The sequence below is a fragment of the Chloracidobacterium sp. D genome (assembly GCF_018304685.1).
In the GTDB taxonomy this organism is placed as follows: domain Bacteria; phylum Acidobacteriota; class Blastocatellia; order Chloracidobacteriales; family Chloracidobacteriaceae; genus Chloracidobacterium; species Chloracidobacterium thermophilum.
In genome coordinates, this window is sequence record NZ_CP072634.1 from 1,316,104 (window position 1) to 1,777,476 (window position 461,373).

The following is a 461,373-nucleotide window of genomic DNA, read 5'->3' on the forward strand; positions in this document are numbered from 1 at the left end:
CCAGGCGCAGGTCGCCGACTTCGGTTTTGGCCCTGAGAAATGGAGCATTGCCCAGGGTGGCGAGACCTTCTGGTGGAAAAGCATAAAGCTGACGTGGGTTGTCACCAAGGACATCCAGAATGGCAACCGGACGCCGGTATTCGCCGCTGGCACTCCCCAGGCGTCCGCCCTGGAAGGTGACATCGGGAATGAAATCCGCCAGCCGGACGCGCCCCAGTCCGGGAATATCAGTCGGTTCGCGTCCAATGACGTAGGCTGTACCGGTCTGACTTCCAGCCGGACGGAGTTCGATGTTGACCGTCCGGGCGCTGCCGAAGTTGTCAAAACTGGCCTGGAAAAAACGGTAGCCACGGTAGTCGAAGGGATGGTTGAGGTGGATGTGGGCCGGGATTTCCACTCCACGCTGCTCATCTTTGATCAGGACGCGCGTGTGCCAGTCGAGCGTGTTGGGCGCACTGAGGTCGGGTTTGCGCGGATCGAGCAGGTTTTGTTCGATGTCGGTGCACACCAGCGTGAAGGGCATTGCAAATTCCCGGACCGGCTCATCAGGCGCCCCAAAGCTGACGAAGGTGTTGGCCGCCTGTCCCGGCACCATCCGCACCGTACCTTTGTGACCAAACAACCCGCCCACCAAAGCGCCGCCGAAGATGGTCAGCAACGCGGCGTGAACAGCATACGCCGTAAGTCGGTTCCACGCCTGGGCTTCCATCAGAATGGTTGTGCTGCCATCCCGTGGGTTGACCGTCTCAACGACCCGATACACGGCGCTGATGGGCAGCCACCGGTGGATGAGCGGACGTAATTCCTGCTCCGCCCGCGCTTTGAGCGTCTGAATGACCGTTGCCGCATCCGTCACATGGGCCACATGGCGAAATGGCTGGCGATTGATGAACGCCTGGTTGACTTTCACGATCGGCTTGCGTACGTAGCGCCAGGCCGCCGGAAAGTAGTCAATCGAGGCGAGCACGATATTGAGGCTGACGGTCAGCAGCAGCAGGTTGAACCAGCGGGTGTGGTAAATGTCGAGCAGACCGAGAAACTCATACAGTTCCCGTTCGGCTGGCAGCAGGCTGGCATAGTACTCCGTAAAACCGCTGGTGCCCTTCTGGATGATGACGGTGCCCAGCACCGAGGCAACAATCAGCACGGCCAGCAGAAAGACCCCGACCTTGACCGAACTCAGAAAGCGAAGCGTGGCATCGAGCATCCGCTCAGCCTGGGACTTGCGCGGTTTGAAAGGCTTGGGCGACGGTTGCGGTGCGGATTGGTTCGCCTGAAGTGTGTCGGTGTCTGTGACCGGACTTGGTGTTTCAACTGAAAGCGCCATGGATGGAGTGATGAGCCTGATAAAAGTTGCATCGCCCATGGGGAGCGGCGATGGCGCAGCCTGCTGGCGAAGTATCCGCACAGCCGGGGACAGGGGTCAAGGTAACTGTGCGCCCACAAACGTAGCGCACTTGTATCTGAGCGGCCTTTTCGGTTTTTGTCCGTGATCTGACCCGGCTAGGCAGAAAACTGACGGCTTGCTATGATGCAGGCTACTTTTGGCAGACTCCATCAGCAATGCGAACGCCACAGGACGGTCGCCGGCCGGGTGCAGTCTGGTGGCGTGGCCGTCGAGGATTGAGGAGAACGTAGTTCATGGGCAGACACTTTGTGCTGCGTCGTCCGGTTCGCACAACCGAGCGTGGGGAAGGATACGGGCAGCTCATTGCTGTCCTTGCGGTTGTAGCCACCATTGGCTTTATCCTGTTCAAGACTTTGCCTGCGTACTGGCGTGAGCAGAACGTCAAGAATGAACTCGCGGAACTGGCGCGCAAGTATGCCATCGGCGCCAAGGGCTACATGACGGAGAAAGAACTCGAAAACCAGTGGCTGAAAGTCAGCAACGAGTTCAATGTGCCTGAAGAAGCCAAGTTTACGGTCAACCGGCAGGGAGGAAAGGTCACTCTCAAAGTGCAGTACACCGAGCCGATCAACTTCCTGGTGTACACGTATGACTGGGAAGTCAATGCCGAGGCCTCAGACTCTACCGGGCGGTACTAAGTGGGCTGATGCTACTTGATTACATAGGTGACAGCCTCCACTTTGGCCGCGAACCGCAGTGCTGCCTGCGGGACTTCGTTGCCGGGCGCACAGAACCCTGTTACCTCTACGACCTGCGCCATTTCACTGAACGTTACCGATGCTTCCGGTCGGCTTTTGCCGGCCTGCCGCATACCATCCACTATGCTGTCAAGGCCAATGCCCATCCGGTCTTTCTGCGCCGGGTTGTGGAGTTGGGCGGTGGGGCGGATGTCGTCTCCGGCGGTGAACTGCAACGCGCTCTCGACTCCGGGGTGCCACCGGAGCGGGTCATTTTCTCCGGGGTCGGGAAGTCGCATGCCGAACTGCGGTTGGCGCTGACCTGCGGCATCAAGCAGATCAACGTCGAGTCGGTCGGTGAGATGCGCCGGATCATTGACCTGGCGGAAGCCCTGGGCCGACCGGCCCGCATTGCCTTTCGCTTTAATCCGTCGGTGGATGCTGAAACCCACCCGTACATTGCAACCGGTTTTCGGAGTCATAAGTTCGGGATTGACGCCGAAGCGGTCATGACGTGTCTGGCGCTGGCGCGGCAGTCCGCCCGATGGGTGCAGGTGGTGGGCGTCTCACTGCACATCGGGTCGCAAATCGTGGACGTGGAAAACTTCGCCGAAGCCCTGCGCAACACCCGTCCGCTGGTGGCGGCGCTGCGCGAGCAGGGCATTGCGCTGTCCACCTTTGATGTGGGGGGCGGTTTTGGCATCCACTACGACACCGGTGATGAAGCCCGCGAGCTGGAAAACTTTGCGCGCTATGCCGAGGTCATCCGACAGGGCGTGCAGGGACTGGCCGGGGAAATTCTCTTTGAGCCGGGAAGGTTTCTTGTGGCCCGCTGTGGCGTGTTGCTGGCCCGGGTCGAGTATGTCAAAACAACGCCCTACAAGACCTTTGTTATCGTCAACACCGGGATGCACCACCTGATCCGTCCGGCGCTGTACCAGGCCCACCACCGGATTTTGCCGGTCGTGCAGCGGGCCGGCCCCAGCCGCGTGGTGGATGTGGTGGGTCCGCTTTGTGAGTCGTCGGACTTCCTGGCCCAGGGCATCGAACTCCCGGAGGTGCGCGAAGGTGACTGGCTGGCCATTGCCGATGCCGGAGCCTACGCCCGCAGTATGGCCAGCGAATACAACCTGCATCCCTTTCCCGATGAAGAATTCATCGTAGAATAAGCCGGTTGGGGACCCATCGGCCCTCTGGGACTCAACCAAGTTTGACGGAGTGGGAGATTCGCCGGGCATGGTTTGTTCGTCCCTGCGTCATAGTGTGGCCTGGCTCGTTGCTGTCGTCCTGCTGCTGACGGCAGCCTGGTCATCCTCTGTGGCCCAGAGTGGGCGCAAACGCGAGACTGCGCCGCGCCAGTACGAGCCGGCCAAACCCAAATCCCCGCCGCCTTCCGAGACTCAGGAACCGCCGGCTACGCCCTCCCGTCCACGGACGGTCGGCCAACCGGATGCTCCCCAGTCGGACGCGCCCCGGAACGACGACTCCGAGCCGGACGACACAGACGAGAACACGCTGCGGATTCAAACCCAGCTTGTGACTGTCCCGTTTGCCGTAGTGGACAAGCGCAACCGGTACATCAATGACCTGACAGCCCAGGACGTACAGGTGCTGGAAAACGGCAAGCCGCAGGAAATTTTCTCCTTCACCCGCGAGCATGATCTGCCGCTGACCTTTGCCCTGGTCTTTGACATCAGTGGCAGCCAGCAGTACAGCATTGCCGAGCAGCGCCTGGCGGCCAAAGCCTTTCTGCGCCAGGCGCTCCGGCCTGAAAAAGACCTCGCCGGAGTGGTGACATTCCGGCGCGACATCGAAGTGCGTCAGAAGCTCACCAGCAACCTGGCGGCGCTTGAACGGGCGGTTGACGATGTCCGGTTTGAATCCGGGGGCTATGTGTATGGCGGTACGCCGCCGCTGGATCCGTCCATCACCGGCACGAGCCTGTACGATGCGGTCTATGTTATCTCCAGCGAGATGTTGCCCCGCGAAGCCGGGCGGCGTGTCATCATCCTGCTGACGGACGGGGAAGACACGACGAGCCGCTACAAACTCAACGATGCCATTGACATGGCCCTGCGTTCCGACGTGCAGGTGTATGCCGTGGGGATTCCGGGCGGAGTGCCCAACGGCTTCGGCGGCGTCACCATCACCGGCATTGACCGTCGAACGCTGGAGCGCCTGTGTGAGGCCACCGGCGGACGGGCGTTTTTCCCGCGCAGCCCGGCAGACTATGTGGCGGCCTTTCAGCAGATCGAGACGGATTTGCGGCAGCAGTACATTTTGACCTACGTTCCGTCGGATGCAACCCGCGATGGGAGTTTCCGTTCCATCACCATCAAAATCCTGCGCTCCGGTGAAGCCAAAGACTGGCGCATCTTTACGCGCAAGGGCTACTACGCCAAGTAAGCGCTTTCGGTGTCATTGCTGGCCGGGTGGCAGTGTTTTTCGGTTTCAGTGCCTTCAGTTGCGGATGACCGGGATGCGCGGCAAGCCCCGCCGTTCAGGGCGGGGAAGGATAGCGCAGACGGCGGAGCCGTCCTTTGGGTTTATCTCAGTGCGGTGTCTGTTGCTGCTCGATGTACTGGCGCACGATGGTATTTCACCAAAAAGACCACGTGAACGTGCACCTTGAAAACACAGTGCCGCCCATGTCGAATATCGTTGTCATCACCCATAGACCAAGAGTATAATTGCGGTTATGCAACGCCTCCAGGCCTTCAGATTCGAACTCATGCCAAACGGCCAGCAGGAGCGGCAGATGCGCCGCTTCGCTGGCGCTTGCCGGTTCATCTACAACAAGGCATTGGCCTTGCAGAAGGAGCGCTACGAGCGTGGCGAGAAGAAGCTCGGCTATGCCGGGCTGTGCAAGCTGCTCACTGAGTGGCGCAATAGCGCAGAGACGGCTTGGCTGGCCGATGCACCGATTCACCCGCTGCAACAAAAACTCAAGGACTTGGAGCGCGCCTACAGCAACTTCTTCGCCAAACGCGCCGACTTTCCGCGCTTCAAGAAGAAGGGGCGGTCGGACAGCTTCCGCTATCCCGACCCCAAGCAAATCAAACTCGATCAGGGCAATAGCCGTATCTTTTTGCCCAAGCTCGGTTGGCTGCGCTATCGCAACAGCCGGAAAGTGCTGGGCGATCTGCGCAACGTCACCGTCAGCCTGAGCGGCGGCAAGTGGTTCGTTTCCATTCAGACCGAGCGAGAGGTCGAGCAGGCCATCCCGCAGGGTGGCGCGGTCGGCATCGACATGGGTATTGCCCGGTTCGCTACGCTCTCGGACGGCACGTTCTACGCACCCCTCAACAGCTTCAAGCGGCATGAGGTTGCCCTGCGCAAAGCGCAGCAAGCCATGAGCCGCAAGGTCAAGTTCAGCAACAACTGGAAGAAGGCGAAAGCCCGCGTCCAGCGCATCCATTCCCGCATCGGCAACGCCCGCCGCGATTTCCTGCACAAGGCCTCGACCGCGATCAGCAAAAACCACGCGATGGTGTGTATCGAGGACTTGCAGGTGCGTAATATGTCCAAGTCGGCGGCAGGCACGGCAGATGCGCCGGGAAGAAACGTTCGGGCCAAGTCCGGCCTGAACAAATCCATTCTCGACCAGGGCTGGTACGGGTTCCGCCGCCAACTGGACTACAAGCTGGCGTGGAAAGGCGGCCATCTCATTGCCGTGCCGCCGCAGAACACCAGTCGCACTTGCCCAGGCTGCGGCCACGTGTCGGCGGACAACCGCCAGACCCAAGCCCGGTTCGTATGCGTGGCGTGCGGCTATGAGAATAACGCCGACGTTGTTGGCGCGATCAACATCCTTTCTCGCGGGATACAACGATTGCGGGACGAAGGGCAGGACACGGCCAACGCTTTGGTCGGGATGCAGGTGGACTGGCTGCCTGTGTCAGCCCGGATGGCCTGTGGATCGAACTGCATAGGCAGTCGGAAGCAGGAACCCGCCGAGACGACGGCGCGTGGAGCGATCCGTGCGTAGTTGTGGTAGGAATCTCCGCCCTTTAGGGCGGGGAGGACGTCAATTTACGGATTGAGCCGCCGTCCCTGGTGATGAGCGGCGTACGGTAGGGAAGGCGGCGAATGATGTTTGGTGCGGTGGGCGTGCGGGGTGGCAGGTCCACAACCAACTCCACTGGCGGCCACGCCTGAATGTTCACTTCGGTGAACTCCACCGTAGTGAAGTCCGGGTGGATGAACCGGACACGGTACACGCCTTCCGGGATGCCCACGTGGGCACCGCGGCCGTTGCGGTCGGTTTCAAATGTCAGCGCCGCTTCCGAAGAGCGCTGACGCAGCTCCACTTTGACACCGGCCACCGGGAGCGACTCCGGTTTCAGGCGGCCTTCTGCCCGAACGATCACGTAAAGCCGGCCACAGCACCGGGACGCGCCGGCCGCCACCGGCGGAGGCCCGCCCGCCGCCGGCACCCAGCCCCAGAGCAGCAGCCAGAACGCGAGAAAGCACGTGCTTCGCTGGAAGGCGTGCAGTAGCATTGCCCGCCAAGGCTGCCGGGGCCCACGTCCCGGACATTTCCTGCCAGTGTTGTTGATGATGTCCATCCTGCAAGCCATTCTTCTTGGTATCGTCCAGGGGCTGACTGAGTTTTTGCCCATCAGCAGTACAGCCCATCTGATTCTCGTCAGCAAGCTGCTTCAGCTTGACCAAAAGCTGACGCCGGAGCAGTTGACCGGCTTTGTGGCTTTTATCCAGTTGGGTACGGTCCTGGCCCTGATTGTCTATTTCTTCCCGGACTTGTGGAACATTGCCCGGGGCTTTCTGACCGACAACCTGGCCTGGCTGCAGGAGCGGCGGGAACTGGGTGAACCGGCCCGACTGGGATGGCTGATTGTCATCGGGTCGTTTCCGGTCATCGTGTTCGGGTTCGGATTCAGGAAAATCATCGAGGGGGTGCTGACGAAAAACCTGTACGTCATTGCCGGGGCGCTGGTCGGTCTGGCGGTGTTTCTGGTCGTGGCTGAAGTTTTGGGATCACGCCGCCTCAAGCTGTCTGACCTCACCTGGTGGCATGCCCTGCTCATTGGCTGCGGACAGGCGCTGGCGCTCATTCCGGGCGCTTCGCGTTCCGGCACGACCATCACTGCCGGCCTGCTGCTGGGGCTTGACCGCGCCACTGCCGCCCGCTTTTCGTTTCTGCTGTGCGTTCCGGCCCTGACCGGCGCCGGGCTGTTGCAGTTTGTTCGGGAAGTCAAGGACTTCGATCCGACGATGCTGCTGGCGACGGTTGTTGCCACGGTTGTATCCGGCATCACCGGATATGCCGCCATTGCCTTTCTGCTCTACTTTCTCAAGACGCACAGCATGCTGGTTTTTGTGGTCTATCGGCTTGTTTTGGGCGGACTGCTGTTCTTTCTGCTGGTTACCCAGCGGATCGCTCCGGTTTGATAAATCGCCTATTCAATCCCGGTTGCCTGAGCCGTAAAGCCGGCGGTAATGGGCGGTATTGCGCAGGACACCCTGAACATACAGCCGGGTTTCGGTAATCGGGATGGCATCAATCCAGACATCAAGCTCAGCGGTAGGCAGGGTCTTGAGCCAGTTGACAACCCGACCCGGCCCGGCGTTGTAGGCTGCGAAGGCATATTCATAGCGCCCGAACTGGCGGCACATGTCGGCCAGGTAGCTGGTGCCCAGCACGATGTTGAGCCTGGGATTGTAGAGCTGGTCAGCCGTAATGGGTCCGGTGCCTTTTTTGTTGGCCACGAGCCGTCCGGTCGAGGGGAGCAGTTGCATCAGACCGATGGCGTTGGCGCGTGAGCGGGCGTTGGCGTCAAAGACCGACTCCTGGCGGATGAGGCCGGCGACGATGAAGGGGTCAAGTCCATTGGCCTTGGCTTCCTGCTGGATGGTTTCCCACTCGCGCAACGGAAAGAAGATTTCCCATTCTTCGCGGCTGATTTCATCGCCTTGGTAGGCGAGATACTCCGGGTGGGCGCGCTGCAACGCCTGCACGGCGCGGTTGGGTTGGCCGAGGTCGCGGTACACGCGGGCCATTTCGAGTGCGACTTTGGGTGACGTGGGCGCCGTCTGACGCGCCGCTTCCATTTCTTCGAGGGCAAAATCCATCAGCCCGATGATCCGAAGCTGGGAGGCCCGTTCCAGCCAGGCTTCGCCTTCGCTGCCAAGGGTTTCCGGGAGCGGACGGGCCGGCGGCAAGCCGGCAACAGCTCGCATGACGGGATGTTGCACCGGAAGCTGCGCCGCCGGGACGGAGCGCAGGGCCGCCAGACGATTGGCTGCCTGCTGTCCGTAGTAGCCATAGCGGTACCGCCGGACAATGGCTTCGTAGAGTACCTTGGCTTCGGTGTTGCGCCCGGTGCGCTCCAGGTTGCGCGCTGCCCAGTAGGCGGCCATGCCTTTGTAATCCGAGGCCGGAAACAGTGCCACGTGGTCGAGCAGAAGCGGAAGGGCGGCCGCATAGGAGCCCTGCTGGTGAAGTGTCCAGGCCCGCCGGAAGTGCCACCGCTGGCCGGCTTTCCGCTCAGGGTACTGCCGGATGAGTCGCTCGTAGTAGTTTCCGCTGCCGCGCTTTTCAGCCCACTGGGCAAGGTTTTCGAGCGCCTCGCCAGCGCGTGGGGAAGTGGGATACAGCGTCAGCAGCCGCTCCACCGTGGCCGGATAGCTGGTGCTGCCGCTCCGCCGCTGGACTTCGGAAAGGTAAAACAACGCTTCGGCGTGGCGCGGTTTGTCCTGACTGCTGACGGCCGCAAGCTGGGTTGCCGCCGGAGCCAACTTCTGGGCAAAGTAGAGGCTGATGCCGTACCGCAGGCGGGCTTCATCACTTTGGAGTGCAGTTGGGTCAAGCGTCGCCAGTTGGGTGAAGTCTTCGGCAGCGGCCGTGTATTGCCTGACTTCATAGAGCCGGTTGGCGCGTCGGCGCAGTCCGTCGGCGTCTGTGACACGCACCGCGGCAGCCGCCGTCGCCGGATCAGGGAACAATGCCTGCCGGGCATTTTGGACTTCGTCCTGGGTCAGGCTGTCCGGCGCTTCGGTGATGATGCGCCGCCAAGTGCGCTGGGCGTCTTCCAGACGGCCGGCCGTGTGGTAGGCCAGGGTCAGAATGGCCAGGGCATTGCCATCGCCTTTGTCAAGCAGAGGTTGGAGCACCTGCTCAACACCCGGCACATCGCGCCGGACGGCGGCAGCCCGCCCGGCCTGGAGTGTGGCGGCACGGGCCAGCAGGGATTGCGGATAGCGTCTGCCGACTTGCGCCAAGGTTGCCTGCGCGGCCTGGAACTGACCGCTGTCAAACTGGGCTTTGCCCAAGTAATACAACCCATAGTCACCCAAACGGCTGAACTCGCCAATGAGTGGCGTGTCGAGCAGGCTGACTGCGGTGGCATAGTTGCGTTGCTGGTAGTTGTCATAGCCCCGGCGAAAACGGGCCAGAGCCGCAGCTTCAGAGTCTGGATAACGGCGCTCGAAGCTGGCAAGAAGGCTGTCGGGCGGCTGATTGCCGGCGCGCGCCACTGCCTGACGGAGTTCGGTGAGGGCAGCCGTGCGTTCCTGGGGCGTGGCGGCGTGCAGGCAGTACCGCACTGTGAAACTGCCACCAAGGGCAAGTCCGGCGATCAATACGAGTCCACCGATGCCAATCCTGAGCGGCAGTGGCTGCAACCAGGTACGCCAACGTGACTGAAGCCGTGAGAACAATGCTTTCATCGCAGGGGGGTCCGCTTGGAAAAAAATGGACGAGCCGGGTGCTCGTCCATTTCCTGGAGATGGGAATCGCTTGCGGCGTGGCTTTATTCCGGCTGTATCAGAACCGGACCGGGGCAATCCGCCCCAAGGCGGGAGGGATCACCTTCCGCCAGGGAAGAAACGAGTTCGTCGTAGAAGTAATCGAACTTCGCCGCCACGATGGGACTAACCCGCTTGTCATACATCTGGCGCGAGCGGTCAATGTCTTCTTTTAGACGGTCATACAGGTCGCGGTTAATGCGTCCTTCCGCAACCTTGGCCTCGTTGTAGAGCTTGATTTCCGAAACGAGCAGACGGGCAAAGCGCCGTGCATCGTTGTGGGCTTTGGCTTCCTCTTCAGTCGTGGGTTTGGGAGGGGCGCTTGGCGCAGCAACAGGGACCGGTGGTTGTGACTGAATGGCCGGAGTTGGGAATGGAGCGACGGTGAAGGCTCCATTGTCAAGCGATGCGGTACCGCTTTCAACGCCAAAGACGGATACCGATGGTTCGGGAGAAGGCTGCGTCCAGGAGGATGTGGGAGCTGGCTCCTGAATCGTCGGACCGGGCGGGACGTAGGGCGGGAGCGGTTTCGGTTCGAATGCTGGTTCCTGGGGTTCCGGGCTGGCTTCAACCGTCATGGCACCCATTTCAGAAACCACTGCCGGTGCCGCGCTGTCTGGCTGGGTGTCTCCAGCGAGGTGTCCATCGGGTTGGGGGGAAACCTGGGGCGTGGAGTCGTACTCCGCCGCCATGGAAGCACTCGGCCCGGCTGGTGCTACGACACCATACCCTACCTCTGCCTGGGCAGCACTGGTTTCAGCCGGTTCAGCTTGGTAGGTGGTCGCCTGAACTTCAGCGGCGGTGGTCTCTGCCACACTTTCCTGGGGAGCGCCGGTCTCAGCCGCGACCGGCGTGGCTGCCGGTTGCTCGGTGACCACTGGACGAACCTGCACTTCGCTGACGGCTGTGGGTGGGGGAGCGGTTTCAGTCGTGACCGGTGGCGGGGCCATGGTCTGGGTCGTCCGGTCCGTGACCGCGACCGCAGTTGTTGCCAGCCGACTGCGGGCATTGAGCAGTTCGACGGTCAGCCCGGCAACGTTGGTCAGAATTTGCAGCGGTGGAACGGTAATCCGCTCCGCCGGCTGATCGCCGGAGTCGGCATAGAGTACGGCGGCCACCTTGCCACGGACGAGCAGCGGAATGCCGGCCATGGCTTCGGGCGCTTGCCCGATACGGTCAAGCAGAATCTGGTTTTCTTGGTAGGCATAGGGGCTGTCCAGCACGGCCATTTGCTGTTCCAGTGCTGCGAACAGCGTTGTTTTGGCCTCAATGGGGATGGTCAGCCCGCGGAGTGAACCCCCGGCCGTTTCAAAGCCACGTTCCGTCCAGGCGACGATATTCCCGGACTTGACAACAAACAGCGCCACCCGTGGTGCGTATTCCAGGGCGCGTGTGACCAGCAGATTGAGAACTTCAGCCTGAGTGGGCTGGCTCTGAATTTCGACGAGGTAGTAATACAGCGCCTGAAGATCAACCGTCAGTGGTGGCGGCGCTGCTGCAACCGGTGGCGCAGGAATTTCCTCGACAGGCGGTGGCGGTTCCGCCTCATGCGCCGGAGCCGGTGTTGCCGCTGAGGTTGGCGGCAGTGGGGCCGCCAGGGCGGCCAGATGCGCCACTGCGCGTTCGGCAAAGTCGGCAATGGCTGGTTCCTGGCTGACCGCCGCCAGTCGCGCGGCCGACTGCGAGAGCAACTGTGTAAAAGACTGTTCAACCTGGTGGTGCATCCGGGCCAGTTCAGCTTCCATTTTGCCCAGCTCGGCACGGACAATAGCTTCGATTTCGGCGCGCCAACTTGCCTTCAGGTGTTCGTGTGACACGGGTTTCTCTCCACTCGATGAGATGCTTGATGCCGGTGGAACTTAGCCTGGCATCCCAGGTTTCGGTTGTCCCCCATTCCTCCCAACCTGATGACACTTGTCATGTGGAAAGCGGGAGGGTGGGGGGGATGGCCAGGGGCAAATAAATCGTGAAGGTTGTCCCCTGTCCAAGCGTGCTCTGGCAGGTGATGTCACCGTCGTGACCTTCGATAATGCGCCGGCAGATGCCGAGTCCCAGTCCGGTGCCCTCACTGCCTTTGGTCGTAAAAAATGGCTCCCAGATGCGTTGCAGGTTCTCAGGAGCAATGCCACAGCCGGTATCCGATACGGTGATTCTGGCACTTCCATCGGCTTCGTCAACCACTACGGTGAGTTCTCCAGGCTTTCCCTGCATGGCCTGGGCGCCATTGCGGAGCAGGTTCAGCAGGACCTGCATCAGCTTGTCCCGATTGAGTTTGACATAGGGATTTGCCGTGGTCTGGAGTTTGGTGCGGCACACCTTCACCAGCGGGTCATAGCGGGCAAAGTTGAGCGCCTCCTCCACGACCGGCACCAGTGGCTGCACGGTTCTTTCGTATTCCTTGCTGTCCGGCCGGGCAAAGTCCCGAATCTCGTTGACCATCGCCACCATGCGTTGCTGAGCATTGAGAATAAGTTGAATGAGTTGGCGGCGGTGCTGGTCTTCTGTGTCACTCATCAGAATTTCGGCCGCTGTCAGGGCCGAAAGCTGGTTTTTGAGTTCGTGGGCAATGCCGCTGGCAAACTGTCCGAGTGTGGCCAGTTTTTCCTGGTTGATGAGGCGTTCCTGGGTGGCGCGCAGTTCTTCGATGAGGTGCAGGTTGCCCAGGACAAACCCCGCCTGCTGGGTCAGAGCCAGGAAGTATTCCAGTTCCTCATCGCTGAACTGGGTATTGGCCAGCAGATTATCCACATAGCACACCCCCCACACGCGCTTGGTCGAGGCAATCGGCGCACACATCACGGAGTGAATGGCCTGCTGGACAACGCTCGACGTTGCTTCATAGCGGGTATCAGCCGAGGCATCAAAGCTCCGAATGGCGACATTCTGCTCAAAGGACTGCATCGCAATGGTGAGGCTCGGCTGAACATCCAACCCCCCTGACCGGCTTTGTACGGCGCGCTTTTCAAGCGTACCGGTAGCCGCGTCCCACAGCAGGACGACCCCCCGTTCCGCCGGCAGGGTTTCCATGGCGGCATCGAGCAGGCATTCAAGCAGGCTCTGGATGCTGCCGGCCGTCAGCATCTTGCGGCTGAACTCATTGAGCGCCTTGAGCCGGTTGAGCGTGAAATCCGTGATGTTTTCGGCGCTGTCCAGCAGCGCTGTGTTCAGAAAACGGGAGCGGGGGCTGGCAATGACGGTGGTCAGCCGGTCAGTCGTGCGTTGTTCTTCGTCAGTGTGGGTCAGACCATCACTGTCAGGTGAAATCGCCTGGATTTCAAAAAGAAAGGTGACAGGGTGGACATCCCCAAGCTGAAACCGATCGCCGGAGCGAAGAACACGGGTCGTAATCCGTTCGCCGTTGACGATCACGCCACCGGTGCTGTTGTTGTCACGGAGAATGAATTCCCCATTCTGGTAAATAATCTCGGCATGCCGCCGGGAGACATAGGAGTTGTTGATCTGGAGATCGTTGGTTCGCAGGCGGCCGATGCTGAAGACCGGACGGTTGATCCGCACCGTGCGCTGAAGCCCCTGACTGTCAAGGTAGCTCAGTGTGGCGTAACTGGTGATGGAAACGTCCGACATGGCGACCAAAAAACCGTCTGCTGCGCCGTCTCTGCAACAACAAGTCTGGTGGTTTTGAGTCTTCTCAAGACTGTACCAAAACTGTAACACAGGTCACGGATGGCTATCCATGCCCTTCACAGCCGAGCAGCCAGGCCGAAAGCGGCAGAGCAGCCGGGTCAGGATTCGGTCAGGGGCAGCCGGGCCTGGCGCCGCCGGCGCACCGGCGTTGCTTCCTCGGCTTCGGTCAGCGGTGCCGGCCGCCGCCGAATCGAGCGCAGGGCCTTGTGCAGCGAAAACCGGGGTTTGAAGCCGAAGGTCTCCCGAAACCGACTGCCGTCTATGATGCAGGGAAACATCAGAAAGTCGTACTGCGGCGTCGGGAAGGGCAGCAGCCCAATGGCCCAGCCCAGCTTCATCAATGGCGCGGCCATCTGGTAGATGACTGGAACCGCAATGCCACCGGCTTCCCGGACGGCTACCGAGAGTGGAATCTCGCCCGGCCCTGTGACGTTGTACACTCCACCCCGTTTTTGCTCCAGAACGAGCAGGAGTGCCCGTACCATGTCGCGTTCATCAATGACCTGAATCATCGGATCATAGCCCAGTGGCACCGGCACCAGACCGAAGCGCAGATAGGTCGTGAGAAAGTTCTGGACGTGTGGCCCCACAATATGACACGGACGCAGCAGTGTGGTGGTTGTATCCCGGACCTGATACATCCACGACCGGCAATAGGTATCGAACTCAACCTTGTCGCCGATGTCAGCATACCGCTGAATGGCCTTGAGCGGATAATCTTCGGTCAAAAACGTGGGATTGGTTGGATCGGCGCCATAGACATCAGCACTGCTGAGCAGAATGACCTGGGGGACGCCCTGCCGTTCACAGCAGGCCAGAAGCCGCATTGTGGCAATGACGTTGACCGTGTGCCGGACGGTCATCGGCAGGCGGACATCGTTGGCGACGGCGAGGTGAATGACCGCGTCGAAACGCTCATTGCGAAACAGGTTTTCCAGGGCTTTCTTGCGGATGTCGAGCTGACGGTAGGTGATGTCACGGCGAATGGGCAGTTGGGGCGGCCGCCGTCCGATGCCGATAACCTCCCATTCAAGCGGGATGGATGAGGCGAGCTGTGTGGCCAGCCCGCCTGCAATCCCAGTGATCAACAGCCGCTTGCGGTTGGGCGCAGAGGCGTTTTTTGAGGCCATGGCGTGGGTTGCGAGGTTGCGTGCCCATTTGGGCAGCGACAGCAGCAAGGTCACGGGCGGATGGCTCCGGCCAAGGGGCCATCTCTCGTGTACAACACCTTACTCCGTCATTTTTTTGGCATTCTCGATGGCGTCCTCGATGGCGCCACACATGTAGAAGGCCTGCTCCGGCAGGTCGTCGTGCTTGCCTTCCAGAATGGCCTTGAAGCTCCGAATGGTGTCCGCCACCTTGACGTACTTGCCCTTGCGCCCGGTGAATTGCTCCGCCACGTGGAAGGGTTGCGAGAGAAACTTCTGGATTTTGCGGGCGCGTGCCACGGTCAGCTTGTCTTCTTCGGACAACTCATCAATGCCCAGAATGGCAATGATGTCCTGAAGTTCCTTGTAGCGTTGCAGCGTCCGCTTGACGCCTTCGGCGACTTCGTAGTGCTCCTGTCCGACAATCTGGGGATCGAGAATGCGGGAGGTCGAATCAAGCGGGTCCACGGCCGGGAAGATACCCAACTCGGCAATCTGACGGGAGAGCACCGTCTTGGCGTCGAGGTGGGCAAAGGTTGTGGCCGGGGCCGGGTCGGTCAGGTCATCGGCCGGAACGTAAATCGCCTGCACGGAAGTAATCGAGCCAGTCTTGGTTGAGGTAATCCGTTCCTGCATTTCACCCATTTCGGTGGCCAGTGTCGGCTGGTAGCCGACGGCCGAAGGCATCCGTCCGAGCAGGGCGGATACTTCCGAACCGGCCTGGGTGAAACGGAAGACGTTGTCCACAAAAAACAGCACATCCTGATTCATCTCGTCGCGGAAGTATTCGGCAACCGACAGCCCCGAAAGTGCCACCCGCGCCCGCGCGCCCGGCGGTTCGGTCATCTGTCCATAGACGAGGGCAATTTTGGACTCTTCGAGGTTGTCCATGCGGATGACGCCGCCTTCCTGCATTTCGACCCACAAGTCGTTGCCTTCGCGGGTCCGTTCGCCGACGCCGGCAAACACCGAGTAACCGCCGTGCCCCATCGCCACGTTGTTGATGAGTTCCATGATGGTCACGGTCTTGCCCACCCCCGCTCCACCGAAGAGGCCGATCTTGCCGCCCTTGAGAAAGGGCTGGATGAGGTCAATGACCTTGATGCCGGTTTCAAGCATTTCGGCTTCGGTGGACTGCTGCTCGAAAGATGGCGCCGGGCGATGGATGGGATAGCGTTTTTCACATTTGATGGGACCGAGTTCGTCCACCGGCTCGCCGAGGACGTTCATCACCCGTCCCAGCGTCCCCTTGCCGACCGGCACCGTGATTTGTGTGCCAAGGTCATAAACTTTCATCCCCCGCACCATGCCTTCAGTGGGCAGCATGGCCACGGTTCGTACCAGCCCGTCACCCATGTGCCGCTGGACTTCGACAACGACATCAATTGGCTGGGGAACATCAAACCCCTCGCTGGTCACGCGCAGGGCCTGGTACATAGGTGGCAGATAACCGTCGCCAAACGCTACATCAACGACGGGGCCAATGACTTGAACGACTTTTCCCGTAATCGGGCTGCGAGCAGGTGCGCTCATGGTAGTGATGATTCCTCCACATCGGTCAGTCCCTGCCAACCAGGCTGACCGGATCGGTTTTCAAGATTTGTCCGGGACGCTATCACAGGCCGGATTCCCTTGACCACTACGGTCGGGTGGGTGGTTGGACCCGTCCTGTTCAACCGAAACAAGCTGTTCAACCGAAACAAGGGATTGCTGTGGGTTGCAATCTCTGACCACTTGACACAAGCTAACTCTGACGCCGGAACGTGTGTCTGATGGGTGTCAAAACGCCCGGCAGGGCCTGCCTCTGACCTCACCTGAGAGACCGGCAAAGACGAGCGCAGGGGGGATGTTTACCTTGGAGAACAACCACCTCTGTCATGACGGACCAGACTGTGACGACTGCCTTTGATCGCTCCCGTACTCCAACACGGGCGCCAGAAGCCGAACTCCATCATTGCTTTCAGCGTGGCCGCCAACTCTGGGAGCAGGGGGACTTTGAAGCGGCCCGGAACGCCTTTCGCCAGGCGATCCGATGTGATGCTGAGCATGGGCCTTCCTACCAATGGTTGGGGGCTGTGTTGCGGGATATGGGGGAACTGCGTGAGGCCGTGCGGATGTGGCGCACGGCAGAGACTCTGGCACCCAATGATCCCCAGGCATTGCTCAATCTAGGCGTTGGTTTGTTCGAGTTGGGGCGGTTTTTCATTGCCAGTCGCACCGAAGAACCCCTTCAGTTGCTTCGCCGGGCGATTGCCAACGCGCCGAAGCCTTACGGCAAAGCCTGGTTCAACCTGGGCAATGTTCTCTACGTCCACAACGACTATGCGGCGGCTTCGGAAGCCTATCAGAATGCGCTGGCGGCTGAGCCGGGCCTGGGTGTGGCGTACCGCAATCTGGGCAATACCTGGCTGCGTCTGAATTGTCCGGCCGAGGCCTGTGCGGCCTATCGGCAGGCGTTGCAGTTGGGGGATACCCAGGTGGCCACGTACCATAACCTGGGGCTGGCGGCCCTGCGTTCGGGCGACGGTAAAGCTGCCGAATCCGCATTTCACACCGCCGTCACCATGCGTCCCACTGATGGCGAGAGCTGGCTTGGCCTGGGAAACGCCCGCGCCGTGCAGGGAGACCTTCCGGGGGCGCAGTCGGCCTTCAATGAAGCCCGGGCCAGCCGTGGCGGACAGTACCCGGAAGCCACCCTCGACCTGGGCAAAGTCCTTCTGGCGATGGGGCAACCACAGGCGGCTGTCGAGGTGCTGGCGCGCGCCCTGGCCGTTTCCCCCCTGCCGGAACTGTATCGGCAACTGAGCCGGGCCTATGTCAAAGCCGGGCAGCTTTCTGAAGCGGCCCAAACGCTGCGCCAGTTCGTGGCAACCCCGGCGGGGAACACGGCGCAGGGCTACTATGAGCTGGGCCTGGTGCTGTCGCAGTGTGAGCCGCCTTATGTAGCTGAGCAGGCATTTCGGACAGCCCTTGAAAAAAGTGGCGGACACTACCCTGAAGCCTGGCACCGCTTGGGGCGCACGCTGATGCGGCAGAACAAACCCCGGCTGGCCATCGAGGCGTTTCAGTTCGCCATCGAGCAGCGCCCGGATTTCGCCGAGGCACTCAAAGACCTGGGACAGGCACTCTATCGGTCAAGCGATCTGCACGCGGCCGACGCGGCGCTCAATGCCGCCCTGCGCTTTGAACGGACGACCGGACAGCTCTATGGGCAGGATGTGTGGCAGGTCGAGCCTGAGCTGTATGCCGGTTTGCGTCAGGCGGCCTGCCTGTACGATCTGCCGTCCATTCCGTAAGCTTCACCGGGCCGTTACGGGTTCTGGAACACCCGCCACTCTGATGCTTATGTGAGTCATATATGCTGGATACGCTGTGTGTCGCTTTGAAGGGAACGCCGCGCATCGTCGTTCAGGTACTCAAGGAAAAAGGTGCGCTTTCGGCGGCGCAGCTTGTGGCCGAGACCGGCCATCCCGAAAAGTCGGTCAAGCTGGCCCTGGGTGAACTCGAAAAGGCACGTCTGATCCGGCGGGAAGGGGAGACGTACGCCGTCGCCTGCCGGGAGACCATGGCGCCCATGAGCCGGGTGCCCTTCAACACCGACCTCGGACGCAAGGTGCACGCAACGGCCTGTGCCGAGTGCTGGAAAAAGTGGCAGGCCCAGCAACTCGTGCTCATGAATCACTTTGGTTTGAACCCGCTCGATCCCCAGGCGCAGAAATTCCTCTTCGGGGCGATGGAGTCGTTTTTCTTCGGCGACGGCACGCCGCCCATGATGATTGACACCACGCTGCAGGGGAAAATCAGTCACCTCGAATAGAGGCCAGCGCCGGAATGTGGGGAAACACGTAGGCTTTGAGCGCGGCCACCGTTGCCGCCACGGCGCCGGTTTCCGCCGCCCAGGTTGCCTGCGCGCGGCGTCCCAGGGCGGCCGCCTGCCCAGGGTCACGCAGAAGCGTCTCGAACGCTGTCTGGAGTTCCTGGCGGAGACCGTCCGGTGATGTCAACGGCAGTTGCCACACGGCATCGGCTGCGCGAAAGCGGGTGAGAATGGCACGGAAGTTTTCCGTATGCGGCCCCGTCACAATGGGGCGTCCTTCTGCCGCCGGTTCCAGAATGTTGTGACCACCGCGTGGCACGAGGCTTCCGCCGACAAAGGCCACATCCGCCCAGCGGTAGGCCGCCGCCAGTTCGCCCACCGTATCGAGCAGGATGACTTCCGCCCGGACATCCTCCGGCCGTGGTTGAGACCGCCGCGCCACCGTCCAGTCGAAACGCTCCAGATGGCGGGCGACTTCCGCGAAACGTTCGGGATGTCGTGGAGCGAGCAGCAGCCGGCAGCCAAGGCGGTCAAGGCCGGCCCGCAGCCGGGCAAACGCTTCAACCAGGATGGGTTCCTCACCTTCGACGGTACTGCCGGCCACGATGCACGGCCGCCCGTCCCCCAGGTGGTACTGCTGTTGCAGGGCAGCAGCAATGCGGTCCCGCCGCGCCCGTTCGTCGGCATCCGGTGGCGCATATTTGAGATTGCCGGTCGTCAACACGCGCTCCGGTGGCGCACCAAGCTGGCGAATGCGTTCGGCATCGGTATCGGATTGCATCAGGCAGAGCCGAAAGTAGCCCAGCAGGTCGCCCATCATCCGGCCCAGCCAGCGGTAGCGGGCAAAGGAGCGGTCGGAGAGCCGGCCATTGGCAAGCACTACAGGCACCTGATGCCGCACACAGGTACGCAAAAAGTTGGGCCAGATTTCCGTTTCGAGAATGATAACCAGCGCCGGTTGGAGGCTGGTCACGGCCCGTTCCGTCAGCCACGGAATGTCAAGCGGAAAGTAAAAGTGTGCATCCATCCAGGCGAGTTGTTCCCGGGCGCGCGCCTGTCCGGTGTCCGTGGTTGTCGAAATGACAAAACTGGCGTGTGGGAAGTGTTCCCGCAGGGCGCACGCCAGCGGTTGCCCGGCCAGGACTTCGCCGACGGAAACACTGTGCAGCCAGATGCGAGGGGCAGCGTGGGAAAGTGGGCAGTAGGTAAACCGCTCGTGCAGACGGAGCGGGCGCTGCCGCCGACGTAGCCCGTAATAGCCCAGCCACAGCGGCGCGCCGGCGATCAAAGCCGTATTGTAGAGCCAGAAGGGAAACCGGGAAAACACGCCGGCAACCTGAGCCGGGCAGCGGATGGCGCGTCAGAAGCTGCCACAGGTGGGAACCTACTTGGCGCGTTCAATGTACTTGCCTTCGGTTGTATCCACCCGGATGACATCCCCTTCCTTGATGAAGCCCGGAACACTGATTTGCAGGCCCGTTTCGAGCTTGGCCGGTTTGCTGGAGCCGGTCACTGTAGCACCTTTCAGCTCCGGTTCGGTTTCGACCACCGTCAGCTCGACCACTGCCGGAAGCTGGATCGCCACCGGCTGCCCATTGTACACCTCAACCTGAATGGTTGTGTCCGGTTTCAGGTAGCTCAGCGTGTCGCCCAGGATTTCTTCGTCGAGACCAATTTGCTCGTAGGTCGAAACATCCATGAAGTAGTGGGTTGCGCCTTCCTGGTACAGGTACTGCATTTCGTGTTGCTCAAGGGTGGCGCGCTCCACATCTTCGGTAGCGCTGAAACGATGCTCAAAGGTGGTGCCGGTAATGAGGTTCTTGAGCTTCGTCTGCACCATCGCCCGCAGGTTGCCGGGGGTATGGTGACGGTATTCGAGGACGCGATGGGGTTGTTTGTCAAACAGGATGATCATGCCGCGCCGAATCTGATTGGCTCTCATGGTGGCTTAAGGAGGCTCCTTGCTCAGTGAGGGTCAGGCTATCAGGCGATACCGCTTGGCTCAGCCGCCGGAGTCCGGGACAACCGGCCGTCAGCAAAAGGCGGCAGGCTACCGAACGTTCAGCCGCCTGGTCAAGCTGCCGTGTCAGGCTTGTCCGGCAGTGCGATGCGCTGGTTGGTAGGGAATGCCATAGGCCCGCAGTTTTTCATAGAGATTTTTGCGGCTGATGCCCAGGATACGGGCGGCTTCGGCCTTACGCCAACCGACCTGCTGGAGAACTTCCCGGATGTAGGTGGCTTCCAGTTCCGCCAGTGTCGGCTTGCGCATCCGGTGCTGCATGAGCGCTGCTGCCGAGGTCATCCGCTGAGGCAGATGCTCCCGGCGAATGACACCTGGTGCAGCCGTCACGAGCGCATGTTCCATGGCATGGCGCAACTCCCGGACGTTGCCCGGAAAGTCGTAACCTTCAAGAAAGCTCAGGGTTTCAGCCGCCAGCGGCGGCGGCGGCCATCCGTGGCGGTGGGCAGCCTGGGTCAGAAAGTGCCGGGCCAGAGCCGGGATGTCGGCTGGTCGGTCGCGCAATGCCGGAACAGCCAGACTGATGACGTTCAGGCGGTGAAACAAATCCGCCCGAAAGGCCTGGCGTGCAACGGCCGCCGTCAGGTCAGTGTTGGTCACAGCAATGAGGCGTACATCGAGCGTGAGGGCGCGGCTTCCGCCCAGGCGCAGGACACTCCGTTCTTCGATGACGCGCAGCAGCTTGGCCTGGGCCGCCGGCGACAATGCGGCGACCTCGTCGAGGACGAGCGTTCCGTGTTGGGCCGCCTCGAACCGGCCGGGCTTGGCTGCGACCGCACCGGTGAAAGCCCCCCGCTCGAACCCGAACAGTTCCGCTTCGAGCAGGGCTTCCGGCAGGGAGCCACAGTCAATGACGACAAAGGGCCCGTTGGCCCGGCGGCTCTGCTCGTGCAGCCAGCGGGCCAGCAGGCTTTTGCCCGTCCCGCTCTCGCCGGTGATGACCACGGTGGCCTCGGTCGGCGCGACCCGCGCCGCGTCTTTGAGAAGCGTGAGCAGCGCCGTCGAGTTTCCGATGAACAGTTCCTCACTCACCATTGGTCGTCGGCAGCCGGTTGGTCAGCCGCGCAGGCTGATGCCCAGCGCCTTGATGCGGCGGTACAGGTAGCTACGGTCAATGCCCAGAGCCTCGGCTGCCTGGGTCACGTTGCCGTCGCATTCGGCCAGCTTGCGGCGGACAAGTTCGCGCTCAAAAGCTTCGCTGCCCTCGCGCAGCGACCCGAACTGAAAACTGGCCCAGACCGAGTTGGGGGCCGGGTCAAGCGGAATCTGCTCCGCTGTCACTGGCGACGTGGTTTCCGTAATCACCAGCCGTTCGATGAGGTTGCGCAGTTCGCGCACGTTGCCGGGCCAGTCGTGCCGGCGCAGCTTTTCGTAGGCATCTTCGGTCAGGGTGATAGGCGGGCGCTGGTAGTGCTGGCTGAACTGGCGGACGAAGTGTTCGACCAGCGCTGGGATGTCCTCCAGATGCTCCCGCAGTGGCGGCAGTTGAAACGGGATGACATTGAGCCGGTAAAACAAATCCGGCCGGAACTGCCCCTGTTCAATGGCCTCGTCCAGCCGTTTGTTCGTGGCCGCAATGACGCGCACATCCACCCGCCGCGCGCTCTGGCTTCCGACGGGTTCAATAAGACCGCTTTCGAGCGCCCGCAGAAGCTTGGCCTGCATGCGCAGGCTCATGTCGCCCACTTCGTCGAGAAACAGCGTGCCGCCGTCAGCCTGTTCAAACTTGCCCCGCCGCGATTCCGTCGCCCCGGTAAATGCGCCTTTGACGTGTCCGAACAGCTCCGACTCGATGAGGTCTTCGGGGACGGCCGCGCAGTTGACCGCCACAAACGGTTGGTCGGCGCGCTTTGAGGCGGCATGTAACGCCAGCGCGACCAGTTCCTTGCCGGTGCCGGATTCACCGTAGATGAGCACCCGCCCGTCGGTCGGCCCGGTGAGGGCAATCTGCTGGCGCAGGGCGCGCATCGGAACGCTCTGCCCTACGACCAGGTCGCTTCCGTCCGGTGCTGGCGCCGGACGGTGCATCTGGATTGCGTGGCGCACAGCTTGCAACGTCCGTTCGATGTTGAGCGGTTTTTCGATGAAATCGCTGGCGCCCAGCCGAATCGCGCGCACGGCCGTGTCAATCGTGCCATGCCCGGAAATCATGACGACGGGAATGTGTGGGTACTGCCGCCGGATGTGTTCCAGGGTCGCCATGCCGTCGAGCTGGCTGTTGGGCATGTAAATGTCGAGCAGAATGCAGTTGACGGGCGTCGTGGCCAGCCGCCGCAGGGCAGCATCGCCGCTTTCGGCTTTTTCGACCACGAAGCCTTCATCTTCGAGAACCCCCCGGAGGGATTCCCGAATGCCACGTTCGTCATCCACAATCAAAACCGTTTCTGCCATGGTGATACGGACCTGGTACGGCAGGACTGATGACTATTCAGGCGTCATCGGAACAACGATACCAGAGAACAACGCTGGAAGACGCCGATGCATGTCGTTTTGGTCGAACCGGAAATCCATGTCAACACCGGGAACGTGGCGCGCACCTGTGTCTGTACCGGGACGCGCCTGCACCTGGTTCACCCGCTGGGTTTTTCGATTGACGCGCGGGCGGTGCGCCGGGCCGGGCTGGATTACTGGCACCAGCTTGACCTTCACGAGTGGCGTGATTTTCCGACGCTGCGCCAGGCATATCCGTCCGGCAGGTTTATTTTCGTTGAGACGGTCGGGCAATGCCGCTACGACGAAATCACCTACCGGCCGGATGATTTTCTCGTCTTCGGACGTGAAACCAGAGGGCTGCCGCCGGAACTGCTTGCCGGGGAGTGTGTTGTCCGCATCCCGATGGCGGCAGATGTGCGTTCGCTCAACCTCTCCAACTGCGTGGCGCTCGTGCTGTATGAGGCCCTGCGGCAGTGCGGCTTTCCCGGCTTGCGCTAGGGGCCGGCATGTACCATGGGGCGGCGTTGAGGCGCGTCCGGGCTGCCTGCGGGCCCCAGATAAGGACCAGCCAGCCACCGGGCAACTGGCGGCTGGCTGGTTCCTGGGTCGGGTTCTGGCGTGTCGTGTGGGCAGCTCAGTTTTCGCTGACTTTGCGGGCCGAGGAAGGGGACATGTGCGCCGGAAGGGCGACGGCCTGACCTTCCGGCGGCCTGTTCTCAGGGTTGGCGTGTTCGGTTTCTCCACCGGAAGTCAGCACCAGTGCGCCCTGGGGTTCTTTGGAGAAGATCAGCTTTTTGTTTTCCGGGTCATAGTCCACGTGGAGCAGGTCGCCGGTGCTGACCTGTTGTGTGGCGACCAGGCTGGCAATGGGGTTGACCAGAAACCGCTCGATGGCGCGCTTGAGATGCCGCGCCCCGTATTTCAGGTCAATTCCTTCGTCGAGCAGGAAGCGCTTGGTTTCCGGGGAACAGCGGATGACGAATTTTTCCGCCGCCGTCTGGGTGATCCGTTCCTGGACGGCGCGCAATTCGAGTTCGAGAATCCGCTCCAGATGATGGTCCTTGAGGCTGCGAAACACCACCACCTTGTCAATCCGGTTCATAAACTCCGGCGAAAACTTGCGCCGCGCCGCTTCGGTCGCCGTGCGGTAGATTTTCTGGTCCAGGTCGTCGCGCTGCGTTTCCGGGCGTACGGGAGCAAAGCCAATGCTGCCGGTGATGAGTTCCGACATTTCCTTGGCGCCCAGATTGCTTGTCATCACGATCATGCACTTTGAGAAATCCACCCGCCGGTTGTCGCCCAGGGTGAGCGTCGCCTTGTCCAGAATGCCCAGCAGCAGTTGCCACAAGGCGTCCGAGGCTTTCTCGATTTCGTCAAACAGGACGAAGGTCAGCTTGTCCTGTTCGGTGTGGTACTTGTCGAGGTTTTCCTGGGTCAGCAGCGGCGGCGTTTCACGGTGGCCAAGGTAGCCGGGGGGCGAGCCGATGAGCTTGGCGACTTCGTGACTGTGTTGAAACTCGGCGCAGTCAATTTTGACGACGGCATAGGGGTCACCAAACAGGGCTTCGGCCGCCGCCTCAACGACGCGGGTTTTGCCCGAACCCGTTGGTCCGAGAAACAGCATCGTCCCAAGGGGACGGCCGGGATGCGCCAGCCCGGCCAGATAAATCTGGTAGAGGTTGGCAATGCGGCGGACAGCGCGTTCCTGCCCGACGATGCGCGCCATGAGTTTTTCTTCAAACTCGCGGGCGCGGGGACTTTTCAAATCCGGGTTGAGCAACGTCCGCTGTGGCGTGGCTTCACCGGGCGCAGCAGCAGTGGTCATCGAGTGTGTCTCTCCTTGAACGCCATCGTCGTCAAAAGGACCGGGAAAGCGTTGCGGCCAATCGGGGGAAGTGCTTTGGATAGTAAGCGAACGCCGGTTTTTTTGGCAATCCGGTGCTTTTCGCCCGACTTGGTGGCATCGCTTCAGATACGCAGTCCAATAGCGGTGACATCATCCCACAAGTGGAACCGGTTTTTCGGGAAGCCACCGCACATCTCCGTATCAGCCAAATATACTCACGGAAGAATGGCGAACTTGATGCAATCGCCATGCTGGAGCTGATCCAGGGCCTCACCCAGCCGTTCGAGCGGGTAGTCGGCCGTGATGAGCTGTCCCCAGTCCACGCGCCGTTCGAGAAGCAGCTCGCGCGCCTGCCGGACGGCGCGGGGCGTCATGTGAAAGGGGCTGCGCAGCGTGATTTCGTCGTAGTGGATGCGCTCGGTGTCGAACGTGACAGTGGTGCCGCGCTTGCAGCCGCCAAAGAAAATCACCGTTCCACCCCGGCGTGCCAGGTGCACGGCAAGTTCCCAGATGTGGGGCTGGCCCGTGCACTCGATGACGAGATCGGCCCCGCGTCCACCGGTGAGTTCACGAATCTGCACAGGCAGGGTTTCGTTCGTAAAGTCCACTGTTTGGGCCGCCCCAATGGCACGGGCAACACGCTGCCGGTACGCCCGCCGTCCCGCCACAATGATATTTTCCACGCCGCGCGCTTTCAGTGCCGCGACGTGCAGCAGGGCAATGGCACCGTTGCCAAGCACCAGAACGGTGTCGTCTTCCCTGACCGTCACCCCTTCCAGCCCATGCACGACACAGGCCAGGGGTTCCATAAGTGCGGCTTCCCGGTAAGGCAGATTCTCCGGCTTGAGATACATGTTCTGCCGCACGATGCGTTCCGGGATGCGGATGTATTCCGCATAGGCCCCCAGCACCATGGTGGACATGATGGTGTCGCAGAGGTTTTCCTGGCCGCGCTGGCAGTAGTAGCACGCGCCGCACGGAGCCGAATGGGTGGACATCACCGCATCACCTTCCTTGAAGCGCGTAACACCTTGGCCCACCTTGGCGATGACCCCGGCAAACTCGTGGCCAAAAAGGGTTGGGGTTGGAAACTTCGGATGACCGCGCAGAAAGGCTTTGAGGTCCGTCCCACAGGTAAGCGCCGTCATCACCTGGACGACGACACCACCCGGTTCAGGGTCAGGAACAGGCAGGTGTTGCATTTCAATCGTGCCCGGTTCCAGAAGCACGTTGGCGCGCATGAGCGCTGGCATCAGCGGTGTGTGGTTCGGCAGGGGCATTGGGAATCACTCGACGTCGGCTGTAAAAATGGCAAGCATCGCGTGGGCATTGTGTGTGGTCATTCCCAGGCGGGCAAGTCATCGCCACAGCAGCCGTAGCATAAGCTGCCGTGACCATGCTAGCGTCCGAAGCGCCCAATGTATTGTCTGAACGTACTTTGGCGACTGGCACTACCGGTTGGCGGGAAGGTTTCGTCCCGGATAGTCCAGGCCGCATAGCTGGAGTTGGCATGTCCACATCACCAAAACGTCGCTCACGACGAGCGACTTGCATCACGCCAGAGCCGCTTTACCGGTTGGGGACGGCTTTCTGGAGCAGCGGCGTTCTGTTTGCCGCCCATCGGCTGTCGGTTTTTGATGTCCTGGAAGCGCGCCCGCAAAGCGGGTCTGACTTGGCCAGAGCCTGTGGGTTGACACCAGCCGGGGCGGAAAAACTGCTGGCGGCCTGTGCCAGCTTGGGACTGGTCATCGAGGATGAGTCTGGGCAGTATCGGAACAGCCCCCTGGCAACGACGTTTCTCGTGCGCGGCAAGCCAGCCTATCAGGGACACCTGTTGGCTTACTTTGCCGACTTGTGGGCCCGGTTTGGGGAACTTGAGCATCTGCTCCGCACCGGTGAAATCGGCCCGCGTGAAATGGCTTTCGATTTGGTGCGTCCGAATGATGAACGCCAGGCGGCTGAGCGGGCCTGGGTGCTGGCTATGCACGAGATTGCCTTGGGCGGACAGGCCGAGGCGCTGTGCCGGGCGGTGGACTTGAGCGGCTACACCCGTCTGCTTGATGTCAGCGGTGGGGCTGGTTCGTACGCACTCCGCTTTGCCGAGCAGTATCCGGGACTGACAGCCGAGGTGTTTGACTTGCCGGAGGTCGTCGCCATTGCTGACGAACTGATTCAGCAGTCGGCTGTTCGCGACCGGGTTCGCGTCCGGTCCGGGGATTTCGTCAATGCCGATTATGGCTATGGCTACGATGTCGTGTTGTTGTCCGGTGTTCTGCACGGGCTTGGGGAGCGGCATATCCTGCGGGTACTAAAGAAAAGCTACGCCGCCCTCAATCCGGGTGGATGCGTAATCGTCCAGGAAATGACGCCCGATGCACCCTCTCCCGCCGCCGCCCAGTTTGCCGCACTCTTCAGTCTCAACATGATGTCAGGGGCGACCTATTCGGCTGAACAACTCGCCCTGTGGCTCAACCAGTCTGGTTTCCTGCGGATTACAGTGACGCCGCTGGAGCAGGCCTGCTGGTTTGACCACGTAATTTCAGGACATAAACCCTAGTTTCTCGTCCTGAACCTTCTCGGAGCATCTGGGAGAGCATAAACAATGCCACCACGTAGGAAAAAAACGCGCGTCATTTTTCTTTATCTCAAGATTTTTATTCCGGCCATTGTTGTTACCATTGTGGCTGCAGTTGGCTATACGGTGTATGCTGTCAACGCCATTACTAAATCCAACCGCACGCTGCTTTCGATTAAGGACTTTCCAAAAAAACTACCGGACAACTGGGGGAAAGTGGTCAGCTTTACCTGGAAGGAGGTTCAGATTTCCGGCACCAGTGGAACCCTCAATGGGTGGGTTTTTATCCGTGGTGCCGGACTACCCGGAATCGTCATCACCCATGGGTTGGGAAGTTCACGGGCTGACATGATGGATCTGGGCTACCGGCTCTGGGAGCGGGGGTACAACGTGCTTGTCTATGACCTCCGGGCACATGGTGAGAGCACAAATCTTGTGACAACTCTTGGGGCGTCTGAAAAGAAAGACTTGGCAGCCGCTGTGGAATTCTTCAAAACCTTCAAGGTTCCATCTCCGAAGGGTGGGGTAGTACCTTTGATTGATCCCAATAGGATCGGACTTTACGGGGTCAATGTCGGGGCTTATGCATCGCTGATGGTGGGTGGTGAGAATGACTCGGTCAAGGCTGTTGTGGCCGATATGCCTTATAATTCCGTGCGCGAGTTTGCACACCTCCGCGCCCGTGATCTGCTCGGTCTTGACAACTTCATCACGAATGGCCTGCTGGACATCGGGTTACAGATCAGTCAGGGTGGGATTTACGACACCGGCTCCGTTCGCAGTCAGGTTGCCAACTATCAGAGCAAGGGCAAAAGTGTGGCAGTTCTGATCGCCGAAAATAAGTCAAAAAATCTCCAGAAAGCAGCGATGGAAGTTGCGTTGGCGCTTGGCCCTTCTGTTTGTGAACAAACGAATATCCCGAAGTCACGCGACATTCCTCTGGCCGGCAAGGATGCTGACCTTTACAACGAGCGGGTGTGCAGCTTTTTTGCCCAGCGTGGGTTTCCGGTGATCCCGCTCCCGGATGCTGCTCCGTCACCGGCTCCAGCTCCGCCGGTCGCGCCTCCGGCAGCCGGCAAGGAAGTGGACGGCAAGGGAACTGGTCAGTAAGCACATGGTGACGGTAGGCGTCATTGGCGTCGGCGCCCTGGGGCAGCACCACGCCCGGCTTTACGCCGGCCTACCGGGGGTACGACTGGTTGGGGTGTGTGACCTGCGTCCTGAAGTCGGACAGTCCGTAGCTGACCGTTATGGTGTTGCTTACTTTGCCGACTGGCAGGACCTTGCCGCACGGGTGATGGCGGTCAGCGTGGCTGTCCCCACTTGTGACCACTGCACGTTGTCAGTGGCGTTGCTTTCCCAAGGCAAGCACGTCCTGGTCGAAAAGCCGATTGCCGTCACACTTGAAGAAGCCGGGCAGATGATTGCGGCGGCCGAGCAGGCCGGCGTCATTCTTCAGGTCGGCCATCTGGAGCGGTTCAATCCGGCGCTTCAGGCTGCCCAGGCACTGGTGTGCCAGCCCCGCTTTTTTGAGATTGACCGCCTCAGCGTGTTCACGCCCCGCAGCCTGGATATTGATGTTGTTGCCGACGTGATGATCCACGATCTGGATTTGCTGCGCTGGATGGTGGATGCACCGGTGGCCACTATCCATGCCGTCGGCGTTCCGGCGCTGACAGAAAAAGTTGACATTGCCAGCGCCCGCATCGAGTTTGCCAACGGCTGTGTGGCGAATGTCACGGCCAGCCGCGTTTCGCTCGACAAGGTACGCAAGCTGCGGTGCTTCCACGCCGGAGGGTATGTTTCGGTCGACTGCCTGACCCAGCAGGTGACGGCGCTGGAGGTCGTCCGTTCCCAAGGGGCGGCCGCGCCGCCAGCCATTGTACCCCGCGCGGTTACGGTCGCACCCGATGAGCCATTGCGGGCCGAACTCGAACACTTCATCACCTGCATCCGGCAGGGCCGGCAGCCGCTGGTGGATGGACGGGCCGGACAGGCGGCTTTGGAACTGGCGCTTCAGGTACGGGCGGAAATCACTGCCCATGCCCGCCGCGCCGGACTGGGGCATTGGGTGGACGTTCCAACGTAAGGGACAGGACGTTTCACCGTTGCCCCGCGCCGCTGACAACTTCCCCGCCCCCCTGGGCGACTCCTGGCAACCACGGTGGAATGGGATTATGGACATTGATGAATACCGCCGGATGTTCCAGCTCGAAACGACCTACTGGTGGTTTGTCGGACGGCGCGCGCTGGTTCGGGATTGGGTGGCGGCGGCACTGCGCCGTCAGCCGGCGGCCACTTCCGAGCGGTGGCTGCTTGATGCCGGGTGCGGGACGGGGGCCAATGCCGAGATGCTGCGTGCCTTCGGGCGGGTCATCGGCACGGATGTCTCGCCGGAGGCGCTCCACTGGTCACGGCAGCGGGGGCTTTCCCATCTGGCGCGGTGCCGCGTCGAGAAACTGTGTTTTGCCGACGATACCTTTGATGTGGTGACGGCGCTTGACATGCTCGAACACGTGGACGATGACCTGGCCGCCCTGGCTGAACTCCACCGGGTCTGCAAGCCGGGGGGAGCGGTGATCATCACCGTACCGGCGTATGGGTTTCTCTGGAGTCCGCACGACGAAGCCCTGCATCATCGCCGCCGCTATGCCCCACGGGAACTGCGCGACAAACTTCAGGCCATGGGGTTTGAGGTCGAGCGGCTGAGCCACTTCATGTGCGGGTTGTTCCTGCCGGTGTTGTTGCTGCGTTTCTGGCAGAGCCTGCGCAAGCAGGGGGTGCGTCCGCAAAGCGACCTGCGTCCTTTGCCGACGTGGCTCAATGGGTTGCTCATCCGGCTGTTGGGCATCGAGCGATGGCTGATCAGCCTGTTCAGTCTGCCTCTTGGGGTTTCACTCATCTGTACGGCGCGCAAACGCGCCTGGGTCCGCTCCCTAGTGCAGCGTCGTCCTGAGTTCGCTTACGATTTCCCTCAACGTGTGCTCGATGATGCCTACATCAACCGGCTTGCCAATGAGCCGCACGCGCCGGGCCTGGAGTTCTCCCGGCGTGATCCGGTCCGCCCAACCGGTCACGAGCGTGATGGGTAGGTTCAGGTTCAGGGCCCGTACTTCGGCGATGAACTGCCAGCCGTTCAGGTCGGGCATGCCGAGGTCGGTAAAGAGCGCGTCGAAAGCCTCCACCCGCAGTCGCTGCAACGCCTGACGCGGAGCGGTCTCGACCTGTACCTCATGTCCCAGGAGCTTGATCATCTCCGCAATGGTTTCCGCCACCGGCGGTTCATCGTCAACGACCAGAATGCGCAACCGTTGGGAGGGCAGTGCAGGCAGCGGTGGGGCGGTCATCAGGGTTTGGGTCAGGGATACCGGCGCCAACGGAAAGGTCAGGAAAAATGTCGTTCCACGTCCCGGTTCGCTTTCAACTTCAATCCGCCCCCGGTGCCGGCTGACAATGTTGTGCGAGACGCTCAGCCCCAGACCCGTGCCCTGTTTCCCCTTGGTCGTGAAAAACGGGTCGAAAATGCGTTTTTTGACCTCTTCACTCATGCCGGTGCCCGTGTCGCGCACCACGAGTTTGGCCACGTCTCCCTGTTGATAGACGTTGATGATGATCTCGCCGCCGGTGGGCATGGCATCCAGGGCGTTGAACAGAAGGTTGGTGACAACTTCACGCAACTCGGTCGGATTGCCCAGGATGAACACCGGCAATGGCGCCTGGCAGGTAACGTGAATGGAGGATTTGCCGGAGCGGTTCGTCCACCGGGGTTGGGTGGCCTCGATGGTTTCCTGCACGAGTTGGCTCAGGTCAAGCCGCTCGAAGTCCGAATCGCCTTCACGGACGCGGGCAAAGTTCTGGATGCGTTTGACGATGTTGGCCGCGTCATGGGTCACCTTGTGCATGATGTCAAGTGAATGGAGCGTCGTTTCGTCCGTCGCTCTGGCTTTGAGCAGACCAATCCGCCCCTGGATGATGGTCAGGGCATTGTTGAAGTTGTGCGCCACGCCGGAAGCCAACTCCCCCAGCGCCCGCAGCCGTTCCGTCTGGCGCATCTGAAGGTGATATTCCCGTTCCTGCTCTCGTAGCCGCTGGGTTTCAGCCAGTTGTTCCCGGAGCTGCGCAATAAGCCGTGAGTTGTGCAGCACAACCGTCGCGTGATCGGTCAGAAGCTCAAGAATTTCGACTTCCTCCGGGGAAGGTGGAGCGCCCAGCCGGTCAGCGCTGAACGTGCCGAACAGTTTGCCCTCCAGCGCCAGCGGGACGACGACGATGGGGCCGCTGTGCCACATCCGCAACGGAGATTCTGCCTGGCGGCCAAGTAGAAACGAGTGGTCTCCGATACGCCGGTGAACGCCCGACAGGCGTGCGCCGGGCGTGGTCGAAAAGCCCCCGACCCGTGTGCACTGGCTTTTGAGCACATCGAGTTCAATCTGCTGCCCCTCAGTGAAGGCCCCGGCAAAAGCCGCGATGAAGGAGTCATCCGCTGAAGCTGCCGCCGGGTCACGCAGGCAGAACAGGGCGCGCTCCCAGCCCAGATCGCAGGCGACTTCGCACATCCAGCGCAGAATTTCGGAAACGCTCAAATAACCTTCCAGTCCGAGATGGTGTTTGACCTGATTGGCCACTTCGACGATGCGGCGCAGGCGGCGGGATTCCTGCCGCAGACGCTGTTGCATCCGGGCATTGCTGATGGCGATGGCGACCTGTTCGGCAAGGGGTGCCACCAGCCGGAGGGTGTCGTCGCTGTAGGCGTTGACTGTCCGGCTCGTGAAGTTGAGTGTACCGATAACGTTGCCTCCCACAATCAAGGGATAACACAGGGTTGAACGGTAGCCCTGAGCCGTCCAGTCCTGGTAGGTCATAAAGCGCGTTTCCTGCCGGATGTCCGGTGTGACAACGGGCTGCCCATGCCGGACGACCCAGGCGGTTACGGTGTTATCCCCCGGCACAACGCTGCCCGCCTGTACCGAACTCGTGCCGTCGTCGTGCAGGGCGTAAATTTCGACTTCATTCGTGTCGGGCCGAAAGAGCGTGATGCTCAGGCGGTCGAAGGGCAGGAACTTGATGGCTTCACGGGCAACCGTCTCAAAGATGGCCGTCATGGTGTGGCCGGCGTGGATCGAGCGGCTGATGTTGAGCACCGCCAGCGCCGGGTGGTAGTAGGGCTGGGAAACGGCTGCTGGCGAGACGACCACGGCCACGAGCTTCCCCTGTTGCCACATGACCGGATAGGCTGTCGCCACGAGATCGTCCGTGAGGTGCACCGACCGGGGTTCGGCGTCTGTCTCCTGTGCCACAGCCTGCACCAGCGTGTGTAAATCCGGCAGCAGAGATGGAGACGACAGTGAGGCCGAAAGGTCAAAGGCCGTGTGTTCCCCGGCAACGGTGGTCGTGTCTGTGCCTGGAGCACCATCAGGGAAAACCGCCGCATGGCACAGCCGCCCCTCAGGGTCGAAAAGATAGTGCCCGGGTCTGAGCAAGCCCGTTTCTGTCATATCGGCCACGGGAAGACACTCCTTGGTGGAGCTATCAGGGAAACCTTGCCATGGCAGGTCATTGTCCGGTTTTTTACTGTCATCCTGTGGCGTCAGGCAACCTTTTCTCCTGTAAGTTGCCGACAGGTAACATAGGGACTGCACGGCACAGGCATCACTTTGGGGATGGTTTGGGAGATGGAGGCATCACATCGGCCGCGCAGCGAAACCCCAAGGTAAAGGCGATCGTGCCGGGAGGGAGTCCGTAGCGGCGTGTGAGCTGAAGATAGTCCTCGCGGTCATTCCACGAACCGCCGCGCACGACCCGTCCGCGTCCAAAGTCCGGCCCGGGTGGATTGTGGGACGGGCCAAAGGCGTAGTAGTCGGCATCGAACCAGTCCTGACACCACTCGGCGGCATTGCCGGACAGGTCATAAAGCCCGAAAGGATTGGGAGCAAACGTGGCTACCGGTGTGGTCTGGATGCCACGTAATGGCATGCGTTTCGGGTTGACGGCGATGTGGCCGAAGTTGGCCGCGCCGGCAAGGACGGTGCCTGTCCCGGCTGTGCCGTACTGCGCCGTAGGGCGACCGGCACGGGCAGCGAATTCCCATTCGGCTTCGGTCGGCAGCCGCTTTCCAGCCCAGCGGGTATAGGCCACGGCATCGTTCCACGTCACAGCCACGACCGGGTGCTGCTCGCGTCCCGGTGTGGCGTAAAGCGCCCAGCGCCCTTCACTCTGATAGCCAGTAGCCATAACGAAGCGCCGGAATTCGGCATTCGTCACCTCGGTGCGGTCAAGAAAAAATGGCGCAACAACCGTGAGATGTCCGCGGCCGGCGTCATCACGGCGAACAAAGGCCCCGCCGGGAACAAGCACCATTCCCGGCGGCGGCAACCGCATCTGGTAAGGCGGTTCAGCCGGCCGGACCCGGCAGGCCGTCAGCCAGAGACTGGATACAAGCAACCAGAAACCGAAAGTGTTGCGCATGGCGTTCGGTCAGACCCTACCAGACCGGCGGCGCACGTGCATCCGGTCTGGCACCGTGTCAGGCGTTGGCAGATTGCCGCTGGATGCGCCCCGAAGGAACCGGGAACGGTCATCCGCCGCCGGAGACGGAAGCGCAGCCAATGGCCGCTTGCCGTTGATTGTATCTTGGCGTACAAACAACGTGCCCATCTGCCAGTCTGCCAGGCAGGATTCCAACGCAAGTTCAACCGTGAGAGCCGGGAGGTCTTCGCCGATGTATCTCGACGAATTCAAGCAACAGTTGCCGGATGCCGACCCACAGGAAACCGCCGAATGGCTTGAAGCCCTGGAGCAGGTGGTCAATCAGGAAGGCCGTGAGCGGGCGCAGTTTCTGCTGCGCAAGCTGCTCAAAAAATCGCGTCTGATGCGCGTCGGACTGCCTGAACTGGTGCAGACGCCCTACATCAACACGATTTCACCGGAGCAGGAACCGCCGTTTCCGGGGGATGAGGAAATGGAGCTGCGCATCCGGCGCATCGTACGGTGGAATGCCGTGGCGATGGTGGTACGGGCCAATCACTACTTTCCCGGCATCGGCGGACATCTGGCCACCTATGCGTCGTCAGCCAGCCTGTACGAAGTCGGGTTCAATCATTTCTTTCAGGGCAAGGATGGCGAAGGCGCCGGCGATCAGATTTTCTACCAGGGGCACGCCGCGCCGGGCATTTACTCCCGCGCCTTTCTGGAAGGACGCCTGACGGTCGAACATCTCGAACACTTCCGCCGGGAAGTGCTGGGCAAAGGGCTTTCGAGCTATCCCCATCCGCGGCTGATGCCGGATTTCTGGGAATTTCCGACGGTTTCCATGGGGCTGGGGCCCATCAATGCCATCTATCAGGCGCGCTTCAACCGCTATCTGCACAACCGTGGGATTGCCGATACCTCCCGGTCACGGGTGTGGGCCTTTCTGGGCGATGGCGAGACGGACGAGCCGGAGGCGCTCGGCGCGCTGCACCTTGCCGCCCGTGAGGGCCTCGACAACCTTGTGTTTGTCGTCAACTGCAACCTGCAGCGGCTCGACGGCCCCGTACGCGGCAACGGCAAAATCATTCAGGAACTGGAAGCCGTCTTCCGGGGCGCCGGGTGGAATGTCATCAAGGTCATCTGGAGCCGCCGCTGGGACCCATTGCTGGCCAAAGATACCGAAGGCGCGCTGCTGCACATTATGAACACCACGCTCGACGGCGAATTCCAGAAGTATTCCGTCGAAAGCGGCGCTTACATCCGGCGGCACTTTTTCGGCAAAGACCCGCGCACTCTGGCCATGGTCGAGCACATGTCTGACCGCGACCTGGAGCGGCTGCGCCGGGGCGGCCACGATCACCTGAAGATTTATGCGGCCTACAAGGCAGCGGTCGAACACCAGGGGCAGCCGACCGTCATCCTCGTCAAGACGGTCAAGGGATGGATGCTTGGCGAAAGCGCCACCGGCCGCAATGCAACCCATCAGCTCAAGAAGCTGACCGAAGCCGAACTCCGGAAGTTCCGCGATCTGATGGCGCTCCCGATTCCCGATGCCCAGGTGGGTGATGCGCCCTACTACCATCCGGGGGAAAAGTCGCCGGAAGTCGAATACCTGCGCGAGTGTCGCCGGCGGCTTGGGGGGGAACTGCCCCGGCGGGTTGTCCGGTCGAAGCCGCTGGAACTGCCCCGGGAAGACCTCTACGCCGAGTTTGCTGTTGCCAATCAGCAGCCCGTTTCAACGACCATGGCCATCGTGCGTCTGCTGCGCAAGCTGCTTGACGACAAGCACATCGGCCGCCGCATCGTGCCGATCATTCCCGATGAGGCGCGGACGTTCGGGATGGACTTCCTGTTCAAGAAAGTCGGCATTTACTCTGCCAAGGGACAGCTCTATGACCCGGTGGATTCCGACCTGCTGTTCAGTTACCGCGAAGCCAAAGACGGACAGCTTCTCGAAGAAGGGATCACGGAAGCCGGGGCGATGGGGTCGTTTATGGCTGCTGGTACGTCCTATGCCACCCACGGCGAGCCGATGATTCCGTTTTACATGTTCTATTCGATGTTCGGTTTCCAGCGCACCGGCGATCAGGCCTGGGCCGTGGGCGATGCCCGTGGGCGGGGCTTTCTCATCGGAGCAACGGCTGGACGCACCACGCTCAACGGCGAGGGCCTGCAACACCAGGACGGCCACAGCCACGTTCTGGCCTCGACCGTGCCGTGCTGTGTGCAGTACGACCCGGCCTTTCACTTTGAAATTGCCACGATTGTGCGCGATGGGCTGCGGCGGATGTATGAGCAGGGCGAGGACGTGTTCTATTACATCACGGTGTACAACGAAAACTACGCCATGCCGGCCATGCCGCGCGGTGTGGAGGAAGGTATCCTGCGCGGGCTGTACCTGTTCAAGCCATGCCTCGACGCCAAGCGCCACATCGTCCAGATTTTCGGCAGTGGCGCGCTGATGATGCAGGCACTCGAAGCCCAGCGTATTCTGGCCGAACGCTATGACGTGGCGGCGGATGTGTGGTCGGCAACAAGTTACCGCGCGCTGCGCGACGATGCGTTACAGACCGAAGCGTGGAATCTGGCCCATCCGCTGGAAAAGCCCCGGGTGCCGTACCTTCAGAAGGTTCTGGCCAATGCCGAAGGCCCCATCATTGCCGTCAGTGACTACATGAAAGCCTGGCCGGACAGCATTGCCCGCTGGGTCCGCCAGCCGTTTCTGCCCCTGGGAACTGACGGCTTCGGGATGAGCGACACCCGCGAGCAGTTGCGGCGTCACTTCAAGGTGGATGCGGCTTCGATTGTGTATGCGGCGCTCTACAAACTGGCCGAAATGGGCAAACTGGGCTTCGATGAGGTCGCTCGTGCCGGAGCGGAACTCTACGGCGAAGCGGCCGTGCCGGAGCCGGTTGCCGGACGTTAGAACCCCGTGGAAACCCTTGCTCTGCCGTCCACGCAGCTTGCCGCCACACAGGTTCACCGGTGGGCCCTGGCGCTGCGTCGGGCGGCAGCGCTCTTTGAAGCACAGCGTTTTGCCGATCTCTATTTCGGCCCGGAAGAGCAACTCGATGCCGACCGCTTTCCCGGTTTTCGTCCGGCGGTGCTCTACTGGATGGCCACGGCCGAACGTGAACGGTTAACCCATACGCTGCTCCTGTCGGTTGCCGGGCTGACGCTGGACGACCTGCCGGCAGTCGCTCCGGCGGTCGTTCGCTACCAGGCGGACTTCGTGGAGGACTGCCGCGTGCTCTGGGAGCACCTGCAGCCAACCCTGCCGTTTCGTCCGGCGCTTGATGTAGCTGCGCTGGGTGAAATTTCCAGCCTGCCGTCCGACTGGCTGGCGCGGTTCAATGCCGCAACTGTTCTGGCCCGGCAGCAACCCGCAGCCGAAGCAACCTGGGCCACCTGGTGTGAGTTGTCCCTGGTGGCGCGCGCGGCGCAGAGCGCCGAAACCATCCGGGCGGCGCTCGTGCTGGCCGAACTCGATGCCCGGTTGGACCTGCCAGTGCTGGTGGAGCGGATTGCCCCGGCCTTTGGGCAGCAGCTCACCGACTTCTTTTTCACGCAGGTTCTGAAAGGCATTGCCGATGCGCCCCGTGCCACCGGGGAACGGCTTGGGCGGAATGGCGTCTTTGCCGAGCATGACCTGTCAAAAACGCACCTTCAGCCTTTGCAGGGCCTGCTTGGATTGGTCGGCGCGTGGTTGGGCGGCCCGCCGCTCGTGGTGGAAACGCACATCCGCACCTGCTCTTTCCAGACCCAGACGCAGGTCGTGCTGGCGGCCGAAGGACGCGACCCGGCGCTGGGGCGGCATCTGTGTACGCTGTGCGCGGCCTTTGACCAGTCCACGCTGGATGCCGTGCTGCCCCGGTGGCTTGCGCCACGCAGCCGACTCCACGCCAGCCTGGGGCGGGGGGCGGACGCCTGCCGGTTCACGGCTGAGTTTGGTGTGCGCCGAAGTTGAGCTTGAAGTCCCTACAACACGCCTTTGGTTGAAGGGATGTCCTGCTGTCCGGCCAGGCGCCGGGTGGCGGCTCCCAGGGCGCGGGCGGCGGCCTTGAACGTCGCCTCCAGAATGTGGTGCTGATTGCGTCCGTAGAGCAGGGCAATGTGCAGGGTCAGCCCGGCGTTGAAGGCCAAAGAGCGCCAGAAGTGTTCGGCCATTTCGACGGCAAACGTACCGATCCGTTCGCGCGGGTTGTCCACGTCGTAGACCAGGTAGGGGCGGCCGGAGACATCCACTACGGCGCGCGCCAGGGCTTCGTCCAGCGGCGCGTAGGCGTGCCCGAAGCGGGCAATGCCGGCCTTGTCGCCAAGCGCCTGGGCGAGGGCTTGTCCCAGCGTGATGCCGACATCCTCGACGGTATGATGGTCGTCAATGTCGAGGTCGCCATCGCAGTGAATATCGAGGTCAAGGCGGCTGTGCCGGGCAAGCTGCGCCAGCATGTGGTCGAAAAAGCCAATGCCGGTGGTGATGCGGGAAATCCCCGTGCCGTCGAGGTCAAGCGTAACGGCGACGTTGGTTTCGTTGGTGCGTCGGGTGAGCGAGGCGGTGCGGTGCGTCATGTTTCGTTCGGAAGGATTACATCAGGCTGAGCGCGCCGTGCAGAAACCACTGCATCAGGGTCAGGGCGCGGGTCAGGAGGCTGGCATTGGCGCGCGCGACAGAAAGGCGGGTACGACTGTTGTTGGCCGGGTTCATGTCCAGCCGCACCGTGTCATCCGGGTCAATGACCACGGAGAGCAACTCCCCTTCGGTCGTCAGGCGGTGGCGTTCGCTGCGGCCATCCCATGTTTCACGCCGCACACTGCCGTCGGCAAAACGCAGTTCGATGACCTGCGGCATGATGGCTTCGCCTTTGCGTACGAGGACGGCTTCACGGGCGTCAAGGGATTCAACGGCGTAGTCAAGCAGGGATGTGCCGCGAAAGTATTGGTCAAAAAACCAGGTGAGGTCTTCGCCGGCCACTTCGGACGCCACATCGAAAAAATCCTCCGATGTTGGGTGCCTGAAGCGCCAGCGCATGAAGTAGGTGTGCAGGATGCGCTGCATCGTTTCGGAGCCAACGTAGCCCTCCAGCATCTTGAGCGTCAGGGCCGGGCGGGCGTAGGCATTGAAGGCATAGAGCGCCGGTTCCGGGAACTTCCAGCCGGGGGTGAGAATGGGCGCGCTCTGGATGCCGGCCGGCCCCAGAACGAACAACTGGACCCGCTGAAATGACCAGTCCGGGACACGCACCGGCAGGCGCCAGAAGGGGCGTCCGCCAAGACGTAACCACAGCTCCTGTTGTGTGGGATAATGCCGGGCCATGAGCGTGGCTTCGCAGTAGGTGTTGATGCCTTCGTCGAGCCAGGCTTCCTCAAACTCGTTGCTGGCTACCATGCCGTACCAGTACTGGTGGCCGAACTCATGGATGAGAATGACTTCGGGCCCCAGCAGGTCATCGTCAGAGACATTGCGGCGTGTCCCGATGGTGATGAGCGTCGGATATTCCATGCCACTGGCGCCATCCGCGCCATGGGCTGGATCGACAATGGTGAGCGTTTCGTAAGGGTAGGGGCCAATCCGCCGGCCGTAATCCTCCAGGGCAATCCGTGCCGCGCGAAAGTGGCGTGCCCGCTGGTCGGCATGTTCGGGCTGAAGCAGCAGGATGAGCCGCACCGGCGGCAGGTCGGGGACTTCAAAGCGTTCTTCCGCCACGATGAAATCCGGCGAGCATGTCCAGGCGAAGTCGTGGACATCACCCTGAACGAAGCGGTAGCGCATGCGTCCGTCAGGCAGCGGCTGGCGTTCACGCTCGACGCCGGTCGCCCCGACCTTAAAGTTGGCCGGTATGTCGAGCGTCACATCGTACTCGCCGAAATCGGCATAAAATTCCGTCGTCGCATGAAACTGGTGGCAGTTCCAGCCGGGAGTCGTCCGGCGGCGCATGCCAACCGGCTCATAGACACCCAGTTTGGGAAACCACTGGGCCACCATGAAGAAGTTGCCGTAGTAGCCGGTGCGGGCAAAAACCTTGGGTAACTTCGCCAAAAACTCGATGTCGAGCGTGATCGAGCCGCTGGCCGGCACCGGCTGTGGCAGCACGACACGCCATACCGTCCGGTCGTCGGCGTTGTCATCGTCCGGGTGAATGAACTCGCCCAGTGGAAGCAGGTCAACACCATCTTCGGTGCGCATGCTGAGCAGGTCAATGGCGCCCGGAAAACGGGCATCCATGGCGTCGCCGCGCAGTTGTCCGCCCCCTGAACCACGCCGAAAGGAACTGTTTTCGTCGCGGAAGGCGTTGAGGTAGAGATGAAACTGCAAGTCCGGCACCGGATGGGGCGCCGGATTGCGCCAGGTCAGGCGCTCACGTCCGTGGATTTCCTTTTTCCCGGTATCGAGTCGCGCGTCAATCTGGTAACGTACACGCCGATCCGAAAGCGGAGCCGTTTCCTGACGGTCGGTGGTCGCCGTGGCCGGCGGTGGCACAAGCCCGACGAACAGACAAAACAACACCAGACGCCACAGGCTTCTGATGGTTGGTGAAGGGGTGGTGATCCGGGCAACAGGCAACATTTTCAAACCTTTGGGGGCGTGGGACGTGTCAGAATACGCGGGGTGCAAACCGGATGCCCGCTATGGTGGCATCCGCCGTTGCCGGCGACAAGCGTTGCCACGCGAGGCTTTCTGTAGATCACTGTACGGAACATGAGCATTCAGCAGAGAAGGGAGTTCGGCATGTTCTCAGGACGACGTTTTCACAGGCGGATGAGCTGGCTGCTCATCACCGGATTGCTCGTGGGTTCGGTTCTGCCGATGGGTGTCCGGGCGGATGACAAGGACAAAAAGACCAATTCTCCCGTGACGCGCAAGCTCAGCGAGAAGGAAAACCCCCTGATGATTGGCAAGCGCGACATCAACAAGGGGAGTCTGAACTTCTACTCGAAGGAAAAGGAAATGGCGATTGGCGCCCAGTTGGCCGCCGAACTGGATCGCCAGCTCAAGTTCGTCACCGACCCCGTTGTGGTTGAATACATCAATCGCCTGGGCCAGACGATTGCTTCCAACTCCGATGCCAAAGTTCCGTTTACCATCAAGGTCGTGGATTCGCCCGAAGTCAATGCCTTTGCGTTGCCGGGTGGGTATTTCTACGTGAACAAGGGGCTGATTCTGGCGGCTGACAATGAAGCCCAGGTCGCCAGCGTCATGGCGCATGAAATTGCGCACGTCGCCGCACGGCACGCCACGGAGCAGGTGTCAAAGGGGCAGTTGGCGCAGTTCGGCATGATTCCTCTGATCTTTGTGGGGGGCGTCGCGGGTGTCCTCGTGGCCAACGCAGCCAACATCCTCGTCCCGCTGACCTTTCTCAAGTTCGGGCGCAATGCCGAGTTCGAGGCGGACATGCTCGGCGCGCAGTATGCCTGGGCGTCCGGCTATGACCCGGATGAGTTCATTGCGTTTTTTGAGAAACTCAAGGCCCAGCAGAACCCGAAGCAGAAAATTCCAACGGTGTTTTCGACGCATCCGCCCACTGAGGAACGGGCCGCCAAGATGCGCCAGTTGACGGCCGCCTTTCCCCCACGGGACGAATACATCATCAGTTCTTCGGAATTTGCGCGGGTGAAAGCCCGCCTGGGGGCAATTGCCCCGGATGCCGGGCGGCGCATCGGCCCCGGTGGCGGCAATGATCAGCCAAGCCGTCCGACGCTGCGGCGGCGGCAGCCGGATGCACCGCCGGAAGAGGATGACGAGATGAATACCCCGGCTGACCGTCCGCAGAAGTCTGAGCCGTCGAACCGTCCGACCCTGCGGCGGCGCACGGACAACAATCCTCCGCCTGACGATGGTTCACCGCTGAGTATGGCGAGTGACGGGTGGCGAGTGGTGAGTGGCGAGTAGCGAGTGGCGAGTGGAGAGTAGCGAGTCGCGAGTGGTGAGTAGCGAGTAGCGAGTGGAAGGGGCGGCCGGCTGGTCGCCCATACTGGCGCCGCTGAATTTTCGGTCACTATCACTGACATCAAAACCATTCCATGCCGGGCCGTTACATTCTTGCACTCGATCAGGGCACGACCAGTTCGCGTGCCATGGTGTTTGACGCTGAGGGGCGGGTGGTTGCCCTGGCCCAGCGTCCTTTTGAGCAGCTTTTTCCGCAGCCGGGCTGGGTCGAACATCGCCCTGAAGACATCTGGAACTCCCAGATTGGCGCGGCCCGTGAAGCCCTCCGCCTGGCCGGCATTACTGCACCGGAAGTGGTAGCCATTGGCGTCGCCAACCAGCGCGAAACCACGCTCGTCTGGGACCGAACCACAGGCGAGCCGCTTGGCAATGCCATTGTCTGGCAGTGCCGACGTACGGCTGCCCGCTGTGACGAACTGCGGCTGACTCCGGCAGCGCACCTGATTCAGTCCCGAACCGGCCTGCTCGTGGATGCCTATTTCTCCGCCAGCAAGGTCGAGTGGATGCTGGAACGGATACCAACGGCGCGTGCGCGGGCTGAAGCTGGCGACCTGGCCTTTGGTACGGTGGATAGCTGGCTGGTCTGGCAGTTGACCGGGAAACAGCGGCACGTGACGGATGTCACCAACGCCAGCCGTACGATGCTGTTTGACATTCACAAGCTGGCCTGGGATGACGAACTCTGTGGGTTGTTTTCCATACCCAAAGCCATGCTGCCGACGGTTGTCCCGTCGAGCGGTGTGGTCAGTGAAACCGACCCGGAACTGTTCGGCGCGCCGATTCCCATTGCCGGGATGGCCGGCGACCAGCAGGCGGCCCTGTTTGGGCAGATGTGTTCGCACATCGGCATGGCCAAGAACACCTACGGCACAGGGTGCTTTCTGTTGCTGCACACGGGCACGAAGCCGTGTCTTTCGCAGCAGGCGTTGCTGTCAACCGTGGCGTGGCAGTTGGGAGCGTCGCCGGCAGAGTATGCGCTGGAAGGGAGCGTCTTCATTGCCGGAGCGGCTGTGCAGTGGTTGCGCGACGGGCTTCAAATCATCGGCGGCGCGGCTGAAACGGAAGCTGTGGCGCGTTCCGTGCCGGACACCGACGGGGTGATGTTTGTGCCGGCGTTTGTCGGTCTTGGTGCGCCCTACTGGGACCCGCATGCCCGTGGCCTCATTACCGGACTGACCCGTGGCACGACACGGGCGCATCTCGTCCGCGCCGCACTCGAAGCCATTGCCTACCAGACCTGTGATGTCGTCGAAGCCATGCTGGCGGATGCCCGGCAGGCGCTTGGTGCCGGGTTCCGGCTGACCGAGCTGCGGGTTGACGGGGGAGCGGCAGCCAATGACTTCCTGATGCAGTTTCAGGCGGATGTTCTGGGTGTGCCGGTGATTCGTCCGACGGTGACGGAGACGACTGCCGCCGGTGCGGCCTACCTGGCCGGGCTGGGGGTTGGTTTCTGGCGGGATGTGTCGGAAGTGGCCCGGATTTGGCAGCCGGAACGCACCTTTTCCCCTGCTCTTGACACGGACGCCCGACAGGCGTCCTATCAGGCGTGGCGGGCTGCTGTCCAACGCGCGCGTTCTTTTCCTGCGACTACTGAATAACCTGCCAGAGTCACTAGCGATGGTCGCCGTCCCCAGCGATAACACCCCGACCAGCGCGGGAGGCAAGTTTATCCAGGTTGGCGTGGGCCACCGCTTCGAGTGAGGCTTCCAGTTCGGTACAGATAGCGGCGACGTACCACAGCACATCGCCCACCTCATCGAGCAACCGCTGGCGTTGTTCCGGGGAAAGGTGACCATTCTGGTCACGGATGACCTTTTTGAGTTTGCCGGCGACTTCGCCGGCCTCGCTGGCCAGACCGAGAACGGGATAAACGAGATTGTTCCCCCGGTTGGGATAGGCCGCTGTACGCCCGGCTGCCCGTTGGTATTCGTCCAGAGTCAGCATGGATGGATGGTGATCAGAGGTGGAGTGCGTCGCGCAGTTTGCGGCTGCGGCTCGGATGGCTGAGCTTGGCCAGCGCGCGCATCTCGATCTGGCGAATGCGCTCGCGGGTCAACTGGAAGCGGGCGCCGATTTCCTCCAGCGTCCACTCACGTCCATCCGGCATGAGGCCAAACCGTAGCATGAGCACTTCCGACTCACGCGCCGAAAGCCGGCTGAGGGCTTCGCGCAGGTTCTGGGCCATTTCCACCGTCATGGACGCGCGGAGTGGGTCCTGGCTGTTGTGGTCCGGGAGCAGGTCGCCGAGGGAGTGCTCGCCGTCGTCGTCAGCCGTGGGGGTTTCGAGCGAGACGGGTTCTGTCACCACATTGAGCACCTGCCGGACATCGTCCGGCGTGAGTCCGACAAGTGGCGCAATTTCTTCGGGCGTCGGGTCTTCGTCGCCATTGGTTGTCATCTGGCGCAGCACACGCCGGACACGGTTGACCCGGTCCACCATGTAGGTCGGCAGGCGGATGGTGCGTGACTGGTTGGCAATGGCCAGTTGAATCGCCTGCTTGATCCACCAGACGGCGTAGGTTGAAAACTTGATACCACGGCGCCAGTCAAACTTCTCAACGGCGCGAATCAGGCCAATATTGCCTTCCTGGATGATGTCTTCCATGGCGAGTCCGCGACCCATGAAATCCCGCCCGATGAACACCACGAGCTTGAGATTGGACTCGATCATGCGGAGCTTGTAAGCTTCGGCCTTCTGCTTGGTTTCGGCAAAACGTTTCCAGTCGGCAATGATGCCATCCAAGGGAAGGGCGCAGTTGCATTCCAGGTCACGAATGCGTGCCCGAACGGCCTTGAGTTGGTGTTTGAGAAGACGACTGGTTGCAGCATCGAGGCTTGTATCCTTGAGGCGGTATTCGAGCCGGGCACGTTCGGCTTTGAGCGTCAGGGCCTCATCCACGACATTGCCCCACGCGAGTTCGACCCGGCGCCGAATGGTTTTGTTGAAAGGCAGCTTGTAGAGAATCCGCCCAATTCGGATGCGCAGCCGGTGGATATCGAGGTTGCGGCTGGTGTGTTTGTAGCCCGGTTGGGCCACCATGGCCCGAATCCCGGCATGCGCGGCTTCAATTGCCGCAAATTTTTCGCACAGTGCGCGCTCCTGCCGTTCATCGAGGTCCGGTTTGAGCGGCGCTTCGCAGCGTTCGCCATCGGCTTCGTCCTCTCCCCGTGGCAGAACGAGCAGGTCGGAAAGTCGCAGCCCTTCGCTTTGCAGGTTTTTGGCCAACTGCACAACGTAGGCCGCCACCGGCAGCGCCCGCGACAGCATGCGGGCCGCACGGCGTTCGTGCCGCTCCATTTCGCGGGCCACGAACGTTTCTTCCTGCCGTGTCAGCAGAGTCGTGTGCGACAGTGATTTGAGATATACCGAAATGGTATCACTCGCCTCATCGTCCGCCGTGTCTGTGACCGAAATTTCTTCGCCTTCCATTGTGGAAAAGCCTTCCTCACCGGAATCCAGCTCGTAACGCATTGCATTGTGGCTCATGGGTGTCGAATCTCCAAAAAGCACTGCCTGGGAACGACGCTCCACAGGTCCAACCGGTGGTTATTCAACGGCACAGGTGTTGACCCAAGCCAGAGGCACATCGCCGATGAAGATGTTCACACCTTTCATCCCACAGGAGATGTCCGTTCAAGAGAACAAATGTTGCCAATGACGTAAAACACCAGATGCACAGGGGAAGCATCAAGTGTATGTCATCGTACGCTCAGTTCCGCGAGGTGTAAATGTGAGTTACCGTACGTTATCCGTATGCCCGCGATCGGTCACCTGGCGTTGACTGAGTTGTTGTTCAAGAAGTGTTGCGACTTCGGTGAAACGGGCGTCCCAGGTTTTGTCACGCACGGCCATCTGACGCCGGTCAGCCTCGGCTGGCGTGTCGGTCGTCAAACACTCCTCAACGTGACGAATGAACTCATCAGGTGTTCGGGCAATGCGGATGACATCCGCCATTGGCTCGAACTCAGGAATGGGGACAATCACGACCGGCTTGCCGGTGGCCAGGTACTCCCGGACTTTGGTCGCGCTTGTGTACTTGACAATGTCGTGCGTGGCATCTTTGGGGACGATGCAGACATCGAAGTGCGCTGCAAAGGCCGGGAGATCGGCGTACGGCTGAGCCGGGATGAAGTGAACGTTCGGTAAGTCCTCGATGCGGAGTGGCGCCGTTTTGTTCCCGATAAAAACAAACTGCCAGTCCGGCCGATGGCGACTCACATATTCGACAAGCGACTGATCAATCTGCCAGCGTTCAATCGCCCCGAAAAAACCCAGAATGGGCTTTCCCAGGCGTTTGATAGGTGCGAGGGGAAGGGGACATTCCCACTGACGGAAGCGGGCGGCGGCGAAGTGCTCGAAGTCAACAGCCTGTTCAAGCAGAACGGATTTTTCGCGTCCCTGCCGGGCGTCGGCGAGCAGCTTCCACCCGTGGTAGAACACAATGTCCGCCGCTGCTATGAGTTCCTCATGAAGCTGGCGAATAAAGGCAACGTGCCCACCTGTGTCCACCGGGTTGGCATCATATTTATCCGAAACATGATATGCAACCAGAGATTCGTTGAACTGGCCTACCATGTCGCGCGCTGTGGGAATGGCAATCCACAGGATGGGACGCTCAATACGAAGCCAGCGCAGGAGCCATCGGATTTGACAGACCAGGAGCCAGTGGTTGATCCGCCGCCAGGCCGGGCTTGAAAAGAAAGGCGACACAATGGGGGTTATCACCCAGATGCCTTCCGGGGTGCGGCGAAGGTACTTTGCATAGCTGCGCAGTTTGCGCCGGATTTTGGTAAACAGTTCGGGGCTGCCCAGCCCGGGCAGCCCCATCGAGATCGAGTTGACGAACACCACCTGATTGTCACGCGCAAAGCGCTTCATGAGGTGGTTGTTGGCGTGTGGGTGGTGATACCACCAGTCTTCCCCGCCGAAGCAGAGAATGGCGCGCCCTTTCATCGAAACAGGAAAAGGTAAGCCAAAACTGCCACCCCGATGAGCAGCAGGAGAACCACGGCCCCGCCGATGGCAATAAACAGGATGAGATTCGATTTTTTGCCCGCCTCCGCTGGTGCAGAGGGCACCACCGACGGGTCAACACCCACGGGAGGCACATAGCCGGCCGGCGGAGAGTAAGGTGGGGGCGCGGCTTCAAGTGGTCGGTTCTGAGCCGCCTGGGCGACGGTTGCCGCTGACTCAAACGCTGGCACGGGCGGTGGCGATGGTGGCGGAGGAGGCAGTGCCGGCTGATTTCCACCGGGCTGTGAGCCGCCAAAAACAGTTTCCACCTCGCCTGGCGAAGGGGAGGACGCTGGTGCCGGCCTTTCATTTGCGACCGTAGCCTTGCGTGAGAGCGTGACATCGCTGCCACCGGCCGTCATCGCCGGAGTAGGGGGCAGGGTTGCCGCCTCAAAGCGGTCAACCGGGGACGGTTGGGCTTCAGGTTGGAGAATGAAGTTGAAGCGGACTTTCGGCCCCCCTACACCAAACTCAATCACATCGGCATCCTGAAGCCTGACTTCCGTCACCCGCTGCCCGTTGCGGTACGTGCCGTTACTGCTGCCGACGTCCCGGAGTACATAGCTCCCCCCCTCGTGCAGGATTTGCGCGTGGCGTGTGGAGGCCAGTTGATCCTGAAGGGCCAGGGGAAGGGTACTGTTGGGGTCACGCCCGATTGTGGCTGGAAACGTCATCAGCCTGACGCTTTCGCCTTTGCGTAGCCCGGAGAGGAAAACGGCTTCGAGTCCGATCACCATGGGGGATTTCGTCTCCACTGGGGGGGCACTCACCAAAGTTGCCAAGCTGCCGGGCGGGCCAGACGCGGGCGGTTTGAGAGGTGTGCCGCAGGATTTGCAAAACTTGGCATCGTCACGATTTTGCGTCCCACAGTTCGGACAAATCATGACCTCTTCCCTCTCTTCGGTGACGGCACCTCGTCAAAGTTTCAGTTTCGTTTCAGGGCTTTGACCTGTTCCGTCAGCCGCGGTACGACCTCGAACAAGTCTCCCACGATGCCGTAGTCGGCGATTTTGAAAATCGGCGCTTCCGGGTCCTTGTTGATGGCTACGATGAACTTCGATGAAGACATCCCAGCCAGATGCTGAATGGCCCCGGAGATACCACAGGCAATATACAGGGTCGGGCTGACGGTTTTCCCAGTCTGCCCGACCTGATGGGAATGATCAACCCAGCCAGCATCCACTACGGCCCGCGAGGCTCCGGCTGCACCGCCCAGAGCGTCGGCAAGGTCTTGAATCAGGTAGTAGTTTTCCGGCCCCTTGATGCCACGTCCCCCGGAGACCACAATGCTGGCTTCAGTCAGCTCAATCTTACCCTTCGCGGCAGCAAGGATGTCCGTGACCTTGGCCTGCAACGCATCCACAATAGTGGCGCCGATGGACTTGACTTCCGCCGTCCGGCTGGTGTCCGGCGTGGCTGCCGGAAACACATTCGGGCGCAGGGTCGCCGCAGCCGGTGTGCGGCGAAAGCTCACGGTGGCATAGGCTTTGCCGGCATACACCGGACGAACCACAGTGAAGACACCGTCGTTGATGTGGGTTTCCGTCACATCCGAGGCCAGGCTGACATCAAGCCGGGCTGTTACCCGTGGCATGAGGTCTTTTCCCATGGCTGTCGCCGCCGCCAGAACGATTCCAGGCTGTGCTGTCTGGATCGCCTCGACGAGAACTTTGGCATACCCATCGGTGGAATACTTGGCCAGCGGGGCCACATCTGCGACGTAAACGGTACTTGCCCCATAGTGGGCTGCCTCAGTGGCCAGGTGCCCGATGTTGGCCCCGATGATCACAGCACTGAGGGGCTGTCCCAGTTGTGCTGCCAGGCGGTGTCCTTCCGACAGGGCTTCGTACGTCGCTTTCTTGAAGGCTCCGTCACGCTGCTCTGCAAAAACCAAAACGCCATTCGCCATAACTCGCATCTCCTCACAAACAAAAATGCTCACAAACTTCCGATCAAGTGAGCAGGTGGGCAGGAAAAACCCCGGCGGGATCGTGGCCATTCCTGCCTGTGGTTTTCAGAAGTTCACCGTCCGGTGTGGTCAGATGACCTTGACCTCATGCTGTAGGGCAGACAGTAGTTCACTGGTTTGCTGCGCCGGGTCGCCGGTGATTTTGCGTCCAGCCTGGCGGGGGGGTGGCAGGCGCAGTGCCGTAATAACCAATCCAGCCGCTTCAGGCCCGACCTCAGCCGCAGAAAGTCCGAAGTCAGAAAAGGTCTTGCTGGCCAGCGGCTTTTTCTTGGCCTGCATAATGCTTTGCAGTTTCGGGTAACGCGGCTCGTTGAGACCTTTCTGGGCTGCGATGACGGCAGGCAGACCGGTCTCAACAACTTCGATACCACCTTCGATCTCGCGTTCGGCGCGGAGGCGGCCGTCACTGACTTCGAGCTTGGTGACAACGGTAACTTGTGGCCATCCAAGCTTTTCCGCCACAATAGCGTGCACCTGCTGGTTGTCGCCGCCAACCCCATGCTTGCCGAAGAAGACGATGTCCGGGCTGATGCTTTTGAGGGCCGCCGCCAGCGTTTTGCCCACGCACAACGGGTCGTCCGCAGCCACGCCAGCACTGGAAATGTGAATGGCCTCGTCGGCTCCGCGGGCCAGCGCCTCCCGCAGGATGTTGGGCACCTCATCGCCGCCCAGCGCCAAGGCGATAACCTGTCCGCCTTTGGCTTCCTTGAGACGAACGGCTTCTTCAAGTGCGAATTCATCGTACGGGCTGATGATGAACTTGACATCCGCCCGGTCTATGGAGCAGCCATCGGCTGCAATCTTGATGCGCGTGTCCGTTTCCGGCACGGCCTTGATACAGACAGCAATTTTCACAGGAAAGCCTCCAGGAATGATAACCGCAAGCCGGTGCTGTTCGCCAGCAGCTTGGTGGGAAAACGCACATGTAGCACGCCATTTCTTTGACTGGCAACTACCCTTGGGCACCGGGGACGACCGTGCCGACTGCCGGCCGTGGCCGTTGAGGTGTCCGGCTACGCCGTTCGGCTGACACGCTGACCCAGGGCTTCCGCCACGAGTGTCGTGATTTCGTGGTGAACATCAGCAACGCGCACCCCGGCTGCCCGCAGCGCCTCAACTTTCTGGCGGGGGCTGCCCATACCGCGTTCCATGATGGCGCCGGCGTGCCCGAAGGTGATGCCGGAGGGCATGGCATCCACGAATTTCCCGGCAATGAAGGCAATGAGGGGTTTGGTAAAACCGCCCTGCCGTACCAGTTCTGCGGCCTGTTCCTCATAGACGCCGCCCGGTTCACCAAACATCACCACCGCGTCGGTTTCCGGGTCGGCTTCAAACAGGGGAAGCAGGTCGGCAAAGGTCGAGCAGGCAATGACATCACCCCCCACACTCAGGGCCGTACTGATGCCAAAGCCGGCCTGACATAGCACCCAGGCGGTTTCGCTCGTCATCGAGCCGGACTTGCTGACAATGCCAATCCGCCCCGGCTTGAACTGAAAGTCAGGGTTTGTGCCGCCAATGGGTCCCAGCTTGCACTTGCCGGGCGTCAGAATTCCGACCGATGTCGGCCCCACAACCCGGGCCCCCTTGCTGACAGCGTATGAATAGAGATCAGCCGTGTCATGGATGGGCACCCGTTCGGTGATGATGTTGATGAGCCGGATGCCGTTGCTAATCGCTTCAATGGCGGCGTCCTTGGCGGAAAGGGGTGGCACATACACCAGTGAGGTGTTGATGTCGGGATGCGCCGCCAGTGCCTGTTTGAGGGTGTCATAGACCGGTACGCCGTGGACAACCTCGCCCCCTTTGCCCGGTGTGACGCCGGCCAGCACCTTCGTGCCATAGCGCAGCATTTCCCTGGTGACAAATGAACCTTCCCGACCGGTGATCCCCTGGACGACGACGCGCGTGTTTTCATCAACCAGTATGCCCATACCCTGCCTCTTTCTGTGGCAAAAGCCTGCCTCAGCAGTTCAGACCACGTAATCTGTTCTTGTATTCCTCGCTTTTCTGAATGACGACTTTGGCGCTTTCGGTCATGGGCATTTCGGGACCAAAAATCGTCATATCCAGATGCAGTTCTTCACGGGCGCGCTCCAGCGCCGCCCGCGCCTCTTCCCAGCCCGGCCCACCCCGCCGGACCACAATCGGGAAGGGCGGGCGGATGGCCCGCAGACCAGCAATGAAGCCTTCCATGGTGATGTCCACGCGGGTGTTGTTGGCGACAGCGCCAACGTGCCAGCAGGCTGTCAGTCCGGGCTTGGAGAGCACGACGCGCGTCAATTTCTCGACTTTTTCAGCCGGGGGATTGCCGCCATATTCGGTGTAGTTCGCCGGGCGTCCGCCATAGCTGATCAGGGCATCCATGTTCGTGATCGAGCCGCCGCCGCCGGCGCTCATCATGGCAATGTCACCATCGAGTTCGATGTATTTTCCGGCAACGCCCCGGTAGTCATTCTGGTCAATGAGTTTGGCCTGAAGTTCACGTTCCGTCAGCGGGCGCCCCAGTCCGCCCCGTGGCGGATAGTTGAAGTCGCGGTGGCGCGTCATGGCGTCATCATCAAGGATGACCACGGCATCGGCGGCAAAAAAGTTGCCCTTGGGCGTTTCGATGACGGGGTTGATTTCGAGCAGCCGCACATCGTTTTCACGGAAGCAGCGGTAGGCACGTACCATCAGGTCAGCCATCTTGCGCATGCGCTCTTCACGAAAACCGGCTTCCGCTGCGATTTCACGGGCTTTCCATTCGGGCAGTCCGAAAATCGAGTCAATCGGCCGAATGACCAGCTTTTCAGGATGGCGCTGGGTGAGTTCCTCGACCTCAACGCCCCCCTGCTGGCTCAGGATCACGACCGGGGCGCGGTGCCAGCCATCGAAAGTCAACGACAGATAGTATTCGCCCACGATGGACAGCCGTTGTTCGACCAGAACCCCGACCGATTCCGACCCATGAATCGTCGTGTGGAGCAACAGCTCGACGGCCAGTTCGGCCCCTTCGGCCGTTTTGCAAAACCGGATGCCCCCGGCCTTGCCCCGCTTGCCGGCCAGCACCTGTGCCTTGACGGCGACTTCACCGACCTCTTCCACAAAGGCTTCGATATTGCCGGCATTTTGCGGGGAGTTGATGAAGATGCCCTCCGGGACGCGAATACCGTACTTTTTGAACAACGACTTGCCTTCGTATTCGTAGAGATTCATCGGGACACTCCAGTTCGCAACGGCCACGGCACACCGGTCTGGCCGGCGGCTGCGTGGTACGCCGCACCGTGAGGGTACTGTGCCGTAGCGCACAGACGTCGGCCTAGCTTTGCCAATTACCGCCCACACGTCAACTGTTCACTGGCTTGTCAGCAGCCTTTTGTTGTTCTGCCGGAGAGGGTTCGTGGACTTCAGCGGCGGAGAAAAATCACGTCGGCACCCAGCGTGAGCAGGAGAATGACACTCACGAAAGCATTGGTCGTGAAAAAAGCGGCATCAAGGCGGGACAGATCGGTTGGGCTGACCAGGCGGTGCTGGTGAATCAGCAGGCCGCCGGTGGCCAGCACGCCAACGTAGGCCAGCCCACCCAGTCCGGTTACTGCCACCAGCAGGAGCAGCGCCACAAACATCGCGGCATGCAGTCCGCGGGCCACCAGCATGGCCCGGGCAATACCGAGCCATTTGGGAATGGAGTGCAATTCCGGGTGCTGGCGGTCGAAGTCATAATCCTGGCAGGCATAGAGAATATCAAAGCCGGCCGTCCACAGCAGAACGCACAGTGCCAGCAGAACAGCCTCGCCATCGAGCGTGCCACGGACCGCCACCCAGGCGCCGGCTGGGGCAATGGCCAGACACCAGCCGAGCACGATGTGGGAAAACGACGTCAACCGCTTGGTGTAGGAGTAAAACAGCACCGAACCCAGAGCGACCGGGGAAAGCCACAGCGCCAGTGGGTTGAGCATCGCCGCCGCGAGCAGAAAGAGCGCTGCTGAGAAGATAATGAAACCAAGGACGAAACGCCGGCTGACCAGTCCGGCGGGCAGCGCCCGCTGCGCCGTGCGGGGATTCTCCGCGTCGTATTTTTCATCCACCAGGCGGTTGAACGCCATGGCCGCACTGCGTGCCCCGACCATCGCCAGCGTAATCCACCCCATCTGATCGAGCCGTGGCAGGCCCCGCGCTGCCAGCAGCGCCCCCAGGAAGGCAAAAGGGAGCGCAAACAGCGTGTGCTCGATTTTGATCATTTCGCAGGTCGTCCTGACATTACGCAGCACCGTGGACATCGCACACGACACTCCCAAGGCTTATCCCCGACGACCCGCTATCCGGGGTCGTCAGAATCTCCGGGGTGCTAGTGTCTTCCTAGTCGGCACGAGGGAAGCCTGGCAAGCCCCAGTGCCGGAAAACAGGCACCGGAAAGGCAATGTCCAGCCGCCGGACAGGGCCTTCCGGGGGCGCTTCCTTTTGGTGGGCATTCGTTTGACCGCAGGCGGGAGACGGGCGCTGGCAAAACGTCCTAACGTTTCAGGACAATGCTGGCAATCCGGTCGGGGTCGCCCTTGATACCGGATTCGGGAATGAGATTGCCGTTGAAGTCACACTGGGGATCGAGCCAGAGCTGAAGGTTGTGTTGCCGGGCAAACTCCCGGACATTGCCGATGGCTTCGTAGCGCGTGACAAAAAATTCATCCGGGCTGGGGGGAATGTAGCGCGCCAGGAATGACACCCCGGCTTCTTCGCGCTCAAAAACCGGCAGGGCATTGTCAAAAACCTTACGGATATCAAGTTGCTCACCGGCAAGGGGGGCAATGCGCCCGTCTGCCGTACGGACACACAGGACGTTGACTCTCTGCGTCATGGCCAGGTCCTTCAAGGTTCAAAAAGTTCAAACAACGCGGGGACTGGCAAAGACAAAAACCACGTGGCAGGCAAGGTTTACCTGATTGGGCTGGAACCGTGTGGCACTACCGGGAATTTCATTCATCCATCATGAAAACGCCACAAAAACTTCGTTCGCGAGGAGCCGCCCACGGGGTGTCAGGCGGAGGCGCGCGTCTGTCACCGTCAGGAGTCCGGCCGCCTGAAGTTCCTGTATGACGGCGGCGTAATCGCGCCACAGGTCAACGCCATAGCCGGACTGTAGCCGGCCCGGATCAACACCTTCGTCCAGACGCAGCCCCAGCATCAGCGCCTCATGCCATCGCTCGTGTGGGGTACGCCGGGTGCGGGCCACGACGGCGTGGTGCCGGTCGTCAATGGCGGTGAAATAGTCTTCCAGGCGGTCAGTATTCCAGTAGCGTTCGCCGCCGTCGTAGCCATGAGCCCCAACGCCAAAGGCGGCGTAGGGCAGGTCCTGCCAGTATTTCAGGTTATGACGTGCGCGGTAGCCGGGGCGCGCGAAGTTTGAAATCTCATACGCCTCGAAACCAGCTTCACCCAGAAGTTCCAGGGTGAGGAGGTACATTTCGGCAGCAAGATCATCATCCGGCAGTGGCAGGCGGCCGGCCGCCAGTTGCCGGGCCAGGGTTGTCCCTTCCTTGACTTCGAGCAGGTAGAGCGACAGGTGCTCCGGTTCAAGTGCCAGGGCTTCCAGCAGGTTGGTGCGCCAGTCGGTGAGGGTTTGGCCGGGAAGCCCGGCGATGAGGTCAAGACTTAGGTTGTCAAATCCAGCCCGGCGGGCCATCTGGACGGCCCGTCTGGCTGCCTGGGCATCGTGGTCACGCCCGGCCAGTGCCAGATCGCGGTCAAAAAAGGACTGTACCCCCAGGCTCAGGCGGTTGATCCCAAGGTTGCGACAGGCTTCCAGTCGCTCTGGCTCAGCGTCACCGGGGTTGACTTCAAGGGTGATTTCCGTGTCGGGTGCAAAGTCGAACACCGACCGGGACGCCAGCAGAAGGCGCGCCAGTTGGGATGGTGTCATCCGGGACGGCGTTCCCCCGCCAAAGTACAGGGTGTCCGCCTGAAAGGTGGCAAATTCCAACGGCACGGCCGCACAGGTTTCGGGAAAATGTCGCAGTTCGGTTTCCAGCGCTGCAAGATAACGGGCCGCACCGTTGGCGTCATAGCTGCGGGTGACAAAGGCACAGTAGGTACACTTTGTGACACAGAAGGGGAAGTGGATGTACACCCCCAAGCGGGCCGATACGCCAGGTAGTACGGACGTTGGGAGCACGCTCGTCATAGACAGTGGGCAGGGCAAAGCATTAGGTTCACAAAGCTGGGCTGGCGTGACGTGGGCGTGGCATCGGAAGGATGTCCGTTGTCGGTCTGCCGGCGCAGTGAATTCTTCGCTCCGCATCATGATGGGTATGGCAACACCCGATGTGTACCGCTTGTTACAGGAAACCGGCGCCCTGTTGGAGGGTCACTTCCTGCTGAGTTCCGGGCTGCATAGTCCGCAGTATGTGCAGTGTGCGCGCCTGCTTCAGTTCCCGACGGTGGCCGGTCAGGTTGGAGCCGCTTTGGGGGCGCGCTTGGAGGCGCTTGGCGTGCGACCACAGGTGATTGTGGCGCCGGCCATTGGTGGCATCATCATCGCCCACGAGGTGGCGCGTGCCATGGATGTCCGGTGTGTGTTTACGGAGCGCGAACAAGGCGTGATGACGCTGCGGCGTGGTTTTACGCTGGACACCGGCGAGCGGGCCTGTGTGGTGGAGGATGTGGTGACAACCGGCGGCTCGACGCGGGAAACCATGGCCGTTGTCACCCGGTGTGGTGCGCAGGTGCTGGCCGTCGGTGCCATCATTGACCGCAGCGGCGGACAATCTGATTTTGGGCTGCCCTTTGCCGCATTGATCAAGCTGACGATACCAACGTACGCTCCCCCGGACTGCCCGCTCTGCCAGGCGGACGTGCCCCTGGTCAAGCCTGGAAGCCGGACATTCATCTCCGGCTGAGGAGGTCGCCGCTATGGAAGCCATCATGTCAACGTCAACCGGGAAGCGCCTGGCGCCGATGCCCAAAGACCAACACTGGCTGTTCGGCAGTTTCCTTCCGGTGCGCAACGACCTGCTGAACTTTTACACCCGCGTGTTTCGTGAACTGGGCGACATCATCCGCTTTCGTGGATTGCCCGGCCTGTACTGGCATCTCGTTCTGCATCCGGCCTATGTCGAGCACGTGCTGGTGCGTAACCAGCACAACTACCGCAAGGGAAAAGTCTTTGACGGACCCATCGGACTCATCACGGGGAATGGTCTGCTGACAAGTGACGGCGACTTCTGGCGGCGGCAGCGCAAGCTCATGCAGCCCTCGTTTCACCGGCAGGCGCTGAGCCGCTTTGCGGCCACGATGGTGGCAGAAACAGAAGCGTATTTTGAGTTGTGGGACAACCGGGCGCGCCAGTCAGAAGCTTTCGATGTGGCCCAGGACATGGCACTGCTGACGCTGAACATTGCCGGGCTGACGCTTTTTTCAACACCGGTAGGCGAAAAGGCCGACGCTTTTGGGCAAAACCTGCGGGTGGCCTTTGATTTCGTCGGTTTCAGGATGCGTCCGACCTTACCCGTTCCGCTGTGGGTGCCAACTCCGTCCAATCTGCGTTTCAAAGCCGCCCGGCGGCGGCTGGATGCTGTTGTGTACCAAATCATCGAGCGGCGGCGAAAAACGCTCAATCCAGCGCCGGACCTGCTCTCGATGCTGATGGCGGCGCGGGATGAGGAAACAGGCGAAGCCATGAGCGACACCCAGCTTCGGGATGAAGTCATCACCCTGCTGCTGGCCGGGCATGAAACGACCGCCATTACCCTGACCTGGGCCCTGTACGTCCTGACCCGGGAGCCGGCTGTGGAGGCGCGGTTGTACGAAGAAGTCGTGTCGGTGCTGCGTGGGGCCTCGCCAACCGTGGAAGACCTCCGGCGTTTGCCTTACACCCGCATGGTCATCGAGGAAACCATGCGGCTGTACCCTCCTGCCTGGGGCCTGCCACGGGAGGCGATTCACGAAGACGAAATCGGTGGCTACTACATTCCGGGACAAAGTCTCGTGGCGCTCAACCAGTTTTTGACGCACCGCCACCCCGATTTCTGGGAAGACCCTGAACGTTTCGACCCGGAACGCTTCACACCGGAGCGGTCATCCGGTCGTCCGGCCTTTGCCTACTTTCCGTTTGGCGGCGGTCAGCGCGTGTGCATCGGCAGCCAGTTTGCCCTGATGGAAGCCACACTGGTTCTGGCCATGATCGTGCAGCGTTACCGGATCAGGCTCGTGCCGGGACACCCGATTGAGTTCGATACGATGTTTACGCTGCGGCCGAAATACGGCGTGCGGGTCACTTTTGAACGGCGGGGGAAATAGGCGGAGCGTCGGTGTCCGTGGCAACCGGCGCGTCCACGGGCAGGGTAATGGGCTGCCCGCGAAAGCGGGGTTGGGTGCCCAGAACATAGACATCCAGAACCGCCTTACAGCGCGCGCCATATTCGCGCAGGCGCGTCCGTACCGAAACTGACCAGGGCAGGTCGGGAGCGCCATAGGCAATGGCCTGGATGCCAAACCGGTCGCAGAGAAACAGCGCCCGATAGACGTGAAACTTGTCGGAAATGATGGTGAAGTGGTGCTGTCCGAAAATGTCGCGGGCGCGAACGACCGAGTCAAGCGTACGGCGGCCGGCATAATCGGCCGTCATGGCCGCGTCAGGAACCCCCAGGCTGCGCAGCGACTTCCGCATTTCAGTTGGTTCGTCATAAGCCGGTGTCTGATTCGAGCCGCTGAGGATCAGATGTCTGATCTTACCGGTGTGGTACAGCTCGGCCGCCGCCTGCATGCGATTCTGAAAATACGGGTTAAGTCCGCCGGTCGGCAGGTATTTGGCTGTTCCCAGGACAAGCCCGACGGCATTGGCCGGGATGTCGGTGGGGCGCTCGAAAACACGTCTCTGGGTTGAAGAGACCACCCAGGTGTTGGCGAGAACGACAAAAAGCGGCGGCAGTGTCAACCCCAGGAGGGTTATCCACTGCCACCGCTTCAGGCAAAGCATAGGCGTTGGGCGTGATGGAACCGGGCGGCCTTCAGGCGGTGACAAGGGTGCGCTGGAGGCATTGCTGGCGCAGCTCAACCCGGTAGTCATAGAGCACCTTGTGGACCTGCCGGGGTGTCACCCCACCCACCTTTTCGGCAATAGTCGTGTGCAGGGCGCGCTCCGGCGGCAGGTCCTTGCTCAAGTAATCCAGATACTCGGCGATGATGGCGGCCCGCTGATCCGCAGTCGTTTCCGGCAGGTCCGGTGGAAACTTGCTGTTGTCATAGAGGACATCAATCCACCGCAGAACCTGGTACGGCGTGACAAAGCCCAGGTCTTTGGCGATGGCTTCGGGCAGTTCCTCATAAGGCTCCTGACCTTCGGTCAAGTAGCGGTAGAAGGCCTTTTCAATGAGGAAAAGCTGCTGGCGGGTTGGTTTGGGGGTTGGGGACTGGGCGTATTGTGACTGCGCCCACTGCCGGATCACCAGAACAACCGCATCCAGACTGACGCCAAGCTGCTGAGCGATGAAGCGCCGCCGGCCGCCGGGTGGACGCTCGCCAGTTTCGATGAAGTGGCGGTACATCGCAATGGCCTGCTCCCGTTGCTCCGGTGTCAGATCAATGGTGGCCATTTCGAGCGCCGTCCGAAGTTCCTGGATAACCTGGGAGACAATGGCACGGCTGACCCACAACTGCTGGGAAATGGCCGTGTGAATGCGGCGCAGGTGAGGTTCAATGTGTTTGGCATCAAGCGGGATGGCGCTGCCCGGAACCGTCCGCATGTGTTGGAAAGCAGAAGCAATACGCGCGCGCACTTCGGGAGTCAGGGTCCGAATCTGCGGCTGGCGTTGCCGCGCCACCCCTTTTTGCCGTTTACCACTGGGCAGGCCGACAGGCGGGCGGTTGCCCATGACGACCTTGGCCAGCTTTGGCGTGGATGGCGTCGGCGGTGCCATGTGCCCGGTGGCATCCTGCACGGTACGCCGGGGTTGGTGTTTGGCACAAAACCGTGCCTTGCGATCGGTGGAAAAAAACGTCGCACCACATTGGTCGCAGGAGCGGCGAAATTTCATCCCTGTCATGGTTTGCGACCTCGTTTGAGCGCCTCCATCAGATGCGCCGAAATACAAAGTGAACCTTTGGGAAAGGTATGCCACAGCGCAACTGAAATCAACGCAGAGCCGTCGGTGGCGACGCTGGCAGGGGCGGCGGCGAACCCGTTTCGTCGAGTTCGCGCTTGATGGCATCCAGAATGCCGTTGATAAACTGGGTGGCTTCCAGGGTGCTGAAGCGGCGCGCAATTTCGAGGGCCTCGTTGATGACGACGGCCCGTGGCGTGTCGGGTTCGTGAAGGAACTCGTAAACTGCCATGCGCAGGATGTTGCGGTCCACGGCGGCCATGCGCGAAATGCGCCAGCGCTCGGCATGGCGGCTGATGATAAGGTCAATGTCGGCCAGGTGGGCGATAACTCCGGCTACGATACGGTTGGCAAAGGCCGGGACTTTCTCCCGGTGTTCCTCTTTGAGTTCGGTCAACTCGTTCCAGTAGCTCTCAAAGAGGTCCTCCAGGGAGGGCTGGCTCAGATCGTACTGGAAAAGCATTTGCAGCGCGCACTCGCGCGCACGGCGACGGGAACCCATAGCGTTTCAGGGAGTTGTGGTCGGGAACAATGCCAGACCGGAGTTAGTCGAACCAGCTTGCCGGTTTCACAAAAGGATTGAGGATGTCACGAACGCCCGGTTGCCGGGCGAGACTCAATCGCCCGGTAGAGATTGGCGAGTTCAATGGCGGCCAACACGGCTTCAACCCCTTTGTTACCGGCTTTCATACCGGCCCGGTCAATTGCCTGTTCAAGGTTTTCAGCCGTGATAACGCCATAAGTCACCGGAACGCCGGTTTCCAGCGATACGGCTGCAATACCTTTTGTCACCTCGGCGGCGATGTAGTCAAAGTGCGGTGTCTCGCCGCGCACCAGGGCGCCAAGACAGACAATGGCTTCCCAGGCAGCGGTCAGGGCCAGTTTTTTGGCGGTCAGGGGGATTTCAAATGAGCCGGGGACGCGCACCACGGCACAGTCATCAAGCCGTCCGCCGAGCCGCTCAAAGGTATCCAGCGCACCTGAAAGCAGCCGGTTGACCACAAAATCATTCCAGCGACTGACGACAAACGCCACCCGTAGCCCGTCAGCAACAAGTTTTCCCTGAATTTCGCGCACGGCCTTCGGCACCTGACTCCGGTCGAAAAGGCTACACCCGTCGTTCGGTTTTGACCCTGTTGGACGGGCGTTCAAGCCGACGTGGTGTATCATGGCCGGCTGTTGTGTGCAACCAGCGCGGTCGGCTGGGCCTGTCATGCGATGGATTCTGTGTCGGGCGGGGCGCTTCAGGTTTGACGACACACCCGGTCAATAGCGACCAGTTGCCGGAGCAGCCCGGCAAGTTGGTCGAGTGGAAGGGCATTCGGCCCGTCACTCAGGGCGCGGGCAGGATCGTCGTGGACTTCCATAAAAAGTCCATCCACGCCGCAGGCCACACCGGCGCGGGCCAGAGGCGGGATGAAGATGGCGTCACCGTCTGAGGCTGTGCCACGTCCGCCGGGGCGTTGCAGGCTGTGGGTGACATCGAAGATGACCGGGCAGCCGAACTCGCGCATGATTGGGAAGCTGCGCATATCCACCACCAGGTTGTTGTAGCCAAACGAGGCTCCGCGCTCTGTCAGCCAGATGTCCGAGGCGTTGGCTGCGCGCAGTTTCTCGACAACGTGGCGCATGTCCCAGGGAGCCAGAAACTGTCCTTTCTTGACGTTGACCGTGCGTTTGGTTGCCGCCGCCGCCAGGAGCAGATCGGTCTGGCGGCACAGAAAGGCCGGAATCTGAAGCACGTCAGCGACTTCCGCGACGGTTGCCGCGTGGTGTGTTTCATGGATGTCCGTCAGGATGGGCACACCGTGGGTTTCCTTGACCCGTTGCAGAATCCGCAAGCCTTCTTCCATACCGGGTCCACGGAAAGAGGTGTGGGAGGTACGGTTGGCTTTGTCGTATGACGCCTTGAACACGTAGGGAATGCCCATCTGCCGGGCAATCCGGGAAATGGCTTCGGCCATGCGCAGGGCATGGGCTTCGCTTTCAATGACACAGGGGCCGGCAATGAGGAAAAACCCCTGGGCTTGTTGGGCGCGTGAAAAAAGCGGTGTGGACATTGGGAGTGACCTTGGGAGTTGGGGACCCTACGCCAGAGGAAACAAATCACGGACTTGGGCAACGATGGCCGCGTGCTGGAGACCGTTGCTGGCAATCAATCCGGCCCGATGATGCAGGTCCGGCTGGCGGTAGTCGAGTGGCCGGCCCTGAAAATCCGTCAGTACACCGCCGGCTGCCCGCAGGATGGCTTCCGGCCCGGCAGTATCCCAGAGCTTGGAGCGGGTCGAGGCGCTGATAAACAGGTCGGCGCGTTGTTCGACGAGCAGCCCGATTTTGAGTCCGCCGCTGCCGGAGATGATTTCTTTCTGGATGCCTAGCCGCTGCGCGGCCGCCGTGAGGTAGCGGTTGCGGTGCGACCGGCTGGCCGCCAGGGTCATGTCGGGGATATGGTTGACGGACGAAACCCGCAACGGCCGACAGGTGTTTCCCTGGGTGAGCCAGGCACCGTGGCGGTTGGCATACCAGGTTTTGCCGGTTGTGGGCTGGTGGACAACTCCCATGACGGGACAGCCTTCCACACACAGACCGATCATGACAGAGAATTCGCCATTGCCGGCGATGAATTCCCGTGTGCCGTCAATCGGATCGATAAACCAGACCCGGTGCGCCAAAGCACGCCGCCGGGCATCGTCGTCCTCCGCTTCTTCAGAAATGATGAGGTCGTCCGGGAAGCGGCGCTGGAGTTCTGTTACCAGAAATGTGTTGATGGCGCGATCCATGTCCGTTACCGGTTCTCCATCAGGTTTGTAGCTGACCGGGCAGCCGGGTTGGAAGTCGGAGAGGATGCGCTGCCCGGCTTCTGTGACCAACTGGCAGGCAAAGCTGGTTTCGGAATCAAGCATGACAACGGGCAGAGGTGTTTCAGGAGTGGAATGGTCAGCAGGTGACGGAATCTGTCATGGGAATGTGACACGAAGTGTCATATTAGACGTCTTATTCGCACGGTGTCAGGTATGGAATCGTCACAATTGGTAACGGATATGTGTCGTTGCCGTAAAAACGAAAGCTGTGGCATGGAAAATGCGACGAAAAGGTATCAGACGGGGGGATAGAGGGAAGCCGGAGAAGGTCGGGAGACTGTGGCACAGGATTTGCTCCATTTGAAGTAACGAAAGCGCAAGCTTTAGGCATTGTTTGCAGTGTTATCAAGCTGCAAAGTTTTCAGGCCTTGTGGATACAAGGCAACCACTTTCGGCCACTGGCCTTTCACCACCAAGGAGACCTACCACTATGAACCTCAAGAAGCAAAAGGGTTTTTCACTGATTGAGCTGCTTATCGTCGTGGCCATTATTGGCATCATCGCGGCGATTGCAGTTCCGAACCTCATGGCTGCCCGCCGGAGCGCCAACGATGCTTCGGCGCAGCAGACGCTCCGCAACATCAACTCTGCCAACGCCACGTATGAATCTGGTGTCGGCCGTGGTAACTTTGCCAACACACTCGCCGCTCTGGGTGGTACCGGCACGCTCGACTTCGGCATGATCGATACTACCGTCGTCAATGCCACAGAGACGCCCAAGAGTGGCTTCATACTGCAGTCGTATGGTGCGACGCAGAAGAGTTCCACTACCGCTTCGACGTACTCAGTGCGGAACCATCCGTCACAGGAGAGCGGCATTGCACGCACGGGCAACCGGTCTTTCTTCATCAACGAAACCGGTGTGATCCGCACGTCAAATGCCCCGAACGTGCAAGCAGGCTCTACCTCCGATCCCATTGGCAACTAGTTTCGTTACCCATTTCCAAGTGCGAACGGGGGCGTCAAGCTTTGACGCCCCCGTTTTTGTTGTGGCTGTTTTCCCAAAAGCAGCGACCACCAACGCGCCCCCGGCCCCAGTGGCAGGGACGGCTACCGCGCGTAAAGTGGAAAATCGCGGGTCAGTTCCCGCACCTTCTGCCGGACCACTGCCTGCCTTGCCGTGTTGTCAATATCGGAGAGTACCTCAACAATAAGCGCACCGACGTAGCGCAGGTCCTGTTCGCGCATCCCGCGGGTCGTCAGCGCCGGTGTGCCGAGGCGAATCCCACTGCCTACCAGCGGAGGGTTGGTGTCGAAGGGAATGGTGTTTTTGTTGACCGTGATCCCGGCCCGTTCGAGTGCCTGCTCAGCGGCCTTGCCGGTGATGCCCTTCGTGAAAACATCCACGAGGATGAGGTGATTGTCCGTACCGCCGGTGACGAGGCGAAAACCGGCGCCGGCAAGAACTTCACCCAGGGCGACGGCATTTTTCCGAACCTGCCGCTGGTACTCCACAAAGGACGGTTCGAGGGCCTCTTTGAAGCACACAGCCTTGGCCGCAATGATGTGCATCAGCGGGCCGCCCTGTACGCCGGGAAACACTGCCCGATCAATGAGTTTGGCATCTTCCGCCCGGCAGGCAATAAGTCCACCCCGTGGTCCGCGTAGGGTTTTGTGGGTCGTTGTGGTGACAAAGTCCACGTATCCTACTGGGGAGGGATGTTCACCGGTCACGACAAGTCCAGCAATGTGCGCCATGTCGGCCAGCACCCGGGCACCAACCGAACGTCCGATTTCTCCGATGCGGGCAAAGTCAATCTGGCGCGGATAGGCGCTGGCACCGCAGATGATGAGCTTGGGGCGGTGTTTTTCAGCCAGTTGGGCGAGGGCGTCGTAATCCAGCCGCTCGGTTTCACGGTTCACTCCGTAGGTGACGACGTTGAAGTACATCCCGGAGATGTTGAGCGGATGCCCATGGGTGAGGTGTCCGCCGTGTGCCAAATCCATGCCCAGAATGGTGTCACCCGGTTTGAGAACCGCCAGAAACACCGCCAGGTTGGCCTGTGCTCCAGAGTGGGGCTGAACATTGACATGCTCGGCACCCAGAAGCTGCTTGGCCCGCTCGATGGCCAGACGTTCGGCGACATCCACAAATTCACAGCCGCCGTAGTACCGCCGCCCCGGATAGCCCTCGGCATACTTGTTGGTCATGACCGAGCCGGCGGCTTCCATCACCGCACGGCTGGCATAGTTTTCCGAGGCAATCATTTCCAGCCCGTCTGACAGGCGGTTGGTCTCATCTGCAATGGCTTGGGCGATTTCAGGATCGGTTTCAAACAGGGAACGGTTGAGGTTCAGGGACATGGCAGGTCTTTCCAGAAAATGAAGTCGTCAGGGGGGAGAAGTCAGCGGGAGGCGGCCGCTTCGAGCGCCGCGATTTTTTCAATCCGGCGGGCATGGCGGCCGCCGGCGAAATCCGTTTTGAGAAAGGTCTCGATGACCGCCGGGAGCAGGTCAGGACTGGTATTGCGCACACCCATGGCCAGCACGTTGGCATCATTGTGCTCCCGGGCCAGGCGGGCCGTCTCGACATCGTGGACGACCGCCGCCCGGATGCCGGGAATTTTGTTGGCAGCTATGCCGATGCCAATGCCGGTGCCGCAGAAAAGCAGCCCCACATCGGCTTGCCGTCGGGCAACAGCTTCGCCGACGGCGCGCGCATAGTCCGGGTAATCCACTGATTCCGTATCAGTGTCAGTGCCAAAATCCTCGTAGGGGATGCCCAGCCGTTCCAGCACCCGTTTTGCGGCTTCTTTGCCGGGAAAGCCGGCATGGTCACTGCCAAGGGCAACTTTCATTGGAAAAACTCCGCTAACGTCCGGCTGGGTGATACCTGCCGTAAGGTTCTGCCGCTGGGCGAGGCGTGAAGTGTACGTTGACGTACGTGCCAGAGTGTAGCATGCCTACCTTTTCAGCGGGAATTATTTTACCCTGAAGGCGCGCCTGTCCTACTGTCTGCGTGATGCACACAGGGACCGTCGCGCCGTTTCTTCCTGAAGGCCAGTCTCATTCTGCCACGGGACACTTGTCACATGAGTCGCAAAAAAATCCGGCGTCGTGGGTGGCCGCCAGAAACCGAGCGGTCGCTGCACGCCCACATGACGATGCGTGATAATGGGCGTACCCTTGACCGGCGTGAGGTGCTTGACCTGGTACGCGGCGGGGAGGACAGCGAAGTTGAGTTCAAGGTTCGCTACAGCAACCCGGAGCGAATTGCCGCCGAAATTCTGGCCCTGGCCAACAGTGGCGGCGGCGCAATTCTCTTTGGTGTAAGCGATACCTGCCGCATCGAGGGGCTTGACGACGCCGAGCGCGTTGAAGCCGAGTTGCGCGAACTGTGTGCAACGGCCATGGTGCCGCCGGTTCACCCCTACATCAACAAGGTCGCCTTCGACAGCGGCAAGCGCATCCTGGTGCTGGAAGTGGATGACCGCCGTTCACCCCATGCCACCCTTGACGGCCGGTATTACATCCGTATCGGCTCGACCAAACGCGAAGCAGACAGTCAGGAAATTGCCGAACTGTTCCATCGCTACGACAGCGCCCGCTATGAACAGGTGCCTCTGCACGACGTGTCTTTCGATGACATTGACGAAGCTGGTGTGTGGGGCTACATCCGCGCCATCGTGCCGGATGAGTCCCGGTTGCCCAAGGGCTTCCCGACGGCGCTGGCGATGACCGACATGCGGCTGGCGGTCATGACGGCGGATGACTATGCTCCCACCGTGGCCGGACTCGTCCTGTTCGGGCAAAGTCGCGCCATGACGGCGTCGTTCCCGCGCAGCCACGTCGTCCTGACACGCTTTGCCGGCCACGATGTCACAGCGCCAGTCATCGAGCAGGTGACGTTCACCGGCAATGTGGCCAGTCTCTACTGGCGCATCGAAGGCTTTTTGACGCGCTATGCTGATTTGGCCGACGTACCGCCACCCCGGCGGGGAAATGAGGCTGACGCCGAGGCGCGGTCCATCTACTCACGCCCGGCGGTCATGGAAGCCATCACCAACGCGCTGGTGCACCGGGATTATGGCGTACGCCAGGAAGGTGTGCGCGTCATGCTCTATGAACGCCGGCTGGAAATCGTCAACCCGGCCGTAGGCAAGCGCATCTGGCGCGGGGCCATTGACTATGGCGTCAGTCATCCCAACAACCCGACGATCAAAAGCTTCTTCAAAAATGCGGCCTACGGCGTGACGACCTACACCGGCGGCTTGCCTATGGTGCGCCGCGAAACCCTGCGTTTTGCCCGCCGGGAGCCGAAAATCACCGTGCTGCCCCACGAGTTTCGGATCGAGCTGCCGGCCGCGAACTGAAAAACCATGGAACTCAATGACCAACCCCTTGCCGTCCATGAGGCCCAAGCTCTGTCACTGGCGTGGATTGCACCCGTCGGTGTCGAACGTGTGTCGTTGTTTGAGGCCGTTGGGCGGATTCTGGCGGAAACTGTCCACGCACCCCACGATCTGCCGCCCTTTGACAACAGCGCCATGGATGGCTATGCCGTCGTTGCTGCCGACACGGCCGGAGCAAGCGAAGCTTCGCCCGTGCGTCTGGAAGTCAGCGAGCAGGTCACAGCCGGCCAGCTTCCGCAGCAAGCCATGTCCTCCGGCCAGGCCGTACGCATCATGACCGGCGCGCCCCTGCCGGAAGGCGCGTCCGGCGTGGTCATTCAGGAGCAGGTTCGCCGTGAAGGAAGTACCATCTGGCTGACCCGACCGGTCAAGGAGGGCGACCACATCCGGCGACGCGGCGAGGACATTCGTGCCGGGCAGGCGGTGATGTCCGCCGGCGAGTGTCTCACGGCGGCGCACATCGGTGTCCTAGCGGCGTTTCACCGGGCGTTTGTCACCGTCCGGCGGCGGCCGGTCGTGGCCATTGTGGCCACCGGCGATGAACTCATCGAGGTGGATGAACCGCCAGCGACTGGAAAAATCGTCAACAGCAATGCTTACGCCCTGGCGGCGCTGGTACGTGCGGCCGGCGCGCAGCCGCTCGTCCTGCCGCTCGTGCGCGACAACGTGGCGCAGGTCGAAGCCGCCTTTGCTGAAGCTGCTGCCACGGCGGATGTGGTGGTGTCGTCCGGCGGCGTGTCAGTCGGGGAGCATGATCTGGTCAAACCGGCGCTCGAAAGGCTGGGGCTGGAAGCCCGTTTCTGGCGCGTATGGATGAAGCCGGGCAAGCCGCTGCTGTTCGGTCGCCTGCGGGGGCGTCCCTGCTTTGGGCTGCCGGGCAATCCGGTATCGGGCATGGTCTGTTTTCACCTGTTTGTACGTCCGGCGCTGGGCAAAATGCTGGGCCTGCCCGAAACCCGCTGGCGGCTTCCCGAAGTGAGCGCCCGGCTGGCGCACGAGGTCAGGACGAAGGGCGACCGCCCAACCTATCTGCGGGCGCGTCTGGTGTGGACTGAAACGGGCTGGCAGGCCGAAGTGCTGCCGGGGCAGGGATCGGGGATGCTGACCTCGATGCTGGGGGCACAGGGGCTGGTGTTCTTTCCCGAAGGCAAGCGCGTCGGGCAGGCCGGAGAAGTGGTTCCAGTGCTTTGCCTGACTTCGCTGGTCGGTGACTGGCCGGGCCTCTGAACCTCACCTGCCGGCCTGTGTCAGGCCAGCACGTGTCAGGCCGGCACGTGTCAGGCCGGCACGTGTCAGGCCGGCACGTGCCCGGGGCGCCGGCGAACCACAAAAAATTACTTGCAAGGCCTCGCCTTGTGAAACAACGTGCGGTTGTGACCAACAACCTTCTGATGCGCCTCGCCCACGTTGTGTGTCTGTGCCGGATGGACCAGGTCTGGCAGAGTCCGGTGCGCATCCGTGGGCTGATGGCTTTTGGGCTAGTGGTCTGGATGCTGTGGGGGGATTCCGCCGCCCAAGCGCAGAATGTGGCCATCGAACCCCGTCCCTCGGTGCGCATCACCCGGACGGATGAGGCGATCACGATTGACGGTCGTCTTGACGAACCGGCCTGGGAAACGGCCGAGGTTATCCGCGACTTTCGCCAGCAGGAACCAGTGGAAGGTGCGCCTCCAACCGAGAAAACCGAGTGCCGCCTGCTGTACGACAAGACCTGCGTTTATATTGGCATCCGGTGTTTTGACAGCGAGCCGGACAAAATCAACGCTCGCGATCTGAACCGCGATTCCAGCTTTGGCAACGACGACAAAGTTGTGGTGCTGCTGGATACCTACCGCGACGGGCGCAACGCCTACCGGTTTTCCGTCAATCCCCTGGGAACGCAGTCCGATGCCCTCATTACCGACGAAGGCCGGGATTTCAACCTGGCCTGGGATACGCAGTGGCTTTCGGGGGCGACCCGCGACCAGGAAGGCTGGGCGGCCGAAATGGCCATTCCCCTTGTGAGTCTGCGGTTTCGCAAAGGGGCCGATACGTGGGGCTTCAATGTCTCGCGCATCATCCGGCGCAAGAACGAAATTGTGCTCTGGACAAGCTGGCAGCGGGCTTTCGGATTGTTGCGCGTTTCCCAGGCCGGCGTGCTGACCGGCGTGGAAGGCATTATCCGTTCCCGGCTGGTGGAAATCAAGCCATACGTCACGGGGCGTCTCCGCCAGAATGTGCCGGACCCGCTCGGCAATCGTTTTGAGCAGGGCCTTTCCGGTGCCGTTGGCGTTGAAGTCGCGCGCGTGGGGATTACGCCCTCCGTGACGGCCGAATTGACCGTCAACCCTGACTTTGGGCAGGCGGAAGTGGACCAGCAGGTGGTCAACCTGACGCGCTTTTCGGTGTTTTTTCCCGAAAGGCGTGATTTTTTCCTCGAAAATGCCGGCATCTTCCTGTTTGGGCGACCTGGTGTGAATCAGATGTTTTTCACCCGCCGGATTGGTCTGACCGATAACGGCGCGCCGCTGCCGATTGACTTCGGGGCCAAGGTGACGGGCAAGGCCGGGAAGTGGAACCTCGGATTTTTGCACGTGGAGACACGCCCGCTGCGGAAAGTCCAGCCGGATGGAACGGAACGGGTTGCCGTACCGCGCGAGCGCTTTACCGTGGCGCGGGTCAAGCGCGATGTGGGCACGCGGTCGAATGTCGGCGCCATTGCCCTCAATCGTCAGGGGGGCGAAGGCCGGCCCTACAACCGTGGCGTGGGTCTCGATGCCCAGATCAACTTCAACGACTACTGGACAAGCTACGCCTTCTTCGCCAAGACCTTTTCTCCCGGTTTGCGCGGTGATGCCACAACCTTTCGCGTACAGAGCGGCTATGACACGAATCAGATGCGGCTCTTTGGGATATATGAGGAAATCGGCCGCAACTACAACCCGGAAATGGGTTTTGTCCTGCGCCGGGATGTGCGCCAGTACTTCGGGGATGGCGCCTACAAGTGGCGGCCGCCTGCTGTAGCCAAAACCATCCGTGAGATTCGATTTGAAGGATTTGGGGAGTATTACCAGGACCGCACGACGGGCGACCTCCAGACCCGTACGGTGGCCACGGCCATCAGCGTGGATTTTGCCAATTCGGCGTCGGCGACGATTCGTCCCTGGCGGACGGAAACCGATGTGCTGACCCGTCCGTTTCGGATTCGGCCGGGGATTGTCATTCCACCGGGTTCGTACACCTTCAACCGCCACGGGGCGAGCTTTGGAACGGATCGCAGCCGGCGCATCGTGTTTGACGCAGGGGGCAGTTGGGGCAGCTTCTACAGCGGGCAGCGCCAGGAAGCCAGCGCCGGTCTGACCTGGCGCCCCGACTCCCACCTGTCACTCGAAGCGAGCCACAGCTTCAACGCCGTCCAGTTGCCACAGGGAGGTTTCTCAGCCAACTTGTTCAACGGACGGGTAACGTATAACTTCTCACGAAAGTGGCTTTCGACCTGTCTGGTGCAGGTCAACTCCGCCGCCCGCCTGACTAGCATCAATGCCCGGGTGCGCTATATCTATCGTCCGAACTCGGACGTTTTTTTCATTTACAACCAGACGACCGGCGTGGGTGTCGAGCGTCCCAATCGCCAGTTTCAGATCAAAGTGACCTACGACTTCATCCGCTAAGCCGGGCTGTTATGCCCACCCCTGCCCCATTGCGGGCAACCTGACCCTTGGAGGTTTCTTATGCAGCCTTACCCACCACCCTACAGTCCTTCCCCTTACGCCCCTCCAGCCCCACCCAAAAAGTCGGGTAAAACCTGGTTGTGGGTTCTCGGCGGCTGCGGGTGTTTTTCAGTTCTGGCAATTGCCGTCATCCTTGGCGTCATCCTTCTTGCGGGTTCAGGCGGCGGCGGAATTCCCTCAGACAAGCAGGCGTATGTTGGTGACTGGAGCGGCTCCGAGGCAACGCTTTCCATCAAGCCCGACGGCAAAGTGTTCTGGGAACGGCGGACGGGTTCCAGTTCGTCTAAAATCGAAAATGTCCCGATTCGGCGGTTCATCGGGGATGACTTTGAAGTTGGCGTAGGGCCTTTCACCACCCGGTTTGCGGTGCAGAGTCCTCCAAAACTCACAGCCGGACGCTGGACGATGACAGTTGAAGGGATACAACTGACACGCGCTGGCTCATCCTCTGGGATGCTCTCCGGGACGCCTTCCGGCAGCGGCCCCTCAGACGACAACCGCTCGGGCGACAACCGTTCCGACAGTGGCACCGGCGATGACACTCTGCTGGATGGCGGGAAACAACTCCGTGACCTCAAGATGGCACGCCCGCTTGGCGATGACGACCTGGAGTTTACGTCGTTCTTCACCACACGCGACACCAGGCTGACCTGCGTTGTGTATCCCCGGAAGCTGGAGATTGGGGAAACTTATGGTTCACGCTGGTATGCGGAGCGCGTACCCCAGTTGCCTCCCGACAAGCTCATTGGCGAAGTCAAATCTCCAACGATTACCCCGGAAAACAGCCGGTTGACTTGGATTCAGCTTTCCCTGATTTCAGGTAGCGGCTTCCCGCCGGGTGTGTACCGGGTGGAAGTTGTGAAGGATGGGGCGGTTGTCGGCACAATCCGTTTTACGGTTGAGTAACCCTCTACGGATGGAGGTTGCGATGGAGTGCGACATGAGAAAAGCCGGACGGACGGCGTTCCGGGCGGTATCTCCGGTTTCTCTGGGATACCTGCTGTGCCTTCTGCTGGCCGGAGTGGGGATGAGCCTGCCGGTCCGGGCCGGACTGCCGCCGCTCATTGACCGCCAGCTCATTTTCGGCAATCCCGACCTGGCCGGGGCGCAGTTGTCACCCGATGGGAAATACATGGCGTTTCTCAAGCCCTACCGGGAAACGCTCAACATCTGGGTCAAGCGGACAGACGAACCCTTTACGCAGGCGCGGCCGCTGACGGACTCCACGACGCGCCCACTCCGTAACTTTTTCTGGACGCGCAATGGGCGGTTCATCCTGTACGTGCAGGATCAGGGCGGCGATGAAAATTTCAACCTCTATGCCGTCGATCCAACGGCGGCTCCGGCGGCTGGACGCGACGTGCCGCCCGCACGCGACCTGACCGGCCTCAAGGGCGTGCGCGTGCAAATCTACGCCGTGCCCAGAGACGCCCCGGATGTCGTGTGCCTGGGGATCAACGACCGTGACCCGGCCTGGCACGATGTCTATCAGCTCAGACTTTCGACCGGTGAGCGGACGCTCCTGCGCGAAAACCGGGAGCAAATCTCAGGGTGGTTTTTCGATGAGGCCGGGCAGTTGCGGCTGGCCGTACGGGTGGCGCCCAACGGGGATACGGAAATCCTGCGGGTGGATGCCGACCGCCTGGTGAAGGTCTATGACTGTAGTGTTTTTGAGTCCGCCAGTCCCGTTCGGATGCACGCCGATGGGCAGCGGGTCTATATGGTCACCAACCGGGGCAGCCAGGTTGATCTCAGCCGGCTGGTGCTGTTTGACCCCCGGACGGGCAGGGAAGAGTTGGTGGAAAGCGATCCGCTCGGACGAGTGGATTTTGGTAGCGCCTCATTTTCAGAGGTGACAAATGACCTGGTGGCCACCAGCTACGTTGACGAACGGGTACGCACCTACTGGCGTGACAAGGGGTATGCCCGCGACCACCAGTGGCTTCAGAAACGTCTGCCGGGGAAAGATATTGCGTTTGCTTCCGGCACCCGCGACGAGCAACTGTGGGTGGTCGTGGCCACGAGCGATACCGAACCGGGCGAAACCTATCTGTTCGACCGGCGCACCAGGCGGCTGACGCTTCAGTACCGGCTCTATGACAAGCTGGACCGGCAACACCTGGCGCCGATGAAAGCCATCCGGTATCCCTCCTCGGACGGCCTGGAGATTCCGGCCTACCTGACGCTGCCCAAAGGGGTGCCAGCCAGGAACCTGCCGCTGGTTGTCCTGCCACACGGCGGCCCGTGGGCGCGGGACGTGTGGGGGTATCAGCGGCAGGTGCAGTTTCTGGCCAACCGGGGCTATGCCGTGCTCCAGCCCAACTTCCGGGGTTCGACCGGTTACGGAAAAAAGTTTCTCAATGCCGGCAATGGGCAGTGGGGCGATCTGATGCAGGATGACCTCACGTGGGGTGTCAAGTATCTCGTGGCACAGGGCATTGCCGACCCCAAGCGCATCGGCATCATGGGCGGCAGCTACGGCGGCTACGCCACGCTGGCCGGGGTGGCCTTTACGCCCAAACTCTACGCGGCGGCTGTGGCGATTGTCGCGCCGTCCAATCTCATCACCCTGCTGGAAACCATCCCGCCCTACTGGGAAGCCGCCCGCCGGCTGTTCCACACGCGGATGGGCGATCCCAGCCGGCCGGAAGACCGCGCCCGTATGGAACGGCAGTCGCCGCTCAACGCGGCCGACCGCATTGAGACGCCGCTGATGATCGTCCAGGGGGCCAATGACCCACGGGTGAAAAAATCCGAGGCGGACCAGATCGTAGTCGCTCTGCGGGACCGGGGCTTTCCGGTTGAGTATCTCTGCGCGCCGGATGAAGGTCACGGCTTTGCCCGCCCGGTCAACAACCTGGCGCTCTATGCCGCAACCGAACGGTTTCTGGCGGCCTATCTCAAGGGACGTTTCCAGGAGACCATGCCGGAGGAGGTTGCCGCGCGCCTGAAAGACATCACCGTGGATGTCAAGACCGTAACCCGTCCGGCACGGGGAACCCCGGCAGGGGTGGGGTTGACCCGGCCGGAAAGTGATTTGCAGGCCGGCGTCCTGCGCTATCGCGGAACGATTGAAGTGCCGGGGCAGAGCATTCCCGCCACGGTGGAAACCACAGTTGTGGAAGCTGATGGTCTGTGGGAAGTCCGTGAGGAAACCCGGCTTCCCGTGGGAACGGTCGTGGAGACGACGAAGCTTGAAAAATCCTCTTTGGTGGTACGCGCGCGGCAGGTCAGTCAGGGGCCGCTCACGGTGGATGTGGCGTTCCGGGCTGGCAAAGCAGACGGTTCGGTACAGCTCAACGGCACGCCCCGTCCGCTGGCGGCTGATTTGGGGGGCGAACTGCTGGCCGACGGTGCCGGGCGCTATCTTGTCATCGGGCGCCTGCCGCTGGCGGTTGGCTATACGGCCACGCTGCGCAACTTCAACGTCCAGAACGGCCGCCCGACGCTCGTTCAGCTTCGGGTGGTCGGCATGGAGGAAGCGCAGGTGGCCTCCGGGACGTTCAACACCTACCGCGTGGAACTTACCGATGAAGGCGGCACCCAAACCGTCGTTTGGGTGGATGCGACCACCCGGCTGCCGGTCAGGCTCTCGGTCAAGGGGGCCAGTCTGGGCGGCGCAGCAATTTCTCTCGAACTGGTCGAGTCCCGGTTTTAGGTCTGGACCGTCATGTAAAGACGGCTTCGCCGCTGTCGCCGGTTCCAGCCAGCTCCGGTGCAGCAAGCGAGGTCTGGCCAACTTTGCTGGCCCAGCAGGGAAGGGTCACGGTGAAGGTGCTGCCGACCCCGACCTGGCTTTTGACGGTTACATTGCCGTCGTGGGCCGCGACAATCCGCTTGACGATGGCCAAGCCCAGCCCAAACCCGACGTGCTTTTTGCCCTGTCCGCCTTGGCGGTAGGGGTCAAACAGAAACGGCAGTTCGGCAGCCGGGATGCCCTTGCCCGTGTCGGTAATGGACACTTCGACAAAGGACAAACCGGCTTCGACACCTTCGCCGACAACTTCCTGTGCCGTAACTGTAATTCTGCCGTCGGGCGGGGTGAACTTGGCCGCGTTGGTCAGCAGGTTCATAAACACCCGCTCCAGCTTGCGGCTGTCGCCAGCGACGGCAGGCAGGTTGGGAGGCAGATCGCGGACAAACGTCAGCGGGTGTGGCGCACCGAGGCGGGTATTTTCAATGCATTGCTGAAGTAATGGCACTAGATCAAGCAACTGGAGATCAAGGGTTAACGACTGAGATTCCGTGCGGGCAAGTTCCAGCAGGTCGTTGATGAGGTCAAGCGTCCGCTGGACGTTGCCCTGGGAAGCGCGTACGAGTTCAAGCAGGTCCGGGTCATGGCCGGGCAGAACTTCTTCGATGAGTTCGAGCGTCCCCTTGACGGCTGCCAGCGGAGAACGCAGGTCATGGACAAGCATGGCCGTGAACTCGGACTTGATGCGATCAAGTTCCATGAGACGCGCATTGGCAGCTTCGGCTTCGGCCCGGCGCTGTTCGGCCTCCCGCCGCGCCTCTTCACGTGCCAGAAGCGCCTGATTGAGTTCTTCGTTGGCTTGCTTGAGCTGCCGGTTGAAGGCTTCTGAAAGCGACACTTCAACCTTCCGCCGTTCGGCTTCGGCCTGCGCCGCTTCCTTTTCCTGCTGAAGCTGGGCCACGCGGGCGACCAGCCCTACGGACAGGAACAGGCCCTGAACGACCGTGCCAAGGTGCAGCACCGACGGCCAGGCAATGGCGGGCGAAAGCACTCCGGCCGTCCGCAGCGTGTTGAGCAGAACGGCCAGCACCACCGCCGACCACGCCAGCAGGAAATACAGCGCCGGCCGGTAGCCCTGACGCAGCGGCCCAATGGAAGAAAACAGTCCCGGCAGCACCCCCAGTGCCATAAGATAAGTTGAAATCCTGGCTACGGTCTGTGTCGGAGCAATGGCGGCAATGGCGGCCATGCTGAAAAACACCCCTGCCAACACACTCAGTCCACGGTTACAGAAGTTTTGCAGGCAAAGGTACTTGCGGGTAAAGAGGGCAGCCATGCCGCAGGCCGCGTTGCCAAAAACAAGCCGCAGCCGCAGTCCTTCCACAAGCAGGCCGCCAAAGAACCACTCCTGAAGCTGAGTGGCAAAGCCATCCACACAGGCCTGAAACAGGCCGATGCAGGTGACATAGCCGGCAAAGAAAATGTTGGTCTGATCGTGGGCGCCAAAAAAGAATGCCGCGTTATAAATGAGAAGGATAAGGAGAAAGCCGTAGTAAGCTCCCAGGAAAAAGGTATGGACACGGTCCTTGCGGCCGTGTTCGAGTGGCTTCCAGAGAGCAGCCGAAAAGGTCAATGCCCCCTTGGTTTCGACGCGCAGGTAGATGGTCTGTTCGGCGTGGGCCGGCAGGGAGATGGGGAACACCGGCAGGCGGTGGCGAACGGCCCGGATTGAAAAGGGCAACTCGTCTCCAGCAGCAAGGCAGGTGAATCCTTCGGTGTCAGTGCGGGGCAGGTAGGCTTCGACGCGGCCCAGATAGGGTTGTTCGACCTCAATGACCCGCTCCACCGGATACGCCAGATTGTTTCGCAGGCGCAGGCGGAACCAGTAGGCCGAGGACGTATAGCCCAGGTTGAGGTAGTCGGTAGCTACCGGAGTGAAGGGAAGCGGTTGGCGGGCCACCTGCTCGATGGTGAGTTGCCGGGTGGGGTCTTCCAGTTGATCGAGTTGGGCCGTAAGCGGTTGACTGTCCGGACGGTCGCTGATCACAACCGGGTTGGCCGGCGCTGTATGTCCGGCTGCCAGTAACAGGGCCAGTACCAGAAGCAACCTTCTCCAGGGTGGAGGCCGATGGGTGTGTAGTTTCCCGGATAGCATAAAACGTCTTTTGCAATGGTTGGGCTGAATGGATGGCCCGAAGTGTAGCCAGCGCGTCATCGCTTTTCCAATTTGGTATGCCCCTGCTGTCAGAAACGCCCTGCCCGAAATAAGAGGACGCACGGATGTTGAAACTTGAGGAACTGACCCCCGGTGCAAGTGTCCGGGGTATCCTGCCCTATTCGGCGGTCACTGTCGTCAGCGTGCAGTGGCACGGCTCGGAGGCGCTGGCGCTGGTGTACCGCGATGCGGGCGGTCAGGTGGACGAAGAGCTGCTCTTTCGCCAGGATGAGGAGCGCCTTGAGATTGTCGCGCTGGGCCGCCCGTGGAGCTTTGACGGTAACGGCGCGGCTTTCCGTCTGGTCGCGGAGGCGCACCGCATCCGCCTCGCTTACCTCTTCGATCCGCTTCTGGCCGTGCATACCTCGCTGGTGGAGCCACTGCCGCACCAGATCACGGCGGTTTACGAAGCCATGCTCCCGCGTCAGCCGTTGCGCTTTCTGCTGGCCGACGACCCCGGAGCCGGCAAAACCATCATGGCAGGCCTGCTTATCCGGGAGCTGATTGTCCGGGGCGATCTGGAACGCTGCCTGATTGTCTGCCCCGGAAACCTGGTGGAGCAGTGGCAGGATGAACTGGCGCGGCGCTTTCACCTGCCGTTCGAGATACTGACGAACGACAAACTGGAAGCCGCCCGCACCGGCAACTGGTTTCTCGAACAAAACCTGGTCATTGCCCGACTGGACAAACTCGCGCGCGACGAACAAGCGCAGCAAAAGCTGGCTGCGCCCACCAACCGCTACGACCTCGTGGTGATGGACGAAGCCCACAAACTCGCCGCCAGTTTCTCCGGCGGTGAGATCAAGTACACCAAACGCTACCGCCTTGGCCAGTTGCTCTCCGGCCTGACGCGGCATTTTCTGTTGCTGACCGCCACGCCCCACAACGGCAAAGAAGAGGACTTTCAACTTTTCCTTGCGCTGCTGGATGAAGATCGCTTCGAGGGCCGCTTCCGCGATGGCGTCCACCGGGTGGATACCAGCGACCTGATGCGGCGGATGGTGAAGGAAAACCTGCTCACCTTCGACGGTGCGCCGCTGTTCCCGGAGCGCATCGCTTACACCGTTCCATACAAACTCTCCGATGCCGAGGCAGACCTGTACCGGGAGGTGACGGAGTATGTGCGGGAGGAGTGGGGCCGCGCCGAAGCGCTCCGGGATGACCGCCGGGCGGGCACGGTGGGCTTTGCGCTGACCATCCTCCAGCGCCGCCTGGCCTCATCCCCGGAGGCCATCTACCAATCGCTGCGCCGGCGACGTGAGCGGTTGGAAAAACGGCTGCGCGAGCTGGAACTGTTGCGTCGCGATGGTGCGGTGGCCATGAACGGTGGCGCTATCTTCGACGCCGAAAAGCTCGAAGACCTGGAGGACGCGCCGGAGAGCGAGATTGAAGCTGCCGAGGAGGAGGTTCTCGATCAGGCGACGGCCGCCAGCACGATGGACGAACTCCGGCGGGAAATCCAGGCGCTCGGACGGCTGGAAGCTCTTGCGGCTCAGGTGCGAAGAAGCGGCGCGGATACCAAGTGGCGGCAACTGTCCGAACTGCTGGACGAAATCTTCACCACGCCCTCCCCGGAAGCCGCCCTCCCGAAAGCCGGGAAATACGTTCCTCCGGCGGTGTCCTCGCCACGCCAGAAGCTGGTGGTGTTTACCGAACACCGGGATACGCTGGGCTACCTGCAGCGCCGAATCGGCGACCGCTTCGGGCGCCCGGAAGCGGTGGCGATCATTCACGGCGGCATGGGACGTGAGGAACGGCGTCAGGCGCAGGAGCGCTTTCTTCATGACCCGGAGGTGCGGGTGCTGCTGGCCACCGATGCCGCTGGCGAGGGGATCAATCTGCAACGGGCGCACCTGATGGTCAATTACGACCTGCCCTGGAATCCCAACCGCCTGGAGCAACGGTTCGGCCGCATCCACCGCATCGGCCAGACCGAGGTCTGCCATCTGTGGAACCTGGTTGCGGCCGAAACCCGTGAGGGGGATGTGTACCGGCGGCTGCTGGAAAAGCTCGAAGAGGCGCGGCAGGCCCTGGGCGGGCAGGTGTTTGATGTGCTGGGCAGGCTGCACTTCGAGGGCCACTCCCTACGGGAGTTGATGATTGAAGCCGTCCGCTACGGCGACCAGCCCGAAGTCCGGGCGCGCCTGACCCGGGCCATTGAACACGCTGTGAATCGTGACCATCTGCAGGACCTGCTCGAAGAGCGGGCGCTGGCCCACGACACCATGGACATCAGCCGTGTGACCCGCGTGCGGGAGGACATGGCGCGGGCTGAGGCACGCCGCCTGCAACCACACTACGTCGAGTCATTTTTTCTGGAGGCTTTCCGGCGTCTGGGCGGAAGCCTCCGCGAGCGCGAGCCGCGCCGCTACGAGATTACTCACGTACCGGCACTGCTGCGCCGACGCCATCGCCAGCCGGGCGCTGGCGACCCGGTGCTGGAGCGCTACGAGCGAGTGGTTTTCGAGAAGCACCTGATGGCCCCGGCGGGCCAGCCGCTCGCCGCCTTTGTCTGTCCGGGACATCCCCTGCTGGAAGCCGTACTCGCTCTCACCCTTGAACGACACGGCGACCTTCTGAAACGCGGCGCGGTGCTGGTGGATGACCGTGACCCATCCACGAGTCCACGGGTGCTTTTTTTCCTGAAGCACGCCATTCAGGATGCCAGCCGGTTGTCTTCGGGAGCGCGGCAGACGCTCTCGCGCCGGCTGCTCTACGTTGAACTGGACGCCGAAGGCCGCGCCCGACATCTGCACTACGCGCCCTATCTGGACTATCGTCCTCTGCGCGACGACGAGCCGGATGCGCTGACCATCCTCAAGCAGCCCCAGTGCGCGTGGATTACCGGTGATCTTGAGCAACACGCCCAGAGCCATGCCATCGCCACGCTCGTTCCCGAACATGTGCGTGAAGTCCGCGAGCGACGCCTGGCCCAGATCGAAAAAATCCGCACGGCGGTCAAAGATCGCCTCACCAAGGAAATCGCCTACTGGGACCGCCGGGCCGAGGAGCTGAAGCTAATGGAGCAGTCCGGTAAGCCGGGGTCCCGGCTCAACTCGCAGGAAGCCCGCCGCCGGGCCGACGAACTTCAGTCCCGCCTTGAGCGGCGCCTGTCCGAACTGGAGAACGAGTCCCGGATTTCAGCCCTGCCGCCGGTGGTGCTGGGTGGGGCGGTGATCATTCCGGCCGGGCTGCTCGCCCACGTGACCGGCAAGCCAGCGACAGTGACAGACACCCCGGCTGACACGCAGGCCGTGGCCGCCCGCGCCCGCGCCATCGTGATGGACGTTGAGCGGCAGCTTGGTTTTGAGCCGACCGACCGGGAGTTCGAGCGGCTGGGCTACGACATCGAGAGCCGCGACCCGAAAACCGGCCGGCTGCGCTTCCTGGAGGTCAAGGGCCGGGTCAGTGGAGCCGCCACAATCACCGTCACCAGAAATGAGATTCTCACCTCGCTCAACAAGCCCGATGACTTTATTCTGGCCCTGGTGGAGTTCCAGGAGGGTGGCAGGCACCGGGTGAGCTACCTGCGGCGTCCGTTCCAGCGCGAGCCCGACTTTGGCGTTACCAGCGTGAACTACGACTTTGCTGTCCTCCTAGCCAGGGCCGAGGAGCCAAGATGAGAAAGAAGCTGATCGAAGTTGCACTCCCGCTCGAGGCCATCAACGCCGCCAGCGCTCGTGAGAAGTCCATTCGCCACGGCCACCCCAGCACCCTGCACCTGTGGTGGGCGCGCCGTCCGCTGGCTGCGGCCCGGGCCGTCATCTTTGCCCAGATGGTGGATGATCCCGCCAGTGTGCCGGAGGAATTTCCCACCCCGGAAGCACAGGAGAGGGAACGCCAGCGCCTCTTTCGCCTGCTTGAGCAGCTTGTACAGTGGGAAAACACCACCAACGAGGAAGTGCTCGAAAGCGCCCGGCGCGAAATCCGCCGGAGTTGGGCGCGGCACTGCCTTGGCGCAGCGGCCGCACGCCTCTCAGACGACGACATTGTGGCTGCGATCAATGCGGGCAGGATGCCCGCGCTCCCAGGTTTTCACGATCCCTTTGCCGGCGGGGGTGCGCTGCCGCTGGAGGCGCAGCGGCTGGGACTCGAAGCCTGGGCCAGCGACCTCAACCCCGTGGCCGTGCTGATCAACAAGGCCATGATCGAGATTCCGCCCCGGTTTGCGGGCCAGCCGCCGGTGAACCCCGAGGCGCGCCAGGACAAGCAACTCTTCGCCCGCGAGTGGAAGGGCGCGCAGGGTCTGGCCGAGGACGTGCGCTACTACGGCCAGTGGATGCGCGCTGAGGCGGAGAAACGCATCGGACACCTGTACCCGAAGGTGGAAGTGACCGCGGCGATGGCCGCGGACCGCCCCGACCTCCAACCGCTCGTGGGCCAAAAGCTCACCGTGATTGCCTGGTTGTGGGCGCGGACGGTCAAAAGCCCCAATCCGGCTTTTGCGGATGTGGATGTGCCGCTGGTTTCCACCTTCATCCTCTCCAGCAAGGCGGGCAAGGAGGCGTACGTCGAGCCAATTATCCTGGCGTCCCGCCCGCGACTTGTGGCGGGCGAGACGCCCGCCCTCCCAGGGACGCCCGCGCTCCCAGGGTATTACTTCACGGTCAAGGTGGGTAAGCCGCCGGAAAAAGCCAGGAATGGCACCAAGATGGGCGGAAGCGGCAGCTCTTTCCTGTGCCTGCTTTCTGGTACCCCAATCGGATTTGATTACGCACGTGCCGAAGCCATGCAGGGGCGTATGGGAGCGCGATTGATGGCCATCGTCGCGGAAGGACCGAACGGGCGCGTTTATCTGCCGCCTACCGAAGAACACGAAGCCATTGCACGCTCAGCGCAACCGACGTGGAAACCTGAGACGCCATTACCTGAAAAGGCCCTTGGGTTTCGTGTTCAGCTCTATGGCATGAAAACCTATGGCGACCTCTTCACCCCCCGCCAGCTTGTGGCGCTGACGACGTTTTCCGATCTGGTGGCCGAAGCGATGGAAAAGTGCCGCGAGGACTACCTGGGAGCGCGGGCGTCCCGCCCGCGAACCATCTGGCACTCCCGCGGCCGTCTCCCTCACTTCGAGGCCGGCGAGGTGCCCCAGCACATCACCTTTCGCCTCCACGACAGCCTGCCGCGCGAGCTGCTTGCCCGCTGGCAGGACGAGCTGGCGCGCCTGCCCGAAGATGAGCAGGCACTTGAACGCCGCAAGCGCATTGAAGCCGCGCTCGACGCCGGGCACGGCGCCTGCTGGCTGCGCGATCCGCACATTGCGGAGCTGGTGGAGCAGTCCCTTCTTCACTTTGACGGCGAGCGCTACGCGCTGCACGCCTGGTGCGTGATGCCCAACCACGTCCACGTACTGGTGACGCCGCTCCACGGCAACAGCCTGTCGTCCATCCTGCACGGGTGGAAATCGTTTACGGCCAAGGAGGCCAACCGGCGGCTGGGGCGCGAGGGGCCGTTTTGGATGGAGGAATACTTTGATCGCGCCATACGCGACGAAAACCACTTCCGGCGTGTGGTGGAGTACATCGGGAACAACCCCGTCAAGGCTGGATTGTGCCCGGAGCCTTCGGCGTGGCGGTGGAGCAGCGCCTGGGAGGGCGGGCGTCCCGCCCGCCATGACTCGCGGGCGGGACGCCCGCGCTCCCAGGATGCGATCCCCTTGCGCGACGGCGGCACCGGCGCGACGGCGTATGCGGAGGCGGTGGGGGTGTATCTGGCGTTTGCGGTGGATAAGTGCGCCGATTACTGGTCCAGCATTTGTAGCTGGCACAGTTCAGGCGAGAAGATGCGTAACACCTTCGGACGTCAGGCGATTCCGATGGTGTGGGATTTTGCCGAGGCAAACCCATTATGTGATTCATCGGGTAACTGGATGGCAATGGTGGACTGGACTTGGAAGGCTCTAGAGGCAGCGCCAGCACGTGCGGGTGGGGCAGCAGCTCAGGACGACGCGCAGTCGCAATCTGTCAGCGCCGACAAAATCGTCTCCACTGACCCGCCCTACTACGACAACATCGGCTACGCCGACCTTTCGGACTTTTTCTACGTCTGGCTGCGCCGCACGCTCAAGCCCGTCTTTCCCGACCTCTTCGCCACGCTCAGCACGCCCAAGGCCGAGGAACTGGTCGCCACGCCCTACCGCCACGGCAGCAAGGAAAAGGCCGAGCAGTTCTTCCTGGACGGCATGACGCAGGCCATGCACCGCCTGGCCGCGCAGGCGCACCCGGCCTTTCCGGTCACCATCTACTACGCCTTCAAGCAGGCTGAAACCCTGGGAACGCGGGCGTCCCGCCCGCGTTTTGTGGCGGGCGGGACGCCCGCCCTCCCAGGGGTGGCCAGTACCGGCTGGGAGACCTTTCTCGACGCCGTGATCCACGCTGGCTTTGCCATCACCGGCACCTGGCCCATGCGCACGGAGCTTGGTAACCGCATGGTGGGTATGGGCACCAACGCCCTTGCTTCCAGCATTGTGCTCGTCTGCCGCCCGCGCCCGAAACATGCTCCCACGGCCACGCGCCGCGAGTTCGTCCAGGCCCTCAAGGACGAGCTGCCGCCGGCGCTGGCCGAGCTGCAAAAGGCCAACATTGCCCCGGTGGACCTGGCGCAGGCCGCCATCGGGCCGGGCATGGCGGTCTTCACGCGGTACGCGCGCGTGCTCGACGCCGAGGGGCAGCCCGTCCCGGTCCGCGAGGCGCTGGCGCTCATCAACCAGACCCTCGACGAGGTGCTGACCGCGCAGGAAGGCGACTTCGATGCCGATACGCGCTGGGCGGTGGCGTGGTTTGAACAGTACGGCTTTGACGAGAGAGAGTTCGGTGTGGCCGAGACGCTCTCCAAAGCCAAAAACACCAGCGTGGACGGCATGGTTGAAGCCGGTATCCTTGCCTCGCGGCGCGGCAGGGTGCGGCTTCTGAAGCCCGAAGAACTGCCGGCCGACTGGGACCCGGCCACGGACCCGCGCCTGACCGACTGGGAGATCGTGCATCACCTGATCCGGGTGCTGGAGCGGGAGGGCGAGCCTGGCGCGGCCGGACTGGTGGCCAGACTCGGCGCCCGGGCCGAGATTGCGCGCGAGCTGGCCTACCGGCTCTATACCGTGTGCGAGCGCCGGAAGCGGGCGGCGGAAGGACTTTCGTACAATGCGCTGGTGCAGAGTTGGCCGGAGATAGCGCGGCTGGCGGCCGAAAGCCGCACGACACGCCCGGCTCAGGAGACGCTTTTTGAGCATACGGAGGCTTGAGGCTGGCGATGACCAATCAGGAACGGGTGGGGAAGGGACTGGAACTGCTGCGTGAAGGGCTGGCGCCCTACGTTGAGCGCGAAGTGCAGGAGGCGGTGCGGGCGGGCGCGGTGAACATGGAGACGGCGCGTCGCTTCGCCGATGACCCGTCGCTCAAGAACAAGCCCATCGCTGAGTGGGACGCGGCGGGTCTGCTCAAGCTGATGTGGGAAACCTGGAACGACGTGTTCCGCAAGACCCTGGGCTTCGCCGAACGTTCGCTGGTCAGCGAGCTGCGCGATTGGCGCAACCGGTGGGCGCACCAGAGACCGTTTTCCAGCGACGATGCCGACCGCGCGCTCGACTCGATGGAGCGGCTGCTGACAGCCGTTTCAGCTTCGCAGTCCGACGAGGTCAACCGGCTCAAGATGGAGCTGCGCCGCCTGGTTTTCGACGAGCAGGTACGCCACGAGAAACGCAAGGCCGGAGGCTCGTTGATCGAGGTTTCCGCCGACGGCAGCCGGCTCAAGCCCTGGCGCGAGGTGGTCGCGCCCCACCCCGACGTGGCCAGTGGTCGCTACCAGCAGGCCGAGTTTGCCGCCGATCTGTGGCAGGTTCACCTGGGCGAGGGCAGTGACGAGTACCAGAATCCCGCCGAGTTCTTTCGCCGCACCTTTCTCACCGCGAGTCTCAAGCGGCTGCTGGTGGGTGCCGTCCAGCGTCTGTCTGGTACGGGTGGCGATCCGGTGGTGCAGCTCCAGACCAACTTTGGCGGCGGCAAAACCCACTCCATGCTGGCGCTCTATCACCTGTTCAGTGGAGTGGCTCCGGCCAGACTGGCGGGGGTGGAGGAACTGATGGCCCACGCCGGTGTGACAGAGTTGCCCAAAGCGCGCCGGGTGGTGCTGGTGGGCAACAAAATTTCGCCCGGCAATCCCGCGCGCAAGCCCGATGGCACGCTGGTGCGCACGCTGTGGGGCGAGCTGGCCTGGCAACTGGGCGGACCGGAAGCCTACGCGCACATTGCGGCGGACGATGAGCGGGCGACCAACCCCGGCGACCGCCTGCGCGAGCTGTTCCGGGACTATGGTCCGTGCCTGATTCTGATTGACGAGTGGGTGGCCTATGCCCGCCAGCTGCACGACGCCGCCGACCTGCCGGGCGGCAGCTTTGAGACCCAGTTCACCTTTGCCCAGGCGCTCACGGAAGCGGCCAAACTGGCCGGCAACTGCCTGCTGGTCATCTCGCTGCCGGCTTCCGACACGCAGGCGGACGATGTGGAGGTGGGCGGTCTGCGGGGGCGCGAGGCCCTTGACCGGCTGCGCAACGTGGTGGGGCGGGTGGAGTCGGCATGGCGGCCCGCCAGTGCCGAAGAGGGCTTCGAGATTGTGCGCCGCCGGCTGTTTGAACCGCTGGCGGGCGCGGAAGCCTTCACCCAGCGCGACCTCACGGCCCGCGCGTTCGCCGAACTGTACCGCGCGCACCCGTCCGAATTTCCCCCCGAATGCAAAGCCATCGGGTACGAACAGCGCATCCAGGCGGCCTATCCCATTCACCCGGAGGTCTTTGACCGCCTCTATGAAGACTGGTCCACGCTGGTCAGATTCCAGCGCACGCGCGGTGTCCTGCGCCTGATGGCGGCGGTGGTTCACAGCCTGTGGGAACAGGGGGACCGCAGCCCGCTGATTCTGCCGTCCACCATTCCGGTGGATGACCCACGGGTACAGTTTGAGCTGACGCGCTACCTGGCGGACAACTGGACACCGATTATCGGGAAGGACGTGGATGGGCCGGGTGCCCTGCCGCTGAAGATTGACGGCGAGCTGCCCAACCTGGGCCGGATTTCGGCCACCCGGCGGGTGGCCCGCACCATTTATCTGGGTTCGGCGCCCACTCCGGCGGCGGCGCACCGGGGGCTTGAGGAGCGCCGGGTGAAGCTCGGCTGTGTGATGCCGGGGGAGTCACCGGCGGTCTTTGGAGATGCGCTCCGGCGGCTGGGGACCGCAGCCACCTACCTCTATCAGGACGGGACGCGCTTCTGGTACGCCACCCAGCCCACCGTGACCAAGCTCGCGGAGGAGCGGGCGGAACAGCTCAAACGTGACCCCGACCGGGTGGCCGTTGAACTCGAAGCCCGTCTCCGCGCCAACGTCAGACAGACCGGCGATTTCGCACGGGTGCACCCGGTGCCACGCACCAGCGCGGACATACCGGACGAACGCGAGGCGCGGCTGGTCATCCTGCCGCCGGAACACGCCTACAGCAGGGAAGGCGACAACGCGGCCGTGAGTGCCGCCCAGGCGATGTTCGAGTCTCGTGGCCAGGCACCCCGGCGCTACCGCAACACCCTGGTCTTCCTGGCGGCCGACAAGGTGCGCCTGCCGGACCTGGAGGATGCCGTACGCGGCTTCCTCGCCTGGCGCTCAATTCTGGATGAGAAAGAGGCGTTGAATCTCGATCCCCACCAGGTACGGCAGGCGGAAACCCGACTCCAGACGGCGGATGTGACGGTGAACGCCCGTCTGCCGGAGACTTACCAGTGGGTTCTGGTACCGGAGCAGCCGACGCCGCAGGCGGCGGTGACGTGGCAGGCGCTGCGGCTGGCCGGCTCTGAGCCGCTGGCCGTGCGCGCCAGTAAAAAACTCAAAAGCGAAGACCGGCTTCTGGGGAAGCTCGGCGCCACCATCCTGCGCAAGCATCTGGATGAGATACCGCTGTGGCGGGGCAACCACGTCCCGGTGCGCCAGCTTGTGGAAGACTTTGCCAGTTATCCCTACCTGCCCCGGCTCATCGGGCCGGAGGTACTCATCCGGGCCATCAGCGACGGCGTGGCGCTGCTCAGTTGGGAAGTTGAGACCTACGCCTACGCCGAAGGCTGGGATGAGACCACGGGCCGGTATCGGGGGCTGCGCGGCGGGCAGCCGGTTCAACTCACACCCGAAGACCCTGGTCTGGTCGTCAGGGCGGATGTGGCCCAACAGCAGCGGGCGGCCGAAATTTCGCCCCAACTGCCGGTCACCGGGGGGAAGGGGGCTGAAATTGCCCCTTCCAGGGCGGATACCGGAGGCAACGGCGATGCCGGCAACCAGGCCGGGGGGACGCTCCCGCCGCCACGCCCCTTGCCACGGCGCTACCATGGCACCGTACGCCTTGATCCGACCCGCGTGGGCCGCGATGCCGGCCGCATTGCCGAGGAAGTCATCGTGCATCTGGCCGGGCAACCCGGCGCCGAGGTGGTGGTTACGCTGGAAATCGAGGTCCGCCTGCCGAATGGGGCCACCGAGCATACGGTGCGGACGGTGATGGAAAACAGTCGCGCCCTGAAGTTTGAGACCTCCGGCTTCGAGATTGACTGACCGCATTCAGGGAACGGGCAGCCCTTTGTTCCGTGGTGCTTTGTCGCCGGGGGGCGTCGTGCCGCCTGGTGGCCGGTGTGGGGGGCATTGGTTTTTCAATCCCCGGTGCGTCCCCAACGGCAGCCAGAATAGTGTGAACGAAAGAGTGGAGTCGTAGCCCGACGTGACACGAAAGCACAACGTACGCCTGGGACCGTGGTTGCGCCGCCTGGCACCCTATGCCGTCGGCGGGATGAGTGTGTGCGCTCTGACCGCAGCAGGTTTTTACCTGAAGGTCCATTCGACGACGGCCGCGCTGCTGTATCTCATCGTCATTGTTCTGGTGGCGCTCCGAACCGGCGCCGCTCCATCGGCGGTGACCGCCCTGCTGGCGTACATTGGACTGGATTCGTTTTTCACCGCGCCCCTGTTTCGTCCGGCGATGAACCAGCCGCTGGATGTCGTCGCACCCATCGTGTTTCTGACGACAGCATTTACCATCAACCGCCTGGCCGCGAAAAACCGCCAGTCGTTTCAGGAGATTCAGTCGCTTCAGGACCAGCTCCGGCTGGTGATGGACACCATACCGGGGTTGGTCTGGAGCGAGTCGCCGAATGGTTCGGTGGAGTTTCTCAACCAGCGTTGGCGTGATTTTCTGGGGGCGTCTTCCGCGCCGGTGACGGATTTGCGGCGCAACCTGCCGGTACATCCGGCAGAAGCCGATGCCCTGGCGGAACAGTGGCAGCAGGCGCGGGAGCGTGGCCGGGCCTTTGAAACGGAAGTCCGGGTGCGCCGCGCCGACGGGGTGTACCGGCGGCTGCGGCTGCACGTCGTTCCGGCCGGCGAACCGGGGCAGGTCGTCAAGTGGTACGGGCTTGGGACGGACATTGAGGACTGGCGTCAGGCGGAAGAGACCCTTGCCAGAGTCGAATCCGAACTGGCTCTGGTGGCCCGCCGGACGCTGCTGGGCGAACTGGCGGCCTCGATTGCCCACGAAATCAACCAGCCGCTTGCGGCGATTGTCACCAACGGGAATGCCTGTCTGCGGTGGCTGGGAGCGACGCCGCCCAACCTCCCGGAAGCCTGGACGACGGTGACGGCCATCATTCGGGATGGCAATCGCGCCGCCGAGATCATTGCACGGATTCGCGCCATGCTGAGCCGGACCGAGTTGAAAAAGGCCACGTTTGACCTGGGGGCAGCGCTGGTTGAAGTCTTGTCCCTCATTCGGAACGATCTCGTCAGGAAGGGCATCACCATCCACACCCGTTTGGCTTCAGACCTCCCGGCCGTTTTTGGTGACCGGGTGCAGTGTCAGCAGGTTGTGCTCAACCTGTTGGTCAATGCGGTGGAGGCGCTGCTTCCGGTGACTGAGCGCCGGCGGGAAATCCGTCTGTCCGCAGAACCCTATGGCGACGGTCAGGTGCTGGTGACGGTGGAAGACAACGGTGTTGGTTTGGGGGAAGCCCACGAAGCCGACATCTTCGATGCGTTTTACACGACGAAACCCGACGGCATGGGGTTGGGATTGGCGATCAGTCGTTCCATCATCGAAAACCATGGCGGCCGCCTGTGGTGCGTTGCCGGCGATGGCTTTGGCGCAAAGTTTCAGTTTACGTTGCTGACCGAGGGCCATGCGGGGTGATGGATTCGCCAATTGTGTACGTGGTTGAGGATGATGTTTCGGTGCGCCAGTCGCTGGAGAACTGGCTGCGCTCGGTCGGCTACCAGGTAGCGTCCTTTGCTTCAGCCGAGGCGTTTCTGCGTGCCGTGCGGGCTGACGACACGCCGGGTTGTCTGGTGCTTGATGTGCGCCTGCCGGGGTTGAGTGGGCTGGATTTGCAGTCCCGCCTGACGGCGGCTGGGGTGGACCTGCCGATCATTTTCATCACCGGTCACGGAGACATTCCCATGTCGGTGCGGGCCATGAAGGCTGGGGCCTTTGAGTTCCTGACCAAGCCGTTTCAGGAGCAGGAGTTGCTTCAGGCCATCGAGCAGGCCATTGCGTATCATCGCCAGTGTTGCGCCCAGCGCGCCGAACTGGCTGCCCTGCGGCAACGCTATGCCACGCTGACCGCCCGCGAACGTGAGGTCATGGCGTTGGTCGTGGCCGGCTGGCTCAACAAGCAGATTGCGGCTGAGCTTGGGACAAGTGAAATCACCGTCAAGGTCCATCGTGGACATGTGATGCGCAAAATGCAGGTGGCCTCTCTCCCGGAATTGGTGCGGGCGGCGGAACGACTGGGGCTTTCCGGTTCCTCGTCGGCCTGAAAGCGCAAGGGTGAGAAACCAAACTTATACCAACGTATAATAGCTTTTTCCTTCATCCGGTTTCATGATGAAGGCTTGTGCAGTTATTGGCCGAACGGAGGGCACAGGCTGAAACCGGTCTTTGAAATTTCTCTCTGAAATTGCCTGAAACTCATTCCGTGAAAAGCCCAACCGGGCTGAAAGATCATGCTCTGCCCGGTTTGCCCTGTTCTGTCAAAAAAACAGCTTTAGCATCAAAAGACAAAAACAAACAGTTTGGTAAAGCTTTCTGCCCGAAACCGTTTCTGTATGGGAGGAAACCATGAAGAAAAACGGCATCTTCTGGGGCTTTGTCGTCGGCTTTATGGGCTGGCTGACAGCATTGGGCTGGGCACAAACAACCGGTACGATCAGTGGCGTCATCAGGGACCCCAGCAATGCCCGGGTGGCCGGGGCGAAAGTCACCGTGACGCTTCAGGGAACACAAATCACGCGCGTCACGACTTCAAGTGAGGATGGAACATTCGAGCTGCCGTCACTCCCGATTGGAACCTACCGGCTGGTGGTCACTGCCGAAGGGTTCAAGCAGTACGAGCAGACGAATCTGGAAGTCAGCCTGGGGCGTGTCAACAGTGTCACGGTCAAGCTGGAGATTGGGGAAACCAGTGAAGTTGTCCAGGTCAAGGCCAGTGGGACACCCTTGATTGAAACCGAAAGCACGCAGCTTGGCGCTTCGGTCAATAGCCGCGCTGTCGTCAACCTGCCGCTGAATACCCGCGATACCTATCAATTTCTACAGCTTCAGCCAGGGGTTCAGTCACAGCTTGGATCAGACCTTTTTACCGGGAGTGACCAGGCTGGTGTTGTGTCCGTCAATGGTGGACGTGGAAGGTCAAACAATTTCAGTGTCAATGGTGGTGAAGCCAATGATCTCTATGTCAATCTGCCGGCTATTCAGCCTTCACCAGACGCCATTGAGGAATTTCGTGTCCTGACAAACAATTTCGATGCCGAGTACGGCCGCAACTCCGGTTCGGTTATCAACGTTGTCACGAAGTCCGGGAGTGATCAATTCCGTGGCAATGTCTTTGAGTTTTTCCGAAACCGTGCGCTCAATGCGCGCAACTTTTTCAATCTGGAAAAGCCCGCCTATAACCAGCATATTTTTGGCGGCACGTTCGGCGGGCCCATCCAGCGTGGCAGGACGTACTTTTTCACTTCCTACGAGGGGCGACGCATCCGCCAGGGCATCCCGTCGGATGTGGTGCCCGTGCCGACGGCGGCCGAACGGTTGGGGGACTTCAGCGCCGGGCCGATCTTTACCGGCTTTATTGCTGATGCGACCGTCGCTGCCGTGCTCAATGCGCGTCCCGGCTGCGCCGCCGCTGTGGCTGCGGCCGGAGGCGCGCCCATCACGGCCGGCGCGGCCTATGCCGATATTTTTCCCGGTAACCGTATTCCCAGCGCATGTTTTGACCGGACGGCCAATGATTTGCTCCAGCAGTTCGTGCCGCTCCCAAACCTGGGTGATGGCTTTTTTCAGGCCAATCCGGTGGCCCGCCGCCGTGGAGACCAGGGGCTTTTGCGTCTTGACCACCGTCTGACAGACCGGCAGCAACTGAGCGCCTTCGTGTTTTACTCGGACAGCTTTGCGCTGGAGCCGTTTGCGCGGGTGGCTGATTCCGGCGCCAACCTGCCCGGCTTTGGCAACGTCAGCAATGCCCGGATTGCCCAGATCAACCTCTCCCATACCTGGACAGGCACGAACACCATCAATGAGGCGCGGGCAGTGTACTTCCGTCAGAACCTGTTTCGGCTCAACAGTCCCGAACGTTCCAACCTTGTGAATGCTTCGTGCCGTGATGTGCCCCCGGAACTGTGCTTCTCCGACCCGAACAACCCCCGGCTGGGGATTATCGTCGGCGTCGGGACGCCGCATGAGGGCGTGCCGTGGATTGGTCTCGAAGGCGGTTTCTCGATTGGCAACAACTACCAGGGGGAAATCCCGCAGGTCGTCAATACCTACCAGCTCACCAACAACCTGACCCGTATCTGGGGCAGCCACACGGCCAAGTTCGGGGTGGACGTGCGGCAGCAGCGTTACCTGATGACCAACTTCGGCGCGCTCAACGGTCAGTTCAGCTTTTTTGGAGGCGGGCCGAACAACATCGGGTACACGAATCTGGTGCCCAACTACCTGCTGGGCCTGGTGGATTCGTACTACCAGACCGGTGCGCAGACTTCGCACTTCTACAGCAACGCGGTCTATCTCTTTGCCCAGGACAGTTGGAAGATCACGCCAAACGTCACGCTCAACTACGGCCTGCGCTGGGAACTGAACACCCCGGCGGCGGACCGCTTCCGCCGGGTGCAGTCCTTTCGGGCCGGCCTGGCCAGTACGCAGTTTCCCTGCCGGCTTGATCCCGACAATCCGCTCGTCGGTGTTTTTGGGTCCCAGGACTGTAGCCCGACAGGCCTCGCCCGCGCCGTTTTTCCCTTGGGTCTGGGGATTCCGGGCGACGAGGGCGTACCGGATGGGCTGTTCCGAACCTACTACCGGGCTTTTGCGCCGCGCCTTGGGCTGGCCTGGAGTCCGCCCTGGCAGAGCGGCTGGCTGGCGAAGCTGACCGGCGGCCCCGGCAACAGCAGTGTACGGGCCGGCTGGGGGATGTTTTACAACGGGCCCATCGAGGGGCTTATCCTGGCCCAGCTCGTGCCCCAGCCACCCTTTGGCATCAGCTCAAACATCACCAACACGTTTCTCAGTACGCCTTTTCTGCGCCAGGACGGAACCATTGTGCCGAACCCCTCCAATGGGATTCTCAATCCACGGCGGGGCGATCCGGTGGACTACTCCGTTTTCCGTCCCATCCTGTTGTATGGACAGTTGCCGGCGGAACTTCGTCCGCAGTACTCCGTGCAGTACAGCCTGACGCTCCAGCGCAAGCTCCGGGATGACCTGTTGGTGCAGGTTGGCTATGTGGGCACCCAGGGCCACCGGCTGTTGCTGACGCGGGACATCAACTTTGGCAATCCCCAGACCTGTCTCGACCTGAACCGGATTCTGGGTCCCGGCACGTGCGGACCGTTCGGAGCTGACAACGAATACTTCGTGCCGGCTGGGGCCATTCCGGCGGGTGTGACCCTGCATCTGCCCTACGGGCCCCAGCGTACCGTGACCGGGCCGAACAATCCGGCCATCCGGCTGGTAGGGTTGCGGCCATTTTCCTCGCCTTTCTGCAATCCCCTGACCGGTGAGGGTTGCCCGCCCGATGGTGTGCCGGTCTTTGCCAGCCTGTTTGAGCGGCAGACGGCCGGCAACTCGAACTACCATTCGCTACAGGTGCTGGTGGACAAACGCTTCGAGGAAAAAGGCATTCAGATTCAGGCGGCCTACACGTGGAGCAAGTCCATTGACAATGCTTCGAGCTTCGAGAACATCGTCAACCCCATCAATCCGCGGCTGAGTCGTTCACTGTCCCTGTTTGACGCCCGTCATCGCCTGGTGGTGACGTTCGACTACCGGTTGCCCAAGGTGACTGGCCGGCGCTGGCTCGGCGGTATCCTCAACAACTGGGCCGTAAGCGGCATTGCCGTCTATCAGACGGGTTTTCCGATTCGCATCACCTCGTCGGATGACCTGGAGCTGATGAACAGCTTTGACTTCGAGCTGCCGGGACAGCCGGACCTGGTGGGGCGGTTTCGGACCTTCGACCCCCGGCGCAACAACCTCTACTTTTTTGATCCAGCCGCTTTCGCGCCCCAGGAACTGGGGACGATTGGGAATGCGCCACGAACCATCTGTTGTGGTCCGAGCATCCACAACTACGATGTCACCCTGCGCAAGAACATCCCTATCAATGAACGGCTGCGCGTCGAGTTTCGCGGTGAGTTCTACAACGTCTTCAACCAGACCCAGTTTCTGAATCCGCGTGGCAACATCACGGAAGGGGAAAATTTCGGGCGGGTGACGCGCGCCCGTGATCCCCGGCAGATTCAGTTTGCCCTCAAGCTGTTCTTCTGACAGGCAGGAACCGGGCCGCACCTCTGGCGTTTCGTCACGGGGGCGGCCCGTTGCCACCGGGACGGTTGGCAGGTGTGGGAAAGTGGAACCAGAAGCCGGGCCAGTGCCGACACCTGCGGCCGGGACGCCGGTGGTAGCGATACGTCATCCGGCTGGAGTATCTTTACTGTATTTGCCTGGCGCGTCCGGCAGCAGTACGTTGCCGGCGGTCGCCCGGCCTTACTTTCTTCAAAGGGCAATCACGCAGAAAACGATTCATGTTCACCCCGAAGCCGTTTCTCACCGTTTTCCTGGTTCTGAGCTTAACCTTCAGCCTGTCAGGTCTGGCACCGGCCCAGGAAGCGCCGGCCACGACCCCCCGCCGGCTCGACAAAGGGACGTTCATGGAAATGGAGTCGGTGACAAATCCGGCCATTTCCCCGGACGGGCGGCAGATTGTGTTTACCCGTACTTTTGTGGACAAGATGACCGACCGCTACCGTTCCACCCTGTGGATTGTGGAGCGCGATGGCTCACGCGCCCGCGAGCTGACCGGACAGACCTACAGCGCCCGTCAGCCGGTGTGGGCGCCGGACAGCAAGCGGTTGGCCTTTGTGGCGGAACGGGACGGGAGTGCACAGATTCACGTCCTGACGCCCGAAACCGGCGATCTCGTGCAACTGACCCGCGTCGAGCAGGAGCCATCCGATCTGCGGTGGTCGCCGGATGGAAAACAACTGCTGTTTTCGATGCTTGTTCCCGATACCGATTCCCCCCTGCCCATCAAGCTGCCGGAAGCGCCCAAGGGGGCGCAGTGGGCCAAGCCCGCCCTGGTCATTGACCGCATGGTGTGGGCCGTGGATGGGCAGGGACAGATTCCCCGTGCCAAACGGCAGGTGTTTGTGCTGGATGCGCGGCTGGGTGGGACGCCACAGCGCATCACGGACGGGAAGTACAGCTACGATGACCCGGAGTGGTCGCCCGATGGCCGGCAGGTGTATGTGTCCGCCATCCGGCGGGATGACTGGGAGTTTGCCCGGGGTGACAGTGAAATCTATGTCATCAACCTGGCCACCCAGGAAATCCGGCCGCTGACCGACCGGCGTGGACGCGACGCCCAGCCGAAGGTTTCCCCGGATGGCAAACGCATTGCCTACGTGGGGTATGACCACCAGAAGCTGACCTATCACATTTCCAGCCTCTACCTGATGAACGCCGATGGCAGCGAGTCCCGGCTGTGGGCGGGCGATCTGCCCAGTTCCCCGACGCAGGTCACGTGGGCGCGGGATGGCAGCGGGGTGTATTTCCTCGTGGAGGAGCGCGGCACGGCACAGCTTTACTTTGCTCCGGTGAACGGAAAAGCCCGCCGGATCACCGAGGGGACGCACGTCCTGAGCAGTTTTTCGCTGGCAGATAACGGGCAGGTGGCGGCCATCCGGTCGAGCTTCCGGGAGCCGGGAAACCTGGTGACGTTTCCGGTGTCCCGGCCCGGCGAAGTGCAGGTGCTGGTGGATGTCAATGCGGACGTGCTCGCCGGCCTGGTGCTGGGCGAGGCCGAGGAACTGCGCTTCAGGTCATCCGACGGGCTGGAGATTCAGGGCTGGCTCATCAAACCGGCGGACTTCGATCCGGCGAAGAAATATCCCATGGTGCTGTGGATTCACGGCGGGCCGTGGTCCATGTACTCGGTGGCCTTCAACTGGGCGTTTCAGAACTTTGCCGCCGAAGGCTATGCCGTGCTCTACACCAACCCGCGTGGTTCGACCGGCTATGGGCAGGCATTTGTCAACGGCATTCAGTATGCCTATCCGGGGAAGGACTACGACGATCTCATGGCCGGGGTGGATGCGGCTTTGGCCAGGGGCTTCATTGACGGACGCAACATGTTTGTCTGCGGCGGCTCCGGGGGCGGAGTGCTGACGGCGTGGATTGTCGGGCACACCGACCGGTTTGCCGCCGCCGCCGCCATGCGTCCGGTGATCAACTGGCATTCCTTTGTGGGAACGACCGATGCTCCGGTGACGTGGTATGACCAGTTTGAGAAGTACCCGTGGGAAGACCCGCAGGCGTTTGCCGTCCGGTCGCCGCTGAGCTACGTCGCCAGAGTGACGACGCCCACAATGCTGCTGACCGGCGAAGCCGATTTGCGGACGCCCATCGGGCAGACCGAGGAATACTACCGGGCGCTGAAAATGCTGGGGAAACCGACGCTGCTGGTGCGGGTTCCTGACGAATTCCACGGCTTTCGGCGGCCGTCACATCAACTGGCCCAGCAGCTTTACCTGCAGGCGTGGTTTGGGAAATACCGGCGCTGAACGGGGGGACAATGCAGAACAACGTGGTGACGGTGATTGGTGGCGGGTTGGCCGGATGTGAAGCTGCCTGGCAGTGCGCGGAACAGGGCGTGCCGGTGCGGCTTTATGAAATGCGGCCGGTCAGGCAGACACCGGCGCACACGACGGACCGCCTGGCGGAGATTGTCTGCAGCAACTCGTTCAAGTCGGATGAAGTCAACACCGCGCCGCACCTGCTCAAGGAAGAACTGCGGCGGGCGCGTTCTTTGCTCATCGCCATTGCCGAGGCGACGCGCGTGCCGGCTGGGGCGGCGCTGGCCATTGACCGGGAACGGTTTGCGGCTGAGGTCACAGCGCGGATTGCCGCACATCCCCGGATTACGGTCATCCGGGAGGAAGTCACGCGGATTCCGCCGGAAGGTGTGGTCATCATTGCCACGGGGCCGCTGACCTCAGACGCCCTGGCGGCTGAGATTCAAACTCTGGCCGGGGCGGAACGGTTGTACTTCTACGACGCCATTGCGCCGGTGGTGGATGCCGAAACCATCAACTACGAAGTGGTGTTTCGTGCGGCCCGCTACGGGAAAGGCGGGGATGACTACCTGAACTGTCCGCTGAACAAGGAGCAGTACGAGGCTTTCGTGGATGCCCTGCTGGCAGCCGAGTGCGTTGCACCCAAGGCATTTGAGGCCGACAAGGCGCAGTATTTTGAGGCCTGCCTGCCGATTGACGTGGCCGTACGTCGGGGGCGGGACACCCTGCGGTTCGGGCCGATGAAGCCGGTGGGCCTGCGCGATCCGCGTACCGGCAGGGAGCCGTACGCCGTGGTGCAACTGCGCCAGGAAAACCTCATGGCCGACAGTTACAGTCTGGTGGGCTTTCAGAACTCGGTGAAGTGGGGGGCGCAAAAGGCCCTGCTGCGGATGATTCCGGGGCTGGAACAGGCGGAGTTTCTGAAATTTGGCCAGGTTCACCGCAACACTTACGTGAACGGCCCGAAACTGCTGACGCCGACACTTCAGGTCAAACACGAGCCACGGCTGTTTTTTGCCGGGCAGATTTCGGGCGTCGAAGGGTACGTGGAATCGCTGGCGACGGGGCTGGTGGCGGGTCGGTGGGCGGCGGCGCTGGTGCAGGGAAAGCCGCTGCTGCCTGTTCCACGGGCATCGGCCATCGGGAGTCTGCTCAACTACGTGGCCCACTGCGAAAACAACGATTACCAACCGGTCAACATCACCTTTGCCCTGCTGCCGCCGCTGGCGGAGGACGAAGCCAGGGTGTATCGGCGGCGGCCGGAGCGGCGGGCGCGGCAGATTGCGTTGGCGCTGGAGGCCTTTGAGGGGTGGCTCAGGGCGATGGATGCCGGACGGCCGTCCTCCCTGGCCGGTGAAGCAGCATGAAGCGAACGTGGCAGGCGTGGTGGTGGAGCGCGGTCTGGCTGTTGGTGGTCAGTAGTCTGTCAGTTGCCGCCCAGGTGGTGCCCGTGCCGGCCGATACCCTGCCGGGACGCACCGGTGAGACGGCGGCCGATGTCGTCATCCGGGCGGACTATGTGACGGTGCTGACCTCGGTCAACAGCACGACCGGTCTGCCGGTGCAGAATCTGAGCGATACCGACTTCGAGATTTATGAGGATGGCAAGTTGCAGATCATCAGCCGGGTGGGACGGCAGGAGGAGCAGCCGCTGCGCCTGGCACTGTTGCTCGACATCAGCGCCAGCGTCCGCAACCGGTTGAAGTTTGAGCAGGAGGCGGCGCTGGATTTTTTCCGGCGCGTGCTGCGCCCCCAGGACCGGGCGGCGTTTTATGCTTTCAATCACGATGTCTATCTGCGTCAGGACCTGACCTCCAGCCTGAGTGCGCTGGAAACGGCCGTGCGGGGGTTGGAGGCGCGGGGGGCAACGGCGCTGTACGATGCGATTTTCATTGCAGCGCGCCGCCTGGAGCGTGAACCCGGACGGCGGGTGATCGTCGTGGTCTCTGACGGACAGAACACGGTCAGCCGGGTGACGCGCGAGCGGGCGCTGGAGGAAGTCAACCGGACGGACGCCATCATCTTCGGCATCTGTCCCATCATTCGGACGGAATATGACGACTTTCTTCCGCCGCCGGACAATGACTTCGACCTTCTGTGCCGGCAGACGGGCGGGCGGGTCTTTATGGTGACGAGTCTCTCTGAGTTGACGACGGGCTTTGCCCAGCTTGAAGCCGAGCTGCGGGCGCAGTATGTACTGAGCTATTACTCCTCAAATGACGCGCGGGATGGCCGGTTTCGCCGCATCGAGGTGCGCGTCAAGCGGCCGGGTGTCACGGTACGCGCGCGGAGCGGCTACTATGCGCCAACCCAGTAGAGGACGGCTCCAGGTGTGACGGTTCGGGTTGTGACGGCGTGGTGTGCCGGAACAACTGTGAAATTCCCTCACCAAGCCCGGCCAAAATTGACTTGGCTGTGGTTCTTTGCATACGATGCGTTCGCTTTTTCACTGCATTTTGAAAACTTGGGGCAGAGGCCATAATGGCAGGCGATTGCGACTGGCAGGTTGCCTCTTGTTCGGGTTTGAGGAATTCCTTGTTGAGCCGGAGGTGGGGTGATGAAACGCGACAATTCGTATTTGCAAGAGGCAACGAATCGTCTGAGCCATATTCTGCGCGAAGTGGTGTGGGAGTCCCCCCGGGTTCGGTCGGAGTTGCATAACCTGCGGGCTGAAGGTCATGAGGTGACGATGATTGTCGAAGTGTCACTGGCCTTTCGTACGCGGCAGGACGGCTCACGGGCCCTGGCGGCGACAGCAAACCAGACGGCGAACCAATCTGAACGATGAACATTCGCCCGTGGCACAAGCTGCCCCCGGAACCGCTGGCGGATGCCAAAGTATTTACGCTTTACCGCGAGCGGGCCTGTCCGCCGGAAGCGGACGGCAATGAGGCGGCGGCGCGGGATTTCTATGTCATTCACACTCCGGACTGGGTCAATGTGATTCCCGTGACGCCGGACGGTGAAGTGGTGCTGGTGGAGCAGTACCGCCACGGAATTCATCAGGTGACACTTGAAATTCCGGGCGGGATGGTGGATGCCACCGATGAGACGCCTGCGGCAGCGGCAGCCCGTGAACTCGAAGAAGAAACCGGCTATGTGGCGGAGACCATCGAGCTACTGGGCTACTGCCATCCCAACCCAGCCATTCAGAACAACCGATGCTACAGCTTTGTGGCGCGCGGGGCGCGCAAGCTCAGGCCGACACGCTTTGACGGCAATGAGTCGCTGGCGGTGCGGCTCGTGCCGCTGGAGACCATCCCGACGCTCATCACGACTGGGCAGATTACGCACGCTCTGGTCATTGTGGCTTTTCACCGGCTGAGCCTGGTGAATCCAATCCTTCCCAACGTTTCAGGATGACTTCATGCCCGGCAGGTTGTCCGTTGTCATTCCGGTCTATAACGAGCGCCGTACCCTGCGTGAGCTGATTGCCCGGGTGCAGGCTGTCCGGTTGCCGCTCGAAAAAGAAATCATCTGTGTGGATGACTGTTCGACCGATGGCACGACTGACATTCTGCGGGAGTTGGCCGCAACACAGCCGAATCTCCGGGCATTGTTTCAGCCGGTCAACCGTGGCAAGGGCGCAGCGCTCCGCGAAGGCTTCCGGCAGGCGACCGGGGATTACGTGATTGTCCAGGATGCTGACCTGGAATACGACCCGGAAGACTACCCGCAGATGCTGGCACCGCTGCTGGAGGGCAAGGCGGATGTCGTGTTTGGCTCGCGGTTTATGGGCGGGCGTCCGCACCGGGTGCTGTATTTCTGGCATTCGGTTGGCAATCGCCTGTTGACGTTGCTCTCAAACATGGTTTCGGACCTGAACCTGACGGACATGGAAACCTGCTACAAGGCCTTTCGGCGGGAGGTCATTCAGTCCATTGTGCTGGAGCAGGATCGGTTTGGGTTTGAGCCGGAGATTACCATCAAGGTCGCGCGGCGGCGGCTGCGGGTGTATGAGGTTGGGATCAGCTACTATGGGCGCACCTATGAAGAGGGCAAGAAGATTGGCTGGAAGGATGGGATTCAGGCGCTCTGGTGTATTGCCAAGTATGGGCTGACCGTTCCGCGGGTGCCGTTGCCGCTGCCGCCGGCGGAAGCCGCAGCCTACGGTTCACATCCTGCTCCGCAGACGGATGAAACCACCACCCTCCGGTGATGCGCCACCGGCACGCGCCCGGCTGGAGGGCCCCCGGTTGTGGGCGTCCTTTGGTTATGCCTGGGCGGGACTGGTGCGTACGTGGCAGTCGCAGCCCAATTTTCGCATTGAGTGCACGATTGGCGGGCTGGCGTTGGCGTTGGCCTGGTGGTTGGAGGCCGGGCTGGTGCCGGTGTTGGTGATGTCGGCGCTGGTGTTGTCGCTGGAGGTGGTCAACAGCGCGATTGAAGCCGTGGTGGACCTGGCTTGCCCGGAGTTTCATCCGTTGGCGAAGGTGGCGAAGGACGCGGCGGCCGGGGCGACGCTGCTGGCGGCGGTGTTTTCGGTGCTGGTGGGGTTGGTGGTGCTGGGGGTGCCGTTGTGGGGGAAGGTGCGTGCGGCGTGGGATTTTCTGACATCCGTCTGATAACGCAATAATCATCTGGCTGGTGTGCACTTTTTGATCGTCAAACTGAGCAGCATTGGGGATGTCGTGCATGCCATGCCGGCGGTGGCGGCCCTGCGCCGGGCGTTTCCCACGGCCCGGCTGACGTGGGTGGTCGAGCGCGTGGCCGCGCCGTTGCTGCTGGGCGCGCCCGGTCTGGATGAGGTCATCGTTCTGGACACCCGCGGCTGGCGGCGGCAGTGGTACCGGCGGGAAGTGTTCCGTCAGGCGGCTGACTGTCTGGCCCGGCTTCGCCGGTATCCGGTGGATGTGGCGCTGGATTTTCAGGGGCTGATGAAATCGGCTGCCGTGGCGTGGTATTCCCGGGCCCGGCGGCGGATTGGCTTTGCAACGGACGCCCTGCGTGAACCGCCGGGCCGGCTGGCTTACACGGAACAGGTCACAGTTTCACCTTCTGAGCATGTGATTCGGGCGAATCTGCGTCTGGTGGAGGCGTTGGGCGTTGCGCCGCCGGAAACCTACGAGTTCTGGCTGCCGCCGCTGGAGGACGAAGCTGCCTATGTGGCCGGACAGTTGTCCCGGCATGGCATCACCGGACGCTTTGCGCTGCTCAATCCGGGTGGCGGGTGGGTGACAAAGCGGTGGCCGGCGGCCAACTTTGGGCATCTGGCGGAGTTGCTTTGGAGGCAGCATGGACTGGCCAGCGTTGTGACGTACGGGCCGGGTGAAGCGTCACTGGTTGAGCAGGTTCAGGCCGTGGTGCGGGAGGCGCCGGTGGTGTCCTTTCCGACGAACCTGCGGGAGTATCTGGCGCTGGCCCAGCGGGCGACGGTGTTCGTTGGGGGGGACACGGGGCCGCTGCATTTGGCAGCCGCCGTTGGGACGCCGATTGTCGGTCTGTATGGGCCAACGTCCGCTGAACGGAACGGCCCGTTTGCGGCGGCCGACAAGGTGGTTGGTCTCGATGTGGCATGTCGTACGGACTGCTATCGCCGTACCTGTCAGCAGCATATCTGCATGGACATTGCGATTTCCCTGGTGGCACAGGCCGTTGGAGACCGCCTCCGCGCCCTGTCCTGATAGGGGCAAGTCCGGTGGGAGATTTTTGTTTTTGGGTGACTGGCCTGTGTTACGATGCGTGCCAAAGGCAGGCTGTTTGGTGCGGATACAGAAACGTCAGGAAATGACGTTCGGGAAGGGGTGACATGGCTGAAGCAGACAACATCTTTCTCAGGATTGCCCGTGGTGAAGCTCCGGCTGACATTGTTTATGATGACGAGCAATGTGTGGCTTTCCGGGATATTCATCCGCAGGCACCGACCCACATTCTCATCATTCCACGGACGCCGATGGAGTCTCTCAACGAGGCTTCCCAGAGTGATGAAGCTGTTTTGGGGCATTTGTTGCGGATGGCGGCCAAAATCGCCAACAAGGTCGGTATTGCTGAAACCGGCTACCGGATAGTCATCAATACAGGGCCCGATGCCGGGCAATCGGTGTTTCAGCTTCACGTACATCTTCTGGGGGGGCGTCCGCTGGCCTGGCCGCCCGGCTGAAGTGACAACGTGGGGTTTGTCATAGGGTTTTTCTGTTTGTTGGCAAACCATGAAAACCTGTCCTCGATGTGGGCGAGTGTGGACAGACACGATGCGTTTCTGTCCCCTGGATGGCGCGGAACTACCACAGGTGCGCACAACTTCCGCCACCCCGGTTGCCCGCCGGATTACCCGTGAGGAGCCACGGGTTGAGTCACCGTTTGCCGGTCAGGACCCCCTGATTGGCCAGGTGCTGGAAGGGAAGTACCACATTCAATCCAGGATTGGCCAGGGGGCAACTGGGGCGATTTACCGTGCCGAGCGCATCAACATTGGCGATGCCGTGGCCGTCAAGGTGCTCAAGCCGGAGTTGGCGGAGGACTATGCGGCTTCGGAGCGCTTTCGCCGTGAGGCGCTGGCGCTGGGGCGCATCCGGCATCCGAATGTCATTGCCATTTATGACTACTTCGAGCAGCCACGCCAGGGGGATCGCCCGGCGTCCATCTTTCTGGTCATGGAGTTGCTGTCGGGCAAGACCCTGCGCGACATTCTTCGTCAGGAGCATGTGCTGGACATTCGCCGGACCGTACGCCTGATGGTGCAGATTTGCGCGGCGCTGCACGTGGCCCATGAGCGGAATGTGATCCACCGCGACCTGAAACCGGAAAACATCATGGTCGAGCAGTACAATCGTCAGCAGGAGATGGCCAAGGTCATTGATTTTGGGCTGGCGCGGCTGCGGATGACCGGCAAGCTCATCAAGACTCTGACGGAGCGGGGGCGGGTGGCTGGGACGCCGTACTACATGGCGCCGGAGCAGTGGATGGACCGTCCACTTGATGCCCGGACGGATGTGTATGCGCTGGGCATCATCTGCTACGAAATGCTCACCGGGCGGGTGCCGTTCCATGCGGATACGGTCATGCAACTGGCCAACAAGCATGTCAAAGCGCCACCCCAGCCGCCGATTGAGCTGCGGCGGGAACTGCCCCTTGGAATTTCGCAGGCGATTCTGCGGGCGCTGGCCAAGCAGCCGCAGGAACGGCCGTCCACGACCTTGGAGTTGGCTGATGCCCTGCAACGGGGGCTGCTTGGTGCTGCGTGAGTTTGGTACTGGGGGAATTTTCCGTGGGCCCGTGGGCAACACTCCCGTGGGCAGCAACCTAAAAAGCGTTTCGGTTTTCCCAACCGGGCATGATAGTCTCCGGCTGAATTTTTGCTGAGGCCTGAAGGCATCAGATAAATCTGGTGAGGTCGGTGTCCAATGTGGGTATCGTCCACGACTTCCTGAAGGAGTGACGCATGACGAGAAGATGGGGATTACTGTGCATGCTAGCTGCCGCGGCCGTGGTTTTTGGCCCAGCTTGTGCCACCAAAAAGTATGTTCGCACGACAATCGATGAGCGGGTTGCCCCGCTTGAAGGGCGTACGGAGGAGTTGGAGCAGTCCGTGGCGCGCAACACTTCGGCGATTCGGGACCTGGACACCCGCCTGTCGGCGCGAATTGATACGGTCAGTGCCCGGGCTGAAGAAGCCAACGCCCGCGCGCAGGCGGCCGAACGCAAGGCTGAGGAAGCACAACTGGGTGTCGAGCGTACAAACGCGCGCTTGACGGAAACAGCGCGTGCTGTTGACGACTTCATTGAAGTGCGAACGGTGTCGGTGTACTTCCAGACCAATCGGTATGATCTCAGCCCGGAGGCCAAGGCGGAACTGGATGCGCTGGCTGAGATCGCCAAGTCGCGCCGGGGCATTCGGATTGAGCTTTCCGGCTTTGCTGACCGGCGTGGCAGCGAGGCAAAGAATCTGACCTTGACGGAAAACCGGGCCAAGGCTGTCAAGCTGTACCTGTACAACGTGCACAAGATTGAGCCGTGGCGGATTGAGTACATCGGGGCGGGCAAGATCAACGACAACGCCCGGACGCCGGAGGAACTTCAGCGCAACCGCCGGGTGGATGTGCGCCTGTTGGCGAACCGGGTGGTGACGGAGGCGGAAGGAGGCAACCCCGGGCCATAGTTGAGAAGCGCCCTTGGTTACAGCGATTGGTAGCCGCCGCTGGCTTGGGGTGCCAGAGCTGGACAGTTTCTGGTTGATTGGCACTGGGAGGGCAACCGACCACTTTGGCCGGGTTGCCCTCTTGGCTTTTGGGGCGTGTGGTGCTTGGTGTTGCAGGTAACAGGGCTTCGGGGGTGGTGCAGGTGTTTGATGGTGGATACTGGAGACGTGATTCTGATAACAAAACAGCAGTGGATGAAACCTGTTGTCCACTGGTTTTAGCGGTTTGGAAAAAAGCAGGTTGAAAAAATGGAAAAAATTTTGACGCTGGGTGGCAACGTTTCAGGAACGTTACCGATAACTGAAGGTGAGACAAGTTTTTGATGCTAACCTTTGTTTCGGAGGCACTATTTGAAAGCCATGCGAGTCGCAGCCAAGTCAACCCCGTCGGTCAACCCGGCATCCACCGCGTCCATTCCCCACAAACTGGATTTGCGTTCAGCCGTTGCTCGGCCGTCGCCATCCACACCGGTCAGCTTTGGCAAACTCAACGATCTGCAAACCCTTGGGCAGAACCTCAAGGCGCGTCTGACGCAGGCCATGGGGCGACAGGTCACGGGTCAGCCGTCAACGGCAGTGGCCACGAGTGGCTTTTCACGGGAAGCGACCGTGACCCGCGTCAACGGCCAGGTGGTCATTGATACCGGAGACGGCGACGACCAGATTCGGGTGACACAGGATGCACGCACGGGCGATGTGACTGTGTCGGTCAACGGCGAGTCGCGGACGTTCACCGGGAGTGATCGCAACAACCTCGTGATTCGGGCCGGGGCCGGCAATGATGTGATTCAGGTTGATCCGGGCGTGACGGTCAACCTGCGGCTCTTTGGCGGAGATGGCGATGATGTCATCACCGGCGGCAGCGGCCACGACCGGATTGATGGTGGTGCGGGCAATGACCGCATCAATGGGGGTGCCGGCAACGACTATATCTATGGCGGCGATGGCAACGACACGCTCCAGGGCGGTGACGGCAACGACACGATCTATGGCGGCCGGGGCAATGACCTCATTTATGGCAATGCCGGCAATGACTACCTGGAAGGCGGCGAAGGCAACGACACCATATACGGCGGTGAAGGCAATGATGTCATTTCCGGCGGGCTGGGCGATGATCGGCTGTTTGGCGGCGCTGGGGACGATGCCATCTATGCCGGGCAGGGGAAAGACAATATCAGCGGCGGCAGCGGCAACAACAAGCTGTATGTCCAGGCGGATGACACGGTACGGACGGCTCCGCGCGGCAGCCGCAACCAGGTGGTGACAGTGGAGCTGACGGGCAACCCGGGTGAGCTGGGAGTGATCGTGCGTGGTTCGGATGAGTTCCGGCAGCGCGTGATGGACGATCTGGAAATGCTCCGCTCATCGCCGGCGGGGCGGCAGATGCTGGCCAGCTTTGATGCCGCGCGTCAGCGGGATCGCGTCACCGTGACGATTGAGGAAATCACCGAGGACAACGGCTTTGCCTCGCGCTCACGCGGCTCCAATCCCTTTCTCGATCCGGCTACCGGACGCCGTGGCACGCCGACCAATGCGACCATTGGTTACAACCCGACCTTTGCGCCGACTTTTGAGTTTGCCGATGGCACGGCTGCCTATACGCCGCCGTCTGTGGTGCTGTATCACGAAATGGCGCATGCCTATGACTACACACACGGAACCCTGCGCCCCGGCACCTACCAGGGCGTGGATACAGCCGACCGTGGGCGCGTGCCGAACCTGGAGCGGGTGGCCGTCGGTGTGCCGCTCGACCATGACAACGATCCCCGGACGCCTGAACAGCTTGACAACGCCAACCATCCCTACGCGCTGACGGAGAACGGCATCCGGGAGGAAATGAACCTCCAGTTGCGGCGGAGTTACATGCTGGCCCGGCTTTCCGGTTTCTGAGCCGCTTTACGCTCCGGGGATACAACCGCTACTCTGGAAGACTCCCGCCGCAGGTTTCGGTCCGGGAGTCTTTCGCTTTTGGGGACTGACGTTGAGGGCAACCTTATGCGGGGACGACTGATCGGGGGGCTGGTGGTGGTGTTGTGGCTGGGTTGTTGGGGGAAAACGCCGCTGCCTTCCCAAACTCCACGCCATAACGAAAAGAGGGCTGTCCGGGAAACCACTGCCATGGAATCGTTGTTTGTCGTGCATGTCGAGCAGGATGGGCTGCGTTGTGATCTGCGGGGGGATGTGTTGAAGGCAGGGGTTCACGACGGCATCACCTATCCGTGTGATCATCTGGTTGTGACCTACACGCTGGAAAACCGGGCTGCGGTTCCCTGCTATGTATTCAACCGGGGACACTCAAATGCACGTTCAACGCTGGGCTACGTTGAACAGCGCCCCGATGGAGTGGTGGAGCTGAGCCAGAAAGCCTGTCTGCCGCCGCCGGACTGTCCGCCGACCTATGCGCCGGTGTTGCCGCGCGTTTCGGTGCTCAAGCCGGGTGAACGGCAGACCGAAAGCGTTTATTTCGAGCTGCCGCTCAAGGCGCACACACCGTTTGATTTCTGCTTTTCGGAATCAGAAATGGCGCCGCTCGCCGGGTCACAGATGGAGTTCCGGCTGGGCTACCTCCGGGCGGACGAAGCCGGGGGGGAGGATGGCGTGCCGATGCCGGCACAGGTACGGGAAAACGACACGCTGCCGGCGGCGTTGGCCCGGCGACAACGTTTTTTGTCGAGCGGGCTACAGGCGCTGCCGTCCGGGGCGGTGCGCCCGGTTGCGCCCTGGTCTTAGCCCTGCAGGAAAAAACCGCTTTGGCCGGTTGTCAGCAGCGCAGGTTGCGCCTGGCGCAGGGCTTCACCGCGTGGCGCGCCGCGCTGGAGACAGGCATAAAAGTCCTGCATCAGCGTCGAGAGATTTCTTTGGGAAATGGCGTCAGACGCCGGCCGGTTGCGCCGGGCGCGGTTCGCCGACCAGTCGCCCGGTGGACTGGGGCGTACCGGGCTGCGGTTGGGGGGAAACGGCCGGCAGCAGAATGGTGAAGCAGGTGCCGACGCCAACCTGGCTGGTGCAGCGCAGGCTGCCGTGGTGGGCCTCGACAATCCGGCGGCAGATTTCCAGCCCCAGACCCGTGCCGTGTTCGCCTTTGGTGGTGAAGAACGGCTCCCAGATACGCGGCAGGAGGTCAGGCGGGATGCCATGCCCGTTGTCAGTGACGTGAATGACCGCCATGCCCTGTTCCAGCCCAAGGGTGATGTCTATGGCGCCGCTGCCGGGCGGCGTGGCATCCACGGCGTTACGGATGAGGTTGATGAGGACCTGCTCGATCTTGGCCTCATTGACCACAGCGCAGGGATCGGCCTGCACCTGGAACGTGACGGTGCGCTGTTTGAGTTCGGTATCCACGCAGATGAGCGACAAAAGCCGTTCGAGCATGGGGCGGAGGGCGCGGTGCTCGAAGGCATACTGGGCCGGGGCATTGCGGGCAAAGAGCCGGATTTCCTCGACCAACTCCAGGGCCCGGCGCTGCCCGTGCAGGGCAAGGTCAGTCAGCCGCAGCACGTCCGGGTCATGGGGGTACTTCAGTCGGATGAGTTCGACGCCGCTGATGAGGGCAAGCCGGTTGCGCAGTTCGTGGGAAATCGAGGCGCACATCTTGCCCATCGTCGCCAGCCGGTCAGCCTGCACGAGCAGGTCCTGGGTGGCGCGGAGTTCGCGGATGAGGTGGAGGTTGTCCAGCATCAACCCGGCCGTACGGGCCGTGGCCATGACGAATTCCAGGTCTTCACTTTCAAAGGCGCCCGGATGGTGTTCGTTGGAAAAGTAGCCTACCCCCCAGAAGTGCTTTCCCGAAGCAATGGGGACGGCGAGAATGGCGCGGGTGCTTGTCAGGGCCAGGCTCTGGGTGGTGGCAAAGCGCTCGTCGGACCGCACATCGCTGCTCAGGCAGCCGACCCGGTCGCGCTGTACCCGGGCCAGGATACTCCGGCTCGGACGCCCCTGCCCGTGTGTTCCGGCGACTTCGAGTTGCTGGGTCCGGCGGTTGCCAACCAGAACGATGCCGTAATCGAGCGGCAGGGCGGCAAAGAGCGCTGTTAGCCAGGCTTCGGCCAGCGCCGGCACACTGGACTGGGCCATGAGCTGGTGGGTGATGTCACAGAGGCTGGTCAGCCGCCGCAGCATCCTGGCATTGAGGTTGGCGGCGGTCGCCATGAGTTCCGGGTTGAGAAAGCGCGTCTGGCGCTCGTCCAGCACCAGCGTCGTATCCGGGGCGGTTTCTTCGGTCAGGGCCTCATCGGTGCCGAAAACCGTCTTGGGCTGACAGGCACTGACGAATCTGAGCCGCACGGCCGCCGGGCGGGAAATGGTGATGGTGTCGCCACTGCTGAGGGTGGCTTCGCGGATGGATTGCCCGTTGACGAACGTGCCGCCAATGCTGTTGAGGTCGCGTATCTGGTAGCGGCCATCGGGCTGCTGGATGATTTCGGCATGGTAGCGGGAAACGCTCGCGCTTTTGAGCATGAGGCTGCAATCGGCATTGCGCCCGATGGTGAACCTGCCTTCGCCCAGCACAAGACGCTGCACCTGTCCCTGCTCCGGGTAGGACAGCAGCAAAGGGGTCAGCGCGGGTTGGGTCAGGTAGAGCAGGCGGATGCCGCCGACTTTGCCCAGCGTGATCTCGTCCCCGTCGGCCAGGGTGGCTTCGGACACCGGCTCGCCGTTGACCAGCGTGCCGCCACTGCTGTGGAGGTCGCGGAGCAGAATGTCGCCGGTATCCGGGCGGATGATTTCCGCGTGGTGGCGGGAGACGGCCGCATGCCGCAGCGGCAGGTGATGGCTGCTGTGCCGTCCCATGGTGAAGGGAAAGCGGGTGACTTCAACGGGATATGGCGGCAGGTCAGTGTTGAGAACCCAGAGGAGAGGGACAGGGGTGGGAGCGGCCATGCGCGTTTTCCTCCAGGTGTGCCGTCAGGTGTGCCGTGGGATGTTCAATCTGAGTTGGCGGGCGACCACTGACCGTGAACCTGAAAAGGGGCCCAGAAAAAGGGGTGGCGGTACCGGGATTCGCGTCGCATGTCCAGTTGCGCCTGGCGCAGGGCCGCGGCCGGGGGACGTTTGTCCCGAAGCAGGGCGCGATAGAAGTGGGTCATCAGCCGCGCCGTGGACTGGTCGCTGATGCTCCACAGGCTGACGACAATCTGGGACGCGCCGGCATACATGAAGCCACGGGTCAGCCCGACCAGCCCTTCGCCGCGGACAAACGTGCCCAGTCCGGTTTTGCAGGCGCTCAGGACGACGAGTTCGGCGGACAGTTGCAGGTTGAAGATGTCCGGCAGCCCGACGACACCTTCGCGCGGCTGCCCCTTGGCATCAAACCGTGACACCAGGAGGCTGGACAGTTCCGGGCGCTCGTTGTCCACCAGGCCGTGGGAGGCAATGTGGAGGAGGCGGTATCGGGGCAGGTCGCCGGTGAGAAGGTTCTCGCGGTTGGCCGCGAAGTCCGTCATGGACAGGCGTCTGGATTTGGGCACCAGGGCGAGGATGGCATCGGCTTCGCGGCGGGTGCCGGGCAGGCGGGGAATGGTCGAGGATGTTGGCTTCGCTCGTCCGGTCGCCGACCGCCTGGAAAAGGGCGAGGGCCTGTTCGTAGTGGGTTTGTGCGGTGGCCGGTTGTCCGAGCCGGGTGAAGGTGGCGGCGAGCGCGGCGAGGGTCACGCCTTCGCCGCGTTTGTCGCCGGTTTCCCGGCGCAGCACGAGGGCCTGCTCAAAGCAGCGTTGGCCAAAATCAGGCTTGTCCTGCGCAACGCTGATGTTGCCGAGACCGGTGAGCGTATTGGCTTCACCGCGCCTGTCGCCGGTTTCCCGGCGCAGGGGGAGGGCTTCTTCAAGGGCGAGCCGGGCTGGTTCAAGCCGGCCGGCTTTGGAGTGGACACGCGCCAGGTTGGTGAGGGCCACGGCGAGGGAGCGCCGGTCGTTGCGCTGGCGGTAGATACTGATGGCACGTTCGAGGTGTTCCTGGGCGCGCGGCAGCAGGCCGAGGGATTCATAGACGAGTCCCTGGTTGTTGATGGCATTGGCTTCGATGGCGGCATTGGAGGCCTGGCGGGCCATGGCAACGGCCTGTTCGAGCAGGTCGAGGGCTTCCTGCTTTTCGCCCAGGATGTCGAGGGTATAGCCGAGGTTGGTGCGCAGGATGCTGCCGCTCTTGTGATCCCGCAGGGCATCGGCCTGGGCGACGGCTTGCCGGTAGTAGTCCACGGCGCGGCGTTTTTCGCCGGCATGGTCGTAGGCGCGCGCCAGGTTGTTGAAAAGCTGCATGAGTCCGGCCGGTTCGCCGCCGGCGCGGCGCAGGGGGAAGGCGCGGTCGTAGCATTCGATGGCCCGCCGGGTCTGGCCCAGATTGTCATAGACGAGGCCCAGGGTGACGAGGGTTTCGGCCTCGCCGTCGGCATCGTTGGCCGCCTGGTAGGCGGTCAGGGCCTGGTGGAGCTGTTCGACGGCGCTTTCCAGGGCGGCTTTGGTGTTTTTCTGACGGGTGCGCTGGGCGGACTGGAGGGTTTCAAAGGCGGTGAAGCGTTGCCGGTCCACGTCCGCGGCCGGGCGGTGGGTGGTGAGGTGGACGAAGAACGCGCCGGCCTGGCGTTCATGGTTGGTAATGGTGATGCGGCAGGTGGTGGCCGTGTCGGCCAGCAGAAGTACGGGACGGGCGCGGGAGATTCCGTTCCAGCCGGCCAATTGTTCAAGGCGGCGGCCGTCATCGCCGGCGACGGCGACGTGTAACTCCACACCGACCTGTCCGACCATGACGACGGCAAACTCGCCGGCGGCGAGGGACACCTGGTAGTGACGGGTTTCTCCACTGGCGAGGTTGCCCTCGATGACCTGGCCGCGGAGCAGCGCCGTGGCTTCAGGGGGGACCGGGGCTGCCGGTGGGGTGGCCGGTGGTTCAGTGGTCGGGCGCTTGGGCGGAGCCTGGCCAGGGCTGACCAGAGGCCATGCCAGGCATCCCAGCAGGCAGGCAATGAGCAGGCTGGATGAAACGCGCATGGCGGTTCCTCAGCAGGCAGCAAGGGGATGGTATCTGGTGATGGAACGCGATGAATCAGGACAAATCGTATCATGGCGGCGGTGTGGGCGCGGGAAACGTGGGTGTGTGTTTCGTTTTTGGGGCAGGTGCGATACAGTGACGCCGCCTGTGCGGTTCCTCACCATTTCATCTTTCCTGGCTTGCGGCTGACCTTCCCATGAGTTCGTTCAATGCGTTACCCCAGCTTGGCTCGGCTGCCATTCGTGAAGCCTATCCCCGCACCTATGCTGCGTTTTGCGGTATGCCGGAAGGGGAAGTCTGGTTTGAGCGATTGGTCGAGCTCGACCTGCACCGGCATCGTCTGCTGGCGACGCCCCAGCCCATGGTCGTGTTTGGCGCGGCTTCCGGGCCGCAGTCGGCAGTCGCTGAGACCTTTGATGTCATTGTGGCCGGCGGCTGTTTTGGCCTGATTGTTGGTGCGACGCTGGCCGCGCACTATGGCTGGCGGGTGCTCGTGTTTGACCGGCACCGGGTGGGGCGGACCCATCGGGACTGGAACATTTCACGGGGTGAGCTGCAACGGCTAAGTGAGGCCGGGTTGTTTACGCCGTCCGAGATGGAAGCCTTCATCACGGCTGAGTATGAAGGCGGGTTTGTTAAATTCCATGCGGAAGGTTGCCCCATTGCGGCTGAGCCGCTGTGGTTTGACGACGTACTGACGCTGGCGGTGTCGTCAGATCGGTTACTGGCGCAGTGCCGGCAGAAGTTGCTGGCGGCTGGCGGCAGCCGGTGTCTGGACCAGGCGACGCTGGAGCAGGTGCAGGTCGAGGCGGAGGGGGTGACCGTCGTCGTCCGGCAGGCTGAAGCGGGCCGGCTGGCGTTTTGGGGGCAGTTGTTCATTGACACGATGGGAACGCTGTCGCCGATTGCCCGGCAGCTCAACCCACGGGAGACGGTGAGCTATCTGTGTCCGACGGTCGGGACGATTGCCACGGGCTTTGCGACCGGTTCGGCGGCGGATGAGGTCAATGCGCGGGTCGGGGAAATTCTGGTAACGACCGGGCATGCGCAGGACGGGCGGCAGTTGCTGTGGGAAGGGTTTGCCGGGCAGGACGGGGAGTTTACGACCTACCTGTTTCACTACGCGCCGGTGGCAGACATCGGGCGGCTGTCGTTGCTGGCGTTGTTTGAGACGTACTTTGAGACGTTGCCGCAGTACAAGCGGCCCGGAGCGGGGTTTGCCTTCCGGCGGCCGGTGTTCGGGTACATTCCGGGGCTGCACCACGTGGGTCTGGGGCCGCAGAAGCGGACGGCGGCGCACCGGGTGTTGCTGCTGGGGGATGCGGCATCGTTGAATTCGCCGTTGACGTTTTGCGGTTTTGGTTCGCTGGTGCGGAACCTGCGGCGGATCACGCATCTGATTGATCTGGCACTCAAGGGGCAGCATCTGGATGAGGCGTCATTGCGGCTCATCAACGCCTACGAGCCGGGCGTGGCGATTATGGCAGCGTTTACGCGCTACATGGTGGCCGATGAGGGCGAGGACCCGAAGGCCGTCAACGAGTTGCTCAACATCGTCATGGAGGCGCTGCATCAGTTGCCGCCGTCGGTACGGACGGGACTGTTCCAGGACCGGATGGCGTGGGGGGATTTTGTGAAGCTGATGTTGCAGATGCAGAAGCTGCATCCGAACATCTGGGAAGCCGTACCGCGCAAGTTGGGGATGGTCTATACGTCGGCCTGGGTGCTGAACTTCGTGGAGTTTTCTGCCTTTGCCCTGCAGAAGGAGTTGGCCGGGGTGATGGGGCAGCTTGGGCGCGGATTGCGGGAGGATTTTTACAACTACGCCAACTATTACCGTTATGCCCTGGCATGAGCGGCCGCACCCGTGCTGGTCCTGGAAACTGGGCTGGGTTCTGGTGGCGATTGGGTTGATGGTCTGGCCCGGCGGGTGTCGGCGTCCGGTGGTGCTGGCGGCCGATACGCTGGTGATGGCGGTTGAGAAGCCGCCGAAGACCCTGGACCCACGGGTGGGGAATGATGCCGTTTCGGCGCGCCTGCACCAGATCATCTTCGATACGCTGGTCAACAAGAACGAGCAGCTTGACATTGTCCCGGAGCTGGCGGACTTCACCATTTCACCGGATGGGCGGGTGTTCACCTTCCGGCTGCGGCCCGGGGTGGTTTTTCACGACGGCCGGCCGCTGACGGCCGAGGACGTGAAATACACCTTCGAGAGCCTGTGCGCGCCGACGTTCAACTCGCCCAAGAAGGGGGACTTTGCGCTGGTGGAGGCCATCGAGGCCCCGGATGAGCGGACGGTTGTGTTTCGCTGCCGGGCGCCGAACCTGCCCATGCTGGGCAGTCTGGTGGCAGTGGGGATTGTGCCGAAGGGCACGTCGCCGGAGGAAGCTGCCCAGCGGCCGGTCGGGACGGGGCCGTTCCGGGTCGTGACTTACCGGGAAAACCACGACATCTGGCTGGAGGCCAATCCGGCGTACTTCAAGGGCGCACCCCGGCTGAAGCGGCTGCAGATTCGCTTCATTCCCGATGCCATGACCCGTGAGCTGGAGTTGCGCAAGGGGACGGTGCAGTTGGCGGTGAACGCTGACCTGGCCTACAGCACCAACCAGGCGTTGGGGAAGACGCCGGGGCTGAAGCTCGTGCAGGCGAAGGGGACGAACATTGCCTATCTGGGACTCAACTGCGAGGACGCCCGGCTGGCAGATGTACGGGTCCGGCGGGCGCTGGCGCTGGCGATTGACCGGGAGACGATCATCCGCACGGTGTTGCGGGGCATGGCGCGGCCGGCGGCGGGGCCGCTGCCGCCGGAGCAGTGGGCCTACCCGGAAGACCTGCCGCCGCCGCGCTACGACCCGGAAGAAGCCCGGCGGCTGCTGGCGGAAGCGGGGTATGGTCCGGGGCGGCCCTTGCGGTTGGAGCTGAAGACCTCGTCGGCGGAGTTGTCGCGGCAGGTGGCGGCGGTGTTGCAGGAACAGCTCAAGCGGGTGGGGGTGGAGCTGTCCCTGCGCTCGTTTGAGTTTCAGACGTTTTTGCAGGATACCATCGCCGGCAATTTCCAGATGTTTTATCTCATCAACGTCGGGGCCAACCAGAGTGTGGATTTTCTGAGTTACTTCTACGAGTCGTCCCGGATTCCGACGAAGGCGAAGGGGTACAGCGAGGGGGCGAACCGGGCGCGCTATCGGTCGCCGGAGGTGGATCGCTGGCTGCGGGCGGCGGCGGCGACGACAGACAAGGCTGAGCAGCGGCGGCTGTACGGGCTGGTGCAGAAACAGGTGGTCAGCGACGTGCCGCAGATTTTTCTGTGGTATCCGAACAACGTGGCGATTGCCCATGAGCGGGTGCAGGGGATTACGCTGGAGTTGTCGGGGAGTTACGCCTTTTTACGGCAGGTGTGGATTGCTGAGGGGGCATCGCAGGATTGATACCTTCGTCTGATAACGTAAAGAGGGTGCCAGACAACAGGGACGGCAGACACGGCAGGTAAAGCAAGAAAAAAAGCAGGAAAAACAGCAAGCCGGAGAGGGAGGAAGGGAGGCTTGAACGGGCCGGGGCAACTGAAGCGGGTTTGTGTCTATTGTGGGTCTCAAACCGGGCAGGCAACCGCCTATCGGGAGGTGGCCTGGTCGGTTGGAGAGCGGCTGGCACAGCAGGGCATCGAGGTCGTCTATGGCGGCGGGCACGTGGGCCTGATGGGCGTGGTGGCGGAGGCGGCGCTGTCGGCCGGGGGACGGGTCATCGGGGTCATCCCGGAGCGGCTGCTGGAGCGTGAGGTGGCCTACCGTGAGGTGACGGAAATGTACGTCACGCGGACAATGCATGAGCGGAAGGCGCGCATGATGGAGCTGTCCGATGCGTTTGTCGCGCTGCCGGGCGGGATTGGCACGCTGGATGAGTTGTTTGAAATCTGGACCTGGCGGCAGCTTGGCTATCACAGCAAGCCGGTGGGACTGCTCAATGTGGCCGGTTACTATGATGGGCTGCTGGGCTTTCTCGACCGGGCCGTGCAGGAGGGATTTCTGGCGCCAGAGTGCCGGGATTTACTGATGGTCGAGACGGATTTTGGGAAACTGTTGGCGCGGCTGGCTGGAACTTTCGTCTGATAACGAATTTTCCAGCCGGGCTTCCTGATGCCAGAGCAGGGCTTGGCGATAGTCAGCGGGCGTGTTGAGGTTGTAAAGCAACCGGTCAGCGCCGGGCAGGTCGGCGTAGTTCGGGAAGGGGAGTGGCGCGGCGGGGATGGTCTGGAGGAAATCCCGGACGCGCCGGCCGCCCCGGCGCAGGAAGGCAGAGAGGGCAGGCAGGATGGCAACGTTGTAGGCGGCGCAGACGCCGGTTGGTTGTCCGTCGGCTGTGAAGGGGACAACCGCCGGGGCCGTGGGGTGGGTGCTGGCGAGCCGTGCCAGGAAGGTCGTTGTCAGGAACGGCATATCACATGGGATGACCAGACACCGTGGGCGTCCGAGTTGGCGGGTGTGTGCGACGGCGCAGGCGATACCGCTGAGCGGGCCGCCATTGGGGATGGGGTCAACCAGGATGTGCCTGTCAAAACAATAGTCTGATAATAATCTCCGAACTGCGTCAGAAGCCGCTGAGAGACCAACCGGCGAACACACAACATACACACGACGGAAAACCGCCCGCAGGCGGTCAGTCAAGACCAAGAGCAACGGAGCATCGGGAAAAGGCAACAGCGCCTTTGGCCGCCCCATGCGCCAGCTCCGGCCGCCTGCGAGGATACACACCGGGAAGTCATCCATGGTATTGGCAACTGCTATTCCTACCGGTGTTGGTGTGCATACCGGTCTGTACTGAACGTGATGCTGTGGCCTTGCGACGACCGGGGCTGCCACTGCCTGCGTTTGCCCCCTGTGTTTACCCCCTGTGTTTGCCTAAGTCCCGATGTGGTTTGGCGTGTGGGTGAAGGTTTCAATCATGTAGTCGTGGATGTAGTTGAACAGCAGGTTCTGAAAGCGCCACCCATAGCGTGGGTCCTGGAGGTCACGGTGTGGAATGACAAAGGTGTAGGGCTCCAGAATATCCGCCACTTTGAGCGAGATGATGACCTGAACGCCACCGGGATGCTCTACAGCCTGGAATTCCAGCAGCGGATGTTCGTAACGACGCAGTTCGGCCTGGATTTTTTCAAGGCTGGAGAGATCGGGCGCAGGCATCAGCACTTCCTCCTGTCCTGACAGCTTCACATAACGAGACCACCGTCGGCACAAAGAACCTGTCCGGTGATGTAGCGGGCATCTTCTGAAAGCAGAAAGGTGGCGATGCGGGCAATTTCCGTTGCAGTCCCGAACCGTCCAAGGGGGATGGTTTCAAGCAGTTTGGCGCGATACTCAGCCGACAGCCCTTCCGTCATCTCCGTTTCAATAAGACCCGGCGCAAGAGCATTGACCGTAATGCCCCGGCTGGCGACTTCCTTGGCCAATGCCTTGGTAAAGCCAATCATTCCGGCCTTGGCAGCGGAGTAGTTCGTCTGGCCGGCCATACCGATCACGCCACTGATGGAGCTGATGTTCAGGATGGAACCGCCCTGCTTTTGTTTGAGCAGGAGCGCAACCACCGCTTTGGACAGGTTGAAGACACTTTTGAGATTGGTGTCGAGAACGGCATCCCAGTCGTCTTCCTTCATCATGATGAGCAGCTTGTCGCGGGTGATACCGGCGTTGTTGACGAGGCCGTGGAGAGCGCCAAAGCGTTCCCGTACCTGCCTGACAACGGACTGGGCGGCTTCAAAGTCGGCGGCATCTGCCTGGTAGGCCTGGGCTTCGACACCCAAGGCCTGAAGTTCCTGCTCGACGGCCCGGGCGGCTTCCACCCGGCTGTGGTAGGTGAAAGCAATGTTGGCACTGCGGGCAGCCAGTTCGAGGGCGATGGCGCGGCCAATGCCCCGTGAGCCGCCGGTGATGAGGATGGTCTTACCGCGAAAATCCAAGGCGTCGTTCATGGCGTTGTGGGAGGGGAAGTTTCAAGAAGTTCCCAGAAAAACACAATGGCAATGGCCTGAATACCATTGAAGGCGTAGTGGAGCACGACCGAAGGCAGGATGGAGCCGGTTGCAGCCCGGAGGACGGTCAGGGTGAGGCTGAGCAGCGCCAGCATGGTCAACCCGGCCCAGCCGCCCCAGTACTGTGGGACGTGAACGGCCAAAAAGAGCAGGGAGACCAGAACCACTGTAGGACGAACCCCCAGACTGCGCTGCAATCCGCCAAAGATAACCCCCCGATAAACCACTTCCTCGACGAGCGGCGCAGACAGTGCAGCCACGCAGGCAATGGCTACCCGAACGGACGGCCCCTGGGCAAGGATGCGGTCAAGATCGGTTTTGGCATTGGGGAGGTAGCGTTCCAGCCAAGCGCCAGTGGCCAGAAACAGTGGTGCTGCAAACACACAGGCTATAAGGAGTCCGTTCCGGCGGGACCAGAACGAACGGCACCAGTCCAGACCCAGCGCCGGGCGAACGCCGTAGGGGGATGTCCGACGGATAAGCTGCCAGCACCATAAAAGCGTTATGGCGTGAGCAGCAAACGTGGACAGCACCAGGGTCAGGGTCAGCGAGTGTGAGGTCGTCAGGTCAGCTTGCGTCGGAAGGGCGCCCCGCTGCAGGTAAAACCAGGCTGTCCAGCCAAGCTGTGCCCCAACCGAACTCAGCAGGATGGCACTGATGCTCAACAGCCATGTCACCATGGCTGCACCGGCATTCCAACCCACCACCCGTGACACCGGGCTGGCTGGGGGCATAACCGCTGGCTCAGTCAGAGAGGTCATGGGCGGGGTAACGCTTTCCCGAAGGCGGCAGGGATGGTTGGGGCTGGGACTGGGCCAGGACGGCCAACCGTTCATTCATCGTGGATGCCACCTGGGCCATAGCCTCTTCAATAGAGAGGCTGGTGGTCTCCAGCGGTGCGTGGATAGTGAGATGAACCGGGCAGGGGGTGAGCCACATGGAATGCGCTGGCAAAAATGTGGCGGTGCCATAGATGGTAACCGGCACAATCGGCACACCGGCTTCACGCGCCAGACGAAACCCGCCCGATTTGAAGGCTTTGACCCGGGCGGGCTGGATGTTCCGCGTGCCTTCGGGAAAGATCACCACCGGAGTCCGGGAGTGGAGCACCTTCCGTGCCGCGGCGATCATGTCAGGGATGGCATTCCGGTTCCCCCGGTCAACCGGAATGTGTCCGGCGCGCCAGAGAAACCAGCCCAGGAAGGGAATACGGAACAGTTCCTTTTTGGCCAGAATCCGAAACTGAAACGGCAGGAAGGCAAACAGCACTGGAATGTCAAGCAAACTCTGGTGATTGGCCATGACCACTGCTGGGGTGTGGCGGGGCAGTTGTTCAAGGCCTTCAACGGAGACCCGCATCCCGACTGTGAAGGCAATCATCCGACACCAGGTGCGCGCGCACCAGTGTTGATAGGCTCCTGTTCGGTCAAACAGTGAAAGCAGAAGGGCCAGAGACCCCATAACCACCGTATAGAGAACAATCAGCAGAAACGCGACAATCGAGTGCAGGATACGGATGATCTTCATTGAAACCATCGTTGAAGGAATGAACTTTCAGCCATGGTCAGGTATGTGGCGCGGTGACGCTCCAGCCGCTCCCGGTAGCGGGCATGGGTGGCGGCATCCGGCTCAAACCAGCTTCCAGCGGGCAGTGGGCAACGGTCAATTGTCAGCAATCGCAGGCCAAGACTGACCCACAGAGCCACGCCACGGGCTGAAGCTTCCGTCGGGATGACACAGATGGGCCGTCCCAGTGCCTGGCACAGCATCGTAGCAAAAACGGGTGACGCCGACACACCGCCGGAGACAATGATCTCTGTGGAGTCCAGGAGGAACCCGGCGGTTTCCAGTTGCCGGGCAATCCACGCCAAACGCAGGGCAATGACTTCGAGCAGCGCCTGCCAGATGGCTACGGGGGTTGTGGAGAGCCGGAGTCCGGCAATCACTCCCGTGGCTTGCGGATGCCAACCCAGACTGCGTTCGCCGGCCAGGAAGGGCAGGATGGTCAATCCGGTATCTTCTGCCAGGGTCTGCCGCAGACGAGCTTCCAGGATCGGTGTGGCCGGCAGGCGCAGCGTACGCCGCCCCCAGGCGAGCAGATTGCCGGCGTTGCTCAGCGCGCCGCCCACGAGGGCATGGTCGTGGTCAAGGTGATAGACCCAGAGACCCGGTGGCGGTTCTCCCGGTTCACGTTCCCTGGGAATGGTGACACGTAGGGCAGCCGTGGTGCCAATGTTGATGGCGGCCCGGTTGTCGGAAAAACACAGGCTGCCCAGGTTGCTGCAGGCGCCATCGCCAAGGGGTGGGAAGAAGCAGGCTGCATGCAGTTGCGGCCAGCGTTTTTTGAAGGGCGGGACGAGGGCCGTGCCAGGGAGCATCGCTCCGGCATTGGCCAAGGGCGGCAGATGAGAGCGCTCAAGGCCAAGATAATCAAGGATTTCTTCATCCCAGTCGGCTTCGCGGCGGGCATAGAGGCCCGTCGCCGAGGCAAGGGAAACGGTGGTGCAGGTCCGGCCAAAAAGTCGCCACCAGGCATAGTCAGCAAAGGACATCCACTGCCATTCCCGGAGCGTCAGGTGACGTCGCAGCCAGGCCAGTTTGAGCAACCAGTAACTGCTGTGGAGGGGGCAACCCGTCCGGGCATAGAGCCGGCGGCGGGTGAAATACTCAACCAAATTCTCTCTTTCGGCTTCGGAACGTGTGTCGCCCCAAGCAAAAACCGGCGTTGTCGGCACGCTGACATCAGGCTGGTCAGCAGTAGCCGCCGACCGTCGGACACCCATGAGGCTGTGCATCATGGTGGAGATACCAACGCCCTGAATGACATACCCCTGACGTTCAGCCCGATGGAGTGACCGGCTGATGACCCCGGTGAAGGCGGCAAAGAGCGCCGTGGCATCGTAGGTCATGGTGCCATCCGGTGTCATGGTAGCCACAACCGACCGCCGGCTAAGGGTTTCCGGCTGCAACCGGCCGTCAGGCGTAAACACGGCCGCACGGAAAGAAGAGGAACCCAGATCAACAGCCAGAATCATGGGTTCTGGCTCAGGAAAGGTGGGCGTGATGCCTGGCATACCGGGCTGCGCCCAGCAGTGCCGTCTGCTCATTGAGGATGACGGCCACTGGAACCTGCTCCAGAAAGCTCCGAAAACGTCCCTTGGCGACGAATGCGCCCAGAAAATTGCCCTTGGTCATCCACTTGAGGATTTTGGGCGCAATGCCGCCGCCGATAAACAGCCCCTCGGTGGCCAGGGCCTTCAGGGCCAGGTTGCCAGCTTCAGCACCATAGAGGGCTACGAACCGCTCCATCACCGCCACGGCAATCGGCAATCCTTCGTCGGCAAACTTCGAGATGGCTGCACCGTAGCCATCAGTAGCAGCCAAAGCTTCCAGGGCAGCGGAACCGGCGGCACGCCCGGTGTCACGGAAAAAATGGTACAGGTGGGCAAAGCCAAACGTCCCGGACACCAGCCGCTCCCAGCTTACGTGATCATAGGTCTGCCAGAGATACGCCAGCAGGTCCAGCTCCGTCGGATCGCTGGGAGAAAAGCTGGCGTGGCCACCTTCCGACGGAACGGCAATGTGGCGTGTTCCATCCCAGAACAGAATGCACTCGCCGAGACCTGTCCCGGCCGAGATCAGGGCCGCGTTGCCCAGGCGGGGTGTACCGGCCTGAAGTTGGTAAAAGTCCGACGGTGCCAGCAGGGCAATCCCGTTGCCGTTGGCTTCGAGGTCATTGATGACAAAGGCCGGGCAGTCGAGTACCTGCCGCAGTTCATCCGCACGGATGCTCCAAGACAGGTTGGTAATCTGGCACACGCCATCGAGGACAGGTCCGGCTGCGCCAATGCAGGCAGCCTGGCAGCGGAGCGCCCGCCCACCAAAAAATGACCGCAGCATGGCTGGCAGATCGCTGAAATCAGCGCTGGCGAAGGTTCGGGTTTCGAGCGGGGCAAGGGTGGCGGCGTCAAACAGTCCGAGGTGGGTTTTCGTGCCACCCACATCTCCGGCCAGGAGGTAACGGGTCATGGTCATTGCGTATCCAGGGTTCAGGAGGGTGATTTGGCTCTGGCCTGTGTTGCCGGGACAGTGGCCAGGGCAGCCCCGATGATCCCGGCGAGGTTAGCCATCCGGGCCGGGAGCACCGGGGCCGGACAGGTCAGGTACGCCGCAAACTTGTCGAATTTGTTGCTGGCGCCGCCGCCGAGAATAAAGGCATCACACCAGAGCAGCCGGTGCAATTCAGTGAGGTATTCGCTGACATACCCAGCCCACTTTTTCCATGACCAGTTCTGCCGCTCACGTGCCGACAAGGAAGCCCGCCGCTCGGCGTCCTTATCACGGATGATCAGGTGGCCCAGCTCAGTGTTGGGAATAAGCTGCCCGTCATGGAAAAGTGCGGTGCCGATGCCGGTGCCCAGGGTGACGATGGCCACCAGCCCGGCAAGGTCGCGGCCGGCGCCAAAGCGCATCTCGGCCAGGCCGGCGGCGTCGGCGTCATTGAGCAACGTCACCGTGTAGCCGGTGGTGTTTTTGAACAGGGTGGCGGCGTCACAGCCAATCCAGGCCGGGTCAATGTTGCCGGCCGTGTGCGCCACACCGTGCTTGACGACGGAAGGCAGCCCGATGCCAATGGCGCCGTCACGCTCACTCCATCCAAAGTGGCGGATGACCTCAAAAACGGTTTCGGCAATGGCGTCCGGTGTCGCCGGCTGTGGCGTGAGCAGACGGAACCGTTCCTGGGTAAGCGTGCCAGTGCGGAGGTCAACCGGCGCCCCTTTGACGCCGGTACCGCCAATGTCAATGCCCAAGGCGCATTTGGCCGTGGTTCTGGCCATGGTATGCGGATTCCTTTCGGGGTTGGGGAAGTCCGATGGGAGCAAGTGGAAGCTGAAGGTGGTGTTGGCAGGGGGGTTGCGGGAGAGCCTGGGAGTCTGATAATCAGCCTTACGTCAAAATACCGCCCAGCCGCGCCTGCACCCACAGCGGCGGTACCGCCCACAGCTTTGCCCCCAGTGACAGATGCGCCCGCCGGGAAAACACATCGTAGCCATGCCGCTCGATGTCACGCAGAATCCCTCCGTACAAACGACTGCTCAGGAACACGGTAAAGCGACTGTCCGGCGAAAGCAACCGAATACCACACTCCGCCTCACGGTAGAAATCCCGCGCCCGGCAAATCTCGAACTTAAGCAGGGCCACCACTTCCGGCGTCAGCCGCCCCTGCAGAATCATCTCTTCCGTACAACCAAACCGACGCAGGTCCTCCAGTGGCAGGTAAATCCGGTTGCGCCGGGCATCCTCGCCCACATCCCGCAGGATATTCGTCAACTGAAAGGCAATGCCAAGCGCCACCGCATACTGGAGCGCACTTGAGTCAGCGTAGCCGAACACCTCACTGGTCATCAGCCCCACCAGCGACGCCACCCGGTAGGCATAGGTATAAAGGTCATCAAACCGCTCGAAGCGCACGGGCCCTTCCGTGCGGGCATCCATCAGGCAGCCCTGCATGAGTTCAAGGGGATGTTCGAGCTTGACCGGAAACTGTGGAAGGAAGTCATACCAGGCGACAAGCACCGGGTGAGCCGGAAAGGGCCGCCCGGCATACACATCCCGCAGAGCCTGCGCCCAAGCTTCAATGGCCAACGCCACTGCCGTCGGGTTGGCCTGGCGGTTGGTATCCACCAGATCATCAATCTGCCGGCAGAGCGCATAGATGGCATAAATGGCCGGACGCTTGCGTTTGGGAAGGGTCTGGGTGCAAAAGTAAAAGCTTTTGGCGTGGGTGCGGGTCACCTCCCGGCAGTAGGCATAGCCAGCAGCCACAGCCGCCGGGGCTGGCGCCTGAACCCGCACTTGCCCGGCAAAGGGGTCAAGCGCCGCAACGCTGCCAGTATCAAGTCTCATGCCCTGAGAGCGTGAACAAAAACTGCATCAGCACCATTGGGTTGGAGCTACCGCCACCACCCGCTGAAAACGTACCGGACTATGGTATAGACTCAACACCAACGTCAACACTTGCTGGCATGCGCCGGAAGCCTGTACTGGTCGGCAGGCTGGAGTTCCAGAGCAAACCTGAACCTGGCTGTCTTTTGCTGAATCACTATGCTTGAGGAGTTGAGAAAATCACCCGTCCCGTCCCCGCAGGCAACGACTTCCAAACCGCTGCTGCAAACCTTCCTGATCCACATCCAGCTCCTCGACCCCGTCACCTGGCTTGGCCCCTGGCAGTGTTTCTGCTGTGGGGTCCTGGCAACGGGGCTACGCCTGGCAGACCTGACGGTGACGGATGGCGTCAAATTTTTTCTGGCCTGCGGACTCATCGGCCCGCTGCTGACCGGTTTCAGCCAATCCATCAACGATTATTTTGACCGCCACCTCGACGCCATCAACGACCCGGAGCGCCCTATTCCGGCGGGGCGGATTTCCCTCGCGGCAGCCCGTGCCAACTTCATCCTGACCGGTTTCCTCGCCGTGGGGAACATGTTGCTGCTGTACCTTGTGACTGCCAGCCCGGTGATTCTCATCCTGGGCGTCGCAGGACTCTTTCTGGCCTACGCTTACAGCGCCCCGGGATTTCGCCTCAAGGAAAACGGCTGGCTGGGAACAACGGCAGTGGGCATCGGGTACTGCCTGGTGCCATGGCTGCTGGCTGCGCACCTTTTTTCACGGGAGCCGGGCTTTCCTGCCTTTCATCTGGCGCTGGGGGTTGTCAATGCCCTGGTTGCCATGGGGCTGATCACCATGAACGACTTCAAATCCATTGAAGGGGACCGCAAAAATGCCCTCAAAACCCTCCCCGTACTGTATGGCGAACGTGGCGCAATGCTCATTGCCTTTACCGAAATCAATCTGGCGCAGGTGATTTTTGTCATCACCTGCTTTTTGTTTGGCTATGTCACCATTGGCTGGCTTGGCATAGCCTTCTTCGTTCCCCAGCTTGTTCAGCAGGTACAGCTCTACCGCGCACCCAATGACAGCCGGTTGCTCGAAAGCATTGGGCGCAATGCGGCCGGGCGGTCGCTCATCAGTCAGAGTCAGGCCAGCGCCCATCCGGGCTTTATCCGTTTTCTCGTTGGGAGTAATCTGCTCACCGTCACAGCCATTACGGCTGTGTCCATCGTCCATGGGTATTGGCGCTAGAACCCGTTTCAGAATAAGGAGACCAACGCCATGAAAGACACGGCAACGACCACAGCTTCAGACAGCCCCAACCAGACTGCCGAAGCCTCACTCGAAGCGTTTCGGACGCTTTCTCTGCCCGAAAAGGCCCTGACCATTGCCCAAGCGCAGGCAATGTTGTTTTCCAACACGGTTGTGCGGGTGCTTTCCACGGTCTTGCGTGGCAGCCGCCGCCCCAGTGCCAGCTAGGGGCCAGCCAGGGGGAAGCCATCCGTCAGGCCCACTTCAGGACCGCCTCCACATCAAAGTCTGGCTTCCAGCCCAACCGGGCGCCGGCTTTTGAGAGATCGCTGACATAGTGCCGCTGGTCGTCTGGCGCCGGCTCGACATCGGTCAGGTGTAGAACCGGAGTCCTGCCACATGCCCGGCCAATCCGCTGCGCCAGTTCAACCAGTGAGTAGGCGTAGTCGGGACCGCCGCCGATGTTGAACGTCTCATTGAAGGTGTCGTGGGCATCAGACAAAGCGGCACAGGCGCGCAGCACGCGCACAAGTTCTGTCACCGGCAGGACATCCCGCACCTGCCGTCCCTGCCAGCGCAGCGTCAGGGGTTGTCCACGGCGGATGGCATCGGCAAAGCGACTGACCAGTCCGCCGGGATTGCCCGGCGTCGGCGGTGCAAACATCGTGGAGAGCCGCAGCACACAGAGCCGGAAGCCGCGCTGGGACGCATAAAAACGGGCGTATTCCTCGGCCAGCCACTTTGACCAGGCGTAGGCGTTCTGCCCACGCAGGGTTGTCGGGCAGCTTTCCGGCACGGCCGGGTAGTGGTCAGCATGCGCGCCATAGACATCCTTGGTCGAGGCCAGCAGCAGGACGTGCTGTTTGGTAAGCTGGGCGCAGAGCCAGCGTGTGCCGTCGCTGTTGACCTCGAAGCAGTCCGCCGCTGCCTCCGGGGCTTTGGCCACGTGGGCGGCCAGGTGGACGATGACTTGGTGATGGGCCAGCGCCTCCGCCAGGGCTGGGGTAAACAATCCCAGTCCCTGCCGTCGCCCGGCCACGGTCGCCCCCAGGGCCGCCGCCACATGAACGCCCAGATAGCCTGTCCCACCTGTCACCAACCAGGTCTGCTTCACGCGGTTTTCTCGGTCTGATCCAGGTTCAAATCCGCCACCGGGGTTCTGTCGCGCGGAAGCCGAACGGTCACAGTCGTTCCTTTCCCCGGCTCACTGACAATGGACACCCGGCCACCATAGGCCGTCACGACATCCCGCACGAGGGTCAGGCCGATGCCCAGCCCACCCCCCTTGAAGTTGGTACGGGAAGTGCTGTGGTACTGCGAACTGGCTACTTCATAAAATGACTCAAAAGCGACAGCCACTTCATGGGCAGCCATACCAATTCCATTGTCCTCAACCTCGATGGTGAAATATGGCTCCCCGGAGGTTAGCCGGACGTGGATGTTTCCGTGGTCAGGGGTGAACTTGACGGCATTGAAGAGCAACTCCCGCAGAACCTGGGTCACGCGCAGGGCATCGCCCACCGCCGGCAGGTGTTCCGGCCCTGCCAGATGATACTGGTGCTGGCGATGCCGGGCGTGAACCTTGATTTCTTCGAGCGTGGTCCGTACCAGGACCGCGACATCAAACGGCTGGCAACTGATGGGCAGGCGATCAGTGGTGGCTGTCATCAGCAGCGTGAGGTTCTGGACGATGGTGGTGAGGTTTGAGATGGCCGCCTGCATGGCCGCGCGGGCTTCCCGGACATCAGCGGGCGAGTCGGCCATCACTGCCAGCAAATCACAGTAGCCCTGGAGAATGGTCAGCGGCCCGCGCAGTTCGTGGCTGGTCATGCGGAGGAATTTTTCCTTGAGTTCGGTCAGGCGTTGTAATTCACGGTTTGCCTGCTGCAGGGCGGTGTTTTGCTGGCGCAGCCTCACCCGCCCGAAGCACTTCTCGATGGCCAGGTGCATCTGCCCGACATCAAAGGGCTTGGGGATGAAGTCACTGGCGCCGAGCTTCATCGCCTCGACGGCTTCCTCGATGCGTCCATAGCCGGTAATCATCAACACCTCGATGGACGGGTCATGGGCCTTGACCAGTTCAATGACAGCCAGCCCTCCCTGGCGCGGCATGCGCAGGTCGGTGATGACAAGATGGGGGCGGAAGCTGACCAGCAATGGGGCCACTTCACTGCCATCTGCTGCCGTGCACACCTGGCAGTCACTGAGAAAGTTCTTAAAGAAAAGCCGGATTTCCGCCTCGTCATCCACAACGAGCACCCGGCGGTTTAACTCAACCGACGGAGCGGCAACAGCATCTTCCATCACCTACACTCCAGCATCTGGCACTCCGGCGTCTGGGGGCGAACCATCGGCCGCTGCTGGCGCGCCAGATTCAGAATTTCGTGGGCCAGTGCCTCCTTGGTCATCAGTGGCAGTGTCCGGGTTTCACCGCTGGCCAGGACGAAGGTAGCCCGGTTGGTATCGGTGTCAAACCCGGCGCCAGCCTCAGTGACATCGTTGAACACCAGAAGGTCGGCACCTTTGCGGCGGAGCTTTTCCAGAGCCGCTTCCAGTGACCAGCCCGTTTCAGCCGCAAAGCCGACGACGAAGCGGGACCCCTTCCGCGCACTGACGGCGGCGAGGATGTCTTCGGTGGGTTCAAGGTCGAGCTGGCGCAGCGGTGCCGGGGTCTTTTTCAGCTTTTCCGTCGCCACCTGCCGCGGACGGTAGTCGCAGACGGCGGCCGCCTTGATCACCATCGTGGCTGCCGGCAGACACCGCAGCACGGCCTCATACATCTCGCGGGTGGAGCGGACAGCAATGGTTTCAACGCCCTCCGGCGGGGTCAGCCGGGTCGGACCACTGATGAGGGTGACGGTTGCGCCGCGCACCTGCGCCGCCCGCGCCACGGCGTAGCCCATCTTCCCTGAAGAGCGGTTCGTCAGGTAGCGGACTGGATCAATGTCCTCAATCGTGGGCCCGGCCGTCACCAGAACGTGGTCGCCGGTCAAGTCACGCGGTGTTGTTTCCAACGTTGTTTCCAACGTCGCCAGCGATGTCCACACCGTCTCAACGATGCGGTCAGGGTCAGCCAGCCGCCCTTCACCAACCATGCCACAGGCCAGAAACCCGGCCTCCGGCTCGATGATGTGGACGCCACGCGCCCGCAACCGGGCCAGATTGTCCTGTGTGGCCGGGTGCCGCCACATCTCCACATTCATCGCCGGGGCCACAAAGGTCGGACAGGTCGCCGCCAGATAGACGGTTGACAGAAAATCATCAGCAATACCGTGGGCCAGTTTGGCCAGACAGTTGGCCGTGGCCGGCGCAATCACCAGCGCGTCCGTGCGCTGGGCCAGGGCAATGTGGGCAATGTTGGTATCGTCGTCGCGTCCCCAGTGCGACGTATGGACGGGCTTCCCGGAAAGCGCCTGGAAGGTCAGCGGCTGGATGAAGTGCGTCGCCGCCTCGGTCATGACGACCTCGACCGTGGCGCCGAGCTGCTGCAGGCCACGCAACACCAGAATCGCTTTGTAGGCACCAATACAGCCGGTGACGCCCAGAGTGATGTGCTTCGTCATCATTGGGAAGGTCCGCTTGCTCCCCGGCGCATCCCCACACAGGAACATCAGCCCGCAATGGGGCCGGGCTTGGTTTGTCAGGAGGATAACGCTATCGTAACACACAAGGCATTTCCAGCGTCACCTGGCAGATAGCGTCTGCCTCTCTCAGAAAGGCTGTTGATTATGTCGGCTGAAACCACAGAAACCAGGTTTTCCCATCTCTCCAAGGAGTTTCTCCACGTGGTGGAGGTTGCGGCCATTGCCGCGGCGCGCACCATGGGGTTTGGCCAAAGAAAACAGTCCGACCGCGCCGCCGTTGAGGCCATGCGCGAGGCCATGCGTACAGTGCGCATGAATGGGCGGATTGTGATTGGCGAAGGCGAGCGCGACAAAGCTCCGATGCTCTATATCGGCGAGCGCGTCGGTGCCGGGGCCGAGCTTCCCGACGACGATGAGACCTTCCCCGCCGTGGATATTGCGGTTGATCCGCTTGAAGGAACAAATCTCTGCGCCACTGGCGCGGCCAATGCGATTGCCGTTCTGGCGGCGGCCGAGCGGGGCGGACTGCTCCATGCTCCCGACATGTACATGAACAAGCTCGTCGTTGGGCCGGCCGCCAAGGGAAAGCTCGACATTGACGCTCCGGTGGCCGAGAACCTCAAAATTCTCTCGGACTGCCTGCGGCGGGCCGTCACTGACCTGGTGGTTTCGGTGCTTGACCGCCCGCGCCACGCCAGGCTCATTGCCGACATCCGGGAAGCCGGGGCCCGCATCCAGCTCATTTCGGATGGCGACCTGTCGGCCGGCATCAGCGCGGCCATCGGCGGGTCGGGCGTCCATGCCGTCATGGGCATCGGCGGGGCCCCGGAGGGAGTGCTGACGGCGGCAGCCATGAAGTGCCTGAACGGTGAAATCCAGGCACGCTTTGTGCTCAAGGACCAACTCCATGCCGAAGACCACACCAAAGTCACGGAAGACAGCGAGACGCTCGCCCGCATGCGGGCCATGGGCATTGCGGACCCGGCGCGGGTCTATCGGACGGATGACCTGGCGCCCGGAAAGCACATCATCTTCGCCATGACCGGCGTGACCAATGGGACGGTGCTGCGCGGAGTACGCTTTTTCGGTGCCGGCAAACGCACCTCGTCGCTTCTGATGACAACCTGTCCGCATACAGTACGGCTGGTGGATACGGTCCACGTTGAGGGCGGGCCCGACACGGTCATCCGGCTGTGAAGCATCCGCTCCTGAGCCGGCTGCACCGCCCAAAGATATGGTGTCAACGGCAGTGGCCGTCCTATACTGGCGCTTTGTCAGGGCATCCACCGTCGCTCCGGGCCGGTCCGACAGGCCCAGGTTGGTTGTGGCGGTGTGGCTGGGTTGGCTCTGGCTCGTCGGCATCGGGGATGAGCATTGAGGTTCGGTCCTGATTTGGCTCACCGGGTTGGGGACAAACTGAAGTACAGCCGGGTTCCGCGTGTTCCAGGCTGTATCAGGGGGGACGTGCATGCGATATCTGTTCCGTAGTTTCTTCGCCGGTTGGTTGTGCCTTGTCCTGGGTACGACCCTGACGCTGGCCACAGAACGCTCTGAAGGGTGTGTGGTGACTGGGGTGGTCACAGATCACAGCGGCGGGCCCATTGCCCACGCCATCATCTCCATTTTCCGGGATGGAGATGAAAAGGAAGTCCTGGTGACAGCTTCCAGCGACCGCAGCGGCCGGTTCACACTCTCCCGGCTTACACCAGGCGTCTATCGGCTGCTGGCGGCAGCGCGTGGCTTCCAGACGTTGATCAGCGAACCAACTGAGTTGATAGCGGGACAAACGTCCCGGATGCGGCTTATGCTGCGCCCGGCGCCGGACCCCAGGGTAACGGGGGTCAATCCGGTCAAGTACCAGAACCGGCGCCACCGTGGCATCTTCAATGCCACAGCCGCGACTTCCGACACGTCAGACCCGGCACGGCCGGGCACACCTCTCTGGCAGGGGGCGGCGCTGATTGGCTCAACCGGATACGACAGCCAGGTGACGGCTGAAGTCACACCGGGGATGGAAATCGGCGCTTACCTGCGCCGTGGCTGGGAAGGCCAGTCGGTCACTATCGGTGGGGCGCTCCGCTACAGCGCCGGACAGCATCGCGGACGCCTCCGCTGGCAAACCGATCAGGTGACCGCCGATCCGGTCCTGCCCGCTCCAGCCGCGCCCGCGCCGGGCAGCCTGTTTTTCCGCCACGACTTCCAGGCGGCAGATGCCTGGCAGCTCACCGACCGGCTCCAGGTGCTCTATGGCTTTGATTACCTCCGGGTGGGGCGCAGCCAGGAGGAGGTCTGGCGTCCACGCCTGGCTGTCCACTGGCAGCCCTGTACAGCCGTGCAGGTGCATACCGCGCTGACCTCTGATGGACAAGCCTTCCCAGCTTGGGCTGACCTGGAGCGGCCGCTGTTGACCGACGACTTCCCCGCACCGCCTGCGCGTCTGGCGCTGGTGGATGAACGGCCCGCACTGGCCCGTAACCTCCGGGTCGAGGCCGGGGTTGCCTGGCAGATGGATGCGCGGACGACAGTCAAATTCTATGCCTATCAGGACTGGCTGGACGGACATCCTCTGGCCTTGGATGGACATATTTCGTCGCGTCTGAATGGCCGCGCCCACGGAACAGCCATTCTCCTTACCCGCCGTCTGCAACCACGCCTGGTGGTGACAACGGCCTATGCGGCCGGACAGAAGGCGGTGCAGATGGATGCCACGGGGCCAGCGGCTGCAACCTGGATGAACGGCACCTACCATCATGTCGTCGCTGTTGTGGCGGAAACCATCCTTTCCGGCGCGGAGACCCGGATTCAGGTCGGCTACCGCCGTGCCTGGGGGAACCCGGTTCATGCCATTGATCCCTTTACCGGCCGCCTGCCCTTCACCGACGCCGGGCTGAACCTCAGAATCGTTCAGACCCTGCCCGGCTGGATATTCCTGCCCGGACATTGGGAAGCCATCGTCGAAGGCCATAACCTGGATGAACGGCGTGGCGAAGTCACCGGGCTGGGGGCCGTTTCCGGCTTTCCCCACCGGCGGACGGTGCGTGGCGGACTCCGCTTCCGCTTCTGAAGTTTATGGTATTCCGTTCCTACCCCACCTGGCTCGTGGTTGGGGTCAGTCTGACCATCACCCTGCTCGGACTGCTCAACCTGATGGACCGTGCTGTGCAACCCCCGCCGGCCGATGATGGCGTGCGCTGGCGCGCCACACCCCAGGGGTTGGTGGCTGAAAGTGTCCGTCCGGGCAGCTCGGCTGAGCGGGCGGGTGTCATCCGGGGGGACGTTCTGCGGGCCATCATGGTTGAAACCAATTCCCAGGAGCCGCCGGAGCCACTGGCCGTCACCAAGGAATGGCAACTTCAGTACTACCTGGATGAGTACGTCCATGTCGGCGGCAATGCCATCTACCTTGTCGAACGCTACAATCCCCTGGGTTTGAGTCTTGGTCTTTGGCAGGCCGAGCTGCGTCACCTGGACCCGCAACCCAGCCGCTTCGGGCTTGAGGTCTATGCCGCCTTTGTCGGCACGCTGTACCTGCTCATCGGGTTGGTTGTCTTCGCCAAACACAGACACACCTCCCAGGCGCTCCACTTTTTTGTCATCTGCGCCTTGTCGTTCATTTATCTTGTCTGGAACACCAGTGGGGCACTGACAACTTTTGACACTGCCATTCTCTGGGCCGACCGGGTCTCACTGATTGTGCTGTGCCCGATTTTTCTGCACTTCTGCGCCACTTTCCCCCTGCGCAGTGCGTGGCTGGAACGCCGTCGCCGTCTTATCTGGTTGATGTATGGACCGGCTCTTGTCCTGGCGCTGTTCGAGACCCTCCACCTGTCTCTGGGGCGCTACAGCACCTGGTTGCTCGACCTGCGTCCGCTGCTTGACCAACTCACCCTGATCCATTTTGCCGTAGCCTTTGCCGCTGCCCTCAGCGTTGTCACGGTGACGTTCTTCCAGACGGAAACCCCACTGCTCAAGCAGCAGATGAAATGGATGGTGGTGGGTCTGACGCTGGGCATTGTCCCGTGGCTGGCTTTCTACGGAGCGCCGGTTGTGGCGGGCGTTGAGCCAACGCCAATCATGGAGGCCCTGGCGCTGGGTCCGACCGTTTTCATCCCCCTGTCCTTTGGCTACGCCATCGTTCGCTACCGCCTCATGGATGTGGATGTCATCGTGCGGCGCAGCCTGACCTACGCGCTGGCGACCTTTGGCGTGGTCATGATTTTCATGCTGGGGGTGGTCAGGATGGCTGCCTGGATACGGGAGACCTACCCGTTTGTCCCGGCGGTGACCACGACATTTCTGCAGGTGGTGGTGCTGTCCGCCGGTGCCATCCTCTACGCTCCTTTCAAAAACTGGCTCCAGGAACGCATTGACCGGATTTTTTATGGCGCGCGCTATGACACCCGCCTGGGGCTGGCGGACTTCGGGCGCGCCATGGCCACAACGACGGCCTTGCCCGAACTGCTTTCGGCCATTGCCCGGAAGCTGTCCGATGCGGTGTCGGTGACGGATATCGCCATTTTTCTGCCCGATTCAGATGCACCGGCCGCGGCACAGCCGCTGCGCCTGCGGCCCGTCTTCACCAGTGGGCTGACCACGCCGGTGCTGCCGCCCCATATCGAGCAGGAGATTCTCCAGGCCGGTCCCCGTGGTTATCTCGTGGACGAGGCCGGGCTGGCCGAAGGCGATCTGGCCTACTATTTCCCCTGTGTTGCGCGGGGCCGGCTGGTGGCCGTTATGGCACTGGGTAAGACGGTCGAGCGCACCCTCCTGACCTCGGAAGACACAGAGCTGCTACGTGGCCTGGCACCCTACATGGCAGTCGCCATTGAAAACAGCCTCTTTTATGAGCGTGAGCGGGCGCGGGTCGAAGAACTGGCCCGGCTCAAGGAGTTCAACGAAAACATCATCGAGTCCATCAACGTCGGCATCGTTGTTATTGACTGCCAGGGCCGGCTCACCACCTGGAACAGTACCTTTGAGAAGCTGTTTGCCCTGCCGCCGCCGCCGCCGGAGGGGTGGACAATGGAGCTGCTGTTTGACCCGGACCTGCTGCGCATGATGCGTGGCGTCATCGGCCATGACGCGGGTTGGCAGATCACCGACGCCCGCACGATTTACCGCTGCCGTACCCAGGGGCGCAATGGACAGGCCCTGGTGCTCAACATCACCCTCCTGCCACTTCAGACGCGCGCCCTGGCCGCCGGCGGAGCCCTGATTTGCTTTGAGGACATGACGATCCGCGTCCGCCTCGAAGAACAACTCCGGGAAGCTGACAAACTCTCTTCGATTGGGCTGCTGGCGGCCGGTGTCGCTCACGAAGTCAATACCCCACTGGCCGGTATCTCCAGCTACACGCAGATGCTCCTGGCGGAGTGCAGTGACCAGGACCCCCGCCGTCCCATTCTGGAGAAAATTCGCCGGCAGACCCTGCGTGCCTCTGACATTGTCAACAACCTGCTCAACTTCTCCCGCACCGGCAACTCCACCTTTGCGCCGGTGGACCTGGCGACGATTCTTGATGACACCATTCAGCTTCTGGAGACCCATCTGCGCGGCACCGCCATTGAAATCAAAAAAGATTATGGCGGCGCACTCCCTCCGGTCTGGGGACAGGCCAGCAAACTTCAGCAGGTGTTCATGAACCTGATGCTCAATGCGCGCGACGCCATGCCCCACGGCGGCATCCTGACCATCACGGCCACCGTACAGGGCAATGCCGTGACCATTGCCGTTTCCGATACCGGTATCGGCATTCCGCCCGAAGTCATCCACCGCATCTATGACCCGTTTTTCACGACCAAGGAAGTCGGGCATGGCACAGGTCTCGGCCTGGCCGTCAGTTACGGCATCGTGCAGGAACACGGTGGACATGTCTTTGTCGAAAGCACGCCCGGACAGGGGACAACCTTCCGGGTCAAACTGCCCGTAGCTGCCACCCAAACGTCACCGCCCCCTCTTGCTGCCACGGCAGAAGCTGCTAGTGTAGCGGTTCGTGTGCCGGCCGAAGTGACGCCTCTGCCCCGCTGATGGCTCGCCGGGGCAACATCCTGGACGCACCGGCACACCGCTGTCAGAACACCCAAATCTGATTCTGTGCCTTGGAATTTCCATGCTCCACCTTGCTCTGACCCGTCGTTACCGCGAAGCCCGGATGGTGCTGCGCGGCATCCTCGACCGTTGGCATCCGGTCCTTGTGCATATTGTGCCGATTCGGCGGTGCAACCTCGCCTGCACCTACTGCAATGAGTATGACGCCGTTTCAGACCCCGTTCCGCTTGATGAAATGCTGCGCCGGATTGACAAACTGGCCGAACTTGGCTCTTCCATCGTGGCCTTCAGTGGGGGGGAACCCATGCTGCACCCGGACATCTACACCATGTTCCGGCGCATTCGCGCCCACGGCATGATGGCCGGTCTCATCAGCAACGGTTACTACCTGACCCGCGAACGGATTGAGAAACTCAATGAAGCCGGGCTGGAATACCTCCAGATCAGCATTGACAACGTCCATCCCGATGAGGTCTCCCAGAAAAGCCTCAAGGTCCTTGACCGCCGCCTGGTGGACCTCCAGCGCTATGCCCGCTTTGCTGTCAGCATCAACTCGGTCATCGGAGGGGGCATCCGCCAACCGGAAGATGCCGTCATGGTGGCCAAACGGGCCGCGGCGCTGGGATTTGCCGTTTCCTGCGGAATTATCCACGACAACCGCGGCGCGCTCAAACCCCTGTCCGAAGCTGAACTGCGTGCGTATGAGGAAGTCAAACGGATTGGGAAAACCGGCTACGCCATGATTCACACCTTTCAGGACAATCTTGCCCACGGGCGTCCCAACCGGTGGAAATGCCGGGCCGGTGCACGCTACCTCTACGTCTGTGAGGATGGGTTGGTCCACTACTGTTCCCAGCAGCGGGGCTACCCCGGCATTCCGCTCATCAACTACACCCGCGACGACCTGCGCCGCGAATATGCCACGCCCAAGCCCTGCGCGCCCTTCTGCACCCTTGCCTGCGCGCACCGGGCTTCCACCATGGACTTCTGGCGCGATCCCCAGCAGGAGCGCCACCCGACTACCGTTCACACGTGACACCATGGTAGGCTTACGACGGCGATACCCGGTGATGCCGTGCGGAAGTGGCGAAATGGCAGACGCACCAGACTTAGGATCTGGCGCCGCAAGGCATGAGAGTTCGAGTCTCTCCTTCCGCACTTTTCCGCTCCGCCTCCTGCTCCCTCACCGGAAAAACCTCCACACAGCCCCGGACAGCCCTTTCGGAAACAGCCGTTGCACCCCAGACTGGAACGTAAGTAAGGTTACGCCCGTGGGCCGGCCGCCAGCCAATCCGGGCTGGCCTTGAGCAGGCTTTATTCCTGACGATCATTGCCTCCAAAGGAGTGTTCTATGTTGCAAGTTGGACAACCGGCGCCGAGCTTCGATATGGCGTCCACCAAAAACCCTGAAACGCTCAAAGAACGGGTCAAACTTGAAGATTACCGTGGCAAGTGGCTCGTGCTGTTCTTCTATCCGCTGGACTTCACCTTCGTCTGCCCGACAGAGGTGACCGGCTTCAGCGACCGTCTGGAAGAATTCCACGCCCTCAATGCCGACGTTCTCGGCGTAAGCACAGACAGTGTGTACTCACACAAGGCCTGGCTGGAGACGCCCCGTGAGAAAAACGGCGTAGCCGGCACGAAGTACCCCCTGGCCAGCGACATCACCAAGGCAGTCAGCCGCAGCTATGGCGTTCTCATCGAGAACGAAGGCATTGCCCTGCGTGGGCTGTTCATCATTGACCCCGAAGGCATTCTCCAGTACCAGGTCGTTCACTCGCTCAACATCGGGCGCAATGTGGATGAGGTGTTGCGTGTCCTCCAGGCACTTCAGTCCGGCGGACGGTGCCCGGTCAACTGGAAGCCCGGTCAGAAGACCATCTAGGTTCGCGGTGACTCAATCCGTGACCTGCCGCCCACACAAGGAAAAACACCATGCCGATGCGGATTGGCACGCCGCTGCCACCTCTTGACGGAGCAACGGAATGGCGCAATGGCAGTGTCACCCCGGAAGACCTGCGGGGTCACATTGTCCTCATCCACTTTTGGGCCGTGAGCTGTGGCATCTGTTCTGAACAGATGCCACGGGTCAATGCCTGGCGCGACACCCTGGCCGAAAAAGGCGTCCGGGTGGTAAGCATTCACATGCCTCGCTATGAAGCTGACACCGACGTGGCAGCCGTCGAGGCCGCCATTGCCAAATATGGACTCACCCAGCCCTGCGCCATTGACAACCAACACCGGATAGCGGATGCCTTTGGCAACGAGTTCGTCCCGGCCTTTTACCTGTTTGACGCCGAGGGCAAACTCAAAAGCTTTTCCGCCGGCGAGAACGCTGCCCGCCTCGTGCAGCCGGCCTTGGAACGGCTGCTGGGCAGCACGTGAAGGCGGCGTCGCTCATAGAAAACGTGGCGCAGAAGCGCCCGCCAGCTTGGCGACCAGCGGTTAGCCGCTCATCGCTGGTCGCCCATTGCCAACTGCCAATCACCAATCGCTGGCAGCCAACCTCTGCGCCAAGGCACGTCCGGTGGGGGTATCCAGAGTGGCAATCCGGGATGGTGGGCCCTCGCCTACCAACCGCCCGCCACCGGTACCGCCTTCTGGCCCCAAATCCACAATCCAGTCCGCAGCCCACATCACATCGGTGTGGTGCTCGATGACAATGACCGTGTTTCCCCGGTCCACCAGCGCCTGCAGGACTTCGAGCAACCGGCGGACATCCTCGAAGTGTAACCCCGTCGTCGGCTCATCCAGAATGTAGAGCGTGCGTCCGGTTGCCCGGCGCGCCAGTTCGCAGGCCAGCTTCAGGCGCTGGGCTTCCCCACCGGACAGGGTTGTGGCCGGTTGCCCCAAGGTCAGGTAGCCCAAGCCCACCTCGACAAGGGTACGCAGCTTGTGCGCCACCGACGGAAAGGCCGCAAAAATCCCGGCTGCCTCCGCTACCGTCAGATCAAGCGTCTGAGCAATGTCCCGTCCCTCATACCTGACCTCCAGCGTCTCCCGGTTGTAGCGCCGTCCCTGGCAGACCTCACATGGCACATACACATCGGGCAGAAATGCCATCTCAATCCGCTTGACGCCATCCCCTTCACAGGCTTCACAGCGTCCGCCCGGCACATTGAACGAAAACCGCCCGGGACGGTACCCCCGTGCCCTGGCCTCCGGCAGACTCGCGTAGAGCTCCCGGATGGCGGTGAACACACCCGTGTAGGTGGCCGGGTTGGAGCGGGGCGTACGGCCAATCGGCAACTGGTCAATCTCAATGACCTTGTCAAACACCCCGGCACCTTCAATCGCCCGATGGGCACCAGGCGGTACGCCCGAACCCGACCGGTGGACCAGCGCGCGGTACAGCACATCGAGGACAAGGGATGACTTGCCTGCTCCGCTCACCCCTGTAACAACGGTCAGGCACCCAACTGGAAACCGGGCTGTGACCTCCTGGAGGTTGTGATGCGTTGCGCCAACGACCGTAACATAACCTTGGGCCGGTGGGCGCGGCGTGCGCGGCACGACAACCTGGCGCACCCCGGACAGGTACTGTCCCGTCAGCGAATCCGGGCACTGCCGGATGGATGCTGGCGGACCGGCCGCCACCAGATGCCCACCCTGGGCTCCAGCACCGGGACCCAGGTCAATGACCCAGTCCGCCTGAGCAATGGTTTCTTCATCATGCTCAACCACAATGACGGTGTTGCCGGCATCCCGCAGACGTTTCAGCGTGTGAATCAGACGCTGGTTGTCCCGGGGATGCAGACCAATGCTCGGCTCATCGAGAATGTAGAGCACGCCCCGCAGAGGAGTTCCCAGTTGGGTCGCCAGGCGAACCCGCTGGATTTCTCCGCCCGACAGCGTTGCCGTCGGGCGGTCCAGCGTGAGGTACCCCAGGCCAACTTCAACGAGAAAAGTAAGCCGCGACTGAATTTCCGCCACAATCCCGGCGGCGACCTGCACCTCCCGAGCAGACAGGGACAGTTCGCGCGCCCAGGTGGCCACCTCCGTGAGTGGCCACTGCGTCAAAGCCTCAAGTGGCTGCCCGTTGACTGTGACAGCCCGCGCCTCCGGCCGCAACCGCGCCCCCTGACAGTCCGGGCAGACTCGCAGCCCGGTAAAATGCTGGAGCTTAGCCTCCGGGCTGGTGTCTATGATCCCCCCCAGACCACCACAGGTCGGGCAGGCGCCAAGCCGGCTGTTGAAAGAAAACGAGCGCGGCTCCAGCGGCGGCAGACTGAAACCACAGGCCGGGCAGGCCAGGTGTACTGAAAACAACTTCTCATCCTGTCCATCAAGGGTAATGAGCACGGTGCCTTGGGACAGCCCAACCGCCACTCCGATGGCATTGCGCAACCGCTCCGTCAGGTTTGACTTGACGATAAGCCGGTCCACAACAACCTCGATGTCGTGGGCTTTTCTTTGATCCAGACGGACCTCCTCTTCATCGAGCGTGCGTACTTCACCATCAATCCGCACCCGTGGGAAACCCCGTTTGAGGGCAAACTCCAGCTCTTTTCGGAAGGCCCCTTTGCGCTGGCGCGCCAGGGGTGCCAGCACCATCAGGCGGGTACCCGGCGGCTGGGACAGTACCCACTCGACCATGGTTTCGGGCGACTGCCGCTGGATGGGCAGACGGCAGGTTGGGCAGTGCGGTTTCCCAATCGCTGCATAAAGCAGCCGCAGGTAGTCATACACTTCAGTGACGGTGCCCACCGTCGAACGCGGATTCTGGTGCGTCGTCTTTTGCTCGATGCTGATGGACGGGCTGAGACCGCGAATGGCATCCACTGCCGGACGTTCAAGCCGCGCCAGAAACTGCCGGGCATAGGCTGAGAAGGATTCGATGTACCGCCGCTGACTTTCCGCGTAGATCGTATCAAACGCCAGAGAGGACTTGCCCGACCCACTGACACCAGTCAACACCGTCAGGCTCTGTGGTGGGATGGTAAGGGTAAGGTTTTTCAGGTTGTGTTCACGCGCATTGATGATTTCCAGTGGTTTCATGGTGTACGGCTTTTGTGGCTTAATGAACCAGACTTTGTAACGATAGATAGACGCCTGAGAATCATTATCAGACTATTGTTCCACCCTAACCACAACGCACATTGCATCTCCCCCTTGTGGCAAAATACCCGCGCCACGAGTCACCCAGCATCAACACCCAATGAAAGCCCAGCCTAAAACACCCTTTCTGACCCCGCTGCCACCGCGCCCCCTGCCACCCCGAAAAAACCCGCTGCCCAGCCGCCGGGCCATCACCCGGTGGCTCTACGGACTCAGTGGCATCCTCGTCATCATCAGTGCCGGCGCCGCGCTGTTCTACTTCTCCAAGCCCACTGTCATCGTCCTGACCAACGCCACCGGTGCCACGGTCTATCTCGACGGCGAACCACGCGGTACGACCAACCAACTCAACCGCTTTTCCCTGACCGGCGTCTCCCCCGGCAAGCATGCCATCCGCCTCACCCACCCTGAATACCTCGATACCGAGCAGGTCATCACCGTCGAGTATGGCTTCCTCGCCACCAAGGTTAACCTGCCCCTGCGCCCCGCCAGGTTCACGCTCACTATTCAGACCGAACCTCAGACAACAGTCCGACTCGACGGTATCCAAGTCGGAGAAACTGATCCCCAAACCGGAGTGCTCGCCATCCAAAACGTCCGGGTTGGAACCCACCAGCTTTCCCTGCAGCGGGCCGGCTACCTTCCCTTTGCCAGCCCGGTTGACATGCCGGAAAGCGACCACCAGGTCACCTTCCCACTCCACCTCGACCTCAACGGCTACTGGAAAGGCACCTGGCAGGAAGCGGCCACCGGCAAGGCCGGCGAGTTTATCCTCAGCCTTGGCCAGACCGGCACCACCCTTTCGGGCCTCTGGGAAGAGCCAGGCCCTGCGCCAACCAAGCCTCCACGGTCATTTCCCGTTCTGGGCCGCCTCCTCGACCAGCAGCGCCTGACGCTCGAACGCAAAGACGAAACCGGACGCACCCTCACCTTTGAAGGACAGGTCTCCGCCACCGGACGCGACCTCCTCGGCACCTGGCAGGACGGCAAACGCACCGGTCACTGGACCGGCAGCCGCTCTGACACCAAACCCACCTTCAGCCCCCTTCCTGGCGTCCCGCCACTCCCCACCGCCGTTGAGCCGGGACCACGCCTGACCATGCCGGCTGACGGACTGCCCACCCTTTCCCCGGCACCGCCGGGCTCTGCCCCCACGGAGAGCAGTGATCCCTCCCCGCTCAGCCGTGCCCAGTCCCTCTATGAACAGCGGCGCTACGACGAGGCCCTCGCCCAGTGCGATGCCATCCTCAAACAGGACCCCAAGAACAACGCCGCCCGCGACCTCAAGCGTCGTATCCAGAAGTCACTCGATATTCTCAAGGCGCCACCTGGTGACAATGAAACCCCATCGCCATAACGGGACTTCCTTCCGGAACACGCCCACGCCATACTGCCCGTGATTTTCATATCCATACCGACGAATTCATACCGACGAACCTGTGCCATGCCAATGCTGAAATCCCTCCTGTGCTGGTTGTTGGTCATCCTGCCCTTCATGCCTGCCGGGTACGCCCAGCAGGACACTAGACCCCTCTCCCTCGAACAAATCAAGCGCCTGATCCAGAATGAATTTCCTGATACGGCCCTGGCTGGCGAAATCCGCGACCGGGGCATTGATTTCGCGGCCACCTTTGACCGGCAGACCCTCGAATCCCTCCGGCTGCTCGGCGCCCAGGAAAAAACCCTGCGGGCGCTCGAACCGTACCTGCCCAAAGCTTCCGTCCGCGTCATCACCAAACTTGACCGCACCACCGTCTTTGTGGACGGCAAGCAGTACGGCATCACTGACTCAACCGGCGTACTCCAGATCAACGATCTTGAACCCGGTGAACACCTCATCGAAACCCGTAACCGCCCCCGCTACAAAGACGGTCAACTCCGGGTCGTCCTCCGCCCCCGCGACAACCAGGAAGTCGTCTTTGAACCGGAAGTCAATGTCGGGACGCTGACCATCACCCCCCTCACCCCCAATCTGGAAGTGACGGTCTATAACGAACTTGCCTCCCTGACCGGGACGTTTGCCAAACGGGAACTTGCCCCCGGTATCTACACCCTCCAGGCCCGCAGCCGCTGGCATCAACCCATTACCCAGATTATCCAGATCAAAGCCGGCCAACACCTGACTCTGCCCATCGAACTGGAACTTGACGAAGCCCTGCTCGAAACCACCGTACTTGAAGCCCAAAAAGCCTTTTTGAGCAAAGATTACGCCAAGTCAGTCAATATCCTGCTTGAAGTCCTGAACATCACCCCACGCAACCTGCCGGCGCTCAACCTCCTGGCCCAGAACTACCTCCGGCTCAACGACACCCCCAACTTCACCGCCACCGCCAAGCGCATCCTGGATGCCGACGGCACGCTCGACTTTGCGCTCCTGCTCCACACCGAGAAAAAAGGGCCGCAACCGGTCCGCCTCCAGCTTTCCCGTACGTCCCTCACCCTTGAATGGCTCGATGGCAGCGAGACCCAAACCTTCCCACTGGAAAACTTCTCACGGGCCTTTATCCGGGGCGATGTCCAGAGCGAGGTCTTCCTTGTTCTGGCCGGGGCACGCACCCCGAAGCGCATTCCAGACCTCCAATTTTCCATGGCCAACACCTATGACCCCCGGGATGAAAACCGCGAGCCACAACTCTCTCAGCGTGACAAAATCAATCTACTCTGGAACATAGAAGAAGTTTTACGGTTTTCACTTGAAGTTCACCGGGAATTCCTGGCCGTCGCAGCCACCCGCCCCAGCCGCGAACCCGCCAAGCCCGCCGACCAACCCCCGTCCGGCAAAGGCAAGCCAGCGGCCCCGACTCCCAAAGAACAGGAACCGGTGCCGGACACCCCCAACCAGACTGCCCGGAAAGAACCCGGCTCCGACCAGAAAACTCCCCAGCCAGACACCAGGAATGACTCCCGGAGGAAGGGAGACGCCCAAAAAACCAAAGATACCAAGCGTAAGGAAACCAAACCTGAAGTAGCACAGGAAAAACGGAAGGACGACCGTCCGCCGTCCACCCCGGACAGCACCGCCCCCAACCGCACGGCCCCGGCACCTCCAACCAGGCCTGGCAAGGACACCCGTTCTGCAACCTCTCCAAAGGTCACGGACGAAAACACCAGCCTTGCCGCACTCACCCCCGACGGTCCTGTGCCAGCCGCAGCGCCGCCCAAGACCAAACCTTCCAAAAAAGAAGCCCCGAAAGAAGCGGCGAAGAAACCGGAAGCCGCCCAGGAAACCTTTCGGGAAGAGCCTTCCAAAAAAGAAGCCCCAGTCACCCCTGGCAAACCAGACACTTCTCAAAAAACCAAACCCTCCAGAATGATGGAGCAAATGCCAGCCCCTCGCTCGCTGCCCACCGCCGACGATGACCTTCCCACCGGGGCCCCCTCACCCGTCCGCGCCCGTGCCCTCATCAGTACCATGCTTGGCGCCGTTGGCGGACGCGCCAATGTCGAACGCATCACCGCCGCCCAGTTCTACGGCACGCAAATCACCACTGAGCCGGACCTGACCACCCCGACCTCCGCCCCCGACCCCAAGCCCATCCGCCAGTTCTGGACGCGTAACAAACAGCTCCGCTTTGAAATCTCCCCCGGAACGCCTACCGGCCTCGTTTACCTCCGGGTCGAAAAGGACTTCTGGCAGCGCGCCAACGGGCGTGTCGAACGCATCACCCAGACGGAACTTCTCCGACAGGTACGCATGCAGTCCAAGCTGGCCGGTGCCGGCTTGTACCAGCAGCTCCTGTCCCCGGAAAACAAGGTCGTCCGCTTTTCCCGCCACCTGGCCGACGGCCGCGTGGAGGAGACCATCCGGGTCACGGACCGCGACGGCGATACCTACGATGTTGTCATCGACCTCGAAACCCGCCGCCCGCAAAAGTGTATCTACCAGTTACCCACCGACCTGGGGCAGCCCCTCCAGATCGAGGAACGCTACGAGGACTTCCGGCCGGTTGGAGATGTGTGGCTGCCGCACCGGATCATTCGGAGCGTGCAGGGTGGGCGCACCGTCACCCTGACGTTCACGGACATCCAGTTGCCGCCAGCGCTCAGCGGCGACCTGTTCCGCAAGCCATGAAGATCCGGCGGATTTCTCGCTCTTCTGACTGGTGACGGACACGCTCCTCCTCCCCGCCCCCTTCAACCCCGACCTCACCCTGTGTGGTGGGCAAGCCTTCCGGTGGACGAAAGACCCTGCCGGCCCGGCCTACCAGGGCGTCGTCGCGGACATGGTGGTCCGCCTCACCCCACCGGCCTCCAGTGACGCGGCTTCCGGCAACTGGCGAATTCAACTTCTCAGCCACCCGCTCACCCCGGCCCGGCAGCGGCAACTCCGGGTGTACTTCGATCTCGACCGGGATTACACCGCAGCTCACCAAGCCGTCGTCGCGCGTCTGACAGCCCTTCAGAGCCACGGACAACGTCCGGAAACCACATTCCCGGCAGATGATTCGGCAGACGAACCGGCAAATGACCCGAAGCGATCCCCGGCTGACAGCTTCCCGGCAGCCGTCTGGTTCACCCCAGACTGGCACCACCTGACCGGACTACGCCTCCTGCGCCAACCTTGGTTTGAGGTCATGGTGTCGTTCGTCATCTCCAGCAACAACCACCTGCCACGCATCCGCCAGATCATAAGCATTATCAGCCGCACGTTCGGACACCCCATCACCCCCACTGACTACAGCTTCCCCACCCCGGAGGCCCTGGCCGCCGCCTGCCCCGGCACCCTGCGCCATACCTGCCGCGTCGGCTACCGCGACCACGCCCTCCACCAGCTCGCCACCCAAATCGCCCACAACCTGACCTTCTGGGAAACGGCCGCCGCCTGCCCCACCCCTGAACTCCGCCGCCACCTCCTGGCGCTCCCCGGCGTCGGACCCAAAGTTGCCGAATGTATCCTTCTCTTCGGCTTCCACCGCTGGGAAGCCTTCCCCATTGATGTCTGGGTCCGCCGGGCCCTCCTCACCTGCCTCGGACGGACAGCCGCTCCGCCTCCGGCTAACCGCGAACTGGCTGCCCTTGCTGCCGACACGTTCGGCCCCTTTGCCGGACTTGCCCAGCAGTACCTCTTTGAACTCGCCCGGCTTCACCGCCCCCACCGTCCCAAGCCCGGCGCTGCACCGGATGAGGGTAGCCCACCCTTACAACAACCGGGTATGATGTGACCACACCATCACTGACGAAATGGAACCCCTGCAAGCACCACCAAGGAAGCTGTGCCATGCCTGAGTCGCCCCAGCCACCAACCTATCCTGCCGAAGGCACACCGCCTGCCCCCGCCGCGCCCTCGCCGCCCACGACTGGACTGCTGACCACCGTCGGCGTGCCCGACCTGCTGCGCCGGGCCTACAGCGAACGCTTCACCGGCGAACTGCTCCTGTCCCGGGGAGACGAGCAAAAACAGATTTACTTTGAAACCGGCAACATCGTCTTTGCGGCCAGCAACCAGCCGGCCGACCGCATCGGCGCCTCACTCCTGCGGCAGGGGCTCATCACCCAGGCCGACTTCGACCGCATCCTTGCCCAGGCCCACGAAGGCAAACGCTTCGGACAGGCCCTGGTTGAAGCCGGATTGATGTCCGAACGCGACCTCATCACCAACATCACCTTTCAAATCCTTGACATCATCTACTCCGTCTTCAACTGGACGACCGGCAACTTTGAATTCATCCCCGGTGAACACCGGGTCGCTGAAGAACTCAAACTCAAACTCACCACCGCCAGCATCATCCTGGAAGGCGTCCGCCGCCTTGAGGACTTCGGCATCATCCGGCGCGGCCTCGGCGACCTCAACCGCTTCATCGCCCCTTCTTCCTCGCCGCTGCTCCGCCTGCAAACCGTGACGCTCAAACCCTTCGAGCGCCAACTTCTGGAACTCATCACCCAGCCCCTTGACCTGCTCCACATCCTCGTAGTGGTCAACGCCCCACCGGCTGCCACCCTCAAAGCCATTTTCGGACTCATTTCCGCCGGCATTCTCGAACAAACCGAGCCGCCGACGCTGTCGCGCGATACCGGCAAATTTGAACTGCCGGCGGCGCTCCGGCCGGTCATCCCGCTGGCCACGCTCACGACAGCGTCTCAGACCCAGCCAGCCTACAGCCCGGACCACGCCGCTTTCCGGTCACGGCTCGATGAACTCTGGACGCGCATCCGTCTCAATAACCCGCACCTGATCCTCAACGTTTCCGTCGGCGCGACCTTGGAAGACATCAACGTGGCCTACCTGCGCCTGGCCGACCAGTTCCACCCCGACCGCTTCCTCACCGCGCCCATCCCCCTGCGCCGTGAGGTGGAAGAAGCCTTCCGGCATATCGTCCAGAGCTTTGAGCATCTCCGCCAGCAGGCGCTTCAGATACGCCTCCAGCGCACGACCGGCTGTTTCACGGCCACCCCTCACATGGTCCGAACCACTGGGGCCTACCCGATGGCGCCCCTGCCCCCTACACCCCCGACACCGCCGCCGCCAGCACCACCGCCCCAAAAGCGAACCGCCACACGTACTCCCAACCCCGTCAAGCCCACCGGCAACGCCGAAGTGGACGCCGCCATTGATGACTTTCTGGCCTATCTCGACGACCAGAAAGCCCCGCTCGTCGTCAGTGACTCCCTCTCCCTGCTGCTTCGTACCGAGCCGCCCTTTGCCCTCCCCCGTGAGCGGGTGGCTGAAATTGTGGCTGGCTGGGCCTATAATCAAGCCAGCCAGCGCCAGCGCCCCCTCAACGAAATGCTGCTGGCGGCGCTGGAGGACATTCGCCATGCGGAACGTGCGCGGGTTCTCAAGGCGTTCAACCCGGATACGTTTTACGAAGCCTTTGTCGCCGACCTCATGCTGTTCTGCCCCCCGGAAGAGCAGGAACTTTTCCAGCTCAAGCTGGGTGCTCTGCGGGACTTTCTACGTCACGCCTGACCCCGCGCCATCCGCCCGATGGCGCCCCCTTGGAGGATCGCCTATGTCGTACATCACCCGTTGCCTTCACGACGCCCGTCGGTGCTGTCTGGTGTATGCCCTGATGGGAAGTTTAGCCCTTGGACTCTCCCTTGGCAGTGCACCGGCTACGGCGCAATCACCCAACGATCCCCCCACCCGGCCGCGCACCCATGCCCCCACTTCAAGCAACCGCGTGACGCTTCCGGCCGGCACGGCCCTCACTCTCGAACTCCTGACCCCGGTTCACACCCGCATCAATGCGCCCGGTGATGAAGTCATCGCCCAACTCCGCGAGTCAGTACGCCTTGCTGACGGCATGCTTGTGCTCCCACGTGGCACGGAAGTGCGTGGCACGATTGCTGCGGTCAACCCGGCCAGGATGCCCCAGCGGGCCGCCCGCCTTCAGATGGTTTTTGATACGGTCATCACCGATTTGGGCAACCAGCCGTTGGCTGCCGTCGTGGTTTCCATTGACGACGTGGGCAACGAAGCCCGCCTGCGCGCCGACCAGAGCGGAACGGTCTCCGGCGGCCACAGCGGACGGCGCACCGTCCGGAATGCCATCAATGGCGGCTGGTTGGGCAGCATTGGCTCTGGCATCATCGTCCTGTCCGGCGGCAGCGGCGCGGCGGCAGCCGGAACCCTGGGCGGCGGGGCCCTGGGCGGCGTCCTGCTCACCCGTGGCAACGACATCCGCCTGCCATCCGGGACGATCATCCGCCTGACCCTGACCAAGCCCAACACCTTTACGCTCTAAACCCCGCGCCTCCCGGCGCGGGCAACCACATCCTCCGCACGGGACAGCACAAGGCAGCCGTGAAGAAATCCATTCCACCCGCCCCCACTCCAGAGACGACCCCCCACCAACCACAACCTTACGTTCCGGCCCACCTTACCCATCCGCGCCGGCACCGCACCCGGCGGCGCGGATGGCAGCGGACCCGCCTCCCCAACGGGCTGACGGTCATCGTCGAACCCATGGCACACATACGTTCCGTGGCCGTGTCGGCGTGGAGCCGGATTGGCGCCCGCCATGAGCCGGCGGCTTACAACGGTATCAGCCACTTCGTCGAGCACATGCTGTTCAAAGGCACCCGGCGCCGCACCACCCGCCAGATTGCCGTCGAAAGCGACCGGCTCGGCGGACAGGTCGAAGCCGCCACCATGATGGAAGGCGTCAACTATTACATCCAGACGCTCGACCTGTACCTGCCCCAGGCCCTAGACCTGCTCCTGGACCTGCTGGGCGCGCCGCGTTTTGACGAAACAGAGTTCGCCCGCGAGCGCAGTGTCATCCTCGAAGAAATCAAAATGATTGCCGACAACCCCGAAGAGCTGGCCTTTGAGCACTTTCTGGCCAACTTCTTCCCACAGCACGCCCTGGGACGTCCGATTGAAGGCACCCCGCGTACCCTGCGTCGCTTGACTCCCGAAGACCTCCGGCACTTTCACCATCTGGCTTACCACCCCCGGCACCTTGTCATCTCCGTGGCCGGCCACGTTGACCCCGCACTGGTTCTGGAGCACTGCCACACCGGCTTTGCCGGAACAACACCGCCTGATCCAGCGCAACTTGAACAGTATCAACTACTTGAACCTTATGTCGGCGCGCCGACGTTCTGCCTCAACGAGCACCGCGACACCGAGCAGGTTCACCTGCTCCTCGGCCTCGCCGCCCCCTCCCTCCTGTCGCCCGACCGGACGGCTTCCACCCTGCTGGCAACCCTCCTGGGCGGCGGCCTCAGTTCGCGCCTGTTCCTGCGCGTCCGGGAGGAAGCCGGACTGGCCTACAACATCTATGCCGATGCCATGGCCTACAGCGATGCCGGTGTCTTCCTTATCTATGCTGCCGTGGCCCCACGCAACCTCAAGCGGACCGTCCGCGCCATTCTCACGGAAGTCGCCGCCGTCGCCAGCGGACAGTTCACGGACGACGAAGTTGAGCTTGCCAAAGCCCAGCACCTGACCAGCCTCCACCTCGGACACGACACAAGCAGTGTCCGCGCCAATCAGAATGGATACCAGGAAATCACCTTCGGGCAAATCTTTAGCCAAGAAGACCTGGAGCAGGAAATCAACAGTGTCACCCGTTCCCAACTCCAGCTTCTGGCCCGGGAACTCTTCGCCGGAAAAGTCTTTTCCGGACTGGCCCTCGGCGACCTGGGACGTTACCGGCTTCACCCCGCCAGCCTGTACGTCCCACGCCATGTTTCACGTTCAACCGTTCAAGTGATTTCTTGAAAGGGCCGGCAATGTCCACGCAACACCAAAAACATCACCCGGAGCCACATGCGATTCACCCTCCTGGCCAGCGGCAGCACCGGTAACGCCACCCTCATCGAGACCGCCCAGACCGCCGTCCTCATTGACGCCGGACTGTCTGCCCGCACCCTCGTGCGCCGGATGACCGACATCGGCTTTGACCCGACCCGCCTGGCGGCCATCTTCATCACCCACGAACACAGCGACCACGTCGGCGGCCTTTCCGTCCTCTCCCGCCAACTCGCCCGGCCGGTGTTCATCGCCCCGGCCACCCGCCGGCAACTGCGGTTCAAGGACCGGGACATGGCCTCCATTCCCTGGGCTGACCCCCTCGCGGCCGGGCAACCCGTGGTCATCGGCGACCTCACCCTGACCCCGATCGCCGTCCCCCACGACGCCGCCGAGCCGTTCATCTTCACCGCCACGGCCGCCGGGGTCAAACTCGCCGTCGTCACCGACCTGGGCTACATTCCCCCCCACGTCGCCCATCACCTGACAGGCTGCCAGGCCCTTGTCCTCGAAGCCAACCACGACCGCGACATGCTCCGGGCCGGCCCCTACCCCTGGGAACTCAAACAGCGCATCAGCAGCCGCGTCGGCCACCTCTCCAACGAGGATATGGCCCGCTTCCTGCGGGAAGATTTTGACGGTGCGGCCGCCCACATCGTCCTGGCCCACCTGAGCCAGCACAACAATCACCCGGCACTGGCCCGCCTGGCCGCCCTCCAGGCGCTTGATGCGCACTACCCGCACCGCACCTGGGAGACGGTCGTGACCGTGGCGCCGGCTGCCGGCCTCCCCCACTGGTGTCCCCTGTAGGGTTTCCACCCCCAAGTCCACGCACCCTCTGTACAACGGCTATGCCCCGCTCCGATTTTGCCTTTGCCTATCCCCTGCGCGTCCGCTGGGCCGAAGTGGACGCCCAAGGCATCGTCTTCAACGGCCACTACCTGACCTATTTTGATGTCGGCGTCACCGAATACTGGCGCGCCGCCGGACTCCACTACCCCGGCGATTTCACCACGCCCGACAGCGACCTCTTCCTCATCCGGGCCACCGTCACCTATCATGCCCCGGCGTATTTTGATGACCTTCTCGAAATCTGCGTCCGTTGCGCCCGGTTGGGACGCTCCAGCATGACCTATGCGCTCGCCATCTACCGCCAGGACACCCACCTGACCGACGGAGAACTCATCTACGTCAACGCCAATCCGAAAACCCGCACGGCCCAACCGCTCCCGGAGGCCCTCCGGGAACGCCTCAGCCGCCTTGCCCCTGTCCCGGATACCACACACCACCCATGATCCCACGTTATGCCCTGCCCGAAATGACCGCCCTGTGGAGCGACGAACGGCGCTTTGCCACCTGGCTGGACGTTGAACTCGCCGTGTGTGAAGTCCAGGCCGAGCTGGGTCTCATCCCGGCCGAAGCCGCCGCCGACATTCGCGCCAGGGCACACTTTACCGTTGCGCGCATTGCCGAAATCGAGCAGACCACACGCCACGATGTCATTGCCTTCACCACGGCGGTCGCCGAACAGATCGGCCCCGCCGCCCGCTACCTCCACTTCGGACTCACCTCATCGGATGTCGTGGATACCGCCAACGCCATCCTCATGCGCGACGCCTGCGACCTGCTCCTGCGCCGCCTCGACGCCCTCGCCGAAGCCCTCCGGGTGCGCGCCTGCGAACACAAGCACACCGTCATGATCGGACGCACCCACGGCGTCCATGCCGAGCCAACGACCTTCGGCCTTGTCCTGGCGCTGTACTACGCTGACCTCCAGCGCAACCGCCGCCGGCTTCAGCAGGCGCGCCACACCGTCGCCGTCGGCAAACTCTCCGGTGCCGTCGGCACCTTTGCCCACCTTGACCCGGAAGTGGAAGCCCGCGTCTGCGCCCGCCTCGGCCTGCGCCCGGACCCAATCAGCACCCAGGTCATCCAGCGCGACCGCCACGCCGAACTCCTGCTGACGCTGGCCCTGATTGGCGCCGGACTGGAGAAGATCGCCCTCGAAATCCGCCACCTGCAACGGACGGAAGTCCGTGAAGTCCGTGAAGCCTTCGGGGCCGGCCAGAAAGGCTCCTCGGCTATGCCCCACAAGCGCAACCCCATCGTCTCCGAGCAACTCTGCGGGCTGGCGCGTGTGCTCCGCGCCAACGCCCAGGCCGCCCTCGAAAACATCGCCCTCTGGCACGAGCGTGACATTTCACACTCCAGCGTCGAGCGCATCATCCTGCCGGATAGCTGTATCCTGGCCGACTACATGCTGGCCAAAAGCACCGAACTCATCACCCATCTCGTCGTGGACGCCGAGCGCATGCGCGCCAACCTCGACAGTCTGGGCGGCGTCACCTTCTCCGGCAGCCTCCTGCTGGCGCTCGTTCAGCGTGGACTGACACGGGAAGCCGCCTATGCCCTCGTGCAGCGCCTGGCGCTCCAGGCCTGGGACGAAGGCCGCGACTTCCTCACCCTGGCCAGCCAGGACGCCGAACTTCAGCAAAGACTCACACCAGATGAACTCCGTCAGCAGTGTGACCTTGCCTGGCAACTCCGCCACGTGGATAAGCTTTTCCAGCGGGTCTTTGACGCCCCGACCGGCGAGGCGCTCCCGTTTGGGGAAACCCACCACCAGCCGGGAAGCCCCAGCGGAGTGGCTGGCAGGGCGGAACTTTTCTAACCACATGTCGTTTCGACAAAGCGATGCTCGACCCGTACCGCGCCCGGCAAACCCAGTCCCGACCAGGGTTTCAATGACCAAACCCTGCCGTCAGGTGATGCCTTGCCGGGCAGACCGGAAAGATGCCGGACAGACGAAGGAGACATATCCCTTATGACGCATTATCAGACGATTGTACCAAGCCAACTCGCACGCACCCTGACCACCCATACCCTCCACCTCAAAACCTGGCTCGCCGTCAGCCTCCTCACCCTAACGGCCCTGCTTGGCGGCATCGGCGGGACGGTGGCTGCCCGCTGGCTCACTCCAGCCACCACCGCCAGCGCCCCACCACCGCCCACGCCAGCCGCCGACCGCCCGGCCGCAACTGAAACCCTGCCCGTCACCGGACTTTCCTCCGTCGTCAAGGCGACCCTCCCTGCCGTCGTCAATATCTCGACAACCAAAGCCACCCGCGGACAACTCGACCCCGGCCTGGGACTGCCCTTCTTTCCCGACATCTTCGGCCCGCTGCCCCAGCCGCGCCAGGCCAACAGCCTTGGCTCCGGCGTCGTCGTCAGCCCCGACGGCTACCTGCTCACCAACCACCACGTCGTGGACGGCGCCAGCGACATCAAGGTGACGTTTGCCGACGGACGCAGCCTCAAGGCCAAACTCGTCGGCACCGACCCCAAAACCGACATTGCCGTTCTCAAAGTGGATGAAAAGAACCTGCCGGCCATCCCGCTTGGCGATTCCAACCAGCTCGAAGTCGGTGATTTTGTCCTGGCCATCGGCAATCCCTTCGACCTCGGTCAGACGGTGACCTTCGGCATCGTCAGCGCCCTGGGCCGGGGCAACCTTGGCATTGAAACCTACGAAGACTTCATCCAGACCGACGCCGCCATCAACCCCGGCAACTCCGGCGGTGCACTTGTCAATCTTCAGGGCAAGCTCATCGGCATCAACACGGCCATCATTGCCCGTGGTGCCCAGGGCAACCAGGGCATCGGCTTTGCTGTCCCCATCAACATGGCACGGCTGGTCATGGAGCAGCTCATCAGCAAGGGGCGCGTCGTACGCGGCTACTTGGGCGTCACCCTGCAGGACCTCAATGAGGCCCTCGCCAAACAGTTCGGTGTCACCGGCAACCGGGGCGTGGTTATTACCGATGTCGCAGCCGACAGCCCGGCCAGCCGGGCCGGACTTCAGCCGGGCGACGTGATTCTGGAATTCAACGGGCAACCCGTCCGCGACCTGCGCACCCTGCGGCTGACCGTGGCCCAAACCCCTCCCGGCACGACCGTCCAGCTCAGGATTCTCCGCAACAAGACGCCACGTGACATCACCGCCAAGCTCGATGAACTTCCCGAAGACCAACCCCTGGGTGCTCTGCCGGGAGGTGGTGAGGATGACCGTCCCAATGCTCCGGCCGGAAGCGCCCTGCCGGGCGTGACCGTCGGCGAGTTGTCCCCGGCGGTCCGCAGCCGTCTCAACCTCAAGAGCGGGGTTCTTGTGCGGGCCGTCCAGCCGGGCAGCGCGGCGGCCGAAGCCGGTCTGCAGCGCGATGACATCATCCTCCAGGTCAACCAGCAGCCCGTCTCCAGTGTCGCCGCCTTTGACGCGGCCGTGCGCCAGAGCCAGGGCGAGGTGCTGTTGCGCATCTTCCGGGGCGGCACCAACCTGTTCCTGGTCGTTCCACGGGATCGCAACTGACCCGGTTCCGGCGTGGCTTGGCGTCCAGCTTCCTCCATCGCTCCGTGAGCGGCCCCTGCGTGGGTCCGCTCACGGAACCGGCCCCTGCAGCCCACGAACAGGCAGCCGGAAGAGGACTTGTCGCTCCCTGCCGGCCACACTACCCTAGCGGTTGGCTCCTGGGAGAACCACCCCCTCAGGCCGGTTTCTGTCAAGATACCGCCCAATTCCTGCCGTGAGGTGGCGGGCAATGGCTTTTCGTTTCCGACGACATGACCTGCTCTTCGTCGTGGTTGTCACGCTGGTTGTGGCCGGACTGGCCTACCTTTCCAGTCGGGGGAAACGGCCGCGCCCGGTCGCTGCCGCCTGCGACGTATCACGCCAGAAACCGGAACTGCCGGTACGCGAACGGCGCGGGCAGTGCCTGAGTTGTCACGATCCCCACCAGGGCGCAGCCGTCAACCACCGTCTTACGCCCACCCATCCACAAAAATGGCTCGATGAAAAATTTGCTTGCACGGGCTGCCACACCATCAGTAAACCCACAGCAGCCAGGATACCGTAGTCCCAAGTCCTTTCAGCGAGGCATCCCTATGTCCACACCGGCCAAGAAAACCGCCACCAATGCCAGAAAAAAAGCCACCGCTCCCCCCACCTATGCCAACTACATCCAGGGCGCCTGGGTGCCTTCCAAAAACGGCGAAGTCTTTGCCAACCACAACCCGGCCGACACCCGCGACATCGTCGGCTACTTCCCCCACTCAACGGCGGAGGACATTGACGCCGCCGTCGCCGCTGCCGCTGAAGCCTATCCCCGCTGGCGGCTTGTTCCTCCGCCCAAACGTGCTGAGTACATTTTCCGGGTGGGCGAAATTCTCATCCGGGACAAGGAAGCCATCTCCCGCGACATGACCCGCGAAATGGGCAAGGTGCTCAAGGAAACCCGTGGCGACACCCAGGAAGCCATAGACATGGCCTATTTCGTCGCCGGTGAAGGACGGCGGCTCTATGGGCAGACGACGACCTCCGAACTGGCCAACAAGTTTGCCATGACGGTTCGGGATGCCATTGGCGTCTGCGGACTCATCACCCCGTGGAATTTCCCCATCGCCATCCCCTCGTGGAAAATTCTGCCGGCAATCCTGTGTGGCAACACCGTGGTCATCAAACCCGCCGAGGATACGCCGCTTTCGGTGTACCGCTTCGTCAAAGCCTTTGAAGAAGCCGGGCTGCCGCCGGGCGTTGTCAACCTCGTGACCGGCTACGGGGAAACCGCCGGCGCACCGCTCGTCACCCACCCGACCATCCGTCTCGTGTCCTTTACCGGCTCAACCCAGGTGGGGCGGCTCATCGCCACCCAGGCCGCCGACAAGGGCAAGAAGTGCAGCCTTGAAATGGGCGGGAAAAACGCCCTCATCGTCATGGACGACGCCAACCTCGAACTCGCCGTCGAAGGCGCGGTCTGGGGTGCTTTCGGAACGACAGGCCAGCGCTGCACGGCGGCCTCACGCCTTATCGTTCACAAGAAAGTCATCAAAAAGTTCACCCAGATGCTCGTCGAGCGTACTCAGGCGCTGCGCGTCGGGCCGGGTCTCGACCCCGCCAATGAAGTCGGCCCTGTGATCAACCAGGACCAGCTCGAACGGGTGCTCCACTACATTGACATCGGGCAAACCCAGGACAAAGCCAAACTGCTCTGCGGCGGAAAGCGCCTCACCGAAGGCGACCTGGCCCACGGCTACTTCATCGCCCCGACCGTCTTCGGCGACGTGGCCCCGCAGGCCGTCATCGCTCAGGAAGAAATCTTCGGCCCCGTGACAGCCATTATCCCCTGCCAGGACTTTGAAGAGGCCCTTGCCATTGCCAACGGCGTCGGTTATGGCCTCTCAGCCTCGATCTACACCAGCGACATCAACCGTGCCTTCCATGCCATGCGCGATCTCGAAACCGGCATCTGCTACGTCAACGCTCCAACCATCGGCGCGGAAGTGCACCTGCCGTTCGGCGGCGTCAAGGGCACCGGCAACGGCCACCGGGAAGGCGGCTTGCAGGCATTAGAGATTTTCTCGGAGTGGAAAACGCTCTACGTTGACTTCAGTGGACGGCTTCAGAAAGCCCAAATCACCGACTGAACCCCGCGCAGGGGGAGCCGCCGGGCCGCTTCCTGACCCGGAAAGCCTCCGGCCGGATGCCACCGCGTGGCCCCCTCCGCTGGTTATTCCCGACACGGAGGAATCTCCCATGGCTGGACAACGTACTGCACTCACCGCACACAACCTCAGCGTACCGGGCTATCTGAGCCTCCCGACGGCGCCTGGCCCGGGCGTCATCGTTCTGCAGGAATGGTGGGGTCTCGTCCCACACATCGAATCCGTTGCCGACCGGTTGGCCGAAGCTGGCTATACGGCGTTTGCTCCCGACCTCTATCAGGGGCAATCCACAACCTCCCCCGACGAAGCCGGCAAGCTCATGATGGCGCTCAACATTGCCCAGACCGCCGAACAGTTGCGCGCCGTCGTCCAGGCGCTGCGCGAACACCCTTCCACCCAGGGCCACCCCAAAGTCGGCATCATCGGTTTCTGCATGGGCGGCCAGTTGGCCCTCTATGCGGCCTGCGAAAACCCGGACATCGGTGCCTGTGTGGACTTCTATGGCATCCACCCCAACGTCAAACCCAACTTCGCCAATCTGTCCGCACCGGTGCTGGGCATCTTTGCCGAGAAAGACGCCTTCGTCACCCCGGAAGCTGTGGCGGCCCTGCGGCAGGAACTCGACCGATACGGAAAGACCTACGACTTCGAGACCTATCCCGGCACTGACCATGCGTTCTTCAACGATACACGCCCCGAAGTCTATCACCCCGATGCCGCCTATGACGCCTGGGACCGCGTCCTGCGCTTCTTCAAAGCCCACCTGCCATAGCCTTCCAACCACAAGGACAGAAGCCCGCCATGTCATTCAACAAAATCATCATTTACGGCCACCTCGGACGTGACCCCGAAATCCGCTACACCCCACAGGGCATTCCTGTCTGCACCTTTTCCGTTGCCACCAGCGAGCGTAAAAAAGGGCAGGGGGACAGTGAACCGACGGAAACCACAACCTGGTTCCGCGTCACAGCCTGGCGCAATCTGGCGGAAACGGCCAGCAAGTATCTCAAAAAAGGCAGTCCGGTCTATATCGAAGGCCGACTCAGCGCTCGTGAGTGGACGGACAACGAGGGGACCAAGCGGACCTCGCTTGAAGTTACGGCCACGGAACTGCACCTGATGGGCAGCCGGAGCAGTGGTGAAGAATCCGGTGAGGTCGAATCGGAAGCGGCTGTCAAAATGGACAAAGATACTCCGCAAAAGCCTGCTGAGGACGATGCGGTGCCCTTCTGACCGGACGAAGCTGTGATGCCGGACGACACCCCGCGTCCCTCCCGGCTTGACGCGGCGTACCTGGCGCTGGCCTGTGGCATTGCCTTTTTTTGGCAGCTTGGCAACCTGGGTCTGGTGGGGCCCGACGAGCCGCGCTATGCCCAAGTGGCGCGCGAGATATGGCAGCGTGGCGACTGGCTGACGCCCACCCTGGGCGGTGCCACCTGGTTTGAAAAACCGGCCCTGCTGTACTGGCTCATGGGCCTCAGCTTTCAGCTCGTGGGCTTCAACGAGTGGGGCGCCCGCCTCCCTTCAGCCGTGGCCGCCACCCTCACGGTGCTGCTGCTCGGGACGCTCCGCCCGCCCCTGGGGCCAGCGGCGGCACTGATGACAGCCACCAGCCCCATGATGCTCGCCTTCGCGCGCGCAGCCACCTTTGAAGCCCTTCTCACACTTGCAGTTACAACTGCAACACTCGCATTTCACCTAAGCTTTGAAGCCGCCCGTCAGGCGCGCCTGACACAGGCCCGCCTCATCCTTTACCTGTTCTATGTGGCACTCGGCAGCGGCCTGCTCGCCAAAGGACTCGTGGGCCTGGTTTTGCCGCTCGGCAGCCTGCTGTTCTACCTGTTGCTCACGCCGGACCTGCGGCGGGAGCCGTGGAAAGCCCTGCGCCACCTGCGCCCGCTGACGGGCAGCCTGCTGGTGCTGGCCGTCGCCGGTCTCTGGTACATCCCGGTCATCGTCCAGCACGGCTGGCCCTTCATCGAGGAATTCTTCATTGCCCACCACTTCCAGCGGTTCACCTCAAACCGCTTTCACCATCCCGGCCCGGTGTACTACTACCTGCCTATCCTGCTGGCCGGACTGCTCCCCTGGAGCCTCTGGCTGATCGCCGGACTCTACCGCGCCGTGCAGCCGGCAAACCCTGTGGCCACGGGGCACGAAAACTCACAAAACACTTCTACTGACGACGCCAAATCACTTATCCGTCTTGCTTTGTGTGGATTCGTCACCCCCCTGCTTTTCTTCAGCTTCTCCGGCTCCAAGCTGCCCGGCTACATCCTCCCGGCTGTCCCTTTTGCCGCTCTGCTTGCGGCCCACAGCCTGTACTGCCTGTCCGGGCGTCAGCACCTGTTCTGGCTGTGCCTGGCCTCGCTCGGCCAGCTCGGCCTTTATATCGGACTTCAGCTTGCAACTCACAAAATCTCACCGGAAAAGGTTTTGTCTGGCAGGGAATTCTTCCTGGGCGGGCTGCTCGTGACCGTTCTCGGCCTCGGCGCCCTCCACGCCCGCCGGCGAATGTCGGGACTGTTCCGGCTGGCCCTTGTCCAGCTCGGTCTCGTCCTGTGGTTGACGGCCCAGTTCCCCGTTCTCGAACCGCAGTTTTCAACCAAACCTCTGACGGCCATCATCGCCCGCCAGGCACAGCCGGCGGAACTCGTGGTCTTTTTTCGCTGCCGGGAATATGCACCGGTGTTCTACAACCCGGACCATACCACCTGCTGCGACGCCGCCCGTGAACCAAACCAGATTTCCGACCCGGCGACCATCGCCGCCACTGTCGCCCGGCGCGGCACCCTGCTGGTCATCTTCCCACAGCGGGAACGTTCTACCCTGGAAGCCGAAATGTGGACGCTGCATCTGCTCGGTACGTCCGGGCGCTTTGCCCTGGCGCGCCTGACAGCCACCGCGCCGCCCGACCAGCCCGATTCACCCGAGACGGGAGAAGTCCGTCACCACGGACTTGTCCCCCAGCACGACATTGTGCAGGACGCTGTTGGAGCCGACATGCACCCCACGCCCCAGAACCGACGACTGGACGACGGCCCCCTCGGCAATCCGTGAGCCGGCCAGCACCACGCTGTCCACCACGTGAACCCCATCCTCCAAGTAGCAGTTGGCGCCGATGACCGACCGGATGACCGACACGCCTCCCTTGAGGGTGACTTCGGGCGCAATCACCGAACCGCCATCGGTCAGCGCCGGGGAGGACTCCGGCGGATAGCGCCGCAGCTTTCCCTGCAGCACATCCGTGTTGGCCTGGCGGTAGCGCTCCGGCGTACCGATGTCGAGCCAGTAGGCATCGGTGATGTCGCCATACAAGGGCAGCCCCGAAGCCAGCAGACGGGGAAAGAGATCGTACTCGAACGAATACTCACAGCCCTCCGGGATAAGGTCGAGCACTTCTGGTTCGAGCAGGTAAATTCCGGCATTGATGGAAGTAGCCGTCGTGACGCCAAGCGCCGGCTTTTCATAAAACTGCCGAATCCGCCCCTCAGCATCCAGTTCGACAACGCCATAGGCCCGCGTGTCGGCCACATTGACGAGCACCAGCGTGGCCGCCGCCCGGCGCCTCTGATGGCGCTGCAAAACCGGGCGCAGGTCAATGTCCGTCAGAATGTCTCCATTGAGCACGATGAGCGTTCCCGTCACCCGCGGCCGGACATGACGCATGGCACCGGCGGTTCCCAACGGCTGGCGTTCCACCACCGGCGAAACCACCAGCCCCCCCAGTGCTTCATGGCTGAGGGCTTCCTCAATCTTGCGCGGCTGGTACGACAGACTCAGCAACACTTCCATCTTCCCTGTGACATCCAGGGGACGAAGCAGATCAAGCTGGTAGTAAATGAAAGGCCGGTTGGCAATCGGCACGATAGGCTTCGGCGTATGGAGGGTGAGCGGGCGCAGGCGTGTTCCCTTGCCCCCGGCCAGGATGAGCGTTTGCATTGGTTTCCTTCCCTGTAAGAATCAAATTGTGGACGCCACACCCAACAGAGTACATTACCCATGCGTCCACCGAATCACCAGAGATGTGACGAGGCCCGCTATGTGGAACGTCGTTGGTCAAATCATCTCCGTGCTTTGCTTTTTCATCCTGACGGTCGGCACCCTGTTTGGTATCGTCTATGTGTCTCACCTGCTGTCACGCGGGCAGTAACCATCGCCTGACCGACCTCACCTGAAGCCAGGGGGAGTGCAAGATGCCGCCCACAGTGAGCCGCAGGGCAAGTGTGCCAGGCCCTGGCTCCCCCCTGACCACTGGCGGAAATCGTGCGGCATCCTGTGCCGGAGACAAACCTCAGTGTCGTGGGTGACACTTCCGATAGGTCTCACGGAGATGCTCTGCCGTGACGTGGGTGTAGATTTGGGTCGTCGTCAAGTCGGCATGCCCAAGCAACATCTGTACTGAACGCAGGTCAGCCCCACGCTCAAGCAGGTGGGTCGCAAAGGTGTGCCGAATCATGTGTGGAGTCACCGTTCCAAGGCCGGCCCGCTGCCCGTACTCCGAGACCATCTTCCAGCAGAGCTGGCGCGTCATCGGTTTGCCCCGCGCCGTAATGAAAAGGTACGGGCTGTCCGTCCCAGACTGTCGTGCGGTACGGAAGTGCAGGTAATGCGTCAGAGCCGCCAACGCCGAACGCCCAATCGGCACCTGGCGTTCCTTGCTCCCTTTTCCCAGACAGACCAGATAGCCGGCATCGCGGTTGACATCCCCCAGCTTGAGACTGCACAGCTCCGACACCCGCAGGCCCGTGGCATAGAGCAGCTCCAGCATCGCCCGGTCACGCGCGCCCGCTTCAGTCGTGATGTCGGCCTGCTGAAGCAGTCGCTCAACTTCCTCCGGGGTCAGAAACTTGGGCAACGTCTGCCAACTGCGGGGTGGTACAAGTGAGACAGTCGGATCGGTGCGCCGGTGCCCGTCAAGCACCAGAAACTTGTACAGATTGCGCACCACCACCACCGCCCGCTCAACGGAACGGGCATCCAGACCGCTTTTGAACAGGGATTCGACAAAGGCGGTGATGTCACTCCGCTCCAGTGCCAGCACATCCTTTTGCCGGGCAGCGGCAAAGTGCGTCAGTTTGGCCAAATCCCGCCGGTAGGCTTCGAGTGTGTTGGCTGACAGGCCGCGTTCAACCCGCAGGTAGTCCAAAAACTCCTTGATGATGTCCCGCGCCATGGCGGCTTCTCCTCCCCAGTCACCGCCAGGAGACAGTTGCTCCCAGTGGTGAGTTGCGATTTACTCCTCCAACGGAAACCCACAGCCGCGCGTCTCCGGCGACGGCTTAGGCTGGTTTACGCCTCTGACCCCGTTGTTTATGAAGATTGAAAATCACACGACCTACAAGCTCAAACTCAACCTGGAAGAGGTCGTCCAGAAGACCTTTGCGGCGTTGCCCCGCAACCATACCCTGGGCATTACCCGCGTGGTTTTCGTGGACCGCATCCAGGACCGGAATATACCGGCTGACAAGCGCGACAAGCTGCCGCTCCTCTACCACCCGAAAACCCCGGTTTCAGGCGCCTGGTTTGAAATTGCCCTGGCTCCGCTGCTTGAACACGAAGGCTGGTGGCGACGCCTGGTGGCGCGTCGTACCTTGCACGCCAACCTGACCCACACCCTTCTGGCGCTGATGGGGCAGCACTACCATTTCAACTTTTCCCACGGCAAGAAAAAAACCGATTGCGAACCCGCCATTCGGGACTACATCCGCAAGGGACTCGAAGCCCTCCGGGAACAGGACACGAGCTTTCGCATGCGTCTGATGCGCCCGCTCATTCCCTACCTCGACCGTTTTGCCCGCTGGCTGGCCAAACAGCAGCGCAAGGCACTTCAGGCCAAAGCCAAACAGGCCAAGTAAAGCCCCTCGAACAGCCGGTCATTCACCCGGTGGGTTGGCTTCCAGTTCACGCTCCAGTTCGGCCACCACCTGCTTCAGCGCCGCCACGACCTGCCGTTTGTCCACATCCGACTTGCGAAATTTCAGGTCCAGGGTGAAGGTGCGCGCCGGCTCCTGGAAATGAAACCTGAACGGTGTGGCGCGTTTTTTGGTTTTGGTTGTCTGGCGCACGGCATCGCGCGTCAGTCCAAGCTGGCGAATTCGGGCAATGAGCGCCCGGCGCTCCTCATCAGACGGCCGGCGCACAATCTGAAGCAAGGTGGATTTGGAGGTAATACCAGCCTGGCGGCACAGTTCCCGGATTTCGGCTGAGAGGCTGCCAATAGCCAGTGACTCGGTGATGCTGGACCGGGACTTCCCCAGCTTGCGGGCCATTTCCTCGTGCGTGTAGTTGAACCGTTCGGCCAGTGCCGTCAACCCTTCGGCTTCCTCAAACGGCGTCAGGTCCTTTCGCTGAAGGTTCTCAATGAGGGCAATCTCGGCCACGGCGCGGTCGTCCACGTCCATTTCGATGCAGGGCAACTCGCGCAATCCGGCCAGCAGGCTGGCCCGGTAGCGCCGCTCCCCGGAAATGATCATGAACCGCCCCCCGACTTCGGCCGGACGCACCAGCAGCGGCTCCAGCACCCCCTTTTCGCGGATGGAGTTGGTCAACTCCTCCAAGTCGCCAAACTCGATCCGTGGCTGGTTGGGATTCGGCTCCAGCCGATCAATCGGGATCATGCGCCCGATGGGCGCGCCGGTGCGCGTCCAGAGTTCTTCGACGTAGTGGGACTCGTGGCGCATGCGCACCGTGGATGGCAACCCGCGTTTAGACACGACGCAACACCTCCTCACAAAGCCTGGCGTATTCGACCGCACCACTCGACTGGGGCGCAAAAGTAAAGATGGACTCCCGGTAGGCGGGGCTTTCTTCCAGCCGCACGGACTTGGAAATCACCGTCTCAAACACCTTGTCCCCAAAGACTTCGTAAATCTGGCGATAGATGTCCCGCGCCAGGGCCGTCCGCTTGTCGTGCAGCGTAATGACCACCCCCAGCACTTGCAAGTTCGGGTTGGGACGCGCCTTGACCTTTTCGATGGTTTCCAGCAGGTCGTCCGTCCCCTCCATGGCGAAGTAGGAGGACTGAATGGGAATGAGGACATGGGAAGCCGCCACTAGAGCATTGACCGTGATGAGTCCCAGCGTGGGCGGCGTATCAATGACAATGACATCATAAACGCGGCGCAGGGCCTCCAGACGGTCCTTAAGACGGTACGGAGCATCGAATTCCCCCACCAGGCGGGATTCGAGCTTCGCCAGACTGATGCGGGACGGCAGAATGTCAAGCCCCGGAACGGGCGTCGGTTGCACGACGGTAAGCGGATCGAGTTTGACATCCATCAGAAAGTCATAGGCTGACAGCCCCGCGGCTTCGTATGGCAGATAGGACAGCGTACTGTTCGCTTGGGGATCGAGGTCCAGCAGCAGCGTGCGCCGCCCGCGCAGCGCCAACCCGGCCGCCAGGTTGATGGCCGTCGTCGTCTTGCCGACGCCTCCCTTCTGATTGGCAACAGCAATGACCAGACAGGTATCCAGTCGTCGTGGGTGATGTCCGTTCCCCGTACCCATGGCAGTTTCCCTTGCTCAGAACAACGTCACAGCCCGATTTCACCGTTTCCAGGCCCCAAGCGCCGGACCAGACCGGCAGCGTGCCCTGCCCCCTAACCGCGCCCGATGTCGGATTCGTCAATTTCATCGGGCCAGTCGAACTCAAGGTCATCGCCCTTGTCCGCCGTTTCTTCTTCCGGCTGGCGCTCCACGATGACTGAGGTCGAGTTCTCCAGCACGGACTCATGGACGAAAATCGGAGCATCCACCCGCAGGGCCAGTGCGATGGCATCGCTGGGACGCGCATCCAGAAACAGCATCTTGCCGGCGACTTCGAGTTCAATAACGGCGTAGAAGGTGTTGTTGCGCAGCTCCGTCACCACCACCCGGCGCACCCGTCCGTCCATCTGCAGAATCAGGTTGCGCAGCAGGTCGTGGGTCATTGGGCGCGGCGGCGACATCTTCTCGATTTCAAAGGCAATGGCATTGGCCTCGAAGGGCCCAACCCAGATGGGCAGCAACTGGTCGCCGTTGACCTCCTTGAGCACAACAATAGGTGTGTTGGCCGCCGGGTCAATCATCAGCCCCCGAATCTTCATCTCACGTTCCATGGCAGTCGTCCTCCAGTTTTGGCGGTATCGGGATAAAACAACAGAAAAGCTTTGTAATCAACAATTAACCTGAGATGTCGGCGCGCCGACAAAACCGTCGGGCGCCAGCATTTCCCGCGCCGCCTGGCGCGCTGACTCGGTGACGACGGCCCCACCCAGCAGGCGGGCCAGTTCCTCCACCCGTGCATCCCTGTCCAGCACAACAATCTCCGTGTGCGTCCGCTCATTGACCACGGTCTTTTCCACCCGCAGATGAGTGGTGCCAAAGCGCGCCACCTGAGCCTGGTGCGTGATGCACAGCACCTGCTGACGCTCAGCCAGGCGACGCAGGCGGACGCCTACCGCTTCCGCCACCCGGCCGCTAATCCCCACGTCAACTTCGTCGAAAACCATCGTACGCGGAATGTCCGTCGGCGCAAGGATGGATTTCACAGCAAGCATCACCCGGGACAACTCCCCCCCGGAAGCAACCCTGGATAACGGACGCGGCGGCTCGCCGGGATTCGAGGTAAACAGAAACTCAATCCCTTCCAATCCGCTGCGTTCCCACCTCGCCGTATCTTCAGCCTCCCGCCAGTCGAAAGCGACAACCAGCCGTGCCTGCGGCAGCGCCAGGTATGACAACTCGTGTTCCAGCGCTTGCTCGAAACGCGGCGCGGCTGCCTGCCGTGCGGCCCGCAGCGCCAGGGCACAGTCCCGGTACCGGACAGCCGCCGCTTCAACGGCTGCCACCAGCCGTTGCCGTTCGGCGGTGTCGTTTTCGACCTGGGCCAGTTCCGCCTGAATCCGGGCCAGCGTTGCCAGCACCTGCTCCAGGGTTCCGCCATACTTGCGTTTGAGCCGGTCCAGATCATCGAGGCGGGCCTCAACTTCGCGCAACCGCTCTGGAGAAACCACGATGGTCTCAGCATAGTCCCGGAGAGCAAAGGCGGCTTCCTCAATGCCGTAGCGCGCGGCTTCCAGAGTGGAAAGGACTTCCGACAGCGCCGGGTCAGCCGCAGCCAAATCCTCCACCTGGCGGAGTGCCTGTGCGACCAGCGTCAGCGCCGAAGCTTCCCGCTCATAGAGCAGATCGTACCCGGCGGCAGCGGCCGCCAGCAGCCGCTCCGCATGCACCAGCCGCGTGCGTTCACGCCACAGGTTTTCATCCTCTCCGACCGCCGGCGCCACCCGCTCAATGTCCCCGCGCTGGAATTCGAGCAGATCGCGCCGCTGCTGCCGGTGCAACGCCTCCTGTTCAAACTGCTCCAGGGATTGCCGCGCTGCGTGCCAGGCCGTGAAGGCCTCCGCCGTGGCGGTTGCCAGTTCCACATGCTGGCCAAAGGTATCGAGCACGCCGGCATGCGCTGCCGGAAAAATCAATGTCTGCTGATCGCCCTGCCCGTGAATGTCCACCAGGTAGGGCCGCAGCGCCCGGACGGTCGCCAGCGGGCACAACTGGTCGTTGATAAACAGCCTCCCCTTCCCGTTGAGAGACACTTCCCGCCGGATGAGCAAGGTATCCTCCGCCTCCAGCTCAGCTTCGGCAAGGATACGCCTGACTTCCGGGTGGTCAGGACAGTCAAAGAGAGCTTCCACTGCGGCCCGCGTCTCACCAGCCCGGATGATGTCCGAGGTGGCACGTCCCCCCACCACCAGGGACAGAGCATCCACAACGAGCGATTTCCCGGCGCCGGTCTCCCCGGTGACAATGGTCAACCCCGGACCAAACCCCACCTGCTGCCGACGCACAACCGCCAGATTTTCGATGTTGAGTTGCCTCAGCATGCGCTCATGGATGGGAACAGAACAACCTTCCAACCGGGAGACCGAAGGAACCACAACCAGGGGACATCAAACCGCCTTCTGCAGGCCATCTCCCGGCAAACCGGTGTTCGCCACTGGCAATCGCACCGCCCTCGTGGGAGCATACCGAAAAGGTCAAACCCACAAGCCATGCCTTAAATCCTGTATAGTTCCGGGGTGAACTTCCCCAAATGACCAGGACCTTGTTGGAACAACAGAGCATCGTATGCCGATACTACGGAGTCTGACCCAAGAGTACAAGCGACTCCTCACCGAGAGTCACACCTGCCTGAACGCCATACCTGAAGCCGCACTGTACTGGCGTCCGGCTCTACCACACCATGACTTCAGCAATCGCTCCAGCGGCGAGAGCTTCATTGCTCTGGCTGGGGGTATCGAGTATGTCATCAATGGCATCCTCTCCAATTACTGGGACCATCCGGCCGAGTGGACGATGCGCGAAACCCTCTCCACTCCAGCCCGGCTGCAACAGTATCTTACTGACGTTATCAGTCTCACGTCAAAATTTGAAGCCACCCTGACCGACGACGACCTCCCCAAAGTCATCTACCTCCCCACCCCACGCCAGACCACCATCGGCACGCTGCTTGTCGAACGACTCGCCCTCGCCGCTCAGCACTACGGCCAAGCCATGGCCACCTGGCGTGCATTTCTGTCCACAACCCACCACACCGCTCCCCCGCCAATCCCGCCCGAATCCGAAACCGGGACTTGAGCTTGTTTACAAGGATTTACATACTACGGCTTAACAACCAACATAAACTTTTCACCCGTGGTGTGCAGCGCCGCATCAAGCACCCGGACGGCGATGAGATATTCCCCCGGTGACAGATTCCGATACACCAGCGTAAACACCTCACGCGGGGAGTCCAACACCAGGTCATCCGGGTAGATCAACATCCACTCGCCACCATCAAAGGACACTTCGGCCGACTTGAGCGGTGAGGTGGCCGTCACCACTTCAACTCTGACCTTTGCTTCCTTCGTCGAAATCTCTGAAGGCAAAAAGGTTATCTTCGGCAATGCATTCGTAATCATAACCGGCGAGAGGACCTGCGAAGAAGCCAGCGCCCACGCCGGCGGATTGGAAGCGGCATCGCTGACTTCAAGCTGGAATTCATAAATGCCGTCCGGCAGCATCTCCGGGGAAATGACGAAAAACGGGTTACGCAGCTTTTCCGCCAACGGCTTCCAGTTGGACTGTCCACGCAACCGATAGGACAGCCGGTAGGTCAGCGTGTCGCCATTTTTGTCCTCTGCCTGCCACTGAAGCGTTCGCGCTCCGCGCTGGAACACCTTGCGCGGCGGCTGATTGGCGATGATACCGAACTGGACCGGGTCCAAGCCGGAACTCATCACACTCGGATCAGGCGGCGGCACGACAGCTTCCTGCAAGGCCACGCCGACCGGCAGAACGGTGAACGAGGTAATGACCGGTGCCAGATTACGCGGCAGGTAAGCCACCCGGACGGCCATCACTTCGGCCCCTTTTTTCAGACGCAAACGCCACTGCAGAAACCGTCCCCGTGGACTGGTGACGACACCTCCCGGTGCCGGCATTTCAGCCGACCAGTCACTCCACAGCGCCCCCGGCAACTGGGTGTTTCCGGTCCGGGTCTGTACAAAGACTTCCCCTTTACCCTCCACATGGATACGACCCCACGCCTCAACTACCGCTTTAGCATCCTGAACCGCTGAGGTAAACACCCCTTCATCCTGCGCCGTCGGGCTGAGGCGGTAGAGTTTGGCCAAACCACTGGTCACGACATACAGGGTCTCCCCGGCGCCGGCTTCCGCAGCGGCAATGCGTTCCTCCTCGACAGCGCCAAACAGGGTGGATTGTCCTTCCGGCCCAACGAAAAAGAGCCGGCCCTGTCCGCCGGTCGAACTGCTGCCAAGTCCTACGAGAACGCCATCCCGCCACCGGAGCAGAACAGTGGCCGTGTCGCTGCTTGTCCAGAGGGCCGTTTGACGGCCATCTTCACCGAGTCGGTAGAGCGTTGTGCCGCCTGAAGCCGGGCGCAGCGGTGTGCCGCCACTGCTTTCCCCTTCACTGGCAATTACTTCCGCCGGCGTGCTCCCGGTGCTTCCACCGCCGCTCGCCTTCAGCTCACCGATACCCAAGGCAAAAACAGAACCGTCCGGCATGGGCACCAGCCGCCGAATCTCACGGGAGGGTGCATCGAACACCGCCGTCACACGCCCATCGGCTATGCGCACGACCAGCCCGCCCGGATCGGTCCCGGCCCACACCGCGCCATCCCGCGCCACCATCAGGCTTGTGACATTGGATTCATCTGTCGTCCAGAGTGCCTGCACCGACAGCCCACCACGTGACAAGGTAAAGACACCGCCCTTCCCACCGGTGGCATAGACGATGGTGCCATCGGGCAGACATCGCATGTCCCAGATGTATTTCTCCGGCGGGTCATACACGACCCGGAAGCCTGGTTGGCCGGCGGTCAACTGGTAAATTTTTCCGTCCGGGGAGGTGGCGGCAAAAATAGCTCCCTGGCCGTCGGTGGCCAGAGCCGTCACATCCAATTCGTCAAAATCGGCGACCAGGGTCAGCGCCCCCTCAGCCGTCGCCCGAAACAACCTGCCATCGTGGCCCGTGCCGACATACACCTCGTTGCCGACAAGCAGGCTGCAGAGCGCAAAGGGCTGCTGGGTATCCCCCACGAGTTTGGGCGTGGGCACGACGCGCAAAATGCCATTATCAGACACTGATAGCCCACTGAGGCGACCCGCAAGGTAGTCTTCCTTGCGCACGCATTCCCAGAACGCCGTGCCTTCCGCCTGCAGCGGCAGCGTCCACCAACAGAAAAGCGCTAGGGCAAGCACGCTCTTGGTCAGAGGTCGTTGTATCAGCATTGATTGTTTCCTGGTGACAAAAGATTGGAACCGTTCGGGACAGTTACCGGAGCCAAGTCCGGTTGGGGTTGGCTTTTCCAGCGCCGGTGAATCCACAGCCACTGGTCCGGGTAGCGGCGGACCACAGCTTCCCAGCAGCGTGTCAGGCGGAGCGTGTTTTCCCGGATGTCGAAGGCTTCGTCCGCCGTCCGTACCAGCGGCACCGGTGGCTCGAACACCAGCCGGTGCCGTCCCCGCCGGGCATCCCATACGAGATACCCCGGAACAACCACCGCCCCCGTCCGCCGCGCCAGGCGTGCCACAAGCGGCGACGTGCAGGCCGGACGCCCAAAAAACGGGCAGAACATACCGTGCTGGGGCTGGACGTGCACATCGGCGAGAATCCCCACCGTCTCCCCCCGCCGGAGGCGGACCACCAGCCCGCGCAAGTCGCGGTGCTTGGATAGGAGGCGGTTGCCGCTCGCCGTCCGCCAGCGTGTGATCAGATGATCCACAAGGGGATTGTCTATGGGGCGCACGAGAATGTTGAGCGGATGCCCGTAAAGCGCATGTGCAAAGGCGCTGAGTTCCCAAGCGCCGAGGTGTCCGGTAAAGAAAATCACGCCCCGTCCCTGCGCCTGAGCTGCGGCAAAGTGCTCAAACCCTTCGTATTCAACCACTTCGTGGACATTCCCGGGATGCAGCTTCGGAAACTGGGAAAACTCGCCGAGCAGCCGCCCCAGGTTTGTGATGCACCCGCGGAGCAACTGCCGCCGCTCCCGTTCCGACAGTTCCGGGAAAGCCAGGGCCAGATTGTCAGCACCCACCCGCCACAACCGTGGCAGCACACAGGCCAGAAGCCTTGCCAGAAGCATGCCGCCGCACAGGGCCCACCGCCGGGGCAGGCGTCCCAGGCCCCCCAACAGCCCGGCCACCAGAGCGGCTTCGGCCCGCTGCCGTACGGTCGGAGATGGATTGACAGGTGCACGTTCCATCGTTAGCATCGTCTCCCCAACGTGATCGGCGCGGCATTGCCGTTCACACCAGGTGTCGGTTTGGTGGCGTAGCCAAGTGGTAAGGCACGGGTCTGCAAAACCCTTATTCGTCGGTTCGATTCCGACCGCCACCTCCAGTCAGATGTCCCAGGCTGCCCCGGCGCACGACCGTCCTTCATCCCACTTCCTCCCCGGTTTTGGTTTATGGCGTCAGATTTCTTTGTCGGCACGTCGTGTACGCTGATCATCACGGTCATGCTGCTGGCGTTGGCGCGTATCTCAGCAGTTCGCGTCAAAAAGGGAGCCAGTTTGTATCACGCTTCCATCCAGCCGTTGATCTTTATGTCCGGGGTGCTGTTTCTGCTGTACCTGGTCAACCTGGGGCTGATTCACCTGCTGACGGCCGCCGGTGTGCGGGGCGATCTGGCACTCTACACAGCGCTGCTGCTCGACGACATCCTGGCCTGCACCTTTCTGCTCACGATGTTTCGCCGCAACGCCCTTCGCCAGGCGGCCAAGACCCTCAAATGATGCACCAGGTCACCTGGTGTCACCTGTTCAACGCTGGCTGACGACTTCCTCCGGGCTGACACGCACCACCTGTATCTGCTCAGCGAGGTCTGGTGGCGGCAGTACCACCACTTTCCGCCGGGGGGGACGCTCAGAGACAAGGTCGGCACCAACCGTCGCCTGAAAATCACGCCCCCGGAGCTTTTCCACAACGGACTTGGGCCCCTCTACTGTCACCTCCAGCCGGGTGGGTGGGGTGCCCGGTGTATCCAGAATCACATCCAGACGGCGGCGCAGGATGACGGGACGAATCGTGACCTTCACTTCGACTTCCTGCGCTCCGACAATCTCGATGCGCGGGTCCTTGACATCCACCTTGTAGCGTTCCGTAAACGAACGGTCATGGACGTTGAGCCAGATGGTCTCTGTGCCCACGGACGGCAGGGCATAGACCTGCGCTTCGGGGCCGCGCAGCATTGTCGTGGCAGGCACAACCTGATACTCGGCAATTTCCCGGTCCACCGGCAGAGTGCCACGGAAGTTCGGCTTGATGTCCACCTGCCGATAAACCTGCCGTTCCAGATTCAGGGTCAGTCGGGACGGTTCGATTTCCAGGATTTCCACCCCGGCCGGCTTCTCGATACGAGCCTCTTCCCGCAGGAGAATAACCCGGTCGCCGGGATTTTTGCCCGCCAGTGAGACGGTAATCACGAACGATTCGGGCCGCAGGCGCTCGACGACATCACGGGGGCCGCGTACGCGCAGGGTCACTTCCTGCACTTCGTGGATGTTGGCAATGACCAGGTCCTCACGTAACCCCTGATAGTTGACGGGCACCCCGCGCAGAACAAAGGGGATGGCATCCTGTTTGGTCGCCGACAGCCACAGGGCGCTGGTCATCACAGCGGCGATAAGCTTGAGCGTGAAGTTTTCGACAACCAGGGCGCGGACTTTTTCACCAATCCAAATCAGCCAGTGGCGTCCCTGCTGCCAAACGGCGGCTGGATTCAAGGCCCCGCGCTCGCTGATTCGTGACATCTGGCGTCCATTGGCAATAATGGGCGTCCCTGTCGCCGGCGTTTCACTCGTTTCACTGGGAGTATCGAGGGTGACAAAATCCACCTCCGAAGGCTCCACCAGACGACGGCGGCGGCGCACCGGAGTGGCACTGTGGGTTGTCGGCGCATTCAGCGCCTTGGAGAGCAACTGGCGGACGGCTTGGATTTCAAGCCCACGTTTGATGTGCCCTCCTTCGACACACGACACCATTCCGGTTTCTTCAGAAACCACAATGACAAAAGCATCGCTTTCCTCCGTGATGCCAATTGCCGAACGGTGGCGCGTCCCGGTGTCTTTGGAAAGCCGTGGATTGAGGGTCAGAGGCAGGAAACAACTGGCGGCAGCAATTCGATCCTGGCGGATGATGACCGCTCCGTCGTGGAGCGGTGCTTCCGGGTTGAAGATGTTGATGAGCAGGTCGTAGCCGAGAACCGCATCCAGCCGGACTCCCCGTGAGATGTACTCGTCCAGGTTGTCCTGCCGCTCGAAAACAATCAGGGCACCAGTTTTGTTGGCCGCCAACGTGGCGACGGCCAGCAGGACATCCTCATACTGCACCACCGACAGCTTGCGCGTCCGCCAGCCCAGATGGGACAAAAACCGGATGTTCCGGCCAAAGTTGGCAAAGGCCAGGCGAATTTCGTTCTGAAACAGCACGACAACGGCAAAGCCAACGTAAAGCAGGCTGTGGCGGATGACGAACTCCAACGTCGGCAGGTGCAGCCAGTGTGAGACCTGATACAGGAAGGCGACGATAGTGATCCCACTGGCAACCTGTATGGCGCGCGTCCCCTTGAGGAGCTTCAGCACCTCATAGACGACCAGAAAGACGAGGAGCAGATCGATGCCCGTCGCAAACCAGGATTGACCAAGCCAGTGCATTAACGTCGTCACCACCCGAAGTGTATTCCCACCAGTTTAGAGACAGATTACAGACGGGCCAAACCGCTTGGCTGAGACAGACAGGAGGCCCGGGTTCTGAGGGCTTACACCCAGCGGCCGTCGTGAGCTGTGAACTTGACCGCGGACACGTAGCCGCCAACCGCCACCCCGGCAACCGCGTAATAGAGCAGGTCAATCGTCCAGGCTTCCGGCAAAAGCCATCCAAACAGCAGCAGGTAGGTCGTGCTTCCAATCATCACCAACGGCCAGTGCAGGTGACGGATGACCAGAGCATAGGCAATGACAAATGACAGCGACAACACCTGCAACCCCTGCCCGCCCTCTTCAGGCCGGATGACTTCCAGCCACCAGCACACCAGATAACTGATGGCCAGCCCACGCAGAAAACGCTGGGTATCGGGGTAACTTGTCCAGTGAAAGGGAAACAGGATACTGGCCCACATCAGCCCCAGAATCCAGGCGGGCGCTCCCAGAAAGCGGGCGTGCAGTTCAGGGGTGACGAACGTGGTCACTGCCCAGGGGTAGGTCGCCACCAGCCAGACCGGAAGCGCCAGATCGCGCAGCACCTTGGTCAGGCGCTGTTGCGGAAGCACCCAAATATCCAGCAGGACATATCCGAGATAAGCCAGCGTGGGCAGCACCAGCGCCCAACTCCGGCCGCCGAGACCAAGCCCCAGCAGACAGACCCCCAACGGGAGATATTCATACGCCCGTAGGGCCCAGGCCGGACGGCGATACAGTTCGGCCCGCTTCGCCCCCACCTTGAGCGCCGGCAGGAGGCGGCGCTCAATGGTCTGCCGAAGCTGCTCGGTCAGGGCCTGGGCCAGTTCCTTGTCTTCGACGGCACTGGCGTCCCCTGCCCGAGGTGGGTAGATGGGCGGATGGTATTTGACCGTAATTTTCCGTGGAAGCGGCAGCCACTGCCCGCGCGGCCACGCGGCCCGCGCGCCAGCAATGGTGACCGGCACAATGGGACACGGCACGGCCAAAGCCAGCCGCGCTGTCCCGGACTTGAGCAGGGCATTCATACGCGCTTCCTTGGAAAGTCCGGCTTCAGGGAAAATTCCCAACGCCTCCCCCTCACGCAGCACCTGGAGGGCCTGTGCAAAAGCCTGCTGATCCCGCCGGGTCGTATCCACGGGAAAGGCCCCGAAGAAACGAATCAGCGGACCGAGCAGCGGAATGGTGAACAACTTGTCCCAGGCAACGAAGCGAATCCGCCGCCGAATCGGGAGCGAAATCAACACCGGGTCGAGATAGCTTGGGTGATTCCCTGCCAGAATGACCGCCCCCGTCAGGGGGACATTCTCAACCCCCCTATATTCGAGTGTGAACACCACGCGAAACAGGGCGTGGATGATGACCTTGAGAATCCACAGCAAAGCGGGCTTTCAGCTTCGGAACAGAAGAACAGGGAGCCGCAGGCTGGCACTTGTTCGCCGCTTATGGCCGCCCGGCCAGCGAGCGCAGCTCCGACTTGAGTTTCTCAATCTGAATGATTTTTTCCGTCACCTGCTCAAACAGGTCGCGCCGGGCCGCAATCCCTTCTCCAATCAGGTAAGCCGCGGCCTCCGAGCGGGTGGCAAAAATCCCGGCCTGCACCAGCATTTCAATCGAACGCATGGCTTCTTCGGAAAGGTGAACCGTCACGTTCAGGTCACGACTGGCCAACGCCTGCTGAATGGCAGCGCCAATGGAGCCAGGCAGCCTTCCAATGGATTCAGGCAGCGTCTTGGCCAGCTCACGGACCGAGCTGGTAATTTCCTCAATCGTCCCTTTCGGCTCCTCACTGGCAGCACTCGACGCCGGCCCGGACGAGGGCGTGGTGTCATCCTTACGTTCGATAATCACGATTTTACGGTCTTCAGGGGCAGGCATATCGAGGGCACCTCCGGCAATCAACATTTTCAGCTCCCTTACATTACCCCACACTTTGGTACCTGTCATCCCGGACCCGGCCACCCACTGTTTGCTGTGCCTATGCACCGCCGCTGGTTGACCAACCCATGACACCGTGGCTATATTCCCGCATCACCCACAACCGTATGGCGTAATACACTTTGCGTCACCGGTTTGTTTGCATTCATTGCGCACTCCAACACTCTGAGGACCTTGGCCATGCCCGGTGGAACGAACGAAGTCATGCGCGACTTCTTCATCCGCGTCATTGGGAATACCCCCGAAGAACGATTCATTTACGTCATCCGCGCCCAGAATGCGAAAGCCGCTCTGAACCTCCACATCAACAACCTTGGCGATCGTCCCTGTGTCGTCCTCGATGGGCTGACCGGTGAAGTCCTGGAGCGATACAAAGTGGACTCCAAGGGACGCTAGGTGCCGCTTCTCAACCGAGCACAAACCAGATACAAAAACGGTGAATGGTCACTACTTCCCCATTCACCGTTTTTATGTGCGCCTGTTTTGTGTGTGCCGGTGCGCTGGCGATCAGGCTGGCGGGATCAGTCAGGCTGGCGGGATCAGAACGTGAACTTGAGCGCCATCTGAATCCGGCGTGAGCCGCTCACCACGGCGTCCCGAATCCGACCAAAGGTGGCGCTGGTCACAATGGCCGTTGGAAAGGCAAAAGACGGCGTATTTGTCGCATTTTGCATCTCCAGCCGGTACTGCAGGTTGACCCCTTCCACAATGCGGAAGGTCTTGGCTACCGTCAGGTCAAGCTGGAAAAAGCCCGGCCCCGTAAAGAAGTTGCGGCCGGTGTTCCCCAGCGTGCCCGGCGCCGGAATGCTGAAGCGCGCGCGTTCATCTGCCGTGAAAAAGAAGGTTGTTCCGGCTTCCTGCCGGAGAGAGCCGAGTGAGCGGGAGCACCCATTGCAGTCAGCAAACGACTGCACGGCATTGCTCAGGGTATTGGAACCGGAAAAGACCGTGAAGGGACGCCCGGAGGTCCACCGCACCACGCCGGCTGCCATCCATCCTCCAATAATTTGATCCAGCACCGGATTGAGGCTGTTGGCATACTGGCGTCCGCGCCCAAACGGCAACTCCCAGACAAAATTCCCCTGGAACGAATGCGTCCGGTCAAAGTCTGACCGGGCGTAGTTGATGCGCCGGTTGCGGATGTCAAACGGCGTACTCGAAGCCGACTGCACCGCGCCGCTGGCCGCCACCGTGAAGGTCGGATCAAACGAACGGGTGTCCAGGGACTTCGCCAAAGTGTAGCTGAACTGAAAGCTCAGCCCATCCCGAAACCGCCGCGACAACTGAAGTTCAGCCGCGTGGTAGTTGGAAAAGTCATAGCTGTCCACAACGAACAGACCGCCGGTGTACTGCGGAAAGTCAAAGAAGAAAAAGGGTGAAAAGCCGCGCGCCGGCAGGTTGGCGCCAATCTGCTGCGCCAGCGACACAGCCAGCCCGGCAACGTTGTTTGTCGTCAGGCTGCCACGGAAGTTGTTGATGGTCGTCTGCGAACCGTTCGGATTGGCCAGCAACTGGTTGATGAGCGGGCTGTTGCAGGCAGGCGTAAACGTCCCCGACACGGCGCAGGGGCGCATGGTGTTGAAGGCATCGAGGAAACCATTTTCAAAGATTTTCACCTGATTGGCGTTGTAGCCGCTCAGCAGCCCGTTCCCGTGCCGCCCGATGTAGTTGGCTTCCAGCACGAGGTTCCACCCCAGGTCGCGCTGGATGCTGAGCGCCCACTGGTGAACCTTTGGCGTCCGGTAGTTCGGGTCAAAGACCGTGATGCTGTTGGCTGAAAACGCCGGCGGCTGGCGGAGGGCATCGGGCGAGACCCCGGCCGGTGGTGACAGCGTCGGCAGGTTGCGCAGGCGTCCCCCACCTTGCCCAAACGTGTCATTGATTACCCCTATGGTTTCCCCTGGCACTGTCGGTAACAAAAACGAGGAAGCCAAGAAGGTGTTGAGGCGGTCGTAAGCCAGGCGGTAGTTGGCGCGGATTGACGTTTTGCCGTCCCCGAACGGGTCCCACGCCACGCCAACACTTGGCGCAAGGTTGTTCAGATCATCGGAAAAAGGCTCCCCCTTGATCCATCGCGCCGTATTGGTGGGCGGAGCGCCAAAGGCCAGCCGCTGGTCAGGCACGGCCAGCCGCCGTGGTTCACGGAAAACCGGGCGAAGTTCCCAGCGCAGGCCGTAGTCAACCGTCAGATTGGGCCGCAGCCGCCACGTGTCCTGTACGTAGAAGTCATACTCTGGATAGCGTGCATCGGCTGTAAAGATTGTCCCCGGTGGGCCGTACTGGTTGCCAATTGAAACGAAGGCCTGGGAAATCCGTCCGACGCGCCCCAGCAGGTTGTTGATCGTCCGCTGCAACAGTGGCAGGTCAAAAGCCGTGTTGATGTTGCCCGGAATCCCAAACGCCACCACGCTCACCGTGTTGATGGCCGTGCTGAAGTTGACCGAGGGCTGGGTGTTGAGACCGGCGACGGAAGTCCGGCGGTCAATATGCCGGCCAAAGCGCAGGTTGAAGCCCGCCTTGATCGTATGGGCGCCACGCACGTAGGTCAGGTTGTCCACGAACTGGAAGGTCGTCAGCGCCCGCCGGTTGATGACCGGCGCCAGATTGGAAGTGGGCGTCGTCACGTCGTTGAGCGTGACCGGCGGATTGTTGGCAAAGTCCGGGTCGGGGTTGTCAAAACTGAAGGTGAACCGGTTGAGCCCCATGACGAATTCATTGGTCAGGCTGCTTGTCGGCGACCACCGGTGGTTGATGGCCACGTTCCGGGGGCGGCGCCGGGTATCCACCAGACGTGCCGTGTTGGGAAATGCCGCCGGGCCTGCGTTGGCAAAGTCGCCCAGCGAGTCCTGCCGCCCCCACGAAACCCGTGCAAAAATGGTCTGCCGGTCGCTGATGACATAATCCACCTTGGTGGTGTAGTCCTCCTGCTGCTCGCGGCCGCGGGCGTTGAACAGGAAACCGGCCGTATTGAGACCATCTCCCACGGCAAAGTTGTTGGGCAGCGGTGTCAGGTCAATGATGCGCCGGATCGTTGGGTCAAGCCCCAATCCTTGGGGGTCCATCATGCCGATGTTGTACGTCCCGATGTTGAGTCCCGGTACGGGATTGCCATTGGCATCCACCGAAGCGCCCGTAGCGCCGAAGGGCAGGTTGCGGCCTCCGATGACGTAGCGAAAGATGCCCTGCCGCGCCGTCTGGGTATAAACAATGCGCGTCACCGGACGCCCTTCGCTGGCGCGCAGCGCCTGAAAGTTCGTGAAGAAAAACAGCCGGTTGCGGACGATGGGCCCGCCCAGACTCCCCCCGGCAATGTGCTGGACGAACTGCCGCTTGACGATGCCGTTGAGATTGTTTGCGTACTCGTTCGCGTTGAAGCCGGGCGTCTGGTAGAACCAAAACGCCGTGCCGTGAAATTCATTCGTCCCGGAGCGGGTGATCATGTTCACCTGCGCGCCGCTGCTGCGCCCGTTCTCAGCCGACGGGTTGCTCGTGATGACGCGAAACTCGGCCAGGGCATCGGGGTTGACACGGGTGGGCGAGAAGTTCGACCCGCCGGCGCTCGTTTCATTGGTGTCAATGCCATCGAGCGTGAAGTTCACGGCGCGGTCACGGGCGCCATGCACGTGAACACCGCCCCCGGTGTTGGCTCCAACCACGACACCGGGCTGAAAGTTGATGAAATCCAGCGGGTTGCGGCCGCGTGCCCCGACGATGGGCAGCGCCACGATGGTCTGCTGCTCAACCAGATTGCCCAGGTTGCCGGAACTGCTGGTCTGGATGCGCTCCGCAGCACCTGTCACCTCGACGACCTCCTGTGTCCCACCGACTTCCAGCGTGGCATTGACCGTCGTCGGCTGTCCGACGTTGACCGGATTGCCTTTGAGCACCAGCCGCTTGAAACCGTTGGCCTCGACCGTCACGGTATAGACTCCAACCTGAACGGAATCAAACACATAGACGCCGCTTTCACTCGTCTGTGTTTCGAGTGAAACGTTCGTGCCCTCGTTGGTCAATGTCACCCGCGCGCCGGCGACGAGCGCGCCGGAAGGGTCACGTACCGTTCCCGTCAAACGGGAGGTTGTTCCCTGCGCCATTGCCAGGGATGGCAACAACCAGACAAGCCAAAGCACCCGTACCCAACGGGCTGCCCCGTGGGCAAGCCCCCAGAAAGTCGGCATAGCGAACCTCGTGAAATACAGATGAATGTGTTGTGGAGCAGGGCTATCTTGCCTTTTCTCGCGGGGTTTGTCACGTCCCGAACCACACGTACGGTCACATTGGCGTCACAGGCTGGCAACTTCGGGTTGCCGTCCAGCGCCCTGACGGGCTAGGCTGGGGGCTGCATTCGCCTTACCTAATCTTGGAAATGCAAAAAACCGGCCGGGTTCGGTACGCACCACACAGCGCGCGTCACTTCGCCGCTGATGAAGGCGGTGGCTACTACCGCCCGTTCGGGTCTTCCACAATCAGGTGACGCGACCTCTGGTTCAGGTGACGCGACCTCTGGTTGCCTTGCGCGGGAAACGAACCTTGAAACCGGCAGCCGTTTTGGCTCACGCTCAAACGCAGCGACGCCACAGCAGACGGTCCTACCTTTGGGTCTGGCTGCTGGCTGGTCTCATCCTGGCCGTCGGTCGGGCACAAGCCGGCGAACCAACCAGTGCCGCGGAACTTCTTGCGGCTGCACAGTCTTCCCGCCAGGCTCATGCCTACGCCATAGCCGTCCGCTATGCTGAACAGGCCGCCCAGACCGGTGAGGGAGCCATTCAGGCCGACGCACTGGCTGAACTGGGGCTGATTTACCTCACGGCGGAATGCCTTGAACCGGCAACCAGGTATTTTCAGGAACTGTCCCGCCGCTTCCCCGAAGATGACCGCGGCCCGGCCGGGCTGGCCGCCGTTGCCCTGGCTGCCGGACAGCTCGATGACTGTGAGCAGCAACTGGCCGACCTGTTGGTGCGGTATCCCGATGCGGTCAGTGTTCACATTCTGGGGGCGCGCCTGTTCATCGAGCGCAACCGGGCGGCGGAAGCGCGCCGCCATGCCGAGCGGGCCGTGGCGCTGGCGCCCAATTACCCCGATGCCCTGGCCGTGCTGTGTGCAGTGCGTGTTATGGAACGCAAGCCCAGTGAAGTACGGCAACTGGCCGAGCGCATCCTCGAACTCCAACCGGACAACATCCGGGTACGACGTACATACTCCCAGTACATCCGCAGCCGCAAAGCCCACCGTCTGCCTTCGCCGGCCGCCCGCGCGGCCTATGCTTCAGGACAGGCAGCGCGGCAACGGCAGGACATGGAGAGCGCCTGTCGCTACTTCGATCAGGCGCTGGAACATGACCCCACCTTCTTTGCCGCCCTGCTCAGCCGGGCGGCGCTGGCCCTGGAACGTGAAGAATTGGACCGGGCAGAAGAACTCGCCCGGCGTGCCCTTGCGCTCGATGCCGAGCACCCGCTGCCCCATTTGCAGTTGAGTTTGGTCAACCTGGCGCGCCACGAGGCCGCCGCCCGCACCTTGGGCGCGCCGATTCCCCAGCTCACCTTTCACGATGCCCTGCCGGTTGGGCTGGTAAAGGATGAACTGGAAGCCGTTTTCCCGAACCTGGACACCCTGACACCCGGCCAGCAGCAGATTGTGCTGGCCACGATTGCGCCACTGGCGCATTTCCTCCCCAAACTGCGCCGGTGTGGCGCGCGGCACTGGATTTTGCCGCTTGACCGGCAGCTTGGCGATCTGCCGGGTTGTGAGTCACTGGCCGAACGGACGACGTTTGACGGCCGCTACTACGGGAGCCTGCGCGGAGTGGGCGGCGTGGTAACGGTTTCCGGTATCGAAACGCTGCGGGCCGTCGAACACGGCGGCTTCAACACACTGGCGCATGAGTTCGCCCACCAGATTCATAGCTGTGCACTGGACGCCGCCACGCTCGAACGCATCGAGAAACTCTATGACGCTGCCGTGCGGGACGGGCATGCGCTGGACTACTATGCCGCCTCGGACAAATTCGAGTATTTTGCCCAGGGCTATGAAGCCTACATCTCCACGGCCAAGCGGCGGCCGGCAAGTCCCACAGCCGGGCACACCCGTGAAGAACTTGCCCGCCGCGATCCCGGATTGTTTGCCCTGTTCGAGGAACTTGCCCAATGTGGTACGGTCAGCGCAGGCACGACACCGCGCCACCGCTAGCCTGCCCGACCCTTGTGGCGTCCATTTCCCGACATTTTCCGTGGCTCATCTCCCAGCACCATGCTTTTTTCGATTGTAACCCGTGGTTCACTGCCCCGTTTCCTTGTGACCTGCCTGGCGTGTGGTGCTTTGTTGGGCGGCCCGGTGGTGTTTCCTCTTCCGCACCGCGCCGCCGCCAAAGTCCGCTCCGGGCTTTCTGCCCTTGAAAGCCAGCTTCTTGCCGCGCCAGCGCCGGAACGCGCCCGCCAGACGCTGCGCACCCTGACGGCCAAGCCGCATCTGGCCGGTACACCCGAAGACTACGCCACGGCGCTCTACGTCCGGGACGAACTCCAGCGCGCCGGTTTTGACGTGGAACTCGTCGAGTATGAGGTCTATCTGCCCCGGCCCAAGTCACGGCGGGTGGAAATGACGGCCCCGACCAAATACCGCTGCACGTTGACCGAGCCGACGCTGCCCGACGATCCCGATTCCGCCTCGCCGCTGGCCGTGCCGACCTTTGCGGCCTGGTCGCCCTCGGCCAAAGTCGAAGCCCCGGTTGTGTATGTCAACTACGGGCTTCCACGCGACTACGAAGTGCTCGAAAAACTGGGCGTCAGCGTCCAGGGCAAGATTGCTCTTGTGCGCTACGGTGAGTGCTACCGGGGCGTCAAGGCCCAGGTAGCCCAGGAAAAAGGCGCCGTCGGGCTGCTGGTCTATTCCGATCCCAAGGACGACGGCTACGTACAGGGCAAGACCTACCCCGACGGTCCCTGGCGCACGGACAACTGCGTACAGCGTGGCAGTTACCGCGCCTTCACCCAGCCGCCCGGCGATCCGCTGACGCCGGGCCGCCCGGCCAGAAAAGGCACACCACGCCTGGCCCCCAAAGATGCCGGACTGCCCCGGATTCCCATCCAACCGCTTTCCTACCGCGATGCCCTGCCCATTCTGGAAAGTCTGCGGGGGCCGGCCGCACCCAAGGACTGGATTGGCGGGCTGCCGATTGAGTACCGCATCGGCAACGGGGAGACGCGCGTCCGCATGGCACTCACCATGGACTACCGCCTGCGCACCATCTGGAACGTCATCGGGACGCTCACCGGACGCGACCATCCCGACGAGTGGATTCTGCTCGGCAACCACCGGGACGCCTGGGTTTACGGCGCGGTTGATCCGTCGAGCGGCACCACGGCCATGCTCGAAGTGGCCCGGGCCTTTGGCGAGTTGCGGAAAACCGGCTGGCAGCCCCGCCGGACCCTCAAGCTCTGTAGCTGGGATGCCGAAGAATACGGACTCATCGGCTCAACGGAATGGGTTGAAGAGCACCTGACCGAACTCCGTGAAAAAGCCGTCTGCTACCTCAACGTGGACAGCGCCGTAAGCGGCGACAACTTCCGCGCCAGCGCCGTACCGAGCCTGTGGTCCTTCACGAAATCCGTCCTGCAGGATGTCCCGGATGCCAGCGGAACGCGCAGCCTCTATGACAACTGGCGCGCCCAGGACCAGAAAGCGTCCGAAGTGCGCTTCGGCAAGCTGGGCAGCGGGTCGGACTACGCGCCCTTTTTACAGCTTGCCGGCATTGCCTGCCTGGACATGGCTTCGACCGGCAGTTACGGCGTCTATCACTCGACTTACGACAGCTTTCGCTGGATGGAAAAGTTTGGCGATCCGACCTTCAGCCGCCATGCCGCCATGGCTCGGGGATGGGCGCTGCTGGCGTTCCGGTTGGCGGAATCCCCCCGGATTGAACTCAACCTGCTGGATTACGCCCGTGAAATCGAACGCCTGGCCCGGGAACTGGCGCAGGAGCATCCCCAACTCGACGCCACGGCGCTGCTCGATGCCGCCCGTGATCTGACCATTGCCGCAGAAGCCTTTGAAACCGAGCCGGATACCCAGGCGACGCTTGCCATCCGCAATCGCCTGCGCCGCCAGTTTGAAGGCTTTTTGCTTGCTCCAGAAGGGCTTCCCAAACGCTACGACGCGCGCCACGTCGTCTATGCGCCAGGGGTGTTTTCAGGCTACGGCGCGGAGGTGTTCTCCGGGGTACGCTACGCGCTCACCCGCAACGATGCCGCCGATGTGGCACAGGCGATGGAACAGATCGTCACGGCGCTGAAAAAAGCGACCCGCACCTTGCAGGGACAACCATCTGGCAAAGAGGACACACAACCAGTGAGGAAAGGGGTTCTGTGACCTTCCCTGGGTCAGCCCCGCTTTCGGGCACTGGCACAAAAAGAGAACAAAAAAGGCGCGTCGGAGAGGCGACGCGCCCAAAGCAAAACGGCTTTTCAGGAGAAATCCCACTCACTGCAACGCTTGCTCAAGGGCATAAGTTCCAATTCTTGTCGGGCTTTTGACGCCCGGAAACTCGGTCACGTCGGTCAGTTCAAGATCGCGCAGGAGCAACTTCCCGGACACCAGAAGGCGACGGTCAAAACGCAGGGTCATGACGTGCCGGCCCACAGCGGCTTCGGCAGCCGCCTGCGCCCAGGCAACCGGTTTCCCGTCCGAGGTCACGAGATTGGCGCGGGCATGGAAGCGCCCGGCCCGGGTGACGACATACTCCAGATCAACTTCCAGCCCCTGGTCGGTCAGACGCTCACCCACAATGCGCATGAGGCGTCCACCGGCCACACCGCTGGCAATTTCGAGCAGTCCCGTCCGCCTGAAAGGCATTCCGGCGGCCGTCACCCCTTCCACATCGAGGATGACCTTGCCAAACCGGCCAAGCTGGAGAGGCCGGATTTTGAGGCCGAAGTCCCCATTGCCCAGCCCCGTCATGGCACGCTCCAGCACCAGCGTCCCGTTTTCGTGATAAATGCGCGCTATGGCCCGTACCTTTTCCACCGGCTTTCCACCTTCCCGCACCTGGACGTGAATTTCGGTCGTCTGGCGGGCATCCACGAGGTTGTCGGTCAGCCAGCTATGCAGCACGAGGTCATTGTCGTCGTTGACGACGACGGTTGCGCGGGGTGCAGCCGCCTTGGCCTCACCACGGCGCCCGCCGCCTTCAAGGCGCAGGCGGTAGAGTCCGGGCGGGGTGGTAACACCGCGCGGCGTCGCTTCCAACTTGCCGTGGGGTGCTTCTTCCGCCCGCGAGAGCGCCGTACCGGGGTCAACGTCGCGCGGGACAGACTCTACTGGAAGGCGTCCCCCGGTGGGTGTCAGCAGCGTCGCCTGCGCCGTTTCATCCTCCACAAACACCCCGATGTGGGCATGGCTACCTGTGACCGGCAGGGCGACTTCCCCAGTGACGCCTTCCAGGACATACCGCGTTGAAAACGTTTCCGTGCGGGACGACGACAGCGCCAGGTCTTCGGCCGTCAGCCGGCCGCAGTCCGGTGAAGGGCTTTCGAGCGTGGTCGTCGTCAGCGCCGAGACCGGCACCGGATGATCGACGTCCACTTCACTCTGCGCTGGCAGTGAAGCCACGATGCCCAACCCGACGGCGACTCCGGCCGCCGCCAACCCAACCATCCATCCACGTCCTGTCAGTGCCATTGTCGTATAACCTCCCTACCCGGCGGATTGTGCTGCATTGCCCCATCAGCGCCATGTGGCTTAGTAGCCATACCGGGCAATGTCTTCACCCAGTCGGCGGTAACTGTTGCGGCGGTTGTAGTGGTGATTGGCGTCGGTGTTGTACCACCGGCCACCCGGCGCTTTCGTGTAGTGGGCGCTGTATTCGGCCACCATGCCGTCATCTTCGCCAGGCAGGCCGGCCAGGCCGGAGAGCGTGGCCAACCCAACACACTCCAGACAAAAGTCATTCCACAGACCCGTGCCGGCCACGGTGAAAATCGCCTTGCTCCGCAGACTGTCGCGCATCCAGTTGGCATTGGCCGTGCGGAAATGGGCCGTTGTCAGCGCCCGGGTTGAAGGCGAATTGTTGTCCAGCAGGCTGACCAGCCAGGCGGTCATCCAGGAGCCGCTCAGCGTGCCGGCCAGGTCAGCGGCTTCCGAACCGGCATTTGGAGGCGCATAGGACAGTACATGCCGGGTATGGGCCTGAATGCGATTGAAGTTGGCGCCCCGGTAGTTGTAGTACGGGTCGGACGGGTCGGCATTGCACAGGATGAAACGCATCACCACGCCGCCCATGCTGTGCGTCACGAAGACAAGGTTGCGCCGGCCGTTGGTGATAAACTGGTTGATTTGCGCGGCCACATCCACGGCGCAGTCCCAGTAGTGCTTGCGCCCGTCGTAGAACACGACCTCGTACGGAACGGTGTAGTTGCGCGTTGCCGCCCGGATCATATCCGGCGTCCAGTAGTTGTTGATGACCTTCGTGCGGCTGTCGGTGGACACGCCATCGGATTTTCCATGAACGAACACGAGCGTCGTCTGGGCCGTCGCACTCGTGCCACAGCCGAGCCAGAGACCAAACCACATCGCTGCCAGACCGAGCCACGTCCATCGCGGGTTGCGCATCATTGCCGTCTCTCCAAGCCAGGGATGAATGACTGTTCATTCAGAGCAGCAAACAACGTGCCACCCGATAAACCACCCAGACGCGCCTGACGGCAGGGCGACGTAAAAGTACAAGTCTTTGTCGTGCCAGGGATTTATCAAAAAGTGCGAAGGGGGTGCGCCAGCCTGCCTGTCAACCGGCTAGACGGCAGCACACTTGACAACGTCAACCGCCTTGACACCTCCCGGCGTCAGGCAATGGCCGCCGGCACGCTGCCAAACCCAGTGGGCTTCCGTGTGGGCTTCAGTGAATGTGGGTTCCGGCATCGCCAGCGTCATCGAGGGGAATCTCGATGACGTTTTCGCCCATGGAGCGTTCTTCGTCCAGTTCGCGCAGAATGTCCAGAATCAGGCTGGTGTTGCTCGTGGTTTGAATGTTTTGCTTGTACTCGACGGCGGATTTTTCGACCTCGAAGTAACCGCACGTGAGTTCGGCAAACTTCTTGAGCGCCGGGATGCCACGCAAGGTGTCCGTCGCGGCATCGGCAATGAGGCCGTCGTTGAAGTAGAGCTTCCCGATGAGTCCCGGCGACTGGATTGAGATGAAGCCGGTGATGCGGCTGTTTTCAATGACCTGGATAATGTCAAACAGGCTGAAGCAACTCAGGTCGCCGCTGAGCAGCGCGCGTCCACGCGCTGCGTAGTAACTCGACGCTGCCAGATTTTGCGGTGCCGGCTGGAGTGCCCCCATCTGGCGCGGATGCCGCTCGATGTCTTTGAGCGCATTCAGGCGCGAGGTGATCGAAAGCTGTGGATTGAGCCGCTTGGCATTGAGCAGTGCCGAGTTGGCCTGTTCCAGCTTCCCGGCCTCGATGTACAGGCTGGACAGCGACAGAAGGTGCTCGATGGCTTTTTGCCGCCACCCCTGCTCGATGGCGATGCTGCACGCACGTTCCCGGAGTTCGATGTTTTTGGGCGATACACCAATCGCCGTTTCCAACAACGACAGTGCGCGGTCGAACATGCGATACTTGGTCAGCAGTTCGACATCCACCAGGACTTCTTTGACGTCAGCCAGATTGGTTGGCATGTTGGTTCCTCTCGCCACAGTTTCCAAAAACAAAACCCCAGTGCCTTGCCATCGCCACCGTCAGAACTTTGGGACAACCTACCAAAGTGCTATCCGCTCAGTCTGGCCCGGCCGTGCACTGCTTCTGAACCCAGGCAGCGTAAGCTGCGGACACCGCACAGCCTGGCAGCGCCAGAATCTCCGGCGTGGTGTACGTGTGCTGCTCCCGCAGGACGGCCTCCAGCGCCGGATAGCGTGCCGGCGTCGTTTTGATGACGAGCAGGTACTCGGACTCTTCCCGTTCGGCACCTTCCCACACATAGACCGAGGTCACCCCCGGTACGATGTTGACACAGGCGGCATATCCGCCACGAACGACCGTCCGGGCCAGCGCGCGCGCTGACTCGGCAGTGTCCGTCGTCACCAACACGACCCACACATCTGCGGTATGCGGCACAGGATGTTCCACCTTACAATCGCTGCTGTTACAGCTTTTTCCGACGACGCCGCCGAGTATAGCAAAGCAAACTGGATTATTACACCCCGGATTTGCCGAAAAAAAATGCGGTTAACGTGGAGAAACCGCTGTCTCCGCCGCCAGCAGTTCACACAGGAAGAGTTCAAGCAGCAGTCGCGGCGTGGCATAGCCCCGTTTCAGGGCATCATCCACGAACTGGAGGCGGATGAGTCCCTGCCGCAGCCGGGCAGGCGACTGCTTGCGGACAGCGCCCAGAAAGGCACTTAACCGGTGGGGCGGCAGGCGCAACTCCCGGAGCAGGGTGTCACGGGGGGTGTTGACCGCCATGAGGTTGTGCGCCAGCAACATCTGGCGGAGTTGCCAGGCCAGCAACCCCACCAGCGCCACCGGTTCTTCACCCCGGCCGAGCAGCCGATGGAGCAGGCGCAGGGCCCTCGGCGCATCGCCCTGCCAGAGGGCTTCGGCCAGCAGAAAATTGTCCTCGTGCGGCGACCGGACGACCAGCGCGGCAACGGCTTCGGGCCCGATGCGCCCGCCCGGGCCGACGTAGTTCATCAGCTTTTCGGACTCCTGTGTCAGCCGCGCCAGGTCGCACCCGACAGCGCCGATGAGGGGCCCCAGTGCCTCCGGCGACCACTCGAACCCCTGCCGTCGCCCGTAAGCCAGAATCCACTTGCGGGCCTCTTCGGGCGTCAGCGGTGCACATTCGATGACCGTTGCCGCCTTGAGCAGGACCGTCACGGACGTACGGCGCTTGTCGAGCGTCCCGGCGCAGAATACAAGGGTCGTGGTAGGGACCGGCTGGCGGACGTAATCTTTCAGCAGCTCGACTTCCGCTTCGCTCAGCTTCTCGAAGTTCCGGGCCACCACCAGTCGCCGCGCTGGCGGCAGGGGTAACTCCCGTGCCACGTCCAGCACCCGCCGCAGCGTGTCCCGCTCGACATCGTGTTCGGAATAGTTGAAGTCCCGCGAGACACCTTCTGGGATCAGCCGGTGCAACATCTCCCGGACACAGGCCCGCTGGAGGTACGTGTCCTCTCCTGTGAGAACATACAGCGGGCCTGGCTCCGTCGTCGGCAGACGCTCCAGAAATTCGGTGGCTTTCATGGCTGCGGGGACGTGGGTCGGGCGGCGGCTGGCTGGCCGTCAGGTCGAAGCCAGCACGCGCACGAGGGCAGCGCTCGTCGAGCAGTCGGGAATCAGTACCTCAATGGCAATTTCCTCGCCACCCTGAATGAATTTGACGCCGGCCGCCGTGACTTCCTCGCGCAGCAGCGTTCCAAACCGGTCGTGGACGGTGAAATAAAGGTAAGGTGTCTGCAAACGGGTCAGTCCCGTGTTGATGACCGTCCCGGTAATGCGGACATCGCCGGATTCCAGCCGCCGGGCAAAGCAGGTCTCCACCCGTACAGCATAGTTGGGAATGTTCTGGACATCGGTTTCCAGGTCTTGTTCGAGGAGGAGCGGCGTCGGCATAAGCGGTTCTCCTTTGGAATCAGGTACCGGTTGGTTCCTCTGGTGGGAGTGCCTCCGGTTGGGACGCAAAATAGGCGGCAATGGCCTCGGCCAGAGCCGGCAGAGTGGCTTCCGGCGGCTCAATGGCCACGTCGAGACCCAGGTCCCGCACGGCCTGGCTGGTTACGGGGCCAATGCAGGCCACCTTGGTCTTTGCCAGCAATGCACCTGGCGCGATATTCGGAAAAGCCTCGGCCATCTGAAGCGCCGCCGAGGGACTGGCAAAGGTCACGACATCGAACGCGCCGGATTGCAGACGTGCCTGCCACAGCACCGGGTCAAGATCGGCGCGCACCGTCTGATAGGCTTCGACCACCTCCAGGGTCACACCCAACGCCGTCAACGCCTCGCCGAGCACTTCACGCGCCATCCGGGCGCGCGGCTGCAACACCCGCAACCCGGCAACCTGCCCCCCGTGAAAGGCGACAAGGCTTTCCACGACGCCTTCTGCATTGAAGTGCGCGGGCACAAGGTCAACTTCCAGCCCGGCATCGCGCACCACCCCGGCCGTGGCTTTGCCGATGGCGCATACGCGCAGCCCGGCAAGCAGATCGGATTGGTCACCGTGAAACGCCATGCGGTTCAGAAAAAATCTCACCGCATTGGCGCTTGTGAAGAAAATCCAGTCGTAGTGGCGGGCCGTTCCGGCTTTCTGCTCCCGCAGCCGCTGCAATGCGGCATCCAGGGGCTGCCAGCTCACCGGGTCGGTCACAGCAATTGTGGGCAGGGCCGTTACCTGCGCGCCGTACTGTTCCAGCAACGCCACAAAGGCCGCCGCCTGATGGGCGGCGCGGGTGACCAGAATGTGCTTACCGTGAAGTGGACGTGTCTGCGTCATAGCCCTTTTGCTTACCTTCAACATACTCCCAAAGAGGGACTCGGAAATAGCAAAAGCTGGACTGGTGTGCGATACTTGCCCGTTATGACAAAGCCTGGTGCCCTGACGCTGGCGGATGTCGTCGCCGCCCAGCATCGTCTTGCCTCCCACATTCACCGTACTCCGGTTTTGACCTCGCGGACACTGGATGCCCGGGTGGGGCAGCGTGTGTTTCTCAAGGCTGAAAACTTTCAGCGGGGCGGCTCCTTCAAGGTCCGTGGGGCCACGAACTGCCTGGCAACATTGGCTCCCGAAGTGCGTGCGCGGGGTGTTGTGGCGTTTTCTTCCGGCAACCACGCCCAGGGCGTGGCGCTGGCGGCCCGGACGTTTGGCGTGCCGGCCACCATCGTCATGCCCACCGATGCGCCGGCGGCCAAAGTTGCCGCCACCCGTGGCTATGGCGCCCGGATCACCACTTATGACCGCCAGCGGGATGACCGCGAAGCCCTGGCCTGCCGGCTGGCCGAAGCAACCGGCGCAACGGTCATTCCACCTTATGACCACCATGCCATCATGGCTGGCCAGGGAACGGTGGCCCTTGAACTCCTGACCGAAGTGGGACCGCTCGATGCCCTGCTCGTTCCGGTGGGCGGCGGCGGGCTGCTGGCCGGATGCGCCACGGTGGCCAAAGCCTGGTCGCCGGACCTTGCGGTCTATGGCGTTGAGGCCGAACTGGCCAACGACACCTATCTGTCTTTTCGGGCCGGTCAACGGCTGACCATCCCCCCACCGGCAACCATCGCCGACGGCATGCGCAATCTCACGCCGGGTCGTCTGACCTTCCCCGTTCTTCAGCGCACGGTGACGGACATCCTGCTGGTGTCCGAGGATGAGATTCGCGCAGCGGTGGCGTTTCTCCTCACCCGGCTGAAGGTGCTTGTCGAACCGACCGGCGCTGTAGGTGTGGCCGCGCTGCTGGCAGGTAAAGTCCCCGTGCAGGGCGGACGGGTTGGGGTTATCCTTTCCGGCGGCAATGTGGATGCCGTCCAACTGGCAGACTGCCTGAACCAATGCGATTGATTCTGTCTTCGTGAGGAAGCTCGGCAAACGATGGATGAGCAATTCCCGTACATAGCGGATGGATTGGCGTACCTGGCACAAGTGGAGAACCTCCGGCAGTCATCCCCGCAATCCCCGTACCTGAGCCGACCTGACGTCATCGAAAGTTACCAGCGGTGGCAAACCTACTTTCAGACTGTGCTGGTCACACCGACTTTTTATCTGGCCTTTCTCAGCTATCTGGGGAAACTGCCGCGCCCGGATTTGGTCAACTACCTGCGGCAACACTTCCCACTCACCAGCGGTCAGACCAGCAGCCCAGGTGCAGCCGATAGCGGAGGACGCCCCGGTACGCCCACCACGCCGCCGGGGATGCCCGACAGTGGTGGCGTCATTCCCCTTGACCGGCTGATTGAGGAATACCGACGCGAGCAGATCGCCCGGCAGCAGGCGGCTGCGCCGGGAAGCCACACCGACGAAGAAGACCTGGAGATTGAGCGTAGCCTGACGCCCGACCGGCCGGTAGCCGCGCTCGGCCACCTTTCAAAGGAAGAGTTGCTGGCACGTATTGAGCGCCTCGAACAGGACAACCGCAGCCTGCGCCGCCGCCTTCAGGTCAAGCTCGGCCGGCGGGATGTCAGTGAACTCGAAGCCGTTGTGGCTGAATATGAACGGCGGATGCGCGAAGCCGAGCAGCAGCTTGATGAACTGCGCCGTACCATCCAGGACAGCGGCAAATTCAGCACAGAAGACATATCTGTACCGCCTGATGCCACCAGTCCCGAAGCCGAACGCCTGAAACTGGAGAAGAAATACCAGAAGACGCTGGCCGAGGTGGCCATCCTCGCCCAAGGCATGCTCAACCACCTGACGACGTTCCTCAATGACAAAGCCTGTATGGTGGGACCCGGCGAGCAGTTCGACATCGTCATCAAATTCCCGGAAATGCAGGCGCCGGTCGTCCAGATGATTCGCAAGCTCAAGCAAATCGAAGACCTCAGCAAGCGGCGGTGCGGGATTCCCGAACTCAACGAACTGGTTGATCAGCTCTTTGGCTCTCACTAACGGCCGTCACAGCTCCGTGCCATGGGCAAGTTTGCCGACAACTACGACAACTGCATGCGGCCGCTGGAGCGGCGTTTTTTTGAAGTGCGGCGGCGGCAGCTTATTCCTCAAGCCGCAGGTGAGGTTCTTGAAATTGGCGGCGGCACCGGCGCCAATCTGCCGTTCTATGGAACAGCCGTCACATCGCTGATGTTCACCGACCCTGACCCGGCCATGCTGTGGATAGCTGCCGCCAAACCGCGGCCGCCCCACCTTGCCGTCACCTTTCTCGAAGCCACAGCCGAGGCGCTCCCTTTCCCGGCGGCCAGTTTTGATACGGTTGTCACGACCCTTGTGCTGTGCAGTGTGCGCGATCCCATGCAGGCGCTGGCTGAAATCCGGCGGGTTCTGCGGCCTGGCGGCTGCTTTCTGGCGCTGGAACACGTCCGCCCGCAGGGCTGGCTGGGCTACCTGGCGGATGCCCTGACTCCGCTCCAGAAGCGACTCGCCGCCGGATGCCATCTCAACCGCCAGACCCACCGGGCCATTCGTCAGGCGGGTTTCAGCATTCGCTGCGAGCAGTTTTCCATACTGAACATCCTCGCCGAAATCGAGGCGGTTTCGGACAAAACCGGTGATCGCACCCGCTCCTGCCGTGGCGGGGCGCGGCTGTCGTCGAAGCCGCAGATGTGCGATTGAGCCTGCCGGCAAAAGGCAAAAAACTGACATACAAGAGAAAGTATCAACTGGATTGAGCTGGTTTCTGAAAAAACACCCCGGTTTTTTGCCGGGGTTTTCTGATTCCCCGCCCAGCCGACCTCATTCAAGAAATAGCTTGAACCTTGATGCAGTCCGCACCGATACATCTCCAAGCCTGAAAACCCGCAACAACTTATTGTTATTTCCGTCAGGTTTTTTCAATCGGCCGGCCTCAACTTTTCCTCACACTTTCACGGAATTCGTACGTAATGGTTGAAGTAAGCCAAAGCCGTGGGGTCAAAGGTCTTTCCGGCCTGTACCCGGCAGATGAGCCGGTTGGCTGCAAAAGCCCGAATCCAGAAACCGGCGCGTGCCCCCGGACCGTGTTGCCGCAGTCTCGGATGGCTGCAAAGGCCGCCAGCCTGCGAGCCAGCGCGCGTTTGGGCTTGCTTTCAGCCCGGCAGGGACGATACAAACACGCCAACCGTCCGTTTCAGTACCCTTCCTGACCACATCCCATCCCAAAACACGCTGAACCTGTCCTTCGACCATGGCTTCTTCCTCTGTTCCGAATGCCGCTGGCGATGCCCTTGACCAGCTCTGTATCACCACTCTGCGTACCCTTGCGATTGATGCCGTTGAACAGGCGCAGTCGGGCCATCCCGGCGCACCGATGGAGAATGCCCCCTTTGGCTATCTGCTCTACACGCGCTACCTGCGCCACAACCCCCGCAACCCGCAGTGGCCAAACCGGGACCGGTTTGTACTGTCCGCCGGCCACGGCTGCATGCTGTTGTACGGGCTGCTGCACCTGACCGGCTACGATCTACCTTTGGACGACATCAAGCGTTTCCGCCAGTGGGGTTCCAAGACGCCCGGCCACCCGGAATACGGACACACGCCCGGCGTGGAAACGACGACCGGCCCGCTTGGTCAGGGCCTGGCCACTGCCGTCGGGATGGCCATTGCCGAAACCTGGCTCGCTGCCCATTTCAACCGTCCCGGACACAACCTGGTGGACTATTACACCTATGTGCTCTGCAGCGACGGCGACCTCATGGAAGGTGTCGCCTCGGAAGCCTGTAGCCTGGCCGGCACACTCAAGCTCGGCAAGCTCATCGTCTTTTATGCCGACAACCGCATCACCATTGACGGAAGCACCGATCTGGCCTTCCGCGAGCAGGTCGCCACGCGCTTTCTGGCCTACGACTGGCACGTACAGTCCATCGAAGGCAACGATCTCCGGCAAATTGCCCAGGCCATCGAGCAGGCGCAGCAGGAAACGACCCGCCCCTCGCTCATTGTGGCGCGTACGCACATTGGCTATGGCAGTCCCAACAAACAGGATACGGCCAAGGCCCATGGAGAACCGCTTGGGGCCGAGGAAGTCAAACTCACCAAGCAGGTTTACGGCTGGCCCTACGAGGAACCGTTCACCATTCCGGCCGAGGCGCTCGAAGTCTATCGGCGGTGCATCCCGCGCGGCGAACGGCTCGAAGCCGAGTGGCAGGCCCGCCTCGCGGCCTATGCAGCCGCGTTCCCTGATCTGGCCGCCGAATGGCAGGCCTTCCAGACGCAAACCCTGCCGCCCGGCTGGGATGCCGACCTGCCCCACTTCACCGACGCCATGGCCACCCGCCAGGCTTCCGGCAGCGTCATCAATGCTCTGGCCCCACGGCTGCCGTTCCTTATCGGTGGTTCGGCCGACCTGACGCCCTCCAACAACACGACTATCAAGGGTGCGCCGGCCTACAGCGCCACCACCCGCGCCGGCCGCAACTTTCACTTCGGCGTCCGGGAACACGCCATGGGAGCCATTCTGAACGGGCTGGCGCTGACACCCGGCTTCATTCCATACGGCGGCACGTTTCTCATCTTTTCTGACTACATGAAAGCGGCCATCCGCCTGGCGGCCCTGATGCGCCTGCGGGTCATCTATGTCTTCACCCACGACAGCATCGGACTGGGAGAAGACGGGCCGACGCACCAGGCCGTCGAGCAGCTCGCCGGACTGCGCGCCATTCCGAACCTGACGGTCATCCGGCCGGCTGATGCCAATGAAGTCACCGCCGCCTGGTGTACGGCCATTCGCAACACGGAAGGACCGACGGCCATTGTCCTCACCCGCCAGAAAGTGCCGACCTTTGACCGCACGCGCCACGCCCCGGCCAGCCTCCTCTCCAAGGGTGCGTATGTCTTTTCAAAAGAACAAGGTGACACACCTGACCTCATCCTGATTGGAAGTGGCTCGGAACTCCAGTGGGCCGTCGCAGCCCAGGCGCAGCTCCAGCAGGAAGGGATTGCCACCCGCGTCGTCAGCATGCCCAGTTGGGAGTGCTTTGAACAACAACCGGCTGAGTATCGCCACAGCGTGCTGCCACCAACCATCAAAAAGCGGGTTGCCATTGAGGCGGCCGCTCCGCTTGGATGGAGAGATTACATTACAGATGAAGGTGCAATCATTGCCATGAAAGGATTTGGCGCATCAGCGCCATTTACCTTTCTGATGCGCGAATTTGGCTTCACCGTTGAAAACGTCGTCGCCACAGCCAAGTCGCTGCTATCCCAAACCTGACCGGGCAGAGCCTCACCCCAGTCTCACGCTTTACTTCACGTAGATGCAGTCAAATTGAAGCCTGAAGGGCTTTTACCTATGGGAGTAGTACCTATGAATCCTCTCCGGGCACTCCACGAACAGGGACAGTCTCCCTGGCTCGACTACATCCGGCGCAGCCTGTTCACCAGCGGTGAACTCCAGCGGCTCATTGATGAGGATGGGCTGATGGGCATCACGTCCAACCCGGCCATCTTCGAGAAAGCCATCACCGGCAGCCAGGACTACACTGCCGCCCTGGCGGCACTGGAAACCGAACACCTCGATGCCATGGCTTTGTACGAACGGCTGGCCATCGAGGACATCCAGCAGGCCGCCGACCTTCTCAAACCGGTGTATGAGCAAACCCAGGGGCGGGATGGCTACGTCAGCCTCGAAGTTTCCCCCTACCTTGCCAAGGACACAGATGGCACGGTCGCCGAAGCCCGCCGGCTGTGGCAGGCCGTTCAGCGCCCGAACCTCATGATCAAGGTGCCGGCGACCCCGGAGGGGATTCCGGCCATCCAGACGCTGATTGGCGAGGGCATCAACATCAATGTCACCCTGCTCTTTTCGCAGGAAGCTTACCGCCGGGTGGCCGAAGCCTACCTGGCCGGTCTCGAAGCCCTGGCGGCCTCCGGCGGCGACCTCCGGCGGGTCGCCAGCGTTGCCAGCTTCTTCGTCAGCCGCATTGACTCGCTCGTGGACGCCAGACTGGAAGCCAAACTCAAGGCCGGTGAAGGCGACCGGGCGCTGCTCGAAAGTCTCCGGGGCAAGGTGGCCATCGCCAACGCCAAGCTGGCCTATCAGGCTTACAAAAAGATATTTGCCGGTGAACGCTGGGAACGACTGGCCGCAGCCGGTGCGCGCACGCAGCGCCTGCTGTGGGCGAGTACCGGCACGAAAAACCCGCAGTACAGCGACGTGCTCTACGTCGAGGAACTCATCGGGCCCGACACGGTCAACACCATGCCGCCGGCCACGTGGGAAGCCTTCCGCGACCACGGACGGGTGCGTCCGACGCTCGAAAGCGACCTCGACGCGGCACACGACACGCTTGAAACCCTTGCCAAAGTTGGCATTTCCCTCACCGAAGTCACGGACACCCTGCTCGTCGAGGCCGTCCGGCTCTTTGCCGAACCTTTTGACAAGCTTCTCAACTCGCTCGACAAAAAGTGCAAGGCCGTCAACTGGACGCGCCTCAACGCGCAGGAGCTGCACCTTTCGGCCGAGCATCGCCGGCTGGTGGAGGCCGAACTCGATGACTGGAAGATCAAGGGCAAGGTGCGACGGCTCTGGATGCGGGATGCCAGCCTCTGGACCGGCAGTGACGAAAGCCAGTGGCTCGGCTGGCTGGGGCTGGTGGAAGACCAGATGGCCAACCTGCCAACGCTGATGGCGGCTGCGGCCGACATCCGGCAGCACTTCCGGCACGTCGTGGTGCTGGGTATGGGTGGCTCCAGCCTCTGCCCGGAGGTGCTGCGGATGACCTTCGGCATCCTGCCGGAAGCGCCGGTGCTTCACGTTCTCGACTCCACCGACCCGGCGCAAATTGCCGAACTCGAAGCGCGGCTCGACCTGGAGCAGACAGCATTTATTGTCGCCAGCAAGTCCGGCAGCACGCTCGAACCCAACATCTTCAAGCAGTACTTCTTTGAACGGATGAAGCAGGTCGTCGGGCCGGAGCGCGTCGGACAACACTTCATCGCCATTACTGACCCCGGCTCAAAGCTCGAAGGCATCGCCCGGGCCGATGGTTTCCGCTACATCTTCACCGGCGTGCCCAGCGTCGGCGGGCGGTACTCGGCGCTTTCCAACTTCGGCATGGTGCCGGCGGCCATAATGGGCATCCCTGTTGGCGAGTTTCTCGATCTGGCCGATGATATGGTCAACGCCTGCTCGTACTGTGTCCCGATTGCCGAAAATCCGGGGGTCGTTCTGGGTTGCGCGCTGGGTGTGCTGGCCAAAGCCGGACGGGACAAGCTGACCTTCATCACCTCGCCCAAGCTCTGGGACCTGGGGGCCTGGCTGGAACAGCTCATTGCCGAATCCACGGGCAAGCAGGGGAAAGCCATCATTCCCGTGGAGGGTGAGTTCCCCAGCGACATTTCGGTGTACGGCGACGACCGCATCTTTGCCTACCTGCGCCTTGACGACGACGACAACGACGCGACCGATGCCGCCGTGGCCGCCTTCAAGGACGCCGGCTATCCGGTCATCGTCAACCGGCTGGCGACGGAAATGACCCTGGGGCAGGAATTTTTCCGCTGGGAAATCGCCACGGCCGTGGCGGGGGCCATTCTGGGCATCAATCCCTTCGACCAGCCTGATGTCGAAGCCAGCAAGGTGGCCACTCGTGAACTGACGGCAGCGTATGAGCGCACCGGGGCGCTCCCGGAAGAAACGCCGGTCTTTGAGGCCGACGGTCTCCGGCTGTTCACTGACCCGGCCAACGCGGCAGCGCTCGGCACGCACGACAGTCTGGACGGCTATCTTCGCGCCCATCTGGGGCGACTCCAGCCGGGCGACTACTTTGCCCTGCTGGCCTACCTGGAGATGAACGCCCTCAACAAGGCCCATCTGCAAGCCATCCGGCATGCCGTTCGGGAAGAAAAACGGGTGGCGACCTGCCTGGGTTTTGGCCCGCGCTTCCTGCACTCAACCGGGCAGGCGTACAAGGGCGGACCCAACACCGGCGTCTTTCTTCAGCTTACCTGCGAGGACGCCTATGACATGCCCGTACCAGGGCAGGGCTACACCTTTGGCATCGTCAAGGCGGCGCAGGCGCGCGGCGACTTCCAGGTGTTGGCCGAGCGGCAGCGGCGGGTGCTGCGGGTCCACCTTGGCAGGGATGTTGCAGCCGATCTGGTGAAACTCCGTGAGGCGGTGGCTCAGGCGCTGGCGCACTGAACAACCACTGAACAACCGGCCATCACACGGTGGCACAACGTGGTGGCAGAGGCGTTGGGCGGCTTTGTTCACCGTGTTTTTTGACCGCATTCACACAAGGAGCGAGGCACGAACGTTATGGCGGAAGGATTGGCCGACATCGGCATGATTGGGCTGGCCGTGATGGGCAGCAATCTGGCACAGAACATCGAGCGCAACGGATTCACCGTGGCGGTCTGGAACCGCGATCCAAAGCGCGTGGACGATTTTATGGCGACCGTCGGCGCCGGCAGGAAGTTCATCGGCGCGCACACCCCGGAAGACTTTGTGAAGTCCTTGGCGCGCCCCCGCAAGGTGATGCTGCTGGTCAAGGCCGGGGAGGCTACGGACTGGACGATTGAACAGATCAAACCCTATCTCGAACCGGGCGACATCATCATTGATGGCGGAAATGCGCTCTACCACGACACCATCCGCCGGGAACAGGCGCTCAGGGCGGCGGGGCTGCACTTCGTCGGATGCGGTGTTTCCGGGGGTGAGGAAGGGGCGCTGTGGGGGCCGTCGCTGATGCCCGGCGGCGCGCGTGAAGCATACGAACAACTCCGGCCGATTTTTGAGGCGATTGCCGCCAAGGTGGATGACGGCCCCTGCGTCACCTACATCGGCCCCAACGGTGCCGGGCATTTTGTCAAGATGGTGCACAACGGCATCGAGTACGGCGACATGCAGCTCATTGCCGAAGCCTACGACCTGCTCAAGCGCGTCGGGAAACTGACGGCCATGGAACTGGCAGCCGTGTTTGCGGCCTGGAACGAAGGCGTCCTCAAATCATTTCTCATCGAGATCACTGCGCAAATCTTCCGCGCCATTGACCCGGAGACGAACCAGCCGCTGGTGGAACTCGTCCTCGACAAAGCCGGGCAGAAGGGAACGGGCAAATGGACTTCCGAAACGGCGCTCGACCTGGGTGTTCCGGTTCCGACGATTCAGGCAGCGATTGATGCGCGGGTGCTTTCGGCGATGAAAGAAGAGCGCGTGGCGGCCAGCCAAGTCATTGTCGGCCCGCCGACATCGCCGGAAAGCCTTGATCAGGGAGACTTTATCGTTCTTGTCCACAATGCGCTCTACGCCAGCAAAATCTGCTCTTACGCCCAGGGCATGGCGCTGCTCGCCACGGCCTCACGGGTCTATGACTGGAACCTCGACCTGGGCGAAATCAGCCGCATCTGGAAGGGCGGCTGCATCATCCGCGCGCAGTTTCTCGACAAAATCAAACAGGCTTACCAGCGGCGGCCCGACCTGCCCAACCTGCTCCTTGACCCCGACTTCAACCAGTGGATGACCGACACCCAGACGAGCTGGCGCAGTGTGGTGAGCATCGGCGCGCTGGCCGGCGTCCCGCTGCCAGCAATGAGCGCCAGTCTGGCTTACTTTGACAGCTACCGAACGGCCACGCTGCCGCAAAACCTCACCCAGGCCCAGCGCGATTTCTTCGGCTCACACACCTACGAGCGGGTTGACAAACCGGAAGCGGGGTTCATCCATACGGAATGGAAGCAACTCATTCAGTAAACCCGCTTCGGCTAGTAAACCCGCTTTGGCCCCGACCACCGTCACGGACGGGTGTCGCGGTTGCACCGGCCGTGACGGTGAGCGTAAAGGAGCACATCCTATGGCGAACGATCTCAATCCCCTGCGCGCTGAAGCCCGCGTCGAACGCACCCCAGACCCCTGTACCGTGGTCATCTTTGGCGCTTCGGGCGACCTGGCCAAACGCAAGCTCGTCCCGGCGCTGTTCAATCTGGCCCGTGAGCGCCGCCTGCCCGGCGGTTTTTCCATCGTCGGCTATTCCCGCAGCCCCCTGAGCGACGAAGCTCTGCGGGCACTGATGTACGAAGCCGTTGTCCAGTTTTCCAGTTCGGGTCCGCCCACAGCCGCCGAGTGGGAGAGCTTTGCCGCCGGCATGTTCTACTGCCAGGGTGGGTATGACGATGTCGCCGGCTACACCCGGCTCAAAGAACGTCTGGCGGCGATTGATGCCGAACGGGGCACGAGCGGCAACCGGATTTTTTACCTCTCCACTCCGCCCAGCCTCATCGGCCCCATTATGGATACGCTGGGCGCTTCCGAACTGGCCCGGAGTGCGCCCGGAAGCTGGACGCGCATCATCATCGAGAAACCGCTGGGCTACGACCTCAAAACCGCCCAGGAACTCAACGCCCACATCAGCCGCATTTTCGATGAGAGTCAGGTCTATCGCATTGACCACTACCGCGCCAAAGAGACCGTTCAGAATATCGTCGCCATGCGGTTTGCCAACGGCATCTTTGAGCCGGTCTGGAACCGCCGCTACATAGACCACGTGCAGATTACGGCTGCCGAAGCCGTCGGCGTCGAAGGGCGCGGTGGCTACTACGAAGGCTCCGGCGCGGTCCGCGACATGCTTCAGAACCACCTGCTCCAGTTGCTGGCCCTGGTGGCGATGGAGCCACCGATCTCGCTGGAAGCTGATGCCATCCGCGACGAAGCCATCAAGGTGGCCAAAGCCATTCGCCCCCTGGTGCCATCCGAGGTGGATGCCCATGCCGTTCGGGGGCAGTACACCGCCGGCTGGGTTGGCGGCAAGGCCGTTCCCGGCTACCGCGAGGAGGAAGGCGTCAGCCCGACTTCAACCACGGAAACCTACGCCGCCATCCGTTTTGAGATTGACAACTGGCGCTGGGCCGGCGTGCCGTTTTTCCTGCGCTCCGGCAAGCGCATGACGAAGCGGGCGGCCGAAATTGCCGTCCAGTTCCGCCAGGTGCCGATGCGCCTGTTCAGCACAACGGAAGCCGATCTGCACGAACCCAACCTGTTGGTGATGAAAATTCAGCCCGATGAAGGTCTGACGCTGCGGCTGGCGGCCAAACTCCCCGGCCATGCCATTCACCTGCGCTCGGTCAACATGGAATTTCGCTACGGCACGTCCTTTGGCGTCCGGTCGTCGGAAGCCTACGAACGGCTCCTGCTCGATTGCATGTTCGGCGACGCCACCCTGTTTACCCGGCGCGACATGGTGGAAACCGGCTGGGCGCTCATGATGCCCATCCTCGATCACTGGGCGGCATCCGGTGAACGCAACCTGCACTTCTACGAGGCCGGCACCTGGGGGCCGGAAGCCGCCAACCGGCTCATGGATGAGGGGCGCGCCTGGCGACGGCTCTGACCTGCCGGCGGCCAAGCCAGGCCCAATCACAGGAGAAATGGCAGAAGGAGATGCCCATGGGGATTGTCGAAGACATCGAACGCCGCCGCCCGGTTGACGTGGCGGCCATCGAACGCGAACTGACCGAGTTGTGGAAAGCTGCGGCCGAAGCCAAGGACGGAGCCGCCACCGATGCGGTCATGCGCGTCTGCCTGCTCAACCTGCTCGTCTTCATCACCGATGAAGCCCGCTTTGGTGAAGTCTCGGAAGTCGTCGCCAAGGTCACGGAATCCGCGCCCTGCCGGGCCATCATCATGCACGCCAACCTCTACAGGACAGCCACCGAAACCCACGCCTGGATAGCCTCCCACTGCCACCTTGACGATCAGATGCGCCAGGTGTGCTGTGAAGAAATCCGGGTGGCGGCCAGCGGTTCCGCCATCCGCTACCTGGCACGCACGGTGGCCCCGCTCATCGCCCCCGACCTTCCGGTGTTTCTCTGGTGGCAGGATTTGCAGACGCTTCAGGAAAAATACTTCCTCGACTTTCTGCCGGAAGTGGATCGCGTCATCGTGGACAGCCGTCAACTGACGCACCGTGACGCACAGGCACCGCAACTCGCCCGCTTTGTCCTCGAAGCGCGTCAACGGGCTGCCTTCAGCGACCTCAACTGGACGCGCCTCACCCGCTGGCGCGACCTTATTGCAGGGCTTTTTGACGCACCTGATTTGACGCACTACCTGCATCAATTGACGCGCGTCACAATCCTTTACGCCAAGGACGAAGAGGCGTCAGGCATTCCGCTTCAGGCCTTGCTGCTGGCCGGCTTCTTTGCAGCCCAGTTGGGGTGGACACTCAAGGATGCTTACGAGGTCAGCCGCCACCAGGCGGAGCTACGCTTCCGCGCCCGTCAGCGGCGCGTCACGGTGACGATTGAGCCACAGGAGAGCCAGGGATTGCCACAGCGCCAGCTTACCGAAGTCATCCTGCTGGCTGAACGGCCGGAAATGGCGCGCTTCAGTGTGACCTGTCACCCGTCAGAAGGTGCAGACTGGCTTTACACACCGGCCGTCGAGATTTCCGGCGGCGTGCGCTACCACACGACGATTGCCCTGCCCCAGTTGACGGAAGCGCGCCTGATGTCGCGGGAAGTTGAAATCTTCGGCCGGAGCAAGCCCTACGAACGCGCCCTGCGCGTGGCGCTCGACATCATCACGGAGCTGGAACTCGATGCTCAGTTCAACTAGCCGCCGCGTCATTCGGGTGTTCCCGACGGCCGAAGACCTGGCACGGCAGGCCGCCATCTCGTTTGTGGAACAGGCGGCTGCGGCCATAGCGGACCGCGGCCGGTTCAGCGTTGCTCTTTCCGGCGGCACCACGCCACGCACTGTTTTTCGCTGTCTGGCCCGCCCCGAAGCTGCGTCACAGGTTGACTGGTCACGGGTGCACTTCTTCTGGGGCGATGAGCGCGCCGTACCGCCGGACGACCCCGAAAGCAACTTTCGTCTGGCGCAGGAACACCTGCTTCAGCCACTTGGAATTGCCGCCGAAAATATCCACCGCATCGAGGGTGAGTTGCCTCCGGCCGAAGCGGCCGCCCGCTATGACGCCCACCTGACGGCCTTTTTTGGTGCAGAGCCGCGTCGGTTTGATCTCATCCATCTGGGCATGGGGGAAGACGGACACACAGCCTCACTTTTTCCCCACACGGCCGCGCTGGACGACCCGGAAGCCCGTGTGGTGGCCAATGAAGTTCCACAGCGGCAGACGACCCGCATCACCTTCACGGCGGCGCTCATCAACGCGGCGCGGGCAGTGGAATTTTTTGTGACTGGCGCGGGCAAAGCGGGCGTGTTGCGGGAAGTGCTGCTGGGTGCGGAGCAGAAACATCATTATCCGTCGCAAATGATCTGCCCGACCGACGGCACCCTGACCTGGTTTGTCACTGCCGACGCAGCCGCCCAGCTTCCGGCCGACCTGCTGCGCCATGCCTGACCGCCGACTCGGACTGGTCTTTGCCGGGGGCGGCAACCGCGCCTTTTATCAGTTGGGCCTGATGCAGGTCTGGCAGGATGTCTGGGCGCAGACGGCGGCCGTAGCCATGTGCAGCGCCGGGGCCTGTGTCGTGGCCATGCTGCTCAGCGGCCGGGCCGAAGCCACGGCCGACTTCTGGAAACGGCGCCGCGCCCACGTCCGGCGCAACATCAACTGGCTGCACCCGCTCATGGGCAAGCCACTGGCGCCCCATGCGCCCATTTACCGTGACACGCTGGATTTCTGTCTGGCTGAGGGCGGTTTTGAACGCCTGCGCGCGCAACCGTTTCCCCTGCTCGTGCTCACTTCCCGCCTTCCCGCCGGACTCCCGCCCAAAGCGGCGACACTGGCCGGGCTGCTGGCGTACAACCTTGAAAAGAAGCTCAAGCCGGGTCTGGTTCATCCCACGTGGGGCCGGCGGCTGGGCTTTCGTCCGGCTGTCTTTGACCTGCGCCGTTGCCCGACGGCCGCCGATGCGACGGCACTGATTCTGGCGTCCTCGGCAACGCCCCCGTTTACGCCCCTCGGCCGGGTGGACGGGCAGGCGTTGCTCGACGGCGGGCTGGTGGACAACATCCCGGCCTTTGTGCTGGATGACCGGCCGGATGTGGCGCAGCAGGTCGTCCTGATGTCGCGGCCCTACCCGCCACAGGTTGTCGGCCGCCAGGGGCACCGGCTCTATATTGCCCCGTTGACACCGCCGCCCGTCTCCCGCTGGGACTACACCCGCCCCGACCTGGTTGAGGCCACCATCGAGCAGGGCCGCCGGGAAGCCGCCCTGCACCGCGCGGCACTCGATGCCTTTCTCGCTGAACCCGCCTGAAATTTCAGCGTCCCTTCGCGCCCATGACGCAGACGACCAGGTCGCCAGCAGGTTGTATCACCCGGTTGACGCACCGACGTTGTGGCACCCATCCGCCGGTCATGCTGCCGGGGTGTTTTATCCGAACCCGAAAACTGTTAGTTTTCCGGTAACTTTTCGCCCTTCCCCCACAACCTGCTCTGGCAGGCACAGCCATGGCACAGGGCATGACCATCTCCGGTGAGGTTTACAGAACGGCATGAGCCAGCTTGACGCCCCGACCATGAAGTTTCGCATGAGCGACACACTCTTTACGGTGATTCGCACCGCACTCGATACCGGCGGGCCACGTCCACTTCTGGTGCTATACCTGCCTTATGGCATTGTGCGCGGACGCATTTCCCGTACGGTGACAGACACACTTTCCGCCGCCCGTGACGCGCGGCTGGAAAACGTCAGCCGCGTGCGCATCGAAACGGATGTCATCGAGCTGGACGACTGTGAAATCGAGCACTTCCAGAACCACATGCCCACCGCACACTTTCGCAAGCTGTACGTCCGCATGGACGCCGTGCAGAGCTTTGCCTTCGATGTCAAACACAACGAAGTCTTCCCTTTTGAACCCGAACCCCTGACGCCATGACGTTCCGCATCAAAGCCGTTCGTGAAGTTGAGCCAGCCCACCGCCCGCTGCCCCAGGTGCTGGACACGATTGGACAACCGCCCACCACGGGACTCCAGGTGTTTCTTTCCCGGCAGGCGGAAGAAAAGATTCTGCTGGCTGCCCCGCCCGAACAACCCAGCGAACTCCTGCCCGACCTGGCGCGCACCTTTCTCGGCGAGAACGAGTGCGGTGGGCTGCTCATCGGCAATGTCTATCAGACAGAAGCCGCTGGCTACCGGGTGACGTTCACGGCCATTGTGGACGCCATCCCGGCGCAGGAAGCCCAGGCCGGGCCGACCTTTGTGGAAATGGGCGCAACGGATTTGCTGGCTGTAACCAACTACCTGCAACGCCTGCGTGAGCGCCAACGGAACGTTACCGAAGCCGATCTGCGCATCGTGGGCTGGTATCACACCCATCCGGGGTTTGGGGTGTTTATGTCGGGCACAGACCAGGCCACCCAGCGGCAGGTGTTCGGTATGCCGTGGCAGGTGGCCGTCGTCTATGATCCGCTCAATGGCGAGTACGGCCTGTTTTACGGCAAGGACTCCACTCACCTGCCAGGATGGTATTTGTTCGACGCCCAGGCCGAAGGCTTCCCTTTCCTGCCTGCCCCGGCAACGGGTCTGGACGGCGTCGCTGCGCCGCGCCTGAGCAGCGACCTCTCACTGCGGCAACGTTTGATGACCGAGCTTGAAGCGGTGCGCCAGGGTGTGCGCGCCGCCCTTGCACGGTACCGTGACCCGGAAGCTTCGTGAAGGCTTCCGGCGGTCAACCAACCTCCCCTGTGGTCAGCACCGATGTGGATTGATACCGACCGCGCCTTTCAGGAATTTTGCCACCAGGCGTACACCCAGACCGAACTGGCCATTGATCTGGAGTTTCAGGGTGAAGGCCGCTACACCCCGCTTCTGTGTCTGGTGCAATTGGGACTGCGTGACCGGTGTGTGGCGGTTGATCCCTTCCGCGTCAACCTCACCCCCCTTGCCCCGCTGCTGACTCATCCCGGCATTCGGAAAATCGTTCATGCCGGGGGACAGGACATCGTTCTGCTGCGGCGGGAAACCGATGCCATTCCGGTCAGTGTTTTCGACACCCAGATTGCCGCGGCGTTTCTCGGATACGGTGAAGCCACCGGCTATGCGGCTCTGGCGCAACGTTTCGCCAAGGTTTCACTCAGCAAAAAACAACAGTTCACGGATTGGACCCGCCGCCCCCTCCTGCCGGAGCAGATTGAATATGCCCTCAACGATGTGCGCTACCTGTTTCCGGTTTATGACGGTTTGCTCGAACAGCTTGCCCAGCACGGACGGACAGACTGGGTGCTGGATGCCTGTGCCGATGCCGTGGCGCAAGCGGTCAGGGTGCGTGAAACAGGGCAGGAATACCTGAAAATTGGCAAGCTTGGCTCGATGAGCCGCCGTGAACTGGCGGTATTGCGGGAGTTGTACCAGTGGCGCGAAGCTACGGCCCGCAGCCGCAACCGCCCGGTGGGAACCATTCTGCACGATGATGTGCTGCGGCAGATTGCCTACACGCTCCCCAGGACGGAAACTGCTCTGCGGCAGATGCGTGGGACGACCAATCTCTCGCGGGAACTGGTGACGGAAATTCTGGAGACCATCCAGCAGGCGCTGGCGCTGCCGGAAAGCGAGTGGCCCGAACCGGTCACTGTCCGCGAGTACGATCCCACGCTGGACGGTCTGGCAACCCTGCTGGGGGCGATTGTCCGGCTGCGCGCCGGAACACTCGACATTGCCCCCAACCTTCTGGCCACCCGCGATGACCTGCTCCGCTTCGCCGGGTGGGTCCTGCGCGGCCGCCCGGCGGCAGAGGCCGGACAGCTTGCCGTCCTGCAGGGCTGGCGGCGGTCTGTCATTGGCGAGCTTCTGCTCGACCTTGTGGCCGGCAAATCCCTGCTCCAGATTGCCCCGGAAGCGCCGGGCGCGCTGCGGATCATCCCACCGGCGCCCTCCACCCCCGCCGACGGGCAGCCGGACCCCGGCGATACGGCGTGACGCGATGTGGCTTGACAGTGCGGTTTATGCCGCTTTATCTTGGCGGCTTGCATCCGTTGACGCACGACATGGGGATGTAGCTCAGTTGGTAGAGCGCTGCGTTCGCAATGCAGAGGCCAGGGGTTCGACCCCCCTCATCTCCACTCCCCTTCAAAAGATTCCGCAAGCCGGGTTGTCCGACTCGTTCGGTGCGCCACAGCCCCGGCCCTCTGCCCTCTGTTTACGCCTTGCGGCGACGGCTTCAGCTACAGCCGCATTGTTGCCGGAAAACACACGGTGACGTAGTGTTTCGCGCAGAACCGGCGGCCTTCGCTGAGCCAGCTTTTGTGAAGCCTTGGCGGGAGTGTGAGATTCAAGTGAAACCTGCCGGGCAGGCCCTGCGTAAGGGGCTGCAACTCTGACTGTCCACAGTTCGCCGTTTCTGGAATACCATTGCGACCATGTCACTGCGCAACGTTCTTTGCCTCGTCTTTACCCTGCTCTTCCCTGAACTTGCCACCCTGTCGGCGCCAGCTCAGAACCCGGCGACAGACACGCCACCGGCAGGCGCTGTCGCGGGCATTGTTGCCCAAAAGCCTACACCACCAGCCGCACCACCGGCCACCCCACCGGGCGGGCAGGTGCCACCGTCACTTCCCGTTGCCGACCAACGCACCAAACGGGCGCTGGATGACCTGCCGACCACCCGGATTGGGATCACCCCCGGGCGCATCCTGCGCCTCCCCCTGCGGGAAGCCATTCTCATGGCGCTGCGCAACAACCAGGACATCGAGGTTGAGCGCGCCAATGTGCAGATTGCCCAGCAGAACGCGCGTGGCGCGTATGGCAGCTACGATCCCATTTTCCAGGCTGCCGTACAGTTTCAGTCCTCCACCTCGCCGACGGCGCAGACCTTCATCGGCGCGGAAGGTGGGGCCTTCAAGCGCAAGCAGCTCCAGTTCACGCCTACCCTGGTGCAGAGCCTCCCGACCGGCGGCAACTACTCGATTACCTTCACCAACGGCCGTGAAACGAACAACGCCGGTTCCGCCGGGTTGAGTCCGCAGTACTTCTCGACGCTTGACTTCCGCTTCACCCAACCGTTGTTTCGGAACTTCCGGTCGAGCGTCAACGAGCGGCAGGTGAAAATCAGCCGCAAGCAGTTGACCATCAGTGACGCCCAGTTCCGGCAGCGCGTCCTGACGACCATCGCCGCGGTCCAGTCGGCGTACTGGGATTTGGTCTTCGCCATCCGCAACCTGAACATCCAGCGGGACGCCGTTGAACTGGCAGACATCTCGCTGGCCGTCACCCGCCGCCAGGTGGAAGTCGGCACGAGCGCGCCCATCAACGTCGTCGAGAACGAATCCGAACTTGAAAACCGCAAAAATGCCGCCATTGCGGCCCTGCAGCAAATCACCACGGCCGAAAACCAGCTCAAGCAGCTCATTCTGGGCGATCCCCAGGCCGAAGAATGGCAGGCGGCCATTGAGCCAACCGACGACGTGGATTTCACCCCGGTTGAACTCGATGTGCAGCAGGCGCTCGCCAGCGCCATGCGCAACCGGCCGGAACTCGAACAAATCCGCCTGCAGCAGGAACTCAACGACATCGAGCGGCTGTTTGCCGAAAATCAGCGCAAACCCCAGGTGGATGTGTTTACCGCGCTGACGCTCAGCGGTCTGGCAGGTACATCCCGCCTCGAATCTATCCCCGGCGCGCCAGTGTTCATCAATCCACGCTTCATCGGCAGCTACGGCACCGCCCTCAACAACCTCTTCTCCCTTGACTTTCCGACCTACACCGTCGGCGCAAACATTTCCTTCACCTTCCGCAACCGGACGGCCAATGCGGTTGTGGGTCGGACGCTGGCTACGGGACGCCAGCTCAAGGCCCAGGAACGCAACCTTCAGCAGAGCATTCAGGTCGAAGTGCGCAATGGCCTGCAGGCGGTTGCCTCGGCCCGCCAGCGGGTGGAAGCCACCCGCGCGGCGCGGATTGCGGCTGAAACCCAACTGCGCGGTGAACAGCAGCGGTATGCCGCCGGACTTTCCACAACTTTTCTCATTCTCGACCGCCAGAACCGTCTCTCCATCGCCCGTGGCAACGAAATCCAGGCACTGACTGACTACAACAAGGCCGTGGCCCAACTGCAACGTACGCTGGGCACGTCGCTGACCGCCAATGGCATCGAGATTGTCCAGCCAGACCAGACACCTTGAAGAAGCCGGTCTGACCCGGCTGTGGCGCTGGTCGGAGCGGTTCACGGTCGGCTGGCTGGCACAGGTGGACTCGACCAATACGGCGCTCAAGGCACTGGCTCAGGCCGGAGCGCCGGATGGTTTCTGCCTCGGTGCAGACGAACAAACGGCTGGCCGGGGGCAGTATGGCCGCACGTGGCATTCGCCGGCCGGAGAAGGACTGTATTGCTCGCTTCTGTTCCGTCCACCGTGTCTGACCTCCGACCAGGTGCATCACGTCACCACCTTTGCCGGGCTGATGGTTCACGACACGCTGGCGCGGTTCGTGGGCACGCCGGCGCGCCTGGCCGTCAAAGAACCCAACGATGTCTTCCTCGATGGACGCAAGGTGGCCGGCATTCTGGTTGAAGCCGACTGGCAGGGCGGGGTGCTCCGCTTCGTGATTGTCGGCATCGGCGTCAACATCGGGCAGGTTTCGTTCCCGGAAGGGCTGCGTCAGCCAGCCACGTCCCTGCACCTGGCGCTTGGCGAAGCTGCGCCGCCGCGCGAGGCTGTCCTTGACGCACTCCTCAATGCCTTTCAGGACCACTGGGACGCCTTTCTGGCCGACCCGGCCGGCGTTGTTGCCGTGCGGCGGCGGGACATCTGTTTTCTCCCAGGCACTTTTCATGACCGGCAGGAACGTCCATACTAGCGTCAGCCCACGATCCTGTTCCGGGAGTAAACTTCATGCGCCATCCCGATGACTCTCCAGCCCGCCGTTCGTTTTCGTCAGGGCGGGCCGTCGCCATTCCGGTTGAACAAAACCGCAACTCCTCTCTTCTGTGGCTCATTCTGGCGACGGTGGCGACCCTGCTGCTGATGACGGTGCCGTTTGCTTCCGTCGTGACGTTCCCGATTCGGATGTTCGTCACCTTCATTCATGAAGGAAGTCATGCCCTGGCGGCCCTGCTCAGCGGGTTCTACGTCATCCGTATGACGATTCACTGGGACGGGAGTGGGCTGACGCTGACCTCCGGGCAAAATGTGTTCGTGGCCAGTGCCGGCTATCTGGGCACGATGTCGTTTGGCGTTTTCCTTCTGTATCAGGCGCAGCGCCGCGACCGCACCAGCCTGCTGCTGGTCGGGTCGGGTATTCTGGTGTTGCTGCTCACGATTCTGTTCGTGAACGGTCAGGCTTCGTGGCTCATAGTGCTGCCGCTGGCGCTGGCCGCAACACTGCTGTTGGGGAGCTTGCGGATGAACCTCCCGATGCCGTTTCGGTGGGGCATGCTTGGCGCCGGGGGGCTGCTGGTGCTGCTGCTGGCCGTGGTCTGCATCATGACCGGGACATTCTACAGTTGGGTGGCCGGACTCAGCATAGGTATCAGCCTGATTGCTCTCGGCATCTTTATCAAACCCAACTGGGGGCAGTTCATTGCCAATTTTCTGGCCGTGCAGTGTTGTCTGGATGCCCTGTCGGACCTCAAAACACTGTTTTTCATCTCAACCCTGACGGACATCCAGAGCGATGCTGCGAGCATGGCGCGGATGACCGGCATTCCGGCTTTCATCTGGGCTTTCCTGTGGCTGGCTTCCGGCGTCCTGCTGCTGGGCGTGACGCTGTGGCTGATTTTCCAGCGCCCGGCCCGCAAGGGCGTGGCGACTTCCTCCTCCGCACGTTAGACCGCAAACGGCGCAGACAATAACGGCTCAGACAATACGCGGTAACATTTCACGCGGCATCGCCCGAACCGTCCGACTCTCACGCACGAGCACCTGCCCTGGCGCGCCCTTGCGGGGGCGTGTCAGATGCCGTCGTTCCGCCACCCGTACGTCCACCCAGTCGTCCTGTTTGGCCTGCGAGAAATAGGCTGCCAGCTCCGCCGCCGCCAGAATGACCGCCGGTGGGACCACCTGCCGCTGCGGATTGCGGATGACGACATGCGCGCCGGGGTAATCGGCGGCGTGGAGCCACAGGTCATGCGGACGCGCCAGCTCGAAGGTGAGCCGGTCATTGTCGCGTGCGGTGCGTCCGACGACGATTTCGTACCCTTCGGGTCCCCGGTAGCGGCGCAGGCCGGACAGGTCAGCCCTTTCACGGCGCGCCCCGTTTGTCGGCGGTGGCGTGCGCGGCTGCAAATCAAACGGCACCCGGTCACGCAACTTCTGTACGCAGGTGGCCAGCACCGCTTCGTCCGCGGCCCCGGCCAGTTCCCGTTCACAGTCCAGTGCTGCCGACAGTTCGGCCTCCAGCGCGGCCCGCCGTTCGGCGTTGGCGACGAGTGTGCGTTGCGCCCGCTGGTAGCGCCGGAAGTACCGCTGGGCTGCCGCTGCGAGGTCTTCGGTGGGGGATTCAAGCGGGATCACCAGGGCCGACGGCGGCTCGGCATAGTAATCCACAACCTCCACACCCCCGGCCGTGCGCCTGGCCGTAGCGAGATTGGCGTACAGCAACTCACCCCACCGCCGGTACTGTTCCGCTTCCCCGGCCTGTGTATCGGCCACATCCAGTTTGTGCCGGGCCCGCTCAAGGCGTTTGCGCCAGGTGGTGAGGGCGTGCTGCCACTGCCGGCGTAGGGACGCCTGTGCGGCGCGGTGTTCCCGTCGGGCATAGAGCGCCGCCGCGGCCTCGTGCGCCGAAGCAAAGGTTGTCACGGGCAGCCCGGTTTCATGGCTCAACGGGAGCAGGAACACCTCCGGGCCTTCCGGTAACTCGTAGAGATAAAATGCCTGTGGATGGCACAGCTCCCGGTGGACGCGCTCAAAAGCCTCCCAGGGCGTGCCCGCTCGGGCCCGAAAGACCACTTCCCGCACCAGGCGCCGATGACAGCCACGCAGGGCATTTGACAGGAAAGCTTCCAGTTCGGCAAGCGTCTGCGGCAGGTTTTCTGGGGTCATGGCTGACCAGTCAGGGGCGGGGCCTGTGGTGGGCGGTGCGTGGTACGGCGTATTGGGAAGGCCCTCCCACGGGCGCAGCGCCTCGACCACGCGCTCTTCGGCCGTCAGCAGCCACAGGTTGGCGTAGCGTCCGGTCAGGTCATGGCGGAGATGCCAGCGGGTGGGCTGCTCCGCTTCATCAAAACCGGCAAAGGTCAGCGTTACTGAACGCTCGGCCGGGGCTTTGACAACGCCGACAAGCCGCGCACCACGCAGCGCCTTCCGCAGCCGCGCAACGAAAGGCGGCTCGCCAGACAGGTCGGACTCCTGGGGATGGCGATGCGTCAGGTAAAACCGGCTGTCGTGCGGACGCGCCGCCAGCACCAGCCAGCGCCCATCCCGGCGGCGCAGATCGAGCGTCACGACGTCCCGCCCGATGGCAGACACCTTTCCGACCGGAAGCCCGGCATCCAGACGGTCAAGCGAGTCCTGCAACTCACGCACGAGCGCTGCCAGGAAAAAGCCATCCATGACGCATTCAGGAAACGACGCATTCAGGAAACGCCGGGGGCAGCCGGCCGCAGACCCTAGTTCGAGCGGTAGTTGGTAAACTGCATGTCAATCCCGAAGTCGTGGGCGCGCAGCCTGGCAATGACTTCCTGCAACACATCCCGGTCCTTGCCGCTGACACGTACCATGTCGCCATTGATGGCGGCCTGAACCTTGGCCTTGGTGTCCTTGATAAACTTGACGATTTCGCGGGCTTTTTCCGTTGGAATGCCCTGTTGCAGGGTCACGCGCTGCCGAACGGTTCCACCGGCCGCCGGCTCGATCTTTCCATAACTCAGCGCCTTGAGCGACACATTGCGCTTGACGAGCTTGGATTCGAGAATGTCTATGACGCTTTTGAGCTTGTATTCGTCGTCCGACACCAGAACGATGTCGCGGCCTTCAAGTTCGATTCGGCTCTGACTGCCTTTGAAGTCGAAGCGCTGACCGATTTCCTTCATAGCCTGGTTGATGGCATTGGTGACTTCCGCCATATCAACCTGCGAAACGATGTCGAATGAGTTGTCCTTTGCCATAGGTCATCACTGGGGCTTGGCACGCAGCCAGGAATGGGTGTCACCCGGCCATGTTCATCCATAGCCGGGGCGACGGTGCAGGACACAGAACTTACGCTTCCTGTCGGCGGGGAAGATAGGCCACGAAGCGCGTGGAATGGGTTTCCCATCCTTCCAGCAGGTCCTGCACGGCGCGGCTTTCCGTTTCTACCATGAAATCCACAAGCAGCGCGTGCAGGGCCGTCAGTTCCTCCGGGGACAGGGCGGCCGCTTCCAGAAATGCCCGGTTGACGTGCGCCTCCGGCGCCCCGCCATAGACGTAGATTTTGCCGCCGGTCATGCCGGCGCCCAGATTTTTCGACGTTGGCCCCAGAATGACGACCAGCCCGCCCGTCATGTACTCACAGGCGTGCAGGCCCACGCCGTGCACGACGGCCGTGGCCCCGCTGTTGCGTACGGCAAACCGGTCGCCGGCGAAACCGGCGACGTACAGCGTCCCGCCGGTTGCCCCGTACAGTGCCGCATTGCCAATAATGGCATTCGTTTCAACGTCGCTGCGCAGGGAGTCCCGCCAGCGCGGATGGGGACGGATGACAATTTTCCCGCCGCTCATCCCCTTGCCCACGGAATCGTTGGCTTCACCCTGCAAACCCAGACGCAGGCCATCAGTCAGAAACACCCCAAAGCCCTGTCCGGCGCTGCCGGTAAAGCGCAGCGTGATGGGCGGCGGCGGAAACACCCGTTGGGGAGCCGACGCGGACGGACCTTCAGCCACCGGAAACTGCCGTGCATGCGCCTCTGCGGCCAGCCAGCCCGCCAGCGTAGCCGGTACGGCGCGGTCGCGGGTCGTGATCGGGTAGTCGAAAGCAGACACCGGCGGAGATGCGCCCAACCCGGCGCGCACGTCATCAAGAATCCGCTGGTTGAGTGCCCCCACCTGAAACGGCGCACGTGGTACAGGCAGCGGCAATGGCAGCGGGGGCGTCAGGAAAAAGGACAGGTCCAGGCGGCGCTCTGCCACGCGGTCAACATGACGCGGGTGCGGCATGAGAAGGTCAGTCCGCCCGACAGCCGCATTCAACGTCGGAATTCCGGCGCGGGACAGCCATTGACGCGCGTCATCGGCAATAGCCTCGAACAGGCGCACCACATGTTCGGGCTGACCCGTGTATTTGGCCTTGCGCCGTGGGTCATGGGTGGCAATTCCAGCCGGGCACTGGTTGGTCTCGCAGATGCGCGCCATGATGCACCCCTGGGCGACCAGCGCCAGCTTGCCGAAATCAAATTCCTCAGCCCCCAGAATCGCCGCCAGGACGACATCCAGCCCGCTGGACAACCCCCCGTCCACCCGCAGGGTCACAGCTCCGCGCAATCCTTCTTCACAGAGCGCGCGATGGACTTCAACAAGTCCGATTTCCCACGGCAACCCGGCATGGGCCATGGAAATGAGTCCGGCTGCGCCTGTTCCGCCATCGCCGCCCGCAATGTGAATGATGTCGGCCCCGGCCTTGGCCACGCCCACGGCAATCGTGCCGATGTTGTTTCCGGCAACGAGCTTGACGCTGACCCGCGCGCCCGGATGCAGGTTTTTGAGTTCCTCGATGAGTTGCTTGAGGTCTTCGATGCTGTAGATGTCATGCATCGGCGGCGGCGAAATCAAATCTATGCCGGGCGTGGCGTACCGCGCCCGGGCAATTTCGGGCGTGACCTTGTGCCGCATCAGTTGGCCGCCTTCGCCGGGCTTGGCCCCCTGGGCCATTTTGATCTGGATTTCGCGCCCCGTTACCAGGTAGCGCGCGGTCACACCAAACCGCGCCGAACCAATCTGTTTGGTGCTGGCCGTCAGGCCAGCCGTGAAGTAGTAGGGATTCTCTCCCCCTTCCCCACTGTTGCTGCGCCCGCCAAGCTGCTGCATCGCCAGAATCAAGTCGCGCTGCGACTCAGCGCTGATAGCGCCGAAGGACATTCCGCCCGTGCCGAACGTCCGCACGATTTCCTGCCGGGACTGAACCTGCTCCAGGGGGAGTGGCGCGCCGACGGAACGAATCGTAAGCAGATGCCGTGGACTCACCGGCTCGTGATGGGTCCCGGAAGCCAGGTAGGCAGCATACCGCTCCGGCGAGGGATCACGGACGAAAGCATGCACCAGCCGCGCCCGCGCCGTTGTCATGGCGTGCTGCTCGCCCTGCCGGCCCTGAGTGTCTTCCTTGAACCGGAAGTGGCGCGGCAGCACGCGCCAATCCAGCGTTTCCGCCGCTGTACACCAATCGGCATGCTGGGCAAGCTGCTGACGGGCGAGGTCCTCCAGTTCGAGGCCGCCCAGGCGGCTGTCCTTGCCCGGAAAGAACTCCGCGAGCAGCCGCGCCCCCAGCCCGACCGGGGTAAAAAGCTGGGCATTCTGATAGCTGGCCAAAACAGAAATGCCCATCTTGGCCATGATTTTGAGCACGCCACCGGTCAAAGCCTGAATAAGCTGCTGTTCCCGCCGGTCAGCGTCGAGGTCGTCCAGTTTGGGATGCTGACCAAAGCGCGCCCAGTCGAGCGCCACACAGGGACACACCGCTGCCGCTCCAAAGCCAATCAGCGCAGCGACGTGGTGCGCCGTGCGAACCTCGCCCGTCTCGATGACCAGGGACGTATCGAGCAACATCCCGGCTTCGTTGAGGCCGTTGACGATGGCGCGCAACGCCAGCAGGCTCGGTATTGGAACCCGCTGCGGACTGATGCCCCGGTCGCTGACGATGAGCACCGAAGCGCCATGCTCGGTCAGGTTCAAGGCCTGCCGCTGGAGTTCGGCCAGCGCCGTTCGCAGCCCCTCCACGCCATCCGACCGGGCAAAGGTAGCGTCCAGCTCGGCAATGTGTACGCCCAGCCGGGTCGTCCCCAGCCCTGTCCGCAGTGCCGCCATCCCGGAAAGCGAAAGTACGGGACCGGAAAGCTCGATGGCGGGCGGCGGCGGCACCAGCGTCTTGGGCGCAAAGATGTTGGGCTTGGCGCCAAGGTGAACCGTCGTGTTCATCACCAGAGCTTCCCGCAGGTAGTCCACCGGCGGATTCGTCACCTGGGCAAAATCCTGATAAAAAAAGTCAAACAGCGGACGTGGAATATCGGACAACACGGCCAGACGCGCCGTGTCGCCCATGGAGCCGAGCGGTTCCTTGCCCGTCGCGGCCATAGGGGCCAGAAATGTCTGCACGTCGTCGTAGGTGTAACCAAAAGCCCGCGCCAGATGGCTGAACTGTGCCGCCGTTGGAGCCGGCATTGGCGGCAGAGAGCGAGTACGCGGGTCAAAGACCGCGCCGGAAGCCAGCGCCGGCGTGCGTGGCTCGATAAAGGTCACGCTGCCGGAACGCAAGTCCACCACCACGCCTGTTCCGGCATGCAGCGCGCCTTTGGCACGCACCTGCCCCTCATCCACAGCAAAAGCCCCGGCTTCGGAGGCCAGATAAAAAGCATCGTTGGTTTCTGTCCAGCGGCCGGGACGAAAGCCGTTGCGGTCCAGGCGTGCGCCCACAACCTGTCCGTCAGCAAAGGCGACAATGGCAGGGCCATCCCAGGGTTCGAGCGCCCTTCCCCAGAAAGTGTGATAGGCGTCACTTTCGGCCGGCGGCATGACGATGGCCAGCGCCTCGGCCAGACTCAGAACGCCGCTCCGGTAGCGCAGCGCCTCGATCATTTCGTTGAGACTGCCGGTGTCGCTGATGTTTCCGTGCGTCAGCAGTTCGCCAGCTTCGAGGCCGAGTGACCGTTCCCGCGAGTAGGCCCAGGCCCGATTTCCGGCAATCGTGTTGATTTCGCCATTGTGGGCAATGAGTCGGAAGGGCTGTGCGCGGTCCCAGGCCGTCCGGGTGTTGGTGCTGAAGCGCCGGTGAAAGAGCGCGAACCGGGAAACAAAGGTTGGGTGCTGCAGATCGAGATAGAAGCGGTCAAGGTCGCCCGCGCGCACGAGCGCCTTGTAAACAATGGTTGTTGGCGAAAGGGAGGCAAAAAAACAGCTCGTGTCCAGCCCCTGCTTGCGCCAGCGTTTGCGGGTCATCTGCTTGGCGGCATAGAGCAGGCGCTCGAAGGCGGTCAGCGTCCGGGCCTGCGGTGGGCGTTTGATGACGGCCTGTTTCAGCGTCGGGAGCAGTTGCCGGGCAATGGGCCCCAGCACGGTCGGATTGGTGGGGACATCCCGACTCTCCAGTACGTGCAGGTCATGAAAATCGAAGGTCTCGGCCAGAATGTCAAAGGCGCGGGCGCTGCGTGCCGGCTCTGCCGGCAGAAAGAGAAAGGCAACGGCAATGCTTTCCGGCGGATAGCCAAAAAGGGCGTAGGGCAGGTCGGTCAGCAGGCCTGCGCCATCGCTGGTGCGTCCGTCGGCGGCGCAGGCGCCCCGGTGCTCGACACAGCGCAGGGCGTGCAGCGCCGCCTCCACCACCCCCCGCTCGGGCACACCACGGCGCGACGCGATAAAACCGACCCCACAACTCGACTTTTCCAGGCGCATACGGACAAAACCCGGCCGGCCATCCGCAGGAAAACCTCCACCCGGATGTCCGGCCCAACGGTGATATGGCACGCCTGCGCTAGCAGGTCACGGCAGCAGTTTTGGGGGACACCTGCCCATGATAGCCGCAAAACCAACAGTTTCACGGGCCCTCCACGGGCCGCTCAAGGCACCGGCCCTGCGGCAGGGTTCTGCACCTTGTGAGCCGCAGCAACCTCAACCGAATGTCTGGCCGACGGCAAAAAGCCCCACGGCAAAATAACCCTGCTCATCCTGCCACACCATCTGGCGTGTCCAACCGGTGCGTGCGGCCATCTGCTCAAAGTCAGCCAGATCGTACTTGTAAGAATCTTCCGTATGAATGGTCTCACCGGCGGCAAACGGGATGGCCGTTTCTCCGATGTGAACCGTCTGTGCCTGTCGGCTGACCAGGTGCATCTCAACCCGTCCGTGAGCTGGGTCATAAAAGGCGCGGTGCTCAAACAAACGCAGGTCGAAATCCGCGCCCAACTCAGTGTTGATCCGCTGAAGCAGGTTGAGGTTGAACGCCGCTGTCACCCCCTGCCCGTCGTTGTACGCTGCATCAATCACCGTGGGGTCTTTCTTCAGGTCCACACCGATGAGCAGCAGTCCGCCGGGCCGCGCCACTTCTGCCGCATGGCGTAAGAACATCTCGGCTTCCGGTGGAGTAAAGTTGCCGATGGTCGAACCGGGAAAGAACACCACCCGCCGCCGATAGAAAAATTCCTCAAAGTCCGGGAACTCCATTTCGCGGGTGTAATCGGCACACACCGGCGTCACCCGCAGACACGGATAGGCCTGGGCCAGTTCCGTGGCGGCGGCCAACAGGTGTTCTTTGGAAATATCCACCGGCACATAGGCCGCCAGGCTCGGCAGGTGGTCGAGCAGAATACGGGTCTTGCGGCCGCTTCCGCTGCCGTACTCAATCAGCAGCGCCTCTTCACCGATGAACCGGGCCATTTCGGCTGCATGGCGTTCCAGCAGGCCCGTCTCGACACGGGTCAGGTAATACTCCTCCAGTTGACAGATTTCATCGAACAGCTCCGAGCCGCGCCGGTCATAGAAGAATTTGGGCGGCAGGGACTTGGGAGTACGCAGCAATCCGGCCAGCACTTCTTCCCGAAAGTCTGCTGGCGTCGGGTGCAGGTCGTGGAAAGAGACGATGTAACCGTAGGACGGGCGCGCCGCTTGGCCAGGTTGGGGATGACTCATGACATATCCTCCGCCAGCCGAACACCAGTGAACTGCCACCGCGCATCCGGCGGAAAAAAGTTTCGGTAGGTGGAGCGGATGTGGGTCAGCGATGTGGCGCAGGAACCGCCACGCAACACCATCTGGTTGCACATAAACTTGCCATTGTACTCACCCAGTGCGCCGGACACAGGCCGAAATCCTGGATACCCCACGTACGGGCTGGCTGTCCACACCCACACATCACCGTAGAACGCGGCCGAGACCGAAACAGGCCGTGGATGCAGCGCGCCGGATTCGTAAAAGTTACCTGTCACCGGCAGGCGGGCGGCAACGACTTCCCATTCGGCTTCTGTCGGCAGGCGCTTTCCAGCCCAGCGTGCATAGGCGTCGGCCTCGTAAAAACTGATGTGGCAGACAGGTTCATACGGGGCGACGGGCTGCACCCCATGCAGGGTCAGGGTCTCCCACGTGCCGTCGGCCGCCTGCCGCCAGTACAATGGCGCTTCCCAACCGCGCGCCGTCACTGCTGCCCAACCGTCCGACAGCCACAACTCCGGCCGCCTGTAGCCGCCGTCGGCCATGAATGCCAGAAATTCGCCGTTGGTTACGGGCCGGGCGGCAATCCGGCAGGGACGCAGCAGCACGTCGTGGCGCGGCCCTTCGTTGTCAAAGGCAAATCCGCGGCCGGCATGGCCGATGGCATAGCGGCCGCCCTCCACAATGTGCCAGTCACCGGTGGGTGACAACTGCTCCACTGGCGACGGCAGAGGCTGCGGCTGCGGCCGGTACACCGGGTCAAGCGGATTTGTGGCAAGGATGGCTTTGATGTCCGTCAGCAAAAGCTCCTGGTGCTGCTGCTCGTGGTGTAGGCCCAACTCCAGAATGGGTTGGAGAGCCGCCCAGGTGCGCGTGTCGCTGTGGGCGATGAACCGCTCGACAGCAGCATCCACGTGCGCGCGGTAGGCATAGACCTCGCGTACCGTCGGGCGCGTCAGCAGCCCACGCTGCGGTCGCGGATGCCGCGCCCCAACCGCTTCGTAGTACGAGTTGAAAATGTAGTCGTAGCGCGGATGAAAGGGCCGGTAATCCGCCAGGCCGGATTTGAGGATGAAGGTCTCGAAAAACCAGCTCGTGTGGCCCAGATGCCACTTTGGCGGACTGACATCCGGCATTGGCTGCACGACGTAGTCTTCCGTCTCCAACGGCTGGCAGATGGCTTCGGAAACGGCGCGCACCGCCCGGTAGTGCCGCTGCCAGGCTTTCCGGTCAGACACTTCTCCAGACTGGATTGGTTCGGGATGGCTACGGGCCGCTTCCATGACGGACGTTCCAGAACAAGTTGCCGTTTGAATGGGGTGCCTTTGGCTACCTTAGCATTGTGTCGCAGACGATGAAACCCGCCCGGACTCGATGACCGGGCACGATGCCTGATCTCCGGGAGTTACCCGGCTGGCAGCCGGATGCAAATTGTTGCTGACATGGAGCCGCGGCAAGGCTTACTTTTCCGGTCAACCTGCCATGCTCTCCATCCCGTATCGGTTTGAAGTCTGACCGCCATGACCACGATCTCTGCCACGGAACAAACTCTGGAGACCCGGACAACGGCTGCGGCTTCCCGCCGCTGGCTCTACGGCGCACCAACCGACCTCATCATCGGCTGCGGACTGTGGTCGCTGCCGCTGCTGCTGATCACCTACTGGGTCGAGCCATACTTTGCCGGCGGCTTCGCCACGGCTTTTTATGCCTTGGCGCTGGTGTGTAACTACCCGCACTATGCGGCGACGTGGTATCGCGCCTGCGCCCAACCGGCTGACCGGCAGCGTTATTGGCAGGTGCTGGTGTGGTCCGGGCTGCTGACCCTGGCCGGTTTGCTCCTCGTGCACGCGCATCCTCCACTGCTTCCCCGGGTGTTCACGCTGTACGTGTTCTGGAGTCCGTGGCACTACACGGGGCAGAACTATGGGATTGCCCTGATGTTTGCCCGCCGCCGTGGACTGACAGCGCTGGACCGGCCCACCACACGCTGGCTGTGGGCGGCCTTTGTCCTGCCCTACGTCATGTTGCTGCTGGCTTTCAACAGCGGCCCTTCGGCCGATCCGTTGCTGTTGTCAGCCGGGCTGCCGCCAGCGGCGGTCAAGATGGCAATTGTTGTGTTAGGCGCCTCCTTTCTCGCCATAACTTTCGTTATCGGACGAAAGTTGTTCCGCCAGCACCCGTGGTCAGTGACAGGCCCCACCCTCGCCCTGCTGGCAACCCAAGCCCTGTGGTTCATCCCGGCAGCCGTCATTGTCTTGGTCGGTGAAGCCGTCTTTCAGGTCCGTTATAGCTCCGGCATGCTGGCGCTGCTGCATTCGGCTCAGTACCTCTGGATTACCTCCTATTATGCGCGCCGGGAACAGGGCCCGCAGTGGCAGCCCTGGCGTTATGCCGCCGTCCTCTTTGCCGTCGGCATTGCCCTGTTCATTCCTGGCCCTTGGGCGGCCAGCCTGTGGTTTGGTCTGGACTTCACCACCAGCTTCCTGGCCTTCACTGCCCTTATCAACATCCACCATTTCATTCTGGACGGCGCGGTGTGGAAACTCCGCGAACCACGGATTGCCGCCGTTCTCGTGCAGGACCAGACACAGCACCCAAGTGCCGATGTGGCCGGAAGCGGACGTTTCAGCCCATGGTGGCGACGTTTCGCCCTGGCCGGCGCCGTGGTTGGGCTGGGGCTTCTGGCCGGACTGGATGTGTTCAAATTCGTCCTGGGTGGGCGTGTCACCGATGCGGCGGCTCTCAGTCAGGCGCTGAAACTCAATCCAAAACGATGCGCTGGTGGCGGCACGGCTGGCCCGGCTGGCACTGGCCGAAGGCGACCGCCTGCGCGCCCGTGAGGCTCTGGAACGCGCCATCGCCATCAATCCCTACGATGCAGAAAGCCAGTCCATCCTGGGACAGATGCTCATTGAACAGGGCGAATACGATGCGGCGTACCGGCACTATCAGGCGTTCCACGAACATCTGCCCAACGATGTCCGGGCGCTGGTCAACCTGGGGACGCTGGCGGACGACGGGGACAGGAAGAAACCGGGATTGCCGCCTGGGAACGGGCCGTGCAGCTTGACCCGGAGGGACAGACCATGGCCTGGGCCAACCTTGGCGACGCCTACATGCGCGCCAACCGCGTACCGGATGCCATCCGGGCCTACGAACAGGCGCTGCGTGCACCGGCGGCAGATGAACGCCAGCGTCTGGAGTGGATGCTCAAGCTCGGCGACAGCCAGACTCTGGCCGGACGCCCAGCCGATGCCGAGCGGCTTTACACCCAAGTACTCGAAGCCGCCCAGGCCATAGGCTTCTTTGGTCTGGCAAGCACAGCCGCAACCCGGCGGGCCGGCCTGTATGCCGGCCGTAACCAGTTGGATATGGCCGCGGCCGAACATCACGCGGCACTTCAGTTGGCCGCTGAGAGCCAGGAAGACCTGGCACAGGGAGCGGCCTGGTTTGAGTACGCGCTGTTCATGGCCCGCCAGAGCGCGCCCACGGAACTCGTCTTTGCCGCCTGCTTACAGGCCGAAACGCACTTTCGCGCGGCTGGCGCCAGCCCGGTTGTACAGGCTACCGTCCAGGCGCGTCTTCGGGATGCAGAAGCGGCCGCCGGGTCAAAGGCGGCCGGTGTGCGGGAACGCCTTGCCGAAGTGCTGTCCCAGGCACGCGCCTGGCAGCCGCAGGCAGCAGCCCGCTGATGCTTTCCCGGTTGGCCGCAGCCAGTCAGTCCTCATCGGCTTCATCTGCCCATGGGTCGCCGGTTTTTCCGCATCGGGCGGCTTCATCCTCTTCGGCACGGGCTTTGGCAAGTGCCGAGGCCACAATGCCGGAGGGCAGGGCGACGATCCCCAGACCGATGACCAGAATGACAAAGGTAAAAAACCGCCCGCCGGCCGTAATGGGATAGCTGTCGCCATAGCCCACTGTGGTCAGGGTGGCCACCGCCCACCACAAACCGTCGAACATCGAGGCAAAAACTTCGGGCTGCGCCTCGTGCTCAAAGTAGTAAATTCCCACCGCTGCCAGGTAAATCAGAATCAAGGCCGTGGCCGCAAACAAAATCAGTTCTTCGCGGGAAATGATCAGTGCCCGGTGGAAGCGTCGCCACGCTTGGCTGTAGTGCGTGAGCTTGAGAATCCGCAGCAGCCGCAGGAAACGCAGCGCGCGCAGGGAGCGCAAATCCACAACCAGCCCCAGATAGAAGGGCAGAATCGCCACCAAATCCACAATACCGTAAAAACTCAGCAGGTACTTGACCGGCGGGCGGGACCCTACGGCGCGGACGACATACTCCACCGTAAACACCGCCACCGAGAACACCTCAAACCACTCCAGCAGGCGGCGCTGGGTCGGACTCAGACTGGGGAGGGTTTCAAGGGCAAAATCCACCAGCGACAACAGGATGACCGCCTGGATGAATAACTCCCAGCGTCCCAAGTGCGGTTCTTCACTCTGTTTGGCCATGGTTTTTTCAGAAAGCAGCCACTCAACCGGCAGCGCCGAGGCAGAGTGCCATTCCTTTGGCGCACAGCAGCAGCACCAGCCCGGCCTGAATGCCGGCTACGATGTCGTCGGCCATGATGCCCAACCCGCCCCGCAGGGCCTCAAACCGGCTGGCCGGATAGGGTTTGATGACATCGAACAGACGAAAAAGCAAAAATCCACCTAGCGTCCACAGCTCAAAAGCCCACACCCGGCTGGCCAGTTGTGGGACAAGCGGCAGAAAAAGATAGGTGATGAGCTGCCCGGCAAACTCATCCACCACGACTTCATTTGGGTCCTTGGCCCCGAAAAAATGCTCGGCGCGTTCGGCCGCCCATCCACCGGAATAACTGACGACTACGGCAGCCAGCAGCAGCCACACCAGAGTGTCCAGGGCGAAGGGCTGAAACCATCCCAGCCTGCCGCCGGCATAGTAGAGCGCTGCCATTACAGCCGAGCCGGCCGTTCCGGGCGCCACCGGTGAAAACCCGGAAAACAACCCCGTGGCCCACACCAGGGCCACATAGTCGCCGGGCGTTTGAGGCGGAATGCGCGGACGATCCTGGACAACAGCCTTGGTCAACGGCACAGGTTATGCTCCAGCCGGCCAACATGACCAGTGGGTATTGGGCGGCTGCGTTGGACGATAGCGGCTGACATCCCCGGTGGCCAACACCTCAGCAAGCTGACTAAAGGTTCCCGAAGCACTGGGCAGGACTTCACTGCCCAGATCGGGATGGTGCCAGGCATCAAGTGTCAGCACTTGCGGTAGTTCGGCTGGCACCCGCGCTCGCCGTTCGGCTTCAGTGGAGAGCAGGTCAGCGCGGTGCTCAGCAACCAGCCAGCGCAACAGCTCGTAATCCCGCCACTGCCGGCCGTAGGCAAGCGGACGGCCCTCCAGATCATAGAGCGGCGACTGATCCGGCAACGGCACTGACCGTCCCCGGATGCGTACAGTGCGCGCCGTCCGGCGGACATACTGCCGGTCATCGAAGGTCGGCCCTTCGTCACCATCGGCCGTGGGAAACAGGTAGTCCTCTGCCAGAACGCCCGGCGGCCGGTGCAGGCCGTTGCCATAGACGTGCAGGCAGTTGTCAATGGCTTTGTGCCCGGCGCCGAACTCGTGACAGCCCAAGGTTTCAATGAGCAATGCCCAGCGGGCTTCGTCCCGGTAGGCATGCAGCCGGACGGCCGCCAGCCGGAAGCCCGGCGCATCCAGCATTGGAAAGGCCAGGCGTTCGGCGCAGGCATCGAGTTGGTCGAGAATGGCTTGTGTCGTCACCCTTCTTTCGTCGCCGGTGGCTTCGCGGCCGGTGTCACTGCCGGACGTGGCAGGGCTTTTTCAGTCGTGCCGTTTGTCGCTGACTCCACCAGCGAGCCAAGGTAGGCCGGCAACTCCATACCAGCCTGCCGGGCAATTTCCTGGAGTGGCGGCAGGGCTGAAACAAAGTTGCGGATGAATTGGGAAGTGGCACTGCCATCGCCGTTGCCGCCATCCCAGACGGTGATCTTGTCAATCTTGAGATTGGAAATGGCCTCGACCTGCTTGTCCACAATGGTTTCGAGTTTTTCAAGCAGCAGCAGCTTGGCGGCCGTGTTGGGATCGTTGCCGCAGGCGCGGATGATGTTGTGGTAGCCCTCGGCCTTGGCAAGCAGGAGCTGCTTCAGACCGTCGGCATCCGCCTTGTACTTGAGCAGAATGGCGTCGGCTTCGCCTTGTGCAACGCGCCGGATGCGTTCGGCTTCGGCGTCGGCATCCACCTGCCGCTTGAGTTTTTCGATTTCCTGGCGGACGAGTTCTTCTTTTTCCAGCAAGGCGGTCTCGCGCTGGCGCTGCGCAATGAGGATTTCCCGCTCGGCATTGGCTTTGGCAACTTCCGCCCGCTGCCGTGCCACGGCTTCGCGCTCGGCCAAAGTGGCATTGGACTCAATCACCGCTGCCCGTGAAGCGTTCTCCTTCGCGGCCGTTTCGGCTTCCAACTCGGCAACCGAGATGCGTTGCTGTGCCTCGGCGCGTTTGAGACCGACTTCGGCTTCGGCCCGCTCGGCCGCAATCTCAATGGTTTTCTTGCGGTTGGCCTGGGCTTCGGAAATGGCGGCTTCGGCCTCCAGTTGGGAAGTGGCGATGCGCATTTCCCGCTCAGCTTCTTTTTTCCCCTTTTCGGTTTCGGTGGCTTCAAGTGCTACCTGCACCGTCCGTTCACGGACGGCCTTGGCCTCACCTACAGCCCCAAAGCGTTCCTGCTCGGCGACTTCAACGCGCGCCTTGTTAATGGCTTCGGCAGCCGATTTCTTGCCAATCGCCTCGATGTAACCGGATGCATCCGTAATGTCGCGGACGTTGACGTTGAGCAGCTCCAGCCCCAGCTTGTGCAGTTCGGCAGCGACGTTTTTGTTCACCTGCTGGAGAAACACTTCGCGGTCGCGGTTGATTTCCTCAATCGTCAGCGTCGCAATGACCAGCCGCAACTGCCCCAGGATGATTTCCTGCGCCTGTTCCTTGATTTGGCGCTCGTCCAGTCCCAGAAGCCGCTCGGCGGCGTTGTTCATAATCCGTGGGTCAGTCGAAATGGCCACGGTGAAGGTGCTCGGCACATTGACGCGGATATTCTGCTTCGAGAGCGCCCCTGTGAGGTTGATCTCGATCGGCATCGGCTGCAGGCTCAGGAACTGGTAGTCCTGAATAATCGGGATGACGAAGGCCCCGCCGCCGTGAATGCAGCGCGCGCTGCGCCCGCCGCCAACCTTACCGTAAATGACCAGGATGCGGTTCGAGGGACAGCGTTTGTACTGACTGACAATGATGAACAGAAGAATGAGCAGGGCGACAACCGACACGAGGATGATGCCCAACAGCGCGGTGCTCATACCACCGATGCCCGGCATGGCGTTACCTCTCCTTTCAGGTGGATGAAGTGGTTACGGAGTTGGAAGCCCGGTTGGAAGCCACCGGCACATCTGAAGCGGATGGGTGGGCACCAGTTTCCGGCAGGGGATCAAGCGCCTGCTCCGGCAAAACCCGAAGGGCCCCTTGGCTGGCATCAATCACAAAGACCCTGGTCCCGGTGGGAATAGCAGGGCCGTCGGTAATGGCTTCCAAGGTGGCCAGACGCCCCTGGACTTCAATCTGAATCTGCCCGGCGCCGCTGCCCTGAGCGGGGATCGTGAGATAGACCGTCCCAAACCGGCCAATGGCGTTAGCCGGTTGCAGCGTTCCGTCGGATTCCAGATGGCGGACCCGGCGCAGCAGCCACACGGCTGAAGTAAAGGTCATCACCCCGGCGCTGAGCGCCGTGACAAGCACCATCAGCGGCGACAGGCGGGTGAGTTGGAAGCAGATCACGCCACTCCAGCCCGTCACCATCAGTCCAACCAGGATCGCCTTGAGGCCGCCGCCAGCGCCGGAAGGGTCATCAGCACCAAAGATTGCCAAGTGGCCGTCCAGATGGCCGTCGAGACCATCGAGAAGCGTCCCGACGGTCAGCTTGAGCACCAGCAGCGTTGTTGAAAACAGCGCCAGGCCCCAGCAGAACATTTCCAGGGTTGAGCCAGAGAAAAGGCCGGACATGGCGATACTCCACTGTGAAAAGCCGGACTGGAAAAAACGTTAGGGACATAACAGTAGTAGTTCCACATCATCTCTGGCAAGCAACAAAACCGCCAGGGAGGGGACTCCCTGGCGGTCAGGCAGGTCAGACAACCGGCGGTTGCCGGAGACGGTCACTAGGGCGTCAGCCGCACCGAACCCAGATAGGCGTCCTTGCGGTCACTTGTGTTGTTGGCCCGGGTGTTCTGAAACACGTCGTAGGGCGCTGGTGGTGTGTCCGAGGTGGTGGGCAGGACATTGTTGGCATTGGTCGAGCCGGTGAAAAACAGCACGCCCTGATTTTCCGACGCTGGCGCCACCAGATAGGGTGCCACGCTCAGTACCCTCTGGATCGGCTGTGCGCCGGTGGCAAAGGTGCGCCCACCGACGTTGACCAGATTCTGAAGGGTTGCCGGCAGGTTTGAGCTATTTTCGTTGACGGCTGAAATCCGGGCGAGAAACCCACGGCTGACCGGCGTTGGCCCAGATGCCGGGTAAAGCAAATCGTTGGCAAAGTTGGGCAAGCCAGGCGTGTTACCCACCGGCGAAAAGGCTGTGGCGCCTTCGGAAACACCGCCGACATAGACTATCGAGTTGCCCGGCCCGGCCTGCTCACTGGTGGCCAGCGCGTAGGCTTCGTCATCCCCGTCGGTTCCAAGGTAGCCGAAATACTGTACGGTGCGCGCAGTGCCGTTGCCGTCCCAGCTTATCTGGGTGACAAAGGCATCAATCCCGCCCTTGTTGGCTGTCGATAGCTGTCCAGACGAGGGAACACCAAAACCGGTGGTGGTCGAATCAGTCAAGCCGGCAACGTGGACGACATACCGCCCCCCACTTACGTTGCGCCACCGGGTGCGAATCCCCATGCCCCAGTCGTCTCTTCTTCCACCAAGGTACATGGAAAAGTCCCGCATAGGCCCGGTGGCACCGGTAAACATCGCCACAAAGGCGTCGAAATTCCCACTTCGTGTTCCGCCACTGACGGTGCTGGTTATGGGGTTGCTACCCGAATCAATGAAGCTTGTCTCCGGGTCTGATCCCGTGATGCCGGTAACAGCTACCCGTTCACCACTGCTTGTGAAGTGAGAGATACCGGTGACGGCATCGTAGTTATTACCGCCAAAGTAGGTGATATACCGCCGCTGGGCAGCCGACGTGTTTAGCGCTGGGTGGAAACGCGCCAGAAAACCATCGGCATCACCGCCGCCATAGGTGCTGTCAAATGGGGAGCCGGAGGCGCTTCCAGTGGGCAGGTTGCCGTCAGTTTCTCCGCCCAAAACAAACTGAAATCTATTGGCTCCCTGTTCGGCCGCGCAGGCCCAGGCGAGGTCATTGCCGGAACCGCCAAGGTAAGTGCTGTAGGAAATGGGGTCAGTACTGATATTGTCGGCCCCCACGTCGAGGCAGAAGGGAAGCAGCATCGCAAAGGCATCCGTGAATCCCCCGCCAAAGGTGTATTGAAATGTCGTCATAGAGCTGTTCCCCAACCCTGACCGGCCGGTGGGGAAATCCGTGCTGGTGGTGTACCCGACGAGCACGGGTCCGGTTGCCGGACGAAAATACGTGTTATCAACTTCCTCCGTGAGATTCTGGCTAGCATTGATGCTGACGCCGGTGCACACATCATCGCCGCTTCCGCCGTAAATGACGACGGCCGCCAGACCGCGCTCGGCTCCACGGTCGTCGTAGGTGAAGTCCGGATCACTTCCGTTGGTGAAGTCATCCCACGGAGCAAAACGTCTCGTTGGGCCGACATCGGGAATGTTGGTCGGCACGGTCCCATCAGCGCGGAACTCGAATCGCGCCACGAAGATGTCCACATCCGGGACGGTGATCAGATTATTGGCGTTCGGGCCGGAACCTACCGGCACCGGAAACGATGTACTGTGGGTCGTGCCGGCAATGAACACCGGAATGGTGTTCACCAGCGATGGTGAGAAGACATCCGTTGACGTAGTGGCACCCCGGTTGTAGATGCGTCCGACGGCGACGCCGACGGCTTCCTCGTCCTGATCGCCGCCGAAGTACGTCGAGTAAAACGGCAGCACCGGGTCAATGACCAGCGCCAGATTCCGGTCATAGGCCCCGACCTCAAACGCCACGTCGTTGCCGGTCAGGGCGAAACGCCCCGGCACGATCCGGCGCTCCCCGGCAACTTCCTGGTAAAGCGTCGGCTTCTGCATCACCACCGTCTGCTGTCCGACCAGACACTGGAGATTGCCTTCCGAATCCAGGGCCAGCCGGTCCGCGCCCTCGAAATGCAGACGAATGGCGCTGGGATCGGCGCCGGGCGCCACCCGGAAGTCGTAGGTCAGCCGTTCATCTTTCGGGTAATAGACAAGGTCTATGCCGGGATAGACCTGATGATAGACCACCTCGCGGTAGAGCGGCACGCGGCTGCGCCACTGTGAGCGGTCGCCCTTGCAGTACGACAGTGCAATGGGACTGCGGGTTAGTCCTTCGGAAGCTGCCGGCGGCACGGGCCGGCCGGTTTCACGCTCAACCGGCTGCATCCGCAGCGCGCGGTACACCGGACGCGATGCCGGCAGAGTCTTCCAGCGCGGGTTTTTGGCCGCCTCGCCGGTCGGCCGCCATAGCGGCTCGCGTCCGACTTCGACGAGCATGCAGGCTTCGGCGCGGTCGGTCAGAAAAACCGATCCGCCAAACATCTTGTAACGCACCGGGCCAGCGTGCTGGCCCAGATTTTCCTCAAACAGCAGGCGTCCACTCCGGGACGGGGCCGCCGCCGGAGCGGAAGGTGCCACCGGCCCGGTTCGTTTCAGCACGGGCCGGGACGGACGGGGCGCATCGCGGTCGGCACGGGCGACCAACGGCACACAGGTGAAGGCAATGAGTGGGGCCGTCGCTGCGGCCAGCCACCGACGCAGGGGGGGGAAGCGTAGATGTTTCATAGTGTGTCACTGATGTCCTTCTGAAAATAGTGGGCTGCCACTGAATCACCTTTCGGCAGCAGTCCGGCGGGGCTTTGGAAGAGGTAATCGTTGGAGAACAGTTATGGTGGCACTTTATGCCTTCCCCTACGCCACGTCAAGTTCCAGTATTCAAAGAAGAAGCCGTCCAAAGGACAACAACCGGATGAATTTCCAGACTGGCTACCGGCGTGCCTGGGCGGCCAGGAAGTCTTCCAGCAGGATGGCAGCGGCAATGGCATCCTGCCGGGACTTCCACCGTTCCCGTGGAATCCCCTGCTCGCGCAGCCAGTCTTCAGCAGCCACGGAGGTGAGTCGCTCGTTCCAGGTGATGACCTCGACCGGCGTCGCCCGGCGCAGGGCTTCGACAAAAGCCAGAATCTGCGCCGTGGCCTGGTTGTCCGAGCCGTCCAGCCGGCGGGACAGCCCAACCACGCAGCGCACAACCTGTTCTTTCGTGATCAGCGCCGCCACGCGCGCCACGAGTGACTTTCGCGAGCCGGTCGGCCAGACGGCCAGTGGGCGTACGAGCAGCCCCAGTTCGTCACACACCGCCAGTCCGGTGCGCTTCCCGCCCCAGTCCACCGCCAGCGTTCTTTGTGAGGGCGGAAGCCCCAAGTCACGTTCTTCAGGCATACCAGAGGCGCCGACCGGGCCGGTCGGCAGGCTATCCGCAGGCATGGCGGGTCTCACCGGAAGACAGTCGGAAGCGGTTTTCGCTTCGGTGGCTGATTCTGACATAAATTGACACTCGCCGGCGGCCTCACTAGGCTTGCGCGTCCAAAAAAGCTTTCCCGAAAGCTTTGATTCCTGACACAAGGAGCAAACAGCCAATGGACGCGGACTTTCTGTCCCAGCAGCGGGAAAAACTTCTACAGAAGCGTCGTGAGCTGCAACTGGCGCTCAACCTGACGCCCCAGGATGAAAGCAGCGAGGAGGTCAAGGACCCGCTTGACGCCGCTGTAACCTATGCCAACCGTGAACTGGCCGCGCGCCAGGCGGAGCAGTATCGCCAACTTCTCCAGGATGTGGAAGACGCCCTCGAACGCATTGCCGACAGCACTTACGGCATCTGCCAGGGTTCGGGCGAAGAAATCCCGCGCAAACGCCTGGAGGCCATTCCCTGGGCGCGCTACACCGCCGCCTATCAGGAAAAAATCGAGCGCGGGCTGGTCAGTGAATAGGCCGTGTGCGTTGTTTCCGTGGTGCGCGTTGTTTCCGTGGATCGTTCGTCAACCCTATGAGCCACGAGGCTTCCCGGTCAACAATTGCTGAAAACATTGCCAGGGTTCGGGAACGCCTGGCTGATGCCTGCCGGCGGGCCGGGCGAAGCCCTGACCAGGTGACGCTCATCGCCGTCTCGAAAACCAAACCGCTGGACGCCATTGCCGCCGCTGCCGCCTGTGGACTTCACGACTTTGGGGAAAACCGCGTTCAGGAAGCCCTGACGAAAATCCCCCACGCGCCCCCGCAACTCCGCTGGCACCTCATCGGCCACCTGCAAAGCAACAAGGCCAAACCGGCCGTGGAGCACTTCCACCTCATTCACACTGTGGATTCACCGGCCCTGGCGCAACGGCTGGACCGGCTGGCACAGGAGCGACAGAAAACGCAGCCGGTGCTGCTTCAGGTCAAGCTCGGAGACGAGGCGACAAAATCCGGCGTCGCTCCGACGGCTTTGCCGGCGCTGTATGCCGCCGTCCGTGCTCTGCCCAACCTGCGGGTATGTGGATTGATGACCATTCCTCCGTTTTGCCCGGACCCGGAAGCCGTCCGTCCCTACTTTCGCCACCTGCGGGAACTGCGCGACGCTTTGCAAGCCGCATTCCCTTCCGATGACCTCCCGGAACTTTCCATGGGCATGAGCCACGACTTCGAGGTGGCCGTTGAGGAAGGAGCCACCCTCATCCGGGTTGGGACGGCCATTTTTGGCGACCGCTGAGTTTCCCTCCGTAGTTTCCCTGCCCCCGGCGGCTTTCTGCCCGGCAGCCCACACCGGAGAGCACCACACCGGTTACATCCGCCGGATAACAGCGTGCAGCAGTTGGGTGAAGTGGGCGGCAACCTGCTTGCCCACTTCAAGCACATCATCGTGATTGATGGGCCTTTCAAGGACACCGGCGGCCAGGTTCGTGATGCAGGAAATCCCCAGCACCCGCATTCCCATGTGCCGCGCCACGATGGTTTCGGGAACCGTGGACATGCCGACCGCGTGGGCGCCGAAAGCGCGAATCATCCGAATTTCGGCCGGTGTTTCGTAACTCGGCCCCAACAGGGCGGCATACACCCCGGACTTGAGCGGAATGCCCAGCCGCGCCGCCTCCTCGCGGGCTATGGCCCGATAGGACGGATCGTAGGCTTCGGTCATGTCCGGGAAGCGCGGCCCGAAACGTTCGTCATTCAGCCCCTGAAGCGGATTAGCCGCCATGAGGTTGATGTGGTCCTCGATGAGCATCAGGTCCCCCGGCGCCAGGCTGGGGTCAATGCCTCCGGCCGCATTGGTCAGGATAAGTTTTTCAATGCCGAGCAGTTTGGCTACACGCAGGTAAAATGTCGCCTGTTGGAGCGTATAGCCTTCGTAAAAATGAAACCGTCCCTGCATTGCGGCGACACACTTGCCATCGCTGTAACCGCATACCTGCCGCCCATAGTGGCCCACCACCGTCGAGGTCGGAAGGTGGGGAATCAGCCGGTAATCCACGTGGACGGGATGTTCGAGCGTGTCAGCAAAAGCTCCCAACCCGGAACCGAGCACAACCAGTATCTCGGGAACTTCCGGCAGCTTTGACTGAAGAAATTGGGCAGCTTCCAGGGCTTTTTCGTAGGTGTCTTTCATGTGTGGTTTTTCTCAGTCGAAGTCAGGCAGGTGGCGTGGCGTCCGAACATACCATAGCCGACGCAGAAAACCGTCTGGGTGAAAACGGTGCCATCTCACAGGGCGGTGGAAGCTGCTGTACGAGGCAGCGGATAATCTCGGCCGTGATGGGCGTGAGCAGGACGCCGTTGCGATAGTGCCCCGTCGCACACCACAGCCCGGCCAGCGCTGTCTCCCCGATGAGGGGCAGGTGGTCTATCGCCAGCGGACGCAATCCGGCCCAGGTTTCGATGAGTGACGCCGCTGCCAACGGCGGTGCCGTCGCCAGCGCCCCGGACAGCAGGGAACAGACGCCCCCGGCCGTGACGGCCTTTTCGTAGCCGACATCCTCGACCGTGGCACCAATGATGAGGCGCTGGTCACGCCGTGGCACGAGATATACCTGGGAAGTGCGGATGACATGCCGCAATCGAAGGGATACCGGCATCTGAAGCGCCACCATCTGCCCACGGATGGGACGTATCACCCGCGCCGGCAGCCCCAGCAGGTTTGCCGACATCTGGGCCGCCCAACTCCCGGCGGCATTGATGACGACCGGCGCGGACCAGCGTTCATCCCGTACTTCGACGCCCACCACACGCCCTTTCTCAAGGCACAGCGTCAGTCCATCGCTATGGCAGTGGATGGGAACCTGGGCCGCTGCCACAGCAGCAATGAGAGCCTGGGTCAAACGCCGGTTTTCCACCTGCCAGTCGTCCGGCAGGTAGAGCGCGCCGTGACTTCTGACCAGTGGTTCGAGATTCTGGACATCAGAGGGCGACAGCCATTCCGCGTGGCAGCCAGCCGCCGTCTGCCAGTCGAGTTTGGCGTGCAGGGCGGCCACATCCTCCGGCTGGGACGCGACCAGCAGGGTACCGGCCGGGCACAGCTCGATGTCAATCCGGGTTTCCTCCCAGAGGGCAGCGGCAAAGTCGGTGTAGAGGGAACGGCTTTTCAGGCACAGGTCAAACAACGGCCCCGGCGCATCAGCTTCCGCCTGGGGCGCCAGCATCCCGGCTGCGGCCCACGACGCTTCGCCGCCCGGACGGGCATTGCGTTCAAAAACCGTGACGCGCAGCCCGTCCCTGGCCAACGCACGGGCAATGGCCAGGCCAATGACCCCACCGCCAATCACAATGGCATCACAGGTCTGTGTCATGCGGGCTGGTTATTTCAGGTTGGCCATGTAATCCGTGACCTGGATTTCACCCCGGATGATCTTCTGCCGTGCGGCTTCAACCTCCCGCAGGGTGTCTTCGGAAACTAGGGGCCGGTTGTAGTCATCGAGAGCATACGCAATGCCCTCATTTTCCAGACCGTAGGCGTGGATACCGCCACGAAAGCGTTTTTCGAGGGTTTCCTTGATGATGGTGTAAACCGCCACATCCACGCGCTTGACCATGCTGGTCAGGATGAAGCCCGGTTTGACCCAGTTCTGGTTGGCATCCACGCCAATCGCCAGCTTGCGGTTTTCCTCGGCGGCGTCAAAAACTCCGATGCCGGAGTTGCCAGCCGCCTGAAAGACGACATCAGCGCCGGCTTCATACTGAGCCTTGGCCAGTTCCTTGCCCTTGCCCGGATTGTTCCAGGCCGCATCGGTAATGCCGACGAAATTCTTGAGAACGACGATGTTGGGGTTGACGTAGCGCGCCCCTTCCTCGTAGCCGGTGGCAAACTTGCGAATGAGGGGAATATCCATGCCGCCGACAAAGCCGATCTTGCCAGTACGGCTGGCGCGGGCTGCCATTATCCCGACAAGAAAACTGCCTTCGTGTTCCTTGAAGACCAGCGAGGCCACGTTGGGCAGGTCCACGACCGAATCCACGATGGCAAAGTGCAGGTTTGGGTATTCTTTGGCCACCGTTGCCAACACAGGACCCTGCGCAAAGCCAATTCCGATGATGAGGTCATAGCCCCGCTCGGCAAAGGCACGCATGCAGGGTTCAAGATTGTTCGGTTCACCCGGCTCGGCATGGCGCAGCACAATCGGCAGTTCCTGTTTGGCGCGCTTGGCCCCTTCCCAGGCGGCGGCATTGAAGGACTTGTCATCCTTGCCGCCAATGTCAAAGACCAGTCCCACGCGCAGTTTTCCTTCTTCATCGCGGGGGACATGCCCACAGCCCAGGGCGGCCCCCCACACCAGGGCTATCAGGAGCAGAACGCTCCATCGCACACGTTGCATCATGACCTCATCAGGACGACGTTACCAGATGGCCGGCTCTTCACCAGATGGCCGGCTCTTCACGGCAGCGTCAGGACAGCGCACCCCACGCTCACCGTTCAAAGAGCATGTCTGCCAGTTCATCATAGGTTCGGTTGAAGGGACAATCGGCAGTGCACTTCCGGCACCACACCCCGTCGGTGTACTTCTCGATGTTCTGGCGGTTGAAGTAGTAGGGCTTGCTGGCGAAGGTCGAGGCCACCCACTGCCAGGACAGGGCGTTCGGGGGTGGATTGCCGTCCAGCAGATGCGCAAAAAAGAGCCGCTCTCCAACGCTCCAGTGCACCTTCCGGTGGTGAATCAGATAGGCTGCAAACCACATCCGTGCGTGATTGTGCAGATAGCCGGTCGTGTATAACTCGCGCAGGGTTTCATCCATGCAGACCAGCCCGGTTGCAGCGCGCGCCACATCCTCCGGCAGGGTCATTTCCCAGACCGGCGGTGAGAATTTGTAGTCCTCGATGTCAGCGTAAATGCCATCGCCCAGCGCGGCATAGACTTCCTGCCAGAACTGATGCCAGGCCAGTTCAAAGACGAATTTGTAAATGCTTTCACCGGAACGTCCAAAGCGGGCAAAGATGGCGTCGCGCACTTCCCGCAGGGTCAGGACGCCGTGGCGAATGTAGGGCGACAGCCGCGAAACATGTCCGCGGGTCACATGATTGCGTGAGGCATAGCGCCGGGCGTCAAAGGCGGCGAGCTGGCGTTCCGCCGCCGTGCGTCCGCCTTCGATAGGTGAAATGGTCGGTTCGCCGATGTAGCAACCGTCCAAGGCCGCGGCAAGGTACGTCCGCATGGCCTCCCGCGAACGCCGCGTGGTGTCGAGCTTCATCGTGCCACCCCTGCCCGTCTTTCCCGGTCATCCGGCTGGCAACCATCCGGCTGCCAACCGGAGGCGCGCCGGGGATGGTTCCCACTGCTATGCGGCTTTCGGAAGCGCAACCGTGGGACGTGCCGGCTGGCGGGCCTGTTTGGATTCGCCTTTGAGCACTTCCAGAGCGCGTTTGAGGATGACATCCTCACTGGGCGGCGTGACCTTTTTGGTGTCCTCCGGCAGGTCGGTCGGGGCCGGGGCCTCAGTGTCCACGTCCGGCACAGACGGCTCGATGGTGGCTACCTTCACCTCAACGGAAGGCTTGACCGGCTCTTCCATAAACGACTTTCCGGTGGCCGGAGCGTAGCGCTGGGTGGTCAACAGCAGGGCCGAACCATCGCGCAGGGGGAACAAGGCCTGTTCCGACCCCGCACCAAAGGTTTTCTCGCCAACGATTTCCCCGCGCTGATGGTCCCGGATGGCCGCTGCCACCAGCTCGGCCGGGCCGGCCGTGGAACGGTCGGTCAGCACGACAAGTTTCCCCTCAAAGGTCACAGCGCCGGGCTTGGCAACCAACGTTGTGACCGTATTGCCAGCACCGATGGTTCGCGCTACGACACCCGACGGAACAAAGACACTCGCCAGGGCAACGGCTTCGGACAGTTCGCCATGCGCCGACTCCCGCAGGTCAAGAATAAGTTTCTGCGCCCCGCGCTGTTGCAGTTGGCGCACCGCCGTCATGACCTGTTCTGCCTTGCCACGCCCAAGCAGCCCAACCTTGATATAGCCGGTGTCGGGGGCCTCCAGGCGCGATGTCACCGGAGACTGAAAAGCGCCGGGTTTCAGGGTCAGTTTCTCACCCTTGGTACGTCCGGAACGCAGCACCGTAATCTCGATAGAACCCCCTTCTGCCACTCCCGTCAGCATTTCCATGATTTCATAGAGGCTCACATCGCGCGTCGCCACGGTGTTGACATACTCGATGATGTCGCCGGTTTTGACCCCGGCCTGGGCAGCCGGTGAGCCGGGGACAACGGCCAGGACGTAGCCAAAGCCAGCGTACTTGGAGACGACCATCCCGAAGGGCACGGCCGTCATGGTTGTCGGTTTGAAACGCTGCACCTGCTCCGGCAACAGGTAGGCGCAATAGGGGTCAAGCCCCTCGGCGAGACCACGCAGGGCACCGATGCGCACCTTGCCCATGTCCGGCTCGTCCACGTAATCGTTGGCAATGTGCTTGACAACTTCATTGAAGATTTTGAGCTGGACGTAGGGATTTCCCTTTGCGACCGCACTGGTGCGCCGGGCCAGCAAACCACCAATGACGGCATACAGGGCAAGCGCCGTGGAGAGAGCAACGAGGACGAGTTTGGCTTTGAACGACATTGGGCAGGCCTCAGCAGGATTGGGCGGATAGAAGGCAACACGGAGCCAGTCCGCAACCGGCGACCGGCGTACATAATAACCACAACACGGCAGACTTATTCCGTGGCAAAGGTCGCATAATACCCCTCGCGGGCATTGACCGTCAGGTTCGGCAGCCCCTTGGGCGGGTTGAGCTTGACCTTGAGCTTGCGCCACCGCTGTTTCTCGTTGGGTTTGAGTCCGACCGGAAGCGTCGCCAGGTTGGTTGGCGTGTAGCCAATCCCGTACTGATGGCGCAGCTCGATCGCAATGCGGGTGATGATTTCCTGTAACTCCATCTGGCTGTTGGGGAAAAAGGCCCGTCCGCCGGTCAGGCGCGTGATTTCGTCGAGAATGGCCCGCCCCTGCAGGTCAAGAGAGGTGTCGTTGAAGGCTGTGGCAATCCCGATGGCATAAATCTGAACATCGGCTTCGCGTACCAGTTGGCGCACCTCACGGAACGTATAGCGGCTGCTGTTGTCCTGCCCGTCGCTGATGATGAGCAGCGCCCGACGGCCATGGCGGCCTTCCTTGAGTTTTTCGACTCCGATATACACGGCATCATAGAGTGCCGTCTGCCCCTTGGCTTCAGCCAGCATGACCGCGCCGCTGATGCGTTCGGGATTAGGCGTGTAGTCCACGAGCAGCCGGGCCTGGTGATTGAAACCAACGAGAAAGAACTCGTCTTCCTCATGACAAGCATCCAGAAACTTGCGCAGGGCGATGTTGGAACGGTTGAGCCGCCCGCGCATGCTGCCTGACATGTCGAAGACAATGCCGATAGAAACCGGCGCATCCTCGTCACTGAAGAACTCGATGGTCTGCTTGACGTTATCTTCGTACACCTCAAAGTGCTCGGCGTCGAGTCCGGTCACGAAGCGTCCCTGCGGGTCGGTGACACTGACGTTGAGCGTCACAAGGTTGGTCGTGGTTTTGACAACTGGCGGCTCGTCCGGGCGCGGGGCTGCCGGCTGCTGGGCGCGACCTTCCAGCCCGCTGAAAAACCCGAACAGAATGAGCAAAAGGGCGTAAGTGATGACGAACAACCGGCTTCGCATAAGCGCCGAACCTCTTCCAGATGCAAGGGCCATCACCGGGAGCGTTCCCGCCGGGGCGACCGACCTGCCGCCGACATCGCCTTGGCGTTTGGCAGGGAATCTCATTGTAAGATTGTACGCAAGCAACGCGCAAGAAAGACGAACTGCTCCACTCACTGCCAGCATAGCCATCCACCAGGCTCCAGTGATGCCAAGGCATCCCTGACACCCTTGGCTGTGGCCGCTCACAACACCTTTTTGCCATGGCTCACCGTACGCTTTCGTTACTTTCCCTGTGGTTGTTGACCGCCTTGGTTGGCTTCTACGTCGTGGTGCGCCTTGCTTCCGGCGTGACCGAATTGCGCAGTTGGTCAGCCGGCCTGGTTCTGGAGGAAACCCAACCCGTCGTGCGCTTTGTCGAGGAGGGAAGCGCTGCGCAGCAGGCCGGACTTGAACCCGGCGACGAAATCTTTCAGCCGGACGGCCGTCCCCTGAAAGCCTTCAGCGACTACGCCTGTTTGCGGCGGATGGCCGAACAAACCAAAGTCCTTCCCCTGCTTGTCAAAAAACGTGACGGCCAGTTTTACCGCGTCGAGGTCAGGCTTCTTCCCCCAACGGGCAGTTGGTTTTCGCTGGAGTTTTTCTTTGCCATCGAGACAGCGCTCATCGTCCTATTGTGCGCCGGCGTCGGTCTGGCCGTGTGCTGGCTGCGCTGGGAAGACGCCACGGCCCGGTTCGGGGGGCTTTTCTTCATCTCCCTCAGCACCCTGTTTGGCAGTGCCCAGTCGGCACTCCTGCCGCCGTGGGTCTCCATTCCGGCCGGACTTTTGCAGACCATCGGGAGCAGCGCCGCTGGCTACCTCTGCCTGTGCTTTTTCCTGGAATTTCCCACCCCCACCCGGCTTAGCCAGCCGGCGCGCTGGCTGAAGCAGGGCTACGGATGGGTGACGCTGTTCCTCGGTCTGCTGAGTGTCACAAACTTCACTGTGCGGCTCGCTTCCTTTGAAGCCACGCACTGGCTTCACACGGTGCCGCTCGTCAACGAACTCCTGTCGGCCCGGATCATCACGCTGTGGATTGGGTTGGCGTCGCCATTCGGGCTGTACTTCGACCGCCGCCGGACCCAGACGCCGGAGCAGGCCCGCCGCCTGAAGGTGTTTACTGTTGGCTCGGCCGTGGGCGTCATTCCGGTGCTCCTGCTGATCCTGGCGACCTACACCTTCAAGCTCAACGCGGAAGACTACCCGTGGCTCTATGTCCTGCCGATTGCCCTGTTCCCGCTGTTTCCCCTCTCCTTTGCCTATGTCGTCGTCAGGCACCGGGTGCTCGGCGTCCAGCAGATTCTGCGCAGTGGCGTGCGGTATCTGTTCGTTTCGCGTGGGGTCATCGTTCTCGAATGCCTGGTGTTTTACTTCCTCGCACGCTACGTGGTGTTTCCCCTCGTGCTCTGGGGGCACCGACTGGTCGGACAGCAGCCAACATTTTTCAGCCTCAGCCTCTGGATGGTGGCCACCGGAGGCACGTTCCTCGGACTGGCTCTCTCCATCAACCCGCACTTACAGAAGACCATCGATCGGCGCTTCTTCCGTGAAGCCTACCAGGTCCAGCAGGTGCTCAGTGACCTGGCGGCCTCAGTCCGGCAGGCAACGAACATCGAAGAGATGCTCCGGCGCGTGGCGGCCACAGTGGATGCCGCCCTGCACGTCAAAACCATTGGTTTTTTGCTGCACCCCAGCCTGCTTGGGAGTCCAGCCGAAACCATCACCAATGGTACTCCCCCGATGTTGCGTGGCTTTGCCTGTCGCTTTGGCCTCAACACCTCCGGGATTGTTGAGTCGGAGTTGTCCTTTCCCCTGACTTCACCGCTGATTGCCAGACTGCGCCGTGAACCGGAACCGTTTGACCTCGAACCGGAATCCACGGACGGTATTCCCTATGGAAAACATCCGACGCTGCGCCGTCTGGACTCGCACCTGCTCATCCCTTTGGTCTCCGGCGACAACCTGCTGGGGGTGTTCAGTCTGGGGCCGAAGCTCTCCGGTGAACCCTACACCAGCGAAGACAAGGCGCTGCTGATGGCCGTGGCTGAGTCGGTGGCGCTGCGGCTGGACAACGCCCAACTCGTCCGGCGGCTGACCGCCGAAGCGACCCTGCGCCGCGAACTGGAAATTGCGCGCGAGATGCAGCAGCGGCTGCTCCCTTCAGCGCCACCCAGGTTGCCTGGACTGGACGTGGTTGGGGTTTCCTTTCCGGCCAACGACGTTGGCGGGGATTACTATGACTTCCTGCGGCTTGATATGTACCGTCTGGCCGTGGCTATTGGGGATGTCGCCGGGCATGGGATTTCATCCGGGTTGCTTATGGCGCTGGCCAAAGGTGGGTTGCACAACCAGGTTCGCAGCGACACCGACCCTTCAGCCGTGATGGCGGCCATGAACCAACTCATTGCCGTTTCGGGCAGCCGGCGGGACCTCATGACCTTGACGTATTGCGTCATTGACACGGCAACCCAAACCATCGCCATGGCGAATGCCGGGCACCCGCCAGCCTATCACTACCACGCGGACACGGGTCTCGTGGAAGCCCTTGAACACGGTGCGTATCCGCTTGGTGTCCGTCGCAACAGCCACTACCCGACGCGGTGCGTGACCTACCGCCCCGGCGACACGGTCGTCTTCTACACGGATGGACTGATTGAGGCGCGCAATGCCGCCGGCGAAGTTTTTGGCTTTGAACGTCTGGAAACTCTTCTGGCCCAATACGGCAACTGTTCTGCCGCAGAACTGCAAACGACGCTCCTGAACGCACTACGCACATTTCTGGGTGAACTGACCGCTGAAGACGACGTTACGCTGGTCATCATCCACTTCACCTGAAACCAGCCAGGGACGGTGCAGTTGGCCGGTGTTGCCGGAAGCCACACCTTCCCCGGTGATGGCATCCCGGTGTGGCACCGGGCCGTCCCCCAGGCCTGTGACCGGGCCGGCGACTCACTCAGTAGTACGTTGCTTCAATGGCCAACCTGTCCTAGACTGCAAACACTTTCGAGCTGCTTCAAGTGCGGATGACACCAGTCAGATGCTCCCGCAGCCCCGGAAAACCTGATGCCTGGCCGTCACAGCATCGCAGGGTTGCTGGCTTGGACTTGTCACCCCTTATCCGTCAGGCAGACCCACTGCACTGACCGTTCCGGTGGAGCCGTGAGTAACTATGGAACTTTTCAAGAATGTTCGGAAACAGGTTGCCAGCCAGCTCGACCAGATGAAACTTGCTCGGGAAATCGAGCAACTCTCCAATGCTGTCCGCGAAAATCCCAACAATGTTGATGCCCTGAAGCGGTTGGCCGAAGCATATCAGGAAAGTGGCAACCTCGAAGCCGCGGTGAGTCACTTCCTGCGCCTGGCGGATGCCTACCGGAGCAGCAAACAGTACGAACTGGCGCTGGTCTTCTACCGCAAGGTGGAGCGGATGGTTGAGCCTTCCCAGCGCGCCACCATTCTCAAGAACATCGTCAACATTTACTTCGAGACACGGCAGTTTGACCGGGCTTACGAGTATTCCCGGCAGGTCATCGGACTCTACCTTGCCGAGCAGCAATCCGAAGCCGCTATGGGCTTTCTCAAAATGCTGCCGGGTTTTGGGGAAAAAGACGCCGATTACCGCAAAGAGCTGCGCGAAATGATTCAGGAGCGCAGCGAGAAATGGATGCAGGGGGCCAAAGCCACCTGGGTGACGGAGGCGAATGCAAGCCGGCTCCAGAACAAGGACCCAGAAGACTTCTCCGATCGCCTCGTCGTCCTGGTGGACGACGAACCCCACGTGCTGATGATCCTTGAAAAGATCATCAAGCCTCTCGGCTGCCAAATCATGACGGCCAACAACGGGCTGGAGGCACTCAATATCATCAAGCAACACCCGCCGGCGCTGGTCATCTCCGACCTGATGATGCCCAAGATGGATGGCAGCCAGCTTTTTGCGGCGCTGCAGGACGACCCGAACCTGGCCAAGATTCCCTTTGTCTGCCTTTCGTCGCGGGCCCAGGAGGACGAAAAGGTTTCGGCACTTGAACTCGGCGTTGAGGACTACTGGGCCAAACCGTTCAGCGTCAAGGAAATCCCGCTCAAGGTCAAACGGATTCTCAAGCGCCAGCCAGCGGCAGTCCGCATCGGGGGGCAACTGTCACACACCAGCGTCACCGACATCCTCAACCAGATGGAGCGGGAACGAAAGGAAGGTGTTGTCAAGATTGTCACGCCCAAGCAGGAAACGGGGATGATCTACTTCAAGGACGGCACGGCGCTGGATGCCGAAGCCGGCTCGTTTCAGGGGATGGCTGCCATCATTCACATGATGCAGTGGTCAGAGGGCAGCTACGCCTTTACGCAACAGCCGGTCAACCGCCCAAATGTCATCAACATGCGGGCTTCGGAGCTGATTCTGGAAGCCCTGCACCGCTACGATGAGGAGCAAAGCCTGCTGGCGTCGCTGCCCCCGTCCCACACACTCGCCAACCTGCCACCGGGCTTCGACATTTCCTGGCTGGCGGGCTTTCCCCAGGAAAAAGTGCGTCAGGTGCTGGCGCTGATTGACGGCAGGCGCACGGTCGGACAGTGTATCGAGCAGGCCCACCACGACATTGACATTCTGCGCATACTGGTGGCGCTCTGGGCGCCACGGGAAGCCACCCCGGCCGAGCTGCCCCCGCTCAGCCCGGCAGCACTGCCCACGGCAACTTCCCTGCCGGTGTATCCGCCGCCTGGACCGGCCCTGTACCCGCCCAACCAGCCTTACCCCGGTGGCAGCGGGTATCTCTCTCCCACCAGCCAAACACTGCCGCAAGCTTCCTACGGCTCACCATCACCCCAGGCGCCACCGGCCTATTATCCACCAGCGCCACCAACCTATCCCGCACAGCCGGCGCCGCCCTCTCAACCGACCTACCCACCGGCCGGCTACGGTCAAACCGGTTACGGGCAGACCGGTTATGGGCAGGCTGGCTACGGACAGATGGGTTACGGACAGGGTGGGCACACACCGCCACCACCATCCCCGTATGCCCCTCCCTCTTACACCCCTCCACCAAGCTATGGTGCGCCCTCACTTCAGCCGCCTCAGCAGCCCACGGTACCTTCGGTGATGCCAACCGGGCCGTTGCCACCAGCCTACGATCCGGGGCCATTGTCGCCGCCACCGGCCTACACTGGGCCGCTGCCACCGCCCACTCAGTCCCCGCCACCGTCTGTTCCGGGAGAGTTTCGGGTTACGTTTGCCGATCCGGCAGCCGAAGAAGCCCTGGCCAAGCAGCTCTATGAGGCGGTCGTTGCGGCCAAACGCCAGTGTGGTGAATCACTTCAGGATTTCACCTTTGCGCGGTTTCACCAAATTTTGTGCGACCAGGCAGCGAAAATCAAAAATCAACTGAAGTGTACCCACATTTCATTTTCCGTCTCGGTTGACAACGGGCGCGTCAAGTTCATTGCCAAGGGACTTTGATGGCATCATGAGACAACCGCACGTCCCAGAATGAGCCGCCGAATTCTGATTGCTGACGATCACGTTCCAACCCGCCGTGACCTGCAAGCCTTTTTGCAGCAACAGGGGTTTGAGGTGCTGGCGGTTGGCAATGGAGATTTGGCTGCGCGCCGGGCCGGGGAAATGCATCCCGACCTGGTCATCCTGGACGTGCTGATGCCCGGAAAAACCGGCTATGAAGCCTGCCGGCATATCAAGCAGGTGCTCAAGCTGGAACTTCCGGTGCTGATGATTCACCACGACGTTGAACCGTTTGACCGGAACGAGGCGGCGCGCGTCGGTGCCGACGAAACCTTGGTCAAGCCCCTTGACCCGTTTGCGCTGCTCGAAACCATCCACGCACTCTGGCGCAAGTATGGACGCCCGCTTATGGGCACAGAACCGGCAGAGCTTGTCGAAGAAGTCCAGGAAGAGGACGTGGAGGCGGTTTTTGGCGGAGGGGTAGTCGCGCCGCCGCCGGACAATGCTCCGTCCAGCGACCAAGAAGCCGCGACTACTGCGGACGACACCCCCCTCGCACCATTGCCAGAGCCTTCTCAGTCCGCTCAGGCGGCAGCGGACACACCAGAGGCTGCCCACTCCCTGGATTCAGCCAGCGTTTCCAGCGCCACGGAGCAACCAGCAGCAGTCCCTTCTGCACCTTCAGAAACAGGTACAGAGCCGCCAGTACCACTCCCGGAAGTGTCACCGACAGCGGTGGACGCCCCGGCAACGACACTCCGCACGCCCACGATGGAACTGCCCGACCCCTACTCCGTCGTTGCGAGTGGTGATTATGCGACGTATTTCAGTGAAGAATCCTCCAATAACCACACAGCGCATACCGTTCCAGAGGCAGACCAGGACACAGCCGGGGATACCATTGCCCATCCCCCGGCTCCAGATATATCCGCTGTGGATACCTCCGCCTCTACACCACCGGCTGAAGCTGAAACCATTATCAAGCAGGATATTCCGTTCACCGATCCCTATCCTTCCCGAAACATCTTCGCTCCCATCCCAACGCAAACGACCTCGGACATCAGCTTCACCGTGCCGGAACGCATCACTTCTGAACTGCCACCCCCCGACCCTTCGGCAGGGCTGAGCATTCATTTCGACTCCCGCAATGCAGCCGTCCATATCGGCGGACTCTACGAAGTGACGGAAGTTGAACTGCCGGAACATCCCACCCAGGAACTCACGCCAGTTCCCACAACTGTGGCATCCCCTTCGGAAACCCTTGATGAAGCTGATGTCTCCGGTGATCTCCTGCCGCTGGAAGCACTACCGGCGGAAGAGGTGGCACGGCTTCAGGAAACTGGAACGGATATTCTGGCCAGTGCGGTTATCGTGGCAGTGACGCCGCCGCCAACTGAAAACGCCTCAGAAGTTCAGACGGTCGTATGTCCGCACTGTGGTGGGCAGGCCTTGGAAAGTGACATCATCTGTCCACACTGCGGTGAAATGCTGTAGGCGCGCGTGACTGACAACGCGCCCCACCGGCCCAACAAGCGGAAGTTACGGGCGAATGGTTATTCGCCCTTACTCGAAAAGGCTGTCCACGAAGGCCTCCGGTGAAAACACGGCCAGGTCATCCAGTTGTTCACCGGTGCCGACATAACGGATAGGCAGTCCCAGTTCCCGCGCAATTGCCACCACAATGCCGCCTTTGGCCGTGCCATCGAGCTTGGTCAGCACCAGACCCGTCACAGGGACGGTCTTGGCAAACTGGCGCGCCTGTTCGAGTCCGTTCTGCCCTGTAGCCGCATCCAGCACCAGCAGCACTTCGTGGGGCGCCTGTGGCACTTCACGCCGGGCAATCCGGGACATCTTCTCCAGCTCATTCATCAGATTGACTTTGTTGTGCAACCGTCCGGCCGTATCCACGATGACCACATCGGCATCGCGTGATTTGGCCGCCTGAAGGGCGTCATACACCACGGCGGCCGGGTCAGTCCCCGGCTTCTGCTGGATGACTGGAATCCCGACCCGTTCCGCCCAGACGGTCAACTGGTCGGCAGCGGCGGCCCGGAAGGTATCGGCGGCACAGACAATCACGTCATTGCCCTCGCGCTTGATGAGATGGGCCAGTTTGGCAATGGTCGTTGTTTTGCCGACCCCGTTCACACCAACGACCATCATGACGTACGGACGGATGTCGGTCGGAATATCGAGTTCCGAGCGCACAGCACGCCCGGAGACGGACTTGACCGGGGCCCGCAACAAAGCAAGCAGTTCCTGGCGCAACACCCGCTTGAGTTCGTCAGTGTCGTTGAGCAGTTTTCGATCCACCTGGGTGCGGATTTTCTCCACAAGCTCAAGGGTGGTGCGGACGCCAATATCGGCGCCAATCAGGATTTCTTCCAGTTCGTCAAGCACCTCCGGGCTGATGACCTTCTTGCCGCGTACCAGGGTATCGAGTCGGCCTACGAGATTTTGCCGGGTTCGCCGTACGGCGTTTTTCATCCGCAGCAGGAAGGTCTCCCGTGGCGGCTCGTCCACGACGGCCGGCGGCGGATTCGTGACCGGCTGGCCCGGTGGTGCTGTATCTGGGACACCGCCGGAGGTTGGCGTATCCGCTGGCGCCGGCCATCCCAGCCAGCGGGAAAGCAGGCCACGGCGGGCTGGCTCAGCCGTGACATCTGACGCTGGCACAGTTTCCACCGGCATGGAGGCGACCGTCTGGGGGTCAGCCGCCGGCGACGCCATAGGCTGCGACGGCGGAGCCACAGGCAGAGGCGGAGAGGCCGCCGGCTCCGGGACAACCATCTCCAACTGGGGTGAATCGGGCCGCAGTGGCGCTGGCTCTGCAACCTCAACCCCGGCCGGTGGCGCTGACGGGGACGGAATCGGCTCATTCCCAAAGAGGGTGGTCAGGCCAGCCCGTTCAGCCGGCGTTTCATCCTTCTTGCGTCTCCAGAACAGCATGGTTCTCCTTCGTGGAAACCGATGGTCTCCTTGGCGCTGAAACCATTAACGATCTCTCCCAGGCGGTTCCCGCCGGGGTGGCTTGGGTGGGTCATCCGTGATGAATGATGGTTTCTTGACCGTTGGTTTCGGAGCCGGTGGCACCACATCACTTGGTTCGGAGGGGCGTTGTCGCTGCGCGCGCTTCGCCGACTGGGCCTCATCCACAGCAGTTTGCCCGGTGGTTTCCTCCATCAGCGTCTGTGCCCGGCGGGGCCGGGTTGGTTCCTCATCCCGTGGTGAGCCTGGCTGACCGGTGATGGCCCGCTTGGCCGATGAGGTTTCCGTATCCTCCATCAAGGTGGCCACACCGCTTTCAAGTTCTTTGCGCTCCTGGCGGTCCCGTTCTGCCTGGAGCTTTTCAAGTTCGGCGTCCGGCGCCGGAGCTTTGTCGAAGGTTTCAATCGGTTTGCCACGCAGATAGACCTTCATGAACTCAATCCACATAGGGAGCGCGGCTTCACTTCCGGTTTCGCCTTTCCCAAGGGTTCGTTTTTCTCCGGGGTAGCCGATCCACACCCCGCAGGTAATGGAAGGGGTGTAGCCAATAAACCAGGCATCGGTCCAGTCGTTGACCGTTCCCGTTTTGCCGCCGATCTGACGCTTGTTGAGATCGCCATCCGCCACGGCGCGGATTTTCGTGGCTGTGCCGCCGTCCACGACGCCGCGCATCATGTCCACCATCTGGGCGGCAACGTAATCCGAAATGACCCGCGTCTCACGCTCCGTTTCATCCCGGTCGAAATCAAAGAGCGTTCGTCCATCATAATCGAGAATCCGCCGAATGAGGTGGGGCTTGGCCCGTTTACCCTTGTTCGGAAAGACTGAATAGGCCGCAACCATCTCAATGAGGGGCACTTCCGTCGCCCCCAGCGCCGAGGGCAGGTACGGTGCCATGGGATTGGTAATGCCAAAGCGCCGGACCATTTCTGCCCCACGCCGAATTCCGACACTGGCCAGCAAGCGGACGGCCGGAATGTTTCGGGATTTGGCCAGCGCCGTACGCAGCGGAATCGGCCCCGTGAAGCCGCCATCATAGTTCCGGGGCGACCAGTTGCCGGACTGAAACGGGGTGTCGGAGACGAGATCATCCGGCGTCCACCCGTTCTCGATGGCCGCGGTGTAAATGAAGGGCTTGAAGCAGGAACCGGTCTGCCGGTTGGCCTGAGTGGCATTGTTGAACTTTGACTGCGAAAAGTCATAGCCGCCGACCATGGTCTTGATCTCGCCCGTCCTGGCATCGAGGCACAGCAGGGCCCCAGCCACAGCCGGAAGGGAACGCAGTTCAACCTGAAGGACCCCGTTGGGAGCTGGCACCGTAGGAGGCGGACTTGACTCGCGCCGTCCCTTGCGGCCCGGCGCTGAAGTTGACGCCGGTGCCGACGGCAGTGGGGTATCAATCACCGGCTCCATGGCGCTGTTGCGCGGCGCACCACTTTTGATGACAAACATCGGCAGGTCCCCTTCGCGCAGGGGATGGTCGGGCGAAAATGTGACCGTCGCCCGGTACTTGCCGAAGGAAACTTCGGCCGTCCGACCGGTGACGCGCATCACCAGTCCGTGCAGATACATACCGTTGAACGGCTCATAGGCCCATTCCGGGTGCCGGTACGTGGAAAGGTCCTTGCCCTTGAGTTCTTCCAGAATGTTCGGAATGGGGGTATCCCGCCGGCTCCCGCCGTGGCGCTCTTCATACCGGTGCAGCCCCCATCGCACCGCATTGACGGCCTGAATCTGCGCCGGGGCATCAATCGTGGTGATGACCTGCAAGCCGCCGGTGTGGGTTCCCCGCGTTCCGAAGCGGCTTTCAAGTTCGCGGCGGACTTCTTCGACAACGTAAGCAAACGGCCCGCTGGTGTTGAGTTCCCGCGCTGAAGTGACGTTGAGCTTCAGCTCAGTGGCTTTGGCGGCTTCGGCCTCGGCCGCCGTGATGTAGCCCGCTTCGAGCATGTTGGTAATCACCAGATTGCGCCGGCGCTTGGCTTCCTGCGGACGCAAAATGGGCGAGTAACCGGAAGGGGCCTTGGGAATAGCCGCCAGCAGGGCGCATTCCTCAATCGAGCAGTCCCTGATGGATTTGCCAAAGTAGTACTGCGCGCCAGCTTCAACGCCATACGCGCCCCCACCCAGGTTGATCTGGTTGCAGTACAACTCCATGATTTGCTCTTTGGTGTACTGCCGTTCAATTTGCAGCGCCAGGATGGCTTCCTGAATTTTGCGCTCGATGGTTCGCTCCGGCGACAGGAACAGAATCTTGGTCAGTTGTTGGGTGAGGGTTGAGCCACCTTCCACCGTCCGCCCGGCGAGAAAATTTTTCCAGGCGGCCCGGGCCAAACCAATCGGGTCCACGCCCCAGTGATACTCAAAGCGGGCGTCCTCAATGGCCATGATGGCCTGGCGCATGCGCAACGGGATTTCGTCGTAGGACAGCGGAACCCGCCGCTCCAGCGCGAATTCCCCAATCACCGTCCGCCCGTCATCGGCATACACGCGCGTCACCACACTGGGCTGAAAGTCGGCCAGAGCCGCCACCTGCCGGTAGTCATCCGTTGTGGCAAACCACTGCAGGAACAGCAGTGTGGTGAGCGCTCCCAAGGATGCGGAGATGACAAGTGACAGGGGCAGGGCAGCCCAGCGCCACCATCGGGACCAACCCGGACGTGCTACCGCTGCCGGGTCTTCCACCAGGTGCGAAAGGTTGAGGGCGTTTGACATCAGCAACTCCTACGTCGAAAGGTACGCGCCTGGGACGATTATTCGCCAGCACGCCGCATGACCGCAATCCGGCCTCGGACTGGGGCCATTTTGGCTTCATAACACAGCCTTTGGAGACGAAGGCGTGTGGGAGTCGAACCCACCCATCCGTGTTGCCACACGGACGCAGCGAATTTGAAGTTCGTGACGGCCACCGGACCGCATGCGCCTCCGCGAGTTTTCCTTTTGGCACGCCACCTCCTCCCACCCGGAAGCCTCACTGGAGCCGGGCTGCGGCAATGCCCCGTTCCGTTGCCATCACCACCATCCCCTGCTCCACGTGCAGCACCGAGAAGATGCGCTCGGTGGCAAGCTGCCATCGCGCCACGATACGTCCATCCGGCACCTGCACGACCGTAATTTCAGAGTCGTCGAGGGCGGCCACCGCCAGGGTTGTCTCCGTCAACCAGGAGGGAGGCGACGCCAACCGACCTGCCATCTGCTGTTGCCAGCGTAACTCACCGGTCTGCGGATGGAAGGCGTAAAGAAAGTTATCATACGAGGCAACAAGAACCTGTCCGTGACGGATAAGCGGCGGGGTCATAACGGCAGCCCCCGTTCGCCGCCGCCACCGCAAGCGGCCATCGGCACGTCTGACAGCGACCACCTCACCATTGGAAGTACCACAGTACACCATCTCTTCCCCAGCAGCCGCTGGCCCGGGCGTTGCTCCCAGCACACAGGTCCACCGGCGGCGACCGTCTTTGGCGTCCAACGCCCAGAGCGCGCCGGCAGAAGTGCCAACGAACACCGCACCTGCAGCATAGGCGAGATGTTCTGTAAAATCGCCAGTGACGGACCAGCCGCGGGAAAAATCCTGTGGGTTCAGCGCTGCAATCTCGTTCGTTCCGAGCCGGACATAGAGCCAGAGGCCGTCACTCACCACCTGCGAGGTGATGGGCGCCGGCAGCGTCACTTCACGGCGAACCACGCCGGTTGTCAGGTCGAGCAGGCGGACAATACCGCCCGGCGGGGAGCCATCCGCCGCCGGGCTGGAGGCACAGGCCAGAAGGGCATCTCCCAGGCGATACAGTTTGGCCGTGGTGGCCACGCCCGGCGCGCTTTCCCACAGTCGCGCGCCGTCCGTTCGCGCCAGAGCCACGACCTTCCCAGTGCGCAGCGGGACATACACTGCGTTTTCCGTCACCAGCGGTTCCTGGCGCGCGCTGTCCGGGTCGAGATAAAGCCAGTCCGTGGGAAGTGTGGTGGGGGCAATGGCGACCCGGCCATTCAGCGGCGGCGCAGGGCGCCAACGTAAACGCTGCTGCGCCACCAGCATCTGGCTCAGAGCGAGAGCCAACCCAACGACAACAACGACCTGGGTGCTCCGCCAGGCTGGGCGCTTCATTCAAAGGCTCCGTGGCGACCGGCACCACCCGCAAAGCGTTGGGCGCCGGCTTGGGTTTCACCCGTGGCCAGCACATCCATTCCGCGCCGGAACTCATTTCGGAGCGCCTGTTCCCAGTCCAACCCGGCCTGTTCATACAGCGACTGGCGGTCGCTGCGCAGACAGGTCTGGGGAAAAGCCGCGATGGATTGCGCCAAAGCCAACGCAGTTTCCAACGCCTTGCCTTCCGGGCAGAGACGATTGACCAGCCCAATGGCCAGCGCTTCTTCGGCGGCAACCGGGCGGCCTGTCAGAATCAGGTCCATAGCCCGCCCAAATCCGATCAGCCGGGGCAGGCGGACGGTTCCGCCATCCACGAGGGGCACGCCAAAGCGACGGCAAAACACACCGAACACCGCCGTCTGGGCGGCAACCCGCAGATCACACCACAGGGCCAGTTCCAGCCCCCCGGCAACCGCATAACCTTCAATGGCAGCAATCACCGGCTTCGGAAGACGACGGCGGGTGGGTCCCATTGGAGCCAGTCCCGTCTCGTGCAGATTGACTCTGGCCCCGGCAGCGACGGCCTTGAGGTCAGCTCCGGCGCAAAAGTGACCACCCGCGCCGGTCAGGATGGCGACCGCACAGGCGTCATCACCTTCAAAGCGGTCAAAAGCTGCATCCAGTGCCGCCGCCGTGGGGTCGTCCACGGCGTTGCGCACTTCCGGCCGCCGCAGCGTGATGACGGCGACCCCTGCCTGGACTTCATACGTGACCGTTTCCATGGATTGACCGGACTTCAGGGGACTTCAGGAGACCTTGCGCAGGACGGCCGGCAGCGGGAGGGAAGCCGCCGGCAGCGGAACGACCGTGGCCGGCTTGTCCTTGACCTTGGTCGTCGCCCGGTAGCGGGCCTGGTAGCGGGAACGGGTGTCGAGCCACTCGGCCGTGATGCGCCAGGTTCGTTCCGCCCGTGAACCTATCAGCATCCCCAGATGCCCTCCCTTGACGAACCGTACGGTCACATCCTGAGTTGTCAGTTTTTTGGTCACGGCCGTGACGGCTGCCGGTGGCACAAGCCGGTCTTCACGGCTGGCCAGAACAAGCGCCGCCGCCCGGATGCGTCCATAGTTGACCCGCCGGTGGCCAATGGTGAACTGGTCCTGCATCAGCTCATTGCCCATGACGAAGTTATGCCACAACTGCCGGAAGGCGGCTTCCGTCAGGTTGACGTATTCGAGATATCGGCCTCCGTCCGGGCGAAGCGACGCGGCAAAGTCCGGGTCACGCAGGCTGCGCCAGAACTCCAGCGGGTGACGCAGGATGGCGTCCGGGTGCAGCAGATGGAAGGATGCGTTGCAGACGGCCGCCGGAATGTAACCGTAAGTGGCCGCCAAAGTTTCGAGCGGCTGGCGGGAAACTCCAGCCAGAATCCGCTGAAGTGGCATGGCCGAAAAATCCGTCGGCGTGCCAATCGTGACGATATTGCGGATGCCGGATTGCGGATGCAGCGCGGCATAGCAGTTGGCAAAAATACCGCCCAGGCAGTAACCAATGAGCGACAGTTCATCCGATCCCGTCACCTGCTTGACCATCCGCACCCCGGTATGTACCCGGTGCTCGATGTAGCGCCCCAGTGACAGGCGACGGTCACGCGACTGTGGCTTACCATAGTCGAGCAAAAAGACATCATAGCCCTGTTCAACCAGGTAACGCGCCAGGCTGCGCCGCGGATGCAGCTCGAAGACATCGGCCGTCACCATCAGCGGTGGAACGAGCAGGACCGGAAGACGCCGGCGCGGACGACGCAAAGGGAGGTAGTGCCGGAGCTTGAGGGTGGGCGCATCCAGCAGCAGTTCATATTGCAGTGGGCGTGCCGTGCTCGGACGGGCAGGACGGCGCTCCGCGTAGCCCTCGTCATACAGCGGCCCAGTGGGTTCGCCAAATAAGGCGGTAAACAGGCGTTCGGCAAGCAGGAAAGACATGGCGCAGTCCAAGCCGGCTTTTCAGAATCAATGACAACCTCTTACTTAAACCAGACTCCCAACCAATCGGCAACTCCGGCGAAGGCGCAGCCCGTGCTTTCCTCTGCTGCTGTTCATCTCTGGTGGCTGCCCCTGCCCCAGTCAGCCCCTGTGGAAGCTGTGGAAAGTCTGCTCAGCGCCGATGAGCGGCAGCGGGCCCGGCGCTTCCGGCGGCCGGCGGCTGCCCGGCAGTTCTGCCTGGGACGCGCCCGCCTGCGCACCATTTTGGGAAGCTACCTCGGTCTGCCCCCCCAGCACCTGCGGTTCGCCTACACGCCCAACGGCAGGCCCTATCTGCCAGAAGTTCCCCACCTGATGTTCAGCCTGACGCATGCCGGCGACCTCGGACTGCTGGCCGTCACCCTCCACCAGCGGATTGGAGTGGATGTTGAAGTCACTTACCGACGGGCCAACTGGCGGGGTCTCGCCCGCCGGTGTCTGCCCGATGCAACCTATCGTAGGCTCTGCGCCCTGTCGGATGAGGAACAACGCCGGGCAATGGCCTGGTACTGGGTGTGCCACGAGGCTCTGCTCAAAGCACAGGGCAAAGCCAGCCTGCGCCGCCTGCTGCACATTGATCTCCCCTGGGATGGGACTTGCACGGGTTACGTCTCCCACTTCACCATACAGGATGCTTCCGGGCAGACCTGGCTCGTCAGGGATGTCTCACGAGAGGAGACCCGTGCCGCGCTTGTCGTCGAGTGCCCGCCGGACGCTGGTCCCGAAGTCGTCACCTTTGACTGGGACTTGAACTGATGCTGGCTGCCGCAGGCCTACGGTTTATGAATCCGCTCTACACCCGCCTTCTCAACCTCATCGTCTCGCGGCTCGTCGTCGTCTCGATTCTGCTGGCGCTGGCCGTAGCCATGGCGCGCGCCGATACATCGTGGGCCAATGCCGACATCAATCCCCAGCCTCTGGTTTTGCTGGTGGTCGCCGTGGGGTTTCTCTCGGTGGTGTATTTCACCTGGCTGCGGATGTCCGAGCAATATCTCTGGCAGGCCTACGTCCAGTTGCTGGGTGACGTGCTGGCCGTCACCTGGCTCACCTACCAGATGCGGGATTCGGCCTTCCCGCTTGTGCCGCTTTACCTGGTCATCATCTTTGTGGCGGCCATGATTTTGCCGCGCCTGGGAACGATTGCCATTGGCGTAAGCTGTGCTGTGGCTTACGTCGGGCTGCTCGTTTCCTTCAAGGTCGGGCTTCTCGTGGGCGGCTATGCCATCGTCGAGCAAAATGAACGCTACCTGCAAAACAATCCGCTGCTTTATGTCGTTGCCATTCTGGCGCTGACGGTGCTCGGCGGCCAGCTTGCCGAGCGGTTGCGGCGCAGCGATGCCGAACTGGAAGCTGCCGCCCGCGATCTGGCCCAACTGCGCGTCCTCAATGAACGCATCATTGAAAGCATCAAGAGCGGACTCGTCACCGTGGATTTGCAGGGCAAAATCATCACCTTCAATCGCGCTGCCGAGGAAATCACCGGCCACTCCGCCCGCGTGGTGCGCGGCAAGTCCCTTCAGGAAGTTTTCGGCGACCTCAGCCAGAAGTTTGACCTCACCACTACATCGGGGTCTTTTCGGTCAGGCCACCTGGAGAAGGATACCTTTCACCGGTTTGAAGCCGACTGCCCGGCTGCCGACGGGCGCTCCCTGCACCTTGGTTTTGCTGTCTCCCCGCTCACCAGCGAGTCGGGCAAAACGACCGGTTATGTTTTTTCCTTCCAGGACCTGACCGAAATTCTCAAACTTGAGGAAGAAATCCGCCGCCAGGACCGGCTGGCGGCGCTCGGCAAGATGGCCGCTGGGATTGCCCACGAGATTCGCAACCCGCTGGCTGCGATGCGCGGCGCAATTCAGATGCTTCAGTCCGAACTCCAGCTCGACGAAGAGCAAAGCAAGCTCATGCGTATCGTGCTGCGCGAATCCGACCGTCTGAACCGAACCATCGAGGACTTTCTCAGGTATGCCCGCCCACGGCCTCTGCAACTGAAAACCATCCAGCTTGACCGGCTCATCAGCGATACCATTTCCCTGCTGCAACACAGCCCGGAAACCCGTCCTGACCACACCTTCACGCTCCAGTTCCCCCCTGATCTGCCGTCCATCGTGGCCGACGGCGACCAGCTCAAACAGGTTGTATGGAACCTGGCCCGCAATGCCCTTCAGTCCATGCCACACGGGGGCGAACTCCGCATCACGCTCACGCCACTGGCTGACCAGATTGAAATCCGGCTCCTGGACAATGGGACGGGCTTCCCCCCGGACAACTTGGAACGTCCGTTTGAACCGTTCAACTCCAACCGGGAGGGTGGCACCGGGCTGGGACTGGCGATTGTCTATCAGATTATCTCGGATCACGGCGGACGGATTTATCTCTGCAACCGTACGGATGGCGTTTCGGGGGCGGAAGTCATCGTCCTTCTGCCCAGGGAAGCCAGGGCGACGCCGTTGCGGGAGGAACCGGCGACAGACTCACGGTTACAGGGACGGCGTACGCCAACCGGCACTCCGGCACCGGTCTTTTCTCCCTCGCCGGAAACGACCGCATCGGGGCAGTTCCCCCCACCGGCAAAACCGCAGGTCTCCACGTCCTGAAGCTCTGCTTACCCGGCTGAGGATTGGAATTTGAACGCCTGGGGCAGAAAACGCAGGATGTCGGAAGCCACCAGCGAACGTTCTCCCAGCGCCTCGTTTGCCAGATCGCCCGCTTTCCCGTGCAGATAGACCGCAGCCAGAGTGGCTTCAAGGGGAAGATGGGGCGTCTGTGCCAGCAAACCGGCCACGATGCCGGTCAGAACATCACCACTACCTCCCGTGGCCATGCCGGCGTTGCCCGTCGGGTTGATGTACACGTCACCTTCCGGCGTCGCAATCAGCGTGTAGTACCCCTTGAGCACCACAAACAGATGGTGGGTCGTAGCCAGGCGACGGGCCGCGCCCAGCCGGTCAACCAGCACATCATTGACGGACACCCCCAGCAGCCGCGCCATCTCTCCCGGATGGGGCGTCAGGATGATGGGGCGCTCCGGTGTGCCGCGTCCGGTCTGCCAGGGCGCCAGGCAGTTGAGGGCATCGGCATCGAGCACCGCAGGCGACTGCCCTTCCTGCACAATCCACTGCACAAGGCGACGCACGGCCGGGTCCGTACCCAATCCGGGCCCAATGGCACAGACCGTATGTTGATTTGCCGCCGCAAAACCGGCGCGCAGGCCCTCTTCCGTCAGCCGGCCGTGGCTGTCATCCGGCAAGGCGAGCGTCATGGCTTCCGGCAGACACTGGCTGACGAGCAGAGCCTGGGCGCTGGCCGGAATCGCCATGGTGAGCAGTCCGGCCCCGGCGCGCAGCACGCCTTCGCCCGCCAGTGCCGCCGCGCCGGTTTTTCCACGCGACCCGGCCGTCAGCAGCACATGCCCGACATGACCTTTATGCGCATCCGGCATCCGGCGGGTGCGCTCCAGGTACGCCCGCACCCCCTCTTCCGTGACCAGAAACAACGTCGCCCGGTGATTCGGGGTGGCGCGTAGCAGAGACTCCGGCGAACCGATGTCCACCACCCGCAGTTTTCCGTTGACGTGTCCGGCCGGCGGCAGCACGTTGGCCACCTTTGGTGCCGTAAAGGTCACGGTCAAATCCGCCACGACGTGGACACCCACCGGATGGGGCAGATCGGCTGCCAGACCGGAAGGTATATCCAGAGAGCAAACCGGGACGTACGGGCGAGTGCTGTTGAGGTACTCCACCACCTTGACAAACATCCCTTCCAGACCGCGTGCCAGTCCTGTCCCGAACAGGGCATCCACGTGCAGGTTGAACCGCGAGGGGCTGTTGTTGAGCAGGGCCGCGAAGTCGCTTTCACTCTGAAGTTCCACCAGCCGAATCTGCGGCGACGCCTGCGCCAACTGCGCCACGATGTCGAAATTGACGCGCGCATCGCCACGGGCCGTCTCGCGTTTCCCGAAGAGCAGCACTTCGACCTGTGCGCCGCGCATCCAGAGTTGTCGCGCCACGGCCGCGCCGTCACCGCCGTTGTTGCCTTTGCCGCAAAACACCCGGACGCGCCGCCGCTGAACCGGACCAAAGTGCTGCTCGATGGCCAGGGTGGCACCCACGGCCGCATTTTCCATCAGCAACAGTCCGGGAATTCCAAACTGCTCACTGGTGAGCCGATCAACTTCGGCCATGTGGGCCGCAGAGAGAATGGGTTGCACGGCACGTCACCTACACCGTTTCACCGGTAGTTTCACCGGTGGACACATCCCGCAGTTCGGCGGCAATTTCACGCGCAATGACCTTGGCACGCTCCAGGGCTTCCGGCGCCAGCGAGACAGCCCCAACCACCGCGTGCCCGCCGCCGCCATACCGCTCGCAGATACTGGCAATGTTGTGCTCGCGTGGGCGTCCGCTCCAGGGGTTGTAACCAACCGACACTTTTGACCGATAGGCGCCACGGCTGACGCTGACGCTATAGCGCGCCTGCGGATACAGCCAGTAGGCAATGAACTTGTTGTAGCCTTCGATGTCGTAGCCGGTCAGATCGAAGAACACCACGCCGTCGTGACATTCGCCCACCTGACGGAAAATCTCGATGGCGCGCTCATGACGCGCCCGGATGGGCGCAAAGGCCGCCTGGATTTCCGGCTCGGCAGCGACTTCGGCCAGCGAGCGTACCTGCAGTGCCTTGACGATGGATTGCCGCAGCCGATGGTCTTTCGACCCTTCCAGCACCAGCGTCAGTTGCATGGCTGGGGCGCTGAGATTGACGGCCGTTTCGGCGTCGGGATACTGCGCTCCGTCAATGATGTCCGCCCAGTGAATCAACTCGGCCAGTTCCGGCAGCTCCACTCCGAACCGGTCGCGCGCAATGTCGGCAATGAACTTGGTACAGGACTTGTAACTCGGATCAAAGAACTTCCTGCCACTCGTATCCGCCCGGAACAGAGCTTCATCCACGACGGTCAGAAAGGCGCTCTGGTGATGGTCAAACCACCAGGTGATTTTTTCACTTGGATGAAACTTGAAATCGAGGAGGGCATGCTCATCAGCATCAAACTGCATCTCGCCAAAACTGCCCCCCGGACGGTGCATCAGGCCGGCGTAACTGAACTCGGTCTGTGCGTCAAAAGCCCGCCGGTAAAAACAGGCAAAGACGGCCGCTGAGCAGGCACCATCGAAACAGTGATCGTGGTAGAAAATCTTGACCCTCATGGCGTCAGTACGGAGATCGCGCCGGACGCCGGACACCGTTCAGGGCCGGCACCACAGCCCGTTCTTCCGTTCGGTATTTACAGGGCGTGATAATCACCCGACAGTTCAACGTAGGCCACGCCCGGCACCCGTTCAAGCTCGGGCAGACGCTCCCGTGGCACAGAACCTGTCACCTGGCCAAGTGCAAGCAGCCGGCGGACCACCGTCAATCCGGCCGCCTGCAAAGCGTCCACGACTTCGGCCATGCGTTCCCGGTGGCTTTCAGCCACGCTGACGACGACCGCAACGGAAGGTGAAGATGAAACCGACATAGGGCACTTACCCTGAAATGAAGATGTGCCTTGCTGGGCCGAACGCGCTCATCATGACTGAAATGTGTCATTTCGGCGATATGTCTTTTCTGGAAAGGCGCTTCAATGGAGTCAAGGGCGCTTGCCGAAGTCACTGTGGATGGGCACAATCGCCGTTTCACCCGGACCGTGCCGGCAACACAAAACCCGAAGGGTGAGCAGTTGGACCTATGCTGTTTCGCTTTGAAGATGTCCATAAAAGCTACGGCGGGCATGACATCCTGCGCGGCGTGACCTGCCAGGTCAATCCGGGCGAAAAGATCGGACTTGTCGGGCGCAACGGGGCTGGCAAATCCACCATGCTGCGGCTGCTGTGTGGACTGGATCAACCCGACCGGGGGCAGATTATCCGCGCCACCAACCTGTCGTTCGGCCTTCTGGAGCAACACCCTCACTTCCCCCCGGAAGTGACCGTGCTGGAAGCGGCCCTGAGTGTCTTTTCCGCACTCCAGGCCATGGAGCGCGAGATGCGCCAGCTTGAACACGCCATGGCTGAACCGGGGCAGGGTTCAGACTGCCTGGCAGACCTGCTCGAACGCTACAGCGAACTCCAGCACCGTTTTGAAGAACAGGGGGGCTTCACCTACCCGGCCCGCACCGAGGAAGTCCTGCTCGGTCTCGGCCTCACCAGGGAGGACTTTTCCAAGCCGGCCGTCCGGCTGAGCGGCGGCCAGCAGGGCCGCCTCCACCTGGGGATGCTGCTGCTGCGGCAACCCGACCTCCTGCTGCTTGACGAGCCAACCAACCACCTCGATCTGCGCGCTATCGAGTGGCTGGAAGAATTCCTGACCAACTATGCCGCTGCCTATCTGGTCATTTCCCACGACCGCTTTTTTCTCGACCGGGTGACGACCCGCACCATCGAACTCGACCGTGGCAAGACGACTTCCTACACGGGCGGCTTCACCGAGTATGTTGCCAAACGGGACGCGCTGCGGGAAATCCAGCAGCGGCACTACGAAAAACAGCAGGAAGAGATTGCCCGCCAGGAAGAGTTCATCCGGCGCAACATCGCCGGACAGAAGACCAAACAGGCCAAGTCGCGGCGCAACCTGCTGGCCCGTATGGAGCGCATCGAAGCCGCCACGGTGGATGCCCCGCAGGGCAACTTCTCGATGAAGCACGTGCCGCGTTCGGGCGAATGGGTTCTCACGCTCGAAGACCTCCGCGTGGGGTATGGCGGCAAGGCGGTGGCCGGCCCTTTCAATCTGGTGGTCCGCCGGGGTGAAAGGCTGGGTATCGTCGGCCCCAACGGCGCCGGCAAGACCACCCTGCTCAAAACGCTGCTCGGCATCCTGCCGCCGGTCACCGGCACGCTACGCTGGGGAACGGGCGTCAAAACCGCCTACTACGACCAACGGCTGGAGTCATTGACCCTCGCCAACTCGATTTTTGCTGAACTCCAAAGCGTCAACCCGTCGGCCACTGAATTCGAGCTGCGGTCATTTCTGGCCCGGTTTCTGTTTACCGGCGACGATGTATTCAAACCCATCCGTACCCTGTCCGGCGGTGAGCGGGGCCGGCTGGCGCTGGCCAAGCTCATTTACAGCCGCTCAAACGTGCTGATCCTCGACGAGCCGACCAACCACCTCGATATTCCCTCCTGCGAGGCGCTGGAAATGGCGCTGGTGCAGTATCCGGGCACGTGCCTCATCGTGTCGCACGACCGCTATTTTCTGGACAACGTCGCCACCCGCCTGCTCTGGCTTGAACCCGGCAGCAGCCGCGATTTTGACGGCAGCTACAGCGAGTTGTGGGAAATCCGCCAGGCGGAGCAGCGCGAAGCCGCCCGGCGCGCCAAAGCCGCCGAGACCGCCAGACCTGCTGCCCAGCCGGCCGAGACGCATGCTCAGGCGCATGCTCCGTCACCGGCTGCGCCCCCAGCCGCCCCCACCGGGACATCACCCGGAGCCAAAAAGAAACCCAGGGGCAAGGTGCGCCCCGTGGAAGCCATCGAGTCCGACATTGCCCGCGCCGAGGCCGACCTGGCCACGGTCTCCGCCGCCATGGCCACGCCGGAAGTGGCGACCGACCCGGTTCGTTACAGCGAGTTTCACCAGCAGTACGAAAAGCTGACGCAGCGGCTCGAAGCCCTCTACGCCGAGTGGGAACTCGTCGCCCAAGCCAGCGCGTAGCGATCCGTCACACAGCCGGGCAGACGGGCCTCGATTCGCCACTCACCATTCGCCACTCGCCACTCACCATTCGCCATTCGCTACTCGCCACTCGCTACTCGCCACTCGCGTACATGCGCCTACCGTGAAACCAGGCGGAAACGCAGGATCGGCGAGGACATCGGGCGTTCCCGCCGCCCTTCACTGCCCGGCCGGGACGGCGGAAGCGGCACGACACAGGGCCGGCCGTGATGCGGGTGTGGCGTCACGACGACATCCAGCCCGAATACGGCCCGGATGCGCTCCGCCGTGAGCACGTCTTCCGGGCGGCCTTCCGCCGTGATGCGTCCCCGGTCAAGCAGCACAATGTCATCGGCCACGTAAGCCGCCAGGTTGAGGTCATGCACGACCACCACGACGCCGACGCCCTCCTGGGCAAGCTGCCGCGCCACAGCCATCGCTTCATACTGGTGCGCCAGATCGAGGCTGGAAGTTGGCTCGTCGAGCAGCAGCCACCGTGCGGACCCATCGGGCAGGGCTTCCCAAATCTGGGCCAGGGCGCGGGAAAACTGCACGCGCTGGCGTTCACCGCCGGAAAGTGACGGATAGGCCCGCGCAGCCAGATGGTCAACACGGGTCTGCGCCATGGCCTGCTGGGCAATGGCGACATCCTGCGGTGTTTCACGCAGAGCCACGTGCGGCGCGCGCCCCAGCAGAACAACCTCAAAGGCCGTGAACGGAAAAGCCAGGGAGGATTCCTGGGGCACCACGGCCCGCCGCCGTGCCCGCTCCACGAGCGACCACCCCTCCAGCGGGCGGCCATCGAGATACACCGCGCCGTAGGTCGGCGTCACATCGCCGGTCAGCACCTTGAGCAACGTGGACTTCCCCGCTCCATTCGGCCCCAGCAGGGCCGTGACCTGACCGGGCAGCAGGGTCAGCGAAATGTTGTCCAGCAGGACTTTGCCGCCCAGAACGACGCCAACCTGACGCGCTTCAAGCATCATGACCGAAACCCCCGCTCCCGTAACAACAGCCACAGAAAACACGGCGCACCCAGGCTGGCTGTGACAACCCCCAAGGGCATTTCAGCCGGACTGACGATGGTCCGGGCCAGCAAATCCGCCAGCACGACCAGACATGCTCCGAGCAGGGCCGACCCCGGAAGCAGCGTCCGGTGGCCCGGGCCGGCGGCAAGCCGGATGAGATGGGGCGCCACGAGACCGATAAACCCGATGATGCCGGCAAAAGCCACGGCGGCGCCGACGATGAGCGTTGCAGCCAGCATTGCCAGGCGTGTGACCGTGGTGACATCGAAGCCAAGATGCCGGGCTTCGGCCTCGCCCAGCAACAGGGCATCGAGCGGGCGCGCCAGGCGTCCCAGCCAGACCATAGCCGGGACAGCCAGCACAGCGACAATCGAGAGATTCACCCACGAAGCGGCTCCCAGACTCCCCAGACTCCAGAAGGTCACGCTCCGCAGTTGGTCATCTGTGGCGGCAAAAATGAGCGCTCCCCGCAACGCCTCCGCCAGCATCGCCAAGGCAATGCCGGCCAGCAGCAACAGACCGACCGACAGCGTTCCTTCGCGGCGTGCCAGGCGATAGACGATGAAAGCCACCAGACTTCCGCCAAGAAACGCCGCAAGGGGCAGCTGATAGACAGCCAGCATCCCGCCGGCCTTGCCAAACAACCACCCGTTGGTGCGAATGCACAGCACGGCAGCCAGCGCCGCGCCGCTCGAAACCCCGATGATGCCGGGGTCGGCCAGGGGATTGCGAAAAACGCCCTGCATCGCCGCGCCGGCCATGGCGAGGCCGGCCCCGACCAGCGCGCCAAACAGCACCCGTGGCAGACGAATCGTGAGCAGCACCGCCTGTTGCTGTTCGGTAAAGGGCACGCCAACGTCCAGTCCAATCAACTCAGCCAGAATGGAAAGGCTTTGCGCCGGTGTGATGGCCACGGCGCCAATGCCCACGGCCAACAACACGATACCGCACAGTACGCCAGCCAGGCCACCAATCAGCCAGTGGCCGGGAAGTCGAAGGGCTTGCGGACGGGTCGCCAGGATGTTCACAGCCGCCATGCCACACTCACTTTTCGGACGTGTTTTCAGGGTGCAGCAACCGCGCCAGTTCCATGACGCCCTGCCCGGTTCGCGGGCCGAAGCCCAGCAGCAACAGGTCATCCACCGCCACAATCCGCCGGTTGCGCCCGGCCGGAGTCTGGTTCACACCGGGCATGGACAGCACCCCGGCAATACCGCCGGAGCTTTCCAACCCACGCGCCGGGAGCAGAATGACCTCCGGGGCAGCGGCCACGGCGGCTTCGGCCGTCAGTGGCTTGTAGCCTTCAAAATCAAAGGCATTGACGCCACCCGCCAGCCGAATCATCTCCGCTGCCGCCGTATCGCGTCCGGCGACGTTGGCCGCGCCCTGCCCACGGGCGTAGATGAACATCACCTTCGGTCTGGCAGGCCGTTCGGCAAGGTAGGTCTGAACCTGCGCCATGTCAGCTTCCAACTGCCGGATGAGCGCCTCGCCCTGGGCTTCGCGGTCAAGCGCCTGCGCCACAGTGCGAATCTTGCGCCTGACGCCTTCCAGTGAAGGCTCAGCCGGTACGGTCAGAACCGGTGTCCCGCTGGCGCGCAACTGCGCCAGCGCCTCCGGCGGACCGGCTTCCGGGACGGTCAACACCAGCGTCGGACGCAGTGACAGGACTCCTTCGGACGACAGGGCCCGGACGTACCCCACCTGCGGCAGTTTCGTGGCGGCTTCCGGGTAGAGACTCGATGCGTCACACCCCACCAGCAACGACTCTGCGCCCAAGGCATAGACAATTTCGGTGACGGACCCGCCAGCGGCGACCACCCGCGACACATCCCGGATGGCCACCGGCTGCCCGGCGGCGTCTGTCACCGTCCGCACTGCGGCCTGGGTCGTCACATCGCGCCGACAACCGCTCCCGGCCCCCAGAATGCCCAGGCCAAGGCTGACCAGCCCGACAACGGCACACCAACGTCTCAGGGTCATCATGGCTTCCCTTTCATCAGGCCTTTCATCAGGCGGCGCGGTTCCGCCAGAAGCCGCGCCGGAGGATCAAGAAAAAAACGTCGGGGCCGAGTTGCGAAGTACGCGACCTGACCAACCAATACCCCGTCCGCGCCCCGACGGCCGCGCAGGTCTCAGGAGTGTCTTGGCTTTCCCTGCGCGGCAAAAAGCCTTTGTTCCAACCGCGTCATGAAACCCGCGTCAGACGCTCACACAGCTCCGCCCAGAACGGAGAGGGCGTCTCACCTTCCCGGCGTTTGGCATGGAGAATGGCAATCTGTTCGCCGGTTGCATCGAAAAACTCCACTCCGGTCACAATCCCGCGCACCGTCGGCTTTTTGACCACCCAGGCGCTATGGACCTTCGGTTCGTGAACGTGGAGGTTGAACCCGTCATCCAGAACGTTGAGCCACTCGCCAATGAGCTTGACGTTGTGAATCGGGCCGCTGTGAATCTGGATGCAGCCCGGGTTGCCGACGAAAATCATGATGTTTTCCCGCGCGGCGGCGACTTCTTCGAGAATGCGTCCGAAGCTGTCCGGGCGCACCTGCCAGGCCATTTCCGGTTCCGCCAGACGGAGCGCCTGCGTCCGGCTCAGCTTGAAGCGATGTGTCAGGCGGATGAAGTCGTGCGTGTCTTTGAGTTCGCGCCAGCCCTGCCGAAAACCGGCCACATCCACTTCGGCATCGGGGATTTCGGCCACTGGCGGCGGCGGGGCACTTACGGCCTGTTCCCGGCTCTGATCGGGTGCGGCAAACCGTTTGGTCAATGCCTCGAAGGCTTCCACATGACTGGCTTCCCGCAGGTAGGTTTTGTGAACAGCCGTGCCCGTGGCGTCAAAAAACTGAAAACTGCGACGCGGCCCACGGGGCGAGTCTTCGCACACGGCAAAGCCGATGGCCCAGCGGTCGAGGAACAGCCGCAGATCAATGCCGCTGTCGAGCACCTGCCCCATCCGGGTGTGCCCGGCAAAGATTTCGACGTTCCGGTAGTGGCCGTCCTTTTCGCTCACCGCGCCGTCATTGCGGGTCAGCGCCATGACGGGCCCCAGGGCTTCCAGTTCGCGGATGAAGTCGCCCCAGTCGGCGCTCAGGCGGGTGGCCGTCGTCCCACAGCCCAGCGCTACAAGCTGGGCCTCGCTGACGCCCAGCTTTGCGGCTGCGTCACGGATGCGGAGTTTGGGTTCGGTCTGGCGCAACTGTGACCACTGCTGCGCAATGTCTTCGGCCGTATAGCCGGCGTCGGTTGTCAACTCAGCCGCTGGATTTGGTGTAGTCATCGGATGGTTCTCCTTTGTGTGTCAGGTCGGAATGAACAACATGCGGCATGTTCCGGGAAATGGTCATGCACCGGCACTCTCCCTGGGAGGGCGGGCATTTTGCCCTGGGAGGGCGGGCATCCTGCCCGCCATGTGCCTTTTCTCTATCTCCTAATTTTGCGCCCCGAACGGATCGGTGGCGCAGCACTGGCGCAGGGTTTCGGCAAACCCGACGCCACTCAGTCCATAGTGAACGGCGCACTCGTTGACGCCACGCACAAAGTGGCGAAACTGCTCCGGCGAAAATGTGTAGTGGGCGCCACCGATGGCCAGGTGAAAGTTGCCACACTCCAGACACAGCCACATTCGCACAGGGATGGGTATCTGGTCCGGGTCTTCGGGCAGACGAAACAGCGATTGAATGTCCATAAGTGACAGGCTCCTGGAGCATTAGAAAAACCGCAACCGCACTCCGGCGACGAACGCACGCCCCCGCGCCGGCGCATCGAACAGTGAAAACAGGTCCTGGTAAAAGCGATTGCCCAGGTTTTCCACCCCAAGGGTCAGCGCCACACCGTAGCGTTCGCGGTCAAAGTTGACGCCGCCGCGCACGTCGTGCACCGTGAAACCCAGGCGTGCCGTGCCCGGCCGTGCGTAGAGGCTGCCGGGCGGCAACCGGCGCTGGGTCGTGACGATGCGCGACCGATACTCCATCCAGTAGCGGTTCGTGGCCGAGTTCCAGCGCGTCCCCAGCACGGCTTTGACCGGCACGACCGGAAAGTTGAACGGGTCCACCGGCTGGTTCGCCTGCAGGTCATCTCCGCGCGTCACACTCAGATTGCCCAGCAGCGTCACGAACGATGACCGCAATGCATCGGGCAGCCGGAAGGGCGCTTCAAACTCGGCTTCAATCCCCTGCATGCGGATGCGGCCGAGGTTCTGGCGCTGAAGCACGGCCAGCGGCACGCCCCCTGGAATCGGATTGGGTATCGGCGCTAGCCCCGGCACTGGCGCGCCGAAGTTGCTGATGAAGTTGGCGTAGTTGTTTCGGAAATAGGTAAAGGCGCCTGAAAACCGCGTGAAGCGCACCTTCGCTCCCAGATCGAGATTGATGCCGGTTTCCGGGCGCAGGTTCGGGTTTGGAATCGTGATACTGCGCGTCGTCGGGCTAAGCGTGTGGGATGCCCCGGCATTGTAGCGGTCATAGATGTTCGGTTCGCGGTAACTGCGCGCCACCCGCGCCACGAGACTGACCGCCGGGATAGGGCTGACGACGATGCCGCCCGACCCCGTGACGGCCACATTCGCATGGCGCAGCGACTCCAGACCGTTGATACCAGCCGTTCCGGGCGGTATGAGGTTGAAGATGTCGTAACTCGGTGTATCCAGCGCTCGTGAACGGTAGCCATCCACCCGCAGCCCGCCGATCAGCCGCACATAACGGCTGGGGGTGTATTCGTCCTGCACGAAAAAGGCCAGGTCCTGAAAGTTGGCGTTCGGAACATCCCGCCGGGGCTGGCTGTTGCGCAGCGAACGCAGCACATCGCCGTCGGTACGGATGCGCGCGGCCAGCGTCTGCGCCTGAGCCGGGGTCAGACCGCCAGGCGGCGTCGGCAATGTTCCCCGGATGACAATCCGATCATCGGCGCTGGTGTCCCGGTAGAAACTGATCCCGGCCGTGATGATGTGGTTGCGGAACGGCGTCAGGATGACCTGCCCATCAAAGCCGCCCGTCGTGGGATTGATCTGCCGGTCCGTGACCTGAAACAGCGCTGGCAACGCCCGTACGATGACCTGGTCGCGCCGCTGCTGCCACTGGTAGTAGCCGCTGATCTGGACACTGGCAATCACCGGTGACAGATCACGGGAGACGAATCCCACATTGACCTTGTCGCGGTTGCTGAACAGGAAGTCGAACGTGCCCTGAAGCGGATACCGGTAGGGCGCGGACGCAAGCCGCTCATAACTCGACCGCAGGAAAGTCTGCTCCGTGAAGAAGAACCGACCTTCGACGCGCGTGGCGTTCGTCCGGTAGGTTGAACCCGTCACCCGGCGCGTCACCGGGTCAAACTGTGGCACCACCGAGGCATAGCCGGCTTCCACGGGGCCGCCGGCCGTGTAGTCGCTGAAGTTTTCAAACGACTGCCGGACGCGGGCCGTGAAGCGGCGGGTTGCCAGACTCAGGCTGCCGCCGTAGCGTCCACCGGGGCCGTTCGAGGTGAAAAAGGGATCAACCACGCTGCTCACCCGCACCCCGCTGTCCACCGTGGCCGGCGGGCGCGTGATGAAGTTGATCGTACCGCCCAGCGCCTCCGTGCCGTAGAGCACCGACCCGGCCCCACGGATGACTTCAATGGCTTCCAGCGTACCGACATCCACCAGTCCCGTCTCGACGCCATTGCCGACGTGGCTCGTCGGCGTGCGCCCGTGGTTGAGGCGCTCGCCATCCACCAGCACCAGCACGCGATTCCCTTCCAGCCCGCGGATGATGGGGCGCGTCTGGAAGCTCTGCGACTGGGTATAAGTTCCGGGCAAATCGCGGAGGATGTCAGCGGCCGTCCCCGGCAGCCGTTCCTGCAACTGCTGCTCCGTCACGACCGAAACGGCTTCCGGCGTTGTCATCGTGTCCCGAACGGTACGGCTGGCCGTGATGGTGACGATTTCCCGGATCGTCCCCGGCGCAAGGCGAATGGGATCGAGGGTTGCACTTGGTGCCGCAAGCCGCACTTCGACGACGGCATCCGAAAACCCTTCCCGTGTGACACGTACCTGATAGACGCCATAGCGCAGTTCGCCGACGGTAAACGTGCCATCGGCGGCCGTCAGGGCCATGCGCGTACTTCCGGTCGCCACACTGCGGACAAGCACACTGGCTTCGGCGATTGGTGCTCCCTGCCCATCGGTTACGCTGCCGGTCAAAGCACCCCGGTCTTCAGCCTGCGCACCGGCAATGCCCACCACCCCCAACCAGACGGCCATCACCAGAACACCAATCCACGAATAACCACGGCCAGCCCGGAGGCCAGACCAAGGGAAAGCCGCGCGTTTCGCAAACGAAATCACCATCACTGCATTTGACATAACACTCCACTCCCTGCACGCCGGACAAACGGCTTTTAGAGCTTCATTGCGGACGGCGCATCGGGTAGAGTGCCCGCGCACACGCGCCATCCTGTTGCCTACCGGGTGGACACTGTGCTCAAAGCCTTCGGTGTTGCCGCACCGGAGGCTTTTTGCTTGGGGGACGTAAAAGATTTCAGGGCGGCATGGCGGCACTTGGCAAACTTAGTAAATGAAAATGATTTTCAAGTTGAAGCCAACATGCTACACCAAGCTGCGGTTGTCAAGCCCTGTGCTCGCCCGGACGGAAGAATTGCACGGAAGAATTGCACGGGCACACCCTTCCCACGGGCGCGTCTGCGGCAGAGGCACAACGCGGGTCCGGCCAGTGGGCGTGGCCAACGGATGATCAGCCACCAGCGTAGCGTCGGATGAATTCGGATAAATGAAGGGTGTCAGGACGGGCGGGAGGTTGCCGTGACCACCGGCGGCACCGCCGGGCGCGTGGCCTCCAGAAAGAACCGGGGGGCGATGCCCATCACCAGCATCAGAGCTGCCAGCGGCGCCACGGTCAGCACTTCCCGCCAGTCGGCATCCGGCATCTCGAAGGTGGCTTTGTGCGGCCCAAAAAGCGTACGCCGCACGGCCGTCAGCAGATACACCGCCGACAACACCATGCCGCTGGCCGCCACGACGGCAAACCAGCGTCCCGGCGTGGCCGTGAAAGCCCCCAGCAGAGTCAGAAATTCACCGATGAAACCGTTGGTGAACGGCACGCCGGCCGAGGCCAGGCTGGCCAGAACCATCAGGAAGGCAAACCGGGGCATCGCCTGGGCCAAACCGCCAAACTCGCCCAGGTCGGTCGTCTGCCGCCGGGTTTCCAGCATGGCGACGAGCAGAAAGAGCGCGCCGGTTGTGACGCCGTGCGCCACCATGTGAAACATCGCGCCTTCGACGCCATACGCCGTGAACGAAAAGACCCCCAGCGTTACGAACCCCAGGTGGCTGAGCGATGAGTAGGCCAGCAGCCGTTTCAGATCGGTCTGTACCATGGCAACCAGCGCCCCGTGCAGGATGCTGACCACGGCCAGCACCAGCACCGGCAGCGCCCACGCCTGGGCCTCTTCGGGAAACAGTCCGACGCCAAACCGGACGAGGGCATAGGTGCCCATTTTCGACATAGCCCCCGCCAGCAGCGCTGTGATGGGCGTCGGGCACTCGGCGTAGGTGTCAGCCTGCCAGGTGTGGAGCGGAAACACCGGAATTTTGACGAAAAACGCAATGGCAAAGCCCCAGAAGCACCACTGGCGCAGGTCCGGCGAAAGCAGATTGCGCGCCTTGACGAGCGTTTCCAGGTCAAAGGTATAGCGCCCGGTGGCTTGCCCATGCGCCACATAGAGGCCGATGATCGCCGCGAGCATCAGCAGGCTTCCGGCAACGGTGTAGAGGAAAAATTTGGTGACGGCTGCCAGACGGTTCTCCCCGCCCCACAGGCCGATGAGAAAGTAGGCCGGGATGAGCACGACTTCCCAGAACACATAAAACGTCACCAGGTCGCGCGCCAGAAAAACGCCGATCAGCCCGCTTTCAAACAGCAGCACCAGCATGAAGTAGATGTGGCGCCGGGTCGTGATCGCCGTACTGGCCAGCATCGCCAGCGGCGTCAGCAGCGTCACCAGCAGGATCAGCCACAGGCTGAGACCATCCACAGCCAGGTGAAACCAGATGCCCAGCGTGGGAATCCACGGTGCATTGACGACGAGCGCCGGGTCGGTCTGGCGGCCAATCAGCCGCCACGACAGCCCGCAGGTCAGCAGCGCCGTTGTCAGCGCCACGGTCAGGGCGTACCGCCGGCCGGCTTCGGCCGAGGTGGCCGCGAGAGCCGCAATGACGAGCGCGCCCATCACCGGCGCAACAATCAGAAGGACGAGCAACAGTCCGGAATCAAGGAACGTCACGGCACACTCACTGTTTGTATGCAATCGCCGGGCGTACTATCCGGGGCCAAACACAAAATAGCCCAGGATGAGCAGCGCCGCGAGAAAGATCATCACGACGTAGCCACGGGCATAGCCCGACTGCATTTCACGCAGGGTAGCCCCAAGGGCCGACAGGCTGCGCCCGATGCCGCCCACCAGTCCGTCCACCACGGAGACATCCAGCCCCTGCCACAGGCCGCGCCGGGCCAGGGCTTCCAGCGGACGCGCCACCGCCAAGTCATACGCTTCATCCACCCAGTATTTCGCCTGCAGGATGCGCGGCGCTTCCCAGAGCGGATGGCGTTGAAAGAACCACCATCCGCCGGCAATGCCGGTCAGGGCAATGGCGGCCGAAATGCCCATCAGCACGAGCTCCGTCGTATGGGAAGCCACTTCGTGGGTGAACTCGGTCGGCATCGTCACCAGTGGACTGAGGAAGCCGCGCATCCACGGATGGGCGCCAAAGGCTTCCGGCAGACCGAGCACGCCACCAAACACTGACAACACGGCCAGCACCACCAGCGGCAGGGTCATCACCAGCGGCGATTCGTGCGGCTGGCCGTGGGCGACGGCCTCACGCGGTTCCCCGTGGAAGGTCAGCACCATAAGCCGCGTCATATAGACGGCCGTAAGCAGCGAGGTCAGCAGGCCCACCACCCAGAGGGTTTTGGCCAGTCCGCCGGGCAGCACGGCCGAAGCGAAGGTTTCCAGCAATACTTCATCCTTGCTGAAAAAGCCCGACAGCAGCGGAAAACCGGCCAGGGCCAGCCAACCGGCCGTCATCGTCCAGCGGGTCAGGGGCATGAAGCGTCCCAGCCCACCCATGCGCCGCAGGTTCTGCTCTTCGTGCAGCGCGTGAATGACACTGCCGGCGCCCAGAAAGAGCAGCGCCTTGAAGAAGGCATGCGTGGTGACGTGAAAGATGCCGGCCGTAAAGGCTCCGGCTCCGCAGGCCATGACCATGAGACCGAGCTGGGAAACCGTCGAGTAGGCCAGCACTTTTTTGATGTCGTCCTGCCCCAGGGCAATCGTGGCGGACAGCAGCGCCGTTGCCCCGCCGACAACCGCAACGACGACCAGCGCCGTCGGCGCGTGCAGGAAAACAACATTGAGCCGCGCCAGCAGATAGACTCCGGCCGTGACCATCGTTGCCGCGTGAATGAGGGCCGAAACCGGCGTTGGCCCCGCCATGGCATCGGGCAGCCAGACGAACAGCGGAATCTGCGCGCTTTTTCCCGTGACCCCCAGCAGCACCAACAGGCCGACGGTGGTCAGGCCGCCCGCGCCAACCGCCGCCCAGCCCAGTGTTTCGACCGGCTGCTGCGCCGCCCAGCGCGCAATGTCCGCAAAGTTGACACTTCCGGCTTTCGTCACCAGCAGCAGGATGGCCAGCACCAGCCCGGCATCCCCGATACGGTTATAAATGAAGGCTTTGCGGGCAGCATCGGCGGCTTCGTCACGAGTGAAGTAGTGCCCGATGAGCAGGTAGGAACAGACCCCGACACCTTCCCACCCGACAAACATCAGCAGCAGGTTGTCGGCCAGCACCAGCGTCAGCATGGCCGCCACAAAGAGATTCAGCGCAGCAAAAAAGCGGACGTAGCCTTCGTCGCCGTGCATGTAGCCGGTGGCAAAGATGTGGATGAGCAGTCCGACGCCCGTAATGAACAGCACCATGACGCCCGACAGCGGATCGAGCGCCAGACCAAAGTCAGCGGTCAGACTGCCCACGCTGAACCACATCCCGAGGCGTTCCGTCACCCGGCGTACGCCTTCTGCATCCGGCGCCGCCGGCAGCAGCTTCAGAAAAAAGACCGCGAAAGCCAGTCCCGCTGCCACGGCCACAGCAAGGCAGGCCAGGGCCCCGGCCAGACGTTCGCCCAGCCGGCGTCCAGCCACGGTCAGCAGCAGTGCGCCAAACAGGGGCGCGAGAATCATCACGGTCAACATGCCAGTCGTTTATCCACAGCGTCCCCGGAGGGAAGTCCACGCAGGGGCCGTCAAAGTTTCAGGAGGCTGGATTCATCCACATCGAGGGTTTCGCGGTTGCGGAACAGCGCAATGACGATCGCCAGTCCTACACCGGCTTCGGCGGCGGCCACCGCCATGACGAGGATGACGAAAAGCTGTCCTTCCACCGTCCCCTGGAACACCGAAAACGCCACAAAAGCCAGATTGGCCGCGTTGAGCATGAGTTCCAGGCACAGCAGGGTCGAAATAATGTTGTTTTTGACGAAGACACCGGCCGCCCCGATGGCAAAGAGGGCGGCGCTGAGGATGAGATACCAGGACAAAGGCACCATAGTGTTTCACCCGACGTTTCACCTGGCGGTGGTCAGCAGACCGATGCCGACTTCTCCGGTTGACCAGGCCAGACGGTAGGCATTTCCTTCCTTGGTAATCGTGACGGCGGCTTCGTAGGGCTGTCCCGTAGGCGATACGCCCTTGGTGCGATGGGTGGCGGTCAAGCCGCCGCCGCCGTAGAACTGCTCGCGCCCGATCCCTCCCTGCATCTCCAGGGTTGTCCATCCACCATCGCCGCTGCCGTCGGCTTTGAGGGCATAGAGCGCAACACCGGGCTGCTCACCATAGCCGACCACGAGCACCTGCCCGGCCAGAATGCCGACGCCGGTTTCGCCATTCGTCCAGGCGAGGAGATACACCTTGTCGCCGAGTTTGCGGATGCCCAGTTTGCCACGGTACATCCGGCCGTCAGGATTCGTGCCGGTCGTTTCGTAGGTTCCTTCGATGCCGTCAGTCAGGGACTGCGGGACAGCCGTTTCAGTCAGAATGCGCCCCTGCGCCTGCCCGTTTGTCCACCGGCCGCGCAAGGTCCCGTTTTCATTGCGATACACAGCCACCCCTGGCACCCGCCCCTTGGAGGTATAGCCCACCATCAGGTATTCAGTGCGCCCGGCATCCTGGGCGCGCGCCTGCCCTTCCGGCCAACCGACGCCGGCCGGCAGCAGCCACAGATATAACCCCAGGAACACCCAAAGCCCGGAACGCATGGCGTTACTCCTTCTCACGTTTTGCCAGGTGCAAAGCACCAACCACGGCCAGCAGAATCAGCACCGAGGTCAGCTCGAACGGCAGCAGATAACGGGTCATGAGGTTTTTGCCGACCCGCTCGACCGTACCGGCTTCGCCGGAAGGCGCGCGCTCACCCGTCATGCCCCAGACGGCAAACCAGACCTGCACCGTGAATGCGAGTCCCAGTGGCAGCGCCAGCCAGACGAGAAAGCGGTGCCGTGGCGGACGTTCTTCATCGGCGCGTACATTGAGCAGCATGATGACGAACACGAACAGCATCATAATGGCCCCGGCATAGACGACAATCTGTGCCGCGCCGATAAACTGCGCGCCCATCAGAACGTAGAGCGCCGACAGTCCGACAAAGGAAGTAATGAGCGCAAAAGCGCCGTAGAGCGGGTTGCGCAACAGCACCACCGACACGGCGCCACTGAGCACCAGGGCCGCAAAACCGACGAACAAAAGCTGCTGAAAGGTCATGGCTGCGTTTGACGATGGACACCGGCCGCGCAAGGCACGGCTGTCACCCATCGTGAGTTTTCATACACCCCGATGGAATGCTTTTCGCGGCCAAAAATCAAGCCTTTACTGCCAGGGTACGGGGGATGAAACCCGGCATTGATGCGGCGGCAGCACCCAAAATGCCTACCGGAAATGGCGGATGATGTCGGTAATGGAGACAATGCCGATGATTTTTCCGACTTCGACAACCGGCGCACGGGTGAGTTTATGGGCCCGGAGCAGCCGGGCGATGGCGCGAATGTCGTGCAACGGCTCGACAAAGAACATGGGTTTCGTCATCACCTGGTGGACGTGCGCCTTGTCGAGGTTGCCACCCGTGGCAATGACCTTATAAACGATGTCGCGGTCAGTAATGATGCCGTGGGCATCGTACTCATCGCGTGGCAGGACGATGAGGCAATGGACGCGCGTCTGGTTCATCAACTCCAGGGCCTGCCGCACGGTCGCGTCGCCGGAAATGAAATCAAAGTCACTGGTCATCAAGTCTTTGGCTCTCATGCCCATGGCTCCAGAACGGCTGGCAGCGGCCGGCGCAGATTGTCGGGCGGTCAGCTCTTTTTCTTGAACAACTGCTCAAAGGCTTTGCGGGCATCATCCGCAGCCGTGCGGGACTTCGAGGCACCGGTCAGTGCCACTTTTGTGTTTGGAGCAAAATGCTCGCAATGATTGGCGGCGGCTTTGTCACGTACCGGCTCGGCAATGGGTTCACGGCATTCAAACCGCGCGCCGGCGTCAAAAAAGCGACAGTTGCGGCAGCAGTGCAGGTCGGCGCCACATTCGTTGCAGCGGTCGAGGCGTCCGACCCTCCCCAGCAAACGCACTTCGCGCCCACAGGCGTGGCAAATCATGCAGTTTTCCCCCGGTTGGTGGTGGCATTGGCAGCGGCCTCAGCAGCAGGCGTCGTGGGACTCACCCGGCGGCGTTTGAGTGTGACGAGGCCCGGCTGCGACGACGCTTGGTGCATCTTACGGCATCCGTCCACCACCATGCCAAACGGACAGAAGTACCGGCAAGCGCCACGTTTTCCGAGAACGAACACACTGCCGACGACGAAAGCCAGCAGCCCCAGGTGCAGGGCGTGCGACCACCAGTTTTCGGCATCAAAGCCCATGGAGCTGGTGTGGGCGGTCATGGCATCGCGCCAGAACAGCCAGGCCAGCGGCACCCACAGGGCAGCCACCACCAGCACGCCGATTTGCGTCCACCGTGGGTTGAACGACACCCGCGCCCTGGCGAAGCGAGCAAAGAGGTCCTGCGCGCCGCCCAGCCAGCAAATCCAGGCACACACCCACCGGCCTGTGCGCATCGTCAGATAGACCAGCGCCGCCCAGAAAAGAATGCCATAGATGGCCCAGGCCAGGTTCGGGATGGCCGCGCGGATGAGCAGGACGTGAATGAGCACGAACACCATCTGCGTTGCCAACCGGTACGGCAGCAGGTTGCGCCGGGGTGGCGTGGGCGCGGACGTAACGGATGTCGTCACAGAGGCCATGGAAGAACCCAACTTTCTTCGGGAAATGTTGGTTGCCGTCGCCAGGGGGATGGCAACACCACTGAATTTCACACTACATTGCACCCATAAAACTTCAGCAATCCTTTTTCGGAAGGCGTCCAGAGTGCGGGCGGCGGGTACTTCGCCACGGGGCTTCGGTTTCGGCATTTTGCGTTCATCGCCTGGATGGTGCTGATTGGGCAGGACTGGGATGGTGTCGGAAACCTGTCGGGCAGGAAGTCAAAAAAATCCAAACTTTTCCGTGCCCGGTTGCCTCTCTCAAACAAACACAACGGCTTTACCTGGCCGCCAGGTCTCCTTCTCCGCAGGGTGTAGAGACCCACGGCCACGTCTTCAGGAGACAATGTCATGACCTCGGCTACTGCTTCCTACGCCTGGTGTCATTGGTTCGAGGGGTTTACCGGCCTCAGTAACCAGACCACCAGCGACGACCCGCCTCTGTACCAGGACACAACCAAGGCGGCAGGCGTTCCTGACCGGCCGCCGATTGAAGTCATCGCAGCCAACCGCATGGGGTTTGGGCCGCGTCCCGGCGATCTCGACCGCATTCGGACCATCGGATTCAGGGCATACGTTGAAGAGCAGCTTCATCCAAATGACGCCGACGATGCCCTCTTTCTGGCCAAGCGCCAGAGCGCCCGCCTGCGCATCAGCTACTCAGCCGGTGATGGTTATCCGGCACTCGATGAACTGCGCCCTCTCACCGCGCTCAACAAGCCGCTGAGTGAGTTATGGCGGCTGGGTGATTTCAGTATTCCCATGGGCTTTCCCGAACGGACGCGCCCGCTGGAAGAAGTCCGCGCGGAAACGGTGCTGCGGGCCGTGTACAGCAAGTGGCAACTCCGGGAAGTCCTGGTGGACTTCTGGTACGACCACTTCAACGTGGATGCGCGCACCAACGGCCGCATTTATGCCACCTGGCCCATCTACAACCGCCTGTTCCGGCAGCATGCCTTTGGCAACTTCCGGGTTCTGCTCGAAGAAGTCACCAAGAGCATTGCCATGATGTACTACCTGAACCTGGTCAGCAGCCGGAACACCGCCCCCAACAAGAACTTTGCCCGTGAGTTGCTTGAACTTCACACGCTGGGCGCACGCAACTACTTCCCCAACGCGGCCGATGCGCCGGTGTTCCCCAGCGGACAGATGTCCACCGGTTACACGGAAAACGATGTCAACCAGATTGCAGCCGCGCTGACCGGATGGACTATTGCTGCCGGGCAGCGGGTGGGGAGTACCACTTTGCCCAACACCGGGCAGTTTATTTTCGTCCCCCAGTGGAACGACCCGGCAGCGCGTACGGTTCTCAACGTACCCATTCCGGCCGCCACATCGTCCAACCCGATGATCCAGGGGCAGCGCATCCTGGACCTGCTGGCGGCCAACCCAAGCACGGCGATCTTTGTGTGCAGCAAGCTCTGCCGCCGACTCATCGCCGATAACCCGCCTCCCAGCGTCATCAAACAGGCGGTTGTCACCTGGCGGGAGAACCTGTCCGCCCCCGACCAGCTTGGGCGGGTCGTGCGCACCATTCTGCTGTCGCCGGAATTCGCGGAAACGTGGGGGCAGAAAACCAAGCGGCCGTTTGACTACATGATGTCGTTCCTGCGCGCGATAGATGCCAATCTGGTTGACAACGGGGGGAGTTATACCCCCTACAACCTTGTGACCGAAGCCGGTCAGCAGCTTTTTGCCTGGCCGCCACCAAACGGGTTCCCCGATGTCAGTGCCTACTGGCTCAACACCAATACCTTCCGCGCAAGCTGGCGGAATGTGCTTGTCACCCTGACCAACGGCTACTCATCTATCCAGCACAACCTGCGCGCCAGCCTGCCCTCCGGTGTGACGACCACCCGCCAGATCGTGGATTTCTTCATTGCGCGCATCATGGGACGGCCCGTGCGGCCGGAAGTGTACACCGAACTTATCGAGTACCTGCGCGGCAGCGCCTCCCCGGATGCGCCGCCCTCCGGCACGACCACCGAAGTCACCAACCGCATCAACCTGACCGTGGCGCGCCTGTGCGTGTCGCCGGATTTCTGGTGGCGATAAGCCGAGAACAGAAAAGGAGCCAAGTATGCCACTCACAAGACGCCAATTCGTTGTTGGTTCGAGTCTGACGGCGGCCTATGCCGCCAGCGGTGTGGCCCGCATCGGGGGACTGGTTTACGGCCAGACCAGTGGAGTCAATGACATTCTTGTGGTGCTCTACCTGCGCGGTGGAATTGACGGCCTGAATTTCGCGGCACCAGTCAATGAGCCGAACTATGTGGCCTCGCGGCCCAACCTGCGCCTGCGCGAAAGCGGCACGGACGCCGGACTGCCCCTCGCCAACCCCATCGGGAACGGGATTGATTTCCGGCTGCACCCAAGCGCCCGGCCGTTGCTTGATGTGTATCAGGCGGGCGCGCTGGCGATTGTTCATGCGACCGGGTTGACGGTAGCCAACCGGAGCCACTTTGACGCCCAAAGCCTGATGGAAGGCGGTGTACCTTCCTCGCGCCAGCCGACCGGGTGGCTTACGCGCCATATCACCACTTCCGGCGGCCAGAGCGGGGCGATCCCCACGCTGGCGGCATCCAACAGTCTGCCCGGTTCGTTGATTGGCAGTGGCAGCGCCATTGCGATGCCCAACCTGACCAACTTTGCCCTGCCGGGCGATCCGACCATCTTTCCGGCGATGACGCGGATGTACAGCGGCACGACGCCGCTCCACATGGCTGGCTTCAATGCCATCAGTGCCATCCAGAACGTCAACAATGCCATTGGGCGGCCGCCAACGGGGGGGACACTCCCGGCCTACAGCCCGGAAAATGGGGCAAGCTACGCCCAGCCGGAAACGCAGACCGGCTCTCTGGGCAGTGCGCTGATCACCATTGCGCGGCTCATCAAGCTCGACATCGGCCTGCGGATTGCAACGCTCGATGTCGGCGGCTGGGACACCCACAACAACCAGGGACTGACCACCGGCACGTATGCGACGAATGTGGACTCGCTGGCGCGCAACCTGCTGGCGTTTTACAACGACATGGTGCGCTATCGGCAGCGGGTCACGCTGGTGGCGATGAGCGAGTTCGGCCGGACGCTGCGGGAAAACCAGAGCGGGGGCACTGACCACGGACGGGCATCAATTATGCTGGTTCTGGGCGGCGCAGTGAATGGCGGAAGAATGTATGGGACGTGGCCAGGTCTGGCCAGCCAGGCATTGGACGGCGGAGACCTGGCGGTGACGACGGACTACCGGCAGGTGCTGGCAGAGATTGTCGTCCGGCGCCTGCGGAATCCGCAGTTGAGTGCGGTATTTCCAGGCCTTGGGAACTATCGTCCGCTGGGTATCGTCCAGGGCAGCGACCTGCCCACCACATAACCAGAGAGGGCGGGCGTCACCCTGGGAGGGCGGGCGTCCCGCCCGCGTGAAACAGGCGGGCGGGACGCCCGCCCTCCCAGGGACGCCCGCGCTCCCAGGGTTAGAACTGCATCATGGCGAGGCGGAGTGCGGCACGCGCCTGTTCGTACTCCGCCTGCACGTCAATCAGCTTGTTGCGGGCTTCCGCCGTGGCGCGTTCACGCTGGTTGACCAGAAACAGCGAGCTGTCACCGAGCATGAAACGTTGGTTTTCGCCCCGCTCCAGAACAATCGCGGCTTCAAGTTCGCGTTTCGTGGCGAGATACCGCTGCCAGGCGGTATTGATGGCCGAGGCGGTGTCGTAGATTTCGGTCATGATCTGCTGGCGCAGCGTCCGTTCTTCGAGATCGAGCTTCTGGAGCTTCAACTGCGCCTGGGCAATCCGTCCATCGGCCGTCCGCTGCCGCAGAGGGAGTTCAAAAATCACGCCGGCTTTGAGCGTCGTTCCAATGCCCCCGGGCCCGGCATCGCGTCCCGGCACAAGCGCCAGGTCGAGAATGGGACGCCGTTGGTTGCGGGCCAGCTCAAGGTCCAACCGCACCGTGTCCTTCAGGACAGCAATGGCCTGCAACTCCGGGCGGCGCTGAAGCGCCAGCGCAATGGCATCGTTGATTTCAGCCGCCGTGATTTCCGTTGGCTCAAGTTGCAGGCTGACATCGAGTACACTGCCTTCGTCTGGCGGCGGCTGGGTCGTGACATCATCCAGCCACAGGGAAAGAGAAAGCTTGAACTGCGCCTTCTGGAAGTCACGCTCGGCTTTGGCCAGTGCCGCCTGGCGACGCTGCACTTCCTGCTCGGCTTCGACGGCGTCAATAGGCGGGAGGTCGCCGACAACTGTACGCTGCCGGATGGCGTCGTTGCGGATTTCAGCCAGTTTGAGCAGGTTGCGCGCCACATCCAACCGGCGCTTGGCGGCGACCCAGTCCCAGTAGTCATCGGCCGCCTTGCGGAACAGCTCCAGGCGGGTTTGCACGACGGCAATATCCGCCTGGGATTCGCCCAGAAAAGCCTGCCGCTCCCCGACGGATTTTTCATTGATGCGGAAATCCCGGAAAAGCGGCACTTTGAGACCAAACTCGTAGGTGCCGAAATCCCCGGTGGCAGAAAGCGGAGACTTGGTCGCGCCCAGATTGAGATTCGAGGACGCAAAGAATTTGATCCCGGAGCGGGTCAGGAAGTTGACTTCCGTCCCAATGCCAAAGGCCTCCGATACTTTTCCCCGTTTGGAGGCGCTGTTGTAACGCAGGTAGTCAGTCGAAATGGACAGGATGGGATCAAAAGCCCCCTGTTTCTCAATGCGCTTCGCCGTGGCGACACGGCGTTCGATGACGGAGCCACGCAGTTTTGGGTGCTGGTTCTCAATGATTTGAAAAACACGCTCCAGAAGCAGCGGCGGCGCACCGCCCGGGCCGGGAGTTGGTGCACCGGTGCGGCGTCCCGATTGCGGATCAGGTCCGGCATGGGCGACGGCAGCAGCCAAGCGGCGTTCATCCTCGGTTGGGGACACAACGATACCCGGCAGGGGGGCCTGCGCCCAGGCCGCTGACGCACAGCCGCCGCCCAGCCATATCCCCAGCCAGGCCACAGCGCCAAACCACAGCTTACTTGTCATCTTTGTCCCCGTCGTCGTCTTTGCCGGACTTGCCCTTGGCTTTGACCTTGTCCTTGTCGTCCTTGGGCTTTTTCTTTCTTTCGATGGGATTGCGGTCAAACATCGGCGGGAAGCCGTTGAACTGCCGCCACAGCTCAAACCCAAGCGACACCACCCGGAGCATCACCCAGCCCGTCACCTGGGTTCCCGGACGAAGAATGGTCGGGCCCGGCCAGGGATCGTCCTTGCCGCGCTCAATGGCTTCGTAATCCGGCTTGATGAGCAGGCGAAAGCGATTGAGGCCATCATCCACGGAATCTATGGAGACGACGCGCCCGCCAAACGTGCCAATGGCGACTGAAGGCCAGCCTGGAAGCTGGATGGCCGGAAAACCCTCAAACTGCAGGCGTACTGGATCGCCAACCCGCACCAGTGGGGCATCGAAGTCGCTGATCACAAGTTCCACTGCCTGTTCTTCCTCCTTCATCTGGGGCACCAGAACGCAGAGGACATCCCCCGACTTGAGGGTTTCGGTTTCACCGACGGCCCGCAGTTGGGTCACCTGCCCTGCGCGTGGCGCGATGACCTGCCGCTGCTGGATGCGCTCGCGGAAGTTCTGAATTTCGATGTCGAGCTTTTGAATGCTGTTACTGAGGGAGGCAATGGTTTCCTGCGCCGAGGCGTACGAGCTTTGGGCGCTGCTCAGGGTAGCCAGCGTGTCATTTTCAACCCGGCGGGCATCAAGTTCCCCCACCTTCGTGTCACGAATGGCGGCGTCGAGCAGGGCTTGCAGGCGGATGACATCAGCGCGTGATGTCTCCACGGTCTGCCGGGCCAACTCGAAGTCGCGGTCTGAACGGAGACCCGGTTGGATGATCCAGTTGCCATCAGCGTCTTTTTTTCCTTTGTTGAGGTCACGAATCCGCTCGAAGTTGAGTTCATCGGCCAGAAGTTTCTGCTTGGCCGCTTCCAGTGCCTGCTCAGCCGAGCGGAGGCGGTCGGCGGCCTGCCGTGCCCGCTCCTCAGCCGCCGGGATAGCGAGGCTGCGCGACCGTTCAAGCGCCTTGATCTGCTGAAGCAGAGCGGCAGCACGGGACTGGGCCGCTTCCCGCTGGGCAATCAGAAACTCACGCTGGCGCTCCAGGCGTTCAAGCTGATTCGGGTCAAGAAACTTCGAATCAATCTCGGCAATTTCGGCAATGACGGTCCCGGCTTCAACGAAATCACCTTCCTTGACTTTCCATCCCTTGAGGCGGCCGGGTATCTGCGCCTGCACGTTCTGGGGGCGGTCATTCGGTGAAAACACAATCATCTGACCAACACCAGTGATGGATTGCTGCCAGGGGACATAAATCAGTGCAAAGATGAGCAGGATCAGAAACAACACCAGGATAAGCGCCAGCGGGCGCGCCGGCCGCGGCGACTCAACCAACTGCAAAGCCTGTGGTTTGGACGACGGCAACGTGGCCGGGATCGCTTTCAGTTGACGCGCAGGTTGTGCCATGGCGTGCGGTTTCCTCCCTCAAGAGATGGGGCTTACACCTTGCCCGTCGTGAGCCGCTTGCCGACAAGCTGCCGGGAAACCTCCGGGAACAGCGACGCAAAGGCCCCCCCACGTCGCCAGGAGAGTTCCTCCGGCGAGCCGGTTTCGACAATTACGCCCTTGTCCAGAACGTGAATGACGGAAGACCGGACAACGACTTCCGAATCATGGGAGATGTCAATAATCGTCCAGGGATGGGCGTGGTCATAAATGGCATCCAGGATTTTCAGCTTGGTGCGTTCGTCAATGCCCATGAAGGCTTCATCGAGAATGAGCAGTTTGGGCCGCCGCACGATGGTCCGCGCCAGAAGCAGGCGCTGGACCTGCCCCCGCGACAGGTTATAGCCCCCGCTGACCAGCAGCGTTTGCAGTCCCTGCGGGAGTTCAGCCAGTTCATTCGTCAGATGCACCATCTCCAGGGCCCAGCGCAGGTCTTCCTGGGTCAACCAGTCGGCGCCGACCCGGATGTTTTCCTCGATGGTGCCCTCAAAGATTTCCTCCCGGTCGCCCACCATACCAACGATCAGCCGGAGTGCGTCGAGATTGGCGTCCCGGACATCAATCCCGTTGACTTCGACCGTCCCGTGCGATGGTTCGAGCAATCCGCAGATCAGCGCCATGAGTGTGGATTTCCCGGCCCCGCTCAAGCCGACGACACTGACCCACTCACCGGGCTTGATGGTCAAATCCACTCCCGACAGGATTTCCACACCTGGACGGTAACTGAAGCGGACATTACGACACACCACCGTCGCCCCCTCATCGCGGGATGGAACCTCAATGCCTTTTGTCCGCTCAATGGGCAGGTCCTCGACTTGTCCCACTTTGTCGAGGGCTGTCAGCAGATCATAGACGTGTTCGAGCTGGCTGATGACCTTATCCATTCCGGCCAGCACCGATACGACCACGATTTCGGAAGCCACCAGTTGGCCGATGGTCAACTTACGGTTGATAACGAGCCAGCCTCCAACGGCCAGAATGCCGGCGCTGGCAATGGCATAGAAAAAGTAGTTGCCAACGGCCTGTCGAAAGAGAACAGCGAAGTGCGCGCGGCGGGCTTTGAGATAGGCGACAGAAAGGGCATCCGTCCGTTCCCCCAGAAAATCCAGCGTGCCGCTCATCTTGAAACTGATGTGGCAGCGCGCCAGTTCTTCGAGCCAGGCCGCGACTTTGTATTTCTTCTTGGATTCGAGAATGCTGGTGCGCAGGCCATTGATGCCCAGTACGAAAATGATGAACAGCCCGGCCAGCACCACGGCTACGTCAAAACCAAGCAGGTAAGGACTGTAGAAGGCCAGCAGAAGCAACCCGGCGAACACCTTGAGGACGGCGTCGAGCCCATCGAGCGCCAGCTTGGCGAAGGCCTTCTGAATGTTGATGACATCAAAGAAGCGGTTGACCAGCTCCGGGGCATACTCACCGGTCAGCGAGCCAAGTTGCACCCGTGGCAGGCGCTCTCCCAGGTTGATAGCCACCCGAACAAAGATGCGCTGCTGCAAACGCTCAATGAGCACCAACTGGAACAGCCGCAAAATACCGCTCAAGCTCAGAAAAAACAGCACCAGCGAGGTGAGGACCACGAGTTGCTGCAGGGACTGCCCCTGAGCAATGTTGTTGACGAGCACCTGCGCCGTGATAGGCACGGCCAGGGAAAACAATCCGGCGACGGCCGTGTAGGCCAGAATCGCCAGGATGTCGCGTGAGTCGAGGGAGACGAGACGCCAGAACCGCTGGGAGGGTGTCAGGTGCGCGTGTTCGCCGTCTGGGGCTGACAAGGTTTTCGTCCCTTTGTGAACAATGGCGTCATCACCCATGACGGTACTCTCTCCTCAAAGCAGAACAGTGCACAAGGCGCGGACATTGCACTCGTTTGTAGCCGAGCGCCAAGATACCTCAGTGCGAGATTCCACACGTTTCCGACTTTTATGGCTGCTTACACTGCAAGTTGAAAAACTTGGCACGTCTGTGGTTTTGGCAACGAATCGGCACCCAAGCCCATACCTTGCATGAGGTCGGGCAGACCGACTAGATTTTTGTACACCAGACCGTCGTGACTCGCTGAATTCACTGTATCCTGACCTGTATCCTTAGCGGAGGGTGCGCCATGTCGGCGACGATTGAAAGCCTGCTCAAGGACCCGCGGATGGCGGGCGCTGATCAGCTTGTTCTCCAGGCGGGTAAGGCTCCGACCGTCTTCAACTCATCCGGGGCAACGGAACTGACCCGCAGCCCGATGACCCCGTTTGACATTTATCGGCTCCTGCAACCGCACCTCCCCGACGACAAGAAAACCGCCCTGATGAGTCAACCGACCACCAATTTCCGGTTGAACGTCAACGGCGCCGGGACATTCGACGTGTCCATCACGAAAGAAGGCGGCGGGATGAAGGTCTCGTTCGTTCCGGTTGACAGCGCCCCGGCCAGGCCGGCTACGCCGAGCGCGCCCATACCTCCGCCCCCCGTATCCAGACCCTCTGGAACGTTTACTCCGACACCTACTCCGGCAACCAGCATCACCCCACCCCGCCCGACCCCGCCGATTCCGCCCACCCGCCCGGCACCACGCCCCTCAACGCCAGCTTCCGGGATGACCGTGCCGGAACAGGTCTCTGGCAGACATGCAGCAGTCAGCCCACCAACACCGACAACCAGTTCCCCCCCCCCTGCGGCCCCAGCCCACGGTCCGGCAACGGCCGGTGCGGGTCCGGCTGTCCATCTGCGCAAACGTGGGCCACTCGAAATTGACAAGCTGTTCGAGAAACAGCTCGAACTCAAGGCTTCCGACATGCACATTTCGGCGTCCGTGCCGCCGATGCTGCGTCTGGATGGGGATATGGTCGTCATGCCGGGGTATGAAGGGCAACCCCTGACACCCGCCGACACCGAACGCATCCTGTGGGAACTGATGCCGGATAAAAACCGCGAGGAGTTCAATCGCCGGCACGACACCGACTTTGCCTACGAGTTCGGCGATGCCGCCCGTTTCCGCTGCAACATCTTCATGGACCGCAAAGGTATGGGCGGCGTGTTCCGGGTCATCCCCAGCAAAATCCTGACGGCGGAAATGCTTGGTCTCTCCAAGGAAATCCTCAAGCTCTGCTTTCTGAGCAAGGGATTGGTGCTGGTGACAGGCCCGACGGGGAGCGGCAAGTCCACGACCCTGTGCGCGCTCATTGATTTCATCAACCGCCACCGCCGCGACCACATTATCACCATCGAAGACCCCATCGAGTTTGTCCACGAAAACAAAAACTGCCTCATCAACCAGCGCGAAGTACACAACCACACCGACTCGTTCAAGGATGCCCTCCGTGCGGCCCTGCGCGAAGACCCCGACATCATCCTCGTCGGCGAAATGCGCGACCTCGAAACCATCTCCATCGCCATTGAAACCGCCGAGACCGGACACCTCGTGTTTGGAACACTGCACACATCCACAGCGCCTTCCACCGTTGACCGTATCATTGACCAGTTCCCGGCTGACCGGCAGGCGCAAATCCGGGTGATGCTTTCTGAATCGCTCAAGGGTGTTATTGCCCAGACGTTGTGCAAGAAAATCGGCGGCGGACGGGTGGCCGCCCTTGAAACGCTCATCTGCGACACCGGGATTGCCAACCTCATCCGTGAAGGCAAAACCTTCCAGATTCCCTCGGCTATGCAGACCGGCAAGGCCAAAGGCAATGTCACGCTCAATGACGCACTCCTCGACCACGTCAAAAACAAACGGGTCGAACCACAGGAAGCCTACATCAAAGCCGTGGACAAAAACGGCTTTGAAGCCTTGCTCAAGCGCCACAACCTGGACGTGAGCTTCCTGACCAACCTGGCCAACACCAACGCCTGATGCCCGGCGATGTACCCCTGCCAACCGGCCGAACGGAAAACCGGCCGATGGGCAGGTTTCGGGCGTCCGGCGCGGATGCCTCGGCCGGCTTTTCTCTGTCAGCCCGTCCGCAGCACAACCACCATCCAGCGCGAAAAAGGTGTGACAACCCCCCAACGCGCGGTGTATAGTTGCCAGCTTGCGCAAGTGACCCAACGCTTCGCCACAGCAAGACCAGAAACGACGGACCTGACACAAAGGTAAGCCAGCTCATGGCGGCGGCCGATATTGGAATCATTGTTTCACTGTGCAAACGACGCGGATTCATCTTCCCGGCAAGTGAAATCTACGGGGGGCTGGGTTCGACGTGGGACTACGGCCCACTGGGCGTCGAACTCAAAAACAACGTCAAACGCGCCTGGTGGAAAGCCGTCGTCTATGACCGTGATGACATCGAAGGCATGGACGGCGCGATTCTGATGAATCGCCTTGTGTGGAAGTACTCCGGGCACGAAGCCACCTTCAGCGACCCGCTGGTGGATTGCCGCGAGTGCAAGGGACGCTTCCGGGCCGACAAAACCTACGAACTTGATTGCCCCCGGTACAAACGCAAGGTTGCCGCCTGTAGCGCCAACCTCACCGAGCCACGGGCGTTCAACCTGATGTTCAAGACCCAGGTCGGCCCTGTCGAAGAGGATGCCGCACTGGCGTACCTGCGCCCGGAAACCGCGCAGAGCATATTCGTCAACTTCAAAAACATTGTGGATTCGCGCTGGCGCAAGATTCCCTTTGGCATTGCCCAAATCGGCAAGGCCTTTCGCAACGAAATCGTGCCCGGCAACTTCACCTTTCGGACGCGCGAATTCGAGCAGATGGAAATCGAGTTTTTCTGCAAGCCGGGAACGGACGCCGACTGGCACGCCCACTGGATTGAGGAGCGCCACAACTGGTATCTGCGCTATGGCATCCGGGCCGAAAACCTGCGCCGGTACGTCCAGCAGCCGGAGGAACTCGCGCACTACGCCCGCGCCTGCACGGACTTGCAGTACCGCTTTTTTCCCGAACGCGAAGACGAAGAAAAACAGTGGGATGAGCTGGAAGGTATCGCCAACCGGACGGACTACGACCTTAGTGTTCACTCCAAAGGCAAGCACGACAAATGGCAGGTGCACAACGAGCACTCGACGCAGAGCCTCGTGTACCGCGACCCCGTGACGAATGAAAAATACTTTCCCTACGTTATTGAACCGTCGGCTGGCGCCGACCGCGCCACGCTGGCGTTTTTGATGGACGCCTACAGCGAAAAACCCGGCCCGGACGGTGAACCACGGGTCGTCCTGAAACTGCATCCGGCATTGGCCCCCATCAAGGTGGCGGTGCTGCCGCTGGCGCGCAATAAATCAGAACTTGTCGAAAAGGCCAAAGCCATCAAGGCTGACCTGCAACGTCATGGCATCCGCGCCGTGTATGATGACACGGCTGCGATTGGCAAACTCTATGCCCGGCAGGACGAGATTGGCACACCGTTCTGTGTCACGGTAGATTACGACACGCTGGGTATCGGTAAGACCAAGGATGGCGCAAAGGAAGAAGACGCCCCAGCTTCTCCAACCGGTTTACTGGATACCGTCACCGTACGTGACCGCGACACCTGGGAACAGGTTCGTGTCCCGATTGCCGGGCTACGGGACTTTCTTGCCGACCGTCTTGGCACGGTGTAACGGTTGGCACAACAGCCCCTCGCACATTCCTCTCAAGGAGTTTTATCCGGTATGCACAACCTGAAGCGATTCCTGACCCTCTGCGCCGCTGTGGCGGCCGGCGTACTGTCTGCCTGTGTTGTCAAAGACAACGTTCCTCCACCGCCGCCGATGAAGCCCAAGGAAGAACAGGTCAAGACGGTTGAACCAACCAAACCCACGACGGAAACGAGTGCCAAGCCGGCGGAACCGGCCAAGCCAGCCGAAGGGGCGGAAGACCCGCTGATTGCCAAAGGGCGGGAGTTATATAACGCCAACGCCTGCGCCGGCTGCCACGGAGACAAGGGGCAGGGTGTGCTTCCCAATGCGCCCAAGTTCACCGATGCCGCCTGGCAGCAGAAGGAAAAGGACGAGGAAATCGTTGCCTCCCTCAAGGGGGCCAAGGCTGCCCAAGGCATGCCGGCCTTCAAAGGGGGTAACGGCACCGACGAAGAACATAAGGCGCTGGTGGCTTACATCCGCTTCCTGGGCAAACCGGCCGGGAAGTAAGCACCACCACAACCCTTTTGTCGTCGCTGACAGGCGTGTGGAGCCGGGCACAAGGTCGCTGGGAGACCAAGCCCGGCTTTTATCGTGCTGCATCGAAAGCAAGGTCGTCGCCAGGTTGGGGAGGCAGTCATGTTCTTTCAGTCAAAAACGTTTGTCGCCGGGCTGGCCGGGATGGCGTTCCTGACGACACTGTTGGGTAGCGGACCGGCAACCGGACGCGCACCGGCCACGCGGGACGAAAGCGCCGGGAAGCGGCTTGCCCGTGGAAAGCGGCTTTACAACGGGGCCGGGGCCTGTGTGGCCTGTCACGGGACGGACGGGCGGCCTACTGTACCCGATGCTCCCGACCTGACAGACGCCGACTGGCAGCGCCAACGTACGGATGAGGAACTGTCCAAATCCATTGCCAACGGCAAAGGAACGATGCCGGCTTTCAAAGGCTCACCGGCGGACATTGAAGCTCTGGTGGCTTACGTCCGGTCACTGGCCAGGTGACACCGGCACGGGCTGCGTGAGCACCGGTCATGGTTGAAGGTCATCTGGAAAATCCACACGACCGCTTCTTCAAGGACCTGCTCGGCCGGCCCGGCGTCGCCGCCGACTTTCTGGCGAATTACCTGCCCCCGGAGTTGCTTGCCCACCTGGATGTCACGGACCCGGAGGCGCTGTCCGGCACCTTTGTGGACGACGACTTGCGGGAGCACCTTTCTGACGCCCTGTTTCGCGTGCGTGACCGGACCGGAGCGGCGGCGCTGGTGTACGTCCTGCTCGAACACAAAAGCACCCCCTGGCCGTGGACGCCGCTTCAGCTTTTGCGGTACGTCGTCGCCATCTGGGAACAGGCGCGACGCGAAGGCCACACCTCCCTGCCGGTCATCATTCCGGTGGTGTTCTATCACGGGCAGACGCGCTGGAACGTGGCCACGGACGTTGCCGGGCTGGTGGCACACCACGACGAGCCGGCGCTGCGCGCCTGGACGCCCTCTTTCCGGTACTGGCTGTGTGACCTGTCCCGCTTCAGCCCGGAAGTCATCAAAGGCGGGGCCCTGTTGCGGGCTGGCTTGTCGGTGTTACGTTATGTCTTTACCGATGAGCTGCCGGAGCGGCTGCGGGAGATTTTTCAGCTCATTGCCCTGCTGGAGCAGCAAAGTGTGACAGAATATCTGGGAACGGTGCTGCGGTATCTGGCCGCTACCGGAACCCCCCTTCGGTGGCAAACCGTCAAGACAGCCGCCAAAGAAGCCTTGAAGGAGCAGGCAGAAGCACTTATGAAAGCGCCATTTGTGACAGAAATCTGGCAGGAAGCCTTGGCACAAGGTCTGGAGCAAGGTCTGGAGCAAGGTCGGGAGCAAGGCCACGCCCAAGGGAGTGAACAGGGCAAACGGCTCGAAGCCCTGCACATTGTTCTGCGCCAACTCCGGCGGCGCGTCGGGCCGCTTCCGCCTGAGCTGGAGTCCACGCTCACGACCTTTCCCCTGGAAACCCTGGAAGCCCTGAGCGAGGCGCTGCTGGACTTCCAGACGCAGGCGGAAGCCTTGGCCTGGGTGCAGCAGGCACAGCACCAGACACCGCCTCGTGCCGAATAATCTTCACCTTTCTGGAATCAGACACTTATGAAAGTAGGCATCGTCGGCTTCGCCGGCGCCGGCAAAACCACTGTCTTCAACGCCCTGACGGGCCTGACGGCCGAAGTTGGCGGCTACGGCAGCAAGGAACGCCCCAACCTTGGCAACATCAAAGTCCCGGATGCCCGTGTGGACACCCTGGGCGACATCTACCGCACCAGAAAACGCACCTACGCGGAAGTCGCTTTTGTGGATGTAGCCGGCCCGACCGAACAGCGCAGCACAACGGGCCTGGATACCAAACTCGTCACGGCGATGCGCGATGTGGATGCTCTGGCCCACGTCGTGCGCGCCTTTCCCGACCCGCTGGGAACCCGACCGACCGACCCGGCGGCCGACATTGCCAGCTTTGACGCCGAACTCATGCTGTCCGACCTGATCCAGGTGGAAAACCGTCTGGCGCGCCTCAAAAAGGACCAGAAAGCAACCCCCCAGGAACGCACGCTGTTTGAGCGGTGCCACTCCGCCTTGGACGCTGGGCAACCACTTCGGTCACTGGATTTCGATGACGAAGAACGCCAGCTTATGGCCGGTTTCCGGTTTCTTTCGCTCAAGCCACAGATGATTCTGCTCAATGTGGCGGAAGCCGACATTGCGGCTGGCGTCCCACCAGCCATCCAGGAAGCGGCCCGGACACGGGCGATCCCGACGCTCGTCGCCATGTGCGGGCAAACGGAAATGGACATCGCCCAGCTTGACCCGGCGGAACAGGCAGAGTTCCTGCGTGACCTGGGACTGACCGCCCCGGCGCGGGATCGCTTCATCGTGGCGGCCTATGGGCTGCTCGACCTCATCAGTTTTCTGACGGCCGGCGAGGATGAATGCCGCGCCTGGCCCATCAGGCGTGGGACCAAAGCCCAGCGGGCCGCCGGGAAAATTCACTCGGACATCGAACGTGGGTTCATCCGCGCCGAAGTCATTGCCTACGAGGACTTCATCAGCCATGGCTCGGAAGCCAGGTGCAAGGAAGCCGGCAAACTCCGCCTCGAAGGCAAAGACTACGTCGTCCGGGACGGCGACATCATCCACTTCCGGTTCAATGTCTGATGAACTTCAGCGGTTTCAGCCTTGGACGGGCCGGTTCCGGCCTGCTCAGCCAAGGTACTCTCCCCTGACGCTTGAGGATGTGTTCCCCCTGACAACTCAGGAACACAACCACTGCTCAATCCTGTCACGGGACGGCATCCCGCCGGCATGGACGACCTTCCCATCAACCACGACAGCCGGCGTACTCATCACCCCATAATGCATGATGTCCTTGATGTCCTCGACCTTTTGCAGCGATACCGCAATGCCCTTCGTCCGGGCAACTTCCTCAATGAGGGCAACTGTGCTTTTGCAAGTGGCGCACCCCGTACCAAGCACCTTGATGTCTTTCATGGCAACCTCCTTATAACACCCAGTTGAAGACGTATCCCACGATCAAAATGCCGGTGGCGACGATGCCAATGAAGGCAGCTATCAGCCTGACTTTGAGCACCTTGCGCAGAATCACCATCTCTGGCAGGGACAACGCGATGACGCTCATCATAAAGGCCAGCACTGTGCCGACGGCTGCCCCCTTGTCCAGCAGTGCCTGAACCACCGGAATGATCCCGGCAGCGTTGGTGTACATCGGAACACCAAGCACAACCGCCAGCGGCACCGACCACCAGGCGGATTTGCCCATGAAGCTGGCCATGAAGTCCTGCGGCACATAGCCGTGAATGCCAGCCCCAATGGCAATGCCGGCCAGAATATACGGCCAGACCTTCCCGACGATGTCGCGCACACTTTGAAAGCCGGCGGCGAGACGTTCACCAAAGTCAACCTCCACGGCGGTGAACTGGGCTTCAGCTCTGGGAATGTCGCACACCCAGTCTTCCAGATACGGCTCCATGTTCAACTTGCCGATGATCAAGCCAGCCACGATGGCCACGGATAAACCAAGTCCCAGATACAGCAGGGCGATTTTCCAGCCCAGCATGCCAAACAGGAGCGTCAGGGCAACCTCATTGACCATCGGGGCGGCAATCAGGAATGAGAATGTCACACCAAGCGGCACCCCGGCCTGTAAAAAGCCGATAAACAACGGCACGGCTGAACACGAACAGAAGGGCGTCACAATTCCCAGCAAAGCCGCCATGACATTGGCCAGCCCCTCTCTCCGACCAGCCAGCAGGGCGCGGGTTCGCTCAGGCGTGAAATAGGTATTAATCACCCCCATCACAAAGACAATGCCCGTCAGTAGCAGCAGCACCTTGGGCGTGTCGTAGAGGAAAAATTGCAACGCCGCACCAAGGTGGCTTTGGCGGTCAACCGGCAAAGCAGCCACTACCACTTCTGAAAGGGGCTGCAAGGTTTGATACAGGCCCCACCACAGCAGGGCCGCCAGGACAAGAAAGATTCGCGGGTGGTGTTGTGTCCAACGCACAGCCAGGGCACTCATGGCTCTCTCCCACATTGTTCTCGGCAGCACAAAATCACTGGCTAGCAGCCATCTGTCAGGGAGACGAACAAGGTGGCAAAAGGATTCAGGATGCAGCCGAAGGTGACACGTGGCAACAGACGCGCCCGGACTCATCAAAGCGCACCTGGCAGTTCTCCACCAGGCGGTCGCGTAATCGTTTTCTGGCGCGCAGCAGGCGCGACTTGGCGGCCGGCAGTGTCAGACCATGGGCTTCGGCGTAGGCGCGCACCGTTTGCCCCCGAAGATCGCAGGCTTCAATAATGTGCCGGTCCTCGGCTTCCAGTCGCAGCAGGTTGTGGCTGAGACACGCCTCCAGTTCATCTACGGGACGCCGTTCCACAACCGGTGCCGCCGCCAGGTGCTCCGGCAAGGACTCAACCGGCTTGGACAGACGCGCCCGGTCAATCACGGCATGACGGGCGACCTGGAACAGCCAGGCGCGGGGATTGTCGAGCGCGCAAAACGCCTGCCCCTGCCGCAGGGCCTTGAGAAACACTTCCTGGAGGAGGTCTTCCGCCGCGTCAGGATCGCTGGTCCGGTGTAACAGAAAAGCCAGCAGGGCTTTTTCGTATGCCTGCCAGGCATCCAGGAGACACCCGGACGCGCTATGTGCTTGGTTCATGATTTTCGTACCACGGTTTTTTGGCCACGGTTTTTTGGCATTGTTGGCTGGCGTTGACGGCTCTGACAACCAGACTTTGACAGCTCTTGAGGCGCAATGGCATCCTCACTGACTTTGGGCCAGTGGCTTTGGCCAACCATGACCACTATGGAATGTGGTCGCTTTGGATGTCCAGTCAAGGTCACGCCCCCTCCCCAAGTACAGGATGCGCGGCCATGACCTCCATCATCTGGGAATCGCAACTTACCTGCCCGGTCTGTGGGGCAACCACCGTGGAAACCATGCCGGCCGATGCCTGCCAGTTTTTTTACACCTGTGCCACCTGTGCAACCCTGCTGCGTCCGCAGCCCGGCAACTGCTGTGTGTTCTGCTCGTTTGGCTCAGTTCCCTGCCCACCGGTTCAGTTGATGCAGCATTCTGACCGACCATAACTCTGGACTGGCTTCGCCCGGACGGCCTTTGCGTCCGGCGCGCGACAACCTGAACCCTATGGAAACCAAAAACAGCTCCCAGACTTCCACGGCGTCCGAAAAGCCCAAGCGATCGGAGCTGCGCGAGTTCATCGAGATGATCATCACAACGCTCATCATGGCGTTGTTTGGCATCACCTTCGTCGTCCGTTCGGTCAATGTCCCGACCGGCTCGATGAACAACACCATCTATTCCGGCGATTTTCTGCTCGTCAACAAGTTCATTTTCGGCTACGAGGGCGGTATCCCCCTGGACGGCTTCACCCCTCACCGCCCCATCCGGCGGGGCGACATCATCGTGTTCAAGTTTCCGCAAAGCGAAGACCAGAACTACGTCAAACGGGTCATCGGACTGCCGGGTGAGACCATCGAGATTCGGGGGCAGCGCGTGTACATCAACGGGCAGGAACTCCCTGAAACGCGCGTCATTGCCGAAAGCGACCTGGAAGACAGCGGCCGGCTGAACATTCTCGAAGAACATCCCACCGCCGGGGCGCAGTGGAAGGTCTATTACCGTCCGGGATCAGACTTTGAGTATGAAACCCAGGATGCGGAGCCGCTCCCGGAACTGCCCCTGCCAAGCGGACGCTACCGCGACTACAAAAACGAACCGCACTATGGCATCGGGCGGCCGTTCAAGATTCCAGAGGGTTGCTACTTCGCCATGGGGGACAACCGCGACAACAGCCTCGACAGCCGCTACTGGGGGCCCGTTCCACGGGACTACGTCATCGGGCGGCCGCTGTTTGTCTATGCCTCGTTCGACCCCAATCCGCAGGCTTCGCTGGGCGAACGGCTGGGCTCCTTCTTCTCCAAGGGGCGCTGGAAACGGCTGGGGTCGCTGGTGAAGTAGGCGCTCTGGTGACGCACGGCGTCCCCGCCAGAAAATTTATTTCAAATCGGGCCGGCCGCAAAGTAGGTTGGAAACGAAGTTTCGGCTTCCACCCACTTTGGTTCCTTTTGCGAGGTCGTGCCCTATGATTGCCACGGAATCCGTCATTCAGGAGACGAAAGCGGCGGCGGCAGACAAAAGTCTCATCAGCCCGCGTTTTTATGTCACGGATTACAAGAAGATGAATGCCCTGCGGTTCGATCACATGGCCGAAGCGTTCAAGGCCATGCACAAACGCTTTGCCGATGATCCGAACAAGCATTTCTTCAAACGGGATGACGACCCGGACTTCGAGCAGGATTTCTCCCATCTCCCACCATCATTCAAGGACTTTCTCATTCGTGGTTGTTTGGGCGAGTTTTCGGGGGCGCTGCTGTACAAGGAAATTGCGGACCGCATCGAAGACCCCATCCTGAGCGACACCTACCGGCTGATGGCGCGCGATGAAGGACGGCACAGCGGCTTCATCCGGCTGGCGATGCGCGACATCAATGCCGATCTCGACCTTCAGATGCTGCAAGGCGAAAAGGAATTCGTCAGCATGCATCCGAAAATCATCCTCTACACCACGTACCTTTCGGAAGTCATCGGCTACTTCCGCTACATCAACATCTATTCCCACCTCGAAGCCCATCCTGAATACCGTTACCATCCGATCTTCAAGTACTTCGGTGGCTGGTGCCAGGATGAACTCAAGCACGGCGACTTTATCGGCCTTCAGCTCGAAGCCCAGAAAAACATCTACCTGGACGGTGGCATCAACCGGTTGCTCATTCGCTTCTTCTCACTGGCCGTCTATGTGACGATGTGGTTGCGCGATCTCAAGGCGCAGGACTTTTATGCGTCCATCGGCCTGAACTGGCGGGAATATGACCTGAAGGTAATCCGGGAAACGAATGCCTATGCGCAGCGCGTGTTCGGGCTGCGGCTCGACGTGGACAATCCAAAGTTCATCCGCATTCTGGATCGCATGGCGGCACGTTACACGGAGATGACCAAACGTGAAGCCGAAGGCGCTGGCAAGCTGTCCCTCCTGCCACTGCAAGCGGCGATGACGATTGATTATCTGCGTTTGTTTGCCATGAAAGTGCGCACCGATGCGCCGCCGCCCATCCCCGAATACCCGGTGGCGCCAGTCATCAAGGGCTTCGCCAGCAAGTACAAAGGCCAGCCAGCCATGGCCTGAGGGCCATTTCCATGCCCACCGTCCTTGGCATTGCCATTCTGGGCAGCGGGCGCGTCGCACGCGCCCGCCTGCGCGAACTGCACGAGCGTTACGACACCCGTGTGGCCGTCGTTGCCTCCCACGATTTCAATCGGGCCTACGAACTGGCATTCCCGATTGCGGCGGCAGCCACTGAAGACTGGGAGGAAGCCATTGCGCGCCCGGATGTGGATGCCGTCATGGTGTGTTCGACCAACCCGCACCATGCCCGCATGGCACAGGCGGCAATTGCGGCCGGCAAACCGGTCAGTGTGGACTACCCGCTGGCGCTGACACTCGCCGACGCCGAACAGTTGGTTGAACAGGCCCGGGCGCGTGGCGTCGTGCTGCACGTCGAGCACATCGAGCTGCTTTCCGCCTGGTTTGAGGCTTTTCGGAAAGCCCTGCCCCGCATTGGGCGGATTCACCACATCACCTGGAACAACCTCAGCTCCCGCCCGGCAACTCCCGAAGACTGGACGTTTGACCGCGCACACGGCTTCTCGCTGTTCCAGCAGGCCAGTGTGCCCAGCCGCATCGTCGCCTGCGTGGGACAAATCACCTGGATTGAAGGCGAGGAAACGTTTTCCGATGAGCAGGGCACCCGCTTTGGGCGGCGTGCCACGCATCTGCGCTTCGGCTTCGGCGCAGAAGGCCGTGGAGACATCAACGATGTGCTCACCCGGCACGAGGAAACAGGGCCGGCGGCCGAATTACAGGCCGTGGGCGAGTCCGGCACACTCATCGGACGACAACACCGGGAGGTGTGGTACACAAACCCAGAGGGCGCAACGGAGTCCGTGCCGGTCATGCCGCGCAGCGGTCTGTTTGCCCACGACATCGCGGCGTTCCTCGACGCCATTGCCGGCCGTGGAACGCCGTATGTCTCTCTCGACCATGTACTTGAAGCTCTCCGTTTTGCCGATGCCGCCGAACGGGCAGTGAAAAGCGGTCAGCGGGTCACGCTGACATCGGACTGATCCCCTGCTCACCGGCAGCGAATCCATCACGTGGGGGCTGGACTCGTGGGCGACGGGAGCTAAATGGACTGGACGTAAGGCAGCAGTGCCAGGTGTTTGGCGCGTTTGATGGCCCGTGCCAGCCGACGCTGCATAGTTGGGTTCACGCCGGTCAGACGGCGCGGCAGGATACGCTTGTTGTCGCCGATGAACCGCTCAAGCAGCTTCACGTCCTTGTAGTCAATGTAGTCAATCTTGGCTTCCAGCAGCGGACACCGTTTCTTGCGCCGTCCCACCCGGCGGTTGCCACCGGGACGGTTGCCACTACCGGCAGCGCGGCGGGCAACGGTACTCCCCGCTGCACCCGCAGGACGCCGTTCCGGGCTGGATGTCGTTCCGGTGACGACTTCGGTTGTTTCGGTTGTTTCGTCTGACATACGCCTCTTTTTCTCCCTCAATAAATATACCGGCTGCCGGCAGCAGCCTTGGACACAAGTGCCGCCGGGTCCGGTATGGATTAATGAAGACTGGAATCCTTAGTGGATAAGCTCTCCCGGTGGCAAGGTCAGACGGCGTAAAACCTCATCGGCTTCGCTGACACCCAGAGTCGCCAGCCGCCGCAGGTCAGCACTGAGTTCGGCCACAGCCTGGGCGTCCAGTTCATCTCCCTGCAAACCATCCACAATCTCATAAGCCCGCTGGGATTGTCCAAGCCCCAGCAGGGTGATGATTTCCTCGTAGCACATGTCACTGGATTCGCCTCCCTGTGACCGTTCCTCTTCGAGCAGATCGTATGCCTGCTGAAATGCCTCACGGGATTCTTGCAGTTGACCGGCCATGCGGAGGGCGATGCCCAGTTTGACAAATGTCAGTGGCACTTCCAGACCATCCACGATAGCATCCTTCAGCTCGTGGGAAGCCGCTTCGGCTTCGCCGCGCGCCAGCAATGCCGTTCCCAGACCATACCGCGCCAGAGCGTTGTGAGGATCAATCCGCACAGATTCACGGTATGCCTTCAAGGCTTCCTCAACCCGCTCCATCGCCATGAGTAAATCCCCCAGGTCGAGATAGATGCGCGGGTCATGGGGGTCAAGGTCGAGTGCCATCTGAAACTGCCGGAGGGCTTCATCATATTTTTCGAGGTCGGCCAGCAGTCCGCCCAGCCCCAGGTAGTGCAGCGGCTCCTCCGGCCCCAGTTCAATAGCCCGCCGGTAAGCCACTTCGGCTTCGGGAAACCGCCCCATTTCCGAAAGGAAGTTGCCATAGTTGTAATGGCTCAGGGCCTCGTTTGGTTCGAGCTTAAGCGCACGCTTGAAGTATTCTTCAGCCAGGTCAAACTCTCCTTCTTCAACATAAAACGCACCGAGCAGGTGGAGCGGACGCACGTCGTCCGGGGCCAGGCGCTCGACTTGGCGCAGGTAATCCACGCCTTCGTTATAGCGTTCTGTTTCGAGGAGCAGAGCCCCCAACCGGATGAGCACTTCCGGTGATTGCGGAGCCAGGGCCAAAGCCTTGGCATAGGCAGCTTCGGCTTCCTCCAGTTCCCCCTCTTCAAAGTAGGCATCACCCTTTTCCAGAAGTTTTTCCAGGGAGGGTGAAGTTGACTTCGGAGATGTTTTCGATTTGTGTGATTTCCCAGGCATAAAAGTGTCGTAAATGGTATCCGTGACGCTCAAAAAAACAGGTTTTCCTCTGGACAAAAGGGCGTTGTTCTCCACGTATGCTTATAGAACCGCCAGGGCGCGCCGCCGCCCTTCGCAAGCCACCAGGGCACTGGCAAGCTGGGCATGGTCAAGCCTGGCGCCAATGAAGACAAGGTGTTCTTCGGGTGAAGGTGACAGGGTCACAGGCCGAATGTAGAGGTCGCCATTGACATACATCATAACCCACAACCCGTCTTCGCCCTCGAAACGTACGAAGCCCTTGGCGCGCACAATGTCCGGGGGAAGCTGCCGCATGAATTCCTCGAAACGCTCCCGCACCAGTGGGCGCAGCAACCGGCACGACATCGAGTGAAAGTCCGTATGGGCCTTGTACTCCTGCTCGTTGAGCGCAGCGAGTTGTTCCCGCATCGCCGCCCGGCGGCGTTCGCGCTCGGCCGGCTCGACCTCGGCCAGCAACCACTGGAAGGACTCATCCCCGGCCACGATGCCATGAGTGGCAAGGTACACCTGGGCGTACGGGTTGTTTTCTTCAACATACCGCCGGATGTCAGCAATCTGCTCCGGCGTAGCTTCATCGGCCTTGCCGATAACAATGACATCGGCAAACTGGGTCTGGCGTTTGACAATCGCCTTGAGCACCTTTGACAGACGGGTGAAGTTTTTGGGGTCGGCCACTGTCACCAGTCGGGTAATCGTCACGCGGTCGAGCAGGTGTGGCGCTGTCGCCTGATCGAGCAGGTCCACCGGATCGGCCAGCCCCGTGGCTTCGACGAAAATCACTTCCGGCTGCCGGGTAGCGACTTCGGTAAACGCCTGCACAAAGTCTTCCCCGATCTGGCAGCAGATACAGCCGTCGCTCAGCTCCATGACGCTGAAGCCTTCGCCCCGCAGGATTTCACCATCAATGCTGATGTCGCCAAACTCATTCATCAGCACGGCCACCTTACGTCCCAGGCGGCGCATGTGATGCAGCACGGCGAGCAGCAACGTCGTTTTGCCACTTCCCAGAAAACCGGAAATGACAATCGCCGGCACGGGCGAAGCCCCACCGGACGACTCCGGCACAGTTGTCTGAACGCTCATGGCAGTTTCCCCCAGAAATGGTTTCTCATCGCGGGCGCCAGTCAGGTGTAAAGCAGGCAATAGTATCACCCGGACGCGGTGTTACCAAGCATATATCGGAAAGGCATCGCCTGAAACTCATTCGCCGACCCGCTGGAGATGGACAAGGTTGTTGACCGGCAGGCCCTTGATTTTGCCGGCCAGCACTACGAGGCGTTCACCGGCTTCAATCCACCCCAACCGCAGCAGCAGCCCCACCCCTTCAGCAAACAGGTCCTTCATGTCCGGCGGATTGAGCATCAGCAGTGGTTCAATCCCCCACACGGCCGAAAGCTGCTGATAGACCCCAACATCCGCCGTAATGGCCGCAATCCGTTGCTTCGGGCGCAGCAACGCCAGCGCCCGTGCCATCTTGCCCCCCTCGGTGAACACGGCAATGACCCGCGCGCCGACATTTTCGGCCGCAAAAACGGCCGCTTCCGAAAGCGCACGCAGGGACGAACTGCCCTGCAGGTTCATGAACTTGTTGGAGCCGGCGCGCCAGGACTGCTGCCCGGCAAAAGCCTCTTCAGTGTACTCCACAATGCGCCGCATCGTGCGTACGGCTTCGACCGGATACTTCCCGGCCGCCGATTCGGCTGACAGCATGACGGCATCAGTGCCATCCAGAATGGCATTCGCCACATCCGACGCTTCGGCGCGCGTCGGGCGCGGATTGTCCACCATGGACTGCAACATCTGCGTCGCCGTGATGACAATCCGCCCCTTGCGGTTGGCGTGCCGGATGATTTCTTTCTGAAAAATCGGCACCCGCTCGGTTTCGGCTTCAACGCCCAGATCGCCCCGCGCCACCATGACCCCATCCACGATGTCGAGGATTTCATCGAGGTGGTTCAGGGCTTCGGGCTTCTCGATTTTGGCAATGAGCGGCGTCTGGGCCCCCAGCCCGGCAATGTAGTTTTTGCACTGCCGGCAGTCCTCGGCCGAACGTACGAACGACAGCGCCACGTAATCCACGCCCTGCTCAATGCCAAAGCGCAGGTCATCGCGGTCCTTGTCGGTCATCGAGGGAAGCGACGTCGGGATGCTCGGCAGGTTGATGCCCTTGCGCTCGCCCAGCACCCCGCCGTTGAGAATGAGGCACTCCACGTCACTGCCATGAACGGCCGTGACACTCAGTTCGATGAGTCCGTCATCAATCAGAATGCGATCACCCGGCTTGGCATCGTAAGCCAGGCCCCCGTAGCTGCAACTGATACGTTCGGCATTGCCGGGAATATCCTCCGGCGTAATCACAATCCGGTTGCCCGTGACCAGCACGACCGGCTCGCCGCCAATCAACCGTCCGGTGCGGATTTTGGGACCACACAAATCCAGCAGGATGGCGAGCGGCTGTTGTAGTTCTGCCGCCAACTGACGGAGTGACCGGATGACCTCGGCGTGTCCCTCATGGTTGCCGTGCGACATGTTGATGCGGGCCACGTTGATCCCGGCAACCAGCAGGGTGCGGAGAATTTCGGGGGACCGGGAAGCCGGGCCAATCGTGGCGACGATTTTGGCGCGTGCCATAGCGGTTCGTTTCCTTTGCAGTGTGGCGGTGACGACCTGCCACAGCATAGCCCAGCCACCCGGCCAGGTCATGGCCGGACGCAGTGCCCTATCGTTCCGGCCAGGATGGAAACCGGCCGGGCGTGTAGGGCGCGCCCAGCGACTCCAGCGTTTTCTCGATCCGCCCCAGATCATCGGTCAGCGCGCGTAAGTCACCCAGCGCCTGCCGCAGTCCTTCGGCCACGATGGCGTACTGGGCTTCGTGGGTTTGCGTGGGACGGGTGAGCGTCGCGCTGCGTTCGGACACAATTTCCGACAACCGCTCGGCCAACCCCGGCGGTGTATTTTCATTGCGCGCCTGAAGCACACGGTCCCCGCGCAGGCAGACCATCAGGGCATCGAGTCGCCGGGTCAGCGCCGTCGTCTCATCGAGCAGCCTGGCATCCGCTGCCGGCGTCTCCAGAATGGCTTGTTTGACAGCCGTGAGCCGCTTCTGGACTTCCTGTGCCGTCTCCAGTGCACCGTGCATCGTGCGCTGCGCCGTCAGCAGCCGCCGGTGAAAATCCTCAAAGGCGCGGACATCCTCGGCCGCCCGCTCATCGAGGAAACGTACGCGGAAGGTCTGGGGTGTGCCAAGCTGTTTGGTAACACCATCGGCGCGCTGATACAGGGTGATGGTGTATGTCCCCGGCGGCACGAACCATCCGACCGGCGGACGGGCAAAGGGATTTTCCTCCTCCCGTGGCGGAGGCGGAAGTTGAGGCGCGGGCGTGCGCAGGTCCCAGGCCACGCGGTTGAAGCCGGCTTCCTGGGGCGCGGTGATGCGCCGGACAACCTGCCCCTGCTCATCCGTCACCACAGCAAACGTCATCGGCGCTTCTTCCTGCGCCTCCTCCCGCAGTTCGTCGCGGGTTGGATAAGGCACGTCGTCGCCTTTCTTTTCGGCTTCCTGGCGGCGCTGTTTTTTCGTTTTGGGAGCTTCCTTCAGGTAGTAGGTCAGGACGGCTCCAAACGGCGGGTTGTCGGCCACATACAACGCATCCCCCTGGAAACCGCGTTTTCCGCCCCCCAGCGGTTCGGACTCGACATACAACCAGGCATCACGCACCGGAAAAGTCTGCGCCGGCTGCGCCAGCAGGTCTTCCGTCACCGTACGCAGCGCGCGGTAATCATCCAGAACATAAAAACCGCGCCCGAATGTGGCGATGACCAGATCATGCTCGCGGGTCTGAATGGCAATATCCCGCACCGCGATGGTCGGCAGTCCCCCCTTGAGCTGCACCCAGCGGCCACCGCCGTTGGGCGTAAACCACAACCCGAACTCCGTACCGACAAACAAAACATTAGGATTAACCGGGTCTTCAGCCAGACACTTGACCGAACCCCGCTCCGGGAGGTTGCCCACACAGGCGCTCCACGTCCGCCCCAAATCAGATGACTTGAGCAGGTAGGGCCTGAAATCGCCGTTTTTGTGGTTGTCAAAGGCGACATACACCACATTGGCATCGTGCCGGGACGGGACAATACGGCTGACGAAGGTTTGCTCCGGCACACCGGGGAAGGTTTCCAGCTTTCGCCAGTTTGCGCCGCCATCTTCGGAAATCTGCACCAGACCGTCGTCAGTTCCGACAAACAGCAGGTTTTCCCGCATGGGCGACTCGGCAATGGTCGTGATGTTGCCGTAGAAGGAAGTCGAGGCGTGTTTGGCTACGGCGTCGGGCCCCCAGACCTTGCCGAAGACCTTCAGTTTGTCACGGTCGAGCTGACGGGTCAGGTCGCCACTGACAGCCCGCCAGCTATTTCCCCGGTCATCACTGCGAAAGAGCCGGTTGGCGGCAAAGTACAATCGCTTGGGATCATGCGGACTGATGATAAACGGTGAATCCCAGTTCCAGCGCAACGGCGGTTCATTGGGGCCGATTTTGGGCTGAATCCCGACGCGCTCGCCGGTGCGGCGGTCGAAACGAAACAGATTGCCGTACTGGTACTCGCAATAGACGATGTTCGGATCGGTTGGGTCCACGCGCACGTGGAAGCCGTCCCCGCCGACGGTCACAAACCAGTCGGCATTGGTGATCCCGTGGGCATGGCGCGTCCGCGACGGGCCGCCAAGGGTGTTGTTGTCCTGTGTCCCCCCATAGATGAAGTAGAACGGCTCGCTGTTATCCACCGTCACGTCATAAAACTGCGTCACCGGCAGGTTGGCTTTGAACTGCCAGGACTGCCCACGGTCAAAGCTCTCATAGACGCCGCCATCACAGCCCACGAGGTAGTAATCCGGGTCAGCCGGGTCAATCCACAGCGCATGGTGATCCACATGGACGTGCCGCATCCCCGGCATCGGCGTCAGGGTCTTGCCCCCGTCATTGGAAACCATGAGAAACACGTTGAGGACGTACACCCGCTCGACCTGGCGCGGATCGGCGACAATCGTGCTGAAATACATCGCCGTCTGGTCGAAGGGGTTGCGCCGTTCCCAGGTTTCGCCGCCATCGAGCGAACGGAAAATGCCGCCTTTGCCGTCGGCGGCTTCGACACAGGCATAGATGACATCCGGGTTGGCCGGCGAGATGGCCAGACCAATCCGGCCCAGGTCCGCCGTTGGCAAACCAGCCGTGACTTTGCGCCAGGTTTTGCCGCCGTCCGTCGTTTTGTAAATGGCGCTTTCGGGCCCGCCGTCAATGAGCGTCCAGACGTGCCGCCGCCGCTGATACGCCGCAGCCAGCATCACGTCCGGGTTGCGCGGGTCCATGACCACTTCGGTGACGCCGGTGTCGGGGCTGATGTCCAGAATGCGCTGCCAGGTCTGTCCGCCGTCGGTGGTTTTGTACAGCCCACGGTCGCCGCCTGACCGCCAGAGCGGCCCCTGTGCCGCCACATAGACCGTTTCGGAATCCCGTGGGTCAACGAGAATACGGGCAATGTGCTCGGAGTCCTTCAGCCCCATGTTGCGCCAGGTGCGGCCGTCGTCGTCCGAACGATACACACCGTCGCCGTAACTCACGCTGCGCTGCGAGTTGTTTTCACCTGTACCGACCCAGATGCGGAAGGGATGTTTCGGGTCCATGGTGACAGCGCCGATGGAAAAGGAGGGCTGGCTGTCGAAGACCGGCGTCCAGGTCACACCGGCGTTAGTGGTTTTCCAGACACCGCCTGAAGCCACGGCAGCGAAGTAGCGGCGGCGGTTACGCGGGTCAACGGCCAGCGCAGCAATGCGCCCGGAGGCCACTGCCGGGCCGAGCGCGCGGAACTTCAGCCCGGCCAGCGCGGCTTCGTTCAGTGGAGACGTTTCTTTTTTCGTGTCCGGGGCCGGAGGTGCGGCCGGCTTGGTTTCCGGTTTCCGACGGGTGGACTGCGCCAGCGCCCCAAGGTGCAACCAGGGGATCACAACCAGGCTGGCGACCAGACAGCGTACCAGCAGGAGACGATATGACATGGGCAACAGAAGTGAGCTATCACCAGATGGTGACGACGCGCGTTTGGATTGATGATTCGGATTGCATACCCAAAGGGACGAGTGGAAAGCAATCACCAACCGATCTGCCTCACGCAGAGCCGCGATTCTCCACGGCCCATGCTCCACGGCTTCGCGTGAGATTCGACTGCAATTGTCTCCAAACCCTCTGGCAGACCGGTGCTATCCGGCTGTTTCGAGCGCAATAAGCCGCTGCAGGTCATCGGCCGAGAGCCGATACACGGCATTGCAGTAGTGGCAGATCAGTTCGGCCTGTCCCTGTTCGGCCAGCAGGGACTGCATTTCTTCCACTCCAAGCGCCACGAGCAGGCGCTCCGTCCGCTCCAGCGAGCAGGTACAGACAAACTTCAGCGGCCGTTCCGCCAGCGGCCGCCAGTCCAGCTCGCCAAGCGCCTCCCGAATGAGGTCTTCCGGCGTCGCCCCGGCCCTGACCATCTCGGTAATCGGCGGCGCTGCCGCCACAGTGCGCTCCAGGTGAGCCACTGTGGACTCATCAGCGCCTGGCAGCACCTGCACCAGAAAACCACCCGCCGCGCCTACCACGCCGTCTCCGGCTTCCATATACACCCCCAAGCTCATTGCGGAGGGAATCTGCTCGGAGCTGGACAGGTAATAGGTCAAATCTTCAGCAATTTCGCCCGACACCAAGGGAACCGAGCCACGGTAGGCTTCCATCAGGCCAATCTCGAAACCGCCTTCCCGGATGACGTGCAGCACGCCCTTGCCCACAGCCGCGCCAATGTTCAGCTTGCCATCGGGACGCAGCGGAACATCGGTCTGGGGATGCTGCACGTAGCCACGGACTTCCCCCTGCGCATTGGCTTCCGCCGTGATCGTGCCCAGAGGACCGCGCCCTTCGATGTGGATCGTCACCCGTTCACTGGTTTTGAGTGAACTGGCCAGCAGTGCCGCCCCGGTCAGCGTTCGTCCCAAGGCCACGGTAGCCGTTTTCCAGGACTTGTGCCGCCGGCAGGCTTCCTGCACAAGGTGAGTGGTCGTGGCCGCCACGACACGCACGCTATCCCCGGCCGCCACAGCTTGCAGCAGGCGGTCAGGCGTCGGAGAAGGTGAAAGCTTCATGGGATGGAAATTCCAGCAGTCGGGATGGCGGTCACGCTAGCCCGTGACCAGGCGGCGCTCACGCGAGCCAGGAATATGCATCTGTTCCCGATATTTCGCCACTGTTCGCCGCGAAAGACGCTGCCCTTCCCGGGCCAGCAGGCGGGCAATCTGATCATCGGTGAGCGGCTCACGCGGGTCTTCCTCGGCAATGAGCTTTTTGATTTTCATCTTGATGATGTCGGTCGAGACCACTTCGCCATTGTCGTTGGGCAGTCCTTCAGTAAAGAAGCGCCGCAGTTCAATGATGCCCAGCGGCGTCTGCACATACTTGCCGTTGACCACCCGGCTGACCGTTGACAGATGGATCCCAACCCGCTCGGCAATATCCTTGAGCATCATGGGCTTGATGTGGGCCGGGCCGTGGTCGAGAAAGTCCCGCTGGCACTCGATGATGGCCTCGCAAATCCGGTAGATCGTCCGGCGGCGGTAGTCAATGTTGCGGATCAGATCAACGGCCGCCCGCAAACGGTCGCGGATAAATTCACGTTCTTCACGCGAAGCGTTTGGGTTTTCCAGAATGCGGCGGTATTTGGCGTTGATACGCAGTTGCGGCAGCCCGTCGTCATTGAAGCGGATGATGTAGTCATTTCCCAGCTTCTCGATGAACAACTCCGGCTGAACCAGTTGCGCTCCCTGAAGCAGTCCGTCGCCAATGCGGGCAAACCGCCGGCCGGGAAAGGGATCGAGCTGGCGGATGAGCGCGACTTCCCCGGCAATGACCTCACAGCCGACGCCCAGCGTTTTGGCGAGTTCCGGCCAGCGAAACGGCACGAGCCGGTCGAGGTGATCGCGCACCAACTGTACGGCCAGCCGGTCGCCATGGCCCTGCTGTTCGAGCTGGACGACGAAGCACTCACGCACATCACGGGAAGCGCAGCCAACCGGGTCAAGCCGCTGTACCACCTGGCGCGCTGTTTCCACCACTTCGAGCGGCCAGCCGCCAATCGTTGCAATTTCCTCGCAGGAATCGGCCAGAAAACCGCGCTCGTCCAGACTGGCGGCAATGGCTTCGGCTGCGGCTCGCGTGGCCTCATCCAAGGGTAACAAGGCAATCTGGGCCTGCAGGTGTTCCTGCAGGGTCAGGTGATGCCTCAGCCGGTTTTCAAGGTTCTGCTCTTCGCGTTCTTCATACTCGCCCAGCGTACGGTAGCCGGGATCAAGGTAATGCTCAAACATTGCGCCGAAATCCACTTCCGCAAAGGGATCAGGCGCTTCGGTCGGTTCTTCGTCCGCCGGTGAGACGGCTTCCCCATCCAGCGCCGGGGCGGCCGTCTCTGTTTCGGCCCCGGTCAGTGCTGGCGCATCGTCTCCGGCGTCTCCCGGAAGCCCACCTATCTCCCCTTCAACTTCCGCCGCCAGCTCATCCACCGGCGTGATGTCCTCCACCGGCTCGTGGGGGTCCACCTCTTCCAGAATCGGGTTTTCCACGATTTCCTGCATGGTGAGTTCGGCGAGGTCGGTCAGCGTCATGCTGAGCATCTCGATGCGTTGCCGCATCTGGGGCGTCAGCACCAACCCAAGACGCTGTTCCGTGCGGGGCGCAAGTTGCGGACGCAGGTTCATGGCCAATGACATCCAGCCTAAAGACGAAAGTTCTCTCCAAGATAGACCTGCCGCACTTCCTGGTCGGAAGTCAGCTCTTCTGGCCGGCCTGACCGAAAGATGCGCCCCTCACTGATGATGTAGGCGCGATCGGTGATGGCCAGTGTTTCCCGTACGTTGTGGTCGGTAATCAGAACACCGATCCCCTTTTCCCGCAAGCGGGCTACAATGCCCTGGATTTCAATCACGGCCTTGGGATCAATCCCGGCAAAGGGTTCATCGAGCAGGATGAATTTGGGTTCAATGGCCAGACAGCGGGCAATTTCCGTCCGGCGGCGCTCGCCACCTGAAACGGCATAGCCCATCGTGCGGCGGACATGCTTGATGTCGAGTTCATCGAGCAGGGCCTCCAGGCGCGTCTGGCGCTCCATGGCCGACAGATTGAGCGTTTCGAGGATGGCGAGAATGTTGTTTTCGACGGTCAGTTTCCGAAAAATCGAAGCTTCCTGCGGCAGATAGCCAATCCCCCGGCGGGCGCGCCGGTACATCGGCAGCGCCGTGATGTCCTCGCCATCGAGGGTAATGATGCCGGCATCCGGTGTTTCCAGTCCGACAATCATCGCAAAGGTCGTCGTTTTGCCGGCCCCGTTGGGTCCCAAAAGCCCGACGACTTCCCCGCGCCCGATGTGCAGGGTGACATCTGAAACGACTTCGCGCCCACGGTAGGATTTCCGCAGCCGCCGGGCGGTCAGCGTCTCCGTCTTCTCCGGCCGCATGACAGGCGCAGGTGTGGCGTCAACAACCTGTAGGCGGGCAACTTTCTTCTTGAGCATCAATCGTCACAGACGACACACAAAGGATTTACACCTGGGCAGCAGGCGGTCAGAGGCAGGAACACCGCGAATGTAGTGAGAAGCCTGCCGGGGCGTCAATCAGGCCGCAGCCACTGGATTGACACCGGCATCAGAAACGCGCTCAGCGCCGGGGCAGCTTGGTCAGGGGGGCGGCGGCCGCCACAAACCGCTTGATGCCCTTGCCCGGAAAAGCGATGTCGAGCTTGCCGTCGGCCACCCGGACGACCTGCCCTGCGCCGTAGGTTGCGTGCTCCACCCGGTCGCCCAGCCGGAAACCCTCCGCCGTACTGGCTGCCGGCTGACTTCGTGGCAGTTCCACGGCCGGTTTGGCCGCCGATGGGCTGGCCGGCGCGCCATACGGTGCGCCATACGACAGGGGCGACTGGGTAACGCCGCCGGATGAGGACGGCACTGCCTCGAACTGCACGATCTGTTCCGGGACTTCTTCCAGAAAGCGGGAGGGGTCGGTGATCCGTTCTTCGCCATACACCCGGCGGCGCTGCGCCTGTGTCAGATAGAGCTGATGCCTGGCGCGGGTGATGGCGACGTAAAAAAGCCGTCGTTCTTCTTCGAGTTCCTCCCCGTCGTCCACAACGCGCGCATGGGGAAACAGCCCTTCTTCCAGACCGACGACAAAGACCAACGGGAACTCAAGCCCCTTGGCGCTGTGAATCGTCATGAGCGTGACGCGGGCGTTGTCCACGAGGTCATCGGTGTCGGACACCAGCGCGGCCTGGTCCAGGAACTCCCGCAGCGAAGCCCCCCGTTCGTCGGCTTCGGCCGCCGCCGTGACGAGTTCTTCCAGGTTCTGCCGACGACTTTCGGCTTCGAGCGTGCCTTCCTGGGCCAGCATGTCCAGGTAGCCGGAGCGGTTGACGACCGCCGACACCAGGGTGGACAGCGGAGAGCCTTCCAGTCGGGCTTGCAGGTCACGAATCAGACCGGCAAACCCGGCCAGCGCCGTTGCCGCACGTGGATTCAGTGCGCCTTCCGCCAGCACCTGCTCCATGGCGGTCCAGCGTGAAAGCCCGTCGCGTGCGGCCCGGGCGGTGATGATTTCCAGGGTGGCCTTGCCGATGCCCCGCGCCGGCACATTGATGATGCGCTCGAAAGCGGCGTCGTCATGCGGATTGAGCAGCAGCCGGAGGTAGGCCAGGGCATCCTTGATTTCGGCCCGCTGGTAAAAGGAAAACCCGCCCACCAGAACGTAGGGCACGCCACGCCGCCGACAGGCTTCCTCAAACAACCGGGACTGGGCATTCGTCCGGTACAGGATGGCCGCACGGGTTTCGGCTTCCGGCAGGTGCGACCGCTGGCGCTGCCACTGCAGCAAGGCTTCCACAACGAGGTCGGCTTCGGCCTCGGCCGTCGGGGCGATGAGACCCCGAATCGGCTCACCAACCGGATTTTGCGTCGTAAGCTGTTTTTCCCGGCGGGCGCGGTTGTGCCGGATGACGGCATTGGCCGCCTGGAGAATGACTTTCGTCGAACGGTAGTTCTGCGCCAGAACAATGGTTTTGGCCCGTGGGTAGTGCCGCTCGAACTCCAGAATGTTACGGATGTCCGCTGCCCGAAACCGGTAAATGGACTGGTCGGGATCGCCCACGACGCACAGATTCTGATGGCGTTGCGTCAGCAGCCGCACCAGGTTGAACTGCGGGGGATTCGTGTCCTGGTACTCGTCAATGAGGATGTAGCGAAAACGGTTCTGGTAGGCATCCGCCACGTCCGGGAACTGCCGCAGGAGCCGTACCGTCATCAGCAACAGGTCGTCAAAGTCGAGCGCATTGGCTGCCGCCAGGCGCATTTCATACAGCCGGAAGGTTTTGAGGATGGCGTCCCGCTTCGGATCGGATGCCGGAGCCAGGGTCTCCGGCGTCTCGCCCTGATTTTTGGCGCGGCTGATGGCGTACTGAATCATCCGGGGCGGAAACTGCTTTTCGTCAATCTGGAGTTCCTTCAGACAGGCCTTGATGAGCCGCCCCTGGTCGTCGGTGTCGTAAATGGTGAAATCGCGGGTGTAGCTTCCGCCAAAGCGGTCGAGATGGCGGCGCAGGACGCGGACACAAAAGCTGTGAAACGTCGCCACGAGCAGTTCTCCGTAGCGGCGGGAAGGCGGCAGAAGCTGGTGGACGCGCGTTTTCATTTCGAGCGCGGCCTTGTTGGTGAAGGTCACGGCCAGAATCTGTTCGGGCCGCGCCAGCCCCTGGTCAAGCAGGTAGGCGATGCGGTGAACGATGACCCGGGTTTTCCCGGAACCGGCGCCGGCAATGACGAGCAGGGGGCCGTCCGTCGTGGTGACGGCGGCGCGTTGTTCGGGGTTGAGTCCATCAAGCAAAGCGTTCATAGCCATGTTCCGGGCGGCGGAGAGGTTGGATGTCAGACCGGCGCGGGGGCGTCACCGGGGAAATGGCGTTGCTCGGCCAGCGCCGTGCCCGCACTCCCTTCCTGTCTGCCCGCTGGCGAACCAGCCTTGACGGTCAGCGGACGCACAATCAGCCAGACGCCTTCGCTTCCGACCACCTGCACCGCTTCCCCACGCGCAACAGGAAATGGAGAGCGGGCGGCCCACAACTCTCCGGCCAGGCAGACAAAGCCCTGTGGGGCCAGGGCGGTTACAGTCTGCCCGGCAACGCCCAGGCCGGCCGCCGCAAATCCGGTGCGCTTGTTTTGCCAGCCGCGCCACCAGCCGGATGCCCCGCGCCTACAGACGGAGAAAAATGTCTTCATCGAGCTTGGCCAGCCGGAACCGGACATCCCGGAACTCAATCCGCTGCTTGAACTTGCCGTTTTCATACAGTTCCTTGCGCATGGGCACGAGCAGGTTCTGTACCGGGCGAAAATCATAAAACGACTCCCGAAACCGCAGCGGCTTGTCGCCCGGCGTGGGCTGCACTTCATATTCGAGGTGCAGGATACGGTAGGTCTGGCTGCTGATGAAGTATTTCGTCTTGGTGCCGTCGCGATGGGTCAGTTCCAGGCCAATCGTATCAATGCCCATGATGCGCTCGCCGGGAACGCGCGTCACCGTCGTTCCGTCTTCCTTGTAGCGCAAAAGCGCAAAGTAATCGTGCTTGAGCGAGGCCAGAAAGGTCGCCTGGGCTTCCGGGGTCAGGGTGATGGACTGGCGGTTTTGTGCCGCCCAGTTGGTGTAGCCGTTGAATCCAAACACCAGTTGCTGCGGTTCATCGCCCTGTGGGCTGGGAAGTTCCACCTCGATACGGACACAGTTGCGGTCAGAAGTCTCACGGCGCAGGATGTGTTCCACGATTTTGCCTTCAATCGGCGGACGGTTGTCGTCGGTGGCAATTTTGATGACGCCTTCAAGCCGCGCATTCGTGAACACATAGTCTATGACCGGCCGGCTGCCGTAGGCATAGATGACAATTTCAGCAACAGTTTCGCCATCCCAGGTTTCAGGTTTGTTGAGCTTGACAGCTTTGGGTTTTTCGGGCTTGGGTGTCTTGTCGCGGGCAGCCTCGTCCGGGTTGTCGCTGCGCTTCTTCCCACCGCTTTTGCCGTTCTCACCCGGTTTGCTGTTTTCCCGGGCTTTTTCTGCATCCGGCTTGGCCGGTGCTCCCGGATTCGGCGTCTGCCCGGATGGAAGCCGCCCGGCAGCCGAGCGTACCGGTGGCGGGGTCAGGGCAACAACGAAAAAGTAACTCCACAGAGCACAGAAGCAGACAAGCGTCCACCGCTGAAAACCAGGCATGTTTTTCCTCCACAAACCGTCTTTTGGGATGCCGTCGGCACGAGTCATCCCTGTTTTGCCGTCACCGTCGCATCCCAATCTCATCCGCAAACCTTACACACAACCCGCACAGCTTACACGTGCGAACCTGTCCACGTTCCATAGAAAGCACACGCGGCTGGAATCAACTTTTTCGTCCGGCGCGCCGGCAGCGTGCTGACGACGATTTGGCTTCGGCGCAGGCTGTTTACAGCCCAAAAAGATGTTTGTTTCCAGTCCGGGGGTTGCGCTATATCTGCATCACACCAGACACGTTATCCCGCTGCTCAGTCTCATTCGTCCCCCAATGAAGAGTACGACGGCCATTTTCTGGAAGTCCTTTGTCAAGCATCCGCGCTATACCGGTGCCCTTGCCCCCAGCTCAGAGAAACTGGCCCAGGGTATGCTTTCCAAAACTGACTTGCGAACCGCCCGCTTCGTCGTGGAGTTGGGCCCTGGGACAGGGGCGTTTACCGCATCCATTCTGGCAGCCCTGCCGCCCGGGGCCGAGCTGCTGGCTATTGAACGCAATCCCGAACTGGCCAGCTTTTTACGCTGCCGCTTACCCCGCGCCCGCGTCGTGTGTGACGATGCCGCGAACCTGGGACGGTATCTGGCAAACCGTCCCCACCCGCCGGCGGCGATTTTCTGTGGGCTGCCCCTGTCGTGGCTTCCAGCGCGCGAGCGAACGCGGATTCTCGATGTGGTCGCGGACGCGCTGCCGCCGGGAAGCACGTTCACGCTGTTTCAGTACGTCCACGCTGCGCCGACCCCACCGGGGCAACAGGTTCACCGGGCGCTCCGGGCACGTTTCCAACACATCGAACGCTTCCCGGTCTGGTGGAACTTGCCCCCGGCCTATGTTGTACACTGCGTCAAATGACCCCATCGCCAGTCCTGCCGATGATCTGTATCTGATTTCTGGAGACTTTCCCGCATGTCCAAGCGCCATCTGGTGACGCTCCTGACCGACTTTGGCACGATGGACCACTTCGTCGCGGCCATGAAAGGCGTCATTCTTGACATCCACCGGGACGTGGACATCGTGGACATTTCCCACGACATTCCGCCACACGATGTCTTCGCGGCAGCGTTCGTCCTCAACAGCGCCATGTCGTACTTCCCACGGTTTACCACGCACGTTGCCGTTGTGGACCCGACGGTTGGCTCGGCGCGGCGGCCGATTCTGGTGATGACCGACAACTACAACTTCATCGGCCCCGACAACGGACTGTTCAGTTACGTTTACCAGACGGAAACGGTCAACCGGGTCATCCATATCACCGCTGACTATTACTTCCGCCAGCCGGTGTGTCCAACCTTTCACGGGCGGGATGTCTTTGCGCCCATTGCCGGCTATCTGGCCAAGGGCGTGGACCCCCGGAAAATGGGCGAGCCGATTACGGACTACGTGCGTTTTGACGTGCCGCGCCCGGATGTCTCCGACCCGAAACGTCTGCGCGGTGCCATTCTGCATATTGACCGCTTTGGAAACTGCTTTACCAACTTCACCAAAGAGCACATTCAGTTGGCCGCCCTGCGCGCTGGCGGCCGGTTTCTCGTCATCCACCCGCAGGACCCGGCCAAGAGCCGCGAGGTGACGAAGTTCGTCACCCACTACGCCGAGGCCCAGCCCAATGAGTTGTTCGCCCTTTTTTCGAGCACCGGCTACCTTGAAATCGCGGCCCTGAAGGTTCCGGCGGCGCGCGTCCTTGAAGCCCGCCGGGGGATGGAAGTGCAGTTTGTTGTGCCGTAGGCAGCCAAGCCCGAAAGGCCGCCGGGGAGCCTGCTCCACCGGTTTTCCCCGCTCCCTGGGTGAAGGGCAAAGCGCGCGGGCCAGCGTGGTCATGGAGTGTCGAGCAGGCGTTTGAGCACTTCGTTGACCACCTGGGGATTAGCTTTGCCCTTCGTGGCCTTCATCACCTGCCCCACGAAAAACGCCAGCAGGGGTGTTTTTCCGCCCCGATATTCAGCCGCCTGTTTGGGGTTGGCGGCAATGACCTCGGCGGCAATGGCTTCAATCTGCCCGACATCGGACACCTGCCCGCCGCCCAGTTCCTGGACGATCTCCCGGGCCGCTTTGCCGGTTGTCAACATCCGCTCGAAGACTTCCTTGGCCAGCTTGTTGCTGAGCGTACCGTCAGCAATCAGGCCGATGAGTTCTGCGAGCGCCGCCGGGCTGATGGGCGAGCTTTCCAGAGAAAGCTTTTCAGCCGGGATGCGCGCCAGCAACTCGTTGGCAATCCAGTTGAAGGCTGCGCGGGCGTTGCCGCTGGCTTTGACACATGCTTCAAAGAAATCGGCAATTTCGCGGGTTGTCGTCATCAGCGACGAATCTTCAAACGACAGCCCATAGCTTTCCGCAAAGCGACGGCGGCGGGGTTCGGGAAGTTCCGGCATCCGGCTGCGCAGTGCTGCAATGGTTTCAGCGGTGAGGACGAGTGGCGGCAGGTCAGGTTCGGGGAAGTAGCGATAGTCGTGGGCTTCTTCCTTGCTTCGCATGGTGTAGGTGCGGGCTTCGCGCTCATTCCACAGGCGCGTTTCCTGCACAATGTGCCCACCTTCTTCGATGATCCGTATCTGCCGGGCAATTTCGTAGTCAATCGCCCGCTGGATAAAGCGGAACGAATTGAGGTTTTTGGTCTCCGTACGGGTGCCGAACGTCGTGCTGCCGCGCCGCCGGATGGAGACATTGGCATCACAGCGCAGGCTGCCTTCTTCCATGTTGCCGTCGCAGGCATCCACATACAGCAGGGCGCGCCGCAGGTACTGCACATAGTCGTAGGCTTCCCAACTGCTGCGGAAATCCGGCTCGCTGACAATCTCCACCAGTGGCACACCGCTCCGGTTGAGGTTCACATAAGATGAGGTATCCGAATCCGGCATCCCTTCGTGAAGGCTTTTGCCAGCGTCTTCCTCGATGTGCATCCGCTGGATGCGAAACGTCTTCAGGCGCCATTCCACTGGGCGGCCGGTTTCATCCCGTTCACTGGTCGGGATTTCCACGTACCCGGAAACTGAAAAGGGCTGGTCGTACTGGGAAATCTGATAGCCCTTGGGCAGGTCCGGGTAGAAGTAATTTTTTCGCGCAAAAACCGAAGTTTCGTTGATGTGCAAATTGAGGGCAAACGCAGCCAACGCAGCCTTTTCCACCACCAACTGATTGAGCACCGGAAGTGCTCCGGGCAGCCCCAAACACACCGGACAGGTGTTGGCATTCGGTTCCGCCCCAAAGTCAGTCGGGCAGGGACAAAAAATTTTTGTACGGGTCTTCAATTGCGCGTGAATTTCCAACCCGATGACCGGCTCATACTTTTCACGCAGAAGCTTGGCAAGGTCTGTCATGGAACGTGGTTCTGTCACGTGGAGCGGAAACAGACGTTATGGACGATTGCGGGTCGCCGCCTTGACAATCGAAAGAAGCTGCGACGGCGAAAAGGGCTTGCGGAAGTAGGTGACGACGCCAGCCTGCAAAGCATCCACTTCAGTTTTCACGCTCGTGTTTCCGGTGAGAATAATGACTGGCAAATCAGACAGTGCCGGTATCTGCCGCAGCCGGCGATAGGTCTCACTGCCATCCATTTCAGGCATGTCGAGGTCAAGCAGAAGGCAGGCAAACTGGGGATCGCGCTCCAGCATTTCGAGCGCCAACCGCCCGTTTTCCACCGTCACCACGTCGAATTCACGCCCCAGCGTGCTCTTGATGACGGCCCGAATCCCGATGTCGTCGTCGGCAGCCAAAACCCGTTTCATTCCAATTCGTTCCTCCTCACGGCTTTTTCTTTTCCACGGCGCTACCGGAAACTGTACCGGCTGCCGCAGACAACCATTTGGTCCACTTGCCTCATGGGCGTCCCCCCGGACGCCGCGCCCCCCGGTCTTCACGGTTCATACGCTCTTCGAGTTCGTCCCACATGCGCTGCATTTCGGCCTCGACGACGCGGAAGTTCTTGTACTTGCGCCGGATACGCCAGCGCCGCCAGGGTCCCGTCACCCACTCCCAAGTCGCCCGCAGTGGCGCCACCTCACCGCCCCGGATGGTCAGAAAACCAATCCCCAGGGCCCACAGGGCTGAAACGGAATCCGGGTAGCCATACAGCAGAAAGACGATGTCTATCGCCGCTGAAACATAGAAAATCGTGCGCCCGCGCAACAGCACGAAATTGAAAAACGTCGGGGTGTTCCACAGGCGCGCAGCAAAGACGCCCACCATCAGGGAAAACAGCGTGGCGGAACTCGCGGCAAAAACAAACGAGGGAACCGGCGAAGGCAGGAACTGGCGTACCACCAGCGCCATCAGAAAGGTGCCCAGGTAGGCGGCCGCCCCGCCCAGGAAGCACAGCGCCAAAAACCGCCCCGTGCCGAGCATGCGCTCCACAACGTTGCCGAAAAGGTAAAGCACAAGCAGCCCGATCAACCACCCGAACGGCGTCAGCGGGGTAATCGTCGCCGTGAAAAACTGCCAGACCGCACCCTGGAGAACTGCTTCCGGCAAAAAGAAAAACGGCACCGGCACGAGCGCCCGCACAATGACCACCACGGTCGTTGCTGCCATGAGGAACAGCGTACCAGGCAGTGGGCCACCGACATTCACCGGCAGATCATCGAAAACACGGCGCATAGAGCAGACTGGGAAGCCCCTGGCAAAGTGGAGCATCTGCCGGACGGCATCGCACGGGCCGGCAGAAACGACGTGACTATGGCACGGAAACGCAGTTCAAGGCAATGAAACCTGTTTCCTTCTGCCCACTTCATCCCAGGGTTTTCATGTCGCTCAGGAACGACATAGAATGCGGCGGCCTCAGTTTCGTGAACGAGCCCCCTTCCGTGGAGCGCACGTTATGCTGACCACAATCAATCTGCACCAATGGATTGCAGACCACCGGCATCTTCTCCGCCCACCGGTGGGGAATGCGCAGATATGGAAAGACCGGGAATTTATGGTGACAGTCGTGGGCGGCCCCAACCAGCGCAAGGACTACCACATTGATCCCGGTGAAGAGTTCTTCTACCAGCTTGAAGGCGACATCACCCTGCGCCTGATTGAAAACGGGGAGTTCCGGGATTTGCCCATCCGCGAAGGTGAAATCTTCTTGCTTCCGCCCCTGGTACCGCATTCCCCCCAGCGCGGCCCGAACACCCTGGGGTTGGTCATCGAGCGAATCCGACGCCCCGACGAACAGGACCGGTTTGAATGGTACTGCGATCGCTGCGGGCATCGGTTGCACGAAGTCGCCCTTCACGTCACCGATCTCACAACCCAACTCAAGCCGCTGTTCGATGCGTTCTGGGCTGATGAGCGCGCCCGTACATGTACGGCCTGCGGCCACGTGCTCCAGCCATGACCAACGCTGACGACCACGCCGAGCAGCCACCCAGCACACCACCTGTATGAAAGCGAGCTACAACTGGCTTGAAACCTACGTCAAGCCCCATCTCCCGGCGCAGGAACTGGCCCAGCGGTTCACGGCCGTCGGGCTGGCCGTGGATGCTGTCACCCCCGACGACGGCGACTTCATCTTCGATTTTGACCTCACCACGAATCGCCCGGACGCCCTGTGCCACTTCGGTCTGGCGCGGGAGGCGGCCGTGCTGACGGGCGCCCGGTTGTCTTTTCCCGACATCCATCTGACAGAGCAGGCCGTGCCCGGCGGGCCGGCGGCACACGTCCAGATTGCCGCGCCTGACCTGTGCCACCGCTACACGGCACGTCTCATTCATGGCGTACGGGTTGGCCCGTCGCCGGACTGGCTGGTACGCCGCCTGGCCTCTGTCGGGCAGCGCAGCATCAACAACATCGTGGATGTCACCAACTTCGTGCTGCTCGAACTGGGACATCCCCTGCATGCCTTCGACTTTGAGCGGCTGGCCGGACGGCGCATCGTGGTTCGCACGGCCCACCCCGGTGAAACCATAGTGACGCTCGACGGGGTGCAACGGGCGCTCACGCCGGACATGCTGATGATTTGCGATGCCGAACGCCCGGTGGCCGTCGCCGGCGTTATGGGCGGCGCAGAGAGCGAGATTTCTGCCACAACCACTCAGGTACTGCTCGAAAGCGCCTGGTTTACACCGGCCACGGTTCGCCGCACGGCGCGCCAACTCGGTTTACACACCGAGGCATCACGTCGCTTTGAACGGGGCGTTGATTTTGAAAATGTCCGGCGTGCCATTGACCGCTGCGCCCAGCTTATCGTCGAGGTTGCCGGCGGGGTTGTCGTCGGGGGGCCGCTCGATGTCATTGCCAGGACCCGGACACCCCTCACCGTCCGCCTCCGCTATGACCGCATTGCGGCGCTGACTGGTGTTGAAGTCGCACCTTCCAGGGCCGCCGACATCCTGACGGGACTCGGCTTCGAGCTGGTGACGGAAGATGAAGGCGAAAGTGAATGGATTGTGCCGGGCTTTCGGGTGGATGTGAGCATTGAGGAAGACCTCATCGAGGAAGTCGTGCGGCATGTGGGCTATGACGCCATTCCGGCGACGCTTCCCGGCTGGAATGACGCCGGCGGGTATCTGCCCGGCGAAGAAAAGCGGCGGACACTGCGCCAGACGCTTCTGGCCCACGGCTTTCACGAAGCCATCTCGTTTAGCTGGTGCTCCGGCGAGGCGCTGGCCGCCGCCGGTGCGCCAGCCGGGTTGCGCATCGCCAACCCACTTGACCAGCAGGAAAATGAGTTGCGCACCTCACTGCTTCCGGGACTGTTGACGGCTGTGGCACGCAACTTCCGCTTCGGCACCGAGGATGTCCGGCTGTTCGAGATGGGCAAGGTTTTCCACACCGTGGATGGTCAACTCACCGAGAAGGAATATCTGGCGCTGGCTCTGTCTGGCCGCGCCATGCCGGAGGACTGGCGTGGGCAACCGGCGGCCGAGAGTTTTCACACCCTGAAGGGCATTCTGGAAATTCTGTGCGACGCCGCACGCTGCCCCTCCTTCACCATCACCGCCCCGGCGGCAGGCAGTGCCATTACGGGGTTTCTGCCCGGACAGGTCGCCATTCTTCAGATTGCCGGCCAGCCCGTCGGGCGGCTTGGGCGCATCAGCCAGGCATTGGCCGCGCGTTTCGACTTCAAGCCGCCGGTCTATGTGGCTGAACTCGAACTGGCAGCACTGCTGTCCTACGCAACGACCTTCTCAGCCTACCGCCCGCTCCCGCGCTATCCACGGGTCGAACGTGACATTTCGGCGCTGTTTGATGCCATGCTGCCCTTGGCCAGCATTCAGGACTTCATCAGCAGCCTGGCCATTCCAGAACTTGAACAGGTCCGGCTGCGGGATATTTTCACCGGCGCGCAGATTCCAGCCGGACAGCGGGCCATAACGCTCAATTTGTGGTATCGTGCAGCCGATCGCACGCTCACAGACGAGGAAGTGTCCGAGCGTCATCGCCAGGTGGTGGAGGCGCTATGCGCACACTTCGGCGCGACGATTCGCTGAGTGTGTGGCAACGACGCCCCCCATCACACCAAGAGCACATTGGGTCAAGCCGGACAGAAGAAATCACCCAACCAAGAACATAAGACGACCGAGCCAGAGGGAAAGCCGTGACGACGCTCAATGGAATGGAGAAATTCAATCACCTGGAAGACAAGCTGTACCGCATCGTCGAATACGCCAAGCACCTACGCCAGGAAAAGGAATCACTGGAACGTGAAGTCGCCGCACTCAAACGCGAGGCCGCCGCGCGCGCCGAAGAAAATGAACGGCTCAACCAGCGCCTACACCAGATGCTCAATGAACGGGATGCCATCAAGAACAAGGTCGAGGCCATGCTGGATGCCATTGCCCTGGTGGAACCGGAGCTGACGGAAGCCGCACGACGTGGATGAACCAATCCTTTCCGACCTGTGGGTGACCCAGGCACGGACATAGAACAGGTCAGCCACAGCAGGCCACACCTTCGGATGGAGGAGCCGGGAAACAAGCCGGAGCACAAACAACCACGGTATTCTGGGGCTGAATCGGCGGGGGTTTATCCTTGTAATCCAGTGCGAATGTAGAGGTTATGTCCAATGGCAAATCCACGCGACGCTGGCACACAACCGGTTGAAGTCCGTATCTACGGGCAGGTCTATAACATTCGCGGTGACGGCAACAGCGCCTACATTTCCGAGCTGGCAGCCTACGTTGACCGCAAGATGCAGGAGGTGATGAGCAGCACCAACACGGTGGACAGCCTGCGGGTGGCCATCCTGTCGGCGCTCAACATTGCCGATGAGCTTTTCCAGGCCAACCGACGCATCGAGCAACTCGATGCCATGGTTGGGGAACGCAGCCATGACTACGCCAACCTTATTGACTCCGTGCTCCGCAAGGAAAAGTCCCCAACGCCCGAAACCAAGGCCCAGTAACTGCAATGCATTTCCGGCCGGTCAGCGACGACTCACACACGAGGCTGCCTATGACACCCGAACAGTTTGACACCATCAACCGCCTGTTTCAGTTGACGTTCCAGGTTGGAGACCGGCTTGGCAGCGAGTCAAGTGACCCCGCCCAACTGCTGCTTACGTCGCAGCCAGACCTGGAGGGTTGTCAGGCGTACTTTCCGCCCGACTACACCCTGGAGCCACTTGAAGCCGAACGCTGGCAGGAGCACCTGGCCGATGCCCCCGCCCTGGCCGAAATGGTCTGCGTACTGGCGTCGTCGCCTCTGACCTACGGGCTATACCGGCAGGATGAAGTGTCCTGGTGGGTCTGCGCCTTTTGGGCGGCCCGGGAGCAACTCGGCACCAACCTCCTGTTTCGCGCCCACCGGGTCGAAACGTAAGCAGGTCACAATACGGGGCACTCTCCTGTCGCTTCGCGGGATTTGACATACTCCCCTGCCTAAAGGCAGGGGATTCTTGTTCTTGGTTCTGCGAGCGCACTTACTTCATCAGGTTGCCCCTCTAAAGCAGCGGTGCATCTCTCCCCAAGCGTTCCCTCTTTCGAGGCAGTTCCCTTTTGCCCAAAGGTACTGTAGTGGCAAGTAGCGAATAGCGAACAGGGAGCGAGCAGCGAGTAGCGAGTAGCGAGTGAAGCGAGTAGCGAGCAGCGAGTAGCGAGTAGCGATCAACCACTCGCCACTCGCCATTCGCCACTCGCCAATTCCGCCACTCGCCACTCACCACTCGCCTCTGAACCACTCGCCACTTGCTTCCTTATTGAGGACAACTATGGGTTCTAGTGGATAGGGTTTTTACTACCATACGCCCACAGTTACTACAGTCCTGTGTGGTGTACTGCGGCGGTACGCTGACTACTGCCTTGTCCCACACCTTGCCGTAGTAGTCCAGCCACGCAGTGAATTGAGACCAGCCAGCATCATGAATGGATTTGGCAAGATGATGATTTTTGACCAGGTTCTTCACCTGCAAGTCTTCATACGCCACGACATCGTGAGATGCCACCACGCACCGTGCCTGCTTAATTGCCCAGTCCTTACGCTGGCGTTGGACTTTCAGATGCACTTTGCCCAGTCGCTTTCTTTGCTTGTGGTAGTTCCTGGATTGGGATTTTGCCCTCTTCTTGAACTTCCGACTTAATCTGCGCTGGTGTTGCTTTAACCTCCTTTCACTACGCCTCAAAAACTTAGGACACTCTACAGGGTTGCCGTTCTGGTCGGTGTAGAAAGCCTTTAAGCCCAAGTCAATGCCAATAACATTGCCTGTGTATGCTCCCTGCTCTTTGCGCTCCACATCCAAGCAGAACTGGGCATAGTACCCATCTGCCCTGCGTATCACCCGCACCCGATTGATTTTGGAGTTTAGGATATGGTGTCTTGCCTCACCATTGCAGTACAGAGCAAAAGCACCAGCATTGAAGCCATCAGTGAAGGTGATAGACATTCCATCTCCTGACAGCTTCCAGCCAGATACCTTGTATTCCACAGAACGGCAATGCTTCTTGAACTTGGGATACCCTTTCTTGACCGCCTTGTTTCTGCAGTTGGTATGGAACCGGGAAATGGAAGCCCAGGCTCGCTCTGCACTTGCCTGCCTTGCCGCTGAGTTTAACTTCCTGACAAAGTCAAACTCTTTGGCCAGGTCTTTGCAGTGGGCATAGAGAACAGCTTTGTTTACACTCTTGTTGTCCATCCAGTACCGCACACGTATGTTTCTGACAAACTGTGCGGTACGGATGGCTTCATCCAGAGCCTGATACTGCTCTGCTGTCCCGTTGAGTAGCTTGGCTTCCATGACTCTCATACTGCTATTTTATCACAGGTTTGGCTTGATAAAACAGCGTGCGCCTTATATCCCTGCCCTAAAGTGCAGGGCTTTACGGCGTTTTTTCGGTAACGGCCCGAAGCAACAGCAGGGCTAACCGCGTGCCTGCCAAGCGCACCACTGGTGCCGGGCTTGTCTGCCCACAGTGCGTCGCACTGGACGGGGAAGCTTGAGAACAGTCAGGTTTGAGGCAACTCCCGCCTAGCTGATGGATTCTTCTGACCCAAAGCCCAGGTAGTCGGTCACGCTCATGCCGATGCGTTTGGCGAAGAGTTGTCCCATGGAGTGAATTTCGCCCAAAGACTCATCGAGCAGTATCCGCTCGACGCGCCACATGGGGAAAAAGCTGTGGGTCAGTCCGATGTTGCTTTCCCCATTGGCAATGGCGCTGAGCCAGTCATCGAAAGCGTTGATGTCAAGCCCTCGCAGATGGACCCCGGACGGTTCCAGGCTGGTCAGAATTCCCCAGAGTTTTTCGCGCGGGCTATGCAGCCCAAGAACCACACAAGCACCTGGACGAATCATATAAGCCTCCTGGAGATTCAGTTACGGCGTGTCATTCGGAGTCGAGGACTTTGCTCGTTTCAAAGAGAATTTCGCTGCGCATCACCCGCACGGTCAGATTGCCGGCTGTCAGGTTGGCTTCCTCGGGAACCGTCTCTCCTTCAGTTGCCACATCGGGCAGCTCAGTCACAGGAGGGTCAAGCTCAAAGCGGATCAGGGCGGTGCCCAGACGCAGGATGTCTCCATCCTCCAGCCGGATGCCGGTCGCATCCCCAGGTGGCGTCTCGATGGATTGCCCGGCCCGCTCAACGGCCGTCCCATTGGCGCTTCCAGTGTCAAACAGGTAGAAGTCCCCACTGTCAAAAACAATTGAGGCATGTTGCCGGGAAACGCTTTTGTTGGGAGAACCACTCTGATCGTGGCGTGCATAGACAAAATCATTCCGCCGCAACACTTCGCCGGATTTCAGATCGAGTACCGTCCGCAGGCGGCCCAGAAACGTCGTGCGCTTGGTGATAATGAACGGTGAGCGATAGACCTCACCGTTGAGCGCCGTCAGACGGGCCAGCCGTGGAATCTGTGGCTTGACGCCCTTGACCTCAAGAATGCGTCCTGCCTGCTCATCCACGGTAACGGCCAAGCCCTCGGCTGGCTCAGCCGGCGAAGCCCACTCAAAACTCACCGAACAATGGGTCGGCGCACCTGCCGCGGCCACCGTGGGACGAATCTCCACAACCAACGGTTCAAGCAGCCGGAAACCGGAACCCGCAATGTAGTCATAGACCATCTTCGTAAACACGATGGAGTTGAACAGCACTTCGAGTTCTTCGAGCTTGGCCGGGCGCAGGTTGGGCACCGTAAAGACCATGCGATTGGGCACAAAGGTCTGGTTTCCAATCCAGATGAAACGTTTGAGCGAAAGCTCGTCCAGAATCTGCCGCACCAGAAGATGGGGCTTGACATCGTCCGGCGTCAGCACCGGGTTGACACGGATGGCTTCGGTCAGGAAGCGTTCGAGTTCAAGCAAACTCCGGCGAGTGTCACTGTTCATCGGAAGTCACCCACATCACAAAAACATTACGCAAGCCAACCGGAACATAACCACCAGTCAGACAGGCAGCCACGCTCCTTGCACCATCCCCAAGCCGAAAAGCCCTAAGCCGAAAAGGCCGCAAGACACGGAATCTCGATTTCGTAGGCTGAAACCGGCAGCGTGGGATACTTCTGATAGACCACCTGGGCTTCGACATGGAGACAGCTCAAACAGTCTTCCTCCGTGCAGCCGGTATCCAGCCCGATGGCGCTGCCGAAGACATAGATTTCACCCGGATTCCGTACGCCCTCCGCTGGCAGCAGACGCGCCGGAGTGTGTCCAAAAAAGCAGGGCTTGCCATCATAGAGCGTGAAAAAATTCAAATCACGGGTCCACATCAGCACTTCCGGTTCACATTCCGCCGGGTGCTTGCCGGCGGCAATACCGGCGTGGACGTACAGAGCCCTTTCATCTTCGTAAAAAAACGGCAGACTCCGCAAAAATTCAATGTGTGATTCGGGAATGCCAATGGCCAGTGAAGCCGTATTCTCGTCTATGTCGAAGCCATACTGCTGAAGGGTCTGAATACCGCCGTTTTCGGGAATCAGCCACAGCGGATCGCCGTAATCGAGCAGGTCCAGCAACATCTGCTCGTGATTGCCGCGCAGACACACCACGTTGGGATTGCGGCGGCGCAGTTGCAGGACGTACTCAACGACTTCCGGTGACTCCTCTCCCCGATCAATAAGGTCTCCCACAAAGATTACCCGGTCGTGACGCTCATCATAGTCCACAGCTTCGAGGATTTCCCGCAGTTGCCGGGCGCGCCCGTGAATGTCTCCAAAAACGTACGTGTTGCCCATACCCTGAACCTTGCTCAAGCCATAAGAGGTGTTTCCTACCTGCCTGTTGCACGTGCGCGACAGCGCACCAACCCAGTCAACCTAGTGCGCCAGTTCTTTCCCCGGCTTGAAACGGATGGTCTTGCCAGGTGGGATGTCGGCAATTTCACCGGTGCGCGGGTTTCGCCCAACGCCACGTTTGCGGGGTTTGACCACAAACACCCCAAACCCGCGCAACTCAATCCGTTCGCCACGTTCAAGTGCCTGTTTGAGTCCCTCAAACAGGGCATCCACAGCGACCTCTGCCTTGGACTTGGCAATCCCGGTGACACTGGCAACGCGATTGACGATGTCAAGCTTGATCACGGTTCACTCACACCCAAAACGTCATGATGATGACCTGTCCCCGGCTTGGCGCAAGGCAGGTCAGTCCACTGCGTGGACAGCCCTGTGTACGGCGTGTGAAGGCAACGTAAAGGGTCATTTGAAATGCTGTCAAGCCGGAAGTGACTCATCCAGTGTTTCCCCTCCGCCAACTCCCGTTTCTTCCGTCAATTGCCCCCAGCTTAGGCGTTCGCGCAGAAAGAGCACCAGCCCCAGCAGGGTCAAAGGGACATACCACACAATATGGGAAACAAACGAAAATGCGAGGGCGGCTTCCTTCTCAACACCAAAGGCGCTGAGGCTGTGCGTACAAAACCACTGGTACGTCCCCACGTAACCCGGCGCGGAAGGCAACATCGCCCCCAGGTTGACATAGCACATGACGTAGAGGATTTGCGTCACCCCTACGTCCAGATTGCAGGCCAGCGCCACGAACCATGTCATGTAGAGACTGGCGATCCAGATACCGAACGAATCCACCCAGACCCAGGCCAGCGTACGCAGGGAGCCGCCGCAACTGACCCCGCGCAGAAAACGGTCAGTCATATCCGCAAGGCGCGCGGCATAGCGTCCCAGGCGGACAGCCGTCAGGCCGCGCTCGACCAGGCGCACAACGGTCGGGCGCAGGACAATGGCCGACACAAGCCCGGCCGCACACCCAAAGCCCAGCCAGGCCACACCGGTCGCAATGACCTTGCTTTCCGGCGGAAGCTTCAGGGTCAGCAGTGTGAAGGAAATGAGCAACAGCAGCATGAGCACGTCAGCCAGCCGCTCGGTCACGATGGTGCCAAAGGCAAAGCTTTTGGTCGTCCGGGTTTTGCGCCCGACCAGGTAGGCACGCGCCACTTCCCCGATGCGTGCCGGCAGGATGTTGTTGGCCATATAACCAACGGTCATCACCGAAAAGCAGTCGCCAAAATGAATGGCGTCATCCGCCGGGCGTCCGACATCGAGCAGCCGTTTCCAGCGCACGGTACGCCAGACAAAACCGACCCACATCAGAGCAAAGGCCACGGCCAGGTAGGGCCACTGAACCGCGCGCAGTGCCAGGCCCGTTTTTCGCCAGTCAATGCCGTAAAACGCAAGTCCGGCAAACACGATGCTGAGCAGGATACCGAGCCAGATTGTGACCGTTTTGAGCTTGCCCTTCATTTGGCTTTGGAAAGGACTGGAAGCTGGTCTCCCTGCGGTTCAGCTAAGTGGCTGGCTGACACTTTAGCCACCGGAGGCGCACGGCAGCCAAGCGTAGGGCGCACGGTTCAGCGGTCATAGTAGCCACGGCGCGTACGGATGATGACGCCGGGACGCCGGGACGTTACCTTGACCCGCCGCCACTGGTTGCTGTGTTCGACTTGAGTTGGGTAATAGGCCAAGCCGTACACCGTACGCAACTCGGCGATGATTTTCTGGTACACACCGGCAAGGTCTTCGACCCGTGCGGCAACGTAGAGCACAGCACCGGACGCATCCGCCACCTGCTGAAGTTGCGTACGCGCCAGCGCATAGACCTCGGCCGTCTCCCCCCAGTGATTCCGAAAGTTTTCCTCTTCGGTGTCCAGGTAAATCGGATAGACCAGCGTGCCGGATTCCAGAATGGCCTCCAGCATCTGACGAAAAGAAACCCGCGACGGCACCGGGTAGGCGGCGCTGATGCTGTTGTCCACGCCGTCGGTCATGACGACGACGGCATTGCGTTCGTCCTGAAATGGAGCCAGCACTTCGGTGAGGGTAAACCACATGGCTTCGTAGTAGGCGGTTCCCCCGTCGGTGGCACGCATTTCGGCAATCCGCTGCTTGAGCAACGCACGGTCATTCGTCGGACGGCAGAGCACATGCACACTGCGGGTAAAGGTCACAATGGCAATTCGGTCCTGGGGGCCGGCCAGCTCAACAAAGCGCCGGGCACTCTTGCGGATGGCTTCAATCTTTTCGCGGGTGCTGCCACTCAAATCCAGCAGCAGCACCAGGTTGAAGGGCGTGCTGGTCGGCTTGAAGTGGGCAATTTCCTGCCTGATTTCTTCGTCGAAGATGGTGAAATCCTCAGCGGTCAGGTCAGGGACAGCCCGCCCGTCCTGGGTGGTGGCAATGACGTTGAGGTTGACCAGCCGGGCATTGAGGCGAATGGTATCGGCCTCAACGCCGGACTCATCCGTCTCATCCACAGGAATATCCAGAGCGCGCCGGCGAAGTGTCGGGCGACCGTCCGGCGTCGTGTGCAGAGGGTCACGGCGCGGCAGGTTAGCCAGTGCCTCATCAGCAGCCGCGAACTGTCCGGCGTCACGGTTTGGCCCATCCCAGGCACTTCCACGGTTGTCGCCGCCGGCCCGTGGCAGACCGCCAGTCCCGGAAGGTATGCCAACCCCGGAAGGTGTGCTGTGGCTCCCCGGTGGGGGGATGATCCGCACGCCGATGCTGCCCGACATGGTGGTGTCGTCCCCAAAGCGCCGCTGCGCCCGTCCGATACCACCTACCCCGCCATAAGTGGCGCTGGAGTCATCCTGCGACTGCATGCCGCCGCCGAAAATAGGCGTCAGCGGACGGTCGGCCGGACGATCATCGGGTGGTGGGAAGCGGGTCGGCTGCGAGGGGATGGTGTCATCCGCTATGGCCACAGATGGCGTTGGATCAGGTTCAACGATGGCAACACTCGACCGCAGGGACTTGAGCGCAACGTGCCCACCGGCTGACCGGACGATGATTGCCCGCCCACCACGTCCCAGCCGCCCCTTGATGGCCCGACCGCTTTTCTCATCATACCTTGCCAGACTGAGGTGGCTGGTGGCCGTCCCATTGACCGAAGAAAGTTCGACATCGGCATCGAACCAACGTGGGACTTCAACAGCAACATCACCGCTGTCGGTTTCCACCGTGGCGCTGGCCACCGGACCAATGAGTTCGATTGTCCCGGAATGGGACAGGAGACGGACGTGGGACTCAGCCGGAATGTACAGCTTCAGATTGGTCCCACCCATCTTTGGGATGCAGCGCACTGTGAACTGTGACGGGGTCGTGACGATCCTGATGTCCCGCTCGTCCACCCAGCGCCCATCCGGGCGGGCCGCCATGATGTGGATGAGGTCTTCGCCCCAGACCTCGACTTTGGTCGTCCCGGAAGTGTTTTCAACCTGAATGGTGCGTCCCTGACCGGACTCGAAACTGCGCTCAAAGACTTTGAGTTGTCCCGGCGTCTGGCGCTGGGCATCCACTGGCAGACCGATCAGCGCCGTCCAAAGCATCACGGAGAACAGGATGCACGTTGCCTGCCGCCCCCACGTCCATCTTGCCATAGCGACTGTCTCCCCTAACTCCAACCACGACGTCAAAGCCCAAACGATGGACCCTCTCAACGCAACCAACCGGGGGGAACCCCCAAACGCCGGGCTTCTTCCTGCAGGACCGTGTATTGCACATACAACCCGGTCAGCCGCGCCTGGGCATCCCGGATGCGCTCATTGACGTTGATCAGTTCCCGTTTTTCAGCCGTCATGACTTCCTGTGGCACCAGCACCCGGTTGCCGAAAGCATCCCGCCCCAAAAGAAAGGTTCTTCCTTGTTGGTCAATCCGGCGTTGCAGCCCCTGAGCCTGGCTGGACAGCGAACGGATGATTTCCTGCTGGGTGTAGATTTCTATCAGAAGACTCCGCGCCCGCCCCCGCCAGTAGGCTTCGTCATTCGCCATTGCCAGGTCTGGGTTTGGGCTGGGGGCAGCCGAACCGGCTGTTTGTTCCGCCACATTTGGCGTTGTCACACTGGATCGGGCACGTCTCGCTGCGGCGTGATGCATCGTGCCGCCAAAATCGGCATTGGTCAGCGTGCGCACCGGCTTCTGCGCCGTCGTGGAAGCTGGTTTGGAAGTGGTTGGAGATGGTGGCGTCGCCGCAACTGGCGGTATTGGGTGCCCGTTGGCACCAATGGGGCGGGGTGGGCGAGCCTGCGCCCGAAAAGCACCATCCCTCTGCCCGTTGACCCGCTCAGTCGCCGCAATGTCAATGTTGGCCAGCGCAATTGAAATCCGCCGCCCGTCGGAGGTCGTAAAAATCGCCACTTCGTTGACAATGCGGTACTCGTCCCGCACTTCCAGCCGTTTCCCATCCCGGAGCACCAGCACGTAATCAGCGGCCAAGGCCACACCTGACCACAGTGCCATCCCCAGCCAGACGACCGTTGCGGCTACCCAGCGTGTCATCGCGTTCCTCCTCATCGAAAGCCGGCTTTTTCCTGAAAACGCTTCCCTGGATGGGCCCTGAGACGTGTTACACAAACGATAGCACGTCATTTTGCCATTCGGCGATATAACGTGCTTAGATAGTGCCAGGTTTCACCCCAACAACGGCGGCCACGCCCGTGATTCACTCGGAAATTGCCCTCATTCTTGACTTTGGCTCGCAGTACACCCAGCTCATCGCCCGCCGCACCCGTGAACTGGGGATTTACTGCGAGATTGTTCCGTGTCACACGCCAGTGGATGAAATTCGCGCCAAAACGCCCCGCGCCCTGGTGCTCTCTGGCGGGCCGGCTTCAGTCTATGCCGCCGATGCCCCGCACTGCGATCCCGGTGTGTTTGCGCTGGGCGTCCCCATCCTTGGCATCTGCTACGGCCTGCAAACCATCGCCGCCCGGTTTGGCGGAACGGTGGCCCCTTCAACCCGCCGCGAGTTTGGCGCGGCACGCCTGCGGCAGTACCAGACCAGCCGCCTGTTTGCAGGATTGCCGGAGGAATTTGATGTCTGGATGAGCCACGGCGACCACGTGGTGCAGCCACCGCCGGGATTTACCGTCACTGCGCAAACGGAGGACGCACTCGGCGCGCTCGAAGACCCGGCGCGGCAGCTTTACGGCTTGCAGTTTCACCCGGAAGTCGTCCACACCCCGCTTGGGCGGGACATCCTGCGCAACTTTTTCATCGGCATTGCCGGCATGCGGGCCGACTGGAACATGCAGAGTTTCGTCGAGGCCGCCATCGCCGACATCCGCGCCCGGATTGGACCCACTGGACGCGCCATCTGCGGACTTTCCGGCGGCGTTGACTCGGCGGTTGCAGCGGCGCTTGTGGCAGAAGCCATCGGCGACCGCCTGACCTGCCTGTTCGTGGATAACGGCCTGTTGCGGCTGGGCGAATTTGACGAGGTGCTGGCAACCTTCCGGGATACGATGCACCTGAACGTCCGGGGCATCGCCGCCGGCGAACGCTTCCTGACGGCCCTGGCCGGCGTGGATGATCCCGAAGCCAAGCGCAAAACCATTGGACGGGTGTTTGTTGAGGTCTTTCAGGAAGAGGCCGCCAGACTTGGGCAGGTAGAGTTTCTCGTCCAGGGCACACTCTACCCGGATGTCATTGAATCTGTGTCGGTCAAGGGGCCGTCGGCGGTCATCAAGAGCCACCACAACGTCGGTGGTCTGCCCGAAACGCTCCACCTGAAACTGGTCGAGCCGCTCCGCGAGCTGTTCAAGGACGAAGTGCGCGCTGTCGGCCGGCAGCTTGGCCTGCCGGAAGCCCTGCTGCGGCGGCATCCTTTTCCCGGCCCGGGGCTGGCCGTACGCATCGTCGGAGAAGTCACCCCGGCGCGGGTGGCCCTGCTGCAACGCGCCGATGCCATTGTCACGGAAGAAATCCGCGCGGCCGGGCTGTATGACGACATCTGGCAGGCTTTCGCCGTGCTGCTGCCGGTACGCAGTGTGGGTGTGATGGGTGATGAGCGGACGTATGAGCACGTCTGCGCCATCCGCGCCGTCACCAGCCAGGACGGGATGACCGCCGACTGGGTCCGCCTGCCCTACGACGTACTGCATCGGATCAGCCGCCGCATCATTGCCGAAGTGCGGGGCATCAACCGCGTGACGTACGATATTTCCTCGAAGCCGCCGGCCACCATCGAGTGGGAATGAGCCGGCGCGGGGCCGGTTGGAACCTGTCCACGCCTGGAAAACCCGGTCAGGCTGCCGTAACCCTGGTCCGTCGGGCGATATGGTGGAGAAGGGCGTATGAGCACAAAGTCAGACCGCTTTCCCGGTGACGATGACAACTGGTTGGCTGGTATCAGGCAGCGCATCGTCGCCGCCCGCCAGCGCGCAGCCCTGGCGGCCAATGCCGAATTGATCGGGCTGTACTGGCAGATCGGCCACGAGATTCTGGATCGGCAGCGCTCCGCTCAGTGGGGCGACAAGGTGCTTGACCGGCTGGCGCGCGATTTGCGCGAAGCTTTCCCGGAAATGAAAGGTTTTTCGTCCAGAAACCTGAAATACATGCGGTATTTTGCCGAGCACTGCCCCCAGCAGGCATTTGGGCAGCAGTCTGCTGCCCAATTACCGTGGTTTCACATCGTCACCCTGCTGACCAAGCTGGCTGCGCCAGAAACACGCGAATGGTATGCCCGTCGCGCCATTGCTGAGGGTTGGTCCCGTGCCACGCTGGAAGTCAGTATCCGCAATCGCCTGCACGAACGGCAGGGCCGGGCCGTCACCAACTTTGACGCCCACCTGCCGGCGCCGCAGTCACAACTGGCGCACGAAACGCTGAAAGACCCGTATCTTTTCGATTTTCTGGGTCTGGGCGATGACGCCCATGAGCGCGACATCGAAAATGCCCTGATGCGGCACATCACCCGCTTTCTACTCGAATTGGGCCATGGTTTTGCCTTTGTCGGGCAGCAGTACCGGCTGGAGGTCGGCGACCAGGAGTTTTTCATCGATCTTTTGTTCTATCACACGCGGCTCAAGTGCTACGTGGTGGTTGAACTCAAGGCGGGCGCGTTCAAGCCTGAGCATGCCGGGCAGTTGAACTTCTACCTCACCGCTGTGGATCGGCAGATCAAAGCGCCGGATGACAAGCCCACCATCGGTCTGCTGCTGTGCAAAACAAAGAACCGGCTGGTGGCGGAATATGCCCTGTCAGGCATTGACAAGCCGATGGGCGTGGCGGAATACCAGCTTGTGCGCGCTCTGCCTGAGCCGTTGCTGACCAATCTGCCCACGGTCGAGGAACTGGAAACCGAGCTGGGTGCTGTCGAGGCAGACACACCCGAAAGGAGCAAGGCGTGAACCGTGACACGGCAACCCAAATCCTGGCCGGGGCCAAGCCCGAGTTACAGCGGCGTTTTGGCGTGACGCGGCTGGCCCTGTTTGGCTCCACGGCGCGCAACGAGGCACACAGCGACAGCGATGTGGATGTGCTGGTTGCCTTCGACGGTCCAGCCAGCGCCGGGCGTTATTTTGGTGTGCAGTTCTATCTGGAAGACCTACTGGGCTTGCCCCGTCGATCTGGTAACGGAAAAGGCGCTGCGCGCAGAACTCAAACCCTTTATCGAACGTGAGGCAATCCATGTCTGAGCGCACAAGGCATCACGGCGGCTCACCGAATTTCCCAAAGTTTGCGTGGCAATGATTTTATGTGCTTTCCGGGACGACTTACGATTGCGCAGGAGTAGATAAACGATGTTCGTGGATTCACACTGTCACGTGGACTTTCACAGCTACGACGAAGACCGGGAGGCCGTCCTCAACCGGGCGCGCGCAGCCGGCGTCGGGATGATGCTCGAAATCTGCGGCGGCGACATCGCCCGTGGTTCGCTTGACATCGGTATGCGCATCGTTGACCGTGAACCCGACATCTACGGCGCGGTCGGGGTACACCCCCACGATGCCGCCGCTTATGACCCCTCGCTCGAAGCCAAACTGCTCGATCTGATGACGCATCCGAAAGTCATTGCCTGGGGCGAAATCGGGCTGGATTACTACTATGACCGCTCACCACGTGACGTACAGCGGCGCGTCTTTGCCCGCCAGATGACCCTTGCCCGCGAACGCCAGCTTCCCATCATCCTGCACATCCGGGACGCTGACGAAGACATGATCGCCATGCTGCGCGACTACTGGACAGGCGTCGAACGGCCCGGCATCTTCCACTGCTTCAGCGGCTCGTGGAAGCTCATGGAAGCTGGCGTCGAGCTGGGCTTCCACATTTCCTTTTCCGGCAACGTCACCTTCAGGAAAAACCACGAGTTGCGCGAGATCGCCCGTGCCGTGCCGCGTGAACGTCTGCTGATTGAAACCGACTGCCCCTTCCTGTCGCCGGAACCCTACCGTGGCAAACGCAATGAGCCGGTGCGCGTCATTGAAGTCGCCCGCCAGTTGGCACAGCTTCACGAAATGGATGTCGCCGACCTCGGCCGGCTGACGACCATGAACTTCTGCCGCCTTTTCCGGCTTGAAGCCGCCGCGCCCTCGGCGGTAACCACTGCCAAGGCATGAATGACCCTGCTGCGTCAAGCCGCCCTTGATCTCGTCATTGTCGGGCTGCTGTTTTCCGGCCTTCGCTTTGGCGGCCGGGTGTGCCGGCGTCTGCTCCTGCCCGGCACTGTCCACAGCGCCCTTGACGATCTCGCCCTGGGGGGCATCGGCGCGGGCTGGCTGGTCTTTGCGGCCCAGACGTTTGGCGGTTACGGGCGGCCGCTGGCACTGCTGTTCCTTGGCCTTGGCGCGCTGGGGCTGCTTGATCGCGCGTGGTGGACAGCCCTTGCCGGGGGCTGGACTCACTGGCGGCAGATGCCTTGGACGAACCGCGCCGCGCTGGGGGTCATTCTCATCAGCTTCGGCAGCGCCGGCCTTGCCGCTCTGGCTCCGCCTACGGCCAAGGACGCGCTCGTGTATCACCTCGCCGTCCAGAAGACCTATCTGGCGGCCGGGCGCTTCGTCGAACTTCCCAACAACATCTTTGCCTACTTTCCACAGTTGGTCGAAGGGCTGTACGCCTGCGGCATGAGCGTCGGGAGTGACCGGACGGCCGCGCTCATCCACACTGGCTTCGGACTGCTGCTGTGCCTTGGTACGTACCGGCTGGCCCGCGCCACAGGGCTGTCGTCCACCGGCGGATGGCTGGCGGCCGCCGTTCTCGCCAGCACCCCCATGGTCTGGCTCGAAGCCGGCTGGCCCTATGTGGATTTGGCGCTGGCGTTCTACGTCGTACAGGCGCTGCACCGCCTTCTGGACTGGCACGCCACAGGCCGCACTTCGGCGCTGGTGCTGGCCGGCGTGTTTTTTGGCGGCGCGGCCAGCATCAAATACATGGCGCTGCCGCTGGCGCTGGCGCTGACACCGGTACTGCTGGGATGGCTGGCGGCAACATCCCGGAAATCTTCCCCGGAGCCGTCCATCGGGCGTGTCATTCAGACCCTGGCGCTGTTTTTCGGGCCGCTGCTGGTCGTCGCCGCGCCATGGTACGGGCGCAATCTGTGGCTGGTTCACAACCCGGTCTTCCCGCTGCTTTACACACTGTTTCCAACGCAGAGCGCCGGTTGGGATGCTGACCGCGCCCGCCTGCATCTGCTGTTTCTGCAGGGCTACGGCAGCGCCACGAAAGACTGGCTCGACTATCTCACCCTTCCTTGGCGGGTGTGCTGGCTGGCCCGTACGGATGACATCCGGCATTACGACGGCGAAATTGGCGCCGTCTATTTTCTGCTCGTTCCGGCGCTGGGGCTGTGGCGGCGGATGGACAGCCGCCTGCGGGGACTGACCGCCTTTGCTGGCCTGTTTTTCGGGCTGTGGGCGCTGTCGTCGCAGCAGGTACGCCTTCTGCTCCCCGTCCTGCCGCCGGTGGCGGTGGTGAGCGTCTGGTTTGCCGCCGACTGGCTTGGCGTCAACCGGGGTTTGCGCCGGATTGGTCTCATCTGCCTGGGACTGTTCATCACGGCCAATGCTCTGCGCACGGCTGATCTGGCCGTCGAAGGACAGGCTGTTGCAGCCGGGCTGGGTCTTGTTCCGTCCCAGGACTACCTTCGGTCGAAGCTGCCCGAATACGAACTTTTCCGCTTTCTTGCCGAGAACACCGAACCACAGGCGCACATCTGGCTGGTCACGACCGGGGCGCGGACGTACTACCTCGAACGCCCGTTTCTGACCGATTACGCTTTTGAGGACTACACCCTGGCGCGTCTTGTCCGGGGCACCCGCACGGCAGATGAGCTGGCCACAGCCGTGGCCCGGCTCGATGTGGACTGGCTGCTCATCGCGCCCGGCATCGTACTGGGTCCACAGACCACGCCGTTTGAAAACGAAGCTGAACGGGCACGATTTGTGGCGTACCTGCGGAGGTACGCCACGCTCGTCCGGCAGGATGGGCAACTGGCCCTGTTTCGGTTGGAAGGGGTAGGCGCCGAACCTGCCCGTTAGCGGTTGGGTGGCCGTGACCTTCAGGCGGCTCTGGCCCCCGTGAGGATTTCCTGCATCCGGGCGCGGGCCTTGTGCAGTTGCGACTTCGATGTGCCGGCGCTGATGCCGAGCAGACCGCCGATTTCCTCATGCTCATAACCGTTCAGGTCGTGCAGGATGAGCACGGTACGATACCCACGGGGCAGCTTTTTGACGGCGGACAGCAGCGCCAGCTTGTCCACAAGTGGCGTCTGCGATTGCCGGATCATGACCGGCGTGACTTCTTCCGGCATATCGCCTTCTTCAGTCACGCTCTCCATCCGGTTGGACTTTTTGCGGAAGTGCATCAGCACCTGATTGACGGCAATCCGGTGCAGCCAGGTGGTGAACGCCGCTTCGCCACGGAAGCTGTCCAGCTTGCGGAGCACCTGTACAAACACCTCCTGGGTCAGGTCTTCCGCATCATCCGGGTTGCCAGTCATGCGCAGGCAGATGGCATAGACCCGCCGGTAATGCTGGCGGTAAAGGGTTTCAAAAGTTTCGGCTGCCGCCGGCGAAGGCGGCTCCGGTTCCGTCGTGGACTCCGGGGTGACATCTTCTTCCAGTTCTGCAACTTCATCCAAACCGGGAACGCCCGGTTCGAGACCAAATTCGCGTCCCAGCAGATGGTTTTCAGATATATCGCCAAGTGAACTGTCGGCAAAGTCAGATGAGGGAGGAAACGTGGCAGGCGAGGGGGTAAAGGCGACTGAAAATAAGCTGTCTTCAGTTGTCAAACGGCACATGATGGAAAAGCCTCCTAATCGTGAACTGGCAATCACTGGCTTTATGCGTAGGCAAAGGGCGTGCCAAAGCCCCCGGAAGACCGGCTGGGAAAGGACAACCTGGTTGTTTTCCACTATTTGGTGAACAAAAAGCACAGCCGGCCGGGCGTGGTCGGAAACAACCACAGCCGGCCGGCTTCTCCAGGTGCACGATTTGGTGCAGCGGCGGCCCCTAACGCAACCCGGTGCTGAACGTAATCGTCGGGCCGAAGATCAGCCCGTTGAGAAACAGGCGGCGTTGGGCGTGCCAGATGCCCCGGTAGTGTGGGTCGTCGGCAAACAGGACGACGTGCCCGGAACCAATCTGCTCTTCAATGACGGGCGCCGTCTGACGGACAAACCGCTCCGTATTTCCCTCCCAGACGAAGCCGGACAGTGGCTTGGGATTTTCGATGGTCAGCACGTTGGTGCCGGTTTTTGAGGGACGGAAGAAACGCTGGGTCAGCAACACGGGAAGCTCCGCCTGCTCATGGCTGAAGGTCAGAAAATGCTCCCGATTGACCACCGCCCGAAAAATGGCTCCCGGCAGCGGCAACGGTTCCTTGCCCAATCCGGCATCGGGGGAGGTCGCCGCATCAGCCGTTGGCTCAACGGTTTTCTGGCTCTCCCTGGCGGTTGTTTTTTTGCGCCCCGGCTCCCGATAGCGTGCTGGTGTGCTGCCGGTTTCCGGTGCTCCGGCAGCTTCATCCGACGCCGCGCCGGGCTTGTCAGAAGGCATCGGTGATTGACTGTCCTTTTCGTCTTTTTCGCCTTCTTCTCCAACGAGCCGCGCGCTTGTCAGATCAACGTCTTTATGGGCAGCAAAGGCGGCCGCCCCTCCAAAGCAAATCAGCGTCCCGCCTTCGCGGCACCAGAGCTTGAGCCGCTCGATGCCTTCCTTGCCAAAAGCCCGCCGGTACGCTCCCGGTGAGCCATCCGGCAGAATGAGTACATTGAACTCACTGAGGCGCAAATCCAAGAAGGTCTCGACCGTGATGGGCGTAAACTCCAGCCCGATGTCTCTGGACAACATAAACCACAGCGCTCCGTATGAAGTCTGGCTGACGCCTTCCTGGGCAATGACGGCAATGCGCGGTGGGCGCAGCGTGTAAACACCTTCCGATCCAACACCCGTGATACCGGTGTCCGTGTAGGCCGAATTGATGGACTGCACTTCAACCCCACATTCGCTGGCCAGCAGGGGCAGGCGCGTGTGGAGGGTTTCAGGGTTGCGCTCGGTGCGCAGAATGAAGCTCCCACGCGGATAGGTGCGCTCTCCGGCCCGCAGGGGACGAACCGCCGTCGCCAGCCGGTAGCCCTCCTGAAGCAGACGTAGCGCCAGTTTGGCCTCGGCGTCCGACGTGTAGCCAAAGACATACGCTGTTTTGGCCGGGGGCGGCGGCTGTGGCATCGGTGGCACGACCGAGGTGACCGGCGTGGTCTGAACCGTCGGCCGGCTTCCCGCCCAGTATGCCGGCACGTCCAGCGCCAGCGGCAGTGACCAGGCCGTGATGTCGTAAAACTCGGTTTCTTCCTTGGGGGCGTTGGGTCCGCGTTTGGTATTGCGCCGCGCCTTTTCAAGCTGCCGCTCGATGAAGGCCTGGTCCTGCCGGGTGTCCGGTTCCAGCAGCGCCCGGGCCATGCGTCCCCGTGGCTGATCGAACGTGACCATCAGTGTGCCGGCCGGAAACTCCCGCGTCGGCTGGACGCCGCCGAAGTAGTCGTGGACGGCTTTGAGGGTGAAGGGAGCTTTGGCCATCTGAATCTCCACGCCCTGGTGGAGCAGGGCCTCCACGAGCCGCTGGCGACGCCCCGCGTCCCCTTCCGGTGGGAACACCACACACTGCAGGGGGCCCTGCCGCCCTTCGGCAATGGAGCGGACGAAAAACGCCCGGTAATCCCGCAGCCGTTCCACGCGGTGCGTCGCGGCTGTTTGCAACGTCGCCAGCGAGGCCGTGAAGTGCCGGGCAATGCCGTCCCGCAGGGTCAGGATGCTTTCATCGTCCCGCCGCCAGTTGAGTCCTTTCCAACCACCGCCGTCGGTCTCATACGTCATGCCGGTCGCGCCGTTGAGTGACGACCAGCTATCCCAGTAGCCCGGATAAAACAGATCGAACACATCCCGGACGTAATACTGCCACCCGTGACGATCAAAGGCGGCGGCATTGCCGCGCCCGAAAATCTCCAGCCACTTGTCCGACTGCCCACGGTCAAGATTCGGATTGATGGGCAAGGCTGCTGGCGGAAAGAAATAGTTGACCGTCTGCCCGTGGTGGTCGGCGCAGACCTGTGGATGCCACTCCAGAAAGGCCTGCATGGCGGACTGGGATTCGATCTGCGAGGCAATGACCAGGTCCCGGTTGAGGTCAAACAGGTAGTGGTTCAGCCGCCCGTAGATGCTCCATGGCTCACGGTGCTCGATGGCAAAGGGTTCGGGACGCCCCATGCCGACGGCGTTGTACCAGGTGACAAACCGCTCGTGGCCGTCAGGATTTTGACACGGATTGATGACCACCACGGTCTGGTCGAGCAGTTCGGTAATCGTCGGATGCTGGCTGGCCACGAGCGTGTAGAGCACTTCGAGCATAGCCTCGAAAGCCGCCGACTCGTTGCCGTGAATGCTGTAGGCCAGCCAGACGATGATCGGCAGGTTTTGGATGAGCGGCTCGGCCGCCTCGTCTGAAAGCTGACGGGGGTCGGCCAACCGGGCCGCATCGGCCTTGATGGCTTCCAGCCGGGCCAGATTTTTCGGGGCGCTGATGACCAGCGTGTAGAGCGTCCGGTGCTCTTCGGTCCGGCCGCGCTCAAAGACGCGCAGGCGCTCGGACCTGGCTGCATAGTCACGCAGAACACGCTCAAAGCCGGCATAGTTGGTGTGAAAGCTGCCAATTTCGTAACCCAGCGTCGTCCAGGGAGAAACAAAGTCCGGGGCGTAAGGCGCAAACTGCCGAAAATCAAAGGCGATAGTGGCCGTCGCGGGCGGCGGCGGGAACTGGGCAAAAGAAGGAGGCAGCGGCATCAGCAGAAACAGGCAAAGCAGCGCAGTGAAGGAAGCTTTCAAAGGTTTCATGGACGTGGCGCAGGCAGGGCACGGGCCACGGCGGCGCAGAGGGAAGCGCCGGCCATGACACATGCCGGGAGAGAAGATGCAACAGGCGCAAAGCTAGCGGGGTGGCTGGGCTTTTGACTTCTTGTTTTTCTTTGGCTCGACGACTTTGGGGGTGGGTTCATCTGCCCGTCTGGACGTCGGAGCGGGTTCGGTAGCCGTTGGGCGTGCTGCCTCGGTTTGCCCGTTCAGGGCGCGCTGCCCGTAGGTCTGGATTTGCTTGCCCTGCCCGGTGATGGTGGATTCGGGGGTGATGACATCCGTCCGCACACCCAGGCTCACCAGCAACTCCTCGACTTCAGGATCAATGGTGTCGTCCTTCTTGAGGATGATGCCTTCCTTTGTCACGCTGGCGCTGGGGCCGAAAATTTCCTCGAACTTGCGTTTGATGAAGCTTTTGCGCACCACCTGCTTGACTTCGGCACCCTCGGCGGGAGCTGGCACTTCCACGCCAAAACGTTCGAGGTACTCCGCCGCCTTGTCGCGCCATTCACTGTTCGGATACTCGCGCACAATCCGGGCAAAGGACTTGGCCGCTTCCGGTGTATCCTCCAGGTGGGTCAACGCCACGCCGTGCAGGAACAGCGTCTCGTCCATGTAGGTAAAGTCAGGATAGTTCCGAATGATGCTCTCGCAGCGTCCTTTGACGGCAACGTACTTCTGTTGCTTGAAGTACAGGCGCGCCACGCCCAGACTGTGCATGCCAAGCTGCTCACGGGTGAACTTCAGGTATTCCTGCACTTGGGGCTGGAGCTTTGACTGCGGATACTCCCGGACCAGCCGCAGCAACTCCCGCTCCGCGCGTCGCGCTTCCGTGTTGTCGAGATTGGCCGGGCCAATCTGGCGGACGTGAATCTGGGCAATCTTGAGCAGGACATCATCCGCCAGCGGATGCTGCGGGAAAAACTGCAACCACTCGCGGTATTCCACATCGGCCTGCGCCAAGCTGGAAGCGCTGCCCTCGCGGTAAAACGAGTCGGCAATCAGAAGCTTGGCGAGCGGAAGCAGCGGGCTGCTGTCGTAGCTTCCAATCAGGGTGCTCAGCAGCAAACGCCCTTCTTCGTAGCGCCGCTTGCGCATGGCGCGCAACCCTTCGGCATACAGCTCCCGGTCGCGCCCCTCACGGATTTCCTCAGTCGTGACTTTTTTCTTGGGGCTTCCACAGGCCAGGGAAGCCGCCAGACAGGCCGCCAGGGCCAACAACGCCCAACTCCGCTTCAGCATCGGCTCAAACCTTTTTGACATCAGCAAATTTCCAAGCCCTCCACCAGAAAAGCACGGGAGACAGCCCCCGGCTTTGATGACTTCACACCGCAGCAGACACGGCCTCGCCGGACTCACCATCAGGCAGCGCAACACCCAGGGCCGCCGCCCGGAGCTGCCTGACGGCCAGCCCCGGATCAGGCGTCCCAAACACGGCCGAGCCGGCAACGATCCACTGGGCACCGCGCTCCACAAGTGCGCGTACGTTGTGCCGACCGATGCCGCCATCCACTTCAATGGCCACGTCCAGACCACGTTCGTCAATCATCTGGCGCAGACGGGCCACCTTGGGCAGACAGGCTTCGATGAAACGTTGCCCGCCAAAGCCCGGATTGACCGTCATGACCAGTACGAAATCCACAAAGGGCAGCACCTCTTCCAGCAGAACCAGCGACGTTCCGGGATTGAGCACCACTCCGGGCCGCGCCCCCAGTGACCGGATGGCTTCGAGCGTGCGATGGAGATGGTGAACGACTTCCACATGGACGGAAATGCTGTCGGCGCCAGCATCCCGAAAGTCCTTCAGAAAGGCATCCGGGTTGGTCATCATCAGGTGCACGTCGAGCGGCAGGCGCGTCACCCGGCGCAGCGCCGCCACTACCGGCGGGCCAATCGTCAGGTTGGGGACATAGTGCCCATCCATGACATCCACGTGCAGCAGGTCCGCGCCGGCCGCTTCCACCCGCTGGATTTCTTCCGCAAGGCGCGCAAAGTCGGCCGATAGAATCGAAGGCGCTATCTTGACTTCAGTCTGACCTGTCATTTCCCACCAAACCGTTCATCTTATGGCCGCACGGGCGAAAAACGCGCCGGGCCCACTCACTGGGGGCGACTGACATTGATCTTCACCGGAAAGGGACGGCGGACGACACTGCCCGCCTTCGGGTTTTGGCGCACGACCGTGCCCACCGGCTCCGGCGCGTTCGGCACTTCAATGATCACGACGCGCAATCCCTGCTTTTCCAGTATCTCACGGGCTTCAGGTTCGGTTTTCCCGACCACGTTCGGAACTGTTACCCGCTCCCCCCGTGTCAGGTAGCACGTGGCCATGCTGCCGGCAATGAAAGCCAGGACGAGCAGAGACACAAACGTCACCCGCCACAAAAGGCGCTTCAGCCAGGACCCAATCGTGCGCTGCGGCTGGCTACCGCTGACTACGCTCGCCATGGGGCGCGACTCTATCACCCACGCCAGAACAGCAGCAACCGATTCGTTGGCCCAACCTTGCCAGGTTCAAACGCCGGTGTGACCCGGAGGTGACTCACCACGCTTCGGGTTGCCTGGCAGGTACCGCTTCCGGCTTGCACAGGCAGTGGACAGGGCGGCAATTTGCTCTAAAGTTGTCCGCCATGAAAGACCTGCTGCGCCTGCTGGGCTACGCACGCCCCCATGCCGGACGGATTGCCATTGCCATCCTGGCTGCTGCTGGCGTCGGTCTGTTTGAGGCCGGCCGTACGGCGCTCATCCAGCCCATTTTCGACGGTCTGGGTCTTGGCAGCGATACCCTCCCGACCACCATCGGGAATATCACCGTGCCCCGGTTGCAGACCTGGCTCCCGGCCGGCAGCGCCTACTGGATGGTCGTCCTGGGGCTGCTCATCGGCTTCAGTCTCCTGCGCGGACTGGCAGAATTTACCGCCAACTTCCTGCTGACCTCCGTGGGGCAGTCGGTCATCGTCACCCTGCGCATGGCGCTCTTTACCCATGCACTCGACCAATCAGCCGCCTTTTTCGACCGCCACCGCACGGCCGAACTGACCAATGCGCTCATCACCGATGTGGAAAAGGTGCAGTCCGGGGTGGCGCAATACCTGGCGGATGCCCTGCGGGAAGGCTTCACGCTGGTCTGCCTGCTGGCGTTGGCGCTGATGCTGTCGTGGAAGCTGACGCTGCTCACCCTGTCCGTCGTGCCGCTGCTGGCGCTGCTGACAGCAACATTCGGACGCCGCCTCCGGCAGTCCAGCCGCGCCACCCAGCAGGCGATTGAAGACGTGCTGGCGCTGGCGACGGAAGTGCTGTCCGGCTACCGCATCGTCCAGGCGTACAGCGCACAGGCGGCAGAGCAGGTGCGTTTTCAGGCAGCCGTTCAGCGGCTGCGGCGCTTCAACCTCCGTACGGCCCGCGCCCTGTTTCTGCCCTCCCCGCTGCTGGATGTGCTGGGCGTCGTAGTAGGTGCGGGCGTCATCTTCTACACCCACCACCTCATTGCCAGCGGCGAACTGACGCCCGGCGCTTTTACTGCCACACTGCTGGCGCTCGTGCGCCTGTATGACCCGCTGCGCAAGCTGACCCAGACCTACCAGGCCTACCAGCAGGTGATTGTCTCTGCCGGTCGGCTGTTTGCCCTGCTCGATGAGTCTTCGCCGGTTACGGAGGCTCCAACGGCGCTGACGACGGCCACCTTCCAGCAGACTTTGGCGCTGACCGACGTGGCGTTCACGTATCCCGGAACGGCGCGGCCGGCACTTGACGGCGTCACCTTCACCATCCGCCGGGGGGAAACCGTCGCGCTGGTCGGGCCGAGCGGCGGCGGGAAAAGCACGGTCTTTGCCCTGCTCCTGCGCTTCTATGACCCCACCCGTGGACACATCACCCTGGACGGTGTGGACATCCGCCACGTCACCCGTGCGGCCCTGCGGCAGCTTGTGGCCTATGTTCCCCAAGAAACGGTGCTTTTCGATGGCACTTTTGCCGAAAACATCGCCTATGGACGGCCCGGCACCACCCGCGCCGAAATCGAGCAGGCCGCACGCGCAGCCTACGCCCACGAGTTCATTCTCGAACGGGGCGGCTATGACGCGCGGATTGGCGAAGCCGGACGGGCACTTTCCGGCGGACAGCGCCAGCGGATTGCCATTGCCCGCGCCCTGCTGCGCAACGCCCCCATTCTGCTGCTCGATGAGGCGACCTCGGCGCTGGATGCGGAATCCGAACACCTCGTCCAGGCGGCGCTGACGACCCTGATGCAGGGACGCACCACACTGGTCATCGCCCATCGGCTGGCGACGGTTCAGCGCGCCGACCGGATTCTGGTCTTTGAGCGCGGGCGCATCGTCGAAGCTGGCGACCACGCCACCCTGACGGCCGCCCAAGGAACCTACCGCCGGCTCTACGAGCTTCAATTCACGTCCCAGAGCAGCTAACCGGCCAGAGCAGCTAACCGGACCGGCCAGACACCCTACTCCCCGGCCGGGCCGGTCGGTTATAGTCACCGCCTATGCCAACTGCCGTCGTCTCCTTCGGTCTCACCTTGCCCCTGGCCCTGCTCAAGGCGATGCGTCCGCAGCAGTGGACAAAAAACGTGCTGCTGTTTCCGGCGCTGCTCTTTTCGCAAAACCTCTTTCACTGGCGGGAGACGGTGCTGGTGTGTGCCGCCTGCGCCGTATTCTGCCTGCTCAGCAGCGGCGTCTATCTGCTCAACGACCTGCTCGACATCGAAAGCGACCGCGCCCATCCGCTCAAGCGGCACCGGCCGCTGGCCTCCGGGGCGCTGCCAGTCCCGGTTGGCATTGCGGCCTGTGCCTTCCTGTCAGCGGGCGCGCTGGCGGCGGCCTTCTGGCTTTCAACGCCCTTTGCCTGGACGGCCGTGGCGTACTTCCTGCTGCAAGTCGCCTACACGGTACGCCTCAAGCACGTCGTCATTCTCGACGTGGGGTGCATTGCAGCCGGATTCGTGCTGCGGGCCGTTGCCGGCGGACAGGTCATCGCCGTGACGATTTCTGCCTGGCTGCTCATCTGCGCCATGCTGCTGTCGCTGTTTCTGGCGCTTGGCAAGCGGCGGCACGAGCTGCTGCTGCTCGAAGACGGCGCCACGGCCCACCGGCGGATTCTGGGTGAATACACGCCCGATCTGCTTGACCAGATGATTTCGGTTGTCACGGCCGCGACCGTCGTCTGCTATACCTTCTATACCGTCGCCCCTGAAACAGTCGCCAAGTTTGGCACGACGCGGCTGGTGTTCACCGTGCCGTTTGTGCTCTACGGCATCTTTCGCTACCTGTACCTCATCCACCGGCGGCAGATGGGCGGCAGCCCGGAAAAGGCGCTGCTCAACGACGGCGCATCGCTGGTCAACCTCGTGCTGTATGGGCTGGCGGTTGTCGCCATTCTCTACTGGTTGCGCTGATCTCTACTGGTTGCGCTGAGCCTCGCCGGGCTTCTGGCGCACGATGGCGCATCCAATGGCGGGCCGGCACAGGACATTGACCGGACGCCCGGACAGGACGGCTTCCAGAGCTTCCTGCAGAAGATGTGTTGTTACCCGCTCCGGGTGATAGGTGTTGTCGTCAATGCGCCCGTGGTACTGGAGCCGCCCGGCGGCATCCACCAGAAAGCATTCTGTCATGCAGGTGGCGCCCAGCAGGTCAGTGGCCTGACGGCCTTCATCCACGACGACCGGAAAAACGAACGGCTTGGCCTTCTGCCGCTCGCGGATTTCCGTCAGGGACTCATTGGCATTCGGGTTGAAACCGATGAAGACCACCTGGCGCGGAGCATAAGCCTGGGCCAGCGCGTTGAGGCGGGCGCGGTAGGCTTCAACGCACGGGCAGCGCGTTCCAATCGCCACCAGAACGACGACGCGGCCGCGGTAGTGGCTCAGGCGGACGGTCTGCCCGTCGAGGCTTTTGAAGGCGACATCCGGGACCGGTGCGCCAATGGCGATCAGGCTGTCGTCACCGGAGATGACGTGCCCAAGGTGATCGAGATCATCGCCCAGCGCGCGTCCGGTGAACACGTCGTAGCCCAATCCGGCCGCAGTCAGCACCAAAGCGGCCACGGTCAGCCCTCCGGCTGCGCCGGAAGCAGCCAGCGGCTGGAGCCGTTCCCACCACCGGCTGTTGGAAAACAGCGACCGCGCCACATCTCCGGGCAACGCGCCAAAGCCAAAGCACAGCATCGCCACGGCTGCCTGCCGGATTTCCCAGGTCGTCAGGGCAAGCAGCAGGGCTGCCAGCAGCAGCGAAGAAACCCGGATGACCACAGCGAATGGATGCACCAGCCGGGATGCCGCCCAGGGGCGGCGGCCCAGCCGCCAACGCCAGCCCATCCACCCCAGCGCCAACAGCAATAGCCCCACAGCCGGGACAAAGAACACCTGCCGCCCAAAACCCATCAGGAACGCCGCTTCGGCCACCCAGACACCGAGCTGTCCGGCGAGAATCCCCAGCGCGCCACACCACAGCAGGCGGGCCAGAGCTTGCCCCAAGAGGACCCGAACCGGCCAGACCCGTTCGCGGGGCGGCGACCACAAACCATCCAGAATTCCCAGGACAAAGGCGCAGGCAAGGAGAAACATAGGTTTTGTATTGTTGATCACTGTCGGCCGCAGAACAACCCGGTCTCCCTACGCCTGCTTTCCCGGCCGCCCTTGCGCAGCCAGCATCTATGGCACCGCGCTGAAGTTCGGCCGTAGCGCCGGGCACACTTTTCGACTATTTTTTGCCGCCATGTGCTGACTTCCAGCCAACAGACGCCCGACCCAGACGCAATGTATTCCCTCGTCATTCACCTGCCCAACACACCACCACACCGGATATTGCTGGTCAAACCCCGTTACACCATTGGGCGCAGCGTGCGTGCCGATATCATGGTGCCGGACTCCTTTGCTTCGCGCATCCACGCGGCACTTCAGCAAGACGGACAGACCTACATCCTGGAAGACCTCCGCAGCGCCAATGGCACCTACTACCAGGGACAGCGCCTTGCGCAGCCCATCCGCCTCCACCCAGGGGAACGCTTCCGCATTGGCGAAACCGAACTCGAACTCGTCCCCGAAACGCACTTTACCCAGACTGCCGCGCCGTCGGTGACGTACTCCCGGACATCTTTGGCTACAGTCCCGGAAGCGCAGATCGGGATGGGAACGGTCAACACAGCAGAAGAAATTCTGCATCGTGCCTTTGAGCGCAGTTCCGGGGGACTCCCCGACGCCCCGCAAGCTGCGCCCGGGGAAACACTTCTGGCCGCCACTCCGGGAAAACCAGCCACAGCCGAGACCTTCCCGGAAACGAAGCTGGAGCCGCAGCGCCCTGACCTGCTGGCGCTCGTGAGCAAGGTCGGCGTCACGCTGCTTTCCAATGTCAGTTTCAGCGAAACGCTGGAAGAAGTCATGAGCCTGGTTTTCGAGTCGCTGCCAGCCGAGCGGGGATTCCTGCTGACCTGCGACCACGCCCAGCAGCTTGAGTGCCGTGTGGCGCGTACCCGCACCACTCGCCTGCCTTGTGAGGAAGCTGTCGTCTGCCAGAGCATCACCGAACGGGTGTTGACAACCAAAGCGGCAGTGCTGACCTCCGACGCCCGGCAGGACCCGCGCTTTGCCGGCAGCCAGTCCATTCTGCTCGGCGACATTCGCTCCGTGATGTGTGTTCCGCTGTTGTTTCGGGAGCAGCTCCACGGGCTGATTTACGTCGAAAACCCCTACCAGCGCCGTTTTACGCCGGACGACCTGGAGGTGCTGACCACGATTGCCAGTGTTGCGGCCGTCAAAATTGAAAACATCCGTCTCCTCGAAGAAGAAATGAAACGCCAGCGGCTCCAGGCCGAAGTGGCCCTGGCCGCCCGCATTCAGGCTTCAATGCTGCCCCAGGGTGAGCCGCCGCTGGAGGGCCTCGAGGTGGCAGGGCTGTCACGTCCGGCAGAAGACATCGGGGGCGACTATTACGACTACATCCACGTCGGCGAGAAACGGTTGGCCGTGGTCATCGGAGACGCCTCCGGCCATGGCATCTCTTCGGGACTGCTGATGGCGCTGGCCAAAGGCGCGCTGTTCAACCAGCTTGGCATTTCACCAGACCCGGTGCACGTCATGCAGACCCTGAACAAACTCATCCATGAAAATGGCACGCGCCGCGACCTGATGACGTTTTGCTATACGCTGCTCGACGTGCCCACCGGACATGTCACCATTGCCAATGCCGGACACCCTTACCCCATAGTGTACTGCGCTGCCACGAAAACCGCCCATAGCCTGGAAGGAGGAGCCTACCCGCTGGGAGTACGGCCGACACTGGGCAGGCTTCCCATCCTGACCCACGCACTCAACCCACAGGATGTTCTCGTGCTGTACAGCGACGGACTCCCGGAACTCAAAAACCGCACTGGAAGCTACTTCGGCTATGATGGGTTGGAAGCCGTCCTTCACCACCATGCCCACCTGCCGGCGCGCGAGCTATGTGAAACCATTGTCGAAAAAGCTCTGACCTTTGCCTCCGGGGCCGTCCCGGAGGACGACATCACGGTGGTCGTCGTCAAACGCACCTGCTGACCGGGAAGGCAGGGCTGGTTATCCTCTGGTAAGGTTCAGAGCCGTCATAACATTCTTGAAATGATAGGAAAGGAACTCTCCATGCTGCACAGGAGTCGGGCGCTGTGCGCCAAACTGGCACTCGTCATTGCATGTTTACTCGTGGGAGCCGGGCTTCCTGACCCAGTCTTTCCCGACGCCCACGCGGAAGAAGTCATCCGCCCCCAGAAGCGGCGTGCCGCCGGCCAGCGGCGCGCCCAGAGCCGACGGGCCCGGAGCGGCCGCAGTCGTGGCGCAGCGGCACGAAGCCGCCGGGGACCGTCTGCCCGTGGTCGGGCTGCCCGCAGCCGGGGACGGGTCAGCCGGATGCGCGGACGGAGCGCACGGATGCGCAGCACGCGGGGACGCAGTTACCGCAGTCGCAGTTACCGCAGCCGCAGTTACCGCAGCCGCCGGGGGCGTATCGTGCGGGGACGGAGCGGACGCGCCTACCGCGTCCGGGGCAGACGCTACGGCCGCCGGGGACGTTACGCCCGCCGGAGCCGGGTGACAGCCGCCTATGGCACACGGGCGGCGGCACCAGCGATGCCCTACCGCCCGCCCCGCAGTCTGGTTATCCCGGAAGCCCGTACCCGCGAAATTCAGGAAAAGCTCAAGGAAGCCGGTTTCTACCAGGGCGAGATCACGGGGCAGTATGATGAAAGCACCCGCGAAGCCATGCGGAACTTCCAGCGCGCCAATGGCTTGAAAGAAACCGGCACGCCGACGGCGCCGGCCCTGCTGCGGCTCGGACTCACCCGACACACGTCGGAAGCCGGCGACACCTCGGCCCCGCCCGTCCAGCTTCCGCCGCCGACCGATCAGCCACCGCCGCAGTGAACGGTTGTCCGGCTTCCGGCGGCCCGCCTTCGGCAGTTACGTTTCAGGGAAGGTGGGCCGCCTCCGCTTTGTCGGTTTCTTCCGTGACACTGGTGAGCAGGACCGACGCAGCCTCTGCTGTGGAGAGCTTTTCCAGCCGGTGTTCGAGTTCCAGAATGGCCAGCCGACGGTTGAAGACCGCCCCGACCAGGAACACGAAGGTGATGACGTACATCCAGACGAGCAGCACGATGACCGTGCCGATACTGCCATAAATGCGGCCATAAGCGCTGAAGTTGGCGACGTAAATGCCGAAACCCAGCGTGGCCAATCCCCACAGCGTCGTGGCAAAGACGGCTCCCGGCAGAATGTGCCGCCAGCGCGGCGGGCGGCTCGGCGCGAGACGATACAGAAGCATCTGAATCAAAAACACACTCAGCACGACCAGAAACCACCGCCCGGCGGCCCAAAGGTAGCCAAAGGTGACCTGCCCGCCGCTCCAACGGGCGATGAGCTGTTCAAGATGCGACCCGACCACGCCGGCAATGGACGCCAGCACCAACGGCAGCCCGACGACAAACACCAGCTCCAGGCATAGCAACTGCTCCCGCCAGAAGGAGCGCCGGGGGGAAATTCCATAGATACGGTCCAGCGCCCGCGACAGCGTGGCAATCAGCCCAATCGCTGGCAGGAGCGTGGCGACAAACGACAGCAGCGCCACCCGTCCGGGCCGTCCCTGCATGAGTTGCTGCAAGTAGCTTTCCACCACGCTGAACGTTCCCGGCGGCATGATGCGCCGCAGGGCGTCCAGAATCCCCCCCGTCTGCTCGCTGCCCAGGGCCGCAAACGCAGCCACAAAAAAAAGCAGGAGTGGGAAAAAGGTCAACACAAAGGAATAGGCCGCTTCCTTGGCAAAACCGATGCAGTCGTACTCAAGCGTATCCAGCGTCGTCTTCCAAAGCAGGTCCCGCAGTTGCCGAAGTCGGCCCATGGCAGCCACCCCCTCCGTTCCTGCTGCGTTTAGATGGTGGTGTTGTCTGGGATAACGGCTTCCTTGGGGATAATGATGATGCCGTCACGGATGAAGTAGTTCGGACCATCGGCCTCCTTGACCCCGCTTTCATTCAGCAGACGGACGTTGTTGCCAATCCGCACCCCTTTGTCGAGGATGGCGTTCCGAATCGTGCAGAACTTCCCGACGCCAATATCCGGCCGCCCGGCCGCCCGATTCTGCTGAAGTTCATCCACGGTTTCATATTCGTCAGCCCCCATCATCAGTACGTGGTCAAAATGTGTGCCGCTTTCAATCCGGCTGCGGATGCCAACAATCGAACGCCGAATCGTGGCTTCGTTGATGATGCACCCTTCGTTGATGATTGAGTTGATGATCTGGGCGTTGCGCACCTTTGTACCGGGCAGAAACCGGGGCCGGGTGTAGATGGGCGCAGACATGTCGAAGAAGTTGAAGCGGGGCAGGACATCCGTCAGCTCGATGTTGGCGCGGAAGAAAGCACTGATCGTCCCGATGTCTTCCCAGTAGCCGTTGAAAAGATACGCTCCCACCCGGTGGGTTTCGAGGGCGTGCGGAATGACCTCCTTGCCGAAATCCACCCGGCTGGTGTCGCGCAGCAGCGACTCCAGCACATCCATTTTGAAGACATAGATTCCCATGGAAGCGAGATACGGGCGCTTGGCCGCTTCCTCCGGCGCAAGGCCAAACCGGGTCGTGTCCACGCGCATCTCCTCAAGCGCCGCACCCGTGGGCTTTTCCCGAAATTCAATCACCCGCCCGTCTTCATCCACCTTGAGCAGCCCGAACTCCGAAGCCTCGTCGGGGGGGATGGCCGTGACGGAAACCGTGATGTCATTGTCGAACGACTCGTGGTAGGCAATGAACTTGGCATAGTCCATGCGGTAGAGATGATCGCCCGACAGGATGAGAATCGTCGTTGCGTGCGTGCTTTTCAGATGGCGGAAGTTCTGACGGACAGCATCGGCCGTGCCCTGGAACCAGTCGGGATTTTCCGGCGTCTGCTCGGCCGCTAAGATTTCAACAAAACCATTGGTGAACTGGCTGAACCGATAGGTACGGGCAATGTGGCGGTTCAGGGACGCCGAGTTGAACTGCGTCAGCACCAGTATCCGGGAGATACCGGAGTTGATGCAGTTGCTGATGGGAATATCCACCAGACGATACTTGCCGCCGAGCGGGACAGCCGGCTTTGAGCGTTCCCGCGTGAGCGGATACAGGCGGGTGCCTTTGCCGCCGCCCAGAATGACAGCCAGAACTTTTTCCATCGCGCCAATCATCGGACTGCTCCCACAACGTAGTCGTTGTCTCTGGTCTGAGATGCCGGCCGGTTCAGGTGGCTTTGGTGAAGGCTGGAGCGGGTCCTCTCAGTCCTTTGGCAGACGTGGACGCGACGCGACGAAAAGCCGCCGGTGGCGATGTGTCCACGCGCGACGCCCACGTGGCACCGGGGGGGTCATACTGCCCCGGCGCAGCAGGGCTATGTCGGCCGACAGACGTTCAATCTGCGCCCGCATGTACCGCTGCTCAGCCTCCAGCTTTTCCAGCACGTCAATCGAGCGGGACTGCACATTCACCAGGCGTCCGAGCGTTTGCTGAAGCGAGTTCGAGAGGCGCGTCCCGATTTCCGTAAACAGGCGCTCGACACACTCCACCAGGTACGCTTCAAACCGCTGCTTGGCCGCACCATCCGACCGCTCTGCCGCACCACCGGACAGCGCGCCCGGCGCATCCGGCCCGGCATCAGAAAACGATTCCTTGGACATTGGATATTGGGTGAGAACTCTTTTCCACAGAATTTTTGCGTCCGAGGTGTCGCCCCCGGCACGCCTCATGCTAACACTGCTTGACTAGCCGTGACCAAGCCCTGACGCATTACCTGCATAACATCCGGCGCTGCGCGCGCCTGTCATTCAGCAGCTCACCAATCAAACGGGCGACGTATCGCCGTCGTCACCAGCAGTAGCAGCGTCTTACCGTGGCCAGGTCGGTGGCGTCGTTGTCGTACGGCGGGATGAAGGCGGCGTGGCAGGCGCGCCCGGGCTTCCTTTGCGGCCCCCGTCACGTGCCACATCCGGCGATACGCCCGGCTTTTTTGGGCGCAGCGCGGTTTCCTTCATCCGGCGCAGTTCGGCAATCCCCTGCTCGAAACGGGTTTTCAGGTCGGCCTTCCCAAGGTCAGTCAGAAGCCGCGCGCCGGGTTTGACCAGCGGCGTGACCCGCGCATGGAGCACAAATGCCGGTTGCGCCGGAAAAGCCGTCAGCACCAGATAGATAACCGACAGCACGAGCCAGGCGCGGCCGACGCCCAGTGCGCTGCCGCCCAGTCGGTCTAGCGTCGCCAGCGGCGTTTTGCGGAAGCGCCGGCGCAGATGGCGTACCAGCCACCAGCCACCCAACCCCGCCAGCACCACTGGGAGCAGAAACCCCAGCCCGTAAGCCACCGGTGCGGTGATACCCAGATGTTTCAGGCCTGCGGCCAGATCGTCATAAAACACCAGCGCCAGCGCCAACCCTATGAGAAAAGCCACGCTGGAAACGACGGTTTTCATCAGTCCCCGAACTGCGCCGCTCACGGCCGAAAACGCCACGACCACCAGCGCCAGCCAGTCAAATGCCGTCACGTGCAACCTCCACGTGGAAACACTCCCTGTCACACACGCCACACCTCTGCTTTCGCCCTCCGGGGGCGCATCAGAACAGGACATCGAGCGCCTCCAGAACCGACCGGACGCCGATGACTTCCAATCCGTCCGGCCATTCCAGACCTGGCACATTTCCCGCCGGCATCACCACCCGCGCAAAGCCCATGGCGGCGACTTCCCGGAGCCGCGTGGCCGGCTGGCTGGTGGCACGCACCTCACCCGCCAGGCCGACTTCTCCAAAGACGACCGTCGTGGGATCAACCGCCGTGTTCCGAAAGCTGGACGCCAGGGCCGCCACAATGCCCAGGTCCGCCGCCGGCTCGGCCAGCGTCAATCCGCCAGCCACGTTGACAAACACATCATCGCCCAGCATGTGCAGCCCGGCCCGTTTTTCGAGCATGGCAATGAGCAACGCCACGCGGTTGGGTTCGACGCCTTCGACCGTCCGCCGCCCTGTCCCGTATTTGCTGCTGCTGACCAGCGCCTGCAACTCCACCAGCATCGGGCGCGTGCCTTCCATGCAGGCCACGACGACCGACCCGGCCACGCCAACCGGACGCTGCTCCAGAAACAGCGCCGACGGATTGCTCACCGGCACAAGTCCCGCGCCGGTCATCTCAAACAGGCCGAGTTCGTTCGTCGCTCCAAAGCGGTTTTTGGTCGCACGAATGAGGCGGTGGTTGTGGTGGCGCTCCCCCTCGAAGTAGATGACGGTATCCACAATGTGTTCGAGCGTCTTCGGCCCGGCCAGAACGCCATCCTTGGTGACGTGCCCGATGAGAAAAATGGGAATGCCCTGCTGCTTGGCAATCAGCAGGCACTGCCCGGCGGTTTCGCGCACCTGGGAAACACTGCCCGGTGCACTGTCCAGCCGTTCGGAATAGGCCGTTTGCACCGAATCCACCACGATGAGCGTCGGCTTGAGGTTCGTGACCACCTCCCACACGCGCTCCAGACAGGTTTCCGGCAACAGGTGCAGGTCGCCCGGACGCAGGCCCAGCCGGTCGCCCCGCAGCTTGATCTGCCGCTCGGATTCTTCCCCGCTGACGTAGAGCACCCGTTCCCCGGCGGCGCTCAAACCGGCGGCCATCTGAAGCAGCAGCGTGGATTTGCCAATGCCCGGGTCGCCGCCGATGAGGAGCAGGCTCCCCGGCACAATGCCACCGCCCAAAACACGGTCCAGCTCGGCGATGCCGGAGGAAAGACGCGCGTCATCCTGGCTCGGAACCTGCTCGTAGCGCGTCGGCGCAATTTTTGCTTTCGCGCCTTTGCCGGACGCCCCGCCCAGACCACGCGCCAGCGCCGCCGCCGAAAGCGTGCTGTCTTCGCGTTCCTCGACCAGCGAGTTCCACGCACCACAGTCCGGGCAGCGCCCCAGCCACTTTCGGCTCTGGTAGCCACACTGCTGGCAGGTATAAACGGTTTTTTCTTTCGGCATGGCGGCTTGCTTCCGGCGCCTGATTTCAGCGATGAACCACTGGCCCGATGCCAAAGCTTTTCACGAACCCGTGCTTTCCGACAACGCCCCGTAACCAATGCGCCTTTCCGACCTGCACTACGACCTTCCCCCGGAACGCATTGCCCAGCATCCCTGCGAACCGCGTGACCAAGCGCGCCTGCTCGTGCTGGACCGACGCACCGGCGCACTTGAAGATGCACACGTCAAGGACCTTCCCCGCTGGCTGTGCGCTGGCGATGTTCTCGTACTCAATGATACGCGCGTCTTCCCGGCGCGACTCATCGGCCGGCGCGAACCGACCGGCGGACTCGTCGAGGTGTTCCTGGTACGTGAAACCGCCCCGCAAACCTGGACGGCGCTCGTCAAACCCGGACGCCGGGTGCGCGTCGGCGACCGGCTCACCTTCGGTCAGGACGAGCTGCGGGGTGTTGTCACGGGCCGGCTGGAAGACGGACGCCGTACGATTGCTTTTACCTGTGAGGGTGATTTTTTTGCGCTGCTGGACCGGATTGGGCGCACGCCGCTACCGCCCTACATTGCCCGTGAAGCCGACACCCCGTCCGACCGGGAACGATACCAGACGGTCTATGCCGCCACGCCCGGCTCGATTGCGGCCCCGACGGCCGGCCTGCACTTCACGCCGGAGCTGCTCTCCACTCTGGCTGAGCAGGGCGTGGAGATTGTCAAGCTGACCCTGCACGTGGGTTACGGAACGTTTCAGCCCGTCCGCACGGAAAACCTGGCGGCGCACCGCGTCGAACCGGAAGTCTATGTCGTGCCGGAAGCCACAGCGCAGCGCATCAATGCAGCCAGGCGCGAAAGGCGCCGGGTCATCGCCGTCGGAACGACCTCGACGCGCACGCTCGAAACCGTGGCCCAGGAAGGCGTGGACGGCAACCTTGTCCGTGCCGGCCAGGGCGTGACGGATTTGACGATTGTGCCGGGCTTCCGCTTCCGGGTTCTCGATGGACTGCTCACCAACTTTCACCTGCCACGGTCGTCCCTGCTGGCGCTGGTCGTCGCCTTCGGCGGCTATGAACCTGTCATGCGCGCCTACCGTCATGCTGTGGCTGCCAGCTACCGGTTTTACAGCTATGGCGACGCCATGCTGCTGATATGATTCGGCGTTGCCACAATCTCTCTGAAACCCTTACAGTCTGTCCACGTTTGTAGCGTTGGCAATACTTAATCATCCTTTCTGTCCGAGGTTTCCCGCCTTATGAAGTTCGCCTTTTTGCGTGGGCTGGCCAGTGTTTGTCTGGCAACCGCCCTGTGCCTGCCAAGTCCCCTGCTGCTTGTGGTCGTCAAGGCCGACACGCCGGCCAAAACCATCACCCTGCCGCCCGGCGTCACGCGCGTCACGAGTGTGGAAGGCATCACCGAGTACCGTCTGGAAAACGGGCTGCGGGTGCTGCTCTTCCCCGACGAATCCAAGCAGACCATCACCGTCAACATCACCTATCTGGTCGGTTCGCGTCATGAAAACTACGGCGAAACCGGCATGGCGCACCTGCTGGAACACCTTGTGTTCAAGGGCACCCCACGCCACCCGGACATTCCCAAGGAACTGACCGAACGCGGCGCACGCCCGAACGGGACCACCTGGCTTGACCGCACCAACTACTTCGAGACCTTTCAGGCAACCGAGGACAACCTCCGGTGGGCACTCGATCTGGAAGCCGACCGCATGGTGAACAGCTTCATTGCCAAGAAAGACCTCGATTCGGAAATGACCGTCGTGCGCAACGAGTTTGAGGCCGGGGAAAACAGTCCCTACCGGGTGCTGCTGCAACGCACGCATGCGGTGGCCTACGACTGGCACAACTACGGCAAAGCGACGATTGGCGCACGGGCGGACATCGAAAACGTCCCCATCGAGCAGTTGCAGGCGTTCTACCGGAAGTATTACCAGCCGGACAACGCCGTGCTGCTCGTGGCCGGGAAGTTCGATGAAGAAAAGACCCTGAAGATGATTCACGAGTATTTCGGCCCCATCCCGAAACCCACCCGCGTGCTGGAGCCGACCTACACGCTCGAACCAACCCAGGATGGCGAACGTACCGTGACCATCCGGCGCGTGGGCGATACCAAGGTCATCCTCGTCTGCTACCACGTGCCGGCGGCGGCACATCCCGACAAACCGGCCGTACAACTGCTCGCCGGCGTCATTGGCGATACCCCAAGCGGACGGCTCCACAAGGCGCTGGTCGAAACCAAAAAAGCCGCCTTTGTGCAGGGCTTCAGCTTCGATACCAAAGAGCCGGGGCTGGTCAATTTTGCGGCCATTTTACCGACCAGTGCTGACATCGAAGCCGTCCGTCAGACCCTGCTGGCGACCATTGAAGAAACTGCCGGCAGCAAGCCGCCGACGGCTGAAGAAGTGGAACGCATCCGGCGGCAGTACTTGGTCAGCATCGAACAGACCCTCAACAACTCCGAGCGGCTGGGGCTGGAACTCAGCGAGTGGATTGCTGCTGGCGACTGGCGGCTCTTTTTCCTCAATCGGGACCGGCTCAAGGCCGTCACGGTTGAAGACGTACAACGGGTGGCCAAAACCTACCTCAAGCCCGACAACCGGACGGTTGGCATGTTCATTCCGACTGACAAGCCCGACCGGGCCGAAATCCCGCCGACGCCGGACATCACGGCGCTTCTGGCTGATTACAAAGGAAGTGCGGCTGTTGCTGCCGGTGAAGCCTTTGACCCCACCCCGGAAAACATCGAAGCGCGATCCATCCTGCCCAAAGCCCAGGGTGGTTTACAGATGGTGCTGCTGCCGAAAAAGACCCGTGGCAATACGGTAACGTTGACGATGTCCATCCGGTTGGGCAATGAGCAGGCCCTGCGCAACCAGCGGGAAGTCGGATTCTTTGCCGGAGCCATGCTCGACCGTGGCACGAAGAAGAAAACCCGGCAGCAGATCAGCGATGAATTCGACCGCCTCAAGGCACAGGGGGGCGTTTTCGGCAGCGCCAGGCAAGCTAATTTCAGTGTCACGACAACCCGCGAGCATCTCGCGGACGTCATGCGGCTGGGCGCGGAAATTCTGCGGGAGCCATCGTTCCCGGAAAGCGAGTTTGAGCAGCTCAAACAGGAGAGCATTACCAGCACCGAGCAAAACCGACGTGAACCGACCAGCGTGGCCGCCCGCGCCTTTTCACGCCACATCAACCCTTATCCCAAAGAAGATGTACGCTATACCCCTCTGCCAGACGAGGAGATCGAACGCATCAAGGCCGTGACGCTGGACGATGTCAAACGCTTCTATGAAACGTTTTATGGCATCTCCAACGCCCAGATGGCCGTCGTCGGGGACTTCGATCCGGCTGAAGTTGAAAAACTGGCGACGGAACTCTTCGGCGGCTGGACGGCCAAAACCCCCTTTGTACGTCTGGAAAGCCGGTTTCGTCCCATTCCGGCTGCCGATGAGACCTTTGAGACGCCAGACAAAGCCAATGCCTTCTTCATTGCCGGCATGCCGCTTGAAATGCGCGATGATGACCCGGACTACCCGGCGCTGGCGCTCGCCGTGTACATTTTCGGCGGTGGTTTCCTGAACTCCCGCCTGGCCGTCCGCATCCGGCAGAAAGAGGGCATCAGCTACGGCATCGGCGCCGGGTTGCAGGTTGGTTCACTGGACCGCCTGGGCACATTCACCGTCTCGGCCATTTACGCGCCACAAAATCTGGCCCGTCTGGAAGCGGCCTTCAAAGAGGAAGTCGAGCGTGCCGTGCGTGAGGGCTTCACAGCCGAGGAGGTCGAAACCGCCAAGACGGGCTACCTGCAGGATCAGCAGGTGTCGCGGGCGCAGGACCGGGAACTGGCGTCAAGACTGGAGAGCTATCTCTATCTCGGACGACGTCCCACCTGGGACGCTGAATTCGAGGCCAAAATCAAGGCCCTGACGCCGGAACAGGTCTCGGCGGCCTTTGCCAGGTACATCAGCTATGAGCGGATGAGCCGCTTCAAGGCCGGCGACTTTGCCAAGGCCAAAGAGGCCAAAGCCACGCAGCCGTAAAGCCACGGTCAGCGGACAGACTGACATAACCCCTGCCAGGGTTTGAACAGCTTAAGTAAAAGTTGACCTTTATTGCTCAGTAGTGTGCATTTTGCGCATGTCGCGCAAGATAGTCAGCACTTTGGCGCGGAACTGGTGTTCGCCATCTGCGAGGCGAAGAACGTCGCAGTGGTGATCCTCAACCAAGGCGAGGACACGCGCTTCGAGGAAGACTTGGCGAAGGACGTGCTGGAGATCATCACGGTCTTCAGCGCCCGGTTGTATGGTAGTCGTTCGCGCAGGAATCAGAAGCTGCTCGATGGCGTGAAGGCCGCCGTGGAGGCTGCGCAGTGATCATCGCACACCGCATCGCGCTCGATCCGAACAACGCGCAGGCAACTTACTTTGCGCGCGCATGTGGCGTCGCGCGCTTCGCCTACAACTGGGCCTTGGCCGAGTGGCAGCGCCAGTACGAGGCGGCAAAGGCCGATCCAGCGCTGCCCAAGCCGTCGCAAGCGGCGCTGCGCCGCCAGCTCAACGCCATCAAGTGTGAGCAGTTTCCGTGGATGCTGGAAGTGACCAAGTGCGCGCCGCAGATGGCGATCATCCAGTTGGGCGAAGCGTTCAGGAACTTCTTTGCGGGCCGGGCCCGCTATCCGCAGTTTCGCAAAAAAGGCGTCCACGACCGCTTCACGCTCACCAATGACCAGTTCAGCGTTGATGGTTCGCGCCTTCGCATCCCCAACCTTGGCTGGGTGCGGATGCGCGAGTCGTTGCGTTTCACTGGCAAGATCATGTCGGCCACCATCTCCCGTGTGGCCGACCGCTGGTATGTCAGCATCACCGTGGACACACCAGACCGTTCGCATCTGCCCAAAGCTGAGAACCAAGGCGCGGTAGGCGTTGATCTGGGCGTGTCGGCGCTGGCCACGCTCTCGACGGGAGAGACCATCCCCGGTCCCAAGCCGCACACGGCTTTGCTCAAACGCCTGCGCAGGCTTTCAAAAAGCCTGTCCAGAAAGTGCAAAGGCTCGCAGAACCGCAAGCGGGCTAAGGCGCGGCTGGCCAAGCTGCATGCGCGCATAGCCAACATCCGCTAGGACGCCTTGCACAAGCTCACGACCAGCCTCACGCGCCGATTTCACACCATCGGCATCGAGAACCTGAATGTGCGCGGCATGGTGAAGAACCGGCATCTGGCGCGCTCCATCATGGACTAGGCTTCTACGAATTTCGGCGGCAACTGGAATACAAGGCCGCGATGCGAGGCGGGCAGGTGGTGGTGGCGGATCGCTTCTTTGCCAGCAGCAAGACGTGCTCGGTATGTGGGCACAAGCTCGATGATTTGCCGCTCTCAGTGCGCGAATGGACTTGCCCGGATTGTGGAAGCATCCACGACCGGGACGTGAATGCCGCCAGGAATCTCCTGGCGTATGGCTTGGCCGCCCTCAGCGGGCCTACGGCGAGTTCCGCCGGATGTCAAGCCTGTGGAGAGGAAGGCTCTGGCCGCCGTCGCAAGACGGCAGCGAAACCGGCCTCTGTGAAGCAGGAAGTCAGCTTTGTTCCTGTGTGAGCAGGAATGAGTAAGTCTGATGGAACGGTTTGCCAAACCCTGGCAGGGCACACCACCGGGCAGGAATTCCCTGGAACTCGCTTTGATGGTCGTCGTGTGTGAAGGCAGATGACTTCACGCTGTGGGCAGCCCTGGTGCCCGCACGGTCAGGCTGCCACAAGTTTTTCCATGTTGAGGCTCAACACCATGTCGTCCACCTTGTCGTCGTTCACTCCCGTTTCCCACAGTCCGGCGCGGCTGATTCGGCGTTTCTGCCAGACTCTGTTGACGCTGGCGCTTCCACTGTCGCTCGCAACGGCCGCACTGGCGGCCGATACCCGGCCGGTGGAGGGCGCACCGGCCGGACAGGGGCCGCAAACGCCCGGCGCGTCACCGGCTGAACCCCGGACGCCCGGCATCTACTTGGGTGTCTTTCCCCAAACGCTTTCCGAGCAGCAGGCAGCAGACCTTGGCGTGTCACCGGCCCAAGGGGTGCATCTGATGAAGGTCATTCCCAACAGTCCGGCGGACAAAGCCGGGCTTCAGCGTGGCGATGTGATCGTTTCCATCAACGGCCAGCCGGTCGTCAACGTCGAGCACTTCCGGGACCTGCTGCGCAAACAGACGCCGGGACAGGCCATGTCGCTGGGCATCGTCCGCAACAAACAGCTCAACACGGTCACAGTCGTGCCGGAAAAGCCGCAGGTCAGCGTCATGACGCTGCCGGACGGACCATTTTCCATCACCGTCCACCCGCCACTTGACGCCGCACAGCTCCAGGAAATTAAGGAGATGGCTGAGCAGATGCGCAGGCAGGGTGAACAATTACGGGAAAAACTCAAGCCGCAACCGGAATTTTTCACCTTCTCAGTGAGCGACCGGGGGCGGCTCGGTATTCGGACGCAGCCGCTGTCCGAACAGCTTGCGCGCTACTTCGGCGCACCTGGCGGTCTGTTGATTACAGAAGTGAGACCCGGCTCGCCGGCGGACAAAGCCGGTCTGCGCGCGGGAGATTGCATCCTCAAAATCGGCGACCGGGAAGTGCGCAGCAGCCGCGACCTGCTCCAAGAGTTGCGCCAGGTTGAAACCGGTGACGTCAAGTTGACGCTCATCCGTGACAAACAACCGCTGGTTGTCACCCTGAAACCGGAGCCGTGCGCTCCGCAGGGCGCTTACCGGTACGATTTCCGTGTACCGTTGAACGGAACCATCACGCTGTCCCCTTACGTGCAAGTCTGGTGGGGAACGCTCACTCCGGGTCTGATGTGAGCACGGGCACAGGGCACTATGATGCCGGGTCGGGGGAAATTCCTCCGGCCCGGCAGTTTTGTGTCCGGCGGTTTTTGTCAGGCTTTACGCCGCCGGTTCGGCCAACGCGGCTTCAATGGCCTTTGTCAGCTCATCCGACATCGGATCAACGCTTGATGGAAACACCGCCCGCAGCTTGCCATCCCGTCCGATGAGATACTTCTGAAAGTTCCAGCGGACTTCGCCGGCCAGCTTTTCATTGCCCCCGCCAGAGGTGAGGTACTGGTAAAGCGGGTGCTTGTTCGGTCCCTTGACGGTGATTTTCGAGAACATATCGAACTGCACACCATAGTTTGAGGTGCAGAATTCCTTGATTTCCGCATCCGTGCCCGGCTCCTGGGCGCCAAAGTCATTCGATGGGAAACCCAGCACACGCAGCCCCCTGGCGCGGTACTTCTGGTTGAGGGCTTCGAGTCCCTTGTACTGCGGCGTGTACCCACAGCGGGAGGCGACATTGACGATGAGCAGGACGTTGCCCTTGTACTCACACAGGTTGATGTCCTTGCCGTCAATTCCCTTCATCGTGAAGTCAAGCGCCGGTGGGCAGCCGGGCGTGGGATTGGGATTCGTGTAAGCAGGGCTGGTCACAGGTGCAGGACCTCCTTCAGGTTGGGGTGTTTCGGATGACCGTGACGGGTCGGCTGCGGCCATGCAGCCAGCGCCGAGCAGCGCCGTCAGCGCCAGTGAAAACAATACGTTTGGTTCATAACGCAATTCCTTGGCAACCGAATCCGGCATCGTCGGGGGGATTCGGCAGGTTTGACGCCGGTGGGCCGGCCGCAATGTGCTCCGTGGACGCAAACTTGACCGTACGTTTGCCCCCACTTGGCTTCCTGAAGCCCCCGACTTGAGCAAGACGCGCCGTGCCAGCTTATGCGCTTTGGGCAATAGAGAGTAGGGCTTGCTGGCGTTGAGCTGGAAAGGAAGCAGAGCGAGATAATAGGATCGACTCTCGTGCCGATTTGCAGCCAGTGAACTGCCTTTGAAGCGAATGCTTGCTGGCTGTGGCGTACGTCGTGGCTTGGGTAGGTTTGCCAAAGTGGCCCCGGGTGAAAACGCGGGATGCAGTCAACAATCCTGCATCGGGCATCCCGCGTTTTGTCATGGTATCCTTGGGTGTGGTCAAACCTCCAGCTTGGCTTCGATCTGGGTCAGCTTGTGCCGGGCCAGCGCAAGGTTGCCGACGTCTTTCTTGATGACCAAGTAGAGGGCAAGAGTCGGCGCGGTTTTGAGCAGGCGGATGAGGTGATACTGGGTGTCGAGGGTAATGAGAATGTCCTCGATGACTTCCTTGAGACCAATGTTTGACATTAACTTGAGTTCTGACCGGATAACTTCGGTGCTTCCGGCCGCAGCAACTTCAAGATTGAAGGTGGGTGTACCGCCAATCGTGCCAAGGCACATGCCGCTTTTCCAGTCGGCCAGTGCCGCACCAACGGTGCCGTCAATTTCCATGGCGGCGACCAGGGATTCCTTGATGTTGGCCATAGTGGTGTTCTCCTGTGAAGGGTGTTCGGCCCGGAGGCCGGTGGGTTGAAGTTGTTCGACCGAAGTGCCAGAGGACAACACCCGGTCTTTCTGTAAAAGAGACTGCTCCCGAACCTGCTCATCCAGCACCTGGTGGGCAGTCAGCAGCAGGTGGTCGGGGGGGGTATGCACGTTTACCGGCTGCTTTTTGACAACGCCGGACATCTCGATTTCAGGCTGTGACCAACCGATGACCTCATAGACCGCCGCTTCACCTTCCCGGTGTTCGGTCCGGGCATTCACCAGTTCGCCTTCCTGGAAAATGAGTGTCGCAAGCTGTTGCCCCTGGCGAATGTTGAGCGTGCAGGTTTTGCGTTCGATATTGAGCAGTTGCAGGAAACTTGACAGGTTGATGCCCCGCAAAAAACCCGCGCTGCGTTTGGCCAGCGTGTTCTCGACGAGGCTGGCCAGCGCATGCAGATCAATGGGCTTTTCGATGTAACCAATGGCCCCGATTTCCCGGACGCGCTTCTCGATTTCGCTCGTTCCAAAGGCGGTCATCACAATCGCCGAAACCTGTGGCTGCTCCGACGCCACACAGGCCAGCAGTTGAAAGCCATCCATCACAGGCATCTTCAGGTCGGTCACAAGCAGGTCCACTCCCCCCTGACGGATGATCTCCAGCGCCTCTGCACCCTGGCTCGCCGTCAGAATCGTGATGCCGTCCAGAAGATTGGCAATCCCTTCGGAAACGCTGCTGAGGAACAGCTTTTCATCATCCACGATGAGCACGGTCGGCATTGGCTTTACCTGCACCACAGAACGGTCTGCCCACTTGCAGCGCAAGCTCTGTGCCAGCACCGGAAAAATCCGTAAACCACTGAAAATCAAAGATGTATTGGGAAAACACCGGCTGACTTCGTGGCGCAGATGCCAGCCTGACGTGTCATTTTGAAAGGGGGGCTTCCAAATTGGCAGGGGATGCGGCAGCCGTGGGGCGCACCCCATATTCGGTCAACTTGCGCCGGAGCGTGGACAGGGAGATGTCCAGTGCTTGGGCCGTCGCCGTCAGGTTGCGGCCGCAGCGTTCAAACACAGCAAGGATGTGCTGTCGTTCAACATCGGCCAGACGCAGCCGTGGCGCTTCAGCCGGCGACTGGGGCGCATGAGATGGGCTGAAAAGCAACCGGGACGGAAAAATGTGCTGCCCCTCGTGGAGAATCAGGCTGCGTTCGATGAGGTTACGCAGTTCGCGGACGTTTCCGGGAAACGTATATTCAGCCAGGCGCGCAATTTCCTCCTCTGGGATGTCCACAGCCCGCCCAGGTGCCAGCGTGGCGATGAAGTGCCGGCACAGGGCGGGTAAATCGTCGAGCCGTTCCCGCAGCGGCAGCAGGTGGATGTGGATGACATTCAGCCGGTAGTAGAGATCACGCCGGAACGTGCCGGCTGCAATGGCCTTTTCAGGGTCAACGTTGGTTGCCGCCAGAACGCGGACGGACACCGTGCGCTGCACTTCGCTGCCCAGTCGGCGAATGGTTTGTTCTTCGAGCACGCCGAGCAGTTTGGCCTGTAAAGCCAACGGCATTTCGGCAACTTCATCGAGAAACAACGTCCCTCCATCGGCCAGCTCAAACAGTCCCTTGCGGGTGGCTGTGGCCCCGGTAAAGGCCCCCTTTTCGACGCCAAACAGCTCGGCTTCGATGAGCGATTCCGGCAGGGCCGCGCAGTTGACGCTGATGAACGGTTTTTCGGCCAGACGCGAAGCATAGTGAATCGCCTTGGCGACGAGGCTTTTTCCCGTCCCCGTTTCACCGGTGATGAGCACCCGCGCTTCGGTTGCCACCGCCCGTTCGATGAGGCGGTGGATGTCAGCAAAGCGCGCCCCGGCGCCAACCAGCAGCGCCGTCCGGCTCTCCTGATGCGCCTGAAAACGGTGAACTTCCTCGACCTTTTCCAGCGCCGTCGTATGCAGCAGCCGCTCGACGGTCAGGATGACTTCCTCCACCTCGACCGGCTTGGAAAGATAATCGTGAATGCCGGACTTGAGCGCCTGGACGGCATTTTCATAACTCGGAAACGCCGTCAGCAGCAGGATTTTCACGGCGTCATTTGACCGCAGAAGTTCCGGGACCAGCGCCAGTCCGCCGCCATCCGGCAGCTTGTTGTCGAGCAGTACGATGTCAAAGGGCATCCGGTGCAACAGTTGCCGCGCCGCCGCCAGGCTCGACGCCAGGGAAACCAAAAAACCCCGTCCGCTGAACACATCGGCCAGGGTCTCCCGAAACAAAGGCTCGTCATCGAGGATGAGCATCCGCTTAGGCATCCAGACTATTCCTTCGGAGCAACGGCTTCGAGCGTCACAATGGCTTCACATCCGCCGGTCGGCACGGGGCGGAGTTCGACCGTACCGTTCATCTTGGTGATGAGCTTCCGGGTGATGACGAGTCCCAGCCCGGTGCCGTGCGGTTTCGAGGTGTAAAATGGCTTGAAAAGGTATCCAAGCTGCTGGGGCGTCAAGCCGATGCCGTTGTCTGCAACGACTATGCTAACCAGATGTTCGTGCCGGAAGGCGCGCAGCGTGATGGTCGGCTCTTTGACCCCCTCAACGGCATCGGCTGCATTGGTGACAAGGTTGAGCAAGGCCTGATGCAGTCCTCGCTGATCTGCACACACCGTACCAGCATCCTTTTCAAACCGGTACTCCAGACAAATGCCGCGCTTGGCAAAGTCCTCTTCGATGAGTGAGCAGAAACGCTCCAGAAACGGCACAATCGGCAACGGCTCCAGCACCGGCGTTTCATACAGGCTGAAGGAACGCAGGGTTTTGAGCAGGTATTCCACCCGGCTGATTTCCGCCAGTGAACGGTCGAGATACTTTGCGATGGTGGCGCGCGAAGGATTCTCCATCTGCTTCAGTACTGTCAGTGCCGTTTTGACAGAGTTGATGGGATTGCCCATTTCGTGCCGGATGCCGGAGAAGATATATCCGGTCGTCTCCATGACATTGACGGCCTCGGCAATGGATTCGTAGCGAAGCTGTTCGGTGACATCCCGGCACACGGCGACAATGTTCTGGAGACGGCCAGCTTCGTCCCACACCGGAGACACCGAGGCTTCTTCCTGGTAGGTCGTACCGTCTTTGCGGCGGGCCATGTAAATGCCGTGCCACTCGCGCCCGGCTTGCAGCGCCTGGAAGATTTCGTTGCGGAGGCTAGTCTGAACCGGGCCAACCGGTAGTCCAGCGAACTGGCAGCCATAGACGGACTCCCGCAGCAGGCCCGTGGTCTTTTCAAACGCTGGATTGACGTACTGGACATAGCCAGCACTATCCAGAATGACCACGGCTTCGGGAATCTGCTCGATAGCCGTTGTCAGCCGCCGCATGGTGCTGTCGGCCTGACGGCGCGCGGTGATGTCTTTGATGACATGTACCCACCCCGTCCCAATCCCGCGTTCCTGTGGAATCCAGTAGCTGCTCATCTCAAACCACTGATCGCGGCCGGGAAACTGAAACTCCGGCTGGTCGCCGACGGCTTCGCGCAGGGTTTTGGCCGTCGCGGACAGGTGTGGAAAGAAATGGCGGATAGTCGGCTGACCGATGAGTTGCTGATAGGTCGCACCGAGAAAGGTCACAACGGCCTGATTGCACCAGCGCAGCCGGCCTTGGGAGTCCTCCAGCAGAATGAGGTCCGAAATGGCGTCCACTGTAATCGACCATTCCTCATTACGGCGGCGGAGCACTTCCGCCATGGACTTCTGCTGCGTCAGGTCCTCAACAATGATCACGAGGGTCCTGTCGGTCCTGACCGGCACGAGGGAGAGCCGAACCGGCACGAAACAGCCGTCTTCCTGGCGCAGGCTGGTTTCAGCATGTTCAATTCCGGTTTCTGAACGCAGCAGCCGGCGGATGCTTTCCCGCAGGTCAGCACGCCGGTGGCGACCCAAAAAATGGCTCACCCGCCGGCCCAAAAGCTCCGAAGCCGAAGCACCCAGAATGTGAGCCAACGCCCGGTTGGCCAGCCGGACTCGTCCACAGGCATCTAGAACCCCGATGCCGTCGGGAATGGCCTCGATGACCCGGCTCATGAACTGGTTGGCCTGCCGGAGCTGCTCTCGCGCCAGGTGCTGCTCGGTCACATCTTCGTGCGCCACAACGATAGGCGCCCCTGATGCCTCAGCAAGCCTGGCAATGCGCGTTACAAACCACCGTCTGGCCGCTGGGCCGTGGTACGGATACTCCAGGGTGTAGGCCGTCTGTTCTCCTGAGATGACCCGCCGGATACCCTGAGCCAGTGCATGTGCAAACTCACTTTCAGGACCCGTTGCTTGCTCACACACGGCCAGATAGTTCATTCCGACGCCAAAGTTGCCGGATTGAAACCCGTTCTCCCGCGCAAACCGTTTCCATGCTTCATTGACCTCCATAATGACACCATTCCGGTCTAGAATGGCAATGTGGGCTGACATGGTATCGAGCGTGGACCGGAGCATCGCCTGCCACTCCTGAAGCTGGTTCTCGGCTTTCTTGCGCTCGGTGATGTCCCGGACAATGAGGGTATAAAACCGCTTGCCGCCGGAATGAAATTCCCCGGCCGTGACTTCGACCATCCGGCCCGGCGCGCCTGGAAAACAGCTTTCTGTCTCGACCGGAAGTGCGCCCAGATTTTCCGGCGCAATAGCGAGCAGTTCACCAATCGGTCGTCCCAAAAGGTGTTCAGTGTCGGTGGCAAACAGGCGCGCGGCTGAAGGATTGGCGGAGACCACGCTCAGGGACTGATCGAGCGTCAGGATAGCATCCGACGCATGGCGAATGACCGATTGCAGGTGGGCTTCCGTTTCGCGCAGTTGACGGTCGCGGCGATGGGCATTGATGAGGGTAGCGGCCCGGAACCGAAACACCAGTGGATTGGGTGGTTTGACAATGCAATCGGTTGCGCCGGCCGCAAATGCCTGCTTGACGATTTCCTCTTCAATGAGCGCCGTCAGCATCAGGATCGGCGTGTAGGCTGTTTTTGGCCGCCTGCGAAGCTCGGCGCATGTTTGGATGCCATCCAGGTGCGGCAAGCGGATGTCGATCAAGATTAGGTCTGGGGTAACGATCTCTACCAGCCGAAGGGCTTCCTCCACACCCAAGGCTTTCAAGACGTTGAAGCCATCACTTTTGAGTAGGTTACCAAGAAGCTCAAAGGGCTGAAGGTCATCATCTACTACTACCAGGACAATCGGCGCTTCATCTAAAGCAGAAGCAGCCTCCACAACAGGATGCAGCGCCGAATCCAGGGAGGTACAAGTTGAAGCCATAAGCGCAAGTGTAGTGTTTCCAGTGAGATACAGTACCAAAAGCGCAGCCAAGACCGGCGAGGATAAGCACCAGAAGCGTGCTTTGCCTCTCGGCATTTTTCCACGTTTTTTGTGACTAAAGGCACAATTGATGTAAATGCGCTAAGTATATCCCATATCCAGAAGACGGCAGCGGCGCAAAGCATCAGCAGCGTGTAGTATTTGCACCAAGGCGGGAACGCCCCTGCCTAGCAACGCTTTCTGTGCTTCTGCCCAAACGAACGATGTCACAGCCACCCTCATCACTTCCTCCTGAAAGTATCGCTTCCGACGACGAGATTCCCCTCGAGCAGCTTTCCAACCTCGTGGATAAGCTGCCGCCCGCGCTGCAACCGCCTCAACCGTTGCCCAGCGTGGTTATCCTGGGGCGGCCGAACGTCGGCAAATCCACGCTTTTCAACAAGCTGATCGGCCGCCGACAGGCCATTGTCGGTGACGAGCCGGGCATTACCCGTGACCGTCACTACGGCGTTGTCGAATGGCTGGGGCGCAGTTTTGAACTTGTCGATACCGGCGGCATCGTGCCCGATGAGGAAGCCATCATCCCGGCCAATATCTTCAAGCAAGCTTCACGCGCCATCGAAGAGGCCGATTTACTGCTGTGGGTGGTAGATGCGCGCGAAGGCATTACGCCACTTGATGAAGACATCGCACGGCATATCCACACCACGGGCAAGCCGGTGTTTGTCGTGGCCAACAAGGTGGAGTCAGCCCAGGTCCGTACGGCTGCCGGTGAGTTTTACCGGTTTGGCTTTGACCGCCTCTTTCCCGTCTCGGCCGAGCATGGCACGGGTACAGCCGAACTTCTGGACGAAATTCTGGCTGTAACAAATGCTCCAGCCACTGCCGTGCGCCCGTCAGAACGCATCCGGGTGGCTGTCATCGGTCGCCCCAACGTCGGCAAGTCTTCGCTGGTCAATGCCATCCTTGGTGAAGAACGGGTCATCGTCAGCCCCATTCCCGGCACGACCCGCGACGCCATAGATACCGACCTCATCCACAACGGACGGCCCTTCACGCTCATTGACACCGCCGGCATCCGCCGCAAAGGACGGACCACCGCCATGGCCGAGAAACTTTCGGTCATCATGGCGCGCAAAGCCCTGGCGCGAACCGATGTGGCCATTCTGCTGCTCGATGCCGTGGAAGGCCCCACCCATCTGGATGAAGTCATTGCTGGCTATGCCCTCGAAAGCGGCACGTCCATCCTGATCGCCCTCAACAAATGGGACCTCATCAAAAAAGACGCCCATACCGCCAGCCTCTACGAACGGCAACTGCGCGAGCGGGTGAAGTTTCTGGACTATGCTCCGGCGGTCTTCGTCTCGGCCCTGACCGGGCAACGGGTGACGCGCCTGCTTGACCTTGCCGCCCGTGCTTATGACGCGCGTTACCGACGGATACCCACCGGCGAACTCAATCGTTTCTTTGCGGAATACCTCGAAACGCCGCGCGCCACCCTGCCAACCAACAAGCCAGTCAAAGTGCACTATGTGACGCAGGCGCGCAGTGTGCCGCCGACGTTCGTCCTGTTTACGAATACAACCGAAAAGCTCCACTTTTCTTATGTCCGCTATGTGGAAAACCGGCTGCGCGAAAACTTCGACTTTTTTGCGACGCCGCTGCGCATTGTGTCGCGCCCGCGGACGGCCAAAAAACGCTAATCCCCCATCGTTTGCATCTGCCCATGCCGCCTCCCGCCGATGACCAGCCAGCAGCGGTAGCCGCGTTTACAGCCCGTCTCAAAGCGCAGGCACTGGCGCTGGGGTTCTCCAAAGTGGGCATTGCGCGCGCCGAACCGCTGGCGGACGAAGGCATGCGGCTCCACGAATGGCTTGCCCGTGGCTATCACGCCACCATGCACTGGATGGCACGCACAGCGGACAGGCGTACAGACCCGGCCCAACTGCTCCCCAACGTCAAATCGGTGGTGGCCGTGGCACTCAACTACGATACGCCGCCGCGCCACGTCGAAGCCCCGGACATCGGCAAAATTTCGCGCTACGCCTGGGGCGACGACTACCACGATGTCATGGGCGAAAAGCTGAAGGCGCTGCTGGCATGGGTGACAGCCGAACGCCCGGAAGCCCACGGCTACATCGCCGTGGATGCCCAACCCGCTATGGACAAAGCCTGGGCCGTGCGCGCCGGACTCGGCTGGCTCGGCAAGCACAGCAACGTCATCACCCGTGAGTTTGGCTCGTGGGTCTTTCTTGGCGAACTGTTCCTCGACATTGACCTCGAACCCGAAACGGAACTCGTCCCGGATCACTGCGGCACGTGTACGGCCTGCCTGGAAGCCTGCCCGACTCAGGCGATTGTCGCACCGTACGTCGTGGACGCCCGGCAGTGTATTGCCTTTGCCACCATCGAGTCGAAAAGCGAAACCCCGGAGCTGCCCACACACGGGTGGGTCTTCGGGTGCGATGTGTGCCAGGACGTGTGCCCATGGTCACGGTTTCGCCAGCCGACGACCGAAGCACGCTTTCTGCCCCACCCTGACCTGATTGCCCCACGTCTGGACGAACTCGCCGCGCTGACGCCGGAAGGCTTCCGGGAGCGTTTTGCCGGCACGCCTGTTCTGCGCGCCAAGCATCGCGGACTGCTCCGCAACGTCGAAGCGGCACGCGCCCAGACCACCGCGCCGGAGCAACCGGATTGAAAATACCGTGGAAAGACCGGCTCAGGGTGCCAGCGCGGCTTCAAAGCCTTCGAGCGAGCCATGCAGACGCTTGTACACGGCTTCCAGTTTGGTGCGGCGCTCGGCAGCCGTCGGGGCCTGGGCGTCGTAGCCGAGCCGGTACGCCTCGAAGGCTTCCGCGTCCTGCTTCATTGCTTCAAGAACCGTCCCCAACCGCCAGGCGGCTTCACGGCGTGACGGCGCATTCGGATAGGCTTTCACCGCCTCACGCAGCCGGACGGTGGCGGCCGCCGTCTCGCCCTGCCTGTAAAGTATCCAGCCCAGTGTCATCTGCGCGCGCACGTAAAACTCCGCCAGGCGGTCTTCGGCCCGTGGGCTGTCCACGCCTCCCCCGGCCACCCGCGCGGCATCCGACGCAGCATCAATAGCCTGTCGGGCAAAACGTTCGGCAATACCGAGTTCCCCCACTTCAGCGAGCATCCCGGCAGCGCGCAACAAGCGCCATCCCCGTCCGGGGTCTTTACCGGCGACAAACTCCTTGGCTGCGAGTTCAAGTGGCGAATCAGTCAGTCCGCTCTTTGGCAGGCTGCCGGCGCGGGCCTGTTTGGCCAGCAGGGCAAAGCGTACGTAACGCTCGATAAATGCCATTTCCTCGTCGGTAAGCAGCGGGGAAGCCACCAGCAATGAGGCGCGGCGTTCGAGGTCGAGCAACCGCGAGAGACGTGCGCTGCGCACCGGCAGCGTCCCGCCCAGAACGGCCTCAAATTCGCCGTCGGGTGTGACCTTGAGAAAGGCTTCAAAGGGTTCCAGCGCCTGTTCGTAGGCGTTGGCCAGAATCAGTGTCGCCCCCAGTTCAAACTGGAGCGTCGCAAACTGGGCGGTTTGCAGGGCTTCGCCCAGAATGTTCTCCGCCTCGGCCAAGTCGCCGGCCCGCCGCATCAGATGGGCTTCGACGATGCGCAGCCAGGGATAGTTCGGCTGAAGGCGCTTGGCCTGCGTGCCAGCGGCGATGGCGGCGGCCACATTCCCGTTGGCGGCATGCGTGTAGGCCAGTTGGGTCAGAAAACGCACATCCCGGGGATTGATGGTGAGCATACGCGCCATGGGGGCAATGGCTTCACTTTCCTGTCCCCGGGCCAGATAGCACATCGCCAGCCCGCCCCACGCCGTCGGGTGCTCCGGCTCGATGTCAAGCTGTCGGCGGTAGTTGGCTTCAGCTTTTTCGTAATCCCCGGCTGCGCGCTGGAGATCAGCCAGCGCCGCCCAGGCCACCCGGCTTTTTGGATCGAGTTCAAGCGCCCGCTGAAAGGCGGCAGCCGCATCGTCCAGACGGAGGCCCATCTGATAGGCCACGCCCAGACTGTGCCACAGCGTTGCAGATGTGGCATCAAGTTCGAGAGCGCGCTTGAACACTTGCTGAGCGTCGGCCGGGACTTCCAGACTCAGGTAAAACAGCCCGACCTGTTCGAGCGCCTTGACTTCGTTCCAGGCCCGGGACTGAAACTCGCGCATCAGCAGGACAGCTTCCGTACGCCGCCCCTGCGTTGCCAGCAGCAATGGCATCGGCAGGATGAGCGATTGAAAGACAGGGGCGGCTTCCGCTTCGGGCAACATGTTGAACGCCTGGCGAAACGTGCGCTGCGCCGCTTCGACATCCCCGGCGCGCAACTGCTGCTCACCAAGCTGGCCCTGTACGCGCACGAGCGCCTTCCGGGCCGCACGCTGAAGCGGCGAGACCGGGTGGGTCCGCAAAAACGTCTCAAGCTGGTGGGCCTGTTCGTCAAGCGTCGCGGCGGCAAGGGCTGCGTCGAGGTCCATCTGCTCACGCAGCAGGTCGCTGGTGGTCGTGGGGGGTGTCAACACCACCATGGACACTGGCGGTTCGTCACGGGTCGGTTCCGTCGCGGCCGGCGGCTTGGGGCGGGAAGTGCCGGCCGCCGCGCCGGATTGGGCTGGAACGAACTGGGCCACGGCCACGGAAGCCGGCCAGCCCAGAAGACAACACAGGGAAACACAGCGGACAGCACGGCGCAGCACAGCAGCAGGTATGGAAGGCAGCATAGGTTCAGACTTCAGACTTGGTGAGCCGGGCAAAGGCCGCGCGCACCGGATATTCACAAGCCACGCACAGGATGATGACCGCCTGTAAAACAATCGTCAGGTCCTTGGAAACGCGGTCGGTAAAAATCCCGATGAAAAGCTGGGAGCGAATCAACGCGCCGAACAGAATCGCCGCCAGCACGATGCCCACCGGATGGTTGCGCCCCAGCAAAGCGACGGCAATGCCGGTGAAGCCGTAGCCCGGCGAAAAACCATCGTAGTACCGATGCCGGTAGCCCAGCACCTCGCTGGTGGCCACCAGCCCGGCCAGCGCCCCGCTGAGCGCCATGGCCAGCACCATGTTGCGTGGCACACTGATGCCGCCATACTCGGCCGCCGTCGGACTGCTTCCGACGGCACGCAGTTCATAGCCCCATTTCGTTTTCCAGAGAAAGACATAGACAGCGGCACAGGCCAGCAGGGCGATGAAAAAGCCCAGGCTCAGCGGGATGCGTTCGGGAATGGCCGGAATCAACCGGTGCATGCGCGCCAGCCAGGCCCCCGGCACAATTTCGTGCGTCTGGAGAATCGGATCGCCCGCCTCGCGGTAGTGATACTGCACCAGGTAACTGACCAGACCAGCGGCGATGAAGTTCATCATGATGGTGTTGATGACTTCATGCGCGCCAAAGCGCGCTTTGAGCAGTCCCGGCACAGCCGCCCACAGGGCACCGGCCAGCATTGCCGCCAGAATGCAGGCCGGCAGCAGCAGCGGTGACGGGAGACTCGTCAGCGTGAAGCCCACCCAGGCGGCCGCAAAGGCCCCGACCGTGAGTTGCCCCTCTGCGCCGATGTTGAGCAAACCGCACTTGAAGGCCACCGCCACGGCCAACCCTGTAAAGATGAGCGGTGTCGCGTAAAAGAGCGTGTAACTGATGCCATCCAGAGAGCCAAAGGCGCTCGAAAAGAACAGCTCATACACTGCCAGGGGACTGTCGCCCATAACCAGAACAATGCCGCCCCCCAGAACGAACGCAAACACGACAGCCAGCGCCGGAAACAACAGATCGAGAACAAACTTTTTCATCAGTGCCCTACCAGACATCACCACCGGGATGCCCTACGATACCACCAAATCCCGCGCCTGATTTCCAGATGCAAAGCATCCCGGCGGCGGGTTACACTGCCGGACGCAGCCACCGGCGCGCGGCAGCCACGGTTTCACCCGGCCGCGTGCAACCTTGTCCCGGCATCCTACACGGCGCACGGTCATGAACTTCCTGCGCTTGCTTTTCGATTGCAGCCCCCTGCTCATCGCTACGGCACACGGTTACGGCGCGGCCTGGCTGGCGGTCAGGATGCTCTTTCGCCCGCTCAAGCCGGTTTATGTCTTTGGCTGGAAACTGCCGTTTACGCCGGGACTGCTTCCGGCCGAACGGGAGCGTTTCGTGGATGCCCTGGCCGGCGTCATTGCGGAAAAGCTTCTGACGGCGGACATCCTGGCGGCTGCCTTCCATGAACTCCGGCTGGACACCGACGTGGAACGGCTCGCCCGCTCGCGCTATGCCGAACGGTCGCAGCCCGACGCCCTGCTTCCGGCCGTCGCCGGGCGCATCACGGAGATGCTGACCACACTCAAAAACTCCTCCGAGGCCAAGTGGCGTATTGCCCACGAACTGCGCGCCGTGGTCATCCGGCGGCTCGAACGCGATTACCACCCGGCCGTCCGCCAGACGGCGACCTTTCTGGTGGGCGATGCCCTGGTGTACCGCATTGTGGACCGCGCTATCAACAACCTGGCTGACCAGCTCTCCGAAAGTATGGCCATCCGGGAAGTCATGGACGAAGCCCTGCGCCGCCTGCCGGAAGCCATCTTCACCAGCGAGCGCCCCCTGCAACAGCGCATTGCCCAGGACATCGTCCGTCACCTCAGCGAACGCCTCGACATCAAGGGCATCATCAAGCGGCGTTTTGAGACCTTCTCGAATGACATCTTTGAGAGTCTCGTCTATGAAACAGCCGGACGGGAACTGCGGGGCATCATGGTGTTTGGAACGTATGTCGGTTTTGCGGTCGGCGTCCTCCAAACCGGCGTCAACCTCTGGCGCACTCTGGCCGGTCATTAGCTGCCAGCAGCCACTCCCACGGCACGGCCTCGGCCATACCCGCCGGTGGATGCGCCCGGAGAGACTCGAACTCCCAACCCTCAGATCCGAAGTCTGATGCTCTATCCAATTGAGCTACGGGCGCAGACGCGGCCGGCGTTCTGCCGTATAGCGCGCCGCGGCCGGGCTTTTCAAGCGTCTGCCAAGGGAACGGTTTTCAGGCTGGGACAGTCGTCGCCAGCGCTGGCGCAGTTTCCAGCGACCGCAATGACCGCCGCAACCCAAGCACCAGCACCAAATTGGCCACCGTCATCGTGCCCTCGGCAATGCCGTGCAGCCAATCCACATGGGTCAATGACGGCGCGCGATAGACCGTCCGTGCCACAATGCTTAGGGCAATGGTGACGACGACAAACAGGATGAGCAGCCCGTACCCGACAATCGTCTGGACGTTGAAGGCCGCGCGGTCCCACCGCCGGTTGACCGCCAGAAAGACCACGAACAGCAGGTAGGCCAATCCGGCCGACTGAATCATTGCGCCCCGCGTCCCGCCATAGGGCAGCCAGGCCCGCGCCAGCAGAAAGCCGCCGACAGTCAGCGTCGCCACGGCCGTGGCGGCCAGAACGAACCGTGGGTAGCGCCGCGGCCATTCGCGCAGATGCAGCGCGGCCGTCGCCAGCCCAACACTTCCGATGAGTGTCAGCAGTTCGTGCGTACGTGGAATCCACATCAGGCTGGTGTTGTCGTCAGTGGCATGCCAGGCCAGAACGCACATCCCGGCGCCCCAGTGCGGCAGCATCGCCACGGCCACGCGCCGGATGTCTGTCCGGCCCAGCACCGTTCCCAACCGCCACACCAGGGCGATGGCCAGCGTCCACTCGGTCACACTGGCAATGTGAATGCCCCATACCGGGGGTGACAGCAAACTCATGGCGGCACCTCCCCACGAACGAAGTGGCCCACAAACGAAGTGGCGGTTGAATCAACCTCCCGTTTTCACCATACTGCGCCCACCGTACGAAAAGGGCCAGAAATGTTTGCGGAAAAAGCCAGCGATGCGACCGGTCGTTGAAATCGAGCAGCTTTCCATGGAGTACGTCACTGGCTTCTGGCGCAACAAGCGCGTCCGGTCACTGGTTGACCTGAGCCTTGAAGTCTATGCCGGCGAAGTCTTCGGGTTTCTCGGCCACAACGGTGCCGGAAAGACGACGACGCTCAAAATCCTCATGCGAATTGTCTATCCGACGGGTGGCACGGCGCGGATTCTCGGCTGCCCGCTGGATGACATGAGCATGCGGCGGCGCATTGGCTACCTGCCGGAGTCGCCGTACTTCTACGACTACCTGACCGGGTGGGAACTGCTTGACTACTTCGGCCGGCTCTGCGGTCTGGATGCGGCGCAGCGGGCCCGGCGCATTCCCGAAATGCTGGCGCTGGTTGGCATGCAGCATGCCGCCCACCGTCCGCTGCGCAAGTATTCCAAGGGCATGCTCCAGCGGATCGGCATTGCCCAGGCTATTCTGCACGACCCGGAAGTGGTCTTTCTGGACGAACCGATGACGGGACTTGATCCCATTGGACGGCGGGAAGTCCGCGACATCATGGCCAACCTGCGGGACCAGGGCAAAACGGTGTTTTTCTCGACGCACATCCTGTCGGATGTCGAGGCGCTCTGCGACCGCGTGGCCATTCTCAAGCAGGGCCGCCGCGTGGCCTATGGGACGCTGGCAGAAATTCAGGCGGGCCGGGCGGCCACGCTTGAAATCGTGGCCACAGAGACAACACCCGAAGCCGTGGCGGCACTGGAGCGTTTTGCGGCGCGCCTTCGCCGGACAGCCGCCGGGTTGCACTGCGAGTTGAAATCAGCCGACCAGGTGGGCGAAGCCGTCGCCGAGCTGCACCGCCACGGCGGACGCCTGGTTTCCATCACGCCGATCAAATCCGCGCTGGAAGAATTTTTCGTCCGGGACGAAACCCTCAGCGAGACCTTCTGACCGCCGGCCAAAGAGGTTTGCCGGCGCGTCATTCCAGCGCGAACAACCGCTTGATTTGCGCCAGCAACTGCATTGATTTCCGGTCCATGGCCATATCCGGCACAGCCGCCGAACGCGCTGCCTCAAGGCTCAGGCGACGCGCTTCCAGACGTTCCGCCAGCACCCGGCTGAAGGTCTCCGCCAGCCGGGGGTTGGTTCGCAGCAGGTGGCAGAACACATCCCGGTGAATGGTGCGGACGGTCACTTCCCCAACCGCGCGAATTGTGGCCGAACGCGGCTCGCCGGTCATCAGCGCCATTTCGCCAAAGCAATCGGGAGCGTGCATCTGTCCGACTTCCAGCCCATCCACTTCAACGCATACCGTCCCGGCTTCCAGAATGAACAGGGCGTCTCCCGGCTCACCCTGCCGCACCAGGGCTTCGCCCGGCGCATAGCGCAACAACCGCATCCCTTCGGCTGCGACCAGGCGTTCGGACTTGGACAGGCAGGCCAGCAACGGCACGGCCCCAAGCAACTGTTCCGAGGCGGCCACAAGCTGCTGCTGCTTCACCTCCGGCGACACCGGCCGCCGCAGCTCGATTCCCGTCAGGGGCAGCGGCAACTCAACCGCCGCCCGGTCCAGGGCATACCACGCCCGGTCGCGCACCAGACTGGCAATGGCTTCCCGCCGCCCGAAGTTCGTAATGAAGTAGCGGATGGCGTAGCGGATAGTCGCATTTTCGAGAAAAGCGAAGGTGGCCACGACCGGCGGCGGGTCGGCGCAAATCTCCGGGATGTCCCGTATTGCCGCCAGAATGACCGCCCGTACCCGCTCCGGCGGAATGTGGTAGGGTGCCTGCACAAAAACCGTCTGCCGTGCCAGGGAAGACGGTTTCGTATAGGTCACAATCTGGCTTTTGGCCAGCAACCCGTTGGGAATGGTCACTTGCTCCTGATCGAGAGTGAAAATCCTGACGGCGCGCCAGTTGATTTCCACGACTTCGCCGGCCCGCTGCCCGTCATCGAGCTGAATCCAGTCGCCGACTTCAAAGGGCTGCTGCACCTGCAAGGTCAGTCCGGCCACGATGTTGCCCAGCGTATCCTGCAGCGCCAGACCAATGATGGCCGTAAACAGTGCCGATGTGACGAGCAGGGATGTCACCTGCACGCCAGACCAACTCAGCGCCAGCAGGGCCACAGCGGCATAGACAATCCCCTGAATGATGTCCCGGAAAATCCGTTCTGCCGTCAGCCCCAACCGCCGGGCAATCCCGGCATCGAAAAAGGCCAGAACCGACAACCGCCCCAGCGCCAGAGCCAGACCGATAGCCGAGAGGTGACGAAAGAGCGCCGGCGGGGCAAAGCTGGACAGGAAGGCATCCGCCAGCGCCGCCGCCACCGCCACGGCCACACACCACGCCGGAAAACGGAGCGCCTCCCGCACGTCCGCCGGGGCGGTTTTCCTGATGAACAGCATGGTCAGCGCGGCCGTCAGCACACCAACCACAATCCACCAGTAATAGGTAAAGTCCGTCAGGTTCATTGGAGGTCTTCCGCCCAGCCTTTCACCGGGGAAGTCTGCGCCCCCGGTTGTAAAGGCCACGGGCCACGGCTGGCAAGCGCCACACCGCCACGGCAGCGCGATTTCCCCGGCCAGTTTGCGTGACTTTGACTCGCGCCGTCCTGCCGGACATTATCGGTCACTGACATTTTTCAACCGCTCATCCCACTATGGTTACTTCCCGTTCGGCACTGGTCATCGGCTGTGGCATCTCCGGGCTGGCCTGCGCCCGGCGACTGCAAGCCGCCGGCTACCACGTCACCATCATCACCCGCGAACAGCCAAAATCCACAACTTCCAACGTCGCTGCGGCGCTCTGGTATCCCTACCGCTGCGCTCCCCGCGAAAAAGCCCTGCCATGGTCGAAGGCCACCTTTGAAGAACTCCTGCGCCAGCACCGGGACGGCGTTCCGGGCGTCACCCCGACGACGTTCATCGAGCTTTTTGACCACGACCGCCCCACACCCTGGTGGGCCGAAGCGACCGGCGGCGTCACCCGTCTCACCGGAAACGACCTGCCGCCCGGTTATGCCGTCGGCTTTGCCGCCACTGTACCGGTCGTGGAAACACCACTGTATCTCCCCTACCTCGTGGAACAGTTCTCAGCGGCAGGCGGCACACTCCAGCTCGGCGAAATCACCAGTCTGGATGAGGCCTGCGCTGCGTACCCGCTGGTCATCAACTGCTCCGGTCTGGGGGCACGGACGCTCGCCAATGACCCCGAAGTGTTCCCGATCCGCGGGCAGGTGGTACGGGTTTCCAATCCCGGCGTACGGCGTGCCCTGACCGATGACGACGGCCCACGCCGCATCAGCTACATCATCCCACGCCAGACGGATGTCATTCTGGGCGGCACGGCGCTGCCCCACGTCTGGGATACCACTCCCGATGCAGCGACAACCGAAAGAATCTTGCGCCACTGCCGCGAGCTTGAGCCAGCGCTGGCCTCAGCACAGGTGCTTGAAGTGCGGGTCGGGCTGCGTCCGGGGCGGACGGCCGTCCGCCTGGAACGGGAACACCGTGGCGCAGGGGTCGTCATTCACAACTACGGCCACGGCGGCGCCGGCTTCACCCTCGCCTGGGGCTGTGCGGACGAGGTGCTTCACTTGGCGCGTGCAACGTAACCTGCCCCCGGCGGCGGGGCTTCACACCGGCTGACACGGCGCGTACGGCTTAGCGGATGGCATCGGCACAAACATTGGCATAGCGGCAAAGCTGACACCGCGCGCCGGGTTTGGCCTCGAAGTCGGTTTCGGCAAACGTCCGAATCGCCACCAGCTCGCTGATGACCTTGTTGACCGCGTGGGCAGCGGCTTCCTTTCCGGCCTGATTGGCCGGCAGTTCAAACTTCTCATCCGGGGCCAGAAAGTGCAGCGTGGCGCGTACTTCCTTCACGTTGGGCGTCAGTTCCCACAGCGCCAGGGCGTAGATTTGCAACTGCAAGCGGTACCAGGCGACCTTTTCAGCCTTTTCCGCCGCAAAGCCTGGGGCTCCGGGCCGGGTCGCAAAGGCATTGGTCTTGAAATCCACCACGTGCGCCGTCACCCCCTGCCCGCCGGGACGGGGCGTGATCAGCACCTTGTCCATGGCTCCCGTGACCAATGCCGCGTCGCACCGGATGGTGAAGACGCGCTCACTCCAGACTTCGCAGCCGCTGGACGGCTCCCGCGCCTGACGCTGTACCGCATCAATTTCCTTCCGAAAGTCGCTTTCGGCATATCGCTTTGCCAGCCACCACACGTCGTCTAGGATGGCCTCGTCATCAAGCATCACACCTTCCAGCCGTCCCTCCGCCCGCAGCGACGCCACGGCGCGTCGCAGGGCCGCCCGCAGCGCCTGGTCATCGGTATCTTCGGGTTGCAGGTCCTCGCACAGCCTGTGAACGATGAGACCACGTATGGCCGGCGAAAGCCGCGCCTGCCCCTCCGGGCGTTCGGTATCTTCGACGGGCCGGCGCTCCAGCCCGGCCTCGTCTTCCAGCGGGTCGAGAAAGCGCGCAAAGTAGTATTGGCGGGGGCAGTGGGCAAAGCTGTTCAACTGGGCCACCGAGTAGTGATACTGCCCATGTATGGCTTTCGGGTCAGGCGCAACCGTTTCCAGTTGGTCCTCAAGTTGACGGATAAGTTCCCGGCGTGCCCGTTCGCGCTGCCTGGCATCGGCTGCCGCCTGCGCGACAAACGCCTCCCGGCTGGATGGTTCCGGGAGCGGGGTTGGGTCTGCATTCCCTGGCACGGCCGGGGCGCTGTCCCGCAGGACGAGAATCCGGGCCGCGTCGAGTTGCACTTCCATCCCGGCAGGCCCCACGTCCGGGGGGGCGCTTCCGGCATCCTCTTCAGGCAGCAGCCACGGACTCAGCCAGTCCAGAAAACTCTGGACGGAACTGCCTTCCGCGTTTCCGGTTTTGGGTCGCGCCGCGGCCGAGAGAATGAGGGCGTCTTGGGCGCGCGTCATGGCGACGTAAAGCTGGCGCATCCGCTCGAACTGCTCCCGGCGCTCAATCCTTTCCAGCGCCAGGCTTTTCAGCGCCGTGGGCCGCCGCCGGCCGAGCAGGTCGGGCACATCGAAGCCCAGACCGCTGTTCCGCTCGAAAACGAACTTCCCGGCGCTTTGCCGCCAGCGACGTTGCAAATCCGGCAGGACGACAACCGGAAACTCCAGCCCCTTGGACTTGTGAATCGTCAGCAGCGCCACGGCGTCAAGACCAAGTTCAAGCTGGGCTTCGGCTTCGCGGGCATCGAGGCGGCGAAACTCGCGGATGTAGGCAACGAAATCCCGCAGCAGATGCGTCTCGCGGCTGGCAAAGCCCTGGGCCAGCGCCACCAGCTTGTCGAGATTGGACAACCGCTGTGGGCCGTCTTCGGCCCCGGCGCACACGATGTCATAGCCTGTCCGGCGAATAGCCTGCTCGATGAGGTCAGGCAGCGGCAGGCGGTTTCGTACGGCCAGCAACTCTTCCAGAATTTCGACAGCCTCTTCCAGCAGGGCGCGCTGCTCACTGGCAAGTGCGGCCTGTTTCTGTTCGGCTTCGCGGCGCAGTTGGCTGTACAGCGAAACCCACTGGTCGGACGCATTGGCAGCCGTCCACCGCAGCCACAGCAGGGTTTCATCCGACAGCCCGAACAGCGGCGAGCGCAGGATGCCGGCCAGGGCAATGTCATCGGCACGATTGTCGAGAAACGCCAGCAGGTTCAGCAGGTCAGAGACCTCCGGGCGTCCGTAGAAGCCGTGCCCGGCGACGACATAGCACGGCACACCGGCCCGCCGCAGCGCGCGTTCGTAGGTCTTGACATCCGTCAGCGCCCCAAACAGGAAGGCAATGTCGCGGTAGGTCGGCGGCCGGGGCTTCCCCTGCGCGGTATTGACCAGCGGGATTTGCTGCTCCACCAGCTCCCGTACGTACCCGGCCAGCCGTTCGGACTCGATGTCACGCAGCGATTCGTCGTACGGCGAGGGCTTCTCATCGTCCTTCTTATCGTCCTTGGGCATTCCCGTGTAGAGAAAGACCACCGCCGGCCGTCCTGTATCAAGCGCCGGGCGAAAGGCCACACCCGGCTCATGCGCCACGAAGCCGCTCTGCCGCAGTTCGGCCGGCTGGCTTCCTGCTGGCGCGGCCATGATGCGGCTGAAGATGGCATTGAAAAAATCCACCAGGCGCGGGTCGCTGCGAAAGTTGACCTCCAGACGGAGATGCTGCCCCCCTTTTGCCGTCACCGAATCAATGGTTTCGTCAAAAACCTCGACTTCCGCCCCACGAAAGGCATATATGGATTGCTTGCGGTCGCCGACGAAGAAAAACGTCCGGTTGCCGCCGCTGGCAGGTTTGGACGTGAGAGCGTCGAGGCCGAGGTCTCCGAGAATATCCCGTTGAAGGTGATTCGTGTCCTGAAACTCATCCACCAGAAAGTGCCGGTAGCGTTCCTGGACGCGCCGTCGGATGTCGGCGGACTCCAGCAACTCACGCGCCCGCAGTTGCAGGTCCTCGAAATCGAGCGCCGCCGATTCGTTTTTGGCTTTGGTGTAGAGAAACTCCACGCTCCGCAACACTTGGAAGACCGCCTGCTGGTAGTCCCGCGCACAGACATCGAAATAGATGGCTTCGAGCTGTCCCCCGCCCTGGCTGCGGGTTCCGAGCGACTCCTGCAGCGGTTTGACCGCCTTGCCCACATTGCCGCGCGCAGCCGGCAGGGCTTCGCGCAACCGCGCCAGCGCCGCCAGAAACGCCGGCAACCCGTTCACTGACGGAGCCGCCGCCTGCAACCCATCGGCTTCCCGGTTCCAGACCGCCAGAAACGCCTCGGCTGCTTCCAGGGTTTTGCCGGTCTTTTTGGCGCGCTTTTCCTCGTCAATGGCCGTTTTCAGCGCCGCCACATGCTGCTCTACGGACTGCAAGGCGGTTGTGTAATCAGCCAGCGTCAGAGTGTTCTGCGCGGTGATGCGCTCGGCTTCGTCCAGAGGAATACCCAGGCTGCGGAGCTGGTTGAACACCTGCTTGAGTTCGGCAATGAGCGTTGCCCGGCCATAAGCCGCCACCAGTTCCGCCACCCGGTCATCACCCTGGTCAATCGCGCCGGTGACGGCCTGCTGCGCCGCCTGATCGAGCATGACGGCCGCCGTGTATTCATCAAGCGTGGTAAAGGTCGGATCAACTTTAGCAGCAAGGGGAAACTCGTGCAGCAGCCGCGAACAAAAGCTGTGAATCGTGCCGATGGCGGCGGCTTCAAGCTGGCGCTTGCGCTGCCGCCACAGAAGCTCTGCGCCTGTCCCCTGACAGGCCACAATCTGCTCCTCAAGGCGCTGCCGGATGCGCTCGCGCATTTCGTTGGCGGCCTTGTTCGTAAAGGTGATGGCTACGATGTTTTCGACGCCGACACCCGGCTGTTCGAGCAGGTGCAGGAAACGCTCGGTCAGCACGCGCGTCTTGCCGGCGCCCGGGCCGGCCGTGACGACCAGCGGGCGGTCAAGGACCTCGATGGCCGCCTGCTGGTCATCCGTCAAGCCTGTCGTGGGATTGAGTGTGACAACCATCGCTTTCACCTGAAAAACCAATACCGGCACCTGAAAAACCAATGCCGGGACGGCGCGCCGAAAACAACGTTCACCGGGCCGGAAGGATAGGCTATAGTCCGGCGTTTCATTTCATACTCCGTCTTACTCCCCTGCTATGTCACCTGAAGTTGTGGAATCACTGCCGGCCACCGTACCGCACCCGTCCCTTTCACGGGAACAACAGCACGAAATTTACCACTACCTCAAGCTCACCCGGTTGCTCGAAGAGCGGCTCGTCAACCTGTACCGCCAGACGAAAGTTGTTGGCGGGCTGTATCGTTCGCTGGGTCAGGAAGCCACGGCCGTCGGGAGCGCCTACGCACTGGACAAGTCACACAACGACATGATTGCCCCGCTCATTCGTGACCTTGGAGCGATGCTGGTCATGGGCGCTACGCCACGGGAACTGCTCCTGCAATACATGGCCAAGCGCGACAGCCCCACCCGTGGGCGCGACCTGCAGATTCACTTTGCAGATTTACGGCGCGGCTTCATCGGTCCCATTTCACACCTGGGCGACATGCTGCCGGTGATGTGCGGCATTGCGTTGGGCTCCCGTCTGCGGCGCGAATCGCGCGTCTGTCTGGTCTATATGGGCGATGGCGCTTCCTCGACCGGCGCGTTTGCCGAAGGCATGAACTTCGCCGCTGTGCAGCGGCTTCCCGTGGTCGTCATCGTCGAAAACAACGGCTACGCCTACTCAACGCCAACCAGCCGCCAGATGGCCGTCGAGCGCATTGTGGACAAAGCCGTGGGTTTTGGCGTCCGGGGTGAACGGGTTGACGGAAACGACGTTCTCGCGGTGTACGATGTCACACGGCGGGCTGTCGAGCACGCCCGTGCCGGCGGCGGTGTCACGCTCATCGAGGCCGTCACTTTTCGGATGAAAGGCCACGCCGAGCACGACGACCAACGCTACGTGCCGAAAGAACTGCTGGCGGCGTGGGCCGCCAAAGACCCTCTGCAACGCTATGAGCGGTATCTGCTCGAAACCGGACTGGCGACGCCGGACGAACTGGAAGCCATCACGCAGCGGATTTCCCGGCAACTCGATGACGACGTAGCCTTTGCGGAAGCCAATCCCATGCCCGAACCGGCTTCGGCGCTGCTCGATGTCTATGCGTCCTGACCACCATCTGCCACGAAAGGTCTGGTCATGTCCATTGCCCTTCCGTCGCCTTCGTTTCGTTCCGCGCCGCCGCTGGTCAGCCTGACCAAAGCCTTTCCGACGCCTTTCAAAAACGTCATTGCCACGGCGCGGACGTGCTATTCGGCGCGCGGCATCGTCCGCGACGAAGACATCCAGACTGGATTTGAGCCGCTGGCGCAGAGCATCTACGAAGCCGGACACCACACCACCTACCAGCACGCCCACTTCCAGTTTGCCCTGGCGAATGTGTCGCGGCAGTTCATCTGGAGCTTTCTGCACGCCCATCCGTTTTACAACTCCGAGCAGGTCAGCCAGCGGTACGTGCCGGTCAAACCGGGGACGTACTTCATTCCCGCGCTGTCTGGCGAGGCGCTGGCCGTGTACGAAGCGGCCATTGCGCGCCAGTTCGACGCCTACCGGACGCTGAGCGAGCGCTTGCAGTTGGTCGTCGCAGCCGAATACCGCAAGCTGTTTTCCAAACACGACCCGCAGCACCCCAAAGTACGCCGCAAAATCGAGAAGCGCGCCATGGAGGTCGCGCGGTACGTCCTGCCCGTGGCCACCTTTGCCTACCTGTACCACACGGTTTCGGGCATCACGCTGCTGCGCTACTGGCGGCTGTGCGAGCAGTACGACGCACCTGAAGAAACGCGCGCCGTGGTAGGTGCGATGGTGGCGGCGCTGCTGGCGCACGATCCGCTCTACCAGACGGTGCTGGAAGACCCCCTGCCCCTGGAAGCCACGCTGGAGTTCGACTTTGCCGGGTGGGGAACCTCTGACGGGCAGCGGCAGGTCTTCCGGCAGGAATTCGATGCGAGCCTGGGCGGGCGGATTTCGCGCCTTGTGGATTGGAAGCCGCAGAATGAAACCCTGCTGGCGGCGGCCGTCCGGGAAGTTCTGGGACTGCCGGCAGCGGCGCTGTCCGATGATGACGCCGTGGCGCTCGTCCTTGATCCGGCGCGCAACCGGCTGCTGGGTGAAAAACTCAACCTGACGACGCACGCGAAGCTGACGCGGGCGCTGGCGCATCCGCACTACACTTTCCGCAAGAAGCTGAGCCACACAGCGGATTCACAGGACCAACGCCACCGGTTGACGCCCGGCTCGCGCCCCCTGCTGGTCGGACATCTCGACGCCGAGCCGGATTATGAAACCCCGGCGCTTATTCATCTTGATGAACAACTGGAGCGGTTTTACCGCGAGACCATGGCGCGGACGTGGGAAGCCATCGGACGGCTGAAGGCACTGGGCGTGGCGGCCAGCGATGCGGCCTATCTGCTCCCCAATGCTGTCTCGATCCGCTTCACGGAGTCGTCTGACCTGCTCAACCTGCACCACAAGCACCGCATGCGGTTGTGTTACCTGGCGCAGGAAGAAATCTGGCGGGCGTCAGTCGAAGAAGCCCGGCAGATTCGGGAGGTCAATCCCCGGATTGGGCGCTGGCTGCTTCCGCCCTGTGGTCAGCGCGCCGCAGCCGGAGTGCGTCCGATCTGCCCGGAGGGCGAGCGGTTTTGTGGCGTCCGCGTGTGGAAGCTCGACCTGATGGACTACCGGCGTACGTTTTAGGCCCGGCAGACGCGGCCCGGCTTTCGGAAGGCCCGTCGACGCACAGGCTGGCAGGTGAAGCCCGGCAGCGGATGAAGCACCATCGCGGCCGCAAGAAAGTTCCCTTGCTTGACAGGCTATGGCCAGACATCTATGTTCGGCCACTTGACTTTATATCCAAGGCAAGGACTGTTTCATGGCGATTGGTGTCAAGCTCACGACCACGCGCAACAAGGAAAAAGCCAAAGCCAAAGCGGCGCAGGCTGCAACGGCCGCGCCGCCGATGACGCCGGAACGCGAAGAACTGCTCCGGCCGCCAGCGTTTGACCTTTTTCTCCAACGCATCCGCCAGGCGGTTGAAGAAACCGAACTCCCGTTAGGCAAAATCGGACTGGCGCTGCTCATGGTGGTTGTGGTTTCCGGCGGAGCCTACTGGTTTTACAGCTACAACCAGGCCAAGGGCGAGCAGGCATTTGCCGAGGCGCTGGCGATATACAACGCCGAAGTCAAGGAAGCGCCAAAGGAAGGTGAGGCAGCCGAAGATGAGCCGCCCGTTCCCGGCAAAAAGACCTACCCGGACGAAAAAACCAAGTACACCGAAGCGGCAGCCGCCTTTGACAAAGCTGCCGGCTACGCTTCGCAGAGTTTTATGAGCCGCTACTACGCGGCTTTGTGTCGGCTCAAGCTCGACCCGGCCCAGGGCATTCAGGCCCTGCGGGACCTCTCCGTAACTCCTGGTGCCGTCGGTCAGCTCGCCACCCTCGCGCTGGCGGATGCCTTGGCCGCCGAAGGCAAGGTGGATGAAGCCATTGCGCAGTATCAGCAACTCCGTGAGAAGTGCGCGCAGGCTGGCAACAATGCCGTGGTTTCGCCGGAGGTCATTGCCTTCGCACTTGGAAAGCTCTACGAAGCCAAACAGGACCCGGCGGCGGCCGTCAAAGAGTACGCCATTGCAGCCAAGTCACGCAGCATGGCACTGCTTGGGCAGCAGGCTTACCAGCGCCTGGCGGCGCTCGACCCGGAAATGGCCCGTCAGATGCCCGAACCCAAACAGGGCGGTGAAGACAACACCTTCTGAGGCGCTCGCTCCGACGGCGCAGCGCCCTGCCCAATGTCCAACCTTGCCTGGCGCGTCATCACGGCGCTCATCGCACTGCCGCTGTTGTTCTGGAGTATCTGGCTCCCGACGCCCTTTCTCTTTGTTGGCTTTGTCATTCTGGCCACGCTGTTCGGGCTGATTGAGTACTTTCACCTCGCCGAAAAACTGGGCTTCATTCCCTTTGTAAGCATTGGCATCTGCGGGCTGCTTGGCGTTCACAGTCTGTTCTATGTGCGCGCCATTGAATTTTTGCCGGCGCTGCTGGGCCTGCTGCTCGGCGCCACGATGGTGCAGGGCGTGCTCACCGAACGCGATTTCAAAAAGTCACTTCCTTCCCATGCGGCCACGCTGCACGGCGTCGTCTATGTGGGAGTGCTGTGTGGTTTTCTCATCGGCCTCAAGCGGCTTGAACCGCCGGAACTGGGCAGCCGGTTTCTGACATTTTTCTTCGTGGTCATTATGGCCGGAGACGTTGCGGCGTACTTCGTTGGCCGTGCCTTCGGGCGGCACAAGCTGGCGCCGCTGGTCAGCCCCGGAAAGACGATTGAAGGCGCCGTGGGCAACGTCGTTGGCAGCCTAGCGGCGGCCGTGGCGGTTCATTACGGGTTGTTTCCGGCACTCCCCCTCGCCCACGCCTTGGTTCTGGCCGTCGTAATGAACATTATCGGACAACTCGGCGACCTGTACGAATCGCTTCTCAAACGTGGCGCCGGCGCCAAGGATGCCGCTGCCGTGCTGCCCGGCCACGGCGGGCTGCTCGACCGACTCGACAGTTTGCTCTTCAATGCGCCGGTGCTTTATTACTATGCACAGTACGGCCTGCCCCCGACCTGACCGGGGGCAGCCCCAATGGATGTTTGACCAGGATCGGGCCTGCCGCCCCAGCCCATGCCCCCTGGCTCACAGGACAAAGCATGAAACCATCCACTCTGGCGGTTGCCGTGACGTGCCTCGTCATCGGCTTTTTCATCGGATTTGCCTACACCAACAGCCGCAACCGGGAGTTCATCCGCGAGCAGACCGAAAAAGCGCGGGCGGAAGCCTTTGCCGCCAGCAACCGGACGGCCGGCGGCGCAGCGCCCGATGATGACCTGCACCGCAACCCGAACGTGGAGACGGCGCTGGCTGAAGCCGCCAGCAAACGGGATGACTTCGACGCCCAAACCCGGCTGGGCATCTTTTTGGCCGAACATGGCCGCATTTCTGAAGCGCGGGAATGCTTCGAGGCCGCCGTCAAACTCCGCCCGGACGACTGGCAGGCGCTGGCCATTCTGGGACGGTTGCTCGCTGCCGAATCGAAATACCCGGAAGCCATCGCCCGGTTTGAAGCGGCCTACAAGCTACAACCGAACAACGGGCAGATCGTGGTGGGGCTGGCCAATGCGCTCTTTGACGCCAAACGCTACGAAGACGCCCAGAAGTGGTACGAAAAGGCGCTCACCCTGACGCCCAGGGATGTCAACGTCATCACCGATCTGGGTTTGACATACTACTTCCGCCGGCCACAGCAGTTGGACAAAGCGATGGCGTACTTCCGGCAGTCACTCAGCATTGACCCGAACCACACGCTTACGCTTCAGAACTACGCCATTGCCCTGCTCGATGCCAATCGTCCCGAAGAAGCCAGGCCCATCGTGGAAAAGCTGGAACGACTCGCACCCCAGAACGAAATGCTGCCGGCCATCCGGCAGCGGCTGGCCCAGGCAAACACGACCGGCAACATTCCGCCCCACTGACGGGACGGCCCAAACTAGCGTGGGACAGCCAAGCGCCGGATGATGTCCGTGATGATTTCATCGGGCGTGATGCCATCAATCTCGGCTTCGGAGCGCAGCACGATCCGGTGCCGTAGCACCGGCAGGGCCACGGCCTTGACATCATCCGGGGTGACGAACGTCCGCCCATCGAGCGCCGCCTGGACTTTCGCCGTGAGCAGCAACGCCACGGCCGCACGGGGACTGGCCCCCCACGTCAGGTTGGGCGCGGCCGGCGGCCGTGTGGCACGAACGAGATTGACCATGTAGCGGCGGACGCCTTCCTCAACGACGACATCCCGAACCGCTGCCCGGCACTGAAGAATGACGCTTGAATCCGGCAGGCACTCCAGCGGGAGCACGTCGAGCCGCCGGGCATTGAAGCCGCTGCTCCAGTTGGAGACCACCTGGACTTCCTCTTCCAGCGAAGGGTAATCCACGAGAATTTTCAGCAGGAAACGGTCTAGCTGGGCTTCGGGCAGGGGGTACGTGCCCTCGTACTCAATCGGATTCTGCGTGGCCAGCACCATAAACAGCGGTGACATGTGATGGGTTTCGCCATCCACTGTCACCTGCCGTTCCTCCATGGCTTCGAGCAGCGCCGACTGGGTTTTGGGCGGTGTGCGGTTGATTTCATCCGCCAGCAGCAGGTCGGTGAAAATCGGCCCCCGGCGAAAGGTGAACACGCCGGTCGCCGTGTTATAGACGTTCGTTCCGGTCACATCGGCCGGCATCAGGTCAGGGGTGAACTGGATGCGGTTGAACCCGGCCCCGATGACGCGCGCCAGGGTTTTGACAAGCAGCGTCTTGGCTGTGCCCGGTGGCCCTTCGAGCAGAACGTGACCTTCGGCCAGAAGTCCGGTGAGAATCTGGTCAATGATGACGTTTTGCCCAACGATGACGAGACGCAGTTGCCGCCGGATAAACTCGGCGACTTCCTGCACGGATGGCCCCATACCGGTTTCCTTTCCCAACCTATGTGCCGTTGGCGTCGAGTCCCAGTTCGCGCAGCCTGGCCGCCAGACGTTGCAAACGTGCTTCAGCGGCTTCGGCCCGCTGGCGCTCCGCTTCGGCCCGTTGCTGCTCCGCCTCAGCCCGTTGCCGTTCCAGTTCGGCCCGCTGGTGCTCGGCTTCCGCCCGCTGGCGCTCCGCCTCAGCCCGTTGCTGCTCCGCCTCAGCCCGTTGCCGTTCCAGTTCGGCCCGCTGGTGCTCGGCTTCCGCCCGCTGCCGTTCGGCTTCGATACGTTCCTGCGCCAGGGCCGCTTCCCGTGCGGCTTGCGACAGCCGCTGTAGTTCTTCCCGCAGGATGTCTTCGGGCATGGGCGGCGCCAGAATGGTCTCAACTGGCAGGGTCAGCCCGGCCAGTACCCGCGATGCCAGCACATCCCCCGGCTTGAGCACCTGCTCCTGATAGGTTGTGGCATCCTCCGCCAGATACAGCGCCACGACCTGCTTCCGGCGGCCGTCCACAATCCAGTACTCCGGAATCCGCCGCTGCTCATACTCGGCGCGCTTGTCGTAGTAATCGTCTTTCCAGTTCTCGCTTGTGACTTCGACCACCAGACGCATCGGCTCGCCAAGTCGCAGGACAGCCGGGCCGCCCTGCTTCAGCAGACGTTCCCAGTCGTGGCGGTCATACACGGCAATGTCCGGCAGGCGTGATGTGTCTTCCTCGGTCTGAACGCCGGCATTGACCCGCACCACATAGGGAAGGTCATGTGCGGCAATGAAGCGCATCATCATCGCAGCCAGAAAGCTGATGAGCAGTTCGTGCGCGGCCGTGGCCGTGGGCATAGGAACCAGCACCCCGCGCACCAGTTCGTAGCGGGTGTCCGTGCCATCGTCAAAACGCAGGTATTCCTCGAAGGACATCCGGCGTTCAACGGGCGGAGCCGAAGGCGCGCGTGACATCGTGCATCATCTCCCCAAAGGTTCTACGGTCAAGACGACCGGTTTCGAGCAGGCCGGTTCAGGAGCAAAGCCTGCTGGCTACAAACCTTCACCGACCACATCGGTAAAGTTCAACTCACTGGTTGGCGTCAAGCCAAACAGGTTCTTCCGCGCCGGTTGCTGCTCAAGACGCCGGCGCACTTCGGCCAAAAGCTGTCTGGCTTCATCTGTGGCGGCCGGTGAACTGGCGGCCAGCGCGAGCAAAGCCTGGGCAAACGTCATCGCCAGTTCCTCATCCTGCTGCGCCAGTGCTGCCGCCGCCAGACGGGACAACAACTGCCGCTGTGCAGCAAGCCGCTGGTCAGCAGCCTCCCGGCTGGCCGATGTGTACGCTGCCGCCGGCCAGGAACCCACCGGCTGCTCATAGACCAAACCGGCGGCCGGCAGGCCGGCGGAAGGCTTTGGCGGGACAAACTGCACATTGCGCGCCAGCGCCAGCGCCATTCCGGTCTGGTTGGCCGCCAGTGCTGCCCGAATGACCTGCTCCCGATCAGATGAGGCCCCTTCGCGCAGGGCCTGCACGTAGGCCGGGATGGCCTGCCCTGGCCGGTTCGTCCGTTCCAGAAATTGCCCGTAGGCTTCCCGCGCGCCCGTGGCGTATGGCATTTGCGCCGCCTGCTCAAAGGTTTTCTGGGCCTCGGTCGTACGCCCCAGCGCGTCCTGCAACACAGCCAGGCAGGTCAGACTTTCCGCATCAGAGGACGCGCGGGCTTTACCCAACAGCGCCTCACCGACTGCCGGCTGCTGAAGCACCATGGCGGCCAGTTGCTGAAGTCCGCGCTGCCGTTCCTCCGCCTTCAACCGGCGGTCCTGAGCGAGTTCATAGAGTTGCGTCGCGGCTGCTCCCAGATCGCCCGTGCGCGCCAGCAGCCGCGCCATTTCAATCCGGTTTTCGGCATCTCCCGGAAGCAGCCGGTAAAGACGCTCACGCCACTTCAGGGCCGGCGCATAAGCTCCATACCTGGCTGCCAGCGCCGCCGCCTCGGCCAGTACCTGCGGTTCGGGACGGCGCTCAACCAGCCGGGTGAGCTGCCGCAGCGCCGCCTCGGTCTGCCGCCGCATCAACTGGGCTTCGATGTAGCCCAACGCAACCCCCAGGCTGTCATCCCGGGCCATCTGCAACTGGTAGCAGGTTTCCAGAAACGCCGTGGCTTCCTCCGCCTTGCCTTCGTTCAGCAGCAGGTAGCAGGCATGTTGCGCCCGCTGAATGGCTCTCGTGTCGTTCGGCGCATCCGGCGTGGCCGCAGCCGGAGCGGCGACAAACGCTTTCAGACGTTCGACGGCCGCCGCCGTGCGCCCACTGCGTATAGCCACTGCCGCCTGTGCCATGACGAGCCACTCCGGTTCGACCGCGACCGTCTCCGGCTCGGAAATGTACAGGTCAGGGGGCGCCTCTTCCCGCATCCGGCCGAACAGCGTCTGGCGCAGTGCAACCATGTCGCGCAGCTCCCGCTCCGCTTCGGCGTAGGCTTTTGAAGCCACCAGCGCCGTTGCCCAGGCCCGCTGTACCTTGGATAGTGCACCGGCAAGGGTGTCGCCACCGGGGACATCGTCGCTGTACAGGTCATAGTCGCCACGGGCATAGGCCGTGATGATCTGGTTGGCCAGGCGCTCACTGGTCAGGCGGTACAGCGGCAGCCGCGTCCGTTCCGGCAGGGCCTCGGTCAGGGTCAACTGCAAGCCAAGGCGGATGTCATCCGGGACCGCTGCCAGAACCCGTACCAGCGCCGGCACGATCAGCGACTCCCGGCCGGACTGACTGCGGGCCAGCGTGCAAAGCAGCGTCACCAGCGGTTCATAGGTGTCCTCATTGGCGCGCTCCCGCAGCCGGGCAACAAGGTAGGCTTCCACCGGCGGCAGAGCTTCGTTGAGCAGGTCGTACCGGGCCAGCACTGAGAGAAACGTCAGGTGGGCGGCAAGCTGGTTGCGTCGTCCGGCGAGCATCCGCCGCCACGTCCCCAGGGCGGCTGTCCGGTTGCCCATTTCATAGAGAGCAGCGCCTTCAGCCGCGATGGCTTCCGGGTCTTCCGGGGCCAGTTCACGCGCCAGCCGCGCATGCTCCAGGGCTTCGGGATAGCGTTTGCGCGCACACAGAAAATACGCCAGTGCCGTCTGCGCTGATGCCGAACGGGGAGAAGCTTCTGTTTCGGCCACCAGGAAGCGCAGGGCATCCGCCGCCCGCGAGTCATCCAGAGTCAGCCAGACGCCGTAGTTGCGCGCCGTGCGAAACCAGTCTTCCCCGGTGAGTTCGCGTGCCGGGTCCGGCTTGCGGTTGGCCTGCTCGCCTATCGGCCGGATACCCAGCACCTGCCGGTACAGGTTTTCGACCTCCGGCGACCGGTTTCGGAAGTAGAGTTCAAGTTGCGCCAGCCGCGCCTGCTGCCAGGCAACCGGCTGTCCGGCGTTCTCAATGGCCAGCCTTGCCAGTTCCTTCTCGCGCACATGGACGAGAAAGTTGATGAGCTGAAGCTGATAGGGCGAGTAGCTGGCAGCCAGTTTCCGCATGGTTTGCCGATCGCCCTGCTGGTGCAGCAGCTCCAGCAGCCGCATCACGAGCGGATTTTCTTCCGTGACAAGCGCACCGGTACGTTGCCGGTAATACTGCTCCAGTACCGTCCGCTCGGCCGCCACATCCCCAACGTTGCGGCAGAAGTCAGCCTTGGCGGCCGTGAAGTCGAAGGCCCCGGGAAAGCGGGCACGGGCTTCCTCAGCCGTCAGCAGCGCAAGCGCCGCCTTGGTGTCCAGACGGGATTCATAGAAGGACAGCAGCGCCCGCAGTGCATTGACGTAGTTAGGGTCTTCCGCCGACTGCTGTGCCGCGTAGGCGGCATCCTTGCGCCGCAGCAGCGCCTGCTCCGTCGCCCGGTACAAGCCCAGATTGGCGGTGATGCTGGCCAGACGCTCAAACTCGGCCGACCCGACAACAGCCCGCGTCAGGCGTTGCGTCAGCGCCTCATCCAGTTGGGCAAGCTGGGCCGCCGTGGCATAGCCGCGGATGACCTGGGGGAAACGTGACGGCCGCACCGTGTAGTCGAGCAGCCCGCGTTCACGCTGGACAACTGCATTCTGCGGGGCCTTGGCCAGAGCAGCCTCAAGGGCTTCGAGCCGGCCGAGCGCTGCCACGGCCGATTCACGGTACAGAATGGTCTGCAACCACGCGACCACGGCATCCTCATCGAACGTTTCCGTCGGCGGCGACTTCATGACGCGCGCAAAGCCCTCGTCATAAAAGCTGCCGCCCTCGGCAACGGCGCCGGCCGTCAGCAGGGTTTTTCCGGCGGCAAAATACACCTGCGCCGACAACTGTTTCCGCCTGGCAAAGGACTCCCGCAGCGCCGCGATGGCGCGTTCGGTCTGGCCCTGTTCGAGATACACCTCGGCCGTCGCGGCTGCCCAGCGCGGGTTTTGCGGCTCCAGCTCGGCTGCCCGTTTGAGCGTGGCCAGAGCTTCGTCGTAACGCCCCGCCTGGCGATAAAGCGCCGCCAGGGTACTCCTGAAATCACCCCGCTGCGGCTCGTTGACAATGGCCCTGGCATACTGTTCCGCCGCGCCGCCCAGATTGCCCTGAAACCGGTAGATTTCCGCCAGAACGACATTCCAGCGGTAGTTGCGGTCGGCCTTGGCAGCCAGTTCGGTGTAGTAGCGCGTCATCCGCTCCAGCAGGTTCTGCTGCTCGGCATACCGCAGGGCCACCTGCAACCGGGACGAGTCTTCCGGCTCGCGGTTGATGAGTTCGATGTGCTGGTCAACGGCTTCCTGATGTCGGCCAAGGCGCGTCAACACTTCGATGTAGCCTTTCCGCAGCTCGAACTCATCGGCCCCGGCGGCCAGGTTGGCCAGCCCCTGCTGGTACAACGCGGCCAGATCGGCATCGCGTTTGGCGTCTGCCAGAAGCCGGGCCAGTTCGGTGAAGGCTTCCGTATCCGTGGGATTGGCGGCATACCATTCGCGCAGCGTCGTCTCGGCCGCCGCCACCTGCCCGCTTTCGCGCTGCCGTCGCGCCAACTGGAGCGTCAGACTTCGCCGGTAGTCGCCGGTGGCGATCTGGCGCGATGCCTGGGCCAGTGTCACCGCCTTGTCCACAGCCCCCAGCCGCCCGTAAAAGCGTCCCACTTCCTGCACGACACCCAGATTGGTGCGGTAGTCGCGCGCCAGACCGTCCAGCGTCTGGAGCGCCTCCCCACGCTGGTTGTGGGCTTCAAAAAAGGTTGCCAGTTGCAACCGGTACTTGATGTTTTCACGCTCGTCCCGCGCCAGGGCGACGAGACGTTCCAGCACTTTCCGCTCATCGGCCGCGCGCCCGGCAGCGCGAAACTCATCCCGGACGGCCTCCAGAAACGGAATTTCCAGCCGTCGCGCGGCCTCACGCGCCAGCAGATCAAGTGCGGCATCCCGCCGTTCGGCCCGCTTGAGATAGTCGGCATAGCCGAGAATGAGTTCCGGCGTGTTCTGTTTCGCCAGACGCGCCTGAAAGGCGGCTTCGATGGCGGCCACTCCGTCCTTGCGGCGGGAAAGCACAACCAGCCGCTCGATGGCCGATTCCCGTTCGGCGCCGCCGCCAACCGCAGCCATGTACTCCGCCAGCGCCCGCTCGCGCTGCTGCCGCTCCTCATAGAGCGCGCCAAGCTGGTAGGCATAGAGGGTGTCATCGCCGACCCGCTGGCGCAGGGTTTGCAGTGTTCGGATGGCGTCATCGTAGCGGTAATAGTCCCAGTAGAGCGTCGCCAGTTCCAGGTAGGCTTCAGGATCACCGGGTGCGCGTCGGACAATGTTTTCCCAGTGTGCGGCGGCCCCTTCCCAGTCTCCGGCCTCGGCCCGCACTTCCCCGGCCAGTGTCAGAAAGCGGTTTTCAGCCGGATAGACCCTGGCGAGTGCCGCCCATTGCTGAGCGGCTTCGTCCCGCGCGCCAGGGCGCGTCGCAGCCAGCGAGCGCAGCAGCGTGGCCAGTCGCTCCGCGTAGTAAACCTCTCCCGGATAGCGCGTCACGAGTTCACGGTAGGCGTCAACCGCTTCCTCATGACGCGAAAGCCAGAGCGCAGCATCGGCGGCAAACTGCCGGTGACTGGCGTCATTCTGTGCCCTGGCTTTGGCATAACTGGTCACCAGGCGGTTCTTCTCGGAAAGATAGGCCAGATAGGCGCTGCGCAGCGTCGGGTCGGCAAAGTAATACTGGGCAGCCAGACGTTCCCACTCGGCCAGGCGGTTCGTTGCCCGGTAGTATTTCAGCAGTCCGCGCACAAAAAACAGGTTCGTGGGAAAGCGGTCGTGCGCCATGCGGAAGAGTTGCAGGTACAGCCGGGCGTCATTGTTGCCCTCTTCGAGCTGCACATCCTCAAAAAACGCCTGCAAATAGGCGGCCAGGTCTTCGTCGTCGAGTGCTGCTGAAAGCTGTTTCGAGTACTGGGCAAAGGCCGCCTGACGGTCATTGCGGATGAACCACCGCGCCAGACGATGCCGCCAGGTGTTGTCGCCAAAACGTCGGACGGCCTCCTGATAAGCGCGAAGCTGCTCATCCACCAGACTTTGCTGCCCCAGCCAGCGCAGCAGCCGTTCGTACAGCCCTTCCTCACGCGGATGCTTTTTGATTTCACCGTACAGAAAGGCCAGGGTCGGGTTGAGGCGTGGCGGCTTGCCCGGCGATGGCTCGTCGGCAGGTTTCTGCGCCTCGGTCGCAAAACTGGCAATGACCCGCTCCAGCACCGAAGCATAAGTGACGGTTTCTTTCGGCTCGACTGACCGCCCCAGGTAGTCGGTCTGGTAGTCATAGTCCTCAAAATCTCGGAACTCATCCGAATCGTCGGTGTCGGTCAGGTCGTGGATGCGATAGGCCGACGACGAAGCCACATCTCCCTGTCCCGGTGTGTCCGTTGGGACAAACACCCACCGGCGCGTGGAAACCGGCATCAGCGGCGCCCGCTCCGGTTTTCGTGCCGCAAGCCAGTCGAGCAGCGCGATCAGGCGTTTCCGTTCGGCATTGCGCCGTCCAAGGCGCGCTTCAGCCTCGGCGACCCGCAACGTCACATCGGGAAAGGTCGGCGCGTCTGGAAAGGCACGCAGGAAATCCTCGCCCAGCCGCACGACGGTCTCGTGTTCACCCATGGCGGCAAAGGCTTCAAGCAGTTTGGTGTGAAGTGGCAGCAGCCGCCCGGAACGGGGATACTCAGACTGAAGCGCCGTGAAGAACCGATAGGCCAGCGCCCGGTTGAAGTAGGCCGTTGCCGAACGGTTCGCGCGGGCATACTCGCGGGGAATGTTGTTGCCGGCCAGAATGAGTGACAGGACGCCATTGAGAAACCCGGCTCCCTGGTCAACCTGGGCAATGTCGGCGTACAGGGACAAATCCCCGGCGCTCAGGGTCGTCCCGACTTCGTTGGCGTCGAGCAGGGCGGCCACGAGTTTGGCCAGCGTCGCCTCCCGCTCCGGCGAGCCGGGATTGGCACCGCCCATGGCGTACAGGGAATAGAGAAACCGCGCCGCCAGATCATACTGCCCGATGTTGAGACACATAGCCGCCGCGCGGTCGAGTTCCTCACGCGGCCAGCCGGTCTTCTCGCGGCGTTTTTCGAGCGTGGTCAGGGTCTGTGCGGCTGCGGACAGGTTGCCTTCGTAGGCCAGCACATTGAACAGTCGCGCTGCCGTCCCAAAATCGGACGCCCCCTGACGAAAACGCTCCTGGAGCTGGCGGCGGTAGGTGCGATAGCGCCCGTACTGGCGCAACCGTTCATACCAGTCGCTGACGACTGCCCGCGGCCAGAGCGGATCGAATGCCTGGTCATAGACGGCTACCGCCGCGTCCCGCTGCCCGCGTCTGTCGTAAATGCGCGCCCGCAACTGAAGGAAAAAACGCCTCTCGTCCGGGTACTTCGGCTGCCACATATCCAGCGCGCGCAGGGCTTCATCCGCTTTGTCATCCGCCACCAGCCGTTCAAGGTAACGCTTCAGAAAGGTGATGTCTTCGGGATGCCGTTCGATGAGCTGCCGATACCAGTCGGCCACATCCACACCGGTCAGAGCGCGTTTTTGAACCAGCTCAGAGACGCGGTCGGCAACGGCCCGGCGCTCAGCCGCCGAAGGCGTCAGCAGGGCCAGCCGTTGGAGCGTGCGGACTTCTTCATTGTAAAGCCCGCGTCCGTGGTAAAAGGCTGCCAACCGCCGCAGACCATCCGTGCCTTCCGGCCGCAGGTTGGCATAGCGCGTCATGAGTTGCAGCGCCTTGGGGATGTTGCCCAATCGCTCATTGAGAAAAGCGCCATAGCGCAACAGCCGGACATCGGCCGGATACCTGGCCTGCAAGGCGGTGATGGCGGCTTCGGCTTCAGCAAACGTCCGGGGGACGAGCGTGGGAACGCCCAGGAAGGTTTCCGTTGCATAGAGGGCATCCCGCAGTTCGGCTGGCGTCGCCCGCGTGGCATCCGTCGCCGGCGGCGCCGATGGTTGGGATGGCTTTGCGGTCGGCGTCCCGGCCGGGGATTTCGGACGCGGCCGGTTCTGGGCCCCAACCATCCACCACGCAACGGGCATCACCACCAGCCCCGCCGCAAGAATGACGAACAGAAAGAGAAAAAACCGCTGCCTGGCGGGTTGGGCGGAGCGCGAGCCATCCATACGCGAATCCTCTGTCGGAGTGAACTTGGTGCTGTGTTACTGCCGGGCCGCGAGGAGTGAACCACAGGACTTGTACGCCATTGTTACTGAAATCACTCAAGACAGGCAAAAGAAAGGCGGCACGCCCTCCGGCGCACCGCCCTTGGGAGACCTTCCCCTGATGATGAACGGAAGGCAGGTGTTCAGTGGGTTGGCGTCGTGCCGCCGGCTGTCGGCTGCGCCTCGATCTGGCGTCTGACGATGCCGTTTGGAGACGGTGTGAAGGCAATCTGCTGCTGCCGGAAATCAATCTCGATGCGGCAGTGGCTCAGGAAGTCGCCCCCCAGGATGCCGCTCTGTTCAAAGCCCGATGACTCATTGAGACGGCGCATGTCAATGACCGGCAAACGGAGATCATGGCGCACAAGGTCATAAATCCGCATGACACCAATTGCCAGAACCGGCACTTTTTCGGACGCCCCGGCCGCGCCGACGATCCGCACACACTGATCGGGAAGAATCTTGGACTGCCAGTTGTGCCGCTCGACAACGGACTGGTCCACGACTGAGGCGCTGGCACCCGAGTCGAAGATGAAGTTGAGGATGTGGCCATCATCGAGCTGGGTTTCGATGCTGATGAGACCGCTTTCCGTCAGGCGGAAAGGCAGGCGGGTCGCGCCATCACCTGCCGGAGCCGGCTGGGACTTGGGCGCTGCATCGCGTGGAGTGTAACGCAAACCCAGAACCCGCTGAGGATAGTCAAGGGTCAGGACAAAATCGGCAAGCGTTGACAGTCCCAGAAAGCCGTCCACCTTGGCGCCGTGGCTGTTCAGGCTCTGAATGTCACGGAGATAGACCGGCACGGTTTCAATCTTGATCGGGCCCAGTTCAAGCGACTTCAGGACGCCATAGACGATAGGAAATGTCCCGCTCCCGCCCACGGCCCGGGCCTGTCCTCCGGCGGCCACCGGGCGGATACCGAGTTTGGCGGCAGCATCGTTGGAAAGCACACAGGAACTGGCCCCGGTGTCGAGAACGAAGTTGAACGGGCCCTTGCCGTTGATCCGCACGTTGATGTGCGGCCGCCGCCCGTGGAGTTCAAAGGGAATGAGGGCATCGGCGCGTTCCTGGACGACATTGATGCGTGACGTTCCAAGGTAGGTGTAAAAACGAATCACCCCTTCGATTCGCTCACGCCGCTCGGCATCCGTGCGTGGGGCAAGCCGCAGGAAGTTCCGCAGGGAGTCGGCTGCAAGGTGAAAATTCTCCAGCCGGGAGGCAATCCGCGCCGCCAGCAGGTGATAGTCCGGCTCTTCCGGGCTTTCACTGATGGCGGCCGTGATGAGTTGTGCCGCCAGGGAGAGCTGATTCTCATAACAGGCCAACTCGGCAATCCCAGCCATGGCGATGGCATTGTTGCGCTTGAGCGCGAGCGCCTGCTTGAGGGCATCAAAACCATCCCGAAAGTAACCGGAACGCAGGAGCGCCACACCTGAAATGGCCAGGGCTTCGTCATGTTTCGTGGGCGGCGCAAGCAACGGGCGTACCACATCGTAGGCTTCCGCATGGTGCCGGGTCTTGATGAGCAGCCAGGCCAGTCCGCAGCGCGCCGAAGCCAGTTCCGCATCAAGGGCCAGCGCCTGGCGGTACACGGCCTCAGCCGCCTCGAAGTCCCCGTTCCGCGCCAATTTGCGCCCCTGCTTCACGAGGTTGGCCGCCTGGCGACGCGCCTCGGAAGCCTCATCCCCCCCCAGGGCTGAAGGTGCAGCCCACGTCACCGTCCCCCAGTGCGTAACGCAAAACGTCAGGCACAGGACGGTTGTCCACCGTACCAGGCTTTCAAAAGCCATCGGCCGCCATAAACGGGTAGCGCGGAGCAAGCTTCCCATGAGAACCAACCTCCCTGAATGAGCAGATGAGACACAACCAAAATCCGCGCAAGCACGGGAACTGGGGGGCAGCCCGTTTGCACCATCACCGGGTTGCTGGAAACCTAAAGCCAAGCCGTCAGACCGAAACCCGCTCTGACCCAAAAAGGCGTTGCAACGTATGAAAAAGGAGTAAGCCGAACGATAAACAGTGTTTGTTTTGCGTGGGCAGGATTATAGGCTAACCCGCGCCGGTGTGCAAAAAGACGTGGTGCGGCCGTCACTCACCAGACATACCTGACGCCAAGCCCTTGGGAGCCAGCAGTACGTCTGAATTCCGATTTACCCTCACTGCCAGCGCGACTAGCATAGGAAACCATCCTTCTGTGTCTTGCTCTGAACGGACACCTGCCCAGCCTGAGCCATGAAGATCATCTGCCCCGAATGTCAAACTGAAGCGGCGCCGGGAATGAAGTTTTGCCGGAACTGCGGCGAAAAGCTCCCTGATCCACTCTCTTCTGCGCCGACCGTCGCTGGCACGGCCCTGCCACCACTGGACCAAGCAGGAACGGTTGAAAGTCCGGCGGTCGTACCGCCCAAACCACCCGAGGCGTTCAAAACGGTCGTCGGGCAGGCGGTCACACCGCCCAAGCCACCTGAAGCCTTCAAAACCGTGGCGGGGCCGGCTGTCACACTGCCGAAGCCATCTCCCGATGCCCTCAAAACTGTGAGGGGACAGGCCGTTCCGGCTGCCCCAGCCCTATCCCAACCCACATCGCCAGGCCCGGCGGACGCCGGGCAGGAACCGGCAGCCGACAGCGGCCGGCGCTTTGTGTACCTCATGCTGACGCTGGTGGCGCTGGGCTTTCTGGCCGGACTGGCGCTGTTTTTTGCCGTCTATGTCTTTGGCGAAAAACCCAGGCCAGCCGTCCCGGCAGCGCGTACCGGCACTGAGTTCCTCGATGCCTCCATCACCCGCATCGAGCTGTGCAGTTTTCGGGTGCTGCCGACCGAACCTGATGCCTTTGACTTTGAGGCAGCATCCAATGCCTTTCCGGCGGGTATCCGGGCAGTTGCTGTTCGCGTCAGTGGCCGCACCCGCCCTGATGGCGACTACCGTGTGGTCTGGCGTCGGCTGGAAACGGCCGCGCCGCTGATGGCCCAGTCCATTCAGTCCCTCACAGAGAACAAGCAGACGGTCCGGCTGCTGTATCAGCCGGACGGAATGCCCCTGCCTTCCGGGACTTACCTGGTCGAAATTCAGGATGGTGACCGGCCACTGGCCCGCGCCTATTTCACGATTGGTCTTCCGGCCAAACCGTAGGCCCTGGACGGCAACCGACCCTGCGGACGGTCATCCGGGTAAGCTGGTGGGCAGGTCCGTTGTTTGGGCAGGGGACGCTTTGGCCGTGATGCGGAGTTCGGCCAGCGCTGCCGAAAGCACCCGTACCGACGAAACGAGCAGCAGAAGCACCAGCCCGCTGGCCACCACGACATCTGGCCACGCCGCCCCTGTCAGCCACACCAGTGCGGCCGCCACCAGCACCGCCACATTCCCCGCCACATCGTTCCGGGAACAGGCCCAGACGGAACTCATGTTGATGTCTTCCTGGCGGTGCTGCCACAGAAGCCACAGGCAGGCGCCATTGGCGGCGAGTCCGAGCAGACTGAAGACGCCCATGACCTCAAACAACGGCACGCCCGGATGGAAGAGCCGGTGGACGATTTGCACCACAACCCCTGCGGCGGCGGCAAGGATGAGGCCGCCTTTGAACAGGGCGACGCGCGCCTTGGCGGCCCGGTCACGGGAAACCACGTAGAGGCTCAGTCCGTAGGTCAGCGCATCGCCCAGGTTGTCCAGGCTGTCCGCCAGCAGGGCCATCGAACGGCCATACCACGCCGCACCGACCATCACGCCAAACATGAGCGCGTTGATGCCGAGCGTCAGCCACAGCGTACGCCGTTGCCGCGCGGAACAGGGGTTGAACGCACCTTCGTCGTGGCAGCAGTTTCCCATATCAGCCTGTCTCCCGCACCGTCAGGCAAAGGTGATCGTCAGGGTATCGCCGCTGTAATCGGCGCCAACGGCTTCCTTGCTCCAGACTTCGGTTGGCAGCGGGATATTCCGCTTGAAATGACCAATTTCAAGCACAAGCTCACCGGCCCGGGTAACAAGGTCAAGGCGATCCAGCTCCAGGTTGGGAAGCCTGAGTTTGAGAACGTATTGACCATCGGTGGTGTTTTCCAGGGTCATCAGTGGCGCTGGCAATGCCCGCTCAAGTGGATCGCGCGTTTGGAAAAGATGTTCGGCCAGCGCCGTCAATGCTGGCAGCCCAATCGGCTCTTCGGTTTGGTCAGGGACTTCAACCACCGGCAACCCGGCAGACTTTTGCGCCAAGACATCCAATGCAGCTTTTTGGGCCGGCACTTCTTTGCGGACACGGTTGACGAAGATACTTTCCACCGGACATTCGTACAGGTGATGGTACGTCACCAGACGAAGGCCGTCCGTCACCGCCAGCCGTTCCGGGCGCGTCACCAGACGGTGCGAGGTCACTTCCGGGTTGGTGAGCGCCGCCCGCATTTCGCCTACCCGGCGGCTCACTTCCGGGAGCATGTCCATCGGATTCCGGCTGGGGAAAAGGGACTGCATCACGGGTGTCGCCACCAGCGCCAACCGCCGATACCAGGTCTCAATGCTCGAAAGTATCCACTTGAGACCTTCCGGGCCGGCCAACAGGGTCATCATCCCGGCCGTGGGCGGTGTATCCACCACCACGACCTCATACTGCCCTTCGCGGCTGGCCCGCCAGATTTCCGTCATCGCCGTCAGTTCTTCGAGCGCCGGGAACAGGAGCACTTCCTGCACATAAGCCGACTTGCCCGTGCCGATTCCGCGCAGAATGGTGGCCACGTAGTCCTGTACTTCGTGCCACTGGCTACGCAACTCGGCCAGGGCGCTGACTTCACGCGCCTCCAGGTTGGGAGCAACCGAAGTAGGTGTATGCCCAACCGTCGTGCCAAGTACATCGCTGAGGTTATGTCCGGCGTTGACGCTCATCAGGAGCGTTTTGTGCCCCCGGGCGGCACAGGCCACGGCCGTGGCGGCTGACAGCGTCGTTTTTCCAACGCCCCCTTTGCCAAAGTACGTCACAATCCGCATACACTCGGAACCTGCTTGTACGGTGAGCTTTTCGTCGCTGGCGGCAACGATATGTGGTTTGGGACTGAAACGCCACACGTCAGTGCAAGCTTTCAACTGCCTGATAGGCTTTTCTCAGCAGGTGCAAGTACCCTGCACAGTCGGGCTTGCCGCCTGACGTGGTTTTTTGCGGCTTGCAGAGAGTGCCCGGACAGCATCTCCCGAACCAAAGAGCGCATTGTCCACCGTTTCAGGCTAAAGTCTTTTCTTCAACCTTGCCACGCAACCAACATGGATGCCCACCCTTGCCGTCATCATCATCGCCCGCAATGAAGCCGCCCGGTTGCCGGCGGCGCTGGATTCCGTTGCCTGGGCGGAGGAACGCATCGTCGTTGTGGATACAACGACCACCGATGCCACGGCCGAAGTCGCCACAGCACACGGTGCACGGGTGGCCTGGCATCCCTTCACCGGCTATGCCGCACAGCGCAACTTTGGCGACACCCTGACCACCTGCGACTGGATTTTCTGCCTCGACGCCGACGAACGCGCCACGCCGACGCTGCACAAAGCCATTCACACGGCGCTGCACACACCATCGCCCTGCGTAGCCTTCACCGTCCGGCGGCGCAACCGCTACCTTGGGCAGTGGGTGCGGTACAGCGGCTGGTATCCCGACCGCCAGTTACGGCTCTACCGACGCGGTGCCGGGCAATGGTGCGGTGAATTCATTCACGAGTCCTTCAAGCCAACGGGACCGGTCGGCCACCTCGACGCGGACATCGAGCACGACGCCATCACCTCCCTTGCGGACCACCACGCCAAAATGAACCATTACACCGACCTGGCCGCCCGGGCACTGCTGGCTGCCGGGCAGCGGGTTCCGTTCTGGAAGCTGTTTTTCTGGCCGCCAGCCACCTTTTTCAAAACCTATTTCCTGCGCCTGGGCTGTCTCGACGGCTTTCCGGGCCTGTGCATTGCCTGGTTTGCCGCGCATTACGTGTTTTTGAAGTACGCCAAGGCCCGCGCCCTTGCTGCCGCACCGCCCACGCCGGATAACCCGGCGCTGGAAAACCCGGCACAGACGCCGGAAGACGCCACCCACGCGGACTTGCCTCACTGAACCGGAGCATTGTTGACATGCTGTTCGGTTGTGCGCTGGCGCGTCTGGCGGCGATTGAATCCGTAGAGCGGCAACCCAAGAGCAATGATGCCCAGACCAATCCCGGATGAAACCGGATTGGTCACCAGCGTGTTGACGATGAGCCACCCGGCCACGCCGAGAAACACCAGCGGCACAACGGGATACCCCAGCGTCCGGTAGGGACGCACCACCTGCGGCTGCGTCCGGCGCAACACGAATACTCCAGCCGTGGCGAGGCCGTAAAACACCCAGGACGCAAAGACGACATAATCCGTCAACTGGTCAAACGTGCCGGACACCGCCAAAACGCAGGCCCAGAGTCCCTGCGCCAGCATGGCCCAGGCTGGCACGGCCGCCCGGTTGAGCTGCCCGAAGCGGGCAAAAAACAGGCCGTCCCGCGCCATGGCGTAGGGCACCCGCGCGTTGGTCAGAATAGAGCCGTTGAGCGCACCCAGGCTCGACAGCACGAACGCCACAGACACCAGCCGGGCCCCGCCGTCGCCAAAGAATGTCTGGGCGGCTCTGGTCGCCACCGGCGGCGCTTCCGGGTAGGCCGTGGAGTTGGCCGTGGCAATGGCGCTCATCGGCAGGGCGTAGCAGTACGCCAGGTTGGCCAGGCCATACACCGTCAGCACGATCAGCATGCCGAAGATGAGCGCCCGGGGGATGTTCCGTTCGGGATGCTGCACCTCGCCGGCCGCCATCGGCAGGTTGTTCCAACCATCGAACGCCCACAGCGCCGCCAGCATGGCCGCCCCGAAGGTTGTGACGTTGACTGTTGCCGGCACATCAGAGTCCCAGACGTTGGACCATTTCCCGGTCGGCGAGCCAAGCAGAATACCGCCCACAATGGCGACGATGGCGCCGACCTTGACGGCCGTCAGTACGGATTGCAGCCGCCCCCCAACCACGACACCCAGGCTGTTGAGCAGTGAAAACAACGTGATTGCGCCAATGGCGATGAGCTGGCGCGGCCCGAACTGCCAGGCTATATCAGCCCCGAAAAGGCGGAACGTCGCGGCATACCACGGCCGGCCATAGTCCACGACCCCGCCCAGAAAAATGGCCAATCCCACGCCGTAAATGGCTATCGAACCGGCCGCAGCCACAGCAAACCGCATCCAGCCGTAGAGAAAGGCCAGCCAGTCGCCATAAGCGGCGCGCAGAAACACATACTCGCCGCCAGCGCGTGGCAGCATTGCGCCCAGTTCGGCGTAGGTGAGCGCGCCGGCCAGAGAGAGCAAACCGGCAGCCACCCAGGCGGCCAGCACGGCCAGTGGTGAACCGAGTGCCTGTCCCATCACGGCCGTCTTGAGAAAAACACCCGTTCCGATGATCGTCCCAACGGTCAGCGCCAGCGCGTCGGTCAAGGTCAGTCCACGCCGGAGTTGTGGTTCGTCGGTCGGTACAGAAGCCATAGTTTCAGGGCGGACAGCCCGACGCCGGCGATGAAGCCGCTGCCGGTTGAGCCAGCCTCCGTCAGGGATTACAAAGTTGTGACGACAAAGGTATGGTGTTGCCACCTTATCCCGCTTCCAAAAGAAAGCAACATGTTCCCGGCCCGCCTGACTGCCTGCTCCCTCGCCAGCTTCCTGCTCCTTGGACTCGTGACGCTGTGGCCACTCCGGCCGGTCGCCATGGCCCAACGGGCGGGCCCGGAAGCCCCGCCCGCCCAGTGGACACGCATCAGTGATTTCGATACGCAGCACCTGGCGCTGGACCTGCGTTTCGACTGGCCAACCGAAACCGTCCACGGCACGGCGCGGTTGACGTTCAAGCCTGTCCGGTCGGATTTCCGCCGCCTCACGCTCGATGCCGGGCAGCCGATGACTGTTCTCGAAGTCGCTACGGAAAGCGGTGCAAAGCTGGACTTCCAGCACGACAAAGCGGCCGAAAAACTCACGATTTCGCTCGACCGAGGCTATGGGCGAAGCGATACCGTGACACTGGTCATCACCTATCAGGCCCGGGCGACACCGCCCACCGGCGGACTCTTCGGCGTGTTTGGCACGGGACTGACATTTCTGCGCCCGACCTCGACGGCTTCCAAACGCCGGTATCAAATCTGGTCCCAGGGTGAGACCGAATACAATCGCAACTGGTTTCCCTGTTTTGACTTTCCCAGTGACAAGTTCACCTCGGAAGTCCGCGCCACGGTCGAAACACCCTACACGGTCATCAGCAACGGGCGGCTGGTTTCGGATACAGACAACGGCGACGGTACGCACACCGTCCACTGGCGGATGGAACAGCCGCATGCCAGTTATCTGCTCTCGATTGCCATCGGGCAGTACCGCGTCATCACCAACGAGTACGACGGCATTCCGATGCAATCCTACGTCTATCCTGACCGGTACGCCGACGCCCGGCGCGCCTTCGCCAACCTGCCGCGCATGATGGCGTTTCTTTCGACTGAAACAGGCATCCGCTACCCTTATGCCAAATATGCCCAGACGATGATTGCCGAGTTTGGCGGCGGCATGGAAAACATCACGACGACCCACCTGGCCGATAACCTGCTCCCCCGCGCCCATGAGGAACTCGATAACATCGAAGCCCTGCAGGCTCACGAACTGGCCCACCAGTGGTTCGGCAATCTGGTGACGTGCCGGGACTGGTCGGAAATCTGGCTGAGCGAAGGTTTTGCCACCTATTTCGAGGCGCTCTACATGGGGGAGCGGTTTGGGACGGCCCGGCTGCGGGCCATCCTGGCCGAACACCACGCCACGTATCACCAGGCCTGGAATGAAGGGCGGCGGCGGCCCATGGTCACCCGGCAGTTCGCCCACCCGGACCAACTCTTTGACGCCTACGCCTATTCACGCGGCGCGCTGGTGCTCGACATGCTGCGGTTTGTCGTCGGCGACGAAGCCTGGCGCGAAGGCATCCGGCACTACCTGCAACGGCACCAGTTCGGGAACGTCGAAACCGGCGACTTCCGGCGGGCGATGGAAGAAGCCAGCGGTATGGGGCTTGACTGGTTCTTTGACCAGTGGGTGTACCGCATGGGACATCCGGTGTTTGAAGTCACCCATCGTTACGACGCCGACCGGCGGCAACTTACCGTGAAGGTTTGCCAGGTGCAGAAGCTGGAGCCGGCATCCCGACACGTGCAGACGGAGTATTTCCGCACCCCGGTTGAAGTGGAGATCGTCTCGGCCCAGGGACGCCGGCAGACTGTCCGGTGGTTTGTCGAAGCCCAGGCCGAGCAGGAATTTTCACTCCCGCTTGACGCTGCGCCACGGGCGGTTCGCTTTGATCCGCAGCACCGCCTGATTCGGGAAGTCATTGGTGAAACAACGCCGACCGGACAGCTTCGGGAAACTGCGGGCACCGGATGGTGGGACTGCCAGCACCGGCACCAGCACTCGCCTCAGACGGGGCTTTCGGCCAGGCCCGTGACACATCGGCGATGCAATCCGCTGCTGAGTCGTGTAGTCTTTCCCCACAGGCATTCCCAGCACTGCGAGGACGAGGGCCATGAGCGAACCGACTTCACTCGATGAGCAGCTCAGTCAGCTCGAAACCGAAATCCGCCGTCTCAAAATCGAGTTTGACATCTTTTTCAACGGGGGACGGGAGCGCCCGCCTTACGACACGAAATACCGCATTGACAAGATGGTCAAGAAAATTGAGGAAAACCGGTCACTGCGTTTTCAGCAGCGGTTTCGCTTCAATCAAATCCTGGCGCGTCTGTCAGCTTTTCAGCGGCTCTGGGACCGCACCGTGAAAGACCGGGAAGAAGGACGTGACCTGCGTACGCAGTATCTGGTGAACTTCCGTGAAAACGAGGAGCGCCGCCGCGAAGAGTTCAGCGAAGCCATTGACGAACTCGATGTGGATGCCGTGTTCAGTGATTTCAGAAACAACCCGCTGCCGCCACGTTTTGAACCCACTACGGTACAGATTGGCCGCAACGTGTCGCAGGAACAGCAGGAATCCAACATCCGCAAGCTTTACGAAAGTCTCCAGCACGCCAAGCGCACGGTGGGTGAGCCGATCACCACGAGTTATGAGCAGTTCCGGCAGGTCATTGTCCAGAACACCCAGAAACTGTGCGCCGAACGCCAGACGGATCAAGTGCACTTCACCGTGGACATCGTTGACGGCAAAGTGAAGTTCAAAGCCAAATAACTCCTTTTCTCTGCAACACGGCACCCATGGCCAAGCAACCTGAGTTGACATCCGATGCCATCGAGCAAACCCGCCTTGCGGCATCAGCCGGCGCTCTGACGGGGGAGCTGACTGACCAAACCCAGATCTCCGCCGCAGAGACCGCTGCCAAGGCGGAAACCGGCCCGGTGGTGGAACAGACCATCCAGCTTGGTACAGGGCCGGTGAACCAGCGGGAGGTCGCACGGGAAACGGCCCGGGTTCAGTCCCCTCCCACCCAACCCGTTGGCATGGAGACAACCTCTCCTCCAAGACAACGTCCGGTCGAAGGGCTGGCTATCGGGCAACGCTTCCAGGGCAAGTACGAAATCCTCCGGCTGCTTGGCGTCGGCGGCATGGGGCGGGTCTATAAGGCACGTCACTGCGAACTCGATACGCTTGTCGCCATCAAAATCATGGTCGGCAGCCTGTCGAGTGACCGTGAAGCCATCGAGCGTTTCAAGCGTGAGGCCCGGGCAATGGCGCGCGTCCAGCATCCCAATGCCGTACGGGTGCTCGATTCCGGCGTCGAGCAGGGGGATTGCTACCTCATCATGGAGTTCCTCGAAGGCGAAACGCTCCGGGAACGCATGACGCGCCTGCGCCAGCAGGGCACATCCCCTTCGCTGGAAACCATCATCCGCTACGCCGAACAGGTTTTTGCCGTGCTGGAGTTCATGCACCGGCAAAACATCACGCACCGCGACCTCAAACCCGACAACATCTTTCTGGCCCGCACGCCTGACGGAGAAGAAATCGTCAAGGTGCTCGACTTCGGGATTGCCAAAATCCAGACCGCAACCGTGGTCGGCATGACGACCGAGGGTACGATGATGGGCACACCGCGCTACATGTCCCCGGAACAGTGCCGTGGGGCGGCCATTGACGGACGTGCGGACATCTACTCCATGGGCGTCGTGCTCTACGAAATGCTGGCTGGTCAACCACCCTTCGACGGCGACACGGCCATTGCCGTCGCCCTCAAACACGTCAATGAGCCGCCACCCCCACTGCGGGAACTCAACCCCAACGTCCCGGAAGAAGTGGCCGCCGTCATCCACCGCGCCCTTGAAAAATCGCCCAGTCAACGTTTCCGCACGGCGCAGGAATTTTCGCAGGCGCTTCTGAAAGCCGCCGGCCTGACACCGGTGCAGCCGGGATTACCGGCGGCCGTCGCTCCTTCCAGTGGGATTCCCAGCGAGGACGTGCCCACGCTGAAGCGACCGGCCGACAGCGGGGACACGCGCCCCTACGGCAGCGGTCTGCCGCTGGACGAAGGTGCGGCCAAGCGGCCCAACTGGTTCCTTGCCGCCGCCGCCGGCATCATTGTCTTGGGACTGATCGTTGTCGGTGTACAACTGTCTTGGCAATCTGTGTCCCAGCCGGCTTCACCTGTTACATCCCCGTCCCCAAGTGCCCCGGCAGCGCCCAAGGTGCTGGAAAACTTCATCCTCATTCCGGCGGGAACCTTCACCATGGGGCGCGATGCCGGCCCGGACGATTTCACCTCCGACAAGCGCGTGCCGGCGGATGAAACCCCTGCCCACCAGGTCACGGTCCCGGCTTTTTATCTGGCGAAGTATGAGACGACCAATGCCGAGTACAAACGCTTTGTTGCAGCAACGGGCCACCGGGCACCGCGAAGCTGGAAGCAGGGCAACTATCCGCCCGGACAGGACGATTTCCCAGTCACAGATATCTCCTGGCAGGACGCGGTAGCCTACTGCGACTGGCTTACGAAGACGAACGGCGAAGGCATTACCTTCCGCCTGCCTACTGAAGCTGAATGGGAATACGCCGCACGTGGCACAGACGGGCGTCTTTTCCCGTGGGGCAGCTTCTGGCGCGATGGCACCGCCAACACCCGGCAGGCGAAAGGCACCAACGAGGTACTGCTGCTGCCAGTCAATGTCGAGCCGAACAACACCCGCGACAAAAGCGCCTTTGGCGTCTTTGGCATGGGGGGCAACGTGTGTGAGTGGACGGCATCCGATTTCGCGCCGTATCCCGGCAGCCCCTACCGCCCGACCGGGCGTGATCTTGAATGCAAGGTGTATCGCGGCGGCCACTTTGCCTCACCGCTCAGCGATGCCCTCGCCTCCAGCCGCAAATGGACCTTGCCCGACAAAACCCAGGAATTCCTTGGCTTTCGTGTCGCCGCTACCCCGGCGCAACCATGAGGTTGAAAACCGTCACTCACCTTCTGCATTCCCTGCTCGCATTGCTCACCGTTCTGGCCGTCAGCGGCCCGTCTGCAATGGCCCAGAAAGAAGCCGGTGTCATCGTCGAGAAAAAAGTCAGGACGGCGAACTATCGCCCCCCTTCCGTCGGGTCGCTCATGGTCGCCAGCAACACCCCAACGGGCGAAGTACTGCTCAACGGCCAGCCCAGCGGACAGTTGACCGATGCCAGGTTCATGAAGCGGCTCAATCCGGGACGTTATCGGCTTGAAGTCCGTGCCGCCGACTACCTGCCCTTCTCCCGCGAAGTCACCATCACGGCCGGACGCGCGGAAGCCGTCATTGCCGAACTCAAACCCAACTTCGCCACCCTTTCCCTGCCAAACCTGCGCCTGCGCCCAACGCCCAAGCCGGCCGTTTTCGTGGACGGCCAACCCCTGGACGAAGGACGGTGGCGGTTGGACGGCCAGCGGCTGGAAGCACGCATCAGCCCACCGGGCACACGCACCATCCTGGTCAGGCAGGGAACGCGCGTCGTCTATCGGGGAACCCTCAAACTGGAAGCGGCTGCAGCCAAGGTTGAAGTCGCCGAACCGCCGAAAGCCATCCTCCGCATTGAGTCGCTACCTACGGCCCGCGTCTATGCCGACGACGTGTACTGCGGAGATGTTTCAGCCGACGGCACGCTGGTGATTGACCAGCTTTCACCCGATGAAACCCACCGGCTGCGCATCGAGGCCGAACGCTACCGGACGTTTGAAACCGACCTCACCGTGACAACCGAGCAACCGACCCTGCTGCGCGCCCGCCTGGAAGCCATCATCGAGTTTGCAGACAACTTCACCAACCTCTACAAGTGGGACGCCCCGCCCGGTTGGGCCGTGGAAAACCAGCTTCTGCGTGTCAGTGGCCCGGCATTTGCCGTCGGATTGCCCAAGGATGTTGGTTTTCGCGGCTGTGAAATCAACTTCGACCTGCGGGTGGCCCAGGGCGGGCGGGCTGCCTGGATCGTACGTGGGCGCGACGAACGCAACGGCTACCTGTTCATCCTGGAGGCCCCAACGCCCACGACGAGCCGGCTCGACACCTATCTCTATCGCGACGGCGCTATCGGGACGCCGGTGCAAAGCGACCCCCTGCCGCTGCGCTTCGAGGCGCGCAAGTGGAACCGCATTCGCATCGTCGCCCACGACAACAAAATCAGCCACCTCATCACCCCCAGTGACAGCCCTGACGAAATCTCAGTGGCGCTGTTCCAGGACCGCGACAAGCTCTTTCCCTACGGTGCGCCGGGCTTTGTTTCCCTGCCGGACGCGACGTTCTATGTCGGCGGTTTTGTCGTCTGCCCGGAGGGAGCCAACTGTCGCCCCGAAATCAGGTAGCCAGTGCATCCACCAGGCTGTCTCCCCTGGGCAGGCTGTCCCCTGTTGTCATATCCAGGAGGGCGGCAGAAACCACAGATGTGGTTTCCCAACGTGACAGTGCAGCGCCCGTGCGATGAGATTGCCCCAGGGCATCGAAAGCCAGAAGGTCAGGCGTGGCAACGGCAACATGTCTCATTGACCTCCATTCTTCCCGGAGTGGGCCGTGGCGATGTGGGCCAGGCGGGTATCCAGACTCGGTAGCGGGTGAAACACCTGCTGCTTGCGACCGGTGATGTCCGGCTGGGCGCGATTGATTTCTGCCAGTGCGATCAGGGTGTCGCGCAACACCTGTGGATCACCACCCTGGGCAAGGTAAAAGTGGTCTGCCGCCAGAACGCTGCGCCGTCCCAGAGCCGGCAGGACAAACAGGCCGGCAAAGTTCCACCACGTCATGCCAACGGCCAGTGTCAGCAGGTCAGCCAGTCCGCCATTCAGCCCGAAGTTGGTTAGTGCAGCCACAACGGCCAGCCCGGCAGCGAGCCACAGGCTGGACACCAGAACGCCCAGCGTACGGTGTCCCGTCTGAAGATGCCCCACTTCACGCACGAGCAGGCAGGCCACCTGCTCCGGGCGCAGCTTGTCAAGCGTCGTCTGGCTTATCCACAACTGCGTCGTTGGCCCCCAGCCGACCAGGCCGCCATTGACGGCTTCATCCGCATCACCGGTGAAGACCACCAGTTTGGGTAGCTTTGAGCGTAGCGCAGGCGGCACCGCGTCAACGACCGGCGGCGCGTCAAAGGGCTTCCGGCGCACCACCGGCGGCAGCAGGAAAGGCTGGAGCAGGGCCAGCACCAGAGAGACGCCGGCCACCAACCCGGCCGCCGCCAGCCACCACCAGCCGGGCAGCCACTGATGCAACTGCCACAGGGCGGTCAGGCCGAGCACGAACATAACGCCCTGTCCGGTCACGCCGGTCAGATAAGCCATCAGCCAGTGACGCAACGTGCGCTGCGTCATGGCGAAACTGCGTTCTGCTGCCCAGCCGGTCAAAAGCTCCAGCGGTGCGTTGACGGCGGCGTACAGGACATAAAAGGCCGCCAACCCCAGCACAATCCTCCCGACCGAAGGCTGGGCCTCGATACCCAACGCACGGGACAGGGCAACGTGTCCCCCGGCCAGGATGAACACCGTGAAAAACATCAGATTCCAGCCAATTGCGCCAATTCCGCTCCAGAGACGAAAGTCCTGGTAGGCGCGGCCTGCCGTCAGCAAAGCGGTTTGATTCGTCATACGTCGTGGTGTTGCGAGGGGCAACCGGAGTAGCGCCCGGAGGGAGTCTGTGATGGTGATGCGCCAGTGAGCGGGACGCAACCCGTCTTTCCCGTCCGGTTTCCTGTCCGGCAACCCGGCCGTCCGCGCCGGGCAGGGGCAGGCGAGAAGACAGATTTTTCCGTTGCATCCCGGCGTCGTTCGGCCTAATGTTCTGAATGATGGTTCATTCAGTGCATCAATCCGGTGCACGCCTTTTGTCCCACCAAACCTTGTCCCTGTTTCTGGAAAGGCGACTCCACCTATGGCGCGACTCGTGGCCAGCCGTACCGCCGACAAGCCTCCGGCCCCGGCTTCGCGGGGCGAAAACGGCAAGCATGACACGATTTTACGCGCGGCCGTCACGGTCTTTGCACGCAATGGCTATTTCAACTCGAAAGTGTCAGACGTGGCACGGGAAGCTGGCGTGGCGGATGGGACGGTCTATCTGTACTTCAAAAACAAGGACGACCTGCTGTTTTCCATCATCACGGAAATGCTGGATTCGTTCATCGTCCACGTCCGAACGGCGATTGCGCCTCTGAGCAGCCCACTGGCCCAACTGCGCGAAATTGCACGCCTGCACCTCGAAATGCTTGGCCGTGACCGCGACCTCGCCGTGGTGTTTGAAGTCGAAATCCGGCACTCGACGAAGTTCATGGAGGAGTTTTCGACCAAAAAACTGAGCGAATACCTTGACCTTATCCAGCAGGTCATTGAAGCCGGCCAGCGGGCCGGCGAGTTTCGTCCTGACATCAACCCGCGCATCGCCACCAAGGTCTTTTTCGGTGCGCTCGACGAAATGGTGACGAACTGGATTCTAAGTCGTCGCGGCAAGCCCCTGGCGGCAGCCGTCGAGCCGGTTCTGGACATCCTGCTGCATGGTTTTGTGCCCCATCCGGCGTCTGTTACCGCATCACCGACCAAGGAGTAGCCTATGGCTTACGGAACGTCCCCTGCCGTTGCCAAAGTCCCGACGACCCTGTGTGAAGCCTATGCTGCAGCCATCCGCAACCATGCCAAAGACGATGCCTTTGCCTACAAACACGCCGGGCAGTGGGTCAAGGTCTCGCACGCGGCCTTTGCCGAGCGCGTCCGTAAGGCGCGTGCCGGTTTCCTGGCGCTGGGCATTCGACGTGGCGACCGGGTAGGGCTGCTTTCTGAAAATCGTCTTGAATGGACGATTACTGACGTGGCACTGCTGAGCTGTGGCGCAGTGGATGTACCGATTTACGCCACCTCGACCGGCAGCCAGATTGCCTACATCATCAACGATGCCGGCGCGGAAGCCTTGGTGCTGTCGAACCAGAAACAGTTCGACAAGGTGGCGGCCGCTATCGGCGAGATGCCCCAACTGAAGTTCATCGTGACGTTCGACCCGATCAACGTCACGGCTCCGCTGCCGTCGCGGGTGAAAGTCCTCACCTTTGAAGAACTGGCGCAGCTTGGCGACCGTGGCAGCGTGGGTGACTTCCTTGATGAAATGGTCCGTGCGGCCAGTCCTGAAGACCTGGCCACGCTTATCTACACCTCTGGGACAACGGGCGACCCCAAAGGCGTCATGCTCACCCACGACAACCTGACGTTCAACCTCGTCGCCAATGTCGAACGGCTGACTGACCTGGGACCCGAAGATACCGCCCTGTCTTATCTGCCGCTTTCCCACGTCTATGAGCGGACGGTCATGAACGTTTTTGTGTATTCGGGTGTCTCAGTGTATTTCGCCGAAAGCGTGGACACTGTAGCTCAGAACCTCATGGAAGTGCAGCCGACAGTCATGACGAGCGTCCCCCGTATCTTTGAGAAAATTCTGGCCAGGATTGAAGAAGAAGGACGCAAGGCCGGCGGACTGAAAACCAAACTGTTCACCTGGGCAATGGAAACCGGCCGGGAATACTCGCGGGCCCTGCACCGGGGGAATGTCCCCCCGATGCTTTCGCTTCAGTATGACATTGCCTATGCCTTGGTTCTTTCCAAAATCAGAAATAAGATTGCTCCGCGTATCAAGTTTTTTTCTTCCGGGGGAGCTGCTCTGGCCGAAGATGTTATGCATGCCTTTTCCGGCATGGGACTCACCATCCTGCAGGGCTATGGACTGACAGAGACTTCGCCGGTGATTACCTCCAACACGAAACATGAAAACCGGCCCGGCACCGTGGGCAAACCCCTCCGTGGCGTCGAGATCAAAATCGCCCCGGACGGTGAGATTCTCACCCGCGGCCGGCACGTCATGCGTGGCTACTACAACAAGCCGGACAAGACCGCCGAAGTGCTCACCCCGGATGGCTGGTTTCACACGGGCGACATCGGCGAAATTGATGCCGACGGCTTCCTGCGTATCACTGACCGTAAAAAAGACCTGTTCAAAACGTCGGGTGGCAAATACATCGCCCCGCAACCGATTGAAAATGCTCTGGTGACCTCCCCCCATATCACCCAGGCGGTAGTGGTTGGCAATGGACGCAAGTTTCCCGGAGCTTTGATTGTGCCAACCCCTTCCAGTGTTCAAAACCTGGCCCGTGAGTTGGGACTCACCAATGCCAGTTATGCCGAACTGCTCAAGCATCCCAAGATTCTTGATTTCTACCGTCAGGAAGTGGCACGTCTGACGCCACACCTTGCCCAGTGGGAGAAAATCAAAAACATTGCCCTGCTCGAAAACGAACTGACTATTGAAGGCGGCGAACTGACGCCGACACTCAAAGTCAAACGACGTGTCGTGGATGAAAAATACAAGGCTGAAATTGATGCCATCTACGACGAAAAGAACCTGGCCTCGGCCAACCAAAGCTAGTGAGTCCTGCACTGGCTCACGCCGTGGTGATGACATTTCGATGACAAAGGACGTGTGACTATGGCTCGCAAAATGGAAAAGGCAGCGGTACTTGGCGCTGGTGTGATGGGTGCCCAGATTGCCGCCCACCTGGCCAACGCCGGTATCCCCGTGGTTTTGCTGGACATCATTCCGCCGGACACCCCGGCGGAAGCAGATGCCACAGCGCGCAGCCGCCTTGCGCTCTCGGCGCTCGAAAAGCTGCACAAGATGAAACCGGCGCCCTTTTTCCTGGCCGGCCATGCGGCCCGAATCCGGGCTGGCAACTTTGAAGATCACCTGGAATGGCTCCGGGATGCCGACTGGATCATCGAGGCCGTCACCGAAAACCTCGCCATCAAACGGGCGCTCTACGAAAAAATCGAACCGTTCCGCAAGCCCGGCAGCCTTATCACCTCAAACACGTCCGGGATTCCCATTGCCTCGCTGGCCGAAGGCCGTTCGGAAGACTTCCGGCGAAACTTTCTGGGCACGCACTTCTTCAACCCGCCGCGCTACATGTACCTTGTCGAGCTGATCCGAACGCCTGACACCGACCCGGAAGCGTCCTGCTTTGCGTCCAAGCTCTGCGATGAGCTGCTCGGCAAAGGCATTGTCTATGCCAACGACCGCCCCAACTTCATTGCCAACCGCATTGGGATTTACGGCTTCATGCGGACGATTCAGGTCATGATGGAAATGGGGCTTTCCATCACCGAAGTGGACAAGATGACCGGCCCGGCCATCGGGCGTCCGAACAGCGCCACGTTTCGTACCGGCGACCTGTCCGGTCTGGATACCACGGTGGCTGTGGCCCAAACCGTTTACGAAAGCATCCCGGAAGATGAGTGCCGAGCGCTGTTCGTTCCACCCGACTTCATCCGCCAGATGGTTGAGCGGCGCTGGGTTGGCGACAAAGCCGGACAGGGCTTCTACAAACGGGTGCAAACCGAAGCCGGACGTGAGATATACGAACTGGATTACCGGACGATGGAGTACCGCCCCCAGCCGAAGGTCAACTTCCCTTCCCTGGAGGAAGCCAAACGCATCAGCGATCCCCGTGAACGGCTGCGGTTCCTCATCAATGGCAAAGATACGGTCGGGCAGTTCCTGTGGTCGGTCATTGGAGATGCCCTGGTGTACACCGCCAATCGCATCCCCGAAATCACCGACGATCTCGTGCAGGTGGACCGCGCGATGAGGTGGGGCTACAACTGGGAACTGGGGCCGTTTGAGACCTGGGATGCCTTGGGTGTTGCGGAAACGGTCAAGCGCCTGGAAGCTGATGGCAAGCCGATTCCGCCTCTGGTCACCGACCTTCTCTCCAGCGGCAAGACCAGCTTTTATGACAAGGAGGGGACACAAACGGTCGTTTTTGTCCCGGCCAAAAAGACTCACGAACCGGTTGGCGACCGGGTGGGTGTGATCCTGCTCAAGTCGGTCAAGGAACGGACCGGTGTCATCAGGAAAAATGCTGGTGCTTCACTCATTGATCTGGGTGACGGTGTGGCCTGTCTTGAGTTTCACACCAAGATGAATGCGCTTGGGACCGACACCATCCAGATGATCCAGTTCGCCATCAAGGAAGTCGCGCAGAACTTCGTCGGATTGGTTGTCGGCAACCAGGGCGAGAACTTCAGCGCCGGCGCCAATTTGATGATGATGCTGATGGGTGCCCAGGAAGGCGAATGGGATGAACTCAACCACGCCATTCGGACATTCCAGAACACCGTCATGTCCCTGCGCTACTCGCCCAAGCCAACGGTCGTAGCGCCATTTGGGCTGACGCTGGGGGGCGGCTGCGAAATGACCCTGCACGGCGACCGGGTTCGGGCGGCGGCGGAAAGCTACATCGGGCTGGTTGAAGTCGGCGTCGGCCTTCTGCCAGCCGGCGGCGGCACAAAGGAGATGCTGGTCCGCTGCGCTGACCGCGCCCGTGGGACGGAAGCTGACCTCATGGTATTCGTCAAAGAAGCCTTTCAGAACATCATGCTGGCGAAAACCTCAACCAGCGCCGAAGAAGCCCGCGAACTGGGCTATCTGCGGCCGACCGACGGCATCACCATGAACCGTGACCGTCTCATTGCCGACGCCAAGCAAACTGTTCTGGCGCTGGCGCTCGAAGGCTACCGGCAACCGGCGATGCGCACCGACATCCCTGCGCTGGGGGAGTCGGGGCTGGCGGTGCTCAAGTTGGGGCTGCACCAGATGCTCCGCGCTGGCTATGCCACCGAACACGATGTGCTCATTGGAACCAAAGTCGCCAAAGTGCTGACCGGTGGTGATTTGAACCATCCCAGCACAGTTTCGGAGCAGGACCTGCTCGATCTGGAACGGGAAGGATTCCTGAGCCTCTTGGGTGAACGCAAAACCCAGGAACGTATCCAGCACACACTCAAAACCGGTAAACCACTGCGTAACTAGGCAGTGTCCAGACAACACCTGCTTACCCTGTGGAGGACGTATGGCCCGCACGCCTGAAGAAATCGTCAAGCGTTACAAGGAAGCCAACATCTGGCTGCGCCACTGGAAACAACAAATTGGACTTGCCAAAGATGAAGAGCAACGGGAGATGTTTACGCAGTACTACGAAGAGCGCGTCCAGGAAATTGCGGCGCTCGAAGAACCCTACCGCGCGGCACTGAAGATACTCAACCAACAGGAGAGCTGAACGCTGAACCGCAGTTTTTTCCGAGGTGTTACTTTATGAAGGAAGCCGTCATTGTTTCTGCCGTCCGCACGGCGGTCGGAAAAGCCAAAAAAGGCGCTCTGGCGCACGTTCGTCCTGATGATTTTGGTGCCGTGGCCATTCGCGCGGCAGTCGAACGGGCATCCCCGCTCGACCCGGCTGCCATTGACGACGTCTTCTTTGGTTGTGCCATGCCGGAAGCCGAACAGGGCATGAACGTGGCCCGAATCGCGGCCCTGCGCGCCGGCCTGCCGGTTTCAGTCAGTGCGGTGACGGTCAACCGCTTTTGTGCCTCCGGTTTGCAGACGATTGCGTTTGCTGCCGACCGCATCCGGGCTGGGGGAGCTGAAGTTATTGTTGCGGGCGGCACGGAGAGCATGTCGCTGGTTCCGATGACCGGTAACAAACTGTCCCCCAACCCAACTCTGGTGGACACCTACCCTGATGTGTACCTGAGCATGGGGCTGACGGCGGAAATGGTAGCCCGCAAGTACGACATCTCCCGTGAAGAGGCCGATGCGTTTGCGTATCGCAGTCACCAGCGCGCCCTTGCTGCTCAGCAGGCCGGGAAATTTCAGCCGGAAATTGCGCCAGTGACGGTCATCCGCAAGGACCGGGACGCCCGTGGAAAAACCATCACGACCGAGCGGGTGTTTGATGTAGATGAAGGTCCCCGCCCGGACACGACGCTTGAAGCTCTGGCCAAGCTCAAACCGGCCTTTCACGTTGCCGGCCAGGTGACAGCCGGCAATGCCTCGCAAACCAGCGATGGTGCGGCGGCTGTCGTGGTGATGTCGGAGACCAAAGCTCAGGAATTGGGGCTTAAACCTCTTGCCCGCTTCGTGGCCTTTGCCACGGGCGGCGTAGCTCCCGAAATCATGGGCATTGGCCCCGTGGAAGCCATCCCTAAAGCCCTCAAGCAGGCCGGGCTGACGCTTGATGCCATCAAGCTCATCGAACTCAATGAAGCCTTTGCTGCACAATCGCTGGCGGTCATGAAAGTGCTGGAACTCGACCCCGAACGGGTCAACATCAACGGTGGTGCGATTGCTCTGGGGCATCCACTTGGCTGCACCGGTGCCAAGCTGACCACTTCACTTATCTATGAACTGCGTCGCCAGGGTGGGGGCTATGGGATGGTCACGATGTGCGTCGGTGGTGGCATGGGTGCTGCCGGTATTTTCGAGGTCTTTGCCGAAGCCGCATAAACCAAAATGTACCAAGGAGTTGCTCTGATGATGCGTCACCTCTGGTGCGGGATTCTGTTGGTGACCCTGTGGTTGGCCGGGACGGCAGCCGGAACACACACAGCTTGTGCGCAGGAAAAAACCGAGCCAAACGCCCGTGCAGCTTCACCACCAGAAGTCGTCAGCGAGGTACTTGGCATTCGTTTCACCAAACCGGACCGGCTGTGGACAGTTCTCAATGAAGAAGATTCAAGTCTCCCCAAGCTGGTCTGCCTGGCCGAGGAAAGCGATACCTGGTCGCCGCGTTTTGCCGTCTTGGCGCTTCCAAGCATTATCATGCCGAATGGTATGGAGGCGCGCCTGCGACAGGTGAAAATAAGTTACGCCGACAATCGCCGCCTTGCTCAATCCCAAGATACAGCCGACATTGCTGCGTCCCAGCTTCGCATTCTCAAATTTGAGAAGACAACATTTGCCGGCAGAGATGCGATGCTCTTTGTTTACGAAATCAGTGGGGAGAAGAATTACCGCACTGTTGAGTATGGCTTTTCCTATCAGAATAACTTTTACATTGTCCAGGCAGCAGCTCCGACTGAACTCTGGGAAAAGCCGGAGGGTGCAGCAATGTTTGACCGCTCTTTCAAGAGCTTTTCTTTTTTGAAGTCTTCATCCCGTAAATAGGCGTTGCTCCTCCCTCAACGCCAGCCACCAAAACCTACTGATGATACTTGGCCAAAGAAGGTCTTGGTCAAGTATGGAAAGGATGTTCACCTATGTCAGCCGCAAGACCTGCCCCTGAAGCCCGAACCACCTATCCGAAGGGTGGTAGCTTTCTTATCGAAATGGTTTCTCCCCAGGAAGTTTTCACGCCAGAGGACTTCAATGATGAGCAACGCATGATCGCCAAAACAACGGCCGACTTTGTCAACAACGAAGTCCTGCCAAATATGGAAAAACTGGAAGAACAATACAAAACCGGCGACTTCAGCTTGACAGTCAGCCTGTTGCGCAAGGCAGCCGACATCGGACTCCTTGCTGGGGACATTCCGGCCAAGTATGGGGGACTCGAACTGGACAAGGTATGCCAGATGCTGGTGTCTGAATTTATTTCGCGTTCGGGTGGCTTCTCAGTGTCACTGGGTGGACACACGGGCATCGGCACCTGGCCTATTACCTACTTTGGCACCCCAGAGCAAAAGGCATATTACCTGCCCAAGCTTGGAACTGGTGAGTGGCTGGCAGCCTATGCTCTTTCCGAACCAGGCAGCGGCTCCGATGCCCTTGGCGCGCGGGCCAAGGCGGTTCTCAATGCCGAGGGAACGCACTACATCCTCAATGGCACGAAGATGTGGATTTCCAACGCCGGTTTCGCTGATATCTTCATTGTCTTCTGCAAGGTGGATGGTGAGAAGTTTTCAGCTTTTATTGTCCATCGGGACTACCCCGGTGTATCAACGGGCAAGGAAGAGAACAAGATGGGCATTCACAGCTCATCCACCCGGCAGCTCATTCTCGAAAATGTCCCGGTGCCAAAGGAAAACCTGCTTGGGGAAATCGGCAAGGGGCATCTCATTGCGTTCAACTGTCTGAATCTGGGGCGCTACAAACTTGGAGGCGGTGTCGTTGGTGGTGCAAAATCCATCCTTGAACACACAGCCAAATATGTGATGGAGCGCAAACAGTTTGACCGTCCAATTGGTTCATTTGGTGCCATCAAACATAAAATCGGAGAAATGGTAGCCCGCATTTATGCCACGGAGAGTATGTCCTACCGCACAGCCGGGCTCATCCACAACATCCTGGCCGACGTTGATGCTGACGACGTTGATCGCATCCTCAAGGGCATTGAAGAGTACGCCATAGAGTGTTCGATTATGAAAGTCTATGGCAGCGAAATGCTGGGTTACGTTGCTGATGAGGCGGTTCAGAGCTTTGGTGGGTACGGCTACTCCGAAGAATATCCGGTAGCCCGTGCCTACCGCGATGCGCGCATCAACCGTATCTTTGAGGGGACGAACGAAATCAACCGCCTTCTCATTCCCGGCATGCTGCTTAAGCGGAGCATGCGTGGAGAGTTGCCGCTCATGCAGGCGACACAACGCATTCTCGATGAGCTGTTGGCTGGTCCTTCCTTTGACGAAGAAGACGATGCCCCGCTCTCTAAAGAACGGAAGGCTATTGTGGATGCCAAGAAAATTGCCCTGCTCATTGCTGGCATTGCTGTCCAGAAATACGGTCAGAAACTGACGGAAGAGCAGGAAGTCCTGATAGCGTTCAGCGATATCGCCATGGATGTCTTTGCCATGGAAAGCAGCTATCTGCGGGCACTCAAGCTTCACCAGTCGCGCCCGCATGAGACAACCACCCGCGATGCTCTTGCTGCAACGCAGGTCTTTATCAATGATGCTGTCGGACGCATTGAGCTGACTGCCCGACGTATCCTGCCGACTATCTCGGAAGGTGACAACCTTCGGATACAACTTGCCGCGATTAAGCGCTTCAGCAAGTATGAAATGGTGGATACGGTTCGGTTGCGTCGCTACTTGGCAGACCGGGCGTATGAGGTACAGGGCTATCCAGTTTTCACTATCTGATGCTGTTCGACTGTACCGCCTTGCGGTGTTGAGACAAAGACCGGCTTGTGGCTGTTGTTTTTTGACGCGGGAGCAGTTTCTGGCTTCCGCGTTTTTTTGCCGGGTTGCCTCTTGCCACTTGTGCCAACTGACAAAAACCAATTGCCGGAACTGGTGCAGTTCTCGTACCGTTTAGGCACAATTGTAAGCTAGGTGGTGATCAATGCCCGGGGGACGCGCCCCCCATTTGGTCTGCCCAAGCTCCCCAATGAGGAACGCTTCACATGCTGAGCTGGTTGTGGCTAATGACAGGCTTGTTTGCGTGCCTCCCTATTATTGGGCTGGTCTTGGTGTTGATCCTTCGAACAGTTGAGGCGCGGCGTGTCGCACAGCAAAGACAGGACTATGAGCGGTATCGTGCACAGCTCCAAGACCTGTATGAGGGCCTAGACCAGGCTCAGTCGCCTGACAGTATCCTCCCGCTAGCCCAACTGTTCAAAGCTACCACTCGCGACGAAGTGGCAGCCCTCAAACACGTCATCCTTGAGGCCTATGGCACAGCACCGGAGTCCACAAAAAAGGCACTTACTCTGCTGTACGAAAGCTTGGGATTTATCGCTGACGACATCCAAGTCATTCACAACGGCTCCTTGGAAGAGCGTTCGCGGGCCGCTTTCCGTCTTGGGTGGCTGCGGTATCTTCCTGCCCTCGACGCCCTTGAACGAGTTAGCAGACACAGTTCAACCGAATTGCGTTTGGTCGCGATCTGGGCACTGACAGAAATTGCCGATACCCGGTGCGTCAAACCCGTCGTTATTGCTCTTTCTGAAGCCAACGGCTGGCAGTTAATGCAAGCAGCCAACCGCTTGTTGGGGATGCAGCGTGACCTGACTCTGCCTTTGATGGAACTTCTGGATTCGGCCGGAGGCATGCGTGAACGCCGGGAACGTATTATGATGACTGTCCTTGACCTCATCACTGACTTTGGAAACCGTGCCCAGAAGTACATCAACCCTATTGCTGGACGCCAAGCGGCACTGCGTTTACTGGAAAGCGATTCCGTCAATCTTCGCACCCGTGCCTTGCGCGCCCTGACAGCCCTTGGGGTCGAGTCTTCCCAAGAAATCGAAAGTATCCTGCGAGCACTCAAAGACAAAGACTGGGAGGTTCGTGCCGTAGCGGCCCGGGCAGTCGGCGATTTACAAATCCTGGCTGGAATATCGGCTCTCCAAGAAGCTGTAGGTGATCGGGCCTGGTGGGTTCGGCACAATGCAGCGTATGCCCTTAAAAAGTTGGGAGACGCTGGAGAAGTCGTTCTTCTTCAACTCCTGCAAAGTGATGACCGCTTCACTCGTGAAACTGTTACCCAAGTTCTACAGGAAAGTTGACTCCTGCCAAAAGGACCACTTGATAACCAATGTTACTTGCAGGCCTTATTGATCACACTTGGCTTAAGCCTGAAGCTACCAAAGCTGACATTACACGGGTCTGCCACGAAGCACGAGCCCACGGCTTTGCTGCCGTGTGTGTCAATCCTGTTTGGGTTTCCTATGCTGCCCAAATACTGACTGGCTGTCATACGGTTGTCTGCACCGTCATCGGCTTTCCTCTGGGGGCAACGACCACTAAAGTCAAAGCCTATGAAGCACAGCAGGCTCTTGAGAACGGTGCCCGTGAAATAGACATGGTTATCGCCATCGGAAAGCTCAAGGACCAAGATTTTTCATTTGTTGAGACTGACATTCAGGCTGTGGTCAATGTTACACATCAGTATCGGGCCCTGTGCAAGGTCATTATTGAAACTGCATTGCTTACCGATGAAGAAAAGGTCCAAGCCTGCAAAATCATTCAGTCGACTGGAGCAGACTTTGTCAAAACATCAACAGGATTTAGCCAAGGAGGAGCAACAGTAAGTGATGTTATATTACTTCGCCGAAGTGTAGGCGAAGCCATCGGAGTGAAAGCTGCTGGCGGTATTCGCAGCCGGGAAATAGCTGAACAACTGATTGCTGCTGGGGCGACCCGTATTGGAACAAGTAACGGTATAGCTATCCTTCAAGATACCAAGGTATCCTCCACATACTAAGCGCTACTCGGCCGTCTTGTCTCTGAGCAAGGTAACACGGGTAAGCTGGGTAGGTAGAGACTCACGATAGACCACTTCCAAACGTTGCCCCGGTTTGATGTCAGCCAAGCGAATTTCTTTGCTACGACCTAGAATTGGAAAGCCTTTTTCCGTCCCGATCTTAGCATTCCGTGAAACACGGTAGGTGAGTTCATCCCCTGTGATCTCATCAGTTGCTTCAATTGTGTACAGATCGGGATTGACTGACTTTACAATCAGGATTGTCTTTAGATTGCGCTTTACCTCACTTGCTGTGCGCGGTGCCCTTCCAACACCAACACTCCCTTGTCCAAGTAGGGGCACAGGAGAAACTGAGAGAAAGAGACTTACCAAAATAATCAAAGTGACTAAGGATAGTTTCATTCTTTACCTCTCTGAAAGATTTTGAAGTTCAGTCTGACAATGATAAAAGCTATTATATTTGATTTTGATGGGGTTATTGCTGACACGGAAGAACTTCACTTCAATTGCCTAAGAAGAATCCTGTCTGAGGAAGGAATTTGGATTGACCGGGAGATGTACAATGAAACCTACCTTGCTCTTGATGATAGAAGCTGTTTTAGAAAAGCTCTTTCAATGGCCAAGTTAAGAGAGATTCCACCTGAAAAACTTGAAGAATTTATTCATCGAAAAGCTAGATTACTCCAGTCTTGTCTCACAGAAGTTAAGCTTTTTCCTGGAATTGTCGAGTCAATCAAACAGTTCTCATCAGAAGTATTACTAGGTATTTGTTCAGGTGCGCTCCGTCAAGAAATTATGTTGGTTTTACAAAAACACTCTTTATTGGAGTATTTCACAGCCATCATTACGGCTGAAGATGTTGAGAATAGCAAACCCTCGCCAGAAGGCTACTTATTAGCTTTGCAACAGTTACAAGAGAAGTCAGGCATCCCCATCTCAGCTTTGGAGTGTATTGTTATAGAGGATTCAGTAGCTGGTATAGCAGCCGCTAAAGCAGCATCTATGTACTGTGTTGCTATAACCAATTCCTATCCCAAAGAGAAACTTTATCAAGCCGATCTTATACTTGAGTCAATTACAGAATTTTCTCTGAGAAAACTTCAGAATTACCCCAAATAGACCGACATTCCTTCCTTTTTCCAGTATGGCAGACTCGTTACCAGCTTGGCTCATTGAGCTGTGTAAAGACATTAGATCAGTAGGTGGAAAGGCATTTCTTGTAGGAGGCTGTGTCAGAGATAAGCTACTTGGTTATCCTATAAAAGACTATGATATTGAGGTTTACGGATTACCAAGCGAGCAGCTTAGAGAACTCCTTGAGAAACACGGAAAAGTGAGTACGGTAGGAGAACACTTTGCTGTTTATAAGCTAAAACCTAACGTTGAATCGGCTTTTGAAATAGACGTATCACTTCCAAGGCGGGAGTCCAAGCAGGGGTATGGACATCGCGGTTTTTTCATTCAAGGAGATCCTTGGATGTCCATCCAAGAAGCAGCAAGCAGACGTGACTTTACCATCAATGCTATCCTGCAAGACCCACTTGATGGAAACATAATTGATCCCTGCCAAGGACTTCACCATCTCAACAGTAGAGAACTACAGGTAGTCAACACAAATACATTCAAAGACGACTCATTGAGAGTTTTACGGGCAGCGCAATTGTCCTCCAGATACCAACTAAAGATAACCAGTGATACAAAGATTTTATGCCAAGAGATAGACTTAACGGATATTCCAAAGGAACGAATATGGAATGAAGTAAAAAAACTTCTCTTACTTTCTCCTCGCCCATCTTTAGGATTCGAGTATTTATTAGAACTTAGGGTTGTTGAACAACTTTTTCCTATGCTATACGAGTTGCAGAGTTCGCTGATAGGAGAAAACCCATATCCGATGAAGTCAGGCTGGGACTATGTGTTGACTTCACTCGATAGGGGTAAAATGTTTACGGAGGAACTAAGTGAGCCAGAGAAAATATCAGTTCTTTTGTCTATAGTTGGAACCAGACTGAGTAATGATAGCCTAACTCGCTTTCTCGACGCCCTTGGCTTCTATGCCTACCAAGGGTATCAGTTGCGAACTCAGATAATCTTACTAAGCAAAATACACTTACTCCCATACAAGATCTTCCATCAGCTTCAAAAACAAGAGGTATCCACTTTTGCTCTTAGGAGAATAGCAAGAATTACTGACCTCAAGCTAGTTATTTGTCTTTCAAAGGCATTGTATCTTGGTGATTCAGAAGAAATGCTAACTTGGCTTGAGGAAAAGTCAGATTCAGCTAAAAAACTGCTCTCCCCTATACTTAGAGGACATCATATCCTAAAAATGGGTATGACCCCAGGACCTAAAGTAGGAAAACTACTCCGGCAAATCCATGAACACCAAATTGATGAGAAGGTCAAGAACTTCGTAGAGGCTCAGCAATTAGCCAAGAGTTTACTTTGTAAAAGAGTTTCTAGTGACTCATAAAGGTTTCAAGGAAGCGAGTAGAAAAACTCCCTGATCTAAAGACTTCACTATCCATAATGCGTTGGTGGAGCGGTATAGTGGTCTTGATGCCTTCTATGATAAAAGTTTCTAAGGCTCTTTTCATGCGAGAAATTGCTTGGTCTCGATCTGGTGCATGCACAATCAACTTCGCTACCATTGAATCATAATAAGGAGGTACCTTGTAACCTGAATACACATGGGTATCTACGCGAACACCAGGCCCGCTGGGAATATTGAGGGACGTAATACATCCTGGAGATGGCGTAAACTTTTCTGGATCTTCGGCATTGATCCGACATTCAATTGCATGCCCTCTAAGATTAATTCTGTCTTGCGAGATAGCTAGTTTCTCTCCAGTTGCTATAAGAATTTGCTCACGTACCAAGTCGATACCAGCAACAAATTCTGTTACTGGATGTTCAACTTGTATTCTTGTATTCATTTCCATGAAGTAAAAGTTTAGTGCTTCATCTACAATAAACTCTACCGTACCGGCATTTGTGTAGTTTACCCTTTGGCAGGCGCTGAGTGCTGCCTGTCCCATCTGTTCACGCATCTCAGGTGAGACAACTGGACTGGGGGACTCTTCTATAAGCTTTTGATTTTTGCGCTGTATCGAGCAGTCCCGTTCACCAAAATGGACCATATTACCATGTTTGTCTGCTAGCACCTGAATCTCAATATGCCGAGGCTTTTCGATATACTTTTCCAAATAAACACCGGGATTCCCAAAAGCTGCCGCAGCTTCCGATTGGGCGGCTTGAAAGGCTGAACGCAATTCTTCCATCGATCTCACAACACGCATGCCACGCCCCCCGCCGCCGGCCGTTGCCTTGATCATCAAAGGAAATCCAACTTCAAATGCAACAGATTCCGCTGCTTCTAGCGACTCAAGCACACCATCGCTGCCCGGTATGACTGGTACTCCGGCAGCCCGCATTGTTGCCTTGGCAGTTGCTTTATCCCCCATGGTTCTAATAGCACTTGGTGAAGGACCTATGAACGTGATGTTACAGGCTTCACAGACCTCTGCAAAATGGGCATTTTCTGACAAGAACCCATACCCCGGATGAATTGCATCAGCATCAGTTACTTCAGCCGCACTAATTAGGGCTGGTATGTTCAGGTAACTTTGTTTGGAAGGAGCTGGTCCAATACAAACAGCCTCATCAGCAAAGCGAACGTGTAGAGAATCAGCGTCAGCTTGGGAATAGACAGCAACTGTTCTTAATCCAAGCTCTTTACATGCCCATATAATGCGACAGGCTATCTCACCTCGGTTAGCAATAAGTACTTTTCTAAACAAAGGCACTGTTACTTCCTCTTTAAGGAAAAAAGTGGCTGACCAAACTCTACGGGTTTACCGTTCTCTTGGTGTATTTTTACAATTTCGCCTGCAACATCTGACTCGATCTCATTCATCAGTTTCATAGCCTCTATAATACAGAGGACAGTACCAGGTAAGACTTGGCTACCTATGTCGACAAAAGGCTTAGAGTCTGGGCTTGGGGCGCGATAAAAAGTTCCCACAATAGGTGAGTAAATGACATGTAGGTCATCTTCCTTCACTTCTTCTAGATTACTAGACGGTGATGTGAAGTCACTAACAGTGGACTTTTCTCCTCGCAAAGGGGTATGCGATTCCGTCAAGGATATGTTAGGAGATGTAGATGCAGATAGGATATTTGTCGAATAGGTTGTCTTAATACGAAGCCTTAGACCAGCCTTGTCAATTTCCAACTCGGCAATATTTTTACTGCTAATAAACTCTATAAGCTCTTTGATTTCTTTTAAGTTCACAGACTCACCCTCTCAAAAAATAAGCTTCGACACTTGAAGTAGTACCGAAGCGAATGGGATTCTAGCTGGCGTAGTAGATCGCCTGCCTATTTGCTACCTGGCTCGACAAACTCAATAATAGCTAGCTCTGCATTGTCTCCACGACGACTTCCAAGCTTCAATATGCGCGTGTAGCCGCCTTTTCTTTCCAAGTAGCGTACTGCAATTACATCGAAAAGCTTGGCTAGCGCAGCAACTCCTGCTGTCCTATCAGAACCATGTTTTGGGCGTCTTGGGTTTGCATTCCAATTTTGGTTTCCTGCATGGAAGTAGGCTGCTGCTAGTCGCCGGGCGTGCAAGTCACCTCTCTTACCAAGGGTAACTGCTCGTTCGATAAAGGGGCGAAGCTCTCTTGCTTTCTGCAAAGTAGTAACCAACCGCTCATTCAGGACCAAGGAGGTGGCAAGATTTCTTAGTAAGGACTTCCTGTGGGCTGATGTACGTCCTAATTTTCTGTGTGCATTTAGATGCCTCATAGCAACTTCTCCGAGAGACAGGTTGTCACCTAATCATTTCTGTAACCTATTATATTGCCATCCTCATCAAATATCGCTCCTAGACCAAGTCCCATTGCAGCTAGGATTTCCTTTATCTCATTCAGAGATTTCCTGCCAAAGTTTTTAGTTTTTAGCATTTCTTGCTCATTCTTTTGAACAAGTTCTCTTATAGTCTTGATGTCTGCGTTTTTCAAACAATTGTAAGATCTTACACTTAACTCTAACTCCTCAATAGAGCGGTCTAGGTTCTCATTTTGTACTGGCCTTCGCTCAACTGTCTTAGCCGGTTCTACGTCAACTTCAGTTTCTTCAAAGTTTATGAATATTGACATATGATCCTTGACTAGCTTGGCAGCTAAGCCAATTGAGTCAGCAGGCTTTATACTCCCATTTGTCCAAACTTCAAGGATTAATTTTTCATAGTCTGTATCTTGCCCAAGGCGGGCTGATTCAACATTACACCGAACACGCTTAATCGGCGAATGGACTGAGTCAATAGGTATATAACCGATAGCAAGATCCTCATCAAAGTTCCTGTCAGCAGATACGTACCCTCGTCCTATCTTTAATCGCATTTCAATATTGAGTGACCCATTTTCACTGACAGTGGCTATGTAAACGTTACTGTCTAAGACCTCTACCCCTTCTTCCACTTCGATATTACGAGAATATATCTCGCCTGGTTGATCACACTTGAGACGCAATGTTGAGACCAGTTTTCCGGAAGCCATCTTGAAGGGTATTCTTTTCAGATTAAGAATAATATCTGTAGCATCCTCAACAACTCCGGGTATTGAAGAGAATTCGTGTAACACCCCTTCAATCTTAACAGCTGTAATAGCTGCTCCTTCCATAGAAGAGTAAAGAGCGCGCCGGATACTGTTACCGACTGTCGTCCCAAAACCTCTCTCAAAAGGCTGCGCATAAAAACAGCCGTATGTCTCGGTCAGTGTTTCGAGATTACAATCTAGCTTTTTTGGTCGCTGAAACGGCGTCAACATGGTTCTTACATCACCCAGCGAAGGAATTAGGAGTTACTTAGAGTACAACTCCACTATCATCTGCTCGTTGACCTGATGGGTAATATCTTCGCGGCGGGGAAGGGCTATAACTCGACCAGATAGGGTATTCTTATCTCCAATTTCTATCCAGCTTGGGCGCCCCCTACCGGCAGCAGTTTCAAAGGATTGAAGTATTTGTGGGTTAGATGCACTTTCGTTCTTTATTGAAATAATATCTCCTACTTTCACTTGGAAAGAGGGTATATTTACCTTCTTACCATTTACTAAAACATGCCCGTGGTTGACTAGCTGCCTTGCAAATGCCCTAGAAGTAGCAAATCCTATTCTATAGACTACATTATCTAGTCTCCGCTCTAATAAAATCAATAGGTTCTCTCCTACAATACCTCGTTGACGTGCAGCCATTTCAAAGTAATTTCTGAATTGACCTTCAAGCATCCCATATATTCGCTTAACTTTTTGCTTTTCTCGTAATTGCTCACCGTATCCGGTCAGTTTCCCACGCTTTGAGTCTTTGCCGTGCTGACCCGGCGGATAGATTCCTCTTTTTTCTATCGCACAAGAAGGCTTGTAGCATCGATTTCCTTTGAGAAAAAGCTTTACACCTTCGCGACGACAAAGACGACAAACTGCATCACGGTATCTTGCCACGCTTTTTTCTTAGCCTCCTATATTCCCTGTAACCTGTCCGTAAGCCTGCCTTATACTCGCCGTCGTTTACGAGGACGGCATCCGTTGTGCGGAATCGGCGTTACATCACGAATGAGTTGAATCTCTATGCCGTTTGCCTGTATCGCTCTTATCGCTGACTCGCGACCAGAGCCGGGGCCACTAACCCGGACCTCACAGAATTGCATACCTGAATCTTTAGCAAGTAATGCAGCTTTGGCTGCTGCTTGCTGAGCAGCAAAAGGCGTTCCCTTTCTAGACCCTTTAAAACCAAGCGATCCCGAACTACTAGCGGCTATGAGATTGCCATTTAAGTCGGTTATACTGACTATTGTATTATTGAAAGAAGCTTGAATATGAACAATACCTTTCGGAATGTTCTTTTTCTCTTTTTTCTTGTAGTTCTTCTTCTTTAGAGAACTCTTAGTAGAAGTTGCTTTCTTTGACATACTTCGCTCTCTCTAGGTTTTGTACAGCTACTATTTCTTACCAGGTGCTTTCTTCTTCGCTATTGTAGCTCTACGAGGTCCCTTACGGGTTCGTGCATTTGTGTGTGTCCTTTGCCCGCGAACTGGAAGCCCTTTCCTGTGACGCAATCCTCTGTAGGACTGAATCTCTACAAGACGCTTAATATCAAGCTGAATCTGCTTTCTTAGGTCCCCCTCTACAACGACAGAGCTGTCTATAACAGCTCTAATACGACCCAACTCATCTTCAGATAGGTTGCGCATCTTGATGCTAGGATCAACATTCGCTTTTTCTAGTATCTTTGCAGACAATGACCTACCTATGCCGTATATATAGGTTAGAGCTATCAGGACACTCTTATTTTCTGGCAGATCGACACCAGCGATACGAGCCATGCAACTATCTCCATTCCGTTAATCAACCTTGCTTCTGCTTATGCTTGGGGTTAGTACAAATTACCCGGACGGTTCCAAACCTAATAATTACCTTACAAGACTTACAGATTTTTTTCACAGATGCTCTTACCTTCATTGGCTTCTAACTCTCCTTTTTCTCACTTGTACCTATAAACAATCCTACCTCTTGTCAAGTCATACGGTGAAAGTTCAACTAGAACTTTATCACCAGGGAGTATTTTTATAAAATTTTTTCTCATCTTACCAGAAATACGAGCCAGCACAATATGCTTGTTTTCTAGCTCAACCTTAAAGGTCGCGTTCGGGAGAGCTTCAATAACGAATGCTGACGCCTCAATTGAGTCTTCTTTAGGCACAACCCTACCTCACTTGAAATACTTGGCATCCAATGAGTTTTTAGGTCTTACGAAAGGGCTGTAAGAATCAATGGCCCATTAGAGGTAATCGCAACGGTGTGCTCAAAGTGGGCTGAAGGCTTACCGTCTTTTGTTACAACTGTCCAGCCATCGCTTTCAATTCTCACTCCCGGAGAACCCATGTTAACCATAGGTTCTATAGCTAGAACCCATCCACATCTGAGTCGAGGACCCGTATTTGGTCTGTGCCCACAATTAGGTACTTGTGGGTCTTCATGCATCCTGCGACCAACACCATGACCGCAAAACTCTCTCACTAGGCTATAGCCGTATGACTCAGTGTATGAGTATATTGCATAGGTAATGTCGTATAAACGGTTCCCTTCAATCATTTGCGATATCCCACGATAGAGAGAATTTTCCGTAACACTTATTAGTTTTTGCATCTCTTTTGCAACATTCCCAACAGGAACAGTAACCGCAGCATCTGCTACATATCCGTCAAAAACAACTCCAGCATCTATACTCACAATATCACCTTCTCTTATTAGCGTTTCCTTGGGGATCCCATGAACAACTTGTTCGTTAACGGAAACACAAATGCTTGATGGATATCCTCTATATCCTTTGAATGGAGAGTAGAGTTTTTTCTTAGATAACCAGCTTTCAGCAATTTCATTCAATCTACGGGTCGTTATGCTGGGAATGGTGTTCTGCTTGAGCAAGAGTAGGAGCTCAGCTAAGTATCTTCCGGCTGTATGCATCTTTTTTATTTCATGAGATGTCTTAGTTACAATCATTAACTAATGCTCTTGCTATTTGGCGGAGTATATCTTCATGAACCTCATCTGAAGTTTTCTCTCCATTTATCGAAACCAACAGATTTCTTTGTCTATAATAGTCTAAAACTGGAATTGTTTGAGTGTTGTATTCTTTCAAACGCTCCTTAATGACCAGTTCATTGTCATCAGATCTGTAGGTGAACTCCGAACTTCCGCATTTGTCACAAATTCCATCTTTCTGAGGCTTCGCAAAGTATTTATTATATATCGTACCACAGTTTTTACATAAATATCTTCCCTTTACTCTCTTTATGAGAGTGTCATCGGGAACTATAACTTCAATAACCAAGAGTTTATAATTCCTATCTAGTAGAAGTTCTCCCAAGAAAGTAGCCTGTTGGATATTTCGAGGATAACCATCTAGTATAAAACCGTCTTTACAATCAAGGTCCGAAAGCCTAGAAACAATCAAATCAGCTAGTATATTATCTGAAACCAAGCCGCCGGTCGCTATAACACTGCGTATGTATTCTGATTTAGGTCCTTCTCCTAGAGAGACTTGGCGAAGTATATCACCTGTCGATATCTTGGGTATATTCATCGAAGCACTTAGCCTACTGGACTGTGTGCCTTTGCCTGACCCAGGCGGACCCATTATGATTACAGCAAGTGGCAGCTTATGCTCCATCGGAAACCTCCTGTCGAATGCGGCGCCCCCTGACTTTGACTCCTCCACCGGCCGGGTCATACTTCTTGGTCAGGAGGCGGGCTTCAACTTGCTGCGCTGTATCCATGGAGACAGTTACAGCTATCAGTAGCGATGTGCCGCCAAAATAAAATGTGTAACCAAAGCCCTTTACCATCCAAGACAGCGCAGGGTTGGAGGAAAGACTGGAGTATAGCCATTCACCAATGATTGGAATTTCTCCAACGTCCAAGCCATTTGCAACAAACTGGGGGACAAAACAGATTATCGAAAGATATAAGGCACCAACCACAGTAATCCTTGTAACAACAAAGTCTAAATACTCAGCAGTTGACTTGCCAGGCCGTAACCCAGGGATATAACTACCGTACTTCCTGAGATTATTGGAAACTTCATGTACATCAAAGATCACAGAAACATAGAAAAAGGAAAAGAATATTATCCCCGCTGTAAATATCAGTTCGTACAATGGATGACTTGGACGAAGGAAGCGTGTGAGTGATTCAGCAAGTGAGTCGTTTGCGCTTGCAAACTGAGCTATCGTTATGGGAAAAGCAAGGAGCGAAGATGCAAATATGACAGGTATTACCCCTGACATGTTTATTTTCAGAGGCAGATAGGAATTGGAGTCTGGAAACTCACTGCGTCTTCTTGCATGCTCAATAACCACTGGACGGTATGCCTTTTCAACGAATACTATTGCAGCAGTTAGAGCGAGTAACAGAACAAGAAGTAAAACTGTCTCAAGCGCAGAAAGAGGGTCATTCCCTATGTTGCTAGATAACTGAACAAGTATTGAAGGGAATCTAACGATAATACCAGCGAATATGAGTAAGCTGATCCCATTGCCGACTCCTCTTTCTGTAATTTGCTCGCCAACCCACATAACTAGCGCTGTGCCAGTGGTCAGAGTGATTACAGATAGGGGTACAAACAAGCTTGGGGTAAGATTGACGAGTCCAGGCTGAGACTGCATCCAAAAGGTAATTGCTGTTGACTGGAAAATAGATAGACATATGGTTAGATACCTAGTATACTGATTTATTTTTCGGCGTCCTACTTCACCCTCCTCTTGAAGACGTTTCAGTGAAGGAATAACAACCGTAAGTAGTTGTATAACAATCGACGAAGTAATGTACGGAGTAATGCCTAATGCAAATACTGATATTACCTTCAGGTTACCTCCTGAAAAGAGGTCTAAGACACCAATCAACGAACCTTGAAGGCTCTGCCACAACTGTCTCAGTTTATCTTGGTCTATACCAGGAACACGGATGTGACTACCAAGTCGGTAGAGAAGAATCATTGAGAGTGTAAATAGCAGTCTACCTTTCACATCTTTTGACTGCAAGATGCTAATTATTTTTTGCTTTATGCTTTCTATTATCGACATCTTATCAACCTATTGCCGCTCTAAGTCTAGCTGAAGTACGCAAATTCCCGGCTATTGTAATTTTCTTGTCTTTAGGAGCTACTCCTACTATCTTGAGGTGTTGCAACTTATGCAAAGCTCCTTTGATCAGTCCCTTATTCATTAGAGATTGAGTTGATATTTGCTCTTCTGCTGTATAATGCTGGGCAAGTTTACGAATATCTAACGTGTAGGTCTTGCGCTTCCTAGCAGTGACACAAGAAAAGCCTCTCTTTGGTAGGCGGCGATGTAAAGGCATCTGCCCTCCCTCAAAACCACGTTTTAGCTTGAAACCGGAACGAGACTTCTGTCCTTTTACTCCTCTCCCAGAAGTCTTTCCAATCCCCGAACCGGAACCACGCCCAACCCTTTTCTTTACTTTCCTGTCAGGACAGGTAAGGCTCTTCAGAGATAGCATTTCTGTTTCCCTTCTCTATAAATCTGCCGGATTTTTCCCTCTAATTAGGGCTATATGCTCCTTAGAGCGAACAGTGGAAAGGCCGGCAAAAGTAGCTCGAACAATATTAGCTGGGTTGTTAGTACCCAGCACTTTAGTGACGGCATCGCGAACGCCAAGTACCTGCAGGACAGCCCTCACAGTTGCACCCGCAATTACGCCCTTGCCTTCCTTAGCTGGCTTGATAAGTACCTTGCCAGCACCAAACTTGCCAATAATACTATGGGGCAATGTACCGCCATTCAAGTCTACTCTGATTAGATTTTTTTTTGCTGCTTCTATCCCTTTCCTAATGGCTATGGGAACCTCTGATGCTTTCCCCTTGCCAAAACCTACGATTCCATTTCCGTCACCAACAACAACGAGGGCACTGAAGCTCATGTTTTTTCCACCCTTCACTACCTTTGTAACCCGTTTAATCGATATAACTGAGTCTTTGAGATCAGATTCACCTGCTTCGAATAGTACTTTATTCTTCATAAGATTATCCTAAAAATCTAGACCTCCCCTACGAGCTGACTCTGCTAGCTGCTTGACTCTACCGTGGTACTTGTAACCATTCCTGTCAAAGAATACCTTGGTAATACCTCTTCTCTTTGCTTCTTCAGCAATTTCTTTACCAACCTTACTTGCTAAATACACTTTACGTGTTAGCTTTGTTTCATCGCTAGTATATTCTTGTAATTTTAGTGAGCTGGCAGAACATACAGTAATTCCTCTTACATCATCTATGATTTGTGCATAGATGTGCTTTGCACTTCGATATACACAGAGGCGAAGGCGAGTATCAACTGACCCTTTTATTTTTCTTCTTCGGTGGCCCATAATTATCTCAGCTTGCTCTATATTAGTAGTTAAGCTTTAGAGTTCGTCCTACTTCTTTCCTCCTTTGCCACCAGATTTTCCTGGTTTCAGGAGGATTGGCTTACTAGCATAACGAATGCCTTTGCCTTTGTAGGCATCAGGAACTCTCAGTTTTACTAGATTCGCTGCAACTTGTCCAACAAGCTCCTTATCAGAACCCTTAATCGTCAGTGTGGCTTGGTACTGCTGTATTGGTTTTTGTAACTTTTCAATAATGCAATCTATACCATCTGGAAGGTGGTATTCTACTGGATGGGAGTAGCCTAGACTAAAGACAAGCTTATTGTCTTTCTTATCTACTTTGTAGCCAACACCAACTAAGTCCAAGTCAACTGAGAACTTGGATTGAAGTCCAGTAATAGCGTTGTTAATTAGAGTCCTCAACAATCCTTGATATTGATGACTTGAGTTATTGAGTGACACAACCCGAAGATGTCCATCCAGAATATCTACCCTTAGACCTTCATTGATTTTCAACTTAAATGAAACTTCACCCTTCGCTATAGAAAGAGTACCATTTTCTATTTTTACAGAGAGCCCAGAGATTTGAATTGGACGACTACCTATTCTTGACATTGTTTTCAGTAAAGGCACTGTAGAAAAACTAGTAAACAAGGCAGAGAACTTCTCCACCGACGTGCTTCAGATAGGCTTCCTTACCAGTCAGTATGCCGCGCGAGGTGCTGAGTATGCAAGTACCAAGACCATTAAGAGGACGAGGTATTCTATTTACATTGACATAAACCCTTCTTCCCGGGCGGGAGACTCTGGAAAGATGCCTGATTGCAGGTTCAGAAGACTGAGCATACCTGATGTAAATTCGTATTGTACGTTTATGACCCTCACCTGTAATTTTATAGTTATTAATATAACCTTCTTCTTTTAGAATCCTGACAATCTCGGCCTTAATCTTAGAGTAATTAACATCTACTTTTAGGTGCCCTGCCTGTGTAGCATTCCTAATTCTAGTTAGGAGGTCGCTTATTGGGTCAGTCATACTCTTCTCCAAGAAATCTTTATACTAGCAAGTCATTTCCTAAATGGCATTCCAAGGCAAGATAAAAGCTCTTGTGCTTCTGCGTCAGTTTGAGCTGAAGTAACAAAGGTTATATTCATTCCTCTAAGCTTATCAACCTTGGCGATGTCTATCTCAGGAAAAACAATCTGTTCTTTTATACCAAGAGTATAGTTTCCACGACCATCAAATGACTTGGTAGATACTCCCCGGAAGTCACGTACACGTGGTAGTGCTATCTTAACTAGGCGTTCAAAGAACTCATACATCCTTTTACCGCGTAAAGTGACCATTACTCCAACTGGGTCTTGTTCACGTAGCTTGAAGGAGGCAATTGATGACTTGGCACGGGTTACCACCGGCTTTTGACCTGTAATGAGCGCAAGCTCCTGTAGACCCGTCTCAAGAACCTTCAGGTTTTTTGAGAGTACATAGTCTTTACCGAGACCCATGTTAATAACTATTTTTTCTAGTCTCGGTACCGACATAACATTCTTATATCCAAATGTTTTACACATTTGACTTATCGCTTTTTCTCTTGCCGTCAACATACCACTACTCAAACGATTTCTATAGAAGATTATTTCTTCTTGACCTTCGAGAAAGAAAGCCAAGTTTCTTCTTCTATAATACCTCCATTGTTTTGGGAAGTTTTCTTGATGTGTTTTTTACTCATTGAGATTCCTTCGACAAGCAGTCGCAGATTGCTGCGGTCTATTTTCTTAACCAAGCCTATCTTACGCTTATCTTTACCGGAAATCAAGATTACACTGTCACCAACTCTCAAATTTTTTGATAGCTTATTACTTTTCATACTACCTCAGGTGCCAGTGAAATTATCTTCATGAACTTCTTGTCCCTTAGCTCCCTAGCAATCGGCCCCGAAACACGAGTCCCCACAGGATCCCATCCCTCGCTACCTTTCTTTACTAAAACAGCCGCGTTCTGATCGAAACGAACATAGCTGCCGTCTTTCCTGCGTACTTCCTTGCGAGTCCTCACAATAACAGCCTTTACAACTTGCCCCTTCTTGATAGTACCATCAGAAGATACCTCCTTGACATTTGCAGTAATAATGTCCCCAAGAGTGGCTCTTCTCCCAACCGAGCCACCGAGTGGTAAAATACAAGATATTTTTCTTGCACCTGAGTTGTCAGCAACATCAAGTATAGTACGCATCTGTATCATGGAGTATACCTCCTCACTTGAAAAAGAGGAAAATCTAGTGGACTTTACTCATTAACTCCTTGACCACCCATCGCTTCCTTGCAGACAAGGGACGAGATTCAACTATTCTTACCTTGTCTCCAACTTTACAGGAAAGTTCATCATGAGCTAGAAATTTTGAGCTACGTCGAACATACTTCTTGTATATTGGATGCATGACTAAGCGCTCTACTTTTACCGTGACTGTTTTTTTGTTTTTTGCACTGACAACAAAGCCCACTTTCTCAACTTTTTTACTTTTCATCACTTCTCTCTTGTCCTCTTCTCGCCTATTACAGTCTTGATCCTGGCTATGTTTTTTCTAACTATGGGAAGCTTGTTAGCCGCTTCGCGAATACCTAAGTTTTTCTTTATAGAAAGTCTTGTCAATTCTAACTTCATTTCTTTTTCAAGGGTAATCAGTTCATGTACAGACTTTGAACGAATCTCATTTAGTGTCATTACAGTATTGCTCCGTTCTCTGAGTCTCGTTGAACAAACTTCACTTTTATTGGCAGCTTTTGAGCAGCTAGGTACATAGCATCACGGGCCAACTCTTCACTCACTCCTTCGACCTCGAAAAGTATTCTCCCGGGTTTGACTACTGCTACCCAACCCTCAGGAGCTCCCTTTCCTTTACCCATTCGGGTTTCTGCTGGCTTCTTGGTAACAGGCTTGTCTGGGAAAATCCTAATCCATATTTTCCCACCTCTTTTAAGAGAACGCGATATAGCTATTCTAGCAGCTTCTATCTGACGACTGGTTATCCAGGCAGGTTCTAGAGCCTTTATGCCGAACTGTCCAAAACTAATCCTAGCACCTGATGTTGCTAAACCTGAACGGCGTCCTCTTTGCTGTTTTCTGTACTTTGTCTTTTTAGGAGATTTGTATTCAGCCATGTCTTTGTTATCTCATTTTACCGAGGTTGCTCTGCGGGAGTCACTTTGACCAAGCGTGCGTCTCACAGAATATATTTCGCCTTTGTATATCCAGACCTTTATTCCGATAACTCCATACGTTGTGTGTGCTTCTGCAAAACCATAGTCAATATCAGCCCTCAACGTGTGAAGTGGCATTCTGCCTTCAAGATACTGTTCGCTTCTTGCAATTTCTGCACCGTTGAGCCGTCCTGATACTATTACCCTAACCCCTTGTGCACCAAAACGACGTGAACTCTCAGTCACTTTTCGCATTGCCCGCCTGAAAGCGATGCGTTTTTCTATCTGTAAAGCAATTTGCTCTGCTTGCAGTTGGGCATTTAACTCTGGCTTCTGTATCTCTTGTATGTATATGCTCACATCCCGACCTGTTTTCTGCTGTATCTCAAGCTTCAATTTGTCTATCTCAGCACCCTTTCTGCCAATGATAACACCTGGACGAGAAGTATGGACGACAATTTTCAACTTGTTGACAGCACGCTCTATATCAATCGAAGCTACTCCGGCACCAGCAAAACGTTGCTTTAATTCCTTGCGCAAAAAGAAATCCTCTGCCACAAGCCTTGCAAACTCTGTATCTTTTCCTGAGTACCAAGTTGAGCGCCAAGGTCTCACAATTCCTAGCCGAAAGCCATAAGGATGAACTTTTTGCCCCATCACTTCACCTACTCTTCATTGCCATCAGAGAGTACAAACTTTACAGTAAAGAGCCGACGCTGCTCTCTATAAGCTCTTCCCATTGGAGCTGGCCGAATACGACGTCGATGCTTTGTCAGCCCGGTGTTTACGTGGCACTCTTTGATAAAAAGTTGCTCTATATTCAGTTTTAGATTGTTTTTCTCAGATAGATATTCAGCATTAGATATAGCTGACCACAAAACTTTCTTTAGCACCGAGGCTACTCTCTTTCTACTCAGGTTAAGTAATGCTAAGGCCTCAGTCACGTTGCGGCCACGTACTTGGTCAATAACCAGTCTTGCTTTCTGTGGCGATCCCTTTGTAGAACGAAGAACTGCTATAAAATGCATTTCCTAGACCTCTTCTTAAGCACTATAACTACCTACGCTTAGCCGATTTCTCGTTTTTATCCCCTGCATGGCCTTTGAACGTACGTGTTGGGGCAAATTCACCTAGTTTGTGACCTACCATATTCTCAGATATAAATACAGGGATGAATTTTTTTCCATTGTGTACAGCAAAGGTGTGCCCAACCATATCTGGTATTATTGTTGACCTCCTCGACCAGGTTTTGATGACACGTCTTTCGTTTGTTTCTCTCAGCTGCTGGAGAATATCACGTATAGAATTATCTACAAATGGTCCCTTTCTTATTGATCGAGGCATACACAACTCCTTGAATCAAACTACTTCCTACGCCGAACTATATACTTCTCTGTCTGCTTGTTACGCCGGGTTTTGTAACCACGTGTCGGCATTCCCCAAGGAGTAACAGGATGTCTTCCACCTGAGGTTTTTCCCTCTCCGCCACCATGTGGGTGATCTACTGGATTCATGGCAACCCCACGAACCTCTGGGCGTAATCCCCGCCACCGTGCCCGTCCTGCCTTTCCAAGAGATACATTCTCATGATCCAAATTACCTACTTGCCCAATTGTTGCATAGCAATTGACAGGGATTTTTCTCACTTCACCAGACGGCATGCGCAACTGAGCCATTTCATCGTCCTTAGCAATAAGTTGTGCTTTTGCTCCGGCTGCTCTAACTAACTGCCCTCCCCTCCCTGGCTTGAGTTCAATGTTGTGCAAGTCGGTTCCAAGCGGTATCTTAGATATCGGAAGTGCATTACCAGGGATAATGTCTGCGTCAGGACCAGATAACACAAACTGGCCTACTTTGAGGCCGTTCGGTGCAATTATATAACGCTTTTCGCCATCAATATAGTTTACAAGTGCGATCCTTGAAGATCGATTTGGATCATACTCAATTCTTGCTACCTTACCAGGTATCCCAAGCTTATCGCGTTTGAAGTCTATGATTCTGTATAGACGCTTGTGCCCCCCACCTCGGTGACGGGTTGTAATTCTCCCATCGCTATTTCTACCTGAAATCTTCCTCTTCTTCTCCGTTAGGGACTTGAGCGGACGCTCACGTGATAGTTCAGAATCAACGATAAACGTCTGAAAGCGCCTCGCAGGTGATGTAGGTTTTACACTCTTGATTGGCATAGCAATTCCCTAGTGTATTTTACAAAGAATTTGCATAATCTTCTATGCTGTATCCAGGGGCAAGGGTAACGTAGGCTTTTTTCCAGTCACTCTTCTTGCCTACATAGCGTCCCCGGCGCACCGTCTTACCTCTGTAACTTGCTGTATTTACGGATCTAACCTTCACATTGAAGAGCTTTTCTACTGCATTCTTAATGTCTATCTTTTTTGACTTCTTATTGACTCGCAAAACAATCAACTGACCTACATTGAGAGCTTGATCTCTCAAGTTGAGGGCTTTCTCACTTACCAGTGGCGATTTTATAACTTCATAGATTTTCATTTTCCCCACCATCACTGTCCCTGTAGTATCCGGGTCAAACATTCAGTTAGGGCGGTAAGTGCTCTTTGGCTAATCAGTATTTTCTCATGCAGAAGGAGATCGTAGATATTGAGACCCAGTGAGTTTATGAGCTTCACGCCCTCAAGATTTCTTGAAGCAAGCAGTAAGTTTCTGTTTTCCGTTGAGTCCAAGATTAATACCTTATGACGGTCCAACAGTCCAAGTGCACATAACTTAGACCTGAAAAGTTTTGTTTTGTGGCTTGGCAGATTAAGGTCATCAACAACAACGACTGCCCCCTCGCGAATTCGTTCAGCAAAAGCAGTTGCAATCGCCTTCCAACGCTTCTTCCTTGGAAGAGTGTATGACCAATCTCGCGGTTGAGGTCCGTGAACGTTTCCACCACCCTTCCACAAAGGTGAGCGAAGACTTGAAACACGTGCCCTTCCCGTCCCCTTCTGCTTCCACAACTTCCTACCTGAGCCAGAGACATCTCCCCTTGTCTTAGTAGCAACCGTTCCTTTACGTCCCCTAGCACGATACTCGTGAACAGCTTCCCATATTAGTGTGTTGTTCAGCTTCTGCTCAGATAAAATACTATTTATCTCTAAATCAATGAGCGGCTCGCTGTCTAAGTTATACATTTTCACCGTTAACATCTTTAGGACCTCTGTCACGGAGCTGAAGCTGACCTATGAAACCGAAGTTTTCTTGATAACAAGATAGCTCCCATTAGCACCAGGAACAGCACCTCGGACAAGGATAACCCCTGCACTTTCATCAACCTTTACAATTTTTAGGTTTTTTACTGTGCAGTTTCTATTTCCCATGTGCCCAGCCATCCGGCTTCCCTTGAAAACCCGCGAAGGAAAAGCCGAGGCTCCAATTGAGCCGGGTGCACGGTGAAACATTGAACCATGTGTCGCGCGCCCACCTCCAAAGCCATGGCGTTTAACAAAACCAGCAAAACCACGCCCCTTTGACTTCCCGGTAATAGTGACAAGTTCATCTGACTTGAATATGTTAGCTAGAATTAGTGACCCTATTGGAAAATCATTAACATTCTTCACTCGAAATTCTCTAAGAAGCCGTGTTGGTGGAGTTCCTTTTGCTGTTTTTTCAAAGTGACCACGAAGTGGCTTTGTTACCTTCCTGGGTGCCTTGGCTTCAACCAATCCAACTTGGATAGCATCATAGCCATCTTTAGCTTGAGTTTTATGCTGAGTTACAACACAAGGACCAGCTTTTATGACTGTCACTGGAACCAAGACACCATTCTCTTGGAAAATCTGTGTCATGCCAATTTTTATACCCAAGATACCAGTTGCCATATCAATATAGCCCTAACTATACAAACTACTTTTTTTCTTTGAAGAAGGTCTTTATCTGGACGTCAACTCCGGCCGGTAAATCTAGCTTCATAAGAGCATCTACTGTCTGAGGTGTAGACATCAAAATATCAACCAACCGTTTATGAGTGCGAATTTCAAACTGTTCCCGTGATTTTTTATCTACGTGTGGCGAGCGGAGAACTGTAAAGCGACTCTTCGACGTAGGCAGCGGGATCGGTCCAGCTACACGCGAACCCGTCCGGCGGGCCGTCTCGACAATTTCCATTGCAGACTGATCGAGTATCCGATGGTCGTAAGCTTCCAACCTGATACGTATTTTATCGTTCATCTCAGTTCTCCCTAGGCGGCGAGAAAAACCCAACTCATTCGAGGATTTCCGAAATCGTACCTGCGCCGACCGTCCGTCCCCCCTCCCGAATCGCAAACCGCAGCCCCTTCTCCATCGCTATCGGTGTAATCAACTCCACCGTCAACGCCACATTGTCCCCAGGCATCACCATCTCCACCCCCTCCGGCAACTCCGTCACCCCCGTCACGTCCGTCGTCCGAAAGTAAAACTGCGGCCGATACCCCTTGAAAAACGGCGTGTGCCGCCCACCCTCCTCCTTCGTCAACACGTACACCTCCGCCCGAAACTTCGTGTGCGGCGTAATCGTCCCAGGCTTCGCGATCACCTGCCCCCGCTCTATCTCCCGCCGCTCCACACCCCGCAGCAGCAACCCCACATTGTCCCCAGCCTGCCCCTGATCCAGCAGCTTCCGAAACATCTCCACCCCAGTCACCACCGTCTTCCGCGTCGGCCGTATCCCAACCACTTCCACCTCGTCCGACACCTTCACCACACCACGCTCCACACGCCCCGTCGCCACCGTCCCGCGCCCCGATATCGAAAACACATCCTCCACGGGCATCAAAAACGGCTTGTCAATGTCCCGCACCGGCGTCGGTATGTAGTTGTCCACCGCCGCCATCAACTCCTCTATCTTCGCCTCCCACTGCGGCTCCCCGTTCAACGCACCAAGCGCGCTCCCCCGAATGACCGGAATCTCGTCCCCGGGAAAGTCGTACTTCGACAGCAACTCCCGCACCTCCAACTCCACCAAATCCAGCAACTCCGCATCGTCCACCATGTCGCACTTGTTCATAAACACCACCATCGCCGGCACCCCAACCTGCCGCGCCAGCAAGATGTGCTCCCGCGTCTGTGGCATCGGCCCGTCCGTCGCCGCCACCACCAATATCGCCCCGTCCATCTGCGCCGCACCCGTAATCATGTTCTTGATGTAGTCCGCGTGCCCAGGACAATCCACGTGCGCATAGTGCCGCGTCGCCGTCTCGTACTCCACGTGCGCCGTGTTGATCGTAATCCCACGCGCCTTCTCCTCCGGCGCCGCATCAATCTGATCGTAGGTCTTCTTCTGTACCTTCGGATTCTTCTTCGCCAACACCGACGTAATCGCCGCCGTCAACGTCGTCTTCCCGTGATCCACATGCCCAATCGTCCCAATGTTGACGTGCGTCTTACTCCGGTCAAACTTCTCCTTTGACATGGCTACTCCTCAAAAACCAGATTTACCTTGGCACTCAGTTTGCGGCTGCCCCTTTTGCCTTGGCAATAATCTCTTCAGCCACGGACTTGGGCGCTTCCTCATAGGATTTGAAATGCATGGTGTAAATAGCGCGCCCTTGCGACATCGAGCGCAACACCGTCGAATAACCAAACATTTCAGAAAGCGGCACTGCTGCAGAAATAATCCGCGAGCCAGCCCGCTCCGAAAAACCTTCAATTCGCCCACGGCGTGAACTCAGGTCACCAGTAATCGCTCCAAAGTATTCTTCTGGCGATTCAACTTCCACAGCCATTACCGGCTCCAACAAAACGGGCTTGGCTTTCTTTGCAGCATCCTGGAAAGCCATCGAGCCTGCAATTTTGAAGGCCATTTCGTTTGAGTCAACCTCATGGTAGCTGCCAAACACCAACTCCACCTTGACATCAACAACTTCATAGCCCGCAAGGATTCCACGCTCCATGGCTTCCTTGATACCAGCCTCGACAGCCGGAATATATTCACGTGGTATCACGCCACCTACAATTTTGTTCTCAAAAACAAAGCCTGAGCCCGGATCAAGTGGATATAGTTTGATTTCAGCATGTCCATACATCCCACGACCGCCGGTTTGCCGGACATATTTTCCAACTCCTTCAGATGGCACACGAATCGTCTCACGATAGGCAACTTGGGGCCGTCCTACATTGGCGTCAACGTTGAACTCCCGCTTCAGGCGATCCACAATAATCTCAAGGTGCAACTCTCCCATCCCGGCGATAAGCGTCTGGTTCGTTTCCGGGTCAGTTTTGACCCGGAAGGATGGGTCTTCCTGCGCCAGACGACCAAGCGCCACACTCAACTTGTCCTGATCCTGCCGCGTCTTCGGCTCAATGGCCACCTCAATGACCGGTGTAGGGAATTCCATTGACTCCAGAATAATGGGAGCCTTTTCATCACAGATGGTGTCACCAGTAATCACATTTTTCAGCCCGGCAACAGCCACGATTTCACCAGCATAGGCTTCCTCCAAGTCTTCACGCTTGTTGGCGTGCATCTGCATGACCCGGCCTACCCGCTCCTTGACTTCTTTTGTTGAGTTGAGAACGTAGGAGCCAGAGGTCAGAACACCAGAGTAAATGCGACAAAAAGCCAGTTGGCCAATATGCTTGTCGGAGAGAATTTTGAAGATCAAACCTGAAAAAGGCTCATCATCTGCAGCGCGGCGAATAGCCTCTTCACCTGTACGCGGAAGCACACCTTTTACAGGTGGAATATCAACTGGTGAAGGTAGATAGTACACAACAGCGTCCAGTAGCTGTTGAACACCTTTATTCTTGAAAGCTGAACCGCAAAGAACAGGAACGATATTCATTGCTATTGTTTCACGCCGCAAAACGGCACGCAGCTCAGCTTCTGATATATCCGCCCCCTCCAAGTACTTTTCGGCAATCTGGTCGTCAACGTCCGCAATCAGCTCGATCATTTTGTCACGAGCAGCTTTTGCCTCATCCAGAAGTGACCCGGTTGGCTGCGAGAAAAGCATTTTCTGCCCGTTGCTTTCCTCATCCCACCGCACAGCCTGCATGGTGATAAGGTCAACCACGCCCTCAAAAGCATCTTCAGCACCAATAGGATGAAAGACAGGAATTGGGCGGGCATTGAGGCGGTTGCGAATGGAATCCACGCTTTTGTAGAAGTCAGCACCTGCCCGGTCCATCTTGTTGATGAAGGCAATCCGAGGAACGCCGTACTTGTTCGCCTGCCGCCAGACGGTTTCAGACTGTGGCTGAACGCCAGCTACTGCATCAAACACTGCCACCGCGCCGTCCAAAACGCGCAGCGACCGTTCAACCTCAATGGTAAAGTCCACGTGTCCGGGCGTATCAATGATGTTTATCCGGTACTGGTCGCCTTCGACAGCACCACCAAGCCGCCAGAAGCAGGTTGTCGCTGCAGATGTAATTGTGATCCCACGCTCCTGCTCCTGAACCATGTAGTCCATCGTCGCCGAGCCTTCATGGACCTCCCCCAGTTTGTGGTTACGGCCCGTGTAGTACAGAATCCGCTCGGTCGTGGTTGTTTTACCGGCATCAATGTGTGCCATGATGCCGATGTTGCGAAACTTGTTCAGCGGCGCCTTCCGTGCCATAACGTCCTCACCACCCCAAAAAACTACCAACGATAGTGCGCAAAGGCACGGTTTGCGTCCGCCATGCGGTGGACCTCATCACGTTTCTTGACGGCTGCCCCGCGCAAGTTGGACGCATCGAGCAGCTCATTGGCCAGCCGGTCAACCATGGCTTTCTCGCCCCGTTGACGCGCATAAGTAATCAGCCAGCGTATGGCCAGGGCGTTGCCACGTCTCCGGTGATCCACTTCAATAGGCACTTGATACGTCGCCCCGCCCACGCGCCGCGAACGGACTTCGACCCGAGGCCGCACGTTGTCCAGCGCCTTTTTGAAGACCTTGAGCGGGTCATCATCCGTCTTGGCCCGGATGGTTTCCATGGCGCGGTAGAATATCTTCTCGGCCACGGAACGCTTCCCGTCCCACATCATGCAGTTGATGAACTTCGTCACAATCTCACTGTTGTAGATCGGGTCAGGCAGGACTTCTCTTCTTTCAGCAACTCGTCTCCGTGGCATAGCTTACCCACTCCACCTCAGCCTGAGAAAAACCTTCCCATCTCTTCGGGGACTGCTTCTTCGGCTATTTCTTCTTGACGGCAGCACCTTTTGCTGGCGCACCCTTGCCAGCCTCTTTGGGACGCTTCGCGCCATACTTGGAGCGCCCCTGGCGGCGATTGGCAACACCCACAGAATCCAGTGTCCCACGCACGACGTGGTAACGGACACCGGGCAGGTCCTTAACCCTTCCGCCCCGGATCAACACAATCGAGTGTTCCTGGAGGTTGTGGCCAATGCCAGGGATGTACGTCGTCACCTCAATACCATTGACCAACCGCACACGCGCCACCTTGCGCAGCGCCGAGTTGGGCTTCTTGGGTGTCTGCGTGTACACCCGGGTGCAGACGCCCCGCTTCTGCGGACATCCCTGTAGGGCAGGACTGCTCGTCTTGTATTTGACTTTCTCCCGTCCTTTCCGAACGAGCTGATTGATCGTTGGCACACCAACCTCCGAAAAAGCCGACGCTAAACAAGAACCGTCATTTCGCAGTGACTTGCCACTCCCAAACGGCTGGCCGTCACCTTGCGAGTGACCCAACGGTTTTCCGAGTGACGAAACGCCTATACTAAGCGTTTCCCCAAAGAACTGTCAAGCCCCAATCTGGTTGAGTGTTTCGTGACGCCGGAACTTTGGCTTCCGAGCCTGTCGGGCCCGCCGCCTGGCCAGCACTTCCCGCCCTTCGCGCCCGACAGGAACCAGGCAGACCAATGTCACCCTCGCTCGCAGGCATTCCCAGACAGACATTCCCGGACACAAAAAAGCGCTTCGCAACAGTGAGACAACAAAACGGCGTATGATGCAGTTTCAATAGAAGCAGAGCGCACTGAGTCAAGTGGCGTGACGGCTGAACCTTTGCACGAACGTGGTCAAGCGGCTTCGTGCAAAGTTTTTGGAACGGTGCGTTCTGCTTCTGTTTCAACGTAACGACCTTTACCTGCTGCTCGTTTCTGCCTACGATTGGTCGCCGGTTCTTCAGTGTAACGGCCACAGTAAGCCACTTACGCTGCTTTTGTGTCCTGCGATGTTACCTGCCGTCGAGGCTTTTGCGCTTACCAAGCGTTATGGCGCACACCTGGCGCTCGCGGAGGTTTCGCTGCGGGTCGAAGCCGGTGAATTTCTGACCCTTCTCGGTCCTTCGGGATGTGGCAAGACGACCCTGCTGCGGCTGATTGCCGGACTGACGGCACCTGACGCCGGGCAGATTTATCTGGCTGGACAGGAAGTCACCCACCTGCCGGCATACCGCCGTCCCGTCCACACGGTGTTTCAGAGCTACGCTCTGTTCCCACACCTGAATGCGTACGACAACATCGCGTTCGGGCTTGCCCGCAAAGGTCATGCGCCGCCAGCCATCCGGCAGCGCGTCGAAGCCTTGCTGGCACTTGTCGGATTGGAAGGCATTGCCTATCGCTACCCCCATGAACTTTCCGGCGGTCAGCAACAGCGCGTCGCTCTGGCGCGGGCACTGGCCTGTGAACCGCCGGTGCTCCTGCTCGATGAACCCCTGGCAGCCCTTGATCCACACCTGCGCCGCCACATGCAGCGCGAGCTGAAAGCCCTCCAGCACCAGCTTGGCACCACCTTCGTCCTGGTCACTCACGACCAGACGGAAGCCCTGATGCTCTCGGACCGGATTGCCGTCCTGCGTCGCGGACGAATCCTTCAAACCGGAACACCCCAGACGCTCCACGACGAACCCGAAACGGCCTTCGTTGCTTCGTTTATCGGCAACTGCAACCTGCTCCACGGACGCTTGCACAGCCTCCAGCCTCCAGAAGCTGGCGTCATCATTGGCGGTGCCATCGTCACCGCCCGGTGCCGCCACAGGGACGTAAAGCCCGGACAGCCCATCACCCTGGCTGTACGCCCGCAGTCACTCCGGCTTGAACGGGCCAGTGCAGACCAACCCCTTCCGCCGGGTCAGCTCACCGGAGTTGTGACCGAACGCCTGTACGTCGGGGCCGAAACCCACTGGACGGTCTGCCTTCCAGACGGACAAGCCCTCGTTGCCGCCCTTCGCCCGGAAACACTCCAAACCTGGGAGGTCGGCTCACAGGTTCACATCAGATGGCACCCGTCCCAGGCCGTCGTCGTCAAACCGGATGCTGCAGCCGACGACGAATCCCCGGTGTAGTTCCCCATTGTGCCGGTACATCACACGTGAACTGCCTGCGTGGCCAGCTCGAACAACCGCGCCCCAAGCACTTCAAGGCGGGCATGCCCTTCCAGGCGGTACACCCACCGCTGCGGCAACGCCAGACGGGTCAGTTTGGCTCCCAGCAAAGCCCCTGCCACCGCCGCGTTGGTATCCGTCGCGCCGCCCAGCGAAACGACGTTTACCAGACCATCTTCAACACCTGTGGCGGTCTTCAACGCCCACAAGCCAACCCCCAGCGCCCCCAGAGCGCTGCCGGAAACATCCAGTTGTGCCGGGTCAGGAGACGACACCACAGCCTGCCGCACCTCCGGCAGCACGTCACCTGGCAAACAGGCTTCAGGTGTGAAGGGTTTACCCTGGACAAGCTGCACCACAACCTCCCCCAGTACGAGTGCGGCCTGTACAGCAACCGGGTCCCAATGGGTCAGACGCGCCACAGCAACCATATCCGCCTGGCGGCGGGCAGCATCCATCACCCGGTACAAAGCCACCGGAAGGCAGCGCGTCAGATGCCCGCCATCCGGCGGACTGAACTCAGGATCAAAGAACGCCCCTTCAGAGGCTTCAGCCGGGCTTTCCCCGGCCTGAAAACGGCCCAGAACATGGCGTACCAGCGGCGTCATGTCCTTCGGATGGCTCCGAAACCAACCTTTCAACCGCCGGACAAGATCAGTCTCGTCCAGCGCCCGCTGCGTACAGATACTTTCCAGCGTCAGCAGCAGAAGCTGCCCTTCATCCGCCAGTTCGCCGGGCGCTGACCGGACAGATGGCACGGGTTGGAATTCACGGAGCGACTCAAAACGGCCATACTCGCCAATGTCGTTGGCACTGAGACCTTTGAAGGGAAAGCCCAGCGCATCCCCAATCGCGGCCCCCAGCAGGCAGCCCTGAAAGTTTTCCTTCATAACGGATTCACGCGGTCTTCAAATTCAGGCAGTTTTGTCGGCGGCACCAAAGCCGGACGAATTGAGCGCCGCCGGGCCGACACGTAACATGGCATTGGGTTGAACTTCGCTGGCACCTCCGCCTGGCCCTACCGGCAACTTCCAATCATGTCCACACTGCTGCTTATCGCCGTTGCATGTTATGCGTTTGGCGCCGGTCATGCCATCTTCACGGTGTGGCGGACACCCAATCCACGCTGGTTCTGGATTGCACTGTGGCTGATGGCGGCGGGTTTTGCGGCGCACACCTCGTCCATCGTCGTTCGCGGCTGGGAGGTCGCCCGGTGTCCCCTGCTGAGTTATCAGGAAGTCTGTTCCTTTCTGGGATGGTCCATTGCCGCATACTTTCTGGGCGCCTATCTGTGGTATCGCTCGAAATCGTTTGCGGCCTTCGCCATGCCGATGGTCTTTCTCTTCGCCCTGGCGGCCTGGCTTCTGCCAGCGCCAAGTGACACCGCCGCTGTTCTGAAATTTTATGGGCAGACAGCTTCCCTTCTGACCCTCCATGCCGTGCTGTTTGTCTTTGCCTACGCCGCCTTTGCCATTCTGTTCGTTGCTGCCATCCTGTACATCGTGCAGGAACGGCAGCTCAAGCAAAAACAGTTCGGCCCGCTCTGGTCCCGGCTGCCTTCGCTGGACACCTGCGATGATGTGAGCGGCAAGGCGCTCATGATCGGTTTTGTGCTGCTCACACTGGGCATCCTGACAGGGATTGTCGGCTCACGCCGGCTCAACGGCGTGTACTGGCATGGCGATCCGCTGGAGTTTCTGTCTCTGGCCACTTGGCTAATCTACTTTTGTGTGGTTCATTACCGTCTGACGGCTGGCTGGCGCGGCCGGCGGGCGGCCTGGTTGGGCATCGTCGGCTTCGCCATGGTCATCGTGAGTCTGGTCGGCATCGGCTGGTTCAACGGTTTTCACAGCATCGGTTAGCCCCCTCTGCCGACTTTTTGCCAACCGGACTGGTTTTCCTTGATGCGGCTTGGCAAGTTTTACGTCGCCCCTGCCCCCGGTTTTCCAGACAGGTGTTCAGCTCATGAACGTGCTTCTCGTCGGCATCAACCACACCACAGCTCCGGTCGGCGTGCGCGAGCGTCTGGCTTTTTCTGAAACCGGGCTGCCAGTCGCGCTCCAACGGCTGTTGGCTGGCGGCAGTGTCAGTGAAGCCGTCATTGTCTCAACCTGCAACCGGGTCGAAGTCATCGTTGTTCCCAGTCTGCCGACGGCCGAAGCCGTCGAGGCGGTCACGACCTTCCTCTGTGACTATCACGATGTCCCGGCAGGACAAATCCGCCCCTATCTGTACGTTCACCAATCCAGCGCAGCAGTGCGGCACGTCCTGCGCGTGGCCGCCAGCCTCGACTCCATGATTGTCGGCGAAAGCCAGATTCTGGGACAGATCAAACGGGCTTACGCCTTGGCAGCGGCTGCCAACACCGTGGGACGCCACCTGCACCGTCTGTTTGAGCGGGCTTTTGCGGTCGCCAAGCGTGTTCGGACGGAAACCGGTATCGGTGCCCATGCCGTTTCACTTGGCTCAGTCTCAGTGGAGTTGGCCCACAAGGTTTTTGACCACCTGACCGACAAGGTGCTGCTGCTCATCGGCGCCGGAGAAATGGCCGAACTGGCTGCCAAGTGTTTCTTCGAGGCTGGCGTGAACTCGCTTTTCGTTGCCAACCGCACGCTGGCCCACGCACAACACCTTGCCGATTGTTTCAACGGCGGCGGCCGCGCCCTTGGACTGGATGAACTGCCAGCGCGGCTTCACGAGGCCGACATCGTTGTGGCGTCCACCGGGGCCACCACCTATCACATCACTCCGGCCATGGTTCGCGCGGCGCTGGACCGCCGGCGCTACCGGCCGCTGCTGCTTTTCGACCTTTCTGTACCACGGACCATCGCCCCCGATGTGGCTGTCCTTGACAACGCCTTTGTCTTTGACCTCGACGACCTCCAGCGCGTCATTGCCGCCAACCAACGGGAACGCCGCCGGGAAGCCGAACGCGCCGAAGCCATTGTCGAAGCCGAAACCGTTGCCTTCATGACCGAAGCCGACCGGCTCGACATCGGCCCCACCGTGGCTGCGCTCAGGGAACGCCTGACCGACATCTGTGCTGCCGAGTTTGAACGGCACCGGAAACGCCTTGGCCCGCTGACCCCGGAACAGGAAGCTGCCATGCGTCAGTTTTTGCTGGAAGGCATCGTCAACAAGACGCTCCATCCGCTCATCCTGGGATTGCGGGAAGCCGCCCGGCAGGGTTCCGAACTCGTTGACCTCCGGCGCGCTTTCGCCCTCGACAGCGTCTCCCTGAAAACCGATGCGGTCGCGGAAACCGATGCCGCCAACCCCCACGAGGAACCGGGCAGCCAACGCCTCTACCGATGACCTCGACTTCCTTCTGGCAGGCCACGGCCGGATGCCCTTCAGCTCCGGCCCCAAGGGTCAACGACGTTGACTGTCTCATTGTCGGCGGCGGAATTGCCGGCGCTTCGGCGGCCTATGCCCTGGCGCAGGCCAGACCGGACTGGAAACTGGCGGTCGTTGACCGACGCCAAATCGCTGGCGGCGCAACCGGCCGCAATGCCGGTTTTCTGCTTGCCGGAACGGCCGACCACTACGCTGTCGCCGTCGCCAGATACGGCCGCGAAACGGCACGCGCGGTCTTTGCCACGACGGTGGCCAGCCATCACCACATTCGGACGTTTCTGGCTCACCGTCCTGACGTGGAGTGTGACTACATCCCCTGCGGCAGCCTGACGCTTGCCGGAACGCAGGAAGAAGCCGAAGTTCTGGCGCACTCGGCCGAGCTGCTGCGCGAAGATGGCTTCGATGTGGACTTTGTTCCCCATGACCCGCTCCGGCGCGGCTTCTGCGCCGCCATCCGCAACCGGCACGATGCCGGTGTCCATCCGGTCAAACTCGTCCACGCCCTGCTCGCTGCCTCTGGCGCAGCCATTGTTGAAAACTGGCCCGTAGCCACGTTGGAGAGCACTCCGGCAGGTGTCGTCGTGCAGGGTGAACGCGGACAACTGCGCGCCAGGCGGGTCCTTCTGACGCCAAATGGTGAAGCGGCCAACCTCCACGCCTACTTTGCTGACAAGGTGTTTCCCAAACGCGGACAGATTTTCGTCACCGCCCCCTATCCCAGCCGGCTGCTCTCCGAAGTCGTCTATGCCAACGACGGCTACGAATACTTTCGGCAACTGCCTGACGGACGTTTTCTGTTCGGCGGCGGTCGGCGCGCCTTTGCCGCCACCGAAACAGGGACGGATGAAACGCCGACGGCAGATGTCCAGAACTTTCTGGAACGCTTCAGGGACCGTCACTTTCCCGAACTGATTGACCTGCCCATCACGCACCGCTGGGCAGGGACAATGGGCTTCACGCCGGATGGACTTCCCCTGTTGGGGACGCTGCCCGGTCAACCGGAGATTGCCTTCTCCATTGCCTGCCACGGCCACGGCATGGGCTTCAGTCTGGAAGTTGGTCAGCTGGCGGCTGAACTCGTCATCACCGGCAAGCCACCGGCGCTGTTCGATGTGGCACGGCTGGAACGCAATCCGGCTTCACGCCCGGCGGCGCACGTATGAGTTACCCACAGCCCGGCGTCGCCGGCAGCCACCGCAGCGGACGCACCTGATCAATCAGCCGGTGTTTGGCGGCCAGCGTCCAGTAGTGCGTCAGTCCCGCCAGATCGTCGGCTTCCAACCCGTAGTGGATGTTTTCTTCAAGATACGTCACCAGGGTTTCAACCGGCAGTCCCAGCCGGGGGGCATAACGCGCCGCCAGCGCCGGTCGGGCGCACAGACCGGCATCCCGTGCCGCGACGAAATCCAGCCCGGTCACGGCTTCCCGGGCGCTTTCCCGTACCGCCCAGATGGCAAACACGAAAGGGAGTCCCGTCAGGCGTCGCCATTCACCCGCCAGATCGAAAATGTGCAGACCGGTTCGGTCAAACGTCAGGGCCGGGTCGCCGATGATGACGGCGGCATCCGCCTCCGACAGCATGTGCGGCACGTCCGGCGGTGCGGGATGGAAAGCAACTTCGCGGCGATAAAACTCGGCAAACAGAATCCTGATGAGCGAAACCGACGTGCGTGACGAGGTATCGAGCGCCACGGTTCTGATTTCCGGGAGTGGCTTTTTGGCCGCCATGACGACACTGCGCACCGTGTGTTTTGAGCCGATGGCTACCCCCGGCACAGCCAGCAGACCCGGAATGCGCTGATATTCAATGGCCGGTATCAGGGCGGCGGCGACATCACCCTGCCGCAGCAGTTCCGCACAACGCGCCGGCGCGGCATCGGTGATCAGACGGCATCGCTGGCGCTGCTCACCGGTCAGAAAATCCTCCATGAGCACTGCTGAGTTGAGGTAATCCGACGCCGCAATGGTCGGCAGCTCCACAACCACGGCGGTTCACCACTTCCCTTCGCGCTTCAGCTTCTGAATCTTGCGCCGGATGAGTTCACGGCGCAGCAACCCGGCCTTCTCGATGAAGAGTTCACCCTGAAGATGGTCATACTCGTGGAGCACACAGCGGGCTTCGAGGTCGAGAAAGTCCCCCTCGAACCATTCGCCCTTGACGTTCTGGGCCCGTACGATAACCCGCGCCGGACGCTCTACTTCAAAGTAAATCCCCGGAAAGCTGAGACAACCTTCATCTCCAACCTGTGTGCCTTCGGTCTGGAGAATTTCCGGGTTGATGAAGACAAACTGCCGGTTTTTTTCCTTGCTACAGTCCATGACGAACAGGCGCCTGGAGACGCCCACCTGGGGCGCGGCCAGTCCGACTCCTGGCGCGTCGTACATCGTCTCAAACATATCGGCGACGAGCTGTTCCAACGCCGCATCGAATTCGGTCACGGGTGAGGCCTTTTCCGTCAGCACCTTGGCGCCATACTTGACGATTTCACGTTTCATGCCCTTTATCCATCTCCGTTGATGGTCGCTTGCCGGAGGTAGCATAGCACCGGAAAGGCCGGGCGTCGCAGCCGGTTTGCCGTGCCGGTTTCAGCGGGAACCTTCAGCCGGCAAAACGACAAGCTCCCGGCCGGCCGGGCATGGTAGTGTCGGCTGCCTTATGGATACGGCGACTTCCCTTTCCGCACCGGCTTCCACGGCCCATACCGGCAGTTTTGCCAATCCCAAGGCGCTCAGCCTTGCCTGTCTGGCGCACTTCGTCAACGACGCCTATTCGAGCTTTATTTTTCCGCTGCTGCCCCTGATGACAGCGCAGTTGCACCTGTCGGCCGCCCAGGCCTTCTGGCTCATTCCGGTCTATGCGCTGTTCTCGAACTTTCTTCAGCCGGTCTATGGCATGCTCTCTGACCGCTGGTCGCGGCGGAGTTTTGCGCTGGCCGGCCCCCTGCTGGCGGCGCTGTTTTTGTCGGCCATCGGCTATGCGGGCAGTTACGGCTGGCTCATGGTCGTCCTGATTATGGGCGGCATGGGTGTGGGAATGTTCCACCCGCAGGGTGCAGCCATGGCGGCGGTCGCCAGCGGCCAGCGCCGCCGACTCGGCATGGCGCTCTTTTCAGCCGCCGGTACGCTAGGTGTAGCGTTTGGGCCGCTCGTCGTGACCCAGACCGTCACCCACTTCAGCCTGGGGAGCACGTTGTATCTGGCGCTGGCCGGTATCGCAGCCATCGTTGGGCTGTTCTTCTGGCTGCCGCCCCTGCCAGCCCCCAAGCGGCTGGCGGCTGAAACGACGACGACAGAAACCGGCCCGGGTCTGTTTCAGGCGCTTCAGCTTGCCAGTGTGCCGCTTCTGGCGCTGTATGCCATTACGGTCGTGCGCGCTGCCACGCAAATGCTCATCAACGCCTACTACCCCTTCATCCTGCAGGCGCAAGGGGCCTCGCTGACCCACATTGGCAACGCACTCACTGTCTTTCTCCTGGCTGGCGGCATCGGCGGGCTGGCCGGCGGCTTTCTGGCCGAACGGTTCGGCGGACGCGCCGTTACCGTGCTTTCCGGCCTCACCTCCGGCCCTCTGCTCGCTGTGGCCTTTCTCGTCCCGCCCCACTGGACACTTCCGTGGCTGGTCTGTGGCGGCTTTGCCCTTGGGGCCACGATTCCCGTCAACGTCGCCATGGCGCAGGAACTTGTCCCGCAGCGGACGGCCACCGTATCGGCGCTGATGATGGGCTTTGCGTGGGGCGTCGGTTCGCTGGCCCCGCGCGCCTTCGAGCCGCTGACACCGTTTATCGGCGGCTATCACGGAGCCATTATCGGACTGGCGCTCGGCACGATGCTCAGCACTGTCCTTGTCCTCTGGCTGCCACGGGAGGCCCGGCGTCCGCTGCTGCGTCTCTCATGGCGCCTGCCGCACCGGTTTACTCCGACACAGCCGGATTCATCACTCGCCCCATAAACAGCGTCGCACCGCTGCGGTTGTCCCGAATGACGAACAGAAACGGATGGTCTGCCCGAAACACCACCGGGCGCGGTGGTTCGGCACCGATGGACGTTATCCGCATGCCGACGCCCGTGGCGGCGGCGGCTTCCGTACCTTCCTCGTTGACCTCGACGAACGCCTTGTGGGCAATGGCGTCAATGAAAAGTTCGGCCTGCCGGGTCATCGCCGAGAAATCAGCGCCTTCCGTAAACGCCAGGGTCATTCCCAGCGCCTTCATGTCATCTGTCAGGTGTTCCAGCCGCAGCGTCAGTTTGAAGCGCGGCACACTGACCTGCACCTCGCGCGCAATGGCTTTTTCGACGACTTCCTGAAGCTGGGCGGCGGTGAGTCCCTTTTCCAGCGCCGGCAGGCCATCCGTGGCATTCGGCAGCAGGATGACCATGGAGAGTTCGTTGCCGCGATAGGGCAACGTCAACGCCTGGAACGTGCCGCCGTCAAAATGGGCGTAGCGCCCGGTGCGGTTCATCATCGCCACCGTGACCGTCCCCCCACGTGCCAGGCGGAACTGGTCCCGTTCGTTTGTGGCATCGCGGTCAAAGGCCTCAGCCCAGTTGCCCTTGAAGTAAATGGCGTTGGTCAGCACCAGCCGCGTCATGGGCGTGATGAAGCCCGGCGGAAGCAGGTCGGGAATCCGGCGGTTGGTCTTTGTGGAAACCCAGTCGTTGATTCGGCTGCGCGTACCTTCCGGGTTGCCCCGAAAATCAACTTCCTCCAGCCCGGCCCCATAGTGCTGCCGGGTGGCCGAAAGGAAATCCGGCTCGAAACCCAACCCGCGCTGTCCCCACAGCGCATTGGCTACAGCCAGCGTGTAGGGCGCGTTGGGCGTATTGATGAGCCGGTCCTGGGCGGCAAAAGCGGCGTGGGGAATGCCATCGGGAAACTGAAGTGCAACCTGCATTTCCGCCAGTGTTGCGCCCCGCGCACCGAGCGCCGTCATCGCCAGGGCGGAACTGATGCTGTAGGGCGAAAAAAACAGATTGCCGTCCGTTTGACGGCTGAGCCGTTGGTGCAGGGTCACAGCAAAGCGGTTGACCCCGGCAGCGGCATCGCGGGGGGCAGTAGCGGTGTTCATACGTGGCTCCTTGGAAACAGGGGAAGTCGTGGCCGGTGTCCCGGACGCCGGGCGCGAAGCCGGGCGGCGTTTGCGCTTCTGGGCTGAAGCATCATGGCTTGCCAGCAGCCACAGCGCCACCAGACACAGGCTGAAGATACGGATGGGCATCGTCATTGAGAAAGTTCCTCCGAAGTCAGTGGGCGTCAGCCGTCAGTGAGGTCGGCGCATGGACGCCTTCACACCGCATCCGGTTCCCCAAGCGACTTGTCCGGCGTCGGCGCGGCTGAAAGCGTCGTCAGGGGCGAGAGGCCCATCAGCACCAGCCAACCGGCGGCCACCAGAAACGCGGTTGCGCCGGTCGCCAGAACCGTCACGGTTGGCGTCCAGCCCCACACATCGAGCGCCCGTCCCATCAGCCACAGGAAACCCGCCATGGCAAACGTCAGCGCGCCAAACTCGAAGGCAAACACACGCCCGCGCAGTTCGTCCGGGACAAGCCGCTGCAGCAGCGTCGTGCTGACCACCCAGAGCAGACTGCCACAGATGGTGATGAGGACCGTTGCCACGACAACCATCCACAAATGGATAGACCCGGCCCAGAACCCAAAGAACACGCCCCGCAGCACAAAGAGCCAGAAAATGCTCCACGCAATGTTGAGGCGCTGGCGCAGAAACCAGCCGGCGGTCAGCGCGCCGACCAGCGCCCCAAGGCCGTGCGCGCCGTTGAGAATCCCCACGGACAACGCCCCATCGCGGCCCACCGGAAACACCGTCTGCCCATACACCACGGCCAGCAACCACACCCCGCTTCCCGCAATGGAGATTCCGGTTTTGACGAGCGCCACGGCCAGCGTCACCGGATGCGCCAGCAGGTACTTGATAGCCACCCAGAAACCCGTATCGGGCGGCGCATCCAGGGACACCGGCTTCGGCGGCGCATCCCGCAAACCGAGCAGGATGACAAACGAAACCAGGAAGGAAGCGGCATCCACGATGAAGGCCGCCGTCAGACCAAACGCATTGACCACGACACCGCCCAGAAAACCACCCAACCCAAGCGTCAACGACCAGGTCAGACTCGTCAACTGGTTGGCCGTGATGAGTTCCTCCGGCTGCGCCACCGACGGGATCAGCGCCTGCCGCGCCGGCTCGAAAAAGGCTGCCAGGGAAAACTGAAGCGCCGACAGGACGTACACCAGCCAGAGCCGTTCGGGGCGGTCAACAAGCAGAAAACCAAGAACAATGACGGCGCGCAGCAGGTCGGCGGCCATCATGACATACCGCCGGTTGAACCGGTCGGCCACCATGCCAGCCACCGGACTCCAGAGCGGGAACGGAAGCAGCTCAATGGCGATGATGAGCGCCGCCATTTCCGCACCGCCGCCATACTGCCGCGCAAGCTGCATGAGCGCCGCATAGTTGAGCCAGTCACCCAGTTCACTGACAAGCTGCGCTGCCCAAACCCGCCGGAAGCGCGGATTCTGCCGCAAAAGCCCGATGTAGCCGATGGTCGTCATGCCCGGGATGCTTCCTAAGCCCTTTGTGCGCCGGATGCAAGCTGACCTGCCCGCGCACAACAACCGGATTGCCCCAGGACGATTGCCTGCCAGTGCTATGGCTCCGCCAGCCCGGTCATTCGTAGCGCAGGGCTTCCACCGGATCGAGCCGCATGGCACGCCAGGCCGGATACAGGGCGCCGGCCGCGCCACTCAGCACCGCGACAGCCGCCACGATGACGAACCACACCGGCTCGAACTCGATGGTGCGAAACGCCGTGAAGCTCACAATCCACCAGCGGCCCAGATAGGCCAGTCCAATGCCCAGCAACACCCCGGCGCTGCTCAGAAGCAGGGCTTCCTGCTCAATGGCCAGCAGAATGAAGGCGTCCGTCGCGCCCAGGGACTTGAGAATGCCGATCTCACGGGTGCGCTCGACCACCGAGGTGTACATCGTCAGCGACACAATGAGCAGGCTGATCATCAGCGCCAGCCCGACGACAACCCGGAGAAAGGTATCCAGCGCCGGGAGTCCACGGGCATACAAACCCGGCAGGTCGCGGACAAAAATGATCTGATCGGTTGGAAAGGTCTCCCGCAGGCGTTCAGCGACGGCTTCCTGCTGGCTGGCTTCCACACACTGGACAAACACCAGCGAACAGCGTCCCGGCGCGGCAAGCATCGTCTGGAGGGTTTCCAGCGGCGCTTTGAGGCGGGCCCCGCTTGGCGGGTCATAGATGCCCACGACCGTAAACACATGTCTGGAGAGCGTCACCTGCGCCCCGAGCTGGAAGTCACGGCTGCGCGCCTGCTCCCGGTCAATCACCAACTCATCAGGTCCCTGCGGCGCACGTCCGGCCACAATCTGAATGCCGCTCATGGCCGCGTAGTCCGCCCATGGCACGCCTTCGAGCAGCCGGAACCCGATGCCGCTGTCCGACGGCAACGCATACTGAATGACCGGCACAGCAGCCCGTACGCCGGGGATGGCCGCAATACGCGGCAGCCGCTCCAGCGGATAGGCTGGCTGATTTGACACCACACCCCCGCCAAACGAACCGGACGGCCGCAGCATAATGTGCGCCCCAACCCGTGCTTCGCGCTCGGCGCGTTCGGCAATGACGCCATGCGCCAGCCCGGTCGTCAGCAGCACCAGCACCGCGCCGACGGCGACGCCGAAAGCCGTGGCCAGTGAGCGCGCCGGACGATGACAAAGATTGGCCCACGCAAGTGATGGCATGTGTTGCAAACGTTTCTCCTTCGTTGGCGTGCCGTTCCGGCCCGCTTACAACCGTGGTCACGGGCAACGGCGCGTGGCTGAAAAGCCAGTCCTTTGCCGCCAGACTGCCTTGCAGGAGGATACCGAATCGGTCACATTCCAGACATCGCAAACCATGTGAGCTGGTTTCACTGCCCCGCACCGGCCACATTTTCAGCCTTTGTATCCGAATAGCTCCATGAACCGCGACCGATTCCTGACACAGCTTGCCATCGTCCTGCTTTCCCTGGGAACGGCCCTGTGGATGAAACCACTTGGCTCCACCCTCTGGTCAGCCGTTCTTGGAGCCGGGCTGGGCAGCGCGGTTGTCGCCCTTGAACACTACCTGCGGTCACGTCCCATCACGACCCTGATTGGCGGCACACTCGGACTGTTTACCGGACTGGCGGCCGCCGTCCTCGTCGGCCTCGTTCTCAGCCTTCAGCCGGGCATCCCGGACGCCCCCAAGACCTACCTGGTTCTGACCGCCCTGCTGGCGCTGGGTTATCTGGGTATGGTTCGCGGCAGCGCCAGTGATCGCTGGTGGGAGCTGTTTGGCACTGCTGCCAAAAGCCCCGGCAGCGCCGACAACCGCCCACTCAATCTCGTCCTCGATACGAGTGTCATCATTGATGGACGCATTGCCGACATCGCCGAAACCGGCTTTCTGAGCGAGCGCCTCATCATTCCGCAGTTCGTCCTGCGCGAGTTGCAGCACGTGGCTGACAGCCCGGAAACCACCAAGCGCAACCGTGGACGGCGGGGACTCGACATCCTGCAACGCCTCCAGAAAAACAAAAAGCTCGACACCATCATCACCGACATGGACTTCCCCAACATTCGGGAAGTTGACCTCAAGCTCATCGAGCTGGCCAAGCAGCTTGGGGCCAAAATCGTCACCAATGATTTCAACCTCAACAAGGTGGCGCAGTTGCGCGGCGTTCTGGTACTCAACATCAATGAACTCGCCAACGCCCTGCGCCCGGTCGTCCTGCCCGGCGAAACCATGCAGGTGTTCATCCTGAAAGAAGGCAAGGAATACAACCAAGGCGTGGCTTACCTTGACGACGGGACGATGGTCGTCGTGGACAATGCGCGCCGGCAGATTGGCCGGGCCGTGGACATCAGCGTGACGAGCGTGCTGCAAACCACAGCCGGCAAGATGATTTTTGGCAAACTCATCGAGGAAACGACGCCACGCCTGGCCTCTGACCGCCCGCCCGGAGACCGCTCCGAGCGCCCCGAACGCCCACGGACGCTCAGCGCTCCCACCTCGACACCGCCGACCGGCACCCCCGTGACGCCAACACCACCGGAGATGCCGGAAGTCAAGCTTTCTCAGCCGTGACCAGATAGCCGGTCAGCAACGAGGACGTGAAGGTAAACTCGAAGTCTTCCGGCACGACGCGCGTCCAGAGCAGTCGCCAGAATGCCCGGTTCAGGCGCGGGCGCAGGCCGCGAAACCGTAGGTGATGCAGTCCGGCCGCCTGGCAATACCGGGCCATCTCCCGTGGCGTGATGAACAGGCGGAGCACGTGCATATTGGGCGGCACATTCGGCACGAACCACTCCACGCCCTTGATGACCACCAGCCAGCTCAGCCAGTTCCGGTTGAAGGTTGAAGCGAAAAACAGCCCGCCCGGCCGCAGCACCCGCGCCGCTTCCCGAATGACCCCGGCCGGGTCTTCCACGTGTTCGAGAAAATCCATGGCGCACACGGCCGAAAACGAAACCTCCGGGTAAGGCAACCGCATGGCATTGCCGACCTCGTAGTGCACGCTGTGTGTCGTGTCGTGGCTTTGCGCGATGCTCAGGCTCTCCGCCGACTGATCCAGACCGGTGACGGCAAAACCGGCCCGGGCCAGTTCGTTCGACAGAAAGCCGCCGCCACAGCCGATGTCCAGCACGGCCGCGCCAGCGCCGCACCGGGCGGCAATTTCCGTGGCAATCCACGGGTTGCGCAGGCGTCCTTCGGCGCGCAGCAGCGCCACGGGATCATCCTGGGCCGTGTACCACCGTTCGCCCAGTTCGTCATAGAGTGCGTTGTTGACCGGCGTCATTCCGGCAGACATGCCTTCCGCCCTTTCCAGAGATTCCAGTACAGCAGTTGGTAACACCCGAAAGCGGTCACGATGACAAACGTTCCAACCAGAACGTCACGCCATGCGCCAGCCCCCTGCGGCATATCCATCCAGATGAGTGCCGCCGCCGCCAGCGTCACCGGATGAAGCAGGAACAGCAGGGCGTGTAACCAGTGCTCGCCGGCAGAGCAGGCCCGGGCGTGAACGAACTCGTCCTTGGTCACAAACAGCATGGAAAACACCGCGCAGCCGGCATACCACGCCAGAGCCGTTGGCGAATAAGGCACCCACAGCACGATGGCGTAGCAGACCAGAACGGTCAGCGTATCAAGCGGATGCCCCAGCCGTTCCCACCGGCCCAGCCCACGTCGCCGGTGAAACCAGAACTCATCCCAGAGCATGGCGCCACCCTGTACGAGAAACGGTGCCATCAACCACCCGTGGGCCATCGTCAACGCATCACCTCCCTGGCTTCCTTGCATCAGCGCCGGCTTCCGTCGGCCGCTGCGGGTCTGAACAGAGACGTTTGACCAGCAGGTTGCCACACAGCGTCAGACCGGGACCGAAGGCCAGACTGACCACCGGCGTCCCATCGGCAACCGTGTCATCGGCCAGCATCTCCGCCCAGACGTAGGGCAGCGTGGCCGACGACATATTCCCGTATGCCCGCAGCACGCGCCGGCTGGCATCCACCTGGGCGTCTTCGAGTTCGAGCGCCGCCTGAACCTGCTCGATGATTTTCGGCCCGCCGGGATGAATGGCAAACCGGGCCCGGCGCGCATCGGCTTCGGTGTAGCCCGCCTTCGCCGCCAGTTGTGCCACAAAACCGGACAGCGCCTGCGCCAGACGCTGCGGCACATCCCGCGCCAGCGTCATGTGAAACCCCCAGTCGGCGCATCGCCAGGTCATGGCTTCGGATGAATCCGGCAGCAGTTCTTCCCGCATCGCCACCAGCTCGAAGTGTGGACGCTCCGGCGCCTGGGTTGCGACCGTGTAGCGCGCGAAACCGTCGGCAAACAAACTCTGGATGACAAGCTGCTCCGGGTCGTGGAGCGCCGGGTTGAGGTGCAGCGTACACAGCTCCGTGTGCACGACATCCGCCCGCCCTGCCGCACCGTCGGCAAGCAGAAACCCGACCGCCTGCCGAATCGCCGGAAAGGCCGCATAGCAGCCCATGTGGTAGGCATGGGTCACAACGGTCGTCAGCCAGCCTTTGGACGCCACGAGACGCTGGGCGGCGCTGGGTGCGACGTAGCCCGTACAGGTGACGTGAATGAGATGCTCCGGCGCAACGGCTTCATCGGCATAGAGACTGGCGAACACTTGGGAGGTGACTTCGGCAAAACAGTCCATCCGTGCCGCCAGCCCCCGTCCTTCGGGATGGTCGGTCAGGTTGAAAATCCGCATCCGCGCCCAGTCCTGGTGGGTGAAATCTTCGAGCGCGTGGAATCGCCGGGCAATGCGCTCCGGGTCGCAACCAAAGCGGTCGAACGCGCGGCGCAGACGGGCGGCTGCCGGCGCCTGTTCGCTCCCGGTCTGGGCAGCGGCATGCGCGTGGGCAAGCCAGTCATGAATGGCGGACTGCGGCGTAACATACGCCGGCAGCAGGCACTGAAACGTGTGCAGAACGATTGGCATCAGGTTATTTCCATCGGCGTTTTGCAGCCGAAGCTCCACCGCGAAAGGCCGGCGGACGGCCACGGCCCGCTGCCGATGAGGGAGTTCCCACCCCGTAAGGACGGAAGTGCATCGGGCGGCGACACATCACGACCGGGTTTCGGACGTGGGCGCTTCGTCGCCGGCAGTTGTGGAGGGAGTTTCATCTTCGGGTTCATCATCCCCGGCAACCCGCTCGCGGACGCGCCTGGCCAGTTCCCGGACGCCCCCCTGCTTGCGTACGATCAGCGCCGCTGCGGCCTTGGCAGCTTCCTGGGCGGCCTTTTCGGCCGTTTCCAGGTCGCCTGCTTCCATAACGACGCGCATCAGCTCATCTGACTGCTCCAGCATCCGGCGCAGGTCGGTCGTGTTTTTCTCAAGGGCAAGTTTTTTGGCATCAACTGGATTGACCGGCATTGTCGTCCCTCTCCGAAATCATCAGCGTTGTGTGTGCCCTGGCGCGCTCAGGCGGGGAAGCACGGCGATGATAGCGCATCCCGCCACAGGATTCAGCCCGATATGCGGGAAGCTGCCGCGTGAAATGCCCGCCGCACATCCTGCAAGCTGGCCCGGTAAGGAAAGGTACGGTTGGTCAGCAGGATATAGACCCGCTCGGTCTGGGGGTCGCACCAGAGACTTGTGCCGGTAAAGCCAAGGTGGCCAAAGGCGGTCGGCGACAACCCGACGCCGGTTGCGTTCGGTGAACCGGCCAACATCCACCCAAACGAGCGGGCTTCGGCTTTCCCCGGCGTCAGGTTGGTCGAAAACCACTGGCAGGTTTCCGGGCGCAGCAGAGGGCTTCCCGGCAGAAACACCCGCGCCAGCTTCCACACCTCCCCGGCCGTTGCAAACAGCCCGGCGTGACCGGCCACACCGCCAAGGAAATACGCATTGCCGTCGTGGACTTCACCCTGAATGCGCTGCGTACGCCAGCCGGTGCATCCCTGCAGCCGCGCCGGCACCAGAGGATGGTTCTCTGCGGCGATGAGCTGTTCCACCATACGGCGTTCGTGGGCGTTGCCATCTTCGGTCGGGGCCGTTCGTTCGCGCCATTCCGGCGGCGGACAGAACCGGGTGGCCGTCAGGCCCAAGGGCTGCGCCACGTGTGTCCCGAACAGAATGGCGAGCGGCTGTCCGGCCAGGTGTTCAAGCAGACGGCCCAGCACGATGTAGCCCAGGTCGCTATACACAACATTTTCGCCAGGTTTGGCAATCGGCGGCGTCTGCGCCATGACCGGCAGGACTTCATCCGGCGTCGCACACATGGCATAGAGCGGCCGCCAGGCCGGGAAACCGCCGGTGTGCGTCACGGCCTGTGCAACCGTGACGTGTCCATAGGGACTATCGCGCAATGCCGGCAGCCACTTGCCCAGGTGGTCGTCAGGCGCGCACCGCCCCTGCTCGATAAAGAGCGCCAGCAGCAGCGCCGTGACGAGAGGTTTTGTCAGTGAAGCCAGGTCATACAGCGTATCGAAGCCGGCCGGGCCGACCACGCCATGCGCCACTATGGTTTCACGGCAGCCGACGAGCCAGACGGCGCTCTGGATTTCCCCGGCATCCAGGGCGGCTTCGAGCTGTTCCCGCAACACATCGCCCATTACTTCTTGTTGATGAGCTGGGTATGCAGCCCCGGACGCTGCGCGCGCTGAAGCCTGCGATACTCAGCCACGGCCACCTGATGCTCGGCTTCGTTGCGCGAGAAGCGATGTCGTCCGCCGGGGCCCAGCACGAAGTACAGATACTCCGTCTGCGCCGGCTGAAGGGCGGCCCGCAGCGATTTTTCACCCGGCGAGGCAATCGGCCCCGGCGGCAGCCCCGGAGAAAGGTAGGTGTTGTAGGGCGACAGCAGGCGGCGGTGCGCCGGGTTGTTGACGTTGTCATCCCACGTGCCGTTGAGCTTGGCGGCGTAGATGAACGTCGGGTCGCATTCCAGACGCATACCCTTGCGCAGCCGGTTGTGGAAGACACTCGCCACCAGCGGGCGTTCGGCATCGTCAGCGGCTTCCTTTTCAATCATGGAAGCCAAAGTCACCACCTGCCGCAGTGTCAGGCGGCGGGCTTCCGCCTGCTGGCGCAGTTCCGGCGTCCATGCCCGGCGGAAACGGGCAACCGCCTCGGCCAGAATTTCAGCGTTCGTTGCCCGCTTCGGAACGATATAGGTATCCGGGAAAATGTACCCTTCAAGGCTGGTGGCCTGTGGGTCAAG

377 protein-coding genes, 5 tRNA genes and 9 pseudogenes (2 of these 391 cut by a window edge) are annotated in these 461,373 nt (G+C 61.0%); 171 read left to right on the forward strand and 220 right to left on the reverse strand.

Going from position 1 to position 461,373, the window contains the following annotated elements; genetic code table 11:
• Nucleotides 1–1,366: the 5' portion of a cytochrome c biogenesis protein ResB gene (locus J8C01_RS05535; protein WP_211432659.1), read on the reverse strand. Its footprint begins 311 nt before the window's first position; 1,366 of the gene's 1,677 nt are visible here — the first part of the coding sequence; it begins with the start codon at nucleotides 1,364–1,366; its stop codon lies off the left edge, out of view.
• A 275-nt stretch (nucleotides 1,367–1,641) separates the two neighbouring features.
• Here J8C01_RS05535 and J8C01_RS05540 point away from each other — a divergent pair, with 275 nt between their 5' ends.
• The 4 genes from J8C01_RS05540 to J8C01_RS05560 all read left to right on the forward strand — a co-directional run bounded on the left by J8C01_RS05540 (nucleotide 1,642) and on the right by J8C01_RS05560 (nucleotide 6,073).
• On the forward strand, nucleotides 1,642–2,046 hold the full coding sequence (locus tag J8C01_RS05540; RefSeq protein WP_211432660.1) for a hypothetical protein: 405 nt from the start codon (nucleotides 1,642–1,644) through the stop codon (nucleotides 2,044–2,046).
• 8 nt (nucleotides 2,047–2,054) lie between these two features.
• Complete coding sequence (gene lysA / locus J8C01_RS05545) at nucleotides 2,055–3,254, forward strand: diaminopimelate decarboxylase (RefSeq protein ID WP_211432661.1); 1,200 nt, start codon at nucleotides 2,055–2,057, stop codon at nucleotides 3,252–3,254.
• A gap of 67 nt (nucleotides 3,255–3,321) precedes the next feature.
• The gene (locus J8C01_RS05550; RefSeq protein WP_211432662.1) at nucleotides 3,322–4,491 is read left to right on the forward strand and encodes a VWA domain-containing protein; all 1,170 of its coding nucleotides are present in this window, start codon (nucleotides 3,322–3,324) and stop codon (nucleotides 4,489–4,491) included.
• 292 nt (nucleotides 4,492–4,783) lie between these two features.
• The gene (locus J8C01_RS05560; RefSeq protein ID WP_211431268.1) at nucleotides 4,784–6,073 is read left to right on the forward strand and encodes an RNA-guided endonuclease InsQ/TnpB family protein; all 1,290 of its coding nucleotides are present in this window, start codon (nucleotides 4,784–4,786) and stop codon (nucleotides 6,071–6,073) included.
• A gap of 22 nt (nucleotides 6,074–6,095) precedes the next feature.
• Here the strand turns inward: J8C01_RS05560 and J8C01_RS05565 are convergent, their stop codons facing one another.
• Nucleotides 6,096–6,587: a carboxypeptidase-like regulatory domain-containing protein gene (locus J8C01_RS05565; RefSeq protein ID WP_211431269.1), complete on the reverse strand. Its 492-nt coding sequence runs from the start codon at nucleotides 6,585–6,587 to the stop codon at nucleotides 6,096–6,098.
• A 55-nt stretch (nucleotides 6,588–6,642) separates the two neighbouring features.
• Between J8C01_RS05565 and uppP the strand changes: the two genes are divergently transcribed.
• The gene (uppP, locus tag J8C01_RS05570; RefSeq protein WP_249355393.1) at nucleotides 6,643–7,497 is read left to right on the forward strand and encodes an undecaprenyl-diphosphatase UppP; all 855 of its coding nucleotides are present in this window, start codon (nucleotides 6,643–6,645) and stop codon (nucleotides 7,495–7,497) included.
• Between the two features lie 12 nt (nucleotides 7,498–7,509).
• Here the strand turns inward: uppP and J8C01_RS05575 are convergent, their stop codons facing one another.
• The 5 genes from J8C01_RS05575 to atpD form a co-directional block, all read right to left on the reverse strand.
• Complete coding sequence (locus J8C01_RS05575; RefSeq protein ID WP_211431270.1) at nucleotides 7,510–9,774, reverse strand: transglycosylase SLT domain-containing protein; 2,265 nt, start codon at nucleotides 9,772–9,774, stop codon at nucleotides 7,510–7,512.
• A gap of 83 nt (nucleotides 9,775–9,857) precedes the next feature.
• Nucleotides 9,858–11,669 (reverse strand): hypothetical protein, encoded by a 1,812-nt coding sequence (locus J8C01_RS05580; protein WP_211431271.1) that lies wholly within the window; start codon nucleotides 11,667–11,669, stop codon nucleotides 9,858–9,860.
• Between the two features lie 100 nt (nucleotides 11,670–11,769).
• Entirely contained in the window at nucleotides 11,770–13,437 is a 1,668-nt protein-coding gene (locus J8C01_RS05585; protein WP_211431272.1) for a sensor histidine kinase, read from the reverse strand.
• Nucleotides 13,438–13,595: 158 nt separating this feature from the next.
• On the reverse strand, nucleotides 13,596–14,681 hold the full coding sequence (locus J8C01_RS05590; protein ID WP_211431273.1) for an NAD-dependent epimerase/dehydratase family protein: 1,086 nt from the start codon (nucleotides 14,679–14,681) through the stop codon (nucleotides 13,596–13,598).
• 45 nt (nucleotides 14,682–14,726) lie between these two features.
• Nucleotides 14,727–16,178: a F0F1 ATP synthase subunit beta gene (atpD, locus tag J8C01_RS05595; RefSeq protein ID WP_058867394.1), complete on the reverse strand. Its 1,452-nt coding sequence runs from the start codon at nucleotides 16,176–16,178 to the stop codon at nucleotides 14,727–14,729.
• 344 nt (nucleotides 16,179–16,522) lie between these two features.
• Here atpD and J8C01_RS05600 point away from each other — a divergent pair, with 344 nt between their 5' ends.
• Complete coding sequence (locus J8C01_RS05600; protein WP_211431274.1) at nucleotides 16,523–17,941, forward strand: tetratricopeptide repeat protein; 1,419 nt, start codon at nucleotides 16,523–16,525, stop codon at nucleotides 17,939–17,941.
• Nucleotides 17,942–18,003: 62 nt separating this feature from the next.
• On the forward strand, nucleotides 18,004–18,462 hold the full coding sequence (locus J8C01_RS05605; RefSeq protein WP_211431275.1) for a Fe(2+)-trafficking protein: 459 nt from the start codon (nucleotides 18,004–18,006) through the stop codon (nucleotides 18,460–18,462).
• Here the strand turns inward: J8C01_RS05605 and J8C01_RS05610 are convergent.
• The 4 genes from J8C01_RS05610 to J8C01_RS05625 all read right to left on the reverse strand — a co-directional run bounded on the left by J8C01_RS05610 (nucleotide 18,446) and on the right by J8C01_RS05625 (nucleotide 22,873).
• Nucleotides 18,446–19,789: a 3-deoxy-D-manno-octulosonic acid transferase gene (locus tag J8C01_RS05610; RefSeq protein WP_211431276.1), complete on the reverse strand. Its 1,344-nt coding sequence runs from the start codon at nucleotides 19,787–19,789 to the stop codon at nucleotides 18,446–18,448. The genes J8C01_RS05605 and J8C01_RS05610 overlap by 17 nt on opposite strands.
• A 57-nt stretch (nucleotides 19,790–19,846) precedes the next feature.
• A complete protein-coding gene (efp, locus tag J8C01_RS05615; protein ID WP_014099644.1) occupies nucleotides 19,847–20,404 on the reverse strand; it encodes an elongation factor P in 558 nt (185 codons plus the stop codon).
• A 144-nt stretch (nucleotides 20,405–20,548) separates the two neighbouring features.
• A complete protein-coding gene (locus tag J8C01_RS05620; RefSeq protein WP_014099645.1) occupies nucleotides 20,549–21,517 on the reverse strand; it encodes a sigma-54 interaction domain-containing protein in 969 nt (322 codons plus the stop codon).
• A gap of 21 nt (nucleotides 21,518–21,538) precedes the next feature.
• The gene (locus J8C01_RS05625; protein ID WP_014099646.1) at nucleotides 21,539–22,873 is read right to left on the reverse strand and encodes a sigma-54-dependent transcriptional regulator; all 1,335 of its coding nucleotides are present in this window, start codon (nucleotides 22,871–22,873) and stop codon (nucleotides 21,539–21,541) included.
• Between the two features lie 87 nt (nucleotides 22,874–22,960).
• Between J8C01_RS05625 and J8C01_RS05630 the strand changes: the two genes are divergently transcribed.
• On the forward strand, nucleotides 22,961–23,413 hold the full coding sequence (locus J8C01_RS05630; RefSeq protein WP_211431277.1) for a tRNA (cytidine(34)-2'-O)-methyltransferase: 453 nt from the start codon (nucleotides 22,961–22,963) through the stop codon (nucleotides 23,411–23,413).
• A 136-nt stretch (nucleotides 23,414–23,549) separates the two neighbouring features.
• On the opposite strand, the gene J8C01_RS05635 is transcribed toward J8C01_RS05630, so the two are convergent.
• Together J8C01_RS05635 and J8C01_RS05640 are read right to left on the reverse strand one after the other, a co-directional pair.
• Nucleotides 23,550–24,740 carry an AAA family ATPase gene (locus tag J8C01_RS05635; RefSeq protein ID WP_014099648.1) on the reverse strand — a complete coding sequence of 397 codons (1,191 nt, stop codon included), beginning with the start codon at nucleotides 24,738–24,740 and terminating at the stop codon, nucleotides 23,550–23,552.
• 236 nt (nucleotides 24,741–24,976) lie between these two features.
• Nucleotides 24,977–26,041 (reverse strand): zinc-dependent alcohol dehydrogenase, encoded by a 1,065-nt coding sequence (locus J8C01_RS05640; RefSeq protein ID WP_211431278.1) that lies wholly within the window; start codon nucleotides 26,039–26,041, stop codon nucleotides 24,977–24,979.
• A gap of 230 nt (nucleotides 26,042–26,271) precedes the next feature.
• Here J8C01_RS05640 and J8C01_RS05645 point away from each other — a divergent pair, with 230 nt between their 5' ends.
• The 4 genes and pseudogenes from J8C01_RS05645 to J8C01_RS15310 form a co-directional block, all read left to right on the forward strand.
• On the forward strand, nucleotides 26,272–27,318 hold the full coding sequence (locus tag J8C01_RS05645; protein WP_187288338.1) for a methyltransferase: 1,047 nt from the start codon (nucleotides 26,272–26,274) through the stop codon (nucleotides 27,316–27,318).
• A gap of 45 nt (nucleotides 27,319–27,363) precedes the next feature.
• Complete coding sequence (locus J8C01_RS05650) at nucleotides 27,364–28,446, forward strand: alpha/beta hydrolase (protein ID WP_211431279.1); 1,083 nt, start codon at nucleotides 27,364–27,366, stop codon at nucleotides 28,444–28,446.
• A gap of 4 nt (nucleotides 28,447–28,450) precedes the next feature.
• Nucleotides 28,451–29,425: a Gfo/Idh/MocA family protein gene (locus J8C01_RS05655; RefSeq protein ID WP_014099652.1), complete on the forward strand. Its 975-nt coding sequence runs from the start codon at nucleotides 28,451–28,453 to the stop codon at nucleotides 29,423–29,425.
• A 112-nt stretch (nucleotides 29,426–29,537) separates the two neighbouring features.
• Nucleotides 29,538–30,026 (forward strand): annotated as a pseudogene (locus J8C01_RS15310) (class I SAM-dependent methyltransferase); the annotation flags it as partial.
• A gap of 246 nt (nucleotides 30,027–30,272) precedes the next feature.
• Here J8C01_RS15310 and J8C01_RS05660 read toward each other — a convergent pair.
• Complete coding sequence (locus J8C01_RS05660; protein WP_249355490.1) at nucleotides 30,273–32,831, reverse strand: ATP-binding protein; 2,559 nt, start codon at nucleotides 32,829–32,831, stop codon at nucleotides 30,273–30,275.
• A 154-nt stretch (nucleotides 32,832–32,985) separates the two neighbouring features.
• On the reverse strand, nucleotides 32,986–33,801 hold the full coding sequence (locus J8C01_RS05665; RefSeq protein ID WP_014099655.1) for a formylglycine-generating enzyme family protein: 816 nt from the start codon (nucleotides 33,799–33,801) through the stop codon (nucleotides 32,986–32,988).
• A gap of 253 nt (nucleotides 33,802–34,054) precedes the next feature.
• Here J8C01_RS05665 and aceE point away from each other — a divergent pair, with 253 nt between their 5' ends.
• Together aceE and J8C01_RS05675 are read left to right on the forward strand one after the other, a co-directional pair.
• Complete coding sequence (aceE, locus tag J8C01_RS05670; protein WP_211431281.1) at nucleotides 34,055–36,730, forward strand: pyruvate dehydrogenase (acetyl-transferring), homodimeric type; 2,676 nt, start codon at nucleotides 34,055–34,057, stop codon at nucleotides 36,728–36,730.
• Nucleotides 36,731–36,736: 6 nt separating this feature from the next.
• On the forward strand, nucleotides 36,737–37,771 hold the full coding sequence (locus J8C01_RS05675; protein ID WP_211431282.1) for a hypothetical protein: 1,035 nt from the start codon (nucleotides 36,737–36,739) through the stop codon (nucleotides 37,769–37,771).
• A gap of 11 nt (nucleotides 37,772–37,782) precedes the next feature.
• Here J8C01_RS05675 and hisB read toward each other — a convergent pair whose 3' ends face one another.
• Both hisB and J8C01_RS05685 read right to left on the reverse strand, forming a co-directional pair.
• Nucleotides 37,783–38,373 carry an imidazoleglycerol-phosphate dehydratase HisB gene (gene hisB, locus J8C01_RS05680; RefSeq protein WP_211431283.1) on the reverse strand — a complete coding sequence of 197 codons (591 nt, stop codon included), beginning with the start codon at nucleotides 38,371–38,373 and terminating at the stop codon, nucleotides 37,783–37,785.
• Nucleotides 38,374–38,389: 16 nt separating this feature from the next.
• Nucleotides 38,390–40,369: a M1 family metallopeptidase gene (locus J8C01_RS05685; RefSeq protein ID WP_211431284.1), complete on the reverse strand. Its 1,980-nt coding sequence runs from the start codon at nucleotides 40,367–40,369 to the stop codon at nucleotides 38,390–38,392.
• Nucleotides 40,370–40,531: 162 nt separating this feature from the next.
• Between J8C01_RS05685 and J8C01_RS05690 the strand changes: the two genes are divergently transcribed.
• Together J8C01_RS05690 and glpK are read left to right on the forward strand one after the other, a co-directional pair.
• A complete protein-coding gene (locus J8C01_RS05690) occupies nucleotides 40,532–41,692 on the forward strand; it encodes a M48 family metallopeptidase (RefSeq protein WP_211431285.1) in 1,161 nt (386 codons plus the stop codon).
• Nucleotides 41,693–41,823: 131 nt separating this feature from the next.
• A complete protein-coding gene (glpK, locus tag J8C01_RS05695; protein WP_211431286.1) occupies nucleotides 41,824–43,347 on the forward strand; it encodes a glycerol kinase GlpK in 1,524 nt (507 codons plus the stop codon).
• 13 nt (nucleotides 43,348–43,360) lie between these two features.
• On the opposite strand, the gene J8C01_RS05700 is transcribed toward glpK, so the two are convergent.
• The 12 genes and pseudogenes from J8C01_RS05700 to hemW all read right to left on the reverse strand — a co-directional run bounded on the left by J8C01_RS05700 (nucleotide 43,361) and on the right by hemW (nucleotide 54,889).
• Nucleotides 43,361–43,690, reverse strand: a complete 330-nt coding sequence (locus J8C01_RS05700) for a nucleoside triphosphate pyrophosphohydrolase family protein (protein ID WP_211423212.1) — start codon at nucleotides 43,688–43,690, stop codon at nucleotides 43,361–43,363.
• A gap of 16 nt (nucleotides 43,691–43,706) precedes the next feature.
• The gene (locus tag J8C01_RS05705) at nucleotides 43,707–45,236 is read right to left on the reverse strand and encodes a sigma-70 family RNA polymerase sigma factor (protein WP_041569107.1); all 1,530 of its coding nucleotides are present in this window, start codon (nucleotides 45,234–45,236) and stop codon (nucleotides 43,707–43,709) included.
• Nucleotides 45,237–45,485: 249 nt separating this feature from the next.
• Nucleotides 45,486–46,703 (reverse strand): glycosyltransferase, encoded by a 1,218-nt coding sequence (locus tag J8C01_RS05710; protein ID WP_211431287.1) that lies wholly within the window; start codon nucleotides 46,701–46,703, stop codon nucleotides 45,486–45,488.
• Complete coding sequence (locus J8C01_RS05715; RefSeq protein WP_249355395.1) at nucleotides 46,700–47,500, reverse strand: FHA domain-containing protein; 801 nt, start codon at nucleotides 47,498–47,500, stop codon at nucleotides 46,700–46,702. Before J8C01_RS05715 ends, J8C01_RS05710 begins: the two co-directional genes overlap by 4 nt.
• Nucleotides 47,501–47,578: 78 nt before the next feature.
• Nucleotides 47,579–47,647 (reverse strand): annotated as a pseudogene (locus J8C01_RS15585) (zinc-ribbon domain-containing protein); the annotation flags it as partial.
• A 41-nt stretch (nucleotides 47,648–47,688) separates the two neighbouring features.
• Complete coding sequence (locus J8C01_RS05720; RefSeq protein WP_211431289.1) at nucleotides 47,689–48,672, reverse strand: electron transfer flavoprotein subunit alpha/FixB family protein; 984 nt, start codon at nucleotides 48,670–48,672, stop codon at nucleotides 47,689–47,691.
• A gap of 129 nt (nucleotides 48,673–48,801) precedes the next feature.
• Nucleotides 48,802–49,587: an electron transfer flavoprotein subunit beta/FixA family protein gene (locus J8C01_RS05725; RefSeq protein ID WP_211431290.1), complete on the reverse strand. Its 786-nt coding sequence runs from the start codon at nucleotides 49,585–49,587 to the stop codon at nucleotides 48,802–48,804.
• Nucleotides 49,588–49,745: 158 nt separating this feature from the next.
• Nucleotides 49,746–50,663, reverse strand: coding sequence for a succinate--CoA ligase subunit alpha (locus J8C01_RS05730; protein WP_014099669.1), 918 nt, complete (start codon nucleotides 50,661–50,663; stop codon nucleotides 49,746–49,748).
• Between the two features lie 31 nt (nucleotides 50,664–50,694).
• A complete protein-coding gene (locus J8C01_RS05735; RefSeq protein ID WP_014099670.1) occupies nucleotides 50,695–51,927 on the reverse strand; it encodes a succinate--CoA ligase subunit beta in 1,233 nt (410 codons plus the stop codon).
• Between the two features lie 191 nt (nucleotides 51,928–52,118).
• A complete protein-coding gene (locus J8C01_RS05740) occupies nucleotides 52,119–52,991 on the reverse strand; it encodes a UbiA-like polyprenyltransferase (RefSeq protein ID WP_211431291.1) in 873 nt (290 codons plus the stop codon).
• Between the two features lie 233 nt (nucleotides 52,992–53,224).
• Entirely contained in the window at nucleotides 53,225–53,566 is a 342-nt protein-coding gene (locus J8C01_RS05745) for a hypothetical protein (protein ID WP_148263958.1), read from the reverse strand.
• A gap of 129 nt (nucleotides 53,567–53,695) precedes the next feature.
• A complete protein-coding gene (gene hemW, locus J8C01_RS05750; RefSeq protein WP_211431292.1) occupies nucleotides 53,696–54,889 on the reverse strand; it encodes a radical SAM family heme chaperone HemW in 1,194 nt (397 codons plus the stop codon).
• 127 nt (nucleotides 54,890–55,016) lie between these two features.
• Between hemW and pyrE the strand changes: the two genes are divergently transcribed.
• Both pyrE and J8C01_RS05760 read left to right on the forward strand, forming a co-directional pair.
• A complete protein-coding gene (pyrE, locus tag J8C01_RS05755; RefSeq protein WP_014099675.1) occupies nucleotides 55,017–55,604 on the forward strand; it encodes an orotate phosphoribosyltransferase in 588 nt (195 codons plus the stop codon).
• A 13-nt stretch (nucleotides 55,605–55,617) separates the two neighbouring features.
• Nucleotides 55,618–57,003: a cytochrome P450 gene (locus J8C01_RS05760; protein ID WP_014099676.1), complete on the forward strand. Its 1,386-nt coding sequence runs from the start codon at nucleotides 55,618–55,620 to the stop codon at nucleotides 57,001–57,003.
• On the opposite strand, the gene J8C01_RS05765 is transcribed toward J8C01_RS05760, so the two are convergent.
• The 6 genes from J8C01_RS05765 to J8C01_RS05790 form a co-directional block, all read right to left on the reverse strand.
• The gene (locus J8C01_RS05765) at nucleotides 56,978–57,682 is read right to left on the reverse strand and encodes a SanA/YdcF family protein (RefSeq protein ID WP_014099677.1); all 705 of its coding nucleotides are present in this window, start codon (nucleotides 57,680–57,682) and stop codon (nucleotides 56,978–56,980) included. The two genes, J8C01_RS05760 and J8C01_RS05765, sit on opposite strands and share 26 nt — an antisense overlap.
• A gap of 31 nt (nucleotides 57,683–57,713) precedes the next feature.
• Nucleotides 57,714–58,748: a hypothetical protein gene (locus tag J8C01_RS05770; RefSeq protein ID WP_211431293.1), complete on the reverse strand. Its 1,035-nt coding sequence runs from the start codon at nucleotides 58,746–58,748 to the stop codon at nucleotides 57,714–57,716.
• 88 nt (nucleotides 58,749–58,836) lie between these two features.
• Nucleotides 58,837–59,307 carry a transcription antitermination factor NusB gene (gene nusB / locus J8C01_RS05775; RefSeq protein ID WP_049787469.1) on the reverse strand — a complete coding sequence of 157 codons (471 nt, stop codon included), beginning with the start codon at nucleotides 59,305–59,307 and terminating at the stop codon, nucleotides 58,837–58,839.
• Nucleotides 59,308–59,393: 86 nt separating this feature from the next.
• Nucleotides 59,394–59,882, reverse strand: a complete 489-nt coding sequence (gene ribH / locus J8C01_RS05780) for a 6,7-dimethyl-8-ribityllumazine synthase (RefSeq protein WP_041569614.1) — start codon at nucleotides 59,880–59,882, stop codon at nucleotides 59,394–59,396.
• A 167-nt stretch (nucleotides 59,883–60,049) separates the two neighbouring features.
• Complete coding sequence (kdsA, locus tag J8C01_RS05785) at nucleotides 60,050–60,865, reverse strand: 3-deoxy-8-phosphooctulonate synthase (RefSeq protein WP_211431294.1); 816 nt, start codon at nucleotides 60,863–60,865, stop codon at nucleotides 60,050–60,052.
• A gap of 27 nt (nucleotides 60,866–60,892) precedes the next feature.
• Nucleotides 60,893–61,708 carry a 3'(2'),5'-bisphosphate nucleotidase CysQ family protein gene (locus tag J8C01_RS05790; RefSeq protein WP_211431295.1) on the reverse strand — a complete coding sequence of 272 codons (816 nt, stop codon included), beginning with the start codon at nucleotides 61,706–61,708 and terminating at the stop codon, nucleotides 60,893–60,895.
• Between the two features lie 388 nt (nucleotides 61,709–62,096).
• Here J8C01_RS05790 and J8C01_RS15555 point away from each other — a divergent pair, with 388 nt between their 5' ends.
• The gene (locus J8C01_RS15555; protein ID WP_211431296.1) at nucleotides 62,097–62,594 is read left to right on the forward strand and encodes a prepilin-type N-terminal cleavage/methylation domain-containing protein; all 498 of its coding nucleotides are present in this window, start codon (nucleotides 62,097–62,099) and stop codon (nucleotides 62,592–62,594) included.
• A 122-nt stretch (nucleotides 62,595–62,716) separates the two neighbouring features.
• Here the strand turns inward: J8C01_RS15555 and glyA are convergent, their stop codons facing one another.
• Together glyA and rpiB are read right to left on the reverse strand one after the other, a co-directional pair.
• Entirely contained in the window at nucleotides 62,717–63,970 is a 1,254-nt protein-coding gene (gene glyA / locus J8C01_RS05800; protein ID WP_211431297.1) for a serine hydroxymethyltransferase, read from the reverse strand.
• Between the two features lie 41 nt (nucleotides 63,971–64,011).
• Nucleotides 64,012–64,464, reverse strand: coding sequence for a ribose 5-phosphate isomerase B (rpiB, locus tag J8C01_RS05805; RefSeq protein ID WP_014099685.1), 453 nt, complete (start codon nucleotides 64,462–64,464; stop codon nucleotides 64,012–64,014).
• A gap of 234 nt (nucleotides 64,465–64,698) precedes the next feature.
• On the opposite strand from rpiB, the gene J8C01_RS05810 reads away from it, so the two are divergent.
• The 5 genes from J8C01_RS05810 to J8C01_RS05830 all read left to right on the forward strand — a co-directional run bounded on the left by J8C01_RS05810 (nucleotide 64,699) and on the right by J8C01_RS05830 (nucleotide 73,386).
• A complete protein-coding gene (locus J8C01_RS05810) occupies nucleotides 64,699–65,979 on the forward strand; it encodes an RNA-binding domain-containing protein (RefSeq protein ID WP_014099686.1) in 1,281 nt (426 codons plus the stop codon).
• Between the two features lie 6 nt (nucleotides 65,980–65,985).
• Complete coding sequence (glp, locus tag J8C01_RS05815) at nucleotides 65,986–67,245, forward strand: molybdopterin molybdotransferase MoeA (RefSeq protein WP_211431298.1); 1,260 nt, start codon at nucleotides 65,986–65,988, stop codon at nucleotides 67,243–67,245.
• Between the two features lie 146 nt (nucleotides 67,246–67,391).
• Entirely contained in the window at nucleotides 67,392–69,668 is a 2,277-nt protein-coding gene (locus tag J8C01_RS05820) for a carbohydrate binding family 9 domain-containing protein (protein ID WP_211431299.1), read from the forward strand.
• A gap of 60 nt (nucleotides 69,669–69,728) precedes the next feature.
• Nucleotides 69,729–70,634 (forward strand): hypothetical protein, encoded by a 906-nt coding sequence (locus J8C01_RS05825; RefSeq protein ID WP_211431300.1) that lies wholly within the window; start codon nucleotides 69,729–69,731, stop codon nucleotides 70,632–70,634.
• A gap of 34 nt (nucleotides 70,635–70,668) precedes the next feature.
• Complete coding sequence (locus tag J8C01_RS05830; protein ID WP_249355397.1) at nucleotides 70,669–73,386, forward strand: S9 family peptidase; 2,718 nt, start codon at nucleotides 70,669–70,671, stop codon at nucleotides 73,384–73,386.
• Between the two features lie 10 nt (nucleotides 73,387–73,396).
• Here the strand turns inward: J8C01_RS05830 and J8C01_RS05835 are convergent, their stop codons facing one another.
• Nucleotides 73,397–75,529, reverse strand: a complete 2,133-nt coding sequence (locus tag J8C01_RS05835; protein ID WP_211431302.1) for a sensor histidine kinase — start codon at nucleotides 75,527–75,529, stop codon at nucleotides 73,397–73,399.
• A gap of 173 nt (nucleotides 75,530–75,702) precedes the next feature.
• On the opposite strand from J8C01_RS05835, the gene J8C01_RS05840 reads away from it, so the two are divergent.
• From J8C01_RS05840 to J8C01_RS05930, 19 genes are all read left to right on the forward strand, one after another.
• Nucleotides 75,703–79,260: a helicase-related protein gene (locus J8C01_RS05840; protein WP_211431303.1), complete on the forward strand. Its 3,558-nt coding sequence runs from the start codon at nucleotides 75,703–75,705 to the stop codon at nucleotides 79,258–79,260.
• Nucleotides 79,257–82,874 (forward strand): REP-associated tyrosine transposase, encoded by a 3,618-nt coding sequence (locus J8C01_RS05845; RefSeq protein WP_211431304.1) that lies wholly within the window; start codon nucleotides 79,257–79,259, stop codon nucleotides 82,872–82,874. Before J8C01_RS05840 ends, J8C01_RS05845 begins: the two co-directional genes overlap by 4 nt.
• Nucleotides 82,875–82,882: 8 nt before the next feature.
• Nucleotides 82,883–86,209 carry a Swt1 family HEPN domain-containing protein gene (locus J8C01_RS05850; RefSeq protein WP_211431305.1) on the forward strand — a complete coding sequence of 1,109 codons (3,327 nt, stop codon included), beginning with the start codon at nucleotides 82,883–82,885 and terminating at the stop codon, nucleotides 86,207–86,209.
• A 163-nt stretch (nucleotides 86,210–86,372) separates the two neighbouring features.
• A complete protein-coding gene (locus J8C01_RS05855; protein WP_211431306.1) occupies nucleotides 86,373–87,833 on the forward strand; it encodes an ATP-binding protein in 1,461 nt (486 codons plus the stop codon).
• Nucleotides 87,833–88,459, forward strand: a complete 627-nt coding sequence (locus J8C01_RS05860; protein WP_211431307.1) for a response regulator transcription factor — start codon at nucleotides 87,833–87,835, stop codon at nucleotides 88,457–88,459. Before J8C01_RS05855 ends, J8C01_RS05860 begins: the two co-directional genes overlap by 1 nt.
• A 301-nt stretch (nucleotides 88,460–88,760) precedes the next feature.
• Entirely contained in the window at nucleotides 88,761–92,462 is a 3,702-nt protein-coding gene (locus J8C01_RS05865; protein ID WP_211431308.1) for a TonB-dependent receptor, read from the forward strand.
• Between the two features lie 257 nt (nucleotides 92,463–92,719).
• Entirely contained in the window at nucleotides 92,720–94,756 is a 2,037-nt protein-coding gene (locus J8C01_RS05870) for a S9 family peptidase (protein WP_211431309.1), read from the forward strand.
• An 11-nt stretch (nucleotides 94,757–94,767) separates the two neighbouring features.
• On the forward strand, nucleotides 94,768–96,135 hold the full coding sequence (gene trmFO, locus J8C01_RS05875) for a methylenetetrahydrofolate--tRNA-(uracil(54)-C(5))-methyltransferase (FADH(2)-oxidizing) TrmFO (RefSeq protein ID WP_211431310.1): 1,368 nt from the start codon (nucleotides 94,768–94,770) through the stop codon (nucleotides 96,133–96,135).
• Entirely contained in the window at nucleotides 96,132–97,085 is a 954-nt protein-coding gene (locus J8C01_RS05880) for a VWA domain-containing protein (protein ID WP_211431311.1), read from the forward strand. Before trmFO ends, J8C01_RS05880 begins: the two co-directional genes overlap by 4 nt.
• A 240-nt stretch (nucleotides 97,086–97,325) precedes the next feature.
• A complete protein-coding gene (locus tag J8C01_RS05885) occupies nucleotides 97,326–97,556 on the forward strand; it encodes a hypothetical protein (protein ID WP_014099701.1) in 231 nt (76 codons plus the stop codon).
• Nucleotides 97,553–98,131, forward strand: a complete 579-nt coding sequence (locus J8C01_RS05890) for an NUDIX hydrolase (protein ID WP_211431312.1) — start codon at nucleotides 97,553–97,555, stop codon at nucleotides 98,129–98,131. The genes J8C01_RS05885 and J8C01_RS05890 overlap by 4 nt, the downstream gene beginning before the upstream one ends.
• A 4-nt stretch (nucleotides 98,132–98,135) precedes the next feature.
• Nucleotides 98,136–98,927 carry a glycosyltransferase family 2 protein gene (locus tag J8C01_RS05895; RefSeq protein WP_014099703.1) on the forward strand — a complete coding sequence of 264 codons (792 nt, stop codon included), beginning with the start codon at nucleotides 98,136–98,138 and terminating at the stop codon, nucleotides 98,925–98,927.
• Nucleotides 98,905–99,333 (forward strand): diacylglycerol kinase, encoded by a 429-nt coding sequence (locus J8C01_RS05900; protein ID WP_211431313.1) that lies wholly within the window; start codon nucleotides 98,905–98,907, stop codon nucleotides 99,331–99,333. Before J8C01_RS05895 ends, J8C01_RS05900 begins: the two co-directional genes overlap by 23 nt.
• 24 nt (nucleotides 99,334–99,357) lie before the next feature.
• On the forward strand, nucleotides 99,358–100,392 hold the full coding sequence (waaC, locus tag J8C01_RS05905; protein WP_211431314.1) for a lipopolysaccharide heptosyltransferase I: 1,035 nt from the start codon (nucleotides 99,358–99,360) through the stop codon (nucleotides 100,390–100,392).
• Nucleotides 100,393–100,517: 125 nt separating this feature from the next.
• Nucleotides 100,518–100,868: a histidine triad nucleotide-binding protein gene (locus J8C01_RS05910; protein WP_014099706.1), complete on the forward strand. Its 351-nt coding sequence runs from the start codon at nucleotides 100,518–100,520 to the stop codon at nucleotides 100,866–100,868.
• A 91-nt stretch (nucleotides 100,869–100,959) separates the two neighbouring features.
• Complete coding sequence (locus tag J8C01_RS05915; protein WP_211431315.1) at nucleotides 100,960–101,952, forward strand: serine/threonine-protein kinase; 993 nt, start codon at nucleotides 100,960–100,962, stop codon at nucleotides 101,950–101,952.
• Between the two features lie 197 nt (nucleotides 101,953–102,149).
• Nucleotides 102,150–102,866, forward strand: coding sequence for an OmpA family protein (locus J8C01_RS05920; RefSeq protein WP_211431316.1), 717 nt, complete (start codon nucleotides 102,150–102,152; stop codon nucleotides 102,864–102,866).
• 399 nt (nucleotides 102,867–103,265) lie between these two features.
• Nucleotides 103,266–104,795 carry a M91 family zinc metallopeptidase gene (locus tag J8C01_RS05925; RefSeq protein ID WP_211431317.1) on the forward strand — a complete coding sequence of 510 codons (1,530 nt, stop codon included), beginning with the start codon at nucleotides 103,266–103,268 and terminating at the stop codon, nucleotides 104,793–104,795.
• A 228-nt stretch (nucleotides 104,796–105,023) separates the two neighbouring features.
• Complete coding sequence (locus J8C01_RS05930; protein WP_211431318.1) at nucleotides 105,024–105,635, forward strand: hypothetical protein; 612 nt, start codon at nucleotides 105,024–105,026, stop codon at nucleotides 105,633–105,635.
• Between the two features lie 141 nt (nucleotides 105,636–105,776).
• On the opposite strand, the gene J8C01_RS05935 is transcribed toward J8C01_RS05930, so the two are convergent.
• From J8C01_RS05935 to J8C01_RS15325, 3 genes and pseudogenes are all read right to left on the reverse strand, one after another.
• On the reverse strand, nucleotides 105,777–107,786 hold the full coding sequence (locus J8C01_RS05935) for an FHA domain-containing protein (protein ID WP_211431319.1): 2,010 nt from the start codon (nucleotides 107,784–107,786) through the stop codon (nucleotides 105,777–105,779).
• Nucleotides 107,787–107,830: 44 nt separating this feature from the next.
• Entirely contained in the window at nucleotides 107,831–108,424 is a 594-nt protein-coding gene (locus J8C01_RS05940) for a CHAT domain-containing protein (protein WP_371821100.1), read from the reverse strand.
• A gap of 52 nt (nucleotides 108,425–108,476) precedes the next feature.
• Nucleotides 108,477–109,889 (reverse strand): annotated as a pseudogene (locus J8C01_RS15325) (tetratricopeptide repeat protein); the annotation flags it as partial.
• Nucleotides 109,890–110,086: 197 nt separating this feature from the next.
• On the opposite strand from J8C01_RS15325, the gene J8C01_RS05950 reads away from it, so the two are divergent.
• The 3 genes from J8C01_RS05950 (at nucleotide 110,087) to J8C01_RS05960 (ending at nucleotide 113,996) form a co-directional block, all read left to right on the forward strand.
• Nucleotides 110,087–111,745 (forward strand): FAD-dependent oxidoreductase, encoded by a 1,659-nt coding sequence (locus J8C01_RS05950; protein WP_211431322.1) that lies wholly within the window; start codon nucleotides 110,087–110,089, stop codon nucleotides 111,743–111,745.
• 43 nt (nucleotides 111,746–111,788) lie between these two features.
• Nucleotides 111,789–113,318 carry an ABC transporter substrate-binding protein gene (locus J8C01_RS05955; protein WP_211431323.1) on the forward strand — a complete coding sequence of 510 codons (1,530 nt, stop codon included), beginning with the start codon at nucleotides 111,789–111,791 and terminating at the stop codon, nucleotides 113,316–113,318.
• Between the two features lie 132 nt (nucleotides 113,319–113,450).
• Complete coding sequence (locus J8C01_RS05960; RefSeq protein WP_211432691.1) at nucleotides 113,451–113,996, forward strand: LOG family protein; 546 nt, start codon at nucleotides 113,451–113,453, stop codon at nucleotides 113,994–113,996.
• On the opposite strand, the gene J8C01_RS05965 is transcribed toward J8C01_RS05960, so the two are convergent.
• From J8C01_RS05965 to J8C01_RS06005, 9 genes are all read right to left on the reverse strand, one after another.
• Nucleotides 113,934–114,653, reverse strand: a complete 720-nt coding sequence (locus J8C01_RS05965; RefSeq protein WP_211431324.1) for a molybdenum cofactor guanylyltransferase — start codon at nucleotides 114,651–114,653, stop codon at nucleotides 113,934–113,936. The genes J8C01_RS05960 and J8C01_RS05965 overlap by 63 nt on opposite strands.
• A 132-nt stretch (nucleotides 114,654–114,785) precedes the next feature.
• Complete coding sequence (locus J8C01_RS05970) at nucleotides 114,786–115,067, reverse strand: hypothetical protein (protein WP_211431325.1); 282 nt, start codon at nucleotides 115,065–115,067, stop codon at nucleotides 114,786–114,788.
• 26 nt (nucleotides 115,068–115,093) lie between these two features.
• A complete protein-coding gene (gene fabG, locus J8C01_RS05975) occupies nucleotides 115,094–115,852 on the reverse strand; it encodes a 3-oxoacyl-[acyl-carrier-protein] reductase (RefSeq protein ID WP_211431326.1) in 759 nt (252 codons plus the stop codon).
• Nucleotides 115,849–116,673: a CPBP family intramembrane glutamic endopeptidase gene (locus J8C01_RS05980; RefSeq protein WP_211431327.1), complete on the reverse strand. Its 825-nt coding sequence runs from the start codon at nucleotides 116,671–116,673 to the stop codon at nucleotides 115,849–115,851. The genes fabG and J8C01_RS05980 overlap by 4 nt, the downstream gene beginning before the upstream one ends.
• On the reverse strand, nucleotides 116,657–117,439 hold the full coding sequence (locus J8C01_RS05985; RefSeq protein ID WP_014099722.1) for a lysophospholipid acyltransferase family protein: 783 nt from the start codon (nucleotides 117,437–117,439) through the stop codon (nucleotides 116,657–116,659). Before J8C01_RS05985 ends, J8C01_RS05980 begins: the two co-directional genes overlap by 17 nt.
• Nucleotides 117,436–118,947: a gluconokinase gene (locus tag J8C01_RS05990; RefSeq protein ID WP_211431328.1), complete on the reverse strand. Its 1,512-nt coding sequence runs from the start codon at nucleotides 118,945–118,947 to the stop codon at nucleotides 117,436–117,438. Before J8C01_RS05990 ends, J8C01_RS05985 begins: the two co-directional genes overlap by 4 nt.
• A gap of 10 nt (nucleotides 118,948–118,957) precedes the next feature.
• Nucleotides 118,958–119,941 (reverse strand): glucokinase, encoded by a 984-nt coding sequence (gene glk, locus J8C01_RS05995; RefSeq protein WP_211431329.1) that lies wholly within the window; start codon nucleotides 119,939–119,941, stop codon nucleotides 118,958–118,960.
• A 20-nt stretch (nucleotides 119,942–119,961) separates the two neighbouring features.
• On the reverse strand, nucleotides 119,962–120,750 hold the full coding sequence (gene ppgK / locus J8C01_RS06000; protein WP_249355400.1) for a polyphosphate--glucose phosphotransferase: 789 nt from the start codon (nucleotides 120,748–120,750) through the stop codon (nucleotides 119,962–119,964).
• Between the two features lie 109 nt (nucleotides 120,751–120,859).
• On the reverse strand, nucleotides 120,860–121,819 hold the full coding sequence (locus J8C01_RS06005; protein WP_014099727.1) for a phytoene/squalene synthase family protein: 960 nt from the start codon (nucleotides 121,817–121,819) through the stop codon (nucleotides 120,860–120,862).
• Between the two features lie 198 nt (nucleotides 121,820–122,017).
• Between J8C01_RS06005 and bchG the strand changes: the two genes are divergently transcribed.
• Both bchG and J8C01_RS06015 read left to right on the forward strand, forming a co-directional pair.
• Nucleotides 122,018–123,055, forward strand: coding sequence for a (bacterio)chlorophyll synthase (gene bchG, locus J8C01_RS06010; RefSeq protein ID WP_211431330.1), 1,038 nt, complete (start codon nucleotides 122,018–122,020; stop codon nucleotides 123,053–123,055).
• A 30-nt stretch (nucleotides 123,056–123,085) separates the two neighbouring features.
• Complete coding sequence (locus J8C01_RS06015; RefSeq protein ID WP_211431331.1) at nucleotides 123,086–123,283, forward strand: hypothetical protein; 198 nt, start codon at nucleotides 123,086–123,088, stop codon at nucleotides 123,281–123,283.
• A gap of 25 nt (nucleotides 123,284–123,308) precedes the next feature.
• Here J8C01_RS06015 and J8C01_RS06020 read toward each other — a convergent pair whose 3' ends face one another.
• Genes J8C01_RS06020 through coaBC form a run of 3 tightly spaced genes read right to left on the reverse strand, consistent with a single transcriptional unit; the run spans nucleotide 123,309 to nucleotide 126,621 of the window.
• Nucleotides 123,309–124,169, reverse strand: a complete 861-nt coding sequence (locus J8C01_RS06020; RefSeq protein ID WP_211431332.1) for an NAD-dependent epimerase/dehydratase family protein — start codon at nucleotides 124,167–124,169, stop codon at nucleotides 123,309–123,311.
• Entirely contained in the window at nucleotides 124,166–125,359 is a 1,194-nt protein-coding gene (locus J8C01_RS06025; RefSeq protein WP_211431333.1) for a hybrid sensor histidine kinase/response regulator, read from the reverse strand. The genes J8C01_RS06020 and J8C01_RS06025 overlap by 4 nt, the downstream gene beginning before the upstream one ends.
• Entirely contained in the window at nucleotides 125,359–126,621 is a 1,263-nt protein-coding gene (coaBC, locus tag J8C01_RS06030; protein ID WP_211431334.1) for a bifunctional phosphopantothenoylcysteine decarboxylase/phosphopantothenate--cysteine ligase CoaBC, read from the reverse strand. The genes J8C01_RS06025 and coaBC overlap by 1 nt, the downstream gene beginning before the upstream one ends.
• A 162-nt stretch (nucleotides 126,622–126,783) precedes the next feature.
• On the opposite strand from coaBC, the gene glpX reads away from it, so the two are divergent.
• The 7 genes from glpX (at nucleotide 126,784) to J8C01_RS06065 (ending at nucleotide 135,072) form a co-directional block, all read left to right on the forward strand.
• Nucleotides 126,784–127,836: a class II fructose-bisphosphatase gene (gene glpX / locus J8C01_RS06035; RefSeq protein ID WP_211431335.1), complete on the forward strand. Its 1,053-nt coding sequence runs from the start codon at nucleotides 126,784–126,786 to the stop codon at nucleotides 127,834–127,836.
• A gap of 271 nt (nucleotides 127,837–128,107) precedes the next feature.
• Nucleotides 128,108–129,703, forward strand: coding sequence for a carboxypeptidase-like regulatory domain-containing protein (locus J8C01_RS06040; protein ID WP_211431336.1), 1,596 nt, complete (start codon nucleotides 128,108–128,110; stop codon nucleotides 129,701–129,703).
• A gap of 5 nt (nucleotides 129,704–129,708) precedes the next feature.
• Entirely contained in the window at nucleotides 129,709–132,666 is a 2,958-nt protein-coding gene (locus tag J8C01_RS06045; protein WP_211431337.1) for an ATP-binding protein, read from the forward strand.
• 82 nt (nucleotides 132,667–132,748) lie between these two features.
• A complete protein-coding gene (locus J8C01_RS06050; RefSeq protein ID WP_211431338.1) occupies nucleotides 132,749–133,723 on the forward strand; it encodes a radical SAM protein in 975 nt (324 codons plus the stop codon).
• Nucleotides 133,724–133,764: 41 nt separating this feature from the next.
• Nucleotides 133,765–133,845, forward strand: a tRNA-Leu gene (locus J8C01_RS06055).
• 193 nt (nucleotides 133,846–134,038) lie between these two features.
• Nucleotides 134,039–134,572, forward strand: a complete 534-nt coding sequence (locus J8C01_RS06060) for a peroxiredoxin (protein WP_211431339.1) — start codon at nucleotides 134,039–134,041, stop codon at nucleotides 134,570–134,572.
• A gap of 56 nt (nucleotides 134,573–134,628) precedes the next feature.
• Complete coding sequence (locus tag J8C01_RS06065) at nucleotides 134,629–135,072, forward strand: TlpA disulfide reductase family protein (protein WP_014099738.1); 444 nt, start codon at nucleotides 134,629–134,631, stop codon at nucleotides 135,070–135,072.
• A gap of 99 nt (nucleotides 135,073–135,171) precedes the next feature.
• Here J8C01_RS06065 and uvrA read toward each other — a convergent pair whose 3' ends face one another.
• The gene (uvrA, locus tag J8C01_RS06070) at nucleotides 135,172–137,685 is read right to left on the reverse strand and encodes an excinuclease ABC subunit UvrA (RefSeq protein WP_211431340.1); all 2,514 of its coding nucleotides are present in this window, start codon (nucleotides 137,683–137,685) and stop codon (nucleotides 135,172–135,174) included.
• Nucleotides 137,686–137,845: 160 nt separating this feature from the next.
• Here uvrA and J8C01_RS06075 point away from each other — a divergent pair, with 160 nt between their 5' ends.
• The 15 genes from J8C01_RS06075 to J8C01_RS06145 all read left to right on the forward strand — a co-directional run bounded on the left by J8C01_RS06075 (nucleotide 137,846) and on the right by J8C01_RS06145 (nucleotide 156,499).
• Nucleotides 137,846–139,102, forward strand: a complete 1,257-nt coding sequence (locus tag J8C01_RS06075; protein ID WP_211431341.1) for a PEGA domain-containing protein — start codon at nucleotides 137,846–137,848, stop codon at nucleotides 139,100–139,102.
• An 87-nt stretch (nucleotides 139,103–139,189) separates the two neighbouring features.
• A complete protein-coding gene (locus J8C01_RS06080) occupies nucleotides 139,190–141,817 on the forward strand; it encodes a hypothetical protein (RefSeq protein ID WP_211431342.1) in 2,628 nt (875 codons plus the stop codon).
• A gap of 31 nt (nucleotides 141,818–141,848) precedes the next feature.
• The gene (locus J8C01_RS06085) at nucleotides 141,849–142,907 is read left to right on the forward strand and encodes a DNA-3-methyladenine glycosylase family protein (protein WP_211431343.1); all 1,059 of its coding nucleotides are present in this window, start codon (nucleotides 141,849–141,851) and stop codon (nucleotides 142,905–142,907) included.
• 56 nt (nucleotides 142,908–142,963) lie between these two features.
• On the forward strand, nucleotides 142,964–144,652 hold the full coding sequence (locus tag J8C01_RS06090; RefSeq protein ID WP_211431344.1) for a DUF4388 domain-containing protein: 1,689 nt from the start codon (nucleotides 142,964–142,966) through the stop codon (nucleotides 144,650–144,652).
• Between the two features lie 43 nt (nucleotides 144,653–144,695).
• Nucleotides 144,696–145,430, forward strand: coding sequence for a TraB/TrbI/VirB10 family type IV secretion system protein (locus J8C01_RS06095; protein ID WP_211431345.1), 735 nt, complete (start codon nucleotides 144,696–144,698; stop codon nucleotides 145,428–145,430).
• Nucleotides 145,431–145,489: 59 nt separating this feature from the next.
• On the forward strand, nucleotides 145,490–146,914 hold the full coding sequence (locus J8C01_RS06100; protein ID WP_211431346.1) for a M16 family metallopeptidase: 1,425 nt from the start codon (nucleotides 145,490–145,492) through the stop codon (nucleotides 146,912–146,914).
• Between the two features lie 48 nt (nucleotides 146,915–146,962).
• Nucleotides 146,963–147,754, forward strand: a complete 792-nt coding sequence (locus tag J8C01_RS06105) for an MBL fold metallo-hydrolase (protein ID WP_014099746.1) — start codon at nucleotides 146,963–146,965, stop codon at nucleotides 147,752–147,754.
• Between the two features lie 41 nt (nucleotides 147,755–147,795).
• On the forward strand, nucleotides 147,796–148,239 hold the full coding sequence (locus J8C01_RS06110) for an acyl-CoA thioesterase (protein ID WP_014099747.1): 444 nt from the start codon (nucleotides 147,796–147,798) through the stop codon (nucleotides 148,237–148,239).
• Nucleotides 148,236–149,615 (forward strand): adenylosuccinate lyase, encoded by a 1,380-nt coding sequence (gene purB, locus J8C01_RS06115; RefSeq protein WP_211431347.1) that lies wholly within the window; start codon nucleotides 148,236–148,238, stop codon nucleotides 149,613–149,615. The genes J8C01_RS06110 and purB overlap by 4 nt, the downstream gene beginning before the upstream one ends.
• Before the next feature lie 153 nt (nucleotides 149,616–149,768).
• Entirely contained in the window at nucleotides 149,769–151,310 is a 1,542-nt protein-coding gene (locus tag J8C01_RS06120) for a DegQ family serine endoprotease (RefSeq protein ID WP_211431348.1), read from the forward strand.
• Nucleotides 151,311–151,539: 229 nt separating this feature from the next.
• Entirely contained in the window at nucleotides 151,540–151,854 is a 315-nt protein-coding gene (locus J8C01_RS06125; RefSeq protein ID WP_211431349.1) for a cytochrome c3 family protein, read from the forward strand.
• 28 nt (nucleotides 151,855–151,882) lie between these two features.
• Complete coding sequence (locus J8C01_RS06130) at nucleotides 151,883–153,421, forward strand: aldehyde dehydrogenase family protein (protein WP_014099751.1); 1,539 nt, start codon at nucleotides 151,883–151,885, stop codon at nucleotides 153,419–153,421.
• A 109-nt stretch (nucleotides 153,422–153,530) separates the two neighbouring features.
• Nucleotides 153,531–154,211 (forward strand): dienelactone hydrolase family protein, encoded by a 681-nt coding sequence (locus J8C01_RS06135; RefSeq protein ID WP_014099752.1) that lies wholly within the window; start codon nucleotides 153,531–153,533, stop codon nucleotides 154,209–154,211.
• A gap of 29 nt (nucleotides 154,212–154,240) precedes the next feature.
• Nucleotides 154,241–154,672 (forward strand): single-stranded DNA-binding protein, encoded by a 432-nt coding sequence (locus J8C01_RS06140; protein ID WP_014099753.1) that lies wholly within the window; start codon nucleotides 154,241–154,243, stop codon nucleotides 154,670–154,672.
• 15 nt (nucleotides 154,673–154,687) lie between these two features.
• On the forward strand, nucleotides 154,688–156,499 hold the full coding sequence (locus tag J8C01_RS06145) for an ArnT family glycosyltransferase (RefSeq protein WP_211431350.1): 1,812 nt from the start codon (nucleotides 154,688–154,690) through the stop codon (nucleotides 156,497–156,499).
• A 186-nt stretch (nucleotides 156,500–156,685) separates the two neighbouring features.
• Here J8C01_RS06145 and J8C01_RS15335 read toward each other — a convergent pair.
• Both J8C01_RS15335 and xerD read right to left on the reverse strand, forming a co-directional pair.
• Nucleotides 156,686–157,381: pseudogene (locus tag J8C01_RS15335) on the reverse strand (NDP-sugar synthase); the annotation flags it as partial.
• Between the two features lie 352 nt (nucleotides 157,382–157,733).
• The gene (gene xerD / locus J8C01_RS06150) at nucleotides 157,734–158,615 is read right to left on the reverse strand and encodes a site-specific tyrosine recombinase XerD (protein ID WP_014099757.1); all 882 of its coding nucleotides are present in this window, start codon (nucleotides 158,613–158,615) and stop codon (nucleotides 157,734–157,736) included.
• 139 nt (nucleotides 158,616–158,754) lie between these two features.
• Here xerD and J8C01_RS06155 point away from each other — a divergent pair, with 139 nt between their 5' ends.
• Nucleotides 158,755–159,297: a hypothetical protein gene (locus J8C01_RS06155; protein WP_211431351.1), complete on the forward strand. Its 543-nt coding sequence runs from the start codon at nucleotides 158,755–158,757 to the stop codon at nucleotides 159,295–159,297.
• An 18-nt stretch (nucleotides 159,298–159,315) separates the two neighbouring features.
• Here the strand turns inward: J8C01_RS06155 and J8C01_RS06160 are convergent, their stop codons facing one another.
• From J8C01_RS06160 to recN, 4 genes are all read right to left on the reverse strand, one after another.
• A complete protein-coding gene (locus J8C01_RS06160) occupies nucleotides 159,316–160,155 on the reverse strand; it encodes a ParB/RepB/Spo0J family partition protein (RefSeq protein WP_148263967.1) in 840 nt (279 codons plus the stop codon).
• On the reverse strand, nucleotides 160,148–160,948 hold the full coding sequence (locus J8C01_RS06165) for a ParA family protein (RefSeq protein ID WP_014099760.1): 801 nt from the start codon (nucleotides 160,946–160,948) through the stop codon (nucleotides 160,148–160,150). Before J8C01_RS06165 ends, J8C01_RS06160 begins: the two co-directional genes overlap by 8 nt.
• A 92-nt stretch (nucleotides 160,949–161,040) precedes the next feature.
• Complete coding sequence (locus J8C01_RS06170; protein ID WP_014099761.1) at nucleotides 161,041–161,538, reverse strand: bifunctional nuclease family protein; 498 nt, start codon at nucleotides 161,536–161,538, stop codon at nucleotides 161,041–161,043.
• A 57-nt stretch (nucleotides 161,539–161,595) separates the two neighbouring features.
• Nucleotides 161,596–163,305 carry a DNA repair protein RecN gene (gene recN / locus J8C01_RS06175; RefSeq protein ID WP_211431352.1) on the reverse strand — a complete coding sequence of 570 codons (1,710 nt, stop codon included), beginning with the start codon at nucleotides 163,303–163,305 and terminating at the stop codon, nucleotides 161,596–161,598.
• 244 nt (nucleotides 163,306–163,549) lie between these two features.
• Here recN and J8C01_RS06180 point away from each other — a divergent pair, with 244 nt between their 5' ends.
• Entirely contained in the window at nucleotides 163,550–164,059 is a 510-nt protein-coding gene (locus tag J8C01_RS06180; protein WP_014099763.1) for a hypothetical protein, read from the forward strand.
• Between the two features lie 23 nt (nucleotides 164,060–164,082).
• Here the strand turns inward: J8C01_RS06180 and J8C01_RS06185 are convergent, their stop codons facing one another.
• Entirely contained in the window at nucleotides 164,083–166,218 is a 2,136-nt protein-coding gene (locus tag J8C01_RS06185; RefSeq protein WP_211431353.1) for a WD40 repeat domain-containing protein, read from the reverse strand.
• Complete coding sequence (locus J8C01_RS06190) at nucleotides 166,212–167,192, reverse strand: lysophospholipid acyltransferase family protein (RefSeq protein ID WP_211431354.1); 981 nt, start codon at nucleotides 167,190–167,192, stop codon at nucleotides 166,212–166,214. The genes J8C01_RS06185 and J8C01_RS06190 overlap by 7 nt, the downstream gene beginning before the upstream one ends.
• A 62-nt stretch (nucleotides 167,193–167,254) precedes the next feature.
• Between J8C01_RS06190 and J8C01_RS06195 the strand changes: the two genes are divergently transcribed.
• Nucleotides 167,255–167,329, forward strand: a tRNA-Cys gene (locus J8C01_RS06195).
• A 67-nt stretch (nucleotides 167,330–167,396) separates the two neighbouring features.
• The gene (locus J8C01_RS06200) at nucleotides 167,397–167,723 is read left to right on the forward strand and encodes a hypothetical protein (RefSeq protein WP_211431355.1); all 327 of its coding nucleotides are present in this window, start codon (nucleotides 167,397–167,399) and stop codon (nucleotides 167,721–167,723) included.
• A 27-nt stretch (nucleotides 167,724–167,750) separates the two neighbouring features.
• Here the strand turns inward: J8C01_RS06200 and cdaA are convergent, their stop codons facing one another.
• The 3 genes from cdaA to J8C01_RS06215 all read right to left on the reverse strand — a co-directional run bounded on the left by cdaA (nucleotide 167,751) and on the right by J8C01_RS06215 (nucleotide 171,542).
• A complete protein-coding gene (gene cdaA / locus J8C01_RS06205; RefSeq protein WP_211431356.1) occupies nucleotides 167,751–169,658 on the reverse strand; it encodes a diadenylate cyclase CdaA in 1,908 nt (635 codons plus the stop codon).
• Nucleotides 169,659–169,747: 89 nt separating this feature from the next.
• Nucleotides 169,748–171,046 carry a lysophospholipid acyltransferase family protein gene (locus J8C01_RS06210; protein ID WP_014099768.1) on the reverse strand — a complete coding sequence of 433 codons (1,299 nt, stop codon included), beginning with the start codon at nucleotides 171,044–171,046 and terminating at the stop codon, nucleotides 169,748–169,750.
• A gap of 61 nt (nucleotides 171,047–171,107) precedes the next feature.
• Nucleotides 171,108–171,542, reverse strand: coding sequence for a hypothetical protein (locus J8C01_RS06215; RefSeq protein ID WP_041569113.1), 435 nt, complete (start codon nucleotides 171,540–171,542; stop codon nucleotides 171,108–171,110).
• 240 nt (nucleotides 171,543–171,782) lie between these two features.
• Here J8C01_RS06215 and J8C01_RS06220 point away from each other — a divergent pair, with 240 nt between their 5' ends.
• A complete protein-coding gene (locus J8C01_RS06220) occupies nucleotides 171,783–171,998 on the forward strand; it encodes a hypothetical protein (protein ID WP_014099770.1) in 216 nt (71 codons plus the stop codon).
• Nucleotides 171,999–172,141: 143 nt separating this feature from the next.
• On the opposite strand, the gene J8C01_RS06225 is transcribed toward J8C01_RS06220, so the two are convergent.
• Nucleotides 172,142–175,780, reverse strand: coding sequence for a TonB-dependent receptor (locus J8C01_RS06225; protein WP_211431357.1), 3,639 nt, complete (start codon nucleotides 175,778–175,780; stop codon nucleotides 172,142–172,144).
• 370 nt (nucleotides 175,781–176,150) lie between these two features.
• Here J8C01_RS06225 and J8C01_RS06230 point away from each other — a divergent pair, with 370 nt between their 5' ends.
• Nucleotides 176,151–177,788, forward strand: coding sequence for a tetratricopeptide repeat protein (locus J8C01_RS06230; protein ID WP_211431358.1), 1,638 nt, complete (start codon nucleotides 176,151–176,153; stop codon nucleotides 177,786–177,788).
• Between the two features lie 60 nt (nucleotides 177,789–177,848).
• Complete coding sequence (locus J8C01_RS06235) at nucleotides 177,849–179,966, forward strand: M28 family metallopeptidase (RefSeq protein ID WP_211431359.1); 2,118 nt, start codon at nucleotides 177,849–177,851, stop codon at nucleotides 179,964–179,966.
• Between the two features lie 111 nt (nucleotides 179,967–180,077).
• On the opposite strand, the gene J8C01_RS06240 is transcribed toward J8C01_RS06235, so the two are convergent.
• The 7 genes from J8C01_RS06240 to J8C01_RS06270 all read right to left on the reverse strand — a co-directional run bounded on the left by J8C01_RS06240 (nucleotide 180,078) and on the right by J8C01_RS06270 (nucleotide 186,083).
• Nucleotides 180,078–181,274 carry a DUF4785 family immunoglobulin-like domain-containing protein gene (locus J8C01_RS06240; RefSeq protein ID WP_211431360.1) on the reverse strand — a complete coding sequence of 399 codons (1,197 nt, stop codon included), beginning with the start codon at nucleotides 181,272–181,274 and terminating at the stop codon, nucleotides 180,078–180,080.
• Nucleotides 181,275–181,334: 60 nt separating this feature from the next.
• Entirely contained in the window at nucleotides 181,335–182,207 is an 873-nt protein-coding gene (locus J8C01_RS06245) for an esterase/lipase family protein (protein ID WP_211431361.1), read from the reverse strand.
• A gap of 280 nt (nucleotides 182,208–182,487) precedes the next feature.
• Nucleotides 182,488–183,273, reverse strand: coding sequence for a DUF4388 domain-containing protein (locus J8C01_RS06250; protein WP_211431362.1), 786 nt, complete (start codon nucleotides 183,271–183,273; stop codon nucleotides 182,488–182,490).
• Nucleotides 183,274–183,370: 97 nt separating this feature from the next.
• The gene (cutA, locus tag J8C01_RS06255; protein WP_249355402.1) at nucleotides 183,371–183,709 is read right to left on the reverse strand and encodes a divalent-cation tolerance protein CutA; all 339 of its coding nucleotides are present in this window, start codon (nucleotides 183,707–183,709) and stop codon (nucleotides 183,371–183,373) included.
• Nucleotides 183,710–183,820: 111 nt separating this feature from the next.
• Nucleotides 183,821–184,837, reverse strand: a complete 1,017-nt coding sequence (gene holA / locus J8C01_RS06260) for a DNA polymerase III subunit delta (RefSeq protein WP_211431363.1) — start codon at nucleotides 184,835–184,837, stop codon at nucleotides 183,821–183,823.
• Between the two features lie 39 nt (nucleotides 184,838–184,876).
• A complete protein-coding gene (locus J8C01_RS06265) occupies nucleotides 184,877–185,206 on the reverse strand; it encodes a hypothetical protein (protein ID WP_014099779.1) in 330 nt (109 codons plus the stop codon).
• Nucleotides 185,207–185,225: 19 nt separating this feature from the next.
• Nucleotides 185,226–186,083, reverse strand: a complete 858-nt coding sequence (locus J8C01_RS06270; RefSeq protein ID WP_211431364.1) for a uroporphyrinogen-III synthase — start codon at nucleotides 186,081–186,083, stop codon at nucleotides 185,226–185,228.
• 84 nt (nucleotides 186,084–186,167) lie between these two features.
• Here J8C01_RS06270 and J8C01_RS06275 point away from each other — a divergent pair, with 84 nt between their 5' ends.
• From J8C01_RS06275 to J8C01_RS06355, 17 genes are all read left to right on the forward strand, one after another.
• The gene (locus J8C01_RS06275) at nucleotides 186,168–187,142 is read left to right on the forward strand and encodes a pyridoxal-phosphate dependent enzyme (protein ID WP_014099781.1); all 975 of its coding nucleotides are present in this window, start codon (nucleotides 186,168–186,170) and stop codon (nucleotides 187,140–187,142) included.
• Between the two features lie 30 nt (nucleotides 187,143–187,172).
• Entirely contained in the window at nucleotides 187,173–188,186 is a 1,014-nt protein-coding gene (locus J8C01_RS06280) for a hypothetical protein (RefSeq protein WP_014099782.1), read from the forward strand.
• A 21-nt stretch (nucleotides 188,187–188,207) separates the two neighbouring features.
• Nucleotides 188,208–188,864, forward strand: a complete 657-nt coding sequence (locus J8C01_RS06285; protein WP_211431365.1) for a class I SAM-dependent methyltransferase — start codon at nucleotides 188,208–188,210, stop codon at nucleotides 188,862–188,864.
• Nucleotides 188,865–189,414: 550 nt separating this feature from the next.
• The gene (gene tkt, locus J8C01_RS06290) at nucleotides 189,415–191,439 is read left to right on the forward strand and encodes a transketolase (protein ID WP_211431366.1); all 2,025 of its coding nucleotides are present in this window, start codon (nucleotides 189,415–189,417) and stop codon (nucleotides 191,437–191,439) included.
• A 93-nt stretch (nucleotides 191,440–191,532) separates the two neighbouring features.
• Nucleotides 191,533–194,367, forward strand: a complete 2,835-nt coding sequence (locus tag J8C01_RS06295; RefSeq protein WP_014099785.1) for a bifunctional transaldolase/phosoglucose isomerase — start codon at nucleotides 191,533–191,535, stop codon at nucleotides 194,365–194,367.
• A gap of 117 nt (nucleotides 194,368–194,484) precedes the next feature.
• Complete coding sequence (gene gndA / locus J8C01_RS06300) at nucleotides 194,485–195,918, forward strand: NADP-dependent phosphogluconate dehydrogenase (protein ID WP_014099786.1); 1,434 nt, start codon at nucleotides 194,485–194,487, stop codon at nucleotides 195,916–195,918.
• 100 nt (nucleotides 195,919–196,018) lie between these two features.
• On the forward strand, nucleotides 196,019–197,551 hold the full coding sequence (gene zwf, locus J8C01_RS06305) for a glucose-6-phosphate dehydrogenase (protein WP_211431367.1): 1,533 nt from the start codon (nucleotides 196,019–196,021) through the stop codon (nucleotides 197,549–197,551).
• Nucleotides 197,552–197,607: 56 nt separating this feature from the next.
• Nucleotides 197,608–198,777 carry a glucose-6-phosphate dehydrogenase assembly protein OpcA gene (locus tag J8C01_RS06310; RefSeq protein WP_211431368.1) on the forward strand — a complete coding sequence of 390 codons (1,170 nt, stop codon included), beginning with the start codon at nucleotides 197,608–197,610 and terminating at the stop codon, nucleotides 198,775–198,777.
• On the forward strand, nucleotides 198,761–199,525 hold the full coding sequence (gene pgl / locus J8C01_RS06315) for a 6-phosphogluconolactonase (protein WP_211431369.1): 765 nt from the start codon (nucleotides 198,761–198,763) through the stop codon (nucleotides 199,523–199,525). The genes J8C01_RS06310 and pgl overlap by 17 nt, the downstream gene beginning before the upstream one ends.
• A complete protein-coding gene (locus J8C01_RS06320) occupies nucleotides 199,518–200,387 on the forward strand; it encodes a patatin-like phospholipase family protein (protein WP_211431370.1) in 870 nt (289 codons plus the stop codon). The genes pgl and J8C01_RS06320 overlap by 8 nt, the downstream gene beginning before the upstream one ends.
• A 238-nt stretch (nucleotides 200,388–200,625) precedes the next feature.
• Nucleotides 200,626–201,009, forward strand: a complete 384-nt coding sequence (locus J8C01_RS06325) for a hypothetical protein (protein ID WP_014099791.1) — start codon at nucleotides 200,626–200,628, stop codon at nucleotides 201,007–201,009.
• On the forward strand, nucleotides 201,006–201,788 hold the full coding sequence (locus J8C01_RS06330; protein ID WP_211431371.1) for a M67 family metallopeptidase: 783 nt from the start codon (nucleotides 201,006–201,008) through the stop codon (nucleotides 201,786–201,788). Before J8C01_RS06325 ends, J8C01_RS06330 begins: the two co-directional genes overlap by 4 nt.
• A 42-nt stretch (nucleotides 201,789–201,830) precedes the next feature.
• A complete protein-coding gene (locus tag J8C01_RS06335; protein ID WP_014099793.1) occupies nucleotides 201,831–203,048 on the forward strand; it encodes a ribonuclease D in 1,218 nt (405 codons plus the stop codon).
• 70 nt (nucleotides 203,049–203,118) lie between these two features.
• Nucleotides 203,119–203,191: transfer RNA gene (locus J8C01_RS06340), tRNA-Ala, on the forward strand.
• A gap of 297 nt (nucleotides 203,192–203,488) precedes the next feature.
• Nucleotides 203,489–205,249 (forward strand): TolC family protein, encoded by a 1,761-nt coding sequence (locus tag J8C01_RS06345; RefSeq protein WP_211431372.1) that lies wholly within the window; start codon nucleotides 203,489–203,491, stop codon nucleotides 205,247–205,249.
• Nucleotides 205,212–205,922: a biotin--[acetyl-CoA-carboxylase] ligase gene (locus tag J8C01_RS06350; RefSeq protein WP_211431373.1), complete on the forward strand. Its 711-nt coding sequence runs from the start codon at nucleotides 205,212–205,214 to the stop codon at nucleotides 205,920–205,922. Before J8C01_RS06345 ends, J8C01_RS06350 begins: the two co-directional genes overlap by 38 nt.
• A 35-nt stretch (nucleotides 205,923–205,957) precedes the next feature.
• Nucleotides 205,958–206,893 carry a M50 family metallopeptidase gene (locus tag J8C01_RS06355; RefSeq protein WP_211431374.1) on the forward strand — a complete coding sequence of 312 codons (936 nt, stop codon included), beginning with the start codon at nucleotides 205,958–205,960 and terminating at the stop codon, nucleotides 206,891–206,893.
• A 27-nt stretch (nucleotides 206,894–206,920) separates the two neighbouring features.
• Here J8C01_RS06355 and J8C01_RS06360 read toward each other — a convergent pair whose 3' ends face one another.
• The 5 genes from J8C01_RS06360 to egtB form a co-directional block, all read right to left on the reverse strand.
• Nucleotides 206,921–208,618, reverse strand: coding sequence for an Rqc2 family fibronectin-binding protein (locus tag J8C01_RS06360; RefSeq protein WP_014099797.1), 1,698 nt, complete (start codon nucleotides 208,616–208,618; stop codon nucleotides 206,921–206,923).
• A gap of 56 nt (nucleotides 208,619–208,674) precedes the next feature.
• Entirely contained in the window at nucleotides 208,675–209,172 is a 498-nt protein-coding gene (locus tag J8C01_RS06365) for a YajQ family cyclic di-GMP-binding protein (protein ID WP_014099798.1), read from the reverse strand.
• A gap of 91 nt (nucleotides 209,173–209,263) precedes the next feature.
• On the reverse strand, nucleotides 209,264–213,640 hold the full coding sequence (gene gltB / locus J8C01_RS06370) for a glutamate synthase large subunit (RefSeq protein ID WP_211431375.1): 4,377 nt from the start codon (nucleotides 213,638–213,640) through the stop codon (nucleotides 209,264–209,266).
• A gap of 216 nt (nucleotides 213,641–213,856) precedes the next feature.
• Complete coding sequence (egtD, locus tag J8C01_RS06375) at nucleotides 213,857–214,873, reverse strand: L-histidine N(alpha)-methyltransferase (RefSeq protein ID WP_014099805.1); 1,017 nt, start codon at nucleotides 214,871–214,873, stop codon at nucleotides 213,857–213,859.
• Nucleotides 214,870–216,174, reverse strand: coding sequence for an ergothioneine biosynthesis protein EgtB (gene egtB / locus J8C01_RS06380; protein ID WP_211431376.1), 1,305 nt, complete (start codon nucleotides 216,172–216,174; stop codon nucleotides 214,870–214,872). The genes egtD and egtB overlap by 4 nt, the downstream gene beginning before the upstream one ends.
• A gap of 237 nt (nucleotides 216,175–216,411) precedes the next feature.
• Between egtB and J8C01_RS06385 the strand changes: the two genes are divergently transcribed.
• The 3 genes and pseudogenes from J8C01_RS06385 (at nucleotide 216,412) to J8C01_RS06390 (ending at nucleotide 218,583) form a co-directional block, all read left to right on the forward strand.
• The gene (locus J8C01_RS06385) at nucleotides 216,412–217,731 is read left to right on the forward strand and encodes a hypothetical protein (RefSeq protein WP_211431377.1); all 1,320 of its coding nucleotides are present in this window, start codon (nucleotides 216,412–216,414) and stop codon (nucleotides 217,729–217,731) included.
• Nucleotides 217,673–217,807, forward strand: a pseudogene (locus J8C01_RS15590) (hypothetical protein); the annotation flags it as partial. The gene J8C01_RS06385 and the pseudogene J8C01_RS15590, both read left to right, overlap by 59 nt.
• Nucleotides 217,808–217,929: 122 nt before the next feature.
• Nucleotides 217,930–218,583: a tetratricopeptide repeat protein gene (locus J8C01_RS06390; RefSeq protein WP_256444035.1), complete on the forward strand. Its 654-nt coding sequence runs from the start codon at nucleotides 217,930–217,932 to the stop codon at nucleotides 218,581–218,583.
• A 25-nt stretch (nucleotides 218,584–218,608) separates the two neighbouring features.
• On the opposite strand, the gene J8C01_RS06395 is transcribed toward J8C01_RS06390, so the two are convergent.
• The 7 genes from J8C01_RS06395 to ruvX form a co-directional block, all read right to left on the reverse strand.
• Nucleotides 218,609–219,349 (reverse strand): ion transporter, encoded by a 741-nt coding sequence (locus J8C01_RS06395; RefSeq protein WP_211431379.1) that lies wholly within the window; start codon nucleotides 219,347–219,349, stop codon nucleotides 218,609–218,611.
• Between the two features lie 22 nt (nucleotides 219,350–219,371).
• Complete coding sequence (locus J8C01_RS06400) at nucleotides 219,372–219,956, reverse strand: phosphatidylglycerophosphatase A family protein (protein ID WP_249355404.1); 585 nt, start codon at nucleotides 219,954–219,956, stop codon at nucleotides 219,372–219,374.
• A 3-nt stretch (nucleotides 219,957–219,959) separates the two neighbouring features.
• A complete protein-coding gene (locus J8C01_RS06405; RefSeq protein WP_211431380.1) occupies nucleotides 219,960–220,649 on the reverse strand; it encodes a DUF7003 family protein in 690 nt (229 codons plus the stop codon).
• Nucleotides 220,646–222,253, reverse strand: coding sequence for a flotillin family protein (locus J8C01_RS06410; RefSeq protein WP_211431381.1), 1,608 nt, complete (start codon nucleotides 222,251–222,253; stop codon nucleotides 220,646–220,648). The genes J8C01_RS06405 and J8C01_RS06410 overlap by 4 nt, the downstream gene beginning before the upstream one ends.
• A 16-nt stretch (nucleotides 222,254–222,269) precedes the next feature.
• A complete protein-coding gene (locus J8C01_RS06415) occupies nucleotides 222,270–222,935 on the reverse strand; it encodes an NfeD family protein (protein WP_211431382.1) in 666 nt (221 codons plus the stop codon).
• Nucleotides 222,936–223,090: 155 nt separating this feature from the next.
• Complete coding sequence (locus tag J8C01_RS06420) at nucleotides 223,091–225,865, reverse strand: DUF7948 domain-containing protein (protein WP_211431383.1); 2,775 nt, start codon at nucleotides 225,863–225,865, stop codon at nucleotides 223,091–223,093.
• Nucleotides 225,866–226,066: 201 nt separating this feature from the next.
• A complete protein-coding gene (gene ruvX, locus J8C01_RS06425) occupies nucleotides 226,067–226,564 on the reverse strand; it encodes a Holliday junction resolvase RuvX (protein WP_211431384.1) in 498 nt (165 codons plus the stop codon).
• A 152-nt stretch (nucleotides 226,565–226,716) separates the two neighbouring features.
• On the opposite strand from ruvX, the gene J8C01_RS06430 reads away from it, so the two are divergent.
• Entirely contained in the window at nucleotides 226,717–227,067 is a 351-nt protein-coding gene (locus J8C01_RS06430; protein WP_211431385.1) for a TraR/DksA family transcriptional regulator, read from the forward strand.
• A gap of 56 nt (nucleotides 227,068–227,123) precedes the next feature.
• The gene (locus J8C01_RS06435) at nucleotides 227,124–227,825 is read left to right on the forward strand and encodes a YggS family pyridoxal phosphate-dependent enzyme (RefSeq protein ID WP_014099816.1); all 702 of its coding nucleotides are present in this window, start codon (nucleotides 227,124–227,126) and stop codon (nucleotides 227,823–227,825) included.
• A gap of 72 nt (nucleotides 227,826–227,897) precedes the next feature.
• On the opposite strand, the gene J8C01_RS06440 is transcribed toward J8C01_RS06435, so the two are convergent.
• The 6 genes from J8C01_RS06440 to J8C01_RS06465 form a co-directional block, all read right to left on the reverse strand.
• Nucleotides 227,898–228,719, reverse strand: coding sequence for a purine-nucleoside phosphorylase (locus J8C01_RS06440; RefSeq protein WP_014099817.1), 822 nt, complete (start codon nucleotides 228,717–228,719; stop codon nucleotides 227,898–227,900).
• 22 nt (nucleotides 228,720–228,741) lie between these two features.
• Nucleotides 228,742–229,896 carry a glycine oxidase ThiO gene (gene thiO, locus J8C01_RS06445; protein WP_014099818.1) on the reverse strand — a complete coding sequence of 385 codons (1,155 nt, stop codon included), beginning with the start codon at nucleotides 229,894–229,896 and terminating at the stop codon, nucleotides 228,742–228,744.
• A gap of 9 nt (nucleotides 229,897–229,905) precedes the next feature.
• The gene (locus tag J8C01_RS06450; RefSeq protein ID WP_211431386.1) at nucleotides 229,906–230,922 is read right to left on the reverse strand and encodes a BMP family lipoprotein; all 1,017 of its coding nucleotides are present in this window, start codon (nucleotides 230,920–230,922) and stop codon (nucleotides 229,906–229,908) included.
• Between the two features lie 88 nt (nucleotides 230,923–231,010).
• A complete protein-coding gene (locus tag J8C01_RS06455) occupies nucleotides 231,011–231,790 on the reverse strand; it encodes an FAD-binding domain-containing protein (protein ID WP_211431387.1) in 780 nt (259 codons plus the stop codon).
• Nucleotides 231,791–231,877: 87 nt separating this feature from the next.
• Nucleotides 231,878–233,158 (reverse strand): S41 family peptidase, encoded by a 1,281-nt coding sequence (locus J8C01_RS06460; RefSeq protein WP_211431388.1) that lies wholly within the window; start codon nucleotides 233,156–233,158, stop codon nucleotides 231,878–231,880.
• 95 nt (nucleotides 233,159–233,253) lie between these two features.
• Nucleotides 233,254–234,234, reverse strand: coding sequence for a VWA domain-containing protein (locus J8C01_RS06465; protein WP_211431389.1), 981 nt, complete (start codon nucleotides 234,232–234,234; stop codon nucleotides 233,254–233,256).
• A gap of 242 nt (nucleotides 234,235–234,476) precedes the next feature.
• Between J8C01_RS06465 and J8C01_RS06470 the strand changes: the two genes are divergently transcribed.
• The 3 genes from J8C01_RS06470 to J8C01_RS06480 all read left to right on the forward strand — a co-directional run bounded on the left by J8C01_RS06470 (nucleotide 234,477) and on the right by J8C01_RS06480 (nucleotide 241,200).
• Entirely contained in the window at nucleotides 234,477–237,089 is a 2,613-nt protein-coding gene (locus J8C01_RS06470) for a SpoIIE family protein phosphatase (protein ID WP_211431390.1), read from the forward strand.
• 334 nt (nucleotides 237,090–237,423) lie between these two features.
• The gene (locus J8C01_RS06475; RefSeq protein ID WP_211431391.1) at nucleotides 237,424–239,706 is read left to right on the forward strand and encodes a response regulator; all 2,283 of its coding nucleotides are present in this window, start codon (nucleotides 237,424–237,426) and stop codon (nucleotides 239,704–239,706) included.
• Nucleotides 239,707–239,736: 30 nt separating this feature from the next.
• Nucleotides 239,737–241,200 (forward strand): response regulator, encoded by a 1,464-nt coding sequence (locus tag J8C01_RS06480; RefSeq protein WP_211431392.1) that lies wholly within the window; start codon nucleotides 239,737–239,739, stop codon nucleotides 241,198–241,200.
• A gap of 69 nt (nucleotides 241,201–241,269) precedes the next feature.
• Here J8C01_RS06480 and ftsY read toward each other — a convergent pair whose 3' ends face one another.
• The 6 genes from ftsY to J8C01_RS06510 all read right to left on the reverse strand — a co-directional run bounded on the left by ftsY (nucleotide 241,270) and on the right by J8C01_RS06510 (nucleotide 248,760).
• Complete coding sequence (gene ftsY, locus J8C01_RS06485) at nucleotides 241,270–242,655, reverse strand: signal recognition particle-docking protein FtsY (protein WP_014099826.1); 1,386 nt, start codon at nucleotides 242,653–242,655, stop codon at nucleotides 241,270–241,272.
• 45 nt (nucleotides 242,656–242,700) lie between these two features.
• Nucleotides 242,701–245,409 (reverse strand): penicillin-binding protein 1A, encoded by a 2,709-nt coding sequence (locus tag J8C01_RS06490; protein ID WP_211431393.1) that lies wholly within the window; start codon nucleotides 245,407–245,409, stop codon nucleotides 242,701–242,703.
• A gap of 111 nt (nucleotides 245,410–245,520) precedes the next feature.
• Nucleotides 245,521–245,621 (reverse strand) — tRNA-Sec (locus tag J8C01_RS06495).
• A gap of 44 nt (nucleotides 245,622–245,665) precedes the next feature.
• Nucleotides 245,666–246,796 (reverse strand): outer membrane protein assembly factor BamB family protein, encoded by a 1,131-nt coding sequence (locus tag J8C01_RS06500; RefSeq protein ID WP_014099828.1) that lies wholly within the window; start codon nucleotides 246,794–246,796, stop codon nucleotides 245,666–245,668.
• Nucleotides 246,793–247,560 (reverse strand): crotonase/enoyl-CoA hydratase family protein, encoded by a 768-nt coding sequence (locus J8C01_RS06505; protein ID WP_211431394.1) that lies wholly within the window; start codon nucleotides 247,558–247,560, stop codon nucleotides 246,793–246,795. The genes J8C01_RS06500 and J8C01_RS06505 overlap by 4 nt, the downstream gene beginning before the upstream one ends.
• Nucleotides 247,561–247,584: 24 nt before the next feature.
• Nucleotides 247,585–248,760, reverse strand: coding sequence for an alpha/beta fold hydrolase (locus tag J8C01_RS06510; RefSeq protein ID WP_211431395.1), 1,176 nt, complete (start codon nucleotides 248,758–248,760; stop codon nucleotides 247,585–247,587).
• A gap of 93 nt (nucleotides 248,761–248,853) precedes the next feature.
• Here J8C01_RS06510 and J8C01_RS06515 point away from each other — a divergent pair, with 93 nt between their 5' ends.
• Nucleotides 248,854–249,555, forward strand: coding sequence for a 4'-phosphopantetheinyl transferase family protein (locus J8C01_RS06515; protein ID WP_211431396.1), 702 nt, complete (start codon nucleotides 248,854–248,856; stop codon nucleotides 249,553–249,555).
• Between the two features lie 26 nt (nucleotides 249,556–249,581).
• Nucleotides 249,582–251,393, forward strand: coding sequence for a two-component system sensor histidine kinase NtrB (locus J8C01_RS06520; RefSeq protein ID WP_211431397.1), 1,812 nt, complete (start codon nucleotides 249,582–249,584; stop codon nucleotides 251,391–251,393).
• 8 nt (nucleotides 251,394–251,401) lie between these two features.
• Here the strand turns inward: J8C01_RS06520 and J8C01_RS06525 are convergent, their stop codons facing one another.
• The 3 genes from J8C01_RS06525 to J8C01_RS06535 form a co-directional block, all read right to left on the reverse strand.
• Complete coding sequence (locus J8C01_RS06525; protein WP_063174132.1) at nucleotides 251,402–253,006, reverse strand: bifunctional ADP-dependent NAD(P)H-hydrate dehydratase/NAD(P)H-hydrate epimerase; 1,605 nt, start codon at nucleotides 253,004–253,006, stop codon at nucleotides 251,402–251,404.
• 10 nt (nucleotides 253,007–253,016) lie between these two features.
• Nucleotides 253,017–254,003, reverse strand: a complete 987-nt coding sequence (locus J8C01_RS06530; protein ID WP_211431398.1) for a phosphoesterase — start codon at nucleotides 254,001–254,003, stop codon at nucleotides 253,017–253,019.
• A 77-nt stretch (nucleotides 254,004–254,080) separates the two neighbouring features.
• Nucleotides 254,081–254,314, reverse strand: a complete 234-nt coding sequence (locus tag J8C01_RS06535; RefSeq protein WP_211431399.1) for a hypothetical protein — start codon at nucleotides 254,312–254,314, stop codon at nucleotides 254,081–254,083.
• Nucleotides 254,315–254,523: 209 nt separating this feature from the next.
• Between J8C01_RS06535 and J8C01_RS06540 the strand changes: the two genes are divergently transcribed.
• On the forward strand, nucleotides 254,524–256,488 hold the full coding sequence (locus J8C01_RS06540; RefSeq protein WP_211431400.1) for an ABC-F family ATP-binding cassette domain-containing protein: 1,965 nt from the start codon (nucleotides 254,524–254,526) through the stop codon (nucleotides 256,486–256,488).
• A gap of 119 nt (nucleotides 256,489–256,607) precedes the next feature.
• On the opposite strand, the gene J8C01_RS06545 is transcribed toward J8C01_RS06540, so the two are convergent.
• The 14 genes from J8C01_RS06545 to J8C01_RS06610 all read right to left on the reverse strand — a co-directional run bounded on the left by J8C01_RS06545 (nucleotide 256,608) and on the right by J8C01_RS06610 (nucleotide 270,852).
• On the reverse strand, nucleotides 256,608–257,471 hold the full coding sequence (locus J8C01_RS06545; RefSeq protein WP_014099837.1) for a heme ABC transporter ATP-binding protein: 864 nt from the start codon (nucleotides 257,469–257,471) through the stop codon (nucleotides 256,608–256,610).
• Complete coding sequence (locus tag J8C01_RS06550) at nucleotides 257,471–258,553, reverse strand: FecCD family ABC transporter permease (RefSeq protein WP_211431401.1); 1,083 nt, start codon at nucleotides 258,551–258,553, stop codon at nucleotides 257,471–257,473. Before J8C01_RS06550 ends, J8C01_RS06545 begins: the two co-directional genes overlap by 1 nt.
• A gap of 7 nt (nucleotides 258,554–258,560) precedes the next feature.
• A complete protein-coding gene (locus J8C01_RS06555) occupies nucleotides 258,561–259,502 on the reverse strand; it encodes a heme/hemin ABC transporter substrate-binding protein (RefSeq protein WP_211431402.1) in 942 nt (313 codons plus the stop codon).
• Nucleotides 259,503–259,704: 202 nt separating this feature from the next.
• Entirely contained in the window at nucleotides 259,705–260,796 is a 1,092-nt protein-coding gene (locus tag J8C01_RS06560; protein ID WP_211431403.1) for a hemin-degrading factor, read from the reverse strand.
• Between the two features lie 150 nt (nucleotides 260,797–260,946).
• The gene (locus J8C01_RS06565; protein ID WP_014099841.1) at nucleotides 260,947–261,204 is read right to left on the reverse strand and encodes a hypothetical protein; all 258 of its coding nucleotides are present in this window, start codon (nucleotides 261,202–261,204) and stop codon (nucleotides 260,947–260,949) included.
• Nucleotides 261,205–261,225: 21 nt separating this feature from the next.
• Nucleotides 261,226–263,694 carry a TonB-dependent receptor gene (locus J8C01_RS06570; protein ID WP_371821101.1) on the reverse strand — a complete coding sequence of 823 codons (2,469 nt, stop codon included), beginning with the start codon at nucleotides 263,692–263,694 and terminating at the stop codon, nucleotides 261,226–261,228.
• 596 nt (nucleotides 263,695–264,290) lie between these two features.
• The gene (locus J8C01_RS06575) at nucleotides 264,291–265,793 is read right to left on the reverse strand and encodes a complex I subunit 4 family protein (protein ID WP_211431405.1); all 1,503 of its coding nucleotides are present in this window, start codon (nucleotides 265,791–265,793) and stop codon (nucleotides 264,291–264,293) included.
• Between the two features lie 36 nt (nucleotides 265,794–265,829).
• On the reverse strand, nucleotides 265,830–267,764 hold the full coding sequence (gene nuoL, locus J8C01_RS06580; RefSeq protein ID WP_211431406.1) for an NADH-quinone oxidoreductase subunit L: 1,935 nt from the start codon (nucleotides 267,762–267,764) through the stop codon (nucleotides 265,830–265,832).
• 50 nt (nucleotides 267,765–267,814) lie between these two features.
• Nucleotides 267,815–268,117 (reverse strand): NADH-quinone oxidoreductase subunit NuoK, encoded by a 303-nt coding sequence (gene nuoK / locus J8C01_RS06585; protein WP_014099845.1) that lies wholly within the window; start codon nucleotides 268,115–268,117, stop codon nucleotides 267,815–267,817.
• An 18-nt stretch (nucleotides 268,118–268,135) separates the two neighbouring features.
• Nucleotides 268,136–268,825: a hypothetical protein gene (locus tag J8C01_RS06590; RefSeq protein ID WP_211431407.1), complete on the reverse strand. Its 690-nt coding sequence runs from the start codon at nucleotides 268,823–268,825 to the stop codon at nucleotides 268,136–268,138.
• A 4-nt stretch (nucleotides 268,826–268,829) separates the two neighbouring features.
• On the reverse strand, nucleotides 268,830–269,327 hold the full coding sequence (locus J8C01_RS06595; protein WP_014099847.1) for an NADH-quinone oxidoreductase subunit J family protein: 498 nt from the start codon (nucleotides 269,325–269,327) through the stop codon (nucleotides 268,830–268,832).
• Between the two features lie 165 nt (nucleotides 269,328–269,492).
• On the reverse strand, nucleotides 269,493–269,867 hold the full coding sequence (locus J8C01_RS06600; protein WP_187288349.1) for a CBS domain-containing protein: 375 nt from the start codon (nucleotides 269,865–269,867) through the stop codon (nucleotides 269,493–269,495).
• A gap of 50 nt (nucleotides 269,868–269,917) precedes the next feature.
• Nucleotides 269,918–270,217 carry a hypothetical protein gene (locus tag J8C01_RS06605; RefSeq protein WP_014099849.1) on the reverse strand — a complete coding sequence of 100 codons (300 nt, stop codon included), beginning with the start codon at nucleotides 270,215–270,217 and terminating at the stop codon, nucleotides 269,918–269,920.
• A complete protein-coding gene (locus J8C01_RS06610) occupies nucleotides 270,214–270,852 on the reverse strand; it encodes a 4Fe-4S binding protein (RefSeq protein ID WP_211424725.1) in 639 nt (212 codons plus the stop codon). The genes J8C01_RS06605 and J8C01_RS06610 overlap by 4 nt, the downstream gene beginning before the upstream one ends.
• A gap of 378 nt (nucleotides 270,853–271,230) precedes the next feature.
• Here J8C01_RS06610 and J8C01_RS06615 point away from each other — a divergent pair, with 378 nt between their 5' ends.
• Both J8C01_RS06615 and J8C01_RS06620 read left to right on the forward strand, forming a co-directional pair.
• Nucleotides 271,231–272,934 carry a DUF1800 domain-containing protein gene (locus tag J8C01_RS06615; RefSeq protein WP_211431408.1) on the forward strand — a complete coding sequence of 568 codons (1,704 nt, stop codon included), beginning with the start codon at nucleotides 271,231–271,233 and terminating at the stop codon, nucleotides 272,932–272,934.
• Nucleotides 272,935–272,959: 25 nt separating this feature from the next.
• Nucleotides 272,960–274,249, forward strand: coding sequence for a DUF1501 domain-containing protein (locus J8C01_RS06620; RefSeq protein WP_211431409.1), 1,290 nt, complete (start codon nucleotides 272,960–272,962; stop codon nucleotides 274,247–274,249).
• Nucleotides 274,250–274,349: 100 nt separating this feature from the next.
• On the opposite strand, the gene J8C01_RS06625 is transcribed toward J8C01_RS06620, so the two are convergent.
• The 3 genes from J8C01_RS06625 to J8C01_RS06635 are packed head-to-tail and all read right to left on the reverse strand — an operon-like array spanning nucleotide 274,350 to nucleotide 279,236.
• The gene (locus J8C01_RS06625; RefSeq protein WP_211431410.1) at nucleotides 274,350–275,900 is read right to left on the reverse strand and encodes a TolC family protein; all 1,551 of its coding nucleotides are present in this window, start codon (nucleotides 275,898–275,900) and stop codon (nucleotides 274,350–274,352) included.
• Nucleotides 275,890–277,383 carry an HlyD family secretion protein gene (locus J8C01_RS06630; protein WP_211431411.1) on the reverse strand — a complete coding sequence of 498 codons (1,494 nt, stop codon included), beginning with the start codon at nucleotides 277,381–277,383 and terminating at the stop codon, nucleotides 275,890–275,892. Before J8C01_RS06630 ends, J8C01_RS06625 begins: the two co-directional genes overlap by 11 nt.
• 32 nt (nucleotides 277,384–277,415) lie before the next feature.
• The gene (locus J8C01_RS06635; protein ID WP_211431412.1) at nucleotides 277,416–279,236 is read right to left on the reverse strand and encodes a peptidase domain-containing ABC transporter; all 1,821 of its coding nucleotides are present in this window, start codon (nucleotides 279,234–279,236) and stop codon (nucleotides 277,416–277,418) included.
• Between the two features lie 290 nt (nucleotides 279,237–279,526).
• Between J8C01_RS06635 and J8C01_RS06640 the strand changes: the two genes are divergently transcribed.
• The 6 genes from J8C01_RS06640 to ychF all read left to right on the forward strand — a co-directional run bounded on the left by J8C01_RS06640 (nucleotide 279,527) and on the right by ychF (nucleotide 286,166).
• A complete protein-coding gene (locus tag J8C01_RS06640) occupies nucleotides 279,527–281,266 on the forward strand; it encodes a type IV pilus twitching motility protein PilT (RefSeq protein ID WP_211431413.1) in 1,740 nt (579 codons plus the stop codon).
• A 251-nt stretch (nucleotides 281,267–281,517) separates the two neighbouring features.
• Nucleotides 281,518–282,966, forward strand: a complete 1,449-nt coding sequence (locus J8C01_RS06645) for a glycine--tRNA ligase (RefSeq protein ID WP_211431414.1) — start codon at nucleotides 281,518–281,520, stop codon at nucleotides 282,964–282,966.
• Between the two features lie 51 nt (nucleotides 282,967–283,017).
• On the forward strand, nucleotides 283,018–283,494 hold the full coding sequence (locus J8C01_RS06650; RefSeq protein WP_211431415.1) for a c-type cytochrome: 477 nt from the start codon (nucleotides 283,018–283,020) through the stop codon (nucleotides 283,492–283,494).
• Nucleotides 283,495–283,623: 129 nt separating this feature from the next.
• On the forward strand, nucleotides 283,624–283,989 hold the full coding sequence (locus J8C01_RS06655; RefSeq protein ID WP_058867597.1) for a c-type cytochrome: 366 nt from the start codon (nucleotides 283,624–283,626) through the stop codon (nucleotides 283,987–283,989).
• A gap of 29 nt (nucleotides 283,990–284,018) precedes the next feature.
• Nucleotides 284,019–285,080, forward strand: a complete 1,062-nt coding sequence (locus J8C01_RS06660; RefSeq protein WP_211431416.1) for an Rpn family recombination-promoting nuclease/putative transposase — start codon at nucleotides 284,019–284,021, stop codon at nucleotides 285,078–285,080.
• Nucleotides 285,081–285,107: 27 nt separating this feature from the next.
• A complete protein-coding gene (ychF, locus tag J8C01_RS06665; RefSeq protein ID WP_211431417.1) occupies nucleotides 285,108–286,166 on the forward strand; it encodes a redox-regulated ATPase YchF in 1,059 nt (352 codons plus the stop codon).
• A gap of 96 nt (nucleotides 286,167–286,262) precedes the next feature.
• Here ychF and J8C01_RS06670 read toward each other — a convergent pair whose 3' ends face one another.
• From J8C01_RS06670 to J8C01_RS06680, 3 genes are all read right to left on the reverse strand, one after another.
• A complete protein-coding gene (locus tag J8C01_RS06670; RefSeq protein WP_014099862.1) occupies nucleotides 286,263–286,499 on the reverse strand; it encodes a thioredoxin family protein in 237 nt (78 codons plus the stop codon).
• A gap of 10 nt (nucleotides 286,500–286,509) precedes the next feature.
• Entirely contained in the window at nucleotides 286,510–287,547 is a 1,038-nt protein-coding gene (locus J8C01_RS06675) for a permease (RefSeq protein ID WP_211431418.1), read from the reverse strand.
• Between the two features lie 85 nt (nucleotides 287,548–287,632).
• Nucleotides 287,633–288,190, reverse strand: coding sequence for a sigma-70 family RNA polymerase sigma factor (locus J8C01_RS06680; protein WP_041569669.1), 558 nt, complete (start codon nucleotides 288,188–288,190; stop codon nucleotides 287,633–287,635).
• A gap of 215 nt (nucleotides 288,191–288,405) precedes the next feature.
• On the opposite strand from J8C01_RS06680, the gene J8C01_RS06685 reads away from it, so the two are divergent.
• From J8C01_RS06685 to J8C01_RS06700, 4 genes are all read left to right on the forward strand, one after another.
• Nucleotides 288,406–288,621, forward strand: coding sequence for a GDCCVxC domain-containing (seleno)protein (locus tag J8C01_RS06685; protein ID WP_014099865.1), 216 nt, complete (start codon nucleotides 288,406–288,408; stop codon nucleotides 288,619–288,621).
• Nucleotides 288,622–288,679: 58 nt separating this feature from the next.
• On the forward strand, nucleotides 288,680–289,513 hold the full coding sequence (lepB, locus tag J8C01_RS06690; protein WP_211431419.1) for a signal peptidase I: 834 nt from the start codon (nucleotides 288,680–288,682) through the stop codon (nucleotides 289,511–289,513).
• 124 nt (nucleotides 289,514–289,637) lie between these two features.
• A complete protein-coding gene (gene acsF / locus J8C01_RS06695; protein ID WP_014099867.1) occupies nucleotides 289,638–290,738 on the forward strand; it encodes a magnesium-protoporphyrin IX monomethyl ester (oxidative) cyclase in 1,101 nt (366 codons plus the stop codon).
• A gap of 11 nt (nucleotides 290,739–290,749) precedes the next feature.
• Nucleotides 290,750–291,736, forward strand: a complete 987-nt coding sequence (locus J8C01_RS06700; protein ID WP_014099868.1) for a Gfo/Idh/MocA family protein — start codon at nucleotides 290,750–290,752, stop codon at nucleotides 291,734–291,736.
• 59 nt (nucleotides 291,737–291,795) lie between these two features.
• On the opposite strand, the gene rpsR is transcribed toward J8C01_RS06700, so the two are convergent.
• The 11 genes from rpsR to J8C01_RS06755 all read right to left on the reverse strand — a co-directional run bounded on the left by rpsR (nucleotide 291,796) and on the right by J8C01_RS06755 (nucleotide 306,694).
• Nucleotides 291,796–292,152, reverse strand: a complete 357-nt coding sequence (gene rpsR / locus J8C01_RS06705; protein ID WP_014099869.1) for a 30S ribosomal protein S18 — start codon at nucleotides 292,150–292,152, stop codon at nucleotides 291,796–291,798.
• Between the two features lie 99 nt (nucleotides 292,153–292,251).
• Nucleotides 292,252–293,358 (reverse strand): tetratricopeptide repeat protein, encoded by a 1,107-nt coding sequence (locus J8C01_RS06710; protein WP_211431420.1) that lies wholly within the window; start codon nucleotides 293,356–293,358, stop codon nucleotides 292,252–292,254.
• Nucleotides 293,359–293,439: 81 nt separating this feature from the next.
• The gene (locus J8C01_RS06715) at nucleotides 293,440–294,462 is read right to left on the reverse strand and encodes a CobW family GTP-binding protein (RefSeq protein ID WP_211431421.1); all 1,023 of its coding nucleotides are present in this window, start codon (nucleotides 294,460–294,462) and stop codon (nucleotides 293,440–293,442) included.
• 117 nt (nucleotides 294,463–294,579) lie between these two features.
• Nucleotides 294,580–296,010 (reverse strand): pyruvate kinase, encoded by a 1,431-nt coding sequence (pyk, locus tag J8C01_RS06720; RefSeq protein ID WP_211431422.1) that lies wholly within the window; start codon nucleotides 296,008–296,010, stop codon nucleotides 294,580–294,582.
• An 88-nt stretch (nucleotides 296,011–296,098) separates the two neighbouring features.
• Nucleotides 296,099–299,425: a VPS10 domain-containing protein gene (locus J8C01_RS06725; protein WP_211431423.1), complete on the reverse strand. Its 3,327-nt coding sequence runs from the start codon at nucleotides 299,423–299,425 to the stop codon at nucleotides 296,099–296,101.
• Between the two features lie 201 nt (nucleotides 299,426–299,626).
• Nucleotides 299,627–300,544: an Hsp33 family molecular chaperone HslO gene (gene hslO / locus J8C01_RS06730; protein ID WP_211431424.1), complete on the reverse strand. Its 918-nt coding sequence runs from the start codon at nucleotides 300,542–300,544 to the stop codon at nucleotides 299,627–299,629.
• A 36-nt stretch (nucleotides 300,545–300,580) separates the two neighbouring features.
• On the reverse strand, nucleotides 300,581–302,149 hold the full coding sequence (gene rpoN, locus J8C01_RS06735; protein ID WP_211431425.1) for an RNA polymerase factor sigma-54: 1,569 nt from the start codon (nucleotides 302,147–302,149) through the stop codon (nucleotides 300,581–300,583).
• Between the two features lie 17 nt (nucleotides 302,150–302,166).
• The gene (lptB, locus tag J8C01_RS06740; RefSeq protein WP_014099876.1) at nucleotides 302,167–302,961 is read right to left on the reverse strand and encodes an LPS export ABC transporter ATP-binding protein; all 795 of its coding nucleotides are present in this window, start codon (nucleotides 302,959–302,961) and stop codon (nucleotides 302,167–302,169) included.
• Between the two features lie 142 nt (nucleotides 302,962–303,103).
• Nucleotides 303,104–305,329 (reverse strand): ATP-dependent helicase, encoded by a 2,226-nt coding sequence (locus J8C01_RS06745; protein ID WP_014099877.1) that lies wholly within the window; start codon nucleotides 305,327–305,329, stop codon nucleotides 303,104–303,106.
• 32 nt (nucleotides 305,330–305,361) lie between these two features.
• Entirely contained in the window at nucleotides 305,362–305,712 is a 351-nt protein-coding gene (locus J8C01_RS06750) for an NfeD family protein (protein ID WP_211431426.1), read from the reverse strand.
• Nucleotides 305,687–306,694, reverse strand: coding sequence for a hypothetical protein (locus J8C01_RS06755; protein WP_014099879.1), 1,008 nt, complete (start codon nucleotides 306,692–306,694; stop codon nucleotides 305,687–305,689). The genes J8C01_RS06750 and J8C01_RS06755 overlap by 26 nt, the downstream gene beginning before the upstream one ends.
• A gap of 325 nt (nucleotides 306,695–307,019) precedes the next feature.
• On the opposite strand from J8C01_RS06755, the gene J8C01_RS06760 reads away from it, so the two are divergent.
• Both J8C01_RS06760 and J8C01_RS06765 read left to right on the forward strand, forming a co-directional pair.
• Nucleotides 307,020–307,595, forward strand: a complete 576-nt coding sequence (locus J8C01_RS06760) for a class I SAM-dependent methyltransferase (protein ID WP_014099880.1) — start codon at nucleotides 307,020–307,022, stop codon at nucleotides 307,593–307,595.
• Nucleotides 307,596–307,649: 54 nt separating this feature from the next.
• Nucleotides 307,650–308,468 (forward strand): SAM hydrolase/SAM-dependent halogenase family protein, encoded by an 819-nt coding sequence (locus J8C01_RS06765; RefSeq protein ID WP_014099881.1) that lies wholly within the window; start codon nucleotides 307,650–307,652, stop codon nucleotides 308,466–308,468.
• An 89-nt stretch (nucleotides 308,469–308,557) separates the two neighbouring features.
• Here the strand turns inward: J8C01_RS06765 and gatB are convergent, their stop codons facing one another.
• The 3 genes from gatB to J8C01_RS06780 form a co-directional block, all read right to left on the reverse strand.
• Nucleotides 308,558–310,057 carry an Asp-tRNA(Asn)/Glu-tRNA(Gln) amidotransferase subunit GatB gene (gatB, locus tag J8C01_RS06770; RefSeq protein ID WP_211431427.1) on the reverse strand — a complete coding sequence of 500 codons (1,500 nt, stop codon included), beginning with the start codon at nucleotides 310,055–310,057 and terminating at the stop codon, nucleotides 308,558–308,560.
• A 36-nt stretch (nucleotides 310,058–310,093) separates the two neighbouring features.
• Nucleotides 310,094–310,465, reverse strand: coding sequence for a response regulator (locus J8C01_RS06775; RefSeq protein WP_148263973.1), 372 nt, complete (start codon nucleotides 310,463–310,465; stop codon nucleotides 310,094–310,096).
• Nucleotides 310,466–310,556: 91 nt separating this feature from the next.
• On the reverse strand, nucleotides 310,557–311,267 hold the full coding sequence (locus J8C01_RS06780; protein ID WP_211424729.1) for a rhomboid family intramembrane serine protease: 711 nt from the start codon (nucleotides 311,265–311,267) through the stop codon (nucleotides 310,557–310,559).
• A gap of 286 nt (nucleotides 311,268–311,553) precedes the next feature.
• On the opposite strand from J8C01_RS06780, the gene J8C01_RS06785 reads away from it, so the two are divergent.
• The 5 genes from J8C01_RS06785 to J8C01_RS06805 all read left to right on the forward strand — a co-directional run bounded on the left by J8C01_RS06785 (nucleotide 311,554) and on the right by J8C01_RS06805 (nucleotide 315,482).
• The gene (locus tag J8C01_RS06785) at nucleotides 311,554–312,057 is read left to right on the forward strand and encodes a 3-hydroxyanthranilate 3,4-dioxygenase (RefSeq protein ID WP_211431428.1); all 504 of its coding nucleotides are present in this window, start codon (nucleotides 311,554–311,556) and stop codon (nucleotides 312,055–312,057) included.
• A gap of 46 nt (nucleotides 312,058–312,103) precedes the next feature.
• The gene (gene pheT / locus J8C01_RS06790) at nucleotides 312,104–314,152 is read left to right on the forward strand and encodes a phenylalanine--tRNA ligase subunit beta (RefSeq protein WP_211431429.1); all 2,049 of its coding nucleotides are present in this window, start codon (nucleotides 312,104–312,106) and stop codon (nucleotides 314,150–314,152) included.
• A gap of 107 nt (nucleotides 314,153–314,259) precedes the next feature.
• The gene (locus J8C01_RS06795) at nucleotides 314,260–314,544 is read left to right on the forward strand and encodes a hypothetical protein (protein ID WP_148263974.1); all 285 of its coding nucleotides are present in this window, start codon (nucleotides 314,260–314,262) and stop codon (nucleotides 314,542–314,544) included.
• 183 nt (nucleotides 314,545–314,727) lie between these two features.
• Nucleotides 314,728–315,066: a cell division protein ZapA gene (locus J8C01_RS06800; protein WP_014099888.1), complete on the forward strand. Its 339-nt coding sequence runs from the start codon at nucleotides 314,728–314,730 to the stop codon at nucleotides 315,064–315,066.
• A gap of 50 nt (nucleotides 315,067–315,116) precedes the next feature.
• On the forward strand, nucleotides 315,117–315,482 hold the full coding sequence (locus tag J8C01_RS06805) for a hypothetical protein (RefSeq protein ID WP_014099889.1): 366 nt from the start codon (nucleotides 315,117–315,119) through the stop codon (nucleotides 315,480–315,482).
• 376 nt (nucleotides 315,483–315,858) lie between these two features.
• Here the strand turns inward: J8C01_RS06805 and J8C01_RS06810 are convergent.
• From J8C01_RS06810 to J8C01_RS06845, 8 genes and pseudogenes are all read right to left on the reverse strand, one after another.
• Nucleotides 315,859–316,902 (reverse strand): annotated as a pseudogene (locus J8C01_RS06810) (RNA-guided endonuclease InsQ/TnpB family protein); the annotation flags it as partial.
• A 222-nt stretch (nucleotides 316,903–317,124) separates the two neighbouring features.
• Nucleotides 317,125–317,448, reverse strand: a complete 324-nt coding sequence (locus J8C01_RS06815; RefSeq protein WP_014099891.1) for a hypothetical protein — start codon at nucleotides 317,446–317,448, stop codon at nucleotides 317,125–317,127.
• Nucleotides 317,449–317,479: 31 nt separating this feature from the next.
• On the reverse strand, nucleotides 317,480–318,478 hold the full coding sequence (locus J8C01_RS06820) for an FHA domain-containing protein (RefSeq protein ID WP_211431430.1): 999 nt from the start codon (nucleotides 318,476–318,478) through the stop codon (nucleotides 317,480–317,482).
• A gap of 104 nt (nucleotides 318,479–318,582) precedes the next feature.
• Nucleotides 318,583–319,323 (reverse strand): metallophosphoesterase family protein, encoded by a 741-nt coding sequence (locus tag J8C01_RS06825; RefSeq protein ID WP_014099893.1) that lies wholly within the window; start codon nucleotides 319,321–319,323, stop codon nucleotides 318,583–318,585.
• Between the two features lie 81 nt (nucleotides 319,324–319,404).
• A complete protein-coding gene (locus tag J8C01_RS06830; protein WP_014099894.1) occupies nucleotides 319,405–319,668 on the reverse strand; it encodes an HU family DNA-binding protein in 264 nt (87 codons plus the stop codon).
• Between the two features lie 129 nt (nucleotides 319,669–319,797).
• The gene (locus J8C01_RS06835; protein WP_014099896.1) at nucleotides 319,798–320,838 is read right to left on the reverse strand and encodes a lysylphosphatidylglycerol synthase transmembrane domain-containing protein; all 1,041 of its coding nucleotides are present in this window, start codon (nucleotides 320,836–320,838) and stop codon (nucleotides 319,798–319,800) included.
• 107 nt (nucleotides 320,839–320,945) lie between these two features.
• Nucleotides 320,946–322,973, reverse strand: coding sequence for a VWA domain-containing protein (locus J8C01_RS06840; protein WP_211431431.1), 2,028 nt, complete (start codon nucleotides 322,971–322,973; stop codon nucleotides 320,946–320,948).
• A gap of 56 nt (nucleotides 322,974–323,029) precedes the next feature.
• A complete protein-coding gene (locus tag J8C01_RS06845) occupies nucleotides 323,030–323,872 on the reverse strand; it encodes a hypothetical protein (protein ID WP_211431432.1) in 843 nt (280 codons plus the stop codon).
• 161 nt (nucleotides 323,873–324,033) lie between these two features.
• Here J8C01_RS06845 and guaA point away from each other — a divergent pair, with 161 nt between their 5' ends.
• The 5 genes and pseudogenes from guaA (at nucleotide 324,034) to J8C01_RS06870 (ending at nucleotide 329,853) form a co-directional block, all read left to right on the forward strand.
• The gene (gene guaA, locus J8C01_RS06850; RefSeq protein WP_211432695.1) at nucleotides 324,034–325,572 is read left to right on the forward strand and encodes a glutamine-hydrolyzing GMP synthase; all 1,539 of its coding nucleotides are present in this window, start codon (nucleotides 324,034–324,036) and stop codon (nucleotides 325,570–325,572) included.
• A gap of 96 nt (nucleotides 325,573–325,668) precedes the next feature.
• Complete coding sequence (locus J8C01_RS06855) at nucleotides 325,669–326,724, forward strand: PDDEXK nuclease domain-containing protein (protein ID WP_211431433.1); 1,056 nt, start codon at nucleotides 325,669–325,671, stop codon at nucleotides 326,722–326,724.
• Nucleotides 326,721–327,012 (forward strand): annotated as a pseudogene (locus J8C01_RS06860) (nucleotidyltransferase family protein). Before J8C01_RS06855 ends, J8C01_RS06860 begins: the two are co-directional and overlap by 4 nt.
• A 105-nt stretch (nucleotides 327,013–327,117) precedes the next feature.
• Entirely contained in the window at nucleotides 327,118–327,933 is an 816-nt protein-coding gene (locus J8C01_RS06865; RefSeq protein WP_211431434.1) for a TatD family hydrolase, read from the forward strand.
• On the forward strand, nucleotides 327,934–329,853 hold the full coding sequence (locus J8C01_RS06870; protein ID WP_211431435.1) for an ArnT family glycosyltransferase: 1,920 nt from the start codon (nucleotides 327,934–327,936) through the stop codon (nucleotides 329,851–329,853).
• 20 nt (nucleotides 329,854–329,873) lie between these two features.
• Here J8C01_RS06870 and J8C01_RS06875 read toward each other — a convergent pair whose 3' ends face one another.
• The 5 genes from J8C01_RS06875 to J8C01_RS06895 form a co-directional block, all read right to left on the reverse strand.
• Nucleotides 329,874–330,617 (reverse strand): RNA polymerase sigma factor, encoded by a 744-nt coding sequence (locus J8C01_RS06875; RefSeq protein ID WP_014099904.1) that lies wholly within the window; start codon nucleotides 330,615–330,617, stop codon nucleotides 329,874–329,876.
• Nucleotides 330,618–330,828: 211 nt separating this feature from the next.
• Nucleotides 330,829–333,705, reverse strand: a complete 2,877-nt coding sequence (locus J8C01_RS06880) for a M14 family zinc carboxypeptidase (protein WP_014099905.1) — start codon at nucleotides 333,703–333,705, stop codon at nucleotides 330,829–330,831.
• A gap of 93 nt (nucleotides 333,706–333,798) precedes the next feature.
• Nucleotides 333,799–334,986 carry an outer membrane protein assembly factor BamD gene (locus J8C01_RS06885; RefSeq protein WP_041569126.1) on the reverse strand — a complete coding sequence of 396 codons (1,188 nt, stop codon included), beginning with the start codon at nucleotides 334,984–334,986 and terminating at the stop codon, nucleotides 333,799–333,801.
• Between the two features lie 61 nt (nucleotides 334,987–335,047).
• On the reverse strand, nucleotides 335,048–335,767 hold the full coding sequence (gene rpe / locus J8C01_RS06890) for a ribulose-phosphate 3-epimerase (RefSeq protein WP_211431436.1): 720 nt from the start codon (nucleotides 335,765–335,767) through the stop codon (nucleotides 335,048–335,050).
• A gap of 56 nt (nucleotides 335,768–335,823) precedes the next feature.
• Nucleotides 335,824–336,171, reverse strand: coding sequence for a PASTA domain-containing protein (locus J8C01_RS06895; protein WP_211431437.1), 348 nt, complete (start codon nucleotides 336,169–336,171; stop codon nucleotides 335,824–335,826).
• Between the two features lie 182 nt (nucleotides 336,172–336,353).
• On the opposite strand from J8C01_RS06895, the gene J8C01_RS06900 reads away from it, so the two are divergent.
• Together J8C01_RS06900 and J8C01_RS06905 are read left to right on the forward strand one after the other, a co-directional pair.
• A complete protein-coding gene (locus J8C01_RS06900; RefSeq protein ID WP_211431438.1) occupies nucleotides 336,354–338,147 on the forward strand; it encodes an ABC transporter ATP-binding protein in 1,794 nt (597 codons plus the stop codon).
• A gap of 74 nt (nucleotides 338,148–338,221) precedes the next feature.
• Nucleotides 338,222–339,130, forward strand: a complete 909-nt coding sequence (locus tag J8C01_RS06905; protein ID WP_014099910.1) for a decaprenyl-phosphate phosphoribosyltransferase — start codon at nucleotides 338,222–338,224, stop codon at nucleotides 339,128–339,130.
• 3 nt (nucleotides 339,131–339,133) lie between these two features.
• Here J8C01_RS06905 and J8C01_RS06910 read toward each other — a convergent pair whose 3' ends face one another.
• Nucleotides 339,134–340,300: a redoxin domain-containing protein gene (locus J8C01_RS06910; protein ID WP_211431439.1), complete on the reverse strand. Its 1,167-nt coding sequence runs from the start codon at nucleotides 340,298–340,300 to the stop codon at nucleotides 339,134–339,136.
• 192 nt (nucleotides 340,301–340,492) lie between these two features.
• Here J8C01_RS06910 and J8C01_RS06915 point away from each other — a divergent pair, with 192 nt between their 5' ends.
• Nucleotides 340,493–342,268 carry a SpoIIE family protein phosphatase gene (locus J8C01_RS06915; RefSeq protein WP_211431440.1) on the forward strand — a complete coding sequence of 592 codons (1,776 nt, stop codon included), beginning with the start codon at nucleotides 340,493–340,495 and terminating at the stop codon, nucleotides 342,266–342,268.
• A gap of 81 nt (nucleotides 342,269–342,349) precedes the next feature.
• Nucleotides 342,350–343,126, forward strand: a complete 777-nt coding sequence (locus tag J8C01_RS15340) for a peptidoglycan-binding domain-containing protein (RefSeq protein ID WP_249355406.1) — start codon at nucleotides 342,350–342,352, stop codon at nucleotides 343,124–343,126.
• A gap of 43 nt (nucleotides 343,127–343,169) precedes the next feature.
• On the opposite strand, the gene J8C01_RS06925 is transcribed toward J8C01_RS15340, so the two are convergent.
• From J8C01_RS06925 to radA, 5 genes are all read right to left on the reverse strand, one after another.
• The gene (locus tag J8C01_RS06925) at nucleotides 343,170–344,096 is read right to left on the reverse strand and encodes a YihY/virulence factor BrkB family protein (RefSeq protein ID WP_014099914.1); all 927 of its coding nucleotides are present in this window, start codon (nucleotides 344,094–344,096) and stop codon (nucleotides 343,170–343,172) included.
• A gap of 29 nt (nucleotides 344,097–344,125) precedes the next feature.
• Complete coding sequence (locus J8C01_RS06930) at nucleotides 344,126–345,415, reverse strand: glucose-1-phosphate adenylyltransferase (protein ID WP_249355407.1); 1,290 nt, start codon at nucleotides 345,413–345,415, stop codon at nucleotides 344,126–344,128.
• Nucleotides 345,416–345,502: 87 nt separating this feature from the next.
• A complete protein-coding gene (locus J8C01_RS06935; protein WP_211431441.1) occupies nucleotides 345,503–345,901 on the reverse strand; it encodes a hypothetical protein in 399 nt (132 codons plus the stop codon).
• 207 nt (nucleotides 345,902–346,108) lie between these two features.
• On the reverse strand, nucleotides 346,109–346,759 hold the full coding sequence (locus tag J8C01_RS06940) for a CvpA family protein (protein WP_211431442.1): 651 nt from the start codon (nucleotides 346,757–346,759) through the stop codon (nucleotides 346,109–346,111).
• A gap of 70 nt (nucleotides 346,760–346,829) precedes the next feature.
• Entirely contained in the window at nucleotides 346,830–348,218 is a 1,389-nt protein-coding gene (gene radA / locus J8C01_RS06945) for a DNA repair protein RadA (RefSeq protein WP_211431443.1), read from the reverse strand.
• Nucleotides 348,219–348,315: 97 nt separating this feature from the next.
• On the opposite strand from radA, the gene queA reads away from it, so the two are divergent.
• From queA to J8C01_RS06970, 5 genes and pseudogenes are all read left to right on the forward strand, one after another.
• Nucleotides 348,316–349,359 carry a tRNA preQ1(34) S-adenosylmethionine ribosyltransferase-isomerase QueA gene (queA, locus tag J8C01_RS06950; protein WP_211431444.1) on the forward strand — a complete coding sequence of 348 codons (1,044 nt, stop codon included), beginning with the start codon at nucleotides 348,316–348,318 and terminating at the stop codon, nucleotides 349,357–349,359.
• Between the two features lie 99 nt (nucleotides 349,360–349,458).
• Nucleotides 349,459–352,257, forward strand: coding sequence for a M16 family metallopeptidase (locus J8C01_RS06955; protein WP_211431445.1), 2,799 nt, complete (start codon nucleotides 349,459–349,461; stop codon nucleotides 352,255–352,257).
• 120 nt (nucleotides 352,258–352,377) lie between these two features.
• A pseudogene (locus J8C01_RS06960) lies at nucleotides 352,378–352,590 on the forward strand (IS607 family transposase); the annotation flags it as partial.
• Nucleotides 352,587–353,809: pseudogene (locus J8C01_RS06965) on the forward strand (RNA-guided endonuclease InsQ/TnpB family protein). The pseudogenes J8C01_RS06960 and J8C01_RS06965, both read left to right, overlap by 4 nt.
• 186 nt (nucleotides 353,810–353,995) lie before the next feature.
• Nucleotides 353,996–355,057, forward strand: coding sequence for a PDZ domain-containing protein (locus tag J8C01_RS06970; protein WP_211431446.1), 1,062 nt, complete (start codon nucleotides 353,996–353,998; stop codon nucleotides 355,055–355,057).
• 84 nt (nucleotides 355,058–355,141) lie between these two features.
• On the opposite strand, the gene J8C01_RS06975 is transcribed toward J8C01_RS06970, so the two are convergent.
• The 4 genes from J8C01_RS06975 to J8C01_RS06990 form a co-directional block, all read right to left on the reverse strand.
• Entirely contained in the window at nucleotides 355,142–355,684 is a 543-nt protein-coding gene (locus tag J8C01_RS06975) for a glutathione peroxidase (RefSeq protein ID WP_249355408.1), read from the reverse strand.
• 534 nt (nucleotides 355,685–356,218) lie between these two features.
• Nucleotides 356,219–357,364, reverse strand: coding sequence for a response regulator (locus tag J8C01_RS06980; protein ID WP_211431448.1), 1,146 nt, complete (start codon nucleotides 357,362–357,364; stop codon nucleotides 356,219–356,221).
• A gap of 145 nt (nucleotides 357,365–357,509) precedes the next feature.
• Nucleotides 357,510–358,889, reverse strand: a complete 1,380-nt coding sequence (locus J8C01_RS06985) for a sigma-54-dependent transcriptional regulator (protein WP_211431449.1) — start codon at nucleotides 358,887–358,889, stop codon at nucleotides 357,510–357,512.
• Between the two features lie 5 nt (nucleotides 358,890–358,894).
• Nucleotides 358,895–361,963: a hybrid sensor histidine kinase/response regulator gene (locus J8C01_RS06990; RefSeq protein ID WP_371821079.1), complete on the reverse strand. Its 3,069-nt coding sequence runs from the start codon at nucleotides 361,961–361,963 to the stop codon at nucleotides 358,895–358,897.
• Nucleotides 361,964–362,130: 167 nt separating this feature from the next.
• Between J8C01_RS06990 and der the strand changes: the two genes are divergently transcribed.
• Both der and queG read left to right on the forward strand, forming a co-directional pair.
• Nucleotides 362,131–363,570: a ribosome biogenesis GTPase Der gene (gene der / locus J8C01_RS06995; RefSeq protein WP_211431451.1), complete on the forward strand. Its 1,440-nt coding sequence runs from the start codon at nucleotides 362,131–362,133 to the stop codon at nucleotides 363,568–363,570.
• Between the two features lie 23 nt (nucleotides 363,571–363,593).
• Nucleotides 363,594–364,568 carry a tRNA epoxyqueuosine(34) reductase QueG gene (gene queG / locus J8C01_RS07000; RefSeq protein ID WP_211431452.1) on the forward strand — a complete coding sequence of 325 codons (975 nt, stop codon included), beginning with the start codon at nucleotides 363,594–363,596 and terminating at the stop codon, nucleotides 364,566–364,568.
• A 21-nt stretch (nucleotides 364,569–364,589) separates the two neighbouring features.
• Here the strand turns inward: queG and J8C01_RS07005 are convergent, their stop codons facing one another.
• A complete protein-coding gene (locus J8C01_RS07005) occupies nucleotides 364,590–366,608 on the reverse strand; it encodes a tetratricopeptide repeat protein (RefSeq protein WP_211431453.1) in 2,019 nt (672 codons plus the stop codon).
• Nucleotides 366,609–366,612: 4 nt separating this feature from the next.
• Nucleotides 366,613–367,674: an ABC transporter permease gene (locus J8C01_RS07010; protein ID WP_014099931.1), complete on the reverse strand. Its 1,062-nt coding sequence runs from the start codon at nucleotides 367,672–367,674 to the stop codon at nucleotides 366,613–366,615.
• A 184-nt stretch (nucleotides 367,675–367,858) separates the two neighbouring features.
• On the opposite strand from J8C01_RS07010, the gene J8C01_RS07015 reads away from it, so the two are divergent.
• On the forward strand, nucleotides 367,859–368,713 hold the full coding sequence (locus J8C01_RS07015; protein ID WP_014099932.1) for a DUF445 domain-containing protein: 855 nt from the start codon (nucleotides 367,859–367,861) through the stop codon (nucleotides 368,711–368,713).
• A 50-nt stretch (nucleotides 368,714–368,763) separates the two neighbouring features.
• On the opposite strand, the gene J8C01_RS07020 is transcribed toward J8C01_RS07015, so the two are convergent.
• Nucleotides 368,764–368,837: transfer RNA gene (locus tag J8C01_RS07020), tRNA-Arg, on the reverse strand.
• Nucleotides 368,838–368,909: 72 nt separating this feature from the next.
• Entirely contained in the window at nucleotides 368,910–369,623 is a 714-nt protein-coding gene (locus J8C01_RS07025) for a DUF2499 domain-containing protein (protein ID WP_211431454.1), read from the reverse strand.
• Between the two features lie 124 nt (nucleotides 369,624–369,747).
• Between J8C01_RS07025 and J8C01_RS07030 the strand changes: the two genes are divergently transcribed.
• The gene (locus J8C01_RS07030; RefSeq protein ID WP_211424198.1) at nucleotides 369,748–370,686 is read left to right on the forward strand and encodes an ABC transporter ATP-binding protein; all 939 of its coding nucleotides are present in this window, start codon (nucleotides 369,748–369,750) and stop codon (nucleotides 370,684–370,686) included.
• A 28-nt stretch (nucleotides 370,687–370,714) separates the two neighbouring features.
• Here J8C01_RS07030 and J8C01_RS07035 read toward each other — a convergent pair whose 3' ends face one another.
• Nucleotides 370,715–372,208 carry a mechanosensitive ion channel family protein gene (locus tag J8C01_RS07035; protein ID WP_211431455.1) on the reverse strand — a complete coding sequence of 498 codons (1,494 nt, stop codon included), beginning with the start codon at nucleotides 372,206–372,208 and terminating at the stop codon, nucleotides 370,715–370,717.
• 188 nt (nucleotides 372,209–372,396) lie between these two features.
• Between J8C01_RS07035 and J8C01_RS07040 the strand changes: the two genes are divergently transcribed.
• Nucleotides 372,397–373,350, forward strand: a complete 954-nt coding sequence (locus J8C01_RS07040) for an FAD-dependent oxidoreductase (protein ID WP_211431456.1) — start codon at nucleotides 372,397–372,399, stop codon at nucleotides 373,348–373,350.
• 49 nt (nucleotides 373,351–373,399) lie between these two features.
• Here the strand turns inward: J8C01_RS07040 and J8C01_RS07045 are convergent, their stop codons facing one another.
• The gene (locus tag J8C01_RS07045) at nucleotides 373,400–377,251 is read right to left on the reverse strand and encodes a UvrD-helicase domain-containing protein (protein WP_211431457.1); all 3,852 of its coding nucleotides are present in this window, start codon (nucleotides 377,249–377,251) and stop codon (nucleotides 373,400–373,402) included.
• A gap of 136 nt (nucleotides 377,252–377,387) precedes the next feature.
• Here J8C01_RS07045 and J8C01_RS07050 point away from each other — a divergent pair, with 136 nt between their 5' ends.
• The 5 genes from J8C01_RS07050 to J8C01_RS07070 all read left to right on the forward strand — a co-directional run bounded on the left by J8C01_RS07050 (nucleotide 377,388) and on the right by J8C01_RS07070 (nucleotide 382,802).
• Nucleotides 377,388–378,401, forward strand: coding sequence for a thiamine pyrophosphate-dependent dehydrogenase E1 component subunit alpha (locus tag J8C01_RS07050; protein WP_211431458.1), 1,014 nt, complete (start codon nucleotides 377,388–377,390; stop codon nucleotides 378,399–378,401).
• Between the two features lie 27 nt (nucleotides 378,402–378,428).
• Nucleotides 378,429–379,988, forward strand: coding sequence for an FAD-dependent thymidylate synthase (locus tag J8C01_RS07055; RefSeq protein WP_211431459.1), 1,560 nt, complete (start codon nucleotides 378,429–378,431; stop codon nucleotides 379,986–379,988).
• A 175-nt stretch (nucleotides 379,989–380,163) separates the two neighbouring features.
• Entirely contained in the window at nucleotides 380,164–381,045 is an 882-nt protein-coding gene (locus tag J8C01_RS07060; protein ID WP_211431460.1) for a hypothetical protein, read from the forward strand.
• Between the two features lie 33 nt (nucleotides 381,046–381,078).
• Nucleotides 381,079–381,900: a phosphatidate cytidylyltransferase gene (locus tag J8C01_RS07065; protein ID WP_211431461.1), complete on the forward strand. Its 822-nt coding sequence runs from the start codon at nucleotides 381,079–381,081 to the stop codon at nucleotides 381,898–381,900.
• Between the two features lie 80 nt (nucleotides 381,901–381,980).
• On the forward strand, nucleotides 381,981–382,802 hold the full coding sequence (locus J8C01_RS07070) for a tetratricopeptide repeat protein (RefSeq protein ID WP_014099942.1): 822 nt from the start codon (nucleotides 381,981–381,983) through the stop codon (nucleotides 382,800–382,802).
• Nucleotides 382,803–382,816: 14 nt separating this feature from the next.
• Here J8C01_RS07070 and J8C01_RS07075 read toward each other — a convergent pair whose 3' ends face one another.
• From J8C01_RS07075 to J8C01_RS07090, 4 genes are all read right to left on the reverse strand, one after another.
• Complete coding sequence (locus tag J8C01_RS07075; RefSeq protein WP_211431462.1) at nucleotides 382,817–383,776, reverse strand: AAA family ATPase; 960 nt, start codon at nucleotides 383,774–383,776, stop codon at nucleotides 382,817–382,819.
• A gap of 19 nt (nucleotides 383,777–383,795) precedes the next feature.
• A complete protein-coding gene (locus tag J8C01_RS07080) occupies nucleotides 383,796–384,731 on the reverse strand; it encodes a Uma2 family endonuclease (protein WP_211431463.1) in 936 nt (311 codons plus the stop codon).
• 78 nt (nucleotides 384,732–384,809) lie between these two features.
• Nucleotides 384,810–392,375, reverse strand: a complete 7,566-nt coding sequence (locus J8C01_RS07085; protein ID WP_211431464.1) for a tetratricopeptide repeat protein — start codon at nucleotides 392,373–392,375, stop codon at nucleotides 384,810–384,812.
• A 182-nt stretch (nucleotides 392,376–392,557) separates the two neighbouring features.
• Complete coding sequence (locus J8C01_RS07090; RefSeq protein WP_211431465.1) at nucleotides 392,558–394,243, reverse strand: aspartyl protease family protein; 1,686 nt, start codon at nucleotides 394,241–394,243, stop codon at nucleotides 392,558–392,560.
• A 403-nt stretch (nucleotides 394,244–394,646) separates the two neighbouring features.
• Between J8C01_RS07090 and J8C01_RS07095 the strand changes: the two genes are divergently transcribed.
• Nucleotides 394,647–395,546, forward strand: a complete 900-nt coding sequence (locus J8C01_RS07095) for a zinc ribbon domain-containing protein (protein WP_211431466.1) — start codon at nucleotides 394,647–394,649, stop codon at nucleotides 395,544–395,546.
• A gap of 30 nt (nucleotides 395,547–395,576) precedes the next feature.
• Here J8C01_RS07095 and J8C01_RS07100 read toward each other — a convergent pair whose 3' ends face one another.
• On the reverse strand, nucleotides 395,577–396,239 hold the full coding sequence (locus J8C01_RS07100; RefSeq protein ID WP_211431467.1) for a cation transporter: 663 nt from the start codon (nucleotides 396,237–396,239) through the stop codon (nucleotides 395,577–395,579).
• Nucleotides 396,240–396,260: 21 nt separating this feature from the next.
• Nucleotides 396,261–397,385, reverse strand: a complete 1,125-nt coding sequence (locus tag J8C01_RS07105; protein WP_014099951.1) for an ArsA family ATPase — start codon at nucleotides 397,383–397,385, stop codon at nucleotides 396,261–396,263.
• 274 nt (nucleotides 397,386–397,659) lie between these two features.
• Here J8C01_RS07105 and J8C01_RS07110 point away from each other — a divergent pair, with 274 nt between their 5' ends.
• Nucleotides 397,660–398,487 carry a glycosyltransferase family 2 protein gene (locus tag J8C01_RS07110; protein WP_014099952.1) on the forward strand — a complete coding sequence of 276 codons (828 nt, stop codon included), beginning with the start codon at nucleotides 397,660–397,662 and terminating at the stop codon, nucleotides 398,485–398,487.
• Here J8C01_RS07110 and J8C01_RS07115 read toward each other — a convergent pair.
• Nucleotides 398,481–399,926 carry an APC family permease gene (locus J8C01_RS07115; protein ID WP_211431468.1) on the reverse strand — a complete coding sequence of 482 codons (1,446 nt, stop codon included), beginning with the start codon at nucleotides 399,924–399,926 and terminating at the stop codon, nucleotides 398,481–398,483. The two genes, J8C01_RS07110 and J8C01_RS07115, sit on opposite strands and share 7 nt — an antisense overlap.
• Before the next feature lie 132 nt (nucleotides 399,927–400,058).
• On the opposite strand from J8C01_RS07115, the gene J8C01_RS07120 reads away from it, so the two are divergent.
• The 4 genes from J8C01_RS07120 to J8C01_RS07135 are packed head-to-tail and all read left to right on the forward strand — an operon-like array spanning nucleotide 400,059 to nucleotide 406,222.
• Entirely contained in the window at nucleotides 400,059–402,014 is a 1,956-nt protein-coding gene (locus J8C01_RS07120) for a M1 family metallopeptidase (protein WP_211431469.1), read from the forward strand.
• Entirely contained in the window at nucleotides 401,989–402,642 is a 654-nt protein-coding gene (locus J8C01_RS07125) for an MXAN_5187 C-terminal domain-containing protein (RefSeq protein ID WP_211431470.1), read from the forward strand. The genes J8C01_RS07120 and J8C01_RS07125 overlap by 26 nt, the downstream gene beginning before the upstream one ends.
• Nucleotides 402,643–402,668: 26 nt before the next feature.
• The gene (locus J8C01_RS07130; RefSeq protein WP_211431471.1) at nucleotides 402,669–404,840 is read left to right on the forward strand and encodes a bifunctional serine/threonine-protein kinase/formylglycine-generating enzyme family protein; all 2,172 of its coding nucleotides are present in this window, start codon (nucleotides 402,669–402,671) and stop codon (nucleotides 404,838–404,840) included.
• Nucleotides 404,837–406,222, forward strand: coding sequence for a PEGA domain-containing protein (locus J8C01_RS07135; protein WP_211431472.1), 1,386 nt, complete (start codon nucleotides 404,837–404,839; stop codon nucleotides 406,220–406,222). The genes J8C01_RS07130 and J8C01_RS07135 overlap by 4 nt, the downstream gene beginning before the upstream one ends.
• A 48-nt stretch (nucleotides 406,223–406,270) precedes the next feature.
• Here J8C01_RS07135 and J8C01_RS15510 read toward each other — a convergent pair whose 3' ends face one another.
• Both J8C01_RS15510 and J8C01_RS07140 read right to left on the reverse strand, forming a co-directional pair.
• The gene (locus J8C01_RS15510) at nucleotides 406,271–406,393 is read right to left on the reverse strand and encodes a hypothetical protein (RefSeq protein ID WP_256443997.1); all 123 of its coding nucleotides are present in this window, start codon (nucleotides 406,391–406,393) and stop codon (nucleotides 406,271–406,273) included.
• A gap of 3 nt (nucleotides 406,394–406,396) precedes the next feature.
• Complete coding sequence (locus J8C01_RS07140) at nucleotides 406,397–407,494, reverse strand: M48 family metalloprotease (RefSeq protein WP_211431473.1); 1,098 nt, start codon at nucleotides 407,492–407,494, stop codon at nucleotides 406,397–406,399.
• Between the two features lie 283 nt (nucleotides 407,495–407,777).
• Between J8C01_RS07140 and J8C01_RS07145 the strand changes: the two genes are divergently transcribed.
• The 9 genes from J8C01_RS07145 (at nucleotide 407,778) to deoC (ending at nucleotide 418,859) form a co-directional block, all read left to right on the forward strand.
• Entirely contained in the window at nucleotides 407,778–408,446 is a 669-nt protein-coding gene (locus tag J8C01_RS07145) for a TetR/AcrR family transcriptional regulator (protein WP_014099959.1), read from the forward strand.
• 3 nt (nucleotides 408,447–408,449) lie between these two features.
• Complete coding sequence (locus J8C01_RS07150; RefSeq protein WP_014099960.1) at nucleotides 408,450–410,306, forward strand: AMP-dependent synthetase/ligase; 1,857 nt, start codon at nucleotides 408,450–408,452, stop codon at nucleotides 410,304–410,306.
• A gap of 60 nt (nucleotides 410,307–410,366) precedes the next feature.
• Nucleotides 410,367–412,748 carry a 3-hydroxyacyl-CoA dehydrogenase/enoyl-CoA hydratase family protein gene (locus tag J8C01_RS07155; RefSeq protein WP_211431474.1) on the forward strand — a complete coding sequence of 794 codons (2,382 nt, stop codon included), beginning with the start codon at nucleotides 410,367–410,369 and terminating at the stop codon, nucleotides 412,746–412,748.
• Nucleotides 412,749–412,788: 40 nt separating this feature from the next.
• A complete protein-coding gene (locus J8C01_RS07160; protein ID WP_211431475.1) occupies nucleotides 412,789–412,995 on the forward strand; it encodes a hypothetical protein in 207 nt (68 codons plus the stop codon).
• 35 nt (nucleotides 412,996–413,030) lie between these two features.
• Nucleotides 413,031–414,221 (forward strand): thiolase family protein, encoded by a 1,191-nt coding sequence (locus J8C01_RS07165; RefSeq protein WP_014099963.1) that lies wholly within the window; start codon nucleotides 413,031–413,033, stop codon nucleotides 414,219–414,221.
• 27 nt (nucleotides 414,222–414,248) lie between these two features.
• Nucleotides 414,249–414,881: a hypothetical protein gene (locus tag J8C01_RS07170; protein WP_014099964.1), complete on the forward strand. Its 633-nt coding sequence runs from the start codon at nucleotides 414,249–414,251 to the stop codon at nucleotides 414,879–414,881.
• Nucleotides 414,882–414,973: 92 nt separating this feature from the next.
• On the forward strand, nucleotides 414,974–416,794 hold the full coding sequence (locus tag J8C01_RS07175; protein WP_041569137.1) for an acyl-CoA dehydrogenase family protein: 1,821 nt from the start codon (nucleotides 414,974–414,976) through the stop codon (nucleotides 416,792–416,794).
• 263 nt (nucleotides 416,795–417,057) lie between these two features.
• Nucleotides 417,058–418,161, forward strand: coding sequence for a HEAT repeat domain-containing protein (locus J8C01_RS07180; RefSeq protein WP_211431476.1), 1,104 nt, complete (start codon nucleotides 417,058–417,060; stop codon nucleotides 418,159–418,161).
• Nucleotides 418,162–418,190: 29 nt separating this feature from the next.
• Complete coding sequence (gene deoC, locus J8C01_RS07185; protein WP_014099967.1) at nucleotides 418,191–418,859, forward strand: deoxyribose-phosphate aldolase; 669 nt, start codon at nucleotides 418,191–418,193, stop codon at nucleotides 418,857–418,859.
• A 3-nt stretch (nucleotides 418,860–418,862) separates the two neighbouring features.
• On the opposite strand, the gene J8C01_RS07190 is transcribed toward deoC, so the two are convergent.
• Nucleotides 418,863–419,261 (reverse strand): hypothetical protein, encoded by a 399-nt coding sequence (locus J8C01_RS07190; RefSeq protein WP_148263976.1) that lies wholly within the window; start codon nucleotides 419,259–419,261, stop codon nucleotides 418,863–418,865.
• Nucleotides 419,262–419,300: 39 nt separating this feature from the next.
• On the opposite strand from J8C01_RS07190, the gene J8C01_RS07195 reads away from it, so the two are divergent.
• Nucleotides 419,301–419,978, forward strand: coding sequence for an HAD family hydrolase (locus J8C01_RS07195; RefSeq protein ID WP_211431477.1), 678 nt, complete (start codon nucleotides 419,301–419,303; stop codon nucleotides 419,976–419,978).
• A gap of 25 nt (nucleotides 419,979–420,003) precedes the next feature.
• Complete coding sequence (locus J8C01_RS07200; protein WP_211431478.1) at nucleotides 420,004–421,332, forward strand: CCA tRNA nucleotidyltransferase; 1,329 nt, start codon at nucleotides 420,004–420,006, stop codon at nucleotides 421,330–421,332.
• Here the strand turns inward: J8C01_RS07200 and accC are convergent.
• From accC to rpsL, 35 genes are all read right to left on the reverse strand, one after another.
• Nucleotides 421,319–422,659 (reverse strand): acetyl-CoA carboxylase biotin carboxylase subunit, encoded by a 1,341-nt coding sequence (gene accC, locus J8C01_RS07205; RefSeq protein WP_211432698.1) that lies wholly within the window; start codon nucleotides 422,657–422,659, stop codon nucleotides 421,319–421,321. The two genes, J8C01_RS07200 and accC, sit on opposite strands and share 14 nt — an antisense overlap.
• 8 nt (nucleotides 422,660–422,667) lie before the next feature.
• Nucleotides 422,668–423,153, reverse strand: coding sequence for an acetyl-CoA carboxylase biotin carboxyl carrier protein (accB, locus tag J8C01_RS07210; RefSeq protein WP_211431479.1), 486 nt, complete (start codon nucleotides 423,151–423,153; stop codon nucleotides 422,668–422,670).
• Between the two features lie 86 nt (nucleotides 423,154–423,239).
• Nucleotides 423,240–423,668 carry a 50S ribosomal protein L17 gene (rplQ, locus tag J8C01_RS07215; RefSeq protein WP_081464766.1) on the reverse strand — a complete coding sequence of 143 codons (429 nt, stop codon included), beginning with the start codon at nucleotides 423,666–423,668 and terminating at the stop codon, nucleotides 423,240–423,242.
• A 29-nt stretch (nucleotides 423,669–423,697) separates the two neighbouring features.
• Entirely contained in the window at nucleotides 423,698–424,690 is a 993-nt protein-coding gene (locus J8C01_RS07220; protein WP_081464767.1) for a DNA-directed RNA polymerase subunit alpha, read from the reverse strand.
• A gap of 33 nt (nucleotides 424,691–424,723) precedes the next feature.
• Nucleotides 424,724–425,362, reverse strand: coding sequence for a 30S ribosomal protein S4 (gene rpsD / locus J8C01_RS07225; protein WP_211431480.1), 639 nt, complete (start codon nucleotides 425,360–425,362; stop codon nucleotides 424,724–424,726).
• A 50-nt stretch (nucleotides 425,363–425,412) separates the two neighbouring features.
• Complete coding sequence (gene rpsK / locus J8C01_RS07230) at nucleotides 425,413–425,829, reverse strand: 30S ribosomal protein S11 (protein ID WP_211431481.1); 417 nt, start codon at nucleotides 425,827–425,829, stop codon at nucleotides 425,413–425,415.
• Nucleotides 425,830–425,859: 30 nt separating this feature from the next.
• Entirely contained in the window at nucleotides 425,860–426,243 is a 384-nt protein-coding gene (rpsM, locus tag J8C01_RS07235; RefSeq protein ID WP_049787476.1) for a 30S ribosomal protein S13, read from the reverse strand.
• A gap of 22 nt (nucleotides 426,244–426,265) precedes the next feature.
• Nucleotides 426,266–426,379, reverse strand: coding sequence for a 50S ribosomal protein L36 (rpmJ, locus tag J8C01_RS07240; RefSeq protein WP_049787477.1), 114 nt, complete (start codon nucleotides 426,377–426,379; stop codon nucleotides 426,266–426,268).
• A gap of 22 nt (nucleotides 426,380–426,401) precedes the next feature.
• Nucleotides 426,402–426,620 (reverse strand): translation initiation factor IF-1, encoded by a 219-nt coding sequence (gene infA / locus J8C01_RS07245; protein ID WP_049787478.1) that lies wholly within the window; start codon nucleotides 426,618–426,620, stop codon nucleotides 426,402–426,404.
• A gap of 47 nt (nucleotides 426,621–426,667) precedes the next feature.
• A complete protein-coding gene (gene map, locus J8C01_RS07250; RefSeq protein WP_049787479.1) occupies nucleotides 426,668–427,420 on the reverse strand; it encodes a type I methionyl aminopeptidase in 753 nt (250 codons plus the stop codon).
• A complete protein-coding gene (locus J8C01_RS07255; RefSeq protein ID WP_211431482.1) occupies nucleotides 427,407–428,090 on the reverse strand; it encodes an adenylate kinase in 684 nt (227 codons plus the stop codon). Before J8C01_RS07255 ends, map begins: the two co-directional genes overlap by 14 nt.
• Entirely contained in the window at nucleotides 428,080–429,501 is a 1,422-nt protein-coding gene (gene secY / locus J8C01_RS07260; protein WP_211431483.1) for a preprotein translocase subunit SecY, read from the reverse strand. The genes J8C01_RS07255 and secY overlap by 11 nt, the downstream gene beginning before the upstream one ends.
• A 4-nt stretch (nucleotides 429,502–429,505) precedes the next feature.
• A complete protein-coding gene (gene rplO / locus J8C01_RS07265; RefSeq protein ID WP_049787480.1) occupies nucleotides 429,506–429,937 on the reverse strand; it encodes a 50S ribosomal protein L15 in 432 nt (143 codons plus the stop codon).
• 15 nt (nucleotides 429,938–429,952) lie between these two features.
• A complete protein-coding gene (gene rpsE, locus J8C01_RS07270; RefSeq protein WP_041569141.1) occupies nucleotides 429,953–430,456 on the reverse strand; it encodes a 30S ribosomal protein S5 in 504 nt (167 codons plus the stop codon).
• 9 nt (nucleotides 430,457–430,465) lie between these two features.
• Nucleotides 430,466–430,801, reverse strand: coding sequence for a 50S ribosomal protein L18 (rplR, locus tag J8C01_RS07275; protein ID WP_081464769.1), 336 nt, complete (start codon nucleotides 430,799–430,801; stop codon nucleotides 430,466–430,468).
• Nucleotides 430,802–430,849: 48 nt separating this feature from the next.
• Nucleotides 430,850–431,473, reverse strand: coding sequence for a 50S ribosomal protein L6 (locus J8C01_RS07280; protein ID WP_148263977.1), 624 nt, complete (start codon nucleotides 431,471–431,473; stop codon nucleotides 430,850–430,852).
• Nucleotides 431,445–431,837 carry a 30S ribosomal protein S8 gene (gene rpsH, locus J8C01_RS07285; RefSeq protein WP_081464771.1) on the reverse strand — a complete coding sequence of 131 codons (393 nt, stop codon included), beginning with the start codon at nucleotides 431,835–431,837 and terminating at the stop codon, nucleotides 431,445–431,447. The genes J8C01_RS07280 and rpsH overlap by 29 nt, the downstream gene beginning before the upstream one ends.
• A 32-nt stretch (nucleotides 431,838–431,869) precedes the next feature.
• On the reverse strand, nucleotides 431,870–432,406 hold the full coding sequence (gene rplE / locus J8C01_RS07290; protein WP_081464772.1) for a 50S ribosomal protein L5: 537 nt from the start codon (nucleotides 432,404–432,406) through the stop codon (nucleotides 431,870–431,872).
• A gap of 29 nt (nucleotides 432,407–432,435) precedes the next feature.
• Nucleotides 432,436–432,669, reverse strand: a complete 234-nt coding sequence (gene rplX, locus J8C01_RS07295) for a 50S ribosomal protein L24 (protein WP_211431484.1) — start codon at nucleotides 432,667–432,669, stop codon at nucleotides 432,436–432,438.
• Nucleotides 432,666–433,043 (reverse strand): 50S ribosomal protein L14, encoded by a 378-nt coding sequence (rplN, locus tag J8C01_RS07300; protein WP_041569142.1) that lies wholly within the window; start codon nucleotides 433,041–433,043, stop codon nucleotides 432,666–432,668. Before rplN ends, rplX begins: the two co-directional genes overlap by 4 nt.
• Nucleotides 433,044–433,077: 34 nt before the next feature.
• Complete coding sequence (rpsQ, locus tag J8C01_RS07305) at nucleotides 433,078–433,326, reverse strand: 30S ribosomal protein S17 (RefSeq protein ID WP_081464773.1); 249 nt, start codon at nucleotides 433,324–433,326, stop codon at nucleotides 433,078–433,080.
• On the reverse strand, nucleotides 433,326–433,523 hold the full coding sequence (rpmC, locus tag J8C01_RS07310) for a 50S ribosomal protein L29 (protein WP_211431485.1): 198 nt from the start codon (nucleotides 433,521–433,523) through the stop codon (nucleotides 433,326–433,328). Before rpmC ends, rpsQ begins: the two co-directional genes overlap by 1 nt.
• Nucleotides 433,523–433,960: a 50S ribosomal protein L16 gene (rplP, locus tag J8C01_RS07315; protein WP_081464775.1), complete on the reverse strand. Its 438-nt coding sequence runs from the start codon at nucleotides 433,958–433,960 to the stop codon at nucleotides 433,523–433,525. The genes rpmC and rplP overlap by 1 nt, the downstream gene beginning before the upstream one ends.
• 12 nt (nucleotides 433,961–433,972) lie before the next feature.
• Nucleotides 433,973–434,656, reverse strand: coding sequence for a 30S ribosomal protein S3 (gene rpsC, locus J8C01_RS07320; RefSeq protein WP_041569143.1), 684 nt, complete (start codon nucleotides 434,654–434,656; stop codon nucleotides 433,973–433,975).
• Nucleotides 434,657–434,664: 8 nt separating this feature from the next.
• Nucleotides 434,665–435,027: a 50S ribosomal protein L22 gene (gene rplV, locus J8C01_RS07325; protein WP_081464776.1), complete on the reverse strand. Its 363-nt coding sequence runs from the start codon at nucleotides 435,025–435,027 to the stop codon at nucleotides 434,665–434,667.
• Nucleotides 435,028–435,055: 28 nt separating this feature from the next.
• The gene (rpsS, locus tag J8C01_RS07330; protein ID WP_081464777.1) at nucleotides 435,056–435,343 is read right to left on the reverse strand and encodes a 30S ribosomal protein S19; all 288 of its coding nucleotides are present in this window, start codon (nucleotides 435,341–435,343) and stop codon (nucleotides 435,056–435,058) included.
• 20 nt (nucleotides 435,344–435,363) lie between these two features.
• Complete coding sequence (gene rplB / locus J8C01_RS07335; RefSeq protein ID WP_081464778.1) at nucleotides 435,364–436,185, reverse strand: 50S ribosomal protein L2; 822 nt, start codon at nucleotides 436,183–436,185, stop codon at nucleotides 435,364–435,366.
• A 19-nt stretch (nucleotides 436,186–436,204) separates the two neighbouring features.
• Nucleotides 436,205–436,507, reverse strand: a complete 303-nt coding sequence (gene rplW / locus J8C01_RS07340) for a 50S ribosomal protein L23 (RefSeq protein WP_041569699.1) — start codon at nucleotides 436,505–436,507, stop codon at nucleotides 436,205–436,207.
• A gap of 11 nt (nucleotides 436,508–436,518) precedes the next feature.
• Nucleotides 436,519–437,166, reverse strand: coding sequence for a 50S ribosomal protein L4 (gene rplD / locus J8C01_RS07345; protein ID WP_081464779.1), 648 nt, complete (start codon nucleotides 437,164–437,166; stop codon nucleotides 436,519–436,521).
• A 33-nt stretch (nucleotides 437,167–437,199) separates the two neighbouring features.
• Nucleotides 437,200–437,838 (reverse strand): 50S ribosomal protein L3, encoded by a 639-nt coding sequence (rplC, locus tag J8C01_RS07350; RefSeq protein ID WP_081464780.1) that lies wholly within the window; start codon nucleotides 437,836–437,838, stop codon nucleotides 437,200–437,202.
• Between the two features lie 25 nt (nucleotides 437,839–437,863).
• A complete protein-coding gene (rpsJ, locus tag J8C01_RS07355; RefSeq protein WP_014099978.1) occupies nucleotides 437,864–438,187 on the reverse strand; it encodes a 30S ribosomal protein S10 in 324 nt (107 codons plus the stop codon).
• Between the two features lie 34 nt (nucleotides 438,188–438,221).
• Nucleotides 438,222–439,409 carry an elongation factor Tu gene (tuf, locus tag J8C01_RS07360; RefSeq protein WP_014099979.1) on the reverse strand — a complete coding sequence of 396 codons (1,188 nt, stop codon included), beginning with the start codon at nucleotides 439,407–439,409 and terminating at the stop codon, nucleotides 438,222–438,224.
• Nucleotides 439,410–439,443: 34 nt separating this feature from the next.
• Nucleotides 439,444–441,558 (reverse strand): elongation factor G, encoded by a 2,115-nt coding sequence (fusA, locus tag J8C01_RS07365; protein WP_014099980.1) that lies wholly within the window; start codon nucleotides 441,556–441,558, stop codon nucleotides 439,444–439,446.
• A 23-nt stretch (nucleotides 441,559–441,581) separates the two neighbouring features.
• The gene (gene rpsG, locus J8C01_RS07370; protein ID WP_041569144.1) at nucleotides 441,582–442,055 is read right to left on the reverse strand and encodes a 30S ribosomal protein S7; all 474 of its coding nucleotides are present in this window, start codon (nucleotides 442,053–442,055) and stop codon (nucleotides 441,582–441,584) included.
• A 64-nt stretch (nucleotides 442,056–442,119) separates the two neighbouring features.
• Nucleotides 442,120–442,539 (reverse strand): 30S ribosomal protein S12, encoded by a 420-nt coding sequence (rpsL, locus tag J8C01_RS07375; RefSeq protein WP_041569145.1) that lies wholly within the window; start codon nucleotides 442,537–442,539, stop codon nucleotides 442,120–442,122.
• 580 nt (nucleotides 442,540–443,119) lie between these two features.
• Here rpsL and J8C01_RS07380 point away from each other — a divergent pair.
• Complete coding sequence (locus J8C01_RS07380) at nucleotides 443,120–444,232, forward strand: ABC transporter ATP-binding protein (protein WP_041569700.1); 1,113 nt, start codon at nucleotides 443,120–443,122, stop codon at nucleotides 444,230–444,232.
• Nucleotides 444,233–444,252: 20 nt separating this feature from the next.
• Here J8C01_RS07380 and J8C01_RS07385 read toward each other — a convergent pair whose 3' ends face one another.
• Entirely contained in the window at nucleotides 444,253–445,161 is a 909-nt protein-coding gene (locus J8C01_RS07385; RefSeq protein WP_211431486.1) for an ADP-ribosylglycohydrolase family protein, read from the reverse strand.
• A 147-nt stretch (nucleotides 445,162–445,308) separates the two neighbouring features.
• On the opposite strand from J8C01_RS07385, the gene J8C01_RS07390 reads away from it, so the two are divergent.
• From J8C01_RS07390 to J8C01_RS07400, 3 genes are all read left to right on the forward strand, one after another.
• On the forward strand, nucleotides 445,309–446,133 hold the full coding sequence (locus J8C01_RS07390; protein WP_014099985.1) for a cytochrome C assembly family protein: 825 nt from the start codon (nucleotides 445,309–445,311) through the stop codon (nucleotides 446,131–446,133).
• A 103-nt stretch (nucleotides 446,134–446,236) separates the two neighbouring features.
• Nucleotides 446,237–447,586 (forward strand): glutamyl-tRNA reductase, encoded by a 1,350-nt coding sequence (gene hemA, locus J8C01_RS07395; protein ID WP_014099986.1) that lies wholly within the window; start codon nucleotides 446,237–446,239, stop codon nucleotides 447,584–447,586.
• On the forward strand, nucleotides 447,583–448,791 hold the full coding sequence (locus J8C01_RS07400) for an NAD(P)/FAD-dependent oxidoreductase (protein WP_211431487.1): 1,209 nt from the start codon (nucleotides 447,583–447,585) through the stop codon (nucleotides 448,789–448,791). Before hemA ends, J8C01_RS07400 begins: the two co-directional genes overlap by 4 nt.
• A gap of 1 nt (nucleotide 448,792) precedes the next feature.
• On the opposite strand, the gene J8C01_RS07405 is transcribed toward J8C01_RS07400, so the two are convergent.
• Complete coding sequence (locus J8C01_RS07405; RefSeq protein WP_211431488.1) at nucleotides 448,793–449,614, reverse strand: menaquinone biosynthetic enzyme MqnA/MqnD family protein; 822 nt, start codon at nucleotides 449,612–449,614, stop codon at nucleotides 448,793–448,795.
• A 6-nt stretch (nucleotides 449,615–449,620) separates the two neighbouring features.
• Nucleotides 449,621–450,124, reverse strand: a complete 504-nt coding sequence (gene def / locus J8C01_RS07410) for a peptide deformylase (RefSeq protein ID WP_014099989.1) — start codon at nucleotides 450,122–450,124, stop codon at nucleotides 449,621–449,623.
• 160 nt (nucleotides 450,125–450,284) lie between these two features.
• Here def and J8C01_RS07415 point away from each other — a divergent pair, with 160 nt between their 5' ends.
• Entirely contained in the window at nucleotides 450,285–451,577 is a 1,293-nt protein-coding gene (locus tag J8C01_RS07415; protein ID WP_211431489.1) for an MFS transporter, read from the forward strand.
• Here the strand turns inward: J8C01_RS07415 and J8C01_RS07420 are convergent.
• From J8C01_RS07420 to J8C01_RS07430, 3 genes are all read right to left on the reverse strand, one after another.
• Entirely contained in the window at nucleotides 451,540–452,850 is a 1,311-nt protein-coding gene (locus tag J8C01_RS07420; protein ID WP_211431490.1) for a serpin family protein, read from the reverse strand. The genes J8C01_RS07415 and J8C01_RS07420 overlap by 38 nt on opposite strands.
• 62 nt (nucleotides 452,851–452,912) lie before the next feature.
• Nucleotides 452,913–454,193: an MFS transporter gene (locus tag J8C01_RS07425; protein WP_211431491.1), complete on the reverse strand. Its 1,281-nt coding sequence runs from the start codon at nucleotides 454,191–454,193 to the stop codon at nucleotides 452,913–452,915.
• Between the two features lie 115 nt (nucleotides 454,194–454,308).
• Entirely contained in the window at nucleotides 454,309–455,412 is a 1,104-nt protein-coding gene (locus J8C01_RS07430; RefSeq protein WP_211431492.1) for an ABC transporter permease, read from the reverse strand.
• Between the two features lie 217 nt (nucleotides 455,413–455,629).
• On the opposite strand from J8C01_RS07430, the gene J8C01_RS07435 reads away from it, so the two are divergent.
• Nucleotides 455,630–456,778, forward strand: coding sequence for a PIN/TRAM domain-containing protein (locus J8C01_RS07435; protein ID WP_014099995.1), 1,149 nt, complete (start codon nucleotides 455,630–455,632; stop codon nucleotides 456,776–456,778).
• Here the strand turns inward: J8C01_RS07435 and ubiG are convergent.
• The 6 genes from ubiG to mltG form a co-directional block, all read right to left on the reverse strand.
• Entirely contained in the window at nucleotides 456,759–457,502 is a 744-nt protein-coding gene (gene ubiG / locus J8C01_RS07440; RefSeq protein ID WP_249355409.1) for a bifunctional 2-polyprenyl-6-hydroxyphenol methylase/3-demethylubiquinol 3-O-methyltransferase UbiG, read from the reverse strand. The two genes, J8C01_RS07435 and ubiG, sit on opposite strands and share 20 nt — an antisense overlap.
• Nucleotides 457,487–457,966, reverse strand: coding sequence for a hypothetical protein (locus tag J8C01_RS07445; protein ID WP_211430681.1), 480 nt, complete (start codon nucleotides 457,964–457,966; stop codon nucleotides 457,487–457,489). The genes ubiG and J8C01_RS07445 overlap by 16 nt, the downstream gene beginning before the upstream one ends.
• Before the next feature lie 4 nt (nucleotides 457,967–457,970).
• On the reverse strand, nucleotides 457,971–459,149 hold the full coding sequence (locus J8C01_RS07450) for a 3-oxoacyl-[acyl-carrier-protein] synthase III C-terminal domain-containing protein (RefSeq protein WP_211431493.1): 1,179 nt from the start codon (nucleotides 459,147–459,149) through the stop codon (nucleotides 457,971–457,973).
• A 126-nt stretch (nucleotides 459,150–459,275) separates the two neighbouring features.
• Nucleotides 459,276–459,584: a hypothetical protein gene (locus J8C01_RS07455; RefSeq protein ID WP_211431494.1), complete on the reverse strand. Its 309-nt coding sequence runs from the start codon at nucleotides 459,582–459,584 to the stop codon at nucleotides 459,276–459,278.
• Nucleotides 459,585–459,676: 92 nt separating this feature from the next.
• Complete coding sequence (locus tag J8C01_RS07460) at nucleotides 459,677–460,765, reverse strand: serine hydrolase domain-containing protein (RefSeq protein ID WP_211431495.1); 1,089 nt, start codon at nucleotides 460,763–460,765, stop codon at nucleotides 459,677–459,679.
• Nucleotides 460,765–461,373, reverse strand: the 3' portion of a protein-coding gene (gene mltG / locus J8C01_RS07465) for an endolytic transglycosylase MltG (protein ID WP_211431496.1). The gene runs 453 nt beyond the window's last position; the window shows 609 of its 1,062 coding nt (coding positions 454–1,062); its start codon lies beyond the right edge, outside the window; the stop codon is at nucleotides 460,765–460,767. The genes J8C01_RS07460 and mltG overlap by 1 nt, the downstream gene beginning before the upstream one ends.

Bases quoted from the DNA above. Each gene is read 5' to 3' on its own strand.
- J8C01_RS05540 (WP_211432660.1), top strand. From the start codon at position 1,642: ATGGGCAGACACTTTGTGCTGCGTCGTCCGGTTCGCACAACCGAGCGT.
- lysA (WP_211432661.1), top strand. From the start codon at position 2,055: ATGCTACTTGATTACATAGGTGACAGCCTCCACTTTGGCCGCGAACCG.
- J8C01_RS05550 (WP_211432662.1), top strand. From the start codon at position 3,322: ATGGTTTGTTCGTCCCTGCGTCATAGTGTGGCCTGGCTCGTTGCTGTC.
- J8C01_RS05560 (WP_211431268.1), top strand. From the start codon at position 4,784: ATGCAACGCCTCCAGGCCTTCAGATTCGAACTCATGCCAAACGGCCAG.
- J8C01_RS05565 (WP_211431269.1), bottom strand. From the start codon at position 6,587: ATGCTACTGCACGCCTTCCAGCGAAGCACGTGCTTTCTCGCGTTCTGG.
- uppP (WP_249355393.1), top strand. From the start codon at position 6,643: ATGATGTCCATCCTGCAAGCCATTCTTCTTGGTATCGTCCAGGGGCTG.
- J8C01_RS05575 (WP_211431270.1), bottom strand. From the start codon at position 9,774: ATGAAAGCATTGTTCTCACGGCTTCAGTCACGTTGGCGTACCTGGTTG.
- J8C01_RS05585 (WP_211431272.1), bottom strand. From the start codon at position 13,437: ATGTCGGACGTTTCCATCACCAGTTACGCCACACTGAGCTACCTTGAC.
- atpD (WP_058867394.1), bottom strand. From the start codon at position 16,178: ATGAGCGCACCTGCTCGCAGCCCGATTACGGGAAAAGTCGTTCAAGTC.
- J8C01_RS05600 (WP_211431274.1), top strand. From the start codon at position 16,523: ATGACGGACCAGACTGTGACGACTGCCTTTGATCGCTCCCGTACTCCA.
- J8C01_RS05605 (WP_211431275.1), top strand. From the start codon at position 18,004: ATGCTGGATACGCTGTGTGTCGCTTTGAAGGGAACGCCGCGCATCGTC.
- efp (WP_014099644.1), bottom strand. From the start codon at position 20,404: ATGAGAGCCAATCAGATTCGGCGCGGCATGATCATCCTGTTTGACAAA.
- J8C01_RS05620 (WP_014099645.1), bottom strand. From the start codon at position 21,517: ATGGTGAGTGAGGAACTGTTCATCGGAAACTCGACGGCGCTGCTCACG.
- J8C01_RS05625 (WP_014099646.1), bottom strand. From the start codon at position 22,873: ATGGCAGAAACGGTTTTGATTGTGGATGACGAACGTGGCATTCGGGAA.
- J8C01_RS05630 (WP_211431277.1), top strand. From the start codon at position 22,961: ATGCATGTCGTTTTGGTCGAACCGGAAATCCATGTCAACACCGGGAAC.
- J8C01_RS05635 (WP_014099648.1), bottom strand. From the start codon at position 24,740: ATGACCACTGCTGCTGCGCCCGGTGAAGCCACGCCACAGCGGACGTTG.
- J8C01_RS05640 (WP_211431278.1), bottom strand. From the start codon at position 26,041: ATGCCCCTGCCGAACCACACACCGCTGATGCCAGCGCTCATGCGCGCC.
- J8C01_RS05645 (WP_187288338.1), top strand. From the start codon at position 26,272: ATGTCCACATCACCAAAACGTCGCTCACGACGAGCGACTTGCATCACG.
- J8C01_RS05650 (WP_211431279.1), top strand. From the start codon at position 27,364: ATGCCACCACGTAGGAAAAAAACGCGCGTCATTTTTCTTTATCTCAAG.
- J8C01_RS05655 (WP_014099652.1), top strand. From the start codon at position 28,451: ATGGTGACGGTAGGCGTCATTGGCGTCGGCGCCCTGGGGCAGCACCAC.
- J8C01_RS05660 (WP_249355490.1), bottom strand. From the start codon at position 32,831: ATGACAGAAACGGGCTTGCTCAGACCCGGGCACTATCTTTTCGACCCT.
- J8C01_RS05665 (WP_014099655.1), bottom strand. From the start codon at position 33,801: ATGCGCAACACTTTCGGTTTCTGGTTGCTTGTATCCAGTCTCTGGCTG.
- aceE (WP_211431281.1), top strand. From the start codon at position 34,055: ATGTATCTCGACGAATTCAAGCAACAGTTGCCGGATGCCGACCCACAG.
- hisB (WP_211431283.1), bottom strand. From the start codon at position 38,373: ATGACGCACCGCACCGCCTCGCTCACCCGACGCACCAACGAAACCAAC.
- J8C01_RS05685 (WP_211431284.1), bottom strand. From the start codon at position 40,369: ATGTTGCCTGTTGCCCGGATCACCACCCCTTCACCAACCATCAGAAGC.
- J8C01_RS05690 (WP_211431285.1), top strand. From the start codon at position 40,532: ATGTTCTCAGGACGACGTTTTCACAGGCGGATGAGCTGGCTGCTCATC.
- glpK (WP_211431286.1), top strand. From the start codon at position 41,824: ATGCCGGGCCGTTACATTCTTGCACTCGATCAGGGCACGACCAGTTCG.
- J8C01_RS05705 (WP_041569107.1), bottom strand. From the start codon at position 45,236: ATGAGCCACAATGCAATGCGTTACGAGCTGGATTCCGGTGAGGAAGGC.
- J8C01_RS05710 (WP_211431287.1), bottom strand. From the start codon at position 46,703: ATGAAAGGGCGCGCCATTCTCTGCTTCGGCGGGGAAGACTGGTGGTAT.
- J8C01_RS05715 (WP_249355395.1), bottom strand. From the start codon at position 47,500: ATGGTGATCGGACTCGAAGCCGTTTTCCTCTCCGGGCTACGCAAAGGC.
- J8C01_RS05720 (WP_211431289.1), bottom strand. From the start codon at position 48,672: ATGGCGAATGGCGTTTTGGTTTTTGCAGAGCAGCGTGACGGAGCCTTC.
- J8C01_RS05730 (WP_014099669.1), bottom strand. From the start codon at position 50,663: ATGGGCATACTGGTTGATGAAAACACGCGCGTCGTCGTCCAGGGGATC.
- J8C01_RS05735 (WP_014099670.1), bottom strand. From the start codon at position 51,927: ATGAATCTCTACGAATACGAAGGCAAGTCGTTGTTCAAAAAGTACGGT.
- J8C01_RS05740 (WP_211431291.1), bottom strand. From the start codon at position 52,991: ATGTCCACGGTGCTGCGTAATGTCAGGACGACCTGCGAAATGATCAAA.
- J8C01_RS05745 (WP_148263958.1), bottom strand. From the start codon at position 53,566: ATGACGCAGAGAGTCAACGTCCTGTGTGTCCGTACGGCAGACGGGCGC.
- hemW (WP_211431292.1), bottom strand. From the start codon at position 54,889: ATGACGAGCGTGCTCCCAACGTCCGTACTACCTGGCGTATCGGCCCGC.
- pyrE (WP_014099675.1), top strand. From the start codon at position 55,017: ATGGCAACACCCGATGTGTACCGCTTGTTACAGGAAACCGGCGCCCTG.
- J8C01_RS05760 (WP_014099676.1), top strand. From the start codon at position 55,618: ATGGAAGCCATCATGTCAACGTCAACCGGGAAGCGCCTGGCGCCGATG.
- J8C01_RS05765 (WP_014099677.1), bottom strand. From the start codon at position 57,682: ATGCTTTGCCTGAAGCGGTGGCAGTGGATAACCCTCCTGGGGTTGACA.
- J8C01_RS05770 (WP_211431293.1), bottom strand. From the start codon at position 58,748: ATGACAGGGATGAAATTTCGCCGCTCCTGCGACCAATGTGGTGCGACG.
- nusB (WP_049787469.1), bottom strand. From the start codon at position 59,307: ATGGGTTCCCGTCGCCGTGCGCGCGAGTGCGCGCTGCAAATGCTTTTC.
- kdsA (WP_211431294.1), bottom strand. From the start codon at position 60,865: ATGTCCACACCGCTTTTTTCACGCGCCCAACAAGCCCAGGGGTTTTTC.
- J8C01_RS05790 (WP_211431295.1), bottom strand. From the start codon at position 61,708: ATGCTTGATTCCGAAACCAGCTTTGCCTGCCAGTTGGTCACAGAAGCC.
- J8C01_RS15555 (WP_211431296.1), top strand. From the start codon at position 62,097: ATGAACCTCAAGAAGCAAAAGGGTTTTTCACTGATTGAGCTGCTTATC.
- glyA (WP_211431297.1), bottom strand. From the start codon at position 63,970: ATGTCCCTGAACCTCAACCGTTCCCTGTTTGAAACCGATCCTGAAATC.
- rpiB (WP_014099685.1), bottom strand. From the start codon at position 64,464: ATGAAAGTTGCCCTTGGCAGTGACCATGCCGGCTTTCCCGGCAAAGAA.
- J8C01_RS05810 (WP_014099686.1), top strand. From the start codon at position 64,699: ATGAGTCGCAAAAAAATCCGGCGTCGTGGGTGGCCGCCAGAAACCGAG.
- glp (WP_211431298.1), top strand. From the start codon at position 65,986: ATGGAACTCAATGACCAACCCCTTGCCGTCCATGAGGCCCAAGCTCTG.
- J8C01_RS05825 (WP_211431300.1), top strand. From the start codon at position 69,729: ATGCAGCCTTACCCACCACCCTACAGTCCTTCCCCTTACGCCCCTCCA.
- J8C01_RS05830 (WP_249355397.1), top strand. From the start codon at position 70,669: ATGAGAAAAGCCGGACGGACGGCGTTCCGGGCGGTATCTCCGGTTTCT.
- J8C01_RS05840 (WP_211431303.1), top strand. From the start codon at position 75,703: ATGTTGAAACTTGAGGAACTGACCCCCGGTGCAAGTGTCCGGGGTATC.
- J8C01_RS05845 (WP_211431304.1), top strand. From the start codon at position 79,257: ATGAGAAAGAAGCTGATCGAAGTTGCACTCCCGCTCGAGGCCATCAAC.
- J8C01_RS05850 (WP_211431305.1), top strand. From the start codon at position 82,883: ATGACCAATCAGGAACGGGTGGGGAAGGGACTGGAACTGCTGCGTGAA.
- J8C01_RS05860 (WP_211431307.1), top strand. From the start codon at position 87,833: ATGGATTCGCCAATTGTGTACGTGGTTGAGGATGATGTTTCGGTGCGC.
- J8C01_RS05865 (WP_211431308.1), top strand. From the start codon at position 88,761: ATGAAGAAAAACGGCATCTTCTGGGGCTTTGTCGTCGGCTTTATGGGC.
- J8C01_RS05870 (WP_211431309.1), top strand. From the start codon at position 92,720: ATGTTCACCCCGAAGCCGTTTCTCACCGTTTTCCTGGTTCTGAGCTTA.
- trmFO (WP_211431310.1), top strand. From the start codon at position 94,768: ATGCAGAACAACGTGGTGACGGTGATTGGTGGCGGGTTGGCCGGATGT.
- J8C01_RS05880 (WP_211431311.1), top strand. From the start codon at position 96,132: ATGAAGCGAACGTGGCAGGCGTGGTGGTGGAGCGCGGTCTGGCTGTTG.
- J8C01_RS05885 (WP_014099701.1), top strand. From the start codon at position 97,326: ATGAAACGCGACAATTCGTATTTGCAAGAGGCAACGAATCGTCTGAGC.
- J8C01_RS05890 (WP_211431312.1), top strand. From the start codon at position 97,553: ATGAACATTCGCCCGTGGCACAAGCTGCCCCCGGAACCGCTGGCGGAT.
- J8C01_RS05895 (WP_014099703.1), top strand. From the start codon at position 98,136: ATGCCCGGCAGGTTGTCCGTTGTCATTCCGGTCTATAACGAGCGCCGT.
- J8C01_RS05900 (WP_211431313.1), top strand. From the start codon at position 98,905: ATGAAACCACCACCCTCCGGTGATGCGCCACCGGCACGCGCCCGGCTG.
- J8C01_RS05910 (WP_014099706.1), top strand. From the start codon at position 100,518: ATGGCTGAAGCAGACAACATCTTTCTCAGGATTGCCCGTGGTGAAGCT.
- J8C01_RS05915 (WP_211431315.1), top strand. From the start codon at position 100,960: ATGCGTTTCTGTCCCCTGGATGGCGCGGAACTACCACAGGTGCGCACA.
- J8C01_RS05920 (WP_211431316.1), top strand. From the start codon at position 102,150: ATGACGAGAAGATGGGGATTACTGTGCATGCTAGCTGCCGCGGCCGTG.
- J8C01_RS05925 (WP_211431317.1), top strand. From the start codon at position 103,266: ATGCGAGTCGCAGCCAAGTCAACCCCGTCGGTCAACCCGGCATCCACC.
- J8C01_RS05930 (WP_211431318.1), top strand. From the start codon at position 105,024: ATGGAATCGTTGTTTGTCGTGCATGTCGAGCAGGATGGGCTGCGTTGT.
- J8C01_RS05935 (WP_211431319.1), bottom strand. From the start codon at position 107,786: ATGGCCGCTCCCACCCCTGTCCCTCTCCTCTGGGTTCTCAACACTGAC.
- J8C01_RS05950 (WP_211431322.1), top strand. From the start codon at position 110,087: ATGAGTTCGTTCAATGCGTTACCCCAGCTTGGCTCGGCTGCCATTCGT.
- J8C01_RS05965 (WP_211431324.1), bottom strand. From the start codon at position 114,653: ATGGATGACTTCCCGGTGTGTATCCTCGCAGGCGGCCGGAGCTGGCGC.
- J8C01_RS05970 (WP_211431325.1), bottom strand. From the start codon at position 115,067: ATGCCTGCGCCCGATCTCTCCAGCCTTGAAAAAATCCAGGCCGAACTG.
- fabG (WP_211431326.1), bottom strand. From the start codon at position 115,852: ATGAACGACGCCTTGGATTTTCGCGGTAAGACCATCCTCATCACCGGC.
- J8C01_RS05980 (WP_211431327.1), bottom strand. From the start codon at position 116,673: ATGACCTCTCTGACTGAGCCAGCGGTTATGCCCCCAGCCAGCCCGGTG.
- J8C01_RS05985 (WP_014099722.1), bottom strand. From the start codon at position 117,439: ATGAAGATCATCCGTATCCTGCACTCGATTGTCGCGTTTCTGCTGATT.
- J8C01_RS05990 (WP_211431328.1), bottom strand. From the start codon at position 118,947: ATGATTCTGGCTGTTGATCTGGGTTCCTCTTCTTTCCGTGCGGCCGTG.
- glk (WP_211431329.1), bottom strand. From the start codon at position 119,941: ATGACCCGTTACCTCCTGGCCGGAGATGTGGGTGGCACGAAAACCCAC.
- ppgK (WP_249355400.1), bottom strand. From the start codon at position 120,750: ATGGCCAGAACCACGGCCAAATGCGCCTTGGGCATTGACATTGGCGGT.
- J8C01_RS06005 (WP_014099727.1), bottom strand. From the start codon at position 121,819: ATGAGACTTGATACTGGCAGCGTTGCGGCGCTTGACCCCTTTGCCGGG.
- bchG (WP_211431330.1), top strand. From the start codon at position 122,018: ATGCTTGAGGAGTTGAGAAAATCACCCGTCCCGTCCCCGCAGGCAACG.
- J8C01_RS06015 (WP_211431331.1), top strand. From the start codon at position 123,086: ATGAAAGACACGGCAACGACCACAGCTTCAGACAGCCCCAACCAGACT.
- J8C01_RS06025 (WP_211431333.1), bottom strand. From the start codon at position 125,359: ATGGAAGATGCTGTTGCCGCTCCGTCGGTTGAGTTAAACCGCCGGGTG.
- coaBC (WP_211431334.1), bottom strand. From the start codon at position 126,621: ATGATGACGAAGCACATCACTCTGGGCGTCACCGGCTGTATTGGTGCC.
- glpX (WP_211431335.1), top strand. From the start codon at position 126,784: ATGTCGGCTGAAACCACAGAAACCAGGTTTTCCCATCTCTCCAAGGAG.
- J8C01_RS06040 (WP_211431336.1), top strand. From the start codon at position 128,108: ATGCGATATCTGTTCCGTAGTTTCTTCGCCGGTTGGTTGTGCCTTGTC.
- J8C01_RS06045 (WP_211431337.1), top strand. From the start codon at position 129,709: ATGGTATTCCGTTCCTACCCCACCTGGCTCGTGGTTGGGGTCAGTCTG.
- J8C01_RS06050 (WP_211431338.1), top strand. From the start codon at position 132,749: ATGCTCCACCTTGCTCTGACCCGTCGTTACCGCGAAGCCCGGATGGTG.
- J8C01_RS06060 (WP_211431339.1), top strand. From the start codon at position 134,039: ATGTTGCAAGTTGGACAACCGGCGCCGAGCTTCGATATGGCGTCCACC.
- J8C01_RS06065 (WP_014099738.1), top strand. From the start codon at position 134,629: ATGCGGATTGGCACGCCGCTGCCACCTCTTGACGGAGCAACGGAATGG.
- uvrA (WP_211431340.1), bottom strand. From the start codon at position 137,685: ATGAAACCACTGGAAATCATCAATGCGCGTGAACACAACCTGAAAAAC.
- J8C01_RS06075 (WP_211431341.1), top strand. From the start codon at position 137,846: ATGAAAGCCCAGCCTAAAACACCCTTTCTGACCCCGCTGCCACCGCGC.
- J8C01_RS06080 (WP_211431342.1), top strand. From the start codon at position 139,190: ATGCCAATGCTGAAATCCCTCCTGTGCTGGTTGTTGGTCATCCTGCCC.
- J8C01_RS06090 (WP_211431344.1), top strand. From the start codon at position 142,964: ATGCCTGAGTCGCCCCAGCCACCAACCTATCCTGCCGAAGGCACACCG.
- J8C01_RS06095 (WP_211431345.1), top strand. From the start codon at position 144,696: ATGTCGTACATCACCCGTTGCCTTCACGACGCCCGTCGGTGCTGTCTG.
- J8C01_RS06105 (WP_014099746.1), top strand. From the start codon at position 146,963: ATGCGATTCACCCTCCTGGCCAGCGGCAGCACCGGTAACGCCACCCTC.
- J8C01_RS06110 (WP_014099747.1), top strand. From the start codon at position 147,796: ATGCCCCGCTCCGATTTTGCCTTTGCCTATCCCCTGCGCGTCCGCTGG.
- purB (WP_211431347.1), top strand. From the start codon at position 148,236: ATGATCCCACGTTATGCCCTGCCCGAAATGACCGCCCTGTGGAGCGAC.
- J8C01_RS06120 (WP_211431348.1), top strand. From the start codon at position 149,769: ATGACGCATTATCAGACGATTGTACCAAGCCAACTCGCACGCACCCTG.
- J8C01_RS06125 (WP_211431349.1), top strand. From the start codon at position 151,540: ATGGCTTTTCGTTTCCGACGACATGACCTGCTCTTCGTCGTGGTTGTC.
- J8C01_RS06130 (WP_014099751.1), top strand. From the start codon at position 151,883: ATGTCCACACCGGCCAAGAAAACCGCCACCAATGCCAGAAAAAAAGCC.
- J8C01_RS06135 (WP_014099752.1), top strand. From the start codon at position 153,531: ATGGCTGGACAACGTACTGCACTCACCGCACACAACCTCAGCGTACCG.
- J8C01_RS06140 (WP_014099753.1), top strand. From the start codon at position 154,241: ATGTCATTCAACAAAATCATCATTTACGGCCACCTCGGACGTGACCCC.
- J8C01_RS06145 (WP_211431350.1), top strand. From the start codon at position 154,688: ATGCCGGACGACACCCCGCGTCCCTCCCGGCTTGACGCGGCGTACCTG.
- xerD (WP_014099757.1), bottom strand. From the start codon at position 158,615: ATGGCGCGGGACATCATCAAGGAGTTTTTGGACTACCTGCGGGTTGAA.
- J8C01_RS06155 (WP_211431351.1), top strand. From the start codon at position 158,755: ATGAAGATTGAAAATCACACGACCTACAAGCTCAAACTCAACCTGGAA.
- J8C01_RS06165 (WP_014099760.1), bottom strand. From the start codon at position 160,948: ATGGGTACGGGGAACGGACATCACCCACGACGACTGGATACCTGTCTG.
- J8C01_RS06170 (WP_014099761.1), bottom strand. From the start codon at position 161,538: ATGGAACGTGAGATGAAGATTCGGGGGCTGATGATTGACCCGGCGGCC.
- recN (WP_211431352.1), bottom strand. From the start codon at position 163,305: ATGCTGAGGCAACTCAACATCGAAAATCTGGCGGTTGTGCGTCGGCAG.
- J8C01_RS06180 (WP_014099763.1), top strand. From the start codon at position 163,550: ATGCCGATACTACGGAGTCTGACCCAAGAGTACAAGCGACTCCTCACC.
- J8C01_RS06185 (WP_211431353.1), bottom strand. From the start codon at position 166,218: ATGCTGATACAACGACCTCTGACCAAGAGCGTGCTTGCCCTAGCGCTT.
- J8C01_RS06190 (WP_211431354.1), bottom strand. From the start codon at position 167,192: ATGGAACGTGCACCTGTCAATCCATCTCCGACCGTACGGCAGCGGGCC.
- J8C01_RS06200 (WP_211431355.1), top strand. From the start codon at position 167,397: ATGGCGTCAGATTTCTTTGTCGGCACGTCGTGTACGCTGATCATCACG.
- J8C01_RS06215 (WP_041569113.1), bottom strand. From the start codon at position 171,542: ATGCCTGCCCCTGAAGACCGTAAAATCGTGATTATCGAACGTAAGGAT.
- J8C01_RS06220 (WP_014099770.1), top strand. From the start codon at position 171,783: ATGCCCGGTGGAACGAACGAAGTCATGCGCGACTTCTTCATCCGCGTC.
- J8C01_RS06225 (WP_211431357.1), bottom strand. From the start codon at position 175,780: ATGCCGACTTTCTGGGGGCTTGCCCACGGGGCAGCCCGTTGGGTACGG.
- J8C01_RS06235 (WP_211431359.1), top strand. From the start codon at position 177,849: ATGCTTTTTTCGATTGTAACCCGTGGTTCACTGCCCCGTTTCCTTGTG.
- J8C01_RS06240 (WP_211431360.1), bottom strand. From the start codon at position 181,274: ATGGCACTGACAGGACGTGGATGGATGGTTGGGTTGGCGGCGGCCGGA.
- J8C01_RS06245 (WP_211431361.1), bottom strand. From the start codon at position 182,207: ATGATGCGCAACCCGCGATGGACGTGGCTCGGTCTGGCAGCGATGTGG.
- J8C01_RS06250 (WP_211431362.1), bottom strand. From the start codon at position 183,273: ATGCCAACCAATCTGGCTGACGTCAAAGAAGTCCTGGTGGATGTCGAA.
- holA (WP_211431363.1), bottom strand. From the start codon at position 184,837: ATGAAAGCCACCGAATTTCTGGAGCGTCTGCCGACGACGGAGCCAGGC.
- J8C01_RS06265 (WP_014099779.1), bottom strand. From the start codon at position 185,206: ATGCCGACGCCGCTCCTCCTCGAACAAGACCTGGAAACCGATGTCCAG.
- J8C01_RS06270 (WP_211431364.1), bottom strand. From the start codon at position 186,083: ATGACGCAGACACGTCCACTTCACGGTAAGCACATTCTGGTCACCCGC.
- J8C01_RS06275 (WP_014099781.1), top strand. From the start codon at position 186,168: ATGACAAAGCCTGGTGCCCTGACGCTGGCGGATGTCGTCGCCGCCCAG.
- J8C01_RS06280 (WP_014099782.1), top strand. From the start codon at position 187,173: ATGGATGAGCAATTCCCGTACATAGCGGATGGATTGGCGTACCTGGCA.
- J8C01_RS06285 (WP_211431365.1), top strand. From the start codon at position 188,208: ATGGGCAAGTTTGCCGACAACTACGACAACTGCATGCGGCCGCTGGAG.
- tkt (WP_211431366.1), top strand. From the start codon at position 189,415: ATGGCTTCTTCCTCTGTTCCGAATGCCGCTGGCGATGCCCTTGACCAG.
- J8C01_RS06295 (WP_014099785.1), top strand. From the start codon at position 191,533: ATGAATCCTCTCCGGGCACTCCACGAACAGGGACAGTCTCCCTGGCTC.
- gndA (WP_014099786.1), top strand. From the start codon at position 194,485: ATGGCGGAAGGATTGGCCGACATCGGCATGATTGGGCTGGCCGTGATG.
- zwf (WP_211431367.1), top strand. From the start codon at position 196,019: ATGGCGAACGATCTCAATCCCCTGCGCGCTGAAGCCCGCGTCGAACGC.
- J8C01_RS06310 (WP_211431368.1), top strand. From the start codon at position 197,608: ATGGGGATTGTCGAAGACATCGAACGCCGCCGCCCGGTTGACGTGGCG.
- pgl (WP_211431369.1), top strand. From the start codon at position 198,761: ATGCTCAGTTCAACTAGCCGCCGCGTCATTCGGGTGTTCCCGACGGCC.
- J8C01_RS06320 (WP_211431370.1), top strand. From the start codon at position 199,518: ATGCCTGACCGCCGACTCGGACTGGTCTTTGCCGGGGGCGGCAACCGC.
- J8C01_RS06325 (WP_014099791.1), top strand. From the start codon at position 200,626: ATGAGCCAGCTTGACGCCCCGACCATGAAGTTTCGCATGAGCGACACA.
- J8C01_RS06330 (WP_211431371.1), top strand. From the start codon at position 201,006: ATGACGTTCCGCATCAAAGCCGTTCGTGAAGTTGAGCCAGCCCACCGC.
- J8C01_RS06335 (WP_014099793.1), top strand. From the start codon at position 201,831: ATGTGGATTGATACCGACCGCGCCTTTCAGGAATTTTGCCACCAGGCG.
- J8C01_RS06345 (WP_211431372.1), top strand. From the start codon at position 203,489: ATGTCACTGCGCAACGTTCTTTGCCTCGTCTTTACCCTGCTCTTCCCT.
- J8C01_RS06350 (WP_211431373.1), top strand. From the start codon at position 205,212: ATGGCATCGAGATTGTCCAGCCAGACCAGACACCTTGAAGAAGCCGGT.
- J8C01_RS06355 (WP_211431374.1), top strand. From the start codon at position 205,958: ATGCGCCATCCCGATGACTCTCCAGCCCGCCGTTCGTTTTCGTCAGGG.
- J8C01_RS06360 (WP_014099797.1), bottom strand. From the start codon at position 208,618: ATGGATGGCTTTTTCCTGGCAGCGCTCGTGCGTGAGTTGCAGGACTCG.
- J8C01_RS06365 (WP_014099798.1), bottom strand. From the start codon at position 209,172: ATGGCAAAGGACAACTCATTCGACATCGTTTCGCAGGTTGATATGGCG.
- gltB (WP_211431375.1), bottom strand. From the start codon at position 213,640: ATGCGCCTGGAAAAGTCGAGTTGTGGGGTCGGTTTTATCGCGTCGCGC.
- egtD (WP_014099805.1), bottom strand. From the start codon at position 214,873: ATGAGTCATCCCCAACCTGGCCAAGCGGCGCGCCCGTCCTACGGTTAC.
- egtB (WP_211431376.1), bottom strand. From the start codon at position 216,174: ATGGAAGCGGCCCGTAGCCATCCCGAACCAATCCAGTCTGGAGAAGTG.
- J8C01_RS06385 (WP_211431377.1), top strand. From the start codon at position 216,412: ATGACCACGATCTCTGCCACGGAACAAACTCTGGAGACCCGGACAACG.
- J8C01_RS06395 (WP_211431379.1), bottom strand. From the start codon at position 219,349: ATGGCCAAACAGAGTGAAGAACCGCACTTGGGACGCTGGGAGTTATTC.
- J8C01_RS06410 (WP_211431381.1), bottom strand. From the start codon at position 222,253: ATGCCGGGCATCGGTGGTATGAGCACCGCGCTGTTGGGCATCATCCTC.
- J8C01_RS06415 (WP_211431382.1), bottom strand. From the start codon at position 222,935: ATGTCCGGCCTTTTCTCTGGCTCAACCCTGGAAATGTTCTGCTGGGGC.
- J8C01_RS06420 (WP_211431383.1), bottom strand. From the start codon at position 225,865: ATGAAACATCTACGCTTCCCCCCCCTGCGTCGGTGGCTGGCCGCAGCG.
- ruvX (WP_211431384.1), bottom strand. From the start codon at position 226,564: ATGCCTGCGGATAGCCTGCCGACCGGCCCGGTCGGCGCCTCTGGTATG.
- J8C01_RS06430 (WP_211431385.1), top strand. From the start codon at position 226,717: ATGGACGCGGACTTTCTGTCCCAGCAGCGGGAAAAACTTCTACAGAAG.
- J8C01_RS06435 (WP_014099816.1), top strand. From the start codon at position 227,124: ATGAGCCACGAGGCTTCCCGGTCAACAATTGCTGAAAACATTGCCAGG.
- J8C01_RS06440 (WP_014099817.1), bottom strand. From the start codon at position 228,719: ATGAAAGACACCTACGAAAAAGCCCTGGAAGCTGCCCAATTTCTTCAG.
- thiO (WP_014099818.1), bottom strand. From the start codon at position 229,896: ATGACACAGACCTGTGATGCCATTGTGATTGGCGGTGGGGTCATTGGC.
- J8C01_RS06450 (WP_211431386.1), bottom strand. From the start codon at position 230,922: ATGATGCAACGTGTGCGATGGAGCGTTCTGCTCCTGATAGCCCTGGTG.
- J8C01_RS06455 (WP_211431387.1), bottom strand. From the start codon at position 231,790: ATGAAGCTCGACACCACGCGGCGTTCGCGGGAGGCCATGCGGACGTAC.
- J8C01_RS06460 (WP_211431388.1), bottom strand. From the start codon at position 233,158: ATGTCGTTCAAAGCCAAACTCGTCCTCGTTGCTCTCTCCACGGCGCTT.
- J8C01_RS06465 (WP_211431389.1), bottom strand. From the start codon at position 234,234: ATGCGAAGCCGGTTGTTCGTCATCACTTACGCCCTTTTGCTCATTCTG.
- J8C01_RS06470 (WP_211431390.1), top strand. From the start codon at position 234,477: ATGGCTCACCGTACGCTTTCGTTACTTTCCCTGTGGTTGTTGACCGCC.
- J8C01_RS06475 (WP_211431391.1), top strand. From the start codon at position 237,424: ATGGAACTTTTCAAGAATGTTCGGAAACAGGTTGCCAGCCAGCTCGAC.
- J8C01_RS06480 (WP_211431392.1), top strand. From the start codon at position 239,737: ATGAGCCGCCGAATTCTGATTGCTGACGATCACGTTCCAACCCGCCGT.
- ftsY (WP_014099826.1), bottom strand. From the start codon at position 242,655: ATGCTGTTCTGGAGACGCAAGAAGGATGAAACGCCGGCTGAACGGGCT.
- J8C01_RS06490 (WP_211431393.1), bottom strand. From the start codon at position 245,409: ATGTCAAACGCCCTCAACCTTTCGCACCTGGTGGAAGACCCGGCAGCG.
- J8C01_RS06500 (WP_014099828.1), bottom strand. From the start codon at position 246,796: ATGAAGCGCCCAGCCTGGCGGAGCACCCAGGTCGTTGTTGTCGTTGGG.
- J8C01_RS06505 (WP_211431394.1), bottom strand. From the start codon at position 247,560: ATGGAAACGGTCACGTATGAAGTCCAGGCAGGGGTCGCCGTCATCACG.
- J8C01_RS06510 (WP_211431395.1), bottom strand. From the start codon at position 248,760: ATGTCTTTCCTGCTTGCCGAACGCCTGTTTACCGCCTTATTTGGCGAA.
- J8C01_RS06520 (WP_211431397.1), top strand. From the start codon at position 249,582: ATGAATCCGCTCTACACCCGCCTTCTCAACCTCATCGTCTCGCGGCTC.
- J8C01_RS06530 (WP_211431398.1), bottom strand. From the start codon at position 254,003: ATGAGGGTCAAGATTTTCTACCACGATCACTGTTTCGATGGTGCCTGC.
- J8C01_RS06535 (WP_211431399.1), bottom strand. From the start codon at position 254,314: ATGTCGGTTTCATCTTCACCTTCCGTTGCGGTCGTCGTCAGCGTGGCT.
- J8C01_RS06540 (WP_211431400.1), top strand. From the start codon at position 254,524: ATGCTGTTTCGCTTTGAAGATGTCCATAAAAGCTACGGCGGGCATGAC.
- J8C01_RS06545 (WP_014099837.1), bottom strand. From the start codon at position 257,471: ATGCTTGAAGCGCGTCAGGTTGGCGTCGTTCTGGGCGGCAAAGTCCTG.
- J8C01_RS06550 (WP_211431401.1), bottom strand. From the start codon at position 258,553: ATGGCGGCTGTGAACATCCTGGCGACCCGTCCGCAAGCCCTTCGACTT.
- J8C01_RS06555 (WP_211431402.1), bottom strand. From the start codon at position 259,502: ATGATGACCCTGAGACGTTGGTGTGCCGTTGTCGGGCTGGTCAGCCTT.
- J8C01_RS06560 (WP_211431403.1), bottom strand. From the start codon at position 260,796: ATGACTACACCAAATCCAGCGGCTGAGTTGACAACCGACGCCGGCTAT.
- J8C01_RS06565 (WP_014099841.1), bottom strand. From the start codon at position 261,204: ATGGACATTCAATCGCTGTTTCGTCTGCCCGAAGACCCGGACCAGATA.
- nuoL (WP_211431406.1), bottom strand. From the start codon at position 267,764: ATGTTGACCGTGATGATTCTCGCGCCCCTGTTTGGCGCACTGCTGCTG.
- nuoK (WP_014099845.1), bottom strand. From the start codon at position 268,117: ATGGTGCCTTTGTCCTGGTATCTCATCCTCAGCGCCGCCCTCTTTGCC.
- J8C01_RS06590 (WP_211431407.1), bottom strand. From the start codon at position 268,825: ATGCGTTCCGGGCTTTGGGTGTTCCTGGGGTTATATCTGTGGCTGCTG.
- J8C01_RS06595 (WP_014099847.1), bottom strand. From the start codon at position 269,327: ATGACCTTTCAGCAGCTTTTGTTCGTCGGTTTTGCGGCCCTGGTGCTC.
- J8C01_RS06600 (WP_187288349.1), bottom strand. From the start codon at position 269,867: ATGAGAGCCAAAGACTTGATGACCAGTGACTTTGATTTCATTTCCGGC.
- J8C01_RS06605 (WP_014099849.1), bottom strand. From the start codon at position 270,217: ATGATTTGCCACGCCTGTGGGCGCGAAGTGCGTTTGCTGGGGAGGGTC.
- J8C01_RS06615 (WP_211431408.1), top strand. From the start codon at position 271,231: ATGACCTCGGCTACTGCTTCCTACGCCTGGTGTCATTGGTTCGAGGGG.
- J8C01_RS06620 (WP_211431409.1), top strand. From the start codon at position 272,960: ATGCCACTCACAAGACGCCAATTCGTTGTTGGTTCGAGTCTGACGGCG.
- J8C01_RS06625 (WP_211431410.1), bottom strand. From the start codon at position 275,900: ATGACAAGTAAGCTGTGGTTTGGCGCTGTGGCCTGGCTGGGGATATGG.
- J8C01_RS06630 (WP_211431411.1), bottom strand. From the start codon at position 277,383: ATGGCACAACCTGCGCGTCAACTGAAAGCGATCCCGGCCACGTTGCCG.
- J8C01_RS06635 (WP_211431412.1), bottom strand. From the start codon at position 279,236: ATGGGTGATGACGCCATTGTTCACAAAGGGACGAAAACCTTGTCAGCC.
- J8C01_RS06640 (WP_211431413.1), top strand. From the start codon at position 279,527: ATGTCGGCGACGATTGAAAGCCTGCTCAAGGACCCGCGGATGGCGGGC.
- J8C01_RS06645 (WP_211431414.1), top strand. From the start codon at position 281,518: ATGGCGGCGGCCGATATTGGAATCATTGTTTCACTGTGCAAACGACGC.
- J8C01_RS06650 (WP_211431415.1), top strand. From the start codon at position 283,018: ATGCACAACCTGAAGCGATTCCTGACCCTCTGCGCCGCTGTGGCGGCC.
- J8C01_RS06655 (WP_058867597.1), top strand. From the start codon at position 283,624: ATGTTCTTTCAGTCAAAAACGTTTGTCGCCGGGCTGGCCGGGATGGCG.
- J8C01_RS06660 (WP_211431416.1), top strand. From the start codon at position 284,019: ATGGTTGAAGGTCATCTGGAAAATCCACACGACCGCTTCTTCAAGGAC.
- ychF (WP_211431417.1), top strand. From the start codon at position 285,108: ATGAAAGTAGGCATCGTCGGCTTCGCCGGCGCCGGCAAAACCACTGTC.
- J8C01_RS06670 (WP_014099862.1), bottom strand. From the start codon at position 286,499: ATGAAAGACATCAAGGTGCTTGGTACGGGGTGCGCCACTTGCAAAAGC.
- J8C01_RS06675 (WP_211431418.1), bottom strand. From the start codon at position 287,547: ATGAGTGCCCTGGCTGTGCGTTGGACACAACACCACCCGCGAATCTTT.
- J8C01_RS06680 (WP_041569669.1), bottom strand. From the start codon at position 288,190: ATGAACCAAGCACATAGCGCGTCCGGGTGTCTCCTGGATGCCTGGCAG.
- J8C01_RS06685 (WP_014099865.1), top strand. From the start codon at position 288,406: ATGACCTCCATCATCTGGGAATCGCAACTTACCTGCCCGGTCTGTGGG.
- lepB (WP_211431419.1), top strand. From the start codon at position 288,680: ATGGAAACCAAAAACAGCTCCCAGACTTCCACGGCGTCCGAAAAGCCC.
- acsF (WP_014099867.1), top strand. From the start codon at position 289,638: ATGATTGCCACGGAATCCGTCATTCAGGAGACGAAAGCGGCGGCGGCA.
- J8C01_RS06700 (WP_014099868.1), top strand. From the start codon at position 290,750: ATGCCCACCGTCCTTGGCATTGCCATTCTGGGCAGCGGGCGCGTCGCA.
- rpsR (WP_014099869.1), bottom strand. From the start codon at position 292,152: ATGTCAGACGAAACAACCGAAACAACCGAAGTCGTCACCGGAACGACA.
- J8C01_RS06710 (WP_211431420.1), bottom strand. From the start codon at position 293,358: ATGCCTGGGAAATCACACAAATCGAAAACATCTCCGAAGTCAACTTCA.
- J8C01_RS06715 (WP_211431421.1), bottom strand. From the start codon at position 294,462: ATGAGCGTTCAGACAACTGTGCCGGAGTCGTCCGGTGGGGCTTCGCCC.
- pyk (WP_211431422.1), bottom strand. From the start codon at position 296,010: ATGGCACGCGCCAAAATCGTCGCCACGATTGGCCCGGCTTCCCGGTCC.
- J8C01_RS06725 (WP_211431423.1), bottom strand. From the start codon at position 299,425: ATGTCATATCGTCTCCTGCTGGTACGCTGTCTGGTCGCCAGCCTGGTT.
- hslO (WP_211431424.1), bottom strand. From the start codon at position 300,544: ATGAAGCTTTCACCTTCTCCGACGCCTGACCGCCTGCTGCAAGCTGTG.
- rpoN (WP_211431425.1), bottom strand. From the start codon at position 302,149: ATGAACCTGCGTCCGCAACTTGCGCCCCGCACGGAACAGCGTCTTGGG.
- lptB (WP_014099876.1), bottom strand. From the start codon at position 302,961: ATGCTCAAGAAGAAAGTTGCCCGCCTACAGGTTGTTGACGCCACACCT.
- J8C01_RS06745 (WP_014099877.1), bottom strand. From the start codon at position 305,329: ATGAACGCTTTGCTTGATGGACTCAACCCCGAACAACGCGCCGCCGTC.
- J8C01_RS06750 (WP_211431426.1), bottom strand. From the start codon at position 305,712: ATGAAGACATTTTTCTCCGTCTGTAGGCGCGGGGCATCCGGCTGGTGG.
- J8C01_RS06755 (WP_014099879.1), bottom strand. From the start codon at position 306,694: ATGCCTGGTTTTCAGCGGTGGACGCTTGTCTGCTTCTGTGCTCTGTGG.
- J8C01_RS06760 (WP_014099880.1), top strand. From the start codon at position 307,020: ATGAAGAGTACGACGGCCATTTTCTGGAAGTCCTTTGTCAAGCATCCG.
- J8C01_RS06765 (WP_014099881.1), top strand. From the start codon at position 307,650: ATGTCCAAGCGCCATCTGGTGACGCTCCTGACCGACTTTGGCACGATG.
- gatB (WP_211431427.1), bottom strand. From the start codon at position 310,057: ATGACAGACCTTGCCAAGCTTCTGCGTGAAAAGTATGAGCCGGTCATC.
- J8C01_RS06775 (WP_148263973.1), bottom strand. From the start codon at position 310,465: ATGAAACGGGTTTTGGCTGCCGACGACGACATCGGGATTCGGGCCGTC.
- J8C01_RS06780 (WP_211424729.1), bottom strand. From the start codon at position 311,267: ATGGCAGCAACGACCGTGGTGGTCATTGTGCGGGCGCTCGTGCCGGTG.
- J8C01_RS06785 (WP_211431428.1), top strand. From the start codon at position 311,554: ATGCTGACCACAATCAATCTGCACCAATGGATTGCAGACCACCGGCAT.
- pheT (WP_211431429.1), top strand. From the start codon at position 312,104: ATGAAAGCGAGCTACAACTGGCTTGAAACCTACGTCAAGCCCCATCTC.
- J8C01_RS06800 (WP_014099888.1), top strand. From the start codon at position 314,728: ATGGCAAATCCACGCGACGCTGGCACACAACCGGTTGAAGTCCGTATC.
- J8C01_RS06805 (WP_014099889.1), top strand. From the start codon at position 315,117: ATGACACCCGAACAGTTTGACACCATCAACCGCCTGTTTCAGTTGACG.
- J8C01_RS06815 (WP_014099891.1), bottom strand. From the start codon at position 317,448: ATGATTCGTCCAGGTGCTTGTGTGGTTCTTGGGCTGCATAGCCCGCGC.
- J8C01_RS06820 (WP_211431430.1), bottom strand. From the start codon at position 318,478: ATGAACAGTGACACTCGCCGGAGTTTGCTTGAACTCGAACGCTTCCTG.
- J8C01_RS06825 (WP_014099893.1), bottom strand. From the start codon at position 319,323: ATGGGCAACACGTACGTTTTTGGAGACATTCACGGGCGCGCCCGGCAA.
- J8C01_RS06835 (WP_014099896.1), bottom strand. From the start codon at position 320,838: ATGAAGGGCAAGCTCAAAACGGTCACAATCTGGCTCGGTATCCTGCTC.
- J8C01_RS06840 (WP_211431431.1), bottom strand. From the start codon at position 322,973: ATGGCAAGATGGACGTGGGGGCGGCAGGCAACGTGCATCCTGTTCTCC.
- J8C01_RS06845 (WP_211431432.1), bottom strand. From the start codon at position 323,872: ATGACACGCTGGGTAGCCGCAACGGTCGTCTGGCTGGGGATGGCACTG.
- J8C01_RS06855 (WP_211431433.1), top strand. From the start codon at position 325,669: ATGAGCACAAAGTCAGACCGCTTTCCCGGTGACGATGACAACTGGTTG.
- J8C01_RS06865 (WP_211431434.1), top strand. From the start codon at position 327,118: ATGTTCGTGGATTCACACTGTCACGTGGACTTTCACAGCTACGACGAA.
- J8C01_RS06870 (WP_211431435.1), top strand. From the start codon at position 327,934: ATGACCCTGCTGCGTCAAGCCGCCCTTGATCTCGTCATTGTCGGGCTG.
- J8C01_RS06875 (WP_014099904.1), bottom strand. From the start codon at position 330,617: ATGTGCCGTTTGACAACTGAAGACAGCTTATTTTCAGTCGCCTTTACC.
- J8C01_RS06880 (WP_014099905.1), bottom strand. From the start codon at position 333,705: ATGAAACCTTTGAAAGCTTCCTTCACTGCGCTGCTTTGCCTGTTTCTG.
- J8C01_RS06885 (WP_041569126.1), bottom strand. From the start codon at position 334,986: ATGTCAAAAAGGTTTGAGCCGATGCTGAAGCGGAGTTGGGCGTTGTTG.
- rpe (WP_211431436.1), bottom strand. From the start codon at position 335,767: ATGACAGGTCAGACTGAAGTCAAGATAGCGCCTTCGATTCTATCGGCC.
- J8C01_RS06895 (WP_211431437.1), bottom strand. From the start codon at position 336,171: ATGGCGAGCGTAGTCAGCGGTAGCCAGCCGCAGCGCACGATTGGGTCC.
- J8C01_RS06900 (WP_211431438.1), top strand. From the start codon at position 336,354: ATGAAAGACCTGCTGCGCCTGCTGGGCTACGCACGCCCCCATGCCGGA.
- J8C01_RS06905 (WP_014099910.1), top strand. From the start codon at position 338,222: ATGCCAACTGCCGTCGTCTCCTTCGGTCTCACCTTGCCCCTGGCCCTG.
- J8C01_RS06910 (WP_211431439.1), bottom strand. From the start codon at position 340,300: ATGTTTCTCCTTGCCTGCGCCTTTGTCCTGGGAATTCTGGATGGTTTG.
- J8C01_RS06915 (WP_211431440.1), top strand. From the start codon at position 340,493: ATGTATTCCCTCGTCATTCACCTGCCCAACACACCACCACACCGGATA.
- J8C01_RS15340 (WP_249355406.1), top strand. From the start codon at position 342,350: ATGCTGCACAGGAGTCGGGCGCTGTGCGCCAAACTGGCACTCGTCATT.
- J8C01_RS06925 (WP_014099914.1), bottom strand. From the start codon at position 344,096: ATGGGCCGACTTCGGCAACTGCGGGACCTGCTTTGGAAGACGACGCTG.
- J8C01_RS06930 (WP_249355407.1), bottom strand. From the start codon at position 345,415: ATGATTGGCGCGATGGAAAAAGTTCTGGCTGTCATTCTGGGCGGCGGC.
- J8C01_RS06935 (WP_211431441.1), bottom strand. From the start codon at position 345,901: ATGTCCAAGGAATCGTTTTCTGATGCCGGGCCGGATGCGCCGGGCGCG.
- radA (WP_211431443.1), bottom strand. From the start codon at position 348,218: ATGCCGAAAGAAAAAACCGTTTATACCTGCCAGCAGTGTGGCTACCAG.
- queA (WP_211431444.1), top strand. From the start codon at position 348,316: ATGCGCCTTTCCGACCTGCACTACGACCTTCCCCCGGAACGCATTGCC.
- J8C01_RS06955 (WP_211431445.1), top strand. From the start codon at position 349,459: ATGAAGTTCGCCTTTTTGCGTGGGCTGGCCAGTGTTTGTCTGGCAACC.
- J8C01_RS06970 (WP_211431446.1), top strand. From the start codon at position 353,996: ATGTCGTCCACCTTGTCGTCGTTCACTCCCGTTTCCCACAGTCCGGCG.
- J8C01_RS06980 (WP_211431448.1), bottom strand. From the start codon at position 357,364: ATGCCGACCGTGCTCATCGTGGATGATGAAAAGCTGTTCCTCAGCAGC.
- J8C01_RS06985 (WP_211431449.1), bottom strand. From the start codon at position 358,889: ATGCCTAAGCGGATGCTCATCCTCGATGACGAGCCTTTGTTTCGGGAG.
- J8C01_RS06990 (WP_371821079.1), bottom strand. From the start codon at position 361,963: ATGCCGAGAGGCAAAGCACGCTTCTGGTGCTTATCCTCGCCGGTCTTG.
- der (WP_211431451.1), top strand. From the start codon at position 362,131: ATGTCACAGCCACCCTCATCACTTCCTCCTGAAAGTATCGCTTCCGAC.
- queG (WP_211431452.1), top strand. From the start codon at position 363,594: ATGCCGCCTCCCGCCGATGACCAGCCAGCAGCGGTAGCCGCGTTTACA.
- J8C01_RS07005 (WP_211431453.1), bottom strand. From the start codon at position 366,608: ATGCTGCCTTCCATACCTGCTGCTGTGCTGCGCCGTGCTGTCCGCTGT.
- J8C01_RS07010 (WP_014099931.1), bottom strand. From the start codon at position 367,674: ATGAAAAAGTTTGTTCTCGATCTGTTGTTTCCGGCGCTGGCTGTCGTG.
- J8C01_RS07015 (WP_014099932.1), top strand. From the start codon at position 367,859: ATGAACTTCCTGCGCTTGCTTTTCGATTGCAGCCCCCTGCTCATCGCT.
- J8C01_RS07025 (WP_211431454.1), bottom strand. From the start codon at position 369,623: ATGAGTTTGCTGTCACCCCCGGTATGGGGCATTCACATTGCCAGTGTG.
- J8C01_RS07030 (WP_211424198.1), top strand. From the start codon at position 369,748: ATGCGACCGGTCGTTGAAATCGAGCAGCTTTCCATGGAGTACGTCACT.
- J8C01_RS07035 (WP_211431455.1), bottom strand. From the start codon at position 372,208: ATGAACCTGACGGACTTTACCTATTACTGGTGGATTGTGGTTGGTGTG.
- J8C01_RS07040 (WP_211431456.1), top strand. From the start codon at position 372,397: ATGGTTACTTCCCGTTCGGCACTGGTCATCGGCTGTGGCATCTCCGGG.
- J8C01_RS07045 (WP_211431457.1), bottom strand. From the start codon at position 377,251: ATGGTTGTCACACTCAATCCCACGACAGGCTTGACGGATGACCAGCAG.
- J8C01_RS07050 (WP_211431458.1), top strand. From the start codon at position 377,388: ATGTCACCTGAAGTTGTGGAATCACTGCCGGCCACCGTACCGCACCCG.
- J8C01_RS07055 (WP_211431459.1), top strand. From the start codon at position 378,429: ATGTCCATTGCCCTTCCGTCGCCTTCGTTTCGTTCCGCGCCGCCGCTG.
- J8C01_RS07060 (WP_211431460.1), top strand. From the start codon at position 380,164: ATGGCGATTGGTGTCAAGCTCACGACCACGCGCAACAAGGAAAAAGCC.
- J8C01_RS07065 (WP_211431461.1), top strand. From the start codon at position 381,079: ATGTCCAACCTTGCCTGGCGCGTCATCACGGCGCTCATCGCACTGCCG.
- J8C01_RS07070 (WP_014099942.1), top strand. From the start codon at position 381,981: ATGAAACCATCCACTCTGGCGGTTGCCGTGACGTGCCTCGTCATCGGC.
- J8C01_RS07075 (WP_211431462.1), bottom strand. From the start codon at position 383,776: ATGGGGCCATCCGTGCAGGAAGTCGCCGAGTTTATCCGGCGGCAACTG.
- J8C01_RS07080 (WP_211431463.1), bottom strand. From the start codon at position 384,731: ATGTCACGCGCGCCTTCGGCTCCGCCCGTTGAACGCCGGATGTCCTTC.
- J8C01_RS07085 (WP_211431464.1), bottom strand. From the start codon at position 392,375: ATGGATGGCTCGCGCTCCGCCCAACCCGCCAGGCAGCGGTTTTTTCTC.
- J8C01_RS07090 (WP_211431465.1), bottom strand. From the start codon at position 394,243: ATGGGAAGCTTGCTCCGCGCTACCCGTTTATGGCGGCCGATGGCTTTT.
- J8C01_RS07095 (WP_211431466.1), top strand. From the start codon at position 394,647: ATGAAGATCATCTGCCCCGAATGTCAAACTGAAGCGGCGCCGGGAATG.
- J8C01_RS07100 (WP_211431467.1), bottom strand. From the start codon at position 396,239: ATGGGAAACTGCTGCCACGACGAAGGTGCGTTCAACCCCTGTTCCGCG.
- J8C01_RS07105 (WP_014099951.1), bottom strand. From the start codon at position 397,385: ATGCGGATTGTGACGTACTTTGGCAAAGGGGGCGTTGGAAAAACGACG.
- J8C01_RS07110 (WP_014099952.1), top strand. From the start codon at position 397,660: ATGCCCACCCTTGCCGTCATCATCATCGCCCGCAATGAAGCCGCCCGG.
- J8C01_RS07115 (WP_211431468.1), bottom strand. From the start codon at position 399,926: ATGGCTTCTGTACCGACCGACGAACCACAACTCCGGCGTGGACTGACC.
- J8C01_RS07120 (WP_211431469.1), top strand. From the start codon at position 400,059: ATGTTCCCGGCCCGCCTGACTGCCTGCTCCCTCGCCAGCTTCCTGCTC.
- J8C01_RS07125 (WP_211431470.1), top strand. From the start codon at position 401,989: ATGAGCGAACCGACTTCACTCGATGAGCAGCTCAGTCAGCTCGAAACC.
- J8C01_RS07130 (WP_211431471.1), top strand. From the start codon at position 402,669: ATGGCCAAGCAACCTGAGTTGACATCCGATGCCATCGAGCAAACCCGC.
- J8C01_RS07135 (WP_211431472.1), top strand. From the start codon at position 404,837: ATGAGGTTGAAAACCGTCACTCACCTTCTGCATTCCCTGCTCGCATTG.
- J8C01_RS15510 (WP_256443997.1), bottom strand. From the start codon at position 406,393: ATGTTGCCGTTGCCACGCCTGACCTTCTGGCTTTCGATGCCCTGGGGC.
- J8C01_RS07140 (WP_211431473.1), bottom strand. From the start codon at position 407,494: ATGACGAATCAAACCGCTTTGCTGACGGCAGGCCGCGCCTACCAGGAC.
- J8C01_RS07145 (WP_014099959.1), top strand. From the start codon at position 407,778: ATGGCGCGACTCGTGGCCAGCCGTACCGCCGACAAGCCTCCGGCCCCG.
- J8C01_RS07150 (WP_014099960.1), top strand. From the start codon at position 408,450: ATGGCTTACGGAACGTCCCCTGCCGTTGCCAAAGTCCCGACGACCCTG.
- J8C01_RS07155 (WP_211431474.1), top strand. From the start codon at position 410,367: ATGGCTCGCAAAATGGAAAAGGCAGCGGTACTTGGCGCTGGTGTGATG.
- J8C01_RS07160 (WP_211431475.1), top strand. From the start codon at position 412,789: ATGGCCCGCACGCCTGAAGAAATCGTCAAGCGTTACAAGGAAGCCAAC.
- J8C01_RS07165 (WP_014099963.1), top strand. From the start codon at position 413,031: ATGAAGGAAGCCGTCATTGTTTCTGCCGTCCGCACGGCGGTCGGAAAA.
- J8C01_RS07170 (WP_014099964.1), top strand. From the start codon at position 414,249: ATGATGCGTCACCTCTGGTGCGGGATTCTGTTGGTGACCCTGTGGTTG.
- J8C01_RS07175 (WP_041569137.1), top strand. From the start codon at position 414,974: ATGTCAGCCGCAAGACCTGCCCCTGAAGCCCGAACCACCTATCCGAAG.
- J8C01_RS07180 (WP_211431476.1), top strand. From the start codon at position 417,058: ATGCTGAGCTGGTTGTGGCTAATGACAGGCTTGTTTGCGTGCCTCCCT.
- deoC (WP_014099967.1), top strand. From the start codon at position 418,191: ATGTTACTTGCAGGCCTTATTGATCACACTTGGCTTAAGCCTGAAGCT.
- J8C01_RS07190 (WP_148263976.1), bottom strand. From the start codon at position 419,261: ATGAAACTATCCTTAGTCACTTTGATTATTTTGGTAAGTCTCTTTCTC.
- J8C01_RS07195 (WP_211431477.1), top strand. From the start codon at position 419,301: ATGATAAAAGCTATTATATTTGATTTTGATGGGGTTATTGCTGACACG.
- J8C01_RS07200 (WP_211431478.1), top strand. From the start codon at position 420,004: ATGGCAGACTCGTTACCAGCTTGGCTCATTGAGCTGTGTAAAGACATT.
- rplQ (WP_081464766.1), bottom strand. From the start codon at position 423,668: ATGAGGCATCTAAATGCACACAGAAAATTAGGACGTACATCAGCCCAC.
- J8C01_RS07220 (WP_081464767.1), bottom strand. From the start codon at position 424,690: ATGTTGACGCCGTTTCAGCGACCAAAAAAGCTAGATTGTAATCTCGAA.
- rpsK (WP_211431481.1), bottom strand. From the start codon at position 425,829: ATGTCAAAGAAAGCAACTTCTACTAAGAGTTCTCTAAAGAAGAAGAAC.
- rpsM (WP_049787476.1), bottom strand. From the start codon at position 426,243: ATGGCTCGTATCGCTGGTGTCGATCTGCCAGAAAATAAGAGTGTCCTG.
- rpmJ (WP_049787477.1), bottom strand. From the start codon at position 426,379: ATGAAGGTAAGAGCATCTGTGAAAAAAATCTGTAAGTCTTGTAAGGTA.
- map (WP_049787479.1), bottom strand. From the start codon at position 427,420: ATGATTGTAACTAAGACATCTCATGAAATAAAAAAGATGCATACAGCC.
- J8C01_RS07255 (WP_211431482.1), bottom strand. From the start codon at position 428,090: ATGGAGCATAAGCTGCCACTTGCTGTAATCATAATGGGTCCGCCTGGG.
- secY (WP_211431483.1), bottom strand. From the start codon at position 429,501: ATGTCGATAATAGAAAGCATAAAGCAAAAAATAATTAGCATCTTGCAG.
- rplO (WP_049787480.1), bottom strand. From the start codon at position 429,937: ATGCTATCTCTGAAGAGCCTTACCTGTCCTGACAGGAAAGTAAAGAAA.
- rpsE (WP_041569141.1), bottom strand. From the start codon at position 430,456: ATGAAGAATAAAGTACTATTCGAAGCAGGTGAATCTGATCTCAAAGAC.
- rplR (WP_081464769.1), bottom strand. From the start codon at position 430,801: ATGGGCCACCGAAGAAGAAAAATAAAAGGGTCAGTTGATACTCGCCTT.
- rpsH (WP_081464771.1), bottom strand. From the start codon at position 431,837: ATGACTGACCCAATAAGCGACCTCCTAACTAGAATTAGGAATGCTACA.
- rplE (WP_081464772.1), bottom strand. From the start codon at position 432,406: ATGTTGACGGCAAGAGAAAAAGCGATAAGTCAAATGTGTAAAACATTT.
- rplX (WP_211431484.1), bottom strand. From the start codon at position 432,669: ATGAAAAGTAATAAGCTATCAAAAAATTTGAGAGTTGGTGACAGTGTA.
- rplN (WP_041569142.1), bottom strand. From the start codon at position 433,043: ATGATACAGATGCGTACTATACTTGATGTTGCTGACAACTCAGGTGCA.
- rpsQ (WP_081464773.1), bottom strand. From the start codon at position 433,326: ATGAAAAGTAAAAAAGTTGAGAAAGTGGGCTTTGTTGTCAGTGCAAAA.
- rpmC (WP_211431485.1), bottom strand. From the start codon at position 433,523: ATGACACTAAATGAGATTCGTTCAAAGTCTGTACATGAACTGATTACC.
- rplP (WP_081464775.1), bottom strand. From the start codon at position 433,960: ATGGCTGAATACAAATCTCCTAAAAAGACAAAGTACAGAAAACAGCAA.
- rpsC (WP_041569143.1), bottom strand. From the start codon at position 434,656: ATGGGGCAAAAAGTTCATCCTTATGGCTTTCGGCTAGGAATTGTGAGA.
- rplV (WP_081464776.1), bottom strand. From the start codon at position 435,027: ATGCATTTTATAGCAGTTCTTCGTTCTACAAAGGGATCGCCACAGAAA.
- rpsS (WP_081464777.1), bottom strand. From the start codon at position 435,343: ATGCCTCGATCAATAAGAAAGGGACCATTTGTAGATAATTCTATACGT.
- rplB (WP_081464778.1), bottom strand. From the start codon at position 436,185: ATGCCAATCAAGAGTGTAAAACCTACATCACCTGCGAGGCGCTTTCAG.
- rplW (WP_041569699.1), bottom strand. From the start codon at position 436,507: ATGAAAATCTATGAAGTTATAAAATCGCCACTGGTAAGTGAGAAAGCC.
- rplD (WP_081464779.1), bottom strand. From the start codon at position 437,166: ATGTTAACGGTGAAAATGTATAACTTAGACAGCGAGCCGCTCATTGAT.
- rplC (WP_081464780.1), bottom strand. From the start codon at position 437,838: ATGGCAACTGGTATCTTGGGTATAAAAATTGGCATGACACAGATTTTC.
- rpsJ (WP_014099978.1), bottom strand. From the start codon at position 438,187: ATGAACGATAAAATACGTATCAGGTTGGAAGCTTACGACCATCGGATA.
- tuf (WP_014099979.1), bottom strand. From the start codon at position 439,409: ATGTCAAAGGAGAAGTTTGACCGGAGTAAGACGCACGTCAACATTGGG.
- fusA (WP_014099980.1), bottom strand. From the start codon at position 441,558: ATGGCACGGAAGGCGCCGCTGAACAAGTTTCGCAACATCGGCATCATG.
- rpsG (WP_041569144.1), bottom strand. From the start codon at position 442,055: ATGCCACGGAGACGAGTTGCTGAAAGAAGAGAAGTCCTGCCTGACCCG.
- J8C01_RS07380 (WP_041569700.1), top strand. From the start codon at position 443,120: ATGTTACCTGCCGTCGAGGCTTTTGCGCTTACCAAGCGTTATGGCGCA.
- J8C01_RS07385 (WP_211431486.1), bottom strand. From the start codon at position 445,161: ATGAAGGAAAACTTTCAGGGCTGCCTGCTGGGGGCCGCGATTGGGGAT.
- J8C01_RS07390 (WP_014099985.1), top strand. From the start codon at position 445,309: ATGTCCACACTGCTGCTTATCGCCGTTGCATGTTATGCGTTTGGCGCC.
- hemA (WP_014099986.1), top strand. From the start codon at position 446,237: ATGAACGTGCTTCTCGTCGGCATCAACCACACCACAGCTCCGGTCGGC.
- J8C01_RS07400 (WP_211431487.1), top strand. From the start codon at position 447,583: ATGACCTCGACTTCCTTCTGGCAGGCCACGGCCGGATGCCCTTCAGCT.
- def (WP_014099989.1), bottom strand. From the start codon at position 450,124: ATGAAACGTGAAATCGTCAAGTATGGCGCCAAGGTGCTGACGGAAAAG.
- J8C01_RS07415 (WP_211431489.1), top strand. From the start codon at position 450,285: ATGGATACGGCGACTTCCCTTTCCGCACCGGCTTCCACGGCCCATACC.
- J8C01_RS07420 (WP_211431490.1), bottom strand. From the start codon at position 452,850: ATGACGATGCCCATCCGTATCTTCAGCCTGTGTCTGGTGGCGCTGTGG.
- J8C01_RS07425 (WP_211431491.1), bottom strand. From the start codon at position 454,193: ATGACGACCATCGGCTACATCGGGCTTTTGCGGCAGAATCCGCGCTTC.
- J8C01_RS07430 (WP_211431492.1), bottom strand. From the start codon at position 455,412: ATGCCATCACTTGCGTGGGCCAATCTTTGTCATCGTCCGGCGCGCTCA.
- J8C01_RS07435 (WP_014099995.1), top strand. From the start codon at position 455,630: ATGAACCGCGACCGATTCCTGACACAGCTTGCCATCGTCCTGCTTTCC.
- ubiG (WP_249355409.1), bottom strand. From the start codon at position 457,502: ATGTCTGCCGGAATGACGCCGGTCAACAACGCACTCTATGACGAACTG.
- J8C01_RS07450 (WP_211431493.1), bottom strand. From the start codon at position 459,149: ATGCCAATCGTTCTGCACACGTTTCAGTGCCTGCTGCCGGCGTATGTT.
- J8C01_RS07455 (WP_211431494.1), bottom strand. From the start codon at position 459,584: ATGCCGGTCAATCCAGTTGATGCCAAAAAACTTGCCCTTGAGAAAAAC.
- J8C01_RS07460 (WP_211431495.1), bottom strand. From the start codon at position 460,765: ATGGGCGATGTGTTGCGGGAACAGCTCGAAGCCGCCCTGGATGCCGGG.